Source organism: Pseudomonas putida (genome assembly GCF_001636055.1).
Classification (GTDB): domain Bacteria; phylum Pseudomonadota; class Gammaproteobacteria; order Pseudomonadales; family Pseudomonadaceae; genus Aquipseudomonas; species Aquipseudomonas machongensis.
This window is the reverse complement of record NZ_CP011789.1, coordinates 1-461,373: the sequence shown is the minus strand read 5'-3', so window position 1 is coordinate 461,373 and position 461,373 is coordinate 1. Positions and strand designations below refer to the sequence as shown.

391 protein-coding genes, 3 tRNA genes, 4 rRNA genes and 4 pseudogenes (1 of these 402 only partly in view) are annotated in these 461,373 nt (G+C 63.1%); 225 read left to right on the top strand and 177 right to left on the bottom strand.

Annotation, left to right across the window (positions count from 1 at the left end; genetic code table 11):
- A protein-coding gene (gene lpdA / locus AB688_RS01985) for a dihydrolipoyl dehydrogenase (protein WP_054892994.1) crosses the window boundary here: on the bottom strand, nucleotides 1-178 show its 5' portion. Its footprint begins 1,223 nt before the window's first position; the window shows 178 of its 1,401 coding nt (coding positions 1-178); the start codon lies at nucleotides 176-178; its stop codon lies beyond the left edge, outside the window.
- 205 nt (nucleotides 179-383) lie between these two features.
- On the opposite strand from lpdA, the gene cfaB reads away from it, so the two are divergent.
- The gene (gene cfaB / locus AB688_RS01980; RefSeq protein ID WP_063541884.1) at nucleotides 384-1,568 is read left to right on the top strand and encodes a C17 cyclopropane fatty acid synthase CfaB; all 1,185 of its coding nucleotides are present in this window, start codon (nucleotides 384-386) and stop codon (nucleotides 1,566-1,568) included.
- Nucleotides 1,569-1,608: 40 nt separating this feature from the next.
- Here cfaB and cls read toward each other — a convergent pair whose 3' ends face one another.
- Nucleotides 1,609-3,048, bottom strand: coding sequence for a cardiolipin synthase (cls, locus tag AB688_RS01975; protein ID WP_063541882.1), 1,440 nt, complete (start codon nucleotides 3,046-3,048; stop codon nucleotides 1,609-1,611).
- 130 nt (nucleotides 3,049-3,178) lie between these two features.
- On the opposite strand from cls, the gene AB688_RS01970 reads away from it, so the two are divergent.
- Nucleotides 3,179-3,709: a DUF3617 domain-containing protein gene (locus AB688_RS01970; protein ID WP_054892991.1), complete on the top strand. Its 531-nt coding sequence runs from the start codon at nucleotides 3,179-3,181 to the stop codon at nucleotides 3,707-3,709.
- 4 nt (nucleotides 3,710-3,713) lie between these two features.
- Here AB688_RS01970 and folE2 read toward each other — a convergent pair whose 3' ends face one another.
- Nucleotides 3,714-4,601, bottom strand: coding sequence for a GTP cyclohydrolase FolE2 (gene folE2, locus AB688_RS01965; protein ID WP_063541880.1), 888 nt, complete (start codon nucleotides 4,599-4,601; stop codon nucleotides 3,714-3,716).
- Between the two features lie 25 nt (nucleotides 4,602-4,626).
- Nucleotides 4,627-5,010, bottom strand: coding sequence for a hypothetical protein (locus tag AB688_RS01960; protein WP_063541878.1), 384 nt, complete (start codon nucleotides 5,008-5,010; stop codon nucleotides 4,627-4,629).
- 113 nt (nucleotides 5,011-5,123) lie between these two features.
- Here AB688_RS01960 and zigA point away from each other — a divergent pair, with 113 nt between their 5' ends.
- The 3 genes from zigA (at nucleotide 5,124) to AB688_RS01945 (ending at nucleotide 8,020) form a co-directional block, all read left to right on the top strand.
- Nucleotides 5,124-6,332, top strand: a complete 1,209-nt coding sequence (gene zigA, locus AB688_RS01955) for a zinc metallochaperone GTPase ZigA (RefSeq protein ID WP_063541876.1) — start codon at nucleotides 5,124-5,126, stop codon at nucleotides 6,330-6,332.
- Complete coding sequence (locus AB688_RS01950) at nucleotides 6,329-6,961, top strand: DUF1826 domain-containing protein (protein ID WP_063541874.1); 633 nt, start codon at nucleotides 6,329-6,331, stop codon at nucleotides 6,959-6,961. Before zigA ends, AB688_RS01950 begins: the two co-directional genes overlap by 4 nt.
- Nucleotides 6,962-7,045: 84 nt before the next feature.
- Nucleotides 7,046-8,020 (top strand): CobW-like GTP-binding protein, encoded by a 975-nt coding sequence (locus AB688_RS01945; RefSeq protein ID WP_063541872.1) that lies wholly within the window; start codon nucleotides 7,046-7,048, stop codon nucleotides 8,018-8,020.
- Here AB688_RS01945 and AB688_RS01940 read toward each other — a convergent pair whose 3' ends face one another.
- Complete coding sequence (locus AB688_RS01940) at nucleotides 8,021-8,413, bottom strand: DUF3301 domain-containing protein (protein WP_063541870.1); 393 nt, start codon at nucleotides 8,411-8,413, stop codon at nucleotides 8,021-8,023.
- Nucleotides 8,414-8,533: 120 nt separating this feature from the next.
- Between AB688_RS01940 and pdxY the strand changes: the two genes are divergently transcribed.
- Nucleotides 8,534-9,406, top strand: a complete 873-nt coding sequence (pdxY, locus tag AB688_RS01935; protein WP_063541868.1) for a pyridoxal kinase PdxY — start codon at nucleotides 8,534-8,536, stop codon at nucleotides 9,404-9,406.
- Between the two features lies 1 nt (nucleotide 9,407).
- Here pdxY and AB688_RS01930 read toward each other — a convergent pair whose 3' ends face one another.
- Nucleotides 9,408-9,887, bottom strand: a complete 480-nt coding sequence (locus AB688_RS01930) for an acyl-CoA thioesterase (protein ID WP_054892983.1) — start codon at nucleotides 9,885-9,887, stop codon at nucleotides 9,408-9,410.
- Nucleotides 9,888-10,212: 325 nt separating this feature from the next.
- On the opposite strand from AB688_RS01930, the gene AB688_RS01925 reads away from it, so the two are divergent.
- Nucleotides 10,213-11,973 carry a cation:proton antiporter gene (locus tag AB688_RS01925; RefSeq protein WP_063541866.1) on the top strand — a complete coding sequence of 587 codons (1,761 nt, stop codon included), beginning with the start codon at nucleotides 10,213-10,215 and terminating at the stop codon, nucleotides 11,971-11,973.
- Between the two features lie 134 nt (nucleotides 11,974-12,107).
- Here AB688_RS01925 and AB688_RS01920 read toward each other — a convergent pair whose 3' ends face one another.
- From AB688_RS01920 to uvrD, 3 genes are all read right to left on the bottom strand, one after another.
- Nucleotides 12,108-12,515 (bottom strand): SMI1/KNR4 family protein, encoded by a 408-nt coding sequence (locus tag AB688_RS01920; protein WP_063541864.1) that lies wholly within the window; start codon nucleotides 12,513-12,515, stop codon nucleotides 12,108-12,110.
- Between the two features lie 115 nt (nucleotides 12,516-12,630).
- On the bottom strand, nucleotides 12,631-13,482 hold the full coding sequence (locus tag AB688_RS01915) for a Tim44 domain-containing protein (protein ID WP_063541862.1): 852 nt from the start codon (nucleotides 13,480-13,482) through the stop codon (nucleotides 12,631-12,633).
- A 164-nt stretch (nucleotides 13,483-13,646) separates the two neighbouring features.
- On the bottom strand, nucleotides 13,647-15,830 hold the full coding sequence (uvrD, locus tag AB688_RS01910; RefSeq protein ID WP_063541860.1) for a DNA helicase II: 2,184 nt from the start codon (nucleotides 15,828-15,830) through the stop codon (nucleotides 13,647-13,649).
- 142 nt (nucleotides 15,831-15,972) lie between these two features.
- On the opposite strand from uvrD, the gene AB688_RS01905 reads away from it, so the two are divergent.
- Nucleotides 15,973-18,837 carry an EAL domain-containing protein gene (locus tag AB688_RS01905; RefSeq protein WP_063541858.1) on the top strand — a complete coding sequence of 955 codons (2,865 nt, stop codon included), beginning with the start codon at nucleotides 15,973-15,975 and terminating at the stop codon, nucleotides 18,835-18,837.
- A gap of 37 nt (nucleotides 18,838-18,874) precedes the next feature.
- On the opposite strand, the gene zwf is transcribed toward AB688_RS01905, so the two are convergent.
- A complete protein-coding gene (gene zwf, locus AB688_RS01900; RefSeq protein WP_063541856.1) occupies nucleotides 18,875-20,317 on the bottom strand; it encodes a glucose-6-phosphate dehydrogenase in 1,443 nt (480 codons plus the stop codon).
- 104 nt (nucleotides 20,318-20,421) lie between these two features.
- Between zwf and hexR the strand changes: the two genes are divergently transcribed.
- A complete protein-coding gene (gene hexR / locus AB688_RS01895; RefSeq protein WP_003253273.1) occupies nucleotides 20,422-21,288 on the top strand; it encodes a transcriptional regulator HexR in 867 nt (288 codons plus the stop codon).
- 157 nt (nucleotides 21,289-21,445) lie between these two features.
- A complete protein-coding gene (locus AB688_RS25990) occupies nucleotides 21,446-21,664 on the top strand; it encodes a PA3496 family putative envelope integrity protein (protein WP_081255179.1) in 219 nt (72 codons plus the stop codon).
- On the opposite strand, the gene AB688_RS01890 is transcribed toward AB688_RS25990, so the two are convergent.
- The gene (locus tag AB688_RS01890; RefSeq protein ID WP_063541854.1) at nucleotides 21,606-22,568 is read right to left on the bottom strand and encodes a LysR family transcriptional regulator; all 963 of its coding nucleotides are present in this window, start codon (nucleotides 22,566-22,568) and stop codon (nucleotides 21,606-21,608) included. The genes AB688_RS25990 and AB688_RS01890 overlap by 59 nt on opposite strands.
- A 189-nt stretch (nucleotides 22,569-22,757) precedes the next feature.
- On the opposite strand from AB688_RS01890, the gene AB688_RS01885 reads away from it, so the two are divergent.
- Both AB688_RS01885 and oadA read left to right on the top strand, forming a co-directional pair.
- Complete coding sequence (locus AB688_RS01885) at nucleotides 22,758-24,173, top strand: acetyl-CoA carboxylase biotin carboxylase subunit (protein WP_063541852.1); 1,416 nt, start codon at nucleotides 22,758-22,760, stop codon at nucleotides 24,171-24,173.
- Between the two features lie 11 nt (nucleotides 24,174-24,184).
- Nucleotides 24,185-25,993, top strand: a complete 1,809-nt coding sequence (gene oadA, locus AB688_RS01880) for a sodium-extruding oxaloacetate decarboxylase subunit alpha (protein ID WP_063541850.1) — start codon at nucleotides 24,185-24,187, stop codon at nucleotides 25,991-25,993.
- 148 nt (nucleotides 25,994-26,141) lie between these two features.
- Here the strand turns inward: oadA and AB688_RS01875 are convergent, their stop codons facing one another.
- Genes AB688_RS01875 through AB688_RS01865 form a run of 3 tightly spaced genes read right to left on the bottom strand, consistent with a single transcriptional unit; the run spans nucleotide 26,142 to nucleotide 27,902 of the window.
- On the bottom strand, nucleotides 26,142-26,807 hold the full coding sequence (locus tag AB688_RS01875; protein ID WP_063541848.1) for a GNAT family N-acetyltransferase: 666 nt from the start codon (nucleotides 26,805-26,807) through the stop codon (nucleotides 26,142-26,144).
- 7 nt (nucleotides 26,808-26,814) lie between these two features.
- The gene (locus AB688_RS01870; RefSeq protein ID WP_063541846.1) at nucleotides 26,815-27,261 is read right to left on the bottom strand and encodes a GNAT family N-acetyltransferase; all 447 of its coding nucleotides are present in this window, start codon (nucleotides 27,259-27,261) and stop codon (nucleotides 26,815-26,817) included.
- A gap of 11 nt (nucleotides 27,262-27,272) precedes the next feature.
- Nucleotides 27,273-27,902, bottom strand: coding sequence for an FMN-binding negative transcriptional regulator (locus AB688_RS01865; RefSeq protein ID WP_063541844.1), 630 nt, complete (start codon nucleotides 27,900-27,902; stop codon nucleotides 27,273-27,275).
- 89 nt (nucleotides 27,903-27,991) lie between these two features.
- On the opposite strand from AB688_RS01865, the gene AB688_RS01860 reads away from it, so the two are divergent.
- Nucleotides 27,992-29,518 (top strand): PLP-dependent aminotransferase family protein, encoded by a 1,527-nt coding sequence (locus AB688_RS01860; protein WP_063541842.1) that lies wholly within the window; start codon nucleotides 27,992-27,994, stop codon nucleotides 29,516-29,518.
- 88 nt (nucleotides 29,519-29,606) lie between these two features.
- Here AB688_RS01860 and AB688_RS01855 read toward each other — a convergent pair whose 3' ends face one another.
- The 4 genes from AB688_RS01855 to aspA all read right to left on the bottom strand — a co-directional run bounded on the left by AB688_RS01855 (nucleotide 29,607) and on the right by aspA (nucleotide 34,504).
- A complete protein-coding gene (locus tag AB688_RS01855; protein ID WP_063541840.1) occupies nucleotides 29,607-30,710 on the bottom strand; it encodes a polyamine ABC transporter substrate-binding protein in 1,104 nt (367 codons plus the stop codon).
- Between the two features lie 2 nt (nucleotides 30,711-30,712).
- Nucleotides 30,713-31,753 (bottom strand): histone deacetylase family protein, encoded by a 1,041-nt coding sequence (locus AB688_RS01850; protein WP_063541838.1) that lies wholly within the window; start codon nucleotides 31,751-31,753, stop codon nucleotides 30,713-30,715.
- 167 nt (nucleotides 31,754-31,920) lie between these two features.
- A complete protein-coding gene (locus tag AB688_RS01845; protein ID WP_054892967.1) occupies nucleotides 31,921-32,913 on the bottom strand; it encodes an AraC family transcriptional regulator in 993 nt (330 codons plus the stop codon).
- Between the two features lie 166 nt (nucleotides 32,914-33,079).
- Complete coding sequence (aspA, locus tag AB688_RS01840) at nucleotides 33,080-34,504, bottom strand: aspartate ammonia-lyase (RefSeq protein WP_054892966.1); 1,425 nt, start codon at nucleotides 34,502-34,504, stop codon at nucleotides 33,080-33,082.
- 181 nt (nucleotides 34,505-34,685) lie between these two features.
- On the opposite strand from aspA, the gene AB688_RS01835 reads away from it, so the two are divergent.
- The 5 genes from AB688_RS01835 to AB688_RS01815 all read left to right on the top strand — a co-directional run bounded on the left by AB688_RS01835 (nucleotide 34,686) and on the right by AB688_RS01815 (nucleotide 38,308).
- On the top strand, nucleotides 34,686-35,627 hold the full coding sequence (locus AB688_RS01835; protein WP_054892965.1) for a LysR substrate-binding domain-containing protein: 942 nt from the start codon (nucleotides 34,686-34,688) through the stop codon (nucleotides 35,625-35,627).
- A gap of 172 nt (nucleotides 35,628-35,799) precedes the next feature.
- Nucleotides 35,800-36,291, top strand: coding sequence for a 5-(carboxyamino)imidazole ribonucleotide mutase (gene purE, locus AB688_RS01830; RefSeq protein WP_054892964.1), 492 nt, complete (start codon nucleotides 35,800-35,802; stop codon nucleotides 36,289-36,291).
- Nucleotides 36,292-36,301: 10 nt separating this feature from the next.
- On the top strand, nucleotides 36,302-37,384 hold the full coding sequence (locus AB688_RS01825) for a 5-(carboxyamino)imidazole ribonucleotide synthase (protein ID WP_063541836.1): 1,083 nt from the start codon (nucleotides 36,302-36,304) through the stop codon (nucleotides 37,382-37,384).
- A 96-nt stretch (nucleotides 37,385-37,480) separates the two neighbouring features.
- Nucleotides 37,481-37,726 carry a GlsB/YeaQ/YmgE family stress response membrane protein gene (locus AB688_RS01820; RefSeq protein WP_054892962.1) on the top strand — a complete coding sequence of 82 codons (246 nt, stop codon included), beginning with the start codon at nucleotides 37,481-37,483 and terminating at the stop codon, nucleotides 37,724-37,726.
- A gap of 48 nt (nucleotides 37,727-37,774) precedes the next feature.
- Nucleotides 37,775-38,308, top strand: coding sequence for a DUF3299 domain-containing protein (locus tag AB688_RS01815; protein WP_162714440.1), 534 nt, complete (start codon nucleotides 37,775-37,777; stop codon nucleotides 38,306-38,308).
- A gap of 40 nt (nucleotides 38,309-38,348) precedes the next feature.
- Here the strand turns inward: AB688_RS01815 and AB688_RS01810 are convergent, their stop codons facing one another.
- Nucleotides 38,349-39,245 carry a D-hexose-6-phosphate mutarotase gene (locus tag AB688_RS01810; protein ID WP_063541834.1) on the bottom strand — a complete coding sequence of 299 codons (897 nt, stop codon included), beginning with the start codon at nucleotides 39,243-39,245 and terminating at the stop codon, nucleotides 38,349-38,351.
- 72 nt (nucleotides 39,246-39,317) lie between these two features.
- Entirely contained in the window at nucleotides 39,318-39,716 is a 399-nt protein-coding gene (locus tag AB688_RS01805) for an acyl-CoA thioesterase (protein ID WP_003253317.1), read from the bottom strand.
- 356 nt (nucleotides 39,717-40,072) lie between these two features.
- Between AB688_RS01805 and AB688_RS01800 the strand changes: the two genes are divergently transcribed.
- The 8 genes from AB688_RS01800 (at nucleotide 40,073) to AB688_RS01765 (ending at nucleotide 50,457) form a co-directional block, all read left to right on the top strand.
- On the top strand, nucleotides 40,073-41,362 hold the full coding sequence (locus AB688_RS01800) for an MFS transporter (protein ID WP_063541832.1): 1,290 nt from the start codon (nucleotides 40,073-40,075) through the stop codon (nucleotides 41,360-41,362).
- 153 nt (nucleotides 41,363-41,515) lie between these two features.
- Entirely contained in the window at nucleotides 41,516-42,496 is a 981-nt protein-coding gene (locus AB688_RS01795; RefSeq protein ID WP_054892958.1) for a phosphate ABC transporter substrate-binding protein PstS, read from the top strand.
- Nucleotides 42,497-42,640: 144 nt separating this feature from the next.
- Nucleotides 42,641-44,929, top strand: coding sequence for an ABC transporter permease subunit (locus AB688_RS01790; protein ID WP_063541830.1), 2,289 nt, complete (start codon nucleotides 42,641-42,643; stop codon nucleotides 44,927-44,929).
- A 17-nt stretch (nucleotides 44,930-44,946) separates the two neighbouring features.
- Complete coding sequence (pstA, locus tag AB688_RS01785) at nucleotides 44,947-46,617, top strand: phosphate ABC transporter permease PstA (RefSeq protein ID WP_054892956.1); 1,671 nt, start codon at nucleotides 44,947-44,949, stop codon at nucleotides 46,615-46,617.
- Nucleotides 46,618-46,689: 72 nt separating this feature from the next.
- Nucleotides 46,690-47,523 carry a phosphate ABC transporter ATP-binding protein PstB gene (pstB, locus tag AB688_RS01780; protein ID WP_054892955.1) on the top strand — a complete coding sequence of 278 codons (834 nt, stop codon included), beginning with the start codon at nucleotides 46,690-46,692 and terminating at the stop codon, nucleotides 47,521-47,523.
- 61 nt (nucleotides 47,524-47,584) lie between these two features.
- On the top strand, nucleotides 47,585-48,355 hold the full coding sequence (gene phoU, locus AB688_RS01775; RefSeq protein ID WP_054925538.1) for a phosphate signaling complex protein PhoU: 771 nt from the start codon (nucleotides 47,585-47,587) through the stop codon (nucleotides 48,353-48,355).
- 162 nt (nucleotides 48,356-48,517) lie between these two features.
- Nucleotides 48,518-49,423, top strand: coding sequence for a response regulator (locus AB688_RS01770; protein ID WP_063541828.1), 906 nt, complete (start codon nucleotides 48,518-48,520; stop codon nucleotides 49,421-49,423).
- A 143-nt stretch (nucleotides 49,424-49,566) separates the two neighbouring features.
- Nucleotides 49,567-50,457: a M23 family metallopeptidase gene (locus tag AB688_RS01765; RefSeq protein WP_063541826.1), complete on the top strand. Its 891-nt coding sequence runs from the start codon at nucleotides 49,567-49,569 to the stop codon at nucleotides 50,455-50,457.
- A 9-nt stretch (nucleotides 50,458-50,466) separates the two neighbouring features.
- Here AB688_RS01765 and AB688_RS01760 read toward each other — a convergent pair whose 3' ends face one another.
- The 3 genes from AB688_RS01760 to phoB form a co-directional block, all read right to left on the bottom strand.
- Nucleotides 50,467-51,807, bottom strand: a complete 1,341-nt coding sequence (locus tag AB688_RS01760; protein ID WP_054894888.1) for a hemolysin family protein — start codon at nucleotides 51,805-51,807, stop codon at nucleotides 50,467-50,469.
- Nucleotides 51,808-51,935: 128 nt separating this feature from the next.
- A complete protein-coding gene (gene phoR / locus AB688_RS01755; protein WP_054894887.1) occupies nucleotides 51,936-53,243 on the bottom strand; it encodes a phosphate regulon sensor histidine kinase PhoR in 1,308 nt (435 codons plus the stop codon).
- Nucleotides 53,244-53,288: 45 nt separating this feature from the next.
- On the bottom strand, nucleotides 53,289-53,978 hold the full coding sequence (gene phoB / locus AB688_RS01750; protein WP_003253341.1) for a phosphate regulon transcriptional regulator PhoB: 690 nt from the start codon (nucleotides 53,976-53,978) through the stop codon (nucleotides 53,289-53,291).
- A 170-nt stretch (nucleotides 53,979-54,148) separates the two neighbouring features.
- On the opposite strand from phoB, the gene AB688_RS01745 reads away from it, so the two are divergent.
- Nucleotides 54,149-54,520, top strand: a complete 372-nt coding sequence (locus tag AB688_RS01745) for a hypothetical protein (protein ID WP_063541824.1) — start codon at nucleotides 54,149-54,151, stop codon at nucleotides 54,518-54,520.
- A 104-nt stretch (nucleotides 54,521-54,624) separates the two neighbouring features.
- On the opposite strand, the gene ubiA is transcribed toward AB688_RS01745, so the two are convergent.
- Nucleotides 54,625-55,515, bottom strand: coding sequence for a 4-hydroxybenzoate octaprenyltransferase (gene ubiA, locus AB688_RS01740; RefSeq protein ID WP_054894885.1), 891 nt, complete (start codon nucleotides 55,513-55,515; stop codon nucleotides 54,625-54,627).
- Complete coding sequence (locus AB688_RS01735) at nucleotides 55,515-56,072, bottom strand: chorismate--pyruvate lyase family protein (protein ID WP_063541822.1); 558 nt, start codon at nucleotides 56,070-56,072, stop codon at nucleotides 55,515-55,517. Before AB688_RS01735 ends, ubiA begins: the two co-directional genes overlap by 1 nt.
- Before the next feature lie 202 nt (nucleotides 56,073-56,274).
- On the opposite strand from AB688_RS01735, the gene AB688_RS01730 reads away from it, so the two are divergent.
- From AB688_RS01730 to AB688_RS01715, 4 genes are all read left to right on the top strand, one after another.
- Nucleotides 56,275-56,442 carry a rubredoxin gene (locus AB688_RS01730; RefSeq protein ID WP_011536423.1) on the top strand — a complete coding sequence of 56 codons (168 nt, stop codon included), beginning with the start codon at nucleotides 56,275-56,277 and terminating at the stop codon, nucleotides 56,440-56,442.
- A gap of 30 nt (nucleotides 56,443-56,472) precedes the next feature.
- Entirely contained in the window at nucleotides 56,473-57,621 is a 1,149-nt protein-coding gene (locus AB688_RS01725) for an NAD(P)/FAD-dependent oxidoreductase (protein ID WP_063541820.1), read from the top strand.
- 187 nt (nucleotides 57,622-57,808) lie between these two features.
- Complete coding sequence (locus AB688_RS01720; RefSeq protein ID WP_054894882.1) at nucleotides 57,809-58,108, top strand: HU family DNA-binding protein; 300 nt, start codon at nucleotides 57,809-57,811, stop codon at nucleotides 58,106-58,108.
- A gap of 152 nt (nucleotides 58,109-58,260) precedes the next feature.
- Nucleotides 58,261-58,638 carry a hypothetical protein gene (locus AB688_RS01715; RefSeq protein WP_054894881.1) on the top strand — a complete coding sequence of 126 codons (378 nt, stop codon included), beginning with the start codon at nucleotides 58,261-58,263 and terminating at the stop codon, nucleotides 58,636-58,638.
- A 39-nt stretch (nucleotides 58,639-58,677) separates the two neighbouring features.
- Here the strand turns inward: AB688_RS01715 and AB688_RS01710 are convergent, their stop codons facing one another.
- The 6 genes from AB688_RS01710 to exbB all read right to left on the bottom strand — a co-directional run bounded on the left by AB688_RS01710 (nucleotide 58,678) and on the right by exbB (nucleotide 65,390).
- Nucleotides 58,678-60,081 carry an aminoacyl-tRNA deacylase and HDOD domain-containing protein gene (locus AB688_RS01710; protein WP_054894880.1) on the bottom strand — a complete coding sequence of 468 codons (1,404 nt, stop codon included), beginning with the start codon at nucleotides 60,079-60,081 and terminating at the stop codon, nucleotides 58,678-58,680.
- Nucleotides 60,082-60,161: 80 nt separating this feature from the next.
- Nucleotides 60,162-62,240, bottom strand: a complete 2,079-nt coding sequence (recG, locus tag AB688_RS01705) for an ATP-dependent DNA helicase RecG (RefSeq protein WP_063541818.1) — start codon at nucleotides 62,238-62,240, stop codon at nucleotides 60,162-60,164.
- A 4-nt stretch (nucleotides 62,241-62,244) separates the two neighbouring features.
- Nucleotides 62,245-63,171 (bottom strand): hydrogen peroxide-inducible genes activator, encoded by a 927-nt coding sequence (locus AB688_RS01700; RefSeq protein ID WP_054894878.1) that lies wholly within the window; start codon nucleotides 63,169-63,171, stop codon nucleotides 62,245-62,247.
- A gap of 93 nt (nucleotides 63,172-63,264) precedes the next feature.
- Nucleotides 63,265-63,999 (bottom strand): energy transducer TonB, encoded by a 735-nt coding sequence (locus tag AB688_RS01695; protein WP_063541816.1) that lies wholly within the window; start codon nucleotides 63,997-63,999, stop codon nucleotides 63,265-63,267.
- Nucleotides 63,996-64,424, bottom strand: coding sequence for a TonB system transport protein ExbD (gene exbD / locus AB688_RS01690; RefSeq protein WP_063541814.1), 429 nt, complete (start codon nucleotides 64,422-64,424; stop codon nucleotides 63,996-63,998). The genes AB688_RS01695 and exbD overlap by 4 nt, the downstream gene beginning before the upstream one ends.
- Nucleotides 64,425-64,427: 3 nt before the next feature.
- Nucleotides 64,428-65,390 (bottom strand): tonB-system energizer ExbB, encoded by a 963-nt coding sequence (exbB, locus tag AB688_RS01685; RefSeq protein WP_054894875.1) that lies wholly within the window; start codon nucleotides 65,388-65,390, stop codon nucleotides 64,428-64,430.
- A gap of 192 nt (nucleotides 65,391-65,582) precedes the next feature.
- On the opposite strand from exbB, the gene AB688_RS01680 reads away from it, so the two are divergent.
- A complete protein-coding gene (locus AB688_RS01680; RefSeq protein ID WP_063541812.1) occupies nucleotides 65,583-66,434 on the top strand; it encodes an SDR family oxidoreductase in 852 nt (283 codons plus the stop codon).
- A gap of 183 nt (nucleotides 66,435-66,617) precedes the next feature.
- On the opposite strand, the gene AB688_RS01675 is transcribed toward AB688_RS01680, so the two are convergent.
- The 5 genes from AB688_RS01675 to AB688_RS01655 all read right to left on the bottom strand — a co-directional run bounded on the left by AB688_RS01675 (nucleotide 66,618) and on the right by AB688_RS01655 (nucleotide 71,329).
- The gene (locus AB688_RS01675) at nucleotides 66,618-67,349 is read right to left on the bottom strand and encodes a hypothetical protein (protein WP_063541810.1); all 732 of its coding nucleotides are present in this window, start codon (nucleotides 67,347-67,349) and stop codon (nucleotides 66,618-66,620) included.
- Nucleotides 67,350-67,404: 55 nt separating this feature from the next.
- Nucleotides 67,405-67,785: a RidA family protein gene (locus AB688_RS01670; protein ID WP_029612280.1), complete on the bottom strand. Its 381-nt coding sequence runs from the start codon at nucleotides 67,783-67,785 to the stop codon at nucleotides 67,405-67,407.
- Between the two features lie 23 nt (nucleotides 67,786-67,808).
- On the bottom strand, nucleotides 67,809-69,917 hold the full coding sequence (gene spoT / locus AB688_RS01665; RefSeq protein WP_054894872.1) for a bifunctional GTP diphosphokinase/guanosine-3',5'-bis pyrophosphate 3'-pyrophosphohydrolase: 2,109 nt from the start codon (nucleotides 69,915-69,917) through the stop codon (nucleotides 67,809-67,811).
- A gap of 59 nt (nucleotides 69,918-69,976) precedes the next feature.
- On the bottom strand, nucleotides 69,977-70,240 hold the full coding sequence (rpoZ, locus tag AB688_RS01660; RefSeq protein ID WP_003253383.1) for a DNA-directed RNA polymerase subunit omega: 264 nt from the start codon (nucleotides 70,238-70,240) through the stop codon (nucleotides 69,977-69,979).
- Between the two features lie 216 nt (nucleotides 70,241-70,456).
- On the bottom strand, nucleotides 70,457-71,329 hold the full coding sequence (locus AB688_RS01655) for a LysR family transcriptional regulator (RefSeq protein WP_054894871.1): 873 nt from the start codon (nucleotides 71,327-71,329) through the stop codon (nucleotides 70,457-70,459).
- 209 nt (nucleotides 71,330-71,538) lie between these two features.
- Between AB688_RS01655 and AB688_RS01650 the strand changes: the two genes are divergently transcribed.
- From AB688_RS01650 to AB688_RS01640, 3 genes are all read left to right on the top strand, one after another.
- Nucleotides 71,539-72,921, top strand: coding sequence for a glutamine synthetase family protein (locus AB688_RS01650; protein WP_054894870.1), 1,383 nt, complete (start codon nucleotides 71,539-71,541; stop codon nucleotides 72,919-72,921).
- 4 nt (nucleotides 72,922-72,925) lie between these two features.
- Nucleotides 72,926-73,699 carry a gamma-glutamyl-gamma-aminobutyrate hydrolase family protein gene (locus tag AB688_RS01645; RefSeq protein WP_054894869.1) on the top strand — a complete coding sequence of 258 codons (774 nt, stop codon included), beginning with the start codon at nucleotides 72,926-72,928 and terminating at the stop codon, nucleotides 73,697-73,699.
- A 114-nt stretch (nucleotides 73,700-73,813) separates the two neighbouring features.
- Nucleotides 73,814-75,361, top strand: a complete 1,548-nt coding sequence (locus AB688_RS01640; protein WP_054894868.1) for an APC family permease — start codon at nucleotides 73,814-73,816, stop codon at nucleotides 75,359-75,361.
- An 80-nt stretch (nucleotides 75,362-75,441) separates the two neighbouring features.
- Here AB688_RS01640 and gmk read toward each other — a convergent pair whose 3' ends face one another.
- Together gmk and AB688_RS01630 are read right to left on the bottom strand one after the other, a co-directional pair.
- A complete protein-coding gene (gene gmk, locus AB688_RS01635) occupies nucleotides 75,442-76,062 on the bottom strand; it encodes a guanylate kinase (RefSeq protein WP_063541808.1) in 621 nt (206 codons plus the stop codon).
- A 12-nt stretch (nucleotides 76,063-76,074) separates the two neighbouring features.
- Nucleotides 76,075-76,938, bottom strand: a complete 864-nt coding sequence (locus AB688_RS01630) for a YicC/YloC family endoribonuclease (protein ID WP_054894866.1) — start codon at nucleotides 76,936-76,938, stop codon at nucleotides 76,075-76,077.
- 226 nt (nucleotides 76,939-77,164) lie between these two features.
- Between AB688_RS01630 and rph the strand changes: the two genes are divergently transcribed.
- Together rph and AB688_RS01620 are read left to right on the top strand one after the other, a co-directional pair.
- Nucleotides 77,165-77,887 (top strand): ribonuclease PH, encoded by a 723-nt coding sequence (rph, locus tag AB688_RS01625; protein WP_063541806.1) that lies wholly within the window; start codon nucleotides 77,165-77,167, stop codon nucleotides 77,885-77,887.
- A gap of 26 nt (nucleotides 77,888-77,913) precedes the next feature.
- Entirely contained in the window at nucleotides 77,914-78,282 is a 369-nt protein-coding gene (locus AB688_RS01620; RefSeq protein WP_054894864.1) for a DUF4870 domain-containing protein, read from the top strand.
- A 10-nt stretch (nucleotides 78,283-78,292) separates the two neighbouring features.
- On the opposite strand, the gene AB688_RS01615 is transcribed toward AB688_RS01620, so the two are convergent.
- The 10 genes from AB688_RS01615 to AB688_RS01565 form a co-directional block, all read right to left on the bottom strand.
- Nucleotides 78,293-80,251 carry a DUF4105 domain-containing protein gene (locus tag AB688_RS01615; protein WP_063541804.1) on the bottom strand — a complete coding sequence of 653 codons (1,959 nt, stop codon included), beginning with the start codon at nucleotides 80,249-80,251 and terminating at the stop codon, nucleotides 78,293-78,295.
- Nucleotides 80,248-80,568 carry a DUF2388 domain-containing protein gene (locus AB688_RS01610; RefSeq protein ID WP_054894862.1) on the bottom strand — a complete coding sequence of 107 codons (321 nt, stop codon included), beginning with the start codon at nucleotides 80,566-80,568 and terminating at the stop codon, nucleotides 80,248-80,250. The genes AB688_RS01615 and AB688_RS01610 overlap by 4 nt, the downstream gene beginning before the upstream one ends.
- A gap of 36 nt (nucleotides 80,569-80,604) precedes the next feature.
- Nucleotides 80,605-80,898, bottom strand: a complete 294-nt coding sequence (locus tag AB688_RS01605; RefSeq protein WP_054894861.1) for a DUF2388 domain-containing protein — start codon at nucleotides 80,896-80,898, stop codon at nucleotides 80,605-80,607.
- An 85-nt stretch (nucleotides 80,899-80,983) separates the two neighbouring features.
- Nucleotides 80,984-81,301: a DUF2388 domain-containing protein gene (locus AB688_RS01600; protein ID WP_063541802.1), complete on the bottom strand. Its 318-nt coding sequence runs from the start codon at nucleotides 81,299-81,301 to the stop codon at nucleotides 80,984-80,986.
- Between the two features lie 308 nt (nucleotides 81,302-81,609).
- Nucleotides 81,610-81,822, bottom strand: a complete 213-nt coding sequence (locus tag AB688_RS01595; RefSeq protein ID WP_054894859.1) for a DUF1127 domain-containing protein — start codon at nucleotides 81,820-81,822, stop codon at nucleotides 81,610-81,612.
- A gap of 444 nt (nucleotides 81,823-82,266) precedes the next feature.
- On the bottom strand, nucleotides 82,267-83,760 hold the full coding sequence (locus AB688_RS01590; protein ID WP_054894858.1) for an acetyl-CoA hydrolase/transferase family protein: 1,494 nt from the start codon (nucleotides 83,758-83,760) through the stop codon (nucleotides 82,267-82,269).
- A 189-nt stretch (nucleotides 83,761-83,949) separates the two neighbouring features.
- Nucleotides 83,950-85,401 carry an NAD(P)(+) transhydrogenase (Re/Si-specific) subunit beta gene (locus AB688_RS01585; protein ID WP_054894857.1) on the bottom strand — a complete coding sequence of 484 codons (1,452 nt, stop codon included), beginning with the start codon at nucleotides 85,399-85,401 and terminating at the stop codon, nucleotides 83,950-83,952.
- A gap of 2 nt (nucleotides 85,402-85,403) precedes the next feature.
- A complete protein-coding gene (locus AB688_RS01580) occupies nucleotides 85,404-85,718 on the bottom strand; it encodes an NAD(P) transhydrogenase subunit alpha (RefSeq protein ID WP_023378063.1) in 315 nt (104 codons plus the stop codon).
- Nucleotides 85,719-85,729: 11 nt separating this feature from the next.
- Complete coding sequence (locus tag AB688_RS01575) at nucleotides 85,730-86,851, bottom strand: Re/Si-specific NAD(P)(+) transhydrogenase subunit alpha (protein WP_054894856.1); 1,122 nt, start codon at nucleotides 86,849-86,851, stop codon at nucleotides 85,730-85,732.
- Between the two features lie 433 nt (nucleotides 86,852-87,284).
- Complete coding sequence (locus tag AB688_RS01565) at nucleotides 87,285-88,184, bottom strand: LysR substrate-binding domain-containing protein (protein ID WP_063541798.1); 900 nt, start codon at nucleotides 88,182-88,184, stop codon at nucleotides 87,285-87,287.
- A gap of 165 nt (nucleotides 88,185-88,349) precedes the next feature.
- Between AB688_RS01565 and AB688_RS01560 the strand changes: the two genes are divergently transcribed.
- The 8 genes from AB688_RS01560 to rrf (AB688_RS01525) all read left to right on the top strand — a co-directional run bounded on the left by AB688_RS01560 (nucleotide 88,350) and on the right by rrf (AB688_RS01525) (nucleotide 96,728).
- Nucleotides 88,350-89,531 (top strand): acyl-CoA dehydrogenase, encoded by a 1,182-nt coding sequence (locus AB688_RS01560; RefSeq protein WP_063541796.1) that lies wholly within the window; start codon nucleotides 88,350-88,352, stop codon nucleotides 89,529-89,531.
- A gap of 14 nt (nucleotides 89,532-89,545) precedes the next feature.
- On the top strand, nucleotides 89,546-90,766 hold the full coding sequence (locus AB688_RS01555; protein ID WP_063541794.1) for a CaiB/BaiF CoA transferase family protein: 1,221 nt from the start codon (nucleotides 89,546-89,548) through the stop codon (nucleotides 90,764-90,766).
- Between the two features lie 568 nt (nucleotides 90,767-91,334).
- A 16S ribosomal RNA gene (locus tag AB688_RS01550) occupies nucleotides 91,335-92,871 on the top strand.
- Nucleotides 92,872-92,956: 85 nt separating this feature from the next.
- A tRNA-Ile gene (locus tag AB688_RS01545) sits at nucleotides 92,957-93,033 on the top strand.
- Between the two features lie 26 nt (nucleotides 93,034-93,059).
- A tRNA-Ala gene (locus AB688_RS01540) sits at nucleotides 93,060-93,135 on the top strand.
- Nucleotides 93,136-93,361: 226 nt separating this feature from the next.
- Nucleotides 93,362-96,254, top strand: a 23S ribosomal RNA gene (locus AB688_RS01535).
- 133 nt (nucleotides 96,255-96,387) lie between these two features.
- A 5S ribosomal RNA gene (gene rrf, locus AB688_RS01530) occupies nucleotides 96,388-96,503 on the top strand.
- 109 nt (nucleotides 96,504-96,612) lie between these two features.
- A 5S ribosomal RNA gene (rrf, locus tag AB688_RS01525) occupies nucleotides 96,613-96,728 on the top strand.
- Together the 16S, 23S and 5S rRNA genes with 2 tRNA genes alongside form the textbook arrangement of a ribosomal RNA operon.
- Nucleotides 96,729-96,847: 119 nt before the next feature.
- Here the strand turns inward: rrf (AB688_RS01525) and AB688_RS01520 are convergent.
- From AB688_RS01520 to AB688_RS01495, 6 genes are all read right to left on the bottom strand, one after another.
- The gene (locus AB688_RS01520) at nucleotides 96,848-97,315 is read right to left on the bottom strand and encodes an SRPBCC family protein (protein WP_063541792.1); all 468 of its coding nucleotides are present in this window, start codon (nucleotides 97,313-97,315) and stop codon (nucleotides 96,848-96,850) included.
- A gap of 35 nt (nucleotides 97,316-97,350) precedes the next feature.
- Nucleotides 97,351-100,782, bottom strand: a complete 3,432-nt coding sequence (locus AB688_RS01515) for an amino acid adenylation domain-containing protein (protein ID WP_063541790.1) — start codon at nucleotides 100,780-100,782, stop codon at nucleotides 97,351-97,353.
- A 10-nt stretch (nucleotides 100,783-100,792) separates the two neighbouring features.
- Complete coding sequence (locus AB688_RS01510; RefSeq protein WP_063541788.1) at nucleotides 100,793-101,722, bottom strand: diiron oxygenase; 930 nt, start codon at nucleotides 101,720-101,722, stop codon at nucleotides 100,793-100,795.
- Complete coding sequence (locus AB688_RS01505; RefSeq protein ID WP_063541786.1) at nucleotides 101,719-102,495, bottom strand: DUF3050 domain-containing protein; 777 nt, start codon at nucleotides 102,493-102,495, stop codon at nucleotides 101,719-101,721. Before AB688_RS01505 ends, AB688_RS01510 begins: the two co-directional genes overlap by 4 nt.
- A 592-nt stretch (nucleotides 102,496-103,087) precedes the next feature.
- Nucleotides 103,088-103,672, bottom strand: coding sequence for a thioesterase II family protein (locus AB688_RS01500; RefSeq protein ID WP_063541784.1), 585 nt, complete (start codon nucleotides 103,670-103,672; stop codon nucleotides 103,088-103,090).
- Nucleotides 103,673-103,744: 72 nt separating this feature from the next.
- Complete coding sequence (locus tag AB688_RS01495) at nucleotides 103,745-104,437, bottom strand: GntR family transcriptional regulator (protein WP_063541782.1); 693 nt, start codon at nucleotides 104,435-104,437, stop codon at nucleotides 103,745-103,747.
- Between the two features lie 204 nt (nucleotides 104,438-104,641).
- On the opposite strand from AB688_RS01495, the gene lapG reads away from it, so the two are divergent.
- Both lapG and lapD read left to right on the top strand, forming a co-directional pair.
- On the top strand, nucleotides 104,642-105,403 hold the full coding sequence (lapG, locus tag AB688_RS01490; RefSeq protein WP_172964801.1) for a cysteine protease LapG: 762 nt from the start codon (nucleotides 104,642-104,644) through the stop codon (nucleotides 105,401-105,403).
- Nucleotides 105,404-105,412: 9 nt separating this feature from the next.
- Nucleotides 105,413-107,359: a cyclic di-GMP receptor LapD gene (gene lapD, locus AB688_RS01485; protein WP_063541780.1), complete on the top strand. Its 1,947-nt coding sequence runs from the start codon at nucleotides 105,413-105,415 to the stop codon at nucleotides 107,357-107,359.
- A 98-nt stretch (nucleotides 107,360-107,457) separates the two neighbouring features.
- Here lapD and AB688_RS01480 read toward each other — a convergent pair whose 3' ends face one another.
- Together AB688_RS01480 and AB688_RS01475 are read right to left on the bottom strand one after the other, a co-directional pair.
- The gene (locus AB688_RS01480; protein WP_054895500.1) at nucleotides 107,458-107,799 is read right to left on the bottom strand and encodes a hypothetical protein; all 342 of its coding nucleotides are present in this window, start codon (nucleotides 107,797-107,799) and stop codon (nucleotides 107,458-107,460) included.
- A 159-nt stretch (nucleotides 107,800-107,958) separates the two neighbouring features.
- Nucleotides 107,959-124,569, bottom strand: coding sequence for a retention module-containing protein (locus AB688_RS01475; RefSeq protein WP_063541778.1), 16,611 nt, complete (start codon nucleotides 124,567-124,569; stop codon nucleotides 107,959-107,961).
- 338 nt (nucleotides 124,570-124,907) lie between these two features.
- On the opposite strand from AB688_RS01475, the gene AB688_RS01470 reads away from it, so the two are divergent.
- The 7 genes from AB688_RS01470 (at nucleotide 124,908) to AB688_RS01440 (ending at nucleotide 133,871) form a co-directional block, all read left to right on the top strand.
- Nucleotides 124,908-126,245, top strand: a complete 1,338-nt coding sequence (locus tag AB688_RS01470; RefSeq protein WP_063541776.1) for a TolC family outer membrane protein — start codon at nucleotides 124,908-124,910, stop codon at nucleotides 126,243-126,245.
- A gap of 45 nt (nucleotides 126,246-126,290) precedes the next feature.
- The gene (locus AB688_RS01465; RefSeq protein WP_063541774.1) at nucleotides 126,291-128,447 is read left to right on the top strand and encodes a type I secretion system permease/ATPase; all 2,157 of its coding nucleotides are present in this window, start codon (nucleotides 126,291-126,293) and stop codon (nucleotides 128,445-128,447) included.
- Nucleotides 128,437-129,813 carry an HlyD family type I secretion periplasmic adaptor subunit gene (locus tag AB688_RS01460; protein WP_054895009.1) on the top strand — a complete coding sequence of 459 codons (1,377 nt, stop codon included), beginning with the start codon at nucleotides 128,437-128,439 and terminating at the stop codon, nucleotides 129,811-129,813. The genes AB688_RS01465 and AB688_RS01460 overlap by 11 nt, the downstream gene beginning before the upstream one ends.
- 370 nt (nucleotides 129,814-130,183) lie before the next feature.
- On the top strand, nucleotides 130,184-131,083 hold the full coding sequence (locus AB688_RS01455; RefSeq protein ID WP_063541772.1) for a TauD/TfdA dioxygenase family protein: 900 nt from the start codon (nucleotides 130,184-130,186) through the stop codon (nucleotides 131,081-131,083).
- Between the two features lie 18 nt (nucleotides 131,084-131,101).
- The gene (locus tag AB688_RS01450) at nucleotides 131,102-132,121 is read left to right on the top strand and encodes an ABC transporter substrate-binding protein (RefSeq protein WP_054895007.1); all 1,020 of its coding nucleotides are present in this window, start codon (nucleotides 131,102-131,104) and stop codon (nucleotides 132,119-132,121) included.
- Between the two features lie 6 nt (nucleotides 132,122-132,127).
- Complete coding sequence (locus AB688_RS01445; protein ID WP_054895006.1) at nucleotides 132,128-132,991, top strand: ABC transporter ATP-binding protein; 864 nt, start codon at nucleotides 132,128-132,130, stop codon at nucleotides 132,989-132,991.
- 16 nt (nucleotides 132,992-133,007) lie between these two features.
- Complete coding sequence (locus AB688_RS01440; protein WP_063541770.1) at nucleotides 133,008-133,871, top strand: ABC transporter permease; 864 nt, start codon at nucleotides 133,008-133,010, stop codon at nucleotides 133,869-133,871.
- A gap of 39 nt (nucleotides 133,872-133,910) precedes the next feature.
- Here AB688_RS01440 and AB688_RS01435 read toward each other — a convergent pair whose 3' ends face one another.
- Nucleotides 133,911-134,468 carry a WYL domain-containing protein gene (locus AB688_RS01435; RefSeq protein WP_054895004.1) on the bottom strand — a complete coding sequence of 186 codons (558 nt, stop codon included), beginning with the start codon at nucleotides 134,466-134,468 and terminating at the stop codon, nucleotides 133,911-133,913.
- 204 nt (nucleotides 134,469-134,672) lie between these two features.
- On the opposite strand from AB688_RS01435, the gene AB688_RS01430 reads away from it, so the two are divergent.
- The 8 genes from AB688_RS01430 (at nucleotide 134,673) to gcvP (ending at nucleotide 145,968) form a co-directional block, all read left to right on the top strand.
- Nucleotides 134,673-135,485 (top strand): tetratricopeptide repeat protein, encoded by an 813-nt coding sequence (locus AB688_RS01430; RefSeq protein ID WP_063541768.1) that lies wholly within the window; start codon nucleotides 134,673-134,675, stop codon nucleotides 135,483-135,485.
- Between the two features lie 140 nt (nucleotides 135,486-135,625).
- Entirely contained in the window at nucleotides 135,626-136,069 is a 444-nt protein-coding gene (locus tag AB688_RS01425; RefSeq protein WP_063541766.1) for a MarR family winged helix-turn-helix transcriptional regulator, read from the top strand.
- On the top strand, nucleotides 136,066-138,153 hold the full coding sequence (locus tag AB688_RS01420) for an FUSC family protein (RefSeq protein WP_063541764.1): 2,088 nt from the start codon (nucleotides 136,066-136,068) through the stop codon (nucleotides 138,151-138,153). The genes AB688_RS01425 and AB688_RS01420 overlap by 4 nt, the downstream gene beginning before the upstream one ends.
- The gene (locus AB688_RS01415) at nucleotides 138,150-138,362 is read left to right on the top strand and encodes a DUF1656 domain-containing protein (protein WP_054895000.1); all 213 of its coding nucleotides are present in this window, start codon (nucleotides 138,150-138,152) and stop codon (nucleotides 138,360-138,362) included. The genes AB688_RS01420 and AB688_RS01415 overlap by 4 nt, the downstream gene beginning before the upstream one ends.
- Complete coding sequence (locus tag AB688_RS01410) at nucleotides 138,359-139,234, top strand: HlyD family secretion protein (RefSeq protein WP_063541762.1); 876 nt, start codon at nucleotides 138,359-138,361, stop codon at nucleotides 139,232-139,234. Before AB688_RS01415 ends, AB688_RS01410 begins: the two co-directional genes overlap by 4 nt.
- Complete coding sequence (locus tag AB688_RS01405; RefSeq protein ID WP_063541760.1) at nucleotides 139,231-140,649, top strand: efflux transporter outer membrane subunit; 1,419 nt, start codon at nucleotides 139,231-139,233, stop codon at nucleotides 140,647-140,649. Before AB688_RS01410 ends, AB688_RS01405 begins: the two co-directional genes overlap by 4 nt.
- A gap of 352 nt (nucleotides 140,650-141,001) precedes the next feature.
- A complete protein-coding gene (locus AB688_RS01400; RefSeq protein ID WP_063541758.1) occupies nucleotides 141,002-142,978 on the top strand; it encodes a methyl-accepting chemotaxis protein in 1,977 nt (658 codons plus the stop codon).
- Nucleotides 142,979-143,094: 116 nt separating this feature from the next.
- Nucleotides 143,095-145,968, top strand: coding sequence for an aminomethyl-transferring glycine dehydrogenase (gene gcvP, locus AB688_RS01395; RefSeq protein WP_063541756.1), 2,874 nt, complete (start codon nucleotides 143,095-143,097; stop codon nucleotides 145,966-145,968).
- 77 nt (nucleotides 145,969-146,045) lie between these two features.
- Here gcvP and AB688_RS01390 read toward each other — a convergent pair whose 3' ends face one another.
- The 3 genes from AB688_RS01390 to AB688_RS01380 form a co-directional block, all read right to left on the bottom strand.
- Nucleotides 146,046-146,360, bottom strand: coding sequence for a DUF2388 domain-containing protein (locus AB688_RS01390; RefSeq protein WP_054894995.1), 315 nt, complete (start codon nucleotides 146,358-146,360; stop codon nucleotides 146,046-146,048).
- 91 nt (nucleotides 146,361-146,451) lie between these two features.
- Nucleotides 146,452-148,131: a GspE/PulE family protein gene (locus tag AB688_RS01385; RefSeq protein ID WP_063541754.1), complete on the bottom strand. Its 1,680-nt coding sequence runs from the start codon at nucleotides 148,129-148,131 to the stop codon at nucleotides 146,452-146,454.
- Nucleotides 148,132-148,232: 101 nt separating this feature from the next.
- Complete coding sequence (locus AB688_RS01380; protein WP_063541752.1) at nucleotides 148,233-148,559, bottom strand: hypothetical protein; 327 nt, start codon at nucleotides 148,557-148,559, stop codon at nucleotides 148,233-148,235.
- 126 nt (nucleotides 148,560-148,685) lie between these two features.
- On the opposite strand from AB688_RS01380, the gene AB688_RS01375 reads away from it, so the two are divergent.
- Nucleotides 148,686-149,156, top strand: coding sequence for an Lrp/AsnC family transcriptional regulator (locus AB688_RS01375; RefSeq protein ID WP_063541750.1), 471 nt, complete (start codon nucleotides 148,686-148,688; stop codon nucleotides 149,154-149,156).
- Between the two features lie 60 nt (nucleotides 149,157-149,216).
- On the opposite strand, the gene AB688_RS01370 is transcribed toward AB688_RS01375, so the two are convergent.
- Entirely contained in the window at nucleotides 149,217-150,596 is a 1,380-nt protein-coding gene (locus AB688_RS01370; RefSeq protein WP_063541748.1) for an inorganic triphosphatase, read from the bottom strand.
- A gap of 104 nt (nucleotides 150,597-150,700) precedes the next feature.
- Here AB688_RS01370 and argE point away from each other — a divergent pair, with 104 nt between their 5' ends.
- Together argE and argA are read left to right on the top strand one after the other, a co-directional pair.
- A complete protein-coding gene (argE, locus tag AB688_RS01365; RefSeq protein WP_063541746.1) occupies nucleotides 150,701-151,843 on the top strand; it encodes an acetylornithine deacetylase in 1,143 nt (380 codons plus the stop codon).
- A 125-nt stretch (nucleotides 151,844-151,968) separates the two neighbouring features.
- Nucleotides 151,969-153,267, top strand: a complete 1,299-nt coding sequence (argA, locus tag AB688_RS01360) for an amino-acid N-acetyltransferase (RefSeq protein ID WP_063541744.1) — start codon at nucleotides 151,969-151,971, stop codon at nucleotides 153,265-153,267.
- A gap of 151 nt (nucleotides 153,268-153,418) precedes the next feature.
- On the opposite strand, the gene AB688_RS01355 is transcribed toward argA, so the two are convergent.
- Nucleotides 153,419-154,795 carry a glutamine synthetase family protein gene (locus AB688_RS01355; RefSeq protein ID WP_054894988.1) on the bottom strand — a complete coding sequence of 459 codons (1,377 nt, stop codon included), beginning with the start codon at nucleotides 154,793-154,795 and terminating at the stop codon, nucleotides 153,419-153,421.
- A 668-nt stretch (nucleotides 154,796-155,463) separates the two neighbouring features.
- Between AB688_RS01355 and AB688_RS01350 the strand changes: the two genes are divergently transcribed.
- The 7 genes from AB688_RS01350 to AB688_RS01320 all read left to right on the top strand — a co-directional run bounded on the left by AB688_RS01350 (nucleotide 155,464) and on the right by AB688_RS01320 (nucleotide 163,775).
- Nucleotides 155,464-156,822 (top strand): glutamine synthetase family protein, encoded by a 1,359-nt coding sequence (locus AB688_RS01350; protein ID WP_054894987.1) that lies wholly within the window; start codon nucleotides 155,464-155,466, stop codon nucleotides 156,820-156,822.
- A 48-nt stretch (nucleotides 156,823-156,870) separates the two neighbouring features.
- Complete coding sequence (locus tag AB688_RS01345; RefSeq protein WP_063541742.1) at nucleotides 156,871-158,232, top strand: aspartate aminotransferase family protein; 1,362 nt, start codon at nucleotides 156,871-156,873, stop codon at nucleotides 158,230-158,232.
- A gap of 169 nt (nucleotides 158,233-158,401) precedes the next feature.
- Nucleotides 158,402-159,499 (top strand): polyamine ABC transporter substrate-binding protein, encoded by a 1,098-nt coding sequence (locus tag AB688_RS01340; protein WP_063541740.1) that lies wholly within the window; start codon nucleotides 158,402-158,404, stop codon nucleotides 159,497-159,499.
- Nucleotides 159,500-159,661: 162 nt separating this feature from the next.
- A complete protein-coding gene (locus AB688_RS01335; RefSeq protein ID WP_063541738.1) occupies nucleotides 159,662-160,756 on the top strand; it encodes a polyamine ABC transporter substrate-binding protein in 1,095 nt (364 codons plus the stop codon).
- 69 nt (nucleotides 160,757-160,825) lie between these two features.
- Nucleotides 160,826-161,968, top strand: a complete 1,143-nt coding sequence (locus tag AB688_RS01330; RefSeq protein WP_054894983.1) for an ABC transporter ATP-binding protein — start codon at nucleotides 160,826-160,828, stop codon at nucleotides 161,966-161,968.
- Nucleotides 161,969-162,003: 35 nt separating this feature from the next.
- Nucleotides 162,004-162,885 carry an ABC transporter permease subunit gene (locus AB688_RS01325; RefSeq protein WP_172964842.1) on the top strand — a complete coding sequence of 294 codons (882 nt, stop codon included), beginning with the start codon at nucleotides 162,004-162,006 and terminating at the stop codon, nucleotides 162,883-162,885.
- The gene (locus tag AB688_RS01320; protein ID WP_054894981.1) at nucleotides 162,882-163,775 is read left to right on the top strand and encodes an ABC transporter permease subunit; all 894 of its coding nucleotides are present in this window, start codon (nucleotides 162,882-162,884) and stop codon (nucleotides 163,773-163,775) included. The genes AB688_RS01325 and AB688_RS01320 overlap by 4 nt, the downstream gene beginning before the upstream one ends.
- A gap of 79 nt (nucleotides 163,776-163,854) precedes the next feature.
- Here AB688_RS01320 and AB688_RS01315 read toward each other — a convergent pair whose 3' ends face one another.
- Entirely contained in the window at nucleotides 163,855-164,310 is a 456-nt protein-coding gene (locus AB688_RS01315; protein WP_063541736.1) for an REP-associated tyrosine transposase, read from the bottom strand.
- A gap of 251 nt (nucleotides 164,311-164,561) precedes the next feature.
- On the opposite strand from AB688_RS01315, the gene AB688_RS01310 reads away from it, so the two are divergent.
- From AB688_RS01310 to AB688_RS01225, 18 genes are all read left to right on the top strand, one after another.
- On the top strand, nucleotides 164,562-165,650 hold the full coding sequence (locus AB688_RS01310; RefSeq protein ID WP_054891095.1) for an efflux RND transporter periplasmic adaptor subunit: 1,089 nt from the start codon (nucleotides 164,562-164,564) through the stop codon (nucleotides 165,648-165,650).
- The gene (locus AB688_RS01305) at nucleotides 165,647-166,714 is read left to right on the top strand and encodes an efflux RND transporter periplasmic adaptor subunit (RefSeq protein WP_063541734.1); all 1,068 of its coding nucleotides are present in this window, start codon (nucleotides 165,647-165,649) and stop codon (nucleotides 166,712-166,714) included. Before AB688_RS01310 ends, AB688_RS01305 begins: the two co-directional genes overlap by 4 nt.
- Entirely contained in the window at nucleotides 166,711-169,761 is a 3,051-nt protein-coding gene (locus AB688_RS01300; protein ID WP_063541732.1) for an efflux RND transporter permease subunit, read from the top strand. The genes AB688_RS01305 and AB688_RS01300 overlap by 4 nt, the downstream gene beginning before the upstream one ends.
- Nucleotides 169,762-169,992: 231 nt before the next feature.
- Nucleotides 169,993-170,175: a sulfur starvation response protein OscA gene (gene oscA, locus AB688_RS01295; RefSeq protein ID WP_016489716.1), complete on the top strand. Its 183-nt coding sequence runs from the start codon at nucleotides 169,993-169,995 to the stop codon at nucleotides 170,173-170,175.
- A gap of 45 nt (nucleotides 170,176-170,220) precedes the next feature.
- A complete protein-coding gene (locus AB688_RS01290) occupies nucleotides 170,221-171,228 on the top strand; it encodes a sulfate ABC transporter substrate-binding protein (protein ID WP_063541730.1) in 1,008 nt (335 codons plus the stop codon).
- A gap of 153 nt (nucleotides 171,229-171,381) precedes the next feature.
- Nucleotides 171,382-172,200, top strand: coding sequence for a sulfate ABC transporter permease subunit CysT (cysT, locus tag AB688_RS01285; RefSeq protein ID WP_054891099.1), 819 nt, complete (start codon nucleotides 171,382-171,384; stop codon nucleotides 172,198-172,200).
- A 13-nt stretch (nucleotides 172,201-172,213) separates the two neighbouring features.
- A complete protein-coding gene (cysW, locus tag AB688_RS01280; protein ID WP_054891100.1) occupies nucleotides 172,214-173,086 on the top strand; it encodes a sulfate ABC transporter permease subunit CysW in 873 nt (290 codons plus the stop codon).
- Between the two features lie 3 nt (nucleotides 173,087-173,089).
- On the top strand, nucleotides 173,090-174,079 hold the full coding sequence (locus AB688_RS01275; protein WP_054891101.1) for a sulfate/molybdate ABC transporter ATP-binding protein: 990 nt from the start codon (nucleotides 173,090-173,092) through the stop codon (nucleotides 174,077-174,079).
- A 418-nt stretch (nucleotides 174,080-174,497) separates the two neighbouring features.
- Nucleotides 174,498-175,298, top strand: a complete 801-nt coding sequence (locus tag AB688_RS01270) for an energy transducer TonB (RefSeq protein ID WP_063541728.1) — start codon at nucleotides 174,498-174,500, stop codon at nucleotides 175,296-175,298.
- Nucleotides 175,299-175,334: 36 nt separating this feature from the next.
- Complete coding sequence (locus AB688_RS01265; protein ID WP_054891103.1) at nucleotides 175,335-176,057, top strand: MotA/TolQ/ExbB proton channel family protein; 723 nt, start codon at nucleotides 175,335-175,337, stop codon at nucleotides 176,055-176,057.
- 1 nt (nucleotide 176,058) lies between these two features.
- Nucleotides 176,059-176,460: an ExbD/TolR family protein gene (locus AB688_RS01260; RefSeq protein ID WP_054891104.1), complete on the top strand. Its 402-nt coding sequence runs from the start codon at nucleotides 176,059-176,061 to the stop codon at nucleotides 176,458-176,460.
- Between the two features lie 286 nt (nucleotides 176,461-176,746).
- Complete coding sequence (locus AB688_RS01255; RefSeq protein WP_063541726.1) at nucleotides 176,747-177,328, top strand: alpha/beta hydrolase; 582 nt, start codon at nucleotides 176,747-176,749, stop codon at nucleotides 177,326-177,328.
- A gap of 61 nt (nucleotides 177,329-177,389) precedes the next feature.
- Nucleotides 177,390-178,337, top strand: a complete 948-nt coding sequence (locus AB688_RS01250) for a sigma 54-interacting transcriptional regulator (protein ID WP_063541724.1) — start codon at nucleotides 177,390-177,392, stop codon at nucleotides 178,335-178,337.
- A 186-nt stretch (nucleotides 178,338-178,523) separates the two neighbouring features.
- The gene (locus tag AB688_RS01245) at nucleotides 178,524-179,309 is read left to right on the top strand and encodes a MetQ/NlpA family ABC transporter substrate-binding protein (protein ID WP_063541721.1); all 786 of its coding nucleotides are present in this window, start codon (nucleotides 178,524-178,526) and stop codon (nucleotides 179,307-179,309) included.
- 442 nt (nucleotides 179,310-179,751) lie between these two features.
- Nucleotides 179,752-180,417 (top strand): amino acid ABC transporter permease, encoded by a 666-nt coding sequence (locus tag AB688_RS01240; RefSeq protein WP_054891108.1) that lies wholly within the window; start codon nucleotides 179,752-179,754, stop codon nucleotides 180,415-180,417.
- The gene (locus AB688_RS01235; RefSeq protein WP_063541719.1) at nucleotides 180,398-181,057 is read left to right on the top strand and encodes an amino acid ABC transporter permease; all 660 of its coding nucleotides are present in this window, start codon (nucleotides 180,398-180,400) and stop codon (nucleotides 181,055-181,057) included. The genes AB688_RS01240 and AB688_RS01235 overlap by 20 nt, the downstream gene beginning before the upstream one ends.
- Nucleotides 181,054-181,827, top strand: coding sequence for an amino acid ABC transporter ATP-binding protein (locus AB688_RS01230; RefSeq protein WP_063541717.1), 774 nt, complete (start codon nucleotides 181,054-181,056; stop codon nucleotides 181,825-181,827). The genes AB688_RS01235 and AB688_RS01230 overlap by 4 nt, the downstream gene beginning before the upstream one ends.
- Nucleotides 181,824-182,702, top strand: a complete 879-nt coding sequence (locus AB688_RS01225) for a transporter substrate-binding domain-containing protein (protein WP_054891111.1) — start codon at nucleotides 181,824-181,826, stop codon at nucleotides 182,700-182,702. The genes AB688_RS01230 and AB688_RS01225 overlap by 4 nt, the downstream gene beginning before the upstream one ends.
- 42 nt (nucleotides 182,703-182,744) lie before the next feature.
- Here the strand turns inward: AB688_RS01225 and AB688_RS01220 are convergent, their stop codons facing one another.
- The 4 genes from AB688_RS01220 to AB688_RS01205 all read right to left on the bottom strand — a co-directional run bounded on the left by AB688_RS01220 (nucleotide 182,745) and on the right by AB688_RS01205 (nucleotide 187,400).
- The gene (locus AB688_RS01220; RefSeq protein ID WP_063541715.1) at nucleotides 182,745-183,563 is read right to left on the bottom strand and encodes an alpha/beta fold hydrolase; all 819 of its coding nucleotides are present in this window, start codon (nucleotides 183,561-183,563) and stop codon (nucleotides 182,745-182,747) included.
- Between the two features lie 162 nt (nucleotides 183,564-183,725).
- The gene (locus AB688_RS01215) at nucleotides 183,726-186,092 is read right to left on the bottom strand and encodes a penicillin acylase family protein (RefSeq protein ID WP_063541713.1); all 2,367 of its coding nucleotides are present in this window, start codon (nucleotides 186,090-186,092) and stop codon (nucleotides 183,726-183,728) included.
- Nucleotides 186,093-186,192: 100 nt separating this feature from the next.
- Complete coding sequence (locus AB688_RS01210; protein ID WP_155738178.1) at nucleotides 186,193-186,768, bottom strand: hypothetical protein; 576 nt, start codon at nucleotides 186,766-186,768, stop codon at nucleotides 186,193-186,195.
- 65 nt (nucleotides 186,769-186,833) lie between these two features.
- A complete protein-coding gene (locus AB688_RS01205) occupies nucleotides 186,834-187,400 on the bottom strand; it encodes a DUF6436 domain-containing protein (RefSeq protein WP_063541709.1) in 567 nt (188 codons plus the stop codon).
- Between the two features lie 154 nt (nucleotides 187,401-187,554).
- On the opposite strand from AB688_RS01205, the gene AB688_RS01200 reads away from it, so the two are divergent.
- Nucleotides 187,555-188,484 carry an alpha/beta hydrolase gene (locus AB688_RS01200; protein WP_063541707.1) on the top strand — a complete coding sequence of 310 codons (930 nt, stop codon included), beginning with the start codon at nucleotides 187,555-187,557 and terminating at the stop codon, nucleotides 188,482-188,484.
- On the opposite strand, the gene AB688_RS01195 is transcribed toward AB688_RS01200, so the two are convergent.
- On the bottom strand, nucleotides 188,477-189,229 hold the full coding sequence (locus AB688_RS01195; protein ID WP_054891116.1) for a DUF2059 domain-containing protein: 753 nt from the start codon (nucleotides 189,227-189,229) through the stop codon (nucleotides 188,477-188,479). The genes AB688_RS01200 and AB688_RS01195 overlap by 8 nt on opposite strands.
- 113 nt (nucleotides 189,230-189,342) lie before the next feature.
- On the opposite strand from AB688_RS01195, the gene AB688_RS01190 reads away from it, so the two are divergent.
- A complete protein-coding gene (locus AB688_RS01190; protein ID WP_063546600.1) occupies nucleotides 189,343-189,975 on the top strand; it encodes a 2OG-Fe(II) oxygenase in 633 nt (210 codons plus the stop codon).
- A complete protein-coding gene (locus tag AB688_RS01185; RefSeq protein ID WP_063541705.1) occupies nucleotides 189,962-190,453 on the top strand; it encodes a DUF523 domain-containing protein in 492 nt (163 codons plus the stop codon). The genes AB688_RS01190 and AB688_RS01185 overlap by 14 nt, the downstream gene beginning before the upstream one ends.
- Before the next feature lie 115 nt (nucleotides 190,454-190,568).
- Here the strand turns inward: AB688_RS01185 and AB688_RS01180 are convergent, their stop codons facing one another.
- Nucleotides 190,569-191,048: a substrate-binding periplasmic protein gene (locus AB688_RS01180; protein ID WP_063541703.1), complete on the bottom strand. Its 480-nt coding sequence runs from the start codon at nucleotides 191,046-191,048 to the stop codon at nucleotides 190,569-190,571.
- 230 nt (nucleotides 191,049-191,278) lie between these two features.
- Between AB688_RS01180 and AB688_RS01175 the strand changes: the two genes are divergently transcribed.
- Nucleotides 191,279-191,755 (top strand): DUF4399 domain-containing protein, encoded by a 477-nt coding sequence (locus AB688_RS01175; RefSeq protein WP_054891119.1) that lies wholly within the window; start codon nucleotides 191,279-191,281, stop codon nucleotides 191,753-191,755.
- Between the two features lie 110 nt (nucleotides 191,756-191,865).
- Here the strand turns inward: AB688_RS01175 and serA are convergent, their stop codons facing one another.
- On the bottom strand, nucleotides 191,866-193,095 hold the full coding sequence (gene serA / locus AB688_RS01170) for a phosphoglycerate dehydrogenase (RefSeq protein ID WP_063541701.1): 1,230 nt from the start codon (nucleotides 193,093-193,095) through the stop codon (nucleotides 191,866-191,868).
- Between the two features lie 172 nt (nucleotides 193,096-193,267).
- Between serA and AB688_RS01165 the strand changes: the two genes are divergently transcribed.
- From AB688_RS01165 to AB688_RS01150, 4 genes are all read left to right on the top strand, one after another.
- The gene (locus AB688_RS01165) at nucleotides 193,268-194,665 is read left to right on the top strand and encodes an FAD-binding oxidoreductase (RefSeq protein WP_063541699.1); all 1,398 of its coding nucleotides are present in this window, start codon (nucleotides 193,268-193,270) and stop codon (nucleotides 194,663-194,665) included.
- 28 nt (nucleotides 194,666-194,693) lie between these two features.
- Nucleotides 194,694-195,359 (top strand): fumarylacetoacetate hydrolase family protein, encoded by a 666-nt coding sequence (locus AB688_RS01160; RefSeq protein ID WP_063541697.1) that lies wholly within the window; start codon nucleotides 194,694-194,696, stop codon nucleotides 195,357-195,359.
- 155 nt (nucleotides 195,360-195,514) lie between these two features.
- Nucleotides 195,515-196,435 (top strand): SdiA-regulated domain-containing protein, encoded by a 921-nt coding sequence (locus AB688_RS01155; protein ID WP_063541695.1) that lies wholly within the window; start codon nucleotides 195,515-195,517, stop codon nucleotides 196,433-196,435.
- An 88-nt stretch (nucleotides 196,436-196,523) separates the two neighbouring features.
- Complete coding sequence (locus AB688_RS01150; protein WP_063541693.1) at nucleotides 196,524-197,435, top strand: SdiA-regulated domain-containing protein; 912 nt, start codon at nucleotides 196,524-196,526, stop codon at nucleotides 197,433-197,435.
- A 124-nt stretch (nucleotides 197,436-197,559) separates the two neighbouring features.
- Here the strand turns inward: AB688_RS01150 and rpiA are convergent, their stop codons facing one another.
- Nucleotides 197,560-198,234, bottom strand: coding sequence for a ribose-5-phosphate isomerase RpiA (gene rpiA, locus AB688_RS01145; RefSeq protein WP_054891125.1), 675 nt, complete (start codon nucleotides 198,232-198,234; stop codon nucleotides 197,560-197,562).
- Between the two features lie 134 nt (nucleotides 198,235-198,368).
- Between rpiA and ilvA the strand changes: the two genes are divergently transcribed.
- Both ilvA and AB688_RS01135 read left to right on the top strand, forming a co-directional pair.
- Nucleotides 198,369-199,883, top strand: coding sequence for a threonine ammonia-lyase, biosynthetic (gene ilvA / locus AB688_RS01140; RefSeq protein WP_063541691.1), 1,515 nt, complete (start codon nucleotides 198,369-198,371; stop codon nucleotides 199,881-199,883).
- 95 nt (nucleotides 199,884-199,978) lie between these two features.
- Nucleotides 199,979-200,404 (top strand): DUF2269 domain-containing protein, encoded by a 426-nt coding sequence (locus tag AB688_RS01135; RefSeq protein WP_054891127.1) that lies wholly within the window; start codon nucleotides 199,979-199,981, stop codon nucleotides 200,402-200,404.
- A gap of 53 nt (nucleotides 200,405-200,457) precedes the next feature.
- On the opposite strand, the gene AB688_RS01130 is transcribed toward AB688_RS01135, so the two are convergent.
- Nucleotides 200,458-201,114, bottom strand: a complete 657-nt coding sequence (locus AB688_RS01130; protein WP_063541689.1) for an HAD family hydrolase — start codon at nucleotides 201,112-201,114, stop codon at nucleotides 200,458-200,460.
- A gap of 144 nt (nucleotides 201,115-201,258) precedes the next feature.
- On the opposite strand from AB688_RS01130, the gene AB688_RS01125 reads away from it, so the two are divergent.
- Both AB688_RS01125 and ptsP read left to right on the top strand, forming a co-directional pair.
- Nucleotides 201,259-201,738, top strand: a complete 480-nt coding sequence (locus AB688_RS01125; RefSeq protein ID WP_029614755.1) for an RNA pyrophosphohydrolase — start codon at nucleotides 201,259-201,261, stop codon at nucleotides 201,736-201,738.
- 22 nt (nucleotides 201,739-201,760) lie between these two features.
- Complete coding sequence (ptsP, locus tag AB688_RS01120; RefSeq protein WP_063541687.1) at nucleotides 201,761-204,034, top strand: phosphoenolpyruvate--protein phosphotransferase; 2,274 nt, start codon at nucleotides 201,761-201,763, stop codon at nucleotides 204,032-204,034.
- Between the two features lie 48 nt (nucleotides 204,035-204,082).
- On the opposite strand, the gene AB688_RS01115 is transcribed toward ptsP, so the two are convergent.
- Nucleotides 204,083-204,832: an NRDE family protein gene (locus AB688_RS01115; protein WP_063541685.1), complete on the bottom strand. Its 750-nt coding sequence runs from the start codon at nucleotides 204,830-204,832 to the stop codon at nucleotides 204,083-204,085.
- Between the two features lie 130 nt (nucleotides 204,833-204,962).
- Between AB688_RS01115 and AB688_RS01110 the strand changes: the two genes are divergently transcribed.
- From AB688_RS01110 to AB688_RS01100, 3 genes are read left to right on the top strand one after another with little or no spacing between them, the layout of a single operon-like run.
- Nucleotides 204,963-205,745 carry a sulfite exporter TauE/SafE family protein gene (locus AB688_RS01110; RefSeq protein WP_063541683.1) on the top strand — a complete coding sequence of 261 codons (783 nt, stop codon included), beginning with the start codon at nucleotides 204,963-204,965 and terminating at the stop codon, nucleotides 205,743-205,745.
- 10 nt (nucleotides 205,746-205,755) lie between these two features.
- On the top strand, nucleotides 205,756-206,565 hold the full coding sequence (lgt, locus tag AB688_RS01105) for a prolipoprotein diacylglyceryl transferase (RefSeq protein WP_054891132.1): 810 nt from the start codon (nucleotides 205,756-205,758) through the stop codon (nucleotides 206,563-206,565).
- A gap of 50 nt (nucleotides 206,566-206,615) precedes the next feature.
- Complete coding sequence (locus tag AB688_RS01100; RefSeq protein ID WP_063541681.1) at nucleotides 206,616-207,587, top strand: thymidylate synthase; 972 nt, start codon at nucleotides 206,616-206,618, stop codon at nucleotides 207,585-207,587.
- 83 nt (nucleotides 207,588-207,670) lie between these two features.
- Here the strand turns inward: AB688_RS01100 and cadR are convergent, their stop codons facing one another.
- The gene (gene cadR, locus AB688_RS01095) at nucleotides 207,671-208,114 is read right to left on the bottom strand and encodes a cadmium resistance transcriptional regulator CadR (RefSeq protein WP_063541679.1); all 444 of its coding nucleotides are present in this window, start codon (nucleotides 208,112-208,114) and stop codon (nucleotides 207,671-207,673) included.
- Nucleotides 208,115-208,212: 98 nt separating this feature from the next.
- Here cadR and AB688_RS01090 point away from each other — a divergent pair, with 98 nt between their 5' ends.
- The 6 genes from AB688_RS01090 to AB688_RS01065 all read left to right on the top strand — a co-directional run bounded on the left by AB688_RS01090 (nucleotide 208,213) and on the right by AB688_RS01065 (nucleotide 215,947).
- A complete protein-coding gene (locus tag AB688_RS01090; RefSeq protein WP_063541677.1) occupies nucleotides 208,213-210,483 on the top strand; it encodes a heavy metal translocating P-type ATPase in 2,271 nt (756 codons plus the stop codon).
- Between the two features lie 9 nt (nucleotides 210,484-210,492).
- Entirely contained in the window at nucleotides 210,493-211,362 is an 870-nt protein-coding gene (locus AB688_RS01085; RefSeq protein ID WP_054891136.1) for a LysR family transcriptional regulator, read from the top strand.
- Between the two features lie 151 nt (nucleotides 211,363-211,513).
- Nucleotides 211,514-212,572, top strand: coding sequence for a putative 2-aminoethylphosphonate ABC transporter ATP-binding protein (locus AB688_RS01080; protein WP_063541675.1), 1,059 nt, complete (start codon nucleotides 211,514-211,516; stop codon nucleotides 212,570-212,572).
- Between the two features lies 1 nt (nucleotide 212,573).
- Entirely contained in the window at nucleotides 212,574-214,298 is a 1,725-nt protein-coding gene (locus AB688_RS01075; RefSeq protein ID WP_063541673.1) for a putative 2-aminoethylphosphonate ABC transporter permease subunit, read from the top strand.
- A 29-nt stretch (nucleotides 214,299-214,327) separates the two neighbouring features.
- Complete coding sequence (locus AB688_RS01070; protein WP_063541671.1) at nucleotides 214,328-215,347, top strand: putative 2-aminoethylphosphonate ABC transporter substrate-binding protein; 1,020 nt, start codon at nucleotides 214,328-214,330, stop codon at nucleotides 215,345-215,347.
- A 51-nt stretch (nucleotides 215,348-215,398) separates the two neighbouring features.
- Nucleotides 215,399-215,947, top strand: coding sequence for a phosphonate degradation HD-domain oxygenase (locus AB688_RS01065; protein ID WP_063541669.1), 549 nt, complete (start codon nucleotides 215,399-215,401; stop codon nucleotides 215,945-215,947).
- A gap of 241 nt (nucleotides 215,948-216,188) precedes the next feature.
- Here the strand turns inward: AB688_RS01065 and AB688_RS01060 are convergent, their stop codons facing one another.
- Together AB688_RS01060 and AB688_RS01055 are read right to left on the bottom strand one after the other, a co-directional pair.
- Nucleotides 216,189-217,553 carry a GTPase/DUF3482 domain-containing protein gene (locus AB688_RS01060; protein ID WP_063541667.1) on the bottom strand — a complete coding sequence of 455 codons (1,365 nt, stop codon included), beginning with the start codon at nucleotides 217,551-217,553 and terminating at the stop codon, nucleotides 216,189-216,191.
- On the bottom strand, nucleotides 217,546-218,937 hold the full coding sequence (locus AB688_RS01055; protein ID WP_063541665.1) for a DUF2868 domain-containing protein: 1,392 nt from the start codon (nucleotides 218,935-218,937) through the stop codon (nucleotides 217,546-217,548). Before AB688_RS01055 ends, AB688_RS01060 begins: the two co-directional genes overlap by 8 nt.
- A gap of 54 nt (nucleotides 218,938-218,991) precedes the next feature.
- Between AB688_RS01055 and AB688_RS01050 the strand changes: the two genes are divergently transcribed.
- Nucleotides 218,992-219,507 carry a dihydrofolate reductase gene (locus AB688_RS01050; RefSeq protein ID WP_063541663.1) on the top strand — a complete coding sequence of 172 codons (516 nt, stop codon included), beginning with the start codon at nucleotides 218,992-218,994 and terminating at the stop codon, nucleotides 219,505-219,507.
- A gap of 192 nt (nucleotides 219,508-219,699) precedes the next feature.
- Here the strand turns inward: AB688_RS01050 and AB688_RS01045 are convergent, their stop codons facing one another.
- On the bottom strand, nucleotides 219,700-221,091 hold the full coding sequence (locus AB688_RS01045) for an L-cystine transporter (protein ID WP_063541661.1): 1,392 nt from the start codon (nucleotides 221,089-221,091) through the stop codon (nucleotides 219,700-219,702).
- A 243-nt stretch (nucleotides 221,092-221,334) separates the two neighbouring features.
- On the opposite strand from AB688_RS01045, the gene AB688_RS01040 reads away from it, so the two are divergent.
- Nucleotides 221,335-222,390, top strand: a complete 1,056-nt coding sequence (locus tag AB688_RS01040) for a haloacid dehalogenase-like hydrolase (protein ID WP_196759888.1) — start codon at nucleotides 221,335-221,337, stop codon at nucleotides 222,388-222,390.
- Nucleotides 222,391-222,571: 181 nt separating this feature from the next.
- Here AB688_RS01040 and ilvD read toward each other — a convergent pair whose 3' ends face one another.
- On the bottom strand, nucleotides 222,572-224,413 hold the full coding sequence (gene ilvD, locus AB688_RS01035) for a dihydroxy-acid dehydratase (protein WP_054891146.1): 1,842 nt from the start codon (nucleotides 224,411-224,413) through the stop codon (nucleotides 222,572-222,574).
- Between the two features lie 483 nt (nucleotides 224,414-224,896).
- Between ilvD and mgtE the strand changes: the two genes are divergently transcribed.
- Nucleotides 224,897-225,952, top strand: coding sequence for a magnesium transporter (mgtE, locus tag AB688_RS01030; protein ID WP_063541657.1), 1,056 nt, complete (start codon nucleotides 224,897-224,899; stop codon nucleotides 225,950-225,952).
- A 123-nt stretch (nucleotides 225,953-226,075) separates the two neighbouring features.
- Here mgtE and AB688_RS01025 read toward each other — a convergent pair whose 3' ends face one another.
- Nucleotides 226,076-227,272: a class I SAM-dependent rRNA methyltransferase gene (locus AB688_RS01025; RefSeq protein WP_063541655.1), complete on the bottom strand. Its 1,197-nt coding sequence runs from the start codon at nucleotides 227,270-227,272 to the stop codon at nucleotides 226,076-226,078.
- 231 nt (nucleotides 227,273-227,503) lie between these two features.
- Between AB688_RS01025 and AB688_RS01020 the strand changes: the two genes are divergently transcribed.
- On the top strand, nucleotides 227,504-228,322 hold the full coding sequence (locus AB688_RS01020) for an HDOD domain-containing protein (protein ID WP_196759887.1): 819 nt from the start codon (nucleotides 227,504-227,506) through the stop codon (nucleotides 228,320-228,322).
- 3 nt (nucleotides 228,323-228,325) lie between these two features.
- Nucleotides 228,326-229,138, top strand: coding sequence for a bifunctional DNA-formamidopyrimidine glycosylase/DNA-(apurinic or apyrimidinic site) lyase (mutM, locus tag AB688_RS01015; protein WP_063541651.1), 813 nt, complete (start codon nucleotides 228,326-228,328; stop codon nucleotides 229,136-229,138).
- Nucleotides 229,139-229,179: 41 nt separating this feature from the next.
- Here the strand turns inward: mutM and ggt are convergent, their stop codons facing one another.
- The 4 genes from ggt to AB688_RS00995 form a co-directional block, all read right to left on the bottom strand.
- Nucleotides 229,180-230,862, bottom strand: coding sequence for a gamma-glutamyltransferase (gene ggt / locus AB688_RS01010; protein WP_063541649.1), 1,683 nt, complete (start codon nucleotides 230,860-230,862; stop codon nucleotides 229,180-229,182).
- Nucleotides 230,862-231,113, bottom strand: a complete 252-nt coding sequence (locus AB688_RS01005; RefSeq protein WP_011531711.1) for a YfhL family 4Fe-4S dicluster ferredoxin — start codon at nucleotides 231,111-231,113, stop codon at nucleotides 230,862-230,864. Before AB688_RS01005 ends, ggt begins: the two co-directional genes overlap by 1 nt.
- 155 nt (nucleotides 231,114-231,268) lie before the next feature.
- Complete coding sequence (gene coaD / locus AB688_RS01000) at nucleotides 231,269-231,748, bottom strand: pantetheine-phosphate adenylyltransferase (RefSeq protein ID WP_063541647.1); 480 nt, start codon at nucleotides 231,746-231,748, stop codon at nucleotides 231,269-231,271.
- Between the two features lie 129 nt (nucleotides 231,749-231,877).
- A complete protein-coding gene (locus AB688_RS00995) occupies nucleotides 231,878-233,308 on the bottom strand; it encodes a coniferyl aldehyde dehydrogenase (RefSeq protein WP_063541645.1) in 1,431 nt (476 codons plus the stop codon).
- A gap of 139 nt (nucleotides 233,309-233,447) precedes the next feature.
- Here AB688_RS00995 and AB688_RS00990 point away from each other — a divergent pair, with 139 nt between their 5' ends.
- Complete coding sequence (locus AB688_RS00990) at nucleotides 233,448-234,113, top strand: TetR/AcrR family transcriptional regulator (RefSeq protein WP_054891154.1); 666 nt, start codon at nucleotides 233,448-233,450, stop codon at nucleotides 234,111-234,113.
- 34 nt (nucleotides 234,114-234,147) lie between these two features.
- Nucleotides 234,148-235,002: a sulfurtransferase gene (locus AB688_RS00985; protein ID WP_063541643.1), complete on the top strand. Its 855-nt coding sequence runs from the start codon at nucleotides 234,148-234,150 to the stop codon at nucleotides 235,000-235,002.
- Between the two features lie 12 nt (nucleotides 235,003-235,014).
- Here AB688_RS00985 and AB688_RS00980 read toward each other — a convergent pair whose 3' ends face one another.
- The 5 genes from AB688_RS00980 to AB688_RS00960 form a co-directional block, all read right to left on the bottom strand.
- Nucleotides 235,015-236,007 carry a hydrolase gene (locus tag AB688_RS00980; RefSeq protein WP_063541641.1) on the bottom strand — a complete coding sequence of 331 codons (993 nt, stop codon included), beginning with the start codon at nucleotides 236,005-236,007 and terminating at the stop codon, nucleotides 235,015-235,017.
- A gap of 63 nt (nucleotides 236,008-236,070) precedes the next feature.
- Nucleotides 236,071-238,830 carry a M16 family metallopeptidase gene (locus AB688_RS00975; RefSeq protein ID WP_155738177.1) on the bottom strand — a complete coding sequence of 920 codons (2,760 nt, stop codon included), beginning with the start codon at nucleotides 238,828-238,830 and terminating at the stop codon, nucleotides 236,071-236,073.
- 48 nt (nucleotides 238,831-238,878) lie between these two features.
- Nucleotides 238,879-239,472 carry a 16S rRNA (guanine(966)-N(2))-methyltransferase RsmD gene (rsmD, locus tag AB688_RS00970; RefSeq protein ID WP_063541637.1) on the bottom strand — a complete coding sequence of 198 codons (594 nt, stop codon included), beginning with the start codon at nucleotides 239,470-239,472 and terminating at the stop codon, nucleotides 238,879-238,881.
- Nucleotides 239,472-240,971: a M16 family metallopeptidase gene (locus AB688_RS00965; RefSeq protein ID WP_063541635.1), complete on the bottom strand. Its 1,500-nt coding sequence runs from the start codon at nucleotides 240,969-240,971 to the stop codon at nucleotides 239,472-239,474. Before AB688_RS00965 ends, rsmD begins: the two co-directional genes overlap by 1 nt.
- Nucleotides 240,964-242,319 (bottom strand): M16 family metallopeptidase, encoded by a 1,356-nt coding sequence (locus tag AB688_RS00960; protein ID WP_063541633.1) that lies wholly within the window; start codon nucleotides 242,317-242,319, stop codon nucleotides 240,964-240,966. The genes AB688_RS00965 and AB688_RS00960 overlap by 8 nt, the downstream gene beginning before the upstream one ends.
- Before the next feature lie 230 nt (nucleotides 242,320-242,549).
- Here AB688_RS00960 and ftsY point away from each other — a divergent pair, with 230 nt between their 5' ends.
- The 4 genes from ftsY (at nucleotide 242,550) to rpoH (ending at nucleotide 246,705) form a co-directional block, all read left to right on the top strand.
- Nucleotides 242,550-244,049 (top strand): signal recognition particle-docking protein FtsY, encoded by a 1,500-nt coding sequence (gene ftsY, locus AB688_RS00955; RefSeq protein ID WP_063541631.1) that lies wholly within the window; start codon nucleotides 242,550-242,552, stop codon nucleotides 244,047-244,049.
- Entirely contained in the window at nucleotides 244,046-244,717 is a 672-nt protein-coding gene (ftsE, locus tag AB688_RS00950) for a cell division ATP-binding protein FtsE (protein WP_011531723.1), read from the top strand. The genes ftsY and ftsE overlap by 4 nt, the downstream gene beginning before the upstream one ends.
- A complete protein-coding gene (gene ftsX, locus AB688_RS00945) occupies nucleotides 244,714-245,739 on the top strand; it encodes a permease-like cell division protein FtsX (protein ID WP_063541629.1) in 1,026 nt (341 codons plus the stop codon). The genes ftsE and ftsX overlap by 4 nt, the downstream gene beginning before the upstream one ends.
- Before the next feature lie 111 nt (nucleotides 245,740-245,850).
- Entirely contained in the window at nucleotides 245,851-246,705 is an 855-nt protein-coding gene (gene rpoH / locus AB688_RS00940) for an RNA polymerase sigma factor RpoH (protein WP_063541627.1), read from the top strand.
- Between the two features lie 78 nt (nucleotides 246,706-246,783).
- Here the strand turns inward: rpoH and mtgA are convergent, their stop codons facing one another.
- The gene (gene mtgA, locus AB688_RS00935) at nucleotides 246,784-247,494 is read right to left on the bottom strand and encodes a monofunctional biosynthetic peptidoglycan transglycosylase (protein ID WP_054891164.1); all 711 of its coding nucleotides are present in this window, start codon (nucleotides 247,492-247,494) and stop codon (nucleotides 246,784-246,786) included.
- 64 nt (nucleotides 247,495-247,558) lie between these two features.
- Between mtgA and AB688_RS00930 the strand changes: the two genes are divergently transcribed.
- From AB688_RS00930 to trmB, 4 genes are all read left to right on the top strand, one after another.
- Entirely contained in the window at nucleotides 247,559-247,930 is a 372-nt protein-coding gene (locus AB688_RS00930; protein ID WP_054891165.1) for a DUF423 domain-containing protein, read from the top strand.
- A 102-nt stretch (nucleotides 247,931-248,032) separates the two neighbouring features.
- On the top strand, nucleotides 248,033-248,233 hold the full coding sequence (gene thiS / locus AB688_RS00925; RefSeq protein ID WP_063546598.1) for a sulfur carrier protein ThiS: 201 nt from the start codon (nucleotides 248,033-248,035) through the stop codon (nucleotides 248,231-248,233).
- Between the two features lie 53 nt (nucleotides 248,234-248,286).
- A complete protein-coding gene (locus tag AB688_RS00920; RefSeq protein WP_008092966.1) occupies nucleotides 248,287-249,081 on the top strand; it encodes a thiazole synthase in 795 nt (264 codons plus the stop codon).
- Between the two features lie 9 nt (nucleotides 249,082-249,090).
- On the top strand, nucleotides 249,091-249,813 hold the full coding sequence (gene trmB / locus AB688_RS00915; RefSeq protein WP_054891167.1) for a tRNA (guanosine(46)-N7)-methyltransferase TrmB: 723 nt from the start codon (nucleotides 249,091-249,093) through the stop codon (nucleotides 249,811-249,813).
- A gap of 55 nt (nucleotides 249,814-249,868) precedes the next feature.
- Here trmB and AB688_RS00910 read toward each other — a convergent pair whose 3' ends face one another.
- The 9 genes from AB688_RS00910 to AB688_RS00870 all read right to left on the bottom strand — a co-directional run bounded on the left by AB688_RS00910 (nucleotide 249,869) and on the right by AB688_RS00870 (nucleotide 256,432).
- Nucleotides 249,869-250,195, bottom strand: a complete 327-nt coding sequence (locus AB688_RS00910; protein WP_054891168.1) for a DUF3392 family protein — start codon at nucleotides 250,193-250,195, stop codon at nucleotides 249,869-249,871.
- Between the two features lie 9 nt (nucleotides 250,196-250,204).
- A complete protein-coding gene (gene hemW / locus AB688_RS00905; protein ID WP_063541625.1) occupies nucleotides 250,205-251,383 on the bottom strand; it encodes a radical SAM family heme chaperone HemW in 1,179 nt (392 codons plus the stop codon).
- Entirely contained in the window at nucleotides 251,380-251,976 is a 597-nt protein-coding gene (rdgB, locus tag AB688_RS00900) for an RdgB/HAM1 family non-canonical purine NTP pyrophosphatase (protein WP_054891170.1), read from the bottom strand. The genes hemW and rdgB overlap by 4 nt, the downstream gene beginning before the upstream one ends.
- Complete coding sequence (locus tag AB688_RS00895; RefSeq protein ID WP_063541623.1) at nucleotides 251,973-252,407, bottom strand: DUF4426 domain-containing protein; 435 nt, start codon at nucleotides 252,405-252,407, stop codon at nucleotides 251,973-251,975. Before AB688_RS00895 ends, rdgB begins: the two co-directional genes overlap by 4 nt.
- 24 nt (nucleotides 252,408-252,431) lie before the next feature.
- A complete protein-coding gene (gene metW, locus AB688_RS00890; protein WP_063541621.1) occupies nucleotides 252,432-253,052 on the bottom strand; it encodes a methionine biosynthesis protein MetW in 621 nt (206 codons plus the stop codon).
- Nucleotides 253,053-253,059: 7 nt separating this feature from the next.
- Complete coding sequence (gene metX, locus AB688_RS00885; protein WP_054891173.1) at nucleotides 253,060-254,199, bottom strand: homoserine O-succinyltransferase MetX; 1,140 nt, start codon at nucleotides 254,197-254,199, stop codon at nucleotides 253,060-253,062.
- 88 nt (nucleotides 254,200-254,287) lie between these two features.
- On the bottom strand, nucleotides 254,288-254,878 hold the full coding sequence (locus AB688_RS00880; RefSeq protein WP_054891174.1) for a YggT family protein: 591 nt from the start codon (nucleotides 254,876-254,878) through the stop codon (nucleotides 254,288-254,290).
- Nucleotides 254,879-254,888: 10 nt separating this feature from the next.
- Nucleotides 254,889-255,707, bottom strand: coding sequence for a pyrroline-5-carboxylate reductase (gene proC / locus AB688_RS00875; RefSeq protein ID WP_054891175.1), 819 nt, complete (start codon nucleotides 255,705-255,707; stop codon nucleotides 254,889-254,891).
- A 38-nt stretch (nucleotides 255,708-255,745) separates the two neighbouring features.
- Entirely contained in the window at nucleotides 255,746-256,432 is a 687-nt protein-coding gene (locus AB688_RS00870; protein ID WP_063541619.1) for a YggS family pyridoxal phosphate-dependent enzyme, read from the bottom strand.
- A 65-nt stretch (nucleotides 256,433-256,497) separates the two neighbouring features.
- Between AB688_RS00870 and AB688_RS00865 the strand changes: the two genes are divergently transcribed.
- On the top strand, nucleotides 256,498-257,499 hold the full coding sequence (locus AB688_RS00865) for a type IV pilus twitching motility protein PilT (protein WP_063541617.1): 1,002 nt from the start codon (nucleotides 256,498-256,500) through the stop codon (nucleotides 257,497-257,499).
- Nucleotides 257,500-257,554: 55 nt separating this feature from the next.
- Here the strand turns inward: AB688_RS00865 and AB688_RS00860 are convergent, their stop codons facing one another.
- On the bottom strand, nucleotides 257,555-258,187 hold the full coding sequence (locus AB688_RS00860) for a C40 family peptidase (protein WP_054891178.1): 633 nt from the start codon (nucleotides 258,185-258,187) through the stop codon (nucleotides 257,555-257,557).
- Nucleotides 258,188-258,355: 168 nt separating this feature from the next.
- Between AB688_RS00860 and AB688_RS00855 the strand changes: the two genes are divergently transcribed.
- Nucleotides 258,356-258,775: an NINE protein gene (locus tag AB688_RS00855; protein ID WP_063541615.1), complete on the top strand. Its 420-nt coding sequence runs from the start codon at nucleotides 258,356-258,358 to the stop codon at nucleotides 258,773-258,775.
- A 46-nt stretch (nucleotides 258,776-258,821) separates the two neighbouring features.
- On the opposite strand, the gene AB688_RS00850 is transcribed toward AB688_RS00855, so the two are convergent.
- The 3 genes from AB688_RS00850 to AB688_RS00840 form a co-directional block, all read right to left on the bottom strand.
- On the bottom strand, nucleotides 258,822-259,520 hold the full coding sequence (locus tag AB688_RS00850; protein ID WP_063541613.1) for an SPOR domain-containing protein: 699 nt from the start codon (nucleotides 259,518-259,520) through the stop codon (nucleotides 258,822-258,824).
- 1 nt (nucleotide 259,521) lies between these two features.
- On the bottom strand, nucleotides 259,522-261,258 hold the full coding sequence (gene argS, locus AB688_RS00845) for an arginine--tRNA ligase (RefSeq protein WP_054891180.1): 1,737 nt from the start codon (nucleotides 261,256-261,258) through the stop codon (nucleotides 259,522-259,524).
- A gap of 132 nt (nucleotides 261,259-261,390) precedes the next feature.
- A complete protein-coding gene (locus AB688_RS00840; RefSeq protein WP_063541611.1) occupies nucleotides 261,391-263,610 on the bottom strand; it encodes a primosomal protein N' in 2,220 nt (739 codons plus the stop codon).
- Nucleotides 263,611-263,777: 167 nt separating this feature from the next.
- Here AB688_RS00840 and rpmE point away from each other — a divergent pair, with 167 nt between their 5' ends.
- The 3 genes from rpmE to AB688_RS00825 all read left to right on the top strand — a co-directional run bounded on the left by rpmE (nucleotide 263,778) and on the right by AB688_RS00825 (nucleotide 266,267).
- On the top strand, nucleotides 263,778-263,993 hold the full coding sequence (gene rpmE / locus AB688_RS00835) for a 50S ribosomal protein L31 (RefSeq protein WP_054891182.1): 216 nt from the start codon (nucleotides 263,778-263,780) through the stop codon (nucleotides 263,991-263,993).
- A gap of 2 nt (nucleotides 263,994-263,995) precedes the next feature.
- The gene (locus tag AB688_RS00830) at nucleotides 263,996-264,823 is read left to right on the top strand and encodes a thermonuclease family protein (RefSeq protein WP_063541609.1); all 828 of its coding nucleotides are present in this window, start codon (nucleotides 263,996-263,998) and stop codon (nucleotides 264,821-264,823) included.
- 175 nt (nucleotides 264,824-264,998) lie between these two features.
- The gene (locus AB688_RS00825; protein ID WP_054891184.1) at nucleotides 264,999-266,267 is read left to right on the top strand and encodes a malic enzyme-like NAD(P)-binding protein; all 1,269 of its coding nucleotides are present in this window, start codon (nucleotides 264,999-265,001) and stop codon (nucleotides 266,265-266,267) included.
- Between the two features lie 129 nt (nucleotides 266,268-266,396).
- Here the strand turns inward: AB688_RS00825 and AB688_RS00820 are convergent, their stop codons facing one another.
- A complete protein-coding gene (locus tag AB688_RS00820; RefSeq protein WP_419555274.1) occupies nucleotides 266,397-268,847 on the bottom strand; it encodes a penicillin-binding protein 1A in 2,451 nt (816 codons plus the stop codon).
- Between the two features lie 173 nt (nucleotides 268,848-269,020).
- On the opposite strand from AB688_RS00820, the gene pilM reads away from it, so the two are divergent.
- The 11 genes from pilM (at nucleotide 269,021) to AB688_RS00765 (ending at nucleotide 284,044) form a co-directional block, all read left to right on the top strand.
- Nucleotides 269,021-269,905, top strand: a complete 885-nt coding sequence (pilM, locus tag AB688_RS00815; protein WP_063541605.1) for a type IV pilus biogenesis protein PilM — start codon at nucleotides 269,021-269,023, stop codon at nucleotides 269,903-269,905.
- A gap of 44 nt (nucleotides 269,906-269,949) precedes the next feature.
- Nucleotides 269,950-270,435: a PilN domain-containing protein gene (locus tag AB688_RS00810; RefSeq protein ID WP_081255177.1), complete on the top strand. Its 486-nt coding sequence runs from the start codon at nucleotides 269,950-269,952 to the stop codon at nucleotides 270,433-270,435.
- Between the two features lie 2 nt (nucleotides 270,436-270,437).
- Complete coding sequence (locus tag AB688_RS00805) at nucleotides 270,438-271,448, top strand: pilus assembly protein PilP (RefSeq protein WP_081255176.1); 1,011 nt, start codon at nucleotides 270,438-270,440, stop codon at nucleotides 271,446-271,448.
- Nucleotides 271,402-272,640 carry a type IV pilus secretin PilQ gene (locus AB688_RS00800; RefSeq protein WP_081255323.1) on the top strand — a complete coding sequence of 413 codons (1,239 nt, stop codon included), beginning with the start codon at nucleotides 271,402-271,404 and terminating at the stop codon, nucleotides 272,638-272,640. Before AB688_RS00805 ends, AB688_RS00800 begins: the two co-directional genes overlap by 47 nt.
- Before the next feature lie 4 nt (nucleotides 272,641-272,644).
- Nucleotides 272,645-273,163, top strand: coding sequence for a shikimate kinase AroK (gene aroK / locus AB688_RS00795; protein ID WP_063541601.1), 519 nt, complete (start codon nucleotides 272,645-272,647; stop codon nucleotides 273,161-273,163).
- Nucleotides 273,164-273,260: 97 nt separating this feature from the next.
- Nucleotides 273,261-274,358 carry a 3-dehydroquinate synthase gene (gene aroB / locus AB688_RS00790; RefSeq protein WP_054891191.1) on the top strand — a complete coding sequence of 366 codons (1,098 nt, stop codon included), beginning with the start codon at nucleotides 273,261-273,263 and terminating at the stop codon, nucleotides 274,356-274,358.
- Nucleotides 274,359-274,373: 15 nt separating this feature from the next.
- Complete coding sequence (locus AB688_RS00785; RefSeq protein WP_063541599.1) at nucleotides 274,374-275,972, top strand: AAA family ATPase; 1,599 nt, start codon at nucleotides 274,374-274,376, stop codon at nucleotides 275,970-275,972.
- A 375-nt stretch (nucleotides 275,973-276,347) separates the two neighbouring features.
- On the top strand, nucleotides 276,348-280,793 hold the full coding sequence (gene gltB / locus AB688_RS00780; RefSeq protein WP_063541597.1) for a glutamate synthase large subunit: 4,446 nt from the start codon (nucleotides 276,348-276,350) through the stop codon (nucleotides 280,791-280,793).
- A gap of 123 nt (nucleotides 280,794-280,916) precedes the next feature.
- The gene (locus AB688_RS00775; RefSeq protein WP_054891194.1) at nucleotides 280,917-282,335 is read left to right on the top strand and encodes an FAD-dependent oxidoreductase; all 1,419 of its coding nucleotides are present in this window, start codon (nucleotides 280,917-280,919) and stop codon (nucleotides 282,333-282,335) included.
- Between the two features lie 179 nt (nucleotides 282,336-282,514).
- Nucleotides 282,515-283,579, top strand: coding sequence for a uroporphyrinogen decarboxylase (gene hemE, locus AB688_RS00770; protein WP_063541595.1), 1,065 nt, complete (start codon nucleotides 282,515-282,517; stop codon nucleotides 283,577-283,579).
- A 117-nt stretch (nucleotides 283,580-283,696) separates the two neighbouring features.
- Nucleotides 283,697-284,044, top strand: a complete 348-nt coding sequence (locus tag AB688_RS00765; protein ID WP_054891196.1) for a YgiW/YdeI family stress tolerance OB fold protein — start codon at nucleotides 283,697-283,699, stop codon at nucleotides 284,042-284,044.
- A gap of 48 nt (nucleotides 284,045-284,092) precedes the next feature.
- Here AB688_RS00765 and AB688_RS00760 read toward each other — a convergent pair whose 3' ends face one another.
- Nucleotides 284,093-285,337 (bottom strand): MFS transporter, encoded by a 1,245-nt coding sequence (locus AB688_RS00760; protein ID WP_063541593.1) that lies wholly within the window; start codon nucleotides 285,335-285,337, stop codon nucleotides 284,093-284,095.
- A gap of 107 nt (nucleotides 285,338-285,444) precedes the next feature.
- Between AB688_RS00760 and AB688_RS00755 the strand changes: the two genes are divergently transcribed.
- On the top strand, nucleotides 285,445-286,350 hold the full coding sequence (locus AB688_RS00755; protein WP_063541591.1) for a LysR family transcriptional regulator: 906 nt from the start codon (nucleotides 285,445-285,447) through the stop codon (nucleotides 286,348-286,350).
- Between the two features lie 52 nt (nucleotides 286,351-286,402).
- Entirely contained in the window at nucleotides 286,403-287,176 is a 774-nt protein-coding gene (locus AB688_RS00750) for a ParA family protein (RefSeq protein WP_054891199.1), read from the top strand.
- On the opposite strand, the gene trxC is transcribed toward AB688_RS00750, so the two are convergent.
- The 7 genes from trxC to betI form a co-directional block, all read right to left on the bottom strand.
- Complete coding sequence (gene trxC, locus AB688_RS00745) at nucleotides 287,173-287,607, bottom strand: thioredoxin TrxC (RefSeq protein ID WP_063541589.1); 435 nt, start codon at nucleotides 287,605-287,607, stop codon at nucleotides 287,173-287,175. The two genes, AB688_RS00750 and trxC, sit on opposite strands and share 4 nt — an antisense overlap.
- 73 nt (nucleotides 287,608-287,680) lie before the next feature.
- Complete coding sequence (gene selO / locus AB688_RS00740) at nucleotides 287,681-289,141, bottom strand: protein adenylyltransferase SelO (RefSeq protein WP_063541587.1); 1,461 nt, start codon at nucleotides 289,139-289,141, stop codon at nucleotides 287,681-287,683.
- Nucleotides 289,142-289,304: 163 nt separating this feature from the next.
- A complete protein-coding gene (mscK, locus tag AB688_RS00735) occupies nucleotides 289,305-292,610 on the bottom strand; it encodes a mechanosensitive channel MscK (protein ID WP_063541585.1) in 3,306 nt (1,101 codons plus the stop codon).
- A 34-nt stretch (nucleotides 292,611-292,644) separates the two neighbouring features.
- Nucleotides 292,645-294,387: a potassium/proton antiporter gene (locus AB688_RS00730; protein WP_054891203.1), complete on the bottom strand. Its 1,743-nt coding sequence runs from the start codon at nucleotides 294,385-294,387 to the stop codon at nucleotides 292,645-292,647.
- A gap of 255 nt (nucleotides 294,388-294,642) precedes the next feature.
- Nucleotides 294,643-296,340, bottom strand: coding sequence for a choline dehydrogenase (gene betA / locus AB688_RS00725; RefSeq protein ID WP_054891204.1), 1,698 nt, complete (start codon nucleotides 296,338-296,340; stop codon nucleotides 294,643-294,645).
- Nucleotides 296,341-296,416: 76 nt separating this feature from the next.
- Nucleotides 296,417-297,889, bottom strand: coding sequence for a betaine-aldehyde dehydrogenase (betB, locus tag AB688_RS00720; RefSeq protein ID WP_063541583.1), 1,473 nt, complete (start codon nucleotides 297,887-297,889; stop codon nucleotides 296,417-296,419).
- 30 nt (nucleotides 297,890-297,919) lie between these two features.
- The gene (gene betI / locus AB688_RS00715) at nucleotides 297,920-298,585 is read right to left on the bottom strand and encodes a transcriptional regulator BetI (RefSeq protein ID WP_054891206.1); all 666 of its coding nucleotides are present in this window, start codon (nucleotides 298,583-298,585) and stop codon (nucleotides 297,920-297,922) included.
- A gap of 477 nt (nucleotides 298,586-299,062) precedes the next feature.
- Between betI and AB688_RS00710 the strand changes: the two genes are divergently transcribed.
- Together AB688_RS00710 and AB688_RS00705 are read left to right on the top strand one after the other, a co-directional pair.
- The gene (locus tag AB688_RS00710) at nucleotides 299,063-301,066 is read left to right on the top strand and encodes a BCCT family transporter (protein WP_054891207.1); all 2,004 of its coding nucleotides are present in this window, start codon (nucleotides 299,063-299,065) and stop codon (nucleotides 301,064-301,066) included.
- 282 nt (nucleotides 301,067-301,348) lie between these two features.
- Nucleotides 301,349-305,953, top strand: coding sequence for a dermonecrotic toxin domain-containing protein (locus tag AB688_RS00705; RefSeq protein WP_231100343.1), 4,605 nt, complete (start codon nucleotides 301,349-301,351; stop codon nucleotides 305,951-305,953).
- Between the two features lie 21 nt (nucleotides 305,954-305,974).
- On the opposite strand, the gene AB688_RS00700 is transcribed toward AB688_RS00705, so the two are convergent.
- From AB688_RS00700 to gpmI, 4 genes are all read right to left on the bottom strand, one after another.
- On the bottom strand, nucleotides 305,975-306,739 hold the full coding sequence (locus AB688_RS00700; protein ID WP_063541579.1) for a divergent polysaccharide deacetylase family protein: 765 nt from the start codon (nucleotides 306,737-306,739) through the stop codon (nucleotides 305,975-305,977).
- Between the two features lie 8 nt (nucleotides 306,740-306,747).
- Nucleotides 306,748-308,073 (bottom strand): S41 family peptidase, encoded by a 1,326-nt coding sequence (locus tag AB688_RS00695; protein ID WP_054891210.1) that lies wholly within the window; start codon nucleotides 308,071-308,073, stop codon nucleotides 306,748-306,750.
- 86 nt (nucleotides 308,074-308,159) lie between these two features.
- Nucleotides 308,160-309,452, bottom strand: a complete 1,293-nt coding sequence (locus AB688_RS00690) for a murein hydrolase activator EnvC family protein (protein WP_054891211.1) — start codon at nucleotides 309,450-309,452, stop codon at nucleotides 308,160-308,162.
- 141 nt (nucleotides 309,453-309,593) lie between these two features.
- Nucleotides 309,594-311,129, bottom strand: a complete 1,536-nt coding sequence (gpmI, locus tag AB688_RS00685) for a 2,3-bisphosphoglycerate-independent phosphoglycerate mutase (protein WP_063541577.1) — start codon at nucleotides 311,127-311,129, stop codon at nucleotides 309,594-309,596.
- 206 nt (nucleotides 311,130-311,335) lie between these two features.
- Here gpmI and AB688_RS00680 point away from each other — a divergent pair, with 206 nt between their 5' ends.
- From AB688_RS00680 to secB, 3 genes are read left to right on the top strand one after another with little or no spacing between them, the layout of a single operon-like run.
- Nucleotides 311,336-311,749, top strand: a complete 414-nt coding sequence (locus tag AB688_RS00680; protein WP_054891213.1) for a rhodanese-like domain-containing protein — start codon at nucleotides 311,336-311,338, stop codon at nucleotides 311,747-311,749.
- Between the two features lies 1 nt (nucleotide 311,750).
- A complete protein-coding gene (grxC, locus tag AB688_RS00675; RefSeq protein WP_054891214.1) occupies nucleotides 311,751-312,005 on the top strand; it encodes a glutaredoxin 3 in 255 nt (84 codons plus the stop codon).
- 39 nt (nucleotides 312,006-312,044) lie between these two features.
- On the top strand, nucleotides 312,045-312,527 hold the full coding sequence (gene secB, locus AB688_RS00670) for a protein-export chaperone SecB (RefSeq protein ID WP_054891215.1): 483 nt from the start codon (nucleotides 312,045-312,047) through the stop codon (nucleotides 312,525-312,527).
- Between the two features lie 69 nt (nucleotides 312,528-312,596).
- Here secB and AB688_RS00665 read toward each other — a convergent pair whose 3' ends face one another.
- Nucleotides 312,597-313,040 (bottom strand): hypothetical protein, encoded by a 444-nt coding sequence (locus AB688_RS00665; RefSeq protein WP_063541575.1) that lies wholly within the window; start codon nucleotides 313,038-313,040, stop codon nucleotides 312,597-312,599.
- Nucleotides 313,041-313,116: 76 nt separating this feature from the next.
- Nucleotides 313,117-315,219 carry a TonB-dependent receptor gene (locus tag AB688_RS00660; RefSeq protein ID WP_063541573.1) on the bottom strand — a complete coding sequence of 701 codons (2,103 nt, stop codon included), beginning with the start codon at nucleotides 315,217-315,219 and terminating at the stop codon, nucleotides 313,117-313,119.
- Nucleotides 315,220-315,703: 484 nt separating this feature from the next.
- On the opposite strand from AB688_RS00660, the gene AB688_RS00655 reads away from it, so the two are divergent.
- Nucleotides 315,704-317,023 carry an OprD family porin gene (locus AB688_RS00655; protein ID WP_063541571.1) on the top strand — a complete coding sequence of 440 codons (1,320 nt, stop codon included), beginning with the start codon at nucleotides 315,704-315,706 and terminating at the stop codon, nucleotides 317,021-317,023.
- A 58-nt stretch (nucleotides 317,024-317,081) separates the two neighbouring features.
- Here AB688_RS00655 and AB688_RS00650 read toward each other — a convergent pair whose 3' ends face one another.
- From AB688_RS00650 to tssA, 12 genes are all read right to left on the bottom strand, one after another.
- Nucleotides 317,082-317,873 (bottom strand): hypothetical protein, encoded by a 792-nt coding sequence (locus AB688_RS00650; RefSeq protein WP_063541569.1) that lies wholly within the window; start codon nucleotides 317,871-317,873, stop codon nucleotides 317,082-317,084.
- A complete protein-coding gene (locus AB688_RS00645; protein WP_063541567.1) occupies nucleotides 317,870-322,279 on the bottom strand; it encodes an RHS repeat-associated core domain-containing protein in 4,410 nt (1,469 codons plus the stop codon). The genes AB688_RS00650 and AB688_RS00645 overlap by 4 nt, the downstream gene beginning before the upstream one ends.
- 8 nt (nucleotides 322,280-322,287) lie before the next feature.
- On the bottom strand, nucleotides 322,288-322,722 hold the full coding sequence (locus tag AB688_RS00640; protein ID WP_063541565.1) for a DcrB-related protein: 435 nt from the start codon (nucleotides 322,720-322,722) through the stop codon (nucleotides 322,288-322,290).
- An 11-nt stretch (nucleotides 322,723-322,733) separates the two neighbouring features.
- A complete protein-coding gene (locus AB688_RS00635; RefSeq protein WP_063541563.1) occupies nucleotides 322,734-324,671 on the bottom strand; it encodes a type VI secretion system Vgr family protein in 1,938 nt (645 codons plus the stop codon).
- A gap of 23 nt (nucleotides 324,672-324,694) precedes the next feature.
- Nucleotides 324,695-327,367 carry a type VI secretion system ATPase TssH gene (tssH, locus tag AB688_RS00630; protein ID WP_063541561.1) on the bottom strand — a complete coding sequence of 891 codons (2,673 nt, stop codon included), beginning with the start codon at nucleotides 327,365-327,367 and terminating at the stop codon, nucleotides 324,695-324,697.
- Nucleotides 327,360-328,409, bottom strand: coding sequence for a type VI secretion system baseplate subunit TssG (gene tssG / locus AB688_RS00625; RefSeq protein WP_054891224.1), 1,050 nt, complete (start codon nucleotides 328,407-328,409; stop codon nucleotides 327,360-327,362). The genes tssH and tssG overlap by 8 nt, the downstream gene beginning before the upstream one ends.
- Complete coding sequence (gene tssF / locus AB688_RS00620) at nucleotides 328,373-330,235, bottom strand: type VI secretion system baseplate subunit TssF (protein WP_054891225.1); 1,863 nt, start codon at nucleotides 330,233-330,235, stop codon at nucleotides 328,373-328,375. The genes tssG and tssF overlap by 37 nt, the downstream gene beginning before the upstream one ends.
- A complete protein-coding gene (tssE, locus tag AB688_RS00615; protein ID WP_063541559.1) occupies nucleotides 330,232-330,747 on the bottom strand; it encodes a type VI secretion system baseplate subunit TssE in 516 nt (171 codons plus the stop codon). The genes tssF and tssE overlap by 4 nt, the downstream gene beginning before the upstream one ends.
- A gap of 91 nt (nucleotides 330,748-330,838) precedes the next feature.
- A complete protein-coding gene (locus AB688_RS00610; protein ID WP_054891227.1) occupies nucleotides 330,839-331,327 on the bottom strand; it encodes an Hcp family type VI secretion system effector in 489 nt (162 codons plus the stop codon).
- 104 nt (nucleotides 331,328-331,431) lie between these two features.
- Nucleotides 331,432-332,925: a type VI secretion system contractile sheath large subunit gene (gene tssC, locus AB688_RS00605; RefSeq protein WP_063541557.1), complete on the bottom strand. Its 1,494-nt coding sequence runs from the start codon at nucleotides 332,923-332,925 to the stop codon at nucleotides 331,432-331,434.
- Between the two features lie 10 nt (nucleotides 332,926-332,935).
- Nucleotides 332,936-333,451 carry a type VI secretion system contractile sheath small subunit gene (tssB, locus tag AB688_RS00600; protein WP_054891229.1) on the bottom strand — a complete coding sequence of 172 codons (516 nt, stop codon included), beginning with the start codon at nucleotides 333,449-333,451 and terminating at the stop codon, nucleotides 332,936-332,938.
- 57 nt (nucleotides 333,452-333,508) lie between these two features.
- Complete coding sequence (gene tssA / locus AB688_RS00595) at nucleotides 333,509-334,546, bottom strand: type VI secretion system protein TssA (RefSeq protein ID WP_054891230.1); 1,038 nt, start codon at nucleotides 334,544-334,546, stop codon at nucleotides 333,509-333,511.
- A gap of 396 nt (nucleotides 334,547-334,942) precedes the next feature.
- Between tssA and tagH the strand changes: the two genes are divergently transcribed.
- The 14 genes from tagH (at nucleotide 334,943) to AB688_RS00525 (ending at nucleotide 353,550) form a co-directional block, all read left to right on the top strand.
- Entirely contained in the window at nucleotides 334,943-336,298 is a 1,356-nt protein-coding gene (tagH, locus tag AB688_RS00590; protein WP_063541555.1) for a type VI secretion system-associated FHA domain protein TagH, read from the top strand.
- 48 nt (nucleotides 336,299-336,346) lie between these two features.
- Nucleotides 336,347-336,844, top strand: coding sequence for a type VI secretion system lipoprotein TssJ (tssJ, locus tag AB688_RS00585; RefSeq protein WP_054891232.1), 498 nt, complete (start codon nucleotides 336,347-336,349; stop codon nucleotides 336,842-336,844).
- Nucleotides 336,845-336,859: 15 nt separating this feature from the next.
- Nucleotides 336,860-338,194, top strand: a complete 1,335-nt coding sequence (gene tssK / locus AB688_RS00580) for a type VI secretion system baseplate subunit TssK (protein ID WP_054891233.1) — start codon at nucleotides 336,860-336,862, stop codon at nucleotides 338,192-338,194.
- A 6-nt stretch (nucleotides 338,195-338,200) separates the two neighbouring features.
- Nucleotides 338,201-339,508: a DotU family type VI secretion system protein gene (locus AB688_RS00575; protein WP_063541553.1), complete on the top strand. Its 1,308-nt coding sequence runs from the start codon at nucleotides 338,201-338,203 to the stop codon at nucleotides 339,506-339,508.
- On the top strand, nucleotides 339,505-343,011 hold the full coding sequence (gene tssM / locus AB688_RS00570; protein WP_063541551.1) for a type VI secretion system membrane subunit TssM: 3,507 nt from the start codon (nucleotides 339,505-339,507) through the stop codon (nucleotides 343,009-343,011). The genes AB688_RS00575 and tssM overlap by 4 nt, the downstream gene beginning before the upstream one ends.
- Nucleotides 343,008-343,670: a type VI secretion system-associated protein TagF gene (gene tagF, locus AB688_RS00565; protein ID WP_155738176.1), complete on the top strand. Its 663-nt coding sequence runs from the start codon at nucleotides 343,008-343,010 to the stop codon at nucleotides 343,668-343,670. The genes tssM and tagF overlap by 4 nt, the downstream gene beginning before the upstream one ends.
- The gene (locus tag AB688_RS00560; RefSeq protein ID WP_063541549.1) at nucleotides 343,667-344,386 is read left to right on the top strand and encodes a PP2C family protein-serine/threonine phosphatase; all 720 of its coding nucleotides are present in this window, start codon (nucleotides 343,667-343,669) and stop codon (nucleotides 344,384-344,386) included. The genes tagF and AB688_RS00560 overlap by 4 nt, the downstream gene beginning before the upstream one ends.
- A gap of 8 nt (nucleotides 344,387-344,394) precedes the next feature.
- Nucleotides 344,395-347,385 carry a serine/threonine-protein kinase gene (locus AB688_RS00555; RefSeq protein WP_063541547.1) on the top strand — a complete coding sequence of 997 codons (2,991 nt, stop codon included), beginning with the start codon at nucleotides 344,395-344,397 and terminating at the stop codon, nucleotides 347,383-347,385.
- The gene (locus AB688_RS00550; RefSeq protein WP_054891238.1) at nucleotides 347,385-348,089 is read left to right on the top strand and encodes an ABC transporter ATP-binding protein; all 705 of its coding nucleotides are present in this window, start codon (nucleotides 347,385-347,387) and stop codon (nucleotides 348,087-348,089) included. Before AB688_RS00555 ends, AB688_RS00550 begins: the two co-directional genes overlap by 1 nt.
- On the top strand, nucleotides 348,089-349,297 hold the full coding sequence (locus tag AB688_RS00545; protein WP_063541545.1) for an FtsX-like permease family protein: 1,209 nt from the start codon (nucleotides 348,089-348,091) through the stop codon (nucleotides 349,295-349,297). Before AB688_RS00550 ends, AB688_RS00545 begins: the two co-directional genes overlap by 1 nt.
- The gene (locus tag AB688_RS00540; RefSeq protein ID WP_063541543.1) at nucleotides 349,290-351,068 is read left to right on the top strand and encodes a formylglycine-generating enzyme family protein; all 1,779 of its coding nucleotides are present in this window, start codon (nucleotides 349,290-349,292) and stop codon (nucleotides 351,066-351,068) included. Before AB688_RS00545 ends, AB688_RS00540 begins: the two co-directional genes overlap by 8 nt.
- 72 nt (nucleotides 351,069-351,140) lie before the next feature.
- Nucleotides 351,141-352,064, top strand: a complete 924-nt coding sequence (tagQ, locus tag AB688_RS00535) for a type VI secretion system-associated lipoprotein TagQ (protein WP_063541541.1) — start codon at nucleotides 351,141-351,143, stop codon at nucleotides 352,062-352,064.
- A gap of 110 nt (nucleotides 352,065-352,174) precedes the next feature.
- A complete protein-coding gene (locus AB688_RS00530; RefSeq protein WP_063541539.1) occupies nucleotides 352,175-353,089 on the top strand; it encodes a hypothetical protein in 915 nt (304 codons plus the stop codon).
- Nucleotides 353,089-353,550, top strand: coding sequence for a hypothetical protein (locus AB688_RS00525; RefSeq protein WP_063541537.1), 462 nt, complete (start codon nucleotides 353,089-353,091; stop codon nucleotides 353,548-353,550). Before AB688_RS00530 ends, AB688_RS00525 begins: the two co-directional genes overlap by 1 nt.
- A 69-nt stretch (nucleotides 353,551-353,619) precedes the next feature.
- On the opposite strand, the gene AB688_RS00520 is transcribed toward AB688_RS00525, so the two are convergent.
- The 3 genes from AB688_RS00520 to AB688_RS00510 form a co-directional block, all read right to left on the bottom strand.
- On the bottom strand, nucleotides 353,620-353,973 hold the full coding sequence (locus tag AB688_RS00520; RefSeq protein ID WP_063541535.1) for a hypothetical protein: 354 nt from the start codon (nucleotides 353,971-353,973) through the stop codon (nucleotides 353,620-353,622).
- 187 nt (nucleotides 353,974-354,160) lie between these two features.
- Nucleotides 354,161-355,531 (bottom strand): ATP-binding protein, encoded by a 1,371-nt coding sequence (locus tag AB688_RS00515; RefSeq protein ID WP_063541533.1) that lies wholly within the window; start codon nucleotides 355,529-355,531, stop codon nucleotides 354,161-354,163.
- 1 nt (nucleotide 355,532) lies between these two features.
- Nucleotides 355,533-356,249, bottom strand: coding sequence for a response regulator (locus tag AB688_RS00510; RefSeq protein WP_063541531.1), 717 nt, complete (start codon nucleotides 356,247-356,249; stop codon nucleotides 355,533-355,535).
- 139 nt (nucleotides 356,250-356,388) lie between these two features.
- Here AB688_RS00510 and AB688_RS00505 point away from each other — a divergent pair, with 139 nt between their 5' ends.
- The 8 genes from AB688_RS00505 to AB688_RS26680 all read left to right on the top strand — a co-directional run bounded on the left by AB688_RS00505 (nucleotide 356,389) and on the right by AB688_RS26680 (nucleotide 364,848).
- Nucleotides 356,389-358,686 (top strand): TonB-dependent siderophore receptor, encoded by a 2,298-nt coding sequence (locus AB688_RS00505; protein ID WP_063541529.1) that lies wholly within the window; start codon nucleotides 356,389-356,391, stop codon nucleotides 358,684-358,686.
- A 75-nt stretch (nucleotides 358,687-358,761) separates the two neighbouring features.
- Entirely contained in the window at nucleotides 358,762-359,109 is a 348-nt protein-coding gene (locus AB688_RS00500) for a metalloregulator ArsR/SmtB family transcription factor (RefSeq protein ID WP_063541527.1), read from the top strand.
- Between the two features lie 18 nt (nucleotides 359,110-359,127).
- Nucleotides 359,128-360,411 (top strand): arsenic transporter, encoded by a 1,284-nt coding sequence (locus AB688_RS00495; RefSeq protein ID WP_054891260.1) that lies wholly within the window; start codon nucleotides 359,128-359,130, stop codon nucleotides 360,409-360,411.
- A gap of 27 nt (nucleotides 360,412-360,438) precedes the next feature.
- Entirely contained in the window at nucleotides 360,439-360,909 is a 471-nt protein-coding gene (locus AB688_RS00490) for an arsenate reductase ArsC (protein ID WP_063541526.1), read from the top strand.
- Between the two features lie 9 nt (nucleotides 360,910-360,918).
- Nucleotides 360,919-361,620 carry an arsenical resistance protein ArsH gene (arsH, locus tag AB688_RS00485; protein ID WP_063541524.1) on the top strand — a complete coding sequence of 234 codons (702 nt, stop codon included), beginning with the start codon at nucleotides 360,919-360,921 and terminating at the stop codon, nucleotides 361,618-361,620.
- Nucleotides 361,621-361,776: 156 nt separating this feature from the next.
- On the top strand, nucleotides 361,777-362,016 hold the full coding sequence (locus AB688_RS00480) for a type II toxin-antitoxin system RelB/DinJ family antitoxin (RefSeq protein WP_063541521.1): 240 nt from the start codon (nucleotides 361,777-361,779) through the stop codon (nucleotides 362,014-362,016).
- The gene (locus AB688_RS00475) at nucleotides 362,006-362,302 is read left to right on the top strand and encodes a type II toxin-antitoxin system RelE family toxin (protein ID WP_063541519.1); all 297 of its coding nucleotides are present in this window, start codon (nucleotides 362,006-362,008) and stop codon (nucleotides 362,300-362,302) included. Before AB688_RS00480 ends, AB688_RS00475 begins: the two co-directional genes overlap by 11 nt.
- A gap of 989 nt (nucleotides 362,303-363,291) precedes the next feature.
- The gene (locus AB688_RS26680; protein ID WP_146226828.1) at nucleotides 363,292-364,848 is read left to right on the top strand and encodes a P-loop ATPase, Sll1717 family; all 1,557 of its coding nucleotides are present in this window, start codon (nucleotides 363,292-363,294) and stop codon (nucleotides 364,846-364,848) included.
- 468 nt (nucleotides 364,849-365,316) lie between these two features.
- On the opposite strand, the gene AB688_RS25980 is transcribed toward AB688_RS26680, so the two are convergent.
- The 14 genes from AB688_RS25980 to AB688_RS00400 all read right to left on the bottom strand — a co-directional run bounded on the left by AB688_RS25980 (nucleotide 365,317) and on the right by AB688_RS00400 (nucleotide 376,197).
- Complete coding sequence (locus tag AB688_RS25980; protein WP_081255175.1) at nucleotides 365,317-365,592, bottom strand: hypothetical protein; 276 nt, start codon at nucleotides 365,590-365,592, stop codon at nucleotides 365,317-365,319.
- Entirely contained in the window at nucleotides 365,589-366,569 is a 981-nt protein-coding gene (locus AB688_RS00465; protein ID WP_063546592.1) for an integrase domain-containing protein, read from the bottom strand. Before AB688_RS00465 ends, AB688_RS25980 begins: the two co-directional genes overlap by 4 nt.
- Nucleotides 366,570-367,498: 929 nt before the next feature.
- On the bottom strand, nucleotides 367,499-368,818 hold the full coding sequence (locus AB688_RS00460) for a tyrosine-type recombinase/integrase (protein WP_063541515.1): 1,320 nt from the start codon (nucleotides 368,816-368,818) through the stop codon (nucleotides 367,499-367,501).
- A gap of 305 nt (nucleotides 368,819-369,123) precedes the next feature.
- A complete protein-coding gene (locus AB688_RS00455; RefSeq protein WP_063541513.1) occupies nucleotides 369,124-370,296 on the bottom strand; it encodes a site-specific integrase in 1,173 nt (390 codons plus the stop codon).
- Nucleotides 370,293-370,505 carry a DUF4224 domain-containing protein gene (locus AB688_RS27100; RefSeq protein WP_023382856.1) on the bottom strand — a complete coding sequence of 71 codons (213 nt, stop codon included), beginning with the start codon at nucleotides 370,503-370,505 and terminating at the stop codon, nucleotides 370,293-370,295. The genes AB688_RS00455 and AB688_RS27100 overlap by 4 nt, the downstream gene beginning before the upstream one ends.
- A gap of 264 nt (nucleotides 370,506-370,769) precedes the next feature.
- Nucleotides 370,770-371,222 carry a hypothetical protein gene (locus tag AB688_RS26955; protein ID WP_063541511.1) on the bottom strand — a complete coding sequence of 151 codons (453 nt, stop codon included), beginning with the start codon at nucleotides 371,220-371,222 and terminating at the stop codon, nucleotides 370,770-370,772.
- Complete coding sequence (locus tag AB688_RS00435; protein ID WP_231100282.1) at nucleotides 371,219-371,632, bottom strand: DUF2528 family protein; 414 nt, start codon at nucleotides 371,630-371,632, stop codon at nucleotides 371,219-371,221. The genes AB688_RS26955 and AB688_RS00435 overlap by 4 nt, the downstream gene beginning before the upstream one ends.
- Nucleotides 371,629-371,904, bottom strand: coding sequence for a hypothetical protein (locus AB688_RS00430; RefSeq protein WP_063541510.1), 276 nt, complete (start codon nucleotides 371,902-371,904; stop codon nucleotides 371,629-371,631). The genes AB688_RS00435 and AB688_RS00430 overlap by 4 nt, the downstream gene beginning before the upstream one ends.
- Nucleotides 371,905-371,985: 81 nt before the next feature.
- Entirely contained in the window at nucleotides 371,986-372,249 is a 264-nt protein-coding gene (locus AB688_RS00425; protein ID WP_063541508.1) for a hypothetical protein, read from the bottom strand.
- 5 nt (nucleotides 372,250-372,254) lie between these two features.
- On the bottom strand, nucleotides 372,255-374,942 hold the full coding sequence (locus tag AB688_RS00420) for a toprim domain-containing protein (protein ID WP_063546588.1): 2,688 nt from the start codon (nucleotides 374,940-374,942) through the stop codon (nucleotides 372,255-372,257).
- An 8-nt stretch (nucleotides 374,943-374,950) separates the two neighbouring features.
- On the bottom strand, nucleotides 374,951-375,172 hold the full coding sequence (locus AB688_RS00415) for a hypothetical protein (RefSeq protein WP_331250177.1): 222 nt from the start codon (nucleotides 375,170-375,172) through the stop codon (nucleotides 374,951-374,953).
- 79 nt (nucleotides 375,173-375,251) lie between these two features.
- Nucleotides 375,252-375,491 carry a hypothetical protein gene (locus AB688_RS00410; RefSeq protein WP_063541504.1) on the bottom strand — a complete coding sequence of 80 codons (240 nt, stop codon included), beginning with the start codon at nucleotides 375,489-375,491 and terminating at the stop codon, nucleotides 375,252-375,254.
- Nucleotides 375,488-375,931, bottom strand: a complete 444-nt coding sequence (locus AB688_RS00405) for a YmfL family putative regulatory protein (RefSeq protein WP_231100281.1) — start codon at nucleotides 375,929-375,931, stop codon at nucleotides 375,488-375,490. The genes AB688_RS00410 and AB688_RS00405 overlap by 4 nt, the downstream gene beginning before the upstream one ends.
- A gap of 65 nt (nucleotides 375,932-375,996) precedes the next feature.
- Nucleotides 375,997-376,197 carry a DNA-binding protein gene (locus tag AB688_RS00400; RefSeq protein WP_063541500.1) on the bottom strand — a complete coding sequence of 67 codons (201 nt, stop codon included), beginning with the start codon at nucleotides 376,195-376,197 and terminating at the stop codon, nucleotides 375,997-375,999.
- Between the two features lie 84 nt (nucleotides 376,198-376,281).
- Between AB688_RS00400 and AB688_RS00395 the strand changes: the two genes are divergently transcribed.
- On the top strand, nucleotides 376,282-376,620 hold the full coding sequence (locus tag AB688_RS00395) for a helix-turn-helix domain-containing protein (RefSeq protein ID WP_063541498.1): 339 nt from the start codon (nucleotides 376,282-376,284) through the stop codon (nucleotides 376,618-376,620).
- An 88-nt stretch (nucleotides 376,621-376,708) separates the two neighbouring features.
- Nucleotides 376,709-376,891, top strand: a complete 183-nt coding sequence (locus AB688_RS00390) for a hypothetical protein (RefSeq protein ID WP_063541496.1) — start codon at nucleotides 376,709-376,711, stop codon at nucleotides 376,889-376,891.
- 42 nt (nucleotides 376,892-376,933) lie between these two features.
- Here the strand turns inward: AB688_RS00390 and AB688_RS25965 are convergent, their stop codons facing one another.
- The 3 genes from AB688_RS25965 to AB688_RS00380 all read right to left on the bottom strand — a co-directional run bounded on the left by AB688_RS25965 (nucleotide 376,934) and on the right by AB688_RS00380 (nucleotide 380,088).
- Nucleotides 376,934-377,191: an ogr/Delta-like zinc finger family protein gene (locus tag AB688_RS25965; protein WP_081255173.1), complete on the bottom strand. Its 258-nt coding sequence runs from the start codon at nucleotides 377,189-377,191 to the stop codon at nucleotides 376,934-376,936.
- A 61-nt stretch (nucleotides 377,192-377,252) separates the two neighbouring features.
- Complete coding sequence (locus AB688_RS00385) at nucleotides 377,253-378,137, bottom strand: phage portal protein (RefSeq protein ID WP_063541494.1); 885 nt, start codon at nucleotides 378,135-378,137, stop codon at nucleotides 377,253-377,255.
- The gene (locus AB688_RS00380; RefSeq protein WP_063541492.1) at nucleotides 378,049-380,088 is read right to left on the bottom strand and encodes a terminase large subunit domain-containing protein; all 2,040 of its coding nucleotides are present in this window, start codon (nucleotides 380,086-380,088) and stop codon (nucleotides 378,049-378,051) included. The genes AB688_RS00385 and AB688_RS00380 overlap by 89 nt, the downstream gene beginning before the upstream one ends.
- A gap of 160 nt (nucleotides 380,089-380,248) precedes the next feature.
- Between AB688_RS00380 and AB688_RS00375 the strand changes: the two genes are divergently transcribed.
- The 24 genes from AB688_RS00375 to AB688_RS00265 all read left to right on the top strand — a co-directional run bounded on the left by AB688_RS00375 (nucleotide 380,249) and on the right by AB688_RS00265 (nucleotide 398,624).
- Nucleotides 380,249-381,223 carry a GPO family capsid scaffolding protein gene (locus tag AB688_RS00375; protein ID WP_063546586.1) on the top strand — a complete coding sequence of 325 codons (975 nt, stop codon included), beginning with the start codon at nucleotides 380,249-380,251 and terminating at the stop codon, nucleotides 381,221-381,223.
- The gene (locus AB688_RS00370) at nucleotides 381,223-382,242 is read left to right on the top strand and encodes a phage major capsid protein, P2 family (protein ID WP_063541490.1); all 1,020 of its coding nucleotides are present in this window, start codon (nucleotides 381,223-381,225) and stop codon (nucleotides 382,240-382,242) included. The genes AB688_RS00375 and AB688_RS00370 overlap by 1 nt, the downstream gene beginning before the upstream one ends.
- Nucleotides 382,239-382,976, top strand: coding sequence for a phage terminase small subunit (gene gpM / locus AB688_RS00365; RefSeq protein ID WP_063541488.1), 738 nt, complete (start codon nucleotides 382,239-382,241; stop codon nucleotides 382,974-382,976). Before AB688_RS00370 ends, gpM begins: the two co-directional genes overlap by 4 nt.
- A 96-nt stretch (nucleotides 382,977-383,072) precedes the next feature.
- Entirely contained in the window at nucleotides 383,073-383,534 is a 462-nt protein-coding gene (locus AB688_RS00360; RefSeq protein ID WP_063541486.1) for a head completion/stabilization protein, read from the top strand.
- Nucleotides 383,531-383,986 (top strand): phage tail protein, encoded by a 456-nt coding sequence (locus AB688_RS00355; RefSeq protein ID WP_063541484.1) that lies wholly within the window; start codon nucleotides 383,531-383,533, stop codon nucleotides 383,984-383,986. The genes AB688_RS00360 and AB688_RS00355 overlap by 4 nt, the downstream gene beginning before the upstream one ends.
- A gap of 25 nt (nucleotides 383,987-384,011) precedes the next feature.
- Nucleotides 384,012-384,653 (top strand): phage virion morphogenesis protein, encoded by a 642-nt coding sequence (locus AB688_RS00350; protein WP_063541482.1) that lies wholly within the window; start codon nucleotides 384,012-384,014, stop codon nucleotides 384,651-384,653.
- 11 nt (nucleotides 384,654-384,664) lie between these two features.
- Entirely contained in the window at nucleotides 384,665-385,780 is a 1,116-nt protein-coding gene (locus AB688_RS00345; protein ID WP_063541480.1) for a DUF2586 domain-containing protein, read from the top strand.
- Between the two features lie 6 nt (nucleotides 385,781-385,786).
- Complete coding sequence (locus tag AB688_RS00340) at nucleotides 385,787-386,236, top strand: DUF2597 family protein (protein ID WP_063541478.1); 450 nt, start codon at nucleotides 385,787-385,789, stop codon at nucleotides 386,234-386,236.
- Nucleotides 386,236-386,448 carry a TraR/DksA family transcriptional regulator gene (locus AB688_RS00335; protein ID WP_063541476.1) on the top strand — a complete coding sequence of 71 codons (213 nt, stop codon included), beginning with the start codon at nucleotides 386,236-386,238 and terminating at the stop codon, nucleotides 386,446-386,448. The genes AB688_RS00340 and AB688_RS00335 overlap by 1 nt, the downstream gene beginning before the upstream one ends.
- A complete protein-coding gene (locus AB688_RS00330) occupies nucleotides 386,445-386,651 on the top strand; it encodes a hypothetical protein (RefSeq protein ID WP_063541474.1) in 207 nt (68 codons plus the stop codon). The genes AB688_RS00335 and AB688_RS00330 overlap by 4 nt, the downstream gene beginning before the upstream one ends.
- Entirely contained in the window at nucleotides 386,648-387,178 is a 531-nt protein-coding gene (locus tag AB688_RS00325; RefSeq protein WP_063541472.1) for a lysozyme, read from the top strand. The genes AB688_RS00330 and AB688_RS00325 overlap by 4 nt, the downstream gene beginning before the upstream one ends.
- Complete coding sequence (locus AB688_RS00320; RefSeq protein ID WP_063541470.1) at nucleotides 387,166-387,657, top strand: lysis system i-spanin subunit Rz; 492 nt, start codon at nucleotides 387,166-387,168, stop codon at nucleotides 387,655-387,657. Before AB688_RS00325 ends, AB688_RS00320 begins: the two co-directional genes overlap by 13 nt.
- Nucleotides 387,654-387,941, top strand: coding sequence for a putative phage tail assembly chaperone (locus AB688_RS00315; RefSeq protein ID WP_063541468.1), 288 nt, complete (start codon nucleotides 387,654-387,656; stop codon nucleotides 387,939-387,941). Before AB688_RS00320 ends, AB688_RS00315 begins: the two co-directional genes overlap by 4 nt.
- Nucleotides 387,942-387,961: 20 nt before the next feature.
- Complete coding sequence (locus tag AB688_RS27420; RefSeq protein ID WP_419555273.1) at nucleotides 387,962-388,108, top strand: DUF6890 family protein; 147 nt, start codon at nucleotides 387,962-387,964, stop codon at nucleotides 388,106-388,108.
- A 7-nt stretch (nucleotides 388,109-388,115) separates the two neighbouring features.
- Nucleotides 388,116-390,401 carry a phage tail tape measure protein gene (locus AB688_RS00310; protein WP_063541466.1) on the top strand — a complete coding sequence of 762 codons (2,286 nt, stop codon included), beginning with the start codon at nucleotides 388,116-388,118 and terminating at the stop codon, nucleotides 390,399-390,401.
- Nucleotides 390,401-390,718 carry a DUF2590 family protein gene (locus AB688_RS00305; protein ID WP_063541464.1) on the top strand — a complete coding sequence of 106 codons (318 nt, stop codon included), beginning with the start codon at nucleotides 390,401-390,403 and terminating at the stop codon, nucleotides 390,716-390,718. The genes AB688_RS00310 and AB688_RS00305 overlap by 1 nt, the downstream gene beginning before the upstream one ends.
- On the top strand, nucleotides 390,715-391,887 hold the full coding sequence (locus AB688_RS00300) for a baseplate J/gp47 family protein (RefSeq protein ID WP_063541462.1): 1,173 nt from the start codon (nucleotides 390,715-390,717) through the stop codon (nucleotides 391,885-391,887). Before AB688_RS00305 ends, AB688_RS00300 begins: the two co-directional genes overlap by 4 nt.
- Nucleotides 391,884-392,408, top strand: coding sequence for a phage tail protein (locus tag AB688_RS00295; protein ID WP_063541460.1), 525 nt, complete (start codon nucleotides 391,884-391,886; stop codon nucleotides 392,406-392,408). The genes AB688_RS00300 and AB688_RS00295 overlap by 4 nt, the downstream gene beginning before the upstream one ends.
- Nucleotides 392,409-392,417: 9 nt before the next feature.
- Complete coding sequence (locus tag AB688_RS27375) at nucleotides 392,418-394,796, top strand: phage tail protein (protein ID WP_063541458.1); 2,379 nt, start codon at nucleotides 392,418-392,420, stop codon at nucleotides 394,794-394,796.
- A 7-nt stretch (nucleotides 394,797-394,803) separates the two neighbouring features.
- Nucleotides 394,804-395,514, top strand: a complete 711-nt coding sequence (locus tag AB688_RS00285) for a hypothetical protein (RefSeq protein WP_063541456.1) — start codon at nucleotides 394,804-394,806, stop codon at nucleotides 395,512-395,514.
- The gene (locus AB688_RS00280) at nucleotides 395,511-396,434 is read left to right on the top strand and encodes a hypothetical protein (protein WP_063541454.1); all 924 of its coding nucleotides are present in this window, start codon (nucleotides 395,511-395,513) and stop codon (nucleotides 396,432-396,434) included. The genes AB688_RS00285 and AB688_RS00280 overlap by 4 nt, the downstream gene beginning before the upstream one ends.
- Nucleotides 396,431-396,976 carry a hypothetical protein gene (locus AB688_RS00275; RefSeq protein ID WP_063541452.1) on the top strand — a complete coding sequence of 182 codons (546 nt, stop codon included), beginning with the start codon at nucleotides 396,431-396,433 and terminating at the stop codon, nucleotides 396,974-396,976. Before AB688_RS00280 ends, AB688_RS00275 begins: the two co-directional genes overlap by 4 nt.
- On the top strand, nucleotides 396,973-397,677 hold the full coding sequence (locus AB688_RS00270; protein WP_063541450.1) for a hypothetical protein: 705 nt from the start codon (nucleotides 396,973-396,975) through the stop codon (nucleotides 397,675-397,677). Before AB688_RS00275 ends, AB688_RS00270 begins: the two co-directional genes overlap by 4 nt.
- Nucleotides 397,650-398,624 (top strand): hypothetical protein, encoded by a 975-nt coding sequence (locus tag AB688_RS00265; protein ID WP_063541448.1) that lies wholly within the window; start codon nucleotides 397,650-397,652, stop codon nucleotides 398,622-398,624. The genes AB688_RS00270 and AB688_RS00265 overlap by 28 nt, the downstream gene beginning before the upstream one ends.
- Here AB688_RS00265 and AB688_RS00260 read toward each other — a convergent pair.
- The 14 genes from AB688_RS00260 to AB688_RS00195 all read right to left on the bottom strand — a co-directional run bounded on the left by AB688_RS00260 (nucleotide 398,621) and on the right by AB688_RS00195 (nucleotide 408,985).
- Complete coding sequence (locus AB688_RS00260; RefSeq protein ID WP_063541446.1) at nucleotides 398,621-399,637, bottom strand: RelA/SpoT domain-containing protein; 1,017 nt, start codon at nucleotides 399,635-399,637, stop codon at nucleotides 398,621-398,623. The genes AB688_RS00265 and AB688_RS00260 overlap by 4 nt on opposite strands.
- Nucleotides 399,638-399,668: 31 nt before the next feature.
- Nucleotides 399,669-400,016, bottom strand: coding sequence for a hypothetical protein (locus AB688_RS00255; RefSeq protein WP_063541444.1), 348 nt, complete (start codon nucleotides 400,014-400,016; stop codon nucleotides 399,669-399,671).
- Between the two features lie 698 nt (nucleotides 400,017-400,714).
- A complete protein-coding gene (locus AB688_RS00250) occupies nucleotides 400,715-401,404 on the bottom strand; it encodes an NYN domain-containing protein (protein WP_063546584.1) in 690 nt (229 codons plus the stop codon).
- A gap of 176 nt (nucleotides 401,405-401,580) precedes the next feature.
- On the bottom strand, nucleotides 401,581-401,931 hold the full coding sequence (locus AB688_RS00245; RefSeq protein ID WP_063546583.1) for a hypothetical protein: 351 nt from the start codon (nucleotides 401,929-401,931) through the stop codon (nucleotides 401,581-401,583).
- A gap of 621 nt (nucleotides 401,932-402,552) precedes the next feature.
- Nucleotides 402,553-402,628, bottom strand: a tRNA-Thr gene (locus tag AB688_RS00240).
- Nucleotides 402,629-402,725: 97 nt separating this feature from the next.
- A complete protein-coding gene (locus tag AB688_RS00235) occupies nucleotides 402,726-402,980 on the bottom strand; it encodes a hypothetical protein (protein WP_253781904.1) in 255 nt (84 codons plus the stop codon).
- Between the two features lie 21 nt (nucleotides 402,981-403,001).
- Nucleotides 403,002-403,382: a hypothetical protein gene (locus tag AB688_RS00230; RefSeq protein ID WP_063541440.1), complete on the bottom strand. Its 381-nt coding sequence runs from the start codon at nucleotides 403,380-403,382 to the stop codon at nucleotides 403,002-403,004.
- A gap of 18 nt (nucleotides 403,383-403,400) precedes the next feature.
- Complete coding sequence (locus AB688_RS00225) at nucleotides 403,401-403,607, bottom strand: helix-turn-helix domain-containing protein (protein WP_043211003.1); 207 nt, start codon at nucleotides 403,605-403,607, stop codon at nucleotides 403,401-403,403.
- A 9-nt stretch (nucleotides 403,608-403,616) separates the two neighbouring features.
- Nucleotides 403,617-404,195: a hypothetical protein gene (locus AB688_RS00220; protein WP_054895538.1), complete on the bottom strand. Its 579-nt coding sequence runs from the start codon at nucleotides 404,193-404,195 to the stop codon at nucleotides 403,617-403,619.
- Between the two features lie 477 nt (nucleotides 404,196-404,672).
- Nucleotides 404,673-405,890, bottom strand: coding sequence for a methyltransferase (locus AB688_RS00215; RefSeq protein ID WP_063541438.1), 1,218 nt, complete (start codon nucleotides 405,888-405,890; stop codon nucleotides 404,673-404,675).
- Between the two features lie 117 nt (nucleotides 405,891-406,007).
- Nucleotides 406,008-406,697 (bottom strand): ABC transporter permease, encoded by a 690-nt coding sequence (locus tag AB688_RS00210; protein WP_063541436.1) that lies wholly within the window; start codon nucleotides 406,695-406,697, stop codon nucleotides 406,008-406,010.
- A complete protein-coding gene (locus AB688_RS00205) occupies nucleotides 406,694-407,389 on the bottom strand; it encodes an ABC transporter permease (RefSeq protein ID WP_063541434.1) in 696 nt (231 codons plus the stop codon). The genes AB688_RS00210 and AB688_RS00205 overlap by 4 nt, the downstream gene beginning before the upstream one ends.
- A gap of 57 nt (nucleotides 407,390-407,446) precedes the next feature.
- Complete coding sequence (locus tag AB688_RS00200) at nucleotides 407,447-408,199, bottom strand: ABC transporter substrate-binding protein (protein WP_054895292.1); 753 nt, start codon at nucleotides 408,197-408,199, stop codon at nucleotides 407,447-407,449.
- A gap of 12 nt (nucleotides 408,200-408,211) precedes the next feature.
- The gene (locus AB688_RS00195; RefSeq protein WP_063541432.1) at nucleotides 408,212-408,985 is read right to left on the bottom strand and encodes an ABC transporter ATP-binding protein; all 774 of its coding nucleotides are present in this window, start codon (nucleotides 408,983-408,985) and stop codon (nucleotides 408,212-408,214) included.
- A 643-nt stretch (nucleotides 408,986-409,628) separates the two neighbouring features.
- Here AB688_RS00195 and gabP point away from each other — a divergent pair.
- Nucleotides 409,629-411,017, top strand: a complete 1,389-nt coding sequence (gabP, locus tag AB688_RS00190) for a GABA permease (protein ID WP_054895290.1) — start codon at nucleotides 409,629-409,631, stop codon at nucleotides 411,015-411,017.
- 76 nt (nucleotides 411,018-411,093) lie between these two features.
- On the opposite strand, the gene trmL is transcribed toward gabP, so the two are convergent.
- On the bottom strand, nucleotides 411,094-411,549 hold the full coding sequence (gene trmL / locus AB688_RS00185; RefSeq protein ID WP_063541430.1) for a tRNA (uridine(34)/cytosine(34)/5-carboxymethylaminomethyluridine(34)-2'-O)-methyltransferase TrmL: 456 nt from the start codon (nucleotides 411,547-411,549) through the stop codon (nucleotides 411,094-411,096).
- Between trmL and AB688_RS00180 the strand changes: the two genes are divergently transcribed.
- The gene (locus AB688_RS00180) at nucleotides 411,548-411,985 is read left to right on the top strand and encodes a hypothetical protein (protein WP_063541428.1); all 438 of its coding nucleotides are present in this window, start codon (nucleotides 411,548-411,550) and stop codon (nucleotides 411,983-411,985) included. The genes trmL and AB688_RS00180 overlap by 2 nt on opposite strands.
- Nucleotides 411,986-412,496: 511 nt before the next feature.
- On the opposite strand, the gene ntrC is transcribed toward AB688_RS00180, so the two are convergent.
- The 4 genes from ntrC to glnA all read right to left on the bottom strand — a co-directional run bounded on the left by ntrC (nucleotide 412,497) and on the right by glnA (nucleotide 417,380).
- Nucleotides 412,497-413,933 carry a nitrogen regulation protein NR(I) gene (gene ntrC / locus AB688_RS00175; protein WP_063541426.1) on the bottom strand — a complete coding sequence of 479 codons (1,437 nt, stop codon included), beginning with the start codon at nucleotides 413,931-413,933 and terminating at the stop codon, nucleotides 412,497-412,499.
- The gene (glnL, locus tag AB688_RS00170; RefSeq protein WP_063541424.1) at nucleotides 413,930-415,015 is read right to left on the bottom strand and encodes a nitrogen regulation protein NR(II); all 1,086 of its coding nucleotides are present in this window, start codon (nucleotides 415,013-415,015) and stop codon (nucleotides 413,930-413,932) included. The genes ntrC and glnL overlap by 4 nt, the downstream gene beginning before the upstream one ends.
- A gap of 263 nt (nucleotides 415,016-415,278) precedes the next feature.
- Nucleotides 415,279-415,821: a chorismate mutase gene (locus AB688_RS00165; RefSeq protein ID WP_063541422.1), complete on the bottom strand. Its 543-nt coding sequence runs from the start codon at nucleotides 415,819-415,821 to the stop codon at nucleotides 415,279-415,281.
- A gap of 152 nt (nucleotides 415,822-415,973) precedes the next feature.
- Nucleotides 415,974-417,380 (bottom strand): glutamate--ammonia ligase, encoded by a 1,407-nt coding sequence (gene glnA / locus AB688_RS00160; RefSeq protein ID WP_063541420.1) that lies wholly within the window; start codon nucleotides 417,378-417,380, stop codon nucleotides 415,974-415,976.
- Nucleotides 417,381-417,872: 492 nt separating this feature from the next.
- Between glnA and thiI the strand changes: the two genes are divergently transcribed.
- Together thiI and typA are read left to right on the top strand one after the other, a co-directional pair.
- On the top strand, nucleotides 417,873-419,327 hold the full coding sequence (gene thiI, locus AB688_RS00155) for a tRNA uracil 4-sulfurtransferase ThiI (RefSeq protein ID WP_063541418.1): 1,455 nt from the start codon (nucleotides 417,873-417,875) through the stop codon (nucleotides 419,325-419,327).
- Between the two features lie 127 nt (nucleotides 419,328-419,454).
- Entirely contained in the window at nucleotides 419,455-421,275 is a 1,821-nt protein-coding gene (gene typA, locus AB688_RS00150) for a translational GTPase TypA (protein ID WP_054895282.1), read from the top strand.
- Nucleotides 421,276-421,409: 134 nt separating this feature from the next.
- Here the strand turns inward: typA and AB688_RS00145 are convergent, their stop codons facing one another.
- The gene (locus AB688_RS00145; RefSeq protein ID WP_054895281.1) at nucleotides 421,410-421,814 is read right to left on the bottom strand and encodes a YkgJ family cysteine cluster protein; all 405 of its coding nucleotides are present in this window, start codon (nucleotides 421,812-421,814) and stop codon (nucleotides 421,410-421,412) included.
- A gap of 186 nt (nucleotides 421,815-422,000) precedes the next feature.
- Between AB688_RS00145 and AB688_RS00140 the strand changes: the two genes are divergently transcribed.
- From AB688_RS00140 to AB688_RS00130, 3 genes are all read left to right on the top strand, one after another.
- On the top strand, nucleotides 422,001-424,451 hold the full coding sequence (locus AB688_RS00140; RefSeq protein WP_063541416.1) for a glycogen/starch/alpha-glucan phosphorylase: 2,451 nt from the start codon (nucleotides 422,001-422,003) through the stop codon (nucleotides 424,449-424,451).
- Nucleotides 424,452-424,680: 229 nt separating this feature from the next.
- Complete coding sequence (locus tag AB688_RS00135; protein ID WP_054895279.1) at nucleotides 424,681-425,691, top strand: class 1 fructose-bisphosphatase; 1,011 nt, start codon at nucleotides 424,681-424,683, stop codon at nucleotides 425,689-425,691.
- 3 nt (nucleotides 425,692-425,694) lie between these two features.
- Entirely contained in the window at nucleotides 425,695-426,291 is a 597-nt protein-coding gene (locus AB688_RS00130; protein ID WP_054895278.1) for a DUF924 family protein, read from the top strand.
- 52 nt (nucleotides 426,292-426,343) lie between these two features.
- On the opposite strand, the gene AB688_RS27415 is transcribed toward AB688_RS00130, so the two are convergent.
- Together AB688_RS27415 and AB688_RS27410 are read right to left on the bottom strand one after the other, a co-directional pair.
- A complete protein-coding gene (locus tag AB688_RS27415) occupies nucleotides 426,344-427,069 on the bottom strand; it encodes a methyl-accepting chemotaxis protein (protein WP_370671317.1) in 726 nt (241 codons plus the stop codon).
- Between the two features lie 177 nt (nucleotides 427,070-427,246).
- Nucleotides 427,247-428,233, bottom strand: a pseudogene (locus AB688_RS27410) (cache domain-containing protein); the annotation flags it as partial.
- A gap of 222 nt (nucleotides 428,234-428,455) precedes the next feature.
- Between AB688_RS27410 and bamE the strand changes: the two are divergent.
- Together bamE and AB688_RS00115 are read left to right on the top strand one after the other, a co-directional pair.
- Entirely contained in the window at nucleotides 428,456-428,710 is a 255-nt protein-coding gene (gene bamE / locus AB688_RS00120) for an outer membrane protein assembly factor BamE domain-containing protein (protein ID WP_054895277.1), read from the top strand.
- Nucleotides 428,707-429,279, top strand: a complete 573-nt coding sequence (locus tag AB688_RS00115) for a lipocalin family protein (protein WP_063541414.1) — start codon at nucleotides 428,707-428,709, stop codon at nucleotides 429,277-429,279. Before bamE ends, AB688_RS00115 begins: the two co-directional genes overlap by 4 nt.
- Nucleotides 429,280-429,334: 55 nt before the next feature.
- On the opposite strand, the gene AB688_RS00110 is transcribed toward AB688_RS00115, so the two are convergent.
- Complete coding sequence (locus tag AB688_RS00110; protein WP_063541412.1) at nucleotides 429,335-430,699, bottom strand: formimidoylglutamate deiminase; 1,365 nt, start codon at nucleotides 430,697-430,699, stop codon at nucleotides 429,335-429,337.
- A 143-nt stretch (nucleotides 430,700-430,842) separates the two neighbouring features.
- Here AB688_RS00110 and hutC point away from each other — a divergent pair, with 143 nt between their 5' ends.
- The 11 genes from hutC to hutG all read left to right on the top strand — a co-directional run bounded on the left by hutC (nucleotide 430,843) and on the right by hutG (nucleotide 443,721).
- Nucleotides 430,843-431,553 carry a histidine utilization repressor gene (gene hutC, locus AB688_RS00105; RefSeq protein WP_196759886.1) on the top strand — a complete coding sequence of 237 codons (711 nt, stop codon included), beginning with the start codon at nucleotides 430,843-430,845 and terminating at the stop codon, nucleotides 431,551-431,553.
- Nucleotides 431,550-432,125, top strand: a complete 576-nt coding sequence (locus tag AB688_RS00100; protein WP_063541408.1) for a HutD family protein — start codon at nucleotides 431,550-431,552, stop codon at nucleotides 432,123-432,125. The genes hutC and AB688_RS00100 overlap by 4 nt, the downstream gene beginning before the upstream one ends.
- Nucleotides 432,126-432,575: 450 nt before the next feature.
- Nucleotides 432,576-434,255: a urocanate hydratase gene (gene hutU / locus AB688_RS00095; RefSeq protein ID WP_063541406.1), complete on the top strand. Its 1,680-nt coding sequence runs from the start codon at nucleotides 432,576-432,578 to the stop codon at nucleotides 434,253-434,255.
- Nucleotides 434,256-434,416: 161 nt separating this feature from the next.
- Nucleotides 434,417-435,385 (top strand): ABC transporter substrate-binding protein, encoded by a 969-nt coding sequence (locus tag AB688_RS00090; protein ID WP_063541404.1) that lies wholly within the window; start codon nucleotides 434,417-434,419, stop codon nucleotides 435,383-435,385.
- A 26-nt stretch (nucleotides 435,386-435,411) separates the two neighbouring features.
- The gene (locus tag AB688_RS00085; RefSeq protein WP_063541402.1) at nucleotides 435,412-436,263 is read left to right on the top strand and encodes an ABC transporter permease; all 852 of its coding nucleotides are present in this window, start codon (nucleotides 435,412-435,414) and stop codon (nucleotides 436,261-436,263) included.
- The gene (locus AB688_RS00080) at nucleotides 436,260-437,090 is read left to right on the top strand and encodes a quaternary amine ABC transporter ATP-binding protein (protein ID WP_054894807.1); all 831 of its coding nucleotides are present in this window, start codon (nucleotides 436,260-436,262) and stop codon (nucleotides 437,088-437,090) included. Before AB688_RS00085 ends, AB688_RS00080 begins: the two co-directional genes overlap by 4 nt.
- Nucleotides 437,091-437,098: 8 nt before the next feature.
- Nucleotides 437,099-438,622: an HAL/PAL/TAL family ammonia-lyase gene (locus AB688_RS00075; protein WP_063541400.1), complete on the top strand. Its 1,524-nt coding sequence runs from the start codon at nucleotides 437,099-437,101 to the stop codon at nucleotides 438,620-438,622.
- Nucleotides 438,623-438,645: 23 nt separating this feature from the next.
- On the top strand, nucleotides 438,646-440,178 hold the full coding sequence (gene hutH, locus AB688_RS00070; RefSeq protein ID WP_063541398.1) for a histidine ammonia-lyase: 1,533 nt from the start codon (nucleotides 438,646-438,648) through the stop codon (nucleotides 440,176-440,178).
- 104 nt (nucleotides 440,179-440,282) lie between these two features.
- Nucleotides 440,283-441,686 (top strand): amino acid permease, encoded by a 1,404-nt coding sequence (locus AB688_RS00065; RefSeq protein ID WP_063541396.1) that lies wholly within the window; start codon nucleotides 440,283-440,285, stop codon nucleotides 441,684-441,686.
- A gap of 15 nt (nucleotides 441,687-441,701) precedes the next feature.
- Nucleotides 441,702-442,907: an imidazolonepropionase gene (gene hutI, locus AB688_RS00060; RefSeq protein WP_063541394.1), complete on the top strand. Its 1,206-nt coding sequence runs from the start codon at nucleotides 441,702-441,704 to the stop codon at nucleotides 442,905-442,907.
- A 10-nt stretch (nucleotides 442,908-442,917) separates the two neighbouring features.
- A complete protein-coding gene (gene hutG, locus AB688_RS00055) occupies nucleotides 442,918-443,721 on the top strand; it encodes an N-formylglutamate deformylase (protein WP_063541392.1) in 804 nt (267 codons plus the stop codon).
- A 56-nt stretch (nucleotides 443,722-443,777) separates the two neighbouring features.
- Here hutG and AB688_RS00050 read toward each other — a convergent pair whose 3' ends face one another.
- Nucleotides 443,778-449,279: an NEL-type E3 ubiquitin ligase domain-containing protein gene (locus AB688_RS00050; protein ID WP_081255172.1), complete on the bottom strand. Its 5,502-nt coding sequence runs from the start codon at nucleotides 449,277-449,279 to the stop codon at nucleotides 443,778-443,780.
- 177 nt (nucleotides 449,280-449,456) lie between these two features.
- Between AB688_RS00050 and pip the strand changes: the two genes are divergently transcribed.
- The 7 genes and pseudogenes from pip to AB688_RS00015 all read left to right on the top strand — a co-directional run bounded on the left by pip (nucleotide 449,457) and on the right by AB688_RS00015 (nucleotide 458,222).
- Nucleotides 449,457-450,428, top strand: coding sequence for a prolyl aminopeptidase (pip, locus tag AB688_RS00045; protein ID WP_063541390.1), 972 nt, complete (start codon nucleotides 449,457-449,459; stop codon nucleotides 450,426-450,428).
- Nucleotides 450,425-450,862, top strand: coding sequence for a D-aminoacyl-tRNA deacylase (gene dtd, locus AB688_RS00040; RefSeq protein WP_054894799.1), 438 nt, complete (start codon nucleotides 450,425-450,427; stop codon nucleotides 450,860-450,862). The genes pip and dtd overlap by 4 nt, the downstream gene beginning before the upstream one ends.
- Before the next feature lie 263 nt (nucleotides 450,863-451,125).
- Entirely contained in the window at nucleotides 451,126-452,871 is a 1,746-nt protein-coding gene (locus AB688_RS00035) for a glucan biosynthesis protein G (protein WP_081255321.1), read from the top strand.
- Nucleotides 452,864-455,436: pseudogene (gene mdoH, locus AB688_RS00030) on the top strand (glucans biosynthesis glucosyltransferase MdoH). Before AB688_RS00035 ends, mdoH begins: the two are co-directional and overlap by 8 nt.
- Before the next feature lie 221 nt (nucleotides 455,437-455,657).
- Nucleotides 455,658-456,455 (top strand): transporter substrate-binding domain-containing protein, encoded by a 798-nt coding sequence (locus AB688_RS00025; protein ID WP_054894813.1) that lies wholly within the window; start codon nucleotides 455,658-455,660, stop codon nucleotides 456,453-456,455.
- Between the two features lie 24 nt (nucleotides 456,456-456,479).
- Nucleotides 456,480-457,495, top strand: a pseudogene (locus AB688_RS00020) (amino acid ABC transporter permease).
- Complete coding sequence (locus AB688_RS00015) at nucleotides 457,488-458,222, top strand: amino acid ABC transporter ATP-binding protein (protein WP_063546580.1); 735 nt, start codon at nucleotides 457,488-457,490, stop codon at nucleotides 458,220-458,222. Before AB688_RS00020 ends, AB688_RS00015 begins: the two are co-directional and overlap by 8 nt.
- 75 nt (nucleotides 458,223-458,297) lie before the next feature.
- Here the strand turns inward: AB688_RS00015 and AB688_RS00010 are convergent, their stop codons facing one another.
- The 4 genes and pseudogenes from AB688_RS00010 to AB688_RS27395 form a co-directional block, all read right to left on the bottom strand.
- A complete protein-coding gene (locus tag AB688_RS00010; RefSeq protein WP_419555260.1) occupies nucleotides 458,298-459,920 on the bottom strand; it encodes a methyl-accepting chemotaxis protein in 1,623 nt (540 codons plus the stop codon).
- A gap of 83 nt (nucleotides 459,921-460,003) precedes the next feature.
- A pseudogene (locus tag AB688_RS27405) lies at nucleotides 460,004-460,240 on the bottom strand (methyl-accepting chemotaxis protein); the annotation flags it as partial.
- Nucleotides 460,241-460,392: 152 nt separating this feature from the next.
- A complete protein-coding gene (locus AB688_RS27400; protein ID WP_419555259.1) occupies nucleotides 460,393-460,686 on the bottom strand; it encodes a hypothetical protein in 294 nt (97 codons plus the stop codon).
- Between the two features lie 9 nt (nucleotides 460,687-460,695).
- Nucleotides 460,696-461,373 carry a methyl-accepting chemotaxis protein gene (locus tag AB688_RS27395; protein WP_419555258.1) on the bottom strand — a complete coding sequence of 226 codons (678 nt, stop codon included), beginning with the start codon at nucleotides 461,371-461,373 and terminating at the stop codon, nucleotides 460,696-460,698.

Below are 461,373 nucleotides of genomic sequence, written 5' to 3'. Positions count from 1 at the left end.
ACAGCTCGGAGGCGTGCAGCAGCGCCTTGGAGGGCATGCAGCCGACGTTCAGGCAGGTGCCGCCGAGAGTCGAACGTCCTTCGACGCAGGCCACGCTCAGGCCCAACTGACCGGCACGGATGGCCGCGTTATAGCCGCCAGGGCCGCCACCGATGATCACCACATCATAGGATTTCATGGGATTCACTCCAGGGAAGAAGAATGCGCGAGAGGGGCACAAGGTTAGTCGCTGAATGGAGGATTGTATACAATCTGTCGATCGCGGCATGGCCGATAGCGTTGGACTATGGTCGCTATAAAAGGAAACTTCCAATGAATGAACTACCCTGATCCGGTGACGCTCGAATTCTTGTACGGCGTCCGTAATTGAAAGGGGGTCTTTCATGCTTGCGCAACTTCCACCTGCGTTGCAGAGCCTGCACTTGCCTTTACGTCTTAAGCTGTGGGACGGCAACCAGTTCGATCTAGGGCCTAGCCCGCAGGTCACCATCCTGGTCAAGGAGCCTCAGTTGATCAGTCAGCTGACACACCCGAGCATGGATGAACTGGGCACAGCCTTTGTCGAGGGCAAGCTTGAACTCGAGGGGAACATTGGCGAAGTCATCCGCGTTTGCGACGAGCTCAGCGAGGCTTTGCTCAAAGACGATGAAGATGTAGTCCCGGTGCGCACCTCGCACGACAAGAAAACCGACGCCGAAGCCATTTCCTACCATTACGACCTGTCCAACGAGTTCTACCAACTGTGGCTCGATCCGGACATGGCTTATTCCTGCGCCTACTTCAAGGAGCCGGACAACACCCTCGCCCAGGCCCAGCAAGACAAGTTCGACCATCTGTGTCGCAAGCTGCGGCTGCAGGCCGGCGATTACTTGCTGGATGTCGGCTGCGGTTGGGGCGGCCTGGCGCGTTTTGCCGCACGCGAATATGGCGCCAAGGTGTTCGGCATCACCCTGAGCAAGGAGCAATTGACGCTGGGGCGCCAGCGGGTCAAGGATGAGGGGCTGGCCGACAAGGTCGACCTGCAGATTCTCGACTACCGCGACCTGCCCCAGGATGGCCGTTTCGACAAGGCGGTCAGCGTCGGTATGTTCGAGCACGTCGGCCATGCCAACCTCGAACTGTACTGCCAGCGACTGTTCGGCGCCGTACGTGAAGGCGGCCTGGTGATGAACCATGGCATCACCGCCAAGCATGTGGATGGTCGGCCGGTTGGGCGAGGTGCTGGGGATTTCATCGATCGTTATGTATTCCCGCACGGCGAGCTGCCGCACATCTCGATGATTACCGCGCGTATCTGCGAGGCAGGGCTGGAGGTGGTAGACGTGGAAAGCCTGCGTCTGCACTACGCCAAGACCCTCAATCACTGGAGCGAAAATCTCGAGAACCAGCTGCATCGCGCTGCGGCGCTGGTGCCGGAGAAGACGCTGCGGATCTGGCGGCTGTACCTGGCCGGATGCGCCTATGCCTTCACCAAGGGCTGGATCAATCTGCATCAGATTCTTGCAGTGAAGCCGTATGCGGATGGCCACCACGACCTGCCGTGGACGCGAGAGGATCTCTATCGTTGATCAAGACGGGGCCGCCTTTGCGGCCCCGCTTCTTTTCTGGCTACAGAATCGGTGAAATCAAGCGCGCGATGCGCATCCCCAGCTGCTGCAGCCGATGAGTGTCGCGGCTGTCTTCGGCGGTTATCTCCCGCGATTGCTCGAAGTCGCACAGCAGCATGGCCTCGACCTGATCGGCAAAGGCGCGGTCGATGGTCAGCAAGGTGATCTCGAAATTCAGCCGGAACGAGCGATTGTCCATGTTGGCGCTGCCGATAGCGCTGACATCATCGTCCACCAGGATCACCTTCTGATGCACGAAGCCCGGCTGATAACGGAATATGCGCACCCCGGCCCGCACAGCTTCGAAGGCGAACAGGCTGGAGGCGGCATAGACGATCTTGTGGTCGGGCCGTGACGGAATCAGTATCCGCACATCGACGCCGCGCAGCACTGCTAGGCGCAGTGCCGCGAAGACGGCTTCGTCTGGAATGAAGTAGGGGCTGGTGATCCAGATACGCCGTGTTGCCGACTGAATCGCTTCGACGAAGAACAGTTGGCAGGTCTCCTGTGGATCCGCCGGGCCGCTGGCAAGCACCTGACACAGTACGCCATCTTCTGGATAGGCATCGGGCAGGATCAGCGGTGGCAGCTCACGGGTGGCCCAATACCAGTCTTCGGCGAACGACTCCTGCAGACAGGCCAGCACCGGTCCGCTGACCTGCACGTGGGTATCGCGCCAGGGTGACAGGCGTGGATTGCCGCCCAGGTACTCATCACCGACGTTGTGCCCACCGACGAAACCCTGGAGTCCGTCAACCACGACAATCTTGCGGTGGTTGCGGAAGTTGACCTGGAAGCGGTTGAACCACCCACGGCGCGAGGAGAAGGCCTGGATCTGTACACCGCCCTCGCGCAGCACCTGGCTGTAGCGCGCCGGCAGGGCATGGCTGCCGACCTGATCGAACAATACGTAAATCCTTACCCCTTCGGCGGCCTTGCGCAGCAGCAGTTGTTGCAGCTCCTGACCGATGGCGTCGTCGTGGATGATGAAGAACTGCACCAGCACCGTGTCCCGCGCCTCGCCGATGGCAGCGAAGATCGCGTCGAAGGTCGCAGTGCCATCGATCAGCAATTTCACCTGGTTGTTGGCCAGGCAGGGCATGCGACCAAGCTTGGGCATGGCACGCAGTGCCGCGTAGCTTTCCGACTCCCGGGCGGTCAGGGCTTCCTCCACCCAGGGGCGCCAGTTGAGGTCGGCCATCGCCACGTGCATCTCCTGGTTGGCTTGTCGCCGCGCCTGTATATAGGCGTAAAAGGAGCGGGCGCCAAAGATCAGATAGGGCACCAGGGTCAGGTAGGGAATGAAGAACAATGACATTGCCCAGGCGATTGCGCCCTGAGCGGTACGCACAGTGAACACCGCATGCAGCGCAGCGATGATGCCCAGGAAGTGAATCAGTCCGAGCAGGTAACCGAAGAAGTAGGGGCTGTGGTAATCCATACGCATCCTGCATTCCAAGAGCACTGCCGCCTAACAGAGCATGTTCCCGGGGCCACTTGCAACCCGCGGGCGAAAAAGACGTCTAAGGCTCTGTCCGGCCTGAAGCCGGTATTTCGAGGAGCACTGATCCATGAAGATTCGTCTGCCACTGATTGCCCTGGCACTGGGCCTGGGCAGCCCGCTGCTGGCGCAAGCGCAGATGCTGCAACCCGGTCTTTGGGAGTTGACCACCAGCAACATGCAGGTCGACGGCAAGCCATTGCCCGACATGGCATTCATGCTCGGCCAACTGAAGAACCTGCCGCCGGAGCAGCGCGCCATGATGGAGGGTGCCTTGGCCAAGCAAGGCATTACCGTGGGGGGCAATGGAGTGCGCTCGTGCCTGACGCCAGAGCAGGTGGCTACCAATGATATTCCGTTGCAGGATCCGCAGTCGGGTTGCACGCAGAAGATCACCGACCGTCAAGGCAACGTCTGGAAGTTCCAGTTCAGTTGCCCCAAAGCCCAAGGCACCGGTCAGGCAACCTTCCTCAGTGATCGCGAATTCACCACCCAGGTCAGCGGCACCTTCAATGCCTCGGGCGTTCAGCAGCAGGGCAGCATGAACACCCGGGCGGTGTGGCTGGGTAATGATTGCGGGAACGTACGTCCACGCAGCTAGCGCCTCACCATTGCCACTGGCTGGCAGCCACTGCGTCGTGGGCATGCAGGCTTTCCGCATGTTCCACGCGCAGATCGAAGCCGGTGGCCCATTCCAGTTCGCGCAGCGCCAGGTGCACGCGACGCGCAGCATCTTCACAGAACATCAGGTTCTGACCATTGGCCAGGGCGAACGCCTGTTCGTCGGCTCTTTTCACGGCCGTCTGCACGGCGGTACCCAATGCGTTTTCCACGGTATCGATCAGCGCGTTGAGCGGAAGCGTTTGCAGGTTGTCCCGCAGACGCACCTTGATGAAGGCCTGGCTGCGCTGGCTGTGGGGCGTCGCAACGATACCTGCACTGCTGCCCAGCCATTGCAGGATGGCCTGTGGATCGAGCGTCTGGTTGGCGAAGTCCGTGAGAAACTGCTGCTGGATGAGCTGGCGCGCCAGCGCAGCGGAGCATGGGCAGGTGGATGAATAGGGGATTTCCACGTGTTGTTCCACGTGGAACATTTCGTTTTCGATGCGTGCATCAAGGGTGATCGGGTAGCGCTTCCAGCCCTCCAACGGGCTGACAAGCGCTGGACGCTTAAGCAGGTAGTCGAATTTCAGGCGCAGGTAGGCGCTGGACGAAAGCCCTTCATGGCTGTCGAGAAAGCGGTCCAGGAGCTGGCGCAATGCCAAGGGCGTCAGTTCGGTGTGCTCCAGTGCCTCCAGCGCAAGGTAAAGGCGCGACATATGGATGCCGCGCGATTCACCATCATCCAGGCTCACGCCGGCATCAGCCCAGGCGCTCAGGCGGTACCCGTTCAGTTGCACAGGCAGGGCGATACCGCGCATACCGACCCAATCCAGGGGTTGGAGCTTGTGGCTGGTTTGTGCGGCGATGTCGGGAAGCATCAGGCTGGTCATCGATAGAGTCCATGAAGAAGGGGCTTCAGCGGCAACCTCCGATCAAGCTGCAATGCAGGTTGAAACGTTGGCCGCTTGAGCTGGATACGCGGTTCAGGGTGGTCCAGCCGACGCGCCGGCTGTAGCCCACCCAGGCTTCGCCGTCGCTGGCCAGGCCGGTGAAAAAGGTCATCTGTCCATAGCGGCTGTTGGTCTGCGCCCAGAGTCGTCGACTGTTGCTGTCATACCCGCGCAGATGAAAGTCTCGGCCTTCGGTTCGCACACTGTAGTAACTGCCTTTGCCGTCTTCGCACGCCAACAGCGTGGCGCTGCGGGTGCACAACGCCAGGCCGGGCTGTGGGATCGCAGCGTAGAGCGGGATGGGCACGGCAAGTGCCAGCAGCAATAGGGCGAGGTTCGAGTGCTTCATGTCCATCCTCTCGAGCAGCCGTTCGACAGACGCGGCTTGGCGAAATTGTATTGTTATATTATAACGTTGTGCAATGCATCGTTTCGAATGCGCTTTGCCCGATGAGGTTCACCATGACCAACCGTCTTCCCGTTACCGTGCTGTCCGGCTTCCTCGGGGCCGGCAAGAGCACGCTGCTCAACCATGTCCTGCGCAACCGTGAAAACCTGCGGGTTGCGGTGATCGTCAACGACATGAGCGAAATCAATATCGATGCCAGCGAGGTACAGCGTAATGTGAGCCTCAATCGCGCCGAAGAAAAGCTCGTCGAGATGAGCAATGGCTGCATCTGCTGCACCCTGCGCGAAGACCTGCTCGAGGAAGTGGCCCGGCTCGCCGACGAAGGCCGCTTCGATTACCTGCTGATCGAATCCACCGGTATTTCCGAACCACTGCCGGTGGCCGAAACCTTCACCTTCCGCGACGAACAGGGCCGCAGTCTCTCCGACTTGGCGCGCCTGGATACCATGGTCACGGTGGTCGACGGCCTTAACTTCCTGCGGGATTACCAGGCGGCGGACAGCCTGGCCAGTCGTGGCGAAACCCTGGGTGAGCAGGACGAACGCTCCATCAGCGACTTGCTGATCGAGCAGATCGAATTCGCCGACGTGTTGCTGCTGAGCAAGATCGACCTCATCAGTCAGCACGAACGCGAGGAACTGACCGCGATCCTGCGCAGCCTCAACGCCCGTGCCCAGATCGTGCCAATGGTGATGGGCCAAGTGCCGCTGGAGCGTATTCTCGATACCGGGCTGTTCGACTTCGAGCAAGCGTCCCAGGCGCCGGGATGGTTGCAGGAACTGCGCGGCGAGCATGTGCCGGAAACCGAGGAGTACGGCATCGCCTCGACCACCTGGCAGGCACGCAGGCCGTTTCATCCACAGCGCTTTTTCGACTTTATCCACAACAGCTGGAGCAATGGTCGGCTGCTGCGTTCGAAAGGATTTTTCTGGTTGGCCAGCAAGTACCAGGAAGCGGGCAGTTGGTCGCAGGCAGGCGGCATGATGCGTCATGGGCTGGCGGGTCGCTGGTGGCGTTTCGTGCCGCGTGAGCAGTGGCCGCAAGATGAAGAGAACCTCGAAGCGATCCTCAAGCAGTGGACGGTCGATTCGGGCGACTGTCGCCAGGAGCTGGTGTTCATCGGTCAGAACATCGACTTCGCACGGTTATCCACAGAGCTTGAAGCGTGTCTGCTGACGGACGAGGAGATGGAACTGGGGCCGATGGCCTGGTTGCGCCTGAATGATCCGTTCGGCCCCTGGTATGAAGAGGCGGCAGCATGAAGGCGGCACCTCGGCCTGTGGATATCCGCCAGGCGTTCGGCGAGTCGCCGCAGGTGATGACAGAAATCCTGCAGGATGGCGTCAACCTGGCGGTGTGGCAGCGACGCTTACCGGCGCAGGTCGAGGACTTCGCGGCCCTGCTGCTCAATCTTGGCCAGCCGATGTCGGATGAGCGTGTGATGGAGGTGGATGAGCGTGAGCCACCGGTGTTGCATCGCTTGCTGCCCGAGGCGGCCGATCTGCACGGTTACGAAGGTTTTGTGGCTGACGTGTCGTGGTTGGTGGCGGCCTATACCTGCCTGCTGGGCGCGCGCCGCGTGGGCTTGCGGCTGAGGCTGCTCGACGGGGCGATGTGCCCGCGCTTTCATGTGGATCATGTCCCACTGCGTCTGCTGACCACCTATGCGGGCGCCGGCAGTGAGTGGTTGGAAGAAGGCGACATCGACCGCAGCCGCTTGCAGCTGGCCGAAGCACCTGTGGATAACATTCGGCGCTTGCAGGCAGGGGACGTGGCCTTGCTCAAGGGCGAGAAGTGGTTGGGTAACGAGGGGGCGGGGCTGGTGCACCGCTCGCCGCCGACGCCGCCGGGAGAGAAGCGGCTGTTGTTGAGTCTTGATTGGTTGGGGTGAGGGTTTTGCCCGCGAAGAGGTCCGTAAAGGCAACGAACCTGCATCCACGATAGACTGGCATCACGTCCACCTAGACTCTGAGCCATGTTGCAGCACATTCCCACCTACGTCATCGCCGGCCCACTGGGCGCAGGCAAGACCAGCCTGATTCGTCACCTGCTCGGTCAGCGCCCGGAAAGCGAGCGCTGGGCGGTGCTGGTCAATGAGTTCGGCCAGATTGGCCTCGACGCTGCGCTGCTCAGCACCGATGCGTCCGGCGTTGCCATTGGCGAGGTCGCAGGCGGTTGCTTGTGTTGTGTCAACGGGGCGCCATTCCAGGTCGGCCTGGGGCGTCTGCTACGCAAGGCCAAGCCCGACAGGCTGTTCATCGAGCCTTCCGGCCTCGGTCATCCCGTGCAATTGCTGGAGCAGTTGAGGCACGCGCCCTGGATTGGTGTGCTGGATGTCCAGCCCCTGCTGATGGTGCTGGATGCTGCTGCCCTGGCGCGGGGTGAACCGCTGCCCGATGCGCAACAGCGCGCAGTGGCGCAGGCGGGGTTGTTGATTTTCAACAAGTCAGAGGATGTGGATGATGCACAGCGTCTGTTGATAACTGCGCCGTTTGGCGAAATCAGGGCGGTGTGGACGGATCATGCTGCGCTTGCCCTGGATAATCTGCCCATTCTGTCCACAGAGCCTTTACCCTCAGGGGTTCTTTCCAGCCTGCCTGTGGACAGCTCACCCGTCAGCTTGGCTGCCCTGTGGACAGATCCGCGCCAACCCATCTGCCAGGCGCAGCAAGGTGAGGGTGGGTGGAGTGTTGGCTGGCGCTGGCATCCGAGCCAGCGCTTCGATGAGGCTGCATTGCGTGGCGTGCTCGCGCAATGGGCGTGGCGGCGAGCCAAAGGGGTTATCCACAGCACCCAGGGTTGGCAATCATTCAACGGCCTGGAGCGCGGTGTGCCTGAGTGGCGTTCAAGCGAATGGCGCAGGGACTCGCGTATCGAGCTGATCTTTGATGAGCCCCAGCCGTTGCAGCCCCTTCAAGCAGCCATCGAGCACTGCCGCGTAAACGGCTGATCAGTTGCGCCAGCGGTTGTGCTCCTGGCGCCATTGCTGCATTTCGATAACGTTGTCGGTGCGCGGCGGGGTCTTGATCTCGAACGGGTAGGGTGCCAGTTCGATCTGTACGGTATGGGCGCCGAACTGGGTCACGGTGCCGGGGTGACGCTGTTCGCCGGTAACGGTGAACTCGAAGGCATAGACCCGTGCCAGACGCTTGCGGCCATTGGCATCGCGTATGAAGGCGATGCGCTTGAGGGCCACGGCGTCGTCTAGCAGCTCCAGGTCGAGCTTCGCACAATGCTGCTTGACCCGTTCCAGCGCCTTCTCTCGCAAGCCATGGTTGTGCCACAGCCAGGCGCCAGCCGTCGCCAACAGCATCAGGACGAACAGGTTCTCCAGGGTCAACATTTGCATATGCTCCAGACAGGTGGCTTCAGCTTAACTGCGTGCCTGGCCTGTCGTATAGGTGGCTTTCGGGTTCATACTGATCGACTTTCACTTATCCACACAGCTTCGGAAGTCTCCTGCATGAAACGTACACCGCACTTGCTCGCGATCCAGTCCCATGTGGTCTTTGGCCATGCCGGAAACAGCGCCGCGGTGTTTCCCATGCAGCGCATCGGCGTCAATGTCTGGCCGCTCAACACTGTGCAGTTCTCCAACCACACTCAGTATGGCCAGTGGGCTGGCGAAGTGCTTGCTCCGGAGCAAATTCCTGCGTTGGTGGAAGGCATTTCCAATATCGGCGAGCTGGGCCATTGCGATGCAGTGCTCTCGGGTTACCTGGGCAGTGCCGAGCAGGGGCGGGCGATCCTGGCCGGCGTCGAACGGATCAAGGCGGTCAACCCGCATGCGCTGTACCTGTGCGACCCGGTGATGGGGCACGCCGAGAAGGGCTGCATCGTGCCCCAGGAGGTCAGCGACTTCCTGCTTGAGCAGGCGGCGTCGGTGGCCGACATCCTCTGCCCGAACCAGCTCGAGCTCGACAGTTTCTGTGGTCGGCATGCGCAGTCGCTGGAAGATTGCGTGGCCATGGCGCGCAGCCTGCTGGCACGTGGGCCGCAGGCGGTACTGGTCAAGCACCTGGCCTACCCGGGGCGCGGCGAGGATGCTTTCGAGATGCTGCTGGTGACCCGCGAGCAGAGCTGGCACCTGCGTCGCCCGCTGCTGGCGTTTCCGCGTCAGCCGGTTGGAGTCGGTGACCTGACCTCGGGGCTGTTCCTGGCGCGGGTACTGCTGGGCGATTCGTGGCTGCAGGCCTTCGAGTTCACCGCGGCGGCGGTGCACGAAGTGCTGCTGGAAACCCAGGCCTGCGCCAGCTACGAGTTGCAGCTGGTGCGGGCGCAGGACCGCATCGCCCATCCGCGGGTGCGCTTCGAAGCACAGGTGCTGGCGTTCTAGATCACTCGGTCTTCAGGTCCTGGTAGCGCTTCTCCAGCTCCTGGCGGATCTGGCGGCGCTGCTGGCCCTGCAGGAAGCGGCGCTTCTCTTCGCTGTTCTGTGGCTGACGTGGCGGCACCGCGACCGGGCGGCGATTGTCGTCGACCGCGACCATGGTGAAGAAGCAGCTGTTGGAGTGGCGAACGGAGCGCTCGCGGATGTTCTCGGTCACCACCTTGATGCCCACTTCCATGGAGGTGTTGCCGGTGTAGTTGACCGAGGCGAGGAAAGTCACCAGTTCGCCGACGTGCACCGGCTCGCGGAAGATCACCTGGTCCACCGACAGGGTCACGACATAAGTACCGGCATAGCGGCTGGCGCAGGCATAGGCCACTTCGTCGAGGTATTTCAGCAGGGTGCCGCCATGTACGTTGCCCGAGAAGTTGGCCATGTCCGGCGTCATCAGGACGGTCATGCTCAGCTGGGCGTTTCCAGGTTCCATAGTGTGCTCACGGTGAGGTTGCGCTGAAACGGGGCGGGTATCTGCAGACACTTCTGTTCCCCTCTGTTGAGGTTTCCCATCCTGGAAACGGACGTCGCTCGACGGTCCGTCGTCACGCCGATCATGCCATTACCTCGCGCGCTTTTGCCGATCTGTTTCTACATATTGCACGGGCGTTTGACGAGCGGACGCGATGTTACCCTGAGTACGCCCATGCAACATGGGTGTTCCACCTTTCAACACAATTCGTACTAGCTGCTCGATCGGGGATGGCCTGGCAGAGGAGCGGTCTGCCCCCGTGCGTAGAGAAAAGGAGTGCCACGCCATGCATGCCATAAGCTTCATCCAGGATCTGGCCGTGATCATGCTGGTCGCAGGGGTGGTAACCATTCTTTTCCACAGGCTGCGCCAACCGGTGGTGCTCGGCTACATCGTCGCCGGTTTCATCATCGGCCCTCACACGCCGCCGTTCGGCCTCATCCACGACGAAGACACGATCAAGACCCTGGCCGAGCTCGGGGTGATCTTCCTGATGTTCTGCCTGGGCTTGGAGTTCAGCCTGCGCAAGCTGTTCAAGGTGGGGGCGACCGCCTTCATCGCTGCCTTCCTCGAAATCGTGCTGATGATCTGGATCGGCTTCGAGATCGGCCGCTGGTTCGGCTGGAGCACCATGGACTCGTTGTTCCTCGGCGCCATCCTGGCGATCTCCTCGACGACAATCATCGTCAAGGCGCTCAACGACCTGAAGATGAAGAACGAGCGGTTCGCGCAGTTGATCTTCGGCGTGCTGATCGTCGAGGACATCCTCGGCATCGGCATCATCGCCCTGCTCTCAGGCATTGCGGTCAGCGGTACGGTCAGTTCCGGCGAGGTGTTCTCCACCGTCGGCAAGCTGTCGCTGTTCATGATCGTGGCGTTGGTCATCGGCATCCTGCTGGTGCCACGGCTGCTGGCCTACGTGGCGAAGTTCGAGAGCAACGAGATGTTGCTGATTACCGTACTGGGGCTGTGCTTCGGCTTCTGCCTGCTGGTGGTCAAGCTGGAGTACAGCATGGTGTTGGGCGCCTTCCTGATCGGTGCGATCATGGCCGAATCGCGCCAGTTGCTGAAGATCGAGCGCCTGATCGAGCCGGTACGCGACCTGTTCAGCGCCATCTTCTTCGTCGCCATTGGCCTGATGATCGATCCGCAGGTGTTGATCGACTACGCTTGGCCGATCGTGGTGATCACCCTGGCTGTGGTGTTGGGCAAGATGCTGTCTTGCGGCATGGGCGCCTTCATTGCGGGCAACGATGGACGTACCTCATTGCGTGTGGGGATGGGGCTTTCACAGATTGGCGAATTCTCCTTCATCATCGCTGCCCTGGGCATGACCTTGCAGGTCACCAGCGACTTCCTCTATCCAGTCGCAGTGGCCGTCTCGGCCATCACCACCTTGCTCACGCCTTACCTGATTCGTGCTGCGGATCCCCTGTCGATTCGCCTGGGCAAGGTGGTACCGCAGCGCTTGTCGCGGGTGCTGTCGCTGTATGGCGAGTGGTTGCGCAACATTCAGCCTCAAGGCGAGGGCGCCATGCTGGCGGCGATGATCCGGCGCATCCTGCTGCAAGTGGGGGTGAACCTGGCACTGGTGATCGCCATCTTCTTCAGCGGTGGTTACTTCGCGGTACGCATCGGCACCTGGTTGAGCGAATGGATCGGTGATGTCGGGCAGCAGAAGGCGGTGATCTGGGGTGCGGCATTGTTGTTGTCACTGCCATTCCTGATCGCCGCTTATCGCAAGCTCAAGGCGCTGTCGATGCTGTTGGCGGAGATGGGGGTCAAGCCGGAGATGGCCGGGCGACACACTCAGCGCGTGCGCCGCGTGATTGCCGAAGTGATTCCGCTGTTGTCGCTGCTGGTGATCTTCCTGCTGCTGTCGGCACTGTCGGCGAGTATCCTGCCGACCAACGAGCTTTTGCTGGTCATCGCCGTGGTCGCGGCCGTGGTGGTCGCGCTGCTGTGGCGTTGGTTCGTGCGCGTGCATACGCGCATGCAGATCGCCCTGCTGGAAACGTTGGAGAACAGCCGCGATCACTCGCATTGAGGGGTGATCGCTCCCTGCGCAAGACTTCATGGTAGTCCGAGGGGATCAGGCGGTAACGATGTCGCCAGGCGCAGAAAGCCTGGCGATTCTACGAGTAGTTAATGGCGGTATGCCATTACTTTGCGTGTTCGGGTTCAGCTTTCCAGCCAGACGTCCCGCGCCCAGTGCCACACCGACTCCCAGCTTTCCTCGCCAACGATTTCTTCGTCGCCATCCCACAGCACCACCGTGCCGTCTTCCTCGACGCAGTAGTAACTGTCGCCGTCCTGGCAAAGGGGGATCAGGTCGCGTGGTACGCCGGCATCCCAGGCATTGGCGGCAACATCAGGCAAGTAGGTGTGCGACTGCGGGTCGGTGACAGTGACCGGCTCGAGGGAGCCGTATACCACGTCGCTGACGGTCAGCAGGAATTCCTTGAAGACGAAGGGAATGTTGATGAACAGTTGTTCTTCGATTTCGACCAGTTGGTCTTCGTCGGGAAGCTCCAGGGGCACGGGTACTGGCTCATTGGCTTCACGGAGTTGTTCGATCACTTCTTCCACAGTTCACTTCCTCTTACCTTGATGACAACGCTGCGCGTTATACCCTAGTAGCCCAGTGTGGCAAAAGCAAAAACCCCGGGACAGGCCCGGGGTTTTTCTGTGAAGCGCGTCAGAATCAGCCGTTCTGGCGGATACCGGCGAGCATCCAGGGCTGGTTCTCGCCCTGTGCACGCTCCATGTGCCAGCTTTCGCTGAAGGCCTCGCCCTGATCGAAGCGCGAGTTCTTCGATACGCCACGGAAGGTCAGGGTAGCGATGGTCTTGTCGGCGCGGTCGTCGACGCCTTCCAGTTGCACATCGAGGTCGTCGATGTAGGTGGACTGGAAGCCATCACCTTGCTCGGCACGCTCACGCTTGAGGAACTCGAGCATTTGCGGGGTAACGAACTCGGCGATCTTGTCCATCTCGTTCGCATCCCAGTGCTGCTGAAGCGTCTGGAAGTGGTTGCGGGCAGCGGCCAGGAAGCTCTGCTCGTTGAACCAGGCCGGGGCGTTGATGACCGGCGCGGTGGCGACAGGGGCGGCCGAACCACCGAAGATCGATTGCGCAGGCTGTTGTTGCACTTCACGCTGGTAGGGAGCGTGGCCGGCGCCTGCGGCAGCTTGCGGCTGCTGCTGGCGACGGCGCGCAGCGATGAAGCGGAAGACCAGGAAGGCGATCAGGCCCATGATCAGGAAGTCGAGGATCTGCATGCCCTGGAAGCCGTCTCCCATGAACATGGAGGCGAGCAGGCCACCGGCGGCGAGGCCGGCCAGAGGGCCCAGCCAGCGCGAAGCACCGCTGGCAGCGGCCGGTGCACGGCCTGGAGCGGTCGGCGCGGCGGCAGGCGTGGTTGGGGAGGCCTGGCGGGTCTGGTGCATAGGCGCAGCGCCCGAGCTCTTGCCACCGCCGAAGCGCTTGGCGTTGGCGTCGAGGCTCAGCGTCAGGCCGACGCAGAGCGCCAGTGCGATGCTAAGAAAACGTTGCATAAGATGGGATTTCCCGTTTTGTGGATTGCACGCGCGTCATGGTGCACATGATGTAGGAGACATGGCTAGCGCAAGAATGTTTCGAGCTTTTGCCTGATCCTGTAATCCGCGTCTGAATCTGGCGTCTGAAAGAGCGTTGCAGGACGAGTCAGCGCGACTCGTCCTCAGATCGCTTCCAGCTTGGCATACCCAAGCATCAGCCACTTGCTGCCTTCGTCGAAGTTCACTTGCACGCGAGCCTGTGCCCCGGACCCTTCAAAGTTGAGGATGACGCCTTCACCAAACACCGAGTGCTGCACGCGCTGGCCAAGGCTGAACGCCGTCTGCGGGATGTTGGCGTTGGCGAACAGGCTGCTGGCCTGGGTCTGCGCACCGCCGAAAGGACGGCTGACCGAATTGGACAAGCGTACTTCCTGAACCAGACCTGCCGGAATTTCCCGTACGAAACGCGACACCTTGTTGTACGTCTCGCTGCCATACAGGCGCCGGGTCTCGGCGTAGGTCATGATCAGCTGGCGCATCGCGCGGGTGATCCCGACGTAGGCCAGGCGGCGCTCCTCCTCAAGGCGGCCAGGTTCTTCCAGGCTCATCTTGTGCGGGAACAGACCTTCTTCCAGGCCGACCAGGAACACGTAGGGGAACTCCAGGCCCTTGGCGCTGTGCAGGGTCATCAACTGCACACTGTCTTCGTGCTCGTCTGCCTGGGCGTCGCCGGCCTCTAACGAGGCGTGACCGAGGAATGCCGACAGCGGCGAAAGATCGGCATCTTCCTCAGTGGATTCGAAGTTGCGCGCAGCGCTGACCAGTTCCTCAAGGTTTTCTACCCGAGCCTGGCCCTTTTCACCCTTTTCTTCCTGGTGGTAGATGATCAGCCCGGACTGCTCGATGACGGTCTGGGTCATGGTGTGCAGTGGCATCTCCATGACCTTGTTCGCAAGGTTTTCCATCAACTCGATGAAGCCGCCCAGGGCACTGGCCGCACGGCCTTTGAGTGCTTTGGCAGCGAGCAGCTGGCACATGGCATCCCACATCGACAGCTGGCTGTGGCGGGCATGTTCGCGGATGGCTTCGACCGTCTTCTCGCCGATGCCGCGGGGCGGTACGTTGATCACCCGCTCGAGTGCTGCATCGTTGCCGCGGCCTTCGAGCAGACGAAGGTAGGCCATGGCGTTCTTGATCTCGGCGCGCTCGAAGAAGCGCTGGCCACCATAGATGCGGTAGGGGATGCGCTCACGCAGCAGGGCTTCTTCGAGCACCCGCGACTGGGCGTTGGAGCGATAGAGGATGGCGATGTCGCTGCGCGAATTGCCGTCCTTGATGATGCGCTCGATGCTTTCGACCACGTAGCGTGCTTCGTCGTGCTCGTTGTATGCCGCGTACAGGGTGAGGGGTTCGCCTTCGCCCAGATCGGTCCACAGCTCCTTGCCCAGGCGCCCGCTGTTATTGGCGATCAGGGCGTTGGCGGCCTTGAGGATGCCACTGGTGGAGCGGTAGTTCTGCTCCAGGCGGATCAGTTCGGCGTCGGGGAAGTCGGCGGTGTATTGATGGATGTTCTCGATCTTCGCACCGCGCCAGCCATAGATCGACTGGTCGTCGTCGCCCACAGCCATCAGGCTTTCGCCACCGCCGGCCAGCAGGCGCAGCCAGGCATACTGCACGGCGTTGGTGTCCTGGAATTCGTCCACCAGCAGGTGGCGGAAACGGCGCTGGTAGTGCTCGAGCAGGCCGGGGTTGTCGCGCCACAGGTCGAGGGCGCGCAGCAGCAGCTCGGAGAAGTCGATGACCCCGGCGCGCTCGCAGGCCTGCTCATAGGCTTCGTAGATGCCGCGCATGGTCGCCAGGAACAGGTCGCCGCTGGCCTGGATGTGCTGCGGGCGCAGGCCTTCGTCCTTCTGGCCGTTGATGAACCACTGGGCCTGGCGTGCCGGCCAGCGCTGCTCATCCAGGCCCATCTCGCGGATCACTCGCTTGATCAGCCGCTGCTGATCGTCGCCGTCGAGGATCTGGAAATTCTGCGCCAGGCGCGCTTCCTGCCAGTGGGCACGCAGCAGGCGGTGGGCCAGGCCGTGGAAGGTGCCGACCCACATGCCAGCCGGGTTGATGCCCAGCAACTGCTCGATACGGTGACGCATCTCCGCGGCGGCCTTGTTGGTGAAGGTCACCGACAGAATCGAATGCGGCGAGGCCTGTTCGACCTGGATCAGCCAGGCGATGCGGTGCACCAGCACGCGGGTCTTGCCCGAGCCGGCGCCCGCGAGCACCAGTTGACGCCCACGCGGGGCTGCTACGGCCTGGCGTTGGGCATCGTTGAGGGAATTGAGCAGTAGGGAGAGGTCATCAGTGTGCATCCGGCCATTCTAGGTTGGCGCGGGGGCTGCGGGCAAATGGTCGGGCATTTGTGAAATCATGACACACAGCAGTTTGGCCCGGCCTCGCGCTTGTGTATGCTCCGTGCACGTTCGCGGCTGACCATTATAAGAACACTGCCATATGACCCAGAATTGCGTGGTGATCGACGCATCACCCGAATCGACAAGGAGCGTTCGCAGGCAATTCGCAACCCAGCTCTCCATCGAGCGGACCCGCCTGCTTTACCAGGGCTCCTTGCTGCCCACCCTGTTCATGTTGCTCAACGGCCTGCTTTGCGCCTGGCTGCTGTGGAGCCCTGCCCGCTATCTGCTGGTCGGCGTGTGGATGGTCTGGTTACTGGCGCTGGTGGCCTTGCGGGTGATCCAGGTGGCGGCCTTCGATGCGGCCTCGCCGGAGCGTCAGGCCAAGCCGACCTGGTGGCGGATGTTTCTCGGTGGTTCGGCCTTCAGTGGCCTGACGCTTGGCTGTGCCGCCCTCGCGCTGGTACCGGTGGACAGTTTCGTCCAGCAGGCCTGGGTTTTCGGCCTGCTGGGCGCAGCGGCGCTGTCGGCGAGCGTCGCCTACGCGGTCAGCCTGCCGGCCTTTCTCAGCTTCGTGTTACCCGGCCTGTTGCCGCCGATCGGATTTCTGTTCTTTTATCAGGACGGGTTGCAGCGCGGCTGGGGCTGGCTTGGCCTGATCCTGCTCGGCGCCCTGATGGTGGTGGCCTGGCAGGTCAATCGTCTGATCGAGCGCGGTCTGCTTCGGCGCTTCCAGAACCAGGCATTGATCGAGCATCTGCAGGGTGCGCAACGCCATGGCGAGCAATTGAACCAGGCCTTGAGTGCAGAGATCCGCCACCGTCGTCACGCCGAAGAGCAATTGCGCCAGGCGCAGGCCGGCCTCGAGCTGCGGGTGAGCGAGCGAGGCCGTGAGCTGGCGCTTGCCACCCAGGCCCTGGGTGCGAGCGAGCAGCGCCTGAGCCTGGCGCTGGAGGCTAGCGAACTGGGACTGTGGGACTGGGACCTGCAAACCGACGAAGTCCATCACACCCAGTTGCATGCCTTGTTCGGCCTGGAGCCTGGGCAGGTGCGCTCGGTGCGTGCCGACCTCAAGCCGCGCTTGCATCCCGACGATCTGCCGCTGCTGCGTCGCACGCTGGTCGAGCACCTCAAGGGCCGCAGCGACGACTATCGTGTCGAATACCGGGTGCGCCACACGCAAGGTCGCTGGTGCTGGATCGAGGACCGGGGACGGGCGGTCGAGCGTGATGCCGACGGCAAGGTCCTGCGCATGCTGGGTACCCGTCGTGACATCACCGCACAGAAGGAACAGGAAGAACAGCAGCGGCTGGCTGCCACCGTGTTCGAAGCGGCGAGTGAAGGCATCGCCATCCTCGATGCGCACTACCAGTTGCTGGCGGTCAACCAGCGATTCTGCGATCTCACCGGCTATGGGCGCGAAGACCTGATCCTGCGTGACCTGCTGGAGCTGCCCTGCAGCCGCGACGCCCGTCGGCACAGCCAATCGATTCACCAGGCCCTCGAGCAGCAAGGGCGCTGGGAGGGCGAGCTGGTCGAGGCGCGCAGTAATGGCGAGCTCTACCCGCAATGGTTGCAGCTCAATGGCGTGAGCGATGGACGGGGCAACATCAGCAATATCGTGGCGTTCTTCACGGACCTGTCGGCGCGCCGTGAGTCGGAGGAGCGCCTGCGCTATCTCGCCCACTACGATGACCTCACAGGCCTTGCCAACCGAGCGCTGTTCCGCCTGCGCCTGCATGAGGCGGTGCAGCGTGTGCGCTTGAACGGCCGCAGCCTGGCGCTGCTGCATGTCGATCTGGACCGCTTCAAGCTGCTCAATGAAAGCCTTGGGCACGAACTGGCCGACCAGTTGCTGAAGAAAATGGCCCAGCGCCTGGCCAATGCGGTGCCGGAGGCCGACACCGTGGCGCGTATTTCCGGCGACGAGTTCGCCGTGCTGTTCGATGGCTACAGCAATCTTTCCAGCCTGGTGCGGGTCACCACACGCCTGCTCGACAAGCTGCGGGTGCCGCAGCGAGTGGGCGGTCATGAGGTGGTGATCAGTGCATCGGTGGGCATCAGTGTGTTGTCGGAGGCCACTTTCGACCTCAACGCTTTGGTCAGTCAGGCCGACATGGCCAAGCAACACGCCAAGCACCTGGGGGGCGACAGCTTCCAGTTCTATACCGAAAGCCTGCGTGCCAGTACCCTGGAACGCCTGCAACTGGAAAACGATCTGCGCAAGGCTCTCGACGAAAACCAGCTGCGGGTCTACTTCCAGCCCAAGCTGTGCCTGCGTTCCGGCCGTCTGCATGCCGCCGAGGCGCTGGTGCGCTGGCAGCATCCGCAGTGGGGCATGGTGCCGCCGGGCGAGTTCATCGGGCTGGCCGAAGAAACCGGGTTGATTGCGCCGATGGGTGAGTTCGTCCTGCGTCAGGCGTGTTGGCAGGCATGTGAATGGTTGCGCCAGGGCTGGGAGATCCGTGTGTCGGTCAACCTGTCGGTCTACCAGTTGCGCCAGGGCAAGGTGGTCAGCCTGGTGCGTCAGGTACTGCAGGAGACCGGACTGGCGCCGCACCTGCTGGAGCTGGAGCTGACCGAAAGCCAGTTGCTCGACAATGTCGAGCACATCATCGCCACCTTCCAGCAACTGCACGCATTGGGCGTGAAGCTGGCGATCGACGATTTTGGTACCGGCTATTCATCGCTGAGTTACCTCAAGCGCTTTCCGGTGGACTACGTGAAGATCGACCAGGCGTTCATTCGGGGCCTGCAGGAGGGCAGCCAGGATGCCGCGATCATCCGGGCGATCATCGCCATGGCCAAGAGCCTGGGGCTGGAGGTGGTGGCCGAGGGGGTGGAAACCCAGGAGCAGCTGGCATTCCTGCGTGAGCAGGGGTGCGACGAGGCGCAGGGTTACCTGATCAGTCGACCGATCGATGCCGCAGCGTTCAAGGCATTGCTGGAGCGCTCGCGAAGATGACCTGCGCCCCGGCGGCAAGTGCCGGGGCGGGAAATGGTCAGAGGTGCCAGTGTCGGCCCTGATGCGCCAGGAGGCTATTGGCCTGCTCCGGCCCATTGCTGCCTGCCGGGTAGGTCCGCGGTGCCTGGAAGTGGTCCTCCCAGCCTTTGAGGATCGGGTCGATCCAGGCCCACGCAGCTTCCACTTCATCGCGGCGCATGAACAGCGTCGAGTCACCATCCAGTACATCCAGCAGCAGGCGCTCGTAGGCCTCCCAGCGGCGTGTCTGGGCGAAGGCCTGGGCCAGGTTCAGGTCCAGCTCGACCGGCGCCAGACGCATGCCGCGGCCGGGGCTCTTGGTCATCATGCGCAGGCTGATGTGCTCGTCGGGTTGCAACTGGATCAGCAACTGGTTGACCTGGCCGCCGGCGAACAGCTCATGGGGCACCGGTTTGAACTGGATGACGATCTGCGACGAGCGCCGAGCCATGCGCTTGCCGGTGCGCAGGTAGAACGGCACCCCGGCCCAGCGCCAGTTCTCGATATGGGCCTGCACGGCGACGAAGGTTTCGGTATCGCTGTCGTTGTCGACATCTTTCTCGAAGTAGTAGGCCGGGACCTCCTGACCGCCAATCTTGCCGGCGCTGTACTGGCCGCGTACGGTCTTGTCCTGCACGTCCTGGCCGGTGATGGGGCGCAGCGCACGAAGGATCTTCACCTTCTCGTCGCGCACCGCCTCGGCCTCAAACTGTGCCGGTGGCTCCATCGCCACCAGGCAGAGCAGTTGCAGCAGATGGTTCTGCAGCATGTCGCGGGTAGCGCCGGCGCGATCATAGTAGGCGCCGCGGTTCTCGACCCCGAGGGTTTCGCAGACGCTGATCTGCACATGATCGACCTGGCTGTTGCGCCATACAGGCTCCAGCAGGGCATTGGCGAAGCGCAGGGCCATGAGGTTCTGCACCGTCTCCTTGCCCAGGTAGTGATCGATGCGAAACACCTGGGATTCGTCGAATACCGCGCCGATGGCTTCGTTGATCGCCGTGGCCGATTCCAGTGAATGGCCGATGGGCTTTTCCAGCACGATGCGCGCTTCGCTGTCGGCAAGCCCGGCCAGGCGCAGGTTGTTGGCGATGGGCACGAACAGGTTGGGGGCGGTGGCGAGATAGAAGATCCGGGTCAGGCCACCGGGCTCGCCGAGGTAACGGGCCAGGCGCCCGAAATCGGCGCCTTGGGAGGCGTCCATGGCGAAGTAGTCAAGGCGTGCCGAGAAGCGCTGCCAGACCTCCTCGTCGAAGTCGTTGCGGGCGATCTGTGCCCGGCAATGACGCTCGGTGAGCTTGAGGTAGTCGTTGCGCGGCAGGGAGCGGCGGGCCAGGGCGATGATCCGCACGGCGTTGTGCAGGCGACCCTCGCGGTAGAGCTGATAAAGCGCCGGCAGCAGCTTGTGCAGGGCCAGGTCGCCCGTGCCGCCGAAAACCAGAATGTCGCAAGGGATACTCAAGCCACCACTCTCCCACGTTCGTTTAGCTGGGCGGTCAGCCGGTCATGTAGTATAACTACAAGATAGCTACATCCCGGCCAGCCGATCATAACCGAGTCCAGCCTGTGAATCTGTTGCAACATATCGCTCAATCGCGCCACCTGCTGCGCAAATCGGAACTGAAAGTGGCCGACCACGTGCTGCTCGATCCGGCTGCCGTCATGCACAGCTCGATGGCCGATCTTGCCCACAGTGTTGGTATCAGCGAGCCGACCATCGTGCGTTTCTGCCGCGCCATCGGCTGTTCGGGCTTCCAGGACCTCAAGCTCAAGCTGGCGCAAAGTCTGGCGGCAGGCGCCAGCTTCGGCCAGTTCGCCATCCATGAAGACGATTCGGTCGCCGACTACAGCCTGAAGATTTTCGACACCACCTTGCACACGCTGATGGAAGTGCGCGAGCACCTCGACCCGCAGGCGCTGCAGCAGGCGGTCAGTGCCATGGCCCAGGCGCAGCGCGTGGAGTTCTATGGCTTCGGGGCTTCCGGTGCGGTCGCCGCCGATGCCCAGCACAAATTCTTCCGCCTGCTGCTCAGCGCCGCAGCCTATTCCGACCCGCACATGCAGGCGATGTCGGCGGTGACCCTCAAGCCGGGTGATGTCGCCGTGTGCATCTCGCAGTCGGGGCGTTCGAAGGACTTGCTGATCACCGCCAACCTGGTGCGTGAAAGCGGCGCCAATCTCATCACCCTGTGCCCGAGCCAGACGCCGCTGGCGGAGCTGTCAACCGTCAACCTGGCGATTGATGTGCACGAAGACACCGAGATCTACACCCCGCTGACTTCGCGCATTGCCCACCTGGTGGTGATCGATGTGCTGGCGATGGGCGTGGCCATGGCCCGTGGCCCGAGCCTGGTCAACCACCTCAAGAGCGTCAAGCGCAGCTTGCGCAGCCTGCGCTTGTCGCCCAAGTCGATCAAGGCTACCGACGACTGATCGCGCTGCCACCGCACCGGCCGCTGTGGGAGCGGGTTTACCCGCGAAAGGGCCGGTACGGGCAATTAAAATTCACGATTCTGTCACCATTTCTCAGCCAAACCGTAAACCCTCGGGGCCACCCTGAAACTCCCGCACCCGATCTGGGAGACAGGCAATGGCAAACGATCATTTCGGTTCGTACCAACCCAACGCCAAGGCTCGCAAGCAGGCTGAGAAGGATCAACGTCGCATGGAATATCGACGTGCGATCGAAAGCTACTGCGACCAGCGTCAACTGTTGCGTGATATCGCCGACTACCCTGAGCTGCAAGACATCACGGTATGGCAGGTGGCGACGGCAGCTTCCCAGAAAATCGCTCCACAAGCCCGCTGATTTTCGCGCGTTCGCTACGAATGAACGCAAGAAATGCCAAGGCCACCGGCGATTGCCGCTTGGCCTTGGACTGCACCACGCACCAGCTGCGGTACAGTGGCAGTTCCTCGACGGGCAATTCCCTGAGCATCCCGGTGGCCAGCTCCATGTTCACTGCATGGCGAGTCAGCAGGGCGATGCCCAAACCGGCGATCACGCATTCGCGCTGGGCGTCGGCCGAGGCCACTTCCAGGGTCTGGGTGAAGTGCACGCGCTTGTCCTTGAAGTACTCCTCGCAGGCTTTGCGCGTGCCCGAGCCTTGTTCGCGGATGAGCAGGGTATGAGGCTCCAGGTCCTGCAGGCGCAAGCGGTCGAGCTTGCACAACGGGTGTTCCGGTGGCGCCACCGCGATGATCGGGTTGTTGAGAAACGGCAGGAACTCCAGACCCATGTCCTGCGGCACCATCGACATGATGATCAGGTCGTCGCGGTTGTCGGACAGGCGTCGGATGGCCTGGGCGCGATTGACCACCGTGAGGGTGAGGTTGACCTCCGGGTGTCGTTGCTTGAAGGCGGCGAACAGGTGTGGCACGAAGTACTTCGCACTGGATTCGATCGCCAGTTTCAATTGCCCCTGCAGTGAGCCCTGCATGTCCGACAGCTGCATGTCGAGGTTTTCCAGGCGCCCGAAGATGTCGCGGCTGGCACGTTGCAGTGCCTCGGCGGCTTCGGTCAGGTAGAGCTTTTTGCCGACGTACTCGAACAGCGGCTGGCCGACCAGCTCTTCGAGCTGGCGGATCTGTAGACTTACGGCGGGTTGCGTAAGCGCCATCTCTTCTGCCGCGCGGCTGTACGAGCGCAAATCACACACTTCGTTAAAGATCTGCAGCTGACGCAAAGTCATACGCATCAAGGACTTACGCATTTATGCCCAGGCTCCGGCAAAACCTTGTTACCCCACTATAAGCTTTTGCTAATACAGCCCCTAACAAATATTGATTTTTGTTTATTCACCGGTGGCGCTAGTTTGAAGGTGCGACTGGCCAGCGACGTCTGGTCACGCGCCGACCGGTGTAACCGGATCGTCTGTTCCTACGGCTTTGGGAAGACTCCAGTGATAAAAAAAATCCTGATCGCCAACCGGGGTGAAATCGCAGTTCGGATCGTGCGTGCCTGCGCCGAGATGGGCATTCGCTCTGTCGCGATCTTTTCCGACGCCGACCGTCACGCGTTGCACGTCAAGCGCGCCGACGAGGCCTACAGCATCGGTGCCGAGCCTCTGGCCGGTTACCTGAACCCGCGCAAGCTGGTGAACCTTGCTGTGGAAACCGGCTGTGACGCCTTGCATCCGGGCTACGGTTTTCTATCGGAAAACGCCGAACTTGCGGAAATCTGCGCCGAGCGTGGCATCAAGTTCATCGGCCCTGCCGCCGAGGTCATCCGTCGCATGGGCGACAAGACCGAAGCGCGCCGCACGATGATCCAGGCCGGTGTCCCGGTGACCCCAGGTACCGAAGGCAACGTGGCCGACATCCACGAAGCCCTGAGCGAAGGCGAGCGCATCGGTTATCCGGTGATGCTCAAGGCCACCTCCGGTGGCGGCGGGCGTGGTATTCGCCGCTGCAACAGCCGCGAAGAGCTGGAACAGAACTTCCCGCGGGTGATTTCCGAAGCCACCAAGGCGTTCGGTTCCGCCGAGGTGTTTCTCGAGAAATGCATCGTCAATCCCAAACACATCGAGGCGCAGATTCTCGGTGACAGCTTCGGCAACGTGGTGCATCTGTTCGAGCGCGACTGCTCGATCCAGCGCCGCAATCAGAAGCTCATCGAAATCGCCCCGAGCCCGCAGCTGACGCCGGAACAGCGCGCCTACATCGGCGACCTAGCCGTACGGGCCGCCAAGGCAGTCAACTACGAGAACGCCGGTACCGTGGAGTTCCTGCTTGCCGATGGCGAGGTGTACTTCATGGAGATGAACACCCGAGTGCAGGTGGAACACACCATCACCGAGGAAATCACCGGCATCGATATCGTGCGTGAGCAGATCCGCATCGCCTCGGGCCTGCCGCTGTCGGTCAAACAGGAAGACATCCAGCATCGCGGCTACGCGTTGCAGTTCCGGATCAACGCCGAAGACCCGAAGAACAATTTCCTGCCCAGCTTCGGCAAGATCACCCGTTACTACGCCCCCGGCGGCCCGGGCGTACGTACCGACACGGCAATCTATACCGGCTACACCATTACACCGTTCTACGACTCCATGTGCCTGAAACTGGTGGTCTGGGCGCTGACCTGGGAAGAAGCCATGGACCGTGGACTGCGAGCCCTGGATGACATGCGCCTGCAGGGGGTCAAGACCACCGCCGCGTATTACCAGGAAATCCTGCGCAACCCGGAATTCCGTAGCGGCCAGTTCAATACCAGCTTCGTGGAAAGCCATCCGGAACTGACCAACTACTCGATCAAGCGCAAACCCGAAGAGCTGGCCCTGGCCATCGCCGCCGCCATCGCCGCCCACGCAGGCCTGTGAGGAATTCAACAATGTCCAAGAAAATCCATGTAACCGACACAATCCTGCGCGACGCCCACCAGTCCTTGCTGGCCACCCGCATGCGCACCGAAGACATGCTGCCGATCTGCGAAAAGCTCGACAAGGTCGGCTACTGGTCGCTCGAAGTCTGGGGCGGCGCGACCTTCGATGCCTGTGTGCGCTTCCTCAAGGAAGATCCGTGGGAGCGCCTGCGCCAACTGCGCGCCGCGCTGCCCAATACGCGCCTGCAAATGCTGCTGCGCGGTCAGAACCTGCTGGGCTACCGTCATTACAGCGATGATGTGGTCAAGGCCTTCGTGGCCAAGGCTGCAGTCAATGGTATCGACGTATTCCGTATTTTCGACGCCATGAACGATGTGCGTAACCTGCGCGTGGCCATCGAAGCGGTGAAGGCCGCCGGTAAGCACGCCCAGGGCACCATCGCCTACACCACCAGCCCCGTGCACACCATCGAGGCCTTCGTGAACCAGGCCAAGCAGATGGAATCCATGGGTTGCGACTCGGTCGCGATCAAGGACATGGCCGGCCTGTTGACGCCGTACGCCACCGGCGAGCTGGTCAAGGCGCTGAAAGCCGAGCAGTCGCTGCCGGTGTTCATCCACTCCCATGACACCGCCGGCCTGGCCGCCATGTGCCAGCTCAAGGCTGTGGAGAACGGCGCCGACCATATCGACACCGCCATCTCCAGCTTCGCCTGGGGCACCAGCCACCCGGGCACCGAGTCGATGGTTGCCGCGCTCAAGGGCAGTGAGTTCGACACCGGGCTGGACCTGGAGCTGCTGCAGGAAATCGGCCTGTACTTCTACGCCGTGCGCAAGAAGTACCACCAGTTCGAGAGCGAGTTCACCGCCGTGGATACCCGCGTGCAGGTCAACCAGGTACCCGGCGGGATGATTTCCAACCTGGCCAACCAGCTCAAGGAGCAGGGCGCCCTCAACCGTATGAACGAAGTGCTGGCGGAGATCCCGCGTGTGCGCGAAGACCTCGGCTTCCCGCCGCTGGTCACCCCGACCTCGCAGATCGTAGGCACCCAGGCGTTCTTCAACGTGCTGGCCGGTGAGCGCTACAAGACCATCACCAACGAAGTGAAGCTGTACCTGCAAGGTGGCTACGGCAAGGCGCCAGGTGTGGTTGACGAGAAGCTGCGCCGCCAGGCGATCGGCAGCGAAGACGTCATCGATGTGCGCCCGGCCGACCTGCTCAAGCCGGAAATGGCCAAGCTGCGCGCCGAAATCGGCAGCCTGGCGCACAGCGAGGAAGACGTGCTGACCTTCGCCATGTTCCCGGACATCGGGCGCAAGTTCCTCGAAGAGCGTGAAGCCGGAACCCTCAAGCCCGAAGTCCTGCTGCCGATCCCGGAAGCCGGTGCTGCAGCCTCCGTGGGCGGTGAGGGTGTACCGACCGAGTTCGTCATCGACGTGCACGGCGAGACCTACCGCGTCGACATCACCGGCGTGGGCGTCAAGGCCGAAGGCAAGCGTCACTTCTACCTGTCCATCGACGGCATGCCGGAAGAAGTGGTGTTCGAGCCGCTCAACGATTTCGTCGGCGGCGGCAGCAGCAAGCGCAAGCAGGCCAGCGCGCCGGGTCACGTCAGCACCACCATGCCGGGCAACATCGTCGATGTACTGGTCAAGGAGGGCGATGTGGTCAAGGCCGGGCAGGCAGTGCTGATTACCGAAGCCATGAAGATGGAGACCGAGGTGCAGGCGGCCATCGCCGGCAAGGTCGTTGCCATCCACGTAGCCAAGGGCGACCGGGTGACCCCGGGCGAGATCCTGATCGAGATCGAAGGCTGATCGACAGCCTTCGAATACAAGCGGTTTAGCTCATGGGGAGCGGTTGCTCCCCTTTTTTTATGTTGGGTTCAAGGCCCGATCGCGGGGCACCCCGCTGGTTCTGAAACTGGCGGGGTACCGGTGGGAGCGGGCTTGCCCCGCGATTGCGTCAGGCCAGGCGACACGCTTCCAGGGTTTTCACCTGACCTTCAGGCCGCTGGTTCTCCACGCTCAACCAGCGCTCGAACCCCGCCGCCACTGCTGGCCACTCCCCGTCGGTGATCGAATACCAGGCGGTGTCGCGGTTCTGGTCCTTCACCACCATGTGCTGGCGGAACACGCCTTCGAAGACAAAACCGAAGCGCAGCGCCGCGCGCTTGGAGCGGGCGTTGGCATCGTTGCATTTCCACTCCAGGCGTCGATTGCCCAGCTCGAAACCGAGCTTGCTCAACAGGTAGACCGCCTCGGTACCCTTGGGCGTGCGCTGCATGGCCGCGCCAAAGGCGATGTGGCCGATCTCGAAGCGCCCCTGCTCGGGGACGATCGACATGTAGCTGAGGATGCCCTGCACCTGCCCGTTGTGTTTGTCGATGACGCTATAGAACAGCGGATCGCGGCCCGCTGCGTTGCCTTGCAGCCAGCAGTCGAAGTCGGCGCGTTCGGCGAACGGGCCGTAGGGCAGGTAGTTCCACAGCACCGGGTCCGATCCCGGGCCTTGCAGGACTTCCCACAGGTCGTCGCTATGGCGCGCCGGGTCGAGTTTCTCCAGGCGGATGAAGCGGCCATCGAGGGGGGAGGCGTCCGGTGTCGCAGCGGGTTTCCAGTTCAGGGTCATGGTCGGCCTACAGTGCTTTGCGAAATTGAATGAAGCCCGGGCGCTCGGCGACCTGCTCGTACAGACTGATGGCCGTGGCGTTGGTCTCGTGGGTCAGCCAGTGCACCTTGATGCAGCCAGCGGTCTTGGCGGTGGCGTAGACGTGTTCGATCAGCTGGCGGCCGATACCCAGGCCGCGCTGCTCGCCGTCGACGTAGAGGTCTTGCAGGTAGCAGGAGTTCTCGATGCTCCAGTTGGAACGATGATAGATGTAGTTGACCATCCCCACCGCCTTGCCATCGACCCAGGCAAGGGCCGAGTGGGTGGGTTCGCTGGGGTCGAGCAGGCGCTGCCAGGTATTGGCCGTGACCTCGTCGGCGAGGGTGGTCTGGTAGAAGCGCAAGTAGGCCTGCCACAGGGGCAGCCAGGCGGCGTGGTCTTCGAGAGTGACCGGGCGCAAGGTGACGTTGGACATGGTGGTTTCCTTCAGAGCGAACGCATCTGCGCCGCGAGTTGGTTGTCGAGTGGGTCGGGGCTGTTGGCCAGGCCTTCGCGCACGCCTTGGACATCTTCGGCGCTACGGTTCTGGCTGAGCTTGCGGGCGCCCTGGATGCGGGTGATGGGCAGGCGGATGCCGACGATGGCGCGGAGCATGCCATCGATGTAGTCGGCGGGGGCGTCGGAGACCTTCCAGGGGGTGGCGCGGCCTTGTTCATGCAGGTCGGTCAGGCGGCTGACGATCTCCAGCAGGGGCGCCGGGTCATGAATGACCTCGACCGGGCCGTGGGCATGCACCGCGACGTAGTTCCACGTGGGCACCACCTTTGGATTCTCCAGCTTGCTCGGGTAGTAGCCGGGGCTCACGTAGGCATCGGCGCCCTGGAAAACCAGCAGGGCTTCACCGCCTCGCTCCAGGTCCTGCCACTGGTGGTTGGCGCGGGCCAGGTGGCCGTATACCGTACCGAACTCGCCTTCGCGGGTGTCCACCAGCACTGGCAGGTGGGTCGCCAGCAGGCCGTGCTCTCCGTGGCTGACCAGCGTGGCCAGGCGCGTCTGCAACATCTGCTGGTGCAGACGTTGAAGATCGTGTTCCTGATGAGGCTTGGCGTTGTACATGGCGAAGTCCTTGTTTGATGACATCATCCTAGGCAGGCTATTGGTTCTGTGTAAGAGCCATTTACCGCTGATTTGACAGGTCCAATGTCATGAGTGAGCGTCCTCTCGTTTTGCCTTTCGACCCCTCCGGCATCGTGCTGGACCGCCGCCGCGGCCTCAGCCAGCAGCTTTACCAGGCACTGCGCGCGCGGGTTTTGGACGGCCGGCTGAGCAGTGGCACGCGGCTGCCGGCCACTCGTGACCTGGCTTCGGTGCTGGCGCTGTCGCGCAACAGCGTGGTGCGTGCCTATGACCAGTTGTACGCTGAAGGCTTCATCGAAAGCCGAGTCGGGGATGGCACCTACGTGAGTCGGCTGGCAAAACTGTCCACACAGTTATCAACAAGGTTATCCCAGGGGTTATCAACAGAGTTATCCACATTTCCACCCGATGACACTGAGGATTTATCCAGTTCAACGCGTTCCAGCGCACCCTTGGAGCGCTTGAAATCACACCATCTTTCACCGCCTAGAACCGGGGCTCCGAGGGCTTTTCGGGTCGGTATTCCCGCGTTCGATCTGTTCCCGTTCGACGTCTGGGCCAAGCTGCAAGCGGGTTTCTGGCGTGATCCCGATCCTGCGCTGCTTGGTTACGGCGACCCGGCCGGGGAGCCTGTGCTGCGCGAACTGATTGCGGCCTACATGCGTCGCTCGCGAGGGCTTTCGTGCACCGCTGAACAAATTGTGATCACCAGTGGTGCACAGCAGGCCATCAGCCTTTGTGCACAGCTGCTGCTGCAACCGGGCGAGGAGGTGGCTGTGGAAAACCCGGGCTATCGCGCCGCGGGGCATGCCTTTGCCCTGGCCGGAGCGAAGGTGCGCGGTGTGGCGATAGACGAGGAAGGGCTGGTGTGCGAGCAGCTCGCCCAGTTGCGCGACTGTCGCCTGGCCTACGTGACGCCTGCGCACCAATACCCGACCGGCGTCACCATGAGCCTGGCGCGACGCTTGTCGTTGCTGGCCTGGGCCGAACGCCAGGATGGCTGGATCATCGAGGACGACTACGACGGCGAATACCGCTACAGCGGCGCACCGCTGGCGCCCCTTGCAGCGCTGGATCGCCAGCAGCGGGTGATCTACGTCGGCACATTCGGCAAGATCGCCTTCCCCGCGTTGCGCCTGGGTTACCTGGTGCTGCCGCCGCGACTGGTGCAGGCCTTCAGCCAGGCGCGTGCATTGGCGGTGCGGCATTCCGAAGTCGGGACGCAGTGCGTGATGGCGCAATTCATGGCTCAGGGGCACTTCCAGCGGCATATACGCCGCATGCGTCGGGCGGCGCTGGCGCGGCGCAATGTGCTCAAGGCCGGCTGGCCGCTGGATGTGCCGGGGCTGGGCGCAATGCCGGAAGTGGCCGCGGGGCTGCATGTGAAAGTGGATGTGGATAACTTCGCGCGGGAGCAAGCGCTGGTGGCCAGGGCAGAGGCGGTGGGAGTGGAAGTGCACCCGCTGAGTGCTTACTGGCTGGAAGACAGCGAGGTGCCTGTGGATAAGCGGGCAGGGCTGGTGCTGGGTTTCGCTGCGGTGCCCGAGGAGGAGATTGCCGGGGCGTTGATGCGATTGCGCCGGGCTTGGCGATAAGGCGTTGGATCGCGTTGTCTGTTTCGGGGGCAAGCCAGCTCCTACTAAAGAGCCTGTAGGCGCTGGCTTTGCGCGCGAAGCAGGCGGCTCAGGTACCGGACTTGATCCGCGTCCAGGCCCGGGTTCGTGCCCGTTCGGCTTCTTTGCTCAGCGGCTTGAGGGTATACAGCGTGGTCATCGCCTCAGCCGTCGGGTACAGGTTCGGGTTGTTGCGAATCTGTGGGCTGACCTTTTCGGTCGCGTCCTTGTTCGGGTTGGGGTAGCCGACGAAGTCGCTGATCGGCGCGATCACCTCTGGACGCAGCAGGTAGTTGATGAAGGTGTGGGCGTCGTCCGGGTTCGCTGCATTTTTCGGAATGGCCAGCATGTCGAACCAGATCGGCGCGCCTTCCTTGGGCAGGCGCATGTCCACCACCACGCCATTCTTGGCTTCGCGCGCACGGTTGGCGGCCTGCGAGAAGCTGCCGGAGTAGCCCACTGCCACGCAGATGTCGCCGTTGGCGATATCGGCCATGTACTTCGAGGAATGGAAGTAGGTGACGTGCGGGCGGATCTTCATCAGCAGCGCCTCGGCCTTCTTGTAGTCCTCGGGCTTGTCGCTGTTGGGTGACAGGCCCAGGTACTGCAGGGCCAGCGGCAGGATTTCCGACGGCGAATCAAGCAGCGCCACGCCGCACTGCTTGAGTTTGGCGATGTTCTCTTCCTTGAAGATCAGGTCCCAGCTGTCCACCGGTGCGTTGTCACCCAGCGCGGCCTTCACCTTGGCTGGGTTGAAGCCGATCAGGATGGTGCCGTACATGTAGGGCACGGCGAACTTGTTGCCTGGGTCGTTGGCCTCGATCAGCTTCATCAGCGTTGGGTCCAGGTGCTGCCAGTTCGGCAGCTTGCTGCGGTCCAGGGGTTGGAAGACCCCTGCCTCGATCTGCTTGGCGAGGAACACGTTGGAGGGCACTACCACGTCATAGCCGGAGTTGCCGGTCAGCAGCTTGGCTTCCAGTGCTTCGTTGGTGTCGAAGATGTCGTAGATCAGTTTGACCTGGGCATCCTTCTGGAAGTCGACCAGGGTCTGCGGAGTGATGTAGTCGAACCAGTTGTACACCCGCAGGGTGCGTTGTTCGGCATGGACCTGAAGGCCACCAGCCAGCAGGCCGGCAGCAACGAGCGGGGCTAACAGACGCTTGAATGGACGCATGATCAGGCTCCTGGCTGAGCGCGCTGGAACCCTTCCAGCACATTGACCGCATTGATGCCGATTTCCTCGACGGCATAACCACCTTCCATCACGAACAGGGTCGGCTTGCCGAGTTGGGCGATGCGCTTGCCCATCTCCAGGTAGTCCGGGCTGTCGAGCTTGAACTGGGAGATCGGATCGTCCTTGAAGGTGTCTACACCGAGCGAGATCACCAGCACATCGGCGTCGAAGGCGGCAATGCGTTGGCAGGCATCTTCGAGGGCGGCACTCCAGGTGGCCCAGTCGCTACCTGCCGGCAGAGGATAGTTGACGTTGCAGCCCTCGCCCGCGCCCTCGCCGGTTTCGTCGGCATAGCCGAGGAAGAACGGGAACTCGTCGGTCGGGTCGCCGTGGATCGAGGCGAAGAACACGTCGTTACGGTCGTAGAAGATGTCCTGGGTGCCGTTGCCGTGGTGGTAGTCGACATCGAGGATCGCAACCTTGCGCCGGCCCTGGTCGAGGAAGGCCTGGGCAGCGATGGCGGCGTTGTTCAGGTAGCAGTAGCCGCCCATCACTTCGGCGGCAGCGTGGTGCCCTGGCGGACGGCACAGGGCAAAGGCGGCATGGGCGCCGTTCTGGATCGCGGCCTGCCCGGTCAGTGCGACTTGCGCTGCGCTGTAGGCGGCCTGCCAGGTGCCGGCGGTGATCGGTGCGCCGCCGTCGAAGCTGTAGTAGCCCAGTTCGCCGTGCAGGCCGGTGGGTTTGATCTGGCGCAGGGTGCGTGCTGGCCAGGTGAAGGGCAGCAGGTCGCCCTCCTGGTTCATGGCCGCCCAGCGCGCCCAGGCGCCTTCGAAGAAGTCCAGGTAGGCGGCGCTGTGGATGCGCAGCAGCGGCGCGCGGCCGAAGTCGGTCGGGCCCTGGATCGGGCCGATGTCGCGGTGCTGGACGCGGGCGAGCACATGGTCGGCGCGCGAGGGCATCTCGAAACACGGCATCAGCTTGCCGTCGATCAGCTCGCAGCGGCCGTGGTGCAGGCGATGGTCATCGGAATAGATCGTCAGCATTTGTTGTTCTCCGAAGGTGACTGGCGTGGGTCCATTGTGGTGGGCGGGCCAGGTGGAGAGAACGTTGCAAACGGCCAAAAGGGGATCGATATGGCCACTGGCGATGGCCGGATCGGGTGGTTTGGGGATATTTCCGGCCTATTGCCCCGCGGCTGGACGGGTGCCGACTACCCCCGAAAATGGCTGGGCGCCACGCCACTCCAGCGCTGGAACGCGTGCCGGAAGCTTGCCGTCTCGCTGAATCCAAGGGTTTCGGCGATCCGGTAGATCGGCATCTGGTCTTCGGCGAGCAACTGTTTGGCCCGTTCGAAGCGCAGCTCATCGAGCAGCTGTTGATAACTGCTGCCCAACGCCTGCAAGTGTCGCCGCAAGGTGCGCGACGAGCAGTTCATCTGCCGCGCCAGGCCCTCGAGCCCAGGTGCCGCATCGAGCTGCTGCATCAGCAGCTGGCGAATGCGCCCCAGCCAGGCTTGGCGACCAGTGAACTCCAGGTTCAGGCGCCTGCAGCGTTCGGCCATGGCTTTGTGGGTGATGGGGTCGGCCAGGGGCAGTGGCATATCGAGCCAGCGCCGTTCGAAGGCAAAGGCGTTGTCTCGCGATTCGAAGCCCGTCGGGCAGGGGAATGCACCGGCGTAGAGCAGATGGTAGGCAGGGCGTGCGTGTTCGAAGCGTGCCGCCAGCAAGGGTAGCGGCCGGCCAAGCAGGTCATCGCAGATGACTTTCAGCGAGACCAGGCAGAATTCGGCATTGAACGCTGCCAGTGCTGGCCCCTCGCGATAATCGCTGGCGCTCAGCCAGACACGCTGGCCATCGTCGACCAGGCGCAACTGGAAGATTGTTCCCAGCAGTGCCGGATAACGCAGCGCCAAGCGCAGGGCGTCACCCAAAGTGGCACTCGAGAGCAAGGCGTAACCGAGCATGCCGTAGCACGACACATGCATCCGCCGCCCCAGCTCCAGGCCGATCTCCTCGCGTCGGGCGACTGCATTGGCACACACCTGCAGCTCTTGCTGGGTGGTGATGCGTGCATCGGGATGGCCCAGGTCTGCCGGGCCTATGCCGCTGCCGGCGAGCAGTTGCGAGGCGGTACAGCCCTCTTCCTGGAAGACGTTGAGAATCAACGAAACTGCGTTGAGGGTGGTGAGGTGGCTGTGCAGCATGCTCGGCATCCCGTGGGGGTGAGGGGCATTATCGAGCAAGGAGTGTGCCGGGAACCGTTTGCCGGTGCTGGGTATAAAAAAAGGGCCCGGAGCGTGCGCTCGGGCCCTTGAAAGGTTGAGAGGTGTCTAGTCCCTCGACCTGGTGAGACAGGTTGCAGCGTTCGGGTTACGCCTTCAGCGGAACCAGACGTGGAGCGATCATGTTTTCTGGGCGCAGGATGTCGTTGAGCATCGCTTCGTCCAGCAGCTTCTCTTCGCGCACCAGTTCCAGCACGCCGCGGCCGGTTTCCAGGGCGACGCGGGCGATACGGGTGGCGTTTTCGTAGCCGATGTACGGGTTCAAGGCGGTGACCAGGCCGATCGAGTGCTCGACCAGTTCACGGCAGCGCTGTTCGTTGGCAGTGATACCGACGATGCAGTGTTCGCGCAGCATGTCCATGGCGCGTTGCAGCAGGCGGATCGAGTCGAAGATCTTGTAGGCGATCAGCGGTTCCATCACGTTCAGCTGCAGCTGGCCACCTTCGGCGGCGACGGTCAGGGCCAGGTCGTTGCCCATGATGGCGAAGGCGACTTGGTTGACCGCTTCCGGGATAACCGGGTTGACCTTGCCTGGCATGATCGAGCTGCCTGGCTGGCGCGCCGGCAGGTTGATCTCGTTGATGCCGGTGCGCGGGCCGCTGGACAGCAGGCGCAGGTCGTTGCAGATCTTCGACAGCTTGACCGCGGTGCGCTTGAGCATGCCGGAGAACAGCACGAAAGCGCCCATGTCGGAGGTGGCTTCGATCAGGTCGGCCGCCGGAACCAGCGGCTGGCCGCTGATGGCTGCCAGGCGTTGTACCGCCAGGGCCTGGTAGCCCGGGTCGGCGTTGATGCCGGTGCCGATGGCGGTGCCGCCCAGGTTGATTTCGGTGAGCAGTTCCGGCGCCAGCGAACGCAGACGGTTGAGGTCTTCGGTCATGGTGGTGGCGAAGGCACGGAATTCCTGGCCCAGGGTCATCGGCACGGCGTCCTGAAGCTGGGTACGGCCCATCTTCAGTACGTGGCTGAACTCTTCACCTTTGGCAGCGAAAGCCTGGATCAGGCTGTCGAGGCTGGCCAGCAGGGCGTCGTGGCCCAGCAGCAGGCCGAGGCGGATGGCGGTCGGGTAGGCGTCGTTGGTCGACTGCGCCATGTTCACATCGTTGTTCGGGTGCAGGTACTGGTACTCACCCTTCTGGTGACCCATGGCCTCCAGTGCGATGTTGGCGATGACCTCGTTGGCGTTCATGTTGGTAGAAGTACCAGCACCGCCCTGGATCATGTCCACCACGAACTGCTCGTGGAAGTCGCCACGGATCAGGCGGGCACAGGCCTCGCTGATGGCGGCGTGCTTGGCATCGCTCAGGTGCCCCAGCTCACGGTTGGCGTCAGCAGCGGCCTGCTTGACCATCGCCAGGCCGACTACCAGTTTCGGGTAGTGCGACAGCGGAACGCCGGAGAGGTGGAAGTTGTTGGCAGCGCGCAGAGTCTGGATGCCGTAGTAGGCATCGGCAGGGACTTCAAGGGTACCAAGCAGGTCTTTTTCGACGCGGAACGATGCAGCGGAGGACATGACGGATATCATCTCGATTTAAACCCGGCACCTGCCGGAATGCCGCCAATCCTAGGCCTCGGCAGATTTTGCGGCCAATGCTGTTAGACGCTAACCTATGCACAAACGGCATACGGTTTGATGTGACGCCGATTGACAATCGAGCGTGTTCCATTTTGGTGCACGCCTGCGGAGCTTCTCGATGAACCTTGAAAGCAAGTGGCTGGAAGACTTCAGTGCTCTGGCCTCCACACGCAGTTTTTCCCAGGCGGCGGAGCGCCGCTTCGTGACGCAGCCGGCCTTCAGTCGACGCATCCGCAGCCTGGAAGCGGCATTGGGGCTGACCTTGGTGAATCGTTCCCGCACGCCGATAGAGCTGACTGAGGCGGGTCAGCTGTTTCTCGTTACCGCGCGTACCGTTGTCGACCAGTTGAGCGAAGTTCTCCGCCATTTACATCATCTGGAAGGTGGTCAGGGCGAGGTGGTCCAGGTTGCGGCGGCGCACTCGCTGGCGTCCGGCTTCTTCCCGCGCTGGGTGGCCCAGTTGCGCAACGACGGCATGAACATCGCCACCCGCCTGGTGGCCACCAACGTGGGCGATGCAGTGCATGCCTTGAGGGAAGGTGGCTGTGACCTGATGCTGGCCTTTTACGACCCTGACGCCGCCTTGCAGATGGATGCCGAGATCTTCCCATCGTTGCACATGGGCACCACCGAAATGCTGCCAGTCTGTGCCGTCGGGGCCGATGGCAAGCCGCTGTTCGACCTGGAAGGCGAGGGCAGCGTGCCGCTTCTGGCCTACAGCGCAGGGGCATTCCTCGGGCGATCCGTCAGCCTGCTGCTGCGCCAGCGCAACCTGCGCTACACCACGGTGTACGAAACGGCGATGGCCGACAGTCTCAAGAGCATGGCGCTCGAAGGCATGGGTATCGCCTGGGTGCCGCGCCTGTCGATGCGCGGCGAGCTGGAGCGTGGTGAGCTGGCGATCTGCGGCTCCAGCCAGTGGCACGTGCCGCTGGAGATTCGCCTCTACCGCTGCGCCCTGGTGCGCAAGGCGAACGTGCGCCTGCTGTGGCGCAAGCTCGAAGGTGGAGCGCTGGCGGGCGCAGTTGACTCGAAAGTCAGTCAAAGCCCCGAAAAATAAGGCCGACAGTTGGTCGCCAGGGGTGCCTCGAATGCCTAACGTTACGGTATACTGCGCGGCCCCTCGACTGGATCGATCCGGTCATGATCAGCAAACAAGCCACGCCGGTCGTCCCGCGTGGCTTGTTGTTTTTTGACGGCGCCCAAGGGCGCACAAGCGAAGAGGCTCGACGATGAGTGCACTGGTTGGCGTGATCATGGGCTCCAAGTCCGATTGGTCCACCCTTAGCCACACCGCCGATATGCTGGAAAAACTCGGCATTCCCTACGAGGTGAAGGTGGTGTCCGCCCACCGGACCCCGGACCTGCTGTTCCAGTACGCCGAAGAGGCCGAAGGCCGCGGCATCGAGGTGATCATCGCCGGCGCCGGTGGCGCTGCGCACCTGCCGGGCATGTGCGCCGCCAAGACGCACCTGCCGGTGCTGGGCGTACCTGTGCAGTCCTCGATGCTGTCGGGTGTCGATTCACTGCTGTCGATCGTGCAGATGCCAGCCGGCATCCCGGTTGCCACCCTGGCCATCGGCAAGGCTGGCGCGATCAACGCCGCGCTGCTGTCGGCAAGCATCCTGGGTGCCAAGCACCCGCAGTACCACGCGGCGCTCAAGCAGTTCCGCGCGGAGCAGACCGAAACCGTCCTGGACAACCCGGACCCCCGCCAGGCTTGAGGCTCACGACATGAAGATCGGTGTAATCGGTGGCGGCCAACTGGGTCGCATGCTGGCCCTGGCGGGCACTCCGCTGGGCATGAACTTCGCCTTCCTCGACCCGGCACCGGACGCCTGCGCCGCCCCCCTGGGCGAGCACCTGCGTGCCGACTACGGCGACCAGGACCACCTGCGCCAACTGGCCGACGAAGTCGACCTGGTGACCTTCGAGTTCGAGAGCGTCCCCGCGGAAACCGTGGCCTTCCTGTCGCAGTTCGTGCCGGTCTACCCAAGCGCCGAAGCCCTGCGCATCGCGCGCGATCGCCTGTTCGAGAAGAGCATGTTCCGCGACCTGGGCATTCCGACCCCGGCCTTCGCCGACATCCTTTCGCAGGATGACCTCGACGCGGCAGTGGCCAGCATCGGCCTGCCGGCCGTGCTCAAGACCCGCACCCTGGGTTATGACGGCAAGGGCCAGAAGGTCCTGCGCAAGCCAGAGGACGTGGTCGGCACCTTCGCCGAGCTGGGCAGCGTCCCTTGCCTGCTGGAAGGCTTCGTGCCGTTCACCGGCGAAGTCTCGCTGGTTGCCGTGCGAGCCCGCGATGGCGAGACGCGCTTCTATCCGCTGGTGCACAACACTCATGACAGCGGCATCCTGCGCCTGTCGGTGGCAAGCGATGCGCATCCACTGCAGGCGCTGGCTGAGGATTACGTCGGCCGTGTGCTGCACAAGCTCGACTATGTTGGCGTGATGGCGTTCGAGTTCTTCGAGGTCGACGGTGGCCTCAAGGCCAACGAGATCGCCCCGCGCGTGCACAACTCCGGGCACTGGACCATCGAAGGCGCCGAGTGCAGCCAGTTCGAGAACCACCTGCGGGCCGTCGCCGGCCTGCCGCTGGGCTCGACGGCCAAGGTCGGCGAGAGCGCCATGCTCAACTTCATCGGCGAAGTGCCTGCGGTCGACAAGGTCGTGGCCATCGACGACTGCCACCTGCATCACTATGGCAAGGCGTTCAAGGCGGGGCGCAAGGTCGGTCACGCCACCCTGCGCTGCAAGGACATGGTCACGCTCAAGGCCAAGATCGCCGAAGTAGAGGCGTTGATCGTCGGCTGATCGAACTTCTGCCTGCAGCAGGCCCTCTGAGATGGCAACACGCCAAAGCGCTGTCTAGGCTTTGGCGTGTTCCATCTTTACTGTGGAGGGATTGCCATGGGCATCATCGGAACCATCTTCATCGGCCTGATCGTCGGCTTGCTGGCGCGTTTCCTGAAACCCGGGGACGACAGCATGGGCTGGATCATGACCATTCTGCTCGGCATCGCCGGCTCCCTGGTGGCCACCTATGGCGGGCAGGCCCTGGGTATCTACCAGGCCGGACAGGCGGCGGGCTTCTTCGGTGCCCTGGTTGGCGCCATCGTGCTGCTGGTGATCTACGGATTCATCAAGAAGCGCTGAACACAGGCTAGAATGCGCGGCAATTCACTTGAGTTGCCGAGCATTGCCATGCGTGCGTTATTCCTTCTTCCCTTGTTGCTGGCCAGCACCCTGGCCCATGCCGAGCTGCCCGAAACCGACTGGCTGGAGTTGATGCCCAAGTCGGACCAGAAGGCTCTCGAACAGATGCCCGAGATCGATCACAACTCCCCCGAAGCCATGGGCACCTTCACCGCCAAGGGCGGCCTGAAGCAAAGCCAGGGCCTGCCGGCGGTGATGTATTCGACCAAGACCGTGGCGGCCATGAACGGCAAGCAGATCCGCCTGGGCGGCTATCCTGTGCCGCTGGAGAGCGATGCCAAGGGCAACAGCACCTTGTTCTTCCTCGTGCCTTATCCGGGGGCCTGCATCCACGTGCCGCCGCCTCCGCCGAACCAGCTGGTGCTGGTGCGCTACCCGAAAGGGCTGAAGATCGCCGATATCTACACGCCGCTGTGGGTGACCGGTACGCTGAAGATCGAGAAGGTCAGCAATGACCTGGCTGATGCGGCCTATGCGCTGGACGCGGGGAAGGTGAGGGTGGTCGAGGACGCCGATCTTTGAGCCCGACCCGCTCCTACGGACAGCGCGGTGTCCTGTCGAATCAGAGCGCTTCGCGGCCAATCACCACCCCCAGCACATGGCTGGCTCCAGGCTTGAGTTCCACCACGTCATCCCACACATTCGCCGTCTCCACGCACAGCATCCGCTGCCAGCCGTCGTCGGCCATGTCGGGCAGCTCGCGGGCGCGGTCGGTCCAAGGGTTCCAGATCACTGCACTGCGTGAGCCGGTGGCGTTCAAGGTGATGCGCCGCTTCCATTGTGGGTCGACGATCGCCAGGCGCTCGGGAGCGTTCAGGTAGATGCGGTCGGTCTCGCCGGCAAAGCCCAGCTTGCCTTGCTGGGTGCGCTGCTCCCAGCCCTCCAGGGTCTCGATATAGGGCAGCCCCTCGACGCCTTCCACGTGCACCTGGCGTACATCGCTGACGGCAAAGTAGCTGTGCAGTGCCTGGCTGAGCGTGACGCTGGCATCGCCCAGGTTGCGGCTGCAAAGCGAAACGTGCAGTTGTTCGCCGAGCTCGATCAGCAGGCGCAGCTCGACCTTGTGTGGCCAGTCTGGCAGTTGGCCTTGAGCCTCGGGCAGGTCGAACTCGATACGCAGGTTTTCACCGACTTCCTCGACGCCAAGCAACTGCCAGTCGCGTCCGCGCGCCAGGCCGTGGGCCGGTGCCTCGCTGCCGTGGTACATGGCCTTGACCGAATCGGGATTGCGCTGGAAGTTGCTGAACCATGGCCAGCATACCGGCACACCGGCGCGTACCGACTTGCCCTGGCGGAAGATCGCCTGGTCACTGAGCCACAGCAGGGGCTCGTCACCGATGGGCTGGTAGCTGAGAATCTGCGCGCCCTGCTGGGCGATGAGGAGTTCGGCATGCCGGCTGGTGATGCGCCAGCAGTTGAGTTCGCCGTGTTGCTCGGTGTCGACCTTGAAGGTTGCCATGCGCTCGTCTCGTTGATTGCAGGTGAGGCCGTTGGACCTCGAAGCCTGCAACGAGTTTACCGCGCGCCGGGCTCAGCGACGAGGTACGGAGCGGGTGCGGCCACTGCCGTCGATGGCCACGAAAACGAACACCGCTTCGGTGACCTTGCGCCATTCGCTGGACAGCGGGTCGTCGCTCCAGACCTCGACCATCATCTGGATCGAGCTGCGGCCGATCTCCAGGGTCTGCGTATAGAAGGACAGTTGCGCGCCCACGGCCACCGGCACCAGGAATGCCATGCGATCGATCGCCACGGTGGCCACACGGCCGCCAGCCACGCGGCTGGCCATGGCAGTACCGGCCAGGTCCATCTGGGCGACCAGCCAGCCGCCGAAGATATCGCCGAAGCCATTGGTTTCGCGCGGTAGCGCGGTAATCTGAAGGGCCAGGTCGCCCTGCGGGATAGGATCTTCTTGTTCGAGCTCAATCATGCCGTGGGGCCTCTGACCCGTGACGCTTCGTTGGTTGGCGCGGTGACGGACGCCCTGAAAAACGATTCAGCCAGAAACATACTACGCTGATTTCGCTCCGGTTGGCGGCCAAAGGGAAACTCTGCGAAACCGCCTGAACATAATGACCGGCGTTTTCGCACAACATCCCACATCGTAAACAACCTTTTCCTACGAAGAGCGCAGTATATAGACGGTATCGGCCAGCGACGACCGCACATTGGTGAATATCTGTAGAGTTTTTGTACCTCTATGAGCCATGCGCGGCAATTTGTTATCTTGCCCACTCCCGCGCCACAAGCCGCAGCACAAGCGGCCTGCCTTATAAGAGAACATCCATGACCTCCGTGCCGAGCAGTATCGAGCAGCCCTCGCGGCCGCTGACCCGCAGTGACTACAAGACCCTCTCACTGTCCGCCTTGGGCGGAGCTCTGGAGTTCTACGACTTCATCATCTTCGTGTTCTTCGCCACCGTGGTGGGCAAGCTGTTCTTCCCCGCCGAGATGCCCGAATGGCTGCGCCTGATGCAGACCTTCGGCATCTTCGCCGCAGGTTATCTGGCGCGCCCGCTGGGTGGCATCATCATGGCGCACTTTGGTGACCTGCTCGGGCGCAAGAAGATGTTCACCCTGAGCATCTTCATGATGGCCTTGCCCACCCTGATCATGGGCCTGCTGCCGACTTATGCACAGGTCGGCCTGTGGGCGCCGATCCTGCTGCTGTTGATGCGGGTGGTGCAGGGCGCCGCCATCGGTGGCGAGGTGCCGGGCGCCTGGGTGTTCGTCTCCGAGCACGTACCGGAGCGCAATACCGGCTATGCCTGCGGCACCCTGACTGCCGGCCTGACTGCCGGCATCCTGCTGGGGTCGCTGGTGGCAACCCTGATCAACACCGTCTACAGCCCTGAAGAGGTGGCCGACTACGCCTGGCGGATCCCCTTCCTGCTCGGCGGTGTGTTCGGCCTGTTCGCCGTGTATCTGCGTCGTTGGCTGCACGAGACCCCGGTGTTCGCCGAGATGCAGCAGCGCAAGGCGCTGGCCGAAGAGCTGCCGCTGCGTGCGGTACTGCGCGACCACCGTGGCGCGATCATCCTGTCGATGCTGCTGACCTGGTTGCTGTCGGCGGGCATCGTGGTGGTGATCCTGATGACCCCGGCGCTGCTGCAGAGCCTCTATCACGTCAGCCCCACCGATTCGCTCAAGGCCAACAGCCTGGCCATCGTGCTGCTCAGCCTGGGGTGCATCGGTGCCGGCAGCCTGGCCGACCGCTTCGGCGCAGGGCGGGTGTTCGTGATCGGCAGCCTGGCGCTGCTGGCTTCGTCGTGGGCGTTCTACCACAGCCTGCCGACCCGGCCTGACCTGCTGTTCCCGCTGTATGCCCTTACCGGACTGTTCGTCGGTCTGGTTGGCGCGGTGCCTTATGTGATGGTCAAGGCCTTCCCGGCGGTGGTGCGCTTCAGCGGGCTGTCGTTCTCCTACAACGTCGCCTACGCCATTTTCGGCGGCCTGACCCCGATGGTGGTGACCGCCCTGCTCAAATTCAGCCCGATGGCACCGGCCTACTATGTGGCTGGCCTGTGCGCTGTAGGGCTGCTGGTCGGGGTGTACCTGCTGATCAACAAGCGCTGAGTCGGGTTCCTGCGGCACCCGAAAGGCCATCCTCGGCAGCGATGATGGCCTTTCATCCATTTGTCACAATTAGGTCATATCGTGTTCATGCGGCCTGCCGATACTGGGCCCCGTTCCATCCAACACACCCAATATTCCTGCTAGGAGCAAGGCATGAAACTGAAGCGTTTGATGGCGGCCCTGACCTTTGCCGCCGCTGGCGTCGCTGCCGCCAACGCGGTCGCCGCTGTCGACCCTGCTATCCCGACCTACACCAAGACCACTGGCGTATCGGGCAACCTCTCCAGCGTCGGTTCCGACACCCTCGCGAACCTGATGACTCTGTGGGCCGAGGCCTACAAGAAGGAATATCCGAACGTAAACATCCAGATCCAGGCTGCCGGCTCGTCCACCGCGCCACCCGCGCTGACCGAAGGCACCGCCAACCTGGGCCCGATGAGCCGCAAGATGAAGGACGTGGAGCTGCAGGCCTTCGAGCAGAAGTACGGCTACAAGCCGACCGCCATCCCGGTCGCTGTCGACGCCCTGGCCGTGTTCGTGCACAAGGACAACCCGATCAAGGGCCTGACCATGGCTCAGGTCGACGCGATCTTCTCCTCCACCCGCCTGTGCGGTGGCAAGGCCGAGATCAAGACCTGGGGTGACGTCGGTGTGACCGGCGACCTGGCCAACAAGCCAATCCAGCTGTTCGGCCGCAACTCGGTATCGGGCACCTACGGCTACTTCAAGGAAGAAGCCCTGTGCAAAGGCGACTTCAAGCCTAACGTCAACGAACAACCTGGCTCGGCTTCGGTCGTGCAGTCGATCAGCTCCTCGCTGAACGGCATCGGCTACTCGGGTATCGGTTACAAGACCGCCAGCGTCAAGACCGTAGCCCTGGCCAAGAAGGAAGGCGGCGAGTTCATCGAAGATAACGAAGCCAACGCCCTGAACGGTACCTACCCGCTGTCGCGCTTCCTGTACGTGTACGTCAACAAGGCACCGAACAAGCCTCTGGCACCGCTGGAAGCCGAGTTCGTGAAGCTGGTCCTGTCGCAGGCAGGCCAGCAGGTCGTGGTGAAGGATGGCTACATCCCGCTGCCGGCCAAAGTGGTCGAGAAGACCCTGGGTGACCTGGGTCTGTCCCACAAGTAAGACGTGTTGCCCGGAAGGGGTGGGCCAGTGGGTCGGCCCCTTCCATGACTTTCCCCAGTCCGAAGCCAGGTCTCCTGAGCGGCGGGCTTTTTTGCGTCACTACACTGTCATGTTTCTGTCATACGGGACCGCTAGGGTGTGCGCATGAATGATCTGGCCAATTCCACAATGACCCCAAATTCCCCTCCCGTGCGCATTGATTTCAATACGCCCGAGCTGCAACGCAAGCGCCGCATGCGCGCGTTGAAGGACCGCCTGACCCGCTGGTATGTCCTGGTGGGCGGGCTTGCCGTATTGGCAGCCATTACCTTGATCTTCTTCTATCTGGCCTACGTGGTGCTGCCGCTGTTCCAGGGCGCCGAGCTGACCAGCAAGAAAGCCCTGGAGCCGACCTGGTTGCAGCAGGATGCCGGCAAGCCGCTGATGATCGCCCTCGAGGAGCAGAACCTCGTGGGCATGCGTGTTTCCGACAAGGGCCAGGCACTGTTCTTCGATACCAAGACCGGTGCCGAGATCAAGCGCGTCGACCTGCCGCTGCCGGCGGGCACCACGGTCAGTTCGATCGGTACCGACCAGCCGGGCAGTCCGCTGGTGGTGCTGGGGTTGTCCAATGGCCAGGCGCTGGTGTTCCACCACACCTACAAGATCACCTATCCGGACAACAAGAAGACCATCAATGCGGGTATCGACTACCCCTATGGTCAGGATCCTTTCGCCCTCGACGAACAGGGTCGTGCGCTGGAGCACGTGAGCGTCAACCTCAATGGCGACACCCTGCTGCTGGCCGGCTCCACCGGCGCGCAACTGCAGGTGATCGAGCTGTCGCGCACCGAAAACATGATGACCGGCGAGACCACCACCGAACAGAACCGCATCGCGCTGCCGCAGATGACCGAAACAGTGAAGAACATCTTCATCGACCCGCGCCAGCAGTGGTTGTACGTGGTCAACGGTCGCGCCACCGCCGATGTCTTCAGCCTGCGGGACAAGAGCCTCAACGGTCGCTACAAGCTGCTCGAAGATGGCAACGCCGAAATCACTGCCAGTGGCCAGCTGGTCGGTGGTATCTCGCTGATCTTCGGTGACTCCAAGGGTGGCCTGAGCCAGTGGTTCATGGCCCGCGACCCGGATGGCGAGTCGCGCTTCAAGCTGATCCGCAGCTTCCAGTTGGGCAAGGCACCGATCGCCCAGATCGACGCCGAGGAGCGGCGCAAGGGCTTCATCGCCCTGGACAACGACGGCAAGCTTGGTGTGTTCCACAGCACCGCGCACCGTACCCTGCTGGTCGAGCCGGTCGCCGATGGCGCCGGTGTGCTGGCCCTGTCGCCACGCGCCAACCGCATCATGATCGAAGAAGGCAGCAAGCTGCTGCCACTGAGTCTGCGCAACCCGCACCCTGAAGTGTCCTTCAGCGCGCTGTGGGGCAAGGTCTGGTACGAGAACTACGACGAGCCGAAGTACGTCTGGCAGTCGACCGCCTCCAACACCGATTTCGAACCCAAGCTGAGCCTGTCGCCGCTGACCTTCGGTACGCTCAAGGCCGCGTTCTACGCGATGATCCTGGCGGCACCCCTGGCCATTGCCGCGGCCATCTACACCGCCTATTTCATGGCCCCTGGCATGCGTCGCAAGGTCAAGCCGGTGATCGAGCTGATGGAAGCGATGCCGACGGTGATCCTCGGCTTCTTCGCCGGCCTGTTCCTGGCGCCGTATCTCGAAGGCCACCTGCCGGGCGTGTTCAGCCTGTTGCTGATCCTGCCGATCGGCATCCTGGTGGCGGGCTTCTCCTGGAGCCGCCTGCCAGAGTCGATCCGTCAGCGCGTCCCGGATGGCTGGGAGGCGGCGATCCTGATCCCGGTGATCCTGGCGATCGGCTGGTTCGCGCTGTCCATGAGCCCGTTCCTGGAGAGCTGGTTCTTCGGCGGCGACATGCGCCTGTGGATCAGCCACGACATGGGCATTACCTACGACCAGCGCAACGCCCTGGTGGTCGGTATCGCCATGGGCTTCGCAGTGATTCCGAACATCTACTCGATCGCCGAAGACGCCGTGTTCAGTGTGCCGCGCAGCCTCACCCTCGGCTCGCTGGCGCTGGGCGCGACGCCTTGGCAGACCCTGACCCGCGTGGTCATCCTCACCGCAAGCCCGGGCATCTTCTCGGCGCTGATGATCGGCATGGGCCGGGCGGTGGGCGAGACCATGATCGTGCTCATGGCCACCGGCAACACCCCGGTGATGGAACTGAACCTGTTCGAGGGCATGCGCACCCTGGCCGCCAACGTGGCCGTGGAGATGCCCGAGTCGGAAGTCGGCGGCAGCCACTATCGTGTGCTGTTCCTCGCCGCCCTCGTGCTGCTGATGTTCACCTTCATCATGAACACCTTGGCCGAGCTGATTCGCCAGCGTCTGCGCAAGAAATACTCGTCGCTTTGATAGAAAGGTAGAGATCCGTGAAAAAGGATTCCCTCAAAGGCTGGTTCAAGAGCGGTGCGCCGGGCGTGTGGATCAGCGGTGGCGCGGTCGCCATGGCGGTGATCATGACCGTCGGCCTGCTCGCCGTGATCGCTGTGCGCGGCCTGGGCCACTTCTGGCCGGCCGACCTGGTCCAGGCCACCTACAAGGTGCCCGGCCAGGCCGATCATGTGATCGTCGGCGAAGTGGTGCAGAAGGAAGAAGTCCCGCGCGAGCGCCTCAAGAGCGCTGGCCTGCCGGTACCTGACCAGGGGCCGGAGTTCATGACCCGCGAGCTGGTCAAGGTCGGAAACCGCGACCTCAACGGCAGCGACTTCACCTGGCTGGTGGGCGAATGGCTGGTGGACCAGAGCAAGCCTGCCGACCTGATTGCCTTGGAGCGCCGCGAGTGGGGCAACTTCTATGGTTACCTGGTCAGCGTCAAGGAAGAAGGCCGTGTGGTCGCCGAAGGCCCGAGCGCCTGGAACGAACTGCAGAGCCGCCTCAAGCGCGCCAGCGACCTGAACGACCAACTGGTGTCGCTCGAGAAGAAAGACATCGGCTCCATCAACCACGGCCTCGAACGCCTGCGCCTGCACAGCCGCAAGCTGGAACTGCAGGGCAAGCTGGATGCGGCCGCCCAGGCCGATATCGAGTCTGAACGCGCAGAGCTGAACAGCCGCTACAAGACCATCGAGGAGCGTCTGACCGGCCTGCACCAGGCCTTCGCCCGCGACAGCCTGGTGGCCCGCGACGCCAACGGCCGCCAGGTGGAGATCAACCTGAGCAAGGTGGTGCATGCCATCCAGCCGAACGGCATGTCGGCGATGACCAAGATGGGCGCCTACTTCAGCAAGGTCTGGGAGTTCCTCAGCGACGACCCGCGTGAAGCCAACACTGAAGGCGGGATCTTCCCGGCCATCTTCGGCACGGTGATGATGACCCTGATCATGGCCGTGATCGTCACCCCCTTTGGCGTGCTGGCGGCGGTCTACCTGCGCGAATACGCCAGGCAAGGCCCGGTTACGCGGCTGATCCGCATCGCGGTGAACAACCTGGCCGGCGTGCCGGCGATCGTCTATGGCGTATTCGGCCTGGGCTTCTTCGTGTACGTGCTGGGTGGCTCGATCGACCGGCTGTTCTTCCCCGAATCGCTACCGGCACCTACGCTGGGCACGCCAGGCTTGTTGTGGGCCTCGCTGACCCTGGCGCTGCTGGCGGTTCCTGTGGTGATCGTCGCCACTGAAGAAGGCCTGGCGCGGATTCCGCGTACCGTGCGCGAGGGCTCGTTGGCCCTGGGTGCGACCAAGGCCGAGACGCTGTGGAAAATCGTACTGCCGATGGCCAGCCCGGCGATGATGACCGGCATGATTCTCGCCGTGGCGCGCGCCGCAGGCGAGGTGGCGCCGCTGATGCTGGTGGGTGTAGTGAAACTGGCGCCATCGCTGCCGGTGGACGGCAACTACCCTTACCTGCACCTCGACCAGAAGATCATGCACCTGGGCTTCCACATCTACGACGTCGGCTTCCAGAGCCCCAACGTCGAGGCCGCGCGACCGCTGGTCTACGCCACGGCGCTGCTGCTGGTACTGGTGATCGCGACCCTCAACCTCTCGGCGGTGTGGATCCGTAACCACCTGCGCGAGAAGTACAAGGCGCTCGACAGCTGATCCTGATTGCAAGTGAGCCGCCCACGGTATGGGCGGCCCTTCGAAACGAATTGATAGCGTATGGAGTTGACCATGCAGCAAGAATCCCACTCCCACGGCATCGACATGTCGGCCCTGGGCCGCGACAAGCAGAGCCTGCGCCTGGCCGAAGAGACCGTGGCCATCGAAGTCCCGGGCCTGTCGCTGTTCTACGGCGACAAGCAGGCGCTGTTCGATGTACAGATGAACATCCCCAAACAGCGCGTGACCGCCTTCATTGGCCCGTCCGGCTGCGGCAAGTCCACGCTGCTGCGCACCTTCAACCGCATGAACGACCTGGTCGATGGTTGCCGCGTGGAAGGCGCCATCAACCTGTACGGCAACAACATCTACCGCAAGGGCGAAGATGTGGCCGAGTTGCGTCGCCGGGTGGGCATGGTGTTCCAGAAGCCCAACCCGTTCCCCAAGACCATCTACGAGAACGTGGTCTACGGCCTGCGTATCCAGGGTATCAACAAGAAGCGCGTGCTCGACGAAGCGGTCGAGTGGGCGCTCAAGGGCGCAGCGCTGTGGGATGAGGTCAAGGACCGCCTGCACGACTCGGCGCTGGGGCTGTCCGGTGGTCAGCAGCAGCGTCTGGTGATCGCCCGTACCATCGCCGTGGAGCCCGAGGTCCTGCTGCTCGACGAGCCTTGCTCGGCACTGGACCCGATTTCCACGCTGAAGGTCGAAGAGCTGATCTACGAGCTGAAGTCCAAGTACACCATCGTCATCGTGACCCACAACATGCAGCAGGCGGCGCGCGTCTCCGACTACACCGCCTTCATGTACATGGGCAAGCTGATCGAATTCGGTGATACCGACACGCTCTTCACCAATCCGGCGAAGAAGCAGACCGAAGACTACATTACCGGGCGTTACGGCTAGCAGCGCGGCGATTCGGCGCCCCGACAAGCCCGCTCCTACAGGATTCAGGGACTAGAGAACGATGATCAACAAAGAAAGCCTTACCCATCACATCTCCCAGCAGTTCAACGCCGAGCTCGAGGAAGTGCGCAGCCACCTGCTGGCGATGGGGGGCCTGGTCGAGAAGCAGGTCAACGATGCCGTGACTGCGCTGATCGAAGCCGATTCGGGCCTGGCCCAGCAGGTGCGTGAGGTCGATGAACAGATCAACCAGATGGAGCGCAACATCGACGAGGAATGCGTACGCATCCTCGCCCGTCGCCAGCCTGCGGCGTCCGACCTGCGTCTGATCATCAGCATCTCCAAGTCGGTGATCGACCTGGAGCGCATCGGTGACGAGTCGACCAAGATCGCCCGCCGCGCCATTCAACTGTGCGAGGAAGGCGAGTCGCCCCGTGGCTACGTCGAAGTGCGTCATATCGGCGACCAGGTGCGCAACATGGTTCGCGATGCACTGGACGCCTTCGCCCGTTTCGACGCCGAGCTGGCACTGTCGGTGGCCCAGTACGACAAGACCATCGACCGCGAATACAAGACCGCGCTGCGCGAGCTAGTCACCTACATGATGGAAGACCCCCGTTCGATCTCGCGGGTGTTGAGCGTCATCTGGGCCCTGCGCTCGCTGGAGCGTATCGGCGACCACGCCCGCAATATCTCGGAGCTGGTGATCTACCTGGTGCGTGGCACCGATGTACGCCACATGGGCCTCAAGCGCATGAAGGCCGAGGTCGAGGGCGACACTTCCGGCGCTGCCGAAAAGGCTAATGTTCCGGGCGAATCGGACGATAAGTAATATTGCTCCCGAGCATCAACGCCCGGCCTCGTCCGGGCGTTTTCGTTTGTGGCAGATACAGCAGGCACCCGCGAACAGTCTTGAAACGTCCCGGCGTGACCAGTGGTTTGGCAAATTGCCATCAGTCGGCGGTATGCTAGTCGGGATTCAAGAGGAGTATCGATGAGTAAAGTCAATGTGCTGGTCGTGGACGATGCGCCGTTCATCCGCGACCTGGTGAGGAAGTGCCTGCGAAATGCCTTCCCGGGCATGGTCATCGAAGACGCGGTCAATGGCCGCAAGGCCATGGCCATGCTGAGCAAGGAACGTTTCGACCTGGTCCTGTGCGACTGGGAGATGCCGGAGATGTCCGGCCTCGAACTGCTGACCTGGTGTCGCCAGCAGGAAGAAATGAAAGCCCTGCAGTTCATCATGGTGACCAGCCGTGGTGACAAGGAAAACGTGATTCAGGCCATTCAGGCTGGCGTCTCCGACTTCGTTGGCAAGCCGTTCACCAACGAACAGTTGCTGACCAAGGTGAAGAAGTCCCTGGCCAAGATCGGCAAGCTCGAGGCCCTCGTGGCGGGAGCGCCGGCGCGAGTCAATTCGGCCTTTGCCAACGATTCGCTGAGTGCCCTGACCGGCGGCAAGCCTGAAGCCGTGAAGGTCGCGCCAACGCCTGCGCCGGCTGCCGCTAGCAAACCGCTGATCAGCGCACCGCCACCGCAGAGCGCTGCCGCCGCAGCCCAGTCCGGGCGAGGTCAGGGGCAGCTGCGCCTTTCCAGCGGTACTCAGCCCTGCGTGATCAAGGCCCTCAGCCTCAAGGAAGCGCTGTTGGTGGTGCGCCGCAGTGCTGCCCTGCCGCAGGTGCTCGAAGGTGCGGTGCTCGATCTGGAGCAGGGTGAGAACGCCGAGGTCGCACGGTTGAACGGTTACCTGCATGCCATCGCCGCGCTCGAGCCCAAGCCTGAGAGCGACTGGCTGCAACTGACGTTCAAGTTCGTCGATCAGGATGCACAGAAGCTCGATTACCTGTCGCGATTGATCGCCCGCGGTACTGCGCAGAAGCACTTCACGCCGGGCGGTTGATCCGCTGTTCCACCCTCCGGTGAGAGCGGCAAAAGGCCGCTCTTACCGCGTCAGATCCGAAGCAGTCACCCGACCAGCTGTCATTCCCCCGGGATAACTCGTTGCTAGGCTCAAGACATAACAACTGTCAAAAAGCCACCATCATGCGCGCCTGCCTGTTGCTGTCCCTGCTCTTGGCTTCGGCACCGGGCATGGCCATGACCCTCTACAGCACCACCGACACCTTCGGCGTGGCGTCCTATTCCTACCAGCCCAGCCCCGGTGCACGGGCAATGGCCTTGCGCGAGCCGATGGTCGAGCGTCTCGACGATCAGGTCCGTCTGCAGCCCGAAACCTTTGCCGGGGGCGTGCGTTTCCTGGCGCGCAATGATCTGTTCGCCCCAGTGGAAGTCGAACTGCGTCTGGAAGGCCTTGGCAACGCCCGCGACGGTAACGCGCCGCGTATCGTGCGACGGGTGCTGGCGCCGCGCTCCACACAGGTGCTGAGCGTGTTGCTGGCGCGTTCCGGCGGCCAACTGAAATACCGCGCCAAGCTGCGTCACGCCCTCGGCGACCCCGCGCAGCGCCCGCAAGCCTACCGCTATCCCTTTCCGTGGCGCGGCGGTCCGTTCCGGCTGAGCCAAGGGCCCAACGGCCGCTTCAGCCATTTTGGCGCGAAGGGCCGCTATGCCATGGACATCGCCATGCCAGAGGGCACGCCGATCATTGCCGCTCGGGGCGGCGTGGTGATCAAGGTGGAGAACCGCCAGAGCGGACGTGGCAACAACCCTTCGGGCAACTTCGTGCGGATCCTGCACGCAGACGGCACCATGGGGGTGTACCTGCACTTGATGCGGGGTTCCGTGGTGGTGAGCGAGGGTCAGCGGGTGGGGCAGGGTGAGATGCTGGGCAAGTCTGGCAACACCGGCAACAGCAGCGGGCCACACCTGCATTTCGTGGTGCAGCGCAACGTGGGGCTGGCGCTGGAGTCGATTCCCTACCGTTTCGACCGTCCGATTGGCGGACTACCGGACTTCACGGCAGGGAATCCATGAACAGCGTCGTCAGTCGAGCTTCAGCACCTTGGCCAGGACGATCTTCGGCCCTTTCATCTTCTTGATGATGATGCGCAGGCCTTCGACTTCCAGCACTTCCTCTTCCTCGGGCACGCGCTTGAGCGACTCGTAGACCAGGCCTGCGAGGGTCTCGGCCTCGATGTGGTCAAGGTCGACGCCCAGCAGGCGTTCGACCTTGAACAGCGGCGTGTCGCCCCGCACCAGCAGCTTGCCCGGCTGATAGGCAAGGATGCCGCGTTCGGCCTTGCGGTGTTCGTCCTGGATATCGCCGACCAGCACTTCCAGCACGTCTTCCATGGTCAGGTAACCGATCACCTTGCCATCGGCTTCCTCGACCAGCACGAAATGCGCACCGCCCTTGCGGAACTGCTCGAGCAGCTGCGACAGCGGCATGTGTCGCGATACGCGTTCCAACGGCCGCGCCAGGTCTTCCAGGTCGATGCTTTCAGGAAGGTGGTCCAGCTCGGCCAGCTCCAGCAGCAGGTCCTTGATGTGCAGCAGGCCGGTGAACTCTTCGCGCTCGGCGTCGTACACCGGGTAGCGGCTGAACTTGTGGCGACGGAACATCGCCAGGATGTTCTTCAGCGGCGCCTTGGCATCGAGCACCACCATGTCTTCACGGGAGTTGGCCCAGTCGACCACCTCCAGCTCACCCATTTCCACCGCCGAGGCCAGCACGCGCATGCCCTGGTCGCTCGGGTCCTGGCCGCGGCTGGAGTGCAGGATCAGCTTGAGCTCTTCACGGCTGTAGTGGTGCTCATGGTGCGGCCCGGGCTCGCCCTGGCCGGCGATGCGCAGGATGGTGTTGGCGCTGGCGTTGAGCAGGTAGATCGCCGGGTACATCAGCCAGTAGAAGAGGTACAGCGGTACTGCCGTCCACAGCGACAGCAGCTCGGGCTTGCGGATCGCCCAGGATTTGGGCGCCAGTTCGCCGACCACGATGTGCAGGTACGAGATCACGAAGAAGGCGACGAAGAACGACACGGCCTTGATCAGTTCCGGGCTGTCGACGCCCAGATAGGCCAGCAGCGGTTCGAGCAGGTGGGCGAAGGCCGGCTCTCCGACCCAGCCCAGGCCAAGCGAGGCCAGGGTGATGCCCAATTGGCAGGCCGACAGGTAGGCGTCGAGCTGGTTGTGTACCTTGCGCAGGATGCTGCCGCGCCAGCCGTGCAGCTCGGCGATGGATTCGACGCGGGTTGAGCGCAGCTTGACCATGGCGAACTCGGCGGCAACGAAGAAGCCGTTGAGCACTACCAGGAACAGGGCAAAGAGAATCATGCCGAAATCGGCGAATAGAGAAGCGAGGCTGATACCAGGGGAAGGGTCCATGATGGAGTTTTTACGGGGTCCGTCTTTGAAAGAGAGAGAAAAAAAGTGCCAGCTCTAGCTGGCACAGGGGATCCAATGTAGCGGCTGAAGCTGCAAAAGCAAAGGGGATGGTTTTTGCTCGCCGATTCTCAGCTGCGATTTGCCGCCAATTGTGCCGGCGCAAAATGACAGGTGAACGTGCTGCCATGACCCGGCACGCTACTGATTTCCAGCTTGCCGCGATGGCGCATCAGCACATGCTTGACGATCGCCAGGCCCAGCCCGGTGCCGCCTGTGTTGGAGGCACGGCTGGAGTCGACGCGGTAGAAGCGTTCGGTCAGGCGCGGCAGGTGCTTGGCGTCGATGCCCACCCCCGAGTCCTGCACGCTCAGGTGTGCCCCCTGCTCGTCGGCCCACCAGCGGATGCGAATGGTGCCTTCCTCCTGGGTGTACTTCACTGCGTTGAACACCAGGTTGGAGAAGGCGCTGCGCAGTTCCGATTCGCTGCCTTTCAGGCGCAGGCCCGGCGCGGCCTCCAGGGAGATGTTCTGGCGCTTGGGCCCGGACAGCGCCTGGGCGTCACCCTTGATCGACTGCAGCAAAGTATCCACCGCCACCGGCTGGTTGTCCGAGGGATAGTCGGTCGCTTCCAGCTTGGCCAGCAGCAGCAGGTCGTTGAGCAGGGTCTGCATGCGCGAGCCTTGCTGGCTCATCTGCTGCAGCGCGCGAGCCCAGCGCGGGTTCACGTCCTCGACGTTGTCCAGCAGCGTCTCGAGATAGCCGGCGATCACCGTCAGCGGCGTGCGCAGTTCGTGTGAGACGTTGGCGACGAAGTCCTTGCGCATCTGTTCGAGCTGGTGGATGCGGGTTACATCGCGCACCAGCATCAGGTGCTCGTTGTTGCCGTAGCGGGTGATGTGCAGTTGCACGCGCAGGCGGTCGTTGATCGGTGAGGGGATTTCCAGCGGTTCGACGTAGTTTTCCGCTTCGAAGTATTCCTTGAAGCGCGGATGACGGACCAGGTTGGTGACCGGTTGTCCGCCATCCTGGGGCGTCTTGAAGCCCAGCAGGGTCTCGGCGGCGCGGTTCCACCACTCCAGGTTGCCATCGCTGTCGAGCATGATCACCGCATCGCGCAGGGCAGCGGTGGACTCCTGGACTCGGTCGATCACCGCTTGCAGGCGCCCGCGGACACGCTGGTCGCGGCGCTGCAGGTGGTAGATGCTGTCGAACACTTCGCCCCACAGCCCGTAGCCGTCCGGCGGCGCCTCGTCGGGCTGGTGGTTGCGCAGCCATTCGTGCAGGCGCAGCAACTGCTTCAGGGTCCAGCCCAGGTAAAGCGCCAGGCCAACCGCCAGGCTCCAGCCGTATTGCCCGCTGATCAGCCCGCCGAGCAGGCAGACGCTGATCAGCAGGAGCAGGTGGCGAATCAGGGTCGCGTGCCAGTTCGGGTTCAATTCACAGTCCTTGTACAGCGGCTTGCAGTGAAGCGTGCGGGCGCGTCAGCTCTTGGTCGAGAAACGGTAGCCGGTGCCGCGGACGGTTTGTACCAGATTTTCGTAGGCTTCACCCAGCGCCTTGCGCAGGCGACGGATGTGCACGTCGACGGTGCGCTCCTCGACATAGACGTTGCCGCCCCAGACCTGGTCGAGCAGCTGGCCACGGGTGTAGGCGCGCTCCTGGTGGGTCATGAAGAACTGCAGCAGGCGGTATTCGGTCGGGCCCATCTCGGCGGGTTTGCCGTCGATGGTGACGCGGTGGCTGATCGGGTCGAGCAGCAGGCCGCCGACTTCGATCGGTGCCTCGCTGTCGCTCGGGCCGGTGCGGCGCAGCACGGCCTTGAGGCGGGCCACCAGCTCGCGGGGCGAGAACGGCTTGGTGATGTAGTCGTCGGCACCGACTTCCAGGCCCTGGATCTTGTTGTCCTCTTCGCCCTTGGCGGTGAGCATGATGATCGGGATGTCCCCGGTCAGCTCGTCGCGCTTGAGACGGCGTGCCAGTTCGATGCCGGAGGTGCCGGGCAGCATCCAGTCCAGCAGGATCAGGTCCGGCTTGCGGTCGACGATGATGGCGTGGGCCTGCTGGGAGTTCTCTGCCTCGAGGCAGTCGTAGCCGGCCATTTCCAATGCAACGGCGATCATCTCGCGAATAGGCGCTTCGTCGTCGACGATCAGAATGTTCCTGCCAACCATGCTCAAAACTCTCCCATCTATGATGTCTTGGCCCGCATTAGATAACGGAATTATTGCAGCTGTGTGACAGGGCGTTGGCCGTTCTGGCGACATTGCATGACTGCGCTAGGCTTCACAGGGCCGCTGCGGCGGTGTTTCTCCTTCTTCCCCCCGACACGATGGTGATTCCAATGACACGACATACGCTGAGCTGGATGGCCCTTTTCGCTGCGCTGGCATTGCCGGGGGTGGCGTCGGCGCACCACGCGATGGAGAAGGACGGCATGTGGGTCGACCATGCCGGCATGACCCTGTACACCTTCGATAAGGATGCCGGAGGCAAGTCGATGTGCAACGGTGATTGCGCAACCAACTGGCCGCCGCTGCTGGTCAAGGCCGAGGATGAAGCGGCCAAGGACAAGTGGACGGTGATCGAGCGCGATGATGGCAAGAAGCAGTGGGCCTATGATGGCAAGCCGCTGTACACCTTCATCAAGGACAAGAAAGCCGGGGACAAGACCGGTGATGGCGTGAAGGATGTCTGGCATATCGCCAAACCCTGACGCGTGGTCGGTCTTTGTGGGAGCGGGCTTGCCCCGCGATTGCGTCAGTGAATTCACCAGTGTAATCGCGCGGCAAGTCGCAGCGGCGAACCGCTGCGCTCCCTTCAGCGCAGCGCGTAGTCCAGCACCACGCCGATGAAGATCAGCAGGCCCGCCCAGTGGTTGTGCAGGAACGCCTTGAAGCAGGCATCGCGATCCAGCGTGCGGGTCGACCAGAACTCCCAGGCGAAGCATGCCAATGCGCCCAACAGGCCCAGGTGGAACCAGCCACCCAGTTCGAAGTGGTTGCCGGCCAGCAACAGGCAGCCGAGCGACAGCACCTGCAAGGTCAGGATGATCACCCGATCGGCCTCGCCGAAGAGGATCGCCGTGGATTTCACGCCGATCTTCAGGTCGTCGTCGCGATCGACCATCGCATAGTAGGTATCGAAGGCTACCGTCCACAGCAGGTTGGCGATGTACAGCAGCCAGGCCGCCGCTGGCAACTCACCCCCCGCGGCGGTGAAGGCCATGGGGATGCCCCATGAATAAGCGGCACCCAGCACCACCTGCGGGTAGTAGGTGTAGCGCTTCATGAACGGGTAGCAGAACGCCAGGGCAACGCCGCCAAACGACAGCCACACGGTGCTGGCGTTGGTGCACAGCACCAGCAGGAAACTGATGCCGGTCAGCACCACGAACAGCATCACCGCTTCGCGCGGCTTTATCCGGCCGCTGGCCAGGGGGCGATCGGCGGTGCGCTTGACGTGGCCGTCGACCTTGCGGTCGGCGAAGTCATTGATCGCGCACCCCGCCGCGCGCATCAGCGCAACTCCGAGGCCGAAGATCAGCACGTTGGCCAGGGTTGGTGCACCCTTGGCGGCGATCCACACGGCCGCGAGCGTAGGCCACAGCAACAGGTAGATGCCGATGGGACGGTCCAGGCGGCTGAGCTGGACGAAGTCCCAGGCTCTGGGGTGCAGGCGGTTGAGCGACTTGAGCAGCTGCAGGTACATCAGGGCGATACCTCCTTGTCCGCCTGCCACATCGCTGGCAGGAATACCTCGGCGACCAGCAGGTCCAGGCCATCGCGTTCGAAGCGCGAACGGCGGCCCCAGAGGTTGGCGCTGGCAACCTCCGTCGGCATCCACGCCTGTGGGTACGTACACACCTCGATGGGGTGGCGAATGAACGCCTGGTCGCAGAACAGCAATTCGCCGAGCGAGCGGCTGCCCAGGGTCTCCAGATCAAGACCGCCGCGCTCCAAGGCTTCGCGGCTGGCGACGCTGCGGGCGAATACCCAAGGCTGGTCATGGCCGCGCAGATAGACTTCACGCACCCAGCCCTGCGCGCCTGGCGCAAGATTCAGGGCGAGGCATTCGTCGTCACGCAGTGGTTGCCAGCCTTCGAACAGCGGCGTCACGCAGAAGTGGTCGTGGGAGAGGCGGGTCAGGCGACGGGTCAGGGAGCCTTCGTCGAACAGCCAGTCGAGGGTGCGCTGGTCGAGGTCGCTCGCCAGCTGTGAATACGCCAGCCACGCGACAGCGGCTGCTTGCGGGGATTCGTACGACACGTCGGTATGCTTGTTACATCCAGAGAGGCGGCGAGCTTAGCATGATTGCCGGGTTTGCTTGCATACTGCCGGCCGGGCCAGTACAAAGCCCGTCATGAATTGCGCGGTGAGTGCTTCGCGGGGCAGCCCGCTCCTAAGCAGGGGCGGGTTCAACCGTGAGAGGGCCATCAGCGGCAACACAACGCCTGACCGAGGAACCCTGATGAAGAAGTGGCAATGCATTGTCTGTGGCCTGATCTACGACGAGGCCGAGGGCTGGCCGGACGACGGGATCGCTCCAGGCACCCGCTGGGAAGACGTGCCGGAAGATTGGCTGTGCCCCGATTGTGGTGTAGGCAAGAGCGACTTCGAAATGATCGCCATCGGCTGATCGACGACCCCCTGCAAGAGGAAGCACGACATGACGTCCCCTGTGGTGATCATCGGCACTGGCCTTGCGGGCTATAACCTGGCCCGGGAATTTCGCAAGCTCGACGCTGACACGCCGCTGTTGCTGATCACCGCCGACGACGGTCGCTCCTATTCCAAACCGATGCTCTCCACCGGCTTTGCCAAGCACAAGCACGCCGACGGCCTGTGCATGGCCGAGCCGGGCGCCATGGCCGAGCAGCTCAAGGCCGAGATTCGTACCCATACCCGTATCAGCGGCATCGACCCTGGTCACAAGCGTTTGTGGATCGGCGAGGAGGCGGTGCAATACCGCGACCTGGTGTTGGCCTTGGGTGCGCAGACGGTACAGGTGCCGATCGAGGGCGACGGCACCGAGCTGGTCTTTCCGATCAACGACTTGGAAGACTACGCGCGCTTTCGTGCCGCCGCCGCGGGCAAGCGGCGCGTGTTGCTGCTGGGTGCCGGGCTGATCGGCTGCGAGTTCGCCAACGATCTGACCCTCGGCGGCTACCAGTGCGACGTGGTGGCGCCCTGTGAGCAGGTGATGCCGACCTTGTTGCATCCTGCTGCCGCCAGTGCGGTGCAGGCTGGCCTGGAAGGGCTGGGCGTGCGCTTCCATCTGGGCCCGGTGCTGACCCGCCTGCAGCGCACCGGCGGCGGTCTCGAGGCTCACTTGTCCGACGGCAGCGTGATTGCCTGTGATCTGGTGGTCTCGGCCATCGGCCTGCGACCGCGTACAGACCTTGCCGCCGCTGCCGGGCTGCAGGTGAACCGGGGGGTGGTGGTGGATCGCCAACTGCGGACCTCCCACGCGAACATCTTCGCCCTGGGCGATTGCGCCGAAGTGGATGGCATCAACCTGCTCTACGTCATGCCGCTGATGGCTTGCGCCCGCGCGCTGGCGCAGACGCTCGCCGGCAACCCCACGGGTGTGAACTATGGCCCGATGCCTGTCACGGTAAAGACGCCCGCGTGCCCGCTGGTTGTTTCGCCAGCACCGATGGGCCGAGAGGGAACCTGGCAGGTCGAAGGGCAGGGCAGCGACCTGAAAGTGCTGTGCTACAGCGCCGATGGCCAGTTGCTGGGCTATGCCCTCACGGGGTCGGCGGTGTTGGAAAAGCTGGCGCTGAATCGGCAGCTTCCGCCTCTAATGGCCTGAATGCCGTTCGAACTGTCGTATTTGGCCTGTTCTTGGCGCGACAATGGCCGCTCAGACACTGGCGCGGCCACGGTGAGCGTGCCATTCTCACTTCCGTCTGCCGCAGATTAGAGCCTGCGGCGCCTTGGGCGCTGCTTTCGCAGGTAGCACGGCATAACAACAAAAATCCCGTCAAAGAGGCTTCACTATGCGTAAACCAGAACTCGCCGCCGTCATCGCCGAAAAGGCCGATCTGACCAAGGAAAAGGCCAATCAGGTGCTGAACGCGATTCTCGACAGCATCACTGGCGCGCTCGACAAGGATACCGTCACCCTGGTCGGTTTCGGCACCTTCGAGAAGCGTCACCGCGGCGCGCGCACCGGCAAGAACCCACAGACTGGTCAACCGGTGAAGATCAAGGCCAGCAACACTGTTGCCTTCAAACCTGGCAAGAACCTGCGTGACAGCGTCAACGTTCCCGCCAAGCCAGCCAAGAAAGGCAAGTGATCGATTCCTGACACTCCAGTGTCATCCGAACGGGCGCCCCAGGGCGCCCGTTGTGCTTTCTGGCATGCAGAAACAATGCGGCGAGCTGGCGTAAAAAGTTTAAGAAAGGGATAAACTGCGCGCTTCAGTCATATTTCAATCGAGGCGCGCTGATGAAGTTTCGCTTTCTTCTCTGGGCCATGGGGCTGTTGATGGCCAGGGCCAGCCGTAACAACCCGGCGTTCCAGCAGCAACTGCGCGACAAGGACCTGGTGTTCCAGATGCAGACCTTGGATGGCAAAGTGGCCCGGCATTTCACGGTGAGTGGTGAGCGCATCAGCAGCAAGGGTGGCCTGCACCCTCAACCGGCCTTTGCCATCGCCTTCAAGGATGCCGCGTTCGGCTTTGCCACCTTGCAGGCTGGCAACAAGCAGTTGGCGTTCATGCAGGGGATTCAGGACAAGAACATCCAGATCAAGGGCAACCCGGCATTGGTGATCTGGTTTCAGGGGCTGATGAAATACCTCAAGCCTCGCAAGAAAAAGGCCTGAATCCGCCTGTGTAGGAGCGGGCAAACCCGCTCGTGCCAGTCAATGTGGGGCCTGGAACTGCGAGGCCAGTTCGCGCAGCAGCGCTTCGGCTTCCAGCACCTTGCTCACTACGTCCTCCGCCTTGTCGCGGGTCAGCCCAAGGCGTTCGAGCAGCGCCTCCGGAATTTCTTCCTGCGGCCCTGAGCCAATGCCCCGGGAACGCAACAGCGACGTGGCCAGGCACACGAGGTTCGGGTAGGCCGAATACTCACCTTCATAGCTCGGATCGTGCTGGAAGCGCAGCGCCGCGGACAGCTCATCCGGCATGTCCCACAGCTTCATCAGCCAGGCGCCGATCTGCTCGCGGCTGATGCCCAGCAGGTGCTGCTCGACATAGCTGTGGTACAGGTGCGGGTTGACCTCAAGATGACGACAGATCAACGAGAAATGCGGCGGGAACACGTGGGCCAGCAGCAGATAGCCGAAGTTGTGCAGCAGCCCCGCCAGGTAGGTGAGACCGGCTTCGGGGCGTTCGGCGCGCGGCATGGCGCGGGTCAGGCCTTCGATCACTGCGGCTGTGTAGATCGACTGCTGCCAGTAAGGCGTGGCCTGCTGCGGATGGTCTTTCGGTAGGCTCAGGGTCTTGCCCAGGGCCAGGCCCAGCGCAAGATTGATCACCAGGTCGAAGCCCAGCACGCGAACGATGGCATCTTCCACCGAGCGGATCTTGCCGGGTGACGCGTAGTAGGGCGATGCGGCCCAGCTCACCACCTGTGCGGCCAGTGCCGGGTCGGTTTCGACCACGCCGGTGATGTCGTCAACGCTGGCGTTGGGGTCGACGCGCAGCTTGATGATCTTCTGCGCGGTGTCGGCCAGTGGCGGGATCTCGATGGTCTGCTCCAGGCGCTGCTGGATGCGGCGGGCAGTGAAGGCCTGGACCGCGTTGGAGATTTCCTTGGTGTCGTCGTGGGGGCGGTCGAGGTTGCGCTGGATGCTTTCGACTTCAAGACCAAAGCTTCCGGCGCTGGCCTTGCTCAGCATGCGCTTGAAGTTGTCGCGGGCCACTTCCAATAGCAGCCCAGCCTCACCGGACTGGATCAACAGGCTATCGGCGTTGAGCAGCCGTTCGTCGTACAGGCACGGTGAGCTGGTCAGGGCCGGGATTGCCGGCAAGGCCTTGAGCTGGTGCTTGTCGAGCATCTTCTTCAATCGCTCCAGCGGCACGGCCTTGAGTTTGCGACCGGTCAGCTCTTCCAGGCGCTGCAGGTCCAGCAGATGGCTTTGTGGGAACAGCACCATGAGCGCGCCGACCTCATCGTCCAGCAGAACGGCCTGGACGCGCGATTTCGCGGGCAGCCGCGGGTGTTCGGACACCTCGCGATAGGCTACGCCGAGCTTTTCCAGCAGCAGTCGGATGACCGACGGAGCGTGCGGGGTTGCGGTGTCCAAGGCCACTTCAGTCATGGGCTGTTTCCAAAGGTGTCTTTTTAAACGCGAAGTATAACCATCCTGAGCCCCGAGCTGGGGCACGAATGGGACCGGTGTCACACTTGGCCGTATTGTTGGCCGTGACGCAGCCACCGATCCAGTAGCGGGCTGACATGATCGGGCCAGCGTGCCAGCAATGCCTGTGCGGCGTCGCGTACTGCGGGCAGCAGGTCGGCGTCACGCATCAGGTCGGCGACCTTGAATTGCAGCAGGCCGGTCTGGCGGGTGCCGAGCATTTCGCCGGGGCCGCGCAGCTCAAGATCCTTCTCGGCGATGACGAAGCCATCGTTGGTCTCGCGCATGATCCCTAAGCGTTCGCGGCCGATCTGTGACAGTGGCGGGTGATAGAGCAGCACGCAATGGCTGACGGCGCTACCCCGACCGACCCGGCCACGCAGCTGGTGAAGCTGGGCCAGGCCCAGGCGTTCAGGGTTTTCGATGATCATCAGGCTGGCGTTGGGCACGTCCACCCCCACCTCGATCACCGTGGTGGCCACCAGCAATTGCAGATGGCCGGCCTTGAACTCGGCCATCACCGCGGCTTTTTCCGCAGGCTTCATGCGCCCGTGGATCAGGCCCACACGCAGCTCGCCGAGCGCGCTGCCCAGCTCTTCGAACGTACTTTCGGCGGCCTGGCAGGTCAGCTCCTCGGATTCCTCGATCAGGGTGCACACCCAGTAGGCCTGGCGCCCTTCGGCGCAGGCAGCGCGGACCCGCTCGACCACCTCGAAGCGGCGACTGTCGGCCACCAGCACGGTATTGACTGGCGTTCGGCCGGGCGGCAGCTCATCAAGAATGGAGGTGTCGAGGTCGGCGTAGGCGCTCATGGCGAGCGTACGCGGGATGGGGGTGGCGGTCATGATCAACTGGTGCGGACACAGCGTGCCGTTCACGCCCTTCTTGCGCAGGGCCAGCCGTTGCTGCACGCCGAAACGGTGCTGCTCGTCGATGATCGCCAGGGCCAGGTGGCGAAACTTCACTTCTTCCTGGAACAGCGCATGGGTGCCGACCACCATGGGGGCGCCGCCGGCGATTTGCTCCAGCGCACTGGCGCGAGCCTTGCCTTTGAGCTTGCCAGCCAGCCAGGCGACTTCTATCCCCAAGGGTTCGAGCCAGCGCTTGAAGGTGATGTAGTGCTGTTCGGCGAGGATCTCGGTGGGCGCCATCAGCGCGACCTGGTAACCGGCCTCCAGCGCCTGCAGCGCTGCCAGCGCGGCAACCACGGTCTTGCCGGCACCCACGTCACCTTGTACCAGTCGCATCATCGGCTCTGGCTGGCTGAGGTCATAGGCGATCTCGTTGCCTACCCGCTGCTGGGCACCGGTGGGAGTGAATCCGAGGTTGGCCAGGTACTGCCCGGGCAGGCGGCTGGCCTTGGGCAGCACCGGGGCACGCAGGGCACGCAGGCTCTCACGCAGACGCTGCTGGGAGAGCTGGTGCGTGAGCAGTTCCTCGAATGCGAGGCGGTGCTGGGCCCAGTGCTGGCCTTCGGCAAGTTCGTCGAGGTCGGCGTCGGCGGGTGGGTTGTGCAGGTAGCGGATAGCGTCGTCCAGTGGCGCCAGGTGATAGTCGCGGGCCAGCTCATCCGGCAGCCAGTCGGGCAGGCTGCGCGGGCCGAGCTTGCTCAGGCTGAGCTGGCAGAGCAGGCGCAGACGCTGCTGGGTGAGGCCTTCGGTGGTCGGGTAGATCGGGGTCAGGGTCTGCTCGACGGGCGGTGGCGGTTCGTCGCCGTTGAGCGCGCGGTATTCCGGATGATAGATCTCAAGGCCAGAGGCTCCGGGGCGTGCCTCACCGTAGCAGCGCAGGTGGGTGCCACGCTTGAGGCCTTCTTTCTGCGCATTGCTGAAGTGATAGAAGCGCAGGCTCAATACGCCCGTGCCGTCACCCAGGCGTACCACCAGGCTGCGGCGTTTGCCCATGGTCACGTCAGCACCGCTGACCACGCCCTCGATCACGGCGTCCTGACCCGGACGCAGGGCGCCGATCGGTACGACGCGGGTGCGGTCCTGATAGCGCAGTGGCAGGTGGAACAGCAAGTCCTGCAGGCTTTCCAGGCCGACCTTGGCGAGTTTTTCCGCCATCGCCTCGCCGACGCCCTTGAGCTCGGTGACCGGGACCTTCGACAACTCCGTCATGGCATCAGGCCGGCTGTGGCGCAGGCGCCTTGGCGACCGAACAGAGGCGGATCGAATCGGCGAGGATCTCGATTGCCTTTGGCCGCGGGAAGCTGGCGCGCCAGGCGATGGCAACGGTTCGGAACGGCGCAGGCGCTGTCAGTGGACGCACTTCGATGACGCCAGGGGCGTAGTGATGACTGTGCACCGCCGACAACGGCAGGATCGAAACACCCAGGCCCGAGGCGACCATATGACGGATGGTCTCCAGCGAGCTGGATTCGACCGTGGTGTGCTTCGAGGCATCGTTACCCTTGTTCAGGGTCGGGCAGGCTTCGAGTACCTGGTCGCGGAAGCAGTGACCTTCGCCGAGCAGCAGCAGGCTCTTGTCGTTGAGCAGGGCGGTGTCGATGGTCTTCTTGGCGGTCCAGGGGTGGTCGGCCGGCATCAGCGCGCAGAATGGCTCATCGTACAGCGGTAGCGTCAGCACGTCGGCCTCGTTGAACGGCAGCGCGATGATGACCGCGTCCAGTTCGCCGTTGCGCAGTTTCTCGCGCAGCACGTGGGTGAAGTTCTCTTCGATGTACAGCGGCATCTGCGGGGCAACCCGGTGCAGCTGTGGAATCAGGTGCGGAAACAGGTAGGGGCCGACGGTATAGATGGCGCCGACTTTCAGTGGAGCAGTGAGCTGGTTCTTGCCGGCCTGGGCCAGTTCGCGGATGCCTTGGGCCTGCTCGAGCACCTTCTGCGCCTGGGCGACGATGCTTTCGCCGACCGGTGTCAGGCGTACGGCGCTCTTGCTGCGTTCGAAGATCAGCACGCCCAGCTCGTCCTCAAGCTTCTTCACCCCGACCGACAGGGTCGGCTGGCTGACGTGGCAACGCTCGGCGGCATGGCCGAAGTGCTGCTCCTGAGCGAGTGTGACGATGTAGCGGAGTTCAGTGAGGGTCATAACGTGCGTCCATGAAGTTGCGGCCCCAGCATAGCGGGTGCAATCGATAGACGCACGTTATCAGACTTGCGGTTTTGTGACAGATGCAATGTATCAGCGCTTGTCCAACGAGTAGACGAAGGGCGCCACTACCTCGATCGTGCCATTGTTCAACAACTCCGCAGGCGGTTTGGGTACCGTGCCGGCGCGGCGGATCATGTCCATCGTCGCGCGGTCCAGTGCAGCACTGCCTGAGCCTCCTGCCAGTGAATACGACAGCACCTTGCCCTCGGCATCGACCACGAAGCGCAGCCGGTTGATCCCTTGCAGGCCACGGCGACGTGCGTCTTCCGGGTACTTCTTGTACTTCGCCAGGTGACGCAGCAGGTCGCTTTGCCATGTCGGCAGGGCGTTGCTGTTGGAGGCGATACTCGGCTGCGGCGCTGCCGACTTCTGCGGCGGAGCGTTGCTTGGCGCGGTATCGGCCACTTGTTCCTTGGCCGGTGGTTCGTCCTTCGGCGGCTCAGGCTTTTTCTCGGGCTTGGGCGGCTGGGGCTTGGCCTTCGGCTTGGGCGGCTTCGGGATCGCGATCTTCGGTTTCGGAGCCTCCACCAGCTTGGGCAGCGGTGGCTCTTCGACCGGCGCAGGCGGCTGTGGAGCAGCTTTCGGTGGCGGCGGTGGCGCAGGCTCGGGGACCGGTGCCAGCTCGACCATCATCGCTGCCGGCGGCAGCTCGATGGCCTGGGGCACCGACCAGTTGAGCGTCAGCACTACGGCGATCACGTGCACACCGAGCACGGCTGCCAGGCTGGCACCGTAGCGCACCAGGTTGGAGCGCTTGTTCGTCATTTCTTGGCTGCCGTCTCGAGTCCGACCAGACCGACCTTGAGGTAGCCGGCCGCGCGCATGGTGTTCATCACTTCCATCAGGTCGCCGTAGTCAACACCCTTGTCGGCCTGGAAGAAGATGGTGGTTTCCTTGTCGCCCTTGGTCTTGGCGTCGAGCATCGCGCCAAGCTGTTCGGGCAGGGCCACCGCGTCATCGCCGACGTACACCTTCTTGTCGGCCTTGACGCTGACGAACACCGGTTTCTCGGGCCTCGGTGCAGGTTTTGCGGTCGAGGCTGGCAGGTCGACCTTGATGTCGACCGTCGCCAGTGGTGCGGCAACCATGAAGATGATCAGCAGTACCAGCATCACGTCGATGAACGGCGTGACGTTGATTTCGTGGTTTTCGGCGAGGTCGTCGCCACCTTCGTTGAGATGCAGGCCCATGGCTTACCCCACTTTCACCATGTGCGGGGCGGCGCGCTCGCCAGCCTGATGGTCCAGGTCACGGCTGACCAGCAGCAGGACCTGCGCCGAGGCGTCGGAGACCTGCGCCTTGTAGCCGGCGATGGAACGGGCGAAGACGTTATAGATGACCACGGCCGGAATCGCGGCGACCAGGCCCAGGGCGGTGGCCAGCAGGGCTTCGGCGATGCCTGGGGCAACGACGGCGAGGTTGGTGGTCTGGGTCTTGGCGATGCCGATGAAGCTGTTCATGATGCCCCACACGGTGCCGAACAGGCCGACGAATGGCGCGGTGGAGCCGATGGTGGCCAGCACGCCGGTGCCGCTGCTCATGTTGCGACCGCTGGCGGCGACCAGGCGCTCCAGGCGGAAGCTGACGCGTTCCTTGATGCCTTCCTTCTCGCGGGTGTTGGCCGACAGGCGCATTTCCTCGAGGGCGTCGTGGATCAGGGTATGGGCCAGGGTGCCCTCCTTGTCGGCGACGCTGCTGGCTTCTTTCAGGCTGGCAGATTTCTTCAGCAGGGCGATTTCACCGCGCAGGCGGCGCTTGGCGCCCATCAGCTCGAAGCCCTTGGCGATCCAGATGGTCCAGGTGATGATGGAGGCGATGGCCAGGCCGATCATTACCGCCTTCACGACGATATCGGCGTTCTTGTACATGCCCCATGGGGACAGGTCGTGGGCCATGCCCAGCGAGGTGTCTTCGACCAGTGCTTCGACGTTCTCGTTTGCTGGTGCCTGGGCCTCGGCGGGCTCAGCGGCGTTCGCGGGGGCTTGGCCAGTGGCGGCCGGGTCAGCCGGAGCGACTGCAGCAGGAGGGGTGGCGCCGTTGGCGGCAGGCTCTTCAGCCATGGCGGCCGGGGCCAGCACCAGGCTGAACAGCAGCGCGGCGATGGCGCGCCAGGCGCGCGATGTGGTTGGCGAAGCGGAAGGTTGAGTACGAGTCATGCTGGCCGGACCTGATGAAGAAAAATGAGGTGGTGTTCTCCATGGCCTCGAGGCGGGCCGAGAACTGATCAGGGCGCCATTATTGCAAGTAATTCTTGTTAACAAAAGTAATAGAGTAACTTTTTTTACGCTTTGGATAGCCGCTGATCGTCTAATACGGCTAGCCTGGGCCTTTCGTTCTGGAGTGAAGTGATGTCGGATCTGTCCGCGATGATCGTAGGTTGTGGCGATGTAGGCAGCCGCCTGGCCCGGCAACTGCTCGCCCGCGGCTGGCAGGTACATGGGCTGCGTCGCACGGTGGGGCAACTGCCTGCAGGCGTTCTGCCGGTGGCGGCCGATCTGTCCGACCCCAGCATTCCTGCAGGTTGGCCCGAGCGTTCCCCGGATTATCTGGTGTATTGCGTGGCGGCCAGCCAGCACGATGAAGCCGGTTATCGGGCCGCCTATGTGGAGGGTTTGCGCCACGTGCTGAGCTGGTTGGCGGACAAAGGGCAGCACCCGCGCCGCTTGCTGTTCGTGTCCAGCAGCAGCGTCTATGCGCAGCAGGGCGGCGAGTGGGTCGAGGAGGGTGCGGCCACCGAGCCCGAGGGGTATTCGGGACGGATCATGCTGGAGGCCGAGCGCTTGGCGCTCGAGAGTGGGATTCCCACCAGCCTGGTGCGCCTGACGGGGATATATGGCCCCGGCCGCGAGTGGCTGCTTAGCCAGGTGCGCCAGGGATATCGGGTGGCCGAGGAGCCGCCGCTGTACGGCAATCGCATTCATGCCGAGGACGCGGCCGGTTTGCTGGCGTTCCTGCTGCAGGCAGACGCGGACGGGGTGGCGCTGCAGGACTGCTACATCGGTGTCGACGACGATCCGGCCCCGCTGGCCGAGGTGGTGGCCTGGCTGCGCCAGTACATGGGCGTTACCGAGTGGTCTGACGAGCAGCGCGTGCGCCGCACCGGCAGCAAGCGCTGCAGCAACGCGCGGGCACGGGCGCTGGGCTGGGTGCCGCAGTATGCGAGCTACAAGGAAGGGTACGCGGCGATCCTGAAAGGCTGAAGCCAAGCCTCGACTACCGGTGTCGAGGCTGGCCGGGTACCCGTAGGAGCGGGCTTGCCCGCGAATCGGATACCGCGCTGCATGGCACCGGCTTCGCCGGTGATCGCGGGACAAGCCCGCTCCCACAGGGATTGGGCTGGTCTTTAAATTTTGGACGAGACAATTGCTCCTGCAAGTAGTGGATCAGTCGCGCTCAAGCACCCACTGCCGCGCGCCAGCCGCGAGTTCTGGCATTTCGTCGGGCTGCGCACGGTTGACTGCACGGAAGATCTCCAGCTTGTCGTCATCACGCTTGAACACCCAGGGGGCGCCGCGTTGGTCGCGCTCCAGCCAGAGGCTGTCGTTGTCGCCGCCCATGGTCGCGCAATCGCCGGCCAGGCAAAGGGCGTAACGGTCCAGATCGGGCAAGCCGGTCACGCCGCCGTCGTCGGCGAAGCGGACCTTGGCGCCCTGGCCTGGGCCTTCGACGATTTTCCATTCGCCACCCAGGTACGCCTTGTACAGCGCCTTCTCGAAGCTGCCACCCAGCGGTGCGTCGGCGGGTGTCGGGGGCTTGCTGCGCACGAAGGTCTGCTTGGCGCCGGAGGCGTCGGTCGTTTGCAACTCGTCGCCATCGAGGCTCAATTGCTCGCTCTGGCCGCCTTCGAAATTGGCTTGCCATTGCTTGTCCGCCGCGACGAGGCTGCCCTCAGCGGCTTCGAAGCCATTGCTGTAACGGGCTTGCTGGCTGGCGACGTCAATCTTCCATTCGAACACCGGACCATGGCTGGACAGCGCCTTGCGCAAGCTGTCGCCCTTGACGGCGGCGTCGATGGCATCCTGGTTGATCCAGGTACCGTTGAAATCTTCAGGTTTGTGGCTGGCGCAGCCGCCCAGAAGCAGGGCTGCCAGCGCGAGAGGCAGGGCATGACGCATGGTGGGAACCTTCAGGAAGGAAAGGCGGCAGGCCGGGCGCCCGCCGCCTGGGGCATCACTCGATGACGAGGATGGCGTCCATCTCGACTTGCGAGCCCTTTGGCAGGGCAGCCACGCCAATCGCGGCACGGGCTGGGTAGGGCTGCTCGAAGTAGCGACCCATGACCTCGTTGACCTTGGCGAAGTGGCTCAGGTCGGTGAGGAAGATGTTCAGCTTGACGATATCCTTGAACGAACCGCCAGCGGCCTCGGCAACAGCCTTGAGGTTTTCGAAGACCTGCACGGTCTGTGCCTCGAAGCCTTCAACCAGCTCCATGGTCTTGGGATCCAGAGGAATCTGGCCCGACATGTAGACGGTGTTGCCAGCCTTGATCGCCTGGGAGTAGGTGCCGATGGCGGCAGGGGCCTTGTCGCTGTTGATGACGGTCTTGGTCATGTTGACTCCTTGCGGTTGACGGACTACGCACGCGTTCGGGTGATGCGGACCACGCCGGTCAGGGTGCGCAGCTTCTTGATCACGCGAGCCAGGTGCACGCGGTCGCGCACGCTGACCACCAGTTGGACCACGCTGACGCGACCGTCGCGCTCATCCATGCTGATCTTCTCGATGTTGCCGTCGGCGGCGTTGACGCTGCTGGCCAGCAGGGCGATCAGGCCGCGCTGGTGTTCCAGTTCGACGCGCAGTTCGACATTGAACTCGCCGGTGACGTCCTTGGCCCAGGAGAGCTGCAGGCACTTCTCCGGGTTGTGTCGGATTTCACTGATGTTGCGGCAGTCTTCCAGGTGCACGACCATGCCCTTGCCCGCCGACAGGTGGCCGACGATGGGGTCCCCCGGGATCGGCGTACAGCACTTGGCGTAGCTGAGCACCAGGCCTTCTGTGCCGCGGATCGCCAGCGGGCCCTCTGGCGATGGTAGTTGCTCGCCTTCGGCCGACAGCAAGCGGCGTGCGACCACGTAGGCCATGCGGTTGCCCAGGCCGATGTCTTCGAGCAGGTCTTCGACGAGCTCCAGGCGGTATTCGGTGAGGATGGCCTGGACGCGCTCGGCGGCGATCTTGTCCAGGCTGCTGTCGAAGCCTGTCAGCACTTTGTTCAGCAGACGTTCGCCGAGGCTGATGGATTCGGAGCGGCGCTGCTGTTTGAGCGCATGGCGAATGTGCGTGCGTGCCTTGCCGGTAACCACGAAGTTGAGCCAGGCCGGGTTTGGGCGTGCGCCCGGTGCACTGACGATCTCGACCGTCGAGCCACTTTGCAACGGCTCGGAGAGCGGTGCCAGGCGACGGTTGATGCGGCAGGCGATGCAGCTGTTGCCGACGTCGGTGTGCACCGCGTAGGCGAAGTCGACGGCAGTGGAGCCTTTGGGCAGCTCCATGATCCGGCCTTTGGGCGTGAAGACATAGACCTCGTCCGGGAACAGGTCGATCTTCACACTCTCGATGAACTCCAGCGAATTGCCGGCCCGCTGCTGCAGCTCGAGGATGCCCTTGACCCATTGACGGGCGCGGGCGTGGCTGCCCTTGGGCTGTTCTTCCTCGTTCGACTTGTACAGCCAGTGCGCGGCGATGCCGTTGTTGGCCATCTCTTCCATTTCGCGGGTGCGGATCTGGATTTCGATGGGCACACCGTGCATGCCGAACAGCGTGGTGTGCAGCGACTGGTAGCCGTTGGCCTTGGGAATCGCGATGTAGTCCTTGAAGCGCCCCGGCAGCGGCTTGTACAGGTTGTGCACGGCACCCAGCACGCGGTAGCAGGTGTCGACCTTGTCGACGATGATGCGGAAGGCGTACACGTCCATGATCTCGTTGAAGGCGCGGCGCTTGCCGCGCATCTTCTTGTAGATGCCATAGAGGTGTTTCTGCCGGCCGCTGACCTCGCCCTCGATGCCGTCCGCCGCCAGGCAGTTGGCCAGCGAGGTCTCGATCTTGGCGACGATTTCCTTGCGGTTGCCGCGCGCGCTCTTCACCGCCCGGTGAATGAGCGAGGAGCGCATGGGATGCATGGCCTTGAAACCAAGATCCTCGAACTCCACGCGCACGGTGTGCATGCCCAGCCGATTGGCGATGGGGGCGTAGATCTCGAGGGTTTCCTTGGCGATGCGCCGGCGCTTTTCACCGGACAGCACTTCCAGGGTGCGCATGTTGTGCAGGCGATCGGCCAGCTTGACCAGGATCACGCGGATATCGCGGGCCATGGCCATGGCCATTTTCTGGAAGTTCTCGGCTTGCGCCTCGGCCTTGGTCTCGAAATTCATCTGGGTCAGCTTGCTGACCCCGTCGACCAGCTCGGCGACGGTTTCGCCGAACTGCTGGCTGAGGGCTTCCTTGGCGATGCCGGTATCTTCGATCACGTCGTGCAGCATGGCGGCCATCAGGCTCTGATGGTCCATGTGCATGTCGGCGAGAATGCTGGCGACTGCCAGCGGATGGGTCACGTAGGGCTCGCCACTGCGGCGGCGTTGCCCGTCGTGTGCCTGTTCGGCATAGAAATAGGCCCGGCGAACAAGATTGACCTGTTCGGGGCCCAGATAGGTCGACAGCCGCTCGGCGAGGGCTTCTATACCCGGCATGGTTTCACCTCTTGCAGAGGAAGAGGATCGTGTGCCGCGCGACGTCGACCGGGCATGAATCAGACGGCCTCGTTGTTCTCGTCCTCGAACGCAGCGAACACCGGATCCTCGGTGACGATCTCTTCGGCGGCGATAAATTCATTGGTCACGATGCCTTCGGCAATTTCGCGCAGGGCGACGACGGTTGGCTTGTCGTTTTCCCACGCCACGCGTGGCTCCTTGCCGCCGGTGGCCAGTTGGCGGGCGCGCTTGGTCGAGAGCATGACCAGCTCGAAGCGGTTATCCACGTGTTCCAGGCAGTCTTCAACAGTTACGCGGGCCATGGTCTTCCTCAGTAGCAGATGCGATTAGCGTGCAGCCCAGAATGGGCAGGCGGACTCGATAGTTTAAAAAATCACCAGCCAATAGGGAAGGGCTGTTTTGTCTGGTGATCCGTGTCACCTGCTCGTGGGGGCGGGCTTGCCCGCGAAAGGGCCGTAACAGACAGCCTCTCGCTTGAACATGACGATAACGCTTCCCGTCCCGCGAACACAACAGCTTCAGCGCATCGCGTCGCGCAAGCGTGGGGTCAGCTCCTCGAACAAAGTCTGTACCGAACGCAGCGCTCGACAATCGGGGCGGGTCAGCAGCCACAGTTGGGTGTCACAACCTGGCAGCGCGCCGCTCAAGGCCTCGACGCCAGGCAGGGTGTCGACCATGTAGTCGGCCAGCGCCGCCACTCCCATGCCGGTGCTGACCAACTGAGCAATGGTCGACATGCCACTGCACTGGTAGCGTGGGATCAGGTCGGGGTGCTGCTGGTTGCGCCAGACTACCGTGGGGTGGTCCTGCATGGCGTCGTCAGGGGCGATCCACGGCACGCTGTTTGGCGACTCGGCCAGGCGCTCGCGAAACTCCGGGCGTCCGCAGATTACATAGGACGTCGAGCCCAGGCAGCGTCCGACCAGATGCTCCGGCGGTGTGTTGGTCAGGCGCAGGGCGATGTCGGCGTCGCGTCGGCTCAGGTTGGCGAAGGTGTTGGAGGTGCCCATTTCCAGCGACAGCGCGGGGTAGTTGGGCATGAATTCGGCCAGTGCGGGCAGCAACAGGCTGTGCAGCACGGCTTCGGTGCAGGTCAGGCGTACCGTACCGCTGACCACCTGCTCGCCGCTGGTCAGGGCGATGCGCGCGGCGTCCAGCGCCTGCTCGGCCCGTTCAGCCTGTTCGGCCAGGGCCTGTGCGGTGTCGGTTGGCAGGTAGCCCTTGCGGCTCTTGACGAACAGGGCGGTGCCCAGCGCCGACTCCAGTCGCCGGATCGAGCGAAACACCGTCGAAACATCGACCTTGAGCAGCTCGGCGGCCTTGGCCAGTGAGCGACCACGTTCCAGCGCCAGGACCAGGGCGAGGTCCGCGTGATTGATCTGATATTGCATTTGTGCACGCTCTGCTTGCCGATTTGCCAATGTCTGTTGCACTGGAGCCCACTTTATAGTGGAACGGCCCCCGGGAATCAATGCACCGGGCGAGCCACAGAATTTCCCCACGATGGGGCAGTGAAAAGAACAACAGCAGCAACCATCGTCGCCCTCGAGGCGCCAGCCATATCCCCACATCGCCGCTCCGAATCAAAGGATGTACAGCCATGACGTCGGTCTCCCCGTGCGCCCGTTCTTCCCGCGAGATGAATGAATTCCTGGAAGCCCACCCGGACACACAGTACGTCGATCTGTTGATCTCCGACATGAACGGCGTGGTGCGTGGCAAGCGCATCGAGCGGGCCAGCCTGCACAAGGTGTACGAGAAGGGCATCAACCTGCCGGCTTCGCTGTTCGCCCTGGATATCAACGGCTCGACCGTCGAAAGCACGGGCCTCGGTCTGGATATCGGCGATGCCGACCGCATCTGCTATCCGATCCCAGGCTCGCTCTCCAACGAGCCCTGGCAGAAGCGGCCGACGGCGCAGTTGCTGATGACCATGCACGAAATCGAAGGCGAGCCGTTCTTCGCCGACCCGCGTGAAGTGCTGCGCCAGGTGGTGAGCAAGTTCGATGCGCTTGGCCTGGATATTTGCGCAGCGTTCGAGCTGGAGTTCTACCTGATCGACCAGGACAATCTGAACGGTCGGCCGCAGCCGCCACGCTCGCCGATCTCGGGCAAGCGCCCGCAGTCCACCCAGGTCTACCTGATCGACGACCTGGACGAGTACGCCGACTGCCTGCAGGACATGCTCGAGGCCGCGAAGGAGCAGGGTCTGCCGGCGGATGCGATCGTCAAGGAAAGTGCCCCGGCGCAGTTCGAGGTCAACCTGCATCACGTCGCCGATCCGCTCAAGGCTTGCGACTACGCGATCCTGCTCAAGCGCCTGATCAAGAACATCGCCTACGACCACGAGATGGACTCGACCTTCATGGCCAAGCCCTACCCGGGCCAGGCGGGCAACGGCCTGCACGTGCACATCTCGCTGCTGGACAAGAAAACCGGCAAGAACATCTTCGCCAACGACGATGCGCTGCAGAGCGAAACCCTGCGTCACGCCATTGGCGGTGTGCTGGAAACCATGCCGGCGTCGATGGCCTTCCTGTGTCCGAACATCAACTCTTACCGCCGCTTTGGTGCTCAGTTCTATGTGCCGAACGCCCCGAGTTGGGGCCTGGACAACCGCACCGTCGCCCTGCGCGTGCCCACCGACAGCAGCGATAACTTGCGTATCGAGCACCGCGTCGCAGGTGCCGATGCCAACCCTTACCTGATGCTTGCCGCGATTCTCGCTGGTATCCACCACGGCCTGACCAACAAGGTCGAACCCGGCGCGCCGATCGAGGGCAATTCGTACGAGCAGCTTGAGCAGAGCCTGCCGAACAACCTGCGTGATGCCTTGCGAGCGCTGGATGACAGCGAGGTCCTCAACCAATACATCAGCCCGGAATACATCGACATCTTCGTGGCCTGCAAGGAAAGCGAGCTGGCGGAGTTCGAAGTGTCGATCTCCGACCTCGAATACAACTGGTACCTGCACACGGTGTAAGCCCATGAGCGCAATCGCGGTTCCCTTGATTGGTGTCAGCGCCTGCCGCCAGCAGGTTGGGAAGAACTCGTCGCACACGGTGGGCGACAAGTATGTCGAGGCGGCAGGTTTTGCCGGGCTGCCTGTGATCCTGCCGGCGCGCGACACGGCCAGCGACCCGCAGGCGCTGCTGGCGCGTCTGAATGGCATTCTTTTTACCGGCTCGCCTTCAAATGTCGAGCCGCATCATTACAATGGCGCCCCCAGCGTGGACGGTACCCGGCACGACGTTGCGCGTGACCGCCTGACCCTGCCGTTGCTGCAGGCCGCCATAGCCGCCGGCGTGCCGGTGTTGTGCATCTGCCGTGGATTCCAGGAACTCAACGTGGCCTTGGGCGGCACTTTGCACCAGCGGGTGCAGGAACTGCCCGGCTACCTGGACCACCGCGAACCTGAGGACGCACCCCTGGAGGTGCAATACGGGCCTCGACACACGGTCGGCATTGCGCCGGGCGGGCTGTTCGAGCGCCTGGGCCTGGCGGAGCAGTTCGAGGTCAACTCGCTGCACAGCCAGGGCATCGACCGTCTGGCCCCGGGCCTGCGTGTCGAGGCACGGGCCCCGGATGGCCTGATTGAAGCGGTGTCGATGAGTGATGCGTCGGGCTTCGTGCTTGGCGTGCAATGGCACCCGGAGTGGCGTTTCGCCGAAAACCCGGTCTCCCTACGTCTGTTTCAGGCGTTTCGTGAGGCCTGCATTGCCCATGCTGCTCGGGAGGGCTCGCGCCAGAAGGCATTCTGACGTTACCCGAAGGTCTCGGATGACCCATCCCCTGCAGCAAGCTTTCAATGAGTGAAAGCGGGCCTTGTTCGCAAGGTCTGTGAAAACAATACCAATAGCAACGGCAAATAACTCATGAGCGAATACACAGAAGCCGGCCGCCCTCCCGATGTGGCGGCCGACGCGGGCAGCAACACCCAGCGCGCCAGCAAAGGCCTGGCCAAAGGTCGCCTGGGCCTGCTGGCCAGCGTGGTGCTGGGCATCTCCACCATTGCCCCGGTCTACACCCTGACCGGCGCCCTTGGCCCGACCGTGCGTGAGGTCGGCGCCCATCTTCCAGCGGTCTTCATTGTCGGCTTCCTGCCGATGCTGCTGGTTGCCCTCGGCTACCGTGAGCTGAACGCCGCGGAGCCCGACAGCGGCACCTCTTTCACCTGGTCGGCACGTGCCTTCGGTCCCATGATCGGCTGGATCGGTGGCTGGGGGCTGGTCGTCGCCACCACCATCGTGCTGTCGAACCTGGCCGGTGTGGCGGTCGATTTCTTCTACCTGTTCATCGGGCAGATCACCGGGCATCACGAGTATGCCGCGCTAGCGGACAACCTGTTGATCAACGTCACTACCTGTTGTGCGTTCATCGCCCTGGCGGTGTGGATCTGCTGTCGGGGCATGGGGACCACCATGACCGTGCAGTACGGCCTGGTTGCCCTGCAATTGCTGGTGTTGGTGGGCTTTGGTTTTGCTGCGTTCGGCGAGACCACCGCGCCACCGCCGCTGGAATTCGATTTCGCCTGGTTCAATCCCTTCGGGGTCGAATCGTTCTCGGCCTTCGCGGCCGGGCTGTCGCTGTCGATCTTCATCTTCTGGGGCTGGGACGTGTGCCTCACCGTCAGCGAAGAGTCCATCGGCAGCGACGAAGTGCCTGGCAAGGCTGCCACCTGGACGGTGCTGCTGATCCTTGGCCTGTACCTGTTCACCGCCATTGCCACCCTTCAGTTCGCCGGCATCAGCGACACTGGCCTGGGTCTGGGCAATCCGCGCATTCAGGAGAACGTCTTCGCCCACCTGGCAGGTCCGGTGATGGGGCCGCTGGCGATCCTGATGTCGATTGCGGTGCTGGCCAGCACTGCGGCGTCGCTGCAGTCGACCTTCGTGTCGCCGGCGCGCACCCTGCTCGCCATGGGCTACTACGGTGCGGTGCCGCAGCGCTTCGCCAGTGTCTGCCCGCGCTCGCAGACGCCGCGTTACGCGACCATTTGTGCGGGCGTGGCTGCGGCCTTGTTCTACGTGACCATGCGTACCCTGAGCGAGAACGTGCTGGCAGACACCATCACCGCGCTGGGGATGATGATCTGCTTCTACTATTCGCTGACCGCGTTCGCCTGTGTCTGGTACTTCCGCGACAGCCTGTTCGACAGCCTGCGCCACTTCTTCATGCGCGGCCTGTGCCCGCTGGTGGGTGGGGTGATCCTGTCGGTGATCTTCGTGCGTACCGCGATCGACAGCGCCTCGCCCGACTTTGGCAGCGGCTCGCATGTCGGTGGGCTGGGGCTGGTGTTCGTGATCGCGGCGATCATCTCGGTGCTGGGGATCGTGCTGATGATGCTGTCGCGGCTGCGTGCACCGGCGTACTTCCTCGGGGCGACCTTGCAGCAGCAGGCGAAGTTGCAGTTGCAGGAATAAGGCGCAAGGGGTGGCTGCTGCGCAGTCCAATCGCGGGGCAAGTCGTTGCGACTTGCCCCGCGCTGGTTTCAGCGCGTGGTTCAGCCGACCAACTGCTTCAACAGCTCACCATGGCGCTGCTGCTGCTTCTTGAGCAGCAACCGGTTCGAACGGAACACCGACTTCAGGTCTTCGAGCGCGTCTTCGAAGTCATCGTTGACGATGACGTAGTCGAATTCGTTGTAATGCACCATCTCGCTGACCGCTTCCTTCATGCGCCCGGCGATGATCTCTTCACTGTCCTGGCCGCGCCCGTCCAGACGCTGGCGCAGGGCTTCCTGGCTCGGTGGCAGGATGAAGATCGACAGGGCCTCGGGCATCAGTTTGCGCACTTGCTGCGCACCCTGCCAGTCGATTTCCAGGATCAGGTCGAAACCTTGGTCGAGGGTTTCCTGCAGCGCGCTGCGGGAGGTGCCGTAGAAGTTGCCGAACACCTCGGCGTGCTCGAGGAAGTCGCCTTGGGCAATCAATGCCTTGAACTCCTCGTGAACCACGAAGTGATAGTTCACTCCGTGGATCTCGCCTGGGCGCATGGCACGGGTGGTGTGGGAGACAGAGACGCGGATCTGCTGGTCTTGCTGGGTCAGAGCAGTGACCAGGCTGGTCTTGCCAGCGCCGGAAGGCGCCGAAACGATGTAGAGGGTGCCGCTGCTGTGCTTCATGGTGGGGTGGCCTTACTCGATGTTCTGTACTTGTTCACGCATCTGTTCGATCAGCACCTTCAGGTTGACCGCTGCTTGGGTGCTGCGCGGGTCGAAGGCCTTTGAGCCGAGCGTGTTCGCCTCGCGATTGAGTTCCTGCATCAGAAAGTCCAGGCGTCGCCCGGCGGCGCCGCCCGACTTGAGCACGCGGCGCACCTCGGTGACATGGGTGCTGAGACGGTCGAGCTCTTCGGCGACGTCGCTCTTTTGTGCCAGCAGCACCATCTCCTGCTCCAGGCGCTGCGGGTCGAGCTCGGCCTGCAGGTCGTTGAAACGGTCGACGATGCGCTGGCGCTGGGCGGCCAGCATTTGTGGCACCAGGGCGCGCAGGGTGGCGACTTCGGTGGTCATGGCGTCCAGGCGCTCGTTGATCAGTCGGGCCAGCTCCTGGCCCTCGCGCAGGCGGCCGGCCTTGAGCTCGGCGAGCGCCTCGTCGAACAGCGCCATCGCCTCGGTGTTCAGCGCCTGTGGGTCGGCGGCATCGGCTACCAGCACGCCGGGCCAGGCCAACACTTCGAGGGGATTGAGCGGGGCTGGCTGATTGATCAGCCCGGCCACGGTCTCGGCGGCGGCGACCAGTTGCGCGGCGCGCTCGCGATCGACCTGCAACGGCTTGCCGGTGCTGTCTTCGGACAGGCGCAAGGTGCATTCGACCTTGCCGCGCGACAGCCCCTGGCGCAGGCCTTCGCGTACCGCGCCCTCAAGATCGCGCAGGGCTTCGGGCAGGCGCAGGTGCGGTTCGAGATAGCGGTGGTTGACCGAGCGCAGCTCCCAGGCCAGGGTGCCCTGGCTGCCGGCGCGCTCGACGCGGGCAAAGGCGGTCATGCTGTGCACCATGGGGAGTACCTCGCGAATTCGGTTTGTACGGGGAAGCCTTTCGGCTGCAAGGCGCAGGATTGTAGCGCAGTGCGGCGATGGCGCCCAATCGGACCATGCTACAGGGCGTCGCAGGCATAGGTGGAAAAAGTCGACGGGTTGCGAGGCCGCGACAATAGGCATGTCCTCGCAGGACGCACGGCTCTATAATGGCCGCCTGATTCGAATTCCAGTACAGGTATCCCAGATGAAACGTCCAAGTGGTCGCGCTGCCGATCAGCTTCGCTCGATCCGCATCACCCGCAACTACACCAAGCACGCCGAGGGGTCGGTACTGGTCGAGTTCGGTGACACCAAGGTCATCTGCACGGTCAGCGTCGAGAATGGTGTACCACGCTTCCTCAAAGGCCAGGGGCAGGGCTGGTTGACGGCCGAGTACGGCATGCTGCCGCGCTCCACTGGCGAGCGTAACCAGCGTGAGGCCAGTCGTGGCAAGCAGGGCGGCCGCACCCTCGAGATCCAGCGCCTGATCGGCCGTTCGTTGCGCGCAGCCCTGGACATGAGCAAGCTGGGCGACATCACGCTGTACGTCGACTGCGATGTGATCCAGGCCGACGGCGGCACCCGTACCGCTTCGATCACCGGCGCAATGGTGGCCCTGTGCGACGCCCTGGCGGTGATCAAGAAGCGTGGCGGTCTCAAGGGCGGCAACCCGCTCAAGCACATGATCGCCGCGGTGTCGGTGGGCATGTACCAGGGCGAGGCAGTGCTGGACCTCGACTACCTCGAAGACTCGGCTGCCGAAACCGACCTCAACGTGGTCATGACCAGCGCCGGTGGCTTCATCGAAGTGCAGGGCACTGCCGAAGGCGCGCCGTTCCAGCCTGAAGACTTCAACGCCATGCTGGCGCTGGCGCAGAAGGGCATGACCGAGATCTTCGACCTGCAGAAGGCTGCATTGGCCGACTGAAGCTGCGCCAAGGAGGCGATGGACCCATGAGTGAGACGAATCTGCCGATCGAAACGCCGAGCGCCGAAGTTCGGCAATGGGCGATGTTCTGCCACTTCAGCGCCTTGCTCGGGCTGGTGATGCCGCTCGGGCATCTGCTCGGGCCACTGGTGATGTGGATCTGGAAGCGTGAGGTCGATCCGTTCGTCGATGCCCAGGGCAAGGAAGCGCTGAACTTCCAGATCAGCGTCACCATTGCCGGATTCATCTGCTTCCTGCTGATGTTCGTGGTGATCGGCATCGTACTGTTCGCCATCCTGGCGGTGGCAGTGCTGATTCTGATCATCCTGGCAGGGGTTCGGGCCAATGAAGGCAAGCCGTACCGCTACCCGCTGATCTGGCGGCCGATCAAGTAGCCCTGTGCGCTCACGGTAGCTGCAAACCGCCAGCTGCCTTGTGCAGGGCGCGCAGGTGTTCTCCTATCTGCTTCACGTTGGCCTCGATGGCCGCAATTTCCTTCGCGCGGGCTGGCTCCAGCAGCGCTCTGACTTCCTTGTCCAGGTCGGTACTCAGGCGTAGCAACTGCGCCTGCCGTTCACTGCTGACCTTTTCCAGATGCACCCGCTCCTGGGGTTGCGGCAAGCCGTAGCCATCCGCTTCGAGCAGCTCGGCCGGTCGGCTGAGGAATCCACTGTTGGCAAGCATCTGCTGCAGCGTGGCATTGGCCTTGTCGATGCTGCCGTCCTTGAGCGCGGTGGCATTGAGGTAGCGTTGCTTGACTTCGTCCTGGGCCAGCAGCAACTGGCGGCGCAGGCTGGCCTGCTCAAGCAGCAGCAAGGCCGCACTGGTGCGCAAGTCGGCCTGGGCGAACCAGGGGCGGCGTTGCTCGGCATCCTGGGCCAACCAGTCTTCCACGGCGCTCTGTTTGATCGGCAACTGCTTCTTCAACACTTCGAACATGGCCTGGTAGCGGTCGCGATAAGAGTCGAAGCGATAGCCCAGGCGCAGCGCTTCGCGCGGATCGTCGAGTACGCTGGTGTCGGCCAGACCCCTTCCCTTGAGGACTTCGAGCAAGCCGTTGGGCATGATCGCGTCGAGATCGCTGAAGCGCTGGTCGGCGGTGCCGCTGCGCATCAGCTTGAGGGTTTCCACCGCGCAATTGTTGGACAGGAAATAGTAATTGCCGTCGTAGCTCCAGTGCATTTCGGCAGCCTGGCGCACCAGGTCCTCGATCTGCTGGCGATCGAGCTTGAGCGGCACGGAGGCCAGGCTGCGCAGTTCGGTCTTGGTGTACTCGTCGATCACCTGGCCCAACGGCAGGACGAACAGGCGCGACGGATAGGCGCCGGTCAGGCCGTCCCAGCTGGACAACTGCACATCATTGACGAACGCGCGGTACGACAACACCAGATGACGGTCCAGGTCCAGGCGGCAGTCCGGCCCGCGTGGGCGGCCCGGTGCACAGATCACCAGGCGCAGCATGCTGTGTCCCCAGCGGCTGACCCAGTTCTGGTTGGCCTCGGCAAGCAGGTAGTCGACTTCGTAGACGCGCTCCGGGTCGATTTCGCCCAGCGGCTCGCGGGCGAAGTCACTGCCGGCGTTAAGGAACGGCAGGCCCTTGGCGCAGGTGTCCTGCTGGGGTGCCCAGCCGAAATGATCGTGCAGGTACTGGTTCAGGGCCGGGCGCCGGCAGCCATAGCTCGGGTCGAGGAGGAAGTACTCCATGTTGACCGCGACAAACTCCTTGGGGCTGCTCAGCTCATAGCTGTCCGGGGTGCGTACCAGTTGACCGTTGTGCTGTTCACGCTCGCCACGGCGGCCGACGTACTGCGGCCAGCCGGCAAGGTCAAGCAGACGCGGATCGTCACTCAGGGTGAAGCGGCGAGCAGTCTGGCCACGGCATTGCTGGGGCAGGCCGATCTGGCCGAGGGTGCCCTGCTGGCGGTTGCAGCGGGCGATCAGCGAGCGCTCGGCACTGGGCCACAGGCGCGCGCGATCATAAATGTGGGTGAGCTCGTGCAGCACGGTGGCCAGCAGTTCTTCCCGCACCGTCCCGTGGGGGCGATGGTTTTTTTCCGTGGCGGCACTGCCATCGGCTAGCGCTGGCAGCAGGCGGCTGTTGAGATCTAGGGTCGAGACTGGCGAGGCCTGGCCGTAGGCATCGGCAGGCATCTTGTCGGTCCAGCCGACCTGGATACGGCGATCCAGGCGCTGTTTGAAGGAGGGGGGCAGCTTCGACAGTGCCTCATCCAACAGCTGCTGGGAGGCCTGCTGCTGTCGAGCGTCCAGGCCGACAGTCTGCAGCTCGAGCTGCAGGTCGGCCAGGGCGGGCGTGCCGAGCAGCGTCAGGGCGCAGCCGAGCAGCCAGGCACGCACGCGCTTCACAGCGACAGAATGGCTTCGGCCAGTACCTGGTCGCTGGCGTCGCGCGCTTCAGGCACACGCTCGCGCAGGGTGTCGAATGCAGCTTCGAGCTGGGCGCCACGGATATCGCCATTGCTGGCGACGAAGCTGGCGGCGTCGTCGCGGGCCTCGCGCACGACCTTGGAGTCGCGGATCGAGGTGGTGGTGTCGGATGTGAAATCGATCGAGCGGCCAAAGGCGCGAACGATGATATTGCTGGTGGCCACCAGGGTTTGCGCCTGGGCCAGGTCGGCCAGCAGCAACATGCCGAGGGTAGCGGCGATCAGCGGTTTACGCATGGAGCATCTCCGAAAAATACTGGGAGTCAGGTGTGATCATTGGACGAGAATTGCTTCTGCCAGTTCAAGGTCGCCGACGGACTGACGCGAATAGATATGGCGCAGTTCCGTCAGTGCGGCTTGCAGCCGCGCGCCACGAATCCGGCCGTCACTGGCGACGAATGCGGCCGCATCATCATGGGCCATGCCGACGATCTTGCGGTCGAACGGCGCAGTGGTCACCTGGCTGGTGACATAGCCGGTCATGACCGGAAACTGGGTCGTGACATCCATGGCATGGGCGCTTCCCATACTGGCAATGGCGAGCAGCAAGGGCACAAGGTAACGCATGGGCTTGGACAACGCTCTGTCGGCAGGGTGAATGCTGTTCCCGCAGGCGACGGGGCGTCGTGGCCTGCGGGTACGATGGTTGGCGTCAGAGGGCCAGGATGGCCTGTGCCAGTTGCGTGTCGCTGGCTTGCAGTGCAGGCATCTGCTGGCGGATATGGATGAAGGCACTTTCCAGCTTCGCGCCGCGAATATCACCTTGACTGCCGACGAAGCTGGCAGCGTCGTCACGGGCAGCCTGGACGATCTTGTCGTCACGGAACGAAGAGGAGACGTCGGAAGTGGCGTCGGTGGACGCGGCCACTGCGCCAACCACGGCATCGGTGGTGACGACGAAGCTGGTGGCGTGGGCGGTGCCCGCCAAGCTCAGCAGCATGGCAGCGCCAAACAGGTATTTACGGGACATGGGGGACTCCTGCGGGGGGTAGTTCTGATTATTCGGACGCTCGCACTGTCACGGTACTTTAGATAATAGGCAGCGCGTTTGACCAAGCTAACAGGCCGTTGTCGCAAGCGTATCACGTGGCTCTGTTTCCAGATGTGAAGGACGAGATCAGATGGAACTGTTACGGTCCTTTTTTAATTATTGGAAATTGTACTGCTTCTGTGTCGAGCTGCTCAACTGCGCGGGTTTGAAACAAAAAAACCCGTCGCAGTTCCCTGCGACGGGTTTTGAGAATTCGCGGTGCCGGCGTGGTGCCGGCAAGCCGGAGCTTAGCGCCAGAAAGGCTTGCTCAGCTCTTGGTAGCGCTGGGACTCGCTGATACCGGCGTCGGCCAGCAGGCGGGCATCCAGGCGAGCCAATTGACGACGGCTGGCGATGCGACGCTGCCACAGCAGCAGGGTCGACAGGGCGCGCAGAGGAGCCGAGGCTTTAGATTCAACGTTGTTTTCGAAAACCAGACCGGAACTGAGGGTACGTTCCATGATGTGTCATCCTTCCGCTTGTGGCGGGATTAGGTAGTGATTTAACTGATGCCAATGATCCTCCTCTGTCGTCCATAACAGTAGATACAGTTCACCAGTATTGCGATGGGCCAGTTAACTGTTAAACGCTACTGTTGCACTCCGAATTGGCATAACTGTACTGGTCTGCACTGTTTTAGTGCATTTTCGCTGAGTTTTAAAATATCGGCGGGATTGAGGCGGGGATTTTAGCGGTACAGTAGTACAGTTTTATATATCTAACTGTCTAACTGTTTTATCAAAGCAGGCGTGATCGGGGGCTTGTTCCGCGAACACCGGCGTAGCCGGTGCCATGCATCGCAGTGTTTCATTCGCGGGCAAGCCCGCTCCCACAGAGGCCTGAGCTGCTTTTGTAGGAGCGGGCTCGTCCCGCGATGGGCTCAGAAGACCGATACAGCTGGCCGATCAGCCAGCCAGCATCCGCCCGCTTTCTTCCAGATTCTCGTGCCAGCTCAGCGCTTCGCGCAGGATATGCGGGGTGTGCCCGCCTCGCTGGCAGGCGCGGTCGAAGTAGTCGTTCAGTGCGGCGCGGTAGTCCGGATGCACGCAGTTGTCGATGATCGCCCGGGCGCGTTCGCGCGGTGCAAGGCCGCGCAGGTCGGCCAGGCCCTGTTCGGTGACCAGGATGTCCACATCATGCTCGGTGTGGTCGACATGGCTGACCATCGGCACCACGCTGGAAATCGCACCACCCTTGGCGATCGACTTGGTCACGAACACTGCGAGGTGGGCGTTGCGGGCGAAGTCGCCGGAGCCACCGATACCGTTCATCATCCGCGTGCCGCACACGTGGGTGGAGTTGACGTTGCCGTAGATGTCGAACTCCAGCGCGGTGTTGATCCCGATGATGCCCAGGCGACGCACTACTTCGGGGTGGTTGGAAATCTCCTGCGGGCGCAGCACCAGTTTGTCCTTGTAACGCTCGAGGTTGCCGAATACGTCGGCATTGCGGCGGGTCGACAGGGTGATCGAGCTGCCCGAGGCGAAGCGCAGCTTGCCGGCATCGATCAGGTCGAACGTCGAGTCCTGCAGCACTTCGGAGTACATGGTCAGGTCTTCGAACGGCGATTCGATCAGGCCGCACATCACGGCATTGGCGATGCTGCCGATGCCGGCCTGCAGCGGGCCAAGGCTGTTGCTCATGCGTCCGGCATCAACTTCCTGCTTGAGGAAGCCGATCAGGTGGTTGGCGATGGCCTGGGTCTCGTGATCCGGTGGCAGGACGGTGGATGGCGAGTCTGGCTGGTCGCTGATGACGATGCCGACGATCTTCGCTGGATCGATCGGGATCGCGGTGCTGCCGATGCGGTCATCGACCTTCACCAGTGGAATCGGCGTGCGGGTCGGGCGGTAGGTCGGGATATAGATGTCGTGCAGCCCTTCGAGGTTGGGGTTGTGCGACAGGTTGATCTCGACGATGACCTGCTTGGCGAAGATCGCGAAGCTGGCCGAGTTGCCCACCGAGGTGGTTGGCACGATGTGGCCCTGTTCGGTGATCGCAACCGCTTCGATGACTGCGATGTCCGGCAAGGTCAGCTGCTTGTTACGCAACTGCTCGACGGTTTCCGACAGGTGCTGGTCGATGAACATCACCTGCCCGTCATTGATGGCCTTGCGCAGGGTGCTGTCCACCTGGAAGGGCATGCGCCGGGCGAGTACACCGGCCTCGGTCAGTTGCTTGTCCAGGTCGTTGCCCAGGCTGGCGCCGGTCATCAGGCTGATCTTCAGTGGCGACTGCTTGGCACGTTCGGCCAGGGCGTGTGGCACTGCCTTGGCTTCGCCGGCGCGGGTGAAGCCGCTCATGCCGACGGTCATGCCATCCTCGATCAGGCCAGCGGCGTCGGCCGCACTCATTACCTTGCTGTGCAGGGAGGACAAGCGGATACGATCACGGTACATGGATTGTTATCTCGGGCTACTTGGGCTACTGCAGCGCAGTCTAGAGATTTAGCCCGATGCCGTCCCGCGACCATGGTCGTATGAGGAGCCTGGAAATAGAGCCGTTGATCTGGATCAGCAAAACGACAAGGCCCCAGGAAGAATCTTCCCGGGGCCTTCTAAAACAGTGTCGTCCAGCTCGGAAAAGGACTACTCCACGGCCTTGACCATGTCCTCGATGACTTTCTTGGCGTCACCGAACACCATCATGGTCTTGTCCAGATAGAACAGTTCATTGTCCAGGCCCGCATAACCGCTGGCCATGGAGCGCTTGTTGACGATGATGGTCTTGGCCTTGAAGGCTTCGAGGATCGGCATGCCGGCAATCGGCGACTTGGGATCGTTCTTCGCTGCGGGGTTGACCACATCGTTGGCGCCCAGCACCAGCACAACGTCGGCCTGGCCGAACTCGGCGTTGATGTCCTCCATTTCGAACACCTGATCGTACGGGACCTCTGCTTCGGCCAGCAGTACGTTCATGTGCCCGGGCATGCGCCCCGCCACCGGGTGAATCGCATACTTCACGGTTACACCGTTGTGGGTCAGCTTCTCGGTCAGCTCTTTCAGGGCGTGCTGGGCGCGGGCCACCGCGAGGCCGTAGCCGGGAACGATGATCACGCTGTCGGCATTGCTCAGCAGGAAGGTTGCATCGTCGGCCGAACCGGATTTCACCGGGCGTTGTTCTTTCGTGCCGGCCGCCGCGCCGCTATCGGTGTCGCCACCGAAGCCGCCGAGGATGACGTTGAAGAACGAGCGGTTCATCGCCTTGCACATGATGTACGAGAGGATTGCACCGCTGGAGCCGACCAGGGAGCCGGCGATGATCAGCATCGAGTTGTTCAGCGAGAAGCCAATGCCTGCCGCGGCCCAGCCCGAGTAGCTGTTGAGCATCGACACCACCACCGGCATGTCGGCGCCGCCGATCGGGATGATGATCAGCACACCCATGACGAAGGCGAGGACCAGCATCAGGGTGAAGGCGCTGTAGTGTCCGGTGAAGGTGAACAGCAAGCCCAGGGCGAGGGTGGTGATGCCAAGGATCAGGTTCAGCTTGTGCTGGCCGGCGAACTGTACGGGTGCGCCCTGGAACAGGCGAAACTTGTACTTGCCCGACAGCTTGCCGAAGGCGATCACGGAGCCGGAGAAGGTGATCGCGCCAATGGCTGCGCCGAGGAACAGCTCCAGGCGATTGCCGGTGGGGATCGGGTCGCTGATGCTGGCAACGATGCCCAGTGATTGGGGCTCGAGCACCGCGGCGATGGCGATGAACACCGCTGCCAGGCCGATCATGCTGTGCATGAAAGCGACCAGCTCTGGCATCTTGGTCATCTCGACGCGCTTGGCCATGATCGACCCGGCGCTGCCGCCGATCAGCAGGCCGACGAGGACATAGCCGATACCCGCGGTGGCGCCGCCGCTACCGACCGAGAGTGCAGCGAGCTTATAGATGAGGCCGATGGTGGTGAGCATGGCGATGCCCATGCCGATCATGCCGAACAGGTTGCCGCGCCGGGAGGTGGTCGGGTGCGACAGGCCTTTGAGAGCCTGGATGAAGCAGACCGAGGCGACCAGGTAGAGAAGGGTGACCAGATTCATGCTCATGCTTACTTCTGCCCCTCGTTCTTGGTTTTCTTCTTGAACATTTCCAGCATGCGGCGGGTGACCAGGAAGCCCCCGAACACATTGACCGCGGCCAGGGCCACGGCAAGGGTGCCCATCAGCTTGCCGGCCGGGGTGACCGTCAGCGCTGCGGCGAGCATCGCGCCGACGATGACGATCGCGGAAATCGCGTTGGTCACCGCCATCAGCGGGGTGTGCAGCGCCGGGGTAACGTTCCAGACCACGTGGTAGCCAACGTAGATGGCCAGCACAAAGATGATCAGGTTGTAGATTCCGTGGGAAATCAGCATGTCTTCCATTGTCGTGCTCCTCAGCCGTTCTTGCGCACGACCTGGCCGTCGCGGCACATCAGGCACGCGGCGACGATGTCGTCTTCCAGGTTGATCACCAGCGCGCCGTCCTTGTCGAACAGCAGCTTCATGAAGTCCAGCAGGTTGCGTGCGTACAGCGCAGAGGCGTCGGCAGCCAGCTGGGCGGGCAGGTTGGTCGGGCCGACGATGGTCACGCCGTGTGCCAGCACTACCTGATCGGCCACCGTGAGCGGGCAGTTGCCGCCTTGGGCCGCCGCGAGGTCGATGACGACCGAGCCGGGTTTCATCTGCGCCACGGTCTCGGCGCTGAGCAGCGTCGGTGCCTTGCGGCCGGGGATCAGTGCGGTGGTGATGACGATGTCGGCCTGCTTCGCGCGTTCGTGCACCGCCTGGGCCTGGCGTTGCATCCAGCTGGCCGGCATCGGGCGGGCGTAACCGCCTACGCCTTCGGCGCACTCGCGTTCTTCGTCGGTCTCATAGGGGACGTCGATGAACTTGGCGCCAAGGGATTCGATCTGTTCTTTCACTGCGGGCCGTACGTCCGACGCCTCGATCACTGCCCCGAGGCGCTTGGCCGTGGCGATGGCCTGCAGGCCGGCGACACCGGCACCGAGAATCAGCACGCGAGCGGCTTTCACGGTGCCCGCAGCGGTCATCAGCATGGGCATGAAGCGCGGATAGTGATGCGCCGCAAGCAGCACGGCCTTGTAGCCGGCGATGTTGGCCTGCGATGACAACACGTCCAGGCTTTGCGCGCGCGAGGTGCGCGGAGCGGCTTCAAGGGCGAAGGCGGTGATGCCGTGTTCGGCCATCCTGGCGATGAGCTCGCTGTTGAAGGGGTTGAGCATGCCCACCAGGATACTGCCGGGATTGATCCGGGCCAGTTCCTGGTCGCTGGGCGCCACCACCTTGAGCACCAACTGCGCGCCCAAGGCATCGCCAGCGTCACCCAAGGAAGCACCTGCGGCCTCATAGGCGCTGTCCGGGATGCTGGCTTTGAGCCCGGCGCCCCGTTCGACAGTGACCTGATGGCCCTGGCCGACCAGTTTCTTGATGGTTTCCGGGGTCGCGGCAACCCTCGCCTCACCCGTCTGCGTCTCTAGAGGAACACCAATGTGCACGACTTTGTCTCCTGCGGTGACCTTGTCATTGTTGATTCCAGCGCACTTCGGGTGGTGCTGCTGGAGCGGTCGTTGAGCAATGCATACCGCCGGTTCCGGGGCGGGCGAGGCATTTTGCAGACGAACCGCAGGTGCTTCAACCGGTTCTGGAGCGAAACGAAGTTAAAACTACAAGTCACCCTGTGACCACTTGTCGCAACCGTCCGCATCCAGGCCGTCAAGAACGCGCTATTGGGAGCTTAGGAGAAAAAATCGAAAATTTTTGGCGGTTTTCGTCCGTAGTTTGCTGGATGTCGTAAAAACAGCGGCAAACCCTCGCGGTTACTAGGGTTGATACGGTTTTTTTCGCTAATGGAACAGTTTATGGATTTGCGACAAATCCATATATCTGTAGGTGTTTAAAATAATTGACTACGAAGTCAGCTTTTGGGTTTCATGCGCTTGCGGCGTAGTCGCGCGCCTGAATCACCAGCCAGTCGCGGAAGGCGCGCAGCGAAGCTGACTCCACCTTGCGCTCGGGAATCATCAGATAGTAGGCCTTGTCGCTCGACAGGGCATGCTTGTTTGCGACCACCAGTCGGCCCTCCGCCAGCTCGCGCTGGATGAGGAACGGCGGGATCAAGGCTATGCCCATTTCGTGCATTGCCGCCTGGCCCAGCATGGAAAACAGCTCGTAGCGCGGGCCGTTCATGTCGCGTTCCACGCTCATGCCCAGGCTGTCGAACCACTGCCGCCAGGCGTAGGGGCGGGTGGTCTGCTGCAGCAATGGCAGCTCGGCGATGAATCTGGCGTCTAGTGCGTCTCGTCCGTCGAGCCATTGCGGGCTGCACACCGGCACCGGATTTTCACCCATCAGGCGATGTGACTGGGTGCCAGACCAGTCGGCGTCGCCGAAGTAGATGGCGGCATCGAAGGTGGTGTCGGCGAACAGGAAAGGCCGCGTGCGGTTGGTGAGGTTGACCGTTACCTCCGGGTGGCGTTGCTGGAAGTCCTTCAGACGGGGGAGCAGCCACTGGGTGCCGAAGGTCGGCACTACGGCCAGTTCGATGACGTTGGCGCCCTGCTGGCGCATCACCGACAGGGTATCCCGTTCCACCGCGTCCAATTGCGCCGAGACCTGGCGGCTGTACGACAGGCCAGCCTCGGTCAGCTTCACCCCCCGGCGCGAGCGTCGGAAAAGCTCCACATTGAGAAAGCCCTCCAGGCCACCGATTTGCCGACAGACGGCACCTTGGGTCAGCGCCAGTTCCTGGGCGGCCTTGGTAAAGCTCTCGTGGCGGGCGGCCGCCTCGAAGCAGACCAGGGCGGTGGTGCTGGGGATCTTGCGCCGCATGTACGTCATTCTCACTTATAAGAGGCGTTGGATAGGGATTTCGCTTATTACGGAGTGAGAAAATAGCACTAATAGGTGCGCAATCCTCGTTTGTCCGCCGACAGGTTCCGGCCTAGGATCAAGGCAACAAGAAATTTCGTCACATACCTTTCGAGGACTCTGCCCATGGCCGGTAAAGCAAGCTTCAACTGGATCGATCCGCTGCTGCTGGATCAGCAGCTCACTGAAGAGGAGCGCATGGTGCGTGACAGCGCTTATCAGTTCGCCCAGGACAAGCTTGCTCCGCGGGTGATCGAGGCGTTCCGTCACGAACAGACCGATCCGGCGATCTTCCGTGAGATGGGCGAGGTCGGCCTGCTGGGGGCGACCATTCCGGCGGAGTATGGTGGCAGTGGTCTCAACTATGTGTGCTATGGGTTGATCGCCCGTGAAGTGGAGCGGATCGACTCGGGCTACCGCTCGATGATGAGTGTGCAGTCTTCGCTGGTCATGGTGCCGATCAACGAGTTCGGCAGTGAGGCGCAGAAGCAGAAGTACCTGCCCAAGCTGGCCAGTGGGGAATGGATCGGTTGCTTCGGTTTGACCGAACCCAATCACGGCTCCGACCCTGGCGCGATGATCACCCGTGCTCGCAAGGTCGAGGGTGGCTACAGCCTGACGGGCAGCAAAATGTGGATCACCAACAGCCCGATCGCCGATGTGTTCGTGGTCTGGGCGAAGGACGATGCCGACGATATTCGTGGCTTCATTCTGGAAAAGGGATGGAAGGGTCTGAGCGCTCCAGCCATTCATGGCAAGGTTGGCCTGCGTGCGTCGATCACCGGTGAGATCGTCATGGACGGCGTGTTCGTGCCGGAAGAGAACATCTTCCCTGAGGTCCGTGGTTTGAAAGGCCCGTTCACCTGTTTGAACTCGGCGCGCTATGGCATTTCCTGGGGCGCGCTGGGTGCGGCGGAGGCTTGCTGGCACACTGCACGCCAGTACACCCTGGACCGCAAGCAGTTCGGTCGCCCTCTGGCCGCCAACCAACTGATCCAGAAGAAACTCGCCGACATGCAGACCGAGATCACCTTGGGGCTGCAAGGCTGCCTGCGGCTGGGGCGGATGAAGGACGAGGGCACTGCGGCGGTGGAGATCACCTCGATCATGAAGCGCAACTCCTGCGGCAAGGCCCTGGATATCGCCCGTCTGGCGCGCGACATGCTCGGCGGTAACGGGATCTCCGACGAGTTCGGGGTGGCGCGTCACCTGGTCAACCTCGAGGTGGTCAACACCTATGAAGGGACGCATGACATCCATGCGTTGATCCTCGGCCGCGCACAGACCGGCATTCAGGCGTTCTATTAATAGAGGGCGCGGCCATGGGAGCACTGTCACATCTGCGGGTGCTGGACCTGTCGCGTGTGTTGGCCGGGCCGTGGTCCGGCCAGATTCTCGCCGACCTCGGGGCTGACGTGATCAAGGTCGAGCGCCCGGATAGCGGCGATGACACCCGGGCGTGGGGCCCGCCCTTCCTGCGGGACGCCCGAGGCGAGAACACCAGCGAGGCGGCCTACTATCTGTCGGCCAACCGGAACAAGCGTTCGGTGACTATCGACTTCACCCAGCCCGAAGGTCAGCGCCTGGTGCGTGAACTGGCGGCAAAGTCGGATATCGTCATCGAGAACTTCAAGGTGGGCGGGCTGGCGAGCTATGGGCTGGACTACGAACGCCTGAAGGCGGTCAATCCAAGGCTTATCTATTGTTCGATCACTGGCTTTGGACAGACTGGGCCCTATGCCAAGCGCGCGGGCTACGATTTCATGATCCAGGGGCTGGGCGGATTGATGAGTCTGACCGGGCGGCCTGAGGGTGAGCAGGGTGCCGGGCCCATGAAGGTGGGAGTGGCGCTGACTGACATCCTCACCGGGCTTTATTCTACGGTGGCGATCCTTGCAGCGCTGGCGCATCGCGATCAGTCGGGGGAGGGCCAGCATATCGATATGGCTCTGCTGGATGTGCAGGTGGCGTGCCTTGCCAACCAGGCAATGAACTACCTGACCACGGGCACACCACCCAAGCGCCTGGGTAATGCGCATCCCAACATCGTGCCTTACCAGGACTTCCCGACGGCCGATGGTGACTTCATCCTTACGGTGGGTAACGACGGGCAGTTCCGCAAGTTCGCGGAAGTGGCCGGTCAGCCGCAGTGGGCAGATGATCCGCGCTTTGCCACCAACAAGCAGCGGGTTGCGCATCGGGCGGAGCTTATTCCTCTGATTCGACAGGCGACGGTGTTCAAGACCACTGCCGAGTGGGTGGCGGAGCTGGAAAGGGCTGGAGTGCCGTGCGGGCCGATCAACGACCTGGCGCAGATGTTCCAGGATCCGCAGGTCGTGGCGCGCGGCTTGAAGGTGGATGTTCCTCATCCGCTGGCGGGCAGTGTGCCTCAGGTGGCGAGCCCGATCAGGTTGTCGGAGACGCCCGTGGAGTATCGTCGGGCCCCACCTTTGCTCGGGGAGCATACCGAGGCGGTGCTGAGGGATGTCTTGGGATTGGATGTAGCGGCTGTTCAGGTGCTGCGTTCTGCAGGGGTGCTGTGACAGCGTCTCAGCTATATAGAGAAGCGGGGAGGCCGGCAGGCCTCCCCGCTGTGTTTTCAGCGATCTGAAAGATTCTTGAAATAAAAGGTTGACGCCCTCTCAGATCCCCTTATAATGCGCCCCACTTCCGCAGCAAACGGAACGCAAAACTCCTTGTTAATCAGCGGGTTAGGCGAGTTCGGTGAAGCGTGAAGGGCTTCGATCACCTGATCGGCAGCGGTGAAAAAGGCAGTTGACAGCATCTTCGAGTGCTGTATGATTCGCCTCCCGCTACGAGAGATCGCAGCGAGTCAAGTGTTTGAAGCTAAACGAGTTTCTCGGAAAAAACTTCAAAATAAACGCTTGACAGCCAATGAGGAAAGCGTAGAATGCGCGCCTCGGTTGAGACGAAAGGCTCTTAACCAAACGCTCTTTAACAAATCGAATCAAGCAATTCGTGTGGGTGCTTGTGAGTACGGACTGATAGTCGCCAAGATTATCAGCATCACAAGTGGCCATGCGAGAAATCACATAGTCATTTGAGATTGCTGAGCCAAGTTTAGGGTTTCTTAAAAACCCAAGCAGTATTGAACTGAAGAGTTTGATCATGGCTCAGATTGAACGCTGGCGGCAGGCCTAACACATGCAAGTCGAGCGGATGACGGGAGCTTGCTCCTTGATTCAGCGGCGGACGGGTGAGTAATGCCTAGGAATCTGCCTGGTAGTGGGGGACAACGTTTCGAAAGGAACGCTAATACCGCATACGTCCTACGGGAGAAAGCAGGGGACCTTCGGGCCTTGCGCTATCAGATGAGCCTAGGTCGGATTAGCTAGTTGGTGAGGTAATGGCTCACCAAGGCGACGATCCGTAACTGGTCTGAGAGGATGATCAGTCACACTGGAACTGAGACACGGTCCAGACTCCTACGGGAGGCAGCAGTGGGGAATATTGGACAATGGGCGAAAGCCTGATCCAGCCATGCCGCGTGTGTGAAGAAGGTCTTCGGATTGTAAAGCACTTTAAGTTGGGAGGAAGGGCAGTAAGTTAATACCTTGCTGTTTTGACGTTACCGACAGAATAAGCACCGGCTAACTCTGTGCCAGCAGCCGCGGTAATACAGAGGGTGCAAGCGTTAATCGGAATTACTGGGCGTAAAGCGCGCGTAGGTGGTTCGTTAAGTTGGATGTGAAAGCCCCGGGCTCAACCTGGGAACTGCATCCAAAACTGGCGAGCTAGAGTATGGTAGAGGGTGGTGGAATTTCCTGTGTAGCGGTGAAATGCGTAGATATAGGAAGGAACACCAGTGGCGAAGGCGACCACCTGGACTGATACTGACACTGAGGTGCGAAAGCGTGGGGAGCAAACAGGATTAGATACCCTGGTAGTCCACGCCGTAAACGATGTCAACTAGCCGTTGGAATCCTTGAGATTTTAGTGGCGCAGCTAACGCATTAAGTTGACCGCCTGGGGAGTACGGCCGCAAGGTTAAAACTCAAATGAATTGACGGGGGCCCGCACAAGCGGTGGAGCATGTGGTTTAATTCGAAGCAACGCGAAGAACCTTACCAGGCCTTGACATGCAGAGAACTTTCCAGAGATGGATGGGTGCCTTCGGGAACTCTGACACAGGTGCTGCATGGCTGTCGTCAGCTCGTGTCGTGAGATGTTGGGTTAAGTCCCGTAACGAGCGCAACCCTTGTCCTTAGTTACCAGCACGTTATGGTGGGCACTCTAAGGAGACTGCCGGTGACAAACCGGAGGAAGGTGGGGATGACGTCAAGTCATCATGGCCCTTACGGCCTGGGCTACACACGTGCTACAATGGTCGGTACAGAGGGTTGCCAAGCCGCGAGGTGGAGCTAATCTCACAAAACCGATCGTAGTCCGGATCGCAGTCTGCAACTCGACTGCGTGAAGTCGGAATCGCTAGTAATCGCGAATCAGAATGTCGCGGTGAATACGTTCCCGGGCCTTGTACACACCGCCCGTCACACCATGGGAGTGGGTTGCACCAGAAGTAGCTAGTCTAACCTTCGGGAGGACGGTTACCACGGTGTGATTCATGACTGGGGTGAAGTCGTAACAAGGTAGCCGTAGGGGAACCTGCGGCTGGATCACCTCCTTAATCGAAGACATCAGCCTGCTGATGAGCTCCCACACGAATTGCTTGATTCATTGTAAAAGACGATGCTGTAACGCGACCCTGTTATAGGTCTGTAGCTCAGTTGGTTAGAGCGCACCCCTGATAAGGGTGAGGTCGGCAGTTCAAATCTGCCCAGACCTACCATTACATGGTGCGGCCTAGGACAAAACGGGGCCATAGCTCAGATGGGAGAGCGCCTGCCTTGCACGCAGGAGGTCAGCGGTTCGATCCCGCTTGGCTCCACCACTCTTCATGATGCAGCACTGTTCAGAACTTAGAAATGAACATTCGGTAATGAATGTTGATTTCTGACTTTTGTCAGATCGTTCTTTAAAAATTCGGATATGTGATAGAAATAGACTGAATGCCAGTTTCACTGCTGGTAGTTCAGGCTAAGGTAAAATTTGTGAGTTCTCACGAATTTTCGGCGAATGTTGTCTTCACAGTATAACCAGATTGCTTGGGGTTATATGGTCAAGTGAAGAAGCGCATACGGTGGATGCCTTGGCAGTCAGAGGCGATGAAAGACGTGGTAGCCTGCGATAAGCTTTGGGGAGTCGGCAAACAGACTGTGATCCAGAGATCTCTGAATGGGGGAACCCACTCAGCACAAGCTGAGTATCTTGTACTGAATACATAGGTACAAGAGGCGAACCAGGGGAACTGAAACATCTAAGTACCCTGAGGAAAAGAAATCAACCGAGATTCCCTTAGTAGTGGCGAGCGAACGGGGACCAGCCCTTAAGCTGGTTTGAGATTAGTGGAACGCTCTGGAAAGTGCGGCCATAGTGGGTGATAGCCCCGTACACGAAAATCTCTTGCCAGTGAAATCGAGTAGGACGGAGCACGAGAAACTTTGTCTGAACATGGGGGGACCATCCTCCAAGGCTAAATACTACTGACTGACCGATAGTGAACCAGTACCGTGAGGGAAAGGCGAAAAGAACCCCGGAGAGGGGAGTGAAATAGAACCTGAAACCGTATGCGTACAAGCAGTGGGAGCCTACTTTGTTAGGTGACTGCGTACCTTTTGTATAATGGGTCAGCGACTTATATTCAGTGGCGAGCTTAACCGAATAGGGGAGGCGTAGCGAAAGCGAGTCTTAATAGGGCGCTTTAGTCGCTGGGTATAGACCCGAAACCGGGCGATCTATCCATGGGCAGGTTGAAGGTTAGGTAACACTGACTGGAGGACCGAACCGACTACCGTTGAAAAGTTAGCGGATGACCTGTGGATCGGAGTGAAAGGCTAATCAAGCTCGGAGATAGCTGGTTCTCCTCGAAAGCTATTTAGGTAGCGCCTCATGTATCACTGCTGGGGGTAGAGCACTGTTTCGGCTAGGGGGTCATCCCGACTTACCAAACCGATGCAAACTCCGAATACCAGCAAGTGCCGAGCATGGGAGACACACGGCGGGTGCTAACGTCCGTCGTGAAAAGGGAAACAACCCAGACCGTCAGCTAAGGTCCCAAAGTCATGGTTAAGTGGGAAACGATGTGGGAAGGCTTAGACAGCTAGGAGGTTGGCTTAGAAGCAGCCACCCTTTAAAGAAAGCGTAATAGCTCACTAGTCGAGTCGGCCTGCGCGGAAGATGTAACGGGGCTCAAACCATGCACCGAAGCTACGGGTATCACCTTTGGTGATGCGGTAGAGGAGCGTTCTGTAAGCCTGTGAAGGTGAGTTGAGAAGCTTGCTGGAGGTATCAGAAGTGCGAATGCTGACATGAGTAACGACAATGCGAGTGAAAAACTCGCACGCCGAAAGACCAAGGTTTCCTGCGCAACGTTAATCGACGCAGGGTTAGTCGGTCCCTAAGGCGAGGCTGAAAAGCGTAGTCGATGGAAAACAGGTTAATATTCCTGTACTTCCAGTTATTGCGATGGAGGGACGGAGAAGGTTAGGCCAGCCTGGCGTTGGTTGTCCAGGTTTAAGGTGGTAGGCTGAAATCTTAGGCAAATCCGGGATTTCAAGGCCGAGAGCTGATGACGAGCGCTCTTTAGAGTGCGAAGTGGTTGATACCATGCTTCCAAGAAAAGCTCCTAAGCTTCAGATAACTGGGAACCGTACCCCAAACCGACACAGGTGGTTAGGTAGAGAATACCAAGGCGCTTGAGAGAACTCGGGTGAAGGAACTAGGCAAAATGGCACCGTAACTTCGGGAGAAGGTGCGCCGGCGAGGGTGAAGGACTTGCTCCGTAAGCCCATGCCGGTCGAAGATACCAGGCCGCTGCGACTGTTTATTAAAAACACAGCACTCTGCAAACACGAAAGTGGACGTATAGGGTGTGACGCCTGCCCGGTGCCGGAAGGTTAATTGATGGGGTTAGCGCAAGCGAAGCTCTTGATCGAAGCCCCGGTAAACGGCGGCCGTAACTATAACGGTCCTAAGGTAGCGAAATTCCTTGTCGGGTAAGTTCCGACCTGCACGAATGGCGTAACGATGGCGGCGCTGTCTCCACCCGAGACTCAGTGAAATTGAAATCGCTGTGAAGATGCAGTGTATCCGCGGCTAGACGGAAAGACCCCGTGAACCTTTACTATAGCTTTGCACTGGACTTTGAGCTTGCTTGTGTAGGATAGGTGGGAGGCTTTGAAGTGGGGACGCCAGTTCTCATGGAGCCATCCTTGAAATACCACCCTGGCAACCTTGAGGTTCTAACTCAGGTCCGTAATCCGGATCGAGGACAGTGTATGGTGGGTAGTTTGACTGGGGCGGTCTCCTCCCAAAGAGTAACGGAGGAGTACGAAGGTGCGCTCAGACCGGTCGGAAATCGGTCGTAGAGTATAAAGGCAAAAGCGCGCTTGACTGCGAGACACACACGTCGAGCAGGTACGAAAGTAGGTCTTAGTGATCCGGTGGTTCTGTATGGAAGGGCCATCGCTCAACGGATAAAAGGTACTCCGGGGATAACAGGCTGATACCGCCCAAGAGTTCATATCGACGGCGGTGTTTGGCACCTCGATGTCGGCTCATCACATCCTGGGGCTGAAGCCGGTCCCAAGGGTATGGCTGTTCGCCATTTAAAGTGGTACGCGAGCTGGGTTTAGAACGTCGTGAGACAGTTCGGTCCCTATCTGCCGTGGACGTTTGAGATTTGAGAGGGGCTGCTCCTAGTACGAGAGGACCGGAGTGGACGAACCTCTGGTGTTCCGGTTGTCACGCCAGTGGCATTGCCGGGTAGCTATGTTCGGAAGAGATAACCGCTGAAAGCATCTAAGCGGGAAACTTGCCTCAAGATGAGATCTCACTGGGATCTTGAATCCCCTAAAGGGCCGTCGAAGACTACGACGTTGATAGGTTGGGTGTGTAAGCGCTGTGAGGCGTTGAGCTAACCAATACTAATTGCCCGTGAGGCTTGACCATATAACACCCAAGCAATTTGCTTTGCAGATTGCGGTGGTGAAGACGAAACGAACCGAAAGTTCGAAGCGACTCACAAAGATCACATATCCGAATTGGCTGGCGTGTCTGCAAAGACGCACTGGCAACCGAATTTCTTGACGACCATAGAGCATTGGAACCACCTGATCCCATCCCGAACTCAGCAGTGAAACGATGCATCGCCGATGGTAGTGTGGGGTTTCCCCATGTGAGAGTAGGTCATCGTCAAGATTCATTTCGCAAAACCCCTATCTGCGCGAGCAGGTAGGGGTTTTGTCTTTAAGTAGAGAGTACAGAGATTCGCAGGCACGTCCTTGAGACGGGCCAGCACACAGAATTTCTTGACGACCATAGAGCATTGGAACCACCTGATCCCATCCCGAACTCAGCAGTGAAACGATGCATCGCCGATGGTAGTGTGGGGTTTCCCCATGTGAGAGTAGGTCATCGTCAAGATTCATTTCGCAAAACCCCTATCTGCGTGAGCAGGTAGGGGTTTTGTCTTTCTGGCGTCCATGAAAAACCGCTGCTGTGGTCAGCGCACTTCCCACAACAGCGGCCTGGGTTATCCGCCTTCAGCTCAGCAGATTGCGCACGTTCGCCATCGCCTCATCGGCAAAGCCCTGGAGAAATGCCTGGAAGCCTGGCAATGCCTCCGGGCCGCCTTCCCAAGGTTCGGCCTGGATAGTCCAGACCGCACGGCTGCGATGCGCATCCAGCGCCTCGACCTGCATCGCAGCCCACAGGTTGCCGATATTCAGGCTGGTGTAGATCAGGCTCCATGTCATCTGCATTGTCTGCTCGTCTCGCGAGTTCAACTGCTCGATGACCACATTGCCGTCCTTGAACAGTTTCTTGCGCACCGAACGTACGCCGCTCCCAGTCATGTCGATGTGGGCCAAAGCGGGGATGAACACCGGGAAGCCAGCGAAGTTGCCAACGATGTTCCATACCGCCTCCGCCGGAGCTGCAATGTCCACGCTGGATACCACCAGGCAGCCTTGTGGATTACGGATCAGCGTGTCGGGTTTGAGTGTTTGCATGCGATGTTGCTCCTGTTGTGGATGAATCGAAGGGATCAGAGAAAGCCGATAGCGCTCAGGTAGCGGCAGCCGCGACGCAGCAACTGCGGGTCCTTGGCGGGGTAGCAGCCGCCCATGCGCCGAACACCCTCGCGGGCATTACCGTGCTCGATGCTGGAGATATCGCCGATGTCTTCCTCGAAGCCGTCGAGGTAAAAGCCCAGGACATCGAACAGCGCGTTGTCGCGATCTACCCGACTCAACTGGCCTTGCCACTGCTCCACCTCGACCAGCTCGAAGTGGTGGCCCTGCTCGCGGAACGCGGCCAGGTAGTCTTGCCAACGCAGCGGTTCGGGGTTGTGCAGGTTGAAGACGCATTGCGCGGGGTGGTGCCTGCTGCTGTGGAAGGCGATGAAGCGGGCAAGGAAGTCCACCGGCATGAGGTCGAAATCGATCTCCAGTCGTGGTACTTGGCCCAGCTGCAGTGAGCCCTTGAGCATCAGCATCAAGCGATTGCGCTGGGGCTGGCATACGCCATTGCGGCTGTCGAAGCTGATATTGCCGGGGCGGAACAGATTTACCCGTACCCCTGCTTCACGCGCCCGCTGGAGAATACGTTCGCCGACCCATTTGCTCAGGTTGTAGCCGTTGCGGATGTAGATCGGCGGAGTCGACACGGGGCCTTGCTCCAGCACGCGGCCGTCGCTGTCCATTGCGCTACACGCAGAGAGCGTCGAGACGAAGTTGAAGACCTTCTTGCGCCGCCCTTCGCAAAGGCGCAGGCACTCGAACAGCGGTTCGATGTTGTCGCTGGCCAGGGCCTGGTAGTCGAGTACGTGATTGACCTGGGCGGCGTTGTGCACCAGTGCACCGTAGTTCAAGTCGAGATCGTCGTAGTCCGCGTCGCTCAACCCCAGCCGAGGCCGGCGCAGGTCCGCGTCGAATACCCGCACGCGCTCATCATCGAGGCTCAGCTGATTGTCTGTCAGCGCCTGCCTGAAGCGTTCACTGGCCGTCTGGGTTGCGTTGCTACGTACCAGGCACGCCACCTCCGTGGCCCCCCAGCCGAGCAGTGCTTCAACCAGATGCACGCCGAGAAAGCTGTTGGCGCCCGTGACGATGACCTTGTGCACATCTCCCATGGCCTGCAGGGGCAGTACCTGAAGGTTCAAGTCACGGTTGGCGTCCTGCTCCAGGCGTTCGAGTGAACTGTCCAGTGCGTCAGCGTCACCGTCGAGCAACGCACCCAGGCGCTGTAGCGTCGGCTGTTCGATGAAGCGATTGATCGCCACGCCGCGGCCGAAGGCCTGGCGCACTTCCAGCAGCAGCCTCGACAGCAGGATCGAATGTCCGCCCAGGCTGAAGAAGCTGTCGTCGGCGGAAATATCCGCCTGGTCCAGTTCCAGCAGCTCACTCCAGAGCCCCAGCAGACGCTGCTCGGTTGGTGTGCCGGGTGCTATTCGCTGTGCCGCTGGCAACGTCAGTGGCAGCGTCCGCAACGCCAGGCGGTCGACCTTGCCGTTAGCGGTGTAGGGCATCTGCTCCAACACCTGATAGAACCCCGGACGCATGTAGTCGGGCAGATGCCGCTCAGCATGCTGACGCAGTGCAGTGTCGGCCTGATGGCTTGTCGGCTGCGCAGCGAAAGCCAGCACGCGGCGCTGGGCATCGATCACCACCGCGATCTGTGCATACAGGCCGCTGTTGCGCAGGCAGTGTTCGATTTCTTCCGGCTCTACGCGAAATCCACGGATCTTCACTTGATTGTCGCGTCGCCCGCACAGCTCGATGCCCTGTGCGGTCCATTTGCCAATGTCACCTGTACGGTAGGTACGCAGCGAACGGCTATCGGGCAAGTCGAGTGCGATGAAACGCTCGGCGGTCAGTTCTGGATTGTTGAGATACCCCAGCCCGACCCCCGGGCCGCAGATGTACAGTTCTCCGGGCGTCTCCTGAGTGACCGGCTGCAAATCGTCGTCCAGGATCAGCACCTGAGTATTGGCGATCGGCACCCCCAGGTTGCGATTACTGTCACCGGCAGCGCAGATGCGAGTAGTCGCCAATACCGTGGTTTCGGTTGGGCCATAGATGTTGTGCATCCGGCATTGTTCGCTGTACCGAGCGATGACCTGGGGCTCGCAGACATCGCCTCCGGTGATCAGGTGGCGCAGGCCAAGCGGTTCATCAGGCGGGAGGATGCTCAGCAGTGCTGGCGGCAGAAACGCATGGCTCACGGCCTGGCTGTGGATAAGTTGCACCAGTAGCTGCGGATCACGGCGCTGGTCATCGCTGGGAATGACCAGTTCCGCGCCGCAGGCGAAGGTCGGCAGGATATCCAGCAGCGAGGCATCGAAGCCGATGGTTGAGAACTGCAGCACCCGGCTGTGCGCATCCAGCGCGACATGCTCGCGATACCAGGCGATGAAGTGGGTGAGGTTGCGCTGGCTGAGCAACACGCCTTTCGGTTGGCCGGTGGTGCCAGAGGTGTAGATCGCCACGCAGGCCCGCTCTGCTGTCCCTTGCCGCAGGACCAGCGAGGGCAGGCAACTGTCAGTGGCCGCCTGCAGCGTGCGCACATCCAGCAGGGCCAGTCCGGCATGTGGCTGGCCGTCATGCAGCAGTACCCGCGCCCCGGAGTCCTGCAGTATACGTTGGCGACGCTCTGTGGGCGTCGTCGGGTCCAGTGGCAGGTAGATTGCGCCGCAACCCAATATCGCCAGCACGCTGGCATAGAGTGCCGGCGACTTGGCCAGACACACGCCCACCACCACAGGCTGATCGTCCTGATCAGGCAGTAATGGCAACAGTGCCCGTTGCAAGGTCACGGCGAGAGCGTGCAGGTCGTGATAGCTGCTGCGCTGGCCATCGCGGTTCAGCGCCGGTTTCTGCGCGTACTGGCGCAGAGGCTGCTCCAGGCCCTCCATCAAGCCGACTTCACTCGATACCAGCAGGTCTGCGCGCTGGGAGCGGTTGAACGGATGACGGTAGGCCAGCGTTTGCAGCCAATCCAGGCCGTGCTCACGCATCTGTAGGCCAGGCTCGACGGTGCACGTTTCGCTCAGGTGTTGCGGATCGCGGGCGAGGCAGGCGACCTGATGGGTGACCTGCCCCTCCAAAGCTCGCACGGCATCTTCACGCAGTTGCTGGCCATTGCCCGAGGAGGGTGCGACCAATGATACCCGGCTGATCAGGCGCGCAGCCGTGGCACTGGCGCACCAGCACAGCAGTTCCAGGTGTGGCAGGGTGTCGCCGTGGCTGGCGCCCAGGCGGATCCTGAGCAACGGCGTTTCCCCCAGGAGGGCCCAGTCACTGGTGCACAGCACCAGGCTGCCGTCTTCCAGAACCAGAGAGTGATGGCTGGCCAGGGCCTGGCGTAGCGCCGAGGGTGTACCGGCCAGCAGGGTGCCGTGGCCCTGCTCGTCGAGTATCCGGGCCAGGTTGCGCAGCGCGAGGCTGTGGCCGACCAATAGTATGTCGAGACGTCGCATGCGGATCTCCTCAGGGCAGGTAGCCGCGCAGGGCTTCCTGCACGCAAGGCGACTCGAGCATCGAGCTGCTGCGGAAGAAGCGCAGGATGTTACCCAGCAACGGATGCTGGTGGTTGATCGGATAGGCCAGGCCGAGCACTTCTTCGCGCAGCGACTGGCGCAGTGTTTCGTTGACTGGCAACGCCTCGATCAGGTTGAAGTCGAAGGCCTGCTGGATGTCGTTGGTCAGGTACTGGCCCAGGAACACGGGCAGCACCTGGGCGATCATCTGGCGATCGACCTCCGGCGCGGCTTGCCAATAGATCCGCGTCAGACGCGCCCAGAAGCTCGAATGCCGACCCTCGTCGAGCAGGTGATCGGCCATCAGCCCCTTCACCGAGGGCTTGACCGTGTCATCGCGGGCAAAGGCGGCGACATCGTCGGTCAGGGTGTTTTCGGCGATGCCGACGCAGATCAGCTCGAGGGCGTCCCGCAGCGCTTCTGGCACCTGTGCCAGTGCCGTGGGGATCGCACGGCTGAGTTCGATCTCAGTAGGCAGGGCGATCGGCTCGAGGCCGGTCAGGGCGATGGTCTGCTGCAGGAAGTCCATGGCCACCAGCGCGTGGTAGTCCTCGTCGACCACCACGGTCATTGCGTCGTAGCGACAGGCGAAGGGAAAACGCACGGTGAAGCGGTCCTTGGCAATCCGCCGGGCCGTGCGGTCGACGATCTCGGTCTCGAAGATCACCACGTCGTTGATGAACTTGTAGAGGCTCTGCACCAGCACGAAATCACGCAGGTGTGGGCAAGCCCGTTGGAACGTGGCGCTTTGCACCAATGGTTGGCGGCTGAGCGGGTAGATCAGCCGCTGGTCGTCCTCGATCCGACGCCGCGGGCGGGTGCGGATGGTGGCACGCTCCTCCCATGCGTCGGCGAAGGAGCGGTATTCGAGCGCATTCATGGCGTGACCTCGCTGGCGGTTACCTGCAGCGAGGCGCGCAGACGGTCCCACAACGCGGTGCGGCTCTGGACAGCGGCGATGGCGGCTTCGTACACCTCGTGTTGACGTTGCGGGTCATCGTTCACCAGGCGCGCCAGCAGCGCTTCGGCGGCCGGACCGTGATCTTCGGCGTCGACCTCGATGTGGCGCTGCAGGTAATAGCGGAAGGTCGGGGCCTGCGCCTGGCCGATGCCCCACTCGTCGAGGATTTGCTGGAACATTGCGGGAATGACACTTTCACGGCCATGCAGGAACGCTGCTGCCACGCGATGGGCAGGCGCGTTGAGTGCCACGTCGAGTGTGTCGACGACGAAGTGCTTGGCTGCCTCGCTGGCGCCGCAGCGCTGCAGGGCGGTGGCGTAGTCGAGCCCCTGTTGTTGCAGGTGGACGAAGCGTTCGATGGCCTGGGTGCTGGCGCCGACTTCGCGCATGGCGTCCAGGTACAGTTCGAAGTGGCTGTAGTGGCCGTGCTGCGGGCAGTCATCAGACTCTTCGCCGAGCACGATCTCGTTGATCAGCCGGGCAGCGGCGGGGTCTGCAGGTGGAAGCCAGGGCAGGCTTACGCAGGTCAGTTCCCGTTGCAGGCGCTTGGTCAGCGACATGAAGTCCCACACCGCGAAAACATGGGTTTCCATGAAGCGTTGCAAGGTTTCAACGGTGTCGATTTCTGAAAAGAGTGGATGTCGTGCGAGCGTGGCTTTATGACTGGCAAGTGTGCGCTTCAATGTGCTCATGAGTAATATCCATTGTGCGAAAGTTGGCATGTTTTCCCGATAAGTTGCAGCCTCTGAAATACATCGGGCGAACGCGGGCCTCGACATATACTCGATGGCTGAACAGTCTCAGGGATAATGGCCGCCCCTTGATTCATCTGGCTTGTGTGGAGTCAAGCCGTGGTGGGTGCCGGCGATATAAAAGTTAGAACAACATTAAAGTTTGTCGCAAATGGTTTTTGAAATATTTTTAATATTTAAAAAATTTCATTAATAGTGATCCGAATAAAACATTTTTGAATGTTTTATTTTGGCAAGACAGGCCCCTTCCGATAATTAATCATCAGAAAACGAAGTTGAGTGAATGCCTCACTCGAAGCACTGGTGAATGGGAGTGCGAGGATATTCCACTGTTGAGGGGCGGCTGATCGCCACGCGGCCCTTGCCCCGGTGTCGGGCTCCTTCTGCGGGTAAATGGAAGGCATACGACCGGGCCCGGGATGGACGATCAGCAGTCGCAGCGCGACTAGAGTGGGCTCAAACGACTCGCGCTGCCATGGTCATCGGCAGCGTATCGGGGGAAACAAGGACCTCAAGAGGGGGAGTTGCGTGCTTAGAAGCCCAGCAAGCCAAGATGCGTGTTGAAGATTCTGACGAGTCTTTGGTCTTGATATGACTTGTCGACGCTGTGCTCGGGCAGCTCGATGAGCTCCAGTTCGCGCCGGATGAAGGCGTGCCAGCCAAGCATTTCGGGGAGTGTTCCAGGTGGGTAGAGCACCGTCACCGGTATCCGTATGGCATTCGCGCTGGCAGCAGGCTCGGCGACCCTTGGGCTGTCACAGCTGGAAACAAACAAATGGCGGGTCTGCTCGGGGTATTCGCGTTCCGCGAGTTGGGCAAGCTCGAACGCCATGTGGGCGCCCAGGCGCTGACCAAAAAGGGCATGGGGCCCTTCAAGGTAGGGATGCAGGTACTTGGCCACGGTTCGGGCGAGGGCGGAGGGGCCTTGCAGCGGATTACACGGGCTGCATTCGGCATGGCGTCTGACATCCACCGCTACCAGTTCGATATGGTCGCTCAGGGCATGGGACCAGGCGCGGTATTGCCCCAGGTGCTCCTGGCTGCAGGCAAGGCAGATGAGACGGGTTCTCGGGGGTTGCCCGGAGTGCTCTGTTACCGATGGTTTCTGGACGTGCACTGTCTGTCCTTCGCTCCGTTCGGTAACGGAGCTTCATGGCTGACACGGCTTGTGGCTGTGTCAGCGGGTGATTCACTTGGCGGCTTGGCTGTTCAGGTAGTTCCTGATGGTGCGGGATGCCGTATTGAGGTGCCTTTCCAGCACGTCGATGGCCTGGTCGACCAACTTGTCGCTGGCCGCGTCCACCAGTGCGATATGGTCGTCCTGAGTCAGCTTTCCCAGGCCCATCGACGACAGGTGGAAGCGCAGGAAACGCTCCTCTTCGTTGAGTTCGATCTCGATCATGCGCAGCAACTTGTGGTTGTGCGCCTTGCTGTACAGCGTCATGTGGAACAGGCGGTTGAGGCGTCCGATCTCGGCGTGGCGCGTCTCGTTTTCCAGTTGCTGGATATAGCTGCGAGCGAGGGCGATGTCGCTTGCGTCCAGGTGGGGAATCGACTGGCGCAGCGCTTCTGTCTCGAGCAGAACGCGCAGGCCGTAGGTGTCGACGGCATCCTCGTCGATCAGCGGTGCGACCACGGCGCCCTTGTGCATCACCACCTTGAGCAGTGATTGCGCCTCGAGCTGGCGCAGCGCCTCGCGTACCGGCATGCGGCTGACCCCGAACAGGCCAGCGAGCTCCTGCTGGCGCAAGGCAGTGCCAGGAGGCAGCCGGCCATCGACAATGGCGCTGCGCAGACGCTCTTCGATCACGCTGCGGGCCAGGTGTGCTGGCACCTGCTCGTTACCCAGCACGGAGCTGAGGAATCTGGTTTTCTCGGCCACGCGGAGTCTGCCTCGATGATTGCGATGATTGGATCCAATAACCCTAGTCAGCGGGGTGATGGCTTGTCAAACCGCGGTGACGGACGCCTGCGGCCGATGGAGTGCGGCTATCGTGAATGAAGTCATCGAGCAAAGGAAGTCGGACTTTTCCTGGCTCGATGATCGTAACCTCCTACGCTTTTTCAAGTGCACCGTGATTGTAAGGTGCCATTGTCTTTTCCCCCGGCAAGCCGCACCATCGCTGCTTTCGACTGGTCTGGATGGGTGTTCGCAGTGGCGATACCTGGAATGCTCAATTTGGCCGTGCGTCGCCTCGGCCTTGCCGTACTGCTTGGCTGCCTGCTGCTGGGCGGCCTGCATGCGGATTGGGATTTCGCCCAGATCAGCCGTCGCGCGCAACAGCTGTACGGTCCGCTTGGCCCAGGGCAGGGGCGTATCGACGCCTGGCAGAACCTGATGGCCACGCAGAACCAAGGCAGCGAGCTGGACAAACTGCAGGTCGTCAATCTGTTCTTCAACAAGCAGCTGCGTTATGTCGAGGACATCGACCTGTGGCATGAAGTCGATTACTGGGCCACGCCGGTCCAGTCGCTGATCAAGGGCGCCGGCGACTGCGAGGACTACGCCATCGCCAAGTATTTCAGCTTGCGCCGCATGGGGGTGCCCGCCGAAAAACTGCGCATCACCTACGTCAAGGCGTTGCGCCTGAACCGGGCGCACATGGTCCTGACCTATTATTCAAGCCCACAGGCCCAGCCGCTGGTGCTGGACAGCCTGATGGACGCGATCAAGCCGGCCAGCCAGCGCAACGACCTGCTGCCGGTCTATGCCTTCAATGGCGAGGGTTTGTGGCTGACCGGCGCCGGCGGCAACAAGAAGGTCGGCGACACCAAGCGCCTGTCACGCTGGCAGGACGTGCTGAAGAAAATGCAGGCCGAAGGGTTCCCGGCCGAACCGGTTTATTGAGGAGCACAGATGTCACTGTTCAAACAATTGTTGCTTGCCATATGCCTGCTCCTGGCCATCGCCTTCAGTGGCAGCTTCATGGTCAGCCTGGAGAGTTCGCGCAGCCAGTACGTCAACCAGCTGCGCTCCCACGCCCAGGACGCGGCGACGGCGCTGGCCTTGTCGCTCACACCCAACATCGATGATCCGGCAATGGTCGAGCTGATGGTCAGCTCGATCTTCGACAGTGGTTATTACTCGAGCATCAAGGTCATCGACCTGGACTCCAACGCCGTCCTGGTCGAGCGTCATGCCGAGCCGGACAGCAACGGGGTACCAGGGTGGTTCATCGGCCTGATCGGGCTTGAGCCGGCCGGCGGCGATGCCATTGTCAGCCGGGGATGGCAGCAGGCCGCGCGGGTCGAGGTCATCAGCCACCCGATGTTCGCCCTGGCCAAGCTCTGGCAGAGTGCCCTGGGCAGCCTGGGCTGGTTGCTGCTGTGCGGCGTGGTGAGTGCGGTGCTGGGTGCACTGCTGCTGCGCCGCCAACTGCGGCCGCTGGACTACATGGTGGCGCAGTCCCACGCGATCGCCCGCCGTGAGTTCCTCAGCCTGCCTGAGCTGCCGCGCACGCCAGAACTGCGTCGGGTGGTGCAGGCGATGAACCAGATGGTCGAGAAGCTCAAGGCACTGTTCACCGAACAGGCCGAGCGCAGTGAAAAGCTGCGCAGCGAGTCGTACCAGGACAGCCTCACCGGGCTGGCCAACCGGCGCTACTTCGAAATGCAGTTGAACACGCGTGTCAGCAACCTCGAAGAGGCTCGAGCCGGTTATCTGCTGTTGCTGCGGGTGCAGGACCTGGCCGGCCTCAACGCCCGCTTGGGTGGTCAGCGCACCGACCAGTTGTTGCAGGCGGTGGGCGAGCAGCTGCGGCGCACATGTGCCAGCTATCCGGAAACCAAGGACCTCATCACCCGCAGCCGCGGTGGCGAGTTTGCTGTTCTGGCACCGGGCATGGTGCATGAAGAGGCGGTGCAACTGGCACAGGCCCTCGAGGCGACCTTGCAGAGCCTGCATGTGACAGGTGCCAGCGATGTCGACCCGGTGGCGTGTATCGGATTGGCGCCGTTCAGCCCTGGGGACGCACCGCAAGCCCTGTTGAAGCTGGCTGACGAGGCGCTGGCACGGGCCGAGAGCCAACCGGAGCCAGGCTGGGTCTGCCTGGAGCAGGGCGCCGCTGCCCAGGCTGCCGACAGCCATCACGCCTGGCATTCACGTCTTGACCAGGCTCTGGACAAGGGGCAGTTCCAACTGTTCTTCCAGCCCGTGGTGGACTGCCATGCGCCAGAGCGAGTCCTGCACTACAAAGTGATTTCGCGCCTGTACGACGGACAGGACGAGGCGCTTGTCGCAGGGCGCTTCCTGCCGTGGCTCGAGCGTTTCGGCTGGATGCCACGGCTCGACCTGCTGGTGCTGGAGAAGGTGTTGCGGCATCTGCAGCAGCATGGTGAGTCGCTGGCGCTGAACCTGTCTGCCGCCACCCTGGCCGATGCCAAAGCATTGCAGCGAGTCTACGAACTGCTGGGGCAGCATGCAGCATTGGGGCCGAGGTTGACCTTCGAGATCGGCGAGGAGCAACTGCCAGAACAGGCACAGCTGGAAAAACTGACCCGCCATTTGCACAGGCTCGGCTTCGGCCTGGCGCTGCAGCGCTTCGGCGGGCGCTTCAGCATGATCGGCAACCTGGCTCACCTGGGCTTGGCGTACCTGAAGATCGATGGCGGTTATATCCGCAGCATCGACCAGGAGCGGCACAAGCGGCTGTTCATCGAAGCGATCCAGGGGGCGGCGCACAGCATCGACCTGCCGTTGATTGCTGAGCGCGTCGAGACCGAAGGCGAGCTGCAGGTGTTGCGCGAGATGGGTGTGCAGGGGATTCAGGGGCAGTTGGTGGGCGAGCCCGCGCCCTGGAAATAAGGACGGTGTTGCGATCCGTAAAAGTGTGCCGCTCTTTTCGCGGGTAGATCGGCGCCCCGACTCACCCGCGAAACGAGCAGCGCGGTATCAGCAACTCTTCAGATCAACCCGCCTTCTTCATCTTCTTCGATCAGGTTGTTCAGGCTTCCCAGCGCCTTGCGCGCGGTGGAGCGGTTGAGCAGTTTTGCTTGGGCGCCGGGAGGCAGGTCGGTGATGCTGAACACGCCCTTGGCGGTCAACACCTCGATCAGGTCCTCGAGCACACGGATCATGTCCAGATCGCTCTGTTTGAGCTGCTTGAGACTGTTCTCAACGACGTCATCGGCGAACCATTCCTGAATTTCGGCATGGTCGGCCGGCAGCGCTTCGGTGTACTCGGCAAAGGCAGCTGCTTCTACCCGCAGCAACTGGCCGTTGGCGTCGCGTTGCACGTAGAACATGGCATCGACCCTCGTCACGATGATTCCTTCTTGGTTGTCAGCAGCATAGGCAAAGTTCAACAGGCCTGCCGGGCCCGGCAAGCGAGTATGCGCCGTGAGGCGACGGCAGGAAAGCGCCAAGCCCCTGGCGGCCGGTGAAGGCCGTCAGGGGCGTGGGCATCAGCTGTTGGAGTTGTCGATCTTGATGGTCGGGTCGGCGCCACTGATCAACGAGTTGATCGTGGTGTTCGACCAGTTCACACCCTCAAGCTTGATCGACACATCCGCGTTGGCCAGGCCACCGGCGGCATTGAGCTTGCCCTCGGTGCTGACCTGCAAGGTCGACTCACCGTTCACGGTGGTGATCTTCAGGAAGTTGTCGATGGTGCTGGCCTTCTCACCCTGCAGCAGGTCGCGCAGATCGAGGCGGTCGCCCTCACTGGCCTTGAAGTCCTTGATCACATCGTTGCCCAGGTCGCCGGCCTTCCACACGAAGGTGTCGGCACCGGTGCCACCGATGAGGATGTCATCGCCCTTGCCACCGATCAGCACGTCGTTGCCGGCACCACCGATGAGGATGTCGTTGCCTTCACCGCCCAGCAGGGTGTCGTTGCCGGTGCCGCCGAGCAGGATGTCGTTGCCACGACCACCGTCGATGTAGTCGTCGCCACCCTGGCCGAAGATGATGTCGTCACCATCGCCGCCCATCAGCGTGTCGTTGCCATCGTTGCTGCGCGATACATCGAACTCGGTGTAGTGCTCGGTGATGTACTTGTGCATCGCCCGCCCATCTACATCGCCCGCATCGAGGCCCAGCTTGTTGGCGACATAGCCGCGAATCGCATCGACACCGGTACCTGCGACCGAGTCGAAGGTGACCAGGTCACCGAAGATGATGTCGTTGCCATCACCGCCGTTGACCGTGTCGTTACCTGGCTGGGTGACCTCGGTGTGACCAAGGATGGCCTCGGCCAGCTTGCTCGGGTCGATGTTGGTCTGTGGCTTGCCATCGGTGTCGAACGGCTTGAGGTCATTGGCGTTGATATCGCTGTTCAGGCCGATGGCCTCGACCTGCGACAGCCCCGACAGCAGCTTGAAGGCGGCGGTCGAGTCGTTCAGGGTCGCGGTCGTGGTATCGGAGCCGTTACCGGCGCGGGAGGACAGCTCATAGCCACCGTTACCTTCGGCACGTACATCGCCGCTGGTGGTCACGGTCCAGCCGCCCCAGGAGTAGGTCTGGACGGTCAGCTTGCCGGTGCTGTCGATGGTTATGTAGTTGGTGTTGTTCAGGTACGTGGAAATCGTATTGCCTGGCTTCCAGTTGTTCGCAGTCAGGAAGCTGTCCAGCGTGGTGCTGGTGCTGCCCAGGGTCGGGTTGCCGCGCTCGCTGGTCTGGTAGTAGGTCGGCTTGCCGTCGGTGACGAAGAACGTCTGGTTGCTGCCGGTGTTGCCAGCATTCTGGAGGTTCTGGAACCAGTTGGCGGTGGTCTTGAAGGCGTCCTCGTAGTTGGTGCCGCCGTTGGCGTTCAGCGTCTTCAGGGCGTTGAGCAGGGTCTGCAGGCCGGCATCGTTGAGGGTCACCGAGACCGTGGATTTCACTTGGCTGGCGAAGTCTACGAGCAGGATGTTCACGGTACCGGACTGGTCGCCCTTGACGCTGGCGGCCAGGGTCTTGAATACCGACTCCAGCGACTTCTTCGCCGCATCCACGCCAGACGAGCCCATGCTGCCCGAGGTGTCGACGATGAAGGCGATGTTGTAGTTCTGACCTGGCACCACGTGCAGGCCGACCACGTCGGCGACGACGATATCGTTGCCATCAGTACCGGCAAAGTTGTCGCCTTCGGAGGTCAGGTTGCTGGTGTTGTAGGTCTGCGGGTACACCGTGACCTTGATGGTGCCCTCGTTGGTCGCGGTGCTGCCGCCAACGCTTTCGCTGGAGGTCGAGCTGACCTTCACGTCGAACTGGCCGCTGTAGTAGGCCGGTGGCTTGATTGCCAGGCTGCCCAGGTTCCAGCCGGTGACATCCACCGCGCTGCTGCCGACGGTGAAGCTGTGGCCTGCGTTGTCGCTGATCACCGAACCTGCCGGGATGCCGCTGAGCTTGACGCTCAGGGTTTCCGAACCGTCGGTGTCGGTCAGGTTGGTGCTGATGCCCACCAGCTTGACCGGCGCGCCATTCTCGCGGCCTTCGTTGAGCTTGTAGCCTTCGTAGTAGCCTTGGCCGTTGCTGCCGTGCAGGTCGGAGACCGTCAGGCCTGCATTGGTCATGGAGCCTAGGTTCGGGTACATCGGGATGGTCGAGCTGTTCAGGTCGGTGACCGCGCCGTTGCCCACCTTGATGTTGATGTCCAGGCTGCCAGGGCCGGCCTGGTTGGCGTTGTAGATCTCCAGGGTGTAATAGCCGCTGGTGGTCGGGGTGTAGCTGCCGGTGATCGCGCCGCTGGCGTTGCCCCAGGTGCCGCTGGCGACGTTCTTGCCACCAATGACGATTTGCAGGCTGTCGTCGGCCGTGCCGCTGAAGGTGTAGGTTTTGCCGGCTTCCAGATAGATCAGGCCGGAGGTCTTCGAGCCGGTGCCCGGGGTCACGGTGGCGGTGGTGTCGACGGTCGTGACCTGCTCGCTCTTGTTCGCGGTGCCGGAGTTGGCGAACACGCTCTTGAGTTGGTCGCCGGTGATGCCGTTACCGTTGTTGCCCAGGCCGTTGAGGCTGTTCCAGGTTTCCTTGGTCAGGCCGATCGAGTTGACGTTGTTGTTGCCGATCGACAGGTCAGGCCTGTCGGCGACCGGCGCGATGTCGACCTTCATGGTCACTTCGCTGCCGGTGTTGGTGCCGTCGTTGGGCTTGTACTTGATCTGCGCGTAGTCGGCCTGCTTGTTGCCCACGCCGCTGCCACCGTAACCGTCGACGCCCGACTGGTTGGCCAGCGGAACGAACTTGAGCTTGCCGGCGGCGATGTCGGCCTGGCTGATGGTCTGGTTGAGCGACACGTCGACCCACGAAGTGCCATTGAAGAACTTCAGGTTGCCCAGATCCGGCAGCTTGCTGATCGTCACGCCGAGGCCAGTGTCGCCATCGGCGTCGGTGACCTTGAAATCGCCCCACTGGAACACGTAGTCGGTGTCTTCGGTGCCGGTGACGGCGCCGCCTGGCGATACCGGCATGTGGTCGTTGTCGATGATCGTGGTGGTGACGCTCGACTTGCTCGGGTTGACCTGCAGGTTTTCGAAGCCGCCGCCGCTGACACCGCTGATCTGGATGGTGAAGTTTTCCGAGCCTTCGACGAGCTGGTCGTCAATGGTCTTGATGTCGAAGTTGGCGGTGCTGGCGCCGGCCGGAATCTTCACGGTGACCACACCGGTGTAGTCCTGGCCGTTGGTGGCGGTGCCACTGTAGCTCAGGGTGACGGTGACCTCGGTCTTGGACGGATTGGTCAGGGTCAGGGTGTAGTGCGCGGTGTCGCCTTCGGTCACCGAAGTGTCGCCGCTGATGCCCACGGTGGTCAGGTCGCCCTGGCCGCTCGGCTCGTCGGTGACGGTGGTGGTGACGGTGTTGCTGCCGAGGGTCAGCTTCTCGAAGTTGTCGCCGCCGGTGACCGATTCGATCTTGTTGACGATCGGTGCCTGGCCGCCGACATAGACGTCATCCTTGGCGGTGATGGTGAAGGTACCGGTGGCGCTGCCAGCCGGAACGGTCACTTTTGTGCCGTCGCTGAGGGTGAACACCAGGCCGTTGTGGCCGGTAACCGACAGGCCCTGGGCATTGGTCAGGGTGACGGTGTAAGTCACCTGGCCGCCTTCGGTGACGGTGGTCTTGTCGGCGCTGAGGGTAGCGACGACTTCGCTGATGGTGTCGGCGATCTGCACGGTGGCCGAGCCACCCAGTTCGAGGTTCTCGAAGGTCTTGCCCGGAACGGTGGCATCGGTGATGCCCACAGTCAGGGAGCCCGAGTCTTTGAAGACGTCATCGCCCTGAGCTGGTGCCTTGTATTCCACCTGGGTCTGACCCGCAGCGATGGTGACCTTGTCGCCATTGCTCAAGGTGACGGTGAGCGGACGATCAAGCGGCTGGTTCACTTTGACGGTGAACGACGGTTGCTGATCTTCAGTGACATTGCCATTGCTGACGATGGTGACCGCGACCTTGTCGCCCTGGTTACCCGAGCCCGGCGTGCCCACGCCAGGTTCGTCGGTGACAGAGGTGGTGACAGTATTGCTGCCGAGGGTCAGCTTCTCGAAGTTATCACCACCGGTAACCGATTCGATCTTGTTGACGATGTTCGGCTGGCCGCCGACGTAGACGTCGTCCTTCGCGGTGATGGTGAAGGTGCCAGTGGCGCTGCCCGCCGGCACGGTGACCTTGGTGCCATCGCTCAGGGTGAACACCAGGCCGCCATGGCCGGTAACCGAAAGGCCTTGGGCGTTGGTCAGGGTGACGGTGTAGGTCACCTGGCCGCCTTCGGTGACGGTGGTCTTGTCAGCGGACAGCGTTGCAATGACTTCGCTGATGGTGTCCGTGATCTGCACGGTGGCGGAGCCACCGAGCTCAAGATTCTCGAATGTCTTGCCTGGAACGGTTGCGTCGCTGATGCCAACGGTGAGCGAACCGGAATCCTTGAAGACATCGTCGCCTTGCGCTGGCGCCTTGTACTCGACCTGAGTCTGGCCCGCAGCAATGGTGACCTTGTCGCCATTGCTCAGAGTGACGGTGAGCGGACGATCCAGCGGCTGGTTCACTTTGACGGTGAACGACGGTTGCTGATCTTCAGTGACATTGCCATTGCTGACGATGGTGACCGAGACCTTGTCGCCCTGGTTACCCGAGCCCGGCGTGCCCACGCCAGGTTCGTCGGTGACAGAGGTGGTGACGGTGTTGCTGCCGAGGGTCAGCTTCTCGAAGTTGTCGCCGCCGGTGACGGACTCGATCTTGTTGACGATGTTCGGCTGGCCGCCGACGTAGACGTCGTCCTTCGCGGTGATGGTGAAGGTGCCAGTGGCGCTGCCCGCCGGCACGGTGACCTTGGTGCCGTCGCTGAGGGTGAATACCAGGCCGCTATGGCCAGTGACCGACAGGCCCTGGGCGTTGGTCAGCGTGACGGTGTAGGTCACCTGGCCGCCTTCGGTGACGGTGGTTTTGTCGGCGGACAGCGTTGCGACGACTTCGCTGATGGTGTCGGTGATCTGCACGGTGGCCGAGCCACCCAGTTCGAGGTTTTCGAAGGTCTTGCCCGGAACGGTGGCGTCGCTGATGCCCACAGTCAGGGAGCCGGAGTCTTTGAAGACGTCATCGCCCTGAGCTGGTGCCTTGTATTCCACCTGGGTCTGACCCGCAGCGATGGTGACCTTGTCGCCATTGCTCAGAGTGACGGTGAGCGGACGATCCAGCGGCTGGTTCACTTTGACGGTGAACGACGGTTGCTGGTCTTCGGTGACGTTGCCATTGCTGACGATGGTGACCGAGACCTTGTCGCCTTGGTTACCCGAGCCCGGCGTGCCCACGCCAGGTTCGTCGGTAACGGTGGTAGTGACGGTGTTGCTGCCGAGGGTCAGCTTCTCGAAGTTGTCGCCACCGGTGACGGACTCGATCTTGTTGACGATGTTCGGCTGGCCGCCGACGTAGACGTCGTCCTTCGCGGTGATGGTGAAGGTGCCAGTGGCGCTGCCCGCCGGCACGGTGACCTTGGTGCCGTCGCTGAGGGTGAATACCAGGCCGCTATGGCCAGTGACCGACAGGCCCTGGGCGTTGGTCAGCGTGACGGTGTAGGTCACCTGGCCGCCTTCGGTGACGGTGGTTTTGTCGGCGGACAGCGTCGCGACGACTTCGCTGATGGTGTCGGTGATCTGCACGGTGGCCGAGCCACCCAGTTCGAGGTTCTCGAAGGTCTTGCCCGGAACGGTGGCATCGGTGATGCCCACAGTCAGGGAGCCCGAGTCTTTGAAGACGTCATCGCCCTGAGCTGGTGCCTTGTATTCCACCTGGGTCTGACCCGCAGCGATGGTGACCTTGTCGCCATTGCTCAAGGTGACGGTGAGCGGACGATCCAGCGGCTGGTTCACTTTGACGGTGAACGACGGTTGCTGATCTTCAGTGACATTGCCATTGCTGACGATGGTGACCGAGACCTTGTCGCCCTGGTTACCCGAGCCCGGCGTGCCCACGCCAAGTTCGTCGGTAACGGTGGTGGTGACGGTATTGCTGCCGAGGGTCAGTTTCTCGAAGTTGTCTGCGCCGGTGACCGACTCCAGCTTGTTGACCAGCGAAGGCTGGCCGCCAACGTACACGTCATCCTTGGCGGTGACGGTAATCGAGCCGGTCTTCTGGCCGGCTGCCACGGTGATCTTGGTGCCGTCGCTCAGGGTGAATACCAGACCTCCGTGGGCAATGACCGGGAAGGCCGGCGGGCTGACCAAGGTCACGGTATAGGTGACCTGGCCGCCTTCGGCGACGGTGCTCTTGTCCACGGACAGGTTGGCGAACACCTCGGTGATGGTGTCGCTGATCTGCACGGTGGCCGAACCGCCGAGCTCCAGGTTCTCGAAGGTCTTGCCTGGAACGGTGGCATCGGTGATGCCGACGGTGAGCGAGCCTGCGTCCTTGAAGACGTCATCGCCCTGAGCTGGCGCCTTGTACTCGACCTGGGTCTGGCCTGCAGCAATGGTGACTTTGTCGCCGTTGCTCAGGGTGACGGTCAGCGGGCGATCCAGGATCTGGCTGACTTTCACGGTGAAGCTTGGCTGTTGTGCTTCGTTCACATCGCCGTTGCTGACGATGGTGACCGAGACCTTGTCGCCCTGGTTGCCGGAGCCCGGCGTGCCGGTGCCGGGTTCGTCGGTGACAGAGGTGGTGACGGTATTGCTGCCGAGGGTCAGCTTCTCGAAGTTGTCGCCGCCGGTGACGGACTCGATCTTGTTGACGATGTTCGGCTGGCCGCCGACATAGACGTCGTCCTTGGCGGTGATGGTGAAGGTGCCGGTGGCGCTGCCAGCCGGAACGGTCACTTTCGTGCCGTCGCTGAGGGTGAACACCAGGCCATTGTGGCCGGTGACCGACAGGCCCTGGGCGTTGGTCAGCGTGACGGTGTAGGTGACTTGGCCACCTTCACTGACGGTGGCCTTGTCTGCGGACAGGGTCGCGACGACTTCGCTGATGGTGTCGGCGATCTGTACGGTGGCCGAGCCACCCAGTTCCAGGTTCTCGAAGGTTTTGCCCGGTACGGTGGCATCGGTGATGCCCACAGTCAGGGAGCCCGAGTCTTTGAAGACGTCATCGCCTTGAGCTGGGGCTTTGTACTCAACTTGGGTTTGACCCGCAGCGATGGTGACCTTGTCGCCGTTGCTCAAGGTGACAGTCAGCGGACGATCCAGCGGCTGGTTCACTTTGACAGTGAACGATGGTTGCTGGTCTTCGGTGACGTTGCCGTTGCTGACGATGGTGACGGAAACCTTGTCGCCTTCGTTGCCGGTGCCTGGGGTGCCGGTACCTGGTTCGTCGGTGACGCTCGTCTTCACTTCGTTCTGACCCAAGGTCAGCTTCTCGAAGTTGTCAGCGCCAGTGACGCCTTCCAGCTTGTTGACGATCGCTGGCTGGCCGCCAACGTATACGTCATCCGGCGCATGGATGGTGATGGTTCCGGTGGCGCTGCCCGCTGGAACGGTGACTTTGGTGCCGTCCGAGAGCGTAAAGACCAGACCATTGTGGCCTTTGACGTCCAGGCCCTGGGCGTTGGTCAGCGTAACGGTATAGGTGATCTCGCCGCCTTCGCTGACAGTAGTTTTGTCGGCACTCAGGGTCGCGATGACTTCGCTTTCGGTATCGGCGATCTGTACGGTGGCCGAACCACCCAGTTCCAGGTTTTCGAAGGTCTTGCCTGGAACACTGGCGTCGCTGATCCCAACGGTGAGCGAACCAGAATCCTTGAAGACGTCATCGCCCTGGGCTGGCGCCTTGTACTCGACCTGGGTCTGGCCTGCAGCGATGGTGACCTTGTCGCCATTACTCAGAGTGACGGTCAGCGGGCGATCCAGAATCTGGTTCACCTTCACGGTGAACGACGGCTGCTGATCTTCAGTGACATTGCCGTTGCTGACGATGGTGACGGAAACCTTGTCGCCCTCGTTGCCAGTACCCGGAGTGCCAGTGCCTGGCTCGTCTGTCACCGTAGTAGTGACGGTGTTGTCGCCGAGGGTCAGCTTCTCGAAGTTGTCGCCGCCGGTGACGGACTCGATCTTGTTGACGATGTTCGGCTGGCCGCCGACATAGACGTCGTCCTTGGCGGTGATGGTGAAGGTGCCAGTAGCACTACCCGCCGGAACGGTAACCTTGGTGCCATCGCTCAGGGTGAATACCAGACCGCCATGGCCGGTGACAGACAGACCTTGGGCGTTCGTCAGGGTGACGGTGTAGGTGACCTGGCCGCCTTCGCTGACGGTGGTCTTGTCGGCGCTGAGAGTAGCGACTACTTCGCTGATGGTGTCGGCGATCTGCACGGTGGCCGAACCACCCAGTTCGAGGTTCTCGAAAGTCTTGCCCGGTACGGTGGCGTCGCTGATGCCAACGGTGAGCGAACCGGAATCCTTGAAGACGTCATCGCCTTGTGCCGGTGCCTTGTACTCGACCTGGGTCTGGCCTGCAGCGATGGTGACCTTGTCGCCATTGCTCAGGGTGACGGTCAGCGGACGATCCAGTGGCTGGTTCACTTTGACAGTGAACGACGGCTGCTGATCTTCAGTGACATTGCCGTTGCTGACGATGGTGACGGAGACCTTGTCGCCTTCGTTGCCGGTGCCAGGAGTGCCGGTGCCCGGTTCATCGGTGACATCGGTTTTCACTTCGCCCTGACCCAACGTCAGTTTCTCGAAGTTATCTGCGCCAGTGACGGATTCCAGCTTGTTCACGATCGATGGCTGACCGCCAACGTAGACGTCGTCCGGCGCATGGATGGTGATAGTCCCGGTGGCGCTGCCAGCCGGAACGGTGACTTTTGTGCCGTCGCTGAGCGTGAAGACCAAACCGCCATGACCTTTGACGTCCAGGCCCTGGGCGTTGGTCAGAGTAACGGTATAGGTAATCTCGCCACCTTCGGACACGGTGGTCTTGTCGGCGGTGAGGGTCGCGATGACTTCACTTTCGGTATCAGCGATCTGAACAGTGGCCGAACCACCGAGCTCGAGGTTTTCGAAGGTTTTACCTGGAACGGTAGCGTCGCTGATGCCAACGGTGAGCGAACCAGAATCCTTGAAGACGTCATCGCCCTGGGCTGGTGCCTTGTACTCGACCTGAGTCTGACCTGCCGCGATGGTGACCTTGTCGCCGTTGCTCAAGGTGACAGTCAGCGGACGATCCAGCGGCTGGTTCACTTTCACGGTGAACGACGGTTGCTGGTCTTCGGTGACGTTGCCATTGCTGACGATGGTGACGGAGACCTTGTCGCCTTCGTTGCCGGTGCCAGGGGTACCAGTGCCTGGCTCGTCCGTCACGGTGGTGGTGACGGTGTTGTCGCCGAGGGTCAGCTTCTCGAAGTTATCTGCGCCAGTCACGCCTTCGAGTTTGTTGACGATCGAAGGCTGGCCGCCAACGTACACATCGTCTGGAGCATGAATGGTGATGGTGCCAGTGGCGCTGCCTGCTGGAACGGTGACTTTGGTGCCGTCCGAAAGGGTAAATACCAGGCCGCCATGACCTTTGACGTCCAGGCCTTGGGCGTTGGTCAGGGTCACGGTGTAAGTGATCTCGCCGCCTTCGCTGACAGTAGTCTTGTCGGCAGTCAGGGTCGCGATGACTTCACTTTCGGTGTCAGCGATTTGAACAGTGGCCGAGCCGCCGAGCTCCAGGTTCTCGAAGGTCTTACCTGGAACACTGGCGTCGCTGATACCAACGGTGAGCGAACCAGAATCCTTGAAGACGTCATCGCCCTGCGCTGGCGCCTTGTACTCGACCTGGGTCTGGCCCGCCGCGATGGTGACCTTGTCGCCGTTGCTCAAGGTGACAGTCAGCGGACGATCCAGCGGCTGGTTCACTTTGACAGTGAACGACGGCTGCTGGTCTTCGGTGACGTTGCCATTGCTGACGATGGTGACGGAGACCTTGTCGCCTTCGTTGCCGGTGCCCGGAGTACTAGTGCCTGGCTCGTCTGTCACTGTGGTGGTGACGGTGTTGTCGCCGAGGGTCAGCTTCTCGAAGTTATCTGCGCCGGTAACACCTTCCAGCTTGTTCACGATGCTTGGCTGACCGCCAACATATACGTCGTCCGGCGCATGGATGGTGATGGTACCGGTGGCGCTGCCAGCCGGAACGGTGACTTTGGTGCCGTCCGACAGGGTAAATACCAGGCCGCCATGACCTTTGACGTCCAGGCCTTGGGCGTTGGTCAGGGTCACGGTGTAAGTGATCTCGCCGCCTTCGCTGACAGTAGTCTTGTCGGCAGTCAGGGTCGCGATGACTTCACTTTCGGTGTCAGCGATTTGAACAGTGGCCGAGCCGCCGAGCTCCAGGTTCTCGAAGGTCTTGCCCGGAACGGTGGCATCGGTGATGCCAACAGTCAGAGAACCGGAATCTTTGAAGACGTCATCACCTTGGGCTGGCGCCTTGTACTCGACCTGGGTCTGGCCTGCAGCGATGGTGACCTTGTCGCCATTGCTCAAGGTGACAGTCAGCGGACGATCCAGCGGCTGGTTCACTTTGACAGTGAAGCTTGGCTGCTGGTCTTCAGTGACGTTGCCGTTGCTGACGATGGTTACAGAGACTTTGTCGCCTTCGTTGCCGGTGCCCGGAGTACCGGTACCCGGCTCGTCAGTAACCGTCGTGGTGACGGTGCCGTCACCCAGCGTCAGTTTCTCGAAGTTATCCGCGCCAGTAACACCTTCCAGCTTGTTCACGATCGACGGCTGGCCGCCAACGTAGACGTCGTCTGGAGCAGTGATAGTGACCGTACCGGTAGCACTGCCCGCCGGAATGGTGACCTTGGTGCCATCCGAAAGGGTGAAGGTCAGGCCGCCATGGCCCGTAACATCCAGGCCCTGACCATTGGTCAGCGTAACGGTATAGGTAATCTCGCCACCTTCGGACACGGTGGTCTTGTCGGCGGTCAGGGTTGCGACAACCTCACTTTCGGTGTCAGCGATCTGCACGGTGGCCGAGCTGCCGAGCTCCAGGTTCTCGAAGGTCTTGCCTGGTACGGAAGCGTCGGAAATACCAACGGTCAGGGAGCCCGAGTCTTTGAAGACGTCATCGCCTTGAGCTGGGGCTTTGTACTCAACTTGGGTTTGACCCGCCGCGATGGTGACCTTGTCGCCATTGCTCAGGGTAACGGTCAGCGGACGATCCAGTGGCTGATTCACTTTGACGGTGAAGCTTGGCTGCTGGTCTTCGGTGACGTTGCCATTGCTGACGATGGTGACGGAAACCTTGTCGCCTTCGTTGCCGGTGCCCGGAGTGCCAGTACCTGGTTCGTCTGTCACTGTGGTGGTGACGGAGTTGTCGCCGAGGGTCAGCTTCTCGAAGTTATCGGCGCCAGTGACGGACTCCAGCTTGTTGACGATCGATGGCTGACCGCCAACGTAGACGTCGTCCGGCGCATGGATGGTGATGGTGCCGGTGGCGCTGCCAGCCGGAACAGTCACTTTCGTGCCATCCGACAGAGTGAAGGTCAGACCGCCGTGGCCTTTGACGTCCAGGCCTTGGGCATTGGTCAGAGTAACGGTGTAAGTGATCTCACCGCCTTCGGAGACGGTGGTCTTGTCGGCGGTGAGGGTCGCGATCACTTCGCTTTCGGTGTCAGCAATCTGAACAGTGGCCGAACCACCGAGCTCGAGGTTTTCGAAGGTTTTGCCCGGAACACTGGCATCGGTGATGCCGACAGTCAGAGAGCCCGAGTCTTTGAAGACGTCATCGCCTTGAGCTGGGGCTTTGTACTCAACTTGGGTCTGACCCGCAGCGATGGTGACTTTGTCGCCATTGCTCAAGGTCACGGTCAGCGGACGATCCAGCGGTTGGTTCACTTTGACGGTGAACGACGGTTGCTGATCTTCGGTGACATTGCCGTTGCTGACGATGGTGACGGAGACCTTGTCGCCTTCGTTACCGGTGCCTGGAGTACCAGTGCCTGGCTCGTCAGTCACGGTGGTGGTGACGGTGTTGTCGCCGAGGGTCAGCTTCTCGAAGTTGTCGCCGCCGGTAACACCTTCCAGCTTGTTCACGATGCTTGGCTGACCGCCAACATATACGTCGTCCGGCGCATGGATGGTGATGGTACCGGTGGCGCTGCCAGCCGGAACGGTCACCTTGGTGCCATCCGAAAGAGTGAAGGTCAGGCCGCCGTGGCCTTTGACATCCAGGCCCTGGGCATTGGTCAGGGTGACGGTGTAAGTGATCTCGCCGCCTTCGCTGACAGTGGTTTTGTCAGCAGTCAGGGTGGCGACAACCTCACTTTCGGTGTCAGCAATCTCAACAGTGGCGGAGCTTCCCAGCTCGAGATTTTCGAAGGTTTTGCCCGGAACACTGGCATCGGTGATGCCGACAGTCAGAGAGCCCGAGTCTTTGAAGACGTCATCGCCCTGGGCTGGCGCCTTGTACTCGACCTGAGTCTGGCCCGCAGCGATGGTGACTTTGTCGCCATTGCTCAAGGTGACAGTCAGCGGACGATCCAGCGGCTGGTTCACTTTCACGGTGAACGACGGCTGCTGATCTTCAGTGACATTGCCATTGCTGACGATGGTGACGGAAACCTTGTCACCCTCGTTGCCAGTACCCGGAGTGCCAGTGCCTGGCTCATCGGTGACATCGGTTTTCACTTCGCCCTGACCCAGAGTCAGTTTTTCGAAGTTATCGGCGCCAGTGACACCTTCCAGCTTGTTGACGATTGCTGGCTGGCCGCCGACGTACACGTCATCAGGGGCGTGGATGGTGATGGTCCCGGTGGCGCTGCCAGCCGGAACAGTCACTTTCGTGCCATCCGAAAGAGTGAAGGTCAGACCGCCGTGGCCTTTGACGTCAAGGCCTTGGGCATTGGTCAGAGTAACGGTGTAAGTGATCTCACCGCCTTCGGAGACGGTGGTTTTGTCGGCGGTGAGGGTCGCGATCACTTCGCTTTCGGTGTCAGCAATCTGAACAGTGGCCGAACCACCGAGCTCGAGGTTTTCGAAGGTTTTGCCCGGAACACTGGCATCGGTGATGCCGACAGTCAGAGAGCCCGAGTCTTTGAAGACGTCGTCGCCCTGAGCAGGAGCCTTGTACTCGACTTGGGTCTGGCCCGCGGCGATGGTGACTTTGTCGCCGTTGCTCAGAGTGACTGTCAGCGGACGATCCAGCGGCTGGTTCACTTTGACAGTGAAGCTTGGCTGCTGGTCTTCGGTGACGTTGCCGTTGCTGACGATGGTGACGGAAACCTTGTCGCCTTCGTTGCCGGTGCCTGGAGTGCCAGTACCCGGCTCGTCGGTCACGGTAGTGGTGACGGTACCGTCACCGAGGGTCAGTTTCTCGAAGTTATCTGCACCCGTAACGCCTTCGAGTTTGTTGACGATCGAAGGTTGGCCGCCAACGTAGACATCGTCAGGAGCGTGAATGGTGATGGTGCCAGTGGCGCTGCCTGCTGGAACGGTAACTTTGGTGCCGTCGCTAAGCGTAAAGACCAACCCATTGTGGCCTTTGACGTCCAAGCCCTGAGCGTTGGTCAGCGTGACGGTGTAAGTGACCTGGCCGCCTTCGCTGACGGTGGTCTTGTCGGCGCTGAGGGTAGCGACTACTTCGCTGATGGTGTCAGCGATCTGCACGGTGGCCGAACCACCCAGTTCCAGGTTTTCGAAGGTCTTGCCTGGAACACTGGCGTCGCTGATCCCAACGGTGAGCGAGCCCGAGTCTTTGAACACGTCATCGCCCTGCGCTGGCGCCTTGTACTCGACCTGGGTCTGGCCCGCCGCGATGGTGACCTTGTCGCCGTTGCTCAAGGTGACAGTCAGCGGACGATCCAGCGGCTGGTTCACTTTGACAGTGAACGACGGCTGCTGGTCTTCGGTGACGTTGCCATTGCTGACGATGGTGACGGAGACCTTGTCGCCTTCGTTGCCGGTGCCCGGAGTACCGGTACCCGGCTCGTCAGTCACCGTCGTGGTGACGGTGCCGTCACCCAGCGTCAGTTTCTCGAAGTTATCCGCGCCAGTAACACCTTCCAGCTTGTTCACGATCGACGGCTGGCCGCCAACATAAACGTCGTCAGGAGCGTTAATGGTGATGGTGCCGGTGGCGCTGCCCGCGGGAACGGTGACTTTTGTGCCGTCCGAAAGGGTAAATACCAGGCCGCCATGACCTTTGACGTCCAGGCCCTGGGCGTTGGTCAGCGTAACGGTATAGGTGATCTCGCCGCCTTCGGACACGGTGGTCTTGTCGGCGGTCAGGGTTGCGACAACCTCACTTTCGGTGTCAGCGATCTGCACGGTGGCCGAGCTGCCGAGCTCCAGGTTCTCGAAGGTTTTGCCTGGAACACTGGCGTCGCTGATGCCAACGGTGAGCGAACCGGAATCCTTGAATACGTCATCGCCCTGGGCTGGCGCCTTGTACTCGACCTGAGTCTGGCCCGCCGCGATGGTGACCTTGTCGCCGTTGCTCAAGGTGACAGTCAGCGGACGATCCAGCGGCTGGTTCACTTTGACAGTGAAGCTTGGCTGCTGGTCTTCAGTGACGTTGCCGTTGCTGACGATGGTTACAGAGACTTTGTCGCCTTCGTTGCCGGTGCCCGGAGTACCGGTACCCGGCTCGTCAGTAACCGTCGTGGTGACGGTGCCGTCACCCAGCGTCAGTTTCTCGAAGTTATCCGCGCCAGTAACACCTTCCAGCTTGTTCACGATCGACGGCTGGCCGCCAACATAAACGTCGTCTGGAGCGTTAATGGTGGTGGTGCCGGTGGCGCTGCCCGCGGGAACGGTGACTTTTGTGCCGTCCGAAAGGGTAAATACCAGGCCGCCATGACCTTTGACGTCCAGGCCCTGGGCGTTGGTCAGGGTGACGGTGTAGGTGATCTGGCCGCCTTCGGACACGGTGGTCTTGTCGGCAGTCAGGGTCGCGACGACTTCGCTCTCGGTATCGCTGATCTGGACGGTGGCCGGACCGCCAAGCTTCAGATCCTCGAAAGTCTTGCCCGGAACGCTGGCGTCGGTCACGCCCAAGGTCACGGAGCCTGCGTCCTTGAATACGTCGTCACCCTGCGCCGGCAGGCTGTAGGTAGCCTGGGTCTGGCCAGCAGCAATGGTGACCTTGTCGCCATTGCTCAGGGTCACGGTCAGGTCGTGGTCGAGCTTCTGGCTGACGGAAACGGTGAAGGTCGGCTGCTGAGCTTCCGTCACGTTACCGTTGCTGGCAATGCTGACAGTCACAGTGTCGATGCTGTCGCTGACCACGGTCTGAGCCGGGGTCGGGTTCGGCACCAGATTCTCGAAGTTGCCGCCGGTGGTGCCGGTAATAGTGGTGCTGACCGTGCTGCCATTGACGAAGACATCATTGGCCGGGGTCTGGAAGTCGACCGAGCCACTGGTCTTGCCGGCTTCGACGGTGACGGTCTGGCCGTTGGACAGGGTGACGGTGACTGGCGTCTGTGCCGGGTTGGTCAAGGTCACGGTATAGGTGATCACGCCGCCTTCGGTGACGCTTGGCGAAGCCGTCAGGGTGGCGGTGGTGGTGTCGACAGAGTCGTTGATCACGGTCTGCGCCGGGGCCGGGTTCGGCACCAGGTTCTCGAAGTTGCCACCGGTGGCGCCGGTGATGGTGGTGCTGACCGTGCTGCCGTTGTTGTAGACGTCGTTGGGCGGGGTCTGGAAGTCGACCGAGCCGCTGGACTTGCCAGCCTCGACGGTGATTGTCTGGCCGTTGGACAGGGTGACGGTGACCGGCGTCTGTGCCGGGTTGGTCAGGGTCACGGTGTAGGTGATCACGCCGCCTTCGGTGACGCTTGGCGTCGCGGTCAAGGTGGCGGTGGTGGTGTCGATGGTGTCGGTGATCTGGGTCACCGCCGGGGTCGGGTTCGGGGTAATGACCAAGCCGTTGCCGCCGGTGGTGCCGGTAATGGTGGTGGAGATCTGGCCTCCATCGATGTAAGGCGTGTCGTTGGCCGGAATGTTGACGTTGACCGAGCCGCTGGTCTGGCCAGCCGGGATCACGATCACCGCGCCGTTGGACAGGGTGACGGTCAGGTTACTCTGCGGCGCCTGGCCGACGGTGGCGGTATAGACGATGACGCCACCCGCTTCGCTGATCGAAGGGGTGGCGCTCAGGCTCAGGCCGGTTGGAATGGGATTGTTGTTGGTGGTGGTGTCGTTGTTGCTATCCAGCCCACCGACTTCTTCGTTTGCCAGGCCTGCGGCGAAGCCCAGGGGGCCGGTGGGGAACCCGATGCTCGGGTCGACCACGCCTGCGGTTTCTTCCAGCAGCACGAAGCTGTGACCACCACCGACCGAACCGCCGCCTGCGGCAGCAGGGCCGGCAGCAGGCGCTTCCAGCTCGGTGGTCGGGTCGACACCGGAGGCAATGGCCTGTTGCAGCTCTTCGACCGAGGGCGCGGCCTGCGCGGTGGCCTGGGCCAGGTCGGTGCTGCTGTCGGGCGCATCGGCGCTCCATTGAGTGTCGCGGCCCAGGTCGAGCATGCGACCGTCGGCCAATTCCAGGGTCACGGCGCCGCCCGGGCCGGTAAGGACTTCCTCGCCTGCGAACAGGCGATCGCCTTCGATCAGCACGCGCTTGATGCCTTCCGGGGATACTGCGATGACTTGGCCAACAATGCTTTTGACGATGGCAACGACAGTGCTCATGGAACTCTCCGGGATGTGTCTCAATTGGCTTCCGGCCGGCGTGCGAACCTGCTTCCGCTGGAATGTTACAAAAATGATTTGACGCTTTTATGCGTCAAATTTCTGTCAATAATTTTCAGCTATTAAGTTTATGCCAAAGTATTGACCTTCGTCTCGCCATCCTAAACAATCGGCAAACTAATGTCACATTGATATTTGAGTAAAAACCTCTTCCTTTCGTATTAATTACGTACAGTCTCGCAAGCTCGCCAATCGTTCAGTTCAGGCCGCCATTTTCAGGGGCCAGACCCGCTTCGGCCGTGATTTGGGACAACAGCGCCACTTGGGAATCAGTAAAAATGCGTGCGTCACTTTTCACCGTTCTTCCTCTCGCCCTTGCAGCCTCCATTGCCCAAGCACAAACCCTGCCGCAAGCCATGCAACAGGCCTTGGACGTGCACCCGGAAATCCAGGCCGGGGTCAACGCTCGCACCGCCGCGGACTATCAACTGCGCGCCGCGCAGGGTGGTTACCTACCGCGCGTCGACATGACCGCCGGCTACGGCCGCGAGGGCAGCGATTCGCCGAGTACGTCGCATCGCTGGGAGACCTTGAACCGGGGTGAGTCAAGTATCCGTCTCCGCCAAATGGTTTTTGACGGTTTTGCCACCTCCAGCGAAGTGGGTCGTCAGCAAGCCACGGTCAACGCTCGTGCCTACTCCCTGATGGGCACCTCCGAGCGCACCGCGCTGACCGTTGCCCAGGTCTATCTCGATGTCCTGTCGCGCCGCGAGATGGTGCGCCTGGCCGAAGACAACCTGCGCAACCACGAACGCATCCTCGACCAGATCAAGCTGCGCACCAGCCGTGGCGTCGGCCGCCTGGCCGACCTCGACCAGGCCGAAGCGCGCCTGGCGCAGGCGCGTAACAACCTGATCACCGAGCAGACCAACCTGGCCGATGCCAATACCAACTACCTGAGCGTGATCGGGCAAATGCCCGACGAACTGAGCGCGCCTGCGCCGTTCATCGACCTGCTGCCGGCCACCCTGGACGAGGCTCGTCACCAGATGGTCGAGAGCAGCCCGATCCTGCGCTCGGCAGAATCCGACATCGCTGCCGCCGAGAAGCAATACGAAGCGGCAAAGTCTAGTTTCTATCCGCGTTTTGATGCAGAGCTCGGACGGACGGCAGACAACAACCTCGACGGTTCGGTCGGCCACAACAATGAGTGGCAGGCCATGCTGCGCATGAACTTCAACCTTTACGCCGGTGGCAGCAACAAGGCCGACCTGGAATCGAAGTCGTATCTGGCCAACCAGGCGCTGGATATTCGCAACAACGCCTTGCGTCAGCTCAATGAGGAGTTAGGCTTGGCATGGAATGCTCTGGACAACGCCAACGCCCAGTTGCCGATCGCCCAGCAGTATGTGGATCACAGCACCCGGGTGCGCAGCGCCTACCAGCAGCAGTTCGGCCTGGGCGAGCGAACCCTGCTGGACCTGCTCGACAGCGAGAATGAAACCTTCACCGCGCAACGTCGTCTGGTAGAAGTGAAGAACACTCAGTTGTTTACTCAGTACCGAATCAAGGCGACCATTGGTCAACTGCTGAAGAGCCAGGGTGTCGTAGCCCCCATGGCGACCGTCGTACAGAACGACCTGAAGCCAAAGGTGAACCTGCCAGGCATGAACTGAAGGCGCACCTGTCCTATCCAACCGCAAGGATGAAGAGAGCGCCGCGTGGAATCTGAAGTCAGTCGAGTACAACTCAACCATGATCCACGCAGTCAGCATGACGATCCGCTACTGGACAGCCTGCTGACCCTGTGTGTCCTGCACCAGAAACCCGCCAGCCGGGCCATGCTCACCACCGGCCTGCCGCTGCCGGCGCAGCGCCTGAGCGTCGAGCTGCTGCCGCGTGCCGCAGCTCGCGCGGGTTTGCAGGGGCGCCTGCTGCAGCGCAAGCTCGAGCAGATCCCCAGCATCGCCATGCCGGCGATGCTGCTTCTGAAGGAAGGGCGCAGTGCTGTCCTGCTCGGCTGGGAAAATGAAGACACCGCACGCCTGTTGCTCAGCGAGAGCGACGGCGGGGAAGTGCTGGTCACCCGCGAGGCGCTGCTCAGCGACTACAGCGGCAAGGTGTTCTTCGCCCAGCCGCAGCACAAGTTCGACGTCAACCACGGCAACCTGATCCCGCGCGCGCGCTCCTGGTTCCGCGACACCCTGATGCGCAGCAAATGGCTGTACATCGACGCCATCGCCGCCAGCCTGGTGATCAACCTGATTGCCCTGGCGGCGCCGCTGTTCGTGATGAACGTCTATGACCGCGTGGTGCCCAACCAAGCCACCTCGACGCTGTGGGTGCTGGCAGTGGGCATCGCCGGTGCCTACGTCTTCGACCTCATCCTCAAGGGGCTGCGCAGCCTCTGTCTGGACCTTGCCGGCAAGAAGACCGACCTGATCATTTCCGCGACGCTGTTCGAGCGTATCGTCGGCATGTCGATGAAATACCGCCCCGCGCGGGTCGGCAGCTTTGCGCAGAACATCCACGAGTTCCAGGGGCTGCGCGACTTCCTCGCTTCGCTCACCCTCACCAGCCTGATCGACCTGCCGTTTACCCTGCTGATCCTGACGGTGATCGCCATCATCGGTGGGCACCTGGTATGGATCCCGATATTGGCCTTCCCGCTGGCCCTGGGCATCGGCTATGCCCTGCAGAAACCATTGATGGCGACGATGGAGCGCACCATGGCGCTGGCCTCCGAGCGCCAGTCCAGCCTCATCGAGACCCTTGCCGGGCTGGATGCGGTCAAGGTCAACAACGCCGAGAGCGAGCGCCAGTACATGTGGGAGCAGACCCTCGGCACCCTCAGCCGCCTCGAACTGCGGGTCAAGGTACTGTCGGGCCTGGCGATGAACATCACCATGCTGATCCAGCAGCTCGCCGGTGTGGCGATGATCTCCGTTGGCGTGTACCTGATCATCGACGGCAACCTCAGTATGGGCGGCCTGGTGGCCTGCTACATGCTCAGTGGTCGCGCGCTTGGCCCGCTGGGCCAGCTCAATGGTCTGCTGGCCCGCTACCAGCAGGCCAAGGTGACCATGGTCGCCACCGACCAGATGATGGAGCTGCCCCAGGAGCGCAATTTCGAAGAGCGTCCGCTGAGCCGCCAGGTGCTGCAGGGTGCGGTTGAGTTCCGCGGCGTCGAGTTCACCTATCCGAACCAGCAGAACCAGGCGCTCAAGGGCATCAACCTGGTCATTCGACCTGGCGAGAAGGTCGGCATCATCGGCCGCAGTGGTTCGGGCAAGAGCTCGCTGGCCAAGTTGATCGTCGGCCTGTATGAAGCCGACGGCGGCTCGCTGCTGGTCGATGGCGTCGATATCCGCCAGATCGACGTCAGCGAGTTGCGCCACAATATCGGCTATGTGCCCCAGGATATCCAGTTGCTGGCCGGGACCCTGCGCGACAACCTGGTCAGCGGCGCCCGCTACATCGAGGATGAGCTGATCCTGCAGGCCGCAGAGCTGGCTGGCGTGCATGAATTCGCCCGTCTTCATCCCGACGGCTATGAGCTGCAGGTTGGCGAGCGCGGCCAGAATCTCTCCGGCGGCCAGCGCCAGAACGTCGCCCTGGCCCGTGCCTTGCTGCTCAATCCGCAGATCCTGCTGCTCGACGAACCCACCAGCGCCATGGACAACACCGGCGAAGAACGCCTCAAGCAGCGCCTGGGTGCGGTGATCGAAGGCAAGACCGTGTTGCTGGTCACGCACCGGGCTTCGTTGCTGTCGCTGGTGGACCGGTTGATCGTCATCGATCGTGGACAGATCGTCGCGGATGGCCCGAAAGCCGCCGTCATGGAAGCGCTGAAGAAGGGGCAGATCAGTGTTGCATAAGCTGGATTTCGGGCGTTTCAAGGACAACCTGCGCCGCTATTTCAAAGGCTCCGAATCGCTGGCAGGCCAGCCGTTGCCAGAGGTCAACAAGGCGCTGATCGAGGATGCGCCGCGCATCGTGCGCCTGACCATCTGGGGCGTGATTGCCTTCTTCGTGTTCCTGATCGTATGGGCCAGCGTTGCGCCCATCGATGAAGTGACGCGCGGCGAAGGCAAGGCTATTCCTTCGTCCAAGGTACAGAAGGTGCAGAACCTCGAGGGCGGCATCGTCGCGCAGATCTACGCGAAGGAAGGCGAGATCGTCGAAGTCGGCCAACCGCTGCTGCGTCTGGACGAAACCCGCTTCGCCTCCAACGTCGACGAGACCGAGGCCTCGCGCCTGGCCATGGCCCTGCGCGTGCAGCGCCTGAGCGCCGAGGTCGACGACACGCCGCTGCAGATCGATGAAGAACTGCGCAAGGCCGCGCCGAGCCAGGCTGCCAGCGAACAGTCGCTGTACCAGAGCCGACGCCAGCAGTTGCATGACGAGATCAGTGGCCTGGAGCAGCAACTGGTGCAGAAGCAGCAGGAACTGCGCGAGTTCAACTCCAAGCGCGCCCAGTACGCCAACAGCCTGCAGTTGCTGCGCCAGGAAATCTCCATGTCCGAGCCGCTGGTGGCCCAGGGGGCGATCTCGCAGGTCGAGGTGCTGCGCCTGCGTCGTGCGGAAGTCGAGAACCGTGGCCAGATGGACTCTACCGCCCTGGCCATTCCCCGTGCCGAAGCGGCGATCAAGGAAGTGCAGAGCAAGATCGAGGAAACCCGCGGCAAGTTCCGCAGCGAGGCCCTCACCCAGCTCAACGAGGCTCGCACTGAGCTGAACAAGGCGACGGCCACCAGCAAGGCGCTGGATGACCGGGTCAACCGCACCATGGTCACATCGCCCGTGCGCGGTATCGTCAAGCAACTGCTGGTGAACACCATCGGCGGCGTGATCCAGCCGGGCAGCGACATCATCGAGATCGTGCCGCTGGACGACACGCTGGTGGTAGAGGCGAAGATCCTGCCCAAGGATATCGCCTTCCTGCACCCCGGCCAGGAAGCCACGGTGAAATTCACTGCCTACGACTACACCATCTATGGCGGCATGAAGGCCAAGCTCGAACAGATCGGTGCCGACACCATCACCGACGAAGACAAGAAGACCACCTACTACCTGATCAAGCTGCGCACCGACAGAAGCCACCTGGGCTCTGACGAGAAGCCGCTGCTGATCATCCCCGGCATGGTCGCCACGGTGGATATCCTTACCGGCAAGAAGACCATCATGAGCTACCTGCTCAAGCCGATCATCAAGGCGCGCTCCGAGGCGTTGCGCGAGCGGTGATAACGACCCGGCCCGATCCTTGTAGGAGCGGGCTTGCCCGCGAAAAAGACACCGCGCTGCCTGGCACGGGCTACGCCCGTGTTCGCGGGACAAGCCCGCTCCCACAGGGGATTGGGCTGACCTTTAGATTTTGAGCAAGACAGTTGCTCCTATGGAAACTCCCGCAGTTTTTCCGCCAGGCCATCGCAGCCCGTATATGCATATTCGCTAAAGATATTTAAATTTCCATTCTTATGACTTTATAGTCACTCCCACTGCGTACCTGCCGACCAATCGGCGCGCCGCACGACTCGAACCCACACGGGAAATCCCCGTGCGTTTCTGAATCGATGCGCGCCCCTGAAAGTCGCGCACTGCGTGGGAGTGAACAATGTCAGCCGCCTCGAACGCCTTGTCGTCCATCGACAGCGCACAGCCGCAACGCTTCGAAATCCGCCCCTTCTCCGGTGCCGTCGGTGCCGAGATCATTGGGCTGGACCTGTCCCGGCCGGTCAACGCCGAAGATTTCAACCGTATTCATCGCGCCCACCTGGACCATCACGTCCTGGTGTTCCGCGACCAGCGCATCACCCCCGAACAGCAGATCGCCTTCAGCCGCCGTTTCGGCGTACTGCAGATCCATGTGCTCAAGCAGTTCCTGCTGGAAAACCATCCCGAGATTCTGATCGTTTCCAACATCATCGAAGACGGTCGCAACATTGGCCTGGGTGATGCCGGCAAGTTCTGGCATTCGGACCTCTCCTACAAAGAGCTGCCGAGCCTCGGCTCGATGCTGCACGCCCAGGAACTGCCCAGCGAGGGTGGCGACACCCTGTTCGCCGACATGCACAAGGCCTGGGACGCGGTGCCCGATGCGCTGCGCAAGGTGGTCGAGGGGCGCAGCGCTGCGCATTCCTATACCGCTCGTTATTCGGAAACCAAGTTCGAGGGCAACTGGCGCCCGACCCTGACCGCCGAGCAACTGGCCCAGGTCAACGAAGTCATCCACCCGGTGGTACGCACTCACCCGGAGAACGGCCGCAAGGCGCTGTTCGTCAGTGAGGGCTTCACCACTCGCATCGTCGGCCTGCCCGATGACGAAAGCCGCGATGTACTGCAGCAGCTCTACGCCCTGAGCGTGCTTGAGCAGAACATCTACCGCCACGCCTGGCAGCCCCACGACATGGTGTTCTGGGACAACCGTTCGCTGATCCACCTGGCTGCCGGCTGCCCCGCGCACCTGCGCCGCAAGCTCTACCGCACCACCATCCAGGGCGATGCCCCGTTCTGACGACTGAGGACCCTCATCATGCGTAAATCCATCAGCCGCCTGGCGGCCAGCATCGGCCTGGGCGCCAGCCTGATCGTAGGCGGCCTCGCGGCGCCGGCGGTGGCCCAGGCCGAAGGCAAGATCCGTATCGCCGAGCAGTTCGGCATCGTGTACCTGTTGCTCAACGTCGTTCGTGACCAGCAACTGATCGAGAAGCACGGCAAGGAGCAGGGCATCGACATTCAGGTCGACTGGGCGCAGCTTTCCGGGGGCGCGGCGATCAACGATGCGTTGCTGTCGGGCTCTGTGGACATTGCCGGCGCCGGCGTCGGGCCGTTGCTCACCGTCTGGGATCGCACCTACGGCCGGCAGAACGTCAAGGCCGTGGCCTCGCTGGGCAACTTCCCGTACTACCTGGTCAGCAGCAACCCCAATGTGAAGACCATCGCCGACATTTCCGAGAAGGACCGTATCGCCGTGCCGGCGGTGGGTGTTTCGGTACAGTCGCGCTTCCTGCAATACGCGGCGGCCAAGCAGTGGGGCGACAAGGAGTACAACCGCCTCGACAAGTACACCCTGGCCGTGCCGCATCCAGATGCCACAGCCGCGCTGCTGGCCGGCGGCACCGAACTCAACGGGCATTTCTCCAACCCACCGTTCCAGGACCAGGCGCTGGCCAACAAGAACGTGCACATCGTGCTCAACAGCTACGACCTGCTCGGCCCCAACTCGCCAACCCTGCTGTTCGCCACCGAGAAGTTCCGCAAGGACAACCCCAAGACCTACAAGGCGTTCGTCGATGCGCTCGCCGAAGCCGCCGACTTCGCCCAGAAAGACAAGGCCGCAGCCGCCGATACCTACATCCGCGTGACCAAGGCCAAGATCGATCGCAACGCCTTGATCAAGCTGATCGACAACCCGCAGTACGAGTTCACCATCACGCCGAAGAACACTTACCCACTGGCCGAATTCCTCTACCGGGTCGGCGCCATCAAGCACAAGCCCGAGTCGTGGAAGGACTACTTCTTCCAGGATGAGCGCCCATTGCAAGGGAGCTGATCGACCATGACCGCCCCATTGCCAGGCCACACGGCCAGCAACCTGAGCCGTGTCGACACCCCACCGCTGCTCAAGGTGGACAATCTCAGCCTCGAATACCGCACCGCGCAGCGCGTGGTGCGGGCTACTCACCAGGTCAGCTTCGAAGTCGATCGCGCCGACCGCTTCGTACTGTTGGGCCCGTCCGGGTGCGGCAAGTCGACCTTGCTCAAGGCCGTGGCCGGTTTCATCGAGCCGCGCGAAGGGCAGATCCTGTTGCAGGGCCAGCCGGTCAAGGGCCCAGGTCCTGACCGCATCGTCGTGTTCCAGGAGTTCGACCAGTTGCCGCCATGGAAGACGGTCAAGCAGAACGTCATGTTTCCGCTGCTGGTCTCTGGCCAACTCAAGCGCGCCGAGGCCGAGGCCCGGGCGCTGCACTATCTGGAGAAGGTCGGCCTGGCCGCCTTTGCCGATGCCTACCCGCACACCTTGTCTGGCGGCATGAAGGCGCGCGTGGCGATTGCCCGCGCGTTGGCCACGCAGCCGAAGGTGCTGCTGATGGACGAGCCCTTCGCCGCACTCGACGCCCTGACCCGGCGCAAGATGCAGGAAGAATTGCTGCTGTTGTGGGAAGAGGTGCGCTTCACGCTGCTGTTCGTCACCCACTCTATCGAGGAGGCGCTGGTGGTGGGCAACCGCATCCTCTTGCTGTCGCCGCATCCGGGACGGGTACGGGCCGAGGTGCACAGCCACCAATACGATCTGGGCAGCCTGGGTGGCAGCGATTTCCAGGCCAGCGCCCGGCGTATCCATCGCCTGCTGTTCGACGAGGCCGGTGAGCCGGAGCAGGCCTCGGACCTGGGCTTCAACGATATCCGCATCGCTTACTGACAGGAGGAGCCTGCGCATGACGACCACACCTGCACGCCAGGAATACGAAGTGCCGCTGCAGCCCCTGCCAGGGCTTTCGCTGGAGCGTGATCTGCCGCTTGCCCAACGTCTGTGGCAACAGGCCTGGTTGCGCAAGACCGTGATTCTTGTGCTGCTCGCCTTGATCTGGGAGGCGGTGGCGCGCTACACCGCCAACGACCTGCTGCTGCCGACCTTTCTGCAAACGGCGGTGGCGTTCTGGGACGGGATGGCCAGTGGCGAGCTGCCGGCCAAGGTCGGGGTCTCGCTGGTGGTGCTGCTCAAGGGCTATGTGCTGGGGATCGTACTGGCCTTCGGTTTGACCAGCCTGGCGGTCTCGACCCAGTTCGGCCGCGACCTGCTGGGTACCCTGACCTCCATGTTCAACCCACTGCCGGCCATCGCACTGTTGCCGCTAGCCCTCTTGTGGTTTGGCCTGGGCGACAACAGCCTGATCTTCGTGCTGGTGCACTCGGTGCTCTGGGCACTGGCGCTCAACACCTACGCGGGCTTTCTCGGCGTGTCCGAGACCCTGCGCATGGCCGGGCGCAACTATGGCCTGCGTGGGTTGCGCCTGGTGCTGCACATCTTGGTGCCGGCGGCATTGCCGTCGATTCTCTCGGGTCTGAAGATCGGCTGGGCCTTCGCCTGGCGCACCCTGATCGCCGCCGAGCTGGTGTTCGGCGCCAGCAGCGGCAAGGGCGGGCTGGGCTGGTACATCTTCCAGAACCGCAACGAGCTGTATACCGACAAGGTGTTTGCCGGGTTGGCGGTGGTGATCCTGATCGGCTTGCTGGTGGAGGGCCTGGTGTTCAATACCCTCGAGCGGTTGACCGTACGGCGTTGGGGGATGCAGAGGTAGTTCCGCGCGCAAGCAGGTTGGGTGCCTGTTTCCGTGTTATCAGGTCAGGTATCGGGCGGCCGCATTACTCAGCGTCTTGTGAATCTCATCTCTCAGCGCCTCCGGCTGCTCGACCACCACGGCCTCACCCTGGCCCAATACCCACCAGCGTAACGTCCAGCCGTCTTCTACTGTCGCCCGCAGTCGATGGCCATGGTGCAGCGCCGTCAACTGCATGTTCGCGCTCAACGGCACTTCTCGCAGCTGTCGCGCCAGCTGATCGCTGACCCACGCCTGCAGTTCCAGCCCCGTGCCCTGACGGGGCTGCTGCGGGTCGCCACGCAGGTAGTCGAGCAAGTCGAAATTGCCACGCGGCTCGCCCATGGCGCTGGCCGACCAATGCCAGCCGAATGGAATGCTCTTGTCATTGCGCTCCAGCGGAAAGATCAGCGACAGCTCGTTGAGGTCGCGCTCGACCGTACGCTTGCTGACATTGAAGCCGACATCGCGCAGGCGCCAGACCAGTTCGGCGCTGGTGACTCCCGGTGAGCGGCTGGGCAATTGACGCAGCAGCGCCCACTGGCGGCTGAGGGTGGCGCGGGTAGTGGCGAACGGCAAAGGGTAACGTCCTTGTCTAGGCTTGCGGCATTAGCATGGCGGGCACCGCGGCAGATGGCAATTCGCTACTTTGCGCTGAGATCGCGGAACTGCGATTTGGTTGCGTCGAGGTGAATCGTTCGCGACAGGTTTCGTCGTGTCGTCGCGCAGAATCGCCTCATCACAGTCGAGGTCGGAACTGTGGGACGTTCAATGAGGATGAACATGTCTGCTGCCAGCAATATCCATTCGCTGCTCGCCCGTCTCCTGCCCGAGCGCATCGTGCCTGCGCCAGCCATTCCCCGGCGACACCTGCGCCTGTTCGCGGGCGTCGGCATGCCCACCCAGTGGGCGGTGCTGGGTGAGCGCTCTGCGCTGGTGAGCCGTCTGGACGAGGCAGTGGATGTGCAGGCGATCTACGCCGACCTGCGGCACCAGGCACTGGAGGGCAATGCCGCGGTGCTCAACGACCTGGGCTGGATCTGGCTCAATGGCCGCTACTGGCGCGCCGACACGGCGCTGGCCAGCCATCTGCTGCGCATGGCCGCGCTGCAGGGCAACGCCGCGGCCTGGTTCAACCTGGGGCAACAGCACTATTTCGGCAAGGGTGTGACGGTGTGCTATGCCACCGCCGCGGAGCATTACCGGCATGCTTTCGAACGTGGCCTGTCGCACGCTGCTGCGGCCCTGGGCGACCTGTACGAGGAAGAAGTCTGCGACGCCGATCAGGACTGGGAGGTAAACCCGGCCGAGGCATACCAGTGGTTCCTGCGCGGGGCCCAGCGTGGCGAGGCACGTTGCCGGTTCGAGGTGGGCTACCGGCTGTTGCATGGACTGCATGTCGAGTCGGATACGCGGGCGGCGCTGTACTGGCTGGAGCTTGCCGCGGGGGCGGGGGTGATGCAGGCGGCCGAGGAGCTGGCGGTGCATTTCAGTCGCAGCGATGAGGGACGCTACCTGGAGTGGCGCGACCAGGCGATCGCGCTGGGCAGCACCCTGGCCTTGACCATGAAGCTGGAGGACCAGGTTCAGCCTTGAGTCCGGTGGGGTGGTGGTGAGGCCTTCGCGGGCAAGCCCGCTCCCACGAACACACTGTTCATCGCCCCCGGTTGACGAAGGGGGGAGGGCTGGGCGTATATTGATAGTTAGCAAACTATGAATATCCTCGGTTCTTCCACATGACACTCGACGCACTGCACCTGAAAGTCAGCAGCGGCATGGTCGTTGCCGGTCGCCACTGGCGGCGCATCTGCCATGCGGCACTGACCGGCTATGGCATCTCCGAAGCCTGTGCGGTGCCGTTGCTGATGATCGTGCGCCTGGGCGATGGTGTGCACCAGGTGGCCGTGGCCCAGGCCGCGGGCCTGGAAAGCCCGTCGCTGGTGCGTCTGCTCGACCAACTGTGCAAGGCCGGGCTGGTGTGCCGCACCGAGGATCCGCTCGACCGACGTGCCAAGGCGCTGAGCCTGACCGCCGAAGGCCGCACCCTGGCCGAATCCATCGAGCGCGAGCTGGTACGTCTGCGCCGCGAGGTGCTGCACGGTATCTCGGCCGCCGACCTGGAAGCCACCCTGCGGGTCATCCACGCCTTCGAAGTCGCTGCACAGGGGGCGCCGGTGTGAACGGCTTCTTCAGTTCGGTACCGCCGGCGCGCGACTGGTTCTACGGCGTGCGTACCTTCGCCGCGTCGATGATTGCCCTGTACATCGCCTTGCTGATGCAACTGCCGCGCCCCTACTGGGCGATGGCCACGGTCTATATCGTGTCCAGCCCCTTCGTCGGCCCCACCAGTTCCAAGGCCTTGTACCGCGCAGTCGGCACGCTGCTCGGTGCTGGCGGCGCGGTGCTGCTGGTGCCGCCGCTGGTGCAGTCACCGTTGTTGCTGAGCATCGCCATCGCCCTGTGGACCGGCACCTTGCTGTTCCTTTCGCTGAACCTGCGCACGGCCAACAACTATATGCTGATGCTGGCCGGCTACACCTTGCCGATGATCGCCCTGGCCGTGGTCGACAACCCGCTCGCGGTGTTCGATGTCGCCTCGTCGCGGGCGCAGGAAATCTGCCTTGGCATCGTCTGCGCCGCGGTGATGGGTGCGATCTTCTGGCCGCGTCGCCTGGCGCCGGTGGTGGTGGGCGCCACGGGCACCTGGTTTGGCGAGGCCATCCGCTACAGCGATCTGTACCTGAGCCGAGACACTGACGCCGGAAAGGTCGCGGGCCTGCGCGGCTCGATGGTTGCCACTTTCAACAGCCTGGAACTGATGATCGGCCAGCTCGGCCACGAAGGCGCCGGCCCGCACACCGTGAAGAACGCCCGGGAACTGCGCGGCCGCATGATCCACCTGCTGCCGGTGATCGATGCCCTTGATGATGCGCTGGTCGCGCTCGAAGGTCGCGCGCCGGAGCAGTTCGCACAAGTCCAGCCGCTGCTGGCATCGGCCCGAGAGTGGCTCAAGGGCACCGCCGACAGCGCTTCGGTCGCGCGTTGGACCGCGCTGCACGAGCAGATCGACCGCCTGCAACCGCACGCCGATGCGCTCGATCAGCGCCATGCCCTGCTGATGTCCAACGCCCTCTACCGCCTCAGCGAATGGCTCGATCTCTGGCAGGATTGCTGCACCCTACAGCATGCCCTGCGCCTGGACGACACCAAGCCCTGGCGTGCGGTCTACCGTCATTGGCGGCTGGGCCGCCTGACGCCATTCTTCGACCGCGGCCTGATGCTGTATTCGGTGTTCTCCACCGTCACCGCGATCGTCGTCGCCTGTGGCCTGTGGATCGGCCTGGGATGGAACGACGGCGCCAGTGCCGTGATCCTCGCCGCCGTGGCCTGCAGCTTCTTTGCGGCGATGGATGATCCGGCGCCGCAGATCTACCGCTTTTTCTTCTGGACGCTGATGTCGGTGATCTTCTCCAGCGTCTACCTGTTCCTGGTGCTGCCGAACCTGCACGACTTCCCGATGCTGGTGCTGGCATTCGCCGTACCCTTCATCGTGGTCGGCACCCTCACCGTGCAGCCGCGTTTCTACCTCGGCACCCTGCTGACCATCGTCAACACCTCGACCTTCATCAGCATCCAGGGCGCCTACGACGCCGACTTCTTCACCTTCCTCAATGCCAACCTGGCAGGCCCGGTCGGGCTGCTGTTTGCCTTCATCTGGACCCTGGTGGTGCGCCCGTTCGGTGTGGAGCTGGCCGCCAAGCGCATGACCCGCTTCACCTGGCGCGACATCGTCGAGATGACCGAGCCTGCGACCTTGGCTGAACAGCGCAAGGTCGGTGTGCAGATGCTCGACCGCCTGATGCAGCATCTGCCGCGCCTGTCGCAGACCGGTCAGGACAGCGGCGTTGCCCTGCGCGACCTGCGTGTGGGCCTGAACCTGCTCGACCTGCTGGCCTACATGCCGCGTGTCAGCCAGCAGGCCCGCCAACGCTTGCAGACGGTCATCGAGGAAGTCGGCGGTCACTACTCGAGCTGCCTGCGTGCCGGCCAGCGCCTGCACGCACCTGCAGCGCTGCTGCGCAACATGGAGCGGGCACGCCTGGCGTTGGCACTGGACGAGCTGAACGAGCGCGGCGAGCCCCGCGTTCACCTGCTGCATGCCCTGGCCGGCTTGCGTCTGGCGCTGTTGCCGGGCGTCGAGGTGATGCTCGAGCCGGTCGAACAACCGCAACTGCCACCTGGAATCGACGGAGCGCCGCTGTGATCGGTGAACTGGATATCAGCGGGGTGTTCCTGCCCACGCTGCTGGTGATGATGTTTGCCACCTACCTGCTGTTCCTGGGCGTGCACGCTGTGCTGGTGCGCCTGCATTTCTACCGCCTGGTCTGGCACCGGGCGTTGTTCAACGTTGCTCTCTACGCCGTACTGCTGGGTGCGGTGGATCACTTTTGCCGAAGCCTGATGCTGCCATGAAAAAACCGTTGTTGACCTTGGGCCGTGTGGTCCTGACATTGCTGGTGGTGACCTTCGCGGCCGTGCTGGTCTGGCAGATGGTCGTGTACTACATGTTCGCGCCCTGGACCCGCGACGGCCATATCCGCGCCGACGTGATCCAGATCGCCCCGGATGTGTCCGGGCTGATCCAGAAGGTCGAGGTGCGCGACAACCAGGTGGTCAAGCGTGGTGACGTGCTGTTCACCATCGATCAGGACCGCTTTGGCCTGGCCTTGCGCCAGGCCCGGGCGACCCTGGCCGAGCGCGAGGAAACCCTGGCCCAGGCCGCCCGCGAAACCCGGCGCAATCGCAAGCTGGGCAACCTGGTGGCGGCCGAGCAGCTCGAAGAGAGCCAGTCGCGCGAGGCTCGTGCCCGCTCGGCGGTGAGCGAGGCGCAGGTGGCGGTCGATACCGCCCAGCTCAACCTCGACCGTTCGGTGGTGCGCAGCCCGGTGGATGGCTACCTCAACGACCGCGCTCCGCGGGCCCATGAGTTCGTCACTGCGGGCCGACCGGTGCTGTCGGTGGTCGACAGCGCCTCGTACCATGTCGATGGCTACTTCGAGGAAACCAAGCTCAGTGGCATCCATGTTGGTGATGCCGTGGACATCCGCGTGATGGGCGATGACACACGCCTGCGCGGCCATGTCGAAAGCCTGTCGGCAGGGATCGAGGACCGTGACCGCGTCAGTGGCGCCAACCTGCTGCCCAACGTCAACCCGGCGTTCAGCTGGGTGCGCCTGGCCCAGCGGATCCCGGTGCGGATCGCCTTCGATGAGGTGCCGGCAGATTTCCGCATGATCGCCGGGCGTACCGCCACGGTGTCGATCATCGAGGGCCAGCGGCCATGAAACGCCTGATGCTTGCAGGGCTGGCGCTGTCGCTGGGGGCCTGCGCCATGGTCGGTCCCGATTACCAGGTACCCGAGGATGCCGCGGTGCAGCGCAGCGACCTGAACGGCCCGTTGCGCCAGGATGCCGCGAGCGTGGTGTCGGCGCCGGTGCCGGATGACTGGTGGCAGTTGTACCAGGACCCGCGTCTCAATGCGCTGGTGCGCCAGGCGTTGAGCGCCAATACCGAGCTGCGCGTGGCAGCGGCGAACATCGCCAAGGCTCGCGCGCAGGTCGAGGTCGCCGAGTCGCAGGGGGGCTTCAGCGGCGGCGCTAAGGCCGGCGCCCAGCGCCTGCAGGAGTCTGGCGAAGCTTTCCTGCTGCCGGAAAAAGTCCCGGTGGCCAACATCGGCGAGGCGATTCTCAGCGCCTCGTACCAGTTCGACCTGTGGGGTACCTTCAAGCGCGGCACCGAAGCTGCCAAGGCCAATGCCGACGCGGTGCAGGCCGCCGCCGACACCGCGCGCATCACCCTGGTGGCCGATGTGGTCAAGGCCTACACCCAGGTGTGCTCGGCCAATGAGGAATACCACATCGCCCGCGAATCGCTCGACCTGCAGCAGCAAAGCGTGCAGTTGAACCAGCGCCTGCGTGATGCTGGCCGTGGCGACGAGACCCTCGTTACCCGCTCGCAAACCCAGTTCAAGTCGTTGCGCGCCGAGTTGCCGCGCTTCAAGGCCGAGCGCGAGGCCGGGCTCTATACCCTCGCCGCATTGCTGGCCAAACCGGTCGACCAGTTGCCGCCGGGCACCGCCGAGTGCGCCGAGCTGCCGCATCTGGCCCAACTGATTCCGGTGGGCGATGGCGCGGCGCTGCTCAAGCGCCGTCCCGACGTGCGTCAGGCCGAGCGCCAACTGGCGGCTGCCACTGCGACCATTGGCGTGGCCACCGGCGCCCTGTATCCGAACATCAGCATTGGCGCCCAGGTCGGCACCATCGGCATTCTTGAAAACCTCGGCGAGCCTTCGACCAACCGCTGGGGCATTGGCCCGCAGATCAGCTGGGCCATCCCCACCAACGGCACCCGTGCCCGGATTCGCGAAGCCGAAGCCTCGACCCAGGCCGCGCTGGCGCATTTCGATGGCGTGGTGCTCAACGCCATCCGCGAAACCCAGACCCGCCTGGCGCAGTACAGCGCCTTGCTGGACCGTCGCGATGCACTGGCCGATGCCGAGCGCTCGGCGCAGGAAGCGGCCGACCAGACCCATCGCCGCTATGAGGCCGGGCGTGAGTCATTCCTTGCCGACCTGCAGGCGACCCGCGCCTATACCGACGTGCGTGCGCAATTGGCGGCCGCCAATACCCAGGTGGCGATGGGGCAGATTGGTGTGTTCCTGGCCTTGGGTGGCGGCTGGAAGGCGACAGCGGTGCAGTGAGTGGCACCGCGTCGTGGTATTCGTGGGCCTGTAGGAGCGGGCTTGTCCCGCGAACACGGGCGTAGCCCGTGCCAGGCAGCGCGGTGTCTTTTTCGCGGGTAAATCGGAGCGCCGAACCGCCGCCCCACAAGGTCTGCGCTATCTCTGGAGCGGGCTTGCCCGCGAAGCAGACGCCACGATCACATCGCGTGGAAAACGTTTGCGTATTTCCCGGTCCGACACTCAAGTATTCCTCCGCGACGCCGATCTACTAGCACCAGCGTCCCGGAAGAGGGCGCGATTTCCCGTTCAATAATAAAGCGGGTGGTCAGCGTGATCAGGATGATCCCGGCCTCTTGCCAGGAGCTTCGCCATGTCTCGACCCCGTGCCCGGATTGCCTCGCAACTCGGCGTCGCCCTCGCCATCGTGCTGGCGCTGGTGATCACCGGCAGTACCCTGTTCGCCCTGCGCTCGCTGGACGACGCCAACCTCGCCACCCGCCAGCAACACCTGGCCAGTGAAGCGCGGCTGCTGGCCGACCAGCTCGACACCTTCCACGGCTCGCTCAAGGACAACACCCAGCGCCTGAGTGGCCTGTTCGAGCGCCGCTTCGCCTCGGGCCTGTCGCTGCATGCCGGCGAGACCGTGCAGGTGGCCGGCCAGGCCACGCCTGCCCTGTACCTGGGCGATCAGCTGATGAACAACGACTTTCGGGTAGTCGATGAATTCCAGCAGATGACCGCCGGCATCGCGACGCTGTTCGTGCGCAGCGGCGACGACTTCGTGCGCATCACCACCAACCTCAAGAAACAGGACGGGAGCCGGGCCATTGGCACCCAGCTGGACCGCCAGCACCCGGCCTACAGCAAGCTGCTCGCCGGGCAGATGTATGTAGGGCGTGCGGTGCTGTTCGACCGTAACTACATGACCCGTTACGTGCCGGTGAGCGATGCCAGCGGCCGGGTGATCGCCGTGCTGTTCGTCGGTTTCGACTACACCGATGCGCAGAACGCTCAGTTCGCCAATCTCAAGCGCTTCCGCATCGGCCAGACCGGCTCGCTGGCGCTGCTCGACAACCAGGGGCAGTGGCTGGTGCCGCCTGCCGGCGTGGCCGATGCGCAGGCTGCGGTTGCCGCTGTGGCCGGCCTGGGCGACAAAGGCCGCTTCTGGACCAACGGCCAGCAGCAACTGTTCAGCGTGGTCGAGCCCTTTGCCGAGGGGCCGTGGACCGTGGTGGCGAGCATGCCCGAGGCGGAAATTCGCGACGTGACCTGGAGTGTCGGCCTACGCCTGGCGATCGGCAGCCTGCTGGCGATGGTCCTGGCCGTGCTCGCCACGCTCTGGCTGCTGCGGCGCAAGCTTCGCCCACTGGACGACCTGGTGCGCCAGGCCGAAGCCCTGGGCGCGGGTGACCTCAGTGCACGCCTGGCGGTGACCAGCGAAGACGAGATCGGCCAGTTGGCGCGCAGCTTCAACCAGATGGGGGATGCCCTGGCGACCATGGTCGAGCACATTCGCAGTGCTTCCGAGCAGGTCAGCGCGCGCTCGCGCTCCCTGGCCGGGCTTTCGTCCGGTGCCTGCGAGGGCATGGAGCAGCAGTCAGGCGAGATCACCAGCATGGCTGGCGCCGTCGAGGAGTTCAGCGCCACCTCGATGAACATCGCCGAGAACATGGCCGGCACCGAGCGCATGGCCCAGGACAATGCCCAGCAGACGCGCATCGGCCGCAGCGCCATGGACCAGGCCTCCGTCTCGCTCAAGCAGATCGCCGAAGCGCTGGGTGGCACCGCCACAGTGATGGACAGCCTGGGCGCGCGTTCGCAGGAAATCGGCGGCATCGTCGGGGTCATCACCGCGATTGCCGAGCAGACCAACCTGCTGGCGCTCAACGCCGCCATCGAGGCGGCCCGCGCTGGCGAGCAGGGCCGTGGCTTCGCCGTGGTTGCCGACGAAGTACGTGGCCTGGCCGCGCGAACCCGCCAGGCCACCGATGAAATTTCCGGAATGATCGCCAGTATCCAGCAGCAGACCGGGCACGCGATCAGCACCCTGGAGCAGGGCAATCGCCTGATGCAGGAAGGCCTGGAACGCAACGAAAAGGTCGCCGAGGCACTGGCGCGCATCGACGAGCAGAGCCGCGCGGCGGGCGAGCAGTTCACCGCCATCAGCACTGCGACCCAGGAGCAGAGCAGCACGGCGAACCTGCTCAGCCGTAACCTGCAGAGCATCGCCCAGGCCAACAGCGAGCAGCACGACGTGGCCAATGAGCTGGCGGCCACGGCCAAGGAGCTCGAGGGCCTGGCCGGGCAGTTGCGCCAGGAAGTGGATCGCTTCCGGGTAGGGGGTTGATCTGATCTGAACAGGGCTGCAATGCAGCCCTGTACGCAAGTTTTTCCGCACTGTCGTCGATCCCTTCCTAGACTTGTAAGTCTCCACGAGAACTGGTCCAGGAAGAGAAGATCGCCATGTCCCAGTCGCCATCCCTGCTGCAACTGCAAGTACCCAACCCTTTTCTGCAGCGTCATCTGGGCCCGGATGCCCGCGAACAGAGCGCCATGCTCGCGGCCCTGGGGGTCGCCAGTCGCGATGCCCTGATCGAGCAGACCGTCCCGCCAGGTATCCGTTTCGGTCGCCCGCTTGACCTGCCCCCGGCCCTCGACGAGCAGGCAGCCCTGGCCAGACTGGCCGGATACGCCGGGCAGAACCAGGTGTGGACCAGCCTGATCGGCATGGGCTATCACGGTACCGTCACGCCAACCGTCATCCTGCGCAACGTGCTGGAAAACCCCGGCTGGTACACCGCCTACACACCGTATCAGCCGGAGATAGCCCAAGGCCGCCTCGAGGCGCTGCTCAATTTCCAGCAGATGATCATTGACCTCAGCGGCCTGCCGCTGGCCAACGCCTCGCTGCTCGATGAGGCGACGGCCGCCGCCGAGGCCATGGCCTTGGCCAAGCGGGTCGCACGCAGCAAGAGCAATGCGTTCTTCGCCGACGAACACTGCCACCCCCAGACGCTCTCGGTCTTGCGAACCCGTGCCGAAGGTTTCGGCTTCGAGCTGATCGTCGATTCGCTGGAGAACCTGGGCAAGCATCAGGTATTCGGTGCGCTGCTGCAGTACCCCGACACCCATGGCGAGGTCCGCGACCTGCGGCCGTTGATCGAGCAGTTGCATGGCCAGCAGGCGCTGGCCTGCGTTGCCGCCGACCTGTTGAGCCTGGTGGTGCTGACGCCGCCTGGCGAAACCGGGGCCGACGTAGTGCTCGGCTCGAGCCAGCGCTTCGGTGTGCCGATGGGCTATGGCGGGCCTCATGCGGCGTACTTTGCCTGTCGTGACGACTACAAGCGGGCGATGCCCGGACGCATCATCGGCGTGTCCCGCGATGCCCGCGGCAACACCGCCCTGCGCATGGCCCTGCAGACCCGCGAGCAACACATCCGCCGCGAGAAGGCCAATTCCAACATCTGTACCGCCCAGGTACTGCTGGCCAATATCGCCGGTTTCTACGCCGTCTACCATGGCCCCGAAGGCCTGCGGCGCATTGCCCAGCGTGTGCAGCGCCTGACCCAGATCCTGGCGGCCGGGCTGCAGTCCAAGGGCATCAAGCGCCTCAATCAGCACTTCTTCGACACCCTCACCCTCGACGTTGGCGGCACCCAGGCCGCGATCATCGAAAGTGCCGAAGAAGCACGCATCAACCTGCGCATTCTAGGGCGGGGGCATTTGGGCGTGAGCCTGGACGAGACCTGTGACGAAGCGACGGTGCTCAAACTGTTCGACATCTTCCTCGGTGTCGACCACGGGCTGGAAGTTGCGACCCTCGACCAGCAGCCCCTGCCCCCGGCAGTGCCGGACACTCTGGTGCGCCGCACGCCGCTGCTCGAACATCCGGTATTCAACCTGCACCACAGCGAAACCGAGATGCTGCGTTACCTCAAGCAGCTGGAGAACAAGGACCTGGCGCTGAACCAGTCGATGATCCCGCTGGGCTCGTGCACCATGAAACTCAACGCCACCAGCGAGATGATTCCCATCACCTGGCCTGGCTTTGCCCTGCTGCATCCCTTCGCACCGGCTGCACAGGTGCAGGGCTACAAGGCGATGATCGACGAGCTGGAGGGCTGGCTGTGCGCGATCACCGGTTTCGATGCGATCTGCATGCAGCCCAACTCCGGCGCCCAGGGTGAATATGCCGGACTGATGGCCATCACCCGCTATCACCGCAGCCGCCATCAACCCCAGCGCACCCTGTGCCTGATTCCGTCGTCGGCCCACGGCACCAACCCGGCCTCGGCGCAGATGGCGGGCATGGAGGTGGTGATCGTCGACTGCGACGAGGCGGGCAACGTCGACCTCGATGATCTCAAGGCCAAGGCGCGCCAAGCCGGGGATCGATTGTCGTGCCTGATGATCACCTACCCCTCGACCCATGGGGTGTACGAGGAGGGCATTCGCGAAATCTGCGAGGTGGTCCATCAACAGGGCGGGCAGGTGTACATGGACGGCGCCAACCTGAACGCCCAGGTGGGCCTGGCGCGTCCGGCGGATATCGGTGCCGACGTCTCGCACATGAACCTGCACAAGACCTTCTGCATCCCCCATGGCGGTGGTGGGCCGGGCATGGGGCCGATCGGGGTACGAGCCCACCTGAAGCCTTTCGTCGCCAGCCACCCGGTGGTGCCGGTACCGGGCCTGGACCCGAACAACAGCGCCGTCAGCGCAGCGCCCTGGGGCAGTGCCAGTATCTTGCCGATCAGCTGGATGTACATCGCCCTGATGGGGCCACAGCTCGCCGATGCCAGCGAGGTGGCGATCCTCAGCGCCAACTACCTGGCCAACCGCCTGGCGGGGGCCTTTCCGGTGCTCTATCGCGGGCGTAACCAGCGCGTGGCCCATGAATGCATCCTCGACCTGCGTCCGCTCAAGGCGCAGACCGGGATCACCGAGGAGGACGTGGCGAAGCGCCTGATGGACTATGGCTTCCACGCGCCGACCATGTCGTTCCCGGTGCCGGGCACGCTGATGGTCGAGCCGACCGAGAGTGAGTCGAAGGCGGAACTGGATCGCTTTGTCGAGGCGATGCTGGCGATCCGTGACGAGATTGCCCTGGTGCAGGAGGGGAATTGGCCAGCGGAGGACAACCCGCTCAAGCATGCGCCGCACACGCTGGCCGATGTGCTGGCACCCTGGAGTCGGCCTTATAGCCTGGAGCAGGCGGTCGCGCCCAGTGCGCATGTGCGCTTGCACAAGTACTGGCCGGCGGTGAATCGGGTGGACAACGTGTACGGCGATCGCAATCTGTTCTGTGCTTGCGTGCCGGTGGACGCGTATCGCTGAATCCGGGCCTGCTGTGGAGGCGGTGCTGCGCGGGTCTGCTCGCGCAGCCCGCTCCCGCAGCGGGCGTCGAATGCAGGTTACTGGGCGGTGAGGTTACGGGCCAGGATCGCGTTGGCCAGTTCCATGTCGCTGGCCTGGACGCCAGGGTTGTCGGCGCGCACCTGACGCATCGCCGCCTCCAGGTACGGGCCGCGGATCGAACCTTCGCTTGCCACGAAGCTGCCGGCATCGTCCTGGGCGGCCGCGACCAGTTTGTGGTCTTTGAACGTCAGGTAGGTCGAACCGGTGGTCGCACCGGACGAAATGACGTTGCGCCAGAAGCCGTCGGCCATGGCGGAGCCGATCGGCAGGGACAGCAGGGCAGCAGCCGCAATGGCGGTTTTGAAACGCATGTGAATTACCTCGAACGATGAGGGCGGGGGATGCGAGTTTGGATCGTCGCGCGGGCCGCAAGTTCCTTTGCACGCTGCGTATGCCGGGCGCTCAGGCACATACCCGAAGGACTTCCGCGAGGCTGGTCATGCCCCGAGCCACCCTGTCTTCACCGCAGTGGCGCAGGTCGCGCATGCCCTGGGCCAGAGCCTGCTGGCGCAGGCTGGCAAGGTCGCTGTCCGGGCCGATCCGAGTTCGCAGGGCGTTGTCCAGCACGAGCAGTTCGAATAGCCCCGTGCGCCCTTGGTAACCAGTACCGCGACACTGGCGACATGCCGTTTCACGAGTGCCGGGACGTCCCTTGCAGGCGCTGCAGAAGGTGCGTGCCAGACGCTGGGCCATCACGCCGATCAACGTGGCCTTTATCAGGTAATCGGCCACACCCAGCTCCTGCAGGCGAGTAATGGCGCTGCAAGCGTCGTTGGTGTGCAGGGTCGATAGCACCAGGTGTCCGGTCAACGCCGCCTGGACCGCCACCTGGGCGGTTTCGCGGTCGCGTATCTCGCCGATCATGATGATGTCCGGGTCCTGGCGCAGCAGCGCGCGCACGCCGTTGGCAAAGCCGAGGTCGAGGCCGGGCTGGACTTGCAACTGATTGAAGCCGGGCTCCAGGCGCTCGATCGGATCTTCGATGGTGCACAGGTTGACCTCTGGCGTGGCCAGGTGCTTCAGGCTGGCGTAGAGCGTGCTGGTCTTGCCCGAGCCGGTGGGGCCGGTGAGCAGGATGATGCCCTGGCGCTTTGCCAACAGCGCGTGCCACTGCTCCAGCAAGGCACCTTCGAGCCCCAGGCGCTCCAGGTCTTCGTGCAGTTGTTCGGGATCGAAGAGGCGCAATACCAGCTTTTCGCCGAACGGTGTCGGCATGGTCGACAGACGCAGCTCGACCTGCGCGCTGCCGGGCAGGCGGCTTTTCAGGCGTCCATCCTGTGGACGGCGCTTCTCGGCGACATCCATTCGCCCGAGGTGCTTGAGGCGGCTGACCAGCGCCAGGACCACGCCCGCGGGAAACTGGTAGACCGTATGCAGCAGGCCGTCGATGCGGTAGCGCAAGCGACCTTCGTCGTGGTGTGGTTCGAGATGGATATCGCTGGCACGCTGCTCAATGGCGTACTGCAGCAGCCAATCGACGATATGCACGATGTGCGCATCATCGGCGCTGATGGCGGTGCTGCGCCCACCAAGCTCCAGGAGCTGCTCAAGTTCGCCCAGGCTTGCGCGCTGTTGCTGGTGGGCGCCCTGCACGGATCGCGACAGGCGCTGGAACGTGTCGCCGAGCTGGCGCAGTTGCACAGGGCTGGCCAGCACCCGGCGAATCGGCTGGCCTAGGCTGCGGCTCAGGTCGGCTTCCCACTCGCGTTGGTAGGGCTGTGCGCTGGCCACGGTAATGCCGGTCGCATCCAGCGCCACGGCGAGGATGCCGTGGCGCTGGGCGAAAGCGGGCGAGATCAGGCCGGCGACGCGAGCCAGATCGACCTGCAACGGGTCCAGGCGCAGAAAGGGTTGGCCGACCCTTTCTGCGAGCCATTGGCACAGGGTGTCGAGGTCCAGGGTATGACCGGGGCGCAGGCAGTCGCTCAGGGCCAGGCTGGCGAGGACCTCGAGCGGGTGGCCGGGCTGGCTGGCGGCGTGTTCGAGTGCACGCAGGGCATCGCCGGGGGCCAGGCGATGTTCGGCGAGCAGCGTGTCGAGGAGGCGTTTGAGGTCGAGGCTGTGATCGTGAGGGTTGTGCATGGCGGCGTCCTTGCCGAGGCTGCTGAGAGGCCCAGGCAAGGGTAGCTGCAGAGCGGGGCAGTGCCTTGGCGAAGGCGTTTCCGAATCTTGCGGGGCAGACGTCAGCCCGCCGCTACCTCAGACAGTTTCGGCACGCTTTCCAGAAAGACCTCGCCGACACACACCAGGTTACGCATCTTCTGCGCAATCACCCCGGCGCGGTGCCAGCTGAGGCCGTCGATACCGATCTCCAGCTCCAGCAGGTCGTCGCGCTGGCACACCTGCACGCTGTGTGGCGTGAGGAACTGCAGGGCGAAGAGATTGAGTACCCGGCACAGGCTGTCCGGCTCGGCCTCGATGTCGAGGCGGTAGCGGACCTCGCCATGCAGGGCGCTGGCGGCCCAGGCGTCGCTACGGGGCTGGGGGGGGTGCCGTTCGAGTGCATTCATGGAGCGTCTCCTTCGATGTGGAGAAATTGTCGCAGGTCGAAACCGGCATTTCTTCGCTATGATTCCCCTTGTTTGGTAGTTAGTCGAATAATAATCGTCGTATCTGTGGCGTTTGGAGAATTGATCATGCAAAGCGAGCTGGATGCCTACGACAGGCGCATCCTTGAACTGCTGCAGGAGGATGCGTCGCTGTCCAGCGCGCAGATCGCCGAACGTGTCGGGCTGTCGCAGTCGCCGTGCTGGCGTCGGATACAGCGCCTGAAGGATGAAGGGGTGATTCGCGCCCAGGTCACCTTGCTGGACCGCAAGAAGGTCGGTCTGAACACGCAGATATTCGCCGAGGTGAAACTCAACGCCCACGGACGTTCGAACTTTACCGAGTTCACCGAGGCGATCCGCGGCTTTCCGGAAGTACTGGAGTGTTATGTGTTGATGGGGGCGGTCGACTTCCTGCTGCGTATCGTCACCTCGGACATCGAGGCCTACGAGCGGTTCTTCTTCGAGAAGCTGTCGAACGTACCGGGGATACAGGAAGTGAATTCGATCGTGGCGCTCTCGGAGATCAAGTCCACTACCTGCTTGCCGCTATCGAGGTGAGGCCTTCGCAGGTAAACCGGGTCGGTGCCCCGATTTACCTGCGAAGAAGCCGACGCGCGATTACACCTTGAGCAGGTGTTTCCAGGCGCGGCTCTGGTCGATGGCGCGAGCCTGCTCGATGCGGGCTTCGAACAGCGCGTCCGACTGCTCTTCGGCCAGCGGCTGCTCGGCCAGTTCGTGCAGCTTCTTCAGATCGCCGTACAGGCGGTCCAGTTGCGGCACTTCCAGCACCTGGCGGGCGTGGTGCAGCCAGGTCAGCAACTGCTCGATGCGCGGCAACTGCTCACCCAGATCCTCTGGGCGCTGGGTGTACAGCGGCAGTTTCAGCGCGCGGCCTTCTTCACCCAGCTGGTGGTGCAGCCAGCTGGCCAGTTGCGCCTTGCCCTGGCGCTCGCCGCGGCCCTTGCGCTCCACGGTCCAGGCGCGCGCCAGCAGCCAGCGCGAGGTTTCCAGGGAGAACTGGCCCCAGCGGGTGTCTTCCAGCTCTTCGGCGAACTGCTCGGGCGCGGCGCGGCGGATGTCTTCGTCCTCGTTGCCGGCCTGTACCAGCGGGCGCCAGTCTTCGAGCAGGGCGTCGAGGCGGGCGCGCAGGTCTCGGGTGGTAGCTCGTGGCGCGGCCTGGCCCAGGCTGCTGGTGAGGGCGCGCAGCTCTGCCAGGCACTGCACCCATTCCTGCAGCAGGCGCCAGTGGCCGTTATGACGGTACTGTTCTGCCAGGCGCTGGCTGCTGCCCAGCAGTTGCCAGGCGAGCGCGGCGTAGGCGTCATCCACGGCCATTTCGGCGTCCAGCTCGGTGTGTGGCAGGCTCAACTCGTAGCTATCTGGCTCGAGCAGGCGGTAGCCGCGCTCGGCCTTGCTGATGTCGCAGGGCATCAGGGCCAGCGTGGCGGAGAGCTCGGCAGCCAGCTCCAGCAGGGCTTCGGGGGCGCCTTCACGCAGCTCCAGCTCGAGCTCGCAGATTTCTTCCTTGCGTTTGCCGGCAATGACGAAGCCTTGGTCGAGCGCGGCTTCGATCACCACCTTGGCCTTGCCGCGACCCCAGGAGATCTCGGCGTATTCGCGGGTGAAATCGGTGGTGAACAATGGCTTGATGGTCTTCTTGTCCAGCTCGGCCAATTGCTCGGGCCAGCAGCTGGCGTCGAGTTTCTTCAGGTCCAGCTTGACCTTGTCCAGGTACCACTCGTACTCGTTGCGTTCGGACAGGCCGGCAACGCTCTGCCCACGGCACTTGAGGGTCTGGATGATGACCTCGCCGTCGCGGCGCAGGCGCAGGGCGACGCGGGCTGCAGAGAGCTCGCGGTCGGGGGTGTCGAAGTACTGGTTGAGCAGTTCGCGGGTCTGCCAGCCGGACTTGTTGCGCTTCTTCAGCAAGGGGTGCTCGCGCAGGGCGGCAAGGGTCTCGCGGCTGGCGCGGAGCTTGAGTTCGGTTTCTTTGTGCATCGCTGGCTCGAAGGAAGGCGTGGTTGCCGGAGAGTCTACAGGAGTTGCCCTGCCAAGGGACGGCATTGCTATGATGACCGCCATGCTTTACGAGGAGTCCGTGCATGCCGTTGCCATCGCTCAAAGACCAGTTCGTCGCCCTGATCGCCGCCCCCTCGGTCAGCTGCACCCAGGCCGCACTGGACCAGTCCAACCGCCAGGTCATCGACCTGCTCGCCAACTGGTTGGGCGATCTGGGTTTCCGTTGCGAGGTCCAGGAGGTCACTCCAGGCAAGTTCAACCTGCTCGCCAGCCGCGGTACCGGCCCGGGCGGCCTGGTGCTGGCCGGCCACAGCGATACGGTGCCGTTCGATCCACAGTTGTGGAGCAGCGACCCGTTGAAGCTCACCGAAGTGGATGGCCGCTGGGTAGGGCTGGGCAGTTGCGACATGAAGGGCTTCTTCGCCTTGGTGATCGAGGCGGTGATCCCGCTGCTGGAGCACGACTTCAAGCAACCGCTGCTGATCCTCGCCACCTGCGATGAAGAAAGCTCGATGTCGGGCGCTCGCGCCCTGGCCGAAGCGGGACAGCCGCTGGGCCGGGCGGCGGTGATCGGCGAACCCACTGGGCTGAAGCCGATCCGCATGCACAAGGGCATCCTCATGGACCGCATCGATATTCTCGGGCGCAGCGGCCATTCGTCGGATCCAAGCCTGGGCCACAGTGCCCTGGAGGCCATGCACGCGGTGATGGGCGAACTCATGGGCCTGCGCCAGCAGTGGCAGCAGACCTACCGCAATCCGCAATTCACCGTGCCCACGCCGACGATGAACTTCGGCTGCATCCACGGCGGCGACAACCCCAATCGCATCTGTGGCCAGTGCGCCCTGGAGTTCGACCTGCGCCCGTTGCCAGGGATGGACGTGGAGCAACTGCGTGCGGCTATCCGGGCCAAGCTCAAACCTGTGGCCGAGCGCCATGAAGTGCGCATCGACTATGCGCCGCTGTTCCCCGAGGTGCCACCGTTCGAGCAGGACGCCGACGCCGAGCTGGTGCAATTGGCCGAACGTCTGACCGGCCATCGTGCCGAAGCGGTGGCCTTTGGCACCGAAGCGCCTTATCTTCAACAGCTGGGTTGCCAGACCATCGTGCTCGGCCCCGGCGACATCGCTTGCGCCCATCAGCCGGGCGAGTACCTTGAAATGTCACGAATCGAGCCTACCGTGCGTCTATTGCGTGATCTTGTCCGGCACTATTGCCTGAGCTAAACGTCCACTGACCTGATTCGTTCCTGCCTAGAGGAGACCGCGCGTGACCGCAAGCCTGTTCCGACGATGACTTTCGAACGTTGTGCGCCTTCACCCGTCTCGTTCACTTATCCACAGGCCCTGTCATGCCCGAATACGTCAACTGGCTGCGTCATGCCTCCCCGTACATCAATGCCCATCGCGACTGCACCTTCGTGGTCATGCTCCCCGGCGATGGTGTCGATCACCCCAACTTCGGCAATATCGTCCACGACCTGGTGCTGCTGCACAGCCTGGGCGTGCGTCTGGTACTGGTCCACGGCTCGCGCCCGCAGATCGAAAGCCGGCTGGCTGCCCGCGGCCTGACCCCGCATTACCATCACGGCCTGCGCATCACCGACGCCGCGACCCTGGAGTGCGTGATCGACGCCGTCGGCGCCCTGCGCCTGGCCATCGAAGCGCGCCTGTCGATGGATATCGCCGCATCGCCCATGCAGGGCTCGCGCCTGCGTGTGGCCTGCGGCAACCTGGTGACTGCACGGCCGATCGGCGTGCTGGAGGGGGTCGACTACCACCACACCGGCGAGGTACGACGCATCGATCGCAAGGGCATCAGCCGCCTGCTCGACGAGCGCTCCATCGTGCTGTTGTCGCCTCTGGGCTATTCGCCGACCGGCGAGATCTTCAACCTGGCCTGCGAAGACGTCGCCACCCGTGCCGCCATCGAACTGGGCGCTGACAAATTGCTGTTGTTCGGCGCCGAGCCGGGCCTGCTGGACGACAAAGGCAAGCTGGTGCGTGAGCTGCGGCCGCAGCAGGTTCCGGCGCACCTGCAACGCCTGGGCAGCGACTATCAGGGCGAGCTGCTCGATGCCGCCGCCGAGGCCTGCAAGGGTGGGGTAGCGCGCAGCCATATCGTCAGCTACGCCGAGGATGGTGCGCTGCTCACCGAGCTGTTCACCCGCGACGGCGGTGGCACGCTGGTAGCCCAGGAGCAGTTCGAGATCGTCCGCGAGGCGACCATCGAGGATGTCGGCGGCCTGCTCGAGCTGATCAGCCCACTGGAAGAGCAGGGCATTCTCGTGCGCCGTTCGCGCGAGGTGCTGGAGCGGGAAATCGAGCAGTTCAGTGTGGTGGAGCGTGACGGCATGATCATCGCCTGTGCGGCGTTGTATCCGATTGCCGAGTCCGAGGCGGGCGAGCTGGCGTGCCTGGCGGTGAATCCGGAATACCGGCATGGGGGCCGGGGTGATGACCTGCTCGAGCGTATCGAGACCCGTGCACGGCAGTTGGGCCTCAATACCCTGTTCGTGCTGACGACGCGTACGGCGCACTGGTTCCGCGAGCGCGGATTCCAGCCCAGTGGCGTGGAACGGCTGCCGGCGGCGCGGGCTTCGCTGTACAACTACCAGCGCAATTCGAAGATTTTCGAGAAATCGTTGTAGGTCAGTACCGGCCCTATCGCGGGACAAGCCCGCTTCCACAGGCACCCCTCCGACTGTGAGACCAGCGGATGCCTGTGGGAGCGGGTTTACCCGCGAAGCAGACACCGCGAACCTCAATGAAAAACGCCGCCCTTGAGGGCGGCGTTTTCGTTTACACGGTATGCAGATACCAGTTGTACTCGAGGTCGGAGATCGAGTGTTCGAACTCCTCCAGCTCGCTCTCCTTGCACGCGACGAAAATGTCGATGTACTTCGGATCGATGTACTTGTTCAAGATCTCGCTGTCGTCCAGCTCGCGCAGGGCATCGCGCAGGTTGTTCGGCAGGCTCTGTTCCAGCTGCTCGTAGGAATTGCCTTCGATCGGCTCACCCGGCTCGATCTTGTTGGTCAGGCCGTGGTGCACACCAGCCAGGACCGCCGCCATCATCAGGTACGGGTTGGCGTCGGCACCGGCCACGCGGTGCTCGATGCGCACGGCGTCCGGCGAGCCGGTTGGCACGCGCAGGGCCACGGTGCGGTTGTCCAGGCCCCAGCTCGGCGCGTTCGGTACGTAGAACTGCGCGCCGAAACGGCGGTACGAGTTGACGTTCGGGCAGAGGAACGCCATCGATGCGGGCAGGGTCTCGAGCACACCGCCGACAGCGTGACGAAGCGCGGCGTTCTGCTCGGGATCCTCGCTGGTGAAGATGTTGTTGCCATCTTTGTCCAGCACGGAGATGTGTACATGCAGGCCATTGCCAGCCTGGCCCGGGTAGGGCTTGGCCATGAAGGTGGTGTCCATTTCATGGTCGTAGGCGATGTTCTTGATCAGGCGCTTGAGCAGCACTGCGTAGTCACAGGCTTTCAGCGGATCAGGCACGTGGTGCAGGTTGACCTCGAACTGCGCCGGGGCGCTTTCCTTGACGATCGCGTCGGCCGGGATGCCCTGCTCCTTCGCGCCTTCGAGGATGTCCTGCAGGCAGTCGGCATACTCGTCCAGGTCGTCGATCAGGTAGACCTGGGTCGACTGTGGACGCTTGCCCGAGATCGGCGAGCGCGGCGGCTGCGGACGGCCGTTCACGTTCTCCTGGTCGATGAGGTAGAACTCCAGCTCGAATGCGGCGCAAATGGTCAGGCCCATGTCGGTGAACTTGCTCACCACCTGGCGCAACACTTCACGCGGGTCGGCGAAGAACGGCTCGCCTTCGATTTCGTGCATGGTCATCAGCAGCTGCGCGGTCGGGCGCTTCTGCCAAGGTTCGTTGGAGAGGGTGCCAGGGATCGGGTAGCAGATGCGGTCGGCGTCGCCGATGTCCAGGCCAAGGCCCGTGCTTTCGACGGTCGAACCGTTGATATCCAGGGCGAAGAGGGAGGCGGGCAGGTTGATGCCTTTCTCGTAAACCTTGTGAAGGCTCGTGCGTTCGATACGCTTGCCACGAACCACACCATTCATATCTGCAATCAGAAGGTCAACGTAGAGAACCTCAGGATGTTCCTTAAGGAACGCGTTCGCTTCGTTAAGCTGAACGGCACGCGGGGGTACCGACATGATGCAACACCTTTGTTGTTAAAAATATCAATCAAGGGGGGCTTGCAGACCCAGTCAATCGAAAAGACAAACTGATGTCAAGCCAACCTCCTGATGCCCTGAAATGGCACATCAACGGCGGATTTGCTGCATATAAGGGCATGCCATTATCCGCTAAATCTGTAGGAAAGGGCTACGGCGATGGTGGCGTATTTTATTTTTTACGGAGGTGTTGTGAAAAAAAATGAACGAGGCTAAGCTCGGTCGCAACCCATAACAGTAATAATACGAGGGTCACATGGTCCGCCAGTCGCGACCTGAAAGCGCCGCCTGCGCTGTGCAGTCAGGTATTTTCACCGCTTGCCGAAAGGCCCTCGCGCGCCTGGCCCATCCCAGGAGCAGACTGGCCGCAATAATTGACGACCGGCACAGTCAGCCCTCGCCCCGTAGCAGTTTACTGCACGCTTTTCTTCCTTCCTGCCCTTTGCTTTCGAGATCGACACGCGTTTTGCGCGTGGAACGGCTGCCGTCCTGCGCATGGGTTTTTGCTTTGGCAACGTACACCATCCAGAATCAAGGCATGGGCCTTGCCAGGCCCTGCCGCGCCGAATGCGCCGACATTGACCGACGCCAGGCGTCAGTAGCGCCCGCCCCGCTGGGGCTGGGTCAAATGACCTCCTGAGGTATTTATGAGTAACAACCTCGACCAGCTCACCGATTGGTTGAAAGAGCACAAGATCACCGAAGTCGAATGCCTGATCAGCGACCTGACCGGCATCACCCGTGGCAAGATCTCGCCGACCAACAAATTCATCGCCGAAAAGGGCATGCGCCTGCCCGAAAGCGTTTTGTTGCAAACTGTGACTGGCGACTACGTCGACGACGACATCTATTACGACCTGCTCGACCCGGCCGACATCGACATGATCTGCCGCCCCGACCAGGACGCGGTGTTCCTGGTGCCTTGGGCCATCGAGCCGACCGCCCAGGTGATCCACGACACCTATGACAAGAAGGGCAACCCGGTCGAGCTGTCGCCGCGCAACGTCCTCAAGAAGGTGCTCAAGCTCTATGCCGACAAGGGCTGGCAGCCGATCGTCGCGCCAGAAATGGAGTTCTACCTGACCAAGCGCAGCGAAGACCCGGACTTCCCGCTGCAACCACCGGTGGGTCGCTCCGGTCGTCCAGAAACCGGACGCCAGTCGTTTTCCATCGAGGCTGCCAACGAATTCGACCCGCTGTTCGAAGACGTCTATGACTGGTGCGAACTGCAGCAGCTGGACCTCGACACCTTGATCCACGAAGACGGCACGGCGCAGATGGAGATCAACTTCCGTCACGGCGACGCGCTGCACTTGGCCGACCAGATCCTGGTGTTCAAACGCACCATGCGCGAGGCCGCGCTCAAGCACAACGTGGCCGCGACCTTCATGGCCAAGCCCATGACCGGCGAGCCCGGCAGCGCCATGCACCTGCACCAGAGCGTGATCGACATCGCCACCGGCAAGAACATCTTCTCCAATGAAGACGGCAGCATGAGCACGCTGTTCCTGCATCACATCGGCGGCCTGCAGAAACTCATTCCCGAGGCGTTGCCGTTGTTCGCACCGAACGTCAACTCGTTCCGTCGCTTCCTGCCGGACACCTCGGCACCCGTGAACGTGGAGTGGGGCGAAGAGAACCGTACCGTCGGCCTGCGCGTACCGGATGCCGGCCCGCAGAACCGCCGCGTGGAAAACCGCCTGCCGGGCGCCGACGCCAACCCCTACCTGGCCATCGCCGCGAGCCTGCTGTGTGGCTTCATCGGCATGGTCGAGGGCATCGAGGCCAGCGCGCCAGTCCAGGGCCGTGGCTATGAGCGGCGCAACCTGCGCCTGCCGCTGACCATCGAGGACGCCCTGGAGCGTATGGAGAACAGCCGGTCGCTGGTGCAGTACCTGGGCAAGAAGTTCATTACCGGCTACGTCGCCACCAAGCGCGCAGAGCATGAAAACTTCAAGCGCGTCATCAGTTCCTGGGAGCGTGAGTTCCTGCTGTTTGCCGTGTGATCAACCCTGGGGCCGCCGCAACGTGGCCATCGGATAGTGGAGAAGCAGATGAGCGTCAACAACCCGCAAACCCGTGAATGGCAAAACCTGAGCGGCGAGCACCACCTGGCACCCTTCAGCGACTATAAGCAACTGAAGGCGAAGGGGCCGCGCATCATCACCAAGGCCCAGGGTGTGCATTTGTGGGACAGCGAGGGGCACGAGATCCTCGATGGCATGGCCGGCCTGTGGTGCGTGGCGGTCGGCTATGGTCGCGAAGAACTGGTCCAGGCGGCAGAGAAGCAGATGCGCGAGCTGCCTTACTACAACCTGTTCTTCCAGACCGCGCATCCGCCGGCACTGGAACTGGCCAAGGCCATTACCGACGTGGCACCCGAAGGCATGAGCCATGTGTTCTTCACCGGCTCCGGCTCCGAGGGCAACGACACCGTGCTGCGCATGGTTCGCCACTACTGGGCGCTCAAGGGCAAGCCGAACAAGCAGACGCTCATCGGCCGGGTCAATGGCTACCACGGCTCCACCGTCGCTGGCGCCAGCCTTGGCGGTATGAGCGGCATGCACGAGCAGGGCGGCTTGCCGATCCCGGGTATCGTGCACATCCCGCAGCCGTACTGGTTCGGCGAGGGCGGCGACATGACCCCGGATGAGTTCGGGGTGTGGGCTGCCGAGCAGTTGGAGAAGAAAATTCTGGAGGTCGGCGAAGACAACGTCGCTGCGTTCATCGCCGAGCCGATCCAGGGCGCCGGCGGGGTGATCATTCCACCCGAGACTTACTGGCCGAAGATCAAGGAGATCCTCGCCCGCTACGACATCCTGTTCGTCGCCGACGAAGTGATCTGCGGCTTTGGCCGTACCGGCGAGTGGTTCGGCTCCGATTATTACGACCTCAAGCCTGACCTGATGACCATCGCCAAGGGCCTGACCTCCGGTTACATCCCCATGGGCGGTGTGATCGTGCGTGACAAGGTGGCCAAGGTGCTCAGCGAAGGTGGCGATTTCAACCACGGCTTCACCTACTCCGGCCACCCGGTGGCAGCGGCGGTGGGGTTGGAAAACCTGCGCATCCTGCGTGACGAGAAGATCGTCGAGCGCGCACGCACGGAAGTGGCACCGTACTTGCAAAAACGTCTTCGCGAACTGCAAGACCACCCGCTGGTGGGCGAGGTACGCGGCCTGGGCCTGCTCGGCGCAATCGAGCTGGTCAAGGACAAGGCGACCCGCAGCCGTTACGAAGGCAAGGGCGTGGGCATGGTTTGCCGCAACTTCTGTTTCGACAACGGCCTGATCATGCGCGCAGTGGGCGACACCATGATCATCGCGCCGCCGCTGGTAATAAGCCGCGAAGAAGTGGACGAACTGGTGGAAAAGGCGCGCAAGTGCCTGGATCTGACCCTGGAAGCGATTCGATAGGCGTTTGCTAGGCTAGCGATGTGACATTAAGTCGTTACAAGGCCCTGCTTTCCTTGAAACAGCGCCTTGTAACTTGCCAGACTAGCGGTTGTTTCAGTCGTCCAGCGCTTGCACCACGGGACCTGGCAGCTGAACAGATGGCTACTAAAAAAATTCTGGAGCATAACGCATGAAGAAAATGGGCAAGACGTTGCTGGCCGCCGCCCTGATGGGTGCCATGGCCACTGCTGTTCACGCTGAAGACAAGGTGCTGAACGTCTACAACTGGTCGGACTACATCGCTCCGGACACCATCGCCAAGTTCGAGAAGCAGACCGGCATCAAGGTCAAGTACGACGTCTTCGACAGCAACGAAACCCTGGAAGCCAAGCTGCTGGCAGGCAAGTCGGGCTACGACATCGTCGTGCCGTCCAACAACTTCCTGGCCAAGCAGATCAAGGCCGGCGTTTACGAGGAGCTCGACCGCTCCAAGCTGCCGAACTGGAAGAACCTCGACGAAGACCTGCTCAAGGCCGTTGGCGACGCCAGCGACAAAGGCAACAAGTACGCCTTCCCGTACATGTGGGGCTCCATCGGCATCGGCTACAACCCGGCCAAGGTCAAGGCCGCGCTGGGCGTGGACAAGATCGATTCGTGGGACGCCGTGTTCAAGCCGGAGAACATCGCCAAGCTCAAGAGCTGCGGCGTGAGCTTCCTCGATGCGCCGACCGAAATGCTTCCGGCCGCGCTGCATTACCTGGGCAAGCCGACCGACAGCACCACCAAGGAAGACCTGAAGGCGGCCGAGGACCTGTTCCTGAAGATCCGTCCTTCGATCACCTACTTCCACTCCTCCAAGTACATCGGCGACCTGGCCAACGGCAACATCTGCGTGGCCGTCGGCTACTCGGGCGACCTGGAGCAGTCCAAGGCCCGCGCCCACGAAGCCGGCGACAAGGTCAAGCTGGACTACATCATTCCGAAAGAAGGCGCTGGTACCTTCTACGACATGGTCGCCATCCCGAAAGATGCCGAGCATAAAGATGCCGCCTACCAGTTCATGAACTTCCTGCTGCAACCGGAAGTCATGGCCGAGATCACCAACGCCGTGCGCTTCCCGAACGGCAACAAGGCCGCGACCCAGTTCGTCGACAAGGACATCACCAGCGACCCGAGCATCTATCCGCCGGCTGATGTGAAGAAACAGCTGTACGCGATCGCTGCTCCTGAAGCGGCCGCCCAGCGTTTGATCACCCGTAGCTGGACCAAGATCAAGTCGGGCAAGTAGGCCCGATGCGGGGCTCTCTGGGTCGGGGTTTTCCGGCCCAGGGGGCATAAACCTCGATTGTCGATTGCGACATCCCAGCCACGCAGGTAAGTTGCGCGCCGGTTTTGCGTGTACGGCTGCTCCCAGCCGCCACCGAAGGCTCTGATTGTGAGGACCAACCACTTGTCTATTTCTGTATTGCGCAAGGCCATGATGGCTGGAGCAGGTCTGACGCTGGCCTGCAGCGTTCAAGCGGCGCCCACGGTGCACTTCTACAACTGGTCCGATTATGTCGGCCCGACCACGCTCGCGGATTTCGAGAAAGAGACGGGCATCAAGCCCGTGCAGGATGTCTTCGACTCCAACGAAACCCTGGAAGGCAAGCTGCTGGCCGGTAACACCGGCTATGACGTAGTGGTGCCGTCCAACCATTTCCTCGGCAAGCAGATCAAGGCGGGCGCGTTCCAGAAGCTCGACAAGCATCTGCTGCCCAATTATTCCAACCTGGACCCGGCGCTGATGAAGCGCCTGGAAAAGAACGATCCGGGCAACCAGTACGCCGTGCCTTACCTGTGGGGCACCAACGGCATCGGCTACAACGTCGACAAGGTCAAGGCCACGCTGGGCGTGGACAAGATCGACTCCTGGGCGGTGCTGTTCGAACCCGAGAACATGAAGAAGCTCTCCAAGTGCGGTGTGGCCTTCCTCGACTCGGCGGACGAGATGCTCCCGGCGGTGCTCAACTACATGGGGCTCAACCCCAACAGCACCGATCCAAAGGATTACGCCAAGGCCGAGAAGAAGCTGCTGGCGGTACGCCCGTACGTGACCTACTTCCACTCGTCCAAGTACATCACCGACCTGGCCAACGGCGACATCTGCGTCGCGGCAGGCTTCTCCGGCGATGTATTCCAGGCCAAGGCCCGTGCTGAAGAAGCCAAGAAGGGCGTGAACCTGGCCTACGCCATTCCCAAGGAAGGCGGCAACCTCTGGTTCGACGTGCTGGCGATTCCCAAGGACGCCAAGAACGTGAAAGAGGCCCACGCCTTCATCAACTATTTGCTGAAACCTGAGGTTATCGCCCAGGTCAGTGATTACGTCGGTTATGCCAACCCCAACCCCAAGGCTGGCGACCTGATGGACCAGGCTGTGAGAACTGACGCTGCGGTTTACCCACCGCAGGAAGTGCTGGACAAGATGTTCGTCAACGCGGAGTTGCCCCCCAAGGTGCAACGTCTGATGACCCGCAGCTGGACCAAGGTCAAGTCGGGCAAGTAAAAATCCAGACCCGACGCGGCCCTGCACACAGGCCGTTCGGGCACAAAAATCTTGTTGGGAGTTTCACTCATGGCAGTTGCCTCCGGTGCCTATAAGAAAGCCCTCGAGGGTGACCAGCAGCCCAAGCAGGTGCTGGTCAAGATCGACCGGGTCACGAAGAAGTTCGACGAAACCATCGCCGTGGACGATGTGTCCCTGGAAATCCGCAAAGGCGAGATCTTCGCCCTGCTGGGCGGCTCCGGTTCCGGCAAATCCACCTTGCTGCGGATGCTTGCAGGCTTCGAGCGCCCGACCGAAGGTCGGATCTTCCTCGACGGTGTCGACATCACCGACATGCCGCCCTACGAGCGGCCGATCAACATGATGTTCCAGTCCTATGCGCTGTTCCCGCACATGACCGTGGCGCAGAACATCGCCTTCGGCCTGCAGCAGGACAAGATGCCCAAGGCCGACATCGAAGCCCGCGTGGCCGAGATGCTCAAGCTGGTGCACATGACCCAGTACGCCAAGCGCAAGCCGCACCAGCTCTCCGGCGGCCAGCGTCAGCGCGTGGCCCTGGCCCGCTCGCTGGCCAAGCGTCCGAAACTGCTGCTGCTCGACGAGCCGATGGGCGCGCTGGACAAGAAGCTGCGTTCGCAGATGCAGCTGGAGCTGGTCGAGATCATCGAGCGGGTCGGTGTGACCTGCGTGATGGTGACCCACGACCAGGAAGAGGCCATGACCATGGCCCAGCGCATCGCCATCATGCACCTGGGCTGGATCGCCCAGATCGGCTCGCCTGTGGATATCTACGAGACGCCAACCAGTCGCCTGGTGTGCGAGTTCATCGGCAACGTCAACCTGTTCGAAGGTGAAGTGATCGACGACGCCGAAGGCCACGCGCTGATCGCCTCGCCGGAGCTCGAGCGCAAGATCTACGTCGGCCACGGTGTCACCACCTCGGTCGAAGACAAGCACATCACTTATGCGCTGCGCCCAGAGAAGCTGCTGGTGACGACGACGCAGCCCGATTTCGAGCATAACTGGTCGCGCGGCAAGGTCCACGACATCGCCTACCTGGGCGGTCACTCGGTGTTCTACGTCGAGCTGCCGAGCGGCAAGATCGTCCAGTCGTTCGTCGCCAACGCCGAACGCCAGGGCGCCCGCCCGACCTGGGGCGATGAAGTCTACGTGTGGTGGGAAGACGACAGCGGCGTGGTACTGCGCTCATGAAACCGCGAAAGCTCAAACGAGCCCTCCAGCGCATCATCCCCGAGGGACGCCATCTGGTGATCGGCGTGCCGTTCATCTGGCTGTTCCTGTTCTTCATGCTGCCGTTCTTCATCGTGCTGAAGATCAGCTTCGCCGAAGCCGACGTGGCGATCCCGCCGTACACGGAGATCTACACCTACGTCGAGGACAAGATCCAGCTGGTGCTGAACCTGGCCAACTATGGCCTGCTCACCGAGGATGACCTGTACATCTCGGCCTACCTTGGCTCGCTCAAGGTCGCCTTCTTCAGCACTTTGCTGTGCCTGCTGATCGGCTATCCGATGGCCTACGCCATCTCCAAGGCCGAGAAGGAGATGCAGACGGTCTTGCTGCTGCTGATCATGATGCCGACCTGGACCGCGATCCTGATCCGCGTCTATGCCTGGATGGGCATCCTCAGCAACAACGGGTTGCTCAACAGCTTCCTGCTGTGGACCGGGCTGATCGATCAGCCGCTGCAGATCCTCAACACCAACCTGGCAGTGTATATCGGCGTGGTCTATTCGTACCTGCCATTCATGATCCTGCCGCTGTACGCGAACCTGGTGAAGCATGACCAGAGCCTGCTGGAAGCTGCGAGCGACCTGGGCTCGAGCACCTTCAACAGCTTCTGGAAGATCACCGTGCCGCTGTCGAAGAACGGCATCATCGCCGGTTGCATGCTGGTGTTCATCCCGGTGGTGGGCGAGTTCGTGATCCCTGAACTGCTCGGCGGTCCGGAAACCCTGATGATCGGTAAAGTGCTGTGGCAGGAATTCTTCAACAACCGTGACTGGCCGGTGGCATCCGCGCTGGCAGTGGTGATGCTGGCGATCCTGATCGTGCCGATCCTGCTGTTCAACCGCAGCCAGGCCAAAGAGATGGAGGGTCGGGCATGAAGCGCTTCAGTTTCTCCAAGCTGATGCTGGTGCTCGGCTTGCTGTTCATCTACCTGCCGATGCTGATCCTGGTGATCTACTCGTTCAACGCCTCGAAGCTGGTGACGGTGTGGGGCGGCTGGTCGGTGAAGTGGTACGTCGGTCTGCTCGACAACACCCAGTTGATGGGTTCGGTGATGCGCTCGCTGGAGATCGCCTGCTACACGGCGGTGGCTGCGGTGGCGCTGGGCACCCTGGCGGCCTTCGTGCTGACCCGGGTCACTCGCTTCAAGGGCCGCACGCTGTTCGGTGGCCTGGTCACCGCGCCGCTGGTCATGCCCGAGGTGATCACCGGTCTGTCCCTGTTGCTGCTGTTCGTGGCCATGGCGCAGATGATTGGCTGGCCGCAGGAGCGTGGCGTCGTCACCATCTGGATCGCCCACACCACCTTCTGTGCCGCGTATGTGGCGGTGGTGGTGTCGGCTCGCCTGCGTGAGCTGGACCTGTCGATCGAGGAAGCGGCGATGGACCTGGGTGCCAAGCCGTGGAAGGTGTTCTTCCTGATCACCATCCCGATGATCGCGCCTTCTCTGGCAGCAGGCGGCATGATGTCGTTCGCCCTGTCGCTGGATGACCTGGTGCTGGCCAGCTTCGTGTCCGGCCCGGGCTCGACCACCTTGCCGATGGAAGTGTTCTCGGCCGTGCGTCTGGGTGTGAAGCCCGAGATCAACGCCGTGGCCAGCCTGATCCTGCTGTCGGTGTCGTTGGTGACCTTCCTGGTCTGGTACTTCAGCCGTCGCGCCGAAGAACGCCGCCGCCGGGCGATCCAGCAAGCCATCGAGGAAGGTGCTGCAGCGAACGTCGGCCAACCGCAGGTACGGCGTCCGGCACAGGTTGCTGCGTCGGCCTGACCGGCCCTTTCGCGGGCAAGCCCGCTCCTACAGGTCCAGTTGTAGGAGCGGGATTGCCCGCGAAGGCTTCACCACCGACTCAAAGCCAGACCGCATCCCAATGCGGATATTCACGCACACTGCTGACCAGCCCTGCTCTCAGCGGACTAGCGATGATGTATCTGGCTGCCTGCAGTACATCCTCCTCCTTGCGCAAAGCCGCGTCGTGATACCCCGGCTGCCAGATCGGCACATGCCGCACTCCGGCCTTGCGCAGGGTGATGGCGCTGCGCGACTTGAACCTGCGCATCAAACTCCCAAGCGTCACCCCCTTCAACTCGATCAACCAGTGCAGATGGTCCGGCATCAGCACCCAGGCCAGCGTGCGGCTGGCGTTTTCCTGATCTGACTGGCGTAGCTGTTTCACCACCAGCCGGGCGCTGCGCAGGTCGTGGAACAGTGGTTGTCGTTCGTGTGTGACGGCAGTCAGCAGGAAGCACCTACCAGGCTCTGAGCAGCGGCCGCGGCGCAGGCGGTGGGAATGGGCCAGGGGCATCGAATTTCCTCCATGAAATTGACCTTTGGAGGTTAGCGGTGCTGTTCCGACCTTGGCGCCAGTCATGGTTTCCGGATTTTGCAGTGGCCTTTTCGCCGCTTCCACAGGCCCACCCCCCTGTAGGAGCGGGTTTACCCGCGAAGGCTTCCCCGCCGATCCAAAGCCGAACCCCACCAGTGCCGTTTATTGAACCCTGGACTACGCTGACAGTCGCATCCCACGAATCATTTGCGCGCAAGCAAGGAGCCTGCATGACGTTTACGCGTGCGCTGTTGGTCGTTTGCCTGGGGTTGTTGTCAGTGCTGTCAGGCTGCAAGGAACAGGCGTCCAGCCCTGAACTGCCACGCGTCGGCGTGGCACGGGTCGAACCTACCGATTTCGCCGCCAACGTCACCCTCACCGGTGATGTGCAGGCGCGCGTACAGACCGACCTTTCGTTTCGCGTGGGCGGCAAGATCATCGCCCGTAGCGTCGACGTGGGCGACCACGTCAAGGCCAACCAGGTGCTGGCGCGCCTGGACCCGAAAGACCTGCAGAACAATGTTGACTCAGCCAAGGCCGAGGTATTCGCCGAGCAGGCGAGGGTCACCCAGACCCGCGCCGCCTTCGTGCGTCAGCAGAAACTGTTGCCCAAGGGCTACACCAGCCAGAGTGAATACGACTCGGCTGAAGCTGCCCTGCGCAGCAGCCAGAGCGCGCTCAAGGCGGCCCAGGCACAACTGGCCAATGCCCGCGAGCAATTGAGCTACACCGACCTGGTGTCCGAGGCGGATGGGGTGATCACCGCGCGCCAGGCCGAGGTTGGCCAGGTAGTGCAGGCGACCATGCCGATCTTCAGCCTGGCCACCGACGGCGATCGTGATGCCGTCTTCAACGTCTATGAGTCGCTGCTGGTGTCGCCACCCAGCGACGAAGGCGTGATCGTCCGGCTTGTGGATAACCCCAAGGTGCAGGCCGAAGGACGGGTGCGCGAGATCACCCCGACGGTGTCTGCCGAGAGCGGTACGGTGCAGGTCAAGGTGGCGCTGCGTAACGTGCCGGCTGCCATGCAGTTGGGCTCGCCGGTAACCGCCACGGCTCACGCCCAGGGGCGCCCAAGCATCGAATTGCCCTGGTCGGCGCTGACCAAGGCGCTGCATGAGCCGGCGGTGTGGGTGGTGGGCGAGGGCGACAAGGTCGAACTGCGCAAGGTCCAGGTGGCGCGTTATCTCACCGGACGCATCGTCATCAGCGACGGCGTGAAAAGCGGCGAAACCGTGGTGGTCAGTGGCGGCCAGTTGCTGCATCCGGGTATGCAGGTGCAGAAAGTCGACGCCAAGAGCCCCGGAGGTGAGCCATGAAACCCTTGCTGGTGTTGCTTGCCGCAGCCACCCTGCTGCCCGGTTGCAAGGGCGATGAGCCGGCGCCCGAGCCCGTACGGCCGGTGCTATCGACCCTGGTCGAGCCGCAGATGCAGTCGCAGCTCGGTCGTTTTGCGGGCACCATCCAGGCACGCTATGAAAGCACCCTGGGCTTCCGAGTGTCCGGGCGCATTGCGCGGCGCTGGGTGGACGTGGGCGCGCAGGTAAAACCGGGCGACACCCTGGCCACCCTCGATCCCACCGATCAACAGAACCAGCTGCGCGCCGCCGAAGGCGACCTGGCGCGAGTCCAGGCGCAATGGATCAACGCCCAGGCCAATGCCCGCCGCCAGCAGCAGTTGTATGACCGCGGCGTCGGCGCCCAGGCCCAGCTGGACATCGCCCAGACCGACCTGAAGACCACCGGCGCCTCGCTCGAGCAGGCCCGTTCGGCGGTCAGCCAGGCACGCGACCAGCTCGGCTACAGCACGCTCAAGGCCGACCATGGCGCCGTGGTCACGGCCTGGCGCGCCGAAGCCGGGCAGACGGTCAGTGCCGGCCAGGAAGTGGTCACGCTGGCGCGCCCGGACGTCAAGGAGGCGGTGATTGACCTGCCGATCCCAGTCGCCGAGCAGTTGACCCCGTCGCTGGTGTTCACCGTGGCATCGCAACTGGAGCCGGCCATCAGCACCACCGCCACGCTGCGCGAGCTTGAGCCGCAGGCCGATGCCACTACCCGCACCCGACGTGCGCGGCTAAGCCTGGCCAGTACGCCGCAGGCGTTCCACCTCGGCACCGCTATCAGCGTCACGCTCAGCTCGGCGATCGCGCCGCGCACCGAGCTGCCGGCCACCGCCCTGCTGGAGCGAGACGGCAAGACCCAGGTCTGGGTGGTCGATCCGCAGCACAAGACCGTGTCCACCCGTGAGGTCACACTCGTGGAGCGCAGCGAACGGCGCGTTGTGCTGGGCGCCGGTGTGCAGCCGGGCGAACGGGTGGTGACGGCGGGTGTGAACAGCTTGAAGCCGGGCCAGCAGGTCAAATTCGACGAGGACGCACGATGAAAGGAAGCTTCAACCTGTCGGACTGGGCCCTGAAGCACCAGTCCTTCGTGTGGTACCTGATGTTCGTCGCCTTGCTGATGGGCGTGTTCTCCTACATGAACCTGGGCCGGGAAGAAGACCCGTCCTTCACCATCAAGACCATGGTGATCCAGACCCGCTGGCCCGGTGCGACCCAGGACGAAACCCTTTACCAGGTGACCGACCGGATCGAGAAGAAGCTCGAGGAGCTGGACTCGCTCGACTACGTCAAGAGCTACACCCGGCCCGGCGAGTCGACGGTTTTCGTCTACCTGCGCGATACCACCCAGGCCGAGGATATCCCGCAGATCTGGTACCAGGTGCGCAAGAAGATCCAGGACATCCGCGGTGAATTCCCCCAAGGCCTGCAAGGGCCGGGTTTCAACGACGAGTTCGGTGATGTGTTCGGCTCGATCTACGCCTTCACCACCGATGGCCTGGACCTGCGCCAGTTGCGCGATTACGTCGAGCAGGTGCGCGCCGAAGTGCGCGAGGTGCCGAATATCGGCAAGGTCGAAACCATCGGCGTGCAGGATGAAGTGCTGTACCTGAACTTCTCCACCCGCAAGCTGGCGGCGCTGGGCATCGACCAGCGCCAGGTGATGCAGGCGCTGCAATCGCAGAATGCGGTGACTCCGGCCGGGGTGATCGAAGCCGGACCAGAGCGCATCTCGGTGCGCACCACCGGCCAGTTCGCCTCGGAGAAGGACCTGCAGGTGGTCAACCTGAGAATCAACGACCGCTTCTTCCGCCTGGCCGACATCGCCGATATCGAGCGCGGTTTCCAGGATCCGCCCGCCCCCATGTTCCGCTACAACGGCCAGTCGGCCATCGGCCTGGCGATCGGCATGAAGAAGGGTGGCAACATCCAGGCGTTCGGCAAGGCACTGCGCGACAAGATGGACAGCATCACCGCTGAGCTGCCGGTGGGTGTGGGCGTGCATACCGTGTCGAACCAGGCCGTGGTAGTCGAGGACGCCGTGGGCGGCTTCACCAGTGCGCTGTTCGAGGCGGTGATCATCGTGCTGGTGGTCAGTTTCATCAGCCTGGGCATACGCGCAGGCCTGGTGGTGGCCTGTTCGATCCCGCTGGTGCTGGCGATGGTTTTCGTGTTCATGGAGTACAGCGGCATCACCATGCAGCGCATCTCGCTGGGTGCATTGATCATCGCCCTGGGCCTGCTGGTCGACGATGCAATGATCACCGTAGAGATGATGGTCACGCGCCTGGAGATGGGCGAGAGCAAGAACGACGCGGCGACCTATGCCTATACCTCGACGGCATTCCCGATGCTCACCGGCACCTTGGTCACCGTTGCCGGCTTCGTGCCCATCGGCCTGAACGCCAGCTCTGCGGGCGAATACACCTTCACCCTGTTCGCGGTGATCGCGGTGGCGCTGCTGGTGTCGTGGGTGGTGGCGGTGTTCTTCGCGCCGGTGCTGGGCGTGCATATCCTCAGCAGCAAGGTCAAACCCCATGATGAGGAACCCGGCCGCATCGGCCGCGCCTTCGAAAGCGGCTTGCTGTGGTGCATGCGCAACCGCTGGCTGACCATCGTTGGCACCGTGGTGCTGTTCGCCCTGGCGGTGTTGAGCATGCGGTTCGTGCAGAACCAGTTCTTCCCTTCTTCGGATCGCCCGGAGATCCTGCTGGAACTGAACCTGCCGCAGAACGCGTCGATCCAGGAAACCCGTCGTGCGGTCGATCGCCTGGAGGCCACCCTCAAGGACGATCCGGACATCGACCACTGGAGTACCTATATCGGCCAGGGCGCGGTGCGTTTCTACCTTCCGCTCGACCAGCAGTTGCAGAACCCGTACTACGCGCAACTGGTCATCGTCAGCAAGGGGCTGGAGCAGCGCAACACGTTGATTCCCAAGCTGCAGGAGCGGCTGCGCAATGATTTCGTCGGCATCGGCACCAATGTGCAATCGCTGGAGATGGGCCCTCCAGTGGGGCGTCCGATCCAGTACCGGGTCAGCGGCAAGGATATCGACCAGGTGCGCAAGCACGCCATCGACCTTGCGACCCTGCTCGACCAGAACCCCAACATTGGCGAGATGATGTACGACTGGAACGAGCCCGGCAAAGTCCTGCGGGTCGAGATCGCCCAGGATAAGGCGCGCCAACTGGGCCTGTCGTCCGAAGACGTCGCCAACGTGATGAACAGCATCGTCACCGGTGCACCGGTGACCCAGGTCAACGACCAGATCTACCTGGTGGACGTGGTCGCGCGCGCCAAGGACAGTGAGCGCGGCTCGCCCGATACCCTGCAGAACCTGCAGATCGTCAGCCCCAGCGGCACCTCGATCCCCTTGCTGTCGTTCGCCACGGTGCGCTACGAGCTCGAACAGCCATTGGTTTGGCGGCGTGACCGCAAGCCGACGATCACCATAAAGGCGTCGGTCAACGGCGAGATCCAACCCACCGATCTGGTGGCCCAGCTCAAGCCGAAGATCGAAGAGTTCGCCGCTTCGCTGCCGGCCGGTTACGAAGTAGCCACCGGCGGCACCGTGGAGGAGAGCGGCAAGGCCCAGGGCCCGATCGCTCAGGTGATTCCGCTGATGCTGTTCCTGATGGCGACCTTCCTGATGATCCAGTTGCACAGTGTGCAGAAGCTGTTCCTGGTGGTCAGCGTGGCGCCGCTGGGGCTGATCGGCGTGGTCCTGGCGCTGGTGCCGACGGGAACGCCGATGGGCTTCGTTGCGATCCTCGGGATTCTTGCGCTGATCGGCATCATCATCCGCAACTCGGTGATCCTGGTGACCCAGATCGACGAATTCGAGGCCCAGGGCTACTCACCTTGGGACGCGGTGGTCGAGGCGACCAACCATCGGCGCCGGCCGATCCTGCTCACGGCCGCCGCGGCCAGCCTGGGGATGATCCCCATCGCCCGCGAGGTGTTCTGGGGCCCGATGGCCTACGCCATGATCGGCGGGATCATCAGCGCAACGCTGCTGACCTTGCTGTTCCTGCCGGCGCTCTACGTGGCCTGGTACAAGATCCGAGAGCCGCAGGCGCAGAATTGAAGCCTCGCCCCCCTGTAGGAGCGGGCTTGCCCGCGAATGCAACAGTGGCTGCACCACGGCATTCGCGGGCAAGCCCGCTCCCACAGCCACCTACTGGGCTGTTCAGTAATTCAGTTATATAAACATTCTTAAACAGTATTTTTAAGAATATCCCGCCGTCACTAAGATTGCCCTCAAGCCAGGCGCAATCCCCTTCCTCTGCCCGGCACCCTTACTCAATGGAGAACGAGCATGAGTGCATCTCTGCGTAGCATCGACGGTCAGGACGAAGCCACCATTCTGCGTGAAATCCAGAGCGCGCTGCGCGACCTGCGCTTCGGTGCAGTGGAGATCACCGTGCACAACGCTCAGGTCGTGCAGATCGAGCGCAAGGAGAAATTCCGCCTGCAGCAGCCCGGCAACAAGTCCGGCTGACTCCGACACATCCAACTAGAAAAAATGCCAATCGGGAGCTTCACCATGTCCATCCGCCGTTATGCGCTCGCCGCTCTGGCCAGTGCCGTTTTTGCCGGTTCCGCCATCGCCAAGGATTACGAACTGCTCAACGTGTCCTATGACCCGACCCGTGAGCTGTACCAGCAGTACAACGCCGAATTCATCAAGCACTGGCAGCAGACGCATCCGGACGACAAGGTGAAGATCCAGCAATCGCACGGCGGCTCGGGCAAGCAAGCCCGCGCGGTAATCGACGGCCTGCGCGCCGACGTGGTGACCCTGGCCCTGGCTGGCGATATCGACGAAGTCGCCAAGCTCGGCAAGACCCTGCCGGAGAACTGGCAGACCCGTCTGCCGGATGCCAGCACCCCCTACACCTCGACCATCGTGTTCCTGGTGCGCAAGGGCAACCCGAAAGGCATCAAGGACTGGGGTGACCTGATCAAGAAAGACGTCTCGGTCATCACTCCGAACCCGAAAACCTCCGGCGGCGCGCGCTGGAACTTCCTCGCCGCCTGGGCCTATGGCCTGAAATCCGGTGGTAGCGAAGCCAAGGCCAAAGAGTACGTGCAGGAGCTGTTCAAGCACGTACCGGTGCTGGATACCGGCGCCCGCGGCTCGACCATCACCTTCGTCAACAACGGCCAGGGCGATGTCCTGCTGGCCTGGGAAAACGAAGCCTTCCTGGCACTGAAGGAAGACGGTGGCAGCGACAAGTTCGAGATCGTCGTGCCGTCGCTGTCGATCCTCGCCGAACCGCCAGTGGCGGTGGTCGACAAGAACGCCGAGAAGAAGGGCAACACCGAGATCGCCACCGAATACCTGAAACACCTGTACAGCCCTGCTGGGCAGAAGATCGCTGCGGAAAACTTCTACCGTCCGCGTGACGAGAAAGTCGCCGCCGAATTCGCCAAGCAGTTCCCGAAACTTGACCTGGTGACTATCGACAAGGACTTCGGTGGCTGGAAAACTGCTCAGCCGAAGTTCTTCAACGACGGCGGTGTGTTCGACCAGATCTACCAGGCGCAGTAAGGCCCGAGGACAGCGGGGCCGCTCCTGCAGGGGAACGCGACCCTTGCCGGAGCGGCCTTGTGCCGCGAATGGGCTGCGCAGCAGCCCCAGGATTCAAAAGTTTGCACCGGCCCGGGATTCTTCCGGGCCAAGTGCGTTCAACCAGGGATATTTATGTCACGTCGCATCTCCCCCGTCATACCCGGCTTCGGGCTGACGCTGGGCTACACCTTGGTGTACCTCAGCCTGATCGTGCTGATACCGCTGGCGGCCATGTTCATTCATGCCTCGCAGCTTACCTGGGAGCAGTTCTGGAACATCATCAGTGCACCGCGGGTCATCGCGGCGCTCAAGCTGAGTTTCGGTACCGCCCTGTTCGCCGCCATCATCAATGGCGTGATCGGCACCCTGCTGGCCTGGGTGCTGGTGCGCTACACCTTCCCCGGGCGCAAGATCATCGAAGCGATGATCGACCTGCCGTTCGCCCTGCCCACCGCCGTCGCCGGTATCGCCCTGACTGCCCTGTACGCACCTGCGGGCTGGGTCGGCCAGTTCGCCACTGACCTGGGCTTCAAGATCGCCTACACCCCGCTGGGCATCACCCTGGCCCTGACCTTCGTCACGCTGCCGTTCGTGGTGCGTACGGTGCAGCCGGTGCTGGCGGACATCCCGCGTGAGGTCGAGGAGGCCGCCGCCTGCCTGGGCGCCAAGCCGTTGCAGGTGTTCCGCCATGTGCTGGCGCCGGCACTGCTGCCGGCCTGGCTGACCGGCTTCGCCCTGGCATTCGCCCGGGGCGTGGGCGAGTACGGTTCGGTGATCTTCATCGCCGGCAACATGCCGATGAAGACCGAGATCCTGCCGCTGCTGATCATGGTCAAGCTCGACCAGTACGACTACACCGGCGCCACGGCCATCGGCGTGCTGATGCTGGTGGTTTCCTTCATCCTGCTGCTGCTGATCAACTTGCTTCAGCGGCGCATCGAAACCCCTTGAAGGAGGCCCGGTCATGTCTTCGTCATCCATAACTGCAAGCTCCGCCGCCAATGCCGCCCGCCGCGGCAGCGCCACCTCGCGCCGTGTACTGATCGGCCTTGGCTGGCTGGTGTTCGCGCTGTTCCTGCTGCTGCCGCTGGTGATCGTGGTGTCCCAGGCGCTGAAGAATGGCTTCGGCACCTTCTTCGAGGCGATCTTCGAGCCTGACGCGCTTTCGGCGCTCAAGTTGACGCTGCTTGCGGTGGGCATCTCGGTGCCGCTGAACCTGGTGTTCGGGGTCAGCGCCGCCTGGTGCGTGAGCAAGTACAGCTTCCGCGGCAAGAGCGTGCTGGTCACCCTGATCGACCTGCCGTTCTCGGTCTCGCCGGTGATCGCTGGCCTGGTCTACGTGCTGATGTTCGGCGCCCAGGGCCTGCTCGGCCCCTGGCTGCAGGACCACGATATCCAGATCGTCTTCGCCCTGCCGGGCATCGTGCTGGCGACCATTTTCGTCACCGTGCCCTTCGTCGCCCGTGAGCTGATCCCGCTGATGCAGGAGCAGGGCACGCAAGAGGAAGAGGCCGCGCGCCTGTTGGGCGCCAACGGCTGGCAGATGTTCTGGCATGTCACCCTGCCGAACATCAAATGGGGCCTGATCTACGGCGTGGTGCTGTGTACCGCGCGGGCCATGGGCGAGTTCGGTGCGGTGTCGGTGGTCTCCGGCCATATCCGCGGTGTCACCAACACCTTGCCGCTGCATGTGGAGATCCTCTACAACGAGTACAACCATGTCGCGGCCTTCAGCGTGGCCAGCCTGTTGCTGATCCTGGCGCTCTTCATCCTGCTGCTCAAGCAGTGGAGCGAGAACCGTATTAACCGCCTGCGCCACAGCGCAGCGGAGGAATAAGTCATGTCGATCGAAGTTCGTAACGTCAGCAAGCGCTTCAACAGTTTCCAGGCCCTGAACAACATCAACCTGGATATCCACAGCGGTGAGCTGGTCGCGCTGCTCGGCCCCTCCGGCTGCGGCAAGACCACCCTGCTGCGCATCATCGCCGGCCTCGAGACGCCGGATGACGGCAGCATCGTGTTCCACGGCGAGGACGTCTCGGGCCACGATGTGCGCGATCGCAACGTCGGGTTCGTGTTCCAGCACTATGCGCTGTTCCGCCACATGAGCGTGTTCGACAACGTCGCCTTCGGCTTGCGCATGAAACCCAAGGGCGAACGTCCGAGCGAGAGCAAGATCGCCGAGAAGGTCCATGAGTTGCTGAACATGGTCCAGCTCGACTGGCTCGCCGACCGCTATCCCGAGCAGTTGTCGGGGGGCCAGCGCCAACGTATCGCCTTGGCCCGTGCCCTGGCGGTGGAGCCGAAGGTGCTGCTGCTCGACGAGCCGTTCGGCGCCCTCGATGCCAAGGTGCGCAAGGAGCTGCGCCGCTGGCTGGCGCGGTTGCACGAGGATATCAACCTGACCTCGGTGTTCGTCACCCACGATCAGGAAGAGGCCATGGAAGTGGCCGACCGCATCGTGGTGATGAACAAGGGCGTGATCGAACAGATCGGCTCGCCGGGCGAGGTGTACGAGAAACCGGCCAACGACTTCGTCTACCACTTCCTCGGCGATTCCAACCGCCTGGCCTTGAGCGAGGGCAACCATGTGCTGTTCCGTCCTCACGAGGTGTCGCTGTCGCGCCATGAGACCGAGGGCCACCACGCTGCCGAAGTCCGCGACATTCGCCCGCTGGGCGCGACCACCCGAGTGACGCTGAAGGTCGAGGGGCAGAGCGAGCTGATCGAGGCTGAAGTGGTCAAGGATCACGACAGCCTGACCGGGCTTGCGCGCGGCGAGACCCTGTTCTTCCGGCCGAAGGTCTGGCAGAAGGTGGCGGATATCTAAGCTGCCGTGTGCATGGAAAACCCGGGTTTGCAGCCCGGGTTTTTTATTGCCTGGGCGAAGGTCGGGGCTGCTGCGCGGCCCTTCGCGGATAAACCCGCTCCACAGGCTCCCCTCGGATTCAAGGACAGCGCTGTGCCTGTAGGAGCGGGCTTGCCCGGCGAAGGGCCGCGCAGCCCTCGCCGGATTTCGATACCTTCCACGAATATTTTGCATGCCGCACGTGCATGATTTTCCCCGCTCATCGTTACAGCCCTTGTGCCACGCGGCTTTGCGGGAACTCCTAAAATCTTATATTCGATAAAGGCATAGCTTTAATTTTAAGCATTACTTTCAGAGATAAGCCTCTGGAATGGATGATTCAGCCACGAGGACCGGCCAAGGTCCGAAGACCTGCATCACGTTTCCAGGAGTCGATTCAATGGGTAATGTCCAGACGGCCGCGAGGGCCTACGACCAGCCATGGCGCCCGGCCCCGGGCGACCTGGTCGAGCTTGGACGCACGCTTCGCCTGCCGCTGGCGCAGCTGCGCCTGCAGCGCACGCCGGTCAGTGGTCTCAAGCGTCGCGACAAGCTGGCGCTGGGGTTGCTGGTGCTGGTCCTGCATGGCGCTGCGGCCTACTGGGTCAGTCAGCGACCAACCCCCGAGCTGCCGGTGATTCCGCCAGAGATTCCGCCGATGACCATCGAGTTCGCCGCCCCGGCGCCGCCGGTCGTCGAGCCGCCACCGCCTGTGCCTGTGGTCGAGCCGCCACCGCCACCACCGCCGGTGGTCGATGAGCTGGCCGCCAAGCCTGCACCGAAGCCGGTACCTAAACCAAAACCGGTGCCAAAGCCCGTACCCAAGCCGCAGCCCAAACCGGTCGAGGCGCCACCACCGGCACCGACCCCAGCGCCTGCGCCGCCTGCTCCGGCACCTGCACCACCAGCACCGGCACCGGTCACGCCCGCTTCAGCCAACGCCGCGTACCTGAAGAACCCGGCGCCGGAATACCCGCAACTGGCCCAGCGCCGTGGATGGGAAGGCACCGTGTTGTTGCGGGTGGAGGTACTGCCTAGCGGCAAGCCGGGGCAGATCCAGATCCAGAAGACCAGCGGCCGCGATGCCCTGGATGCTGCCGCGCTCGCTGCGGTGAAGCGCTGGAGCTTCGTGCCGGCCAAGCAGGGTGACGTGGCCCAGGTGGGCTGGGTCAGCGTCCCGATCGATTTCAAGCTTCGTTAACTCGCGCCATCGAACCGAACATAGGAAGATTTCATCATGAGCCTGTTGGCATCCCCTCTCGAATCCGTTGAAAGCGCCGTCATCTGGCTGCTGGTTGGTTTTTCCGTGGTCACCTGGGCGTTGGCCCTGGTCAAGGTCGTGCAGTTCGTGCGGCTGAAGAACCAGGACAAGCGCTTCCATGCCCAGTTCTGGGCCGCTTCAAGCCTCGACTCGGCAGCCGAGATCAGCCACGAGCAGCCAGGCCCTGCGGCCCGCGTCGCCCAGGCCGGTTATGCCGCCATCGCCGTCGGCGAGCCGGGCCAGGCGGCCGACCTGAGCCATGCGATCAATCATCAGGACCGCCTCGAGCGCGCCCTGCGCCAGCAGATCGTGCGTGAGCGTCGTTCGCTGGAAACCGGCCTGGCCGTGGTCGCCAGTATTGGCAGCACCTCGCCGTTCATCGGTCTGTTCGGCACCGTGTGGGGCATCATGGAAGCGCTCAAGGGCATCAGCGCTGCCGGTTCCGCCAGCCTGGAAACCGTGGCCGGCCCGATCGGCGCGGCGCTGGTCGCCACGGGCGTGGGTATCGCCGTCGCGGTGCCGGCGGTGCTGGTCTACAACTACTTCCTGCGTCGCCTCAAGCTGACCGCTGCCGACCTCGACGACTTCGCCCACGACTTCTACAGCCTGGCGCAGAAGAGTGCCTTCCGCGTCCTGGTTCACCCGACCCTGCAAAAAGCCCAGGCCGGTTTCGGCCAGCCGGTGAAGGAGGCTTCCTGACATGGCGTTCTCGACCCAGGACAGCGACGAAGTCCTCAGTGAAATCAACGTCACGCCGCTGGTGGACGTCATGCTGGTGCTGCTGGTGGTGTTCATCGTCACCGCGCCGCTGCTGACCAACGCCATCCCGATCAACTTGCCCAAGACCGAGGCCGTCGCGCCGGTGGAGCAGAAAGACCCGCTGGTGGTGAGCATCGATGGCGGCGGCAAGCTGTTCATCAACAAGGATGAGATCCAGCCGGACCTGCTGGAAACCAACCTCAAGGCGGCCAGGGAAAAGGACGCGGATGTGCGTGTACAGCTGCAGGCTGACGACGGTGTCAACTACGGCGAAGTGGCGCGGGCGATGGCGGCCATCGAACGTGCCGGGATCAGCAAGCTGGCGGTGATCACCGCGCGTTGATCGGCAATACCCTCTTCAGGCAAGTGCTTCAGGGCCATTTCTCTTGGCAGGGGATGGCCCTTTTTTTATGCACCTCCCTGTAGGAGCGGGCTTGCCCCGCGATGGCGTCCACGCAGGCGACGATGTTGCCCAGGCGGACGTCATCGCGGGGCAAGCCCGCTCCTGCAAAGGGGCGTGCAATTACCTTGATTATGGTTATTAATAAATAGCTTCTTATTCCTTTACGAATATAACTGCCTCCCTATACTTGGTTCCCAAGCACGCAAACTTCCAAGGAGGCGTCCCCATGCGCAATGAGTCGATTCGTTACCTGATTGTGCCGGGCTGGCAAGGATCGCCAGACAATCATTGGCAAAGCCACTGGCAGCGCAGCCTGCCCAACAGCGCCCGGGTCGAGCAGCGAGATTGGCTCACCCCGCAGCGGCGCGACTGGGTGCAGGCGCTCGAGCAGGCGATTGCCGCCGAACGCTCGCCGGTGATCCTCATCGCCCACAGCCTGGGCTGCATCACCGTCGCCCACTGGGCCGCGCAGGCCAGCCCTGCGCTGCTGCGCCGGGTGCGAGGGGCGCTGCTGGTGGCGCCAGCGGACGTCGAACGGCCGACCTGCGCGCCGGCCTTGCGCAACTTTGCGCCCATCCCGCTGCACACGCTGCCGTTCCCCAGCCAGGTGGTCAGCTCGGACAACGATCCGGCCGTCAGCGTGCCGCGTGCACTGTACCTGGCCAAGGCCTGGGGGGCGGAAGCGGGGCTGTTGAGCAATGCCGGGCACATCAACGTCAAATCCGGCCACGAGCGTTGGGAACAGGGCTTCGCTTATCTGTACCGCCTGCAAGGCCGGATCGAGCAGCGCTCCCTGCGCCGCGCCTGACCTGGTCTTTCAACCGATTCGCTGACTCCCCGGTCGCCTGCGGCCGGGGCGGGAGTTTTCCATGAGTTTCAACAACCCCTTCGGCCAGCCGCTGCTGACGTTCCCCGAGCTGGACAAGAGCCCGCTGAGTATCCGTGCCAAGGCGCTGGTATTCGTCGATGCACGTTCGCAGCAACTGCGCGAAGCGCTCGAACGCCTGGCGCCGCAACCGCTGCCGGTGCTGATCCGTGGTGAGACCGGCACCGGCAAGGAGCTGCTGGCCAGGCAGATCCACCGCGCCAGCGATCGCGCGGGGCTGTTCGTCTCGGTCAATTGCGCAGGCATCAGCCACACCTACGCCGATGCCGAGCTGTTCGGCTACAGCGCCGGTACCCATGGCGGCACGGCCAGCAGTCGCGCAGGCTGGTTCGGTTCGGCCAATGGCGGCACCTTGTACCTGGACGAGATCGCCGACCTGCCGTTGGCCATCCAGGGCAAGCTGCTGGCGGCACTGGAAAACCGCGAGGTCACCCGGGTCGGCGCCCAGCAGCCACAGGCCGTGGATGTGCGCCTGGTGGCCGCCTCCAGCATCGACCTGGCCCAGGCAGTGCGTGCCGGGCGCTTCAACGAGCGGCTGTACCTCTATCTGCGCGAGGGCGAACTGGAGCTGCCAGCGCTGCGCCAGAGGGTCGGGGACATCCTGCCGCTGGCCGAATACTTCGTCGGCATCTACAGCGTGCGCCTGGAACGCAGCGTGCCGCTGATCAGCGAAGCGGCGCAGCAAGCGCTGGAAGCCCATGCCTGGCCCGGCAACACCCGCGAGCTGGAGAACGTCATCCACTTTGCCCTGCTGGTGGCCGAGGGCGATGAAATACTCCCGCAGCATCTGGACCTGCCCGAGCGCGCGCCCCTGACCCGTCTGGCCAGCCAACTCGCGCAACTGGGGCGCAGCCGTGAGCCAGGTACGCTTGCCGCCTTGCGCGAATTGCTGGAGCGAAGCCTGGTCGAACTGAACACATCCGCGCGCTAGAGCGGTTGCCGACGGCTCATAAGCAAAGTGGGTGATGGCTTTTTGTTTTTGGAATAAGCAGCGAATCAAAAGATATTGTTAGGGCATAAAAAATCCCGGTATCGTCCGCTCCACGCCCACTGTCGAGACGGTGCGGCACCTGACTTCGCCATCCTCGATGGCCCCAGCTTGATAACAAGGATCACCATGAAAAAGACCCTGCTGACGACTGCCCTCGCCGCTGCCCTGTCGGTGTCCGGCCTGGCTCACGCCGCCGAAAAACTGGTGGTAGCCGCCACGCCGGTGCCACACGCCGAAATCCTCGAGCTGATCAAGCCGACCCTGGCCAAGGAAGGCGTTGACCTGCAGATCAAGGTCTTCACCGACTACGTGCAGCCGAACGTGCAGGTCGACCAGAAGCGCTTGGACGCCAACTACTTCCAGACGCTGCCGTACCTGAAGAACTTCAACGAAGGCAAGGGTACCCACCTGGAAACCGTGATCGGCGTTCACGTCGAGCCGTTCGGTGGCTACTCCAAGAAGGTCAAGAGCCTGTCGGAGCTCAAGGAAGGCGCCACCGTGGCTATTCCGAACGAGGGCAGCAACAGTGGTCGCGCCCTGCTGCTGCTGCAGAAGGCCGGCCTGATCACCCTGAAGGATCCGAAGAACGCCCTGGCGACGCCGAAAGACATCGCCGAGAACCCGAAGAAACTGAAGTTCCGCGAGCTCGAGTCGGCCATGCTGCCGCGTGTGCTGGATCAGGTCGACCTGGACATGATCAACACCAATTACGCGCTGGAGGCGGGCCTGAACCCGGCCAAGGATGCGCTGGTGATCGAGGGCAGCGACTCGCCTTACGTGAACTTCCTGGTTGCGCGTCCTGACAACAAGGACAGCGAAGCCATCCAGAAGCTGGCCAAGGCCCTGACCAGCCCTGAAGTGAAAGCCTTCATCGAGAAGAAGTACCAAGGTGCGGTGCTGCCGGCGTTCTGATTTGCCCGGTTAGTGCTTCACATGAAAACGCCGACACTGCTGTGTCGGCGTTTTCGTTTGGAAACCGAAACCTTCAACGCTGCCCGGAAAGCGCCTTGCGCAGGGCCAGCAACCACTGAAGCTGTTCATTCGAAACGGGCGTGCTTGGGCTGTTCATTGTTGTCGTCCGTGTGGGCCTGGTTGGCCGATCAGTCTGAAGTCCTTTTGAGAGGTATTTCGAAGGAAAGATCCGTGGCAGATGTATGAAATTTCCGGTTAGCCCGTCGGGTGATATCAATATGCAATAAAGGTATTTAGAGAAAGATTTTTATGCCTTTAGAGTCTACCCATCGTGCTTACCCGCACACACCTTTTCATCGTCCACGACGCTGAGCCAACCTCGCGTCGAGCCCGGAACCTTGCCCATGTCGTACCTCCGTGACCCTGTGCCGAGGCGTTATCCATGACCTTCGACACTGCCTTCATGCTTAGCACACTCCCCGCATTCCTCAAGGCCGTTGGCGTCACCCTGCAGGTCGGGCTGATCGCCATCGCCACCTCGCTGCTGGTCGCCGTGTTCAATGCCACCGTCCTGGTGTTTCGTACCCCCTACCTGTGGCGGCTGGTCAAAGGCTATGTGGAGCTGGCGCGCAACACGCCGCTGCTGATCCAGTTGTTCTTCGTCTATTTCGCACTGCCGACACTGGGTTTGAAAGTATCCGGCTTCGCTGCGGCGATCATCACCATGACCTTCATGGGCGGCGCCTACCTCACCGAGGTGCTGCGGGCGGGTGTCGAAGCGGTGCCACGGGCGCAGCTGGAGTCCGGGCGCTCCATCGGCTTGTCCGAGGGCCAGCTGCTGCGCCACGTGATCCTGCCCCAGGCCGGCATCCTCAGCTTGCCGGCGCTGTTCGCCAACTTCATCTTCCTGCTCAAGGAAACCACCGTGGTCTCGGCGGTGGCGGTGCCGGAAATCCTCTACACCACCAAGAACTACATCGCCCTGTACTACAAGACCTACGAAATGCTCGCAGTGCTGACGTTGCTCTGCGTGCTGCTGTTCCTGCCGTTGTCGCTCCTGCTGCGCCACCTCGAAAGGAGGCTGCAACATGGCCAGTTCGGCAATTGAGCTGCTGCTGGTGTCCTTGCCGCAACTGGCCAAGGGCGCCGGACAGACCCTGGCGATCTCGGCCCTGGGCATCGTTTGCGCCACCCTGGGCGGTGTGCTCTATGGCGTGCTGGCCACGTTGGGCAAGCGTGCGGTGAACATCGCCTTGCAGGTCTACCTGGAGCTGTTTCGTGCAATACCGGTGCTGGTCTGGCTGTACCTGGTGTTCTTCGGGTTACCGATCTTCTTTTCGCTGAGCATTCCCAGCTTCTGGTGCGCGGTGCTGGTGCTGGGGCTGTGGGGCGCCAGCGAGGTTGGCGAGGTGGTACGCGGGGCGCTGGCTTCGCTGCCGCGCGGCCAGCGCGAGGCGGGGCTGTCGATCGGTCTTTCGGGCCTGCAGTTGTATGGGCACGTGCTGTTGCCGCAGGCGCTCAAGCGCATGACGCCACCCACCATCAATATCTACACACGGATCGTCAAGACCAGCTCGCTTGCCGTGCTGATCGGCGTCGTCGACGTCATCAAGGCCGGCCAGCAGATCATCGAGCGCACCTACGAGTCGGTGCTGATCTACGGCGTGCTGTTCCTGTTCTTCTTTTTCATCTGCTACCCGCTTTCCGCCGCCTCGCGCGCGCTGGAACGCCGCTGGGCCCACTCATGAGCGCATTGATCGAATTCCAGGGTTTCAACAAGTTCTTCGGCGAGCACCAGGTGCTCAAGGATGTCGACCTGCAGGTTCAGGCCGGTGAAGTGGTGGTGATTCTCGGCCCCAGTGGCTGCGGCAAGAGCACCTTGCTGCGTTGCCTGAACGGTCTGGAGGAGGCCCATGGCGGTAGCCTGCGCCTCGATGGCCAGGAACTGCTTGGCTCCGGCACCGACTGGCGCCAGGTCCGCCAACGGGTGGGCATGGTGTTCCAGAGCTATCACCTGTTCGGCCACATGAGCGTGATCGACAACCTGCTGCTCGGCCCGCTCAAGGTGCAGAAGCGCGAGCGCGCCGAAGCCCAGGCGCAGGCCGAGGCGTTGCTGGCGCGGGTGGGGTTGCTGGACAAGCGGGACGCCTTCCCCCGGCAGTTGTCGGGTGGCCAGCAGCAGCGCATCGCCATCGTTCGTTCGCTGTGCATGAACCCGCAGGTGATGCTGTTCGACGAGGTCACCGCAGCCCTGGACCCAGAGATGGTCAAGGAGGTGCTGCAGGTGATCCAGGGCCTGGCCCGGGACGGCATGACCCTGCTCATCGTCACCCACGAAATGGCCTTCGCCCGTGCGGTGGCCGACCGTATCGTGTTCATGGAGGCCGGCAGGATCCTTGAACAGAGCGACCCCGAGAGCTTCTTCAGCCAACCGCGGACCGCACGCGCGCAGCAGTTCCTGGACAAATTCTCCTTCGTCGAAAGCCTGCCGAAGACACTACACAAGGAACTGTCATGAAAACTGCCCACTTCACCAAACTGCTGGCGCCGCTGTTCGGCCTGGCCTTGCTGGCCGGTTGCGACAAACCCGCGGAGCCGGGCAAGTCGGCTGCGGCGACGTCTGCACCGTCCACCAGCTACCTGGAAACCATCAAGGCCCGCGATAAGCTGATCGTCGGCGTCTTCACCGACAAGCCGCCGTTCGGCTTCGTCGACGAGAGCGGTCGCTACGTGGGCTTCGACACCGATATCGGTCGTCGCTTCGCCAAGGACCTGCTCGGCGACGAGAACAAGGTCGAGTTCGTGGCCGTGGAACCGGCCAGCCGCATTCCGTTCCTGCAGAGCGACAAGGTCGACCTGATCCTCGCCAACATGACCGTCACCCCGGAGCGCAAGGAAGCGGTCGATTTCACCAACCCCAACCTGCGCGTGGCGGTGCAGGCCATCGTGGCCGATGGCAGCCCGGTGAAAGCCCTCGATGACCTGGCCGACAAGACCATCATCGTCACCACCGGCACCACCGCCGATATCTGGCTGACCAAGAACCACCCGGATTGGAAGCTGCTCAAGTTCGAGAAGAACAGCGAATCGCTGCAGGCCCTGGCCAATGGTCGTGGCGATGCCTATGCCCAGGACAATCTGATCCTGTTCAGCTGGGCCAAGCAGAACCCAGGCTACCGCGTGTTGCCAGAATTGCTGGGCGACGAAGCTCCGATCGCCCCGGCGGTGAAGAAGGGCAACACCGAGCTGCGTGACTGGGTCAATGCCGAGCTGGCCAAACTGGGTGAGGAGAAATTCCTGCTCAAGCTGTATGACCAGTACGTGCGCAAGGAGCTGAGCGATGACACCAAGCCTGAGAGCGTGATCGTCGAAGGCGGCAAGTGGCAGGGGTGAGTTAAGGCCCAATCGCGGGGCTGCACTGCAGCCCCGGCGATATCAGCGGTTACGCGGCAACCAGTTCAACAGGAACTCATTCACCACCTTCGGGTTCTCCAGGCTGGAGATATGCCCTGCGAATGGAATCTGCGCTGCCAGGCAGCCGATGATCCGTGCCATTTCGTTGCTTTCGGCAGGCGGACGCGGGATGTCCTGGTCGCCGCAGACCACGATGGTCCGCTCTGCCGGCAACTCGCCCAGGCGGCCCAGCAGGTCAGGGCGTCCGAAAATCACCCGCCCCATCGGGTCGAGGCTCTGGCGAATGGCCTCGGCACTGCTGGCCTTGAGGTCGGCGCGGAACTGCTCGCGAACCTCCGGCACCGTCTGGCCGCCGGCATGGAAGAAGATCGGCACCACGATGTCGAGCAGTGGGTCAGGGAAGAACCCTGCGCCGCTGGCAGCATCCAGCAGGCCGAAGTACTTCAGGCGCGTTGCTTCAGGTTCGGCGCCGAGGTAGGTATCCATCAGCACGATGCGGTCAACCCGTTCCGGGTGCTCGATCGCCAGCTCAGCACCCCACATGCCGCCGACCGACAGGCCGACCAGATGGCATTTGTCGATGCCCAGTGCGTCGAGAAACGCCAGGTGCTGGCGTGCCAGCGCGCTCATGTCGGTGGTGGTGGCTGGTGGTGCCTCGGAGTCGCCATGGCCCCAGAGCTCGGGCACCAGCACGCGGAAGTGTTTCGACAGCGCATCGATCTGCGGTTGCCACATCGCGGCAGACCACAGATAGCTATGGCCCAGCAGCACCGGGAAGCCCTGGCCCTGGTCGACGTAGCTCATGCGGGCGCCGTCGATTTCGATGAAGTGCTTTTGCATGAGGAAGGCTCTTGGAAAAAAGGGGCGCTCAGGTTACCTGTTCGCAGTGTGAAACGTTGTGAAACCGGTCATGTTCGGGCTGCGCCTGTGGTGATCTTCTCGCGGGCACGTCGGCGCGCCGAATCGCCGCTCGCGCAGACGTGCACCGCCGATGTGCAGTGCTCACTGCCCCTGCGGCACCAAGCGCAAGGTGCTGCGCGCCGGAATCACCCCCATCTGCGCCTTGTGATACCGCCCCTGTACATAATCCTCGGCCTGGTCCGAGTAGTGCCGGTCGAACGGTACGCCACTCTGGCCTACAGGGTTGATGGTCAGCGCTTGCCCGGCATCGGCGAAGTCGATCAGGCGTCGGGTCGAAGGCCCGTAGTTCACCGGCCAGGGCGCTGTGCCGATCTTCGCCGACAGGTTGTTCGGCACCTCGTGGGTGCCCGGTGCGGCGAAGGGGCCGACATTGAACAGCAGGTTCAACGGTTTCTGCTGGCCCAGCGGGTGGTTGTGGGTGAGGGTGTGGGCTTTGCCCCATTGCCAGTCCGCCGGGTCGTTGCCGTACAGCTCGCGCAGATGCGCCAGGCTGCGTTGCCAGGCCTGACGGACGATGGCGGTGCGGTCGGTGCGGTCGTGGCCGCCGCGCAGGTTCCACCAGGGTGAGTCGGCGTCGGCCGCCAGGCGCGGTAGCGCGGCGTCGATGGCGCGTGTGCTGATCAGCACCTGGAACCAGGTGTCGCCCAGCTCGTCATGCAGGGCGGCGAACGCCAGTTCGTAGAGGAACTGGTTGAACAGCGTGGCGCTGGTCGAATCCAGCGGGTAGTCGCCGCGCCATGCGGCCAGTTGTTCGACCAGCTCCTTCTGCTCGTCACCCTCGGCGATCGCACGCAGGGTATTCAGCAGCGGCGCCAAGGTACGAGGGCCATAGTCGGTGCTGGTGTCCAGCTGCAGCGCCTGGCTGTTCTGCACATCCCATTTGACCTGCGGGTCGGCCAGTCGACGATCCAGCTGGCGGCCACGGTCGGGCAGGTTGTAATAGCCGGGAATCGGGATGGCGGCCGGGGGCTGGTAGTTGGCCGAGACAATGTAGCCGCTGGGCGGGTTCTCCTGCTGGGGATTGGCGCTGAAGGGGTAGAAGCCGAGCTTGTCGGCCTGGTGGGTGCTGCCGTCGAGAATGAACGCCGGGTTGACCCCGTCCGGACGAATGGGTAACTGCGCCGAGGCCCACCAGCCGATGTCACCGCGAGCGTTGGCCCAGACCAGGTTCAGCCCCGGTGCCTGGATCTTCGCCGCGGCCTCGCGCATCTTGCCCAGGGTGTCGGCGCGGTTGACCTGGTAGAAGGCGTCGAGAATAGGGTTTTCGGTTTCCAGGAACGCCCACCACATGGCGATGGGGGTTTGCCCTGCGGTTTCGCCGAGTACATCGTTGACGATCGGCCCATGGGGCGAACGGCGCAGGTTGATGGTCACCGGCGCTTCGCCCTTGACCGCGATCTGTTGCTCGGTCGTCTCCAGCGCACGCCACTGGCCATCGACCATGACCTGGTTGGCGTCGGCGGGATTGGTCTTCTCGGCGATCAGGTCGACGTCGTCGTTCTGGAACATGGTCAGGCTCCAGCCGAAATCACGATTGTGACCGAGCAGGGCGAAGGGGTTCAGCGCCTGGAAATAGCCGTAGAGGTTGAAGCCCGGGGCCGATAGCTCGGCCTCGTACCACACCGCCGGTACCGCGAAGCCGATATGCGGGTCGCCCGCCAGCAGGGGGCTACCACTGCGGGTATGGCTGCCCGCGACGGCCCAGGCGTTGCTGCCTTCGAACTGCGGGATGCCGGCATCGCCGAGCGCCTGTTGGCTGAGCTGGGCCAGGCCTTCGAGGGTACGCCAGTCACTGGTAGCAAGGGCCGGGCGCAGAGCGCCATCAGGCTGCCAGTCGAGGTCGAAGATCTTCAGATACTCGGGGCCGAGCTGGTCACGAATGTAGGTCAGCGCAGGCTCGGTGCGGAAGGCTGCGGCAAAGCTGTAGGCCAGGTAGCCGGCGATGCTCAGGGTATCTTCGGCAGTGAAGGGCCGTTCAGGGATGCCGAGGACGTCGAACTCCACCGGCTTGGGATGGTTGGCCTGCCAGCTGTTCACGCCGTCCAGGTAGGCTTGCAATGCTATCCATGACGGTGACTGGTGATCCAGGCGTTCGACCATCCGCGCCGCCTGCTCGCGGATGCGCAGGCTGCGAAACAGGGTGTCGGTGGGCACCAGCTTGCTGCCCAGCACTTCGGCGAGCTCACCGCGGGCCAGGCGCCTTACCAACTCCATCTGGAACAGCCGGTCCTGGGCGTGCACATAGCCCAGGGCACGGTATAGATCGGGCTCGTTCTGCGCCTGCAGATGCGGCACTCCGCGTTCGTCATAGCGCACGCTGACCGGTGCGCTCAAGCCGGTGATAGCCACTTCGCCTTCGCGCTGCGGCAGTTTGCCGTGCACGTACCAGTACGCGCCGGCGGCGGCCATGGCCACGACGACGGCAAGCAGAGTCAGGCTGCGCTTCATAGAATTCCTTATGCCATTGGGGAGGCGGCGATGAGCTGAAAGCGCACTGAGAATAGCTTGCTCGAGCCGGTGATCGTCAATCTCGAGCCTGAGGTCAGGCCTACCGGAAAATCTCCGCGTCGCGCATGGCTTCCCTGGCAAGGGTGCGACGGTTGGCGATCAGCCGGCCGAGCATCTCTTCGACCTGGCTGATCTGTCGTTCGAGCTGTTCCTGTCGGCGGTTGCGCTCCCAGGTGCGGGTTTGCAGCTGCTTGAGCTTTGCTCGGCGGCTGGACAGCTCGCGGCAGGCTCGTTCGAGGCGATGGGCCCGCTCATGCGTGACAGCAACCGTGGAGAAGAGGCAAGCCTGCAGGTCGCGCTGATAGTTGACCAACAACGTGTCAACGGCATCGATCTGCTGTTGCAGGCGCTGCAAGGTGTTCATGCCGCTCGAAGGGCCCGCTAGTTCGCTGATGGCGCGCTCCAGCTGTTCCTCCAGGTGCTCGGGGGAGCGCTGGAAGGCGACGACGGCATAGCTGCTGTCGCTGGAGGAAGGTGGGCTGACGATATATTCGCGCAGGCTGAGCCTTGTCACCGGGTAGTTCAGGGATATCTGATGCTGGCCCCAGAGCATCTCGATGTGGTCCTGATCTTCGTTCGTCAGGGGAGGAGAAGAGCGAGCGAAGACAGGTCCCATGGCGTTTTCCTTAAGCGGTAGGCCAATACGCTAAGGGGCTGGTATGTACGCGACGTCATAAATATCTACCGCTGCTGATCTTTCCGCCATGGGCAATAGCACCCGCTGGCCAGGGCATTGGAGGCCTGTACCCGGCGCCCTTGCAGCAGCGCCCGGATGACGGGTTCGATGAAGCTGTTGCTCGAGTTGCACACCGCGCCTTCGCTGTAGGGGCCGAAGTAGGCGAGCTGCCCCTGTCGATCCCAGATCGCCACTGCCGGAGAGGCTGGCAGGTGTTCGCTGCCCGGCAGCTCGCGGATCGGCTGCAGGGCTCCAAGGTTGGCGGGAAGCTGGCCGTGGCTGCCGGGCTTTTGCAACACGTGGAAGGTTACACCCTGCGCGGCGAACTGCTCGATGAGCTCGGCCAGATGTTGCTGGTTGCCGACGTTGCAAGGGCAGGTGGGGTCCCAGAAGTGCACGATGCGGATCGGGCCAGGGCCTGCGAGTTCGGCGGGCAGTTGCAACTGGCTGCCGTCGAACAGCGTGGCCTGGTCGTCGAACTGGCGCAGGTAGCGCGACTGGAAGCTGTCGTAGGCCCACCACAGCAAGGCGGCGCAGAGCAGGGTGGCGAGCAGCGTGGTGAGGGTTTTCATCGGTAGTCCGCAACGTTGCACCGGGCTTTTTCGCGGGCTTGCCCGCCAAGAGCGCGTCTCGGTGCATGACAAAGACAAGAAGACGCCAGCTTGCCATGGCCGGGCACAGAGCTGAATATCGCAGATCAATACTCGCGCCACTCTGGATGTACCGATGCCTTCACCCTTCCACCCTGACCTGCTGCGCACCAGCCTTGACGCTCTTGCGGCGCGCCAGCCACTGTCGGCCCAGGCCCTCGATTACCAGCGCTTCTACGGTCTCGACCTGCCTGCACACAGCTGGTTGGGTGGCTTCAGCGTTGCAGGTTTCGACCTGGTCGGGCAGGTGTGGCTGCCGCAAGAACCGGTGGCGACGCTGTTCCTGCTGCATGGCTACTACGACCACATGGGCCTGTACCGCCATGTGATCGCCTGGGCCTTGCAGCAGGGCTTCGCGGTGATTGGCTGCGATCTGCCCGGTCACGGGCTGTCCAGTGGCGAGCGGGCCAGCATCGCCGACTTCGCGATCTACCAGCAGGTGCTCGATGCCCTCTTCGAACAGGCGCGCAGGCTCGACTTGCCACGGCCTTGGCATCTGTGTGGGCAGAGCACGGGTGGAGCCATCGTTGTCGATCATCTGCTGCACTGCGGCGAGCAGAGCCCGGCGGACGGCCAGGTGATCCTGCTGGCGCCGTTGGTGCGACCGCGGGCCTGGCACTGGTCGAAGCTGAGTTATCGGGTGCTGCGCCATTTCGTCGATGGTATCGAGCGACGCTTCAGTGCCAATACCAACGACCCGGCATTTCTTGCGTTTCTCGAGGCCGATCCGTTGCAGCCGCGGCGCCTGCCGACGGCATGGGTGGGGGCGCTGATGGCCTGGATCAAGCGCATCGAGGCGGCGCCGCACAGTCGGCGTCGGCCGCTGATCGTTCAGGGCGAGGCAGACGGCACGGTGGACTGGCCTTACAACCTCAGGGTGCTGAAGGAGAAGTTCGCCGAGCCGCAGATTCTCCTGCTGCCCGAGGCGCGGCATCACCTGGCCAACGAGCTGCCGGATATCCGCCAGCGCTACTTCACCTTTCTCGACCAGCGCCTGCTTACTTGAGGTTGGCGCTGCTCTGGCCGACGGCCAGCCCCGCACGCACCGCGGCCAGCGCGGCATTGTAGTAGGCCTTGCCCTCTGCGGATTCGGCGAAAGTGGCGAACGCTTCCAGTTCGTCGTCGGACAGCTCGCGGTAGACGTACAACAACGTGTTGTTCAGGTCTTCGCCAATCTCGTTCATCAAACGTTGGCGCTGACCATCGAGCAAGCCCTGGGCCTGGCCGCTGCCGAACAGGCCGGGAATCATCGAGCTGAGGCTGTCGGCGGCAACCCCGGCGATCGCCAGGCTGACCTCGGCCCCAGCTTCGCGGGCCGGCAGGGCCTGGGCCAGGTGACCAATGGCCAGCAGGCGGTTGTCGCTGGCCTGGATCCTTGGCAGGCCCTTGGCGTTCTTGGCCAATTGGTCCTTGCGCGTGGCCAGCAATTCGGCGGCAACCACCTTGCGTCCCAGCGGCGATTGGAAGAACGCCAGCGCCGGCGCCGGGTTCTTCAGGTTGGCGCGCAGTTGGGCCTGGGCACGCTGATCCATCGCCTGGGCCTGGAAGCGTTGGTTGCTGTTGTTGACGAGCGCCTGGTAAACCGCGGGCGGCAGGCTGTTGCGGTAGCGCTGCTGGGCGGCACCGATGGCGTCATTGAAGTGGGCGCGCTGGTCGGGCCAGCCGGCGGCCTTGTACAGCTGGTCGAGGCTGTCTGCCCAGACAGGCATGGTGCAGATCATCAGCACAAGCAGGGAAAACAAACGGCGCATTCAGGACTCCTGTCGGCAGGCCGCTATTGTCCGTGGGGTGGTACGCCTTTGTCGAGATATCAGCGCGCTTCTCGGCCAAGTGGCGCTGTCCGTGTACATGGCTAATGGATATGATGCGCGCCATGCATACCTCTCCTGAACATCCGCTGCTGTCGACCATCGTCGACGACCTGGCCACCCGTGGCTGGTCGCAGCAGGCACTTTTCCTGCCGCTTGAGCTGGCCGGCGCATTGGCTGCCGAGTGTCGCAGGCGCCATGCCGAGGGCGAACTGAACCCTGCAGGTGTCGGCAGGGGTGCGGCCCAGGAGGTACGCGAGGCGATCCGTGGCGACCAGATCCAGTGGATCGACCCCGGCCAGGCCGAGGCCTGCGACCGTTACCTGGAGCTCATGGGCAACCTGCGCCAGGCGATCAACCAAGGGCTGTTCCTGGGGCTGGAAGACTTCGAGTGTCATTTCGCCCTGTATCCGCCGGGCGCCTTCTACCGCAGGCATCTTGACCGCTTCCGCGACGACGACCGGCGCATGGTGTCGGTGGTGCTCTATCTCAATGAGCGCTGGCAACCCGAAGACGGCGGGCAACTGCGGATGTTTCTCGCCGACGATGTCGAGCATGACGTCCAGCCCGAGGCTGGCAGCCTGGTGGTGTTCCTTTCGGGTGAAGTCCCGCATGAAGTGCTGCCGGCCAATCGCGAACGCCTGTCGCTGACGGGCTGGTTCCGGCGCCGTGGCAATGATCCCTTCTGAGTCGTCCAAGGTCCTGGTCAGCGCCTGCCTGCTGGGGCAACCGGTGCGCTATGACGGGCGCGACAGTGGCCACCCCGATCTGCTCAAGCAATGGCAGGCCGAGGGCCGTGTAGTGCCCTTGTGCCCGGAGGTGGCGGGTGGCTTGCCGACGCCGCGACCGGCCGCGGAGATCCAGGGCGGACAGGGTGGCCAGGTGCTTGATGGGCAGGTTCAGGTCCTGACCGTGGCTGGCGAGGATGTCAGCGCGGCATTTTTGAGCGGCGCTCGGCAGGCCTTGGCGCTGGTGAGGCGGCATGGGATTCGGGTTGCGGTGCTCAAGTCCGGTAGCCCGTCGTGCGGCAACCGACTGACCTACGATGGCAGTTTCAGCGGGGTGAAGGTGACGGGGGAGGGCGTCGTTGCTGCGCTGTTGCGTCGGGAAGGGGTGCGGGTGTTCAGCGAGCTGGAGCTGGATGAGGCGCAACGGGCACTCGGGTAGTTCGGTGTCGTTCTTTTCGCGGGCAAGTCGGAGCGCCGAACCGCCGCCCCCACAAGGCCTATGGTGAGTCCAACCCTGTGGGAGCGGGCTTGCCCGCGAAAAGAACGACGCGATATCACTGCTGCACCGCAGTCTTCTCGAACCACTTCTGCTCGAGCTCCGCCATCCGCCCACTGTCCTTGAGCCGCTGCAGGGCATTGTTCAGCGTGCTTTCGAATGCCGGGTTATCTTTCTGAAACGGAATCACCAGCTTCTTCTCACCAAACGGCTGGCTGGCATCGAGCGCGCTTTCGGTCGCAGATTGTTGGCCTGTCGGGGTCAGCGCGATGTCGTACTTGCCGCTCTCCACGCCTGCTAACACTTCGTCGGCAGGCGCTTCGATGAATTCGGCACGCAGGTCCATCTCCCGGGCCAGGTCCTGGCCGAATTCGATGTCGAACCCGGTCAGGTGCTCGTTTTCCTTGAAGGCGTAGGGTGCATTGTCGGCTTGGACGGCGATGCGCAGTTCACCCCGGTCGTTGATTTCGTCGATCAGCTCTGCCTGGGCCAGGGGGCTGATGAGTACTGCCAGCAGTAGGCCAATGGTCAAACGCATGAATATCCCTTTTATTTCTCGGCAGATGAATGTCATTCGCCGTGGCTTTCTGTGTTTGCCGCGATCGAACGCAGCCTATGACCCCTACATCGCGCGTATGTTTGAGCCGGCATTGAAATTTTCATGCCGGCATTTTTGAACCTGCGGCGTGGCAGGTGGACTATGGTGAAGTACCGCCTCGCTTCTTTTAAGTGATAGCGGTCAATTGAAGTGAATGACAGGAGATGTGAATGAAAAGCCCAGTTTCGCGTGCTGCCCTCGCCGGTTTGCTGATGGGAGCCTCTTTGCTTGCCACGGCTGCGGATGCCCTGAAAAGCCAGGAGCCGCCGAAAGATGCGAAGGTCTTCATCGTTTCCCCTGCCGATGGCGCTACGGTCGACAAGACCTTCACCGTCAAGTTCGGCATTGAAGGGATGGCGCTCAAGCCGGCCGGCGACCAGACTCCGCATTCCGGGCACCATCACCTGCTGGTGGATGTCGACAAAGCGCCTGTAGCTGACCAGCCATTGCCGACCAGCCTGATGCCTGAGGGCAACCAACCCCTGCCAGCCGGGCCGCAGGTGCTGCATTTCGGCAAAGCGCAGACCGAGGCGACCATCACCCTGACTCCGGGCAAGCACACCCTGCAACTGGTACTGGGCGACCAGTACCACGTGCCGTTCAAGCCAAGCGTCGAGTCGAAGAAGATCACCGTCAATGTGAAGTAACGCGGGGGATTGTGCGCGGGTAAATCCGCGCCCGCGCAGCACAAGACACAGATCGCGCAGACAAAAAAGGGAGGCCACCAGGGCCTCCCTTCTTCATGCAGCCATCAGGCTCAGAACAGTACGCGCGAGCGGATGGTGCCCTTGACGTGCTGCAGCTTCTCTTGCGCCAGGTCCGAGTACTCGGCGTCGACGTCGATGACCACGTAGCCCACTTTCTCGTCGGTCTGCAGGAACTGACCGGAAATGTTGATGCCGTTCTCGGCGAAGACCTTGTTGATCTCGCTGAGCACGCCCGGGATGTTTTCGTGGATGTGCAGCAGGCGGTGCTTGCCTGGGTGCGCCGGCAGGGCCACTTCAGGGAAGTTGACCGACGACACGGAGGTACCGTTGTCGCTGTACTTGACCAGCTTCTCGGCCACTTCCAGACCGATATTGGCCTGGGCTTCGGCGGTCGAACCGCCGATGTGCGGGGTCAGGATCACGTTGTCCAGGCCACGCAGCGGGCTTTCGAACTCTTCGTCGTTCGAGCGCGGCTCGACCGGGAACACGTCGATGGCGGCGCCGATCAGGTGCTTGTCCTTGATCGCGGCAGCCAGGTGATCCAGCTCGACCACGGTGCCGCGTGCGGCGTTGATCAGGATCGAACCCTTCTTCATCGCACGGATTTCCTTCTCGCCGATCATCCACTGGGTGGATGGCAGCTCAGGCACGTGCAGCGAGACGATGTCGGCCAGGCCCAGCAGTTCGTCGAGGCTGGTGACCTGGGTAGCGTTGCCCAGTGGCAGCTTGGTCAGCGGGTCGAAGAAGTAGACCTGCATCCCGACGCTTTCGGCCAGTACCGACAGCTGGGTGCCGATCGAGCCGTAGCCGACGATGCCGAGCTTCTTGCCGCGGATCTCGAAGGAGTTGGCCGCGCTCTTGATCCAGCCACCGCGGTGGCAGGAGGCGTTCTTCTCGGGGATGCCGCGCAGCAGCAGGATGGCTTCGGCCAGCACCAGTTCGGCAACCGAACGGGTGTTGGAGTACGGCGCGTTGAACACCGCGATGCCGCGCTCGCGGGCCGCGTTCAGGTCAACCTGGTTGGTGCCGATGCAGAAGCAGCCGACTGCGACCAGTTTCTTCGCACAATCAAAGACTTCTTCAGTCAGTTGAGTGCGCGAGCGGATGCCGATGAAGTGGGCGTCCGCGATCTTTTCCTTCAGTTGCGCATCCGGCAGTGAGCCGGTGAGGTACTCGATGTTGGTGTACCCGGCAGCCTTGAGGGTGTCCACAGCATTCTGGTGGACGCCTTCGAGAAGAAGGAACCTGATCTTGCTCTTGTCGAGAGAAGTCTTGCTCATCTGCGTAAACCTGTATCCCGGAGAAAAAATGGCGAGGGGGGCAAAGCGGCGCGGCGACGGGCCTTAGCACGATCGACGGGAGGGCTATGCTAGCATACGCGACACCGTCTGAGCTTATCCCGACAGGTGAAGAGTGCTCAGGGTGACCATGAATCATTCGAGAGTTCTGCCGATGATCGACGTTGCGGTAATTGATGAGCTGAAGACTCTGGTCGACCCTGGCAAGGTCCTTGTCGACCCCGCCTCGCTCGAGGCGTATGGCAAGGACTGGACCAAGCACTATCCACCGGCTCCTTCGGCCGTCGTGCTGCCCAAAACCATCGAGCAGGTCCAGGCCATCGTCGCCTGGGCCAACCGCTACAAGGTCGCGCTGGTGCCGTCCGGCGGACGCACTGGCCTGTCGGGCGCCGCAGTCGCTGCCAGTGGCGAAGTCGTGGTGGCCTTCGACCAGATGAACCAGATTCTCGACTTCAACGCGTTCGACCGCACCGTGGTCTGCCAGCCGGGCGTGATCACCCGCCAGTTGCAGCAGTTCGCCGAAGACCAGGGGTTGTACTATCCGGTAGATTTCGCCTCGAGCGGATCCAGCCAGATTGGCGGCAATATTGGCACCAATGCCGGCGGAATCAAGGTCATTCGCTACGGCATGACCCGCAACTGGGTGGCAGGGCTGAAGGTTGTCACCGGCAAGGGCGAACTGCTGGAGCTCAATCGCGACCTGATTAAAAACGCCACCGGTTACGACCTGCGCCAGTTGTTCATCGGCGCGGAGGGCACCCTGGGCTTCGTGGTCGAAGCGACCATGCGCCTGGACCGTGCGCCGCGCAACCTTACGGCGATGGTGCTCGGCACGCCGGACTTCGACTCGATCATGCCGGTGCTGCACGCTTTTCAGGGCAAGCTCGACCTGACCGCCTTCGAATTCTTCTCCGACAAGGGCCTGGCCAAGATCATGGGGCGCGGCGACGTGCCGGCGCCGTTCGACACGCAATGCCCTTTCTATGCGCTGCTGGAGTTCGAGGCCAGCACCGAGGAGGTGGCCAACGAAGCCCTGGCCACCTTCGAGCACTGCGTCGAGCAGGGTTGGGTGCTCGATGGGGTGATGAGCCAGAGCGAGACGCAGTTGAAGAACCTGTGGAAGCTGCGCGAGTACCTGTCAGAGACCATCTCCCACTGGACGCCTTACAAGAACGATATTTCCGTCACCGTCTCCAAAGTGCCGGCGTTCCTGCGCGATATCGATGCAGTGGTCGGCGAACACTACCCCGACTATGAAGTCGTCTGGTACGGGCATATCGGCGACGGCAACCTGCACCTGAACATCCTCAAGCCTGACCACATGAGCAAGGATGATTTCTTCGCCTCGTGCACCAAGGTCAACAAGTGGGTGTTCGAGATCGTCGCGCGCTACAACGGTTCGATCTCTGCCGAGCACGGCGTGGGCATGACCAAGCGGGACTACCTGGGCTACAGCCGCTCGGCAGATGAAATTGCCTGCATGAAGGCGATAAAGGCGGTGTTCGACCCGAACGGCATCATGAATCCGGGTAAGATCTTCGCACCTGAATAAGAAAGCAGTATCCAGAGGAGTCGGCCCCATGAGTTACCAGCACCAGTACGTAGACGGCACGCGCATCCACTTCCCGCTGGGCAAGGTGGTGTGCATCGGCCGTAACTACGCCGAGCATGCCAAGGAACTGGACAACCCCATCCCCAGCGAGCCGCTGCTGTTCATCAAGCCTGGCAGCTGCGTGGTGCCACTGGAAGGCGGCTTCAAGATCCCGACCGACCGTGGCTCGGTGCACTACGAAGCCGAGATCGCCGTGCTCCTGGGCAAGCCGCTGTCGACCAAGCCGACAGTCGAAGAAGTGCTGGATGCCATCTCCGGCTACGCCCCGGCCCTGGACCTGACCCTGCGCGACGTGCAGGCCAAGCTCAAGGAGAAGGGCCTGCCGTGGGAGCTGGCCAAGAGCTTCGACGGCGCCTGTGTATTGCCGCCGTTCGTCGCCGCATCCAGTTTCGAGGACGTGACCGACATTCCGGTACGCCTGACCATCAACGGTGAAGTGCGCCAGGATGGCAACAGCGCAATGATGCTCAACCCCGTCGTGCCGATCATCCAGCACATCGCCGCGCACTTCTCTCTGCAGGCGGGCGATGTGATCCTCACCGGCACCCCGGCCGGTGTCGGGCCGTTCAATGTCGGTGATGAGCTGGTGCTTGAGCTGCCGGGTGTCAGCCGCTTCGAGAGCCGCGTGCTTTGATCTGACTACGCGTCGCCTTTTCGCGGGTAAACCCGCTCCTACAGGGATTTGCACAGCCTTGTGAGAGCGGTTTTACCCGCGAACGATTTACCGTTTTTTTCACACCCCATCTGGATAATGCGCGAATCTTCGCCCATTTACCCAGGACCCCCTGCATGCCAGCACCCTCCAGCGCCCCAGCTTCCACCAAGCGTCGTTTCTACCTGCGCTGGCCGTTCGCCCTGGCTGTGGCAGCGGTGATTGGCTATGGGGTGGCCATCGCCATGCACTGGGACGACCGTGGCCTGCTGTGGGTCAAGGAGCGTTTCGAGAGCAGTGCCGAGCGAATTGAAAGCGTCTGGCTCCCGGACTATCTGGTAGACATCGACGCCAAGCCGTTGCCGGGCATGGACGACGACGAAGCCTCGGACCTGTCGTTCAATCCGCAGACCCGCACGCTGTTCGCGGTGATGGGCAAGAACCCCTTCCTGGTCGAGCTCACGCTCGATGGCGACGTGTTGCGCAAGATTCCGCTGGTGGGTTGGGAAAATCCTGAAGGCCTTGCCGTGCTGGAAAACGGGCTGATCGCGATCGTTGATGAGCGCAACCATGACCTGACGCTGGTAAAGGTGGACGCGAGCACCTCGACCCTCAATCACGATGACTTCCCCAGCTATGACCTGGGCAAGTCGGTCAAGAGCAACAAGGGTTTCGAGGCCATCGCCTGGGACCCGATGCGCCAGCGCCTGATCATCGGCGAAGAGCGTCCGCCGCGTCTGTTTACCTGGAGCGCCGATGGTCGCGGGCCGCTCAAGGGCGGCAAGCAGCTACTGCCCAGTGACGAGCTCGACCTGCGCAACCTGTCGGCGCTGGCGGTCGATCCACGCACGGGCCACCTGCTGGTGCTGTCGGCTGACTCGAACATGCTGCTGGAGCTGGACGAGAAGGGTGAGCAGGTCAGCTTCATGACCTTGCTCGGGGCGTTCAACGGTCTGGGTAGCCGTGTGCCTCGGGCCGAAGGTGTGACCATGGACGATCAGGGCAACCTGTACATGGTCAGCGAGCCTGCGCTGTTCTATCGCTTCAAGAAGCACTGACAGGATTATCGGAATTTTCTGATGATGGCCTTAAGCTTTATTTCAGCTATGAATGATTAGATTCGGCATCCTCCGTCGAGTCCTCTTCATGCGCCGTCATCTTCGTTCGTTTCTCTTTCTTCTGGCTTTCTCCGTGCTGGCGGTGCTTGGCGTGGCTGGGCACGAGTTCCGTCTGTTCGAGCGCGGCTGGTTCAACCTCAAGAGCTGGTGGCAGCCGACCGAGCAAGGCATCGGCCTGGATCGCTACCAGGTGGTGATCGAGGCGCAGCCCATCGAGGGCCTGGACGACGATGTTTCGGCGCTTACCTACGACCCCGATCGCAAGACCCTGTTTACCGTCACCAACGCCCGCTCGGAGCTCATCGAGCTTTCGCTGGATGGGCGCATCCTGCGCCGCGTGCCGCTGACCGGCTTCGGCGATCCCGAGGCGGTGGAGTATGTCGGGCCGAACAGCTACGTCATCACCGACGAGCGCCAGCAGCGGCTGATTCGCGTGCGATTGGACGACGACACGCCGTTTCTCGACGCCAACGACGCCGAGCAGCTCACCTTGGGCATCGGCCTGAACGGCAACAAGGGCTTCGAAGGGCTCGCTTACGATTCGGCTGGCAAGCGCCTGTTCGTCGCCAAGGAGCGTGACCCGATGCTGATCTACGAGGTGCACGGTTTCCCCCATGCCAATCCGGAGCAGCCCTATGCGGTGCATGTGGTGCAGGACCGCAAGCGTGATTCACGGTTGTTCGTGCGCGACCTGTCGAGCCTGCAGTTCGATGAACGCAGCGGGCATCTGCTGGCGCTGTCAGACGAATCACGGCTGGTGCTGGAGCTGGATGTGAAGGGGCGGCCGCTGAGCACCCTGTCGTTGCGCAAGGGGTATCAGGGCCTGAAGAAGACAGTGCCGCAGGCTGAAGGGATCGCCATGGACGATGCCGGGACCATCTACCTGGTGAGTGAGCCGAACCTGTTCTATGTGTTCAGGCAGTCGGCTGAGAAGGTGTAGTTCAGGGCTCTGTGGGGGCAGTGGTCTTTGTTGTGTCAGTGCTGGCCTATTCGCGGGTAAACCCGCTCCTACAGGTTTCCCGGTGTCCTTCAGAACAGCGGGGTACTTGTAGGAGCGGGCTTGCTTATTCAGCCTTCAGGCTCTTCACGCCTTCGGAAGTCCCCAGCAGCAGCAAGTCTGCCGGACGCGCCGCGAACAGGCCGTTGGTGACCACGCCAACGATCGCATTGATCTGGCTTTCCAGCTCCACCGGGTTGGTGATCTGCAGGTTGTACACGTCGAGGATGACGTTACCGTTGTCGGTCACCACGCCTTCGCGGTACACCGGATCGCCACCCAGCTTGACCAGCTGGCGCGCCACGTGGCTGCGGGCCATCGGGATCACCTCGACCGGCAGCGGGAAGGCGCCGAGCACCGGCACCAGCTTGCTGGCGTCGGCGATGCAGATGAAGGTCTTGGCCACTGCCGCGACGATCTTCTCGCGGGTCAGGGCCGCACCGCCGCCCTTGATCAGGTTCAAGTGCGCGTCGCTCTCGTCGGCACCGTCGACGTAGAACTCCAGCTCGCTGACGCTGTTCAGCTCATAGACCGGGATGCCATGACCCTTCAGACGCTGTGCGGTGGCCTCGGAGCTGGCGACGGCGCCGTCGAAGGCGGTCTTGTGCTGGGCCAGGGCGTCGATGAAGAAGTTGGCGGTCGAACCGGTGCCGACGCCGACGACGCTCTTTTCATCCAGCTTGGGCAGAATGAAGTCGACAGCGGCCTGGGCGACGGCCTGTTTGAGTTGGTCCTGGGTCATGCGGGCTCCGAGAGGGGCGGGAGGTTTTCTGAAGTCGCCTAGTATAACGAGTCCGGCGGCTTTGCTGTGGTCGCCCGACAGGGCGCTGGGGTAGACTTCCAGCCCTTGTCCCGCGGCCCAGTGATGTTTCCAAGATGCTCGAACAGTACGTCAAGAAGATCCTCACCTCGCGCGTCTACGACGTCGCCGTCGAAACCCCGCTGCACAACGCCGGCCAACTGAGCAAGCGCCTGGGCAACCAGGTCCTGCTCAAGCGCGAGGACCTGCAGCCGGTGTTCTCCTTCAAGATCCGCGGGGCGTACAACAAGCTGGCGCAACTGAGTGCCGAAGAGCTGGCGCGTGGCGTGGTCACCGCCTCTGCCGGCAACCACGCCCAGGGCGTGGCCCTGGCTGCGCGGGAGCTGGGCATCAAGGCTACCATCGTGATGCCCAAGACCACGCCGGAGATCAAGGTCGAGGGCGTGCGCTCGCGTGGCGGCAAGGTGGTGCTGCACGGCGACTCCTTCCCCGAGGCCCTGGCCTATTCGCTGAAGCTGGTCGAAGAGAAGGGCTTCGTCTACATCCACCCCTACGACGATCCCCACACCATCGCCGGGCAGGGCACCGTGGCGATGGAGATCCTGCGCCAGCACCCGGCCCGTCTGGACGCGATCTTCGTGCCGGTCGGCGGCGGCGGGCTGATTGCCGGCATTGCGGCCTATGTGAAGTACCTGCGCCCCGAGATCAAGGTGATCGGCGTCGAGCCTGACGATTCCAATTGCCTGCAGGCGGCCATGGCTGCGGGCGAGCGTGTGGTGCTGCCGCAGGTGGGGCTGTTCGCCGACGGTGTCGCGGTGGCGCAGATCGGTCAGCACACCTTCGATATCTGCAAGGATCATGTCGATGAGGTGATCACCGTCAGTACCGATGAGATCTGCGCAGCGATCAAGGATATCTACGACGATACCCGCTCGATCACCGAACCTGCTGGCGCCCTTGGCGTGGCGGGCATCAAGAAGTACGTCGAGTTGACTGGCGTCTCGGGGCAAACGCTGGTGGCCATCGACTCCGGTGCCAACGTCAATTTCGATCGTCTGCGTCACGTTGCCGAGCGCGCCGAACTGGGCGAGAAGCGCGAGGCGATCATCGCCGTGACCATCCCGGAGCGGCCGGGCAGCTTCAAGGCGTTCTGCGAGGCTATCGGCAAGCGTCAGATCACTGAGTTCAACTACCGGTACCACGCCGACAAAGAGGCGCACATCTTCGTCGGCGTGCAGACCCATCCAGAGACCGACCCGCGCGCCGCCCTGGTTCAGCACCTGACCGAGCAGGGCTTCCCGGTAACCGACCTGACCGACAACGAACTGGCCAAGCTGCATATCCGTCACATGGTCGGTGGCCACTCGGCGGCGGCCAGCGATGAGCTGGTGCTGCGTTTCGAGTTCCCTGAGCGTCCGGGGGCGCTGTTCAACTTCCTCAACAAGCTGGGCGGGCGCTGGAACATCTCGATGTTCCACTACCGCAACCACGGTGCCGCCGATGGTCGTGTGGTGGCCGGGTTGCAGGTGCCGGAAGACGAGCGTCACCTGGTGCCCGAGGCGCTGGCCAAGATCGGTTATCCATACTGGGATGAAACCGACAACCCGGCGTACAAGCTGTTCCTGGGTTGAGCGGCTACGCTTGGCATGAATGGCAACACCGAACTTGCAGAAGCGGGCTTGTCCCGCGGTGAGGCCGAAAAAAGTCTTTCGAGGACCCGCACGCGATGGAACACCTGACCACCCTCAAGACCCTGCACATCCTCGCCACCGTACTGTTGATCCTCGGTGCGCTGGGTCTGGCGATCTGGACCTTGCGTGCCCGCCGGCAGGGTGATGCCGAGGCCTACGCCAAACTGCTGCGTCGGCCGCTGGTGTTCGTCTGGCTGGTGATGGGGCTGTGCCTGCTGAGCATGCCGTTCACCGGCTGGTGGCTGGTGCACCTGGTCGGCTGGCCGTTGGGCCAGACCTGGGTGCTGGCCTCCAGCATCCTCTATACCCTGGGCGCTTTCGCCGTGTGGTGGCTGCTGGTGCGGCTGAACCGCCTGCGCAAGGCCGAGCCTGCCGGGCTGCGCCTGACCCTGGCGCTGGCGGTGTTCAGCGGGGTGTGCTTCCTGTCGATTGCAGGATTGATGGGGGCCAAGCCGGTCTGATGCGTCTGCGGGGCCCTTTTCACGGGTAAATCCACGAAAAGGGCCCCGCGATCTCAATCGCGCAACGAAACCACCGGCCATCCGCGCCGCTCGGCCTCTTCACGCAGTTTCGGATCCGGGTCCACCGCCACCGGGTGCGTCACCTGCTCCAGCAACGGCAGATCATTCAGCGAATCGCTGTAGAAGTAGCTGTCTTGCAGATCGTAGCCGTTCTCCAGCATCCAGCGCTTCAGGCGCGTCACCTTGCCTTCACGGAAACACGGTATATCGGTGCTACGCCCGGTATAGCGCTCGCCATCACGCTCGCATTCGGTGGCCAGCAGGGTGCGCACGCCCAGGCGGCGGGCGATGGGCGCAGTGACGAAGCGGTTGGTGGCGGTGATGATCACCAGCTTGTCGCCAGCCTCGCGGTGCTGCTGCAGCAGGGCGAGTGCCTTTGGCAGGATGATCGGCTCGATGCAGTCGCGCATGAATTCGCGGTGCCATTGGTCGAGCTGGGCAGGTTCGGTGGCGGCGAAGATCTCCATCGAGAACGCCAGGTAGGCCTGCAGGTCCAGGGTGCCATTGAGGTAATCCTGATAGAAGGCGTCGTTGCGTTGCTTGTAGGCGATGGGGTCGAGGATGCCCCGTTCACATAGGTAGTCACCCCAGGCGTGATCGCTGTCGCCGCCGAGGAGGGTATTGTCCAGGTCGAATAAAGCCAGGCGCATGGGTTTTCTCGCAGAAGCCTCCGGGAAGAAGTCCCGCAGAATACGGAGTTTTCACCTCGCTGCACATAAGCTATGGCGGGTGCGTTGCTGCGCTCGCAAGCTTTGTGGAACAATGCGGTGACATGCGTTTTCGAGGTTGCTGCCGTGATCGACCCGGATGGTTTTCGCCCCAATGTCGGGATCATTCTCACGAATGATGCCGGGCAGGTGCTATGGGCTCGGCGGATCAACCAGGATGCCTGGCAGTTTCCACAGGGTGGTATCAACCCTGACGAAACCCCAGAGGATGCCCTGTACCGCGAGCTGAACGAAGAAGTTGGCCTGGAACGCGAGGATGTGGAAATTCTTGCCTGCACTCGAGGCTGGTTGCGTTATCGTTTACCCCAGCGCCTGGTCCGCACGCACAGCCAGCCGCTGTGCATCGGCCAGAAGCAGAAGTGGTTCCTGCTGCGGCTGGTGAGCAACGAACAGCGGGTGCGGATGGACCTGACCGGAAAACCGGAATTCGATGGCTGGCGCTGGGTCAGCTACTGGTATCCGCTGGGTCAGGTGGTGACATTCAAGCGCGAGGTGTATCGCCGCGCCCTGAAAGAGCTAGCCCCGCGCCTGTTGACGCGCGACTGACGACGGAGTCCGACCCCGAGCCATGCTCAATACGCTGCGCAAGATCGTCCAGGAAGTGAACTCCGCCAAAGATCTCAAGACGGCGTTGGGTATCATTGTCTTGCGCGTCAAGGAGGCCATGGGCAGCCAGGTATGCTCGGTCTACCTGCTCGACCCCGAGACCAACCGTTTCGTGCTGATGGCCACCGAAGGCCTGAACAAGCGCTCGATCGGCAAGGTCAGCATGGCCCCGAACGAAGGCCTGGTCGGCCTGGTCGGCACCCGTGAAGAGCCGCTGAACCTCGAGAACGCTGCGGATCACCCGCGCTATCGCTACTTCGCCGAAACCGGCGAGGAACGCTTCGCCTCCTTCCTTGGTGCCCCCATCATCCACCACCGTCGCGTGGTCGGGGTACTGGTCATCCAGCAGAAGGAGCGGCGCCAGTTCGATGAAGGCGAAGAAGCCTTCCTCGTGACCATGAGCGCCCAGCTCGCCGGGGTTATCGCCCACGCCGAGGCTACCGGCTCGATACGCGGCCTGGGCCGCCAGGGCAAGGGTATCCAGGAAGCACGCTTCGTTGGCGTGCCGGGCTCGCCAGGAGCTGCCGTCGGCCGCGCGGTGGTCATGCTGCCCCCCGCTGACCTCGAAGTGGTTCCGGACAAGACCGTCGAAGACATCGACGGCGAACTCAAGCTCTTCAACAACGCCCTCGAAGGGGTGCGCGCCGACATGCGCAAGCTGTCGGCGAAGCTTGCGACCCAGTTGCGTCCCGAAGAGCGTGCGCTGTTCGATGTGTACCTGATGATGCTCGAGGATGCCGCCCTGGGTGGCGAAGTGGCCGAGGTCATCAAGACCGGCCAGTGGGCCCAGGGCGCGCTGCGCCAGGTGGTCGGCGAGCACGTCAGCCGCTTCGAGCTGATGGATGACGATTACCTGCGCGAGCGCGCCTCGGACGTCAAGGACCTCGGCCGCCGCCTGCTGGCCTACCTGCAGGAGGCCCGCTCGCAGACGCTGGTCTACCCCGACAACACCATTCTGGTCAGCGAGGAGCTGACCCCGGCGATGCTCGGCGAAGTGCCGGAAGGCAAGCTGGTCGGCCTGGTGTCGGTATTGGGCTCGGGCAACTCCCACGTGGCGATCCTGGCGCGAGCCATGGGTATCCCGACGGTGATGGGCCTGGTCGACCTGCCGTATTCGAAGGTCGATGGCATCGAGATGATTCTCGACGGCTACAAGGGCGAGGCCTATACCAACCCCAGCGACGTACTGCGCAAGCAGTACAGCGACGTGGTCGAGGAAGAGCGCCAGTTGGCCCAGGGGCTCGATGCCCTGCGCGAGCTGCCGTGCGTCACCCCCGATGGCCACCGCATGCCGCTGTGGGTCAACACCGGCCTGCTCGCCGACGTGGCCCGGGCCCAGCAGCGTGGCGCCGAGGGCGTGGGCCTGTACCGCACCGAAGTGCCGTTCATGATCAACCAGCGCTTCCCCAGCGAAAAGGAACAGCTGGCGATCTACCGCGAGCAGTTGGCGGCCTTCCATCCGCTGCCGGTGACCATGCGCACGCTGGATATCGGTGGTGACAAGGCGCTGTCCTACTTCCCGATCAAGGAAGAAAACCCCTTCCTCGGCTGGCGCGGTATTCGCGTCACCCTCGACCACCCGGAAATCTTCCTGGTGCAGACCCGCGCCATGCTCAAGGCCAGCGAGGGGCTGAACAACCTGCGTATCCTGCTGCCGATGATCTCCGGCATCCACGAGCTGGAAGAGGCGTTGCACCTGATCCACCGCGCCTGGGGCGAAGTGCGTGACGAAGGCACCGACGTGCCGATGCCCCCGGTTGGCGTGATGGTGGAGATTCCGGCGGCCGTTTACCAGACCAAGGAACTGGCGCGTCAGGTCGACTTCCTCTCGGTCGGCTCCAACGACCTCACGCAGTACCTGCTGGCGGTCGATCGCAACAACCCGCGGGTCGCCGATCTGTACGACTACCTCCATCCGGCGGTGCTGCAAGCCTTGCAGACCGTCGTGCGCGACGCCCACGCCGAAGGCAAGCCGGTGAGTATCTGCGGCGAGATGGCCGGTGACCCGGCAGCGGCGATCCTGCTCATGGCCATGGGCTTCGACAGCCTGTCGATGAACGCTACCAACCTGCCGAAGGTGAAGTGGATGCTGCGTCAGATCAACATGAGCAAGGCCCGTGAGCTCCTGATCGAAGCCATGACCCATGACAACCCGCAGGTTATCCACAGCTCGCTGCAACTGGCGCTGAAGAACCTTGGGCTGGCGCGGATGATCGGGCCGAATAAGAGCCTTTGATCGTTCACAGGCCTCTTCGCGGACTTGCTCGCGAAGAGGCCTGAAAAGTCATACGAGGTTCAGTTCCACTTCCCCCAGATGCCCCCCAAAGGGCCCGAAACTGCGCTCGATCATCCGCCTTCTGCCCTGATCATCCACGATCAGCACTGTACTCGCCCGCGTTCCGTAATTCTGGCTGGCAATGAATACACTCGACAGCAACCGCTCGGTCGCCAACCCTACGCCGGTCTCCGGCAACTCTGGGTCCTGTGCTGGCGCAGCATCGGCCAGCAGCGCCAGTAGCTGCTGCGGGTCTGCCGATTCGAGCACCTCGCCCAGCGCCGAGCGCGCTTTCAGCAGTTTCGGCCACGGCGTGTCCAGCCCGGCGTTGGATAGCCCGTAAATACCAGGTGATAGCAGTCGTGGCGCCGGGTCTCGGGCGTGCAGGTAGCCCAGCCGCTCGCCATCGCCCACCAGCAGGTTGAACCCCGAGTACTGCGCACTGCGGCTGGCGACCTGGTCCAGATAGGCTTCCACGCCCAGTTCGCCCTGCAGGAATGCGGCCACCAGTTCCCCGCGCGAACGTGGCCCGAGCGGCTGGCGAGGGTCGCGGATATTGGTCAGCGCCGCGAAGCGCCCGCCGGGGCCTATGCCGAGCCAGCTGCCACCGGCTTCGAGGTCGCGCCCGGCATGCACGCCCGGGGCATCCTCCCAGGTGGCCAGCGCCTGGGTGGGGCGGGCGTAGAACTCGTCGCGGTTGGCCGCGACGATCAGCGGCAGGGCGTGCCCCGGCCGCCAGGCGAATACGATCAGGCACATGGGTTGGCCTCAGTGTTTTGTGCCACTCTACCCACAGCCTGGCTGCACTGCCATCACCTGACACAGAGTTCACTAGAGGCGCAGCCCCGGCTTCCGTTACCATGCCGGATCGTATTCACAGGGTCTGCGAATGGAATTCGTGCTCTATCTGCTGTTGGGCGCCTGCGCCGGCGTACTGGCCGGGCTCTTTGGCGTGGGCGGCGGCATCATCATCGTGCCGGTGCTGGTGTTCAGCTTCACCCTGCAGGGCTTCGATGCCTCGATCCTCACGCACCTGGCGGTCGGGACTTCGCTGGCGACCATCGTCTTCACCTCGATCAACGCCGTGCTGGAACATCACCGCAAGGGGGCCGTACAGTGGCCGGTGTTCCTGTGGATGACCGTCGGCATCCTCATCGGCGCGGGTATTGGCGCCAAGACCGCTTCGTTGATCCAGGGGCCGATGCTGCAGAAGATCATCGGCGTGTTCGCCCTGCTGGTATCGCTGCAGATGGCCCTTGACCTCAGGCCCAAGGCCAGCCGTGGCATCCCCGGCAAGCCTGGGTTGATCGCTGCCGGTGGGGTGATCGGCTGGGCCTCGGCGATCTTCGGTATCGGCGGCGGCTCGCTCACGGTACCTTTTCTCACCTGGCGCAGCCTGCCCATGCAGAAGGCCGTGGCCACCTCGTCGGCCTGCGGCTTGCCTATCGCCCTGGCCAGTGCCCTGAGTTTCATGATCCTGGGCTGGAACGAAACTCATCTGCCCGCGCACAGTCTGGGCTATGTCTATCTCCCCGCGCTGGTCGGCATTGCCGTCACCAGCATGTTTTTCGCCCGCTTCGGCGCGCGGCTGGCGCACAAGCTGTCGCCGCGCCTGCTCAAGCGCCTGTTTGCCGCGCTGCTGTTCTGCGTCGGCCTCAGCTTTTTGATCTAGAGGAACCACCATGCTGCCTTACCCGCAGATCGACCCCGTGGCCGTGGCCCTCGGGCCGCTGAAAATCCACTGGTACGGCTTGATGTACCTGATCGGCATCGGCGGTGCTTGGCTGCTCGCCTCGCGCCGGTTGAATCGCTTCGACCCGACCTGGAACCGCGAGAAGCTCTCCGACCTGGTGTTCTGGCTGTCGATGGGCGTGATCGTCGGCGGGCGCTTGGGTTACGTGCTGTTCTACGACCTGCACCAGTACCTGGCCAACCCGACGCTGATCTTCGAGGTGTGGAAAGGCGGCATGTCGTTCCACGGTGGTTTTATCGGCGTGATGCTGGCGGCACTGTGGTTCGGCAAACGCAACAACAAGTCGTTCTTCGAGCTGATGGACTTCGTCGCACCGCTGGTGCCGATCGGCCTGGGTGCCGGGCGTATCGGCAACTTCATCAACGCCGAGCTCTGGGGCAAGCCGACCGACGTGCCATGGGCGATGATCTTCCCGCCGTTCAGCGATCCGGCGCAGTTGCCGCGTCACCCTTCGCAGCTGTACCAGTTCGCACTGGAGGGTGTGGCGCTGTTCCTGATCCTCTGGCTGTTCTCGCGCAAACCACGCCCGACCATGGCGGTTTCCGGCATGTTCGCGCTGTTCTACGGGATCTTCCGCTTCATCGTCGAGTTCGTCCGCGTGCCGGACGCACAGCTGGGTTACCTGGCGTGGGGCTGGCTGACCATGGGTCAGATTCTCTGCATACCGATGATCGTCGCTGGCCTCGCCTTGATCTGGTGGGCTTATAATCGCAAACCCACGGCGACACCCGCCCACTGATAATTCCACGGCAGGGGCGATCCCCCTGCCGTGCTTGCCACAGGTAGGCCATGAAACAGTATCTAGACCTGGTTCGCGACGTCATCGAGAACGGCACGCTGCAGGGCAACCGCACCGGTATCCGCACCATCAGCCTGCCGGGCGCCATGTTGCGCTTCGACCTGCAGAAGGGTTTTCCGGCCATCACCACGCGCAAGCTGGCGTTCAAGTCGGCGATCGGCGAGATGGTCGGTTTCTTGCGCGGCGTGAAGAATGCCGGCGAGTTTCGCGACCTTGGCTGCAAGGTCTGGGACCAGAACGCCAACGAGAACGCCCAATGGCTGGCCAACCCCTTCCGCCAGGGCCATGACGACCTCGGCGAGATCTACGGCGTGCAATGGCGCCAGTGGCCAGGCTACAAGCGCATCCCGCTGAGCAACCCGGCCGCCATTGAAATGGCGGAAAAAGCCGGTTTCCGCCAGATCGCCAAGGACGAGGAAGCCGGCCAGGCATTCGTCATCCTCTACAAGGCCATCGACCAGGTGCGCCAGTGCCTGGACACCATCGCCAACGACCCGGGCAGCCGACGCATCCTGTTCCACGGCTGGAATTGCGCCCAGCTCGACGAGATGGCGCTGCCGCCCTGCCACCTGCTGTACCAGTTCCACCCCAATGTCGAGACGAAGGAAATCTCCCTCACGCTCTACATTCGCTCCAATGACCTGGGCCTGGGCACGCCGTTCAACCTCACCGAAGGTGCGGCGCTGCTGTCGCTGTTCGGGCGCCTGACCGGCTACACCCCGCGTTGGTTCACGTATTTCATCGGCGATGCCCATGTGTACGAGAACCACCTGGACATGCTCAACGAGCAGCTCAAGCGCGAGCCGCTGGAGGCGCCGAAGCTGGTGATCAGCGACCGTGTGCCGGCGTTTGCCGAGACCGGTGTGTATGAGCCTGAGTGGCTGGAAAAGATCGAGCCGAGCGATTTCTGGCTGGAAGGGTACGAACATCATGCGCCGATGACGGCACCGATGGCGGTCTGATTCAGAACCGCGTCGTTCTTTTCGCGGGCAAATTGGAGCGCCGAACCGATGCTCCGACTTGCCCGCGAAGCTCTTTACCGGCCTCAATGCCCGTGGCTACGCCCCACATGCGAATGCTCGGTCTCCGGCACCGACACCGCGCCATTGACCTCCAACTGCTGCAAAATCGCGCACTCATCCCCCTGTGCATTGCACTGCCTGCGTAACTCCACCAGCTGCGTCTGCAGCGCCATCAAGCCGTCGATCCTCGCCTGTACATGCTCGATATGCTCGTCGATCAGCGCATTAACGCTGCCGCACGCACCTTCGGGGGTATCGCGCAGACGCAGCAGCCTGCGGATTTCGTCGAGTGTCATGTCCAGGGTTCGGCAGTTGCGAATGAAGGTCAGACGCTCCACATGGGCCTGGGTGTACAGGCGGTAGTTGCCGTCGGTGCGGGCGGGTTCGGGCAGCAATTGCTCGCGCTCGTAGTAGCGGATGGTTTCCACGGCGCAGTCAGTGGCCTTGGCCAGTTCTCCGATCTTCATGACGAAATCTCCTGGGATCGCTTGACCCTATAGTGGCTACAGGGTGTTCACTTGGCAACAACCCCCCGTCAGTGGGCACTTTCCATCAGGGCGAACCTATGAACCAGCCTGTCAGTCACGACCACAAGCACGATCATGATCATGGCCACGATCACGGCCATGATCATGGCGCCAAGTCTTCCTGCCACGACACCCAGGCCCATAGCTGCTGTGCCAGCAAAGCGGCGCCGGCCTTCGTGCAGCTGACCGAAAAGGCCAGTGACCAGGCGCGTCTCAGCCGTTTTCGCATCGAAGCGATGGACTGCCCGACCGAGCAGACCCTGATCCAGGACAAGCTGGGAAAGCTCGCTGGTATCGAGCAGCTGGAATTCAACCTGATCAACCGCATTCTCGGCGTGCGCCATACGCTCGACGGCACCGCGCAGATCGAGCGCGCCATCGACAGCCTTGGCATGAAGGCCGAGCCGCTGGCTGCAGGCGATGATGGCAGTGCCAATGCCCCTGCCGCCCACAAGACCCGGTGGTGGCCCTTGGCGTTGTCGGGTCTTGCGGCGATTGGCGCCGAAATCGTGCACTTCTCCGCGCTGGCGCCGGAGTGGGTGGTGGCCCTGCTGGCACTGGCCGCCATCCTTGGCTGCGGTCTGGGCACCTACAAGAAGGGCTGGATTGCGCTCAAGAACCGTAACCTGAACATCAACGCACTGATGAGCATCGCCGTGACCGGTGCCGTGCTGATCGGCCAGTGGCCGGAAGCGGCTATGGTCATGGTGCTGTTCACCATCGCCGAACTGATCGAGGCGCGTTCGCTGGATCGGGCGCGCAACGCCATCAGCGGCCTGATGCAGCTGACGCCAGACATGGCCACCGTGCAGCAGGTGGATGGCCAGTGGCGCGAGGTCGAGGTGCGCGAGGTGGCCATCGGTGCGCGGGTGCGGGTGCGCCCAGGCGAGCGTATCGGCCTGGATGGCGAGGTCGTCAGCGGGCAATCGAGCGTCGATCAGGCGCCGATCACCGGCGAAAGCCTGCCTGTCGAGAAGGCGCTGGGCGACAAGCTCTTCGCAGGCACCATCAACCAGGCCGGCGCGCTTGAGTACCGCGTCACCGCCGCAGCCGGGCAATCGACCCTGGCGCGCATCATCAAGGCAGTGGAAGAAGCGCAAGGCGCACGAGCACCGACCCAGCGCTTCGTCGACCAGTTCTCGCGCATCTACACCCCCGCCGTGTTCGCCGTGGCCCTGGCCGTGGCGATCATCCCGCCGCTGTTCATGGCCGGTGCCTGGTTCGACTGGGTCTACCGCGCCCTGGTGCTGCTGGTGGTGGCCTGCCCATGTGCGCTGGTGATCTCGACCCCGGTGACCATCGTCAGCGGCCTTGCCGCCGCGGCGCGCAAGGGCATCCTGATCAAGGGTGGTGTCTATCTCGAGGGCGGGCGCAAGCTGGACTTCCTGGCCCTGGACAAGACCGGCACCATCACCCACGGCAAGCCGGTGCAGACCGACTTCAAGGTGCTCGAGCCGTTGTTCGAAGGTCGGGCCCAGGCGCTGGCTGCAAGCCTCGGCGAGCGTTCCGACCACCCGGTATCGCGTGCAATCGCCCAACATGCCCGGGAGCAGGGCATTGCCCTCGCAGAGGTAGCGGAGTTTGCAGCACTGGCCGGGCGCGGGGTGCGCGGCGAGATCGACGGCCAGGCCTATCACCTGGGCAACCATCGTCTGGTCGAGGAGCTGGGCCTGTGCTCGCCGGAACTCGAGGCCGAGCTCGATGTGCTTGAGCGCCAGGGCAAGACCGTGGTGTTGCTGCTCGATCGCTCCGGCCCGCTGGCGCTGTTCGCCGTGGCCGATACCGTGAAGGACAGCAGTCGCCAGGCCATCGCCGAGCTGCATGAGCTGGGGATCAAGACGGTCATGCTGACCGGCGACAACCCGCACACCGCCCAGGCCATCGCCGCTCAGGTGGGTATCGATCGCGCCGAGGGCAACCTGCTGCCTGCCGACAAGCTCAAGACCATCGAAGATCTTTACGCTCAAGGCCACCGCGTGGGCATGGTCGGTGACGGCATCAACGACGCGCCGGCCCTGGCCCGCGCCGAGATTGGCTTCGCCATGGCGGCGGTCGGCACCGATACCGCCATCGAAACTGCCGATGTGGCGCTGATGGACGACGACTTGCGCAAAATCCCGGCGTTCGTCAGGCTGTCGCGCCAGAGCGCTGCGATTCTCATCCAGAACATTGTCCTGGCACTGGGGGTCAAGGCGATATTCCTGGCCATCACCTTTGCCGGCATGGCCACCCTGTGGATGGCGGTGTTCGCCGACATGGGCGTGAGTCTGCTGGTGGTGTTCAACGGCTTGCGCCTGTTGCGCAAATAACGAGGTGCCATGCTCGGTTCGGAGCTCAAAGCCTTCTACATGGTGGCCCGCCTGGGCAGCATCACGCTGGCGGCGAAGAAGCTTGGGCTCAGCCAGCCCACGGTGACCACGCAGATCCGCAACCTGGAGAGCCAGTACGCGGTCGAGCTGTTCTATCGGGGCGGCCGACGCCTGGTGCTGAGCGAGGAGGGCGCCAGGCTCCTGCCGCGGGTCAAGGCCTTGTTACAGCAGGAAGCGGACATCGAGTTCGAACTGCGCAACAGTGGCCAGGCCCAGGGCAGCCTGCGTGTCGCCGCTACCGCGCCGTATTACATTCTCGACCTGGTGAAGGTGTTCCGTGAACGCCTGCCTCAGGTCGAGGTGGCGGTGGAGATCGGCAACTCGCAACAGGTGCTGGAGATGCTCGAGGAGTACCGGGTGGATATCGCCGGCTCGTCGCAGTTGGTCGAGGATGCGCGCCTTGTGCGCCGGGTGCTGGGCAGCGATCCGCTGGTCGTGGCCGTGCACCGTAGCCATCCCCTGGCGCAGCGCCAGGCGGTGGGCATCGAAGCCCTCTGCGGGCATTGCCTGTTGATGCGCGAGCCGGGTTCGACCACGCGCAAGCTGACCGAGCAGATGATGCAGGAGGCCGGGGTGAAGGCTGGTGCGCTGCTGGAAATCGGCAGCCGCGAGTCGATCCGCGAAGCGGTGCTGCGCAATATCGGCATCAGTGTCATTGCTCGCCATGAAGTGCCGCTGACCCCGGAGCTGCGGGTGCTGGCGCTGGAGGGTGCGCCGCTGATGCACGAGTACCTGTATTGCCTGAAGGAGCGGCGCCAGGCGCGCTTGCCGGCGGCGTTTCTCGGGGTGGCGCAGGAAGTGGCGGGGGCTCGGTTCTAGATTTCCTGTGGCTTCTTCGCGGGCAAGCCCGTGTTCGCAGGCCCTCAACCAAAATCCGCCAATGCCACTATCACCCACTTTGCCCTGATCGCCACAGAACCTTCGCACAGCCTTCCTAGCATGGCCCTCATCTCTTCGATGAGGCCCAGCCATGAACCACGCAACCCCGGGCGCACACATGAACGTGCGCGGTATCCACAAGCGTTTCGGCGCGTTCACCGCGCTGAACGACGTGTCCCTGGACATCGTCGCTGGCGAGCTGGTCTGCCTGCTCGGCCCCTCCGGCTGCGGCAAGACCACCCTGCTGCGCTGTATCGCCGGCCTCGAACGCCAGGACCGGGGCTCGCTGTACATCGGTGAGCGGGATATCTCCGAGCTGCCGCCCCAGGCCCGTGATTACGGCATCCTGTTCCAGTCCTATGCCCTGTTCCCCAACCTCACCGTCGAGGCCAATATCGCCTATGGCCTGACGGGCGGCAGCCGCGAGCAGTCGCGTCAGCGGGTCGCCGAAATGCTCGAGTTGGTTGGCCTGGCCGGCAGCGAAAAGAAATACCCCAGCCAGCTCTCCGGTGGCCAGCAACAGCGTGTGGCCCTGGCTCGTGCCTTGGCGCCATCGCCATCGGTGCTGTTGCTCGACGAGCCGATGTCGGCGCTGGATGCGCGGGTGCGCGAGCACTTGTGCACCGAGCTGCGCCAACTGCAGCGCAAGCTGGGCATCACCACCTTGATGGTTACCCACAATCAGGACGAGGCCATGCTGATGGCCGACCGCATCGCGGTGATGAACAACGGGCAGGTCGAGCAGTACGCCTCCCCGCAGGATATCTACGACCGGCCTGCCACACCGTTCGTTGCCGAGTTCGTTGGCCAGGGCAACTGGCTGCCGTTCCAGCGCCATGACGACAGCCACGCCCAGGTGGGCAGCATGAGCATGCGCCTGGCGCCGGGGGCGGTGAGTGTGCGCAGTGGCCGGCTGTTCTGCCGTCCGGAGGCGATCACGGTCAACCCGGTGGTGCACGAGGAGAACCTGTTCCCGGCCAAGGTGCGTGAGCTCACCTTTCTTGGCAACCGCTGCCGCATGAGCTTCGAACTCAAGGCCTTGCCGGGGCACGCGTTGCTCGCGGAGCTGGCGCCCGAAGCCATGCCGCGCCTGGGCTCGCAGGATATCTGGGTGGCCCTGCCACCCCAGAGCCTGCAGGTGTTCGCCTGAGATGGCCGCGTCCATGAGCGTATCGGTGAGCGCCGCCAAGGCCGTACCACGCAGTGGCGTCGCCCTGGGTGATCGATTGTTCGTCGTCGGCGGCAAGAGCCTGCTGTTGCTCCTGCTGTTGCTGGCCGTGCTGATGCCGCTGCTGGCCATCTTCTGGCGTGGTTTCAGCGGCGAGGCGGGCCAGGGCGGTGGCCTGCAGGCGGCCGCCGAGCTGTTTGCCAGCGACAACTTTCGCTGGCTGCTCGGCAACAGCCTGGCGGTGGCCTTCAGCGTAGCGCTGATCGTCGTGCCACTGGCCTACTTGTTCGCCTATGCCCTGCAACGCACGCTGATTCCGGCCAAGGGCCTATGGCGCGGGATTTCACTGCTGCCGCTACTGGCGCCGTCGATGCTGCCGGCCATTGCGCTGGTCTACCTGTTCGGTAACCAGGGCCTGCTGCGCGGGCTGCTGAGCGACAACATCTACGGGTTCTGGGGGATCGTGCTTGGCGAAGCGATCTACACCTTCCCGCATGCCTTGATGATCCTGCTGTCAGCGCTGTCGCTGGCCGATGCACGGCTGTTCGACGCAGCCTCGAGCATGGGCGCCGGACCATGGCGGGCGTTTCGCAGCATCACCTGGCCGGCCACGCGCCAGGCGGTGTTCGCCGCGTTCTGCCTGGTGTTCACCTTGACCATTACTGACTTTGGCGTGCCGGTGGTGGTCGGTGGCGACTATCAGGTACTGGCGCTGGAGGCCTACAAGGCGGTGGTCGGCCAGCAGCAGTTCGGCCGTGGCGCCCTGATCGGCATGGTCCTGCTGGTGCCGGCGCTGCTCAGCTTCAGCGTCGATGCCTGGCTGCGCCGCCGCCAGGGCGAGGCGATGAGCGGGCGCGCGCAGGTATTCGAGCCCCAGCCTTCGCGTCGTCGCGATGCCTGCTTCCTGGCCATCGTGGTGCTGGTCTGCGCAGCGCTGCTGGGGGTGATCGGCATGGCGGTGTATTCGTCGCTGGTGACCTTCTGGCCCTATAACCTGACGCTTTCGTTCAAGCACTACCTGTTCGACGAGACCGCCGGTGGCGGCTGGCTGGCCTACCGCAACAGCGTGACCATGGCCCTGTGCTGCGCCGTGATCGGCAGCGTGGTGATCTTCACTGGCACCTACCTGATGGAGAAAACTAAAGGCCAGCGCCTGCTCAACCAAGCCTTGCGCCTGCTCAGCTTCGTACCGATGGCGGTGCCAGGACTCGTCCTGGGCCTGGGCTACGTGTTCTTCTTCAACCTCGCCGGTAACCCGCTGCATGTCTTCTACGGCAGCATGGCGCTGCTGGTGGTCTGCACCATCGCCCACTACCTGACCACCGCCCAGATGACCGCTAGCACTGCGCTGCGCCAGCTCGATGGTGAGTTCGAGGCGGCTGCGCTGTCGCTCAAGGCGCCGCTGTACCGGCATTACCTGCGCGTCACCGTACCGATCTGCCTGCCTGCACTGCTGGATATCGTGCGCTACCTGTTCGTTTCCGGGATGACCACGGTGTCGGCAGCGATCTTCCTCTACAGCCCCGACACGATCCTGGCCGCCGTCGCCGTGCTGAACATGGACGATGCCGGCAACGTGGGCGGTGCTGCGGCGATGTCCACCCTGATCCTGCTCACCAGTGCCACGGCCTCGCTGCTGCTGGCGGGGGCTTCACGCGGCCTGTTGCGCCGCTCCCAGGCCTGGCGCCAGCGCGCGCCCAAACCCTGATTCGACTGTCCACCTAAAGGAGCTGCTTCATGTTCAAGCCACTTGCCCTTGTTGCTGCCGTATCTGCCGTGTTCAGCCTGCAGGCCTCGGCCGCCACCCAGCTGACCGTCTACACCGCCCTGGAAGCCGAGCAGCTCAAGAGCTACAAGCAGGCCTTCGAGAAGGCCAACCCGGATATCGAGATCAAATGGGTGCGTGACTCCACCGGCATCATCACCGCCAAGCTGCTGGCCGAGAAGGATCGCCCGCAGGCTGACGCGGTGTGGGGCCTGGCGGCTTCGAGCCTGGCCATTCTCGATCAGAACGGCATGCTTGATGCCTACGCGCCGAAAGACCTGGGCAAGATCGCACCCAATTACCGCGACGCGGCCAACCCGCCAGCCTGGGTGGGGATGGACGTGTGGGCCGCGACGATCTGCTTCAACACCATCGAGGCCGAGAAGCAGGGCCTGAGCAAGCCCGTGAGTTGGCAGGACCTGACCAAGCCTGAGTACAAGGGCAAGATCGTCATGCCCAACCCGGCCTCCTCCGGCACTGGCTTCCTCGATGTCAGCGCCTGGCTGCAGACGTTCGGCGAACCGCAGGGCTGGGCCTACATGGATGCCCTGCACCAGAACATCGGCCAGTACGTTCATTCCGGCTCCAAGCCCTGCAAGTTGGCGGCGGCGGGCGAGTTCCCGATCGGCATCTCGTTCGAGTACCCGGCCGTACAGCTCAAGCGCCAGGGCGCGCCGCTGGACATCGTGCTGCCCAAGGAAGGGCTCGGCTGGGAAATCGAGGCCACCGCGGTGATCAAGGGCACGCCTAAGGCCGATGCCGCGCGACGCCTGGCCGATTTCTCGGCGAGCCCTGCGGCCATGGAGCTGTACAAGGAGAACTTCGCCGTACTCGCCGCGCCTGGGATTGCCAAGCCGCAGACAGAGCTGCCTGCCGACTACGAGCAACGCCTGATCAAGAACGACTTTGCCTGGGCGTCGAAGCACCGCGACCAGATCCTGGCCGAGTGGCGCAAGCGCTACGACGGCAAGTCGGAGAAGGCGGCGCAGTAAGTCGAACGACATTCAGCAGTTCTATCCTCACCACGCCAGGACCCTACCGCCATGCCGACTCCAGCCCAGATCATCGACAACACCTTCGCCTTGTATGAGCGCCACGGCGCTGACGACTACATCGGCGAGGCCATCACCCAGATCGAGCACATGTCCCAGGCTGCGCAACTGGCCATGGCCGAGGGCTTCGACGACGAGGTGGTGCTCGCTGCGTTCTTCCACGATATCGGCCACCTGTGCGGTGGCGACGCCAGCATGGGCAGTTATGGTGTGGTCAGCCATGAGCGTATCGGCGCCGAGTACCTGCGCCGTTGCGGCTTCGGTGAGCGCATGGCGCGCTTGGTGGAGTTCCACGTGGAGGCCAAGCGCTACCTGACCTTGCGCAAGCCGGGATACTACGAACGGCTGAGCGAGGCGAGTCGGCGCACCTTGGGTTACCAGGGGGGCGTGATGAGCGATGCCGAGGCCGATGCCTTCGAGCGTGATCCGCTGTTTGCGGTGAGCCTGCGCATGCGTGAGTGGGATGAGATGGCCAAGGAGGTTGGGGTGCCGGTGCTGGACATGACGGTGTTGAAAGGGAAGGCGTTGGCCTTGATCTGAGATTGGGTGCACTCGTTAGCGCGTAGGAGCGGCGGTTCGGCGCCCCGACTTGCCCGCGAAAAAGACACCGCGCTGCCTGGCACGGGCTACGCCCGTGTTCGCGGGACAAGTCGCAGCGGCGAACCGCCGCTCCCACAGGGATTGGGCTGGTCTTTAGATTTTGAGCAAGACAGTTGCTCCTACCGGGATTGGGCAGGCCTCAGATTTTTGAGCAAGACAGTTGCTCTCACAGGGGAGCGCTTCAGATCTGTGACACCAACGCCTCGAGCTGCTCTTGGCGCTCGGCCTGGTTCACCCGCGCGCCCGGATTGAGCGTCGACCACTGCGGATGCGCCCGCGCCTTGGTCAACGCCTCCGGCAATTTGCCCTCGCGCCAGGCCTTTTCATCCAGCTCGCCCAGCCGCACCCTCTCTTGTGCTGCATGGCCCCGGCTGTCTAGCGCCAGCATCAGTTGCTGTTGCCGCAGCGCCAGCAGACGCAGCACGCTGTCATCCACGGTCAGTTCACGCTGGCCCTTGAGCTTGCCCAGCAACCGCGATCCATAATTACGCGCGGTTTGCAGTGCGCCTCCGGCAATGGCGCCCGCCAGCGCGGCAGCGCCGAGGGTCAGACCACCGACCAGCAGATCGACACCCGCACCGGCCGCGGCTCCGGCGGCGACACCGCTGCCCAGGCGTACGCCCAGCAGCTTCAGGGTCTCGGGGTTGAACAGGTCATCGCCCCAGCGACCGTCCAGCAACGGCAGGTCGCCGGCATTGGCGTCTTCACGACGGAAGGCATAGAGCTTGAGCAGCGCCTCGACACAGCGCTGCTCACGTTGTCGAACATCTTGGCGCAGCGCTTCGATGGCCTTGGCTTCAGCGGCAGGCTCTGCCTCGACGCTGCGCCGGCAGGCGGCGCAGTCCAGCAGCAGCTCAGCGATCAGGCGTTTGCCGCTGTGCTGGCGGGCCAGGCGCTGGGCCTGCTGGTCGTCGATCAAGCGCTGCAAGGCGGGGCGTGATGTCTCCAGCAGCAGGGCGAGGCTCTCGTAGAGGCGTCGCTCGCCGTCCTCGGGCGGGGCCACGCTGTCGAACCGCACCAGCGCGTGCAGGCCCAGGCGGGCCAGGGCTTCGCGCCATTCTGGCTCGCGGTGCTGGCTACTGGCGACGAAGTTGAGCACGGGCAGCAGCGGCTTGCCGCAGCCGGCGAGTACCTCCAGCTCGTCGCGGTACTTGGCCAGTACCGGCTCGCGTGCATCGATCACATAGAGGCCGGCATTGCTCGCCTGTAACTGACGCAGCACCTTGGCTTCCTGTTCGAAGCGCTGGCGCGCCTCGCTACCCTGGAGAAAGCGCTCCAGGCGGGCCGGGCCGTCAAGGCGTTCACCGGGGCGCTCCAGGCGCTCCAGATAGTCGAGCAGGGCAATGGCGTCTTCCAGGCCGGGGGTGTCGTAGAGCTCGAGCAAGGGCTCGCCGTCCACCGACAGCCGCGCGCCTTCGACATGGCGGGTGGTGCTGGGGCGATGGGATACCTCACCAAATCCGACATCGCGGGTGAGGGTGCGCAGCAGCGAGGTCTTGCCGACGTTGGTGTGGCCGACCACGGCCAGCTTGAGCGGATCAGTCATGGCCATGCTCCAGCCAGGTCAGGGGCGAGGTGTCGGCGTGGTGCAGGCCAAGGCGGTCGAGGGCTTCGTGCCAGTCGCCCAGGCGAGCGGCGTCCATTGCCTGGCCAGGCAGGGCCTGGAGCAACCAGATGCGCGTGGCGCCTGCGTTGCGCGCGAGCTCGGCGAGCAACGCCAGGCTGCCACGATCAGGCGAGCGGCGCGGGTCGCAGGCGATGGCCAGGCGCGCCGGTGGGAAGCGGCTGAGTTGTTCGAGCAGTTTGTTGCGTGATTCGCGGCTGTCGAGCACGCCTGCGTTGGTCACCGTGCTTGGCAGCGTGGGCGGCCAGGCGCGCTGGTCATCCAGCTCCAGGCCCACCAGCAGAGCGCCGCTGCTGCCAGTTTCCAGTTGGCCCGCCTCGAACTGCGGCAGGTGCTCGGGGGCGGCGTCCTGTACACCGATGCGTTCGCTGCGCGGCATCAGCGCGTCACGCAGTTGTGCATGGCCTGGCAGGCTGAGATCCAGGGCCAGTTGCCTGCGGCCCTGGCGCCAGCGCCACAGGCACAGGGTCGCCAGCAGCAGGCGGGGCAGCAGGCCGTATACCAGCACCACGCCGAGCAGCCAACTGGCCCAGGCCTGGCGGGCGATGTCCAGGCTCGGCAGGGTCGCGCCGCTGGCGCGGATCATGCTCTCGTCGGGAATGCTGAAGCCCAGCAGCGAGGGCAGGGCGCCGAGGGCGTTGGTCAGGGCGATGAAGGGTTCGGCCGCGAGCAGGGTGGTCTCCCAGACGAAGCCGTAGCGCCGGGTCGCTAGCAGCGCCAACAGCATGCCCAGCGCCGCGCTCATCGCCAGCAGCCACAGGCCATGTACCAGCAGGCCGAGCAGCCAGCGATTGAGGCGCTTGCGCTGCAGCAGCACCAGCAGGGCGGGGGCCAGGTGCACGGCCTTGGCATCACGGGCGAAGCGTTCGCTGAGCCACAGCCAGAGCCGGCCCAGGGTTGCGCCCTGCTCACCTGCGAAGAAGAAGCCCAGGGCCCAGCCGACCAGCAACACCAGGTTCAGGCCCAGCAGGCTGCCCAGCGCCCAGAACACATTCACCGGGCGTTGGCCGTCACCCAGCGCCGCAAGGCCGAGGCCGGCGCCGCTGAGCACGGCGACGATCATCAGGGCCAGCAGGGCCAGGCGTGCACCCTGCTTCCAATGACGCAGGGCCTGGGTCATGCCGTCGCGCTCGGCCAGCCACAGGGCGCGGTGCTCGATGCGTGCCGCCAGGTCGCCGCCCTGCTGGCGCGCGCGACGGTTGGCTTCCTGGTCTTCCAGGGGGCCGGCGTGTTCTTCACGCAGGCGCACCGCTTCGGTGAGCCAGCGTTTGTCCAGTTCGGTCGGTGCAGTCACAAGGTCTTCCATTGCACGGGTCGAGGCCCAAGCATAACCCACGTGCCGAGTGCTATCCTCGCCGTCATGAACACATCACTTCCCCTCAGCCTGATCGCGGCACTCGCCGAGAACCGCGTGATCGGCATCGACAACTCCATGCCCTGGCACCTGCCGGGGGACTTCAAGTACTTCAAGGCCACCACCCTGGGCAAGCCGATCATCATGGGGCGCAAGACCTGGGATTCGCTCGGGCGACCACTGCCGGGGCGCTTGAACATCGTCGTCAGCCGCCAGCCTGGGTTGACGCTGGCGGGCGCCGAAGTGTTCGACTCGCTGGAGGCAGCGGTGGTGCGTGCCGAGCAGTGGGCGCGCGAGCAGGGGGTTGGTGAGCTGATGCTGATCGGCGGCGCGCAGCTCTACGGGCAGGCGCTGGAGAAGGGGCTGGTAAGCCGGATGTACCTGACGCGTGTGGAGCTTGCGCCTGAAGGGGATGCCTGGTTCCCGGCGTTCGACGCGGCGCAGTGGACGCTGGCATCGACCGAGCGGCAGGTCGAGGAAGGCAAGCCGGTCTACCACTTTGAGGTGTGGGACAAGCGTTAGGCTCTGTCTGAAATGTATCTGCACTCGCCCATACTGCGTTGAAACGAGGCTCGGAATGCTCATGTACTCCAGTACACTGCGCTTCCGAGCCCCGTTTCGCCTTGTCTGGCCTTCGCGCAGACACATTTCAGACAGACCCTAGAGCTTTTTCTGTGGAAGCGGCTTCGTCCGCTCCCACAGGGCAAGTGTTGCTCAGGAGTGACTCAGCTCGGCATGCTCGTCTCCGGCCAGCACTTGCTGGTCGGTCTGCTTGAGCAGTTGGCTGGTCACCACGCCGGCAGTCATCGAGCCGTTCACGTTCAATGCAGTACGGCCCATGTCGATCAGCGGCTCGACCGAGATCAGCAGCGCCACCAGCTCGACCGGCAGGCCCATGGCCGGCAGCACGATCAGCGCGGCGAAGGTCGCGCCGCCACCGACCCCGGCAACCCCCGCCGAGCTAAGGGTGACGATGGCCACCAGGGTTGCGATCCACAGCGGATCGAAGGTGTCGATGCCCACGGCCGGCGCCACCATGACCGCCAGCATTGCCGGATACAGGCCGGCGCAGCCGTTCTGGCCGATGGTTGCGCCGAACGATGCACTGAAGCTGGCGATCGACTGCGGTACGCCCAGGCGGCGAGTCTGCGCCTCGATGTTCAGCGGGATGCTGGCGGCGCTGGAGCGGCTGGTGAAGGCAAAGGTCAGCACCGGCCAGACTTTGCGGAAGAAGCGCAGCGGGCTGACGCCAGTGATCGCCAGGATCACCCCGTGTACCACGAACATCAGCCCCAGGCCGATGTACGACACCACGACGAAGCTGCCCAGCTTGAGGATGTCATCGAGGTTCGAGCTGGCCACCACCTTGGTCATCAGCGCCAGGACGCCATAAGGCGTGAGCTTCATCACCAGGCGCACCAGGCGCATGACCCAGGCCTGCAGCACGTCGATGGCCGACAGGGCGCGCTCGCCCTTGTCCTTGTCGTCCCTGATCAATTGCAAGGCGGCAAGGCCCAGGAACACGGCGAAGATCACCACGCTGATGATCGAGGTCGGCTTGGCCCGGGCCAGGTCGCCCACCGGGTTGCTAGGGATGAACGACAGCAGCAGTTGCGGGATGTTGAGGTCGGCGACCTTGCCTGCGTAGTCGCTGTTGATGGCTTGCAGGCGAGCTGTTTCCTGGACGCCGGCGACCAGGCCCTCGGCACTGAGGCCGAACAGGTTGGTCAGGGCGATGCCGATCAGTGCGGCGATGGCTGTGGTCAGCAGCAGGGTACCGATGCTCAGCACGCTGATCCGGCCAAGGGCCGAGGCATTGTGCAGGCGTGCCACAGCGCTGAGGATCGAGGCGAAGATCAGCGGCATGACGATCATCTGCAGCAAGCCGACATAGCCGTTGCCGACCAGGTCGAGCCAGGCGATGGTTGCCTTGAGCACCGGATGGCCAGCGCCGTACAGGCTGTGCAACACCAGCCCGAACAGAACGCCCAGCACCAGGCCAAGCAGCACTTTTTTCGCCAGGCTCCAGTCGGTACGGCGGGTTTGCGCCAGGCCCAGCAGCAGGGCCAGGAACGCCAGCAGGTTGAGGGAAAGCGGCAGGTTCATTGAAGCTCCGTGAAGCAAAAATAGGGATCGCCTCTGTGAGCGATTGCGAACGGAAATGCTAACAGTCTGAAAAGAAACGAATTTATATCTAAAGGTAATTTAGATAGTCGCTAATGGAATAACGCGCTGTCGCAGTTGGCAATGAACATGCCGTTTCGGGCTCTCTCGAGGTCGGTGCCAGACGTCTGCCTGTCATGCAGGCGGTCTAGGCTTCAGCGGCCATGTCTCTGGAGAACGCACATGATGTCTGCTCCGAAACTTCTCGCGGGCGGTCTCGCCCTGCTGCTCAGCGCCACCACCTGGGCGGCAACCGAACTCAAGCACTGGCCCGCCGAGGCCGCCAAACAGCTCGACACGATGATCGCTGCCAATGCCCACAAGGGTAACTACGCGGTCTTCGACATGGACAACACCAGCTATCGCTACGACCTCGAGGAAGCGCTGCTGCCGTTCATGGAGAACAAAGGCCTGCTGACTCGTGACAAGCTCGACCCTTCTTTGAAGCTGATCCCGTTCAAGGATACCGCCGAGCACAAGGAGAGCCTGTTCAGCTACTACTATCGCCTGTGCGAAATCGATGACATGGTCTGCTACCCCTGGGTGGCACAGGTGTTCTCGGGCTTCACGCTCAAGGAGCTGAAGGTTCAGGTCGATGAGCTGATGGCCTTGAACAAGCCTGTCCCCAGCACCTACTTCGAAGGCAATCAGGTCAAGACCATCGAGGTGCAGCCGCCGAAGGTCTTCACCGGCCAGGCCGAGCTGTACAACAAGCTGATGGAGAACGGCATCGAGGTCTATGTGATCTCGGCCGCGTCCGAGGAGCTGGTGCGCATGGTCGCGTCCGATCCCAAGTACGGCTACAACGTCAAGCCGCAGAACGTGATCGGCGTCAGCCTGCTGCTCAAGGACCGCGCCAGCGGCAAGCTGACCACGGCGCGCAAGCAGATCAGCGAAGGCCACTATGATGCCAACGCCAACGAGGGCCTGGAGTTGACGCCCTACCTGTGGACCCCCGCCACCTGGATGGCCGGCAAGCAGGCGGCCATCCTGACTTACATCGATGAGTGGAAGCGGCCAGTGCTGGTAGGCGGCGATACGCCAACCAGCGACGGCTACATGCAGTTCCATGGGGTCGACGTGGGCAAGGGCGGTATCCACCTGTGGATAAATCGCAAGGCCAAGTACATGGAACAGCTGAACGGAATGATCGCCAAGCATGCGGCGGCGCAAGCGAAGGAAGGGCTGCCGGTGACGGCGGACAAGAACTGGGTGATCGTGACGCCGGAGCAGATTCAGTAAGCGTTGTAGCGGCTATGCCGGCCTCTTCGCGGGTAAACCCGCTCCCACAGGGGTCTCATAGTCTTCAAGGCTGCGCTGTATCTGTGGGAGCGGGCTTGCCCGCGAAGAGGCCAATACTTTTCCACAGGCATAAAAAAACCGGCGCTCAAGGCGCCGGTTTTTCATTCATGCCCTAAAAGCCTTACAGCCCGTCGAGCATCGCCTTGTTCCGCACAGCACCCTTGTCGGCGCTGGTCGCCAGCAGGGCGTAGGCCTTCAGTGCAGTGGTCACCTTGCGTGGGCGCACTTCGGCAGGTTTCCAGCCCTTCTTGTCCTGCTCGACACGGCGTGCAGCCAACTCTTCGTCGCTGACCAGCAGGTTGATCGAGCGGTTCGGAATGTCGATCAGCACTTTGTCACCGTCCTTGACCAGGCCGATGGCACCGCCCGAGGCCGCTTCCGGCGAAGCGTGGCCGATCGACAGGCCCGAAGTGCCGCCGGAGAAGCGGCCGTCGGTGAGCAGGGCGCAGGCCTTGCCCAGGCCCTTGGACTTCAGGTACGAGGTCGGATAGAGCATTTCTTGCATGCCAGGGCCGCCTTTCGGGCCTTCGTAGCGGATGATCACGATGTCGCCGGCCTTCACTTCGTCGGCGAGGATGCCGCGCACGGCGCTGTCCTGGCTTTCGAAAATCTTCGCGGTGCCTTCGAACACGTGGATCGACTCGTCGACGCCTGCGGTCTTGACCACGCAACCGTCCAGGGCGATGTTGCCGTACAGCACGGCCAGGCCGCCTTCTTGCGAGTAAGCGTGTTCGAAGCTGCGGATGCAGCCGTTCTCGCGGTCGTCGTCGAGGGTTTCCCAACGGGTCGACTGGCTGAACGCGGTCTGGGTCGGGATACCGGCCGGGCCTGCCTTGAAGAAGGTGTGCACGGCTTCGTCATCGGTCTGGGTGATGTCCCACTTGGCGATGGCTTCTTCCATGCTGCGGCTGTGCACGGTCGGCAGGTCGGTGTGCAACAGGCCGCCACGGGCCAGCGAGCCGAGGATGCTGAAGATACCGCCGGCGCGGTGGACGTCCTCCATGTGGTACTTCTGGATGTTCGGCGCCACCTTGCACAGCTGCGGCACCTTGCGCGACAGGCGATCGATGTCGCGCAGGTCGAAGTCGACCTCCGCTTCCTGGGCGGCAGCCAGCAGGTGCAGGATGGTGTTGGTCGAACCGCCCATGGCGATGTCGAGCATCATGGCGTTCTCGAACGCCTTGAAGTTGGCGATGTTGCGCGGCAGTACCGACTCGTCGTTCTCGCCGTAGTAGCGCTTGCACAGCTCGACGATGGTGCGTCCGGCGGTAAGGAACAGCTGCTCGCGGTCGGCGTGGGTGGCCAGGGTGGAGCCGTTGCCCGGCAGGGCGAGCCCCAGGGCTTCGGTCAGGCAGTTCATCGAGTTGGCGGTGAACATGCCGGAGCACGAACCGCAGGTCGGGCAGGCGCTGCGCTCGTACTCGGCGACCTTTTCGTCACTGGCGGTCGAGTCGGCGGCGATGACCATGGCGTCGACCAGGTCCAGGCCGTGGCTGGCCAGCTTGGTCTTGCCGGCTTCCATCGGGCCGCCGGAGACGAAGATCACTGGAATGTTCAGGCGCAGGGCAGCCATCAGCATGCCGGGGGTGATCTTGTCGCAGTTGGAGATGCAGACGATGGCGTCGGCGCAGTGGGCGTTGACCATGTACTCGACGGCGTCGGCGATGATCTCGCGGCTCGGCAGCGAGTACAGCATGCCGTCGTGGCCCATGGCGATGCCGTCGTCGACGGCGATGGTGTTGAATTCCTTGGCCACGCCACCGGCGCGCTCGATCTCGCGGGCGACCAGCTGGCCCAGGTCTTTCAGGTGCACGTGGCCCGGAACGAACTGGGTGAACGAGTTGGCGATGGCAATGATCGGTTTCTTGAAGTCTTCGTCCTTCATCCCGGTGGCGCGCCACAGTGCGCGGGCACCCGCCATGTTGCGGCCCTGGGTGGAAGTCTTGGAACGATAATCAGGCATGAAGCACTCCTGGCGGCTTGATCAGGTCTCTGGAAAAGGGAGTGAGCTTCTCTTGTCCTTTGCGCCGAAGGCCGGTTGCCGCTGGCACGGATGGGGCCGAAGACAGCGCGGGATCGCCGCGTGCTTGGCCAGAGCTCATAAACCCGCCTGGGGATGTCTGGCGATGAATAGGCCGATTCTACACCGCTGGCGCGACGAGGGAATGACGATGTGTCTGGACGGTGCTTTTCGTCATTTGGGCAGGGTGATGTAGGACATCTCCCAAATGCCGTCCTGGCGGTATTTTCCGGATCTCGCTGCACCTATCATCCCCGCGCCGCATGTGCGGCTTCACGAGCCAAGCCCCTCAATGGACCTTCCCAGTTTCAGTTCATCGCGAACCTGCAATCTGGCACTGAGCGCACCGTCGCCAGGGCATCCGGAGACTTGAGCCCGCGTGGCTGAGGTCTGCGGGTGCCTGCTTCGGCGCCTGGAGAACCTACCATGCAACAACCGACCGACACCCTCGCCGAATCCCTCGACCTGCGCCAGGCGGCCCAGGCCCGACGCGATCGACTCCTGCAGCACGCACTGTACGAAGACGGCAGCGCCGGCGCGCTGATGATCAGCGAGTACTCCAGCCTGGACAGTGGCCTGAGCGCGCGCCAGGCCATCGACATGCTGCGGCGCGAAGCCGCCGACGCCGAAACCATCTATCAATCCTACGTCCTCGATGCCCAGCGCAACCTGCTTGGCACGCTGTCGCTGCGTGAACTGATCCTGGCGCCGCCCGACCAGCCGATCGAGGCCATCATGGTGCGCCAGGTGATCTGCGTGACCACGGCGACCCGTCAGGAAGAGGTTGCTCGGCTGATTGGCGACCACGACCTGCTGGCGGTACCGGTGCTCGACGAGCTGGGGCGACTGGTGGGGATCGTCACCTGCGACGAAGCGCTGGATGTGATGGTGGAGGAGGCTACCGAAGACTTTCACAAGGGCGCATCGATCACCAATCACATCGGCAATCTCAAGGATGCAACCGTCAGCCTGATGTACCGCAAACGCGTGCTGTGGCTGGTGCTGCTGGTATTCGGCAACCTGTTTTCAGGTGCGGGAATCGCCGCGTTCGAGGACACCATTGCCGCCCATATCGCCCTGGTGTTCTTCCTGCCGTTGCTGGTAGACAGCGGCGGCAATGCCGGCGCCCAGTCGGCAACCCTGATGGTGCGCGGCCTGGCCACGGGCGACGTGGTGCTGCGTGACTGGTTGCGCATGCTCACGCGCGAATGCGGTGTTGCGCTTGCCCTGGGCGGGACCATGGCAGTGGCTGTCGCTTCGTTGGGGGTATTGCGCGGCGGCCCGGAAATCGCACTGATCGTGGCCAGCAGCATGTTGGTGATCGTGCTGATCGGCAGCCTCATCGGCATGAGCCTGCCATTCATGCTCAGTCGCCTGAAGCTTGACCCGGCGACGGCCAGCGGGCCGCTGGTGACCTCGATTGCCGATGCCGTGGGGGTGTTGATCTACTTTGGCATCGCGTCGATGGTGCTGGATATCTGAGGAGACGCTACGAGGGCAGCAGCATTGCCGACTTCCCGGGGGCTTGCTGATTGCCGGAACAAGTGTCAGCAATCATCGCAAGCCGTATGACTTGGGGCTGTAGACCAGCCCCGGTTGGGTGGGTCAGCTGTTGGGCAGCAACCGGCAGGTGATGCTCTTGATATAGCGGGTCTCGGCGATCGCCGGGTGCACCGGGTGATCCGGCCCCTGGCCGCCGCGCTCGAGCAGTTGCAGGTTGCGGTCCAGGTGACGGGCGCTGGTCAGCAGGATGTTGTTCAGGTCATCTTCGGGCAGGTGCATCGAGCACGAAGCGCTGACCAGGATGCCGTCCTTGTTGAGCATGCGCATGGCCTGCTCATTGAGACGACGGTAGGCAGCCTCGCCGTTCTTCAGGTCTTTCTTGCGCTTGATGAAGGCGGGTGGGTCGGCAATGATCACGTCGAAGCGCTCTTCGGCGGCCTTGAGCTCGCGCAGCGCCTCGAACACGTCGCCCTCGATGCAGGTCAGCTTCTCGGCGATGCCGTTGAGCGCGGCATTGCGCTCGACGCCATCCAGAGCGAAGCCCGAGGCATCGACGCAGAACACTTCGCTGGCGCCGAAGGCCCCGGCCTGCACACCCCAGCCACCGATGTAGCTGAACAGGTCGAGCACCCGCTTGCCCTTGACGTAGGGCGCCAGGCGCGCACGGTTCATGCGGTGGTCGTAGAACCAGCCGGTCTTCTGGCCTTCACGCACCGGGGCTTCGAACTTCACGCCGTTCTCTTCCAGCGCGACCCAGTCGGGTACTTCGCCGTAGACGGCCTCGACATAGCGCTCCAGGCCTTCGGCGTCGCGCGCGGCGGAGTCATTCTTGAACAGGATGCCGCTGGGCTTGAGTACCTGCACCAGGGCTGCGATCACATCATCCTTGTGCGCTTCCATGGTGGCCGAGGCCAGTTGCACCACGAGAATGTCGAAGAAGCGGTCGACCACCAGGCCCGGCAGCAGGTCGGAGTCGCCGTAGACCAGGCGGTAGCAGGACTTGTCGAACAGGCGTTCGCGCAGCGACAGGGCGACGTTCAGGCGGTGCACCAGCAGCGATTTGTCCAGCGGCAGCTTGGCGTCGCGCGACAGCAAGCGCGCGCAGATCAAATTGTTCGGGCTCACCGCCACCACGCCCAGTGGCTTGCCGTTGGCGGCCTCGAGGATCGCCTGTTGACCCGCCTTAAGGCCTTGCAGCGGAGTGGCGGCAACGTCGACCTCGTTGCTGTAGACCCACAGGTGGCCGGCGCGCAGGCGGCGGTCGGCATTGGCTTTGAGGCGAAGGCTGGGCAGGGACATGACGTCGCTCCGGAAAAAAGAGCGGGAGTATACCGCGTTGGCCCGGGGTTCGCTGGTGGGGTGGATGAAGTGTCGGCCCCCTCGCGGCTAAAGTTAACCGTCCAGGGAACGATCCAGTGGTTGGTGCCCTGCAGGAGTACAGGGTTAGAATCTCTCGTCATTTCCGAGTGTGTACCCATGTCCCAGGAACTTTCCGCCGAACAGATCCAGCAAGCCTTGCAAGGCATCACCATCCCGCCGCAGCCGCAGATCATGGTGGACCTGCAGTTCGAGCAATACATGCCCGACCCGGACCTGGAGACGATCGCCAAGCTGATAGCGCAGGATCCTGGCCTGGCCGGTGCGCTGCTCAAGCTGGTGAACTCCCCGCATTTCGGGTTGGCCAACAAGATCGGCTCGATCCAGCGCGCCGTGAACCTGTTGGGCAGCCGCTCGATCATCAACCTGATCAACGCCCAGTCGATCAAGGGCGAGATGAGCGACGAGACCATCGTTACCCTCAATCGCTTCTGGGACACCGCCCAGGACGTCGCGATGACCTGCCTGACCCTGGCCAAGCGCACTGGCATCCAGGCGGCGGACGAGGCCTACACCCTCGGCCTGTTCCATGACTGCGGCGTGCCGCTGATGCTCAAGCGCTTCCCCACGTACATGGAGGTGCTGGAAGACGCCTACGCCAAGGCCGGCGAAGAGGTACGGGTGGTCGATACCGAGAATCGTGCCTTCAACACCAACCATTCGGTGGTCGGCTACTTCACCGCCAAGTCGTGGCGCCTGCCGGAGCACATCAGTGCAGCCATCGCCAACCACCACAACGCCCTGGCGGTGTTCCGCGACGAGTCTTCGCGCAACACCCAGACCCAGCTCAAGAATCTGCTGGCGGTGCTGAAAATGGCCGAACACATCTGTGCCTCGTACCGCGTGCTGGGCAACCAGAGCGTCGACCACGAGTGGAACGTCGTCGGGCCGCTGGTGCTGGACTACATCGGGCTGTCGGAGTACGACTTCGAGAGCCTCAAGCAGAACATCCGTGAAATGAGTGGCCACTGATCCATGCCTGAGTTGCCAGAAGTCGAGACCACACGGCGCGGGATCGCGCCGTACCTGGAAGGCCAGCGCGTCAGCCGCGTGGTGGTGCGTGACCGGCGCCTGCGCTGGCCGATCCCCGAGGATCTGGATGTGCGCCTGTCGGGGCAGCGCATCGTCAGCGTCGAGCGGCGGGCCAAGTACCTGCTGATCAACGCCGAGGTGGGCACCTTGATCAGCCACCTGGGGATGTCTGGCAACCTGCGGCTGGTCGAGCTCGGGCTGCCGGCGGCCAAGCATGAGCATGTGGACATCGAGCTGGAGTCGGGGTTGATGCTGCGCTACACCGACCCGCGTCGATTCGGCGCCATGCTCTGGAGCCAGGATCCGCTCGGTCACGAACTGCTGGTGCGCCTTGGGCCTGAGCCGTTGACCGACCTGTTCGACGGCGAGCGGTTGTTCCAGCTGTCACGCGGGCGGTCGATGGCGGTCAAGCCGTTCATCATGGACAACGCCGTGGTGGTGGGGGTGGGCAACATCTACGCTACCGAGGCGCTGTTTGCTGCGGGTATCGATCCACGCCGTGAAGCGGGCGGGATCAGCCGGGCGCGTTATCTGAAGCTGGCGATCGAGATCAAGCGCGTGCTGGCGGCGGCCATCGAACGTGGTGGCACCACGTTGCGCGACTTTATCGGCGGCGATGGGCAGCCGGGGTACTTCCAGCAGGAGTTGTTCGTCTATGGACGGGGTGGCGAGGCTTGCAAGGTGTGCGGGACGGAGCTGCGGGACGTGAAGCTGGGGCAGCGCGCAAGCGTGTTCTGCCCGCGCTGTCAGCGCTGATAGTCGTTCTGCGAACACCCATTTGCCGCCAGCTTTGATGGTCACTCCAGCACTGCGGCCTCACCGACACCACGCGGGTCGCTGGCTGCCTCGAGCGTCCCGGCCCGTTTGTCCCAGTACAACACCTGCTGGTTCCCATAGCTGCGCTGCACGTCCTTGAGCGCGTACCCGCGTGCACGCAGCGCGGCTTTCTGCTCATCGTCGAAGGTGTTGGGCTCGTGCTCGATCACATCTGGCAGGTACTGATGGTGATAGCGCGGGATCGCTGGCCATTCGCTCACTGGTCGCCCTTCGAGAAAGCCGAGCATCGACAGCAGCACCATGCTCGGGATCCGGCTACCGCCGGGCGTGCCGAAGCTGGCGAACTGTGACGGGCTCTCGATGAAGCTTGGGCTCATGCTCGACAGCGGGCGCTTGCCCGCGGCCACCGCATTGGCCTGGCTGCCGGCCAGGCCGTAGCTGTTGCTGCCAGTGGGGTCGGCGGCGAAATCGTCCATCTCGTTGTTCAGCACCACGCCGCTGCCGGGTACGGTAAAGGCTGCGCCAAAGGGCAGGTTGACCGACAGTGTGGCCGATACGGCATTGCCCGCAGCGTCGATCACGCTGAAGTGGGTGGTGTGGTCGCCCTCGCGCCACGTGGGTGCGGGGGGCAGGGCGCTGCTGGGCGTGGCATCGTGCACGTCGATGCTGTCGGCGAGCCCGCTCAGGTACTGGCGCGCCAGGAGGCGGTTGATGGGGTTGGTGACGTAGTCCGGGTCGCCGAGCAAGCCGCGATCGCGGTAGGCGCGGCGTAGGACTTCTACCACGTAGTGAGTGCGTTGCACGGGCTCTGCGCCCTGCCACGGCAGGCGCTGGAGCATCGCCAGGCTCTGGGCCAAGGCCACGCCGCCGGCAGACGGCGGTGGGCTGCTGATCAGTTCGCGCTGGCCTGCCAGCGGATAGCGCAGTGGCTGGCGCCAGGCCGTGCGGTAGCCTGCGAGATCGTCGAGGGTCCAGACACCGCCAGCGCGGCGCACACCCTCGACGAGCTTGCGGCCAACCGCCCCGCGGTAGAAGCCGTCCCGCCCCTGATCCGCCATCGCCTGCAGCGTTGCGGCCAGTTCCGGCTGGCGGATCAGGGTACCCAGTGCAGGGACCTGGTTCTCGCGCAGGAACAGCCGGGCGCTTTCCGGGTCGTCACGCAGCGCGTTCAGGCGCATGGTCGCGCGATCGCGGTAGATGCGGTCGACGGCAAAGCCTTGGTTGGCGAGACGGATGGCTGGCGCGAGGCTGTCCCTGAGCGGCAATTTGCCGTGGGTTGCAGCGAGGTCTGCCAGGGCCTGGGGCAGACCCGGGATGGCGGCCGCCAGCGCACCGTTGATCGAAAGCCCCTGCCGGACCTTGCCGTCTTCCAGGTACATGTCCGGGGTGGCGGCACCTGGCGCGCGCTCGCGGGCATCCAGGAAGCGGTAGTGCGCAGTATCGGACTGTTCGCGCAGCAGGAAGAAGCCGCCGCCGCCCAACCCCGAACCATAGGGCTCGACCACCGCCAGCGTGGCGCTGATGGCGATGGCGGCATCGAAGGCGTTGCCGCCCTGTTCCAGAACTTGTCGCGCCGCTGCCGTGGCCTCGGCATGGGGGCTGGCAATGGCAGTGCGCCCGGGCCCGTCCGCCAGGGCGGCGGTAGCCAGCAGCGCCAGTGCGGCGCCGAGCCATGCGCGGCGAATCGCGGCGACGAACGGCATCAGGCCTTGCCGGTGATCCGGCGGTATTTGGCCATCAGCTCGTCTTCGGTTTCCGGATGGGCTTCATCCAGCGGGATGCAGTCGACCGGGCAAACCTGCTGGCACTGGGGTTCGTCATAATGGCCCACGCACTGGGTGCAGAGGTTCGGGTCGATCACGTAGATCTCTTCGCCTTGCGAGATGGCGGCGTTCGGGCACTCGGGTTCGCAGACGTCGCAGTTGATGCAATCGTCGGTGATGATCAGGGACATTGGGACTCCGGCCGGGGCTCGGCGCCCGGGCATGTATCAAAGCAATGGGCACAATTGTGCCGCATTAACGCCCGCAGTGCACGCGGGCGCGAGGCTTTGTCGCGCAAGTGCCGCTTGGCGACGTGGCGTACAAAGCCGAACTCAGGCCGCTGCGATCACTTCTTGAAGCGTACGGTCAGCGCCTCGGCCACCGCCGGGTGGACGAACTTGGTGATATCCCCGCCCAGCGCCGCAATCTCGCGGACCAGCGTCGAGGAAATGAACGAGTAGCGCTCCGACGGCGTGAGGAACAGGCTCTCGACGTCCGGCGCCAGTTGACGGTTCATGTTCGCCAGCTGGAACTCGTACTCGAAGTCGGACACCGCGCGCAGCCCCCGCAGGAACACATTGGCGCCCTGCTCCTTGGCGAAGTGTGCCAGCAGAGAGGAGAAGCCGATGACTTCGACATTGGGCAGGTGCTTGGTGACCTCGCGGGCCAGCTCGACCCGTTGTTCCAGCGGGAACAGGGGGTTCTTCTTGGGGCTGGCCGCCACGGCGATGATCACGTGGTCGAACAACCGCGAGGCGCGCTCGACCAGGTCACCATGGCCTTTGGTAATCGGGTCGAAAGTACCCGGGTACAACACTCGGTTCATCGCGTCATCCTGGCTGGAGTGCGTTGGGGAGTCGGATGGTAGCGCAGCGACTGCTGCCCGGCCAAGTCATGCGACCGGAAGATGGCACTATAGACAGTGCGGCTATTGGCTGTCATGCACGCTCTGCGCTCAGCGGATGAACAGCTTGTATACCAGGCGCTGCAGGGCTTTTCCGTAAGGCGGGTAGATCAGCCGGGCGGCGTTGATGCGCTGTTTGGCCAGTACCGCCTTGGCCTTGCTGAAGGTCTGGAAACCTTCGCGACCATGGTAGTGGCCCATGCCAGAGGGGCCGATGCCGCCGAAGGGCAAGTCGTCCTGGGCAACGTGCAGCAGGGTGTCGTTCAGGCATACGCCGCCGGAGTGGGTGTGCTGCAGCACACGCGCCTGTTGGCTACGGTCGTAACCGAAGTAGTACAGCGCCAGCGGGCGTGGGCGCTGATTGATGTAGGCCAGCGCGTCATCCAGCTCGTCATAGGCGACCAGCGGCAGCAATGGGCCGAAGATCTCGTCCTGCATCACCTGCATGTTGTCGTTTACATCGAGCAGTAGATGGGGTGGCAGCCTGCGGCCCTGGCGCGGCTCGTCGGGGTACAGGTCGAGCACTTGGGCGCCTTTGTCACGGGCGTCGGCGAGCAGGCGTTCGAGGCGCTGCAACTGGCGCGAATTGATGATCGCGCTGTAGTCGGCGTTGTCTGCGATGCGTGGGAAGAGGCGCTGCACCGCCCGTCGATAGGCCTGGGCGAAGTCGTCCAGACGCTGACGCGGGACCAGCACGTAATCGGGAGCCACGCAGGTCTGCCCGGCATTGAGGGTCTTGCCGAAGGCGATGCGCTCGGCGGCAGTGGCCAGTGGCACGTCGTGGGAGACGATGGCTGGCGACTTTCCGCCCAGCTCGAGCGTGACCGGCGTGAGGTTGTGTGCAGCGGCCAGCATGACCTGGCGGCCGATGCTGGTGGCGCCGGTGAACAGCAAGTGGTCGAAGGGCAGGCGGGCAAAGGCCTGGCCGACTTCGACCTCGCCCAGCACAACGCAGACGAGATCGGCGGGGAATACCTGCTCGAGTAACCGCTTGAGGGCTTCGCCGGCGCGCGGCGTGGCTTCGCTGAGCTTGAGCATGACTCGGTTACCCGCCGCCAGGGCACCGGTCAACGGGCCGATAGCCAGAAACAGCGGGTAGTTCCACGGCACGATGATGCCCACCACCCCCAGAGGTTGCGCCAGCACGCGCGCGCTGGCCGGCTGGAAGGCCAGGCCAACGCGGCGCCGGGCAGGTTTCATCCAGTGCCGCACATGGCGCTCGGCATGGCGCAGGCCCTGCACTGACGGCAGCAGCTCGGCCAGCAGGGTTTCATCGGCGCTGCGCCCGCCGAAGTCCGCATCGATGGCCTCGATCAGCGCCTGTTGCTGTGCAACCAGGGCTTCACGCAGGCGCTTCAGCCACTGGATGCGCTGCGCGGCGGGTGGCATGGGATTGGCTGCGAAGGCCTGACGTTGCGCGGTGAACAACCGCTCGAGAACAAGGTCGGATGGCTCAAGAGGCTTGGCTGTGGACGAACGCATGGCAGCTCCGCGCAGAGGGGCGAGTTGTCGAGCTTATACTCTAATCGGCCTTGCTCTGTGAACGTTGGCGGGGTGCACCGCCCGTGGAATAAACCGTAAGATGGCTCGTCATCCGAAGCCCGCAGACCTGGATACCCGCATGGCCCCGCGCATGAAGACCCGTGAGCGCATCGTGCAAAGCAGCCTCGAACTGTTCAACCAGCAAGGCGAGCGCAGCGTCAGCACCAATCACATTGCCGCGTTCATGGAAATCTCTCCCGGAAACCTGTACTACCACTTCCCCAACAAGCAGGCGATCATCGCGTTGCTGTTCAGCCAGTACGAAGAGCTGGTGGACAGCTTCCTGCGCCCGCCCCAAGGCCGAGCAGCCACGGTCGAGGACAAGCGCTTCTACCTCAAGGCACTGCTTGCAGCGATGTGGAACTACCGCTTCCTGCACCGCGATCTCGAGCATCTGCTGGAGAGTGATCCGGAGCTGGCCGCACGTTATCGGCGTTTCTCCCAGCGGTGCCTGCAGCAGGGCCAGGCGATCTATCGTGGCTTCGTCGAAGCGGGCATCCTGGACATGCTGCCGACCCAGATCGAGTCGCTGACCATCAATGCCTGGATCGTGCTCACCTCCTGGGTGCGTTTTCTCAGCACCACCCGCGAGCACTCTGCGCATATGGGTGAAGAAGCCTTCAAGCGTGGCGTCTATCAGGTATTGGTGCTGGAGCTGGGGTTCGTCACCGCTGGCTCCCGCGCTGCCGTGGATGCGCTATGCGATGAATTTCATGTTCCGTTCAATCAGGCCCTGGAACACTGATCCGGGCCTTTCGTGCCATCGATAGGAGATTGTCATGCCCCTTGCGCAACTGATCACCCCGCAGCAGCTGGCCGAGCGTCTGGACTCGCCGGGGCTGGTGATCCTCGACTGTCGCTTTGCCCTGGAAGACGTGGATTACGGCCAGCGCAGCTATGCCGGGGGGCATATCGCCGGTGCGCATTTCGCGGACCTGGAGCGCGACCTGAGCGGGCCTGTGGTCAAGGGGCAGACTGGGCGTCATCCATTGCCTGAGCCGCGCCGTCTGGTCGAGCGCCTGCGCGAGTGGGGCCTGGACAATGACAGCCAGGTGGTGCTGTACGACGACGGTCCCGGTGCCTTCGCTGCCCGCGCCTGGTGGTTGCTGGCCTGGCTGGGCAAGCGCAACGCGGTGTTCATCCTCGACGGCGGCCTCAAGGCTTGGCACGCGGCGCATCTGCCGCTGAGCCTGGATCCGCCGGTGCAGCGCGAGGGCAACTTCACGGGCGAGGCCGATGCGAAGCTGCTGATCGATGCCGAGCACCTGAACAAGCGTCTGGGCAGCGCCGACCTGACGTTGATCGATGCCCGCGCCTTGCCGCGTTTTCGCGGCGAAGTCGAGCCGATTGATCCTGTCGCTGGGCATATTCCTGGTGCGCAGTGTGCAGCGTTCACTGACAACCTGGGTGCGGATGGGCGCTTTCTGCCAGCCGAGCAGCTGAAGCAGCGCTTCGCCGAGAAGCTGGCAGGGCGTGCGCCGGAGCAGTTGGTCGCCTATTGCGGATCCGGTGTGACTGCCTGTCACAACCTGTTTGCGCTGGCGCTGGCGGGATACCCGTTGGGGCGCCTGTATGCCGGGTCCTGGAGCGAGTGGATCAACGATTCCAGGCACGGTGTCGCCACTGGCGATTGAGGCAGCGAAGCGCTAGCGGCCCTCCAGCAGCCACTGCGGAATCCGGCGCTCAAGGTAGTAACCCGGATTGCGCAGGCTGCCCTCTACAAAGCCCACATGTCCGCCGCGGCGGTGCAACTCGAAGTGCGTCTGCGGCGCCAGCTCCTGCGGTGCTGGCAGGCTGTGGTCGAACACGAACGGATCGTCCTGCGCGTGGATGATCAGTGTCGGTGTGCGGTTTTCCCCCAGGTAATAGCGGCTCGAGGCGTGGCGGTAGTAGTCGTGGGCATCGCTGAAGCCGTTGAGCGGTGCGGTCACTCGGCCATCGAAATCCCAGAAGGTCCTCAGGTTGCGTAGCGGCCCGAGGCGCTCCAGCGCGGCCAGCCCTTCGCTGTGGCCCCGGGCCTGGAAGTGCCGCTGCTTGTCCTGCACGTAAGCCAGCATCTCGCGCATGAAGTGCGCCTGGTAGACCTTGCTGAAGCCCATGGCGATGCGATCGGCGCACTGATCCAGACGAAACGGCACCGACACCGCCACCGCTGCTTCAAGCTGGCTGGCCGAACCGCTTTCGCCCAGGTACTTCAACAGCACGTTGCCGCCCAACGAGTAGCCCACGGCATACAGCGGCGCCAGCGGTCGTAGCGCGCGCAGATGGCGGATGGTTTCGGCAAGATCTTCGCTGGCGCCGGAGTGGTAGCTGCGAGCAAGCAGGTTCGGCTCGCCGGAGCAGCCCCGCCAGTTCAGTGCAACGCTGGCCCAGCCAAACGCCTGCAGCGCTTGCTGCAGACCTTTTACGTACGGGGAGTCGGAGGAGCCGGTCAGTCCGTGCAATACCAGCACCAGCGGCGTGTCAGCCTGATGCGGACCATGCCAGTCCATGTCTAGGAAGTCGCCGTCGGCCAGCCACAGACGCTCGCGGCTGCGCTCAAGGCTTGGAAGCCTGCGCCAGAGCGGGCCCCACAGTGTCTGCAGGTGAGGGTTTGACAGGCCGGTGGCTGGGCTGAAGGTTGCGGTGAGACTGGACATGCTCGGCGGCTCTTGGTGTGCCTGCCTAGAGTGCCACGAAACACCGCACCTGTGGTCGTGTTATCAGTCGGCTATTGGCAGTGCAGGCAGGGGCTGCTGAGCCACCTTGGGTCCGACGCAGGTCACGACACAACGATTGCTGTCGAAGACCTGCCGAGCGACCGTCTGGATTTGTGTTGCCGTGGTTTGCGCGAGTTGTTCCTGGTAACGCTGGAAATGATCCGCCGGCAATCCGGATGCATTGATCTGTGCCAGCAGGTCTGCAAGCTTCTGGTCGTCGGCGAGGGTGCGCAAGAGGTCACCGCACAGTTGGCTGCGTGCCAACTTCATCTCGAACTCGCTTGGGCCTTGCTCGATGAAGCAGCGCAGCACGAGTTTGACGAGATCGATGGATGCTTGCAGATAGTGGGGCTTGATATCCCATTCGACGAGCAGCACCAGGGCGCCACGGTAGCCGTCGAAGTAACTGCGAATGGCGTAGGTGAGGGATCGCCGTTCGCGCAGTTCGGATACCAGGCGCGACTCGAAGCTGGCGCCCAGAATCTGGTTGGCCATGATCAGCGCACGAAACTGTGTATCGCCGGGGTGAATTTCTACCGCAAACGCCAGGCTGACCTTTACGTTGTCGGTGTCTGGATTATTGCTTGGCTGTTCGATGTGCAAAGTCCTGGCCTGGTTGGATGGCCGGGCTTTTTCCAGTGCGGGAAGCGCAAGCTGGGTAACCGGCAGGGCCTGGCAAAGGTCGTTGACCAATGTTTCGGCATCCTCTCGAGACAGGTCCCCGGCCAAGGTGATTTCCAGGTTTCCGGCGCAGTAGGCTCGTTGGTGAAAGTCCACTATCTGCTGTCGGCTGATCGTCATGACACTGCTCGCAGTGCCATGACTGTCCCGCGTGTAAGGGTGGCTGTCATACACGTTACGAAGCCTTTCCACATCGAGCCGGTGCTCAGGTTTGGCTTCGCGACGGCGCAGATAGTTGATGACGCGGTTGCGTATGCCTTCCAGCGCCGTGGGCTCGAAGTTCGGCCGCGCACTCACTGCAACCAGCAGCGCCACGGCTTCCTTGTACAGGCCGTTGGTGAATGGACTGCGCAGACGCAAGATGGCGTCGTCGTGTGTCACGTTGCGTTTGAGTGTGGCGCCAAGCGATTTGAGTTGGCTGGCTAGCTGCGCGGCGTCCAGCTGGTCACAACTCTGGTCGAGCATGTACAGCGTCATTGCGGCCAAACCGGGCGTGTCGTCGTCATGGTAGGCACCCGCCTTGAAGCGTAGTTGCAGGTCGACTGCAGGAGCACCGCGTACCGGAGCGAAACACACCTTGCTGCCCAGCTCGGTATGCCACTGCTGTATCTCCTGTTTCGGGGTGTCCAGGGTGGCCTCTGTAAGGCCTTGCGCCGAGGTCAGGCCGGACAGGTCTAGCGCAGAGCTACCAGCGGCCAGGTCGCCGCAAGCCAGTACGGGAGTCTCTATTACCGTTGCCTCGGGCGCGCACATATGAGTGACGGCAAGGCGTTCACGGGTGAGGTAGGTTTTGATCGCGAGCTGGATGTCCTGCTCGGTGAGCGATGCCAGTGTCTGAAATTCATCATGCAGCTGCGTTGGGTCCAGGCCGCCGATCACTCTCCAACTGAGCGCATCTGCCTGGCCGGTGAGGTTGGCCAGGGCCTCTGCGTGCTGCGCCAGCAGGTGCAACTTGGCATCTTCGATCTGCTGTGCGGTGAAAGAGGTCAACTGGACGCTTTCGATGATGTCCATAACTGCCTTTTCGGCGCTGGCCGGTGTATTGCCGAGTGCGACATAGCCGGAGAATGACAGCAGAGTATCGCCGCGCACCTGGTAGTCATAGGACGGGCCGATGCCTATCAGGACCTGTTGCTTGCGCACCAGTTTGTCATGCAGGAGAGACGACGCGCCTCTGCCCAGCAATTCCGCGACGATTCTCAAGGCGTGCACGCTGCGGGGCGACTCTGCCGTTGCCAGGCTCGGCACATTGAAGGACATCAGCAGGCCGTCGCGCAGGTTAGGCAGTGTCAGTGCCTGTTGGCGGTACGCCAATTGCTCAGGATGGCGAGGCGTCTGGGTCGGTTGCAGGGGGATGGCCTCACAACCTGCGAAGTGACGTTGCACCCATTCTTCGAGGCGAGACAGCTCGATGTCGCCAACGACTACCAGGGTGGCGTTGTTGGGGGCGTAATAATTCCTGTACCACGTGCGAATCGTGATCAGGTTCATGTCTTCGAGGTCTTGCGGGTCGCCGTAGTTGGGAGTGGCGTAGGGGCTGGTTTGGTGAGCAAGCTGTCTATGGCTTTCGAGGGCCTGTTGTACCGGCTGATTGTCGATTTTCAGACGACGCTCATCGCGTACTGCGGTCCTGGCCTTTTCAAAGGCTTCGCCACCAAGGCGAGCATTGATCATGGCGTCGGCCATGATCTCCAGGCCTACCTCCAGGCGCGAGGCGGGCAGGGTCATCCTGTAGACCGTTGCATCGTCGAATGTAGAGGCGCCGCCGGTGCCGCCCAGCCAATTGATTATCCGCAGGTACTGGCCGGCTGCGAGTTTGCCGCTGCCCTCGAACACCATGTGCTCGAGCACATGGGACAGATTGCTATGGCCTGGCGGTTCGTGGCTGGAGCCCACGTGATAATGAAGCTGTGCACAAACAAGCGGGCTACGTTGATCACGCTGGAGGTAGACCTTCAGGCCATTTTCCAGGCGCACGTGCTGTAACGGCGTGCTTGGTGGGGCGATCAGGTTGGTGGGTTTGACAGTGGATGCTGGCATCGTCGAGCTGCTCCGGCGGGTTTGAGAGCGGAGCAGCTTCAATCAGAGGGCTTGTTGAGAGGTGCTATTTAAATCTTGGCGCTCATGGTTTCAGCCACGTTGCCACAGGGCGTAGTTCACCTGACCCGTTTTCTTTTCCCGGTGCAAGCGCCAGTTGCCGGGCATCGGCAAGCTGGAGGGCGAGGCTTCGCTTTCGGTATAGATCCAGGCCTGTTCTCGCAGCCACTGGTGTTCCTCCAGCAGGTTGCAGGCGTCTGCCAGCAGGTCCTTGTGGAAAGGCGGGTCGAGGAACACCACATCGAACTGCTGCTTGGCCGGGCCGCCGAGATAGCGCAGGGCGTCGGTCTGCAGGATCTGCCCACGGGGGCAGCGCAGCAATTCGAGATTGTGCTTGAGGTTGGCGATGGCTGCAGGGTTGCTGTCCAGTGCCACCGCATCGTCGGCGCCGCGCGAAAGGGCTTCGAGCACCAGCGCGCCGCTGCCGGTGAAGGCGTCCAACACGCGAGCGCCTTCGATGTAGGGGGCCAGCCAGTTGAACAGGGTCTCACGCACGCGATCGGGTGTCGGGCGCAGGCCTTCGCCCTCGGGCACCGCCAGGCGACGGCTGCGCCACTCGCCGGCGATGATGCGCAGGTGCCCAGCATCCTTGCTTTGGGTCTGGGCGGGGTTGGAGGGTCTTGCCATCAGTGCTCCGGTACGCCGAGCGGTTGCTCGGAAGGTTTGTCTGTGGGCGGTGGCAGCGGTTTTTGCGGCACGCTCGGGCCTGCGGTGACGATCACCAGCTTGTCCACCGCCAGGTGCTTGTTCATCGCCGCCTTGACCTGCTCGACGGTCAGCGCCTGGGATTGTTGCATGAAGTCTTCGAGCCAGGTCAGCGGCAGATTGTAGAAGCCGATGGCGCCCAGTTGGCCAACGATGCTCGCGTTGCTGGCATTGGAGAGCGGGAAGCTGCCGGCCAACTCACGTTTGGCATCGTCCAGCTCTTGCTGGGTCGGGCCGTTCTTCAGGTAGTCGGCGAGGATGTCCTGAACCAGCTTGAGCGTGCCTTCGCTGAGTTCGGCGCGCGTCTGCAGGTTGATCATGAACGGGCCGCGCACCTGCATCGGGCTGAATACCGAGTAAACCCCGTAGGTGAGGCCGCGTTTTTCCCGCACTTCGCTCATCAGGCGTGTGCCGAAGGCGCCGCCGCCGAGGATCTGGTTGCCCAGCGACAGTGCTGGCCAGTCAGGGTCCTGGCGAGTGATGCCCAGTTCGGCGAGCATCAGGTGGGTCTGCTTGGACGGGAAATCGATATGAGTCGCGCCCGGCTTGGGCTCTGCTGGTTCGCCAGGGCTGGCCAGCGCCGGACCCTTGGGCAGGGCGGCGGAGAGCTGCGCGGCGATGGCTTCGGCCTCACTGCGGCTGAGGTCGCCGACCAGGGCGATCACGGCATTACCGGCAGCGTAGGCCTTGGCGTGAAAGTCGCGCAGTTGTGCCTGGCTGATACCCGGGATGCTTTCGGCGGTGCCGTCGCTGGGGTGGGCGTAGGGATGGCTGCCGTAGAGGTTGGCGAACAGCGCCTTGCCGGCCAGCTTGCCAGGGTTCTGCTTCTCGTACTCGAAGCCTGCCAGTAGTTGGTTCTTGATACGCTTGAGGGCGTCTTCGGGGAAGGTCGGCTTGCCGACCACGTCGGCGAACAGTTTCAGCGCCGGGTCGCGTTTGTCTGGGGCGCTCAGGCTGCGTAACGAGGCGATGGCCATGTCGCGGTACGAGCCGTTGCCAAAGTCGGCACCGAGCCCCTCGAAGCCTTGGGCGATCGCGGTGACGTCCTTGCCGGCCACACCCTCGTTGAGCATGGCGTTGGTCAGGGTGGCCAGCCCGGAGACGTTGCCGTCCTGGCTGCTGCCTGCGGCGAAGGTCACGCGCAGGTCGAACATCGGCAGCTCGCGGGCTTCGACGAACAGGACCCGCGCGCCTTCGGCGGTGGTCCAGTTCTGGATGTTCAGCTGGCGTCGACTGGGGGATTTGCCATCGAGCTCGGCCAGCGACTGCAGGGTGTTGGCCGGGCGTGCGGCGTTGCTGTCGGGCTGACCGGCGGCATTATCCGATTGCGCCGGGCGGGCCAGCAGCAGGGCCAGCGCCACGATCGCAGCGAGGATGCCGAGGCCGAACAGGGTATAGCGGGGGGCGCTGCGATCACTCATGAGCGGACTCCACGGGCAGAACATGGGCAACGCTCAGGCGTTCGCGGGTGAAATAGGTGCGCGCGGCGTCCTGAATGTCCTGTGGCGTGACGCGCTTGAGGTCGTCCAGCTCGCTGTCGATCAGCTTCCATGAAAGGCCCACGGTTTCCAGCTGACCGATGGTGGTGGCCTGGCTGCTGATCGAGTCGCGGTCGTAGACCAGGCCGGCGATGACCTGGGCCCGCACGCGCTCCAGTTCTTCAGCAGTGGGTGGCGTGTTCTTGAGCTCGTCCAGCAACTGCCAGACGCCCTTCTCGACGTCGGCGAGGGTTTTCTGCTTCTGCACGTTGGGGGTGGCGGAGATCAGGAACAGGCTGTCACCCCGGGTGAAGGCGTTGTAGCTACTCGAGGCACCGGTCACCAGCTCCTGGCCGCGCTCGAGGCGTGCCGGCATGCGCGCACTGTAGCCGCCGTCGAGCAGCGCCGAGATCAGGCGCAGGGCCTGGGCGCTGCGTGGGTCCTTGGCAGTGGCCAGGCCTGGGACGTTGAAGCCGTAGATCAGACTGGGCAGTTGGGTACGTACGTGAAGAGTGAGCTGGCGCTGGCCGGGTTCGGCCAGTTCCAGTGGCAGTTTGGCGGGAGGAATGGCGCGTTTGGGGATGGCGGCGAAGTACTTGTTCGCCAGGCCCTTGACCTCATCGACGGTGACATCGCCCACCACCACCAGCGTGGCGTTGTTCGGTGCGTACCAGGATTCGTACCAGTGGCGCAGTTCCTCGACCTTCATCCGCTCAAGGTCGGCCATCCAGCCGATGGTCGGTGTGTGGTAGCCGCTGGCCGGGTAGGCCATGGCGCGGAACAGTTCGAAAGCCTTGGCGTTGGGCTGGTCGTCGGTGCGCAGGCGGCGCTCTTCCTTGATGACTTCGATTTCACGGCTGAACTCGTCGGCCGGCAGGCGCAGGCTGGCCAGGCGGTCGGCCTCGAGCTCCAGGGCTACCGGCAGTCGGTCGCGGGCCAGCACCTGGTAATAAGCGGTGTAGTCATCGCTGGTGAAGGCGTTTTCCTCGGCGCCGAGGTCGCGCAGGATGCGCGAGGCTTCGCCCGGACCGACCTTGGCGCTGCCCTTGAACATCATGTGCTCAAGCGCATGCGACAGACCGGTCTGGCCTGGCGTCTCGTAGCTGGAGCCGACCTTGTACCAGATCTGCGATACCACCACTGGCGCGCGATGGTCTTCGCGCACTACGACCTTCAGGCCGTTGTCGAGGATGAATTCGTGGGTCGGTTGCGTATCGGCGGCCAGGGCCGCAAGCGGCAGGCAGAGCGTGCCGAGCAACAGGCCAGCGGCGCGGCGGGCTAGAGCATTCATACGATGGATAACCTGTACGACGGCCCGCGGGGTTTAGCGTAGGCGGGCCAGGAGGTGCTAGGATACTGATCCGGTTGCCTGGCGACCATGCCTGTCGCCGTTCTGGCCCACAGGACACTACGACAAAACGTTGCGCATGAACCAGCCGGCTTCAAGAGAGTCTGTTCTGCGTATAGAGAATTCCCGATGCCCAATGATGGTGCATCGCTACCCTGAGATAGCCGTCTTCCATGTTTGGTTCCAACGACGACAAGAAAGCGCCGGCCGAGGCCGGTGAAAAGAAAGGCCTGTTCGGCTGGTTTCGCAAGAAGCCGCAGCAACCTGTCGCCGAACAGCCGCAAGCCCCCGAGCAGCCCGTCAACGAGCCGGCAGCGCCAGCCACGCCCGTCGAGCAGGCCGTTGTCGCTCCGCTCGAGCCGGTTGCCGCCGATGCGCCGGTTGTGCCAGATGAAGTGCCGCCGTCGGTAGAAGCACCCCAGGCCATACCAGCGCAGCCCGTCGAGGTCGAAATCCCGGCTCCGGTGGCTGAGGCCCCGGTGGCTGCGCCGGTCAGCAGTCTGGTACTGCCTGTCGCCGAGGAACCCGTGGCGCTGGTCCCTGACCTGGAACCGAGCGAACCGCCAGCCATTCCCGAGCGCCCTGTCGCGAGCCCTGAGCCTGTGGCAGCGGTTGTCGTCGAGCCTGAGCCGGTAGTTGTCACGCCCGTGGCCGAGGCGCCTGCGCCTGCACCGGTGGAGCCCCAGCCCGAGCCTGCCCTTGTCGAGCCAGAACCCGTGGTTGCCGCTACCGAGCAGTCCAAGCCCGGCTTCTTCGCCCGCCTCAAGCAGGGCCTGTCCAAGACCAGTGCCAGCATTGGCGAAGGCATGGCCAGCCTGTTCCTGGGCAAGAAGGTCATCGACGACGACCTGCTCGACGAGATCGAGACTCGCCTGCTCACTGCCGACGTAGGCGTCGAGGCCACTTCGCTGATCGTCCAGAATCTCACACAGAAGGTTGCCCGCAAGCAGTTGGCAGACGCCGATGCACTGTACAAGTCGCTGCAGGAAGAGCTGGCCGCGCTGCTGCGTCCGGTCGAGCAGCCTCTGAAGATCGAATCCCAGAGCAAGCCCTATGTGATCCTTGTCGTCGGCGTGAATGGCGCAGGCAAGACCACTACCATCGGCAAGCTGGCCAAGAAGCTGCAACTCGAAGGCAAGAAGGTCATGCTCGCTGCCGGCGATACGTTCCGTGCGGCTGCGGTAGAGCAGTTGCAGGTCTGGGGGGAGCGCAACCAGATCCCGGTGATCGCCCAGCACACCGGCGCCGATTCGGCCTCGGTGATCTTCGATGCCGTGCAGGCCGCCAAGGCCCGTGGCGCCGACGTGCTGATCGCCGACACCGCCGGACGTCTGCACACCAAGGACAACCTGATGGAAGAGCTGAAGAAGGTCCGTCGGGTCATCGGCAAGCTCGACGCTGACGCGCCGCACGAGGTCCTGCTGGTGCTGGACGCGGGCACCGGACAGAACGCCATCAGCCAGGCCAAGTACTTCAACCAGAGCGTCGAGCTGACCGGCCTGGCCCTGACCAAGCTGGACGGCACTGCCAAGGGCGGTGTGATCTTCGCCCTGGCCAAGCAGTTCAGCCTGCCGATCCGCTTCATCGGGGTCGGCGAGGGTATCGACGATCTGCGCACCTTCGAGGCCGAACCCTTCGTCAAAGCCCTGTTTGCCGAGCGTGAGCACCCATGATCCGATTCGAGCAGGTCGCCAAGCGCTACCCCAATGGCCATGTCGGCCTGCATGAGCTGAGTTTCCGGGCACGCCGGGGCGAATTCCTGTTCGTCACCGGCCACTCCGGCGCGGGCAAGAGCACCTTGCTGCGCCTGCTGCTGGCGATGGAGCGCCCGACCAGCGGCAAGCTGCTGCTGGCCGGCCAGGACCTGGGTCAGATCAGCAATGCGCAGATCCCGTTCCTGCGCCGCCAGATCGGCGTGGTGTTCCAGAACCACCAACTGCTGTTCGATCGCACCGTGTTCAACAACATCGCATTGCCGCTGCAGATCCTCGGGCTGTCCAAGGCAGAGATCGCCAAGCGCGTGGATTCGGCGCTGGAGCGCGTGTCGCTGTCGGACAAGGGCGAGCTGTTCCCCGCTGACCTGTCGACCGGGCAGCAGCAGCGCGTGGGCATCGCCCGTGCCATCGTCCACCAGCCGGCGCTGCTGCTGGCGGACGAACCCACCGGTAACCTCGACCCGCGGCTGGCCGCAGAGATCATGGGCGTGTTCGAAGACATCAACCGCCTGGGCACCACGGTGCTGATCGCCAGCCACGACCTGGCGCTGATCGCGCGCATGCGTCACCGCATGCTGACGCTTCAGCGCGGACGACTGATCGGCGATGGGGAGGCCGGACAATGAGCACTACGCGTACGCCAAAGGTCTCCGAGCGCGTTGCGCCCAAGGCCGCCGACCCGAAGCCGGAAAAACAGCGCGGTGGCCATGATGACGATGGTCCGGATTTCCGCACCCTGCTGAACGCCTGGCTTGAAAGCCATCGCGCCAGCCTCGCCGACAGCCTTCGCCGCCTGGGCAAGCAGCCAATCGGCAGCTTCTTCACCTGTCTGGTGATGGCTGTGGCACTGAGCATGCCCATGGGCCTGTCGCTGCTGCTGAAGAACGTCGAGAAACTTGGGGGTTCCTGGCAGCGCGCAGCGCAGATTTCGCTTTATCTCAAGCTCGATGCGGGTAGCAAGGAAGGAGAAGCGCTGCGCGATGAGATCAAGGGCATGCCCGGCGTGGCCGAGGCGACCTACGTCAGCCGCGAGCAGGCGCTGCAGGAGTTCCAGCAGCAATCCGGCCTGGGCGAGGCCTTGCGCGAGTTGCCGGACAACCCGCTGCCGGGTGTGGTGGTGGTGACGCCGACCGAAGTCGACAAGCCGGCGCTCGAAGCCTTGCGTCAGCGCCTGTCGGAATTGCCGCGGGTCGAAGTGGCTCAGTTGGATCTGGTCTGGGTCGAGCGCCTGGCGGCGATCCTCAAGTTGGGTGACCGTTTTGTCTTCGGCCTGGCGGTCATGCTGATTTCCGCACTGCTTTTGGTAATTGGTAACACAATTCGGCTGCACATCGAGAACCGCCGTGTCGAGATCGAAGTGATCAAGCTGGTCGGCGGTACCGACAGCTACGTGCGGCGCCCCTTCCTCTACATGGGAGCCTTGTACGGCCTGGGTGCGGGCGTGTTGGCATGGGGCATCCTGGCGTTTGGCCTGAACTGGCTGAACGACGCGGTCGTCGGGCTTTCCGGGCTGTACAACAGTGACTTCGCCCTGGGCGGGGTACCGGGGTCCGATGGTCTGTCACTCTTGATTGGTGCGGTGCTCTTGGGGTATATCGGTGCTTGGATTGCGGTCGCTCGCCACCTGAACGAGCTTGCACCGCGATAATGCTTTCTTGCCAGCATTGACTTTTTTTCATCCAGGAACTTCTTTCATGGTTCCGGAGTCAATGATGGCAGTGCCCACAAGGCACGAGTCCAGTGAGTCGGAGGTACTTGAATGACCACTTCGTTGCAACCTGCCTATGCCCTGGTGCCCGGTGCGAACCTGGAAGCCTACGTGCACACGGTCAACAGCATTCCGCTGCTGACGGTCGAGCAGGAGCGTGAACTGGCCGAGCGTCTCTATTATGAGCAGGATCTTGAGGCCGCTCGGCAAATGGTGATGGCCCACCTGCGTTTCGTCGTACATATCGCCCGCAGCTATGCCGGCTACGGGTTGGCCCAGGCTGACCTGATCCAGGAAGGCAATGTCGGCCTGATGAAGGCGGTCAAGCGCTTCAACCCCGAGATGGGCGTGCGCCTGGTGTCCTTCGCCGTGCACTGGATCAAGGCAGAGATCCACGAGTTCATCCTGCGTAACTGGCGTATCGTCAAGGTCGCCACCACCAAGGCGCAACGCAAGCTGTTCTTCAATCTGCGCAGCCAGAAGAAGCGTCTGGCCTGGCTTAATAACGATGAAGTGCACCGTGTCGCCGAAAGCCTGGGCGTCGAGCCTCGGGAAGTGCGCGAGATGGAAAGCCGCCTGAGCGGTCAGGACATGGCCTTCGATCCGGCAGCCGATGCCGACGACGACAGCGCCTTCCAGTCGCCTGCGCACTACCTTGAGGATCACCGCTATGATCCTGCCATGCAGCTCGAGGATGCCGATTGGAACGACAACTCCAACAGCAACCTGCACGAGGCACTCAGTGGCCTGGATGAGCGCAGCCGCGACATTCTCTATCAGCGCTGGCTGGCCGAGGAAAAGGCCACGCTGCACGAGCTGGCAGAGAAGTACAGTGTATCGGCCGAGCGGATTCGTCAGCTCGAGAAGAACGCGATGAGCAAGGTCAAGGCACTGATCACGATCTGATCGGCGCCCTGACTGAAAAGCCGCCTGTCCCTCGCGGGGCAGGCGGCTTTTTGTTGGTCGCATGGGACTGCAAGCGCATCAAGGCTTGCGTGCGCTCTCCAACTGCATCAGGTAACTGGTTCCCCCGAGCTGGCTCATCTGCCGTCGAATCCATCCCGCTCGGCTGGCGACATAGGTGCTCGGGCGGCTGGCACTCCACTTGATCGGGCTGGGCAGCACTGCAGCGAGCTGGCTGGCCTGTTGGCGAGTGAGGCGACTGGCATCGACGCCGAAGTGATAGCGCGCCGCTGCCTGGGCACCGAATACGCCCGGACCCCATTCGGCGCTGTTGAGGTAGACCTCGAGGATCCGCTCCTTCGACCAGAACAGCTCCATCAGGCCAGTGAACCAGGCTTCCAGACCTTTGCGAAACCAGCTGCGCCCCGACCACAGGAACAGGTTCTTCGCCACTTGCTGGGAGAGCGTGCTGGCGCCGCGGATACTGCCGCCGCGCTCGTTATGTGCCAGCGCCGCCTGGATCGCGGGAATGTCGAAACCCCAGTGGTTGGCGAAGTGCTGGTCCTCGCCCGCGATAACGGCCACCTTGAGCTCGTCGGAGATCTCGTCCCAGGGCGTCCAGTCGCGCTGCAGGTCGATCGGCTCGCCACTGAACCAGGACTGCACCTTGCGTTCGACCATCAACGCAGTGCCCGGTGGTGGCACCCAGCGCAGCGCGAGCACCAGCACAATGCTGCCGGCAGCGAACCAGAGCAGTGCGCGGGCGAGACGGCGGATCAGGGATGACAGCATGTCGATAGCTTGGCCGGACCGATGGAACGGGCCATTATACAGACCCCTCTCGAGGAGTCGTCCCATGCTTCGCAGCTTCCTGATGCTCGCCGCGTTCTTTGGCTTTACGGGTGTGGCCCTGGGTGCCTTTGCCGCACACGGCCTGAAGAACCGTCTTACCGCCGATTACCTGGCGATCTTCCACACCGGCGTCACTTATCAACTGGTCCATGCCCTGGCGATCCTGGCGGTCGCGCTGCTTTCGGTACACTTGCCGGGGCGTCTGGTCGGCTGGGCGGGCGGGCTGTTCGCAGTCGGTATCCTGCTGTTCTCCGGCAGCCTTTACGTGCTGACCCTCACCGGGTTGGGCAAGCTTGGCATCATCACCCCCATCGGCGGCCTGTGCTTCCTCGCCGGCTGGCTGTGCCTGGGGCTGGCAGCCTGGCGCCTGGGCTGACCAAGCGGTCGGGAATCGCGACTAATGGCGTGTGTCGCCCTTGGGTTGCAAGGCTGATCGGGGCTAGAATGCGGGCCCCAATGAACGATGGTGGCCGTGCGCATGCGCATTCAACTGAACGGTGAACCTTACGAACTGCCTGCGGGCGAGAGCGTCGCGGCCCTGCTGGGCCGGCTGGAGCTGGTCGGGCGTCGTGTGGCGGTGGAGCTGAACCTGGACATCGTGCCGCACAGCCAGCACGAAAGCACCCTGTTGAACGAGGGTGACCAGGTCGAAGTGGTCCACGCCATCGGTGGCGGCTGACGCTTCTGCCGTGCCCCACCCGCAAGTCCCGCAACCTTTCCAGAGGAACAACGATGAGCAACGTTCGTAGCGACAAGCCCTTCACCCTGGCCGGACGCACTTTCCAGTCGCGCCTGCTGGTCGGCACCGGCAAGTACCGTGACATGGAAGAAACCCGCCTGGCCATCGAAGCCTCGGGTGCCGAAATTGTCACCGTCGCCGTGCGCCGCACCAACCTCGGCCAGAACCCGGGCGAGCCGAACCTGCTCGATGTGCTGCCGCCGGACCGCTACACCATCCTGCCGAACACCGCCGGTTGCTATGACGCCGTCGAAGCCGTGCGCACCTGCCGCCTGGCCCGCGAGCTGCTCGATGGCCACAACCTGGTGAAGCTGGAAGTGCTGGCCGACCAGAAGACTCTGTTCCCCAACGTGATCGAAACCCTCAAGGCTGCCGAAGTGCTGGTCAAGGACGGTTTCGACGTGATGGTCTACACCAGCGACGATCCGATCATCGCCCGTCAACTGGCCGAAGCGGGCTGTATCGCCGTGATGCCGCTGGCGGGCCTGATCGGTACCGGGCTCGGGATCTGCAACCCCTACAACCTGCAGATCATCCTGGAAGAGTCCAAGGTGCCGGTACTGGTCGACGCCGGTGTAGGTACCGCCTCCGACGCCACCATCGCCATGGAAATGGGTTGCGAAGCCGTGCTGATGAACTCCGCTATCGCGCACGCCCAGCAGCCGGTGCTGATGGCCGAAGCGATGAAGCACGCCATCGTCGCCGGTCGCATGGCCTATCTGGCCGGGCGTATGCCGAAGAAACTCTATGCCAGCGCCTCGTCGCCGCTGGATGGTCTGATCAAGTAAGAGCCCCTGATGACTGAATCGCAAGAAACGCCGATCACCGCTGAAGGCGAAGAGCGCCCGCACCGCCGCATCAAGAGTTTCGTGATGCGCGCAGGCCGCATGACTGAAGGCCAGCAACGTGGCCTTGATCAGGGTGGCCCGCTGTTTATCCTGCCCCTGGCCGACAGCCCGGTGGATTATGACCAGGTGTTCGGCCGCTCGGCGCCGCGCACCCTGGAGATCGGCTTCGGCATGGGGCACTCCCTGCTGGAGATGGCCGCTGCTTCGCCTGAGCTGGACTTCATTGGTGTGGAAGTGCACCGCCCGGGTGTTGGCGCGCTGCTCAACGGCGTGCTGACCCAAGGTCTGAAGAACCTGCGGGTGTACGACTGCGACGCCATCGAGGTGCTCAACCGTTGCGTGGCCGACAACAGCCTCGATCGCCTGATGCTGTTCTTCCCCGATCCTTGGCACAAGGCGCGCCATCACAAGCGCCGCATCGTCCAGCCCGAGTTCGCCGAGCTGGTACGGCGCAAACTCAAGGTCGGCGGTGTGTTCCACATGGCCACCGACTGGGAGCCCTATGCCGAGCACATGCTGGACGTGATGAAGGTCGCGCCGGGCTACCGTAACCAGGCGGCTGACGGCGCTTACGTGCCGCGGCCTGAAGAGCGGCCGATCACCAAGTTCGAGCGTCGCGGCGAGCGGCTCGGGCATGGCGTCTGGGATTTGAAGTTCGAGAAGCTGGACTGATCGAAAAAACGCCCTGAGAAGGGCGTTTTTCATTTGGCTGGCCTGTACGCGTGGGTTAGCCGCGACGATCTGCCACCACGCCGATGAGCACCAGCACCACCAGCAGCACCGGCGCCAGCGCATAGTTGTTGAATTGCGCCAGCGCCTTCACCACCCAGGGCGTGGCATAGATCAGCGCCGCGCCGCTGCCGATCATCACCAGCAGCGCCATGAAAGGCACGCGCAGGGCGCCAGCGAGGCCCCCCAGGCGCTGATCGACCCAGCCTTTGAGGTCGGTGCCGAACAACACCAGCAAACACCCCACGAGCGCCAGCGAAATTTCTGACAGGTTGCTGCGGCTCCAGCGGGAAACGGTCGAGAGCAGGTCAAGTACCAGGTCCATGGGTCATCCTTAATTCAAGAAGTACTGCAGCAGGTCGTTGAGGAACAACTGGCCCCGCGGTGTCGCCGCCAGTCGATCGGGTTCGACCTGCAGTAGGCCCTTTTGTTCGGCAGCACGGCGTGCTTCTGCCAACTGTGCCAGCGGCAGGCCGGTGCGTCGGGTGAAGAGTTCGGCCTCCACGCCATCGGTCAGGCGCAGGGCATTCATCAGGAATTCGAACGGCAGCTCATCGGCGGGCAGCAGCTTCTCGCCGGCTTTGAAGGGCTTCGCCGGGTTGAGGTAGTCCTTGGGCAGGCGGGTCTTCCAGGTGCGCAGGATACGCCCGTCCGGGAACGACAGCTTGCCATGCGCCCCCGCGCCGATGCCGATGAAGTCGCCAAAGCGCCAGTAGTTGAGATTGTGCCGTGCAGCGCGTCCTGGCTGGGCGTAGGCCGAAACTTCGTACTGGTGGTAGCCATGTTCGGCCATCAACGCCTGGCCGGCTTCCTGGATGTCCCAGAGGATGTCGTCCTCGGGCAGCTCGGGCGGCTGGTTCCAGAATACGGTGTTCGGTTCCAGGGTGAGCTGGTACCACGACAAGTGCGTAGGCGCGAGTGCGATGGCCTGGCGCAGATCACCCAGCGCCTCGTCCAGCGACTGGTCCGGCAGGCCGTGCATCAGGTCCAGGTTGAAGTTGTCGAAACCTGCTGCGCGGGCCATGTCTGCAGCGCGCACGGCCTCATCGCCGTTGTGGATGCGCCCGAGCTTTTCGAGCTTGCTCGGCTGGAAGCTCTGCACACCTATGGATAGACGGTTGATGCCGGTCTGGCGGTAGGCCTTGAACTTGTCCTGCTCGAAGGTGCCGGGGTTGGCTTCGAGGGTGATCTCGATGTCCGGGGCGAACGGGATCCGTTGCTCGATGCCTTGCAGCAGGCGCCCCAGCGAGGCGGCACTGAACAGGCTTGGCGTGCCGCCGCCGAAGAAGATCGTGCTGATCGGGCGGCCCTGCACCGCAGGCAGTTCCTGGTCCAGGTCGGCGAGCAGGGCGTCGATGTAGTCGTCTTCGGGTAGCGTCGGGCCGGCCTGGTGCGAGTTGAAGTCGCAATAAGGGCACTTGCGCACGCACCAGGGGATGTGGATGTACAGCGACAGCGGCGGGCGCTCTGGAAGGATCAGGCCCGCCGGCTGCAGGGGCGGCTGTTCGGTCATGCCAGGCCCAGACGCTGACGCAGCAAGGCCATGGCGCGGGCGCGATGGCTGAGCTGGTTCTTCTCGAGCGGTGCGAGGTCGGCGCTGGAGCAGTTGCGCTCCGGTACCCAGAACAGTGGGTCGTAGCCGAAGCCATGGTCGCCGCTGGCCTCGAACAGGATGCGACCGTGCCACAGGCCTTCGCAGAGGATCGGCAGAGGATCGTCGGCATGGCGCACCAGGGCCAGGACGCAGACGAACTGCGCGCCGCGCTGCTCCTCGGGCACGTCCTTCAGGGCATCGAGCAGCTTGGCGTTGTTCGCCGCATCACCCTTGCCGTCGGCGTAGCGAGCCGAGTAGATGCCCGGTGCGCCGCCCAGGAAGTCCACCGCCAGGCCCGAGTCGTCGGCCAGTGCCGGCAAACCGGAAAGGCGCGCGGCGTTGCGGGCCTTGAGAATGGCGTTCTCGACGAACGACAGGCCGGTCTCCTCCGGCTCGACCTGGCTGAATTCGCCGATCGAGCGCAGTTGCACGGAGCCGCCAAGCATGGCCTGGAGCTCTTTCAGTTTGCCGGCATTGTGGCTGGCCAATACGAGTTGCTGGAAATTCATCATTCGCCTGGGAACACTTCCTGGTTGAAGCTGAGTGTGTGGCTGAGGCCGCCGGTTTCGATATTGAGGTCGAAGGTCAGGGTTTCAGCCTGTGCGATCTTGAACTGGGCGATGTAGTACACCGCACCTTGGTCGGTGATCTGCCTGAACGACAGCGGGCTGCTGCGGCCGGTGAGGTCCTTGACCGTGCCGCTGACCACCGCCGTGCCAGGCTTGCCGGCCTTGAGCACAGCGATGTTGAGCACGCCCTGATTCTTGCTGCGGACAAGGCCGGTGGCTGCGGCGATGTCCGGCTGCAGCATGCTCGAGGTGAAGGCGCTGTAGTGCACCGTGACGTCGCCGAAGTCCTGCTTGCGCTCGGGACGGGCGGCGTCGGCAGCCAGCACTGGCCAGGCCAGGCACAGGCTGATCAGCAAGAGAGCGAGACGACGCATGGTGCCATTCCTCCGATAGGTGGATCAGACCGCGACCTGGTGCTCCTGCAGCCCAGGACTGCTGACCCGATAGATGCCGATCTCTCCCAGAAGATTAGGCCAAAGCCGACCGCCCCACCCATTGCGGTGACGGTTGTCGACGGCCAGGCGATCGAGCACCTTGGCATTGCGCTCGTGGCACAGGTTCTCGAAGTCTTCGAAGGTGCAGAAGTGGATGTTCGGGGTGTTGTACCAGGTGTAGGGCATGAAGTCCGACACCGGCATGCGTCCTTTGGTGGCCAGGTACCAACGGCAGCGCCAGTGGCCGAAATTGGGGAAGGTGATGATGCACTGGCGGCCTACCCGCAGCATCTCGTCGAGAATGCGGTCGGGGTATTCCACGGCCTGCAGGGCCTGGGTCATGACCACCACGTCGAAGCTGTTGCTGGCAAAGTTGCCCAGGCCCTTGTCCAGGTCTTGCTCGATGACGTTGACGCCCTTGTTTACGCACTCGGCGATGTTGTCGGCGTCGATCTCCAGGCCATAGCCGGTGACGTTCTTGCGATCACGCAGCGAGGCCAGCAGTTCGCCATTGCCGCAGCCCAGGTCGAGTACCCGGCTGCCGGCGGGGATCCAGTCGTGGATGATTTCCAGGTCGGCTCTCATGCGGTCCTCAGAGGGTGATGCGGTTCATGTAGTTCGCGAAACCCTGCATGTAGCGCGGGGTCGGGATGAGGAAGGCGTCGTGGCCGTAGGGCGAGTCGATGTCCAGGTAGCAGACGTTCTTGCGCGCAGCCATCAGGGCATCGACGATCTCTCGCGAGCGTGCTGGCGAGAAACGCCAGTCGGTGGTGAACGACATGATGCAGTAATGCGCGGTGACATGCGCCAGCGTGGCGGCCAGGTCGCCATCGTGGGCGGCGGCCGGGTCGAAGTAGTCCAGCGCCTTGGTCATCAGCAGGTAGGTGTTGGCATCGAAGCGCCCCGAAAACTCCTCGCCCTGGTAGCGCAGGTAGCTCTCGACCTGGAACTCGACGCTGTGGAAGTCGTAGTTGAGCTTGTCGCTCTTGAGCTCCCGGCCGAATTTCTCGCCCATCGAGTCGTCGGACAGGTAGGTGATGTGCCCGACCATGCGCGCCAGCATCAGCCCGCGCTTGGGGATCACGCCCTGGTCCTGGAACGAACCGCCGTGGAACTCGGGGTCGGTGAGGATGGCCTGGCGTGCCACTTCGTTGAAGGCGATGTTCTGTGCCGACAGCTTGGGCGCCGAGGCGATGTCCACGCAGTGGCGTACGCGATCGGGGTAGGTGATGGTCCACTGCAGCGCCTGCATGCCGCCCAGGCTACCGCCGACGATGGCGGCCCAGGTCTGGATGCCGAGGCGATCGGCCAGGCGGGCCTGGCTGTGTACCCAGTCTTCCACGGTCAGAACCGGGAAATCCGCGCCATAGGGCTTGCCGGTAGCCGGGTTGAGGCTGCTCGGGCCGGTGCTGCCATTGCAGCCGCCGAGGTTGTTCAGGCTGACCACGAAGAAGCGGTTGGTGTCGATCGGCTTGCCCGGGCCGATGCAGCTGTCCCACCAGCCCGGCTTGCGGTCGGTGGCAGCGTGGTAGCCGGCGGCGTGGTGGTGACCGGACAGTGCGTGGCAGATCAGCACGGCATTGCTGGCGCTGGCGTTGAGCTGGCCATAGGTTTCGTAGATGAGTTCGTACGAGGCCAGCGCGCGGCCACAGGCCAGGGCCAGCGGTTCATCGAACCGGGCGATCTGGGGGGTTACCAGACCGACGGAATCTTCGGGAAAGACAGTGGACATCGACCCTGCTCACGCTTGACGGAAGCGTAAGTCTAAAGAGCGCTACCCCCAGCGGCAAGCAAAGGCTGCCGCTGGATGACGCGGTGGTTCAGATCATTCGCCACAGCTGTTCCGGCATGCCGGCATAGGCAGCCAGTTGTGGCATCAGGAACGACTGGATCACCTGGATGGCGATGAAGGCGAAGATCGGCGAAATGTCCATGCCGCCGAGGTTGGGCACCAGGCGGCGGAACGGCGCCAGCACTGGCTCGCTGATCTGGTAGGCCAGTTCGGCGGCGGGGTTGTGGCTGTTCGGCGCGACCCACGAGACGATCACCATGACGATCATCGCGACCCAGAAAATCTTCAGGAACAGCGAGGTGATGCCGAGAATCGCCCACATCAGCAGGTGCAGGATGTCGCCGAAGGTGCCGTAGGTGACCATCAGCACGAAGGCCATCAGCAGCGCCTGGATCACGATCGCCAGCAGCAGCGAAGAGGTGTCCAGGCCAGCGATGCTGGGAATGACCCGGCGGATTGGCTTGAGCAGCGGTTGGGTGGCGCGCACGGCGAACTGGCTCAGCGGGTTGTAGAAGTCGGCCTTGACCAGTTGCAGCACGAAGCGCAGCAGGACGATCACCAGGTACAGGCTGACCAGGGTTTGCACCACGAAGATCGCGGCGTCGGACAGTGCATTCATCGACAGCTCCTTATTTGCCCAATTGTTCGGCCAGCTCGGCGGAGCGCGTGGCCGCAGCCTGCAGCGCCTGCTCGACGATGGCCTCGAAACCGTTGGCCTGGAACGACTTGATCGCCGCTTCGGTCGTGCCGGCGGGCGAGGTGACGCGGCGGCGCAGTTCGGCAGCATCGACATCGCTGGCAACCGCCATGTGCGCGGCGCCCAGGGCAGTCTGCAGGGTCAGTTGCGAGGCGGTTTCACGCGGCAGGCCGAGCTTCTCGCCAGCAGCGGTCATGGCCTCGATCAGCAGGAAGAAATACGCCGGGCCGCTGCCGGAGACCGCGGTCACGGCGTCCAGCTGCTGCTCCTGTTCCAGCCACAGGGCGGTGCCGACCGCAGTCAGCAGTTGCTCCGCCTGCTGGCGTTGTTCGCCGGAGACCTGAGCGGTGGCGTACAAGCCGCTGGCACCTTGGCGCAGCAGCGATGGCGTGTTGGGCATGCAGCGCACCACCGGGATTTCGCCCAGCCAGCTCTGCAGGCTCTGGCAGGTGATGCCGGCAGCGATGGAGACCACCAGTTGGCCCGGCGCCAGGGTTGGTTTCAGGGTCTCGCACACGGCTTTCATGACCTGTGGCTTGACCGCCAGCACGATCACGTCCACGCCATCGATGGCCTGGGCGTTGCTTTCGAAGGTTTCGATGCCGTGCTCGGCCTTGATCCGGGCGCGGGTCTCGGCACCCGGGTCGCTGGCGCGGATCTGCGCGGCGTCCAGGCCCTGGGCGCGCAGGCCGCCGATCAGGCTGGCGGCCATGTTGCCGGCGCCGATGAAGGCAATACGAGTCTTGCTCATGTCAGGTCCTTGAAGGAGAGAGTGAGTAAAGCATGGAATCAGGGCTGGCCGTAGTCGCGGGCGCCGAACAGGGCGGTGCCGATACGGACCCAGGTCGCACCCTGGGCGATGGCCGCTTCCAGGTCGTGGCTCATGCCCATGGATAGCGTGTCCAGGCCAAGGCCCAGGTTTTCCTGTAACTGGCGCAGGCGGGCGAAGGCGGCCTCCTGGGTGGCGCGGTCGTCGCTGGGCTCGGGAATCGCCATGAGCCCGCGCAGACGCAGGTTGGGCAGTTCGGCCACGGCCTGGGCCAGTGCCGGCAGATCGGCCGGGGTGCAGCCCGATTTGCTGTCTTCGCCGCTGACGTTCACCTGCAGGCAGACGTTCAGCGCTGGCAGGCCGCTGGGGCGCTGCTCGCTCAGGCGTTGGGCGATTTTCAGGCGATCCACGCTGTGTACCCAGTCGAAGTGTTCGGCAATGGCCTTGGTCTTGTTCGACTGGATGGGGCCGATGAAGTGCCAGATCAAGGGCAGGTCACGCAATTCATCTTGCTTGGCCAGGGCTTCCTGCAGGTAGTTCTCGCCGACGTCGCGTACGCCAGCGGCGTGGATTTCGCGAATGGCGGTGGCGGGCTTGGTCTTGCTCACGGCCAGCAGGTGTACGCTGGCGGTGTCGCGTCCAGCGGCTCGGGCCGCGTTGTCGATGCGTTCGCTGATAGCGCGAAGGTTGTCTGCTAGGGTGGACATGGATTGATGCCGGCAGCTCAGTGGTGTGCGGCATTCTACCTGCTTGATGGCCTTTGGGGAGTCTCATGGATGTGACCGACCTGTTGGCCCGGGCCGTGGCAGCGGGGGCTTCGGACCTGCACCTGGCTGCGGGCGAGGCGCCGCTGTGGCGCCTGGATGGCGAATTGCAGCGCCTGGCGTTGCCTGCCTTGCAAAGCGAAATGATCGAGAAAGGCTTGGCGCCCTGGCTCGATGCTGATCAGCGGCGCCTGTGGCCGGCGGCTGAGGAAATCGATCTGGCCCTTGATCTGCCTGGGCTTGGCCGTTTTCGTCTGAACCTGTACCGGCAGTATCGGGGGTTGGCCGCAAGCCTGCGGCTGATACCTGCACAGGTGCCAACGGTCGAAGAACTCGACCTCATGGAAGTGTATCGAGTCATTGCCCAGTGCCGTGATGGCCTGGTGCTGGTGGGTGGTCCGACCGGCAGTGGCAAGTCCAGCACACTGGCTGCTTTGATCGCGCAGCTTGATCGTGAGCGCTCAAACCACATCCTCACCTTGGAAGATCCGGTCGAATTCGTGCACCGCGCCGAGCGCTGCCTGATCACTCAGCGCGAGATCGGCCGCCACAGTCGCGATTTTGCCCAGGGGTTGCGCAGTGCCCTGCGCCAGGATCCGGATGTGATCATGATCGGGGAATTGCGTGACCTGGAGACCATTCGTCTGGCGCTGCGAGCGGCGCAGACCGGGCATCTGGTGCTGGCCACGGTGCATACGCGAACAGCGGCGAGCAGCATCGATCGCCTGGTGGACGTGTTCGCCGCCGAAGAGAAGCCGCTGGTGCGCGCCATGTTGGCCGAGTCGTTGCGTCTGGTGGTGGCGCAGGTGCTGGTGCGTCGGGTGGGTGGTGGCCGGGTGGCGGCGCGGGAGGTATTGGTGGCGACGCCAGCGGTGCGCAACCTGATTCGCGAAGGGCGGATGGCGCAGTTGCAGTCGGTGATGCAGACCGGCACGGCGCAGGGGATGGTGACGATGGAAGGGGCGATGCAGGCGTTGATGAAGCGGGGAGTGATCGACGGGGCAGGGTGAAACTGCTGGCCTCTTCGTGGGTTTGCCCGCGAAGAGGCCAGAGAAAGAAACTACATCAACGCTTGGCCAGCCGCAGCGCCTCCTGCTCCTTGGGCAGCACGCGCTTGGCAACCACATAATGCTTCTGCCAGTACGGCTTTTCGAGGCTGTCGATGCTCACCCGCTTGCCGGTGCGCGGCGCGTGGATGAAGCGGTCGTTGCCCAGGTAGATGGCAACGTGATTGACCCGACGGCTCTTGATGTTGAAGAAGATCAGGTCGCCGGGCTTGAGGTCATCCCGCGCCACTTTCACGCCATGCCCTTGGGCCATGGCGTTCGAGGTGCGTGGCAGATCGACGTCGGCGACATCGTTGAAGGCGTACTTGACCAGACCGCTGCAGTCGAAGCCCTTGCCAGGCGTGCTACCGCCCCAGCGGTAGGGGGTGCCGAGCACGTTGACGGCGCGGCTGAGTACTTCGCTGCTCTGCTTGGGCGACATCGCCGCCACTTTCAGCGCGTGGTTCTTCGCGGCATTTGCCGGACGCGCACGCAGGCTGACCTGCTTGGCGGGGGTGCGTTTCACGGAAACATCGGCGTTGGAGGTGTAGCCAGTGAATCCGTTGGGGAGTCGTTGCTCACGGTTGGTGGCGTGGGCGGCCAGGGGTAACAATAGGCAGAGGGTCAGCCATGTCTTGAAGAAAGGCGGCATAGTTGAAGCTCTTTATGGATGTTTATAGATGTTGGCGCGCAACTTTATAACAGCTTTTTGATCAAAATCTGATCCGTTGGTCGTGTGGCTGGGTGCCATACGTCGGGGCAAAACGAAAAAGTCACATTTTTCGTTAGAAAATTTTCGGCTATCCCACGAGGGTTTTGAATGAATACGTATCAACAGGGTGCGCCGCTTCATGACACGCACAGCAAGGTCATCGGGTACCTGCTGTGGATCTTCGGCTTCACCGGCTCGCACCGTTTCTACTACGGAAAGCCGATCACCGGGACGATCTGGTTCTGCACGCTGGGCTTGCTGGGTATCGGCTGGCTGATCGACCTGTTCCTGATCCCGTCCATGGACCGCGAGGCTGACCTGCGGTTCCAGCCAGGGCCGGTGAACTACAGCGTGGCGTGGGTGCTGCTGACGTTCCTGGGTATTTTCGGCATTCACAGGCTTTACCAGGGCAAGTGGATCAGCGCACTGATCTACCTGTTTACCGGCGGCCTGTTCCTGATTGGCGTGCTGTATGACTTCTGGACCCTCAACACCCAGGTGTCCGAGGTCAATGGCAGGCAGCGCTGACTCCGCAGAAAAAAGGCCTTGTCGCAGTGCGGCAAGGCCTTTTTCGTTACTGGCGGGTCTGTCGCTGCTGCAGCAGCAGGTTGCTGAAACCTGCTCCGGCCAGCTGCTTCTGTGCCACGGTCAGTTGTTCACGGTTGCTGAACGGACCGACCAGTACGCGGTACCAGGTTTCTTCCTTCACCGTCCCCGATTCCACCTTGACCACCTGGCCGAGCAGGATGATCTGCGCACGTACCTTGTCGGCATCGGCTTCCTTGCGGAACGAACCGGCCTGGAGGAAGAACTGCGTGGTCGCTGCAGGCTTGATCACTGGGGGAGCCGGTGGTGGCGTCTGCCCCGACAGCGCAGCCTGGGCTCGGGCCGTGTCGATCTTCGCGGCTTCGGCAGGAGTGACCGGCGTGACCGGCTGGGCCGGCACGGGCGGCGTCTTCTCCGGCACCGCTTCAGGCGGCACGATCACTTCCGACTCTGGCAGCAGGGTGTAGAAGTCGTACTTGGGCTTGATCGGCTGCGGCGTGGTCGGCGTGGTGCCTTTGGCCGCCTCGGCGACCTTGGCGGGCTTCTGCTGTTCAGGCTTGGCACGCTTGATGTCATCGCCGCCGGGCTCGAGCTTCATCAGGAAGACGATGAATGCACCTACGGTCAGGCCGACCGCCAGCCACACCCAGCCCGGGATCGGCTGTTTGGCGGGTGGCTGGTGACGGCTGGCGCCGCGCTTGGGCGCGGGTTTTTTCTTGGCAGCCAACTTACATGCGCTCCAGGGTTTCCAGGCCGAGCAGCTCCAGGCCCTGCTTGAGAGTACGGCCGGTCAGCGCGGCGAGACGCAGGCGGCTCTGCTGCTGTTCGACGGTTTCGGCGGTGAGGATCGGGCAGTTCTCGTAGAAGCTGGAGAACAGGCCGGCCAGGTCGTAGAGGTAGCTGCACAGCACGTGTGGGGTGCCTTTTTCGGCGACGTTGTTCAGCGTTTCGCCGAACTGTGCCAGGCGAGCCGCCAGGTCCTGCTCGTGGGCAGCCTGCAGCACGATGTCGCCCTCTACCTCGTCGAAGCCCTTGCCCAGCTTGCGGAACACACCGGCCACGCGGGTGTAGGCGTAGAGCAGGTAGGGCGCGGTGTTGCCTTCGAAGTTGAGCATCAGTTCGAAGTTGAAGCTGTAGTCGCTGGTACGGTGCTTGGACAGGTCGGCGTACTTCACCGCGCCGATCCCGACCACTTCACCGATGTGGCGCAGCTCGTCCTCGGCCAGGCTCGGGTTCTTTTCCTTGACCAGCGCGTAGGCGCGCTCCTTGGCTTCGCTCAGCAGGTCGATCAGCTTCACGGTGCCGCCGTCGCGGGTCTTGAACGGACGGCCATCGGCGCCGTTCATGGTGCCGAAGCCCATGTGCTCCATTTTCATCGGGTGCCCGACGAAGCCGGCGCGACGCGCCACTTCGAACACCTGGTTGAAGTGCAGCGCCTGGCGTTGGTCGACGAAGTACAAGGCGCGATCGGCCTTGAGCACATTGCTGCGGTAGCGCACCGCAGCCAGGTCGGTGGTGGCGTACAGGTAGCCGCCGTCGGCCTTTTGCACGATCACCGGCAGCGGCTCGCCTTCGGTGTTCTTGAACTCTTCCAGGAACACGCACTGCGCGCCCTGGCTTTCGACCAGCAGACCCTTGGCCTTGAGGTCGGCGACTACGTTGGCGAGGTCGGCGTTGTAGGCACTTTCGCCCATCACGTCGGCCATGGTCAGCTTGACGTTGAGCAGCTCGTAGGTCTTTTGGCAGTGCGACAGCGAGATATCCTTGAAACGCGTCCACAGCGCCATGCACTCGGGGTCGCCAGCTTGCAGCTTGACCACTAGGCCACGGGCGCGGTTGGCGAAGTCTTCCGATTCGTCGAAGCGCTTCTTCGCCGCGCGGTAGAAGTTTTCCAGGTCCGACAGCTCGTCGCTGGTGATGGGGTTTTCTTCCAGGTAGGCCAGCAGCATGCCGAACTGGGTGCCCCAGTCGCCCACGTGGTTCTGGCGGATCACCTCGTCGCCGAGGAATTCCAGCACGCGCGCGACGCTGTCGCCGATGATGGTCGAGCGCAGGTGGCCGACGTGCATCTCCTTGGCCAGGTTTGGCGCCGACATGTCGATGACCACTTTTTCCGCTGCGCCGGCCTTGCGCACGCCCAGGTGGGCATCTGCAAGTGCCGCCTCTAGGCGGTTGGCCAGGGCGTCGGTGTTCTGGAAGAAGTTGAGGAAGCCGGGGCCGGCGATCTCGACCTTGCTGATGTCGGCGCTGGCAGGCAGGGCGGCGATCAGCTTGTCGGCCAGGTCGCGCGGCTTCATGCCTGCCGGCTTGGCCAACATCATGGCGATGTTGCTGGCGAAGTCGCCGTGGGTCTTGTCGCGGGCGTTTTCCACCTGGATCGCCGGCGTCAGGCCTTCAGGCAACACACCTTCGTTGACGAGTTGGGTGAGGGCTTGCTGGATCAGCTGGCGAATGGTGTCTTTCATCGGGTTCTCTTTTCGACCGCAAGCGCGGTGCAGCGCTTCGATGCGCAGGTGGAAAAACGGAACATTATCCGTGGCCGGGGCTTGATTGCCAACCTTTACGGCTCGCGCAGGATTGCGCTGGCTTTCATGGATTCAGTAGAGATCGACCGGGTCCACGTCCAGCGACCAGCGCACCTGCCGTCCCGACGGCATCTGTTCCAACACTAGCAACCAGCTACTGATCAGTCGATGCAGCGGCGCCCGGGCATTGGCCTGGATCAACAGCTGCGCGCGGAAGCGGCCGGCACGGCGCTCCATGGGGGCTGGTACCGGGCCGAGCAGCTCGATGCCGCTCAAGCCCTGCTCTGCCAGCACACCCTCGGCGGCGGCGCAGGCTTCGTCGAGAAAGGCTTCCGCCTGCCCTGGCTTATGCGCTTCGGCGCGCAGCAGGGCCAGGTGCGAGAAGGGCGGCAGGCCGGCGGCGCGCCGCTCGCTCAGGGCTTGCTCGGCGAAGGCGAAATAGCCTTGCTCGGTCAGTTGCACCAGCAGTGGATGCTCGGCCAGGTGGGTCTGCACGATCACCTTGCCAGGCTCCTCGGCCCGCCCGGCGCGGCCTGCGACCTGCACGATCAGCTGCGCCATTCGCTCGCTGGCGCGGAAATCACCCGAGAACAGTCCGCCATCGGCATCGAGGATGGCCACCAGGGTTACCCGCGGGAAGTGATGCCCCTTGGCCAGCATCTGGGTGCCGACCAGAATGCTCGGCTGGCCGCGCTGGATGGTGGTCAACAGGTGGTGCATGGCGTCCTTGCGCGACGTGCTGTCGCGGTCCACGCGCAGGACGGGGTAATCGGGGAACAGGGTCTTCAGGCGCTCTTCGGCGCGCTCGGTTCCGGCGCCGACCGGGCGCAGGTCGACGTGGGCGCATTGCGGGCATTGCAGCGGCAGGCGTTCGTCGTAACCACAGTGGTGACAGCGCAACACGCCTGAGCGCTGATGCACGGTCATGCGTGCATCGCAGCGTGGACACTCCGACAGCCAGCCGCAGTCGTGACACAGCAGCGTCGGGGCGAAGCCGCGGCGGTTGAGGAACACCAACACTTGTTGGCCGGCTGCCAGGGTCTGGCCGATCGCCTGTTGAAGTGGGCCACTGATGCCGCTGTCCAGCGGCAGGCTGCGCACATCCAGGCGCATGAAGCGCGGCGGGCGGGCGCCGCCGGCGCGCTGGTTCATGCGCAGCAGGCCGTAGCGCCCGCTGTGGGCGTTGTGCAGGCTTTCCAGCGAAGGTGTCGCCGAGCCCAGCAGGATCGGGATGTTCTCCTGGTGCGCGCGGACCACGGCCAGGTCGCGGGCGTGATAGCGCAGCCCTTCCTGTTGTTTGTAGGAGCCGTCGTGCTCCTCGTCGATGATGATCAGGCCCGGGTTCTTCATGGGCGTGAACAGGGCCGAACGTGTGCCGATGATGATGTCGGCCTCGCCATCGCGGGCAGCGAGCCAGGCATCCAGGCGCTCGCGGTCGTTGACTGCCGAGTGCAGCAGGGCGATGCGGGCATTGAAGCGCTGCTCGAAGCGCGCCAGGGTCTGCGGGCCGAGGTTGATCTCGGGGATCAGGATCAGTGCCTGCTTGCCGGCCTCCAGGGTTTCGCGAATCAGCTGCAGGTAGACCTCGGTCTTGCCGCTGCCGGTGACACCGGCCAGCAGGAAGGCGTGGAAGCTGCCGAAGCCTGCGCGCACGGCCTGGAAGGCAGCGCTCTGCTCCTCGTTGAGCGGCAGTTCCGGCTGGGCCAGCCAGCGGTCATGGCGCGGCGCCGGCAGGTGCCGGCGCACCTCGACCTGCACCAGTTCCTTGGCCAGCAGCAGGTCGAGGCTGTCTTTGTTCAGGCCGAGTTTGGCCAGCACGCTGTGGGCTACGCCATGAGGGTGCTGGGCGAGGGTCTGCAAGGCCTCTTTCTGGCGCGGTGCCCGGGCGATACGTGGGTCGTCCAGACGCGCGCCGGGGGTCGCATGCCAGAAACGCTCCTGGCGCACTTCGGCTGCTTCGCCCTGACGCAGCAACACCGGCAATGCCCAGCTCAGGGTGTCGCCCAGGCTGTGCTGATAGTAGTGGGCGGTCCACAGGCACAGCTTGAACAGTGCCGGAGGCAGCGGCGAGACCGGGTCGAGCAGCATGCTCGCTGGCTTGAGCTTGTCGGCGGGGACTTCGCTCTGCTCGCAGACCTCCACCAGCACGCCGATCATCTCGCGACGGCCGAACGGTACGCGGATGCGCATGCCGGGTGTCAGTTGCTGGCGTGCCATGGCGGCCGGGGCCCGGTAGTCGAACAAGCGACGCAGGGGCGAGGGCAGGGCAAGGCGCAGGATGACGTCGGACACGCGGCAGGTCTTCGTAGCTGGTCGGGAATCGCACGAGCCTAGCAGACGACGGCCGGTGCAAGCGACAACTTGCGCTGGCCTGACGGTCTGGTATTATTCGCCGCCTAATTACGTGCGGTATTCAACAATTGGTGTTGGGTGGCGGCACGCAGCTCGAGGAAGTGACCATGAAAGCCGATATTCATCCGAACTACGAAGCAGTTGCTGTCACCTGCAGCTGCGGCAACAAATTCGAAACCCGTTCGACCCTGGGCAACACCCTGGCGATCGACGTTTGCAACCTCTGCCACCCGTTCTACACCGGTAAGCAGAAAGTCCTGGACACCGGTGGTCGCGTACAGAAGTTCGCCGATCGCTTCGGTATGTTCGGTACCAAGAAGTAATCATGCGCACGGCGAGCCCTTCGGGTTTCGCATTGCTGCAAAAGAAGGCGCCCCTCGTGGGCGCCTTTTTTGTGGGCGCAATCTGGCATGTTCCCGCGCAGGCCTTCTGCCCGGTTCCCGAGGCCTTGCAGCCAGTGACGGTGCGTCAGGTCGTCGATGGCGATACCGTGCGTCTGGGGGATGGCCGCAGCGTGCGGCTGATTGGCATCAATGCACCTGAGATCGGGCGCAAAGGTCGCACCAGCGAACCCTATGCCGAAGCGGCCAGGCGACGGCTGGAGGCACTGGTGCAGGCCAGTGATGGCCGGGTGGGGCTGGTGCCGGGTGTGGAGCCCAGGGACAAGTACGGGCGCACCTTGGCGCACCTCTATGGCCGGAATGGCGACAATCTTGAGGCGCAGTTGCTCAGTGAGGGCTTGGCCTATCGCGTTGCGGTGGCACCCAACGTGCGTCTGGTCGGCTGCCAGCAACAAGCCGAGCAGGCCGCACGCACAGGTAGGCTCGGGCTCTGGCGGCAGTCGCCGGTCATCGCAGCGGGGCACCTGAGACAATCCGGCTTCGCTGTGATCGGCGGCAGGGTGAGCGCGATCGACCACAATCGAGGAGGCGTCTGGCTGGAGCTTGACGAGGCTGTGGTGCTGCAGGTTCCCGCTCGTCTGCAACGCGCCTTCCCTGACGGTTTCTTCGATAATCTCAAGGGGCGTCAGGTCGAGGCGCGCGGCTGGGTGCTGGACCGTTCCCGCAAGGGCGGGCTCAAGCCTGGGCAGCGACGCTGGCTGTTGCCGCTGAGCGATCCGAGCATGTTGGAGCAGGTTTCGGTGAAAAAATAGTTGTAGACATTATTGGTTTGGATTGTACACACTCAAGGCCGTAAGCCCCGCGGGTTGTAGCGTAAAGTCGTAGGCCAAGGGCCTTGACACATGTGACCGGGCAGTCTTGTCGCCTCCCGGCTCTTTGCGTATCCTCGGCGGTCCGTCAGAACAGTAAACAAGCGGAATGCCCACCATGTCAGACTTGAAAACCGCCGCTCTCGAATATCACGCTCAACCTCGCCCGGGGAAACTGAGCGTCGAACTCTCCAAGCCAACCGCCACCGCCCGTGACCTTGCCCTGGCCTACAGCCCAGGCGTCGCCGAGCCGGTACGCGAAATTGGCCGTGATCCAGAGCTGGCCTACAAATACACCGGCAAGGGTAACCTGGTCGCTGTGATCTCCGACGGTACTGCCATCCTCGGCCTGGGTGACCTCGGCCCGCTGGCTTCCAAGCCAGTCATGGAAGGCAAGGGTGTTCTGTTCAAGCGTTTCGCCGGTATCGACGTGTTCGACATCGAAGTCGAGTCGGAAAGCCCACAGGCTTTCATCGACACCGTTCGCCGCATCTCCATCACCTTCGGTGGCATCAACCTCGAAGACATCAAGGCACCTGAGTGCTTCGAGATCGAGCGCACTCTGATCGAACAGTGCGACATCCCGGTCTTCCACGATGACCAGCACGGCACCGCCATCGTGACGGCCGCCGGCATGATCAACGCCCTGGAAATCGCAGGCAAGAAGCTCGAAGACGCCAAGATCGTCTGCCTGGGTGCCGGCGCTGCCGCCATCTCCTGCATGAAGCTGCTGGTCAGCATGGGCGCCAAGGTCGAGAACATCTACATGATCGACCGCAGCGGCGTGATCCACGCTGGCCGCGACGACCTGAACCAGTACAAGGCGCAGTTCGCTCACGCCACCGACAAGCGCACCCTGGCTGACGCGCTGGAAGGCGCTGACGTGTTCGTTGGCCTGTCCGGCCCGAACCTGCTGAGCCCGGAAGGCTTGAAGTCGATGGCTGCCAACCCGATCGTGTTCGCCTGCTCGAACCCGGATCCGGAAATCGCTCCAGAGCTGGCCCACGCCACCCGCAGCGATGTGATCATGGCCACCGGTCGTTCCGACTACCCGAACCAGGTCAACAACGTTCTGGGCTTCCCCTTCATCTTCCGTGGTGCCCTGGACGTTCGCGCCAAGCGCATCAACGAAGAGATGAAGATTGCCGCCGCTATCGCCCTGAAAGACCTGGCCAAGCTGCCGGTTCCGAAGGAAGTGTGCGAGGCCTACGGTGTTGAAGGTCTGGAGTTCGGCCGCGAGTACATCATTCCGAAGCCGCTGGACGCTCGCCTGATCACCGTCGTTTCCGATGCCGTGGCCAAGGCCGCCATCGAATCCGGTGTGGCGACCCTGCCGTATCCGAAGCACTACCCGCTCAAGAGCGTGGATGACGTGTTCAACGGCTGATCTCGTTGTAGCGACATGAAAAAGCCCCGGCTCGCAAGAGTCGGGGCTTTTTGTTGGCCGCTGTTCTACAGATGACCGCTCCACCTGTAGAAGCGGCACAAGGCTGCTGCTACAGGTTCAGATCGCCACTTAGAACAGATCCATCGGCGCCGCCTCATCGGCCGGCAGCGGGCTGCCTGGTGCTGAGCCGTTGCCCAGCTCATCTACCGATGGTGGTGAATCCTCGGCCTTGAACAGCTCGAAGTAGGCGTTCGGCGTGCTTGGTGTCGCCGCGCGACCGCTGACCGGATCCACGCGCAGGCTGAGGATGCCCTCCGGCTCTGCCGGTGCGTGTTCAGGCTTGCCCTTGAGTGCCGGGCCCATGAAGTCCATCCAGATCGGCAGTGCAACGGTGCCGCCATATTCTCGGCGACCAAGTGTTTCAGGCTGGTCGAAACCGACCCAGACCGTGGTCACGTAGTCGGCGTTGTAGCCGGAGAACCAGGCATCCTTGGATTCGTTGGTGGTACCGGTCTTGCCCGCGATGTCGCTGCGGCCCAGGGCCAGGGCGCGACGGCCAGTGCCACGCTTGATCACATCCTGCAGCATGCTGGTCAGGATGTAGGTGGTACGGCCATCGACGATGCGCTCGGCAATGGCCGGCGTCTGCGGTGGCGGGGCGATCTGGCCCAGTGCCGAAGGTGCGGTGCCCGGCTGCGGGAGCGTGGTGATCGGCTCTTCGGGCGCGGCGATTCCGGCCTGGTCCTGATTGCCCTGGGGAACGCGCGCCGGGTTGGCGGTGAACAGGGTTTCGCCGTTGCGGCTTTCGACGCGCTCGATCAGGTAGGGGTTGATCTTGTACCCGCCGTTGGCAAAGGTGCTCCAGCCGGTGGCGATTTCCATCGGGGTGAGCGTTGCGGTACCCAGTGCCAGCGACAGGTTGCGCGGCAGGTCCTGCTTGTTGAAGCCGAACTTGGCAATGTAGTCGATGGTGCGGTCGACCCCCATCGCCTGGAGCAGGCGGATCGAGACCAGGTTGCGCGACTTGTACAGCGCCTCGCGCATGCGGATCGGACCGAGGAAGGTGTTGGTGTCGTTTTTCGGGCGCCAGACCTTGTCGAGGTATTCGTCGACGAACACGATCGGTGCGTCGTTGACCAGGCTGGCGGCGGTATAGCCGTTGTCCAGTGCGGCGCTATAGACGAAGGGCTTGAAGCTGGAGCCTGGCTGGCGCTTGGCCTGCATGGCGCGGTTATAGTTGCTCTGCTCGAACGAGAAGCCACCGACCAGGGCGCGGATTGCACCGCTGTTCGGGTCAAGCGTGACCAGTGCGCTCTGGGCGCCCGGCACCTGGCTGAACTTGAGCTTGCCGTCGTCCAGGCGTTGCAGGCGCACCAGGTCGCCGATCTGCGCGACATCGGCCGGCGACTGAGGCGCGCGCCCCTGGGCATTGCTGTTGATGAACGGACGGGCCCACTTCATGGTGTCCCAGGCGACGTCTTCGTCCTGGCCGCCGCGCGTCATGACTTTCAGGCCGGTCTTGTCCACCTGGGTGACGATGGCCGGTTCAAGGCCGCCGAGGGTACGTTGCTTGCCCAGTTCCTGCTGCCAGGCGGTGCGGGTCTTGCCCGGGAAGCGCGCTTCGGGGCCGCGGTAGCCATGGCGCTCGTCGTATTGCGAGAGGCCGTTGAGGACTGCCTTGTTGGCGATTTCCTGCGTGTCGCTGGGCACGGTCGTGGTGACCCGGAAACCTTCGGTGTAGGCATCGCTGCCGTAGCGGCCGACCATCTCGGCACGCGCCATTTCGGCGACGAACGGTGCATTCACCTCAGGTGTCGGTACGTGATAGCTGGCGTTCAGCGGCTCGGCGAGGGCGGCCTGGTAGCTTGCCTCGTCGATCTTGCCGAGCTTGTACATGCGGCCGAGGATCCAGTCGCGGCGCTCCTTGGCACGCACCGGGTTGGCCAGCGGATTGAAGCGCGAAGGGGCTTTGGGCAGGCCGGCGATCATCGCCATCTGCGCCAGGCTGACATCACGGATCGACTTGCCGTAGTACACCTGCGCGGCGGCATCGATGCCGTAGGCGCGGTTGCCCAGGTAGATCTTGTTGACGTACAGCTCGAGGATCTCGTCCTTGGTCAGCTCACGTTCGATCTGCAGCGCCAGGAGGATCTCGTTGGTCTTGCGCGAGAAGCTGCGCTCGCTGGTGAGGAAGAAGTTCTTCGCCACCTGCATGGTGATGGTGCTGCCGCCGGTCTGGATATGACCAGACTTCACAAGTTGGGTCGCAGCACGCATCAGGCTGCTCGGATCGACCCCGTAGTGATTGAGGAAATTGTCGTCTTCGGCTGACAGAAGCGCCTGGATGAACTGTGGGGGAATCTCCGCAAAACGGATTGGCGAGCGGCGCATTTCGCCAAACTCGGCAATCAGTTTGCCGTCGCTGCTGTACACCCTCAGGGGGATCTGCAACTGGATGCTTCTGAGCGAGTCGACCGAAGGCAGGCTGGGACTAAGATACAGAAACGCACCACTCAGACCGAGCACGAGCGCGCAGATGACGGCGACGAAAGACCACCAGAAGAACTTCAGCAGGCGTATCAAGGCTTTTGGGTGTCCAGGTTGAGAAGTGGAGTGCACGCAGGCCCGGCGGACGGGAAAAAACGCTGGGCATTATAAGCATTTTCGCCCCGCCGGGTCATCGGTCGGTCGGGGCAATGGGCGCAATCGCCCCGGATGGCAAGGGTTTGCCACGGTCATGAAAAGGAGCAGCGATGCTTGGACGCTTTGGCAGGGATGCCGGTTCAGTATTGGGGGTGGAAATTGCCTCCGATTCCGTGAGAATTCTTGAGTTGCAGCGGCGACGAGGGCGCCATGAGGTGGCTGCCTGGGTGGTCGAGCCAATCCGGGGGGCTTTGCGGGGTGGTGGCGATACCGAGGTGCAGGCCATGGCCCTGCGTCAGGCGTGGCGCCGTTGTGGCAGCCGGTCTCGACGGGTTGCGTTGGCGGTGCCGGGCTCGCAGGTGATCTGCAAGGTGGGCCAGTTGCCCGCCGCACTGGCGGAGCCTGAACGAGAAGCGCATCTGCTTGCCGATGCCGAGCGCCTTTTCCCTTTCCCGATTGACGATCTGGCCCTGGACTTTCAGGTGCTGGGCATTTCCCAGCAGGCCCCCCACATGCTCGATGTGCTGGTCGGGGCCGCTCGCCAGAGCGTCCTGGCGCCACTGTTGCAGCCGTTCGAGGCGGCAGGCCTGGAGGTGGTTGCCGTCGAGGTGGACAGTCTGGCGCTGCGTCGTTTGCAGGCCAGCGACAGCTGTCGGCCGCTGTTGCAGGTCGAGGCCGACAGCCTGACCCTGCATGGCTGGCCCGATGGACCCCTGCCTTGGCGAAAGGCGCAGAGGATCGAGCCTGGCGTGGGTTCGACCGAGTTTCTGGCGCATCTCGAGAGCTTGCTGGAGGGGGATCCTCCGTTCGAGCTGAGCGCAGGGTTGATGGTCGGCGGCGGGGCGGCGACGGACGCTTGCGTGCGGTCGCTGGCGCGGCATTTCGGATTCCCCTGTGAGCGGGTTTGTCCGCAGCGGGTCCATGCGGCTTCGCTGCCAGACCGCTGCGGCGCCATGGTCCTGCCCCTCGGCCTCGCCCTGGGAGGTACGCAATGAACCTGCGCCTGAACCTGCTGCCATGGCGTGAGCGCTAGCGTCTGGTGGAGCTGCGCAACTTCAGGCTGGTGTTTCTGGGCAGTCTGTTCGCAGCGTTTGTCGTGGTCATGCTGGTCGATCGGTTCGCCCACCTGCGGCTGAAGCAGCAAGCAGCTGCCGGATTGCAGCGTCAGCAACAGCTGCAGTCGCTGGATGGGCAAGTGGCACGCCTGGAACAGTTGCGTGAGGCGCACACGGGCCTGCGCAGGCAGGTTGATGCGCTTGGCGCGTTGCGCTCCTCGCAGCAAGGCGTACCGCAGCTGTTGATCGAGATCGAACTGGCGATGCCGCATGGGATGCAACTGACGCGCCTGGACGTGCAGGGTGACCGGCTGCAGATCAATGGCCTAGCGGTTTCTCCTGCGGTGCTGGCCCAGTTCATGCGCGACCTGCAGCGCTCGCCGATACTCCTGGACCTTGAACTCAAGCACGTCTTGGCGCGGGCCGGTGGCGATGCGTTCTCACTCGTGGCCCGGGTGGTGGCCTCCTGAACATGCGTATCGCTGAGATGCTCGGCTGGCACGAGATGGCGGGGCGCTCGCGTATGTACAGGGGCGCGGTCGTCGTCATTGGTGTGTCGCTGGTGCTTGCCTGCGGCTATCAGTTCCGTCTCCAGGAGGTGCGCGCAGCCTACCGTCAAGGCGTGGCGAGCGATGTCGAGCAGCGGAAGCTGTTGCAGGCGCGGGAGCAACAGCTTCTGGCTCTGGATGACGCCGAGGTGGCGCTGGCGAGCGAGGCGAAGCGGCTGCGGGATGCGCGTTGGCGATTGTCGGGCGGCGAGGGCATGAGCGATCTGCTCGACCAGTTGGCCGTGTCGGGGCGCACCTACGGCCTGGTCTTCGAGCGCCTCGACGTGGAGGAGGACGTCGAGGGGCCGGGTTACCGCCAGGTGCCCTTGCAGATGCAGGTGAGTGGGCGCTATGCCGCCCTGCGACCCTGGCTGGACGAGTGGCTGGGCCAGTTGCGCCTGCTGCGGGTGACCCGTTTGCAGTTGGAGCCTGCAACAGAACGGCCGGGGTTGCTGCAGCTTCATGTGTGGGTGCAGGCATTTCATGCCGGCGAGGCGCTGCCAATGCCGGCTTCGCTGGCCGATGAGCCCGCTCGGCCCCTCGGTCGGACGCCCGCGCTGGACCCATTTGCAGCCTGGTCGTCGCGTCGGCATACGGAGGGGTTGGCGGGGGTGCCGCTGGAGCAGTTGGAGATGGTGGGCAGCCTGTCCCGCGCGGGGCAATCCCAGGCGCTGGTGCGCTGGGCCGGGCGTGTTTACCGGGTTGCCAAGGGGGAGCGCCTGGGGCGTGAAGAGGGTGAAGTCATAAAGGTCGACCAGGATCAGGTCGAGATCAGGGAGCGGCTGTTCAGTGGTGGCGAGTGGCAAGAGCGCTCAAGCTACCTGACGTTGAGCCGGCCCGCAGGCGCAAGGAGCGAACGTGAAAAGACTGCTGATCGGCGTCGTGGCGATGCTGCTGACGCTACGGGCAATGGCGGAGCCCCTGTACAAAGGTGAGCCGCTTTCGCTGAATTTCCAGGACGTCGAGGTTCGTGCAGTGCTGCAGGTGCTCGCCGATTATACCGGCATCAACCTGGTGGCCAGTGACACGGTTCAGGGCAATATCACCCTGCGGCTGCACGAGGTGCCCTGGGATCAGGCATTGGAGCTGGTGTTGCGCAGCCGCGGGCTGGCCAAGCGTGAGGAGGGCAATGTGCTGTTGGTCGCCCCCGCCGCAGAGCTCGCCGAGCAGTCGCGCGAGGCGCGCATCGACCAGGCGCTCGAGGCGCAGTTGCAGCCGCTGCATCGGGAGTTGCTGCCGATTCATCATGCCGATGCGTCCGACCTGGCGAAACTATTGTTGGAGAGCCTCGCGGATGACGAACCTGCGGCAGGGCGCGGCAGTTTGAGCGTGGATTCGCGGACCAACACCCTGATCGCCACCCAGTCGGCCGCGCGCCTGGCTGAGTTGCGGCAACTGGTTGCGGATCTGGATGTGCCGGTGCGCCAGGTGATGATCGAGGCCCGGATCGTCGAGGCCAACGTCGATTACGAGAATGCGCTCGGTATTCGCTGGGGCGCACAGCTGGGCGGTATGCCAGCGCGGTCAGGCAGTGAGCTGTTTGTCGATCTTGGCGCGCAGGGGGCGACCTCTGGCGTGGGCGTAGGGGTGGTGCGCGGCGATGTGCTGCTTGATCTGGAGCTCAGTGCCATGGAGAAAAGCGGCAATGGCGAGGTCATCTCCCAGCCCAAGGTGGTCACTGCCGACAAGGAAACCGCGCGTATTCTCAAGGGCACCGAAGTGCCTTACCAGCAGTCGAGCAAGAGCGGCGCCACCTCGGTGGCTTTCCGCGAGGCATCGCTGTCACTGGAGGTCACGCCGCAGATCACCCCGGATGGCAAGGTCATCATGGCGGTGCGGGTGACCAAGGACGAGCCGGACTACGTCAATGCCCTCAACGACGTCCCACCGATCCGCAAGAACGAGGTCAATGCCAAGGTGCGCGTGGCCGATGGCGAGACGATTGTGATTGGTGGCGTGTACTCGACGTCGCATAACAATGTAGTGGACAAGGTGCCATTTCTTGGCGATCTGCCGTATGTTGGACGGCTGTTTCGACGCGATGTATTACAAGAGAAAAAATCTGAGCTGCTGGTCTTCCTGACTCCGCGTATCATGAGTGACCGGGCGATTGCTGTGAGTCGTTGATTCTGTGCGAAATTTGATACTTGTAGGGCCCATGGGCGCCGGTAAGAGCACCATCGGGCGCCTTTTGGCCAAAGAGCTGCGCCTGCTGTTCAAGGATTCCGACAAGGAAATCGAGCTGCGAACCGGCGCCAACATCCCGTGGATCTTCGACAAGGAAGGCGAGCCGGGCTTTCGTGATCGTGAGCAGGCGATGATTGCAGAACTCTGCGAGCTCGACGGCGTGGTTGTCGCAACAGGTGGCGGCGCAGTGATGCGCGAGGCCAATCGCCAGGCGTTGCACAGGGGCGGGCGTGTCATCTACCTGCATGCCTCGGTGGAACAGCAGGTCGGCCGTACTGCACGTGATCGCAACCGTCCACTGCTGCGGACCGCCAACCCGGAAGCCACGCTGCGTGCGTTGCTGGAAACGCGCGACCCGCTCTATCGCGAAATCGCCGACCTCGTGGTGGAAACCGACGAACGGCCGCCGCGCATGGTAGTGCTCGACATTCTCGAGCGTTTGCAGCAGTTGCCGCCCCGCTGAGCCGGGACTATCCTCGGCGACCAACGTCGGGGCGACGTTGAACGTTACCGCGCTGGCCGCTCAGGCAAGGCCGCGCCAAAGCATATTGTGGGGATACATGCAGACATTGAAGGTCGATCTGGGCGAACGTAGCTATCCGATCTACATTGGCGAGGGCCTGCTGGACCAGCCCGAGCTGCTGGCGCCGCACATTGCCGGGCGGCAGGTCGCCATCGTCTCCAACGAAACCGTCGCGCCCCTGTATCTCGAGCGGTTGAGCAAGACACTCGGCGCCTGGTCGGTGCTGCCAGTGGTGCTGCCTGACGGCGAAGCCCACAAGAACTGGGAAACCCTCCAGCTGATTTTCGATGCCCTGCTCACGGCCCGCCATGATCGGCGCACCACTGTGGTCGCGCTGGGCGGCGGGGTGATCGGCGACATGGCCGGCTTTGCCGCGGCCTGCTACCAGCGCGGCGTCGACTTCATCCAGGTGCCGACCACGCTGCTGTCCCAGGTGGATTCGTCCGTTGGTGGCAAGACCGGCATCAATCACCCACTGGGCAAGAACATGGTCGGTGCCTTCTATCAGCCCAACGCGGTGCTGATCGACACCACCAGCCTGCGCACCCTGCCAGCCCGCGAGTTGTCGGCGGGCCTCGCCGAAGTGATCAAGTACGGTCTGATCTGCGACGAGCCATTCCTCGGCTGGCTGGAAGACAACATGGCAGCCCTGCGCGGGCTCGATTCCGTGGCCCTGACCGAAGCCATCCGCCGCTCCTGCGCGGCGAAGGCGGCCGTGGTCGGTGCCGACGAGCGTGAGTCTGGCGTGCGCGCCACCCTGAACCTCGGCCACACCTTCGGTCATGCCATCGAAACCCACATGGGTTACGGGGTATGGTTGCATGGCGAGGCCGTCGCTGCCGGGACCGTCATGGCCCTGGAGATGTCCATGCGTCTCGGCTGGATCGACCAGTCGGCGCGTGATCGCGGAATTCGCCTGCTGCAGGATGCAGGCTTGCCGGTGGTGCCTCCACAGGAAATGACCCCGGCGCATTTCATGGAACATATGGCGGTCGACAAGAAGGTGCTCGACGGACGCCTGCGCCTGGTGCTGTTGCGCCAGATGGGCGAGGCCGTGATCACCGACGACTATCCGAAAGAGATTCTTCAGGCCACGCTTGCAGCGGATTATCGCGCGATCGTGGCGCAGCTTTGAGGTTGTGACAGCGCAATGACCAGTTTGCATGCCGATGAGGCGTTCCTCGATCACTACCAGTTGAGTCACGATCCGTTCGCACCTCGGGTGCCCGGATTCAAGTTCTTCCCTGCCCAGCGCAAGCCGGTGCTGGGCCAGCTGCATCACCTGGCGCGTTACAGCCACCTGATGCTGGTGGTAACCGGCCCGCTTGGCAGCGGCAAGACCCTGCTGCGCCAGGCCCTGGTGGCCAGCACCAACAAGCAGTCGGTGCAGAGCGTGGTCGTTTCCGCGCGTGGCGCAAGCGATGCTGCCAGCGTGCTGGGCCAAGTGGCCCAGGCGCTGAACGTCGCCCAGCCGGAAGTGCAGGCAATCCTTTCCCAGGTCGTCCAGCTGGCGTTGACCGGGCAGGAAGTCTATCTGCTGGTGGACGATGCGGAACAACTCGACGAGTCGGCACTCCAAGCGTTGCTGGAGCTGGCGGCAGGCGTTCCGGAAGGGCGCCCGCATGTGTTCCTGTTCGGTGAACCTTCGCTGATTGCCGGGTTGGACGAACTCAGTGTCGAGGAAGAGCGCTTCCACATCATCGAGCTCGCCCCCTACAGCGAAGAAGAGACTCGTGAGTATCTGGAACAGCGCCTGGAAGGTGCTGGCCGGGGCCTTGAAGTATTCAGCGCCGAGCAGATCGCCGATATCCACGAAAACTCCAACGGCTGGCCAGGAAACATCAACCAGGTTGCCCGCGATACCTTGATCGAAGCCATGATCGCTACCCGCAGTACGGAAAAGCGACCATCCATGGGGTTCAAAATGCCTAAGAAACATGTGCTCGCGTTGTCCGCTGTCGTTGTGGTCGCTGTCGCGGCCGCAGTCCTGATGCCCAAGAAAGGGGACAAGGCGCCGACCGAAGCACCTGCGGCCCAGGCCCAGTTGCCACTGGGACAGTCGGGCAATGGCGGACCGACCGTCGAATTCTCCGGTTCTTCGCAGCCCATGCCACTGCCGCTGGTAGGGCAGTCGCAGCCGGTCATGCGTGAGCCGCTGGCCCAGGCTGCAGGCATGGGAGATGGCGACGAGGCGGGCCCTGCCGGTGATACTGCACTGCAGCCTTCAGCGCCCTCTGCTGCCGTTCCTCCCACCGTCACCACGACTGCGCCGCCCCAAGGTGTCGCCGCCGGTCCTGCCCCCGCTCCGGCCCAGCCGGTTGCGCCTGCGCAGAAACCTGTCGCAACCCAGCCGGTGAAGCCGGTTGCGCCTGCCGCCAAACCTGCGCCGGCCCCGACCCAGGTGGCGACCGCCAAGCCCGCTGCCAAGCCTGCCGAAAAACCCGCCGCCGGTGGCGCAGGCAACAGCGGCTGGTACAGCGGCCAGAAGCCGGGCAACTATGTGGTTCAGGTGTTCGGTACCAGCAATGAATCCGCTGCCCAGTCGTTCGTCAGGGAGCAGGGTGGCGACTATCGCTACTTCAAGAAAACCCTGCAGGGCAAGCCGCTGTATGTGGTGACCTACGGCAACTTCAGCAGCCGCGATGCCGCAGCTGCGGCAATCAAGAACTTGCCAGCGAAGGTCCAGGCTGGTAAACCTTGGCCTCGTACCGTCGGCAGCGTTCAACAAGAGCTGGCCACGGCCCGCTGATCCTTCCGGGCGGCACCACCCCCGCCGCCCAGTTGCTGAGCGAATCCCGGACTCGACAAAGCCTGCTGTGCTGATGCGCGGCAGGCTTTTCTGTCCCAGACTGCCGGCCACAAGCCTTCTGTTGCAGTCACGGCTGAAACGCTTCAGACTCGGCTCAAGTCGCTATCACGGCGCATGACGCAAAAACATTCAAAAATGCGACATAAACTTTCAACGATTCGTCGTGAAAATTTGTGAGCTTCCCTGTCGCTGTGCAACAATGGTTTCCCTATACCCACCGCAAAAAAGCTGGCATTCGATCGGCGTGGATGGTAAGTGGTTGTACTAAAAAGAGATTTGCCTTGGTTGAGAGGCGAACCTGGTGAGAAAGTGTCTATGAAAACAGGTCTGTACCATCCCGAAGAGTTCAAGGATAACTGTGGTTTTGGCCTGATCGCCCACATGACGGGCGAGCCGAGTCACCACCTTCTGCAAACTGCCGTCGAGGCGCTGACCTGCATGACCCACCGTGGTGGGATCAACGCAGATGGCAAGACCGGTGACGGTTGCGGCCTGCTGATGCAGAAGCCCGATCAGTTCCTGCGTGCCGTGGCCCAGGAGCACTTTGCCGCCGAGCTGCCCAAGCAGTACGCCGTCGGCATGGTGTTCTTCAATCAAGACCCGGTAAAAGCCGAGGCTGCGCGCGCCAACATGGACCGCGAGATCCTCGCTGCTGGCCTGCAACTGGTCGGCTGGCGCAAAGTGCCGATCGACACCAGCGTGCTCGGTCGCCTGGCCCTCGAGCGCCTGCCACAGATCGAGCAGGTGTTCATCGGTGGTGAAGGTCTTACCGACCAGGAATTCGCCATCAAGCTGTTCAGTGCCCGTCGCCGTTCGTCCGTGGCCAACGCCCACGACGCCGACCACTACATTTGCAGCTTCTCGCACAAGACCATCATCTACAAAGGCCTGATGATGCCGGCGGATCTCACCGCCTTCTATCCGGACCTGGGCGATGAGCGCCTGCAGACCGCCATTTGTGTCTTCCACCAGCGCTTCTCCACCAACACCCTGCCGAAATGGCCGCTGGCGCAGCCATTCCGCTTCCTCGCCCACAACGGCGAGATCAACACCATCACCGGCAACCGCAACTGGGCCATGGCCCGTCGCACCAAGTTCGCCAACGACCTGATCCCCGATCTGGAAGAACTCGGTCCGCTGGTCAACCGTGTCGGCTCCGACTCCTCCAGCATGGACAACATGCTCGAGTTGATGGTCACCGGCGGCATCGACCTGTTCCGTGGCGTGCGCATGCTCGTGCCGCCAGCCTGGCAGAACGTCGAGACCATGGACGCCGACCTGCGCGCCTTCTACGAGTACAACTCCATGCACATGGAGCCGTGGGACGGCCCGGCCGGTATCGTCATGACCGAAGGCCGCCACGCCGTGTGCCTGCTCGACCGCAACGGCCTGCGTCCGGCGCGCTGGGTGACCACCAAGAACGGCTACATCACCCTCGCTTCCGAAATCGGCGTGTGGAACTACAAGCCCGAGGACGTCATCGCCAAGGGCCGTGTTGGCCCGGGCCAGATCTTTGCCGTGGACACCGAGACCGGTCAGATCCTCGACACCGACGCCATCGACAACCGTCTCAAGTCGCGCCACCCCTACAAGCGCTGGCTGCGTCAGCATGCCACCCGCATCCAGGCGACGCTGACCGACGACCAGGGCGTGGCCAGCTACGATGCCGACCAGCTCAAGCAATACATGAAGATGTTCCAGGTCACCTTCGAGGAGCGTGACCAGGTGCTGCGCCCGCTCGGCGAACAAGGCCAGGAGGCGGTCGGCTCGATGGGCGACGACACGCCGATGGCCGTGCTTTCGCAGCGTGTGCGCTCGCCGTACGACTTTTTCCGCCAGCAGTTCGCCCAGGTGACCAACCCACCGATCGACCCGCTGCGCGAAGCCATCGTGATGTCCCTGGAAATCTGCCTGGGCGCCGAGCGCAATATCTTCCAGGAATCCCCTGAACACGCCTCCCGAGTGATCCTCAGCTCGCCGGTGATCTCGCCAGCCAAGTGGCGTTCGTTGATGGCCCTGGAGCGCGAAGGCTTCGACCGTCACCTGATCGACCTCAACTACGAGCAGGATGTCGGCCTTGAAGCGGCCATTCGCAACATCGCCGACCAGGCCGAAGAAGCGGTGCGCAGCGGCAAGACCCAGTTGGTGCTGAGCGACCGCTTCATCGCCCCGGGCAAACTGCCAGTACATGCTTCGCTGGCCGTTGGTGCAGTGCATCACCGCCTGACCGAGCAGGGCCTGCGCTGCGACAGCAACATCCTGGTGGAAACCGCCACCGCCCGCGACCCGCACCACTTCGCCGTGCTGCTGGGCTTTGGCGCCTCGGCTGTCTATCCGTACCTGGCGTACGAAGTGCTGGCCGACCTGATCCGCACCGGCGAAGTGCTGGGCGATCTGGATGAAGTGTTCAAGTACTACCGCAAGGGCATCTCCAAGGGCCTGCTGAAGATTCTGTCGAAGATGGGTATTTCGACCATCACGTCCTACCGTGGCGCGCAGCTGTTCGAGGCCATCGGCCTGTCGGACGAAGTGGTCGGTCTGAGCTTCAAGGGCGTGTCCAGCCGTATCAAGGGTGCGCGTTTCGAAGACCTGGAGAGCGACCAGAAGCTGCTTGCGGCCGAAGCCTGGAGCGCGCGCAAGCCGATCCAGCAGGGCGGCTTGCTCAAGTTCGTCCACGGCGGTGAATACCACGCTTACAACCCGGACGTGGTCAACACCCTGCAGGCTGCAGTGCAGCAGGGCGACTACGCCAAGTTCAAGGAATACACCACGCTGGTCGATCAGCGTCCGGTGTCGATGATTCGCGACCTGCTCAAGGTCAAGGTGGCCGACCAGGCACTGGCACTGGATCAGGTCGAGCCGCTGGACGCGATCCTCAAGCGCTTCGACTCCGCTGGTATCTCCCTGGGCGCGCTGTCGCCGGAGGCCCACGAAGCGTTGGCCGAGGCGATGAACCGCCTGGGCGCTCGCTCCAACTCCGGTGAGGGCGGCGAAGACCCGGCCCGCTATGGCACCCTCAAGAGCTCGAAGATCAAGCAGGTGGCCACCGGCCGCTTTGGTGTGACCCCGGAATACCTGGTCAACGCCGAAGTGCTGCAGATCAAGGTGGCCCAAGGCGCCAAGCCCGGCGAGGGCGGCCAGTTGCCAGGCGGCAAGGTCAACGGCCTGATCGCCAAGCTGCGCTACGCGGTGCCGGGCGTGACCCTGATCTCGCCGCCACCGCACCACGACATCTATTCGATCGAAGACCTGGCGCAGCTGATCTACGACCTCAAGCAGGTCAACCCGCAGGCGCTGGTGTCGGTCAAGCTGGTGGCCGAAGCCGGTGTCGGCACCATCGCTGCCGGTGTGGCCAAGGCCTATGCCGACCTGATCACCATCTCCGGCTACGACGGTGGCACCGGCGCCTCGCCGCTGACCTCGATCAAGTACGCTGGCGCCCCGTGGGAACTGGGCCTGGCCGAAACCCACCAGACCCTGCGTGGCAACGACCTGCGCGGCAAGGTGCGGGTGCAGACCGACGGTGGCCTGAAAACCGGCCTGGACGTGATCAAGGCCGCGATCCTCGGCGCCGAGAGCTTCGGCTTCGGTACCGCGCCGATGATCGCCCTGGGCTGCAAGTACCTGCGCATCTGCCACCTGAACAACTGCGCCACGGGCGTCGCCACCCAGAACGACAAGCTGCGCAAGGACCACTACATCGGCACTGTCGACATGGTGATCAACTTCTTCACCTTCGTCGCTGAAGAAACCCGCGAGTGGCTGGCCAAGCTGGGTGTACGCAGCCTCGGCGAGCTGATCGGTCGCACCGACCTGCTCGAAGTGCTGCCGGGCGACACCGAGCGCCAGCACCACCTGGACCTCACGCCGCTGCTGGGCAGCTCGCACATTCCGGCCGACAAGCCGCAATTCTGCGAAGTCGACAAGAACCCGCCGTTCGACAAGGGCGAGATGGCCGAGAAGATGGTCGAGATGGCCTTGCCGGCGATCCGCGACCAGGCCGGTGGCGAGTTCGCCCTCGACATCTGCAACTGCGATCGTTCCATCGGTGCGCGTATCTCTGGCGAGATCGCCCGCCTGCATGGCAACCAGGGCATGGCGGCTAACCCGATCACCTTCCGCTTCAAGGGGACGGCGGGGCAGAGCTTCGGTGTATGGAACGCCGGTGGCCTGAACCTGCATCTGGAAGGTGACGCCAACGACTACGTCGGCAAGGGCATGACCGGTGGCAAGATCACCATCGTGCCGCCAGCCGGCAGTCCGTTCGAAACCCAGCACAGCGCCATCGTCGGCAACACCTGCCTGTACGGCGCCACTGGCGGCAAGCTGTTCGCCGCCGGTACCGCGGGCGAGCGTTTCGCTGTGCGTAACTCCGGCGCCCACGCTGTGGTCGAGGGCACCGGTGATCACTGCTGTGAATACATGACCGGCGGCTTTGTCTGCGTCCTGGGCAAGACCGGTTACAACTTCGGTTCTGGCATGACGGGCGGCTTCGCCTATGTGCTCGACATGGACAACACCTTCTTCGACAAACTCAACCACGAGCTGGTGGAAATCCAGCGTATCAGTGGTGAGGCGATGGAGGCCTACCGCAGCCACCTGGCGCGCGTCCTGGGCGAGTACGTGGAAGAAACCGGCAGCGAGTGGGGGCGTGAGCTCTCCGAGAACCTGGACGACTATGTGCGGCGCTTCTGGCTGGTGAAGCCGAAGGCGGCCAATCTGAAGCAACTGTTGTCCAGCACCCGTGCCAACCCGCAGTAAGAGCAGCTGCAAGTGGCGAGCTGCACGCTGCACGTAGAGGCAGCGTACGGTTCGTCCGGCTTAAGTGATCGTCTTGCGGCTTGCAGCGTGTAGCTTGCAGCTGCTGTTGAGAGGTTTTGAAAAATGGCTGAACGTCTGAGCAACGACTTCCAGTTCATCGAAGTGGGCCGCAAGGACCCGAAGAAAAAGCTGCTGCGCCAGCGCAAGAAGGAGTTCGTCGAGATCTACGAACCCTTCAAGCCGCAGCAGTCCGTGGAGCAGGCACACCGCTGCCTGGGCTGCGGCAACCCCTATTGCGAGTGGAAATGCCCGGTACACAACTTCATCCCCAACTGGTTGAAGCTGGTGTCCGAAGGCAACATCCTGGCGGCAGCGGAGCTGTCGCACCAGACCAACACCCTGCCGGAAGTGTGCGGCCGCGTATGCCCGCAGGACCGCCTGTGCGAGGGTGCCTGTACCCTGAACGACGGGTTCGGCGCAGTGACCATCGGCTCGGTGGAGAAGTACATCACCGACACCGCCTTCGCCATGGGCTGGCGCCCGGACATGTCCAAGGTCAAGCCAACCGGCAAGCGCGTTGCGATCATCGGTGCCGGCCCTGCGGGCCTGGGCTGCGCCGACGTGCTGGTGCGTGCCGGTGTGACGCCGGTCGTGTTCGACAAGAACCCCGAGATCGGTGGCCTGCTGACCTTCGGCATCCCCGAGTTCAAGCTGGAAAAGACCGTGCTGAGCAATCGCCGCGAAGTCTTCACCGGCATGGGCATCGAGTTCCGCCTGAACACCGAGGTGGGCAAGGACATCACCATGGAACAACTGCTCGCCGAGTACGATGCAGTGTTCATGGGCATGGGCACCTACACCTACATGAAGGGCGGTTTCCCAGGTGAAGACCTGCCGGGTGTGCACGACGCTTTGGACTTCCTGATCGCCAACGTCAATCGCAACCTGGGCTTCGAGAAGTCGCCGGAAGACTTCATCGACATGCAGGGCAAGAAGGTCGTGGTGCTGGGCGGTGGCGACACCGCGATGGACTGCAACCGCACCTCCATCCGCCAGGGCGCCAAGGCCGTGACCTGCGCCTATCGTCGCGACGAAGCCAACATGCCTGGCTCGCGCAAAGAGGTGAAGAACGCCAAGGAAGAAGGCGTGAAGTTCCTCTACAACCGCCAGCCCATCGCCATTGTCGGCGAGGACAAGGTGGAAGGCGTCAAGGTGGTCGAGACCCGTCTCGGTGAGCCAGACGCCCGTGGCCGCCGCAGCCCCGAGCCCATCCCGGGCTCCGAAGAGATCCTTCCGGCCGACGCCGTGGTGATCGCCTTCGGCTTCCGCCCGAGCCCGGCGCCTTGGTTCGAACAGCATGGTATCCAGATGGACAGCCAGGGCCGCGTGGTGGCTCCTGAGAAGGGCAAGTTCAAGCACCAGACCAGCAACCCGAAAGTCTTCGCCGGTGGCGACATGGTGCGCGGGTCTGACCTGGTGGTGACGGCGATCTTCGAAGGGCGTACTGCTGCGGAAGGGATTCTGGACTACCTCGAAGTCTGATCCTGGCTATTCGCGGGGCAGGTCGGAGCGTCGAACCGCCGTTCCGACTTGCCCCGCGATGCATTTTGTATACAGAAATCCTTGATTCATGGCACCCGATAGACAAAACGCATGGCCCTGGCCGTGCCTTTTGCGCTGGCGTCTGAGAAAATGCCCGCACTTTTTTGCTGGATGCCGACATGACTGCCCTGAAGAACGATCGTTTCCTGCGTGCACTGCTCAAGCAACCCGTAGACGTGACCCCAGTCTGGATGATGCGCCAGGCCGGCCGCTACCTGCCGGAGTACCGCGCCAGCCGCGCCAATGCCGGCGACTTCATGAGCCTGTGCATGAACCCGCAGTTCGCCTGTGAGGTGACGCTCCAGCCGCTGGACCGCTACCCGCTCGACGCCGCAATCCTCTTCTCCGACATCCTCACCATCCCCGATGCCATGGGGCAGGGCCTGTACTTCGAGACGGGCGAAGGCCCACGTTTCAAGAAGGTCGTCAGCACCCTGGCCGATATCGAGGCGCTGCCGATTCCCGATCCGCACAAGGACCTGGGCTACGTGATGGATGCGGTCAGCACCATCCGCCGTGAGCTCAACGGGCGCGTGCCACTGATCGGCTTCTCCGGCAGCCCCTGGACCTTGGCGACCTACATGGTCGAAGGCGGCTCGTCGAAAGACTTCCGCAAGACCAAGGCGATGCTGTACGACCAGCCCGAGGCCATGCACCTGCTGCTCGACAAGCTGGCACAGTCGGTCACCAGCTACCTCAATGGCCAGATCAAGGCCGGCGCTCAGGCAGTGCAGATCTTTGACACCTGGGGCGGTGCACTGTCGGCAGCGGCCTATCAGGAATTCTCCCTGGCCTACATGCGCAAGATTGTCAGCGGTCTGATTCGCGAGCATGAAGGGCGCAAGGTGCCGGTCATCCTGTTCACCAAGAATGGCGGCCTGTGGCTGGAAAGCATCGCCGAGGCCGGTGCCGACGCACTGGGCCTGGACTGGACCTGCGAGATCGGCGACGCCCGTCGTCGCGTCGGTGACAAGGTTGCGCTGCAGGGCAACATGGACCCGACCGTGCTGTACGCCAAGCCAGAGGCGATCCGCAACGAAGTGCAGCGGATCCTGGCCAGCTACGGCAAGGGCAGCGGCCATGTGTTCAACCTGGGTCATGGCATCACGCCGGAGGTGGACCCGGAACATGCCGGTGTGTTCATCAACGCCGTGCACGAGTTCTCGGCGCAGTATCACCAGTAGAATCGGCTATCTCGGCATAACGCCCGGCCCTGTGCCGGGCGTTTTGCTTCATTAAGCTTCAATTCAGCGATCGTCGGTAATCTGGAGCCATCAAAACGCAAACAGGACCCGATCATCATGAAAGCCCGTTACCTGCCCCTGATCCTCGCCCCACTGTTCAGCACTGCTGCTCTCGCTGCCGGCTACACCGGCCCCGGCGCCCAGCCGGTGACCACCGTCGCTGCCGCCAAGGAGGCCGCCGATGACACCCCGGTAGTGCTGCAAGGCTATGTGACCAAGAAGATCAACAACGACGACAAGTACGAGTTCAAGGACAACACCGGCACCATCACCGTCGAGATCGACAACGAAGACCTGCCGGTAACCCCGTTCAACGACAAGACCAAGGTCAAGCTGACCGGCGAGGTGGAGAAACACCTGATGAGCCGTGAAGTGGATGTGGATATCGTCGAGATCGTCAACTGACGAACACCGTTTCGCGGCGGTTCTGCGCCCCGAACCGCCGCGAATGCCTCACACCGATTTAGGTGCCAGCTTGCTCAGGTGCAGCGCCACCAGCAACGCCACCGCCAGCAGGCCGCCGATGAACAGGCCGATGCCGTTCCAACCGGCGTAATGCCAGAACACCCCGCCCGCCGTCCCGGCGACACTCGATCCCGCGTAGTAGCAGAACAGGTACAGTGAAGAGGCCTGCCCCTTGGCCTTGAGCGCGCGTCGACCAATCCAGCTGCTGGCCACCGAATGGGCACCGAAGAAGCCGAAGGTGAACACCAGCATCCCGACGATCACCACTGGCAATGGGGTGAACAGGGTCATCAGCATGCCAGCGGCCATCACCAGGATGCTCGCCCAGAATACCCTGCGACGCCCCAGCCGGTCAGCCAGCGCGCCGACCTGTGCCGAACTGTAGATGCCTGACAGGTACACCACCGACAGCAAGCCGACCAGTGCCTGGTTCATGTGATAGGGCTCGGCCAGCAGGCGATAGCCGATGTAGTTGAACAGGGTGACGAAGGCGCCCATCAGCAGGAAGGCTTCGAGGAACAGCCAGGGCAGGCCGGCATCCTTGAAGTGCATGAGGAAGCCATCGAGCAGATTGCGCGGCTTCAGCGACTGCGCGCGGAAATTGCGCGATTCCGGCAGCACCTTCCAGAACACCACCGCGGCCAGCAGCGCCAGGCCGCCGATCACCAGCATCGCGGTGTGCCAACTGACGAAGTCGATCAGCACCCCGGTGATCAGCCGCCCGCTCATCCCGCCGATCGCATTGCCACCGATGTACAGGCCCATGGCCAGGCCGATGTGCTGCGGGTGGATTTCTTCGCTCAGGTAGGTCATGGCCACCGCCGCCAGGCCGCTCAGCGACAGGCCGACCAGTGCGCGGGTGGCGAGCACGCCTTCCCAGGTTGGCATCACTGCGCTAGCCAGTGTCGCCAGGGCAGCGCACACCAGGGCCGAGACCATCACCGGTTTGCGCCCGATTCGATCGGAAATGGGCCCGGTCACCAGCAGCCCGAACGCCAGCATGGCGGTGGATACTGACAGCACCAGGCTGCTCTGCGCAGCGTTGATCGAAAACTCTTGCGACAGCAGCGGCATCATCGGTTGCACGCAGTAGAGCAGCGCGAACGTGGCGAAACCGCCGCTGAACAGCGCCAGTACGGTTTTCATGAAGGCTGGGGTGCCTTTTTCGATCCACAAGTCGTTCAGGGGAGGCACTTCAGGTTCGGTGGGGAGGGGGGCTACAGCAGTTTTCACGGGCGATACCTCTGGCGCAATGAAAAAAGCATATAGCTGGCTAATGATTAGATCCAATATATTGTTCGACCTATTTGATAGCTTTAGCGACTTGTTTGGAGCCGATCATGGAACTGCGCCACCTGCGTTACTTCATCGCCGTCGCCGAAGAACTGCACTTCGGCCGTGCGGCCCAGCAACTGGGCATCTCTCAGCCGCCCTTGAGCCAGCAGATCCAGGCGCTGGAACAGGAACTGGGGGTGCGTCTGTTCGAGCGCACCAATCGTCGGGTCGAGCTGAGCGAGGCCGGACGACTGTTCCTCGAGGAGGCGCGCCAGGTGCTGGCGCAAGTCGACAAGGCGGCCGACGTGGCACGTCGCGCACAGTTGGGCGAGCTGGGCGAGATGAAGATCGGTTTCACCTCGTCGGCGCCCTTCACCTCGAGGATTCCCCAGGCGATCCACGCCTTCCGCCAGCGCTTCCCGGCAGTGCACCTGCACCTCAAAGAGATGAGCAGCCGTGAAGTGGTCGATGCGGTGTTTGACGAATCCATCGAGGTCGGCCTGATGCGGCCGCTACCGGTGCCGGAAGGGTTGGCGGTCACCGAGTTGTTTCGCGAACCGTTGGTCGTGGTGCTCAATGCCTCTCATCCGCTGGCGCTGGGCGGCGAGCAGGGCCTGTATATGCGGGACTTGGCCCACGAGCCGTTCGTATTCTTCCCACGCAGCTACGGCAGCGGTCTGTATGCGCAACTGATGGACCTGGCACGCCAGGCAGGCTTCAGCCCGCATTTCGCCCAGGAAGCCGGTGAGGCGCTGACCATCATCGGGTTGGTCTCGGCGGGCCTTGGGGTTTCGGTGTTGCCCGCGTCGTTCCAGCGCATCCGCATCGACGGCGTGGTGTACCGCACGCTGCTCGACGAGCAGGCGACCAGTGCGGTCTGGCTGGTGCGCCGCGAGGGCGCGGGCTCGGCGATGGCCCGGGCGTTCGTCGACCTGCTGGCGGGCCTGGAAAAGCCCGAAGGTGCTGGCTAAACCGCTGCGCCGGACACATACTCGGGCATTCCCTGATACACGGAGGTCAGTCATGCGGCGCGTGGTGTTCAATCAGAAAGGTGGCGTGGGCAAGTCGAGCATCGCCTGCAACCTGGCGGCGGTCAGTGCCAACGAAGGCTACCGGACCCTGTTGATCGACCTGGATGCCCAGGCCAACTCGACCCAGTACCTGACTGGGTTGACGGGTGACGACATCCCCATGGGTATTGCCGATTTCTTCAAGCAGAGCCTGTCCAGCGGGCCGTTCAGCAAGAAGAACAAGGTCGATATCTATGAAACGCCCTTTGACAACCTGCACGTGGTCACCGCCACCGCCGAGCTGGCCGACCTGCAGCCCAAGCTCGAGGCCAAGCACAAGATCAACAAGCTACGTAAATTGCTCGATGAGCTGGACGAGGATTACGAGCGGATCTACATCGATACCCCGCCAGCGTTGAACTTCTATGCGGTTTCCGCGTTGATCGCCGCAGATCGTGTGCTGATTCCCTTCGATTGCGACAGCTTCTCGCGCCAGGCCCTGTACGGCCTGCTGGCCGAGATCGAGGAACTCAAGGACGACCACAACGAAGACCTCCAGGTAGAGGGCATCGTGGTCAACCAGTTCCAGTCACGTGCCAGCCTGCCTCAGCAGATGCTCGACGAGCTGCTCGCCGAGGGCCTGCCGGTGCTGCCGGTCTACCTGGGCAGCTCGGTGAAGATGCGCGAATCCCACCACGCCAGCCTGCCGCTGATCCACCTGGAGCCGCGGCACAAGCTGACGCAGCAGTTCGTCGAGTTGCACTCGCTGCTCGAAGAAAACGCTTAGATCCCTTGGCTGCGCACCCATTCCAGCAACGACTGGAGTGGAAACGCCCCCGCCTGGCGGCTGACTTCGCGGCCGTTCCTGAACAGGATCAGGCTGGGGATCGAACGGATGCCCAGTTGCCCGGCGAGGTTGCGGTTGGCCTCGCTGTCGAGCTTGGCCAGGCGGCAGCGGCCGCTGAGCTGGCGGGCCGCCTGTTCGAAGGTCGGTGCAAAGCTCTTGCACGGGCCGCACCAGTCGGCCCAGACGTCCACCAGCAAAGGCAGGTCGCCCTTTATCTGGCTGGCGTAGGTGCTTTCGCTGAGCTCGAAGGGCTTGTCGAGCAATACCGCCTGCTTGCAGCGCCCGCATTTCGGGCTGTCGCCCAGGCGTTCGCTGGGCAGGCGGTTGAGGCCGTTGCAGTGCGGGCAGGGGATTACCAGTGGGTCGGACATGTTTTCTCCGCAATAGGCTTCACATATAACCTGTGACAGCGTGCAAGCCCGCTGTCACAGGATCAGGTGTTGTTCAGGAAGAACAGCTGATTTCCAGATGCTTGCCCCACTCTGGTGGTCGCTCGGCATAGGCTTGCATCCCAGGTTGCTCCTCGAATGGCTTGCACAGTACCTGGTGCAGCCGTCGCACTTCACTGTAGTCCCCACCTTCGGCCGCCTCGATGGCGCGCTGCGCCAGATAGTTGCGCAGGATGTACAGCGGGTTGACCGCATGCATGCGCTCACGCCGACCTTCGGCGTTGCCCGCTTCGCGCTGGCAGCGTGCGAGGTAATCGGCGCTCCAGGCGTCGAAGCCGGCGAGGTCGATGAAGTCGTCGCGGACCACTTTCAGTGCCTGTTCCACTGGCTGCTCGCCAAGGCGGCGGAAGAACAGGGTGTAGTCCACGCCGCCACTCTGCATGCGCTGCAGCAGGCGTTCGACCAGGGCCATGTCGTCGTCTTCGGCGGTGGTCAGGCCGAGACGGCGGCGCATCAGGTCCAGGTAATGGGCCTGGTACAGCGGCAGGAACAGGCCGAGCGTCTCCTTCAATGCCTCCACTTCGATCACCGTGGTCAGGGCCTGGGCCAGGGCGCTCAGGTTCCAGTGGGCGATCGGTACCTGGTTGGCGTAGCTGTAGCGGCCGCGATCGTCGGAGTGGTTGCAGATGAAGTTGGCGTCAAAGTCGTCGAGGAAAGCGTAGGGACCGAAATCGAAGGTGATGCCCAGGATCGACATGTTGTCGGTGTTCATCACCCCGTGGCAGAAGCCATAGGCCTGCCAGCGCGCGATCAGCTCGGCGTTGCGCTCGACGATGTTGCGGAACATCGCCAGGTACGGCTGCTCGGCGTCGCGGCATTCGGGGTAGTGCTGATCGAGCACGTGATCGATCAGCACGCGTTGTTGCTCGGGCTGCTGGGTGTAGTAGAAATATTCGAAATGACCGAAGCGCACATGGCTCTGCGCCAGTCGCAGCAGCATGGCCGCGCTTTCGCGGGTCTCGCGCCACACCGGGGTGCTCGAGCCGACCACGCATAGTGCCCGGCTGCTGGGAATGCCCAGGGCGTGCAGCGCTTCTGAGGCGAGGAACTCACGGATCGACGAACGCAGCACCGCGCGGCCGTCGCCCATGCGCGAGTACGGGGTCTGGCCGGCGCCCTTGAGGTGCAGGTCCCAGTGCTCGCCCGCGTCGTTCAATACCTCGCCCAGCAACAGGCCGCGGCCGTCACCCAGGCGCGGGTTGTACGAACCGAACTGATGGCCGGAATAGACCATCGCCCGTGGGTCGGCTTCTTCCCAGAGCTTGTGGCCGCTGAACAGCTCGGCGAACACGGGCTCATCGGCCTGGGCTGGGTCGAGGTCGAGCAGGGCCATGGCCGATTCGCTGGCGACCACCAGGCGCGGCTCGGCAATCGGCTCGGGCAGCACCTGGGTGGAGTAGGTGTCGCCGAGTTGGGCGAAGCGGTTATCGAAGGTGAGTTGGTCGAGGGCTTTCACGTGGCCGGCTCCTGGCTATCGGTGACATGGTGCCGCCTTGCGGCCCTGCGCGGGGCAAAGCCCGCACCTACAGAACTCGGTTTCCTGTGGGAGCGGGCTTGTCCCGCGATCGAGGGCAAAGCCCTCGCAGGCATTCTGGGCGCTTGCACCCATCAGCGTCCACTCAGCTCGGTGGCGTGCTGTCGGGTTTGCTCTCCAGCGGGATCATCTGCTGCTTGCCGCCCTTGGTGTCCATCAGGAACACCTCCACCTGGCGCACCGAGATCTTGATGTCGTGGGCCTTGAACTCACGGTTGATGTAGCGGTTGATCTCGTCCAGCGTCGGGTTGCGGTCGCCCAGGTCGCGCACGTGCATGCGCAGCTCGTGATCCAGCGAGCTCTCGCCGAACTGCAGGAAATACACGATCGGCTCAGGGTCCTTGAGCACACGTGGGTTTTCGTGGGCACCCTTGAGCAGCAGGTCGCGCACCAGGTCCAGGTCGGAGCCGTAGTCGATGCCCAGCTTGAGCGTCACTCGGGTAACCGTGTCGGTCAACGACCAGTTGATCAACTGGCCAGTGATGAACGTCTTGTTGGGGACGATGATGTCCTTGCGGTCGAAGTCGGTAATGGTCGTGGCGCGAATGCGGATCTTGCTCACCGTGCCGGACAGGTTGCCGATGGTGATGGTGTCGCCGATCCGCACCGGGCGCTCGAACAGGATCATGATGCCGGAGATGAAGTTGGCGAAGATCTCCTGCATGCCGAAGCCCAGGCCCAGAGACAGGGCGGCGACCAGCCACTGCAGCTTGTCCCAGCTCACCCCGAGGGTGGCCAGGGTGCTGACGATGCCCACCCCGACGATCACGTAGGACAGCAGTGTGGTGATCGCGTAGGCACTGCCCTGGGCCAGGCTCAGGCGCGACAGCACCAGCACTTCCAGCAGGCCTGGCAGGTTGCTGGCCAGGGCGATGGTGATGCCGGCGATGACCAGCGCACCGAGCAGGTCGCCGAGGCTGATCGGCACCATGCTGGCTGCCGCGCCGGTGCCGCTGGCGTATTCGTACAGGGTGACGTTGTTGAGGTAGGAGAACACGGTGATCAGGTCCGACCATACCCAGTACAAGCCACCGATGAAGCCACCGAGCAGGGCCAGGCGGATCAGGCGCAGGGACTGCTGGTTGACCTGCTCGATGTCCAGGGTCGGTTCCTCGATGATGACTTCGCCGTCCAGACCTTCCTTGGCAGCCGCGCGCTTGCTCAATGCGCGCTGGTAGGCCAGGCGTCGCGCCGCCACCGACAGGCCACGGACGAACGCCGCCTCAATCACCAGCCAGAACAGCAGCAGGTAGAGGGTATAGATCAGGCGGTCGGTGAGTTTCAGTGCGGTGTAGTAGTAGCCGAAGCACACCGCGACGAACAGTGCGATCGGCAGCGCGGTGAACGCTACCCCGACCGCCTTGCGGAACAGCGACGTGTCGCGGTGCGCCGGGCTGCTCAGCAGCAGGCGGCTGAGCAGCCAGGCCATCAGCGCATAGCACGCCAGCACCACGCCGATGCCCAGCACGTCGTCGGCCAGCGCCGAAGGCTGGTGTTCGGCCACCGCGACCACACCCACCAGGGCCAGCACCACCGTGCCGAGCCTGCGTACCCAACCGCGCAGGAACTCCACCTGCGGCTTGTGCCAGCGGAAGTGCACCTCGGCCACGCCGCCGGGGGCCAGCACGCGGTAGGCGGTGTAGAACACCAGCCAGGCCTGGGCCAATTGCCACAGCGCAGCGCCGAGGTTGGCGTTCTGGCCGCGGGCGTCGATCTGCAAGGCGTAGCTGCACAGCGCCAGGCCCAGGCTTACCGGCATGGCCAGGAGGATGTTGATGAGGATCGCTTGTGGCGTGTGCCACTGGCTGTCGCGACGGAAGTGGCCGATGTCCTGGTGCACCTTGCCCAGGCGCTGGTACAGGTACTTGCGCCGCCACAGCAGCGCGCCGATCACCAGCAGCAGCGGCAGAAACAGCAGCGGGCGCTGGCTCAGGCCGTCGGCCAGTTCCTTGATACCCGAGCCCCAGGGCAGGCTGGCGACCTGGTCGGCGAAGCGCTCGGGCACATAGCGCAGCCAGTCCCAGTCCAGCGGCTTGTTGCTGGGGATCCAGAACATCTGCTCATCGAGGGTGGTGCGCAGGTTCTGCGCGGTGCCCAGCAGTTGCTTCTGGTTGAGCTGCAGAGTGATGGACTCATTGAGCAATGCCGAAAGCTCGCGGTTCAGGCGCTCGAGCAGGTCGCTGCGGGTGATGGCGACTTCCAGCAGCGCCTTGCGCAGTTGCGGGGTGACGTCCTGCTCAGGCTGGGTGGACAGCAGCTTGTCGACGTAGCTGACCGGGCTGCTCATCTGCTCGCGCTGCTGGTTGACCTCGAACTGGTACAGGCGGATATCGGCGATCTGGTCGGCCAGGTCGCGGTCCACCTTCAGGTGCGGCAGCGCCTGTTTCTGCTTGTAGAGGATCTTCGACAGCAGCAGGCTGCCCTTGAGCACGTTGATCTGCTCGTCCAGCGCCTGGTCGGCCTGGGTCAGGGTGTCGAGCTGCTGCTTGGTCTGCAGGTTCTGCTGGGTGAGTTCGTTGAGGCGGTCGGTGCTGCGCAGCAGGTAGTCGGAGAGCTTGAGGTTGGCGGCGCTCTCGTTGGCCAGCAGGGTGCTGCCGCCGGCTTTCTGCGCTTCGATCGACTGCTGGGTGACGGTCTGTTGCGACTGTGCCAGGCGCTTCTCGTTGATCAGTGTCTGCAGGTCCTGGATCTCTTGCTCCAGGCGTGCGGCACGCTCGATCAGCAGGTCGTGGCGGGCGTTGCCCAGGTCCTGCAGCAGGCTGTTGCCGGCCAGCTCCTGGCGGCGCAGCAGGGTGAGGGCGTTGAGCGAGGCCAGTTCGGCGTTGAGCTGGTTGCGCTGGTCGGCGGAAATTGCCTTGCCGTTGTCCTTGCCCGACTTCAGCGCGTTGTTGATCTGCTGGGCGCGGGTCTGATTGTTGCTGATCTCGGCCTGGGCACGTTCGGGGCGGGTCTGGGAGTTGATGATCAGGCTGTTGGCTTCGGACAGCGCCTTTTGCAGCTCGCCCTGCTGGGTGCTGCGCTCGCTGAGCATCTGCTCGAGCTGCGGTACGCTGAGGCTGGCATAGCGCTGGGCTACGGGCGTGACCTTGCTGTCCTTGAGCTTGGCCAGTTCGCGCTGGCTGTCGCGGGTTTCCTGGGGGGCACCGGCCAACTGCTGCTTGAGGTCGGCGAGTTTCTTCTCGCTATCCTCTTTGCTGGCGATCAGCGTGAGGGTCTGTTCCAGGACCTGCTGGAGCGCCTTCTGCTCGGGCTCCGGCAGCTTGCGCTCGGCAATCTTGTCCAGGCTGTTCTGAATACCGGGAGCGGCCGGCACCTCGGCCGCCACAGTGGCGAACGACAGGGAAAGGCACAGCCCGAGGAGGGCTGCGCGGGCATACACGCGCAGGGACATAGGCAGACTACTTGCGAGAGGGCACTAACGGAGTTTAGAGGAACAGCCCCGGGCCGGGCCGGGTTCCTTCGGGGAATCTGACGCCCACTTTCTGGATCTTGTTCCCGTCCATGGTCGCGACCGTCCAGATCGTGCTGTGCCATTCGACCTGGTCGCCTACGACTGGAGCGCCTCCGACCTTCTGTCGGATGAACTGCGCCAACGGCATTTTCGCATCCAGGCCGTCGAGTTTCAGGCCATAAAGCGCTGCCACCGCGCCGAGTTCGGCATCGCCTTCGAGGACGAAGTCGCCGAAGAAGCGCAGGTCCAGGCCGCGCTGTGGCGCCTGGCTGAACAGTTTGCCCAGGGCGGGCAGGTTGTGCTCGTGGCCGATTACGCAAAGCATGTCGCCGACCTCCAGCACGGTACTGCCCGAGGGGTGCAGCAATTGCTCGCCACGGAACAGCGCGGCGATACGCGTGCCCTCGGGCATCTTCAGCTCGCGCAGGGCTGCGCCGATGCACCATTTTTCCGCGCCCAGGCGGTAGACGAAGAGCTCCCATTCGCTGGTGATATGCACCTCGAGCGCCGAGCGCGAGATCGGCGCTGGATCTGGCGGCACCGTGACCTTCAGCAGCTTGGCCATCCACGGCAGGCTGGTGCCTTGCACCAGCAGCGACACCAGCACGATGAAGAACGCCAGGTTGAAGAACAACTGCGCATCCGGCAGGCCCGCCATCAGCGGGAACACCGCAAGGATGATCGGTACCGCGCCGCGCAGGCCAACCCAGGAAATGAAGCCCTTTTCGCGCCCGTGGAACGCCTTGAACGGCAGCAGTGCGGCCAGCACCGACAGCGGGCGGGCGAAGAGGATCATCCACAGCGCCAGGCCCAGGGCGGGCAGGGCGATGGGCAGCAGGTCGTGCGGGGTGACCAGCAGCCCCAGCACCAGGAACATGCCGATCTGCGCCAGCCAGGCCATGCCGTCGAGCATGTGCAGGATGCCGTGGCGGCTGCGGATCGGCTTGTTGCCCAGCACCAGGCCGCACAGGTAGACGGCAAGGAAACCGCTGCCGTGCAGGGCGTTGGTCAGCGAGAACACCACCAGGCCGCCGGCGACCACCAGGATCGGGTACAAGCCGCCGGCCAGGTTGATGCGGTTGACCAGTTGCAGCATCAGCCAGCCGCCGCCCAGACCCAGCAGGCCGCCGATGCCGAACTCGCGCAGCAGGTGGGTCAGCAGGCTCCAGTGCAGGCCGGTCTGGCCGCTGGCGATCATGTCGATCAGGGTGACGGTGAGAAATACCGCCATCGGGTCGTTGCTGCCCGACTCGATCTCGAGCGTTGCCGTGACCCGTTCGTTCAGGCCTTTGCCACCGAGCAGCGAGAACACCGCCGCGGCGTCAGTAGAGCCGACGATGGCGCCGATCAGCAGGCCCTGGATCAGGCTCAGGTCGAACAGCCAGGCAGCGACCATGCCGGTAAGGCCGGTGGTGATGAGCACGCCCACCGTGGCCAGCGACAAGGCTGGCCACAGGGCCACGCGGAAACTCGCCACCCGCGTGCGCAGGCCGCCGTCGAGCAGAATCACGGCCAGCGCGAGGTTGCCCACCAGGTAGGCGGTCGGGTAGTTGTTGAAGATGATGCCGCCACCATCGACACCGGCGACCATGCCGACCGCGAGGATGATGACGAGGATAGGGATGCCCAGACGCGACGACAGAGAGCTGACCAGGATACTTGCGCCCACCAGCAGTGCGCCGATCAGGAACAGGCTGTTGATGGTGCTGGCATCCAAAGGCAGGTACTCCGGGATATCGCAGAAAGATGACTTGACTGGCAAGTCGCGTGCCAATCGATTCTAACCTGATGAATTGCCAGCATGTAAAGCGTTTCTGCAGATGTACAAAAGGCACCGCGGTGGGTGCCTTTTGTTGTGCTGACTATGCGGGCCCTTTCGCGGGCAAGCCCGCCCCCACAGATTCACCACAGGCATGAAGACTTGTGCAGTACCTGTGGGAGCGGGCTTGCCCGCGAAGAGGCCGGTGCAGGATTACGCCTGCTTCACCTCACGCATCGGCTTGCCCTTCACCGGCGCACCGTTGGCCTTGTAGTACTTGGCCGTGCTGCGTGGCAATGGCTTGCGGCCACGGATCTTGTCGGAGATTTTCTCGGCGATCATGATCGTGGTGGCGTTGAGGTTGCCGGTGATGATGATCGGCATGATCGACGCATCGACCACGCGCAGGCCTTGCATGCCATGCACGCGGCCTTCGCCATCGACCACCGCCATGTCGTCGGTGCCCATCTTGCACGAGCAGGACGGGTGGAACGCGGTTTCGGCGTGCTCGCGGATGAATTTGTCCAGCTCTTCATCGGTCTGCACGTGCGCGCCTGGGCTGATTTCGCGACCGCGATACGGGTCCAGCGCCGGCTGGGCCATGATCTCGCGGGTCAGGCGGATGCCGTCGCGGAACTCTTGCCAGTCCTGTTCGGTGGCCATGTAGTTGAACAGGATGCTCGGGTGCTGGCGCGGATCCTTGGACTTGGCCTGGATACGGCCACGGCTTGGCGAACGCATCGAACCCATGTGCGCCTGGAAGCCGTGTTCTTTCACGCCGTTGGAGCCGTTGTAATTGATCGCCACCGGCAGGAAGTGGTACTGGATGTTCGGCCATTCGAACTCAGGACGGGTGCGGATGAAACCACCGGCCTCGAACTGATTGCTGGCGCCGATGCCGGTGCCGTTGAACAGCCACTCGGCACCGATGGCCGGCTGGTTCCACCACAGCAGCGATGGGTACAGCGACACCGGCTGGGTGCAGGCGTACTGCAGATACAGTTCCAGGTGGTCCTGCAGGTTCTCGCCGACGCCCGGCAGGTCGTGGACCACCGGAATGTCGAGGCTCTCCAGCAGGGCGCGCGGGCCGACACCGGAGCGCTGCAGCAGCTGCGGCGAAGCGATGGCGCCGGAGCTGACGATGACTTCCTTGCGGGCACGGGCTTCAACGCGCTCTTCGCTGTCACCGACCAGATAGGTCACACCCACGGCGCGCTTGCCTTCGAAGAGTACGCGGTCGCTCAGGGCGTGGGTGACGATGGTCAGGTTAGGGCGCTTCTTGGCCTGGTCCAGGTAGCCACGGGCGGTGCTGGAGCGACGACCGTTCTTGGTCACCGAACGGTCCATCGGACCGAAGCCTTCCTGCTGGTAGCCGTTGAGGTCTTCAGTGCGTGGGTAACCGGCCTGTACACCGGCTTCGACCATGGCATGGAACAGTGGGTTGTTGCCAGCTTTTGGCGTGGCAACGCTGACCGGGCCGTCGCCGCCGTGGTAGTCGTTCGGGCCGATGTCGCGGGTTTCGGCCTTGCGGAAGTACGGAAGGCAGTCGAGGTAGGTCCAGTCTTCCAGGCCTGGCAGTTCAGCCCAGCCGTCGAAGTCCATGGCGTTACCACGGATGTAGCACATGCCGTTGATCAGCGAGGAGCCACCCAGGCCCTTGCCGCGGCCACATTCCATGCGGCGGCCATCCATGTGTGGCTCAGGGTCGGTCTCGTAGGCCCAGTTGTAGCGGCGGCCTTGCAGCGGGAAGGCCAGGGCCGCCGGCATCTGGGTGCGGAAATCGAAGCGGTAGTCGGGGCCGCCTGCTTCCAGCAGCAGCACCGAGACGTTGGCGTCTTCGGTCAGGCGGGTGGCCAGGGTGTTACCGGCCGAACCGGCACCGACGATGATGTAATCGAATTCTTGGGACATGCAAAGTACCCTCGTTGGCAGTGTTCAGGGAGCGGGAGCGCCCGTACGCAATGGCACGGGCGTGGCCAGACCGGTCTTAGAAGACCGAGTTGTAGCCGCCCAGCTCGACCTGCACCGACTTGATGCGAGTGTATTGAGCCAGCGAGCTGACGCCGTTTTCACGGCCGACGCCCGACTGCTTGTAGCCGCCAACCGGCATCTCGGCTGGCGATTCACCCCAGGCGTTGATCCAGCAGATACCGGCTTCGAGCTTGTGGATGATGCGGTGTGCGCGGGTGATGTCGTTGGTGCATACGCCCGCAGCCAGGCCGTACTCGGTGTCGTTGGCGCGGCGGATGACTTCTTCTTCGGTTTCGTAGGTGAGGATGCTCATCACCGGGCCGAAGATCTCTTCCTTGACGATGGTCATGTCGTCGCGGCAGTCGGTGAACACGGTCGGGGCGACGAAGGCGCCCTTGGCGAACGCGCCTTCGGTCAGACGCTCACCGCCGCACAGCACGCGGGCGCCTTCTTCCTTGCCCTTGGCGATGTAGCCCAGGACGCTTTCCATGTGCGCGAAGCTGACCAGCGGACCGAAGTTGGTGTTCTCGTCTTCCGGGTTGCCGATGCGGATGCGGGCGACGCGTTCGGCGATCTTGGCTTCGAACGCGGCTTTCATCGCTGCCGGAACGAACACGCGGGTGCCATTGGTGCAGACCTGACCGGAGCTGTAGAAGTTGGCCATCATCGCGATGTCGGCGGCCTTGTCCAGGTCGGCGTCGTCGCAGATGATCAGCGGCGACTTGCCACCCAGTTCCATGGTCACTTCCTTGAGCGAGGAGCTCGAAGCGCTGGCCATGACTTTCTTGCCGGTGGTGGTGCCGCCGGTGAAGGAGACTTTCTCGATGCGCGGGTGCTCGGTCAGCAGGGTGCCGACTTCACGGCCGCTGCCGGTCAGGACGTTGAACACGCCATCCGGCAGACCGGCTTCGGTGAAGATCTCGGCCAGCTTCAGGGTGGTCAGCGAGGTGACTTCCGACGGCTTGAAGATCATCGCGTTGCCGGCGGCCAGGGCTGGCGCAGACTTCCACAGGGCGATCTGGATCGGGTAGTTCCACGCGCCGATACCGGCAGTCACGCCCAGCGGCTCGCGGCGGGTGTAGACGAAGGACGATTCGCGCAGCGGGATCTGCTCGCCTTCGATGGCCGGGATCAGGCCTGCGTAGTACTCCAGCACATCGGCACCGGTGACGATGTCGACGTAGCGGGTTTCGGAGTACGACTTGCCGGTATCCAGGGTTTCCAGCATGGCCAGCTCGTCGTTGCGCTCGCGCAGGATGTCGACGGCGCGGCGCAGGATGCGCGAACGCTGCATGGCGGTCATCGCGGCCCAGACTTTCTGGCCACGTTCGGCGCTCTCGACGGCGCGCTCGACGTCAGCCTCGGTCGCACGCTGGACGTGGGCAAGGACTTCGCCGGTGGCCGGGTTGATGGCTTCGAAAGTGGCATCCCTGCCAGCGTCGACATAACCACCATCGATGTAGAGTTTTTGCGTTCCGAAACGGGCCATAGAGTCCTCGCAAGTGCAGTGTGTGATTGGCTAGCCGCGTCGTGCTCCTGCCGGTTGGGCAGTCGCTGCGTGCGATCGTTCAGCCGCCTGGGGGTTGGTAGCCAGGTCGTGCTGCTTAGCCAGTTGTAGATCCATGTATTCGTAGGCGATCCGTATTGCCTGCTCGGTGTCGAACGCGTCGCCCGAGAGCGCACCACGCAGCCACAGGCCGTCGATCAGGGCCGCCAGCCCGCGAGCAGCCTTGCGTGCATGGTAGAGCGGCAAGACACGACGGAACTGGCAGCACAGGTTGGAGTAAAGGCGGTGATCGTTGATCCGCTGCAACCTGTGCAAGGACGGCTGGTGCATGCTGGCGGCCCAGAAGGCCAACCAGGTTTTCATTGCCGGGCCGCTGACCTGGCTTGCGTCGAAGTTGCCTTCGACGATCACTCTCAGGTGCGCCCGCGGGCTGTCGTCGGTGAGGGCTTGTCGGCGGGCGACGGTGCCTTCGCTCAACGCATTCATGAGGTAGCGCATGGTCGCTGCGATCAGGCCGTTCTTGTCCTGAAAGTAGTGACTGATGATGCCGTTCGACACACCGGCCAAACGGGCAATCAGCGCAATGCTGGCATCTCCCAGACCGACCTGGTCGACAGCCTGCAATGTGGCGTCGATCAACTGCTGGCGGCGGATGGGTTGCATACCGACCTTGGGCATCTTGCTATCTCCTCAGGCCTGCGAGCGGACAACACGCATCCGACTCGGCGAGGGCCAGTCTATTTTGTTTTGATTGAACGTTCAATCAATAAAGAATAAGCTCTGCGACAATTTGTGCCATTGACAGTCTTTCAGGCGGTCGAGAAGGCACGGATTGACACCCCAGGAAAACGTGTAACCCCCGGAATACAAGGCGTTGACGGGCAAGAACGGTGCATGGACAGATTCTGCCGAGCGGTCGATGACCGCGCGGACGACCCTTGGAGCGGGTCAGGCGAGCTGTGACCAATGCGCGCATCCAGTGAGGATGAAGGCGCTCAGGTGCAGTCCGCCGGTCTGTTTTTTTGCAGCGTTTCGATTCGGGATCACGGTTTCCAAGGTGCTTTTATAACACCTGACGCAGTGGAGCTATTGCACCAATTGCGCGGGAAATGACTGATTAGCCTCCACAGCCGTACTGCCCGGAGCATTCGTGCAATGAGTTCTGCCTCCCTGACAAAGCCCCCCGCCGAGAGGGTTCGGGTCAACCGCGTGGTGTTCCTCACCTCCGCGCTGCTGGTCCTCGCGTTGACTGCCTTGCTTATCGCTGTACCCGAAACCGCCGGCCAGGTGCTGGGCGTGGCCCAAAAATGGCTGACGCGCACTTTCGGCTGGTACTACATGCTGGTGATCTGCGGTTACCTCGTGTTCGTCGTCTACCTGGCCTTCTCCGACTACGGCAAGCTCAAGCTGGGCGGCAAGGACGACCAGCCCGACTTCAGCTACGGCGCCTGGGCCGGCATGCTGTTCTCCTCCGGTATTGGCATTTCGCTGCTGTATTTCGGCGCATCCGAACCGCTGGACCACTATTTCAATCCGCCGGAAGGCACCCCTGCCAGCCTCGAGGCTGCGCGCCAGGGCCTGCAACTGACCTTTCTGCACTGGGGCCTGCACGGTTGGGCGATCTACGCCCTGGTGGGTCTGGCCGTGGGCTACTTCGCCTACCGCCACAACCAGCCGCTGGCGCTGCGTTCGGCGCTGTACCCGCTGGTCGGTGAGCGTTGGGTCAAGGGCGCGGCCGGCAATGCCGTGGACATCTTCGGCATGTTCGTCACCCTGCTGGGCCTGGTGACCAACCTCGGTATTGGCTCGATGCAGGTCTCCTCGGGCCTGGAGTACCTGTTCGGCATGGATCACAGCAAGACCAATCTGCTGGTGGTCATTCTGGTGATGGCCGGTGTGGCCACCGTAGCCGCGGTCTCGGGTGTGGAAAACGGCATTCGCCGCCTGTCCAACCTGAACATCATGCTGTTCAGCGGGCTGTTGATCTTCGTCCTGCTCGGCGGCAATACCCTGCACCTGCTCAACGGCTTCGTGCAGAACGTCGGCGACTACCTCAACGGCATCGTACTCAAGACCTTCGACCTGTATGTCTATGAAGGCGAGGCCGGCAAGTCCGAGCGCTGGCTGGGCCTGTGGACCGTGTTTTACTGGGCCTGGTGGATCTCCTGGGGCCCGTTCGTCGGCATGTTCATCGCCCGTATCTCCAAGGGTCGTACCGTGCGCCAGCTGGTCAGCGGCGTGCTGCTGATCCCGCTGGGCTTCACCCTGGCGTGGCTGTCGATCTTCGGCAACACCGCGCTGGACCTGGTGATCAACCAGGGCGCCGTTGAGCTGGGCAAGACAGCGCTGGAGCAGCCCTCGATGTCGATCTACCAGTTGCTGGAGTACTTCCCGGCGGCCAAGATCGTGATCGGTGTGGCGGTGTTCGTCGGCTTCGTGCTGTTCCTCACCCCAGCCGACTCGGGCGCGGTGATGATGGCCAACCTTTCGTGCAAAGGCGGCCAGGTCGACGAGGATGCGCCGCACTGGATGGTGGTGTTCTGGTCGGTGATCATCACCCTGGTTACCATCGGCCTGCTGTTCGCCGGCAACTTCGAAGCCATGCAGACCATGGTGGTGTTGGCCGGCCTGCCGTTCTCGGTGGTGCTGGTGCTGTTCATGTTCGGCCTGTACAAGGCGATGAAGCAGGATGTCGCGGTCGAGCAGGAGCGCGCGGAGCTGGCTGCCCGTGGCCGTCGCGGCTTCAGCGAGCGCCTCACGCAACTGGAGCTTGAGCCGACCCAGGCGGTGGTGCAGCGCTTCATGGACAAACAGGTCAGCCCGGCCCTCAAGGAGGCGGCGGAACAACTGCGCGCCCTGGGCTTCGAGGTGGAGACCCGTGTCGGTCAGTCGCGCAACATGATGGGCGTGCGGGTGATGATGGAAGAGGGCAACCCGTTCGTTTATGAAGTCAGCCTGGACGGCTACCTGGCGGCACCGAGCGAGGCGTCTGCCGGGGGCGAACCAGAAGTGCGCCAGCGCTTCTACCGCGCCGAGGTGTACCTGCACAACGGCAGCCAGGAGTACGACCTGATGGGCTTCCTGCCTGAGCAGATCGTGCGCGATGTGCTCGATCAGTTCGAAAGCCACCGCCAGTTGCTGGGGCGTGTCTACAGCTGATCGCTTAGGCGGCGTATCGTTGTGAAAAGGGCTCTGTCGAATGACAGGGCCCTTTTTCTTCAGCGGGCGGTCACGTTGGGGCGGACCGGCGATTGCCGTTGCCCATGGTCAACCGGTGCGCAAAAGCATTATGTACCTCCCAGTGATATCGACTGGCGCGGAGGCTTTGGCTTCATTTCACAACGAGCCTTGAGCATGTCTACTACCTCCGTGAGTTACCCACCCTACGACCTGTACAGCGCAGTCGCTGCGCAGTTCGCTAATCGACCGACCTTGCGCGAAGTGCTCGACCAGCAGGTCATGAAGATAATCGTCGAGCAGTATCCGCTGATCGCGATTCATCGCCCCGAGATGACTTCTGCACAGCCACTCTCGCTGCTTTGCTCCACCGCAGATGACACCTACCGCACTGAGTTGCTGATCGACCATCTGCTGCAGTTGGTGCTCGATGGCAAGCGCGTGGATTTCGCCAGCATGGGCGCTTATGCGCTGAGCCTGAATCCGTACCAACGCCTCTTCGCCATCAAGTCGCCCTTCGAAACCAGTGATGGAGACCTGATCAAGCCCGAGAAGCTGGTCGAACCGCTCGACAAGATGCTGCCTCTGTTGCCCCACTATCTGCAGCAGGCGCAGATCGGCTACTGGAATGGCGACGGCCAGGGCAACCGGGATCTCTGGTTGCAGCAAGTGCTGCGTGCCAGCCTGCTGCAAGGCCTGGACGAGGCTGACCTTGAGGAGGCCGAGCGCGCCTGCCTGCGCCAACTGCTGTTGGGGAACACGCGTAACGTCGAGGTGCAGGCCGTTCGCGTGCAGATGCACTTGGGCGATCGACAAAGCAGTGAACTGTTGCCCGGCTTACTGGTGACGACCCTCGACACACCTCGTCCGCTGGTCTTTTGGTGCCAGCCGGATGGAGAGGTGCGTAGCTTCGAGTCACTGAGTGCCTTCGGCCGAGGGCTGCAGTTGCAGATGGCGCGGCGTTGCGAGTTCGATCGTATGAGCTGGAGTGGTTTCACGTCGGAGGGGGATGCGTTCGCCCTGCAAAGCGGGTTGCTGCTGGAGGTCCTGCTCGAGCGTCAGTCGCGTGTGCGCTGGGGGGCGGCTGATAGCGTCGCCGAGCTGGAGCGCCGGGTCGATGGTGCCTTTGACCCCTCGCGTTTTTTTGCTCAGCGCAGCAATGTGCCTGCCAAGCCGGTTGCCCTGTCGCTACCTGCTGGGATTCGGAGGGCCGGGGCTGAGGGGCAGGCCACCTATTTGCAGGCCATGCTCGATCTGACGCTGTTGCAGGGGAGTGACGGTGGTGAGCGCGCCATGGAAGGGGTGGATGATCTGCACACCTATGCAGCCCGTCGTCTTCGCGAGGAAATGCTTGCCGATCATCCAGTCGATGCCAACTACTTTGCCGATGATCTGCTCCTGACCATCGACACCTTTGTCAGCGACGGTCATGGCCTGGGTTTTGGGCAAAAGATCGACAGCCGTACCGTGACCCTGGCCGAGCTGGCCATCAGTCGGCTGGCTGCTTCGCAGGGTGGCGTGGTGACACACATCGCCCACCGTAATGAACAGTTGATCATGGACTGGATGAATGTCGATTACATCCGTGAACTGGTCGCACGCGTCGATATCGGCGGCACCTACCCGACCTACGTCAACGACCTGCTCGCCGATGCCACCGACAACGCCGAGCGTATCGCCCGTTTCGGTCGCCAATGGCGTATCACTTTGATGTTCGATACCGCTCGGGCGGTGGTGGTCAATCGCCTGGATACGTTTGCCTATGGTGCAGTCGCCCGCTTCTGTCGCGATGGAGACGCGCAAGCGGCCGGGGTGAGAATTGCACCCTTGGCCTTCAGGCGTTCTCCGACCTCGAAGAAAGTGGATCGAGTGCACGGTTTCTATGTCATTGAAATCGTCGACTCCGGCCAGGGTGTGCTGTATTGCCCTGTGTACACAGACGGCGCGGTCCATCTCTTCAAGGACGTCGATACCTTGATGGGGGCCATCCGCAAGCCTGGCAAACTACAGAACCTCGCGCTGATGTGGATGGATCAGAGCGAGCGTCCTGTCTACGACAATGGGGGATTCAACGAACCTCACCTGCCGCACTGGGTGTTCGACCCCTTCAGTCCACTGGACAAGCCTGATCCTGCTCAACTGGCGCTGGAATTCTGGGAGCAGGACATCGACGCACGGATGTTCCAGGCGCGGCATCAGGTGTTGGTCGAGCTGGCCGACCGTTCGGCGGTGAGCAACAGCGAGTTGCGGTGGGGGGTAGTGATCGCGTTTGGCTGGGAGCTGCTCAATGCGGTATTGCCTGTGCTGCCAGGCCCGGTGGTTTCGATTGCCTGGCTGTACATGGGCATCCGCAGCCTGGCCAGCGATGTACAGGGGCTTGGCAGTGACAGCACGGGGGAACGCATTCAGGCCGTGATCGACCTTTTGAACAATACCTTGATGGCATTGATCCATCTGCAGACCCCCAGGAACACGGTGCTGGGGCCGCAGTACGATGTTACGTCGCTCGAAGAACTGCCCGCGGCGCAGGACGTAGCGCTTCACCCGCTGCCGGAGCCTGAACGCAAGCCTGCGGGGCTGGTGCGTGACTTGTACGGCACCACGCAGACACATCTGGACTTTTCGTGGCGTGGGGCTGGCGGCCTCAACGGACTTTCGGCTTCTCAACGCAGTCGCGTGCGCGAATTGGCGGTCGAGGTATCGCTGGCTGGACACGCGCCCGACACGCAAGGCGCAACGGCGGGCTTGACTGCCGTCGACGGCAGGTACTACGTCAAGCTGGGGCAAGAGGTCTATCAGGTCGTTCTCCATGAAGGGGTGGTGAGAATCGTGGGGCCTGACCTGACGTCAGGACCTTGCCTGTACAACGATGGCGGTGGCTGGCGCATCGATACACGGTTGCAGGGGGGCGGTGGGCGTGGGCGCAGCGCTGCGCAGGAACGGCTGCGCCAGAAGATTGCCGCTACGATCCAAAAGTCGCTGGAAGAGGTGGAGCATCATTTGCTTGAGGCAAACAAGCCGATTCCTGAGTACCTGAGACAGAACAGCCAGATCCAGGAGCTGCGGGCCAAGATCGTGAAGCTGGAGGAAACATTGAACCAACCTCCTCCCACGAACCCGGAAGACCTCTCCCGATTCAAGACGTTGTCCGAACTGTACACAGCAAAGCGCGATGAGCTATTGCGCGCGATGCAGGACCTGCGCCGGCAGCGTGTCGAGCTGGTCTACTCCATGTTCGAGCACCAAGCCAGCGCGCAGCAGAGCATTGTCGAGCTGCTGGATAACCCCAACTATACGCGCACAACCGCCCATGGCAGGGACCTGCGACAAGCCCTTTCGAATGCACGTCACGACTTGATTGGCTATGGCCTGTTCCTTCTGGATGAAGCGGTGGCTGTGGGTAGTTTCCGCGAGTATGACCAGATCGTCCGCAACCTGAGCGGAGCTACGCCAGAAAACCGCGCGGTTCTCTACGCCAAGTGTCGAGAGTTGCTCGAGGGCATGGTCCTGGACCAACCAAGGATCATGGAGGTTTCAAGCCAAATGGATCATGTGCTGGCGGTCAGCGATATCGATATGAAGATCCAATCGAGCAGGGGCTCGGTCACCGTCGCTCAGGTCATCGCCTCGCGCAAGACTTCTACGGTCATGATTCGCTTCTTCCAGGCGATGAGCCTGGCCGAACTGGCACTTCGCTTCGAGGAGGGTGCCGCCAGCCAGCATTACACGATCTTCCGCGACGCGATTGCCAGCTACCGTTTGCGTGTAGCCGCAAATGCCCACCATCTGTCGATGTTCTGCGAACTGCCTATCGCCGAGCGCATCGAGGTGCTGCAAGGTGCCTGGGATGAGTATCTGGCGGCGATTCTCAACTGCGACCGCATCAGCAAGCTGGGCAGCGGGCTGGTCGATACCCAGCGCCTGGCAGCCTACAGAGAGCAGATGGTGAGCCTGAAGAAGATGGCAGGCGATGCGCTGGTAGAAGCCATGCGTGAGCAAGCTTCCGGACAAACCCAGGCCTCGCGCCGAATGGTTTATCCACTGCGGGTACTGCAAGTGGCGCGGACCCTTGCAGGTCAGACAGTGCTAGGTACAGAGGTGATGCTCGATGGGCAGGCGCAATTGCAGGTCAAGGGCGCGTTCAGCACCAAGATCCAGCACCGGTTTCAAAAGGTAGGCGGGACCTGGTTAGAGGAGGTCGAGAGCACGGAGCCTGAGTCGCAGTCGCGGACCTCGACGCCGGAATTCGAGAGGAAAAGCCGTGAACTGGCCGAAGGCATATTGGCGCAAAACGAGAGCGTCATCGAGCAGGCCAAGGCATTGGTAAGCAATGACGCGCAGGACAGCGGGTTGATCTCGATGCTTGATGCGCAGATCGCTGAAGTACTGGAGTTGCGCGAGCAATTGGCGGACGCGGATAGCACCGACAGCCTGTTAGGCCGCCTGGATGACGCGGTGATCCGGTTGCGCGAGCAGAAGCGCGAATGCCTGATCGAGCTTTATACCAAGACGCGCTATCCCGCTGCCCGGGGTCTGAGCTTTCTCCATCAGCAAGGCTTGATCACGGTTGAGTACGTGGGGCCGCGCAAGCAGGTTTCAGATGGCTATCTGGATGAATACCGCATCAATCTGCTCAAGTCACCTGGCGACAGTAAAGGCCGGCCCCTGTGGGCCGCGCACTTCCACTTCGCCGACTCACAGGCGGCGCCCACGGCATTCGGCAAAGGCCATCTGAAGCTCTGGAGCCAGCGCAAGATGGGCTACAGGGAGCAGATGAGGGCTGCGAGCGAGGGGCAGGTGCTGAGCATCTACCGGGGCAACCTGACCTACGCCCAGGCCAAGGACATCATTCCCTTCAACAGCCTGTAGGCGCTCTGAACGGCCAAGCGATCAACGGTTGCTGTAGCGACCGTTGCGACCGTGCGCCGACATGGCCTGGTTGCTGCGTTCGGCGATCATCTGGCGCAGTTCGATCAACTCGATGCCCTGGCGCTTGAGCCCGGGCATCTCTCGTTCGAGCACTTCGAGAGTCTGCGGGTAGGGGTGGCCGATCAGCACCGCTGAACCTTGCTTGCGGGCAAGCTCGATGCCTCGGCGCAATTGGCCGGCGATGGCTTCGGCTGTGCGTACGTCATCCAGAAACACATCCCGCGAGACGTGCGCCAATCCGATCGCCTGGGCCTCGGCCGCCGCCACCGTGGCGGCGCTGGTGCGGCTGTCGACGAAGAACAGCTCACGGCCCTGCAAGTTACCCATCAACCAGGCCATGGCGTCGCGCTGTGCGGTCATGCGGCTGCCCATGTGGTTGTTGATGCCTGCGGCGAAGGGCACCTTGAGCAGCGCTCCGTCGAGGCGTCGTGCCAGCTCCTCGAGGGGTAGCCCCGGATGCCAGGCATAGGGCCCGGTGGCCGGGTCCATCGGCATGTGCAGGATCACCGTACGTCCGGCCTTGTGGGCCTGGCGGGCGAAATCGGTGGCGTGCGGGGTGTCGGGCATGATCGCCATGGTGACCGGCCCGGGCAGGGCGAGGGTTCGGCTGTCGCGCTCGCTGTTCTGGCCCAGGTCGTCGATGATGATGCTCATGTAGGCCTTGGCCGGTGCCGCATGTGCGGTACCGGCCAGCAGGCAGAACAGCGTGAACAGCAGAAAACGCATGGTGGTTATCAATCACCCTTGGTGATGTTCAGGCCCTTGAGCAGGCTGAGCGCCTGGCTCAGCTGGAAGTCGTTATCCTGCGGGCGCTCGGTACGCTTGCTGCTGCCGGTCGGACGATCTGCGCCACCATTGCCGTTGCCCAGGTGACCCTGCAGATCGGCTTCCTTGAAGTTGTCCGTGTCGGCTTCTGCAGTGAGCTTGGCCTGGCGTACTTCAATGTCCGGCACAATACCCTGTGCCTGGATCGAGCGGCCGTTGGGGGTGAAGTACAGCGCGGTAGTGAGCTTCAGTGCGCGGTCGTTGGCCAGTGGCAGCACGGTCTGTACCGAGCCCTTGCCGAAGCTGTCGGTGCCCATCAGCACGCCGCGTTTCTGGTCCTGCAGGGCACCGGCGACAATCTCCGAAGCCGAGGCGCTGCCGCCGTTGATCAGTACCACCAGCGGTACGCCTTCGCTGGCGTCGGCCGGGTCGGCGGAGAAGCGCAACTCGGAGTTGGCGATACGGCCCTTGGTGTAGACGATCAGGCCTTTGGTGAGGAAGTGGTCGGCCACTTCCACTGCCGACTGCAGGACGCCGCCGGGGTTGTTGCGCAGGTCCAGGACCAGGCCGCGCAGCTTCTTGCCGTTATCCTTGCGCAGCTTGGCCAGAGCCTTGCCGACTTCTTCGCCGGTCTTGACCTGGAACTGGGTGATACGGATATAGCCGTAGTCGTTCTCGAGCAACTGGCTCTTCACGCTCTTGACCTGGATGACCGCGCGGGCCAGCGTCACGTCGAAGGGCGTGCCGCCATCGCGTACCAGGGTCAGGGTGATCTTCTGGCCGATCTTGCCGCGCATCTTGTCGACGGCCTCGGTCATGGTCTGGCCGCGGGTCGGGGCGCCGTTGATCTTGACGATCAGGTCGCCCGCCTCGATGCCGGCGCGTGAGGCCGGAGTGTCGTCGATGGGCGAGACCACCTTGACGAAGCCGTCCTCCATGCCAACCTCGATGCCCAGGCCGCCGAATTCGCCGCTGGTGCTTTCCTGCAGCTCCTGGAAGTCTTCAGGGCCGAGGTAGGCCGAGTGCGGGTCAAGGTTGCTGAGCATGCCCTTGATGGCATTTTCCAGCAGGGTCTTGTCGTCCACCGGCTCGACATAGGCTGCCTTGATGCGGTCCATGACCTCGGCGAAGGTGCGCAGTTCGTCCAGCGGCAGCGGCGCCTTGGCCGTCACCTCGGTGGCCGGCACGGCAGCCGCCTTGGCGGGCTTGACCGGCTCTGCGGCGCTGGCCAGGGGCGCGCCGACGACCAGAGCTATGGTCAGGGCCAGCTGGGTGAGGCGAGACGAGTGCAGCATGTCGAACGAACTCCTGATCCTGTAGGTGCTCCCGCGGGAGCATCGGTGCGGCCCACCGTCGGGCCTGACCGTAAATGTTGCGGTGCCTAGCCTCGGCACCATTGCGCAGGGTCGGTGGGCCGGCCCTGCTGGCGAATCGCGAAGTACAAACCTGCGCTGTCCTGGCCGCCGCTGTCGCCGACGGTAGAAATGGCTTCCCCGGCCTTGACGATGTCGCCGGCGCTCTTGAGCAGGCTCTGGTTATGGCCGTACAGGCTCAAGTAGCCATTACCATGGTCGAGAATGACCAGAAGTCCAGCGCCGCGCAACCAGTCGGCGAACACCACGCGCCCGCCATGTACGGCGCGCACCTGAGTGCCGGCACTGGCGCTGATCATCACACCGTCCCACTTGGCACGCGCATCACCGCCTCGCGTGTCGCCGAAGCGTGCCAGCAATCGACCATTGACTGGCCATGGAAGTTTTCCACGGGCGGCGGAAAATGCACCACCGTAGTTGGCGCCATCGCTGGACACCAGCGGGCCGAGCACGGTGCGGGCCTTTTTCGGCGGCTCTTGCGGCTCGTCGCGGCGAGCGTCGGCCAGCGCCTGTTCCTTGCGCCGCTTCTCTTCTTCCTGCTTGGCCAGCAGCGCCTTCTGCCGCGCTTCTTCGGCTTCACGGGCCTGGCGGGCGAGGGTTTCCTCGATGGTCTTGAGCACCTTGGCGAGGTCGGCCTGGTCCTGTTCGCGGGCCTGAAGCTTCTGGTCGCGATCCTTGACGTCGCTGTTGAGCTTGGCCAGTACCTGCTGGCGCTTGCTGCGTTCGGCCTCCAGTGCCTGGCGGCGGCTGTCGAGGTCGGCGCGCTGGGCCATCAGCTGTTCCTGCTGGCCGGAAATTTCCAGTTCGACATTGGCCAGCTGGCGCAAGGTTTCGTTGAAGGTGCGCAGTTGTTCCAGGCGTGCCTTGCTCAGGTAGTCGTAGTACGTGAGGGTGCGAGCGAACTTCTCGGGATTCTGCTGGTTGAGCAGCAGCTTGAGGTATTCCTCGCGACCGTTCTGATAAGCGGAGCGGGCCTGGATCGCGATCAGTCGTTGCTGTTCAACGCGGGCGCTCTGGAGTTTTTTTTTCTCGTGGTCAAGGCGCTCCAGCTCGCCCTCGGTCTTTTTTAGTTCTTGCTGAAGACCCTCCACCTGCTTTTCGAGATTGCCGATATCGGTCTCGGTGGACTTGAGGTCTTTCTGCACGCCGGCTTTCTCTTCCTGGAGCTTGCCCAGCATTTTCTTGAGCTCGGCGATGTCCTGGCGAGTGGCGTCCAGTTGTTGCTGGGTCTGCGCGCGCTCGTCGGCGAACGCCGGACTGAGCAGGCATGACAGGGCTAGGAGTATGAGGGCGCGGCGCATGGAATCGGGCGTACCAGGGATGGAGACTGGCCTAGTATGCCCGCCTGAGCGTGCAAAAAAAACGCCCCGCTGCGGGTGCGGCGGGGCGTTTGTCCGGAAATCACGTCAGGGTGCGCTGCGTCTCGGCCCCAACGCGCAGTCTCAAGCGTCGATCAGGATCGAGGTTCCGGTCATTTCGGCAGGCTTCTCCAGCCCCAGCAGCTTGAGCATGGTCGGCGCCACATCGGCCAGCACGCCGCCGTCACGGACTTTCACGCTGCGCTTGCCGACATAGATGAACGGTACCGGCTCGGTGGTGTGCGCGGTGTGCGCCTGGCCAGTGGACTCGTCTTCCATCTGCTCGACGTTGCCGTGGTCGGCGGTGATCAGCGCTTCGCCACCGACCTTGTCCAGCGCCTCGACGATGCGCCCGACACAGCCGTCCAGCGCCTCGACGGCCTTGACCGCCGCGTCGAATACGCCGGTGTGGCCGACCATGTCGCCGTTGGCGTAGTTGACCACGATCACGTCATAACGCTGTTGCTCGATGGCCTCGACGATGCGGTCGGTCACTTCCGGCGCGCTCATTTCAGGCTGCAGGTCGTAGGTGGCGACCTTCGGCGACGGAATGAGGATGCGCTCTTCGCCTTCGAACGGCTCTTCACGTCCGCCGGAGAAGAAGAAGGTCACGTGGGCGTACTTTTCGGTCTCGGCGATGCGCAGCTGGGTCTTGCCGTTCTTGGCCAGGTACTCGCCCAGCACGTTGTTCAGGCTGGCTGGGGCAAAGGCCGCGGGGGCGGGGATCTTCGCCGAGTACTGGGTCAGGCCGATGTAGGCCGCGAGCTTCGGCAGGCGCGCACGGGGGAACTCGTTGAAATCGGCTTCGACGAATACCCGCGACAGTTCACGGGCGCGGTCGGCGCGGAAGTTCATGAAGATCACCGCGTCGCCGTCTTCGACCTTGACCGCCTCGCCGATGCGCGTGGCCTTGACGAATTCGTCGCTCTCATCGCGTGCATAGGCTGCTTCAAGCCCAGCCACAGCGCTGTCTGCGCTGTACTCGGCGGTGCTGTCGACGATCAGGTTGTAGGCGGCGCTGACGCGGTCCCAGCGGTTGTCACGGTCCATCGCGTAATAGCGGCCGATCAGGCTGGCGATGCGGCCCTTGCCCAGCTTGGAGAAGGTCGCGTCGAGCAGTTCGATGGACGACTGGGCGCTGCGCGGAGGGGTGTCGCGGCCGTCGAGGAAGGCGTGCAGGTAGATTTTCTCGGCGCCACGCTGGGCGGCCAGTTCGGCCATGGCGACGATATGGTCCTGGTGGCTGTGCACGCCGCCGTCGGAGAGCAGGCCCAGCAGGTGCACGGCCTTGCCTGCTGCAACTGCCTTGTCCACGGCGCCGGTGAGTACCGGGTTTTCGAAGAACTCGCCGTCGCGGATGGCCTTGGTGACCCGGGTGAAGTCCTGGTACACCACACGGCCGGCGCCGAGGTTCATGTGACCGACTTCGGAGTTGCCCATCTGCCCGTCCGGCAGGCCGACATCCATGCCGGAACCGGAGATCAGGCCATGCGGCTGGGTGGCGCGCAGGCGGTCATAGACCGGTGTGTTGGCGGCGTAGATGGCGTTGTATTCGGGGCTTTCGCTGTGACCGAAACCATCCAGGATGATCAGGACCAGGGGCTTGGGCGTGCTCGTCATCAATCAAACTCACGGTTGTTCAAAGATGATAAAGACACGCATTTTAGGGCAAATCGGCCAGCGACGGCGAATATTCGTCGGTTCGTACGACCAGCGTCCCGACGGGTTGCAGATGAAGGCTGTTTCCGAGCCGGCCCGGCGGGCTTTGGCGGGCATGGGTGGCTGTGTATACTGGCCGGCATTTTCAATCGCCTGGAACACCCCTGATGGTTGCTCACCTGATTCAATTCGCGACAGATCACTTCATCCTGGTTGCGATCTTCTTCGTCCTGCTGATCCTGCTGCTGGTCAATGAAATCCGCCGCGGCGGCCAGAGCCTGAGCAACGGCCAACTGACCGCGCTGGTCAACGCCGAGAAGGGCGTGGTGATCGATATCCGTCCAAGCAAGGAATACTCCGCCGGCCACATCGTGGGGGCGCTGAACATTCCGCAGGACAAAGTCATCGGCCGCATTGCCGAGCTGGAAAAACACAAAGAAAAGACCCTGATCATCGTCGATGCGATGGGCCAGCAGTCCGGCACCATCTGCCGCGAGCTGCTCAAGGCTGGCTTCACCGCTGCCAAGCTCAGCGGTGGTGTGTCCAGCTGGAAAGCCGATAACCTGCCCCTGGTGAAGTGATATGAAGCCCGTCATCGTCTACTCCAGCGACTACTGCCCCTACTGCATGCGCGCCAAGCAACTGCTGGCGAGCAAGCAGGTGGCGTTCGAGGAAATCCGTGTCGACGGCAAGCCGCAGCTGCGCGCCGAGATGGCGCAGAAGGCCGGGCGTACCTCGGTGCCGCAGATCTGGATCGGCAGCACCCACGTTGGCGGTTGCGATGACTTGTTTGCGCTGGAGCGCTCGGGCAAGCTCGACGCCCTGCTCGAGGCCTGATTCACGCCTCTTTCAACCATTTTCAGAAAAGGATCTGCCATGACTGACCAACAGAACAACGGCGCCGCCGAAGAGAACAGCCCACAATTCTCCCTGCAGCGCATCTACGTGCGTGACCTGTCGTTCGAAGCCCCGAAAAGCCCGCAGATCTTCCGCCAGCAGTGGGAACCCAGCGTCGCGCTGGACCTGAACACCCGCCAGAAGGCCCTGGAAGGTGACTTCCATGAGGTCGTGCTGACTCTGTCGGTTACCGTCAAGAACGGCGAAGAAGTCGCCTTCATCGCTGAAGTTCAGCAGGCGGGCATCTTCCTGATCTCGGGTCTGGACGCAGCTTCCATGAGCCACACCCTGGGTGCGTTCTGCCCGAACATCCTGTTCCCGTACGCGCGTGAAACCCTCGACAGCCTGGTGACCCGTGGCTCGTTCCCGGCGCTGATGCTGTCGCCGGTGAACTTCGATGCCCTGTACGCTCAGGAGCTGCAGCGCATGCAGGAAGCCGGCGAAGCGCCTTCCCTGCAGTAATCGTTATCGCGCGGCATAAAAAACCCTCGGGATCGACCCGAGGGTTTTTTTATGGGCGCAAGCCGAACTTCAGCCGAACTGCTTCTGTTGTTGCTGCTGCTTGGCCACTGCCTCCGACGCTGCCACGTAGGCTTCCTGGAACTCGTCGCTCTCCAGCCAGGCCATGGTCGCCGCTTCATCGGCGCCATCGAGCCAGGCGCGGTAAGCGGTGAACACCAGGACGATGTAGTCGGTGGCGTGCTCTTCCTTGTGCCCCTTGAGTACCAGCGCCAGCAATGGATCGACCAGGAACACCGAGATCATCGACACCAGGCTGGTTTCCTGGGCCTCCTTCATCTTGTCGAACAGGGCGTCATAGCTCCCGGACTCCATGGCCTTGTTGTACACCTGCTCGACACTGGCGCTGTCGCCAGCGCTGGCCTTGACCGCCTGGCCGCCGCGGACCATGCGGTTCTGCTTGGCCTTGGAGGCGGCGCGCTTGGCGCGTTTCTGTTGCTTGGTGTTGGAAGCCATGGGTGAATCCTTGGGTGTGTCCGGAAAAAACGCGTATTGAAGCCTAGTTGCCGCAGTTCTGGATAGGGCCCACTGGTCAGAAGCTGTAGGTGCCTGTCACCACCAGGCTGCGCGGATCGCCGAACTGGATCTGCGCGGCGCTGGTCGCCGAGCTGTAGTAGGTCTTGTCGGTGATGTTGTTCAGCGCAGCGCGAACGTCCCAGTCGTGGGTGCGGTAGCCGGCCAGTGCATCCCAGTGCCCATAGCCTGGCAGCACCGTGGTGTTCTGGTTGTCGGCGTAGCGTTCGCCGACCAGTACCAGGCCGGTTTCGGCGTACCAGCCCAGCTCCGGCTTCCAGGTCACGAACAGGCTGGCGTTGCGCCGCGCCACGTTGTTTACCCGGTTACCCTCCAGGCCGCTGTTGTCCTTGGCGATGATGGCATCCTGCAGGCCGATGCCGCCGCGTACGTACCAGTTGCCGACCACATTGCCCTGGGCGGTCAGCTCCACGCCACGCGAGCGTTGCAGGCCGGTGAGGATGGTGATGCCAGGGTTGTCCGGGTCAGTGGTGCGACGGTTGTAGAGCTCCAGCTCGTAGACGGCGAGGGTGGTGCTCAGGCGCTCGTCGAACCAGTCGCTCTTGACCCCGATTTCCTTCTGCCGGGTGTTCTCCGGAGCCGTTTCGTTGGTGTTGCCGGCAGCGCCGGGGGTGATACCGATCAGGCCGCCGCCGACCGGGGAATAGGTCTTGCTCCAGGAGGCATAGAACGAATGTTCCTGCCACGGCGAATAGACCACGCCCAGGCGCGGGCTGGTGCTGTTGTCGTCCTGTTTTTCCGAGATGCCTCGCAGCTTGTTGGTGGTTTCCACCTCGAATTGGTCGAAGCGCACGCCCGCCAGGATCTGCCATTGGTCGTTGAGGCGGATCTGGTCCTGCAGGTAGACGCCACGGCTATCGACCACCGTGTGGTTGTAGCTCGACGGCACCATGGGACCGTTGTGTTGCAGGCGCCGGTTGGGGTTGTTCAGGTTCAGCGACGGCACCGCCTGGCCACCGGCACTCACCGCCCGCGCGGTGTACAGGCGCGGATCGCGGCGCTGATTGCCGGATTCCAGTCCCAGCAGCAGCTTGTGCTCCAGGCCCCAGGTGCTGACATCGCCCTCGGCCTCGAGGTTGTTGAAAAGGTTGCGGGTGTTCAGGTCCTGCTGCCAGCGCTGGCGGGTCACCAGATTGGTGCTGGGGGTGTAGCCGGTGAGGTAGGTGTTGTCGAAGTCGCTGTCGAGCTTGAACAGGCTCAGGGTATGGCGCACTTGCCAGTTGTCGCCGAGCTGGTAGTTCAGGCGCGAGCGCAGCGACTGTGACTTGTCGTCGATGAAGTCGCGCTGCGTGTCGCCGTACGTAGTGCTGCGCCCGACATCCGCCGGACGACCGCCGACGCCAGGAATGCCGCGATCCGGGGTGCGGTTGTAGCGGCTGTATTCGTACTGCACCAGCCAGTTCAGGTCGGGGTTCAGTTGCCAGCTCAGCGACGGGGCGAACAGTTGGCGGTTGCCATCGACCCCATCGCGGAAACTGTTGTTGTCCTGGTTGCCCATGTTCAGGCGCACGCTGATGTCGTCGTTCAGGTCGGCACTGAGATCGGCGTACAGGCTGCGCAGGTCCTCGCTGCCGCCCTGGGCTTCGATGGTAGAGCGCCGGCCATGCTCGGGCGCCTTGCTCACCCGATTGACGATGCCGCCCTGGCTGCCACGGCCATAGAGCACGGCTGCCGGGCCCTTGAGCACCTCGATGCGCTCGATGTTGTGCAGGTCGCGTACGTACTGGCTGTCATCACGCACGCCGTCCAGATAGAAGTCGTTGCTGGCGTCGAAGCCGCGGATACGCAGGCTGTCGAAGCGTGTGTCGGCGCTGCTGCTGACGTTGGGGATGCCTTCCAGTGCCTTGCCCAGGCTGTTGTTGCCGTAGTCCAGCACGTTGGCGGTCTTGACCGTGTCGATCGCCTGCGGGACGTAGCGCACAGGCGTCGAGGTCCGGGTGGCGGTGCTGACGTCCTTGACCCTCGGGTTATCGCGCTCGCGTTCACTTTCGGCAGTGACCGAGAGCTCAGGCAGGGTAGTGGTGGCAGCGCTGGCAAGGCCCGCGCTGAACATCAGTGAGAGGCCCAGAGACAGGGGAGACAAGCGGCAGGGGACAAGCATCGGCAGGCATCCAGCAGAGATTGTTATGAAAAGGATGCGAATGGTAATGCTTGCTATTTGCTCTTGCTTGGCTATTTGTAAAGGCGCGTATTTACGAATGTATCAAATTGTAACTGGTAATTATTCGCTTTTATCGAGGTGTTTTTGTCAAGCCAACCAGAAGTGAGTTGCCTGTACGAAAGTACAGAAAAGAGAGGGAATAACTGTCTGCTCTGCGATTCAGCACAGATTTGCACCAGCTCTGGCCTTTAATTTGGTTATATCAACCTTCATTTCACGTTTTTTTGACATTGCGAAGCGCACGCGGCTAGGATTCGGCCTCTACGCCTGCCGGCCATCAGTTGGCCGAGCGCCGGACGAAGCCCGCTACCTGCAAAAGGAGCGGGGTTTTCAGTTTGGATACAAGCGTCGAACCTACGAAGGGGCGTTGGTTCCTGGCGTTTTAGGTAGCAGAGCGTTCTGATTCGGTAATAAGGAAAACAACATGTTGAATACAAGGATCAGCCTGGTAGCGCTGGCACTCATCGCCGCCACTCAGGCCCAGGCCAACGACCAGGCCGAAAGCAAGGGCTTCATCGAGGACAGCCACGCCAACGTCCTCCTGCGCAACGCCTTCATCAACCGTGACAAGAAGCACCACACCAACGACCAGTCCCAGTGGGGCCAGGGTGTGATCGCCAACTTCTCGTCCGGCTTCACTCAAGGCACCGTGGGTGTCGGTGTCGACGCCTTCGGTCTGTACGCCGTGCGTCTGGATGGTGGCAAGGGTCGTAATCAGGGTGGCGGTGTCGACTTCTTCAAACGCTCCGACCCCACCTTCGACGGTGAGAAAACCAACGCCCCTCACAACCTGGCTCGTGGTGGTGCAGCGGTGAAGTTCCGCATCTCCAACACTGTGCTCAAGTACGGTGACCAGATGCCGGCTCTGCCGGTCCTGCAGTACGACGACGCTCGTCTGCTGCCAGAGAGCTTCACTGGCACCATGATCACCTCCAAGGAGATCAAAGGCCTGGAGCTGAATGCAGGCCGCTTCACCCAGGAAGCCCGCAAGAGTGCCGAGCGCCGTGATGGCGGTGGCCTGAAGTCGATCAACGTGCTCGGCGGCAGCTACAAGTTCACCGACAACTTCACCGCGTCGCTGTACACCGCGGACAACGAAGATGTCATGAAGAAGCACTACCTGGGCCTGAACTACGTCTTCCCGATCGCGGCCGACCAGTCCCTGACCCTGGACTTCAACGGCTACAAGTCGGACATCGACAACAAGTATGTGCGTGAAGCTGGCTTGAATGGCGACCGCAACACCATCTGGAGCCTGGCGGCTACCTACGCCTATGGCCCGCACTCCTTCACGCTGGCCCACCAGCGCAGCACCGGCAGCACCGGCTACAACTATGGCTGGTACCAGAACGAAGGCGGTGTCGGCGACGGTGGTTCGACCATCTACCTGGCCAACTCGTACTGGTCCGACTTCAACGCCGAAGACGAGCGCTCCTGGCAGTTGGGCTACGGCCTGGATTTCGGTGCCTTCGGCATCCCTGGTCTGACCTACAAGCTGGCTTACGTGGTGGGTGACAACATCAACACCCGCAACCTCAAGAACCCGGAAGGTTTCGGCGAGGGTAAGGAGCGCGAGATCTTCAACCAGGTTCGCTACGTGGTGCAGGACGGCCCGGCGAAGGACCTCTCGATCAAGCTGCGTAGTTCGTTCTTGCGTACCAACAACGCTGTGCGCCAAAACGGCTACAACGACGACGGCAACGAAGTTCGCGTATTCGTCGAATACCCGATCAGCATCTTCTGATACTGATCTGGCGTAACGAAACAGCCCCGGCATTTGCCGGGGCTGTTTCGTTTCAAGGCTATTGCGCCAAAAGTTGCGGATAGTCGCCGAACCAATATTTCATCGCGTCGGCGTCCACGCCGTTTGCTCCGGTCCAGAAATCCACCGGATAGCTCCAGTCCGACGAGCGCGAGCTGCTCGGCGCCAGACCCTGATTGGTGAAACGCTGTAAAAGCCCAGGGTGTTCGGGCGTCTGCAGGATGGCGCAATGCCCCAGCAGATCGATAAAGCTGCGCGCTTCCTCTTCGCTCATCTTCACGCCCTTGAGCTTGCGCAGTTGCTTGAGCATATCCTTGGGCCTGGCGCTGTCTGGCATCGCCCGGATCATCTCGAAGATGCGGGTCGTGAGCGGCAGTGCCTCAGGGCGGGGGCTGTCGATGGCGTTGGCCTGCTGCAGAAAGAACGCCATCTCGGCGATATCGCCACTCAGCACGCTGCCGCACAGGTAGCGTGTCTGGTTCAGCAGGACGAAATCGATGTCCAGATGCTCGAAGGCCCCGCACACCTGGCAGTTGAGCTGCTTGTCGACGCTGAACGGGTGCTGCATGAAGTGAGTTGCGCTGGCGAGTGAGGAAAGGCCGGCGCGCAAGTGTGCCTGGTTCGTTTCCACACCGTGCAGGAACTGGGCGACGATATTTGCCTTGTCAGCGTTGTCACGCTCCTGCAGCAGCCACTGCACCACCTGGTCGTGGGACATTTTCTGGCTTGCAGGTGCCAGCCCGGCCTTCTTCAGCACCGGGTCGATCGCTTCGCCTTCTTCGTAATCTTCCAGCGCCTCGCGAATCGCCGCCAGTTGCTTGCTTGTCGTCATTTGCCACATGTCCTCGTGTTGACCTTTCTCGGTGCCGCCTTGCTGGCCAGGACCGGCAGTGAACTGACCTTGCTGACGCCCGAATTGCGCAGATAGGTCTTGGCAGCCTTGATCCTGCGTCTGCCGCGCACCGTCTTGGCCTTGGCATCGGAAATACCGTGGATCTTGTTGCCGCGGACCCTGGGATTCTTGCGTCCTAGCACCTGCTTGCGTTCGCGGATGCCGGCGTTCTCGATACCGCGTGCCACGTCCTTGGGCGTGCCATGGGGCGTGACCTGGTTGATACGGTCGCCATACCTGAAACGATAGCCGTCGGTGCCTTTGGTCTTGCCATGGCGACGCATCACATCTTCCAGCGAAGCCTTGTCGGAAGCCCGGCCGTGATAGTAAGCCTTGCCGTTACGGTCGGTCAGGATGTAGTTCCAGTCCAGCCCGTGAGGGTCGATCCAGGTGAATGGGTTCGGCGAGTACTGGTACAGGTTGATGCCGCCTTCCAGGCCGATGGGGTCAGGCTGGGTGAATCGCCCGACCTGCGGGTCGTAATAGCGGAACAGGTTGTAGTGAAGCCCGGTTTCGCGGTCCAGGTATTGGCCCTGGAAGCGCAGGTTCTGCTGTTCGCTGAACGGAGCGGTATTGCGCTCGTTCAAGGTGGCCCCCCAAGTTCGATACTCGCATTCCCACAAGGTTTGGCCGTCGGTATCGTTCAACTCGACAGGCTGGCCGTTGAGGTCGGTCTGGTAGTAGCGGATCTGCTGGTGTTCACCCAGCCCGTCGACCCGCGCCATGGGCTCGTACTCATCGCCATACAGGTACAGGGTGCTGTGACCGTTGCGGGTTTCGCCCAGCAGTTGCAGGCCGTCCCAGAGAAACCGGGTGCTGCCAAGCAGGTTGCCGCGTTCATCGTGCTCGTCCTTGCCAATGCGTCGCCCCAGCGGGTCGTAGTGCATGCTGACCTTGCGTTCCCTGCCGTGAAGGACGGTCGCTACCTGAACCAGGCGTTCTTGCGCATCGTAGGTGAAGGTCTGCAATCCATACTGGCTGCTGCGCCGCTCGAGGAGGCGAGCGAAGCCATCGTAGCGATAGCGGTTGTCGCGATAGCGCTGCAACTGGTTGTGGCGAACTGCAACGCCAGGCGTCTCGGTGAGGTTGGCCGCGGGATCGTAGTGGAAGCTTTCGTTCTGCCCGGCCAGGGCACTCTGGCAGGCCATCACCCGGCCGCTGGCATCGTGCGGCAACAGCACCTGGTGCTGCTTGCCGGGTTGCTGGATGTAGCGCTGGACCAGATTGTCCAGATCATCGAACACGAAACGCTGCTGCCAGGGCGCCGGACCGTGAGCCGGCTGCTGCGCGTTGCGGCGTAATTGGGTGCGCAGGCGGCCGCAGCGATCGTACTCGCGGGTCAAACTCATGCGCCCCTGAGTCCGGCTGACTTCTCGATGCAGGCGATCGCGCTCGAAGTCGCAGACCACAGTGCCATCAATGTTCACCTGATGCAGGTGACCGCTGCCGTAATACAGGCGGTTCACCGTACGGCCGTCGGGCAGTTGTGTCTGGATAAGGTTGCCCAGTTCATCGTAGCGATGCAGCAGCTTGCCGGCGTCGGTGATTTCGGCCAGGCGTCGGCCAAGGCCGTCGTATTCGAAAGCGACACTGGTCGACTGCCCCTGAGTGTCGGTGAAGGTGACCGATAGCAACTGATCCACGCCGTCGTAGCAATACTCGGTACAGCCATCGTCGGTGGTGAATGACAGCAGCCGACCGCCGGCATCACGCACATAGGTGTGCCGCAGCACCGGCTCTGGGCTGCCAGGTATGGGGTGCCAGTCGATTTCCAGCAGCTCGCCGAGCGCGTCATAGCGATAGCCTTTGCTGCTCAGGTCCAGGTTGTGCTGGCGCTGCAGGCGATCAGCAGCATCCCATTCGAACCGGTAGTGTTCGCCGTTCTCGTTGGTCAGCGTCACCAGGCGGGCGAACAGGTCGTAACCCAGGCGTACACTGCGGCCCAGCGGATCGCGCTGCTCGGTCAACTGGCCGTGCCGATCGTAGTGGTAGAGGGTCTGGTGCCCCAGCGGGTCGACATAGGCCGACAGCAGGCCGGCAACGGTGTAGCTGTAGCGGTGGGTCCGACCATCGGGCTCGACCTGCTCGATCATCCGCCCCAGCACGTCATAGGTGTAAGTAGTGCTTTCGCCATCGGCATCGGTGATCCGGCAGGGAAAGTCGTGGCGATCGTACTCGTAGCGGGTGCGATAACCGGAGCAATCGATATCCTCGACCAGCAGGCCGCGGGTGTTCCAGCGCTGGTGGCGCTGGCGCCCCGCGGCATCGGTGATGACGATGACCTGCCCGCGTTCGTCGTACTGGTAACGGGTCACCTGGTGCAAGGGATCGGTTTCGCTGATGCAATTGCCACGCTGGTCATAACGGTAGCGCCAGCGATTCCCTGCGCTGTCACATTCCTCTCGTGGCAGGCTCCAGTGTTCCAGCCACAAGGTCGATTCACTTCGCCCCAGTGGATCGATGGTCTGGGCCAGGTTGCCGGACTCATCATAGAAATACTGCCACTGGCCGCCAAGCGGATCGGTCGCACCCAGCAACTGGCGCTCGTCGTTCCACTGGAACTGCCAGCAGTTGCCCAGCGCATCGAGATAACGTTCGACCTGGTACTGGCGGTTCCAGTGACGGATGCTGGTACGCCCAAGATTGTCGGTGACCTCGGTCACACCCTGGGCAATGTCGTAGCGAAACTGGTATCGCTCGCCCTCGCTGGTGGTGTGCAGTGACACCCGCCAGCCATCCTCGCTGTGCATCCACTCGTAGAAGCAGCGCAGGCCTGCGGGAGTCTGGTGTTCGATAAGCCGCTGGCCGTCGTCATAGGCGAATCGGCGCTGCAGTTGGCCCAGCGCGTCGCGCACCTCGTTCAGGTCGCCGCGATGGTCGTAGCCGTAGCTGACGAGCGTCTGGCGGTTGCCGTCTTCGAATACTTGTTCGATCCGACCCAGGCGTCGCGGCCAGCGCTCGTGAGCAATGAGCTGGATGCAGACGCGATCAAAGGTGTCGCGCAGACCTGAAAGGCGCCCTTGATCGTCGTAGTCGAGATGAATGCGGTTGTCGTTGCGGTCGCCCAGTTTGCTCAGGCGCAGGTGTGAAGGGTTCGTCGGTGCAGGCTCGAACAGGCGGTAGAGGCCTGTCTCGATGTCCTCGATCAGCAGCTCGCCATTGAGGGCATGACGTACGCTCAGGCCCTCGGCAGCGCTGAACACGGCATCCCCTGGCGGGATCTGGCCCATGTCGATGACCCGCATCTGTTCATCGTTGTACAGCAGGCGATCGGCCTGGACGGTCACGAAGACTTCGTAAGGTACGCTCCAGCTGGCGCCGAACAGGCCGTCGCGGCGCTCGTCGCGGCTGTTGTAGGAGCGCTGCCAGTCCAGCGGCAGCAGGCTCTGCAGGCTGAAGTCCAAATCCAGGTCGTCAGCGAGTACCTTGGCGCCGGTCGGTGCGTGGACCGGATTCGGCGAGCCGGCAATTGCCGAGGTCAGGGCACCGGTCACTTCGCTGGTGATCAGCGTGGTCACACCCCCTACCAGCATGCAGCCGAAGCGGCTGTAGAACTTGCCACCGCGCCCGCGCAGCATCAGCAGGGCGGTGATGGCCAGGCCGATGCCCGGGGTCTTGCCGCTACGGATCTCACGCACGACGATCGGCTCGCCACCGATGCGCACGTTTTCGGAAATTTCCCCGGCATCGACAATGACCGCCTCGCAGGTGCTGCGATCACCGCTGCGACAGGCGGGATGACCGTTGATCAGCACCTTGCTCGAGCCCTCCGCCAGGTATTGCGGGGGCATTGGCGGATGTTTGCTGCAGAGGATCTTGTCGTCTTCGGCCTGCTCTGTGTTGGCGGCAGGGCTGGCGACGGTCGGTCGCCACATCTGGGAGAAGAAGCCCTTGGCCATGTCGAGGAAGCTTTCTTCCTTCTCCGCGCCCGGCGCGCCTTCGCCACCCGCTGCCAAGGCTTGCGCAGGGCCGGTGACAATTCCGGCAGCGCGTGCTGCACGCTTGCCGTTGGTCTTGGTGTCGGAGGAGCCGGTGAGGATGTTGGCTTGTACGCTTGGCGGGAACAGGGCATTGCCGATGCCCTCGCATAATCGACTGAGCCCGGTGTCCGCTCCGGTCTTGGCCATCACCACGCCCACCACCAGCCCCACCACCGCGCCAAGCACGAAGCAGCCCAGGCCGCCGGTGGCCACCGTCAGGCCCAGCGCTGCTGCCACCGCTGCCGTGGCCAGGGCGCCGATGGCGATGTTCGCGGCAACCTCCAGCACACCTCCGACGATATCGGCCATCATCGAGGTATGCATCAGCGCGTCGCCTTCGCGTGCGGCCCAGAGTGCGTCGGACATAGGTCAGGTCAACCGAGGTTGTCGAATTCGAGTGACTGCTTCAGACGTGCCCAGTGCGCCGCTTCCGCTGCCCCCAGCGGCGTGGGCTTGACGTAGCTCAGCGCGAACATCTTGCGTGTGCCGGGCAATACCAGGGCGAGCTGATACTGGTAGACCTTCTCCTGGCCCTTGCTGAACTGACTGCTCAACTCGATAGCGTCGATGTCCTGCGCTGTGCCTACCCGAAGCGCCTGGGCCGGCTGAAATTGCAGGTCCTTGACCTGTTGTTGCAGGCGCTGCAACTGGCCATCGAAGTTGCTCTGCAGGGTCTCGCCTTCGGCGAGTAGGCTGCGGCTGACGATCAGCGAAGTGCCCAGGGCTTCGAAGCGCAGGATATTGATGCTGGTATCGCGTACGTCGGCGTCGGGCAGGACCAGACGGAATTCGTTGAGGCGGTAGCTCATGGTCGTTCTCGTTACTTGCCTGTATTCGGGAAAAGCGCTTTCACCGCGTCATCGATGGTCTTCTTCACCCCTTGTTTGTCCGGCGCAGTCTGTGCGCCGCTTCCGACGTTCAGGTCGAGGGTGCCGTCCGTGTTGATTTCCCCATCCTTGCTGGCGTGAAAGCTGAACTGCTCGCAACTGATGTTGATCTGGCCGCTGGCGTTGAGCTCGATCACGCTCTTGCCGCAGACCAGGCGCAGGTTCTCGCCGACTTCGATCAGGTAGCTGGTGCTGACGCTGTCGGTCTTGCTCGCCCCGACCATCAGCATGTCGTCACGGCGCACCGCCCGGATGCGGTCTTGGCCGATGGTGATGGTTTCCAGCATGCCGACGGTCTGCACTCGACTGGCGCCCACCGACAACGTCTCATTCTGCTCCACCACCGTGTCCATGTTGCGCTCGGCATGCACATACAACTGCTCCTGCCCGCGCTTGTCTTCCATACGGATCTCGTTGAAGTTGGCCGGGCTGCCGCCTTTGCTCGAGCGGCTCTTCATGCCGCTCTGGGTGGCGTTGCCGGGCAGATCGTAGGGCACGGCCTGCTCGGCGTTGTACACCCGGCCAGTGATGATCGGCCGGTCGGGGTCGCCTTCGAGGAAGCTGACGATCACTTCCTGGCCGATCCGCGGGATCTGCATCGAGCCCCAGTTCTTCCCGGCCCAGGCCTGGGATACGCGGATCCAGCACGAGCTGTTCTCGTTGGACTGGTCGTGGCGGTCCCAGTGGAAGTGCACCTTCACCCGACCGTACTGGTCGGTCCAGATCTCCTCGCCGGCCGGGCCAACCACCACGGCAGTCTGCGGGCCCTTGACCAGCGGGCGCAGGGTGCTCGATACCGGCCGGTAGCTCTGCTGGGCGTCGATGCAGCTCAGGTTGCTCTCGAACTGCGCCGAGCCGCTGCCGCCGCCGGTTTCCAGGCGCTCCTGTACTACGTAGTAGCGGGCGGCGACGATCAGGTACTCGCGGTTCTGATCCTGGCGGGAGAAGCCGCTGAGGCTGAACAGGTGACCACTGCCAAGACCACGGGCATTGCCGCGCAGCTCCACGCGTTCATGCAGGCTCTGCAGCGACTCGAGACGGGTGCGCGCATAGTGCTCGCCATCCTGGGTCTGCTCATAGGCGCCTGGGTAGTCGTACAGCGGGTAGTCGCCGGCCTGGTGCGGGCGTGGCATGGCCGAGCGCACATCGATGCGCGCGCTGGGCCGCTGGAAGTCGTAGTCGTTGAGCTCCATCGAGCCGGACTGCACCTCTTGCGCCAGGTGCCAGTCGTTGATGTGGTCGCGCTCTCGGTGCTGGCCGTCGGGCGGATAGAACGGCACCGACTCGTAGCCCGGCGCCTTCTGGTGTGCGCCATAGGCGTCGGCCAGCACCAGGACGTGACGCGCCTCCTCATGGCGGAAGAAGTAGTAGATGCCTTCTTCTTCCATCAGCCGGCTGACGAAGTCGAAGCTGGTCTCGCGGTATTGCACGCAGTACTCGCGCTCGCGATAGCTGCGGCTCAGGGCATCCTCGAAGTCCGAAAAGCCCAGGTCGCGGAATACCTGCTTGATGATCTGCGGTGCACTCAGGTGCTGGAAGATCCGGCAATCGCTGGTGCGCGTCAGCAGCCACAGCCAAGGCCGCAGGGTGACGCGGTAGCTGGCGAACTGTCCGCGATCGACCGACTGGCTGCAGCGCGCGACGATGCCGTGGAAGTGACGCGAAGCCATGCCGCTCAATTGCAGCGACAGGCTCATGGGTTTGCCCAGCAGCTGGTTGAGGTCGATGGCCGGATCGTCGCTGGTCAGCTGCAGCTCATAGTCGAACAGGCGGCCGAGCTCCTCGCTGCCGCCCATCTCGCTGAGGATCAGCACGTTCGGCCCCAGGGGGCTGTTGATCTGCGCCAGGCGCGTCAGTTGCGTGAACAGCATGGATGTTCCTGTATGCGCGAGACTCAGGCCGCGCTGAAGTCATAGTGCAGTTCGTTATCGCGCGCGCCGATGCTGACGCTGGCCAGCGGCTTGCCTTCGAGCAGACGGGTGAGGAACTCGCGGCTCATGTCCGGCAGCAGGCCGTTGGTCAGGATCGCATCGATCATCCGCCCGCCGCTCTCGGTCTCGGTGCAGCGCGAGACGATCAGGTCCACCACCGCGTCGTCGTAGGCGAAGCCGACCTTGTGCGTAGCCTCCACGCGCTTGCGGATGCGCTCCAGTTGCAGGCGGGTGATGGCCTTCAGCATGGCGTCGCTGAGCGGGTAGTAGGGGATGGTCACCAGGCGACCGAGCAGCGCGGGCGGGAAGATTTCCAGCAGCGGCTTGCGCAGCAAGGTGGCGACCGCATCCGGTTCGGGCAAGGTCTGCGGGTCCTTGCAGATGTCGGCGATCAGCTCGGTGCCGGCATTGGTGGTGAGCAGGATCAGGGTGTTGCGAAAATCGATCTGGCGCCCCTCGCCATCTTCCATCACGCCCTTGTCGAACACCTGAAAGAAGATCTCGTGTACGTCAGGGTGGGCCTTTTCCACCTCGTCGAGCAGCACCACGCTGTAGGGGCGACGGCGCACGGCCTCGGTCAGCACGCCACCTTCGCCGTAGCCGACATAGCCGGGCGGTGCGCCCTTGAGGGTGGAGACGGTGTGCGCTTCTTGGAACTCGCTCATGTTGATGGTGATCAGGTTCTGCTCGCCGCCATACATGGCCTCGGCCAGCGCCAGGGCGGTCTCGGTCTTGCCCACACCCGAGGTGCCGGCAAGCATGAACACGCCAATGGGTTTGTTGGGGTTGTCGAGGCCGGCGCGGGAGGTCTGGATACGCTTGGCGATCATCTTCAGGGCGTGGTCCTGGCCGATGATGCGCTTGCCCAAGTGACTGTCGAGGTTGAGCACCGTCTCGATCTCGTTGCGTGCCATGCGCCCCACCGGAATGCCGGTCCAGTCGGCAACCACAGAGGCCACGGCCTGGTAGTCGACGGTCGGGAGGATCAGCGGGCTTTCGCCTTGCAGGGCGCTCAGGCGCTGCTGCAAGTCGACGAGTCGCTCGCGCAGCTCATGGCTGCCTTGGGCATCGACCTCCTGATCGACCACCCCGACCTGCTCACGCAACTGGGCGCGGGTGGCCAGCAGTTCGTCGACCAGGGTCTTTTCTTCGGCCCAGCGGCCTTCCAGCTCGAGCAGGCGCTGACGCTCTTCGGTCAACAGCGTGTCGGCCTGTGTCTGGCGTTGCTCGGTGGCGACGCCAATGGCGGCTTCGCGGGCGATGATCTGCAGCTCGACTTCCAGCGCCTCGATACGCCGGCGGCTGTCATCGACCTCTGCCGGCACTGCATGCAGGCTGATGGCCACGCGTGCGCAGGCGGTATCGAGCAAGCTCACCGACTTGTCCGGTAGTTGGCGTGCAGGGATGTAGCGGTGCGACAGCTTGACCGCGGCTTCCAGCGCTTCGTCGAGGATCTGCACCTGATGGTGCTTCTCCATGGTCGAGGCCACGCCGCGCATCATCAGCAGCGCCTTTGGCTCGCTCGGCTCATCGACCTGCACCACCTGGAAGCGGCGGGTCAGTGCCGGGTCCTTCTCGATGTGTTTCTTGTACTCGGCCCAGGTGGTCGCGGCCACGGTGCGCAGGCTGCCACGGGCCAGTGCCGGCTTGAGCAGGTTGGCGGCATCGCCGGTCCCGGCAGCGCCACCGGCACCGACCAGGGTGTGGGCTTCGTCGATGAAAAGGATGATGGGCTTGGGCGAGGCCTGGACGTCCTCGATGACCTGGCGCAGACGCTGCTCGAACTCACCCTTCATGCTGGCGCCGGCTTGCAGCAGGCCGACATCCAGGCTGCGCAACTCGACATCCTTGAGCGCAGGCGGTACGTCGCCGGCAACGATGCGCAAGGCGAAGCCCTCGACGACAGCGGTTTTGCCGACGCCGGCCTCGCCGGTGAGGATCGGGTTGTTCTGGCGGCGACGCATGAGGATGTCGACCAGTTGGCGGATCTCCTCGTCGCGGCCCACGATCGGGTCGAGCTTGCCACTGCGCGCCTGTTCGGTCAGGTCGACGGTGAAGCGCTTGAGTGCTTCCTGCTTGCCCATCGCCGCGGGGGCCACGGCGCCGCTGGCTTCGCCCGGGGCTGCCGCAGTGAAGCCGTCGCTGGCGGCCAGATTGTTCTCGGGGGAGTCGCCGACGTACTCGTCGAAACGTTCACTCAGGGCCTCGACCTTGAGCTTGGCGAACTCGCTCGACAGACCCAGCAGGGCATTGCGCAGGCTCGGGGTCTTGAGGATGCCGACCAGCAGGTAGCCGGTGCGCACCTGGCTCTCGCCGAACATCAGGCTGCCGTAGACCCAACCGCGTTCCACTGCCTCTTCGACCTGCGAGGACAGGTCGGTGATCGAGGTCGAGCCCCGCGGCAGGCGGTCGAGGGCATCGGTCAGGTCGCGGGCCAGGCGCGCCGGCTCGACGTTGAACTGGCGCACGATACGGTGCAGGTCGCTGTCCTGCAATTGCAGCAACTGGTGCAACCAGTGCACCAGCTCCACGTAGGGGTTGCCGCGCAGCTTGCAGAACACCGTGGCGGCTTCGATGGCCTTGTAGGCGACGCTGTTGAGTTTGCCGAACAGCGCGGCGCGGCTGATTTCACCCATGTTCCTGACTCCTTGTGCAAGACGGTTTGACCGGCTGCGCGGCGTAGTAGCGAGCGAGCTTGAGGTCGTTGGCATCGTGTTGTGGACGGCCGAGCCAGGTGTCGAAACCCAGGCGCCTGCCGGCATCGAGTTCCAGCGCGGGCACGTGCTCGCGCGCGAGAATGAGGTTCAGGTCCCAGTCCAGTTCGTGGCCCTGGTACTCGGCGACCCAGGCCGCCAGTTCGATGAACGCCTGCCCGCCCGGCAGCAGCGCGTGGTATTGCTCCAGCGTCAGCGGGCCGAGGCACAGGCGGAACTTGTGCTGGCGATCCCAGACGTAGCGGCCCAGGCACAGGTCCATGCCCAGGCGGTTGGCGTGCACGCCGAGGCGGCTGCGCTCGGGCAGTTCCAGCCATTGGCCGACGTACTCCTCGATGCGCACTGGCACGCCGAAATAGCTCGCCAGGATGCTGGCCAGCCCGTCCGGATAGCGCGTCTGTGCGGCGAGGTGGCCGGAGTAGTGCAGCTTGGCGGTATGCGGCAGCGGACCCTGGTCCTGCAGTTCGGGCTGGCCGCGCCCGCTCAGGGCCGCCAGACGCGCGGCCCAGTAGTCATCGCCGGGGCGGTCGTGGCTGACGGTTGGCCGCGCTTCGGCCCAGGCACGGTAGAACAGGCTCAGCAGGCGGTGATGGAAGATGTCGAGGAAGCGCTTGCTGGTGTGGTCGGCGTGGTTGCGCTGGCGTTCGCGCATGTACTCGGTCAGGTGCAACGGCAGCGGTCCGTTGGGGCCGCCGAGGCCGAAGAAGAACTGTTCCAGGCGCGCCGGCCCTTCGCCGTCTTGCGTTACCGAGGCCAGGGTGGCCGGGGCGAAGCTGCAATCCAGGCGCTGGCCCAGGCGCACCGGCTCATCGGCCAGGCGCTGGGCGTGACCGAAGCGAGGCAGCTCGGGGTGCTCGGCCTCGAGGCGACGCAGCGCCTGGAAGAAGTCGAACTCCCAGGGTTCGGCCTGCATGGCCTCGAGTATGTTCACAGGGTCGGCCTGCGTCCGGGCTTGGCTTTCCATCGCATGATCTCGCCGCGCTCGCTGGTGCGCAGCACGGTTTCGGTGAAGCTGTTGATGGACACGTAGCGGGTCAGGAAGCGTTCGAACACCGCGCCGAGCAGGAAGACGCCGGTGCCGCGGAAGGCGTTCTCGTCGAATTCCAGGGTAATTTCCAGGCCACGGCCAAAAACGATCGGGCCGGGCATCGGCAGGCGCCGGGTGCAGGGCTTGCTGCTGACCTCGCGCAGGCCGTCGATCTGCAGGTGCAGTGCGCTGTCCTGGCTGTCGCCGTACAGGCGCAGTAGCTCGCGCAGGGCGGCGGCACCCTGGCCTTGCTCGGCCAGCGACAGGTAGTTCAGCGACAGTTGGCTGATCAGGCGCCAGGCGCGGTTGTCATGGGCATGGCTGGCTTTGGGTCGGCTGGGGCCGGCCAGGCAGCGCACGGCAGACACGGGCGCGCTGTCGGCGAGGCTGAAGTCGCTGCGCCCATCGCCCACGCTCATGAACAGCGGCAGGTCGCGGTTGCTGCACAGCGCGCTGATGCCCAGCTGGCGCAGGTCGTGGCGGTGTGGCGCTTGTTGGCCATCGACCAGGCTGATGAAGGTTTCGCTGCCCATGTAGCTTGAGCGCGTGCCGTTGCGCCGCTGTTCGCTCGACAGCACTCGCTGCTCGCGGCGCACGATGTAGTAGGCCTGATCGCGGCCATAGCGCGAGGGGTCACGCACGGCGTAGAAGGGCAGGAACTCCTGGTCTGCACCGGTGCCGTGACCGGTGACGCGCTGCAGCGAGTGGATCTCGAAGTCGGTGGGGCGGGTGCGGTCGGCGATCACATGGTGTTCGTTGACCTTGTCGGTCAGGTGGATGCGGTCGACGCGGCGGGGGAACAGGTTGATCGCCGGGGTACAGAAGGGCACCAGGCGCTCGGCGCCGACGCTGCTTTCCAGCGCCGAGTCGAAACGCTCGAACAGCACCAGCAGCTCCAGCTCCTGGCCGTTGCAGCGCTTGACTGCCCGTTCCAGGCCCGCGAAATCGACGAACAGAAAACGTTGTGGCAGGGCAAAGTATTCCTGCAGCAGTCGGTAGCCCTGGAACGCCTGCGGCACCACCGGCAACGCCGCTTCGCTGTCATCGAAACCGCAGGGGCGCAGGGCGTGCTCCAGCGGGATGCGCTCGACCCAATCAGCGCCGGGCTGGCGGGCGAACACTGCACAGGCGTTGCCCAGCAGTTGTTCGTAGAGACGGTAGGGCGTTTCGTCGGCACCGTTGAGGTACAGCGGCAGGTGCGTCAGCGGCAGGCTCGAGAACGGGATCTCGGCACCGCTGCGCAGTGTCAGCCGCAATGCGGCGCGGGCCTTGGGTTCGCTGGCGGCGAGGCGGCCGAGCACGGTGCCAGGGTTGCCGAAATATTCGGCGCGGGCCACCTGCAGCGGCCACAGGGTGACGTCCTGGGTGCTGCGAAACTCGCATGGGGTCTGCGAGTCGCGGCCAAGGTTGGCGCGCAATACGCTGCCGCGTGGCAGCGGGAAACCTGCGCTGAGCGAACCTTCGTCAGGATCGGTCTGCAGCTGCACCACGGTCATCGAGGGCGTCGGCGCCAGGTAGTGCGGGTAGGCGATTTCCAGCAGGTTGTGGGTGAAGGTCGGGTACTCGGCGTCGAGCTTGAGCTGCACGCGCGCGGTGAGATAGGCGAAACCTTCGAGCAGGCGCTCGACGTACGGGTCGGCACAGTCGATGCCGGACAAGGTCAGGCGCCCAGCGATCTTCGGGTACTCGCGGGAGAACTCCGCCGCGCTTTCGCGGATGTGCCGCAGCTCCTGGTTGTACAGATCGAGCAGGCGCGGGTTCATGCGCGTCTCCTGCGTTCGGCGGGGGCTACGTGCACTTGTCCGGACTCCAGGTCCAGGTCGGTCTGCAACAGTAGTGGCAGCGCCGCAGGCTGGGCCCAGAGATCACCTTCGATCTCGAAGCTCAGGGCGTTGGCGTTCATCTCGCCGGGGGCGACCATGGCGCGCACCTTGAGGGTGTGGGCCAGGATGCGCGGTTCGTAGGTGGAAATGGCCTGGTGGATGATGCGCTCCAGGGCCAGCAGATCGATGTTCGAGGCGCAGTTGCCGGCCAGGGCGGGCAGGCCGTAGTTGACCACCGAGTTGCCTGCGGGAGTGTTCAAGGTGCTGGTGCTGTCGAGCAGCGACGTGGTGTTGAGCAGCCAGGCCAGGTCGCGCAGTACCGATGCCTTGAGCTGCTGCAGCGACAGCACGCGCTTGTCCGGGGCTTCCTGCGGGTTGCCGGGATCATCGTCGGTCAGACGATCCAGCAGCGAGGGTTGCAGGCGGTCACGGGCGGCGATGTCGGCTACCACGGTCGGGTTCCTTCAAGGGTTCGGGGTCGTGGCGACTGCTTCGCGGGCAAGCCGCAGCTGCGACTTGCCCGCGAAACAGTCGCCAGCGCTATCAGATCTTGACGTTCTGACGCACGTTCCAGCCGTACTTGATGGCGCCGCCATCCTTGGTACCGTCGGCTTTCTGTGGCTGGTAGTCCACGGTGACCTTGGCGAAGTTCAGGGTGACGTTTTCGGTCAGGCGGTCATCGCTGCCCGAGCCGCCGGTGCTCAGCGAGCTGATGATCACTTCTTCGAGGTTGATGATCAGGTACTCGACCTGGCTCTCGCCACCGGCCTTGCGCACGGTCAGCTTGACCTTGTCGATGTGCTTGCCGCTGGAGCAGTGGGCCATCAGGTTGGGGCTGGACTTGTCGACGTACTTGGTGATCGACAGGTCCTGGATGTTGACCTTGCCGGCACCGCCGCCTCCGCCCATGTGCATGTTGCCGGACTGGGACATGCCCCAGCTCCAGTTCAGCACGTCGATTTCTTCCTTGTGGGTCTTGTCTGCGGACTCGCCCTTGATGTCGCCGATCTTGATGAAAATATCTACAGCCATGATGTCCTCGGTATTTCGCGTCGGTTGGCAGTTCTATCGGGGCTGCTGCGCAGCCTATCGCGGGCTTGCCCCGCGACGGGGCGCGCAGCGGCCCCGGTTCAGGCTCAGGCGCCTTTGGCCGAAGGCAGCTTCGAGACCAGACGCAGCGACACGGTCAGCCCTTCGAGCTGGTAGTGCGGGCGCAGGTAGAAGCGCGAGTTGTAGTAGCCAGGGTTGCCCTCGACTTCTTCCACCACCACTTCAGCCGCCGCCAACGGGTGCTGTGCCTTGGTGGTTTCGCTGGAGTGCGCCGGGTCGCCGTCGACGTAGTTCAGGATCCAGTCTTGCAGCCAGCGCTGCATCTCGTCCTTTTCCTTGAACGAGCCGATCTTGTCGCGAACGATGCACTTCAGGTAATGGGCGAAGCGGCAGGTGGCGAACAGGTACGGCAGGCGGGCAGCCAGGTTGGCGTTGGCGGTGGCGTCCGGGTCGTCGTACTCGGCCGGCTTCTGCAAGGACTGCGCGCCGATGAAGGCGGCGAAGTCGGTGTTCTTCTTGTGCAGCAGTGGCATGAAGCCGTTCTTGGCCAGCTCCGCCTCGCGGCGGTCGGAAATGGCGATTTCTGTCGGGCACTTCATGTCCACGCCACCGTCGTCGGTGGGGAAGGTGTGCGCCGGCAGATCCTGCACTTCACCGCCCGATTCGACGCCGCGGATGCGCGAGCACCAGCCGTAGTGCTTGAACGAGCGGTTGATGTTGACCGCCATGGCGTAGGCGGCGTTGGCCCAGGTGTACTTGCTGCTGTCGGCGCCGTCGGTATCTTCCTCGAAGGCGAAGGCCTCGACCGGGTCGGTCTTGGCGCCATAGGGCAGGCGGGCCAGGAAGCGTGGCATGGTCAGGCCGATGTAGCGCGAGTCTTCCGATTCGCGCAGCGAACGCCAGCCGGCGTACTCCGGAGTGGTGAAGATCTTGGTCAGGTCACGCGGATTGGACAGCTCCTGCCACGAGCCCATGCCCATCACCGTTGGCGATGCAGCGGCGATGAACGGCGCATGCATCGACGCACAGACCTTGGACATCTCGCCCAGCAACTCGACATCGGGCGGCGACTGATCGAAGTAGTAGTCGCCCACCAGGCAGCCATAGGGCTCGCCGCCGAACTGACCGTATTCCTCTTCGTAGAGCTTCTTGAACACCGGGCTCTGGTCCCAGGCGGTGCCCTTGAATTTCTTCAGGGTCTTGTGCAGGTCGGTCTTGGAGATGTTGAGCACGCGGATCTTCAGCTGCTCGTCGCTCTCGGTGTTGTTGACCAGGTAGTGCAGGCCGCGCCAGGCACTTTCCAGCTGCTGGAAGTCATCGTGGTGGATGATCTGGTTGACCTGCGCGGTGAGCTTGGCGTCGATGGCGGCGATGATCTGTTCGATCGAACCGATGGCATCGTTGGAGACCAGGTTGGTCTGCGCCAGGGCCTGTTCGGCCAGGGTGCGCACGGCGCTTTCGACGGCTTCCTTGGCACGCTCGGTCTTGGGTTTGAATTCCTGCAGCAGCAGGTTGGCGAATTCGCTGGCCTGCTCGGTGGTGGCCGGCTGGGCCTGGGTATCGCGCAACGGATCGGTCATGGCGGGCTCCTCAGGCGCTCGGCTCGTTATCGGAAGGTTTCGGGGCGCTGGCCAGGGCCTGCAGCAGGGCAGGGTCCTTGATGGCCTTGAGGATGATGTCCTCGGCACCGGTCTTGCCGTCCATGTAGGTCAGCAGGTTGGCCAGTTGGGTGCGCGCCTCGAGCAGCTGGTTCAGGGCGTCGACCTTGCGCGCAACGGCGGCCGGGCTGAAGTCGTCCATGCTCTCGAAGGTGATGTCCAGGCTCAGGTTGCCTTCGCCGGTCAGCTCGTTGGGGACGTTGAATGCCACCCGTGGCTTCATGGCCTTGAGGCGGGAGTCGAAATTGTCGACATCGACTTCCAGGAACTTGCGGTCGGCCACGGCGGGCAGTGGTTCGGCCGGCTTGCCGGCGAGGTCGGAGAGCACGCCCATGACGAAGGGCAGCTGTACCTTCTTCTCGGCACCATACAGTTCGACGTCGTACTCGATCTGCACTCGCGGCGCGCGGTTGCGCGCGATGAATTTCTGGGAGCTGTCTTTGGCCACGTGGTTCCTCCTGGTCGCCGCTGGGGGCGCTGTCGTTCGTTGCGGCTGTCGGTGGTATCAGTCGTCCTGGGGCCCGCGCAGGTTCTCGAACTGCGAAAGGCCCTCGGGAATCAGGTCGCGCACGATGGTCGCGAAATCGGCGTTGACCAGGTTCTTGGCCCGGCGCAACAGCACCGGCAACGGGCTGGAAGGCTCGTGGCGGGCGTAGTACTGGAGCAGGCGCTCGAGGCTTTGCTGAACGTCGTCGCGGTTGTTGATCTCGCCGGGGCGTGCAGCGGCACGAGCGGCTGGAACTGCGGCGGCGGACGTCGAATGGTCGTTCTGGAAATCTTCCTGCGGCGCTTCGCTGTTCTCGGCGGCTGGCGGCGAGCCGCCGGGGGCGTAGTCGGCCAGTACCTGTTGTGCCAGGCGCAGCGGTTGCTTGAGTGCCGACAGGTCGACGCCGCTGGCCGAACCGACCTGGTCGCTGACCCGGCGCTCGATCGCTTCGCAGGCCTCGCGGGCCAGGCTCAGGGCTTGGCGAGTCTGTTCGAGCTCATCGGGGTCGGCATCACGCAGCGCAGCGGCCAGCGCTTCGACGCTCAGGTCTTCGCTGGCGAAGTGCTGCAGGCCGGCGGCGTGCAGGGCCGCGCGCAAGGTGACCGGGCCGAAGGCGCGCGAGCGTGCCAGCACGGCTTCGCGCAGCAGGGCGATGTTGGCGTCGCAGGTCAGGCCGGACAGGGCGTTGACACGCACCGTCGGATCGTTGTCGTCGGAGGCGTCGAGTTGCGGATGCAGGTGCAGCCAGTATTCGCCGAGCAGGTCGCGGATCAGTTCCAGGCTGGCGGCCAGGCCGACGAAGCCTTGCAAGGCGAGTTTGGACTGCACCAGGAAGTGGGTGATGCGCAGGTCCTTGCTGCGTTGCAGCAGGTCGGTGCAGGTCTGCTCGATGGTGCGCCACTGCGGCGGTTCGGCAGGTTGTACCGCATCGCCCATGACCCGCTCCGGACGCCCTTGCGCATCGCGTTCGAGTTGCAGGAAGTCCGCGTCGTATTCGAGATCTTCACCGCATGGGAAGTCATCGGAAATAGCGGCGAGCAGCAGCGGCGAGTTCACCAGGAATCGATCTCCATATCGGCCCGTGGCGGGGCGTTAGTTGCGCGAAGTTGCAAATGTGAACTGGCGCACAAAAACTTGTAGAGGAGCGGGCGGTTGATGTCAGCGTGATATCAATGGCAGGCTCCAAAGTTGCGCATTTATGGTTTATTTCCAAAATGCTGTCAAGGTAAGCTACCCGCCCCCGAGTGGAGGTGTGACCGAGTTTGCAGCTTTGAAGGCCCATCTGTCGGATGCCATCAATGTGCCTTGCTGCTGTGGTTAAATTCGCCGATATGTCGCGATAAAACAGCTAAAGATGTTATTTAGGTCGTTGTTTTTTAAGGATTTATTGGCGATTTTCGCTATCCACTCATTTGAATGGAATCACGATACACATTATATGCAGGAGGCGTGATGGCACTTTGCCTTACTATCACTAGTTATCACAAGATTACTCCGGGCCAGCGTGCGGAGATGCTTGTGGAGACTGGTGCCGTCACCATCGGGCGAAGTCCGGACAATGATTGGGTATTGCCGGATCCTGAGCGATTGGTATCGTCGAATCATTGTGTCATCCAGTTTCGAGATGGCCGTTATTACCTGACCGATAGCAGCACCAATGGCGTGGAGTTGGTACACGCTGGCGTGCGTTTGCGCCGCGGAAACAGCGAGCCCTTGATGGATGGCGAAGTTATCCGGATTGGCGAGTACGAGATCCAGGCGCGCATCGATTCGGGGTTCTCGCTGGAGGAGAATCGCCAGCCTGGCGCACAGAGCTTCGAGGCGCTGATGGCCGGGCAGGCGACGCCCTCCGAGCCCCCCCTTGCACCCGCCCCGGCTGCTTTCCTGCAAGGGGCTTCGAGCCACGACACGCTGCCCGACATCTTCGATTTCCTTGGGCCCGCCAGCGTGCCAGCGGCGAGCCAACCTGACCATGTGCCGGCCCAGCAGCACGACTTTCGTCCGCCCGCGCCGGTAACGCCCGCCGTGTCGCCTGCCGCACCCGCCCCGGGGGTGATTCCGGCGGACTGGAACCTGTTCGACGAGGCCCCGGCCCCCAGCCCCCTGCCTGCGCAAGAGCCGATCGCGCCTGTTGCCCCAGTGCCTCCACCGCCTGTACCTGTCGCCGCACCCGCACCCGCACCCGCACCCGTCCCGCCCCCCACCCAGGCCATGCCCGACCAGGCGCTGCTGCAGGCGTTCCTGCGCGGTGCGGGCATCGAGCACCTGCGCATTGACGCTGGCGATGCCGCAGCGCAGATGGAGGCGGTGGGCCGCAGCTACCGCCTGATGGTCGAGGGTCTGATCGACGTGCTGCGCGCGCGCAGCAGCCTCAAGGGCGAGTTCCGCATGCAGCAGACCACCATCGCGCCGGTGCAGAACAACCCGCTGAAATTCGCCCCCAACGCCGATGAGGCGCTGTTGCTGCTGCTGCGCCAGGGCAACCAGGCGTTCATGCCCGCCGACCAGGCGGTACGCGACAGTTTCGATGACCTGCGCGCCCACCAGTTGGCGGTCATGGCCGGCGTCGAGGCGGCGATCAAGCACGTGCTGACGCGTTTCGAGCCCGCCCGCCTGGAGGCTCGCCTGGCGCCGGCCACAGGCCTGTCGAGGGTATTCGGCGGCTCGCGCCAAGCCCATTGCTGGCAGCAGTTCACCGAGCTGTACGGGCAGATATCAGCTGAAGCCCAGGACGATTTCCAGGACTTGTTCGGCCGCGAGTTCAGCCGTGCCTACGAGGCACACAACGCCCGACTGCAACGCTCTTGAGGCTGATTCTCAAGGCAGGAAGAACACCAATACGTCATGAGGACGAGGATGAGTGCAACAAGACTGATGGCAGCCCTGGCCTTCGTGCTGCTCAGTGCCTGCAGCAAGGATGCGTCGGTGGTGCCGAGCTCCGACGCTGAGCCGGCAGAGCCAGGCGTCACCCTGTACTTCAGCGCCGCCGCCGGGCTCAACCCCGGTGCCGATGGCACGCCGGCACCTGTGCGGGTGCGCATCTTCGAGCTGAAGAACGCCGCCGCCTTCGAGCGCGCCGATTACTTTGCCCTGGCCGAACGGGCGCAGGCCACGCTGGGCGCCGACCTGATCGACCAGGACGAAGTACTGCTGCAGCCCGGTCGTCAACTGCAGCTGGATCGCCCACTGAACCCGGCGACGCGCCAGGTCGGCCTGGTGGTCGGCTACCGCGAGATCGACCGTGCGCAGTGGCGCAGCGTGCTGGCCGTACCGCCTCGAGATTACCAGATCAGCCTCGATGTGCGCGCCGTGCGCAGCGCCGTGGCCACCCCACAACCTGTGCCTGCCCGCTAGGCAAACGGAGAACCCATGTCCTGGAACAATCGTGTGGTCTGGTCGGAAGGCATGTTCATCACGACCCAGCACTTCCAGCAGCACGACCGCTATCTGGAAAACTTCATCGATGCCCGCAGCCGCCCTCTGTCGAGCGCGGCCTGGGGCTTTTCCGAGCTGCTGGTCGACCAGGGCCTGCTGGCCCAGGGCAAGCTGGCGATCCTCAGTGCCCGTGGCCTGTTGCCGGACGGCACACCCTTCGATATCCCTCGTGATGACCTGCCACCGGCGCCTCTGGAAATTCCCGACGACCTGCGCGACGGGGTGATTCACCTGGGCCTGCCGCTCAAGCGTGCCGGTGCCCGCGACACCGTCGACGAAGGCGAGGCGCTGGACGGCGCGCGCTATGTGGCGCGGGTCAGCGAAGTGCGCGACGACAACGCGCCGTTCGAGAATCGCGCACCCCTGGCCCTGGGAGGCCGCGCGCTGCGCTTGCTGCGTGAGGAAGATGGCCTGGGCGATTTTGCCGCGCTGGGTGTGGTGCGCATCCGGGAAAAGCGTGCCGACCGGGCCTTGGTGCTGGACGACAGCTACATCCCGCCGCTGCTGGATGTGGCGGCCAGCAACCCGCTGTCGAATTTTCGCAGCGAGCTGCTGGGGCTGCTGCACCAGCGTGGCGAGGCACTGGCCGGGCGGGTGGTGGCCTCGGCCAATGGCGGCGCCTCGGAAATTGCCGACTTCATGCTGCTGCAACTGGTCAACCGCGCACAGCCGTTGATCGAGCACCTCGGCCAGCTCAGCCCGCTGCACCCCGAGCGGCTGTACAGCGAACTGGTGGCGCTGGCAGGCGAGTTCGCCACCTTCACCCGCGAGGGGCGTCGCCCCGAGAGCTTCCCGGTGTACCAGCACGATGATCTTGCGGCGACCTTCCAGCCGCTGATGGCATCGCTGCGTGAAGCGCTGTCGATGCTGATCGACAGCAAGGCGGTGGCCATTCCGATCGTCGAGAAAGCCTACGGCGTGCACGTGGCCATGCTCGCCGATCGCAGCCTGCTGGACAGCGCCAGTTTCATCCTCGTGGTGCGCGCCGATGTGCCGGGCGAGACCTTGCGCAGCCGCTTCGGCCAGCAGAGCAAGATCGGTTCGGTGGAGCACATCCGCGACCTGGTCAATCTGCAGTTGCCTGGCATCGGCCTGCTGCCGTTGCCGGTGGCGCCGCGGCAGATTCCGTTCCATGCCGGTTCCACCTATTTCGAACTCGACCGCGGCAGCGAGCACTGGAAGCAGTTGCAACATTCGGGAGGCTTCGCCTTCTACGTCGCTGGCGAGTTCCCTGGCCTGAACCTGGCCTTCTGGGCCATTCGAGGATAAGCCGCGATGCAGCACGACGATCCGCAGGCCAACGACCGCACCCAGTTCATGCCTCGCCCGGGCGGACGAGGCCCGCAGCCGACGGCGGCACCCCAGGCCGCACCACCGCCGCTGAGCGTACCGGCCGAGCCGCTGGCGCCGGGCCAGGGCAAGGGCCTCAATCCGCTGGAGCAGGCGGCCGGTCCGCTGCTGGCAATGCTTACACGACTGCGCAATACCATCGCCCATCCAGCCCCGGCGAGCCTGCGCGCGCAGCTGCTCGCCTACCTGCGCCAGTTCGAGGAGCGCGCCGAGGCTGGCGGTGTACCGCGCAACGAAGTGCTGCTGGCGCGCTATGCCCTGTGCACCGCCCTCGATGAAGCCGTGCTCAGCACCCCCTGGGGCAGCAGCAGCGACTGGGGCAAGCAGAGCCTCTTGATCACCGTGCACAACGAAGCCTGGGGCGGTGAAAAGGTCTTCCAGTTGCTTGAGCATTGCCTGCAGAGCCCGCGCGAGCGTCTGAACCTGCTGGAGTTGCTGTACCTGTGCATCAGCCTCGGTTTCGAGGGCCGCTACCGGGTGATGAACGGGGGGCGTGCACAGCTCGAGGCGCTGCGTGAGCGTACCGCTGCGACCCTGCGCAGCGCGCGCGGAGAGATCGAGCGCGAATTATCCCCGCACTGGCGCGGCGTCTCGGTCAGCCGCGATCGTCTGACCCAGTTCGTGCCGCCCTGGGTAGGGCTCGCGGTGGCCCTGGCCTTGCTGCTGCTGTTGCTGTTCGGTCTGCGCCTGAAGCTGGCCTCCGATGCAGAACCCGTATTTCGCGGCATCCATGCCCTGGGTGAAATCCCGGTACAGGCCATGGATCGCCCGGTGGTGCAGCCCAAGCCGGTCGAGCGCCCGCGCCTGGCAGGTTTCCTTGCCGATGACATCAAGGCCGGTCGGGTCTCGGTAGAAGATGCGGTCGACCGCTCTGTTGTGACCATTCGTGGCGACGAGCTGTTCGCGTCTGCCAGCGCCAGTATCAAAGGCGATTTCGAGCCGCTGATGCTGCGTATCGCCGAGGCGGTTTCCAAGGTGAAGGGCAACGTGCGCGTCACTGGCCACAGCGATAACCAGCGCATCGCCACGATCCGCTTCCCCTCCAACTGGGCGCTGTCCCAGGCTCGTGCCGAAGAGGTCAAGGCAATGCTCGCCGCGCGCACCGGGCAGCCGCAGCGCTTCAGCGCGCAAGGCCTGAGCGACACCGAGCCGCTGGCCTCCAACGACACCGCACAGGGCCGGGCGAAGAATCGCCGGGTCGAAATCACCGTACTGGCGGAGGGCGTCGAGTGAAGGCGTTTTTCAGTTTTGTCATTCGCTGGGTGATCCTGGTGCTGGGGCTGATCGCCCTCAGCCTGATCATCTGGTTCATCGGGCCGCTGCTGGACGTGCTGGCGCCGCCCGCGCCGCGCTGGATTCTGATCGTCCTGCTGTTCGCGGTGTGGATTGCCTACCGTACCTGGCGCATCGTCCAGGCGCGTCGCCAGGCCGCCAAGGTGATGGAGAGCCTGGCCGCCGAAACCGCGCCGGATCCTGCGAGCCTGGCCACCGCCGAAGAGCTGGCGACCCTGCGCCAACGCATGGACGAGGCCCTGGTGCTGCTGAAGAAAGCGCGCCTGGGCGGTGACGAGCGCCGCAACCTCTACGAGCTGCCGTGGTACGTGATCATCGGCCCGCCGGGCTCCGGCAAGACCACCGCGCTGGTCAACTCGGGGCTGCATTTCCCGCTGGCGGCACAATTGGGCGAGGGCGCCATCCGTGGTGTCGGTGGCACGCGCAACTGCGACTGGTGGTTCACCGACCAGGCGGTGCTGCTCGATACCGCTGGGCGCTACACCACCCAGGACAGCCATGCGCAGGTAGACAAGGCCGCCTGGCTGGGCTTTCTCGACCTGCTCAAGACCCAGCGCTCGCGTCGCCCTATCGACGGGGCGTTCATCGCGATCAGCCTGTCCGATCTGCTGCTGGGCAGCGACGCTGAACGCGCCGCCCATGCCGCGGCGATCCGCACCCGAATCCAGGAGTTGTACAGCCAGCTCGGTGTGCGTTTCCCGATCTACCTGATGCTCACCAAGCTCGACCTGGTGCCGGGCTTCATGGAGTACTTCGACAACCTGAGCAAGGACGAGCGCGCCCAGGTGTGGGGCATGACCTTCGCGCTGGATGACGGGCAGCAGGGCGACGGCCCACTGGCCGGCTTCGACCAGGAGTTCGGCCTGCTCGAACAACGCCTCAATCAGCGTCTGGTCGAGCGCCTGCAGCAGGAGCGCGACCCGGCGCGGCGCGACCTGATCTATGGCTTCGTCCAGCAGTTCGCGGCACTGCGCGGCAATCTCAAGACCTTCCTCGACGGCGTGTTCAAACCCAACGCCTTCGAGGCGCGGGCGCTGCTGCGCGGTGTGTACTTCACCAGCGGCACCCAGGAAGGCAGCCCCATCGATCGCCTGATCGGCAGCATGGCGCAGAGCATGGGCCTGGACCGCGCGCACCTGGCGCGCCAGACCGGCACCGGACGCAGCTACTTCATCGAGAAGCTGTTCAGCGCCGTGGCCTTCGCCGAGCGAGGGCTGGTGGGCAGCAACCCCAAGGTCGAGCAGCGCCGCAAGTGGATCACCCGAGGTGCCCTGGCGCTGAGCGTGGCTCTGGTGCTGGTGGTCGGCACCCTGTGGACCCTGAGCTACCGCGCCAACCAGCAGTACATCGCCGAAGTCGACAGCCGCCTCAAACCACTGGGCAAAAGCGTGCAGGAACTGAGCCCGGCGCAGCGCGAGGTGATCGAAGTGCTGCCGCTGCTCAACGCCGTGCGCCGTCTGGCAGACGATCCGCCGGCCTGGGCCGAGGGGCTCGGGTTGTACCAGGGCGACATGCTGGAGACCGAATCCACCAGCGTCTATCGCAAGCTGTTGATCGCGATCTTCGCCCCGCGGCTGGTCACCCGCATCGAGGAGCAACTGTACGCCGGCGGTCCTTCCGACTATCTGTACGAGGGCCTGAAGGCCTATCTGATGCTGGCCGACGGCGAGCATTACGACGCTGACTTCCTCAAGGCCTGGATCAGTCTCGACTGGGAGCGCCATCTGCCGCGCGATCTGGCCCCCGAGCAGCGCCAGGCACTTGAACAGCACCTGGCGGCGCTGTTCGACAAGCGCCCGCCGAATGCGCGCCTCGACCAACGCCTGATCGACGACACCCGCCGCCAGTTGCAGCAGTTGCCGGTGGCGCAACGTGTGTATGACCGGGTCAAGCGACAGAAGCTGCCGGCCGGCGTCAGCGATTTTCGCATCAGCGACGCCGCTGGACGCGATGCCGCGCTGGTATTCCAGCGCAAGAGTGGCAAGCCGCTGACCGAGCCGCTGCCGGGGATCTTCACTGTCGAGGGTTATCGCAAGGCGTTTCTCGCTGCCAGCGTCGCCCACAGCGAAACCCTCGCCGAAGAGCGCTGGGTGCTTGGTCGCGAGCTGAGCGAGGCCAGCGATGCCAAGCGCCTGGCCGACGATGTGCGCCAGCTCTACTACCAGGACTACATCCGCCACTGGGACGCGCTGTTGGCCGACCTGGACTTCGTCCCGATCACCAGTGTCGGGCAGGCCGCCGACGTGCTGCGGGTATTGTCCGGCCCTACCTCGCCGATGAAGAAACTGTTGCAGGCGGTGGCCAAGGAAACCGACCTGCAGCAGCCCACCACCCTCGACAAAGCCCAGGCCAAGGTCGAACAGGCCGGTGTCGATCAACTGCGCCAGCGCCTGGGTGGTCTGCTCGGCGACACGCCGATCCCGGGCACTGAGCAAGGTGCGCGTGAGGTGGACCCTGTGACCGCACACTTCGCCGAACTGGCCGAGCTGGTCGAAGGTGGCGAAGGCCAGCCAAGCTCGATCGACGGCCTGCTCGCCGATCTCAACGCCCTGTACGTACAGGTCAGTGCGATGGTCGGCGCCAGTGGCGAAGCCCTGCTGGGCGAGGCCAAGAACCAGGCTCAGGCTGCCTCGCAGAGGGTTTCGCTCGGTGCCGCGCGGCAGCCGAAAGTGGTGCAGAACCTGGTCGGCTCGGTGGTTGGCTCGACCAACGCCATCGTCATGGGTGGCGTACGCAACCAGCTCAATGCCGCCTGGACCAGCGAGGTGGTCAATGTCTACCGCCAGTCCCTCAGCGGTCGCTACCCGCTGACGGCCGGCAGCCCGCGTGATGCGACCCTGGAAGACTTCGGCCAGTTCTTCGGTGTTGGCGGGGTGATGGACAACTACTTCCGCAAATACCTGCAGCCTTACGTCAACACCTCCACGTCGCCGTGGAGCTGGCAGCCAGGGGCGGCGCAGAAGCTGGGGATCAATGCCGGTGTGCTCAACACCTTCCAGCGCGCTGCGACCATTCGCGATGCCTTCTTCCGTAACAGCAGCGGCCTGACGCCAGGCGTGCGTTTCGAGCTCAAGCCGGTGGCGATGGATGCGTCGATCACCCAGTTCATGCTCGACCTCGATGGCCAACAGGTCAGCTATGACCACGGCCCGAGCCGTCCGGTGTCGTTGCAGTGGCCGAACCCGAACAGCATCGGCGTGGTGCGCCTGTCGATCTCGCCTCCTTCGGCCAGTGGCCGCTCGGGGCTCACGCTGGAAGGCCCGTGGGCGTGGTTCCGCCTGCTCGACCAGTCCGACCTGATCGCCGGCACCTCGCCCGAGCGCTTCAGCCTGCGCCTGCGGGTCGACGGTGCCAGCGTGTCCTATGAGCTGCGTGCCAGCAGCGCCTTCAACCCGTTCCGCAGCCGAGTGGTCAGCGGTTTCAGCCTGCCGGAGCGCCTGTGAACGACGTCGGTTTCTACGGAAAGATGGCCTGCCGCGGCGACTTCGTTAGCCGCGACCTGCCACAGAGTTTCATCCAGCCCTGGGACCAGTGGCTGGCCGCAGGTATCCAGGCCAGCCAGCGACAACTGGGCGAGCAGTGGCTGCAGGCGTACCTGGTCAGCCCGCTGTGGCGCTTTGCCCTGGCCGCGGGCGTGTGCGGGCCGCAGGCGATGATCGGGGTGGTGATGCCGAGCATCGATCGCGTCGGGCGGTATTTTCCGCTGACCGTGGCGCAGGCGCTGGAGCCGCAGGTTTCGGTGGCGGTTGCGGTGGTGGGGGTGGATGAGTGGTTCGAGCAGGTCGAAGCGGCTTTGCTCGGCACGCTGGAGGAAGGTGCGCAGCTCGAGGCATTCGAGGATGCGGTGCGGCCCTATCGCGGCACCACCCCGCTGCCACAGGGGATAGCGAGCGCGCCTGCGGTGGGTGGGTTGCAACGTCTGGCCGCGACCACGCCTGAAGGGCGGGAGCGAGCACTGGCCGAGTGCGCCTGCGAAGGCATGAGCCTGTGGTGGGGCAGGGGCTCGGAGCGGATTGCGCCGGGCCTGATGCGCTATCCGGGCCTGCCGCGCAGTGAGGATTTCGCCGGGTTTCTTCTGGGTAGCGAGGCGGCACGCGCATGACCGACCTGCAGTACACCGCGGCCAGCTACAGCCATGTCGGCATGGTACGCAAGATCAACGAGGACGCTTGCCTGGACCTGACCTGGGCGGGCCTGTGGGCGGTGGCCGACGGCATGGGTGGCCATGCGGCGGGCGACTATGTCAGCAGCCTGGCAGTGGACAGCCTGCGCCGCCTGCCGAAGCTCGACTCGCTGGCGGAGTTCGCCGACGAAGTGCGTGACGGCCTGGCGTGGGTCAACCTCACGGTCCGTGAGGAAACCGCGCGCCGTGGCGTGGCGATGATGGGCAGTACCGTGGTGGTGCTGGCCGCACGCGGCGACCAGGCCATCGGCCTGTGGGCCGGTGACAGCCGTCTTTATCGTCTGCGCGGCGGGCGCATCGAGCGCCTGTCCCACGATCACAGCTACGTCCAGGAACTGCAGGACAGTGGCCTGCTCAGCGAAGCCGAGGCCCGGGTGCATCCGCGCGGCAACATCGTGACCCGTGCCATCGGTGTCGAGGACCACCTGGAACTGCAGGCCGTGGCCTTGCAGGTGCGCCCTGGCGACACCTACCTGCTGTGCAGCGATGGCCTGACCAAGACCGCCGAAGACCTCGAGATCGGCGAGGTGCTCAACCATGCCGACCCCTATCAAATAGTACGCAGCCTGGTCCACCTGGGCCTGACCCGAGGCGCGCCCGACAACATCACCGCCGTGGTGGTGAAGGCCAATTGAAGAACATCATGGACATGCAGATCCCCGGATTCGACATCGACGGCGAGATTGGCCAAGGCGCCATGGCCAGCGTCTACCTGGCCACCCAGCGCTCATTGCAGCGCAAGGTCGCGCTCAAGGTGATGGCCGCGAGCCTGGCGGCCGATCCGACCTTCTGCGAGCGCTTCCTGCGCGAAGGCCGCACCCTTGCGCGCCTGGCCCATCCGCACATCGCCACCATCCACGATATCGGCAATGTCGGCGAGCTGTACTACATGGCCATGGAGTACCTGCCCAGCGGCACGCTCAAGGAGCGCATCGCCGCCGGGCTGACGCCGGAGCAAGGGTTGGTCTATGTGCGCCAGATGGCCCAGGCGCTGGGTTATGCCCATGCCCAAGGCCTGGTGCACCGCGACGTGAAACCGGCCAACATCCTGTTCCGTGCCGATGGCAACGCCGTGCTGTCGGACTTCGGCATCGCCAAGTCCCTGGACGATCACACCCAGTTCACCCAGGCCGGTTTCGCGGTGGGGACGCCCAGCTACATGAGCCCGGAGCAGGCGCGCGGGCTTGAGATCGACGGGCGCGCCGACCTGTATGCGCTGGGGGTGGTGCTCTACGAAATCCTCGTCGGCAAGCTGCCCTACAGCGGCACCGATGCACTGTCCACGGCGCTGGCGCACCTGACCGAGCCGCTGCCGGAGTTGCCCATCGAGCATGGGCGCTACCAGGAAATCCTGCGCGGCTTGCTGGCCAAGGACCCCAACGAACGCTTCGCCGATGCCGCTGCCTTGTTGGCGGCACTGGATCGCCTGCCGGCCGACGACAACCAGAGCACGGTGATCCGGCCACTGGTCGTGCCCCCGGCGGCCCCCGAGCTCGCAGGGTTGACGCCAGTGTCCATCGAGATTCCGCAGGCGCATGCGCAACCCGAGCCCGTCCAGCGTGAGCCAGAGCAAGGCCGCCCGGCGCCTGTCGTTGCGCCGAAGAAAAAGCCTGCGGTGGCGCTGCTGGCGGTGGCCATCGCAGCGGCACTGGGCCTCGCGGCGGGTGGCTACTGGTTGTTCGCCGGTCACGACGAACCCGCCGTCGCCACACCTGTGGCACAGACACCGGCCCCACCCAGCGCGCCACCTCCTGTCGCCAGCACCTCGCAGGACGATCAGCGCCCGCTGCTCATGGCGGGCAAGAAGACCCTGTTCCAGCGCGTGCTGACCAAGCCCGGCGCACGCCTGGCCGACACCCCTGGTGGCGCTGCCGGTGACAGCCTGCCGGCCTTCTCGGTGCTCTACGTTTATCAGCGCAAGGATATCGACGGCAAAGCCTGGGTCCAGGTCGGTGCTGCCAGCGATGGTGCGCGCGAGGGCTGGCTGGCTGCAGAGCAGACCAGCGACTGGAAGCAGAGCCTGGTGCTCAAGTTCACCGAACGCTCTGGTCGTGCGCCGGTGATGTTCATGCGTCAGCCCGACGATGTGCAGCAGTTGCTCGACGACAGTTCCCAGGCCCGCGCGCAATTGCTCAAGGCACAGAACGACCCAGCACAGGTACCGCGTGTGCTGGCGCTGGAGCCTGCGGCCAACGCGGTGCCGCAGGACCAGTTCTACCTGATGCCGATCTTCGATTACCGCGAGAGCTTCGACGCCGACGGCCAGCCGGTGCAACTGCTCAACATCGCATCGATCGATCCCGGCAGCAGTGCGGCCGGCAGCACGCCGCAGGCCGCAGGTGTTGCCGGCGCCGGCGACAACAGCTTCCGCACCGGTATCGTGCTGGTGGTGGACACCTCGGTGTCGATGCAACCCTACATCGACCGGGTGCGCCAGGTGGTCAGCGAGTTGCAGCAGCAACTGGCGGCACGCGGTGAGCTGGACAGCGTCAGCTTTGGCCTGGTGGGCTTTCGCAACAGCGTCAAGCGCACGCCGGGCCTGGACTACCTGAGCAAGACCCTGGTCACCCTCGATGAAGGCCGCGACCCTGCGCGCTTTCTCAAGGCCGCGTCGCAGGTCAAGGCCACCACCGTGTCCAGCCATTCGTTCAACGAGGATGCCTTCGCCGGGGTCATGCAGGCGGTCGAGGGCATGGACTGGTCCGGCTACGGCGGGCGCATCGTGTTGCTGGTCAGCGATGCTGGCGCCTTGCGCAAGAGCGATCCCGAGAGCAGTACGCGGATGAACGAAGCCGAGGTGCGTCAGGCGGCGTTGAGCAAACAGATCAAGATTTACGCCCTGCACCTGCGCACCCCCGCCGGGGTGAAGAACCACGGCTCGGCCGAGCAGCAGTACCGCGTGCTCACCGCCGACAGCAACCCGCGTATCGGCGACCTCTACGTGGGGGTGCCGGGCGGCGATGTGAACGCCTTTGGCGCGCGCGTGCAGGAGATCGGTTCGACCTTCGCCGAGCTGGTTCACCAGGTACGCAACCAGCAACCGCAGGCCGTGCCGCTGCTCGCTAGTGGCTCCAGCCTTGCTGCCAAGACCCAGGCCGTGGGCTATGCCATGCACATGGACTTCCTCGGCCGCCGCAGCGCCAGTCAGGCGCCGCAACTGGTGAGTGCCTGGACCGCCGACCGTGACCTGACCAACCCGGCGCTGCCGACCTTGCAGGTGTGCGTGATGCTGACCAAGCTGCAGCTCAACGACCTGCAGCAGTCGCTCAAGCTGATCGTCGATGCGGCGCGCAAGACACGCAGCTCGCCGGGCGACTTCTTCAATGAAATCGCCAGCGCCAGTGCCTACATGAGCCGCGACCCGGGCGCGCTGAGCAAGGGCGCCAACCTTGCCCAGGGCGGCGTGCTCGGTGAGTACCTCGAAGGCCTGCCGTATCGCAGCAAGTCGCTGAGCATGACCCAGGATCTGTGGTTGTCGCTGTCGGTCGCCGAGCAGGAGGACTTCATCGACGAGCTCGACTCGAAGATTCGCCTCTACGAAACCTTCCACAACGACATGGCCAACTGGGTGCGCTTCGGCAACGCCGAGCCGGGCGACGCCCTGTACCGTGTCCCGCTGTCGACGCTGCCGTGATGATCAGCCTGCAGGGGGTGCACAAGACGCGCGGGCGCTACCGCCTGGAGATCGGTGATCTGCGTCTGGGCGCCGGTGAGCGGGTGGCGTTGGTCGGGCCCAGCGGCTGCGGCAAGAGCACGCTGCTCGACCTGCTGGCATTGGTGCTGGCGCCGGATGCGGCGGACGCCTTCACCCTGGAACTTGAGGGCAGCGTGCAGGATGTCGCCGGGCTGTGGCGTGGTCGTCGACTCGACCGGCTGGCCGCCTTGCGCAGCCGGCACCTGGGCTATGTGCTGCAAGCGGGCGGGCTGCTGGGCTTTCTCGACGTACGCGGCAATATCCGCCTGCCCCGTCAGTTGCTGGGGCTGGCCGACGACGGTGGCGTCGAGCGCCTGGCGGCCGCGCTGGATGTGAGCGACCAGTTGGACAAGCGTCCGGCGGCGCTTTCGCTGGGCCAGCGCCAGCGGGTCAGTTGTGCCCGCGCCCTGGCCCATGCGCCTTCGCTGTTGCTGGCGGACGAGCCGACTGCAGCGCTCGATCCGGTCAATGCCGAGCGGGTGATGCAGCTGCTGCTGCGCCAGGCCGAGGCGCATCGGGTGACCTGCATCATCGCCACCCACGACGAGACCCTGGCCCGCGACGCCGGGCTGCGGGTGCTGCGCATGCACTGTCGACGCGATGCCGAAGGCGGTGTCATCGCGACCCTGGGGCAGGCTGCCTGATGCGCCCGTTGCTGATCGCCGGGTTGGCCTGGCAGGACTATCGCACCGACGCGCGGCTGTCCGCCTGCGCGGTGCTGGCACTGGTGGCGGTGATTGCGCCACTGCTGGTGCTGTTCGGCCTGAAGTTCGGCCTGATCGGCAGCCTGACCGAGCGTCTGCAGCGCGACCCGAGTGTGCGTGAGGTCATTCCCTTGGGTGGGGGACGTTTCACTGCCGATTTCATCGCCGGGCTCGCGGCGCGTCCGGATGTCGCCTTCGCCATCCCGCGCACCCGCCAGATCGCCGCCACCGCCGAGCTGTTGCTGCCTGCACAAGGGCGTGGGGTGACGGTCGAGATGTTGCCGACCGCGCCCGGCGATCCGTTGCTCGACGGCGCCGTGGCCCCCGATGCAGCCGACCTGCGCGACGTGGTGCTGAGTTTCACCGCGGCGGAAAAGCTCGGTGCCCGTCCTGGCGATCACTTGCAGGCCAGTTTCAATCGCCAGCGTGCGGGCGAGGTGCAATGGCGCCAGACCTCGTTGCACGTGCGTGCCGTGCTGCCGCTGGCAGCGTTCGAGCGCGACGCCTTGTTTGCACCGTTGGCCTTGCTGGAGGCCGCCGAGGACTACCGCGACGGGCGTGCGGTACCGGCGCTGGAGTGGGCGGGCGAGCTGCAGGCCGGCAGCGCGGCGCGGGTCTACCCGGCGTTTCGCCTGTATGCCCGCACGCTCGAGGACGTCGAGCCGCTGCGCCAGTTCTTCGCCGAGCGCCAGTTGCTGGTCTCGACCCAGGCGGCGCAGATCGCCCAGGTGCAGTCGCTCGGGCGCAACCTCGACCTGGTGTTCTGGATCATCGCCGCGTTGGCCGTGGCCGGGGCGGTTGCGGCGGTTGCCGCAGGTGCGGTGGCGGCGGTCGAGCGCAAGCAGCGCGAGCTGGCGGTGTTGCGCCTGCTGGGCTTCGGCACTGCCGCGCTGCTGTTGTTCGTGGTGTTGCAGGCGCTGTACAGCGGCCTGCTCGCCGCCGGGCTGGCGGCCCTGTTGTATGCCCTGGCCGAGCACGGCCTGAACCGACTGTTCATGCAGGTGCCCGGCGAATACGCCGCTCACCTGCTGCCCATGCACTATCTCGTCGCGCTGCTCGCCGTGTTGTCGGCCAGCACCGCTGCCGCCGCCCTGGGTGGCTGGCGGGTGGCGCGGATCGACGCCTCGCAAGGAATTCGTGATGTCTGAACTTCGCCTCAAGGTAGCGGCCTTGATCGTCACCACACTGGGCCTTGTGGCCTGCTCCCCCGCCGATGGCGAGGACAAGTCCCAGGCCTCCGCGGTCAACACCGCCACGCCCGACCCCGCCGCCACCAGCAAGCTGGACAACCCCAAGCCCCTGGCCGACGACGTCAGCTTGCCGCTGCCCTGTGGCGGCGAGATTGTCTTCCGACATGTCTACGTGCTGGCGCAAGGCAGCCTCGCTGACCGCGAGGTCAACCTGGGTTACCCCTTCAGCGAAGGCGAGGCGGGTTACAAGCAGTCGTTCATTTCCGGATATCGCCGCGACTTCATCAATGGCCAGTTCAGCCTGCAGGACCTGTCTCCCGCCTGGCAGAAGCAGGTCGGCGCCAGCCTGCCCAAGGTCGAGGCGGGCAGCCCGCTCAAACCGATGATGTATTTCATCGGCAAGTACGAGGTCACAGCGCGCCAGTATGCCCAGGTCATGGCCCAGGCTCAGTCGCTGGCCAGCGGCGAGGCCGAGCCCGCCTGCGAACCGGTCACCGAGGCCGCCGGTCGCCTGCCCAAGGTCAAGCTGTCGCGCTTCGAGGCCGAGCGCTTCGCTGCGGTGTACAGCGCCTGGTTGATCAAGCACCACCGCGAGTTGCTGCCGGTCAGTGGCCGGGGCAGCAAGGCCGAAGATGGCGGGACCGGTTTCGTGCGCTTGCCCACTGAAGTGGAATGGGAGTTCGCCGCCCGCGGCGGTTCGGCGGTCAGCCGCCAGGAGCTCGATGGCCGGCTGTTCCCGCGCAAGGTCGAAGGCAGCGACAGTGACGGGCCGTTGGCCGACTGGGCGGTGTTCAACCAGGTTGCTGGTGGCACCGGACAGGCTGCGCGACTGATGCCGATCGGGACCAAGCAACCCAACCCGCTCGGGATGTTCGATGTGATCGGCAATGCCGCCGAAATGGTCCAGGAGTCGTTCCAGCTAGTGCACGCTGGTCGCCGTCAGGGCGCCTACGGCGGCTTCGTGGTCAAGGGTGGCAACTACCTGGAAGGCGAGACCACGCTGTTCACTGGCATGCGCCGCGAGTATCCGCTGTTCGGTGCCGACGGCACTGAGCAGCGTAACGAGACCACCGGTTTCCGCGTCGCCATCGGTGCCTTGTCGGCGCCGCGTTCGCGCTACCAGGAGCTGTTCGAGCAGTGGCAGAAAGAGGGGCGCCTGGCTGGCCTCACCGACGACATCAATGCCGCCGACGACCCGACCACGCGCCTGGACGGCATCATCGCCGGCGCCAGCGACCCGCGCCTGCAGGCCGAGCTGGGTCTGGTCAACGAAGAGCTCAAGCGCAATGTTTCGCTGATCGCCCGCCAGCGCGAGGAAGCGGCTGGCAACCTGATCCAGTCGGCGGCCCTCGTGGCCGAGACCATCAACAACTACAACATCCGCCTGACCAACCTGCAGAACACCCAGGCCAAGGCCCAGGCCTCGGGCGACCAGGCCAGCGCCAGCATGTATGGCGCCGCCATCGCCAACGGCCGCAGCGCGCTGGACGGCGCGCTGGCGATCTACATCGACAACCTGGCCAGCGGCACGCGCTACACCGACGCGGTGATCCAGGCGCAGTTCCAGCGGGTCAAGCAAGAGCTCGAGCGCAAGCCGGTGCTGGGCAAGAGCCTGGAGACCCGCGCCACCCTGTTCGTCCGCCACGTCGGGGAGTACCGCCAGAACCGGCGGGCCGACCCGGCGACGATCCTCAAGGAGCTGCTGGCATCGGCTGCTCCGCGACCTTGAAGAAACCCTGAAAAAAGACCCCGGCCCGCATGAAGCAGGCCGGATCAGCACAACCCGAGAGAGAACCCGACCATGCGCTTGAATCGCACCTCCCTGATCACCGCTTCCAAGGCCCGTGCCGCCCTGCTGCTGGCTGCCGGTTTCAGCAGCGTCCTGCTGACCGGCTGCGCCGGCTCGCCGGTTTCCAAGATCGGTGCAACGACCAAGGTGGAGTACTACCCCAACTGCTACGAGCCGGTGCAGCACCTGCGCTCCACTGACGGCGACATGACTCGCTCGGTCGCCACCGGCGCACTGCTCGGCGCGGTAGGCGGTGCACTGACCGGCGCCCTGGTGGACGGTGACAACCGTGGTCGCAACGCTGCCATCGGCGCGGCCGGTGGTGCCCTGGTCGGTGGTGCGGCGGGCTACTACACCGAGCGCCAGAAGCAGATCAGCGACGACAAGCAGCGCATCGCTTCCTACGCCGCCGACATCGACAAGAGCGCCGCCGACCTGGACCGCACCACCCAGTACGCCAAGGCGTCCCAGGCCTGCTACCAGCGCGAATTCGCCAGCCTGATCCAGAACCGCAAGGCCAACCGTATCAACGATACCGAAGGCCGCAAGCGCCTGGCCGAGATCGTTGCCGGCCTGAACGAGTCGAACCAGCTGCTCGGCACCGTCAACGGTCGTCTGGGTGAGAACCTGAACAACTACACCCAGGCCTACGAGCAGGACCTCAAACAGGTGGGTGTGCAACGTTCGGAAGTGGTGGCCGTGGTCCAGCCACCGAAAGCGACCAGCAAGTCTGGCACCAAGAAGGGCCAGGCTGCGGGCAAGACCAACACCAAAGTGCCGACCGAAGCAGTCGCCACCGAGAAGACCCTGCAGAACGCCACCGGCAAGAAAGCTGAAGCCCAGCAGGTGGCCAAGGCGGGCGTGGATCAGGTCAACAGCATGTGCCGCAACCCGGACATGGGTGACTGGGCACCGGTGCCTTGCCCGAACGTTTGATGGGATTACAGGGGTGCATCGCGCCCCTTTCGCGACGCAAGGCCGCTTCGGTAGGGAGCGGCTTTGTGCTGTGGACAGGCCAGCCTGTAGCTGAGTAAGGACACGTATTCATGAAAGACCTTCTGGTCAACGAATTGGCCAACACCTCGCAGTTTCTGGCGCAGCAGCGCCTGCAGGGGCGTATCGACCAGCAGAAGCTGTTCAAGGCGATCGATGCCGACCCTGGCATCGTCGGTGCGGGTGTCGTGTATATCGATGCCGACTACAACGTGATCGTGCTGCGCGAGTTTCAGCCGATCTGCAGTATCAAGCCCAAGCGCATCATCCTGCGCGAGGCGCCTCGCTACATTGCGCCCCAGCAATTCATGAACCAGTTGCAGACCAACCCGCGTGAGTCGCGCGTGGTCAAGGAGGCGGTAGGCACCACGCTCTCCTGCGCTGGTGCGATCCTGGGTTGGGTCGTCATGTTCAGCGGCACTATCGCCGTCCCCTTCTCCGGCGGTGTGAGCCTCGCGCTTACCGCTGCCGGATATGCAGCAGCAACCGCCAGTACCGCACAGTGCGTTATCGGTGTTGTCAGAACGGTCAACGAGGTCAACGACCCGTCAGCCAATGATGCGATGGAACAGGAGGCCTGGTACAGGGCGGCCACACCGTTGCTCGACGGTATATCGCTGCTCGGCGTCGGTAGCTCGGCCCTCACGACTGTACGCTTCCTGCAGGTGCGCAAGGCGGCCACGGGCGCCAACTGGCTCGACCTGACCCGTTCATTGAGCCGTCAGCAGCGTAGCGCTCTCACCCGCGAGTTGCTGTCGATCAAGCATCCTTCGCTCACCGCGAAGCAACTCAAGCTGCAACAGAGCACGGGCGAGCTGATCAAGCGTCACACGCCCACGCAGATCAAGCACGCCACTCAAACACTGATCAAGGATTCGCTTGGCGCTTCCATCGGTTTTGTCGGCAGCGGGACGGTGCAGGACAAGACCAAGAGCATCGCTCTGGGGCTCTATGAGGAGTTCGAGTAATGAGTCGGCACCCTGACCTTCAGAAGTTTCTCGATCGCTACTTCATGGTGTTCCTGGCGGGGTATTTTCTCTCGCTGTACGCCATGGCTGGGACGTTCTCTTTGGTGTGGAGTACCTATTGCCGTGACTGCAGCCGGGAGATCAACTATCCGCTCAGCCTTGGTGTGCTGGTGGTGACGCTGGTCACGGCGCATGCCGCCGTAGTGCGAGGTCGTGACTGGGGGGTATGGGTGGTCGCCGCCCTTTGTATCGGCTCCGTGGTTTTCCTGTTGCCGACCTATGGGTTCCGGCCGCACATGGGGATCTTCCTGAGCATCATAGTCGTCGCGCTGCTGGCATTGCTGGTACTCAACAGCAAGAAATACCGAGAGATGCGCGTGCTACTTGCCGAGTATCGACACAAGCGTCAAGCCGATAGAGCTTCAAAGGCCCAGCGTCCCAAAGTTCGACGGTCTCGATGATACGGTTGTGATGCCTCGAAGACCGGCGTGCGCCTGGCCAGACGCACGCTTCGGAGAATGGACATGGCCTCAACCGCGCTGCAGGTGGTCGCGCAGCCGTTCCGAGCCGCCTTCGGCGACGCGCAGCATGCCAGGGGTGCGTTCGGAACCGTTCTCGGCAACACGTTGACCAGCCGGAGTACGCTCGAAACCACCTTCGGCGACACGCTGACCAGCCGGAGTGCGCTCGAAACCACCTTCGGCGACACGCTGGCCAGCCGGAGTACGCTCGAAACCACCTTCGGCGACACGCTGGCCAGCCGGGGTGCGTTCGAAGCCCCCTTCGGCGACGACCGGTTGCTCGGGTTTGCTCGGAACGGCGAAAGCGCTGACGCTGGTGGCGATCAGGGTGGCGCTGAGGAAGAGGGTAGTGATCGATTTCATGGCGGCGACTCCTATCAGGTTGGGGTGAGTCGGGCGAGGCAGCCATCGTGGTTCGCTGCTTGACCCGGTGCAGTGGGGTAGCCCTTGCTGCATGGGTCCAGAATACGGAGTCACCGTGGTCGGCGTTATCGGATGAATGTCCGGTTCATGCCCAATTCTGTCTGGTGAGCTTGCCGTCGGTCACCGCTCAGGCACTTGGCAGGTACAGGCTGGCGCGCAGGCCGCCGCCGTCGCGGTTCGCCAAGCGCAGCGCGCCGCCGTGGCTGGTGGCGATGCGCTGGACGATGCTCAGGCCCAGCCCGTAGCCGCCAGAGCCCTGGTTGCGCGAGCCTTCGCCGCGCACGAAAGGGTCGGTGATGGTCGCCAGCAGGGCCGGCTCGATGCCCGGCCCACGGTCCTCGACCGCGATGCGCACCCCGGCGTCCTCACGGGTGAGCGCCACCGTCACCTCCCGTCCATAGCGCAAGGCGTTCACCAGCAGATTCTGCAAACAGCGTTGCAGCAACAGCGCATCGACCCGCGCCTCACCCGCCTGGCCGCGCACCGGCAGCGGCTCGCTGGCACTGGCCAGGTCGGCGCAGGCGCGCGCCACCAGGTGATCGACATCCACGGCTTCGAGGTGCAGTTGCTCCCCCGCGCGCAGATAATCCAGCACCTGGCCTATCATGCCGTCCATCTGCACGATGTTCTGCCGCAGGCGCTCTTTGTGTTCGCCATCCTCCAGTCGCTCCAGGCGCAGGCGCATGCGGGTCAGTGGCGTACGCAGGTCGTGGGAGACCGCCGCGAGAAAGTAGGCCTTGTCGTTGACCATGGCGATCAACCGTTGCTGCATGGCGTTGAACGCCTGCGCCGCCTGGCGCACTTCCTCGGGGCCCTCCAGGGGCAGGGCGGGTTGCTCCAGGTTGCGGCCCAGGCCGCGGGCAGCATCGGCCAGACGGCGCAGTGGGCGCAGGCACAGGCGCACGGCCACCAGGCACACCAGCAGCACGGCGACGATGCGCAAAGCGTATACCCGCAGCAGGTAGTCGCTGATCAGCACCCAGGCCGACTCGCCACTCCAGCCCTGCAACTCTTCGCCGTCGATCACCAGCCAGTGGCCGTCCTCCATCGGCACGGCGAACTGCAGATGTGCCTGAGCGGTACGCAGGCCGAACAGGCTGCGCCAGACGATCGGCTGACCAAGCTCATCGGTCAGTTGCACCTTCAGCAGGCGCGCCAGCTGGTCGTGGCCGAGTTCGTAGGCCAGCGCCTGGTGCAGCAGCAGTTCGATGCGGTGCCGCCCGCGTCGATCATCACGCTGGGCGTTGGGCAGCGATTCGGCGCAGCGCAGGTGGTAGCGCGGCGGCACCTGCAATTGGCCGGCGTGACAGTCCGCCTGGGCGATCAGCGGGGCACTGCGCGCAGCGATCAGCCGCACCGGGGCCTCGAACACCTGGGCGAAGCGCACGTCGAACCAGATGCTGCTGGACATCAACTGGATCAGCAGGGTGCCGCTGATCATGATCAGCAGCAGTTGGCCGAACAGCGTCCTTGGCCATAGCCGGCGCAACAGGCGCACGTCAGGCGCCTGGCTCGCGGGCGATGCTGAGCAGGTAGCCTTCGTTGCGGATGGTGAGGATCTGCGCGCTGCCGTTGACGGCGCGGCGCAGGTGCTGGCGCAGGCGGCTGATGCACATGTCCACCGAGCGGTCGTCGGGCAGGTGGTCGCGGCCAAAGGCGCTGCGCGTCAGGTGATCGCGCGATACCACGCGGTTGTTGGCCTCGAGCAGCTCGCGCAGCACGCGGTAATCGGAGCGGGGCAGGGTGAGGGTCTGGCCGTCGGGGTGAGTGAGCAGGCGCTTGATGTGGTCGAGGCTGAATCCTGCGAACTGCTGTGCCTGGCTGGCGGGCTCTTCGCTGGGTGTGTCGAGGCGCTGCGGGCGGCGCAGGACGGCCTTGATGCGGGCAATGAGTTCACGGGGCTCGAAGGGCTTGGACAGGTAGTCGTCGGCGCCCACTTCCAGGCCGATGATACGGTCCAGCGTGCTGCCTTTGGCCGACAGCATGATCACCGCCAGGCCCGGCTGCGCCTGCAGTTGGCGACACAGGCTGAGGCCGTCTTCGCCGGGCAGCATCAGGTCGAGCACCACCAGCTCGACCTTGTGCCGCGCCATTTGCTGGCGCATCTGCTCGCCATCGGCGGCAGCCAGCACGTGGTAGCCGGCATCGGTCAGGTAATCGCAGAGAAGTTCGCGAATCTCGTCGTCATCGTCGACAACCAGCAAGGTTGTGCTCATTGAGGGGGACACCTGTCAGGGGCGCTTGAAAGGCGCCCGTTACGTTCCATTACATCCCCGTACAAGCCGGGGATGGAGCCCAGAGGGCACATCCCTAGAATCGTAGCAAAAACCATCTGCGAATACGAAGCCTTCCCAAATGAAACCTCAGAGCATCCCTGGCGCCTGCGCCCGCTTCACCCGCGGTGGCAGCCGCCTCTCGCCGCTTGCCTTGTGTATCGCCTTCAGCCTGTCCGCAGGCGCCTTTGCGGCTGACCCCCAGCCCCTGGAACTGGGCGCCACCAACATCGAAGACAGCGCGCTGCCCAGTGCCGACGACGCCGGCCAGCTCGGCTACACCGTCGAGAGCACGCGCAGTTCCACCGGCCTGAACCTGACCCCGCGCCAGACCCCGCAGTCGGTGACCAGCATCACCCGCCAGCAGATGGACGACCGCGATGTGCACAGCATCGAGCAGGCGCTGGATACCGCGCCGGGGATCAGCGTCAGCAAGATGGAAGTGGGCGGGCGTACCGATTTCCGCGCCCGTGGCTATTCGATCAGCAACTGGAAGATCGATGGCCTGCAGTTCCCCGGCGGCTCTGACTTCAGCGGCAGCGGCAACGCGCTGAACCTCGACCTGTACGAGCGCATCGACATCGTCCGTGGTGCCAACGGCCTGCTCGGCGGCACCGGTGACCCGTCGGCGACGGTCAACCTGATCCGCAAGGCGCCAACCCGCACCTTCGGCGGCAGCGCCTATGCCACCTACGGCAGCTGGGACAAACGCCGCCTGGGCGCCGACCTCAACCTGCCGCTCTCCGAAGACGGCCGCCTGCGCTCGCGCTTCGTGGTCACCCAGCAGGATGCCAACTCGTTCCGTGACAACCAGTCCGAGCGCGCCCGTGCAGCGCTGGCCAACTTCGAGTTCGACCTGGACGAGGCCACCACCCTCGGCGCCGGCTACCAGTACGAATACAACAAGGTGGTCGGTGGCGGCTGGGGCGCCAACATCCCGATCTGGTATGGCGACGGCAGCAAGACCGACCTGCCGCGCAGCACCAACGTGGTGCCCAGCTGGAGCTTCGGTGAGTACATCACCCGCACCACCTTCGGCTCGCTGCAGCACCGCTTCGACAACGACTGGACCCTGGACCTGAAAGGCTCGCAGAGTACCAGCGATGCCCTTAACCACCGCGGCCTGGCCAAGGTCAACTCGTCCGGGCGCGGCGTCTACGGCGGCTACTGGGACCAGGATGGCAGCGGCGCGGTGCTCAACGGCCTGCACAGCTCCAGCGACACCACCCAGCAATCGGCGCAGATCGACCTATCCGGCCCGTTCCAGATGTTCGGCCGCACCCACCAGGCGATGGTCGGTTACAACGACAGCCGCACCGTGGCCTGGTCGCCGGAATACACCTGCACCATGGTCAGCGCCAACAGCGTCAGCGCCCCGGCCCTGGGCTGCCAGTTCCGCGCCAACAACGGCCTGCCCCTGAGCAACTGGCTCAACGGCGTGGACAGCGACTACGACATGCTCGCCTCGCAGACCGGTCGCCACAGCAAGACCACCACCCGCCTGCAAGGCATGTACGCCGCTACCCGCCTGAGCATCACCGACCCGCTGTCGGTGATCCTCGGCGTGCGCAGCACCGACTACTCGGCCACCACCCGCAACGTCAGCGGCGTGCGCAGCAACCAGCAGAACAACGGCATCGTCACCCCCTACCTGGGCGCGGTGTATGACCTCAACGACACCTACTCGGTGTACGCCAGCTACACCGACATCTTCAACCCGCAGACCGAAGAGACCGCCAGCGGCACCAAGGTCGAGCCGATCCGCGGCCAGAGCTACGAGACCGGCATCAAGGCCGCCTGGTTCGACGGCCGCTTGAACGCATCCGCCGCGTACTTCCGCACCAAGCAGGAGAACAAGGCAGTCACCGACGGCGACCTGCTGACCCCGACCGGCGCCACCGCCTACAAGGCAGGTTCCGGCCAGGAAACCGACGGTATCGACCTGGAACTCGCAGGCGCCCTGACCGAGAACTGGAACGTCTACGCCGGCTACACCTACCTGCACTTCCGCCGCCTCGACAGCGACGGGCGCAGCGATCCGTCGCACCTGTTCAAGGCCTCGACCACCTACCGCCTGTCCGGCCCGCTCGACCGCCTGACCCTCGGCACCGGCGTCACCGCGCAGACCAATATCCGCGCCCTGTCCACCCCGGCCGGCCAGCCGACCAACGGTGTCAGCCGTAGCTCCAGCGACGTGAACTGGTCGGGCTATGCGATCTGGAATGCCATGGCCAAGTACCAACTGACCGACGACACCAGCGTCAGCCTCAACGCCAACAACCTGTTCGACAAGCACTACTACACCCGCTACGGCTTCTACGCCGGAGCGATCTATGGCGATCCGCGCAACCTGTCGCTGACCGTCAGCACGGCGTTCTGATCAAACGACAGCACCTGTTGCAATCTATATATGGAAATCCGTATATTCGGATTTCCATATGTTCAGGTGCCTCCCATGATCACCCCCACCCAGGTCTTCAAGTCCCTCGCCGACGAGACCCGCGTTCGCGCCACCTTGCTGATCGCCCGCCTTGGCGAACTGTGTGTGTGCGAACTGATGTGCGCCCTCGACGACAGCCAGCCGAAAATCAGCCGCCACCTCGCCCAGTTGCGCAGCGCCGGCCTGTTGCTGGACCGCCGCCAGGGGCAGTGGGTGTACTACCGCCTCAACCCTGAACTGCCCGCCTGGGTCAGCGAGCTGTTGCAGGTCACCGCCCAGGCCAATGCCGCCTGGCTCCAGGACAACATCGCCCGCCTGCAGCACATGGACGATCGCCCCGTCCGTGCCGCTGCCGGCTGCTGAGTGGACGAGGACCTGCCGATGCTGATCGCCGCCTGCGTCTTCGTCTTCACCCTCATCCTGGTCATCTGGCAGCCCAAGGGGCTTGGCGTCGGCTGGAGCGCCAGTTTCGGCGCACTGCTGGCGCTGCTGTTCGGCGCGGTGTCGTTGCACGACATACCCGCCGTCTGGGCGATCATCTGGAATGCCACGGCCACCTTCATCGCCATCATCATCGTCAGCCTGCTGCTCGACGAGGCCGGCTTCTTCGAGTGGTCCGCCCTGCATGTGGCGCGCTGGGCCCGCGGCAGCGGACGCCGCTTGTTCGCCTTCATCGTGCTGCTGGGCGCCGCAGTGTCTGCTCTGTTCGCCAATGACGGCGCCGCGCTGATCCTCACCCCCATCGTCATGTCGATGCTGCTGGCGCTGCGCTTCTCGCCCGGCGCGACCCTGGCCTTCGTCATGGCCGCAGGCTTCATCGCCGACACCGCCAGCCTGCCGCTGGTGGTGTCGAACCTGGTGAACATCGTCTCGGCCGACTACTTCGGGCTGGGCTTCAGCGCCTATGCCTCGGTGATGCTGCCGGTCAACCTGGTGGCCGTGGCTGCCACGCTGCTGGTGCTGTTCCTGTACTTCCGGCGCGACATCCCGGCGCGCTATGCTCTGGATGACCTCAAGGCCCCCGCCCTGGCAATCCGCGACCGCGCGACCTTCCGCGTCGGCTGGGTGGTATTGCTGGCGCTGCTGGTGGGCCTGTTCGTGCTCGAGCCGCTGGGCATCCCGGTCAGCGCAGTGGCCGCAGCCTGCGCCGCCGTGCTGTTCGCCGTCGCCGCCCGTGGCCATGTGATCTCCACCCGCCGCGTGCTGCGCGAAGCGCCCTGGCAGATCGTGGTGTTCTCGCTGGGCATGTACCTGGTGGTGTACGGCCTGCGCAACGCCGGCATGACCGACGCCCTCGCCACAGTACTCGACCGCCTCGCTGCCCACGGCCTGTGGACAGCCACCCTCGGCACCGGCCTGATCGCGGCGTTGCTGTCGTCGGTGATGAACAACCTGCCCAGCGTGCTGGTCGGCGCCTTGTCGATCCAGGCCAGCGGCGCCGAAGGGCTGGTGCGCGACGCGATGATCTACGCCAACGTCATCGGCTGCGACCTCGGCCCGAAGATCACCCCCATCGGCAGCCTCGCCACGTTGCTCTGGCTGCACGTGCTGGCACGCAAAGGCATGCGCATCACCTGGGGGTACTACTTCAAGGTCGGCATCCTGCTGACCCTGCCGGTGCTGCTGATCACCCTTTCCGCCCTGGCACTGCGCCTGGGCCTTTGAAAACCGCCACGCGGCGGGGAGCGAACGATGCGAATCCTGTTCATGTGCACGGCCAACAGCTGTCGCAGCATTCTGTGCGAAGCCCTGTTCAACCACCTCGCCCCGCAAGGCTACGAAGCCATCAGCGCCGGCAGCTTCCCACGAGGCCAGGTGCTCCCGCGCAGCCTGCAGACCCTGCAGCAAGCCGGCATCGCCATCGATGGCCTGAGCAGCAAAGGCAACGAAGCCTTCGAAGGCAACCCGCCAGACATCGTCATCACCGTCTGCGACAAGGCCGCTGGCGAAGCGTGCCCCGTGTACTTCGGCCCGGCGCTCAAGGCCCACTGGGGGTTGGAAGACCCTTCCGACGTGGTGGGCGACGACGCCACGATCGACGCCGCATTCCGGGCGACCCTCGCGCATATTCAACGGCGTTTCGAGGCGTTCTTTGCGCTGCGTCCGGATGCCCTCGACCGTGATCAGCTCAAGCGCGAGCTGGATCGTATCGGCACGCTCTGAGGAGGGACCATGTCGGACACGCTGCCCAACCTCGACCTGTCGTTGTTCGACGACCTGCCCGGACAGCCGCTGGACAACGCTCACCCCCCGCGCATCCTGCTGCTGTACGGCTCGACCCGCGAACGCTCCTTCAGCCGCTTGCTGGTCGAAGAAGCCGCGCGCCTGTTGCAACACTTCGGTGCGGACACCCGCATCTTCGACCCCTCCGGCCTGCCCCTGCCGGATGACGCCCCTGTCGATCACCCCAAGGTCCAGGAACTGCGCGAGCTGGTGCAATGGTCCGAAGGCCAGGTCTGGTGCTCACCGGAGCGCCACGGCGCCTTGTCGGCGGTGTTCAAGGCCCAGATCGACTGGATCCCCCTCGAACTCGGCGCCATGCGCCCCACCCAGGGCAAGACCCTGGCAGTGATGCAGGTGTGCGGCGGTTCGCAGTCGTTCAACGTCGTCAACCAACTGCGCGTGCTCGGGCGCTGGATGCGCATGTTCACCATCCCCAACCAATCGTCGGTGCCTAAGGCGTATATGGAGTTCGATGAGGCAGGGCGGATGAAGCCCTCGGCGTATTACGACCGCGTGGTGGATGTGATGGAGGAGCTGGTGAAGTTCACGGTGCTGTTGCGCGGGCGGGCGGAGTATCTGGTGGATCGGTATTCGGAACGGAAGGAGAGTGCGGAGGAGTTGGCGAAGCGGGTGGGGCAGGGGGCTATTTGAAGGGGCTTTTTTGTCCTGCCTCGGAGGGAGATTGACCGGTTGTAGCTTTTGGTGGAACCGATTGGGAAGCGACACGCCAGTTGTCGTTTCAGCTTGCGTGTCGGGTCTCTGCACGGCATTGTAAAGACCAACGTCATTACGCAGAGGCCCCTTTTCATGGCATCCATCAACGTCCGTATCGACGACGAACTCAAGGCGCGCGCCTACCGCGAATTGGAGAAGCTGGGAGTGACGCCCTCCGAGCTGATGCGCCAAGCACTGCAATACGTTGCCGAGCGTGGGCAGCTTCCCTTCAAGACCGTGCTGGTCACAGATGAGGACGAGGCACTGTTGGCAACTGTCAGGGAGCGACTGGCCGATCCGCAGCGTGTGAAGGTTTCACTGGATGACCTATAGCCTCGAGTTTGATGCGCGAGCGCTGAAGGAGTGGCGCAAGCTGGGGGACACGGTTCGGCAGCAATTAAAGAAAAAGTTGGTAGCGGTCTTGGAGAACCCTCGGGTTGAGGCCAATCGGTTGAGTGATCTTCCGGACTGCTACAAGGTCAAGCTACGTAGCAGTGGGTATCGCTTGGTTTACCAGGTTGTGGAGCAGCAGGTTGTTGTGTTTGTAGTGGCTGTGGGTAAGCGCGAGCGGGAGGAGATTTATCGAGCGGTTGCTGAGCGGGTAGTGAGCCGGGAGTAACAGGTACTGGCAAGTAGCTAGTTTTTTGGGTGCTGCGGGAGCTGCCATTGGGTATGTGTGGCACCAGGAGTCGAAAATAGTTGTGACTATCTGATTTATAATGTTTTTTATCTTTCGGTTACCTATTTCTACCCCTAAAAATATCCCCATGGATTTATCTTTATAGCAGCAGCCTCAGCCTCACGCTGTCTGTACTCTCGAACTTCAAGCTCATCTTCCAATCCTCTATGTAGCCTATCCGAAGCCGTAGGGATCCGCTCTGCAGTCGGCATCCCGCGCCCAATGCAACTATTTTCAGAGTTAACAGAAAATACTGCATTACAGTTATCTGCATTGGCTCGCAGGAGAGTGAAAAGTCCACCCGCATCTAATGGGGCTGCTTGAGTGGAGATCTGCCCGTCAGATTGAATAATATGTAATCGTAATTTTTAGAGGCGCAGGCGATCCGTTATTTGTATTGCTTAACATTTTCAGTAAGCTTTCGAGAGAAGTTATCTTCCTCCTCGAGTGGTATTATATCAAAGGTCAGAAGTTTACCGTCCGGTTGTACCAGTGCGCCTGTATTATTTCAGTAACGGACCTTTGTAGTCGCCGCTAACTTCCACTGACTCATGCTCTTGTTAGTGAGACGAGAGCGATACCTCTATTTACGGGAGTTACTCTCAATGTAGTTCCATCAACAGAAGGATAGACAGCGTTGCCTCGGAGCGACCGGTATGAACAATTTTATAGAACATGGGAGACGCAATGCCAATTGCGAACAAGCGCGACCTCACCTGTCCTCCTTGTCGAAGATTTATCCGCAACGTTGTGAACAGCAGTTAGTCACTAATAACAGGAATATTTCTCCTGCATGCTTGGCGCCGAGGGCGGATGTGTGGTAAATAGTTTCTTATGGCTCAGGCGCGCTGCGAGTAGCGTGCTGCTCAGTTTGGGCAATAACCTATTTTTCTACAGTAAGTTAAAATCGGATATACAGGAAGTTTTTGATGACTACTTCAGGTGTACTAAAGCTAAAGGATATTCCTCTTGGTAGCACAGATGCTAAGAATGAGGTGCTGAGTAATAGTCCTGAAGAAATCGTACGTTTCGTTAACTCGTTTGTTGTTCCGCCAGCGCTATCGATAGAAAAATTTTACGATAAGAAAAAATATTACATAGTGGGATTAAAAGGCACAGGGAAAACAGCTCTTCTGCGCTATGTCTCATTAAAGCTTGAGGAATCCGGCGACTCAGATTCAAGTTTCGTTTTGTTTAAATCAGACGTAGATGAAGACTTGAGAAAGGATTTTGCTCGCGCAGCCAGGGTTCAAGTGGTGGCAGAAAATAGTGATGCTTATGACGGCGATGATTTTGAGACCGTATGGCGTTGGTTTATCTATAGAAAAATTGCCTCTCTAATTCAAGAGGGCAGCTCACCATTCCAGAATAACGAATTGCTCAATACGTTTGTTGCATTGGTCACTTCTGAAGCAGATGCTAAGCCAGAGAAATCTGGACTTATGCGATTGGTGCCTAATATTCGAAAAGGTACGGTTGAAATAAGCCAGTCGCCGAAGTTAGGTTTGGAATTTGATTGGGATGACTCTGGTCGAGCAAAGGTTAATTTCAACGACCTTGTACGTAGAGCCGATCAAGCCTTCCAGAAATTAGAGCCTGATGCAAGACGGTTGAACGTTTTTTTTGACGAGCTCGAGCTGAATTACGCTAGCAACAAGCAGTACCAGCGTGATGCTCGCTTAGTTAGGGATCTGATTGTCTCGATTGAGCGATTGAACGCGACTTGTAAGTCGAGAGGCTATCCAATCTGCCTCTATGCAGCCATCAGATCAGAAGTCTTAAGTGCTGTGGACGCATTGGGGAAGGAAATCAATAAGCCGATTGCTGATTTCGGGTCTGTAATATCATGGAATAGACCCGGGCTTGATGCCACACAGCAGCCGCTATTGAATATTATCTGGCAGCGCATAAACAATGCGCGCGAGGAAGCAGGACTTGTAGACTTATCATCTCAAGAGTTATGGAATCATTATTTTCCACGAAAAATAAATAATCAAAGTCCGCAAGTCTATATTCTTCATAATTCATGGTATCGTCCTCGTGATGTAGTGCGCTTGCTAATTACTGTGCAAGACCAATATCCAGATGATGAAACTTTTTCTTTGCAAGCTCTCGAAGCTATACGCAAAGCATATTCCACTGCATCTTGGGTAGAGCTCGCAGAAGAACTGAAGGCAAAATATAAGGCTGCTGAAGTTGAAGGGATTAAATATCTTTTCTATGGATACAAACAAATAGCTACATTTGCTGAGTTAAGTGAGAGGGCAGATCTTGTAGTGCTGGAACATGATGAGACGAAAAAGCTGCTGGAGCGAGTTTCACTTCGTGAAGTGCTAAAAGATCTTTTCCGTGTTGGAATTATAGGGAATATAGATGAGCACCATGAAAGAATGCGTTTCTCCTTCAGGGGTGATGATGAGATTCTCTTCCAGAACAAAGTCTTTGTTCATAATGCATTAAAGGCTCATTTGTCATGCTTTGGATGATTGATGCTGGCGGTCTAAAAGAATCGACATGTATTCGGTACTTTGTTTTTAGGTCTATGCCGCTTAGGGAATCTATGGGTTGAGATATTCTGACTGCTCTCTAATATTTCAAATGATGTAGGTTTTTCAGTTCCGATAAGCCTGCGAATCGGCCGGGCGCAGAGTTCGGCCGATCTTGGTATGGAAGCTTTAAGGTGTTAGTGGCTGGCTAGTTTCCGTTTGTTGTCTGATACTTCAGCGTTGCTCCTAATTTTTGAATGGTAAGTCTATTTCTGATTATAATGTGCGCCTTGGCGGAATTGAGAGTAATCCAGGTGCGTAGGCCTTTATGTGGCTTTAGGTGCTAAAGCTATTTGATAGTGTTCGACTTTTCAGAATAATTAAATTGTTCTTAATTGCTTCTTCTTCATTGAATAGAGCGAAAGCCTGTGAAAGCAAATTGCTGAGTCACTCATGCAACGCACTCGATCAGAGTTTGAAATTCCATGATTTTTTTAAGCGGCGAACTATCAGCCGTACCGTCAGTACGTAGTAATACCGCGTCGCCTCACTGTGTCTACATAGGCGATGCTCAAGAAACCAAGATAAGTGTTTTTTTTGCCAGGCCCAAGGCGTCTCTCGCTGCCAGCGATCTGCAATCTCAGCTTGGATAAGCTTCGCCTGCCGCAAATGACGTTGCCGCGTCGCGCGCGATCCGATCAGCACGCCAGCCAAGAACAGCTCCATATCGAATGGCTTGCTCATGTCCGTCCTCCAATGTAGGCCGCGACCACATCGATCCGACCGTGCCCTAGCTCACTGCTGATTTGCCTCCGAGCTTCACGATCAAGGTATCTATCTACCAGGCAACACTGGCCGCCGTTGATAGGCGCCCGGTGCTGGGTGATTTGCTCATAGCGCTCACATGCGTACGCCGCACGGAGCTCATGGAAGCCTCTGAGGTTGTGTGCATGCAGGATGGCCCGCGCGGGGTGAATGATTTCTTGCAGAACATTCAGATAGCTTTCATGTGGCGCTATTAGGTTGCTGCTACCTGCAGGCGACATCTGCCGTGCAAATCCGAGCGCACCTCGAACATGGTCATCCACCGCAATCCAACGTGGCGCTGAGGCACCCGCGCGGCCACCTTTGGTGCCATCCTGAATGTTTATCTTGCCTAGATCGTTAGCCTCACGGCTTAGCCGTGGCAGGTCAGCCAGGATGGCCTCACGCAAGCGCATGCCGGTGGCGCGCGTCAACAGAACAATCGCGGCGACCCGCTGCTGATGATCACGGCAGAGCGCATCGACAATCTGTTTAACCTGTTCGCGGTCTTGGCCTTGCGGCACCGACTGGCGAATCCCGGTGCGCTGCATGCCCAGTGCCTTGCTCGGACTTCGTAACTTCACGTACTGATCACCGCGAAGCGCCGCCATGATCCTGTTGACGCTGGAAAGCCGGTTTTGCGCGGTGCTGACGGCGAGGTCACCGCGCTCAACCGTGTCGCGCAGATATGCTGCATAGTCGGCCAACACCTTCCGATCAATCTGCCGCGCATCATTGATACCCGGCCCCTGTTCGGAACGGCACCACTTCACGAATGCCAACCACCGGTCACAGTGCGCTTTGACCGTTCCGTAATGGCCACCGCCGAACATGTCTTTCAGTGCCTGCGGCCCTGCATAGCTCAGTTGCCTGCCGTAGCCGAAATTGCGGCCGTCGCGCCTACCCACCAATGCCATGTCGGTCACCTCATCTTCGCTCTCCGATCCTCGCCCCCACGTCATCCCGCCAAGAATGCTGAGTGTTATCAGGGATCAAGGCCCCTGCGACCTATGGGGATGTCCTCTAACGCGGGACTGGCGGCTCCTTACGACCGGGAGCAAGGGCATCTCATGATCTGGCCTCCTGAGCACCGTTACCGGTGGGCGGGTGGAGGCTGCATTGGCTGACGAGACCAATGCCGAGAGATCCTGAGCCGGGTGAACGCAGCAATGCGATGACCGGGGCATGCCTGACTGTCAGTCAGGTGCAGGCCATTCCCTGGTCTGCGGCACCATCATCTGCATGGCTGTTGCTGGTGACATCGGCGTTTGTCACGCCAATTGTCACGAGGGGAATTGCCGCTGAGCCATGTGCGATCAGGGCTGCAGCAGTGTCAGGAGCGCCCGTCTCTTTCCAGTGAAAGAGACGGGCGCAGGTCGGCGCACGCGAAATGGCCAAGCGGATAGGTTGCTGCTGAGCAGATGGGTAGGGTGGTTGCCGCAGGGGCAACGATATTGAGTTGGCATCCATCACATGGGTAGTGACCGTACGAGCTGCCGGACGCGAATCGTACTTGGGGAGAACCACCGCGGGAGCGGCGTGACCTTTAAGGTTCGGGTCACCTGGGGTGCTGTCATCGACAGCTCTTGCAACTCCCGGTCTACGCCTGTGGACAATATTCGTCAAGCAAAGCGATTTCAGGGATTTAGCGCCTGTGGATAAAACTATCCCCCGGTGGGCATCAGTGGTTTTCCACAGACGTACGCTGTGCCAGCGTTTTTTTTCTTAGGTATGGTCCTTTCAAACGGGGCGGCTTTGCAGCCCCGTTTGAAAGGACCCGCGCGGAGGAGCTTCATGCGGTGCTGTGGGTAACTTCACAGCGAGTTTGATGCGGTGGTGCGGCGAGTTACTCGGTCCTCTTGGCACTGCGAAGGCGCGTGACGTTCTCGCCCGTCTGCTTGGCAAACTCATGCGGCGTCACATGGCCCTCGCGGTTCGCCTCCAGAAACCGGCTCCACCAGGTCATGATCATCCGGCGCTCTTCGAGGAACTCGGCCTTGTGGGTATAAGCGGCCCGCACGTTGTTGCGTTCCTTGTGGCTCATCTGCCGTTCGATGGCGGTCTCTGACCACAGCCCGGACTCGACCAGCGCACTGCACGCCATGGCTCGGAACCCGTGGCCGCAGATATCCACCTTGGTGTCGTAGCCCATCGTCCTGAGCGCGGCATTCACCGTGTTCTCGGACATCGGTTTCCACGGTTTGGCATCTCCCGCGAACACCAGGTCGAACTTGCCCGTGATCGCGTGGATTTGCTCAAGCAAGGCCACTGCCTGCGGCGATAAGGGTACAACGTGAATGTCTCCGGCCATTTTCGTACCCCTTGTGGAAAACGGTACGCCGTCGAGCGCCGGACGAGTGTCGGGGATCTCCCAGATGCCGCGATTGAGGTCGAACTCGTTCCAGCGGGCGAAGCGCAGCTCACTGGAGCGTACGAACACGTGCAGCGACAGCATCACGGTAAGGCGTGTGAGTGGACGACCTTTGTAGTCGTCGATGCGTGCTTGCAGCTCTGGCAGCCGCGATAAGGGTAGTGCGGGTCGATGTGTAACCCGTGGTGCTCTGATCGAGCCGTCGAGGTCGTGAGCCGGGTTCGCGGTGATCAGCCGCAGCCGTTTGGCTTCGCGCATGATGCTTTGCAGGTAGTTCTTGATCCTGAGCGCCACGTCGATGGTGCCGCGATTCGTCACGGCTTCCAGTGGCTGCATGAGGTCGTGGGTGTCCAACTCAGCGATTGCCCTGGCACCGAGCAAAGGGAATACGTGAGTCTTCAACCGGCTGAGCACAGTCTTGGCGTGCCCCGGCGCCCACTTGGGCACCATCCCGGCATACCAATCGAGCGCGACGCTTTCGAAGGTACGGCCATTGATTACGGCTTGCACCTTGGCCTGCTGCTTGGATTGGATGGGGTCAATGCCGTTGGCGAGCTGCTGTTTGAGCTCGAAGCGCTTGTGGCGAGCGTCAGCCAGCCCGACCACCGGGTAATTGCCGAGTGAGGTCAGGCCCTCGCGACCATCGGGCTTGACATACCTGAGCCGCCAGCCTTTGCGACCGTTGGGCTTCACGAGCAGGTAAAGGCCATCGCCGTCAAAAAGCTTGTACTCACGTTCGCGAGCCTTTGCAGTGCGGCAGGCGTTGTCGGTAAGGGGAGCTGTTGTGCGAGCCATAAGGGTACTTTCCAATGTCGAATTGGTAGGTATCCTTAAAAGTACCCTTATTAGCGCTGGCTACCCTCGGAATCCGACGGAACGCCAAAACGAAAAAACCCGCCAGAAGGCGGGTTTTTCGGGGGTTCCAGAGATTTTGAAAGCTTTCTCTGGAACCTTGAATGGTGCCGGCACCAGGAATCGAACCCGGGACCTACTGATTACAAGGCACCTACGCACAACAATGAAATCAAGGACTTAGGTCGCATCCTTGTTACGCACGGCTACCCGAAAACCCAATGTTTCCAGGGTATTGCGTGCGCTTGTTACGCATGGGGGAGAGGGGGAGTATCGGAGGGATTCACCAGGGGAAGGCCAAGGTCGTAGATGTCCAGCATGGACTCGTTGCGGTGCCCGCTGGCCTGCTGCTTGTCGGCCCGCGTACCTGGTGTGTCGGTGATGCCACGGCGTTTGAGGTCGTGCAGGCCGTAGCGCTGCTCCTCAAGGAGTACACCAGCCTCAATCGCCTTGGCCATGAAGCGCTGCCAGGCCGTGTCCAGGCCTGACTTGCTAAGTGCCGTGCCGTGGCTGCTGACGATCAGCGGACGTCGTCCAGGGTGAAGGTGGAGGGGAATGTTGCGGTGAGCCCAGATCCTGGCGCGCTGAGCCTTTGCCTCGTCCCACGCGGCGCGCAAACGCGGCGTCCAGCGGACGATGTTGTCGCGGCTGCCCTTCCGCCGGTTCGTCAGCACACCTTCTTCGAGCTCGTTGGCATCGGTGAGGGTCACGACCTCAATACCGCGAAGCCGGCACAGATAGGCCAGCTCCATCACGATGCTGAGGTATGAGGGGCAACTGCCAGGCTCGTTGCGGTGCAGCCTGCCCAGTGCCTTTGCCCGATCGATCAAGGTCTCCATAACGTCAGCTGCAGGAAGGCGGCGCTGCTTTCGCTCGGTTGGCGCTTCGACGCCCTGGGCGGGATTGCTGTCCAGGTTTCCGATGCCACGGTTGCGGCCCCACTGCAGCACCAGGCGCAGGTACCTGAGCACGTGGGCTGCTTTCGATGGGGTGCCCTCGCCGGCGATCTTGTCGACCAGGCGCTGCACCAGGGCGGGGGAGAAGCCGCGAACGGCGAGTTCGCCAAGCGGCTTACCCATTCTGGTGTTCTGCTTGGTCAGCACCTCACGGCAGTACGTGTAGTCGTCTTGGGTACGGGAGGAGAGCCCTTTGAACTTGGGGCTTTCGTGGTACTGCTGGCACAAGTAGTTCAGGGTGTCGCGGGCTGGATTGCTGGCTTCGTCCATGATGCGGTGCAGCTCGGCCAGCGTAGCGTCGGCCGGTGCAACGTTGTGCCGGCGCTGCTTACCTTCATCGTCGCGATGCGAGGTGTACCAGATCCCGTGTCCACGGTGGTCAAAGTAAATAGCCGCGGGGAGCGCGGCTTGGTCGATGTGGCTGGGGATGTGCGGATTGTGCTTCCGCTTGCGGGCCTTCTTCATAGGATGTCAGCGTCGTATCGCTCCGGGTGGCCTGGCCCTACGCCGGCGGCACGGTTGATCAAATCAATGGTAGTCCAGGGGCCGGCTTTGCCCCGGAACATGCGAATGCCCTGTTCGACCAGGTTTCGTTCTACGTCCGATCGGCGCTGGTAGCCGGTGATCCGTTGCAGGTCCTCGAAGCTGAGAACGTCGGTGGTTGCATGCCCCATGTTGTGTCTCGCAAAAGCACCCGCCGGCATTGTGGTCCAACGCCGGCGGGGTCGTTATTAGAAGTTGTGAGCAGATTTTCTAGGGTTGTTACGTGGGCGTGATTTCTGGCCTCGAGCGGGGAGTGGTGCCACTCATCCTTTTCAGGCAGGCCTTGCAGGTAACCTTTCTTGGCTCGTTTGTGAACTGGGTGGCTTTGACCATTCGGCCGCACTTCACGACTATCAGGCCAAGCATGGCCATGCGATGCCACATGTGGGTTCTGGTCATGGTGTAGCCTCCAGGTCCTCGCTGAGGTCAATCAAGGCCGTTTTGTAGCAGGGGTAGCCCATGCGCTGCGCGCTGAGCTCCAGCGCTTGAGCGTGAATGATTCCGCGCTCGCGCTTGATTTTCGTGGCCAGTCGTTTCAAGCCCTTCAATGTATGTGGCGGGGTCCACTCCTGATTCAGCTCGTTTCCAGGATTCACTTCGGCATCCTGAGGTTGCTGCAGGGCGGCCCGTGCTGAGTATTGAACGACCCCGTTCTCAGCACCACGATCCCCGGCGAACAGGTCCAACTGAGCGAGTTCAAGCCCGAGCTTGGTGGCCAGCGCCCGAGCGGCAGCCTCGGCGCTAATCGAGCTGCTGGCGGTGGTCTTCTCGCCACGTGCCCGGGCTGTGTAAGAGCCGGCGCTGAGGCGGACGGTGATAATCAGGTCGTCGGGCTTCTGGATGCTCACTGGGTCACCTCCGACACGGCGACGTCGTTGAAATCGGGCAATTGCACGTAAGCCCCTACAACTCGGATTCCGCACCAGCCGTAGCCGTCGCCCTCGATCTCGCCGCCCCAGCCCTCGCTGGTGTGCAGCTCCTTGCTGGTCTTCTCGCAGTACCATTTTTCGCTGTCACCGAAATCTGCCCCTCGATCCTCGAGTAGTCTGCAGATCACCTCATGCCCGGCCAGCCGAACTACGGTAAGGACCACGTCCTGGTCTTCTTCATCCAGCCGATCCTCAGCGCCGTCCCAGAAGGTGTTGATCAGTTCCGCTCGCTCGGTGGTCAGGCGATCGAGGTCGACTTCCAAGGTCACCTCGTAGTCTTTCCAGGTGTCCTTCACCTTGAAACGCTTGATGTTGGTTGGCGTGGTCATGCGTGTGCTCCTGGAGCGAAAGCGGTGTGAGGTTGGCCCGCGTCGTAGCGGGCAATCAGGTTGGCAACGAGCTGGGCTTCTGCGCCGTCGAGCACGCCCAGGCGGCGGGCCATGTCGGCGGCGCCCTCGAGGCGGGCACGGCTGTCGGCGGTGCGGTGCACCTGGTGGTCGATCAGGGCGGCGCCGACAACGCCAATGGCCAGCAGGCGCGGGCTGTGAGACGGCCCAGCTGTGGTAGGATCTGCGGTGCCGCTGCGTTGGTTATGGTTCATAGATCGTTCCTCTGTGGTGGTTTGGCGTCGAGGAGCTGCAATCTCCTCGGCGCCGTTCTTCTACCGGCCTACGCCGGCCTTTCACCTGTCAGCGCTTCCACGCCGTACCAGGTAAATCTCCAAACCCTGCAGTTCGCCGTCGTCGTGAAGGCAGCTCCATTCCAGAACCGCCTGGACCTGCGCCGGTGAACAGGCCAACACCAGAATCTCCCGCTCACCACGGCCAGCACGCACTTCCAAGATGTCCAGCAGGCCTTCCACGGCGTAAGCGTCGGCCTGGACGATCGGCAGCCGCCGATCCGCTGCCGTACCTGGTCGTGGGCTGTTGATAACTTGCACGTCCATCGCGGTTACTCCCGGAAGATGAAGCAGCGAACGGTCGATGGGATGTTGGCCAGGGGCCTGGCGAGCTGATCGCGTGCCCGAATGGCGCTTTCCACCCGCTTCTGGTCGGCCAGGCAGGGGTGGGCGCGACAGTCCTTGAGCAGCCGGCGCAGGGTGCCCAGCTCGGGGATCCGCTGACGGTATTCGGTGGCCACCTGCTGAAACTGGTTGAGGTTGATGGCAATTTCGCCAGGCTTCTTGCTGTGGTTGACCAGTGGGGCCTCGGGCAGCGACTCCAGGAAGTCGAAGACCTGCCAGAACTCGTTCACCTCTTTCGGGTCGGTGGTGATGGCCGCCTGGCGCTCGCTGGCGGCCTTGATCACGTACTTCCGGCAGGCCTGGACCATGTGGTCCGGCACTTCGATCACCAGCTGCAGGCAGTCCGCCAGGGCAAGCATCATGGCGTGGTTCTTGATCACCCGATCGGAGGTCAGCTTGCGGCTTGACCACAGCTCAGCGCGATACTTGGGGTACAGCTCAGCGAAGCGCTTGAGCACCTGCTGTTCGGCGCGCATGGCCTTGACCATGAAGTGGCTGACGTCCTCGAGCTCGGTCTGGACGATCGCGTCAGCGGCTCGGCGGCTGTCGTCAGTGATCGTCGGCTTGAGGAACGGCAGGCGGAAGATCCGGCTGATGATGGCCTCGTGGCCCGTGACGATGGCGTTCTGCGCGATCACGATCGAGGAGCGGAACGGCGGCTCGTAGGTGTCGTTGCTGTTCGATTTCACGCCCCGGGTACGCAGGGTGCCGCCACCGTAGAAGTCCTTGAACTGGTCCCACTCGAAGGCCTTGGCGTTGTCTTCGTTGGTGTTGCGGTCGGCCTCGAGCAGTACCAGGGGAAGGTTGGCCACCTGGCCCATGGCGCGGCTCAGGCCGGAGAACGAGCTTTTGGCAGGGTCGAAGCCCTCGTACAGTCGACCGAACAGCTTCCACAGGAACTTGATCAGTGTGGTCTTGCCCGAGTCAGGCTCGCCCGACATTTCCAGGAACGGGAAGCTCTCGTGTTCGGCACGGATCTGCTCGGCGTACAAAGAACCGAACCAGTAGGTGAGGGCGAGTACTCCGTTCTCGCCGAAGCAAGTCCACAGGTTTTTCAGCCAGGCTTCGCTGTAGCCCTTGGCGTCCAGGGCGTTCTTGATCTTCACGGATTTCATGAGGCACTTGACCTTGTGCTTGCCGAACTCGAAGTAGTCTTCGTCGTTGGCCTTGTAGATGGAGCCGTTGTGCACGGCGATGTCGTTGAAGATGTAGGCCTGGTGTTCCCGGCTGTAGCCCAGGAAGTCGATCGTCTCGACGGTCTTGAGGCCTTCGGTCTGTCGAAGGATGATCTGATCCAGGTGCTTTTGAGTGCCCAGCCAAGTGGCGCCGGAGTACATCAGGCGGGTCTTGAACTCGCTGCTGGAGGCGATCTGCTTGGGCGTGAAGGTGTAGTTGTCGCCCTTGTCGTCCCGGGTACCGGTCACCTGGAAGTAGAACCAGGCCTCGTTGGTGACGTCGCTCACCTGCTTGTAGAGGGCCTGGAAACTGCAGTTGGCCAGCAGCTTCAACGAGCAGACGGTCTTGAGGGTGTCCTGGCGTTTCTCCTCGTCGTCCTGGTCCGTGCTGCTGGCCAGCTTCTTCTGCTCATCCTCGAGCTTGGACAGGTCGAACTTTGCCCAATAGGTCTGGTTGCCGAAGTCGAAGGCGAACTCGGTAAATCCTTCGTCCCACATGTACATCAGCAGCGCCTTCTCCCGGGCTGTCGATGCCAGCAGCAGGTCACCCTCGTGACGAGCCGCTGCCAGGTCGCGTTTGCGCTTGTGGTTTCGTGGATTGCCTTCGTCTTCAAACAGCCAGCGCTGGTGCAGGTCGTTCCAATCGACTTTCCGGTCCCGCTGGGGGATCAGCGCGGCCTTGCACTCGAAGCCCATCTCCGCGGCCTGCTTCGCCCAGCGCTGCAGATAGCCGCGGGCGACCGGCTCGTTGTCCAGGGCCCACACCAGGGTGGGCAGGTTGCCACGGCGTTGCTCGGCCAGTTGCTTCAAGGCCTCGACGGGGAAGTTCACGCTGGACATGGCCGACACGGCATCTAGGCCGTTCTGCAGCAGGGCAACAGCGTCGAAGATGCCCTCAACGATCCACAGCTCTTCGACCTTGCTGAGATCCAGGCTCGGAGGGCACCACCACTGCCCTTGGGCGCTGTACTTGAATTTGAAGCGCGCTTTCATCTTGCCGAAGCGCCCAGGACGATCAATCAAGCGCTCCCACCAGCCGTCGTTGGGCAGGGGAAAGCGGATCGTGGCGCTGGACTCACCGGTTTCCTGGTTGACGTAGCTCTCCTGGGTGAACCAGCCGGTCATCTTCCAGCTATCCAGCCCACGGGCGAACTCCAGGTACGAGCGGACTGTAGCGTTCGGATCGTTCTCGGTGGCCGGGGCACGCTTGCTCCAGTCCTCGAAGAGATCCTCGTACAGATCCTTGACGTGCTCGATGTGGCCACAGCGCTCCGGCCTTCCGCAGCGGATCTGCCAAGGGCGATCGTAGCGAGCGTACAGCTCTTTCTTTCCGCAGGCCGGACAAGTGCCGCCCCGCATGTAGTCGGTTCCTACGCGGTGCTTGAGCCCGAAATCACTTTCGAGCCGCTGCAGTACTTGGGTGAGGATGTTTTCGTTCATCATCGGGGTTACTTCGCAGTTTTGAGGCTGTAGGTCAGCGCGCCGATCAACCGGCGTTGCGCGCCCATGGCGGGGTTTTTCAGAACGATCGCGGTGTGCCGTTGCTTCTCCGGCACGTAGCGATAGGTGTCGGCGTACCAGTGCTCGTTGAGCGCAGCGCTGTAGTCCGACTTGAGGGAAGCCAGCAGGGCGTTGGCCTGTTCGGGGCTCATTTCCGCTGTGATTACCACCTTGTTCTCCATGAAAACCTCAACTTCGGACGCAACTCACCCAAACCCACGGATAGCGGGGCAGGGCAATGGGTAGGGGTTAGGTGCGCGCTGCGCGGGGTGGCGAGCGGTCAGCTGCGCCAAGGCCAAGGTCAGTCATGGCCAGGTACACGGCTTTTTCTGCCGTCGGGTCGGAAACGTTGTGGTCTGCCACCAAGTGGCAAACGGCGCGGGTGAACAGCTGTTGGTCGCCGCTCAGGTGTTCGGCCTGGTGACGCTGCAGGTAGTGGCGAGCGGACGACTGGAGTACGTCCTGGTAGTCGGTCGGCTGAGTGTTCATGCTGCAACCACCCCACGCGCCCGGTGCAGCGCGATCGCCGACAGGACCTCGGTGTGCCGGGCCGACATATGGGCTTCATGGGCACGCATGATCTCGTCGGCTTCGTCCTGCGAGATACAGCCATCGGCCAAGGCCTTGGCGATTTCGAAGTCAACTGCGCCACGCTTCGCTGAGGTAATCATCGACATGGTGTACAGCTCGATGTTGTCCAGGGCATCGACGTCTGCGACGTGCACGAAGATGCCTCCGTACAGCGAGGCGATGTAGTCCGGCAGGTGGGTGGTGCCGAGTGTGGCTTCCAGCTGGCGAATCTGGACGTCGTGGAGAGGGCGGGAATGCCCGTTCTCGTACGCGTAGTTATCGAACTGCTTGAGTTTCAGGCCGAGGTGTTCTGCTGCTTGGACGCGACCGCCTGGGTAGGCACGGATGATCTCCTTCATCACGTCTTTCCTTGTCTTGAGAACTGAACGATTCATGTTCTGATTTTCCCTGATGGCCAATGGCCTTAATCTTCGATCACGCCGTCTTTGATACCCAGCAGTACCGCTGCACGGTGTGCCTCCCCCCGAAGCCCCTTGATGCGGCCTGTCAAAAGGCCGCTGACCAAATTTTTGTTCAAACCATGAATCCGACTGAACTTGGCAATGCTCATCCCCTTGCGATCAAGCGAAGCGCGGGCTTGCTCAGGCGTAACTGGCGCGGGCATAGTGTTTGTTCCTGTTTGTTTGTGTTCGTCTGTGGTGATTCTTGGTCAGAAAAATGTTCAAGTCAAGGTTCTGTGGTCAAAAAAATGCTAATCGCTGACGGAGTGGGCAACAGGCTCAGGGAAGAGCGTGAGCGTTTAGGGCTGTCGCAAGAGGAGTTTGGTGTCCGTGTTGGGGTGAGCCGCGGAACTCAAAAGAAATACGAGCTGGGCACCGGATCGAGCTCTATGGACTTGAAGTACCTGACCGCACTTGAGGCCTTCGGTGTGGATACGACATACATCGTGACGGCATCAAGGACCCTCCCCGCCGGACTTTCCAGTGAGGAAGCTGACCTCCTCGAGCAGTACCGTGCAATCCCCGAACAGGACCGACGTTCGCTGCGCCGTTTCCTGAAAGCCATGTTCCAAGACGCGACGTCCTGAGCATGGAGTCATTCGTCAACTACCCCGTGTAAAGCATCCATCCTGCCCTGATAACTCCTGGTCGCATTGCATATCAAGGAGTTAGCAAATGTTGAATTTGGCAGTAGCTGAGCAGGATTGCGTTGACCTGGTCGGGTGTGAGTGGATGGGTCTGAGCGTGAACGAACGCCGAATGATCGGTTTATTCCGCCAGATGACCGAGCTCGAGCGTCACCAGGTGCGGCGCCTGATTGATCAGTTGGCCAAGCATCCGGATGACGCGGAATCCTGATCTCACCAAATGAAACCGCCGACCAATTGGCCGGCGGTCTTGTCATGCTGCTGGTCTTCTCATGTGCTCGAACAATTCCTTCTGCTTATCTGCAGGAAGGCTCTTGAACCGATCCAGAATCAGCGTATCCAGCTGCTGAGCCGATGGGCGCAGCGTGTGCGAAAACGACAGGGTTGATACCCAAGTGTGGCCGCACTGGGCGTCCAGGCACTGGCAGTAGAGTTTTGCGTAGACGCGGGTGACTTCCTCCCGCGAACTGATCCGGCCTTTATGGCCACAAGTCGTGCAGTAGACTCGCATGGTGTCCCTCCCCAGGGTTCAGATGCGCCACTATTATGCCGCCATTCGATGGTTGAAACAGCTACAAAGTGTTGTCTTTTGTAGGGTTTTCGTCTGGTTTTAGCTCGAATCTCCAGTAGATTCGCCTGTCTTCGCGTAGCGCCTCATTGATCTGACTGAACAGTTGGCAGATCGGCCTGATTTCGTTGCTGGTGTAGACCCGATCGATCTTCTCGATATCGCCGAAACCGCCTGTATTCTCGGGGATGATGCCGGCCAGGGCGGGGTTCATCCGCCAGGCCGCGATGATGTCGTTCCGGGTGATATTCTTGACCTTCTCCAGTTCGTCCTTCGCCTGGAAGTCCCCTACCGGGATGATCTTGATCGCGTTTTCGGCCCCGCCAGGTATGTTCACGAACATCGAGCGGAAGTTACCCACCCCCTTACTCGCACTGATCTGGGCCCGAAGGTTGTCTTCGTCCTCCTCGGACAGGTTGGGGTCGTTGGTGTAGAAGATGTAGCCTGCGTGCGCACCATTGCTGTAGTAGCGCCGGCGGAACAGGGTCGCCGCTTCGTTGAGCAGCAGCGCCTGTAGGCCGCCCAGGTAGTCCGGGATGCCGTAGATATTCTGCTCAACGTCGTAGTCTTTGATGTGGACGATCTCGTCCTGGTCGTACTCCTCCTCCTGCCCGTTCTGCAGCAACATGACGAAACCGCCGTCCACCTTTACGCGCATGTTGATCGCCGGCAGGTGCTCGAGCTCCAGGACATGCCCCAGGAAGTTCTCGTGCGCCAGGAAGTACGCCTCCCCGAACACCATGTAGTCCAGGGCTGCACAGCTCATCGTCTGAGCGCTGCAGCCTTCTGACGGGATGAACTCACGCAGCAGCAGGTTGCGCTTGAACTTCGGGATGGCGCCGTGGTGCGCGTTGGCGCGCAGCAACTTGGCCAGGCCGACGCGAGACACCGGCGGTTTGTACAGGCGCCCGTCGTCGGTGGGAAAGATGCCCAGGTACTCGCCGATATTGGCCGTCAGCACCTGCTCTGGCTCCCCGAACGTGAACACGCGTGTGGGCTGTTGCGCCGGCGCTTGCGGGGCTTGAGGTTTTCTCTGTCGTCTGGGCATAGCTTCCGCTCGTGAGGTAGCGGCTCTTGCGCCGCTTGTTGGTGTTCAAGGGTTCGTTGTGAAGGGCATGCATCACAGCCCAGGCGATGTCGGCGTGTCCGGTGGCCTCGGTCCTCGAGGCGCTGAATGTGATCTGGCCGCCGGCGGTAGTGCCGCGCTTGATCGTCAGGAACGCCTGGGCGATATCGGTCCACCCTGCGTCCCACTCGATCCGTCCGGCGCGGATCACGTCCTGGGCCTTGAGGACGAGCGTCGTTTTCGTTTCGAGGCTGTAGTGGATGCGCTGCGCACGCGGATAGAAGTCGCAAACCACGTCGTACACACCGATGCCCACCCCGGTGGTATCGATACCGATGTGCTGCACGTTGAAGCGTGTGGTCAGTTGCTTGATCTGCGCTGCCTGGTAGGTGAACGACTGTCCCCGCCAGCTGTACTTTTCCAGGATCCTGAAATTGCCACCTGGCTCTGCCGGCGGCGCGACGATCACGCATGTCGCGTCATCGCGTGTACGGCTTGGGTCGTAGCCGATCCAGACAGGGCTGTCACCGAACGGGCGATCGGCATCCTGGTCGTAGTCGTCCCATAGCATCAGGTCGGAGTAGCAGCCTTCCAGATCCTTGAGGCCGAACGCACTCTGTGTGCTGTCGATGAACTTGCAGTAGAACAACTGCTGGAACTTGTCTTCGTCATACTCCAGCTCGAGCTGGGCCACGTCGAACAGATCGCAACCGCCGGCAATGGCGTCGTCCAGGGTGATGGTCTTGCGCCATTGGCCATCCGGGCACAGGGCGCCCTGGGTGTATGAAGCCTCCGAAGGCCACTCTCCTGCAGCTTTCTTGCGGCGTTTGTCGTTGCGGAAGGCTTCGCCCGTCCAGAAGGGGTACGCCTGATGGCTTACCGCGCTCGGCGTGGAGAAATAGGTCTTGCGCCACTTCTTATGGGTGCCCATGGCGCTGGCCACGGTGCTCAGCTTCTCGAAGTCGCGGATCCAGAAGTACTCATCGACGTATACGTGCCCGTGGTAGCCCTGGGCGGTGCTGCTGTTCGTGCTCAGGAAGCGCAGTTCTGCGCCATTGCTCAGTGTGATCGGGTTACCGGTCAGCTCGATACCGAACCATTGCTTGGCGAACTGGATGATGTAGCTGCGGAAAATCTCCGACTGGGCGCGGCTGGCCGACAGGAAAACCTGGTTGTCGCCAGTCAGCACGGCATCCATGAAGGCCTCGCCGGCGAAGTAGTAAGTCAGGCCGACCTGCCGGCTTTTCAGGATGTTGCGCAGCCTGCAGGTGAGCGGGTTCTGCTTCGCCGCGAACAACTCCTGCTGGTACCGATACATTTTGGAGATGAACTTATCCAGGAAGTCCACCTCGGTCAGACCGCTGATGTCGTTCTTGGCCGGCTTCTCTCGCTTCTTCCCACCGCCGCCGCGCCGCTCACGGCGCTGGCCTTGCTCCTGATCGGCCTGCCCTTGCGGTGACTCGCTCGGCGCCGCCGGCGCCGGGGGCTTGCTGGCCTGCTTGATCAGCTTTTCACGCACGGCAGTGAGCCGGTCCAGCTCGTCCAGGTCGCCCTTCGTCAGCGTCTCCTGCTTCTCGCAGATGAGCGTGATCCGCCGGCTGATCGCGGTCAGTGGCTCCTCATCAGTGAGCATGTCGTCCCAACTGCCCTGGCGTATCCAGTAGTAGATGATGCGCACGTTGGGCAGCTTCAACTGAGCCTGGATTTCCTTCACCGAGGCACGGCGCAGGTACAGCCGCTTGGCGGCCTCTTTGACTTCTATCGAGTAGTTCATGGGGCGGAGTCTATGCGCCGAACAACCCACAAACTTCGGGGAAAACTCCTAGTTTCTCCTATAACGATGAGATAGGGGCGGCACGGAAACAAAGCGTTTGGCCGGTGCCGAATGGCTCCCTATCGTTGCGCTCATCGATCACCACCGAGCGCTCCAACCGATGCCCAGATCCCTTGTCTCCTCCTGGAAACGCGTAGCTCTTAGCGGCCCAACCGCAGATGGCCGCGAGATCACAGTCGAGGAGCTGCGCGACTGTGCGGACACCTACAAACCGTCTCGCTACACCGCAGTGATCTGGAGTGAGCACGAACGCTGGCCTGGCTCCCACGGCACCGTATTCGCCGTGCGCCTGGTGACCGAAGACGACGATCCCGAGCTGCAGCCCGGCCAGGTCGCCCTCGAAGCCCAACTCAAGCCCAACGACAAGCTACTGCAGTTGAACGACCAGGGCGAAAAGCTATTCACCAGCGTTGAGATCTGGCCGGACTTCGCCAAAACCGGGCGCCACTACCTCACCGGTCTGGCCGTCACGGACGAGCCGGCAAGCCTGGGTACCCAGGAGCTGTATTTCTCCAGGCGTGCCCGCAAAGGCAAGCACTACAGCAAGAACACCTATTTATGCGCCCCTGTTGAGCTGGGCTCGCTTCGAGAGGGAAGCGACCAGCCGGGCGAGTTGCGCCGCTTTTTCAATGCACTGACCGGCCTTTGCAAGCGCTTCGCCGACACCACTTCTAACACCAACTCACCCGACGAGACCAAACCGATGGATGAAGCAACAGCCAAGGCGCTCAAGGCGCTGACAGACCAACTCGTGATCATTCTGGCCGGCTTCCAGGCTGTGCTGGAGCCAGCCTTGGAAGGCGTTGACACCGGCGATAGCCAGGAGCAGGTCGACGCCGTGGGTACCGCGGTCCAGGACGTGGTCGACGAGGCCGATGAGAACCGTGAGTTCAACCGCCAGGACGGCAAAAGCGGCAAGGGCAAAGGCAAGGACGAGGTCAAGGAGTTGAGCGCCCGCATCGACGAGCTCAACGAGAACATGACCAAGATGCTGAACACCGCCTCGAGCCGTCGCCCGGTCAAACGCAACACTGGCCCGGCTGATGGCAAGAAACGCGGCGGGGGGCTGCGCTGATGGGCGCCCTGTCGCAACGCGCTGCAACGGCCTACTTGCAGCTCCAGGACGACCTGGCCGAGGCGTACAGCATCGATGACGCCACCCGCACCTTTGCCGTGGAACCGACCCACGCCCAGGAACTGAACGAGCAGATCACCGAGCGCGTGGACTTCCTGTCCCGCATCAACGTCGTGCCGGTCAGCGAGATCAAGGGCGAGAAGGTGCTGCTGGGCCTGAGCGGCCCGGCCAGCAGCCGGACCGACACCGACAAGAACGACCGCGAGCCGCGCCACCTGCTCGACCTGAAGAACAACCTGTACGAGCTGTTCCACACCGAGACCGATGTGGCCCTGAAGTTCGCCACCATCGACGCCTGGGCGAAGTTCCCCGAGTTCGCACAGAAGTACCTGGCAGCGGTGCAGAAGCGCATCGCGCTGGACCGGATCCTCATCGGCTGGCACGGCACCCACGCGGCACCGCAAACCGACATGGCCAAGTTCCCCATGCTCGAGGACGTGAACAAGGGCTGGCTGCAAATCGCCCGCGAGCAGATCCCGGAGCAGGTGCTGAAAGCTGCTGACCCGGCGCAGAAGATCAAGATCGGCAAAGGTGGCAATTACCAGAACCTCGACGAAGCCGTCCACGACGTGACCCAGATGATCGATCCGGTGTTCCGCGACGAGGGCGACCTGGTGGCCATCATCGGTTCGGATCTCCTGGCGCACGACAAGGGCAAGTTGTACGCAGCACAAGGCCAGACCCCGACCGAGAAGGAGCGCATCGAGGACGCGCAGGTCATCGCCACCTATGGCGGCAAGCCGTCGTTCCTGATCCCGTTCTTCCCGCCGAAGGGGATCCTGGTCACCTCCTGGGACAACCTGTCGATCTACTTCCAGGACAGCAGCTGGCGTCGTCACCTGCTCGAGAACCCGAAGCGCTCCCGCGTCGAAGACTACAACGGGCGTAACGAGGGCTACGTGATCGAGCAGCTGGGTAAGTTCGCCTACCTGGAATCCGACTCGGTGGAGCTGGTATGAGCCTCGCCCTGGAGCACAAGCGCCGCTTGCTCGCCCAGGGCACCGCTGCAGTAGCCCAGGTGGCCGCTGCAGCTGCCCTGCCGTACTCACCTGGTGAGGCCCTGAGCAGCCCGGCCAATGCCCGCAAGCACCTGGCACTGATGGTCGCCGGCCTGGACGAGGATCTGGCGCGCCTGAGTGCGATCAACGGCCTGGCCAGCCGCCAAGACCTCAAGCGCAACGAACTGCTGCCCAAGTACCAGGACTACGTCCAGCGCTACGTCGAGTCCGGTCTGGTCTTTCCGAACCGCGTGCTTGTGCAAGTCGTGATCTGGCTGTTCGACACCGTCCAGTTCGAGGACGCGCTGGAGCTGGCAGACATCGCGATCGCCCAGGGCCAGGAAATGCCCGAGCGCTTCAATCGCCGCGATATCCAGACGTTTGTCGCTGATGCGATCTGCGAATGGGCCTATGACGAGTACAAGGCAGGCCGCAGCCCCGAGCCGTACCTGTCCGACCTGCTGCCGCGTGTAGACGGCGAATGGCGACTGCCGGAGCAGATCCCGGCCAAGTACCACAAGCTCATCGGCATTCGTGCCGTGGAAGCGAAGGACTGGGCCAAGGCCATCACGCACCTGGAGCGCGCCACCCAGCTGTATCCGAAGGTCGGCGTAGACACCCGGCTCGAGAACGCCCGCAAGGCCCTGCGTAAAGAGCAGGCCAAAGCGGCAGAGGCGGCGGCTACCACCGCATAACGACTACCCCCCCAGCGGGAACCCGTGAAACGAGACGACCACTTGTGGCCCCGCCCCGTCGCAACGGTGTTTCCCGCCCTTTTCGAGTGACCAGCAATGAGCTTTTCAGGCAAATCCGCCACGGTTGTGGAACAGACCATCGAGAACAACGGCTTTTGGCCGGACCTCTCGCTGGCTGAATACCAGAAGGCTTACCGCCTGCCGGGCGAGTACCTGAGCGAGGTGCTGGTCACTCAACTTGAACTGGCCATGGCCGAGGTGAACCAGGATCTGCGCAAGCTGGCGAACAGCTGGAAGAGCCTGGGCATCACCGAGGTGGCCACCGCTGACCCGCTGCTCCTCGAGGAGCGCGCATTCAAGGTGAAGCTGTACAAGCGCGCCGTGTACTGCCGCGCCAAGGCCACCGCCCTGACCGACTATGCAACCGTCACCCGGCGCGAAATCGCCGAGAACACCGGCAAGGAAGCACCCGAGCGGGCCGACCAGTACCTGGCGTTCAGTCAGCAGGCGATCCGCGCCCTGCAGGGCCGCAGCCGCATCACGGTATCGCTGCAGTGAACGGCCTCAAGGGACTGACCGCCTACCTGCTCGAGCGCGAGCTGGTACCGGAGGAGCAGCTGGAATCGTACAGCGAGCAGGTGGACCTGCACCTGGTCTGGGCAGAGACCGAGCGCGGCCTGCACATGGGCGACATGCGCTATCGCGCTGTGATCAACCTGGAGCGGTTCAACGGCCACCCCGGGCGCCTGATGGCCCTGGTGGGCAGCTGGCTGGAAACCCACGATCCAGACCGCCACCGGCATGACCTGGCGGCGCCGGCGTTCGCGATCGAGCCGCTGGACCTGGACAACGATCTGTTCGACGTGGAGCTGGTCCTGGACTTTATCGAACCGCAGTACCTGGCCGAGGACGACGCCGGCGAGATCGAGGCCTTCGGCAGCACCTGGTCATTCATTCCGTTTGACCTGTGGCTTGCCGAGCAAGGCGAGGTGATCCGCCGTGGCCAGTAGGGTTTTCTCCCAGGACGTGCGCGGCATGCTCAGCGTCCAGGACCAGCTGGCTCTGCTCAAGCTGCCGCCGCAGCTGCGCCGGCGCCTGCTCAACCGCGTTTCCAAGCGTGTGCGCACGCTGAGCAACAAGCGGATCCGCGCCCAGCAGAACCTGGACGGGACGCCGTTCGTGCCGCGCAAGCGCAAGGAACCCGGGCAGAAACGCATGGAGGCCGGCCTGGGCAAGCTCCTGCAGGTGACCCGCGTGGACCAGGACGAGGCCGTCCTGGGATGGCGCAACGGCCTCACCAGCTGGGTCGCGGCGCAGCAGCACAACGGGTCGTCCGAGCGCCGCACAGCGCGCCAGATGCGCAAGTGGAACAAGGTCGAGCCCGGCGCCAAGTCCACGTCCAAGCAGGCCAAGCGCTTGCGCCGCCTGGGCTTCCGCGTGCGCCAGGAAGGCAAGAAACGCCTCACCCGTCCACCCGTCGCCTGGATCCTCGAGCATGTCAGCTTCATGCAAGCCGGTCTGCTGATCCGCGTCCTGGACGAGGAGCAAGGCGAAACCACCGGTGCCGAGAGCTGGGAAATCAAGCTCCCGAAACGCCAGTTCCTGGGGGCGAGCGCCCAGGAGTCCAGCGCCCTGGTCGCCCAGGTCATGGAACAAATCATCCATTCACCCCGATAACGAGGCTCCGCATGGCACTCGGCAAAGTCAGTACCAACAATCTCAACCGCGGCCAGGGCGCCGTGACCGAGATTGAGCGCTATTTCCTTTTCATCGGCCCCGCCGGCAAGAACGTCGGCAAGCTGCTGCCGCTCAACACCGACAGCGACCTGGACAACGACCTCGGCGCTGCAGGCAGTGACCTGAAAACCCAGGTCATCGCAGCCCGAGCGAACGGCGGCGACCGCTGGGCCTGCCTGGCCGCGCCGATCGGCGCCGAAGGCGACTGGGCCACCGCCCTGGAACTGGCCCAGCAGCAGGGCTTTTCGGTCGAGGCCGTGGTCATCACCAAACCGGTGACCGCCGGCGCCGAGCTGCTGGCCATGCATACTGCCGCCGAGCAACTGAATGCGAAGTACGGGCGCCGTTCGTTCGTGCTGGCGGCGTCCGCCGGCATCCTGCCGACCGCGACCTGGTCCGAATACCTGGTCGAGCAGAAGGCGATCACTGCCGGCATTGCTGCGCCCCGGGTTGTCGTCGTGCCGCAGCTGCACGGCAATGACCTGGGCGTGCTGGCCGGGCGCCTGGCCAACGCGGCCTGGAGCATCGCCGACAGCCCTATGCGTGTGGCCAGCGGTCCGCTGCTGGGTCTGGGCGCCGTTCCCCAGGACAAGGAAAACGTTCCGCTGCCGTCTGCGATCCGCAGCGAGCTGGACAAGTCGCGCTTCTCCGTCTCCCAAACCTATCCCGACTACGAAGGCGTGTACTGGGGCGATGCGAACCTGCTGGACACCGCCGGCAGCGACTTCCAAGTGCTGGAGTACCTGCGCCTCGCTGACAAGGCTGCGCGCCAGGTCCGGCCTTTGCTGATCCGCCGCATCGGCGATCGTCGCCTGAACAGCAGCGCCACCAGCATGGCCACCAACACTATGGCCCTGATGGCGCCGTTGCGCCGCATGGCCAAGGCGGTGAAGTTCGCCGGCGAGGTCTTCCCGGGCGAGATCCAGACGCCCAAGGACGGTGACCTGGTCATCGTTTGGAAGAGCCGCACACAGGTCGAGGTCTTCCTGCAGATCCGCCCACACAACTGCCCCAAGGACATCACCGCGAATATCGCGCTGGACCTTTCCCAGGACGCCCAGGAGTAACCCCGCATGGCCAAAATCAGTGGCAAGAACTTCGATATCACCGTGGGCGACCTGATGATTCACGTCGAAACCGCGACCCTCGATATCACCGACAACAGCGCCGTCGCGCAGACCAAGGGCGTGCCAGACGGCTGGGTCGAGGGCGACGTGGCCGCCAGCGGCGAGCTGGAGCTTGACACCACGAACTTCAACCTGGTGATCGAGGCCGCCGGCAAGGCCGGCAGCTTCCGCGAGCTGGAGGCCTTCGATCAGCTGTTCTATGCGAAGACCCCCACCGACGAGATCCGCGTGGAGGCCTTCGGCTGCAAGTTCAAGGTCTCCAGCCTGCTGAACATCGACGCCAAGGGCGGCGAGAAGTCGAAGCATAAGCTGCCATTCGATGTCACCAGCCCGGACTTCATCCGCATCAACGGCGTGCCGTACCTGGCCGCCCGCGAGACTGAGGGCCTGAGCTGATGGTCTGCCCTTTCGACCGCGCCCAGGCCCTGGAACAGCGTCAGCGTGACCAGGCGATCGCCGCTGCTCGAGGCAGAGGGCCGGCGACAGGGCCAAGCCTCACCCATTGCGACGATTGCGGCGACGAGATCCCGGAGGCGCGCCGCGCCCTGGGCGGCATGACCCGCTGCGTCCCGTGCCAATCCACTTTCGAGAAAAGGGGCCAGCGATGAGCACGAACCAGGCCGCACAGGACACCGCGATCGCGCTGGCCAAGGCCTCGCCCGCGATCGGGGTCGCCGCCACCGGCGTGACCGGCGCCGTCGATTGGTCGGCGGTCGCCTACATGCTGACGGCGGTTTATATGGTGCTGCAGATCCTCCTGCTGGTCCCCAAATACCGCCAGATGCTGCGTGACTGGAGGATCAAGCCATGAGCCTGCGTAACAAGATCCTGACCGGGGCCGTCGCCCTGGTGCTGAGCAGCAGCACGCTGATGGCGTTCCTGGGCAAGTGGGAAGGCGAAGGGCAGAACGTCGTCTACGCCGACAAGCTTGCCCGGGGCCTGCCGACCGTCTGCAAGGGCATCACTCGCTACACCAGCCCGTATCCGGTGATCGTCGGCGACTACTGGTCGCCGGCGCGCTGCGCCGAGGTCGAGCAGCTGGTGACGCGCAAGGGGCAACTGGCCCTGGCCGACTGCCTGACCAATGAGCGCATCAGCCAGAACACGTTCGACGCCCTGTCCAGCCACGGACACAACGTCGGCACGCCATCGACCTGCGCAAGCCGCGCCCTGGTGCTGATCAACCTCGGGCGTATCAAGGAAGGCTGCCGGGCACTGGCCTGGGGCGCCGATGGCCGCCCCGTGTGGGCCTACGTCACCGACGCCGCTGGCCGCAAGGTGTTTGTACCCGGGCTGCACGCGCGCAGGCTTGAGGAGGCCGCCCTGTGCGCGGCCTGATCGCTCTGCTGGCCGTGGCCCTGGTCGCCGGCGCGGCCTGGCTTGAGTTCGCGCATGTGCTCGAGCAGCGCGACAACGCCCGATTGGAGCGCGACACCGCGCAAACAGAAGCTGCAGGCCTGCGCGAAGCCGCGCACATCACCGGGCAGCGCCTGGCGATCGCCGCCGCCAACGACGCCCAACACTTCCAGGAACTGACCGATGCACTCAAACGCAACCAGGATCTGCGCCGCGCTGTTGATGATCGTGATCAGCGGCTGCTCGTCAAAGCCACCTGCCCCGCAGTGCGTACCGGCTCCGGTACCGGCGCCGCCGGCGTGGCTGATGCAGCCCCCGCCGAACTCGCAGCAGACGCTCGATCGGATTATTTCACCCTCCGGGATCAGCTCGCCCTCAGCCAGAAAATGATTCTCGGCCTGCAGGGCCACATCCGCATCCTTTGCACGACCCCACCCACTACAGGAGCAATACCGCAATGACCGAACGCGCTGAAATCACCCTGGAAATCGGCGGCGAAGACTTCGACTTCGTCATGGATACCGCCCTGGTGACCAAGTACATCAACGGCCTGACCCAAGCGAACAAGGTCGCCCCGTCCCACAACCTGCTGATGAACGCTGTGGTCCAGGACCAGAAAGCCAAGCTCAAGCCGCTGCTGTCGCACCCCACCACCGCGATGGAGATCGCCGGCGCCCTGGTTGAAGAGTTCTCGCCGAAAGTCGAGGTCGTCGTAAAAAAGCGCTCGAGCACGCTGAGCGCCTGACCGAGGACGGCCTGGGCCAGCTGCTGGCCCTGGGCGAACGCTGGCTACCCGGTGCCGCCCCGACGCCCGAGAACCTGGGCACAGCCAAATGGCTGGAGGACGAGCACTGGCGGCGGATGGAAATCGCCGTAGCCAACGGTATCGCACGAGCATTCAACGGAAGCTGACCACCCCATGAGCGCGAACAACGCATCCAGCCGCCTGGACTTCATCCTGTCGCTGACTGACAAAGTCACCGCACCCCTGGCCAAGGTGACCAAGGGTTTCAGTGACCTGGCGGAAAAGGGCGAAGCCAACATCAAACAGATCGGTACCGGCGTGGCGGGCCTGTGGGGCTCGCTGACCGGCATCGAGGGCTCGCTGGCACCGGCCCTGGAGGTGAATCGCGCCTTGGGCGATGTTCGCTCGCTGGGCGTGGCCCAGGACGCCCTGGACGCGCTCAACGCCAAGTCCCTGGACTTTTCCGTTGCCTACGGCGAGAACGCCGCGTCGTTCGTCTCCTCGGCGTACAAGATCGAGGGCGCCATCAAAGGCCTGGCCGGCTCCCAGCTGGCCACCTTCACCAACACCAGCAACGTGCTCGCCAAAGCCACCAAGTCCGACACAGCGGTGATGAGCGAGTACGTGGGCACGCTGTACAACCTGCAGAAGCAGCAGGCCGACGCCATGGGCAAAAGCCAGTGGGTCGAAAAGCTGGGCGGCCAGACCGCCCTGGCGGTCCAGCTGTTCAGGACCAGCGGCGAGCAGATGAAAGACGGCTTCAAGGAAGCGGGCGCGATCGCCACCGCCTCGGGCATCGACCTGGCCGAACAGATGGCAGTCCTGGGCAGCCTGTCCAGCACGATGGAGAGCGGCGACGCCGGCGGACGGTACAAGGCCTTTTTCGAGAACATCAGCAACGCCTCGGACAAGCTGGGGATCAAGTTCACCGACACCAACGGCAAGGTTCTGCCGATGCTCGACATCCTGGCCAAGCTGCAGGGCAAGTTCGGGGATCTGCGCAACGCTGCAGCGAACAACAAGCTGGTCGAGGCCTTCGGCGGTGAAGGTGCCCAGGTGATCGGCGCCCTGGCCCAGGACACTGACCGCCTCAAGAACGGCATTGACCAGCTCGGCAAGGTCCGGGGCCTGGAGCAGGCCGAGAAGATGGCCGCTGCCATGGTCGATCCCTGGCAGCAGCTCGGCGCGGCGGTCCAGGCGCTGCGCATCGCCTTCGGCCAGGCGCTGATACCGATGCTGCAGCCACTGATGACGCGCCTGGTCGATATCGGCAAGACGCTGACCCGCTGGACTCAACTGTTCCCGAACATCACCCGGGTGATGGGGATCGCCACCCTGGCCACGCTGGCCATCACCGCCGCGATCAGCACGCTGAGCATCGTGGTGGGCTTGAGCAAGATGGCCATGCTGGGCCTGAACGTCGTCTGGGCGCTGCTGACCTGGACCGGCTGGCGCAGCATCGCGATGTTCATCGCCCATTCCATCCAGTGCGTGCTCCTGGTCGCCCGGGTGCTCGCGATGATCGCGGTCATCGGCCTGGCCAAGGGCGCCATGCTGCTGTGGCAGGGCGCTATCTGGCTTGTCAACGCCGCCATGATGGCCAACCCCGTAGGCCTGGTGATCGCGGGCATTGCCGCCTTGATCGCCCTGGTCGTGGCCGCTGTCGTGTACTGGGACGAGTGGACCAGCGCGCTGATGAACACCCAGGCGTTCCAGTGGGTCGCTGACCAGGTGCAACAGTTGGCCAACTGGTTCGGCTCGATGGGCGGCTGGGGAGCCATGGCGCAGTCAGCATGGGATGGGATCGTGGCGATCTTTCAGAAGGCCATCAGCGGCCTGATCGACATGCTGAACAAGATCCCGGGCGTGAACATCGAGACCACTTTCGGCGACGTGCCGACGCCGCCCAGCGTGCCGCAGATCCCTGGCCAGGCTGTGCCGATCGGCGTCACGCCTATGCCAGCGCCGGCACTGACGCTGCCTGAGCCCCGGGCACTGATGACCGTCCAGCCAGAGGCCCCACTGATGGCCGCGCTGCCAGCCGCGGCTGAGCCGCCGGCACCGGTGGCCAAGGTGCTCGAGCAACAGCCCAAGACACTGCCAGGCGCAGCACTTGCGCCGGCGGCGATCGCTCCGGCCGCAGCGCTGCCACCTGCAGTCGAACCGATCGCGCCGCTGCTCAAGCGCATGGAAGCCATGCCTGCAGCGCCGGTCCAGGTCGAGGTCACCGCGCCGATCGAGCAGGCCGAACGTAGCCGCGAGCGCCTGGCACAGGCTGCGCCCAGCATCACCCCCGTTCGGCCCAATGCGGTGCCCCAGGGCGGGCTGATGAAGCAGATCCAGAACAATACACAGAGCCAGGATCGACGCATGCACGTTGAAAAGGTGGAGATCAATAACGGCAGCAAGCCAATGACCCCGCTGGAGCTGGAAAACATGATCGGCATGGCGGTGGGCTGATGAGCGAGTACATCGACCTTTTGATCCAGGACAACGACCTGGTCCTGGATCCCTCCCGCCAGCCGCTGCTGATCGAGGACCGGGCCAGCATCGCCCAGGACATCGCCCACATGATCCGCGAGAGCGGCCTGCTGGTGACCCTGGTGGCAGAGCGCAGCCGCCAACGCCAAGCCGATTGCATCCTGCAGCTGGAGCTGCTGGTGGAAGACGACGAACGCCTGGTACCGGGCACCGCCCGGATCCTCGAGGACCGACCAGGCGTGTACCTGGTCACGGCCAAAACCCTGAAATTCGGCGACATCGAGGTGTTTCTGTGAGTGACGTAGATTTCCGCCGGGCGCTGAGCGATGCCGGCATTCCGACGAACGAGGCAGGCCTGCGCCAAGCCTGGGAGGCCGAGGTGGCCGCCCAGGGCAGCAAGCTGAGCAACACCAGCGCATACAGCCCGTTCTGGCGGGTCGTGACCGCGCTTGTGACCAAGCCTGTCATGTGGCTGCTGACGTTCCTGAGCGACACCGTCCTGCCCAACTTTTTCGTCAAGACGGCCAGCGGTGCCTGGCTGGACACCCTGGCGTGGGCGGTGAACACCGAGCGCAAGGGCGCAACCAAGGCCCAGGGCGTGCTGCTGTTCACCCGCGAGAACACCGCCGGCGAGCTGCAGATGCCCGCCGGCGTGATCGTGCAGTCCGCTGCGATCAACGGGCACGTCTACCAGCTGGTGACGATCGAGGACGCGACGTTCCCAGACGGGCGCCTGCAGGTGTCGGTCAAAGTCAGCGCCCGCGAGGTCGGCAGCGGCTACAACCTGGCCCCGGGGTATTACGCGATCCTACTCGAGCCGGTACCGGGGATTGCCCAGGTCATCAACGCAGACGACTGGATGACTGCACCGGGTGCGGATCCGGAACCGGACGACCAGTTGCGCCTTCGCGTCCGTAACCAGTTCAGTGCGGTGAACCAGTGGCACACCGACGCCGTGTATCGCGCCATGATCGCCGCGTTCCCGGGCGTGCGGCCCGATGGGATCTACTTCGAACACGGCGCGCCACGCGGTCCTGGTAGCGCGAACGCCTACGTGCTGTTCGACGCCGGCGTGCCGGCGGAATCGTTCCTGGAGCAGATCAACGCCCACATCCGCGACGGCGGGAACCATGGCCATGGTGATGACCTGGTCGTGTTCGTCATGCCGGAAACCCCGCATGCCATCAGCGTGACCGTGTGGCCCCGGCCAAACCTCACCGCCCTGCAGACCCAAGCCCTGCAGGACAACATCGCGCTATTCATCCGCGCCGCGTTCCGCGAAAGCACCGCCAGCGACTACCGCCCGACCCTGACCTACCCACAGTCGCGCTTTTCATTGAGCCGCCTGGGCGAGGAGCTGCACCAGGTGTTTCCCGAAATCGAGTCGCTGCGCTTCGCCGGCGAAGACATCGTGTCGCAGCTGGATATCCCCCGCATCGCAACCCTGCAGGTGACGTTCGCATGATTCGCATGAAACTGCCGTTCTGGCTCGGCGGTGCCGAGCTGGCCAAGCTCACCGCAGCGGCGCAGTCCTGGTGGGAAAAGGTGAAAGGCTGGGTCCAGTGGCCGCTCCTGCAGGCCGACGCCGAGACCTGCCACCTGACCATCCTGGATCTGATGGCCTGGCAGCGGGACATCACCCGCTTCAGCAACGAGCCCGAGCGCCTGTATCGCCTGCGCGTGAAGTACGCCTTCATCAACGCGGTGGACGCGGGCAGCACGGCAGGCCTCAAGCGCATCTTGCGCCGCCTGGGCGTGGGCTACATCGAGATCGATGAGCGCATGCCCGATCGGGACTGGGACGTGGTGCTCCTGCGCCTTTCCGACTCGCAGCTGTCGGAAAACCCCGAGCTGCTGCGCGTCCTGGTGCAGCAGTACGGGCGCACGTGCCGCCGCTATGACTTCGTGTCGATCACCCCTGTGACGCTGCGCGTGCTCGCAGCCGACTTCAACGACGACCAGCAGACGCTGGTCGCCAGCCTGTAGGAGCCCGCCGTGGCCAGAATCACCCTCGCCGGCGAAAGCCTGATTGCCCAGAAGCAGGGGGCAAAGGAAGTCCTGCACATCACCCGTTTCATCTACGCCAACGTGCCCGGGCTGGATCCTGAAAAGCCGATCGACCGCGCTGCAGCGAAGCCGCCGGCAGCGCAGATCGTTCACACCTACGAAATCCCGGCAGAGAACAGCGGGTACGTGAACCCGAACCAGGTCGTCTACAGCTCGATGCTGGGCAGCGATATCGGGGACTTCGACTGGAACTGGCTGGGCCTGGAGTCCGCCGAGGGCGTTCTGTTCGCCGTGGCCTATCTGCCGCTGCAGCAGAAGCGGCGCAACATCCCACCGGTGCAGATCGGCAACAACATCACCCGCAACATCCTGGTGGAGTACAGCGGCGCCCAGGAGCTGACCGGGATCTCCATCGATGCCAGCACCTGGCAGCATGATTTCACCGTACGCCTGGCCGGGATTGATGAGCGCGAGCGTCTGAGCAATCGCGACGTGTACGGGCGCGCCTGTTTCTTCAACGATGCGCTGCAGGTGATCGGCACGCCCGAGACCGGGTACCAGGTCAAAGCGGGAACGGCTTACGTCGAGGGTATTCGGCTCGACGCTAAAGCAGCATCAATCATGCCGCCGGCGCTGCCGACCACAGCCTGGTTGGACGTTGTCCTGGAACGACAACTGAGCGACGTGGTAGCCCGCTGGGCGGTGGTGTTCGGCGGCGCCAACGCGTTCGGCGACTGGAAAGACGCGCTGGGGGTGCAGCACTACTGCGTACCGCTGGCCGACCTCAGCGCTGCAGGTATCGTCGATCGGCGCGGTGTGGAAGTGATCGATGGACCGCTGGTCAAGCATTTTGCCTCTGCGCGATCGGTCGCAGAGGTCCGCCAGCGGGTCGCCGACCTCGAAGACGGCACCACCCCAGCGGGCAAAGCCCACCGGTGGGCCTCGGCGCGCCGGGTGGCCTTCCTGGGCGATGCAACCGGCCAGGCCGACATCGACGGGTCGATAAACGTGGGTATTCGCCTGACTCTGGCGGATAGCGGCGTCATACCTGGCGCCTGGGCGAAGCCCGTCGTGAACGCAAAGGGGCAAGTCATCGGTAACCAGCTGCTGCTGCCGAGCGATATCCCTGCACTCGACTGGAGCAAGATCAACAGCGGGAAGCCCACCACGCTGGCCGGCTACGGCATCACCGATGCATTGCACACCGGTCATTCGGATCAGGTGCCCCGCTTCTACTCTCCGGTGCCTGGCGAGACCTATCAAACGCCGGCGCTGGAGATCCGGGAAGTAGGCTTGGTTCAGAGCGCAAGCAGAGCGTTCGAGTACGCTCCCCGCCTCGGTTTTCATTGGGGAACGGTCACCGCTGGAACCTTGGCCATGACTTCCAACGGGGTATTGTGTTGGAACGGCAACGTGATATGGAGCGAAGACAACTTCAATCCCAACAGCAAGGCCAACAAAGCCACCACCCTGGCAGGGTATGGCATCACCGACGCGATTCGGCGGGGTGAGGTAGGGCTGGGGTCCAGTGCAGCACCGGTCAGCCCGATCGACACGGTAGGACTACCCGGCGGCTTCCATTCATTCACGGATGGCGCGACCAGCCTGACCAACTACTGCAGCGTGCTGAACATGCCGTACGCGGCCTCAACTCATGCGGCCCAGCTGGCATTCCAGCAAGGCGGCCCGAATGTCCGAATGCTTGCGCGTTCCACAAAGAATGACGGCAGCTGGACCCCCACCGTCGAGCTGTTCCACACGGGCAACCTGAACCCTGAAGTGATCCTGCCGGTGGGCAGCCTGGTCACCTCGTTCAGCAGAACCGCGCCGCCCGGATGCCTGCGGAGCAATGGCGCGGCAGTCAGTCGAACGACCTATTCCCGCCTCTATGCCGAGATCGGCACCCTGTACGGGGCAGGTGACGGCGTGAATACCTTCAACTTGCCCGACACCCGGGGCGTGTTCTTTCGCGACATGGATGATGGCCGTGGATTCGACGTAGGGCGGGTGCAAAGCACCTTGCAGTACAGCCAGAACCAGAGCCACAACCACTACGCCGTCACGGGCGAAAACGGTTGGCACTACCACCCGGGGTCGTCGGTATCCATCGGTGAGTCCGGCACTCACCCTCATACCCTTCGCATGGGTAGCAACGACGTAGCGGGCATCTACCCGGATTTGGTCGCCCCAGGTGGTGGACCAGTGCGTTCCATCCAAGCCGTAGATCCAGGCGGAAATCACGTCCACAGCGCGTCTTTGGTCATGCTGGGGGACGGCGTTCATGCCCACACCGTCACCGTCGATCCGTCAGGCGGCAACGAATCCAGGCCTGTGAACATGGCCCTGTACACCTACATCAAGTATTGAGGCATTCATGACAAAGACGAAAACCGTCTATCAGACCTCCCCGATGGGCCTGTTCACCGGTATTACCGAAGCCGAAGAGTCGCCGCTGGAGCCTGGCGTGTTCCTTATCCCCGGCGGGTGCGTGGAGACTCCTCCACCGCTCATTCCTGATAACAAGGCGGCTCACTGGGATGGCAAGCAGTGGCAGCTGGTGGACTACTTCAAAGGTCTGGTCGTGTACAGCATCACCACCGGCGAGTCGCTGACGCTGGACGGCATGGGGCCGATCCCGTCCGGCTACACGATGAAGAAGCCAGCACCAGACCAGGTCTGGAAAAATGGCGAGTGGGTAGATGATACGAACGCCATCCTGGCCAAGCTGTACCAGCAGAAGCTGACAGAGGTGAATGGCGGCTGCAGCCAGTACATCGAGGCGGGCTTTAGCTCCAGCGCCCTGGGCGAGGCCTTCCGCTACAGCAGCGCTCTGGAGGACCAGGTGAACCTGACCGGCCTGATGTTCAGTGGCCTGGACAGCGCCTATCCGTGCACCGGCCCGGATGGCGTCCGCGCTTTCCGGGACCACACCCGCGAGCAGCTGCTGCAGGTGAACAAAGACCTGGTGCTGTTCAAGCAGGCCGCGCTGCAGCACGCCGATCAGTTGAAGCGTGACCTGGCCAAGGCACTGCAGGACAAGAAGCTCAAAGCGATGCGCGCCGTCACCTGGACGGCGCCGGCATGACCTGGTCGCCGGTCACAATGCGCTGGCCCACCGAATCCACCAGGTGGATGGACCAGCTGAGCGGCGCCAAGGCGCTGGCCGATCGCGAGCTGGCCAGCACCGGCACGCGCCTGGCCGACCTCGAGGCGGTGACCACCACCAACCCGGGGCCAGTCGGTGCAGCAGCCAAGGGGCCGAGTGAGGCCGGACGCCAGGCCATGGCCGAGCAGCTGAGCGAGCCGCCGGCGTGCCTGGTCGTGACACCGTTCCAATCTGGTATCGGGCAAGGGCGCGGTCACCAGCGCTTTCTGTCGGCACCGAACCTCCTGCAGACGCTGGCCAACAAACTCACCGATGCCACGGACGCGGCCCGCCCCCAGGGCGAGCAGCACGCCCTGTGCATATTGTTCCTGGCCACCCGCTACGACCAGTTGGCCGCAAGTCTGGGCCGGTTTAATGCACTGATGCCGGTCCCGGAGCTGGTCCGCGCCGAGCGCCGCGCCGATCACCTGGCCAAGCTCGAGGCGGAAAAGTGGCAGATCCCCCAGTCCGGGCCGCTCCCACGCTGGCAAGCGTTGCCCCTGGAGCGCTGCACCGTCGTCAAGGCCGCCCAGCAGTCCATGGCGGGCCAGTTGGCCGTCCTGGAGAGCTACGCGGCGGACAGCTCACCCATGGCAGACCTGAGCGCGCTGGCCAGCCGCAAAGCCGAGCAACAGCGCAACCGTGACAAGCAACTGCAGGATCTGCAGGAGTCGCTGCAGGATCGCCAGCCGGACACCGCCACACGGGCCAGGACGATCGGGCCGGGCAGCAACGCCGAGTTGCGCCGCCTGCTGCTCGAGCACGACGCCCCGGGGCATGAGTGGGTTATTTGCGCCGGCGTCATCATGGTGGGCTCACAGAAGGGCCTGAGCTTCGTGCGCGAACTGGTGGGCCTATGACACTGCTCCTGCTCGACGGTACCGCGATCCAGGGCAAAGGCCTGAAAGTGACAGCAAACCTGCGCATCGAGGCGGACGACCTGTCCGGGCAAACCAGCAACACGGAGACTGCGCATAAGGGCTTCAAGCCCAAGACGCTCACCGTGACGCTGAACATCCCGTACAAGAACGCCGCCTGGCTGCGCGATCTGATGCGCGTGGCCGAGGCCACCGAGGGCGGTGGCCAGCTCAAGACGTACCGCGTCGTCAACGACACCGCCGCCGCGTTTGGTATGCGCCAAGTGCAGTTCGCCGAGGGTGTGAGCGCCCGCGAAGACGACATCCTTGCCATGTGGCGCATCCAGTTCGGGCTGACCGAGAAAAAGTCGAACCCGGAGAAGGTCGAGAAGCGCAGCGCCAAGGGCACCGTCACCGCTCAATCCGGTACCGGATCCGCCGTGGGCGGTGCTGGTGGCGGCGGGGACGATGGTCAAAAGCAGGAGCTGACCGGCTTCGAGGCGACCCTGAAAAAGGTGGATGACTGGCTTGGGGGTGGCAAATGAAGCTGCACCAGGTACTGAGCGTGGCCGGGGTCGGATATGACCTGGTCAAGGCAGACGTACGCCTCGAGCTGCGAAACCCGGGCCGGGCGACGTTCACGGTCCAGGCCGAGCAACCGTTGAGAGGCCTGGTGGCCTTCGACCTGGGCTACAACGACAAGCCACTGCAGCGGCATTTCCTGGGCTACGTCGAACGGAGTACTGCAGCGAACTCGAAACAGCAGGTGCTGTTCTGCCGCGAGCTCGCCGCGATCCTGGCCAAGCCGATGCCGATGAACCTGCGCCATGTGGACCTGCGCGCCGTGCTCGAGGAGGCCAGCCGCCAAACCGGGCTGCGCTTCCGCGTCCCCGATCGGCCCTACGCCTCGAGCCGGGCGCCGTATTTCTACAGCCTGGCGGCGGGCTACCAGGCGATGGAAAGCCTGGCCCAGGTCTACGACATTCCCGACTTCATGTGGCAGCAGCAGGGCGACGGCGAGGTGTTCGTGGGTAGCTGGGCCGATAGCTATTTCGGCGTACGTCCTGCGCTGCAGCTGCCCGTCGAGCTGTTCGACAGCTACCAGGGCAACCAGAGCGCCATGATCGCGGCCCTTCCCGGGCTGCGACCTGGTGCAACGATCAACCAGGGCGAGCGCGTCACCCACGTGGCCCTCGCCGGCAACCAGATGGCCATTCGATGGAAGACGCAATCCGCCGCGCTGTAGAGCGCCAATTTCCCGAGATCACCGGGGGTTATCACCTGCCGCGCTTCGGTCGCGTGGTCGCGGTACCGGACGCGCCGGCGGCGCCCGGGCTGTGTGACGACTTCCGCCCGCGCTTCGGCGTGGATGTCCAGGTACTGTTGCCAGACGGCGAGCCGGATCCGGCGCTGCCGGTGTTCACCAGTCTGCCGCTGCCAGCGCCGATGGGCGGCCAAGAGGCCGGCATGTTCGGCTTCCCCGAGGAAGGCACGACCGTGGTCGTGTCGTTCGCCTACGGCCTACCGCACAAGCCGTTTATTCAGCAGATCCTGCCGCACGGGCTGAGCCTGCCCCGGGTGCCCAAAGGCGACCAGGTCTGGCAGCACAGCGAGGCCTGCCAGCAGCGCGTGGACGCGGACGGCAACTGGCTGCGCCAGACGGATGGAAAGATCCAGGACAAGGCGATCGAGCGCGAGGTGGAGTCGCTAGCCAACCGCGAGCAGTTCCAGAGCCACACCAGGAACGTGGACGACCACTCGACCGAGACGGTAGGCGGAGTGAAGAAGGTCGAAGCCCTGGGCGCGCTCAAGCTGCTGTCCGGCGGATCCGCGAGCCTGGCCGCTGTCGATGACCTGCACCAGGCGACCGGGCGGGATCTCAACCTGGTGGTGGGGCAGAAACTCAATGCGACGATCGGCGGTGACTACCAGGAGCAGATCCAGGGCCTGCGCCGGAGCGTAGTCACTGTCAGTCAGCGCCTGCAGGCGCCGAAAACGTGGCTAGGATCTGAGGGGGTGAACGTGCTGCAGGTGCTGTGCGACCTGCTCGACCTGGTGCAGGAGATGAATCTGCAACTGGCGGGGCACGTTCATGGGCCTACGCCGCCGCCAAACAATGCGGCGGTGTTTAGCGCTGCAGCCCAGTCAGCCCAAGGCTTGTCCGAGAAAACTAAGGGTGTAACGCTTTCCTAATCACGGCGATCCTTCACTAAATCCAAAAAGTGCGAGATACCTTTCCCGCTATACATAATTCCCCGTTCAAGGCCGTGCTTGCTGATTCCGAAGTGCGATGCACCAGCACGATCTTCTGTGGCTTTGAGTTTTTGAATGTCTTTTTTAAGCTGTTTAATGATTTTTTGCGACTGTTCGTCTTTGGATTCGAGGCTTTCGAGCCGTGCTAGGGTAGCATCAACGTTCCTCGTTGCATCTTCCAGTTCAGCAGCGATACGCTGGTGATCCGTAATTAATTGAAACTTTTCTGCTTCCGCATCTTTCAATAGTTGGTTCAGATCTTTAGCGAAAAGTCCCATTTCGTCTGCGCTGCCCGCGAGGCCGGAGAACAATCTCAGGAAAATCGCTATTTGAGCATTGTCTGAAAAGTCCGGGTAGCGTACGGTGTGGTCGACTTCGCTCCAGCCCTCCTGAAAAATTGTTCGAACTTGTAGCTCTGCGTAAAAGGTAAGTTTGGCCGGTTGGATCTTTACTATGTAGTGGATTGATCGATAACCACCGTCATGATCCTTTTTAACGGCGCCGCTAGCGGAAATTGCATCGTGTGGCTCTTCTCCTGCGCGGACGTAGGCAATCACTTCCTCTGCTAGCTCCCAGTAGTCTCGGATGCTCTGATCTATCGGAGCGCATTCGTCCTTGAATAGATGAAGTGCGCGCACGCCGATTAGGTCTGTAACTACACTAAGGTAGTTGTCGGGAGACACATGTATCCATTTTTCCTGGGGGTCTTTCTCAAGATTTTTGCGGACAATTTTTTTTATCAGATGAAGTGGTTCTTTTACGCGCCAGCGTACGGAGTGGACTTTCTCGAATGTCTGAATCGTAGACGCAATCATCTTTGCTGCAGAAATGAGAGGTGGCTGAATCCTTTGGTAGTGCTCATATATCGCGGCAAGGTTTTCGAATGTGCAGCCTGATCTTTTAAACTCGTCTTCCGTGATGTTTGCAGCAGCGAGAAGTTCGTCCTGATTCATTTCACACTCCTGAAGATTTGCTCGGGTTAAATTAAAAATCTGTATGTTTTTTAAGGGCAATTATGCCTTTAATGGTGGGGGCGTATTCTCTCATGAAATCAAGCGCGTCATGGAATGTTGGCATGGCGTACTCTTCAATGTGCTCGCCTAGAGATACCAATGCGATTCCGGTGAATTCCTTTGGTTCGTCATCTTTCTGTTTGTTGAAGGTATAAAGCTCGATAGAGGCTTCATCGGTGCCTAAGTTAAATGCTCGAGTGTAACCTGCTGCTAGGAAGGCAGCGTCAATGTGATCAGTTCCGTATTTGTCGCAGTACTCGTTTACGATGCTTCTTTCGTTATTGCTGGTTACATTGCGCCCAGAATAAACATTGATCATTGCATATCCTCCTTTTCAAAGAGTGTGCAGCTTACTTGCTTGCCTTCAATCGCGCTATCGGTTTGTTTGTGCGGGTGAAACAGCACTGGACACAGCGAGTCCTTCAAGAGCCCTCTGAGTTTACTGAATTTTTCAACGATCTTGATGTGCTTAATTTTCCAAAAAGCGCCTGCTATCGCGGGGAGGGCGTTTGTGCGCCTTGAGGTGTTCGACTAGCCAAGGACGGTCGCAGAATTGAAAGCGACAGCCAGTGGTTAGGCTCAATGATCCTGATGGCCAAAAAAAATGCCGGCGGCAAAAAAAAACGGTGAAGAAAATCACTTATCCCCCTCCCGCCGACGCGCTTTCCGTCGTGAATTTGTGAAAACCAGCGGTACGGTGCAATGCCGGCTCTAGGCCGCGCAGTTAGCGGGGGCTTGCAGAGTGGCGGTAATTGCACACTGTGAAAGGAAATGAAAGGTTGTGCAGTTGCAGTGGGCTGGGACGCTGGGGAGGGAGGAATTCAGGGGATCGGCTGCAGGCCACGAGATACGGGGGGAGCGGTGAAAAAATCGTGGTTTGTCCGGGTTTTTAAATTTGGACCCGATCATTTTATCCGTTGCAGAGCGCAACAGGTGCAGAGCTTTGATTTGCCTGGAGCCCCAGTATGGTGGGGGCGCGGCGATTCTGCAGCTTTGCACAATGCTTCAGTGTCGGTGTTACCAGTACTCAGGCTTGATCGCGGGCTTCTTGGTCGTCGGCACGCGGTCGGGGAATTGATGAGCGGCAAGCTCTTCTGTTGTCACAACACGGCGCATCCAATGCGAGTGCTCTTTCAGCGAGCCCGGGATTGTCCGATTGACCCCCTCCCGGTGGGGCAAAATGACGCCGACTCTGAGATCAGGAAAGTCCTCTCTGATGGCCCTCAGTGCAGGTGTCATGTCCGTATCAGCCGAGACAAGCACCAACTGCTCGATTCGTTCCTCGGGGGGAAGGGCTGCCTGACGTGTTGCAAGCCGATACATACTGATGGCGATGTGAACGTCCGTTTCCTTTTCTTCGAGCTTCCAGATATCTACCTGGTCGAGCCTTGAGGGCGGTGTCGTCTTGTCAACGAAGCGAGGAGCCCGGCGCGGTTCCAGTTGGTGCCTGCCATAAGCGACAGTCGCGCCTCGGGCGAGTAACGCCCGTAGGTAACTGTCCTGAGCTTGTTTGGAGAGGTTGCCGCGGCTGGCAAGCTTTGGCATCACACCAGATGTGAAAAAGCTTACCGACGACAATGTATTCTTCGGGTCTTCAACGCGAAGAATGTGGGCAAGTAAAGAGGGCAGGTCGAGCCACTTGTGCTGTGAGCCAGCAAGCAGCCCATAAAACAAGTTGTATCCGTCTACAAAGCACGCTGTACGCAAGATTTTCAATCCCTAGAAACGAAAAAACCGGCCTTTGGCCGGTTTCTTCACCCCAACGGCCAGCGAACTGAATCGCTGCGTACGGGGCTGAGTAGTGAGGTAATGATCGCAACAGGTGACATCTATGTCAACTATTTCAGCTCTGCGCACCGTTCATTCGGCAGGATGCTTTCCTTTCAGACGCCTACCAGTCGCAGGTGCGGAAGGTTGGCCAGCGACTTGAGGCGCTTGAATTCATTGGCAACCACGGGGGTCAGCAGGCGGTTCAGGGCATCACGCAGTTGCATGGCCTGGCCCTCATTCAGACGTTTCACGGCACCGGTGCGCCCGCTCGCACAGCTCACCTTGTCCGGGGTAATGCCGATCGCGTCCATCGCACCATCGATGTAGCCATCCAGGTACTCGCGGCGCTTGAACAGGATCGAGCTCTCGGGTGCTTCCTGGTAGTCCCAGTGCACCTCCCACGTCTTGCCGGACTGGATTACTTCGATGATAGGCAGTGCCGCTTGGGTCGCTGGTTTGCGCATGCTGATGCTCTCGAACAATTCGCTACGCGGGGCAGTTTGAAGGATAGCTTCGGGGTGCCCCATGAAAGGTTTTTCAGGCTGACCCCCAAATTCCTGTCAGAACATGGATATCTGTCAGGAAATCGGCTGGAGGCCCCGTATTTATTGGGTTTGCGATCTGACAACGAACTGGGAAATTCGTGGCAAATCTGACAGACCAAAATAAAAAGCCTTATAAATCAATGAGTTGAGAAAGCTAAATCTGACACTGTGGTTTTGTCAGGTTCTGACACCCCGCTGACACCTTTCTGACACTACATGAAAACGCTGTAGGCCTTGATCTATAAGGGTTAGACAGAGGTAAGAATATCTATCTGACAAATCTGACAGGCTTTTTAGGGGTCAACCTAAATTTTGCTTGGCTACGTGCAGGGGGGCGTTTCGTATGACGCGTATACACAGCGACGGCATGAAAAACCCGGCCTATCACAGCGCGATACTGCTACTACTCACCCCTTCGCATACGAGCCTTGGCTTGCCTTCGATTGGCCGCTATAGCCTTGAGGAGGGTGCTTGTTACGTGCGTTGTTACGCATAGGCTTGAACGAGCCTGAGCAAACGTCCGTAACTGCTTGATTTGAATGGTGCCGGCACCAGGAATCGAACCCGGGACCTACTGATTACAAGTCAGTTGCTCTACCATCTGAGCTATACCGGCACAGGGGCGTCATTATAGCGATCGGTTGGCTGCTGTAAACCACTTCCTTGCATTCAACGCGAAATCGCCTAAGTCGCCGCCCTCAAAGGAGAAAATCCTACCAGCCGCGGTGGATGGTGTTGACGCTCGGTTCAGGCTCTGCGGGGTTGAAAAACAGCTTGTGGTTGTCGCAACCGCGCTTGCGGCAGCGGTCGTCCACTCGCAGGGGCAGGCCGCGGTCGCCGCCGAGCTGCATGCCGGGGGTTTCCCAGTCCAGGTTCGAGGTCTTGGGGGTGTAGCTGCTGCTACTGCTGGAGCAGCCGCTCAGGGCCAGGCCAAGGGCCAGAAGGGTGAAAGGCGTGGTGTATTTCACGTGTCGAAATCCGTTCATCTATCAATCTGGGTTGCGAATGCGCTGGATGGTGCCACCGCAGGCCATGTAGCAGCTGTCGTAATCGCGGCCGCAACTGTAGCCGGATGAGCTGCCGAATGGGTAGCTCGGCTGGTAGCAGTTGTGACGCGCTTCCTTCTTGCTCTTGCCGGTCTTGCAGTACTGGTAGGCACGCATTTCGGCTTGGTACAGGGCGCGCTGGCTGTTTTGTTCCAGACGCTCCAGTTGCTGGCAATGCCTGCGCTCGCTCGAGCAGCTGTTGATGCAGTTCATGCCATGCGCGCTGGGCGGTGGCGAATACCTATACGTGTAACTCGGGCCGCAGCCGCTGATCAGCCAGGTGGCCAGCAGTACGGCGAGTAAACCTTTGTGGGGCAAATACATGGGTGTTGCAGTCCTTGATCATTCCTCGCTGAACTCCAGCAGGTCGCCGGGTTGGCAGTTCAGCGCGCGACACAGCTTCTCGAGGGTTTCGATCTTGAAGCCCTTGATCTTGCCGTTCTTCAGCAGCGACAGGTTCGCTTCCGTTATGCCGATGATTTCCGCCAGGTCCTTGGAACGGATCTTGTTCCGGGCCATGACGACGTCGAGGCGGATGATTATCGGCATAAGGGGTGGCTAGACATAACAGTTGTGTTCATCGCTGATGGTCTTGGCGTCACGCATGAGCAGCGAGAAGGCGCAGAGCAGAATGCCTTTCATGATCTCGTAGACAGCCTCGGATGATACACCGATCGACACGCTGAAGCTCCTTTCGCCAGCAGGCAGGTCGATGGCCAGTGCCAGGCCCTCGAAGGTGCCGATCAGCGACCAGAGCAGCGGCGAGCCGATGCACAGCAGGCCGACCCACCAGAGCAGGCGGATGTTGGGCAGGGTCCAGGTCTGGCCCTTGGACAGGCGCATGAAGAAGATGCCGGTCAGCAGCAGGGCGAATGCCGAGATGGCGGTGGGAATCAGGTCGAGGAAGAACACCAGGCCGATCGCCAGGTGGGACGGTTGGTAGCCTTCGGCCAGGAGCAGCGGCATCTGGTCGCCGTAGGCCTGCAGGTAGGCGGAAACCATGGTGGGGTAGTCGAGCAGCCAGAGCAGCGGCGTGCCGCCGAACTCGACGGCAGCGGTGGTCCAGGCCAGAAGGGCGGCCAGGGCGCCAATGGTGCGCAATCGGGAGCGCGCATAGGCGACGGATCTACTGTTCATGGGGTGCCTCCGTACAGTGATGAACGGGGCGGATTATTCTTGATAAATTATCGTAATACAATAATTTATTTTGCTGTAATGACTTTTGCGACGCTTTGCCGCAGTGGGAACTTGAACCTGGTGTGGGAGCGGGTTTGTCCGCGAAAAAGACACCGCGCTGCCTGGCACGGGCTACGCCCGTGTTCGCGGGACAAGCCCGCTCCCACAGGGAATGGGCTGGCCTTTAGATTCTGAACAAGACAGTTGCTGCAAGGGGCTTGCGTCGGATCCGGGATTTGGCTTATGCACAACCGGCATGCAGGCGCTGCGCGAAAGGCATGCCGAAGCGTTGCGCCGTTGGTCTTTGCGCAAAGGCCTGTTTTTGTTGGCGTTCGCTTACTGAAGGGAATAAGCGAAGCGCGTGAAATAGCCAGTGGATCCAATAAACCGTGAATTTCATCACAAGCTTGTTCACAGACTTATCCACAGGTTGTCCGGCTAGTTTCGCTCGCCCAGCAGCAGCAGGTTTCGGGGTGTCAGTGGGTAGTCGCAGAACACGCCCAGGCGCACGTTGTAGCCGTTTTCCTGAAGAAACAGCGCACGATCGAGTACCAACCACAGCTCCAGCGGGCGACGGAACAGGTTGCGCAGCAGTTCGAGGTTGCGCACTTGCGCCAGTCGTTGCCAGCCAGCGGCCTCCAGGGCGGCCCAGTCGGGGTTGCCGCTCAGGGGTACTTCGCGCAATGCGGCGAGGTCGCGGCAGTAATCTTCGAAGGATTTTTCCAGCCAGGCGGTGGGCAACGAGGGCGTGGGCAGGTACTCGTCGGTCTGTCGTTGCTGGCGTTGCAGCAGGTCGAAGCCCAGGCGGCGGGCCATCGAGGTGTCGCGCTGGCGACGGGTGCGGGCGCTGGAGGTGACGGCTTCGCTCAGCGGCAGGCCCAGGTCGGTGATGCTCAGGTGCAACTGCGAGGCTTGCGCGGGGCCCGACAGGGCCTGGTAGTGCTCGGCCTGGATGCGGTTGTAACAGCATGGGGCGACGGCGATCTGCCGGCAGCCTCGGGCGCTGGCCAGTTGCAGCAGGCGTACGTGCAGGTCGCCGCAGGCGTGCAGGGCGACCACGCTCTTGTTGCCGTCCAGGTGATGGGCGCTGTCGCTGGCCATCACGTCCTGCTGCACGTGGCTGGCGCGCAGGTGGTGATGGTCGCTGAGGGTTTGGCCGGCGCTGACCAGTGCGGCGTCGTATTCCAGGCAGGTGAGCTGCTGGCCGGGTTGCAGCAGGCGACGGCCCAGGTGCCCCTTGCCAGAGCACCAGTCCAGCCAGTGGTGGGTGGGCTGGCTGAAGCTCAGGTGGCTGCCAAAGGCTTCGATCTGCTGCCACTTGCGGCCGGGGACGTGGACGTTCAGGCGGTGGCCGCCCGGTGGCATTGGTGCAAGGGGCAGTTCGCCAACATTCGACAGTTGCAGGGCCTGCTGCGCGAGCTGCGGGAAGGGCGCGGGGGCCGGCAAGTGTTCGAGGTGATGCTCGGCGGCTTCGGCCTGTTCCAGGGTGCGGTTGCGCAACCAGTGGGCGAGCTCGGGATAGCGGGATTCCCATTCCAGGTGCAGGGCGGTAAAGGGCCGGGGTTTCCACAGGGATTCGTGCTGGAGCAGGAACTGGTCCAGGGCCTGGAAGCGGGCGCTCAGTTGGTCGGGGTGGAGGAATGGGGTCGGGGGCATGGAGGGTGGTCGGTGGTGAGGCCTTCGCGGGCAAGCCCGCTCCTACAACAACCCTCCAATCATGCAGGGCAGCTGTGGTAGCGGACTTGCCCGCGAAAAGGTCAGCTCGGTTTCAGCTCACCGCCCCTGGCAGGCGTCGACGCGCAACCAGCGCTCGAGCAGCTTGAAGCCCTGCACCAGGACGAACGAAATCAACAAGTAGAACACGCCCGCGGCAAAGAAGATCTCCACCGGCAGGTAGGTGCGGGCGATGATCGTGCGGGCCATGCCGGTCAGTTCCAGCAGGGTCACGGTGCTGGCCAGGGCGCTGGCCTTGAGCATCAGGATCACTTCGTTGCTGTAGGCCGGCAGGCCGATGCGCGCGGCGCGCGGCAGCATGATGTAGAACAGCGCCTTGCCCCGCGACATGCCCAGCGCGCGCGCCGCCTCGATCTCGCCCTTGGGTATCGCCTGCAGCGCACCGCGCAGGATCTCGGCGATGTAGGCGGCGGTGTGCAGGGTCATGGTCAGTACGGTGCACCAGAACGGATCGCGCAGGTACGGCCACAGCGAGCTGCCGCGCACCAGGTCGAACTGCGCCAGGCCGTAGTACACCAGGAACAATTGCACCAGCAGCGGCGTGCCGCGGAAGAAGAAGATGTAGCCGTAGGGCAGGGCGCGTACGTACCAGTGGCGCGAGGAGCGGGCGATGCCCAGCGGGATGGCCAGGATCAGCCCGGCGATCACCGCGATGGCCACCAGCTCCAGGGTCAGGGTCGCGCCCTGGGCCAGGCGTGGCAGCCACTTGATGATGACTTCCCAGTTCATTGCGCGGCCCTCATGAAGCCGCGAGCGGCGCGTTTTTCAAGGAAGTGCATGCCGGTCATGGCGACGATGGTCAGGCACAGGTAGATGCACGCGGCGACGGCGTAGAAGGTGAACGGTTCCTTGGTCACGGTCACGCCGATCTGCGCGTGGCGCATGATTTCTTCGAGGCCGATCACCGACACCAGGGCCGTGTCCTTCATCAGGATCATGAACAGGTTGCCCAGGCCCGGCAGGGCCACGCGCCACATCTGCGGCAGGATGATCCGCGAGAGGATGCGCCCCTTCGACAGCCCCAGTGCCAGGCCCGCTTCACGGTGGCCCTTGGGGATCGCCAGGATCGCGCCGCGGAACACTTCCGTGGCGTAGGCACCGAAGCACAGGCCCAGGGCGATCACGCCCGCGGCGAAGGCGCTGAGCTCGAGGCCGGGCATGTTCAGGGCATCGCCGAGGCTGCTCATCAGCCCGACGGTGCCGAAATAGATCAGCAGGACCCACAGCAGTTCGGGCACGCCGCGAACCAGGGTCGAGTAAGTGCCGCCAAGCCATTGCAGTGGCTTGATGGGCGAGGTCTTGGCCAGTGCGCCGAGCAGTCCAAGGACCAGCCCCAGCAGCAAGGCACAGAGCGCCAGTTTTACGGTCATCAGGGTGCCAGCCAACATGGCCGGACCGAATCCGTGCAGGTCTATATTCATGGGCAGGGTGCGTTCAAGGGACCGGCACCGCGCAGCGGCGGTGCCAGTCGGGGCGTATCAGTAGATGCTGAACGGGAAGTACTTGTCGTTGATCTTCTTGTACGTGCCGTCGGCGATGATTTCCTTCAGAGCAGCGTTCAGCTTCTCACGCAGAGGGTCGCCTTTACGCACAGCGATACCGATCTTGTCGCTCTCTTCCACCGGGTCGCCCTTGAACTCGTAGTTCTGGCCGTCCTTGCTCTTGAGCCACTCGTACTGCACGTACTTGTCGGCCAGGATGCCGTCGATGCGGCCGGCGATCAGGTCCAGGTAGGCGTTTTCCTGGGTGTCGTAGAGCTTCACGTCGACATCGCTGCCGTAGTGGTCTTCCAGCCAGGTGCCGGCCAGGGTGGCGCGCTGCGTGCCGATGGTCTTGCCCTTGAGCGAAGCCTTGTCGGTCTTGAAGTCAGCGTTCTTCGGCGCGATGAACTGCAGCTTGTTGGAGTAGTAGGGGTCGGTGAAGTCCACGGCCTGCTTGCGCTCATCGGTGATCGACAGCGACGACACCAGGAAGTCGAACTTCTTGGCGTTCAGGGCGGGGATGATGCCGTCCCAGTCGGAGGTCACGACCGAGCACTCGACTTTCATCTTGGCGCACAGGGCGTCGCCGATGTCCTTGTCGAAGCCGACCACGTTACCGCTGGCATCCTTGTTGTTGAACGGCGGGTAGGCCGCCTCGATACCCATGCGCAGTTTTTCCGCGGCCAGGGCGTTGGCCGACATCACCAGCGTGGCGGCAGCGGCCAGGAGGAATTTCTTGTAGGTCTGCATGTGTTGCTCCGTTTAGCGGTGGCTGGACATGAATTGCTTGCAACGCGCCGAGGTCGGGTTTTCGAAGACCTGTTGCGGCGATCCTTGCTCTTCCACGAGGCCCTGGTGCAGGAAGACCACTTCACTGGACACCTGGCGGGCAAAGTTCATCTCGTGCGTTACCAGCAGCATGGTACGGCCTTCGTCGGCCAGTGCGCGGATAACGTTAAGCACTTCCTGGACCATTTCCGGATCGAGCGCCGAAGTCGGCTCGTCGAACAGGATGACCTTGGGCTTCATGGCCAGGGTGCGGGCGATGGCGGCGCGCTGCTGCTGGCCACCGGAAAGCTGGGCGGGATAGCTGTGACGCTTGTCGTAGATGCCGACCTTGTTGAGCAGCGCCTCGGCCGCTTCGATGGCCTCGGCCTTGCTCTGGCCGAGCACGCGGCGTGGCGCCTCGATGATGTTGTCGAGGATCGACATGTGCGGCCACAGGTTGAAATTCTGGAAGACGAAGCCGATTTCGCTGCGCAGACGGTTGATCTGGCGGTTGTCGGCGGCGATCAGGTCGCCGGTCTTGGTGGGCTTGAGCTTGAGCGCTTCGCCGGCGACGAGGATTTCACCCTGGTGCGGGTTTTCGAGCAGGTTGATGCAGCGCAGCAGGGTGGACTTGCCGGAACCGGACGAACCGAGGATCGAGATCACGTCACCGTCGCGCGCGGTCAGCGAAATGCCCTTGAGAATTTCCTGATCGCCGTAGCGTTTGTGCAGATTGCGGATTTCCAGCGCGGGCGTGGCCTGGGCCATGTGCGGTCCTCATGTGTTCGGGTGCGTTCCCAGCTGTTGGCGGCCTTCCTGGCGAGCGCAACGCTAGCATAGCGGCGTAATGGCGGCCAACCGGGTCGCAGCGGGCTCGGGTCGTTGGCGGGACAGTTTGTCGCATCGCTGCAGTGCAACGTCGCGCGGATGTCCGCAATGCGTTGCGCTTGGCACCGGAGCCTTGATGAAAAAAGGCGCGATGGTGCCAGTTTTGGGCGGGGGAGGGAAGGAGTTTTGCTTTTGTTCGGTGGTGCGCCCCCGCCGAAACCGTAGGAGCGGGCTTGCCCGCGAAGGCCACACCACCGACTCAAGGTTGCACGCCAAGGTTGCACCTTTTATGCCTCTGATCGGTGCAAAGGTGTTACCAAGGACTACCTTTGGTGCATTTGTAAGTGGGTATTTCAGTAATGCACACTTGGCCCGCAGGCCTGGATGGGCATTCGGTCAAACCCTGGCCAAATGCCCGCAAGGCCCCGCCATTCGGGACTGAGACATTATTCAGACGAATGATTTTCCGCGCTGGCGCACTTATTGCCAGCTGGAAAGCGCCGATTGCCAAGGCGTCTAAATCAACCCCTGGCGCGCTTCGTTATCAGCAATCGGGTGGTCCACTCCTTACAAAGGTAGTTTTATGAGCGGTAAGCACAATTCCAATGACCTCGCTCAGGGGCTCAAACAACGGCATGTCACCATGCTGTCCATTGCTGGCGTCATCGGCGCCGGTCTGTTCGTCGGCTCCGGCCACGCCATCGCCGCAGCCGGCCCGGCGGTCCTGCTCGCCTATGCCGCTGCCGGTACCCTCGTGGTGCTGGTGATGCGCATGCTCGGCGAAATGGCCGTCGCCTCGCCCGACACCGGTTCGTTCTCGACCTACGCCGACCGCGCCATCGGGCGCTGGGCCGGCTTCACCATCGGCTGGCTGTACTGGTGGTTCTGGGTGCTGGTGATCCCACTTGAGGCCAACGCCGCTGCAGCGATCCTGCATGCCTGGTTCCCGGCGGTCGACCTGTGGGCGTTCTCGCTGGTCATCACCCTGGCGCTGACCATCACCAACCTGTTCAGCGTGAAGAACTACGGCGAATTCGAGTTCTGGTTCGCCCTGCTTAAAGTGCTGGCGATCATCGCCTTCATCGTCGTCGGCTGCGCGGCCATGTTCGGCATGGTGCCGGGCAGCCAGGTCAGCGGTGTCAGCCACCTGTTCGATACCCAGGGCTTCATGCCCAATGGCCTGGGGGCAGTGCTGGCAGCCATGCTGACCACCATGTTCTCGTTCATGGGCACTGAAATCGTCACCATCGCGGCCGCCGAGTCGAAGGATCCGGGCAAGCAGATCAGCCGTGCGACCAACTCGGTGATCTGGCGCATCTGCCTGTTCTACCTGGTGTCGATCTTCCTGGTCGTGGCCATGGTGCCGTGGAACGATCCGACCCTTGCGGAAAAAGGCTCCTACCAGACCGTGCTGAGCCTGATCGGCGTGCCCAATGCCAAGCTGATCGTCGACATCGTCGTGCTGATCGCGGTGACCAGCTGCCTGAACTCGGCGCTGTACACCTCTTCGCGCATGCTGTTCTCCCTCAGCAAGCGTGGCGACGCACCAGCCGTGGCCCAGCGCACCACCAAGGCGGGCACCCCGCACTGGGCGGTCATGCTGTCGACCGCTGCGGCCTTCCTCTGCGTGTTCGCCAACTTCGTCGCCCCGGCCCAGGTGTTCGAGTTCCTGCTGGCCAGCTCCGGCGCCATTGCGCTGCTGGTGTACCTGGTGATCGCCGTTTCCCAGCTGCGCATGCGTGCCCAGCGTGAAGCGCGCGGCGAGAAGATCTCGTTCAAGATGTGGCTGTTCCCGGGGCTGACCTGGGCGACCATCGCCTTCATCGTCGCTGTGCTGGTGGTGATGGCGCTGCGTGAAGATCACCGGATCGAGATCATCGCGACGGCCTTGCTGAGCATCGCCGTGGTGGCGGCGGGCCTCCTGCTGCACCGCAAGCGCGGTGCTGCCGGGCAGGTGGCGCTGGATAACTGATCCGCACCGCGTAAATGAAAAGGCCGCGTCCTGTGAGGGACGCGGCCTTTTCATGGGCGGCGAATCGCGGTCCTGCTCAGGCGAAGCCTTGTTGGCGCCAGGCCTCGTATACCGTGACGGCCACTGTATTGGACAGGTTCAGGCTGCGGCATCCGGGGCGCATCGGCAGGCGCAGGCGTTGCTCGGCGGGCAGGCTGTCCAGCACCTCGGCGGGCAGGCCGCGGCTTTCAGGGCCGAACAGGAAGGCATCTCCTGGCTGGTAGGCCACTTCATGGAAGGGGTGCGAGGCCTTGGTGGTGAAGGCGAACAGGCGCGGTTGCCCCAGGCTCACCAGGCATGCTTCGAGGCTCTCATGGCGCTTGAGCGTGGCATACTCGTGATAATCCAGCCCCGCACGACGCAGGCGCTTGTCGTCCAGCTCGAAGCCGATCGGCTCGATCAAGTGCAGGTCGCAGCCGCTGTTGGCGCAGAGGCGGATGATATTGCCGGTGTTTGGCGGAATTTCTGGTTGAAAGAGGATGACGTGAAACATGCACGGCTCCAGGCACGAAGATGACGAGCATTCTACCCTCGAACCGGACCCGCGTTCGAAGGCTTGGCCACGGGTGTTGCTGTCGATGGCGATCGTCGGCGTGATGGTAGGGCTGATGATCGGTCGCCTGACTACCCCCGAAGAACGTGTGCTCGAGCGCGTTGAGGCGGTTCAGGACGGCCTCGACCTGTGGTTCAACGCAGAGCCCAGGCTGCATGGCGAGAACGTCGAGGGTACGGTGGCCGTGGTGTTCCAGGCCGAGGGCAAGGCCCAGCGTGGACAGTTGAGCCTGCAGGGCAAGCCGGTGGGCTGGCGTTTGCAGCAGAGCGAGGAAGGGCTGGTGCTGACGGTGGTGGCCGCGCGTCCCCTGAGCGGTACGTGGGCCGCTGCAGAGGACGCTGGGCGCTGGCGGGTGCAGGTGAGGCTGCACGAATAAAAGAGGGGATGTCTCGGCCTGCCTGTACCAAGGTCCCCAAAACGGGCGATGTTGCGAATAAAAGAGGGAGTCCCGGCCTGCCTGTACCGAGGTCCCCAAAACGGGCGATGTTGCGAATAAAAGAGGGAGTCCCGGCCTGCCTGTACCGAGGTCCCCGAAACGGGCGGTGTTGCGAATAAAAGAGGGGATATCCCGGCCTGCCTGTACCGAGGCCCCCGAAACTGGAGATACAGTACCTATTGCAGGGGGCGTGCCAGTTTTGAAAGGCCCGGAAATACTGGGTTTTCAGGGCGGTTTTGCGAGGATTCAAGGGATTTGTGCCTTGCCGAGGTGCAAGTGGCACAGGATCGGTGCAGGGGAGGGCTGGAGGGGTAATGTGGGAGCGGGCTTGCCCGCGAAAAAGACACCGCGGTGCATGGCACGGGCTACGCCCGTGTTCGCGGGCAAGCCCCGCTCCTACAGGAGCGGGGCTTGCTTTTGATCGGTTGAGCGCAGCGCGACGCGTCAGTCGTCAGTGATCCTCACCCTCATCGTCATCCCCGCCATCGACCTTCATCCCCAGCTCCTTGATCTTGCGCGTCAGGGTGTTGCGCCCCCATCCCAGCAGCACTGCGGCATCGCGGCGGCGTCCGGCGGTGTGCTTGAGCGCGGTCTCGATCATGATCCGTTCGAAGCTCGGCACGGCGCTGTCGAGCAGGTTCGACTGCCCGCGCGCCAGGGCCTGGTCGGCCCACTGGCGCAGTGCCTGCTCCCAGTTGGTGACCGGTGCGGCATCGTGCGGCAGGTTGAGCAGCTCTGGCGGCAGGTCGCCGATCAGCACTTCGCGGCTCGAGGCCATCACCGTGATCCAGCGGCAGGTGTTCTCCAGCTGACGTACGTTGCCAGGCCAAGGCAGGTTGCGCATGAACTCCTCGGTTTCCGGCTTCAGCAGCTTGGGCTCGACCGCCAGCTCCCGCGCCGCACGGCCCAGGAAGTGGCGGGCGAGGGCCGGGATGTCCTCGCGCCGGTCAGCCAGGCGCGGGATGTGGATGCGGATCACGTTGAGGCGATGGAACAGGTCTTCACGGAACTTGCCGGCCTGTACCAGCGATTCCAGGTTCTGGTGCGTCGCGGCGATGATGCGCACGTCCACCTTCACCGGTACATGGCCACCGACCCGATAGAACTCGCCATCGGCCAGCACGCGCAGCAGGCGGGTCTGGGTGTCGGCAGGCATGTCGCCGATCTCGTCGAGGAACAAGGTGCCGCCGTCAGCCTGCTCGAAGCGTCCGCGCCGCTGGTTGGCCGCGCCGGTGAAGGCGCCTTTCTCGTGGCCGAACAGCTCGGACTCCATCAGGTCCTTGGGAATCGCCGCCATGTTCAGCGCGATGAACGGCGAAGCCGCACGCGGGCTGTGGCGGTGCAGCGCGTGGGCGACCAGTTCCTTGCCGGTGCCGGACTCGCCGTTGATCAGCACGGTGATGTTGGAATGGCTCAGCCGGCCGATGGCGCGAAACACCTCCTGCATCGCCGGGGCCTCGCCGATGATCTCGGGCGTGCGGGCGAGTACGGGCGGCGCTTCGAGCGCCTGCTGTTCCTGGGCGTGCTGGTTGGCGCGCTTGACCAGCGACACCGCCTCATCGACGTCGAACGGCTTGGGCAGGTACTCGAAGGCACCCCCTTGGTAGGACGCCACCGCGCTGTCCAGATCGGAGTGGGCGGTCATGATGATCACCGGCAGGCGCGGGTGCTGTTCGCGAATCTGCGCGAGCAGGTCCAGGCCGCTGGCGCCAGGCATGCGGATGTCGGAGATGATCACGTCCGGCTGCTGCCGGGCCAGGCGACCCATGACCCCGTCGGCACTGTCGAAGCTCTGGGTGGTCATGCCCTCTTGTTGCAGGGCTTTTTCCAGGACCCAGCGGATGGAACGATCATCGTCGACGATCCACACGGTTTCACTACGGCTCATGGGGCTGTGGCTCCTTGTTCCAGGGGCAGGAAGATCGAGAAGGTGGTATGGCCGGCATGGCTTTCACACTCGATCAGGCCCTGATGCTGACTGATGATGTTCTGGGTAATGGCCAGCCCGAGCCCGGTACCGTCCGGGCGCCCGCTGACCATGGGATAGAAGAGGGTGTCCTGCAGTTCCGCGGGAATGCCGGGGCCGTTGTCGATGATTTCGACCCGTGCCACCAGCCTGTGGCGGACATGGCCGATGGTGAACTGGCGCACCGCGCGGGTGCGCAGGGTGATGCGGCCCAGGCGCAGTTCGTTCTGCCCGCTGATCGCCTGCATGGCGTTGCGCACGATATTGAGTACGGCCTGGATCATCTGCTCGCGGTCGATCAGCACGTCCGGCAGGCTCGGGTCGTAATCGCGCACCAGGGTGATGCCGCCCTGGCTTTCGGCCTCCACCAGGCTGCAGACACGTTCGAGCACTTCGTGCACGTTGGTCATCGACAGCGACGGCAGCTTGTTCGAACCGAGCATACGGTCGACCAGGTTACGCAGGCGGTCGGCTTCTTCGATGATGACGTTGGTGTAGTCGCGCAGGCCGTCTTCGGGCAGCTCGCGGGCCAGCAACTGCGCTGCGCCACGGATGCCGCCGAGCGGGTTCTTGATCTCGTGGGCGAGGCCGCGCACCAGCATCTTGGTGGTTTCCTGCTTGCTCAGTTGCGCCTCTTCCTTGGTGATGCGCAGCAGGCGGTCGCGCGGGTGGACTTCGAGCAGCAGCAGGGTGTTGCCCTGGTGCAGGATCGGCGTCACGGCGTAGTCGACGGTGATGCTCTGGCCGGTCAACGAAGTCAGTTGGGCTTCGCGCTTGGTGAACGGGTGCGCCTGTTCCACGGCCTGGCGCAGGGAATTGAGCGCCTCGGTCGATTCGGTGAACAGCTCACTGATGAACTGGCCATGGCTGCGCTGGCCGCTGACGGCCAGGAGCATTTCCGCTGCCGGGTTCATGTACTCAAGGCGCAGGTCGCTGTTGAGCAGCAAGGTGGCAGTGGTCAGGTTGTCCAGGAGCAGACGGTGCTGTGCATCGCTGATGGTCATGGTGCGTGGTTGACCTCTTTTGGCGCTGTTCTGGCACATGGCGCCCCTGGCTCGACCAGGGGCGGGCACGCTGGTAATCCGCTGATAGCCTGAAAATGCAAGAAACAAACCAAGGCTCCGAAAAGAAGCGGAATTGCCCGATAAAGCGCTGGATATGCGCAAAATCGGCTCAGAAAAGCCTGGTTTACCGATTCTCCTGACCTAATTTGGGGTGCATTGCGGGGCGTTCAGCGGTTTTGTGCACCAATATAGAGCATAGAGCGTCAGGGGCGTTGGCACAGGTTGGCGGTCGCCCTGATCAGGAACAGGCGACGCGGGGCATCGGTAGTTCTCGATGCAATCGCTTCAGCCAGGGCTTCGCTGCAGCGCTGCGGACGTTGCTGGTCGAACTCGGCCAGTGCATCGAGCAATCGGTCCTGGAGCTGATCCAGTATGGGGCGTATCTCGCTGGCGAGGTCCTGGCGCGGAATATCAGGCGCTTGATGTTGCAGGTGCCACTGGTTGAGCAGGTGATACTGCCTGAGCTTGTTGGCTTCTATCTGATCGGCAAAGAACTGTTCGGCACGGTCGGCGCTCAATCGATGGGCACTGGCTGCCTGGCCGACCTTGGCCAGTACCTGTTGCTCGCGTGGGCTGTCTTGAACCGGTTGGTCACGATCCCATTTATGCAGTGCGACAGCCTGGGCGATTTCCAGTCGCTGTTCGATGCTGTCGAGCAGCGGATCGAAGGGGGAGCGGGGCTCGTTGGCATTCACGCAAGCGGACAGCCCTGCGATGCAGGAGAAGGTGATAAATGAACGACGCATGGGAAGTCTCCATGGGGTTGGAGCCTCTGAGTCTCGCAGTAATTCAACTAACCTTCTAGTAGGAAGGTTCTGCAAATCCTGGATGTGAAAACGCAAACGGCCTCCCGAAGGAGGCCGTTCTCTAGACGGTCACGGCGCAGGCGCCGCGCACATCAAACGCTGTAGTACAGGTCGTATTCCAGCGGGTGAACGAAGGTACGGACCTTGATCTCTTCTTCGGACTTCAGCTCGATGTAGGCATCGATGAAGTCGTCGGAGAACACGCCGCCCTTGGTCAGGAACGCACGGCCCTTGTCCAGCTCTTCCAGGGCTTCTTTCAGGCTACCGCAAACCTGTGGGATCTCTTTGGCCTCTTCAGGCGGCAGGTCGTACAGGTTCTTGTCGGCGGCATCGCCTGGGTGGATCTTGTTCTGGATACCGTCCAGGCCGGCCATCAGCAGTGCAGCGAAGCACAGGTACGGGTTGGCAGCCGGGTCCGGGAAGCGCGCTTCGATGCGGCGGGCTTTCGGGCTGGAAACGTAAGGGATACGGATCGAGGCCGAGCGGTTACGAGCCGAGTAGGCCAGCATGACCGGAGCTTCGAAGCCTGGTACCAGACGCTTGTAGGAGTTGGTAGCCGGGTTGGTGAAGCCGTTCAGGGCCTTACCGTGCTTGATGATACCGCCGATGAAGTACAGGGCGGTGTCGGACAGGCCGGCATAGCCTTCGCCGGAGAAGGTGTTCTTGCCGTCCTTGGAGATCGACATGTGAACGTGCATGCCCGAGCCGTTGTCGCCGTACAGTGGCTTCGGCATGAAGGTTGCGGTCTTGCCATAGGCGTCGGCAACGTTGTGTACGCAGTACTTCAGGGTCTGGACTTCGTCAGCCTTGGTGACCAGGGTGTTGAACTTCACACCGATCTCGTTCTGGCCGGCAGTCGCCACTTCATGGTGGTGAACTTCGATGACCAGGCCCATTTCTTCCATGGCGTTGCACATGGCGGTACGGATTTCGTGGTCGTGGTCGCACGGCGGAACCGGGAAGTAGCCGCCTTTGACGGCAGGGCGGTGGCCCTTGTTGCCGCCTTCGACGTCCTGGTCGGTCATCCAGGAGCCTTGCTCGGAGTAGATCTTGAACATCGAGCCGGAGATGTCCGACTTGAACTTCACCTGGTCGAAGATGAAGAACTCAGGCTCTGGGCCGACGAATACGGTGTCGCCGATGCCGGTGCTCTTCAGGAACTCTTCGGCACGCTTGGCGATGGCGCGTGGGTCGCGGTCGTAGCCTTGCATGGTGGACGGCTCGATCACGTCGCAGACCAAGATCAGGGTCGGCTCTTCGGTGAACGGGTCGAGCACGGCGGACGAGTCGTCCGGCAGCAGGATCATGTCGGAAGCTTCGATGCCTTTCCAGCCCTCGATGGAGGAGCCGTCGAACATCTTGCCAGCTTCGAAGAAGTCTTCATCCAGCGCATCGCGAGCCGGCATGGTGACGTGGTGCTGTTTGCCTTTGGTGTCCGTGAAACGCAGATCAATCCACTTGACGTCATGATCTTTGATGAGTTGAACCGACTTCGACATGTTGTCCTCCGGATGGTCTAGGGTGCGCTTGGCCGCTGCCCTGGAAAAAGGGTGTCGCCGGGCGCGGATAGTCGGCCAAGCTTACCTGCATCACAAGGGAGCAAATTGCATGCCAGTGCCCGAAAATGGCGAGGGTGCCGTGAAAATAGGCGTTTGCGGGTGTTTGGCGGGTGGCGGGCGCGGGTTGTCGCACTGTTTAAAGGCATTTTTCCGTCTTGATGAACTATTTTGGTGCAATTTCTCGAGAGTGATGCGTTGTTTGAGGGCCCTATCGCGGGACAAGCCCGCTCCCACATGATTTAAAAATCTTAAGACCAGTCCAATCCCTGTGGGAGCGGGCTTGTCCCGCGATAGGGCCGCGACAGCCACTACAAACCCGGGCTCTTGCATTTATCTGCATGCCTCTGATCAAAAGTTGCTCAAACCTCGAGCCATTTCCGCTATAATTCGCGCCCCTCATTTTCGGCAGGCCCCGGGCGCGCTGTTAACCCAATGAAACTTATCGTCAAAGTCTTCCCAGAGATCACCATCAAGAGCCGGCCGGTGCGCAAGCGCTTCATCCGCCAGCTCGGCAAGAACATCCGCAACGTGCTCAAGGATCTGGATCCTGAGCTCGTGGTCGATGGTGTCTGGGATAATCTCGAGGTGGTCACCCGCATCGAAGACGAGAAAGTCCAGCGCGAGATGATCGAACGCCTGACCTGCACCCCAGGTATCACCCACTTCCTGCAGGTGCAGGAGTATCCGCTGGGCGACTTCGACGACATCGTCGACAAATGCAGGCAGCACTTCGGCCACCTGCTGGCCGGCAAGCGCTTCGCCGTACGCTGCAAGCGCGGCGGCCACCACGACTTCACCTCGATGGACGTCGACCGCTATGTCGGCAGCCAGCTGCGCCAGCAGTGCGGCGCCGCCGGCATCGACCTGAAGACCCCCGAAGTGATGGTGCGCATCGAAATCCGCGACCAGCGCCTGTACGTCATCCACAACCAGCACAACGGCATCGGCGGCTACCCGCTGGGTGCGCTGGAGCAGACGCTGGTGCTGATGTCCGGTGGCTTCGACTCCACCGTGGCTGCCTACCAGATGATGCGCCGCGGCCTGATGACCCACTTCTGCTTCTTCAACCTCGGTGGCCGTGCCCACGAGCTGGGCGTGATGGAAGTCGCGCACTACCTGTGGAAGAAATACGGCAGCAGCCAGCGCGTGCTGTTCATCAGCGTGCCGTTCGAGGAAGTGGTCGGCGAGATTCTCGGCAAGGTCGACAACAGCTATATGGGCGTGACGCTCAAGCGCATGATGCTGCGTGCCGCGGCGCGCATGGCCGATCGCCTGGAAATCGACGCCCTGGTCACCGGCGAGGCGATCTCCCAGGTTTCCAGCCAGACCCTGCCCAACCTTGCGATCATCGACTCGGCCACCGACAAGCTGGTGCTGCGTCCGCTGCTGGCCAGCCACAAGCAGGACATCATCGATACCGCCTACCAGATCGGCACCGCCGATTTCGCCAAGCACATGCCCGAGTACTGCGGCGTGATCTCGGTGAACCCGACCACCCATGCCAAGCGCCACCGCATGGAGCATGAAGAGAAGCAGTTCGACATGGCGGTGCTCGAGCGCGCCCTGGAGCGCGCCAAGCTGATCTCCATCGACCACGTGATCGACGAGTTGGGCAAGGATATCGATATCGAGGAAGTGGCAGAGGCGCTGCCAGGTCAGATCGTCATCGACATCCGTCACCCTGACGCCCAGGAAGACGCGCCGCTGCAGATCGACGGCGTCGAGGTCCAGGCACTGCCGTTCTACGCGATCAACAGCAAGTTCAAGCAGCTCGATGCCAACCGGCAGTACCTGCTTTATTGCGACAAGGGTGTGATGAGCCGTCTGCACGCACACCACCTGCTCAGTGAGGGACATGCCAATGTGCGTGTTTATCGTCCGGCATAAGACGCCAGGGCTGTATGGCGGCAGCATCCGCCATCGCCCTCCCGACCTGCGGGCCCGCTGAGCCTTTTACCTTCATATTGGCCGCCTAGACTGGCGGCAAACCGAATCCTCTGCACGAGATACAGTTGTGATCGAAAATCTGCGTAACATCGCCATCATCGCCCACGTTGACCATGGTAAAACCACCCTGGTCGACAAACTCCTGCGCCAGTCCGGCACCCTGGAGCGTAACGAGCTCAACGACGAGCGCGTCATGGACTCCAACGACCAGGAAAAAGAGCGCGGCATTACCATTCTGGCGAAGAACACCGCCATCAACTGGAACGGCTACCACATCAACATCGTCGACACCCCCGGCCACGCCGACTTCGGTGGCGAGGTCGAGCGTGTAATGTCGATGGTCGACTCGGTGCTGCTGCTGGTCGACGCCCAGGACGGCCCGATGCCGCAAACCCGCTTCGTAACCAAGAAAGCCTTCGAAGCCGGTCTCAAGCCAATCGTCGTGATCAACAAGGTCGACCGTCCGGGCGCGCGTCCTGACTGGGTTCTGGACCAGATCTTCGACCTGTTCGACAACCTCGGTGCCACCGACGAACAGCTGGACTTCAAAGTCGTCTACGCTTCGGCCCTGAACGGCATCGCCGGTCTGGACCACACCGAAATGGGTGAGGACATGACCGCGCTGTACCAGTCGATCGTCGACAACGTACCTGCGCCGAACGTTGACCGTGAAGGTCCGTTCCAGATGCAGATCTCCGCTCTGGACTACAACAGCTTCCTCGGTGTTATCGGCGTTGGCCGTATCGCCCGTGGTCGCGTCAAGCCGAACACTCCGGTTGTCGCCATCGACACCGACGGCAAGAAGCGCAACGGTCGTATCCTCAAGCTGATGGGCCACCACGGCCTGCACCGCGTCGACGTCGAAGAAGCCCAGGCTGGCGACATCGTCTGCATCAGCGGTTTCGACGAGCTGTTCATCTCCGACACCCTGTGCGCCCCGGACGCGGTAGAGGCGATGAAGCCGCTGACCGTCGACGAGCCAACCGTTTCGATGACCTTCCAGGTCAACGACTCGCCGTTCTGCGGTAAAGAAGGCAAGTTCGTCACCAGCCGCAACATCAAGGACCGTCTGGACAAGGAGCTGCTGTACAACGTAGCCCTGCGCGTTCAGGAAACCGACTCCCCTGACAAGTTCAAGGTATCGGGCCGTGGTGAGCTGCACCTGTCGGTTCTGATCGAAACCATGCGCCGCGAAGGCTTCGAGATGGCTGTAGGCCGTCCTGAAGTGATCATCCGTGAAGTGGATGGCGTGAAGCAGGAACCGTTCGAGAACGTCACCATCGACATCCCTGAAGAATCCCAGGGCAAGGTCATGGAAGAGATGGGCCTGCGTAAGGGCGACCTGACCAACATGGTCCCGGATGGCAAGGGCCGTGTGCGCCTGGAATACAACATTCCGGCCCGTGGTCTGATCGGTTTCCGTAACCAGTTCCTGACCCTGACCAACGGTGCAGGCATCCTGACCTCGATCTTCGATCGCTACGACACCATGAAGTCGGGCCAGATGTCCGGCCGTCTGAACGGTGTTCTGGTTTCGGTCGAGACCGGCAAGGCCCTGACCTACTCGCTGGAAACCCTGCAGGCGCGCGGCAAGCTGTTCGTCGAGCACGGCCAGGAGATCTACAACGGTCAGATCATCGGTCTGAACAGCCGTGACAACGACCTGGGCGTGAACCCGACCAAAGGCAAGAAGCTCGACAACATGCGTGCTTCGGGCAAAGACGAAGTCATCGCCCTGGTTCCGCCGGTTCGCCACACCCTCGAGCAGGCCCTGGAATTCATCCAGGACGACGAGCTGTGCGAAGTGACGCCGAAGTCGATCCGTCTGCGCAAGAAGATCCTGGACGAAGGCGAGCGTACCCGCGCTGCCAAGAAAGCCAAGAACTGAGTTAGCTCAGGCTGAATGAAAACGCCCCCGGTCGAAAGGCCGGGGGCGTTTTTGTTTGTCTGCAGACTGCGTTGTATTCGTGCCGGCCTCTTCGCGGGCAAGCCCGCGAAGAGGCCCGTACCGGCGCTACAGGCCTATCGCCCAACCACTTTGGGCTTGTACGCACAGTACCCCGGCCGCGGTCCGACCTTGGGGTGGTTGCGGCAGGTATCCGGGCGCTTGTCATAAATGGTGCACAGGCGGCTCTTGCGGTCCAGATACATGCAATCGTCGTTGCTCATCCGGGTCAGGGTGAAGATGCCCGACTTCTGGTTGAAGCGTTCGATGATGCCTTCTTTCTGCAGGCGCTTGGCGACGTTCTTCGGCGGCTCGTCCTTCTCGAACTCGTCCACCACGCCGATGCGGATCAGATCCTTGATCTTCACCTCAACAGGCAGGGTACAGCAGGTCGAATGGCAGCCATGGCACATGCTGCTGGTGTAGCGCTGCCAGGTTTCCAGGCGGTCGACTTCGGCGGCGGCGATCAGGGTCGGTTTCATTTTAATAGTGGGCGGATCACGGTCTTGGGGCGCGCGATCATACCGGAGTTGTTCAATTTGTGAACAACCTTTTGCCGGAATCGCCAAGCCGGCATGAAAACTGCGAACCGAGCCTGTCACTCCCTGTCGAAGGGTCTAGTCTCTTCAATCTCCCTCCGTATTCGTCAACTTGCCCGAGGATGCCGCATGTCCCAGGAACCCAAAGCTCGTGACGCCGAGGTGGCCGCGTTTCGCGCCGCTGTACTGGACAAACTGACCTACGCGGTCGGCAAGGACCCGGAACATGCCTTCGACCATGACTGGTTCGAAGCCATCGCCCTGGCCGCCCGCGATCACATGGTCGACCACTGGATGGACCACACCCGCCGGGCCTACCGGCGCAGCCAGAAGCGGGTCTACTACCTCTCCCTGGAATTCCTCATCGGCCGACTGCTGTACGACAGCCTGAGCAACCTGGGCTATCTGGAAATCGCCCGTGAAGCGCTCGAGGGGCTGGACGTGGACCTTGAGCGCATTCGCCTGCTCGAGCCCGATGCGGCGCTGGGTAATGGTGGCCTGGGACGGCTGGCGGCGTGCTTCATGGAAAGCATGTCGACCCTCGGCATTGCTGCCCATGGCTACGGTATCCGCTACGAGCACGGGTTGTTCCGCCAGGCCATCGTCGATGGTTGGCAGCAGGAGCAGACCGAGAACTGGCTGGACTTCGGCAACCCTTGGGAGTTCGAGCGCGCCGAGGTGATCTACCCGATCAGTTTTGGCGGCAGTGTCGAAACGCTGCACGATGCCCATGGTGCTGCGCGGCAGGTCTGGACGCCGGGCGAAACCGTGCGTGCAGTGGCCTACGATACGCCGGTGGTCGGCTGGCGCGGCTCCAGCGTCAATACCTTGCGCCTGTGGCGTGCCCGGGCGCTCGAAGAGTTGCACCTGGAGCGCTTCAATGCCGGCGATCACCTGGGGGCGGTGGCCGAAGTGGCGCGGGCCGAAAGCATCTCGCGGGTGCTTTACCCGGCCGACAGCACCGAAGCGGGGCAGGAATTGCGCCTGCGCCAGGAATACTTCTTCGTCTCCGCGTCGCTGCAGGATCTGCTGCGACGTCACCTGAACATGCACGATGACCTGCTCAACCTGCCGGACTCGGCGGCGATCCAGCTCAACGACACCCACCCCTCGATCGCCGTCGCCGAGCTGATGCGCCTGCTGGTCGACCAGCACGGGATTCCCTGGGAAAAGGCCTGGGAGCTGACGGTCGGCACCCTGGCCTACACCAACCACACCCTGCTGCCCGAGGCCTTGGAAACCTGGCCTGTGGCGCTGATGGAGCGCATGCTGCCGCGGCACATGCAGATCATCTACCTGATCAACGCGTACCACATCGACGCGCTGCGGGCCAAAGGCTTGCACGACTTCGACGTGCTGCGCGCGGTGTCGCTGATCGAGGAGGACAACGGCCGCCGTGTGCGCATGGGCAACCTGGCGTTTCTCGGTTCGCACAGCGTCAACGGCGTGTCGGCGCTGCATAGCAAGTTGATGAAGAGCACGGTGTTCGCCGAATTGCACAAGCTGTATCCGCAACGGATCAACAACAAGACCAACGGCATCACCTTCCGCCGCTGGCTGTACCAGGCCAATCCGCAGTTGACCGGCATGCTGGTCGACGCCCTGGGCGCCGAGGTGCTGGACGATCCGGAGGGCAAGCTCAAGGCGCTGGCGCCTCATGCCGATAAAGCCACCTTCCGCAAGCAGTTCGCAGCCCAGCGCCTGCACAGCAAGCGCGCACTGGCGAGCATCATCCAGGACCGCATCGGCGTGACGGTCAATCCCGAAGCGTTGTTCGACGTGCAGGTCAAGCGTATCCACGAGTACAAGCGCCAGTTGCTCAACCTGTTGCATACCGTCGCGCTGTACCAGGCCATCCGCAACGACCCGACCACCCAGTGGGCGCCGCGGGTGAAGATCTTCGCCGGCAAGGCGGCAGCCAGCTATCACCAGGCCAAGCTGATCATCAAGCTGACCAACGACATCGCCCGGGTGGTCAACAACGACCCCACCGTGCGCGGGCTGCTCAAGGTGGTGTTCCTGCCCAACTACAACGTCAGCCTGGCCGAGAGCATCATCCCGGCGGCCGACCTTTCCGAGCAGATTTCCACTGCCGGGTACGAAGCGTCCGGTACCAGCAACATGAAGTTCGCCCTCAACGGCGCGCTGACCATCGGCACCCTCGATGGCGCCAACGTCGAGATGTGCGAGCAGGTCGGCGCGGAAAACATGTTCATCTTTGGCCTGACCGCCCAGCAGGTCGAGGCCCGCAAGCGCGCGGGCGATTTCGGTGCGGCGGCTGCCGTGGCCGCTTCGGGGCGCCTTGGCGATGTCCTGCAGGCGATCCGCAGCGGGGTGTTCTCGCCGGATGATCCAGGGCGCTATGCCGGGCTGATCGACGGCCTGGTGGCCTACGATCGCTTCCTGCTGTGTGCCGATTTCGATGCGTACTGGGATGCCCAACTGCGGGTCGAGGAACTGTGGCATACGCCGCAGGAGTGGTGGCGCATGGCGGTGCTCAATACCGCACGGATGGGCTGGTTCTCGTCGGACCGGACCATTCGCGAATATGCCACTGAGATCTGGAAGGCATTGGATTAGCAGGGTGTCAGTTCCGGCCCGGTCGCAGGGCAAGCCCGCTCCTGCAAAGGACGGCGCTGGCCCTGCAGGAGCGGGCTTGCCCCGCGATGGGGTCGCCGCCGACCAACTGCCTGAACTCATCGCCTGAACCACCGTCTGATCCGCCAGGCGAGTCTCTTCGCTCGCTAGGCTGCCACTCTCCCTGTAAACTGCGGGGGTTTTTCTACCCCTTTCCACTTCGGAGCCATACATGTCCCGCGTTACCCTGAGTCGCTATCTGATTGAGCAGACCCGCAGCAACAACACTCCTGCCGATCTGCGCTTCCTGATCGAAGTGGTGGCGCGCGCGTGCAAGGAAATCAGCCACCACGTGTCCAAGGGCGCCCTGGGCGGCGTGCTGGGCAGCATGGGCACCGAAAACGTGCAAGGCGAAGTGCAGAAGAAGCTCGACGTCATTTCCAACGACATCCTGCTCGAGGCAAACGAGTGGGGCGGCCACCTGGCCGGCATGGCGTCCGAAGAAATGGACAACGCCTACCAGATCCCGGGCAAATATCCCAAAGGCGCTTACCTGCTGGTCTTCGACCCACTGGACGGCTCGTCCAACATCGACGTCAACGTCTCGGTCGGTACCATCTTCTCCGTGCTGCGTTGCCCGAACGAGTACCTGAGCCAGAACGAAACCCTCAACGAAAACGCCTTCCTGCAACCAGGCACCCAGCAGGTCGCCGCCGGTTATGCGATCTACGGCCCGCAGACCATGCTGATCCTCACCCTGGGCAATGGCGTCAAGGGCTTCACCCTGGACCGCGAACTGGGCAGCTTCGTCCTGACCCACGAAAACATCCGCGTTCCGGAAACCACCGCCGAGTTCGCCATCAACATGTCCAACCAGCGCCACTGGGAAGCCCCAGTGCAGCGTTACGTGGGCGAGCTGCTGGCCGGTGAGACCGGGCCGCTGAAAAAGAACTACAACATGCGCTGGATCGCCTCGATGGTGGCCGACGTGCACCGCATCCTGACCCGTGGCGGCCTGTTCATGTACCCGCGCGACGCTCGTGAGCCGAGCAAGCCGGGCAAGCTGCGCCTGATGTACGAAGCCAACCCGATGTCGTTCATCATCGAGCAGGCCGGCGGCGCATCGACCAACGGTTACGAGCGCATCCTCGACATCAAGCCTGAGAGCCTGCACCAGCGCGTGTCGGTGATCCTGGGCTCGAAGGAAGAGGTCGAGCGCGTCACCGCCTATCACAAGGAGTAAGTCATGCTCGCACCTTGGCAGCCGTTGCTGGAGTGGTGGTTCGGTTGGGGCACCAATGCCCAGGCCGTGGCTGACGAGAAAAACACCCGCTGGTTCGGCAAGCATGACGATGCCGAGGCCCAGGCACTGTTCGGCGATCTGGTCGAGCAGGCCCTGGCGGGTGGGCTCGATGAGTGGCAGCAGAGCCCGCAGGGCTGGTTGGGGTTGTTGATCCTGCTCGACCAGTTGCCGCGCATGATCTACCGCGACACACCGCGCGCCTTCGACGGCGACCGGCGTGCGCAAGTGGTGGCCATGCAGGGTTTGCAGAAGGGCTGGGACTATCAGCTGCTACCTATCCAGCGCGTGTTCGTGCTGCTGGTGCTGGAGCACGCCGAGGTGCTGGATTGGCAGAACCTGTGCGTGGAGCGCTACCAGGTCTTGCTGGACGAGCAACCCGAGGCCAATCGCCGGCTGTTCGAAGGCTTTCTGGACTATGCCGAGCAGCACCAGCGGGTGATCGCGCGGTTCGGGCGTTTCCCGCATCGCAACCTGATGCTGGGGCGGCCGAGTACCAGTGAAGAGATGGACTTCCTGCTGGAGCCGGGTTCCCGGTTCTGAATCAGCGGCGCCTTCTTCGCGGGTTTATCCGCGAAGAAGGCGCCGCCGAACCTTATATCCTGAAACTCCCCACCAACTGCTTCAACCGATCGACCTGATGCTCCAGGTCGTTGCAGGCACGCAAGGTGCTCTGCAGGTTCTGCACTCCTTGCTGGTTCAGCGTATTGATCTCGGTGATGTCGACATTGATCGACTCCACCACTGACGTCTGCTCTTCGGTCGCCGTGGCCACCGACTGGTTCATGCCGTCGATCTCGCCGATGCGCTGGGTCACGCTGCCCAGGCGGTCGCCTGCGCGGTTGGCGATCTCGACGCTGTGATCACTGTGCTGCTGGCTCTGGTTCATGGTGCTCACCGCCACTTGCGCGCCGGCCTGCAGTTCCTCGATCAGCCCCTGTACCTGCTGCGCCGACTCCTGGGTGCGGTGCGCCAGGTTGCGCACTTCATCGGCCACCACGGCAAAACCACGCCCTGCCTCGCCGGCCCGCGCTGCTTCGATGGCGGCGTTGAGCGCCAGCAGGTTGGTCTGCTGGGAGATACCGCTGATCACGTCGAGAATCTGGCCGATGTTCGCGGTATGGGCGTTGAGCGTCTCGATATTGCCGCACGAATCGCTGATTCGCGCCGACAGCTTGTTCATCACATCGATGGTCTGGCCAACCACCTGCTGGCCTTCCGCGGCCAGGTCGCGGGCGTCGCTGGAGTGCTGCGAGGCGAGGGCGGCGTTCTGGGCGATCTCCTGGGCTGCGGCGCCCAGCTGGTTGATCGCCGCCGCCACGCTGCTGGTGCGGCTGGACTGCTGGTCGGCGTTGTCGATGGAGGCGTTGGATGCACTCACCACCTGCTTGGCCACGGCGTTGACCTGGCCAGTGGCCGAAGCCACTTCGCGGATCGACTCGTGGATACGCTCGACGAAGCGGTTGAACGACTGCCCCAGGCTGCCGAATTCGTCCTGGCCGTGGATGGTCAGGCGCCGGGTCAGGTCGCCTTCGCCCTCGGCGATATCGCGCATGGCTCGGCCCATCACGTGCAGCGGCTCCATCAGCACACGAATCAGCAGGCCCAGCAGGGCGATGATCACCACCACGGCAATCAGCGTGGCTACCACCGCCGAGGTGCGCAGTTCGCCGAGCATGGCGAAGGCAGCATCCTGGTCCAGGACCAGTGCGACGTACCAGTCCGCCGGCACGCCATCGACGTGGGTGAAGCTGATGAACTGGCTGCGACCGTCTGCCTCGACTTCGGCCAGCCCCTTGCCGATGCGCGGGGTGTTGTTGGGGTAGACGTCTGCCAGGGTCTTGAGTGCCAGCTCGGCCTTGGGATGGATGAGGATCTTGCCTTCGCCGTTGACGATTAAGGCGTGGCCCTTGCCGCCGAAGTCCAGGGCGTTGACCAGGTTGCTGATGGTCTGCAGGTCGGTGTCGACGCCGCTGACGCCAATCAATTGGCCGGCCTGCTGCACGGGCGTGGCAAGGGTGATCACCAGCTTGCCGGCCGACGCCGAGATGTAGGGTTCGGTGATGATGGTCTGGTTGGCGGCGCTGGCGGCCTTGTACCAGCCGCGGGCGCGCGGGTCGTAGTCGGGGGCGCGATTGCCGGCCGGCACCGATTGCATACGGCCGTCCTTGCCGCCGAAGTAGGTGAGCTGGAAGTTGCTGGCGTAGACCGGCAGCGCCAGGCTGCGGTCAAGGCTGGCCTTTTCCGGGCCGTCCACGGCGACCTGCTGGCCCAACGACTGTAGCAACTGGATGCGGCTGTCGAGCCAGGTGCGGATATTGCCCGCGGTGAGGTTACCCAGTTCCTGCAGGTTGGTTTCGGTATCACTGCGCAGCGACTGGCGCTGGCGATAGTCGTTGAACAGCACGAAGCAGGCGAAGGCGACGGCCACCACGAGTGCGGCGGCCACCAGGATCTTGTGGCTGAACTTGAGATTTTTTGTCATGTGCAAGGTCTGCGCAGGCATTTCGGGAGGAGGGTGCGGCAAAGGGCCACATCGCTGAATGCTATGTCGCCCGTGATGAATTAGCCATGAGAGATTTGTGACGGGACCCGACCAACGGCATGGTACGAAAGCAGGGGTAGCAGGGAACCGGGGAGGCATTTTCGCTTCTAAGGTCTCTGCAGGCCGTCTCGCCTGTTGTATCCATCTCCAGGAGAGCCCTTCATGTCGTTGCGTTCCCTCGCCCTGTTGTCCTTGTTGGTCGTCCTGACCGCCTGCAGCAAGATCAACCAGGAAAACTATTCCAAGCTCAAGGCCGGCATGAGCAAGGCCGAGGTCGAGCAACTGCTCGGGTCGCCGAAGGAGTGCTCGGGCGCGCTCGGCATGAGCAGCTGTACCTGGGGGGACGAGAAGAGCTTCATCAGTGTTCAGTACGCCGCTGACAAGGTGTTGATGTACTCCGGGCAGGGCCTCAAATGAGGGCCGCGCATCTGCTGCTGGCGCTGGGTCTGGCGTTGGTATTGGGCGGGTGTGCCAGCTCGTCGGTGGATTCGTTGGCGCCCAAGACGGCTGGCAACGTCGACCTCAAGCGCTACCAGGGCAAGTGGTTCGAACTGGCCCGCCTGCCGATGCGCTTCCAGGAAGGCTGCGCGCAATCCGAAGCCCATTACAACCTGAAGCCCGATGGCAGCCTGGGTGTGCTCAACCGTTGCCGTACCGAAGGTGATGAATGGTTGCGCGCCGAAGGTCGTGCGGGCATCGAGGCGCCGGGGCACACCGACAAGTTGTGGGTGGAGTTCGACAACTGGTTCACGCGCCTGGTACCGGGGCTGACCAAGGCGGACTACTGGATCCTGTACGTGGACGATCACTACCGCACTGCGATTGTCGGCAGCCCGAATCGCAAGTACCTGTGGATCCTGGCGCGAACTCCGAGCCTGCCGGCGTGGGAGCGTGAGAACCTGCTGTCGAAAGCTCGCCAGCAGGGGTATGACACCAGTCGGCTGATCTGGCGGGTGTCGGACAAGGCGATCGTTGCCCGGCATTGAGTCTGCCGGGCTCCAGATCAGGCCTGGCGCGATCCGCAGCTGATCGCGCCGGCTTTCAGCCCAGCAGCGTGCGCAGTACCGCGGCGAATGCCTGCCCGCTTTGCTCTTCCAGCGCATGTCGCCCCTGGCGTACCACCCACCGGCCGTTGACCATCACATCACGTACCTGACGGTCGCTTCCGGCGAACAGCCAGCGGTTGAGGATGCCGTCGCCGCTCGAGGTCGCCAGGTAAGGATCCTGGCCATCGAGCACCAGCCAGTCGGCACGCTTGCCCACCGCCAGCTCGCCAATGCCTTGCCCCACGGCCTGCGCGCCGCCTGACAGCGCCGCGTCGTAGAGTGTGCGGCCGACCATCGGCTGGTCGCTGCGGTACAGCCGGTTGCGCCGCTGGTCGCGCAGGCGTTGGCCGTACTCCAGCCAGCGCAGCTCTTCGACCACGCTCAGCGAGACATGGCTGTCCGAGCCGATGCCCATGCGCCCGCCCTGGGCCAGGAAGTCGACGGCCGGGAAGATGCCATCGCCCAGGTTGGCCTCGGTGGTCAGGCACAGCCCTGCCACCGCGCCGCTGCGGGCCATGGCGCTGACTTCGTCGGCCTCGACGTGGGTTGCATGCACCAGGCACCAGCGCGCATCCACCTCGACGTGCTCGTACAGCCATTGCACCGGGCGACGGCCGCTCCAGCCCAGGCAGTCGTTGACTTCCTTCTGCTGCTCGGCGATGTGGATGTGCACCGGGCACGCCTTGTCGCTGGCGCCCAGCACTTCGGCGATCTGGTGTGGCGTTACCGCGCGCAGCGAGTGGAAACACAGGCCCAGGTGCTGCGTGGGTTGCGCGGCCAGCAGCGGCTTGAGCTGCTCCTGCAGGCGCAGGTACTGCTCGGTGGAGTTGATGAAGCGGCGCTGGCCCTCGTTCGGCGCCTGGCCGCCGAAGCCGGAGTGGGAGTACAGCACCGGCAGCAACGTCAGGCCGATGCCGCTGGCGCTCGCTGCCGCGCTGATCTGGCGCGACAGCTCGGTGGGGTCGGCGTAGGGCGTGCCGGTGTTGTCATGGTGAACGTAGTGGAATTCGGCCACCGAGGTGTAGCCGGCCTTGAGCATCTCGATGTACAGCTGGCGGGCGATGACCTGCAATTGCTCGGGAGTGATCAGGCCGACCAGGCGGTACATCAGGTCGCGCCAGGTCCAGAAGCTGTCGTTGGGATTGCCGACCACCTCCGCCAGGCCTGCCATGGCGCGCTGGAAGGCGTGGGAATGCAGGTTGGGCATGCCCGGCAGCAGCGGGCCGGCCAAGCGTTCGGCGCCTTCGGCGCTGGCGTTCACGTCTATTTTTTCGAGGCGCCCGGCGGTGGACACCTCAAGGCGGACATTGCTGGCCCAGCCTGAAGGGAGCAGGGCGCGTTCGGCGAAGTAGGCGGACATCACTCGGTCATCCTGTATCGTTATTTGTATATACATATACAGACGTTTGCCTGCCGGGTAAACTGCGGCAAGCTACCGTCAATCAAATTGCACAAGGATGCATAGCCGTGCCGACACCTTCCGTCTCCGCGCTGGTGGCCCAGATGGGCGAAGGGCCGGCGCCGCTGTATGCGCGGGTCAAGCAGATGATCGTCCAGCAGATCGAAAACGGCAGCTGGCCGCCTCATCATCGCGTCCCGTCGGAGAGCGAGCTGGTCAGCCAGCTGGGCTTCAGCCGCATGACCATCAACCGCGCCCTGCGCGAGCTGACCGCCGAGGGCCTGCTGGTCCGCATGCAGGGCGTCGGGACCTTCGTCGCCGAACCCAAGACGCGCTCGGCGCTGTTCGAAGTCAACAACATTGCCGACGAGATCGCCAGCCGCGGGCATCAGCACCGCTGCCAGGTGATCATCCTCGCCGAGGAGGCCGCAGGTTCCGAGCGCGCCATGGCCCTGGACATGCGCGAGGGGCAGCGGGTGTTCCATTCGCTGATCGTGCACTACGAGAACGATATGCCGGTGCAGATCGAAGATCGCTACGTGAACGCGGCCATCGCCCCGGATTACCTGCGCCAGGATTTCACCCGGCAGACGCCTTATGCGTACTTGTCCCAGGTCGCGCCGCTGACCGAAGGCGAGCACGTGGTCGAAGCGATCCTGGCTGACCCAGACGAATGCAAGCTGTTGCAGATCGAGCGTGGCGAGCCCTGCCTGCTCATCCGTCGGCGTACCTGGTCAGGCCGCCAGCCGGTCACCGCCGCGCGCTTGATTCATCCCGGTTCCCGTCATCGCCTGGAAGGACGTTTCAGCAAATGAGCCAGCTGCAGTTGTTGCGTGCCCGCGATTATCCGCGCATGCCCTGGAAGAACGGTGGTGGGTCCACCGAAGAAATCACCCGCGATGCGGGCGTTGGCCTGGACGGGTTCGGCTGGCGCCTGTCGATCGCCGATATCGAGGCTTCCGGCGGCTTTTCCAGTTTCACCGGTTATCAGCGGATCATCACCGTGCTGCAGGGCGATGGCATGCGCTTGTCGGTGGACGGCCACGAAAGCCGGCCGCTGCTGCCGTTCGATGCCTTTGCGTTCAGTGGCGAGAGCCAGGTTGCCTGCACACTGCAGGGTGGCCCGATCCGCGACTTCAACCTGATCTATGCGCCGAACCGTTACCGCGCGCGGTTGCAGTGGTTCATGGGGGGTACTCGCCTGTTCAGTTCGGCCGAGACCGTGCTGGTGTTCAGTGCCGAGGCGGACCTACGCGTCGGGATCCAGGGGCAGGCGTCGGTGCTTGGGTTGTATGACTGCCTGCAACTCAGCGGTAACGCGGGTTTGCTGGAGGTCGAGGTATCGGGGCGCTGCTGCGTTATCGAGTTGAGTCCTCAGCTGTTGTAAGTCTTCAGGGCGCTATCGCGGGACGAGCCCGCTCCTACAGGTTCAGTGCGTCATTCAGGACGGCGCTGAACCTGTAGGAGCGGGCTCGTCCCGCGATAGGGCCCTCAAAAACCCTGAAAAAACAGTTACCCGGTAACGCCCGCAAACAGCGCACCCTGTTACCGAATGCCCCAAAGTGGCGCAAAGCCATTTCTGTCTGAACTCCCCGACAAATCCTTCCCGCGATTTTTCTTCACGTCTCAAGGCCTTGAACCACGAGGCCTCCAGTCCATCGCCCGAGCCTCTCGAACCACCCGTTTCGATGACTTGGCAATTCAATTGCATATGCTTGTATGTACAAGTAAAGATAAGTGCGCGATAGTGGATAGGCCGTCCCATCCGCACGGTACCGAACAGCCCCGGCCCGCCGATCTCGTCGGGTTTGAATAGATCGCTCAAGGAGCACCTTTCGTGACTGACAAAAAGCCCACCACTTTCCGTGACGTCGAGATCCGCGCCCCACGTGGCACCCAGCTGAACGCCAAGAGCTGGCTGACCGAGGCCCCGCTGCGCATGCTGATGAACAACCTTGATCCGGAAGTGGCCGAAAACCCCAAGGAGCTGGTGGTGTACGGCGGCATCGGCCGTGCTGCGCGCAACTGGGAGTGCTACGACAAGATCGTCTCCACCCTCAAGGAGTTGAACGACGACGAAACCCTGCTGGTGCAGTCGGGCAAGCCGGTTGGGGTGTTCAAGACCCACAGCAACGCCCCGCGCGTGCTGATCGCCAACTCCAACCTGGTGCCGCACTGGGCCAACTGGGAGCACTTCAACGAACTGGATGCCAAGGGCCTGGCCATGTACGGCCAGATGACCGCCGGCAGCTGGATCTACATCGGTAGCCAGGGCATCGTCCAGGGCACCTACGAAACCTTCGTCGAAGCCGGTCGCCAGCACTACGGCGGCAGCCTCAAGGGCCGCTGGGTGCTGACCGCAGGCCTCGGCGGCATGGGCGGCGCCCAGCCCCTGGCCGCGACCCTGGCTGGCGCCTGCTCGCTGAACATCGAATGCCAGCAGGTCAGCATCGACTTCCGCCTGCGCACCCGTTACGTCGACGAGCAGGCCACCGACCTCGATGACGCCCTGGCGCGCATCGCCAAGTACACCGCCGAAGGCAAGGCGGTTTCCATCGCCCTGCATGGCAACGCCGCTGAAATCCTCCCGGAACTGGTCAAGCGTGGCGTGCGTCCGGACATGGTCACCGACCAGACCAGCGCCCACGACCCGCTCAACGGCTACCTGCCGATCGGCTGGACCTGGGAGCAGTACCGCGACCGCGCCAAGACCGACCCGGCTGGCGTGGTCAAGGCCGCCAAGCAATCGATGGCGGTGCACGTGCAAGCCATGCTCGACTTCCAGAAAGCCGGCGTGCCGACCTTCGACTACGGTAACAACATCCGCCAGATGGCCCAGGAAGAAGGCGTGAAGAATGCCTTCGACTTCCCAGGCTTCGTGCCGGCCTACATCCGTCCGCTGTTCTGCCGCGGTATCGGCCCGTTCCGCTGGGCAGCCCTGTCGGGCGACCCGCAGGACATCTACAAGACCGACGCCAAGGTCAAGGAACTGATCCCGGACGATGAGCACCTGCACCGCTGGCTGGACATGGCCCGCGAGCGCATCAGCTTCCAGGGCCTGCCGGCACGTATCTGCTGGGTTGGCCTGGGCCTGCGCGCCAAGCTGGGCCTGGCGTTCAACGAAATGGTGCGCAGCGGCGAGCTGTCCGCCCCGGTGGTGATCGGCCGTGACCACCTGGACTCCGGCTCCGTATCGAGCCCGAACCGTGAAACCGAATCCATGCAGGATGGCTCCGATGCCGTGTCCGACTGGCCGCTGCTCAACGCCCTGCTCAACACTGCGGGTGGCGCCACCTGGGTTTCCCTGCACCACGGCGGTGGCGTGGGCATGGGCTTCTCCCAGCACTCGGGTGTGGTGATCGTCTGTGACGGCACCGACGAAGCGGCTGCGCGTATTGCCCGCGTCCTGACCAACGACCCGGCCACCGGTGTGATGCGCCATGCCGACGCCGGTTACCAGATTGCGATCGATTGCGCCAAAGAGCAGGGTCTGAACCTGCCGATGATCACGGGTTGATCCGCGTCCCAGGGGTTGCTGCGCAGCCCCATCGCGGGACAAGCCCGCTCCTACTGTAGGAGCGGGCTTGTCCCGCGATGGGGCACGCAGTGGCCCCAGGTGATCCACCTTCTTTGCAAGGACTGCCGATTTCCACTTCTTAAGTTTGGGAGCGTCACGCAATGAAAACCAACAAGACCTTGCTTGCTTCGCTGTTCGCCCTTGGCCTGCTCGGCAGCGCCGGTGCCACTCAGGCCGCTACCTGGTGCGAATCCGGCAAACCGGTGAAATTCGCCGGGCTGAACTGGGAAAGCGGCATGCTGCTGACCGATGTGATGCAGTTCGTGCTCGAGAAGGGCTACGGCTGCAAGACCGACAGCCTGCCGGGCAACTCCATCACCATGGAGAACGCCCTGGGCACCAACGATATCCAGGTGTTTGCCGAGGAGTGGGTGGGTCGCAGCGAAGTGTGGAAAAAGGCTGAGGCAGCCGGCAAGGTGGTCGGCGTCGGCGCACCGGTGGTCGGTGCGGTCGAAGGCTGGTACGTGCCGCGCTACGTGATCGAGGGCGATGCCAAGCGCAAGCTCGAAGCCAAGGCGCCAGACCTGAAGAACGTGGCCGACCTGGCCCAGTACGCCAGCCTCTTCAAGGACCCTGAAGAACCAAGCAAAGGCCGTTTCTACAACTGTCCGGCCGGCTGGACCTGTGAGCTGGACAACACCCAGATGCTCAAGGAATACGGCCTGGAAGACAAATTCACCAACTTCCGTCCGGGCACCGGCCCTGCGTTGGATGCGGCGGCGCTGTCGAGCTACAAGCGCGGCGAGCCGATCCTCTTCTACTACTGGACGCCAACCCCGCTGATGGGCCAGATCGACCTGGTCAAGCTCGAGGAAAAACCGGGCGTCGACAAGACCGTGTCGATCAAGGTCGGCCTGTCGAAAACCTTCCACGAACAAGCGCCGGAGCTGGTCGGCGTGCTGGAGAAGGTCAATATCCCGATCGACATTCTCAACCAGAACCTGGGGCGCATGAGCAAGGAACGCATCGAATCGCCGAAGCTGGCCAAGATCTTCCTGAAGGAACATCCTGAAGTCTGGCAGGCGTGGGTCAGTGAAGACGCTGCCAAGAAGATCAATGCGGCGCTCTGAGCGTCCTCACCTGATGAGTGGTACCTATGTTCCCTGACAATCTCACATTCTCCATCGCCGACTGGGTCAATGGTTGGGTCGATGCGCTGGTGACCAACTACGGCGATGTGTTCCGGCACATTTCCGACACCCTGCTGTGGGCCATCGTCAACCTCGAAGGCCTGCTGCGTGCAACGCCCTGGTGGCTGATGCTGGGTATCGTCGCGGTCATCGCCTGGCACGCCACCCGCCGCATCCTGCCGACCCTGGTGATCGCCGGCCTGCTGTTCCTGGTCGGCGCCGTCGGCCTGTGGGACAAGCTGATGCAGACGCTGGCGCTGATGCTGGTGGCCACGCTGATCTCGGTGTTGGTGGGCATTCCGTTGGGCATCCTGTCGGCGCGCAGCAACCGCCTGCGGGCGGTGTTGATGCCGCTGCTGGACATCATGCAGACCATGCCAAGCTTCGTGTACCTGATTCCGGTACTGATGCTGTTCGGCCTGGGCAAGGTGCCGGCGATCTTCGCCACCGTCATCTACGCCGCACCACCGCTGATTCGCCTGACCGACCTGGGCATTCGCCAGGTCGACGGCGAGGTGATGGAAGCGATCAACGCCTTCGGCGCCAATCGCTGGCAGCAGCTGTTCGGCGTGCAGTTGCCGCTGGCGCTGCCGAGCATCATGGCCGGGATCAACCAGACCACCATGATGGCCCTTTCGATGGTAGTGATCGCCTCGATGATCGGCGCCCGTGGCCTGGGCGAGGATGTGCTGGTTGGTATCCAGACCCTCAACGTTGGCCGCGGCCTCGAAGCGGGCCTGGCCATCGTGATTCTCGCGGTGGTGATCGACCGCATTACCCAGGCCTATGGTCGGCCACGTCATGAGGTGAGCAAATGAGCACGCAGCCGATCAGCAAGATCGAAGTGAAGAACGTCTTCAAGATCTTCGGCGAGCGCGCCGGGGAAGCCCTGCAACTGATCCGCGAGGCGCGCAGCAAGGAGCAGGTGCTGTCGCAGACCGGCTGCGTGGTTGGGGTCAACGACCTGTCGCTGTCGATCGGCAGCGGTGAGATCTTCGTCATCATGGGCCTGTCCGGCTCGGGCAAGTCCACGTTGGTGCGCCACTTCAACCGCCTGATCGACCCTACCAGCGGGCAGATCCTGGTCGATGGCGAAGACATCCTGCAGTACGACATGGAAGCCCTGCGCGAATTCCGCCGACGCAAGATCAGCATGGTGTTCCAGAGCTTCGGGCTGCTGCCGCACCGCAATGTGCTGGACAACGTCGCCTACGGCCTGAAGGTGCGTGGCGAGAGCAAGCAGCTGTGCCAGGAACGTGCGCTGCAGTGGATCGAGACCGTGGGCCTGAAGGGCTACGAGAAGAAGTATCCGCACCAACTCTCCGGTGGCATGCGTCAGCGTGTGGGCCTGGCCCGGGCGCTGGCCGCCGATACCGACATCATTCTCATGGACGAGGCTTTCAGCGCCCTCGACCCACTGATCCGCGCAGAGATGCAGGACCAGTTGCTGGAACTGCAGAAAACCCTGCACAAGACCATCGTCTTCATCACCCACGACCTGGACGAGGCGGTACGCATCGGCAACCGCATCGCCATTCTCAAGGATGGCCGCTTGATCCAGGTTGGTACGCCGCAGGAAATCCTGCACTCGCCGGCCGACGAATACGTTGACCGTTTCGTTCAGCGCCGCGCCGTCGCGGTATGAGGAGCATCATGTCGAAACCTGAAGTCGTGGTGATCGGCAACGGGCCGGTGCGCTGGCAGGACATTGCCGCCGTGGCCCGCCACGGCGCGCGCCTGGAGCTGGCGCCGCAGGTGTGGGCGCGTATCGACAATGCCCAGGCCATCGTCCGGCGTATCGTCGACAGCGGCGAGCGCGCCTATGGCGTGAACACCGGCCTGGGCGCACTGTGCAACGTCTCGCTGCAGGGCGAGCAGCTCAGCGCGCTGTCGCGCAACACCTTGCTCAGCCACGCGTGCGGCGTCGGTCCGGCGCTGCCGGACGAGCAGACGCGGGCGATCATCTGCGCCGCCATCGTCAACTACAGCCACGGCAAGTCGGGCCTGCAGCGCTCGGTGGTCGAGGCGCTGCTGGCGTTGCTCGAACAGGGCATTACCCCGCAGGTCCCGTCCCAGGGCTCGGTGGGCTATCTCACGCACATGGCCCACATCGGCGTGAGCCTGCTGGGTGTGGGCAAGGTCAGTTATCGCGGGCGCCTCGTCGAGGCCGCCGAGGCCTTGGCCGATGCCGGGCTTGCGCCGGTGCAGCTCGGAGCCAAGGACGGGCTATGCCTGGTCAACGGCACGCCGTGCATGACCGGCCTCGCCAGCCTTGCGCTGGATGACGCCAGCCGCCTGCTGCAATGGGCCGATGTGATCGGCGCCATGAGCTTCGAGGCCCTGCGCGGCCAGATCGCTGCGTTCGACGCCGAGATCATCGCCCTCAAGCCACACCCAGGCATGCAACTGGTGGGCGAGAACCTGCGCGCGCTGCTCGAAGGCAGTGAAGTGATCGCCTCGAGCAAAGGCATCCGGACCCAGGACGCCCTGAGCATCCGCTCGATTCCGCAGGTGCACGGCGCGGCCCGCGACCAACTGGCCCATGTGGTGCGCCAGGTCGAGGCCGAGCTCAACGGCGCCAACGACAACCCGCTGCTGCTCGGTACACCGGACGATTTCCGTGTGGTCTCGCAGGCCAACCCCCACGGCCAGTCGGTGGCCCTGGCTGCCGACCTGCTGGCGATCGCCATGGCCGAGATCGGCGCGATCGCCGAGCGCCGTCTGGACCGCCTGGTCAACCCGCATGTCAGTGGCCTGCCGGCGTTTCTGGTCAGCAACCCCGGCGTCAACTCGGGGATGATGATCGCCCAGTACGTCGCCGCCTCGCTGTGCGGGCAGAACCGCCAGCTGGCGCAGCCCGCGGTGCTCGACAATTTCGTCACCTCGGGGCTGCAGGAAGATCACCTGAGCATGGGCACCAATGCCGCCCTCAAGCTGCACCAGGTATTGGAGAACTGTACGCAGATCCTCGCCATCGAGTACCTGCTGGCCGCCCAGGCATTCGAATTCCTCAAGGAACAGCGGTTCGGCGCGGGCACCGACGCGGCCTGGCGCTTGCTGCGCGAGAGCGTGCCGGCCTACCTGCAGGACCGCTGGCTGGCGCCGGACATCGCCAGCACCGCGGCTCTGCTCAAGGATCCACGGTTGCCGCAGCCGGTGCTGGCTGCGCTGCACTAAACAAAATAACAAGGAGCATGAACATGGAAGCTTTGACCCTGACCCCCGGCCAGTTGACCCTGGCCCAGTTGCGCCGCATCCACCAGGCGCCGATGCGCCTGAGCCTGGATGCCGACGCGGGTGCCGCCATCGACGCCAGCGTTGCCTGCGTCGAGCGCATTCTTGCCGAAGACCGCACGGCCTACGGCATCAACACCGGTTTCGGCCTGCTGGCCTCGACCCGCATCGCCAGCCACGACCTGGAAAACCTCCAGCGCTCGCTGGTGCTGTCCCACGCTGCCGGGATCGGCGCGCCGCTGGACGACGCGCTGGTGCGCCTGATCATGGTGCTGAAGATCAACAGCCTCAGCCGCGGTTTCTCCGGCATCCGCCGCAAGGTCATCGATGCGCTGATCAGCCTGGTCAACGCCGAGGTCTATCCGCACATTCCGCTGAAGGGCTCGGTTGGTGCCTCTGGCGACCTCGCGCCGCTGGCGCACATGTCGCTGGTGTTGCTGGGCGAGGGCAAGGCGCGTTACCAGGGGCAATGGCTGAATGCCAACGAAGCCCTCGCGGTGGCCGGCCTCGAGCCGCTGACCCTGGCTGCCAAGGAAGGCCTGGCCCTGCTCAACGGCACCCAGGCGTCCACCGCCTATGCGCTGCGTGGCCTGTTCCAGGCCGAAGACCTGTTCGCCGGGGCCATTGCCTGTGGTGCGCTCACCGTGGAAGCGGCACTGGGCTCGCGCTCGCCGTTCGATGCGCGTGTCCATGAGGTGCGCGGCCAACGTGGCCAGATCGACGCTGCCGCCTGCTACCGCGACCTGCTGGGCGACTCCAGCGAGGTTTCGCAATCGCACAAGAATTGCGGCAAGGTCCAGGACCCGTACTCGCTGCGCTGCCAGCCGCAAGTCATGGGCGCCTGCCTGACCCAGTTGCGCCAGGCTGCCGAGGTGCTGGCGGTGGAATCCAACGCCGTCTCTGACAACCCGCTGGTGTTCGCCGCCGAGGACGAAGTGATCTCGGGCGGCAACTTCCACGCCGAGCCGGTGGCCATGGCAGCCGACAACATCGCCCTGGCCATTGCCGAGATCGGCTCGCTGAGCGAACGCCGCATCTCGCTGATGATGGACAAGCACATGTCGCAGTTGCCGCCGTTCCTGGTGGAAAACGGCGGGGTCAACTCCGGCTTCATGATCGCCCAGGTCACCGCCGCTGCGCTGGCCAGCGAGAACAAGGCGCTGTCGCACCCCCACAGCGTCGACAGCCTGCCGACCTCGGCCAACCAGGAAGACCATGTGTCGATGGCCCCGGCCGCGGGCAAGCGCCTGTGGGAGATGGCCGAGAACACCCGTGGCGTGCTGGCCATCGAATGGCTGGGCGCTTGCCAGGGCTTGGACCTGCGTGAGGGCCTGAAGACCTCGGCGAAGCTGGAGCAGGCGCGCCAGACCCTGCGCCGCGAGGTACCGCACTATGACCGTGACCGCTTCTTCGCGCCGGATATCGAGGTGGCTGTGGAGCTGCTGGCCGACGGGCGCCTGACCGGCTTGTTGCCGGCTGGAGTGCTGCCGAGCCTGTGATCGGTGTCCATGCCTTCGCGGGGCCAGCCCGCTCCCGCAGTCGAACCTGCAGGAGCGGGCTGGCCCCGCGATGAGGCTCTTGAGAACAACAATAAGGACGAACCATGCAACCAGCACAAGGACTCAAACGCGGGCTGACAGCCCGACACATTCGATTCATGGCCTTGGGATCGGCCATCGGCACCGGCCTGTTCTACGGCTCGGCGTCGGCGATCCAGATGGCCGGGCCAGCGGTGCTGCTGGCCTACCTGATCGGCGGCGCGGCGGTGTTCATGGTCATGCGCGCGCTTGGCGAAATGGCGGTGCACAACCCCGTGGCCGGTTCTTTCGGGCAGTACGCCAGCACCTATCTCGGACCGATGGCCGGGTTCGTGCTCGGCTGGACCTATGCCTTCGAGATGATCATCGTGTGCATCGCCGACGTCACCGCGTTCGGGATCTACATGGGCTTCTGGTTCCCCGAGGTGCCGCGCTGGATCTGGGTACTGGGCATCGTGTTCCTGATCGGCGGGCTGAACCTGTGCAACGTCAAGGTGTTCGGCGAGATGGAGTTCTGGCTGTCGCTGCTCAAGGTCGGCGCCATCGTTGCGATGATCGTGGCCGGCTTCGGCATCATGGCGTTCGGTCTGGGCCAGGCCGGTGCCGAAACCGGTGTCGGGGTCGCCAACCTGTTCGAGCATGGCGGCTTCCTGCCCAATGGTATCGGTGGCCTGATCGCCTCGTTCGCGGTGGTGATGTTCGCCTTCGGCGGTATCGAGATCATTGGTATTACCGCCGGTGAGGCGCAGGATCCCAAGCGCGTCATCCCCAAGGCGATCAACGCCGTACCGCTGCGCATCCTGCTGTTCTACGTGCTGACGCTGTTCGTGCTGATGTGCCTGTACCCCTGGCCACAGATCGGCACCCAGGGCAGCCCCTTCGTGCAGATCTTCAGCAACCTGGGCATCGGCTCGGCCGCTGCGGTGCTGAACGTGGTGGTGATTTCCGCGGCGGTCTCGGCGATCAACAGCGACATCTTCGGTGCGGGTCGCATGATGTACGGCCTGGCCGAGCAAGGCCAGGCGCCGCGAGGGTTCGCACAGTTGTCCAGGCACGGCGTGCCGTGGCTGACGGTGCTGGTGATGGGCGCTGCGCTGCTGTTGGGGGTGCTGCTCAACTACCTGATTCCGGAAGACGTCTTCCTGCTGATCGCCTCGATCGCCACCTTCGCCACCGTGTGGGTGTGGCTGATGATTCTGGTCACGCAGGTGGCCATGCGCCGGCGCATGAGCCGCGAGCAAGCGGCCGCACTGGAGTTCCCGGTGCCGTTCTGGCCCTGGGGCCCGGCGCTGGCGATTGTGTTCATGTTGTTCATTTTCGGTGTGCTCGGCTACTTCCCGAACACTCAGGCGGCGCTGCTGGTGGGCGTGGCGTGGGTGGTGTTCCTGGTGCTGTCCTACCTGCTGTGGTGCAAGCCGCGCTCGGGGCAGGGCCAGGTCGCCCGGGGGCAGGCCGAACTGCACCGCTGACTTGTGGAGAGCTTTATGAGAACCCTCTGGCAGCACTGCCACGTGGCCACCATGGCCAACGGCAGCTACTCGATCATCGAGGATGCGGCGATCGTCACCAATGCCGGGCTGATCGAATGGATCGGCCCCAAGGCCGAACTGCCGGGCGTCGATGCCGAGCGTGTGGTCGACCTGGGCGGCGCCTGGGTCACTCCTGGCTTGATCGACTGCCATACCCACACAGTGTTCGGCGGCAACCGCAGTGGTGAGTTCGAACAGCGCCTGCAGGGCGTCAGCTATGCCGAGATCGCCGCCCAGGGCGGTGGCATCGCCAGCACCGTGCGTGCCACGCGTGCGGCCAGTGAGGACGCGCTGCTGGCCAGCGCCCGTCAGCGTGTTCAGGCGTTGCTGCGCGATGGCGTTACCACACTGGAGATCAAGTCCGGCTACGGCCTTGACCTGGCCAATGAGCGCAAGATGCTGCGCGTTGCCCGGCGCATCGCCGAAGAGCTGCCAGTGACCGTGCGCGCCACCTGCCTTGCCGCTCACGCATTGCCGCCGGAGTACACCGGCCGGGCCGATGACTACATCACCCATATCTGCGACGAGATGCTCCCGGCCCTGGCCGCCGAAGGGTTGGTGGATGCGGTGGATGCGTTCTGCGAACACCTGGCGTTCTCGCCGGCGCAGGTCGAGCGGGTGTTCATCAAGGCGCGTGAGCTGGGGTTGCCGGTCAAGCTGCACGCCGAACAGTTGTCGTCGCTGCATGGTTCGAGCCTCGCGGCACGCTACCAGGCGCTGTCGGCCGATCACCTGGAATTCATGACCGAGGAAGATGCCATCGCCATGGCCCAGGCGGGCACCGTCGCCGTGCTGCTGCCGGGGGCGTTCTATTTCCTGCGTGAAACCCAGTTGCCGCCGATGGACGCCCTGCGTCGGCATGGCGTGAAGATCGCCCTGTCCAGCGACCTCAACCCCGGCACCTCGCCGGTGCTTTCGCTGCGCCTGATGCTGAACATGGGCTGCACCCTGTTCCGCATGACCCCGGAAGAGGCCTTGGCCGGTGTCACCGTGCATGCCGCCACGGCCCTGGGCCTGGGCGACAGCCATGGTTCGCTGGAGGCTGGCAAGGTCGCTGACTTCGTCGCCTGGCAGATCGACCGTCCTGCCGACCTGGCCTACTGGCTGGGTGGCGACCTGCCCAAGCGCGTGGTGCGCGTGGGTCACGAAATTTCCCACTGAGCGAGGCGTCATGGACAAGGTATTGAGTTTTCATCAAGGTCGCCTGCCGCTGCTGATCAGCATGCCCCACGCCGGTCTCAAGTTGACCCCCGCGGTCGAAGCCGGGCTGGTGGACGAGGCCAGGAGCCTGCCGGACACCGACTGGCATATTCCGCAGCTGTACGACTTTGCCCGTGAGCTGGGCGCCAGCGTGGTGGCGGCCGAGTACTCGCGCTTCGTCATCGACCTGAACCGCCCGGACGACGACAAGCCGTTGTACGTCGGCGCCACCACCGGGCTGTACCCGGCGACGCTGTTCGACGGCGAGCCGTTGTTCAAGGAAGGGCAGGTGCCGTCGGCCGACGAGCGTGCCACCTACCTGGAGAAGATCTGGCGCCCGTACCACGGCACTCTCCGCCAGGAGCTGGATCGCCTGCGGGCCGAGTTCGGTTACGCGCTGCTGTGGGACGCCCATTCGATCCGCTCGCTGATTCCGCACCTGTTCGAGGGCAAGCTGCCGGACTTCAATCTCGGTACCTTCAACGGCGCGAGCTGCGACCCGGCGCTGGCCGAGCGGCTCGAGGCGGTGTGCGCCGACGCACCTGCCTACAGCCATGTACTCAACGGGCGTTTCAAGGGCGGGCATATCACCCGGTACTACGGCGACCCGGCCAACCACGTCCACGCGGTGCAGTTGGAACTGGCGCAGAGCACCTACATGGAAGAGATTGAGCCGTTCGCCTACCGCGAGGATCTGGCGCGGCCCACGCAGGAGGTGCTGCGGCGCCTGCTCGCCAGCGTGCTCGAGTGGGGCAAGGGGCGTTACGGCAAGTGAGGGCAACCCCGGGCCGGGACAAAGCCGGCCTGGGGTAGTGCGGTGTCGCCAGCGGGTCATTCGCGCTCGGGGTTGGCCTGGAGGGTCAGCTCCTGTAACAGGCGGGCTTCCTTTGCCTGCTTTTCACGCTTCAAGCTGTCGAACTCCGGCGCGAGTTGCTCCAGGGTGCTGTCGGGGAACTGCTCGGGCAACGCCAGTACCTGCGCCTGGTACTGCTGTTCGATCGCTTCGAAGCGCGCCTGGTGGGTGTGGCGCAGGTAGCGAATCCATTCTTCGTTGCTGGTGGCGTAGTTCAGGAACGACTCGCCCTGTTCTTCGCGGTGCACCTGGTCCACGGCCAGCGCCAGCTCGTTACGGCTGACATCGGCGAAAGCCTCGTACAGCATGTTGTCGTCCGGTACGCCAAGCTTGAGTTCCGCGTTCAACCCGCGTCGATAGGCCAGGCGCACCTCTGCCTCGTCGCGCCCCCTGGCTTTGTCCCGGGCGATCTCGTCCAGGCGGTGCAGGCGGAAGAGACGACGCAGCTCCCGGTAGAGCGTGTGCTCCGACTCTGCCGCCTCGGTCAGCAAGCGCCGGCCGTCGATCAGCAGTTCGATGTTCTGGAACACCAGCAGGGCGCCGTCATGGCAGGTCTGGTTGCCGGTGTCGGGCTGCACCAGGGCCTCTTCGGCCACGGCGTTGAACAGCAGACGCTCCTCGGTATTGACCGCGGCCTTGACCAGCATCAGACGCACGCGCTCGCAGAACGATTGGCGGGTCTGGCCGTTGCGATAGGGGGCAGCCTGGCGCAACCGACCGACCAGCGCCAGCAGGTTGGCAGCGTCACCGCTTTCTTCGAGGGTTTCCCAGGCGCTTCTCAGGGCCTCGTTCTGCGCCTGGGCGCCGAGCGACCAGTCGTCGACGTTGGGCAGGTCGTTATCGGCAGAGAGCATCGGGTTATGCAGGTGTCCGCCAGCCAATTCATCATCTGAAGAGGTGAGCAAGAGCAGGTCTTCGGGCACGTCCATGGCGAAGGTATAGCTGTGCTGGCTGTCCGATGAGGTGCGCGCGCGCGTCATGGTGTCCATGCTCAACGGGTTGCCGAACAATGCGATCGATGAGATCGGGAAACCGTTATCGATGTTGCTGAGGATGTGTTCGGGAAGTTCGGTGAGCTGGTTTTCACTGAGATCCAGCATGTCCATCGGCAGCAGGCTGTCGATCCATGCCGGCCAATGCTGCAGGCCCATGTTGTTCAAGTCGAGGCGGCGCAGGTTGCGTAGCGCTTCGGGCACTTGGGTGATGGTGCCCATGCGGTTGCCGCCCAGGTCCAGCACTGTCAGGTTGCTCAAGTGAGCGAGGGTTGCAAGCATGCTGTCGTCCACCTCCAGGTTCATGTCGCGCATCGAAAGATAGGTCAGGCGTGGCAGGCGGAGCAGTGCCGTGGGCAGGGTCTGGGTGGCGCCGATGTACTCCACCAGGTTCAGGCTCTCGACGTTCGAGAGTCGGGCGAGAAACGCATCCAACTGCTCTGTGCTTCCACTCGCTCGGGATAGGGACAGGTTGCGCACCCGCTCGTTGAAGAAGGTCGGCAACTGTGGCGGGAAATGCCCCAGGTCCATGTCTTCCAAGCGCAAGGTCGTCTGGGTCAGGCCTTGTTCCTGGCTCTGCCAGAAGGTGCTCAACGCGGAGCCGATACGGCGGCGGGCAAGTGTCGCGGCTTGGCTTGGCGGTGCGCTCGAACTGGAGGCGTTGGCCCACTGGTCGATGGCCTCGTGCAACGCCTGGCGTTGCTGTAGGTGCTGGTCGAGACGGGTACGCAGGCCGGGCGAGATATCGACCGTGACGTTGGGGCTCGACGCTTCCTGGGCCAGCAGCAGGCGCAGCAATTGGTCATCGCTGATGCGGTTGCCTTCCAGTGTGATGACGGTGTGTGGGCGTGCGTCGGCGTGGCTGTTGAGCAGCATGCCAGGCAGTACCCGCAGGTTGTTGTCGCGTAGCGAAAGTTCGCCGATGTTCGCCAGTGCCCCTAGGCCCAGACCCTGCGGCCAGTGATCGAGGGTCATACGGTCGAGACCAAGATAGTCCAGCGTGAGCTCGCGAAAATCCGGGCGGTAGCGTTCGGAAAGGCGGTTGCCGCTGAAGTCCAGGCGACGCAGGCGAGGCAGGCCGGCGAGGCTGTTGATGTCGCTCTCGGACAGTTGCAGGTTCTGGTTCAGCAGGCTGAGCGATTCGAGTTCGGGGAAGTGCGTTGCCATCAACCCAACGCTGAACAGCATTTGCGATGGGGCGGCGGTTTGCGAGTAGGGGCGGCTGATTTCGAGTGAGCGCACGCCTGGCAACTGTCGGAACAGGTTGTTCAGGTGCCGCTCGTATGCGGTCCAACCCACGCTACTGCCAAATGACGGCTCGGTCAGTTGCACGTGCGTGATGGTCGCGCTGAGGAAGTCGGGCAGGTCCGAGGGGAAGCTGCTGAGGTCGATGCGCTCCAGGTGCAGGGGGGCTTGGGTGTCTCCGAGGGCGGGCAATGCGTTGCGGTGCCAGTGATTCATGAAGCGTGCCTGAAGCTCGGAGAACGTTTGTGGCGGGACAAGGATGTCGGGGTGGACCGCCGTGCGCCAATCGTCCAGCCAGCGCTGCAGGGCGGTGCGCTGTTCTTGCAGCTCGCGCAGGCGGTTATGGATGTCCGAACGGTTCATGCCGCTGGTTTCAAGGCGGGTCAGGATCTGTTCGGCCGAGCGGGAGAGGTGTTCGGGCAGTTCGAGGGTGCGGATGATGCGCAGCAGTGTATGGCGGGTGAACGAACCCCCAACCGCACCTCGACCGCCCAGCGGGTAGCCGATGCGCCCGTCGGCCAGGCGCATCGGTGAGCGGTAGCCTGGGTTCAGCGGTTGCATGCCCAGCAGGCGCCTGAACGTAGCGCGTGGCAGGAGGTTGGCCTGGATCAGGCGTTTCAAGGCAAGGGTCTGTTCGGCACCGTCGCCCGCCAGTGTTTCGCGCAGGGCGGCGGGTATCACCTCGAGCAGTGCGCTGTACAACGAGGTATGCGAGGACAAGGAGGTGGCCGATTCCGCAAGGTAGCCTGAGGCGGTGCTGACGAGGGTCTGGCCCTGCGAGTCGGTGGTGCCGATCTCGAAGGTTCCGCCAGGCAACTGCTCCAGTGTCAGGCGGGTGCCGGTTGGCCAGTCGGGCAACTGCCCCAGCGTGTACAGCGCCAGCCGCTCGCTATCGGCATTGCGCACCGAGTCCAGGAATAGCCCCTCGTAGGCACGCGCCAGGCGCACCTGTTGCTGATAGAGGCGTATTTCCTGGGCCAGGCGGTAGGGCACCTTGGCTTGTGCCGGGCTTTGCAGCTCCTCGGGCGTGGCGTGGCGCAGCAGTTCCTCGACGATTGCATTCGGCAGTTGCGGGTAGCGCTGCTGGATGAGCTCTGCGGATGGCGTCACGCTGCTCGACAAGGCGCTGTAGCGCTTGGCGAATTCTGCCTGGGCCATGTGTGGCTCGGCGTAGGCGGGCGCCCGGCTGATCTGCTGGTCCAGCGTGAAGCGCGCCAGGGTGTCTTCCAGCAGTGCGGGAAGCCGCTGGTTATCGGCGACGATCCGGCGCAGCACGTCTTCCTTGGTGTCGCTGATCTCCAGAATGCGGGTGATGGTTGCATCATCGGACGCGGCGGCCAGCGGGCTTGCGCGACGCATGAGAGTAAGCGCCTGCCAGGTCAGCGGCTGGTCCAGTTCGTGCAGCCAGGCACCGGCACCATTGTGGCGCAGGCTCGGTTGGTAGCTCTGCGGGTTGTGCGGGTGTTCGAGCCGGTATTCACCAGTAGGCGTCGCCTGGCTCAGCGAATAGTGGGTGCCGTCCAGCGCCAGCCAGGTCTTGCCTTGGTGATGGTACAGGCCGAATTCATCTGGCTGCAGGTCGGCTGGCAGCAGAATGTCGTGCGCGAACGGCCGCAGGTCGGGCGCCCACAGGCGGGTCTGGCCATCGGGCAGTTCGATGGGGGTGAGTTCCTCGATGAACGAGGGCGTTTCCACCGGAATACGCTCGAGCGCCGGTACCTCGCCTGTGCCGCCGGCGGCCCCCAGCGCGGCGGTGAGCGCCACGTTCTCGACCACATCCATCAGGTACTCGAAGGCCTGTTGCTGGTCGCCGCTGGCCCAGCTGTCCAGGCCCTCGAACACCTCGTAGCTCAGTTGGATAGCGGCCACGCCCATCATCACCTGGCCCAGCACGGGTATGAAGAAGGCGCTGATGTTGAGCGCGTCGAATGCCAGCTGGGTGAAGTAGGCTCGACGCTTTTCGGCGGTCTTTTCGTCCTCGACGGCGGTGGGCACCGCGTGGAATGCCGCGTCGTCCTTGAGCCGCTGCTGCTTGTGCTCGACCTGATGGCTGAGCAGCGGCTGGCGCAAGGGCTCCAGGGTCACCGGAACCCAGGCCTCTGGGTCGCGGACCCGCTCGACCTGGCTGCCTTGGCCGTCGGAGCTAGGTTGTACGGTGCTCCAGTCGACCGGTTGCAGGCAGTCGCGCAGCTTTTCGAAGAAGGTGGCGCTGTCACGCGCCGGCACTGCGCGCTTGAGCTGATCGACCGGCATCATCCACAGCTGTTCGCGCAAGTGGGCCTGTGCCTCATGCACCGAATGGTGCTGCTGCAAGGGGGTGTCGCTGCCGGGCAGGTAGGTGACGAGCAGGCCTTTGTGCGGCAATAGCAGCGGATCGTAGGCCAGTAGCTGCTCGGGAGAGGCGACGGCGCCGATGACCATGGCCCCGGTCAACGGCACCCCGAACAGGGCCAGCCCGGCGCAACGCACCGGGCTGCCCTGGTACTCGGCTGGCTTGTCCTCGACGAGGGCGAGCAGTATCGAGTGCAATTCGGCGTCGATCGCTTGGCTGAGTAAGGCTTTATGCACCTCCACGCGCAAGGCCGCATGTTCGGTCGCGCGCAGCGCTGGCGCCGCGGAGTTCAACACGTCGCCGATCAGCGTCTGGTACTGGCCGCCGATGTCCAGCTCACGGCTCAGGGCCGCGAACTCGTGGGGAACAATGGAGAGTTGCTTTCCGTCCGGCGTAAGGAACGTAAACGTGTTGCTGTCGACAACGGCTGCGCTGAGCCATTGTCCATCCAGCCCATTGGGCTCGGCTTCGGCCTCCTCGAAATTCTGCAGCGCACAGTGCAGCAGCGATTGAGTGGCCAGTTTCAACGCACGCTGCCCATTGACGACGGGATCGCCTTCCAGCTGCAGTTTGTAAGCTTCTGCCTTGCTGGCATTGATCAGGTAGTGGGTGGATACGTCGAGGGACAACGCGAACCGCTTTTCAATCGCCTGGAGCAAGTGCTGGGTGGCGAACGCTGTCAGCGCCGGGAGCACGCCCAGTTGCGCATTGAGCTCGGTGCTGTGGGCCTGGTAGTCGGTATAGGCCTGGGCGAGGTCACGGGTAGTCGCGTTGGCCTGCGCGAACCAGGTCGGCGGGGTTTTGAGGGTTTCGCGCATGATGGTGTGCGCAGGGGCAGGGGTCGTGTGCATCCACGGCGGCATCTTGTGTTCGATCAAGGCGTGGGGAGCGAGGGGGGCTGACGGCTTCATGGCGGTGTCTCGTGGGGAAATCGCCGATGCTAGTGAGCCGCGCAGGCCAGGCTGACATAACAGTTTATAGAGGCCGTGAGGCAATCATCTGGCAGGCCCATCACACGGGTACATGCTCAAAGCGCAATTCAGGTTTATGATGGCCCTCGGCCGAACAATCCTCACACGGAGTGCGCAATGCAGACCCTCTACCCGCAGATCAAACCCTACGCCCGGCACGATCTGGCCGTGGAAGCGCCGCACGTGTTGTATGTCGATGAAAGTGGTTCGCCTGAAGGTTTGCCGGTGGTGTTCATCCACGGAGGTCCGGGCTCGGGCTGCGACGCCCAGAGTCGTTGCTACTTCGACCCCAACCTCTACCGCATCATCACCTTCGACCAGCGCGGCTGTGGGCGCTCCACGCCACACGCGAGCCTGGAGAACAACACCACCTGGCACCTGATCGAAGACCTGGAGCGTATCCGCGAGCACCTGGGCATCGACAAATGGGTACTGTTCGGTGGCTCCTGGGGCTCGACGCTGGCGCTGGCCTACGCCCAGACCCACCCCGAGCGCGTGCATGGCCTGATCCTGCGTGGGATCTTCCTGTGCCGGCCCCAGGAAATAGAATGGTTCTATCAGGCGGGCGCTAGCCGTCTGTTCCCCGACTACTGGCAGGACTACATCGCGCCGATCCCGGCCGAGGAGCGCGGCGACCTGGTCAAGGCTTTCCACAAGCGCCTGACCGGCCACGACCAGATCGCCCAGATGCAAGCCGCCAAGGCCTGGTCGACCTGGGAAGGCCGTACTGCCACGCTGCGTCCCAACCCGCTGGTGGTCGATCGCTTCTCCGAGCCTCAGCGTGCGCTGTCGATCGCCCGTATCGAATGCCACTACTTCATGAACAATGCCTTCCTCGAGCCGGACCAGCTGATCCGCGACCTGCCGAAGATCGCCCATCTGCCGGCGGTGATCGTGCATGGACGCTATGACGTGATCTGCCCCCTGGACAACGCCTGGGAGCTGCACCAGGCCTGGCCGAACAGCGAACTCAAGGTGATCCGCGATGCTGGGCACGCCGCGTCCGAGCCAGGCATCACCGATGCCCTGGTACGCGCCGCAGACCAGATGGCGCGTCGCCTGCTCGACCTGCCCCTGGAAGAAGCATGAAGGGCCTGCTACAGCGTGTACGCGCAGCACGGGTCGAAGTCGAGGGCGAGATCGTCGGCGCCGTAGACCAGGGTTTGCTGGTGCTGGTGGCGGTCGAGCCTGAAGATACCCGCGAACATGCCGATAAGCTTTTGCACAAGCTGCTGAACTATCGGGTGTTCAGCGACCCGCAGGGCAAGATGAACCTGTCGCTCAAGGATATCGGCGGCGGACTGCTGCTGGTGTCGCAGTTCACCCTGGCCGCCGACACCCGTAGTGGCATGCGGCCGGGTTTTTCGACGGCGGCGCCGCCTGCACTGGGGGCCGAGCTTTTCGACTATCTTTTGCAGCAGGCTAAGCTTCAGCACTCGGACGTCGAGAGTGGCCGTTTTGGTGCAGACATGCAGGTTCACTTGGTCAATGATGGCCCCGTAACATTTATGTTACAAATATGAGCCGCAAAAACCCCTTGTTTGTAGGAAAACAAGGGGTTTTGTACGATAAATAGTTTGTCCAGCCTGATGCGTTGTAACGCAGCCTGCTGGATAATCGCGCGCTGCGTGAGCCTGCGTTCGCAGGTTCGTTTCACTCTGACTCGAGCATTGTCTGGATCCGTTTGGGGAATCATTGCGCCCTTGCGGGGTCCGAACAGTGCTCGCCAACCCGGCATTGGTCGCTGGCCGTTGGTTTCATGATCTGTTTACGGCGAGGGTTGCTCGTGATTGTAAGTCCCTGTAATGCACCAAGAATCCCCGGCAATCGGCTGCGCACGGCCTTGTTGGCAGGCGCAGCGCTGGTTGGCCTGATGAGCGCTGGCCAGCTGTGGGCATTCAATCTTGACGATGTTGCAGCCAAGGCAAAGGATCTGGCCGGCCAGAAGTACGAAGCACCGAAGAGCAACCTGCCTCCGGTGTTCCGCGACATGAAGTACGCGGACTATCAGAAAATCCGCTTCATCCAGGAAAAGGCCGAATGGGCGAATGACAAGACCCCGTTCAAGCTCTCCTTCTATCATCAGGGCATGCACTTCGACACGCCGGTGACCATCAACGAGATCACCGCCAAGAAGGTCGAAGAGATCAAGTACGACCCGAGCCGCTTCGAGTTCGGCGACGTACCGCATGACGCCGATGCCACCAAGAACCTCGGCTACGCCGGTTTCCGCGTGCTCTACCCGATCAACAAGCCTGACAAGCAGGATGAGATCATGACCCTGCTGGGCGCCAGCTACTTCCGCGTGGTCGGCAAGGGGCACGCCTATGGCCTGTCTGCCCGCGGCCTGGCCATCGACACTGCGCTGCCGTCCGGCGAAGAGTTCCCGCGCTTTCGCGAGTTCTGGATCGAGAAGCCCAAGCCCGCCGACAAGCACCTGGTGATCTACGCGCTGCTCGATTCGCCACGTTCCACCGGCGCCTACAAGCTGACCGTGCGTCCAGGCGACGACACCATCGTCGACGTCAAGTCCAAGGTGTTCCTGCGCGATCACGTCAGCCGCCTGGGCATCGCCCCGCTGACCAGCATGTTCCTGTTCGGCCCGAACCAGCCGTCGAAGGTACAGAACTACCGTCCGGCGCTGCATGACTCCGAAGGCCTGTCGATTCACGCCGGCAACGGCGAATGGCTGTGGCGTCCGCTGAACAATCCGAAACACCTGGCAGTCAGCAACTTCAGCGTCGAGAACCCGCGTGGTTTCGGCCTGATGCAGCGTCAGCGCGCCTTCAGCGACTTCGAAGACCTCGACGACAACTACCAGAAGCGTCCAAGCACCTGGATCGAGCCCAAGGGCGACTGGGGCAAGGGCACCGTCGACCTGGTCGAGATTCCGACTGCCGACGAGACCAACGACAACATCGTTGCTTTCTGGAGCCCGGAAACCCTGCCTGAGCCAGGCAAGCCGTTCGAGTACAACTACCGCCTGCACTGGACCATCAGCGAGCCCAAGTTCCAGGCCCAGGACCTCGGCTGGGTCAAGCAGACCCTGCGTTCCACCGGTGACGTCAAGCAAGCCAACCTGATCCGTCAGGCCGATGGCAGCGTGGCTTTCCTGGTCGACTTCAACGGCCCGGTGCTGGCGGCATTGCCGGAAGACACCGCGGTGCGCAGCCAGGTCAGCGTGGGCGACAATGCCGAGCTGGTCGAGAACAATCTACGCTACAACCCTGAGATCAAGGGCTGGCGTCTGACCCTGCGGTTGAAGGTCAAGGATCCGAAGAAGTCCACCGAGATGCGTGCCGCGCTGGTACGCGATGTTCCGGTCGAGGCGCCGAAGGAAACCAAACCTGCCGAAACCAAGCAGGACAAGGCGGCCGCCAAGCACGCCAAGGCTCAGCATGCCAAGGCCGAGAAGGCCGAGACGCCTGCCGAGCAACCAGCCGCCGACGCGGCGTCCACCAACGGGGCCCCGGCCACCACCGAGAAGGTGCTGACCGAAACCTGGAGCTATCAGTTGCCTGCCGATGAGTAACTCAAGCGCAAGGCCGGAATCGCTTGGCGAGTACCTGGCCCACCTCCCTCTGAGCGACGAGCAGCGAGCGGAACTCGCCAGCTGCTCTTCCTTCAGCGAGCTGCACCAACGCCTGGCGGCCGATCCGGCCGCCAGCGCCACCGAGGCCGTCCAGGCTTCGGTGGGTTCCCGTCTGACGGTTGGCAGTGCCGCCGAGCTCGAAGAGGCCGAAATGCTCGGCGTCGACGGCGGTGGCCGCCTGTGCCTGAAGATCGCCCCACCGATCAAGCGTACCAAGGTCCTGCCCGAGCCCTGGCGCACCAATATCCTGGTGCGCATGTGGCGGCGCATGACTGGCCGCACCAACGCTCCGCAACCGCCCAAGCGCGAGTTGCCGCCGGCACGCTGGCGCCGGGTCGGTTCGTTGCGCCGCTACATCCTGCTGGCGCTGATGATCGGCCAGACCATCGTCGCCGGCTGGTACATGAAGGGCATCCTGCCGTACCAGGGCTGGTCGTTCGTCGACCTGGACGAAGTGGTCAACCAGCCGATCTGGGACACCGTCGTGCAAGTCTGGCCCTATGCCTTGCAGACCTCCATCCTGATTCTCTTCGGCATCCTGTTCTGCTGGGTGTCGGCGGGCTTCTGGACTGCGCTGATGGGCTTCCTCGAGCTGCTCACCGGCCGCGACAAGTACAAGATTTCCGGCAGCAGTGCCGGCAACGAGCCGATCCCGGCCGATGCCCGCACCGCGATCGTCATGCCGATCTGCAACGAAGATGTGCCACGGGTCTTCGCTGGCCTGCGCGCGACCTTCGAGTCGGTGGCCGCCACCGGCAACCTGGACCGCTTCGACTTCTTCGTGCTCAGCGACACCAACGACACCGACATCGCCGTTGCCGAGCAACAGGCGTGGCTCGAGGTGTGCCGTGAGGCGAAAGGCTTCGGTCGTATCTTCTATCGCCGCCGCCGCCGCCGCGTGAAACGCAAGAGCGGCAACCTCGACGACTTCTGCCGTCGCTGGGGGGGCGAATACAAGTACATGGTCGTGCTCGACGCCGACAGCGTGATGAGCGGTGAGTGCTTGAGCAGCCTGGTGCGCCTGATGGAGGCCAACCCGGACGCCGGTATCATCCAGACCGGGCCGAAGGCTTCTGGCATGGACACGCTGTATGCGCGCATGCAGCAGTTCGCCACCCGTGTGTACGGCCCGCTGTTCACCGCAGGCCTGCACTTCTGGCAGCTGGGCGAATCGCATTACTGGGGGCACAACGCGATCATCCGCATGAAGCCCTTCATCGAGCACTGCGCCTTGGCGCCATTGCCGGGCAAGGGCGCCTTCGCCGGCGCGATCCTGTCCCACGACTTCGTCGAAGCCGCGCTGATGCGCCGTGCCGGCTGGGGCGTGTGGATCGCCTACGACCTGCCGGGCAGCTATGAAGAGCTGCCCCGAACCTGCTCGATGAGCTCAAGCGCGACCGGCGCTGGTGCCACGGCAACCTGATGAACTTCCGCCTGTTCCTGGTCAAGGGCATGCACCCGGTGCACCGCGCGGTGTTCCTCACCGGGGTGATGTCGTACCTGTCGGCACCGCTGTGGTTCCTGTTCCTGGTGCTGTCGACCGCGTTGCTGGCAACCAACACGCTGATGGAGCCGCAGTACTTCATCGAGCCGTTCCAGCTGTATCCGCTGTGGCCGCAGTGGCACCCGGAAAAAGCCATCGCGCTGTTCTCCACCACCATCGTGCTGCTGTTCCTGCCCAAGCTGCTCAGCATCATCCTGATCTGGGCCAAGGGCGCGACCGAGTTCGGCGGGCGGATCAGGGTGACCCTGTCGATGCTGATGGAGATGCTGTTCTCCATGTTGCTGGCGCCGGTGCGGATGATCTTCCACACCCGCTTCGTGTTGGCCGCGTTCCTCGGCTGGGCAGCGACCTGGAATTCGCCGCAGCGTGACGACGATTCCACCCCGTGGAGCGAAGCGGTGCGGCGTCATGGCCCGCAGACCTTGCTGGGTATCGCCTGGGCTGCGCTGGTGGCTTGGCTGAATCCGAGCTTCCTGTGGTGGCTGGCGCCGATCGTCGGCTCGCTGGTGCTGTCGATCCCGGTTTCGGTGATCTCCAGCCGTGTGCGCCTGGGCCTGGCGGCCAAGGACGAGCGCTTGTTCCTGATTCCCGAGGAATACGCCACGCCGCACGAGCTGCTGGCAACCGACCAGTACACCCACGAGAACCGCTGGCACGCCCTGAAGGATGGCTTCGTTCGCGCCGTGGTCGATCCGCGTCAGAACGCCCTGGCCTGCGCCATGGGTACGGCCCGTCACGGTCAGTCTGCCGCGATCGAGACGCTGCGCGCCGAGCGCATCGCCAAGGCGCTGGAAGCCGGCCCCAAGGGGATCGACGGCAACACTCGCCTGGCCCTGCTGAGCGATCCGGTGGCGCTGTCGCGCCTGCACGAGCGGGTGTGGACCGAGCAGAACGAGGCGTGGATCAAGGTGTGGCGCAACTCCATCGCCAACGATCCGCACTCGCCGCTGTTGCCGCTGCATCCTGAAGGTGAAGGTCAGCCGGCACTCGTCGGCGCCTGATCCATCGCATTCGCGGGCAAGTCCGCTCCTACAGGCTTTGTAGGAGGGGGCTTGCCCGCGAAGCTTTTTCTACCGCCATGATTTTTGGCCAACAAAGTCCCCACCGGCTCTAGGTCCCAGGGCCTGCATGCGTTAGCATCCGTCCCGACACAACGCACCGGTCGGAACGATCGTGCACACAATAAAATTCTGCGTACTTCTTGCTAGGGGACCTGGTGATGATGAAGAAATACCTGTCGCGCATGCTGCTCGGCGTCACCGCGCTGATCGCGGTCACAACCGCCCAGGCGGGCGCCATCGATGATGCGGTCAAGCGCGGCACCCTGCGCGTGGGTATGGACCCGACCTACATGCCGTTCCAGATGACCAACAAGCGCGGCGAGATCGTCGGCTTCGAGGTCGACATCCTCAAGGCGATGGCCAAGTCCATGGGCGTCAAGCTCGAAACCGTCTCCACCGCCTATGACGGCATCATCCCGGCCCTGCTGACCGACAAGTTCGACATGATCGGCAGCGGCATGACCCTGACCCAGGAACGCAACCTGCGCCTGAACTTCAGCGAACCCTTCATCGTGGTTGGCCAGACCCTGCTGATCCGCAAGGAGCTGGCAGGCGAGATCAAGTCGTACAAGGACCTGAACAACGAGAAGTACCGCCTGACCTCCAAGCTCGGCACCACCGGCGAGATGGTCGCCAAGAAGCTGATCAGCAAGGCCAAGTACCACGGCTACGACAACGAGCAGGAAGCGGTGATGGACGTGGTCAACGGCAAGGCCGATGCCTTCGTCTACGACGCGCCGTACAACGTGGTCGCGGTGAACAAGGCCGGCGCCGGCAAGCTGGTCTACCTGGAAGAACCCTTCACCTACGAGCCGCTGGCATTCGGCCTGAAGAAGGGCGACTACGACAGCATCAACTTCATCAACAACTTCCTGCACCAGATCAAGCACGACGGGACCTACGATCGTATTCACGACAAGTGGTTCAAGAAGACCGACTGGCTGAAGGACATGGAATAAGAGCCCGGACCACAAGCCCTGGCGATGACCCTGACGCGCAGGCAACCCCTGCGCGTTCGCATTTACGGAAGCACCCACGTGATCAAACACAAGAAAGCCCAGTGGCCCTGGCACGCGCTCACCGCGCTGGTGCTGGTGGGCCTGGCGTTCAGTCTGTACATGGCCACCTCGATGATTTCCTACGAGTGGCGCTGGAACCGTGTGCCGCAGTACTTCGCCTTCCAGGCCGAAGACGTGCAGCGCGCCGCGGCCTACGGCACCGTCGAGGAGATCGTCGTGTCCGGCAACGACGCCCGCGTCACGCTCAAGAGCGAGGACGGCGAGGTGCAAGTGCTGGAGGTGGTCAAGGACAGTCTGCAACTGAGCCGTGGTGACGATGTCGCCGAGGGCGACCAGATCGGCGTCACCCGCCACTGGGCGGCCGGCCCGCTGGCCTGGGGCCTGTGGACTACTTTGTGGATCTCGGTGCTTTCCGGTGCGTTCGGCCTGGTGATCGGCCTGTTCGCCGGGTTGTGCCGGTTGTCGAGCAACCCGACCCTGCGCGACCTGTCCACGGTTTATGTCGAACTGGTGCGCGGTACGCCGCTGCTGGTGCAGATCTTCATCTTCTATTTCTTCATCGGCACTGTGCTCAACCTGTCCCGCGAGTTCGCCGGGGTGGCGGCGCTGGCGCTGTTCACCGGCGCCTATGTGGCCGAGATCGTCCGTGCCGGTGTGCAGTCGATCACCAAGGGGCAGAACGAAGCGGCGCGCTCGCTGGGCCTGAATGCCAGCCAGTCGATGCGCCATGTGATCCTGCCCCAGGCGTTCAAGCGTGTGCTACCGCCACTGGCGGGCAGTTCATCAGCCTGGTCAAGGACACCTCGCTGGTGTCGGTGATCGCCATTACCGAGCTGACCAAGAGCGGTCGCGAGGCGATCACCACGTCGTTCTCGACCTTCGAAATCTGGTTCTGCGTGGCAGGCCTGTACCTGCTGATCAACCTGCCGCTGTCGCACATTGCCAGCCGGCTCGAGCGGAGGCTTGCGCAAAGTGATTGAAGTCCGTGACCTGCTGAAAGTCTTCGACACCCGCGGCCAGGTGGTGCGTGCGGTGGACAGCGTCTCCACCCAGGTTGCCAAGGGCGAGGTGGTGGTGGTGCTGGGCCCCTCGGGTTCCGGCAAGTCGACCTTCCTGCGTTGCCTGAACGGCCTGGAGCATTTCGACGAAGGCCACGTGGCCATCGATGGGCTGCGCCTGGAAGACCCCAAGACCGACATCAATGCCTACCGCCGTGAAGTCGGCATGGTGTTCCAGCACTTCAACCTGTTCCCGCACATGACCGTGCTGGAGAACCTGTGCCTGGCGCAGAAGGTAGTGCGCAAACGTAGCAAGGCCGACCGCGAAGCCAAGGCCCGTGCACTGCTGGAGAAGGTCGGCATTGGCCAGAAGGTCAATGAATACCCCTCTCGCCTCTCTGGGGGCCAGCAGCAACGGGTGGCCATTGCCCGCGCCCTGGCGATGGACCCGAAGGTGATGCTGTTCGACGAACCGACCTCGGCGCTCGACCCCGAGATGGTCGGCGAGGTGCTGGATGTCATGAAGACCCTGGCCCAGGAAGGCATGACCATGGTCTGCGTGACCCATGAGATGGGCTTTGCCCGAGAGGTGGCTGACCGGGTGCTGTTCTTCGATCATGGCAAGTTGCTGGAAGATTCGGCACCCGCTGCGTTCTTCGCGGCGCCGAGGGCACCGCGGGCCCAGGCGTTCTTGCGCCAGGTGCTTTGATCGGATCGCTCTTTGCGTGGGCAAGCCCGGCCTCCTGTAGGCGCGAGCTTGCGCGCGCAAGGCACACCACCGTTCCTACAGGCTGAATCGCCCCACCATCCCCCGCAACTGCTGCCCCAGCTGCTGTAGTTCACCACTGGAAGAGGCCGTCTGTTCGCTCGCCGAACTGGTGTGATCGGAAGCCTCGCGCACACTGATCACGCTGCGGTTGATCTGTTCGGCCACCACGCTCTGCTCTTCGCTGGCGGTGGCGATTTGCTGGTTCATCCCCTGGATGTTCGATACGGTCCGGGTGATCTGCTCCAATGCATCGCCCGCGCGGCGACTCAGCTCGACACTTTGCTCGGTCAGGGTCCTGCTGCTGTCGAGCAGAGAAGTGACTTCATCGGTCGCCTGGTGCAGGCTTTCGATCAGGTGCTCGATCTCCTCGGTCGACTGCTGGGTGCGCTGGGCCAGGCCCCGTACTTCGTCCGCCACCACCGCGAACCCGCGACCGGCTTCGCCGGCACGTGCCGCTTCGATGGCCGCATTGAGGGCCAGCAGGTTGGTCTGTTCGGAAACCGACTTGATCACGTCGAGGATACTGCCGATCCGTTGGCTTTCCCCCGCCAGGTGTTGCATCGAGGTGAGGCAGCGGTCCATCTGCGTTGCCAGCTGTTCGATACGCGCGATGGCTTCGGCCACCACCTGATCGCCCATTTGTGCCTGCTGGTCAGCGTTGGTTGCGGCCAATGAGGCATGTTCGGCGTTCTGCGCCACTTCCTGCACGGTCGCGCTCATCTGGTTCATGGCCGTGGCCACCTGGTCGGTTTCCTCGCGCTGCTGAGTGATGCGCTCGAGCGTGTCTGCGCTGCGCCCGGCCAGTTGCGAGGCCGCTTGTGACAAGTGCTCGACGCTCTGGTCGATGCCCGCGATCAGCTGGCGCAGCTGCAGCGTCATCTCGCACATGCTGCGCTGCAACTGGCCCATTTCGTCGCGACGCGCCACCGTTTCCACTTGGCTGAGGTCGCCACGAGCGATGCGGGCGGCCTGGGCCAGGGTCTGGCGCAGTGGCTCGGTGATCTGCCGGGTGATCAGCCAGCCGGCCATCACGCCGACAGCCAAGGCCAGCAGTGCCACGCTGGTCAGCAGTGAGCGAGCGGCTACGGCTTCATGGTCGCGTTGGGCGATTTTTTGTTCGGCCAGTGTCAGGCTCGCAGCCCTGAGGTCGTTGCCCGCAGTTTCCATGCTGTTCTGCAACTGTTCGGCGCGGATTGCCGCCTGACGGTATTGCTCAAGACTGGCGCGGTACTCGGTCAGGGCTTGCTGTGGACGCGCCATGAGCTCGCTTGGCAGCGCGAGCGGGGTGAGGGCGGTGAGCATTTGTTGCAGGCTGGCCTGCGCAGCATCGAGCGAAGCCTCGCCAACCTTGGCGAAATCCTCGACCGGCGAGAAGGTGTAGGCGGGGACCAGGCTTTGCTGGTTGGCGCTGTCGACCTGGCGGGTGAGTGTGTCCATTAGTCCGAGCAGACCGTTCTGTTGTCCATCGGCTGGGAGCTTGAGCAGAGCCTGGGTCTGCAGGTTGTCAATGACTTCGCCGAGAACCCGGTCGCGATCCTGCATGATGTTGCGCAAACGGCTGCGATTGTCGACCGCCTGCAGCAGCTCGCTGAAGCTCTCGCGCAGGCGCTGCAGTTGCTGCAGTTTTTCCGTGAGCAAGCGGCGCGACTCGTCGACACCCTGCGCTGCTGGAGCAGGGTCAGCATGCTGTCGAGTTGATCCAGGGTAGTACCGATGCGCGCCTTGCTAGTGTCGTCGGACAGACGCGGAACGTGATATCGTTCGGCGCGCAGGTCCTTGGTCAGGTCATTGATACGGACGATTTCGCTGAGTTGCTGCGAGCGTTCGATGGCACCGTCCAGGGCGCGCCAGCCGCTGACGGTGGTTGCGAGTGTGAGCAACAGGACCACGGCGAAGCCGAGGGTGAGTTTGAGTCGCACGCTGAGGTTGGCGAGGCGGCGATTGAGATATCCGAACATGGCGAGTCTCCATCCATATGAGAGAAGGACCATGCTGGTAGGTTGCCGGCATGGTCCTTCTGCTCATCGGCAGAGCGCGCGTGGGACTCGACCTGTAAATCCTGTGGGAAAGTTCCACTGGCAGGTAGTGATTATTCCTTGCCTGGCGGCGCTCAGAGACGGAAGCGGGCTACCAGGCCCTGCAGGTGGGTGCCGAGCCGCGCCAGCTCGACGCTGGAGCTGGCAGTCTCTTCACTGGCCGCCGAGGTCTGGTCGGAAATATCCCGTACATTCATCACGCTGCGGTTGATCTCTTCGGCCACCGCGCTCTGCTGCTCTGCCGCCGTAGCGATCTGCTGGTTCATCGATTGGATCGACGACACGGTGCGGGTGATGGTATCCAGCGAGCTGCCGGCGCGACGGGTCAGTTCGACGCTGCTGTCGGTGAGTTCGCGGCTGCTGTCCATCACACTGGATCACCGCTGGGTGCCGCTCTGCAGGTTGGCGATCAGTTCCTCGTCATCCTCGGTCGACTGCTGGGTGCGCTGCGCCAGGCTGCGTACTTCATCGGCGACCACGGCGAATCCGCGACCAGCCTCACCCGCGCGTGCAGCTTCGATGGCGGCGTTGAGGGCCAGCAGATTGGTCTGCGTGGCGACCGACTTGATCACGTCGAGCACGCTGCCGATCTTGTCGCTCTCGGTCTTGAGCTGGTTCATCGCTTCGCTGGAGTTACCCACTTCGTTGGCCAGGCGCTCGATCTGGGCGATGGCCTCGCCGACCACCCGATCACCCTCGCGAGCCTGCTGATCGGCCATCAGCGCCGCTTCCGACGCCTGCTCGGCGTTGCGCGCGACTTCCTGCACGGTGGCTGCCATTTCGTTCATGGCGGTCGCGACCTGATCGGTCTCCACTTTCTGGTTGTTGACCCCTGCGCTGGTCTGCTCGGTGACGGCCGACAGCTCTTCGGCAGCGCTGGCGATCTGGGTGACGCCGTCGCCGATACCGCTGATCAGTTCGCGCAGGCCCTGGGTCATGCGTTGCATGCTGGCTTGCAGCTGGCCAAGCTCGTCGCGACGTTGCACCTGCAGGTCCTGGCTCAAGTCGCCGCTGGCCACGCGTTCGGCGGCGCTGAGGGTCTGGCGCGAGGGCAC

Coding starts and splice junctions, on each gene's coding strand:
- cfaB (WP_063541884.1), top strand. CDS start 384: ATGCTTGCGCAACTTCCACCTGCGTTGCAGAGCCTGCACTTGCCTTTA.
- cls (WP_063541882.1), bottom strand. CDS start 3,048: ATGGATTACCACAGCCCCTACTTCTTCGGTTACCTGCTCGGACTGATT.
- AB688_RS01970 (WP_054892991.1), top strand. CDS start 3,179: ATGAAGATTCGTCTGCCACTGATTGCCCTGGCACTGGGCCTGGGCAGC.
- folE2 (WP_063541880.1), bottom strand. CDS start 4,601: ATGACCAGCCTGATGCTTCCCGACATCGCCGCACAAACCAGCCACAAG.
- AB688_RS01960 (WP_063541878.1), bottom strand. CDS start 5,010: ATGAAGCACTCGAACCTCGCCCTATTGCTGCTGGCACTTGCCGTGCCC.
- zigA (WP_063541876.1), top strand. CDS start 5,124: ATGACCAACCGTCTTCCCGTTACCGTGCTGTCCGGCTTCCTCGGGGCC.
- AB688_RS01950 (WP_063541874.1), top strand. CDS start 6,329: ATGAAGGCGGCACCTCGGCCTGTGGATATCCGCCAGGCGTTCGGCGAG.
- AB688_RS01945 (WP_063541872.1), top strand. CDS start 7,046: ATGTTGCAGCACATTCCCACCTACGTCATCGCCGGCCCACTGGGCGCA.
- AB688_RS01940 (WP_063541870.1), bottom strand. CDS start 8,413: ATGTTGACCCTGGAGAACCTGTTCGTCCTGATGCTGTTGGCGACGGCT.
- pdxY (WP_063541868.1), top strand. CDS start 8,534: ATGAAACGTACACCGCACTTGCTCGCGATCCAGTCCCATGTGGTCTTT.
- AB688_RS01930 (WP_054892983.1), bottom strand. CDS start 9,887: ATGGAACCTGGAAACGCCCAGCTGAGCATGACCGTCCTGATGACGCCG.
- AB688_RS01925 (WP_063541866.1), top strand. CDS start 10,213: ATGCATGCCATAAGCTTCATCCAGGATCTGGCCGTGATCATGCTGGTC.
- AB688_RS01915 (WP_063541862.1), bottom strand. CDS start 13,482: ATGCAACGTTTTCTTAGCATCGCACTGGCGCTCTGCGTCGGCCTGACG.
- uvrD (WP_063541860.1), bottom strand. CDS start 15,830: ATGCACACTGATGACCTCTCCCTACTGCTCAATTCCCTCAACGATGCC.
- AB688_RS01905 (WP_063541858.1), top strand. CDS start 15,973: ATGACCCAGAATTGCGTGGTGATCGACGCATCACCCGAATCGACAAGG.
- AB688_RS25990 (WP_081255179.1), top strand. CDS start 21,446: ATGGCAAACGATCATTTCGGTTCGTACCAACCCAACGCCAAGGCTCGC.
- AB688_RS01890 (WP_063541854.1), bottom strand. CDS start 22,568: ATGCGTAAGTCCTTGATGCGTATGACTTTGCGTCAGCTGCAGATCTTT.
- oadA (WP_063541850.1), top strand. CDS start 24,185: ATGTCCAAGAAAATCCATGTAACCGACACAATCCTGCGCGACGCCCAC.
- AB688_RS01875 (WP_063541848.1), bottom strand. CDS start 26,807: ATGACCCTGAACTGGAAACCCGCTGCGACACCGGACGCCTCCCCCCTC.
- AB688_RS01870 (WP_063541846.1), bottom strand. CDS start 27,261: ATGTCCAACGTCACCTTGCGCCCGGTCACTCTCGAAGACCACGCCGCC.
- AB688_RS01865 (WP_063541844.1), bottom strand. CDS start 27,902: ATGTACAACGCCAAGCCTCATCAGGAACACGATCTTCAACGTCTGCAC.
- AB688_RS01860 (WP_063541842.1), top strand. CDS start 27,992: ATGAGTGAGCGTCCTCTCGTTTTGCCTTTCGACCCCTCCGGCATCGTG.
- AB688_RS01855 (WP_063541840.1), bottom strand. CDS start 30,710: ATGCGTCCATTCAAGCGTCTGTTAGCCCCGCTCGTTGCTGCCGGCCTG.
- AB688_RS01850 (WP_063541838.1), bottom strand. CDS start 31,753: ATGCTGACGATCTATTCCGATGACCATCGCCTGCACCACGGCCGCTGC.
- AB688_RS01845 (WP_054892967.1), bottom strand. CDS start 32,913: ATGCTGCACAGCCACCTCACCACCCTCAACGCAGTTTCGTTGATTCTC.
- aspA (WP_054892966.1), bottom strand. CDS start 34,504: ATGTCCTCCGCTGCATCGTTCCGCGTCGAAAAAGACCTGCTTGGTACC.
- AB688_RS01835 (WP_054892965.1), top strand. CDS start 34,686: ATGAACCTTGAAAGCAAGTGGCTGGAAGACTTCAGTGCTCTGGCCTCC.
- purE (WP_054892964.1), top strand. CDS start 35,800: ATGAGTGCACTGGTTGGCGTGATCATGGGCTCCAAGTCCGATTGGTCC.
- AB688_RS01825 (WP_063541836.1), top strand. CDS start 36,302: ATGAAGATCGGTGTAATCGGTGGCGGCCAACTGGGTCGCATGCTGGCC.
- AB688_RS01820 (WP_054892962.1), top strand. CDS start 37,481: ATGGGCATCATCGGAACCATCTTCATCGGCCTGATCGTCGGCTTGCTG.
- AB688_RS01815 (WP_162714440.1), top strand. CDS start 37,775: ATGCGTGCGTTATTCCTTCTTCCCTTGTTGCTGGCCAGCACCCTGGCC.
- AB688_RS01810 (WP_063541834.1), bottom strand. CDS start 39,245: ATGGCAACCTTCAAGGTCGACACCGAGCAACACGGCGAACTCAACTGC.
- AB688_RS01805 (WP_003253317.1), bottom strand. CDS start 39,716: ATGATTGAGCTCGAACAAGAAGATCCTATCCCGCAGGGCGACCTGGCC.
- AB688_RS01800 (WP_063541832.1), top strand. CDS start 40,073: ATGACCTCCGTGCCGAGCAGTATCGAGCAGCCCTCGCGGCCGCTGACC.
- AB688_RS01795 (WP_054892958.1), top strand. CDS start 41,516: ATGAAACTGAAGCGTTTGATGGCGGCCCTGACCTTTGCCGCCGCTGGC.
- AB688_RS01790 (WP_063541830.1), top strand. CDS start 42,641: ATGAATGATCTGGCCAATTCCACAATGACCCCAAATTCCCCTCCCGTG.
- pstB (WP_054892955.1), top strand. CDS start 46,690: ATGCAGCAAGAATCCCACTCCCACGGCATCGACATGTCGGCCCTGGGC.
- phoU (WP_054925538.1), top strand. CDS start 47,585: ATGATCAACAAAGAAAGCCTTACCCATCACATCTCCCAGCAGTTCAAC.
- AB688_RS01770 (WP_063541828.1), top strand. CDS start 48,518: ATGAGTAAAGTCAATGTGCTGGTCGTGGACGATGCGCCGTTCATCCGC.
- AB688_RS01765 (WP_063541826.1), top strand. CDS start 49,567: ATGCGCGCCTGCCTGTTGCTGTCCCTGCTCTTGGCTTCGGCACCGGGC.
- AB688_RS01760 (WP_054894888.1), bottom strand. CDS start 51,807: ATGGACCCTTCCCCTGGTATCAGCCTCGCTTCTCTATTCGCCGATTTC.
- phoB (WP_003253341.1), bottom strand. CDS start 53,978: ATGGTTGGCAGGAACATTCTGATCGTCGACGACGAAGCGCCTATTCGC.
- AB688_RS01745 (WP_063541824.1), top strand. CDS start 54,149: ATGACACGACATACGCTGAGCTGGATGGCCCTTTTCGCTGCGCTGGCA.
- ubiA (WP_054894885.1), bottom strand. CDS start 55,515: ATGTACCTGCAGCTGCTCAAGTCGCTCAACCGCCTGCACCCCAGAGCC.
- AB688_RS01730 (WP_011536423.1), top strand. CDS start 56,275: ATGAAGAAGTGGCAATGCATTGTCTGTGGCCTGATCTACGACGAGGCC.
- AB688_RS01725 (WP_063541820.1), top strand. CDS start 56,473: ATGACGTCCCCTGTGGTGATCATCGGCACTGGCCTTGCGGGCTATAAC.
- AB688_RS01720 (WP_054894882.1), top strand. CDS start 57,809: ATGCGTAAACCAGAACTCGCCGCCGTCATCGCCGAAAAGGCCGATCTG.
- AB688_RS01715 (WP_054894881.1), top strand. CDS start 58,261: ATGAAGTTTCGCTTTCTTCTCTGGGCCATGGGGCTGTTGATGGCCAGG.
- AB688_RS01710 (WP_054894880.1), bottom strand. CDS start 60,081: ATGACTGAAGTGGCCTTGGACACCGCAACCCCGCACGCTCCGTCGGTC.
- recG (WP_063541818.1), bottom strand. CDS start 62,240: ATGACGGAGTTGTCGAAGGTCCCGGTCACCGAGCTCAAGGGCGTCGGC.
- AB688_RS01700 (WP_054894878.1), bottom strand. CDS start 63,171: ATGACCCTCACTGAACTCCGCTACATCGTCACACTCGCTCAGGAGCAG.
- AB688_RS01695 (WP_063541816.1), bottom strand. CDS start 63,999: ATGACGAACAAGCGCTCCAACCTGGTGCGCTACGGTGCCAGCCTGGCA.
- exbD (WP_063541814.1), bottom strand. CDS start 64,424: ATGGGCCTGCATCTCAACGAAGGTGGCGACGACCTCGCCGAAAACCAC.
- exbB (WP_054894875.1), bottom strand. CDS start 65,390: ATGACTCGTACTCAACCTTCCGCTTCGCCAACCACATCGCGCGCCTGG.
- AB688_RS01680 (WP_063541812.1), top strand. CDS start 65,583: ATGTCGGATCTGTCCGCGATGATCGTAGGTTGTGGCGATGTAGGCAGC.
- AB688_RS01675 (WP_063541810.1), bottom strand. CDS start 67,349: ATGCGTCATGCCCTGCCTCTCGCGCTGGCAGCCCTGCTTCTGGGCGGC.
- AB688_RS01670 (WP_029612280.1), bottom strand. CDS start 67,785: ATGACCAAGACCGTCATCAACAGCGACAAGGCCCCTGCCGCCATCGGC.
- spoT (WP_054894872.1), bottom strand. CDS start 69,917: ATGCCGGGTATAGAAGCCCTCGCCGAGCGGCTGTCGACCTATCTGGGC.
- rpoZ (WP_003253383.1), bottom strand. CDS start 70,240: ATGGCCCGCGTAACTGTTGAAGACTGCCTGGAACACGTGGATAACCGC.
- AB688_RS01655 (WP_054894871.1), bottom strand. CDS start 71,329: ATGCAATATCAGATCAATCACGCGGACCTCGCCCTGGTCCTGGCGCTG.
- AB688_RS01650 (WP_054894870.1), top strand. CDS start 71,539: ATGACGTCGGTCTCCCCGTGCGCCCGTTCTTCCCGCGAGATGAATGAA.
- AB688_RS01645 (WP_054894869.1), top strand. CDS start 72,926: ATGAGCGCAATCGCGGTTCCCTTGATTGGTGTCAGCGCCTGCCGCCAG.
- AB688_RS01640 (WP_054894868.1), top strand. CDS start 73,814: ATGAGCGAATACACAGAAGCCGGCCGCCCTCCCGATGTGGCGGCCGAC.
- gmk (WP_063541808.1), bottom strand. CDS start 76,062: ATGAAGCACAGCAGCGGCACCCTCTACATCGTTTCGGCGCCTTCCGGC.
- AB688_RS01630 (WP_054894866.1), bottom strand. CDS start 76,938: ATGGTGCACAGCATGACCGCCTTTGCCCGCGTCGAGCGCGCCGGCAGC.
- rph (WP_063541806.1), top strand. CDS start 77,165: ATGAAACGTCCAAGTGGTCGCGCTGCCGATCAGCTTCGCTCGATCCGC.
- AB688_RS01620 (WP_054894864.1), top strand. CDS start 77,914: ATGAGTGAGACGAATCTGCCGATCGAAACGCCGAGCGCCGAAGTTCGG.
- AB688_RS01610 (WP_054894862.1), bottom strand. CDS start 80,568: ATGCGTAAACCGCTGATCGCCGCTACCCTCGGCATGTTGCTGCTGGCC.
- AB688_RS01605 (WP_054894861.1), bottom strand. CDS start 80,898: ATGCGTTACCTTGTGCCCTTGCTGCTCGCCATTGCCAGTATGGGAAGC.
- AB688_RS01600 (WP_063541802.1), bottom strand. CDS start 81,301: ATGTCCCGTAAATACCTGTTTGGCGCTGCCATGCTGCTGAGCTTGGCG.
- AB688_RS01595 (WP_054894859.1), bottom strand. CDS start 81,822: ATGGAACGTACCCTCAGTTCCGGTCTGGTTTTCGAAAACAACGTTGAA.
- AB688_RS01590 (WP_054894858.1), bottom strand. CDS start 83,760: ATGTACCGTGATCGTATCCGCTTGTCCTCCCTGCACAGCAAGGTAATG.
- AB688_RS01585 (WP_054894857.1), bottom strand. CDS start 85,401: ATGAGCATGAATCTGGTCACCCTTCTCTACCTGGTCGCCTCGGTCTGC.
- AB688_RS01580 (WP_023378063.1), bottom strand. CDS start 85,718: ATGGAAGACATGCTGATTTCCCACGGAATCTACAACCTGATCATCTTT.
- AB688_RS01565 (WP_063541798.1), bottom strand. CDS start 88,184: ATGCGGCGCAAGATCCCCAGCACCACCGCCCTGGTCTGCTTCGAGGCG.
- AB688_RS01560 (WP_063541796.1), top strand. CDS start 88,350: ATGGCCGGTAAAGCAAGCTTCAACTGGATCGATCCGCTGCTGCTGGAT.
- AB688_RS01555 (WP_063541794.1), top strand. CDS start 89,546: ATGGGAGCACTGTCACATCTGCGGGTGCTGGACCTGTCGCGTGTGTTG.
- AB688_RS01520 (WP_063541792.1), bottom strand. CDS start 97,315: ATGCAAACACTCAAACCCGACACGCTGATCCGTAATCCACAAGGCTGC.
- AB688_RS01515 (WP_063541790.1), bottom strand. CDS start 100,782: ATGCGACGTCTCGACATACTATTGGTCGGCCACAGCCTCGCGCTGCGC.
- AB688_RS01510 (WP_063541788.1), bottom strand. CDS start 101,722: ATGAATGCGCTCGAATACCGCTCCTTCGCCGACGCATGGGAGGAGCGT.
- AB688_RS01505 (WP_063541786.1), bottom strand. CDS start 102,495: ATGAGCACATTGAAGCGCACACTTGCCAGTCATAAAGCCACGCTCGCA.
- lapD (WP_063541780.1), top strand. CDS start 105,413: ATGTCACTGTTCAAACAATTGTTGCTTGCCATATGCCTGCTCCTGGCC.
- AB688_RS01480 (WP_054895500.1), bottom strand. CDS start 107,799: ATGTTCTACGTGCAACGCGACGCCAACGGCCAGTTGCTGCGGGTAGAA.
- AB688_RS01475 (WP_063541778.1), bottom strand. CDS start 124,569: ATGAGCACTGTCGTTGCCATCGTCAAAAGCATTGTTGGCCAAGTCATC.
- AB688_RS01470 (WP_063541776.1), top strand. CDS start 124,908: ATGCGTGCGTCACTTTTCACCGTTCTTCCTCTCGCCCTTGCAGCCTCC.
- AB688_RS01455 (WP_063541772.1), top strand. CDS start 130,184: ATGTCAGCCGCCTCGAACGCCTTGTCGTCCATCGACAGCGCACAGCCG.
- AB688_RS01450 (WP_054895007.1), top strand. CDS start 131,102: ATGCGTAAATCCATCAGCCGCCTGGCGGCCAGCATCGGCCTGGGCGCC.
- AB688_RS01445 (WP_054895006.1), top strand. CDS start 132,128: ATGACCGCCCCATTGCCAGGCCACACGGCCAGCAACCTGAGCCGTGTC.
- AB688_RS01440 (WP_063541770.1), top strand. CDS start 133,008: ATGACGACCACACCTGCACGCCAGGAATACGAAGTGCCGCTGCAGCCC.
- AB688_RS01430 (WP_063541768.1), top strand. CDS start 134,673: ATGTCTGCTGCCAGCAATATCCATTCGCTGCTCGCCCGTCTCCTGCCC.
- AB688_RS01425 (WP_063541766.1), top strand. CDS start 135,626: ATGACACTCGACGCACTGCACCTGAAAGTCAGCAGCGGCATGGTCGTT.
- AB688_RS01410 (WP_063541762.1), top strand. CDS start 138,359: ATGAAAAAACCGTTGTTGACCTTGGGCCGTGTGGTCCTGACATTGCTG.
- AB688_RS01405 (WP_063541760.1), top strand. CDS start 139,231: ATGAAACGCCTGATGCTTGCAGGGCTGGCGCTGTCGCTGGGGGCCTGC.
- AB688_RS01400 (WP_063541758.1), top strand. CDS start 141,002: ATGTCTCGACCCCGTGCCCGGATTGCCTCGCAACTCGGCGTCGCCCTC.
- gcvP (WP_063541756.1), top strand. CDS start 143,095: ATGTCCCAGTCGCCATCCCTGCTGCAACTGCAAGTACCCAACCCTTTT.
- AB688_RS01390 (WP_054894995.1), bottom strand. CDS start 146,360: ATGCGTTTCAAAACCGCCATTGCGGCTGCTGCCCTGCTGTCCCTGCCG.
- AB688_RS01385 (WP_063541754.1), bottom strand. CDS start 148,131: ATGCACAACCCTCACGATCACAGCCTCGACCTCAAACGCCTCCTCGAC.
- AB688_RS01380 (WP_063541752.1), bottom strand. CDS start 148,559: ATGAATGCACTCGAACGGCACCCCCCCCAGCCCCGTAGCGACGCCTGG.
- AB688_RS01375 (WP_063541750.1), top strand. CDS start 148,686: ATGCAAAGCGAGCTGGATGCCTACGACAGGCGCATCCTTGAACTGCTG.
- AB688_RS01370 (WP_063541748.1), bottom strand. CDS start 150,596: ATGCACAAAGAAACCGAACTCAAGCTCCGCGCCAGCCGCGAGACCCTT.
- argE (WP_063541746.1), top strand. CDS start 150,701: ATGCCGTTGCCATCGCTCAAAGACCAGTTCGTCGCCCTGATCGCCGCC.
- argA (WP_063541744.1), top strand. CDS start 151,969: ATGCCCGAATACGTCAACTGGCTGCGTCATGCCTCCCCGTACATCAAT.
- AB688_RS01355 (WP_054894988.1), bottom strand. CDS start 154,795: ATGTCGGTACCCCCGCGTGCCGTTCAGCTTAACGAAGCGAACGCGTTC.
- AB688_RS01350 (WP_054894987.1), top strand. CDS start 155,464: ATGAGTAACAACCTCGACCAGCTCACCGATTGGTTGAAAGAGCACAAG.
- AB688_RS01345 (WP_063541742.1), top strand. CDS start 156,871: ATGAGCGTCAACAACCCGCAAACCCGTGAATGGCAAAACCTGAGCGGC.
- AB688_RS01340 (WP_063541740.1), top strand. CDS start 158,402: ATGAAGAAAATGGGCAAGACGTTGCTGGCCGCCGCCCTGATGGGTGCC.
- AB688_RS01330 (WP_054894983.1), top strand. CDS start 160,826: ATGGCAGTTGCCTCCGGTGCCTATAAGAAAGCCCTCGAGGGTGACCAG.
- AB688_RS01320 (WP_054894981.1), top strand. CDS start 162,882: ATGAAGCGCTTCAGTTTCTCCAAGCTGATGCTGGTGCTCGGCTTGCTG.
- AB688_RS01315 (WP_063541736.1), bottom strand. CDS start 164,310: ATGCCCCTGGCCCATTCCCACCGCCTGCGCCGCGGCCGCTGCTCAGAG.
- AB688_RS01310 (WP_054891095.1), top strand. CDS start 164,562: ATGACGTTTACGCGTGCGCTGTTGGTCGTTTGCCTGGGGTTGTTGTCA.
- AB688_RS01305 (WP_063541734.1), top strand. CDS start 165,647: ATGAAACCCTTGCTGGTGTTGCTTGCCGCAGCCACCCTGCTGCCCGGT.
- AB688_RS01300 (WP_063541732.1), top strand. CDS start 166,711: ATGAAAGGAAGCTTCAACCTGTCGGACTGGGCCCTGAAGCACCAGTCC.
- oscA (WP_016489716.1), top strand. CDS start 169,993: ATGAGTGCATCTCTGCGTAGCATCGACGGTCAGGACGAAGCCACCATT.
- AB688_RS01290 (WP_063541730.1), top strand. CDS start 170,221: ATGTCCATCCGCCGTTATGCGCTCGCCGCTCTGGCCAGTGCCGTTTTT.
- cysT (WP_054891099.1), top strand. CDS start 171,382: ATGTCACGTCGCATCTCCCCCGTCATACCCGGCTTCGGGCTGACGCTG.
- cysW (WP_054891100.1), top strand. CDS start 172,214: ATGTCTTCGTCATCCATAACTGCAAGCTCCGCCGCCAATGCCGCCCGC.
- AB688_RS01275 (WP_054891101.1), top strand. CDS start 173,090: ATGTCGATCGAAGTTCGTAACGTCAGCAAGCGCTTCAACAGTTTCCAG.
- AB688_RS01270 (WP_063541728.1), top strand. CDS start 174,498: ATGGGTAATGTCCAGACGGCCGCGAGGGCCTACGACCAGCCATGGCGC.
- AB688_RS01265 (WP_054891103.1), top strand. CDS start 175,335: ATGAGCCTGTTGGCATCCCCTCTCGAATCCGTTGAAAGCGCCGTCATC.
- AB688_RS01260 (WP_054891104.1), top strand. CDS start 176,059: ATGGCGTTCTCGACCCAGGACAGCGACGAAGTCCTCAGTGAAATCAAC.
- AB688_RS01255 (WP_063541726.1), top strand. CDS start 176,747: ATGCGCAATGAGTCGATTCGTTACCTGATTGTGCCGGGCTGGCAAGGA.
- AB688_RS01250 (WP_063541724.1), top strand. CDS start 177,390: ATGAGTTTCAACAACCCCTTCGGCCAGCCGCTGCTGACGTTCCCCGAG.
- AB688_RS01245 (WP_063541721.1), top strand. CDS start 178,524: ATGAAAAAGACCCTGCTGACGACTGCCCTCGCCGCTGCCCTGTCGGTG.
- AB688_RS01240 (WP_054891108.1), top strand. CDS start 179,752: ATGACCTTCGACACTGCCTTCATGCTTAGCACACTCCCCGCATTCCTC.
- AB688_RS01235 (WP_063541719.1), top strand. CDS start 180,398: ATGGCCAGTTCGGCAATTGAGCTGCTGCTGGTGTCCTTGCCGCAACTG.
- AB688_RS01230 (WP_063541717.1), top strand. CDS start 181,054: ATGAGCGCATTGATCGAATTCCAGGGTTTCAACAAGTTCTTCGGCGAG.
- AB688_RS01225 (WP_054891111.1), top strand. CDS start 181,824: ATGAAAACTGCCCACTTCACCAAACTGCTGGCGCCGCTGTTCGGCCTG.
- AB688_RS01220 (WP_063541715.1), bottom strand. CDS start 183,563: ATGCAAAAGCACTTCATCGAAATCGACGGCGCCCGCATGAGCTACGTC.
- AB688_RS01215 (WP_063541713.1), bottom strand. CDS start 186,092: ATGAAGCGCAGCCTGACTCTGCTTGCCGTCGTCGTGGCCATGGCCGCC.
- AB688_RS01210 (WP_155738178.1), bottom strand. CDS start 186,768: ATGGGACCTGTCTTCGCTCGCTCTTCTCCTCCCCTGACGAACGAAGAT.
- AB688_RS01205 (WP_063541709.1), bottom strand. CDS start 187,400: ATGAAAACCCTCACCACGCTGCTCGCCACCCTGCTCTGCGCCGCCTTG.
- AB688_RS01200 (WP_063541707.1), top strand. CDS start 187,555: ATGCCTTCACCCTTCCACCCTGACCTGCTGCGCACCAGCCTTGACGCT.
- AB688_RS01195 (WP_054891116.1), bottom strand. CDS start 189,229: ATGCGCCGTTTGTTTTCCCTGCTTGTGCTGATGATCTGCACCATGCCT.
- AB688_RS01190 (WP_063546600.1), top strand. CDS start 189,343: ATGCGCGCCATGCATACCTCTCCTGAACATCCGCTGCTGTCGACCATC.
- AB688_RS01185 (WP_063541705.1), top strand. CDS start 189,962: ATGATCCCTTCTGAGTCGTCCAAGGTCCTGGTCAGCGCCTGCCTGCTG.
- AB688_RS01180 (WP_063541703.1), bottom strand. CDS start 191,048: ATGCGTTTGACCATTGGCCTACTGCTGGCAGTACTCATCAGCCCCCTG.
- AB688_RS01175 (WP_054891119.1), top strand. CDS start 191,279: ATGAAAAGCCCAGTTTCGCGTGCTGCCCTCGCCGGTTTGCTGATGGGA.
- serA (WP_063541701.1), bottom strand. CDS start 193,095: ATGAGCAAGACTTCTCTCGACAAGAGCAAGATCAGGTTCCTTCTTCTC.
- AB688_RS01165 (WP_063541699.1), top strand. CDS start 193,268: ATGATCGACGTTGCGGTAATTGATGAGCTGAAGACTCTGGTCGACCCT.
- AB688_RS01160 (WP_063541697.1), top strand. CDS start 194,694: ATGAGTTACCAGCACCAGTACGTAGACGGCACGCGCATCCACTTCCCG.
- AB688_RS01155 (WP_063541695.1), top strand. CDS start 195,515: ATGCCAGCACCCTCCAGCGCCCCAGCTTCCACCAAGCGTCGTTTCTAC.
- AB688_RS01150 (WP_063541693.1), top strand. CDS start 196,524: ATGCGCCGTCATCTTCGTTCGTTTCTCTTTCTTCTGGCTTTCTCCGTG.
- rpiA (WP_054891125.1), bottom strand. CDS start 198,234: ATGACCCAGGACCAACTCAAACAGGCCGTCGCCCAGGCCGCTGTCGAC.
- ilvA (WP_063541691.1), top strand. CDS start 198,369: ATGCTCGAACAGTACGTCAAGAAGATCCTCACCTCGCGCGTCTACGAC.
- AB688_RS01135 (WP_054891127.1), top strand. CDS start 199,979: ATGGAACACCTGACCACCCTCAAGACCCTGCACATCCTCGCCACCGTA.
- AB688_RS01130 (WP_063541689.1), bottom strand. CDS start 201,114: ATGCGCCTGGCTTTATTCGACCTGGACAATACCCTCCTCGGCGGCGAC.
- ptsP (WP_063541687.1), top strand. CDS start 201,761: ATGCTCAATACGCTGCGCAAGATCGTCCAGGAAGTGAACTCCGCCAAA.
- AB688_RS01115 (WP_063541685.1), bottom strand. CDS start 204,832: ATGTGCCTGATCGTATTCGCCTGGCGGCCGGGGCACGCCCTGCCGCTG.
- AB688_RS01110 (WP_063541683.1), top strand. CDS start 204,963: ATGGAATTCGTGCTCTATCTGCTGTTGGGCGCCTGCGCCGGCGTACTG.
- lgt (WP_054891132.1), top strand. CDS start 205,756: ATGCTGCCTTACCCGCAGATCGACCCCGTGGCCGTGGCCCTCGGGCCG.
- AB688_RS01100 (WP_063541681.1), top strand. CDS start 206,616: ATGAAACAGTATCTAGACCTGGTTCGCGACGTCATCGAGAACGGCACG.
- cadR (WP_063541679.1), bottom strand. CDS start 208,114: ATGAAGATCGGAGAACTGGCCAAGGCCACTGACTGCGCCGTGGAAACC.
- AB688_RS01090 (WP_063541677.1), top strand. CDS start 208,213: ATGAACCAGCCTGTCAGTCACGACCACAAGCACGATCATGATCATGGC.
- AB688_RS01085 (WP_054891136.1), top strand. CDS start 210,493: ATGCTCGGTTCGGAGCTCAAAGCCTTCTACATGGTGGCCCGCCTGGGC.
- AB688_RS01080 (WP_063541675.1), top strand. CDS start 211,514: ATGAACCACGCAACCCCGGGCGCACACATGAACGTGCGCGGTATCCAC.
- AB688_RS01075 (WP_063541673.1), top strand. CDS start 212,574: ATGGCCGCGTCCATGAGCGTATCGGTGAGCGCCGCCAAGGCCGTACCA.
- AB688_RS01070 (WP_063541671.1), top strand. CDS start 214,328: ATGTTCAAGCCACTTGCCCTTGTTGCTGCCGTATCTGCCGTGTTCAGC.
- AB688_RS01065 (WP_063541669.1), top strand. CDS start 215,399: ATGCCGACTCCAGCCCAGATCATCGACAACACCTTCGCCTTGTATGAG.
- AB688_RS01060 (WP_063541667.1), bottom strand. CDS start 217,553: ATGACTGATCCGCTCAAGCTGGCCGTGGTCGGCCACACCAACGTCGGC.
- AB688_RS01055 (WP_063541665.1), bottom strand. CDS start 218,937: ATGGAAGACCTTGTGACTGCACCGACCGAACTGGACAAACGCTGGCTC.
- AB688_RS01050 (WP_063541663.1), top strand. CDS start 218,992: ATGAACACATCACTTCCCCTCAGCCTGATCGCGGCACTCGCCGAGAAC.
- AB688_RS01045 (WP_063541661.1), bottom strand. CDS start 221,091: ATGAACCTGCCGCTTTCCCTCAACCTGCTGGCGTTCCTGGCCCTGCTG.
- AB688_RS01040 (WP_196759888.1), top strand. CDS start 221,335: ATGTCTGCTCCGAAACTTCTCGCGGGCGGTCTCGCCCTGCTGCTCAGC.
- ilvD (WP_054891146.1), bottom strand. CDS start 224,413: ATGCCTGATTATCGTTCCAAGACTTCCACCCAGGGCCGCAACATGGCG.
- mgtE (WP_063541657.1), top strand. CDS start 224,897: ATGCAACAACCGACCGACACCCTCGCCGAATCCCTCGACCTGCGCCAG.
- AB688_RS01025 (WP_063541655.1), bottom strand. CDS start 227,272: ATGTCCCTGCCCAGCCTTCGCCTCAAAGCCAATGCCGACCGCCGCCTG.
- mutM (WP_063541651.1), top strand. CDS start 228,326: ATGCCTGAGTTGCCAGAAGTCGAGACCACACGGCGCGGGATCGCGCCG.
- ggt (WP_063541649.1), bottom strand. CDS start 230,862: ATGCCGTTCGTCGCCGCGATTCGCCGCGCATGGCTCGGCGCCGCACTG.
- AB688_RS01005 (WP_011531711.1), bottom strand. CDS start 231,113: ATGTCCCTGATCATCACCGACGATTGCATCAACTGCGACGTCTGCGAA.
- coaD (WP_063541647.1), bottom strand. CDS start 231,748: ATGAACCGAGTGTTGTACCCGGGTACTTTCGACCCGATTACCAAAGGC.
- AB688_RS00995 (WP_063541645.1), bottom strand. CDS start 233,308: ATGCGTTCGTCCACAGCCAAGCCTCTTGAGCCATCCGACCTTGTTCTC.
- AB688_RS00990 (WP_054891154.1), top strand. CDS start 233,448: ATGGCCCCGCGCATGAAGACCCGTGAGCGCATCGTGCAAAGCAGCCTC.
- AB688_RS00985 (WP_063541643.1), top strand. CDS start 234,148: ATGCCCCTTGCGCAACTGATCACCCCGCAGCAGCTGGCCGAGCGTCTG.
- AB688_RS00980 (WP_063541641.1), bottom strand. CDS start 236,007: ATGTCCAGTCTCACCGCAACCTTCAGCCCAGCCACCGGCCTGTCAAAC.
- rsmD (WP_063541637.1), bottom strand. CDS start 239,472: ATGGCAAGACCCTCCAACCCCGCCCAGACCCAAAGCAAGGATGCTGGG.
- AB688_RS00965 (WP_063541635.1), bottom strand. CDS start 240,971: ATGAGTGATCGCAGCGCCCCCCGCTATACCCTGTTCGGCCTCGGCATC.
- AB688_RS00960 (WP_063541633.1), bottom strand. CDS start 242,319: ATGAATGCTCTAGCCCGCCGCGCCGCTGGCCTGTTGCTCGGCACGCTC.
- ftsY (WP_063541631.1), top strand. CDS start 242,550: ATGTTTGGTTCCAACGACGACAAGAAAGCGCCGGCCGAGGCCGGTGAA.
- ftsE (WP_011531723.1), top strand. CDS start 244,046: ATGATCCGATTCGAGCAGGTCGCCAAGCGCTACCCCAATGGCCATGTC.
- ftsX (WP_063541629.1), top strand. CDS start 244,714: ATGAGCACTACGCGTACGCCAAAGGTCTCCGAGCGCGTTGCGCCCAAG.
- rpoH (WP_063541627.1), top strand. CDS start 245,851: ATGACCACTTCGTTGCAACCTGCCTATGCCCTGGTGCCCGGTGCGAAC.
- mtgA (WP_054891164.1), bottom strand. CDS start 247,494: ATGCTGTCATCCCTGATCCGCCGTCTCGCCCGCGCACTGCTCTGGTTC.
- AB688_RS00930 (WP_054891165.1), top strand. CDS start 247,559: ATGCTTCGCAGCTTCCTGATGCTCGCCGCGTTCTTTGGCTTTACGGGT.
- thiS (WP_063546598.1), top strand. CDS start 248,033: ATGCGCATTCAACTGAACGGTGAACCTTACGAACTGCCTGCGGGCGAG.
- AB688_RS00920 (WP_008092966.1), top strand. CDS start 248,287: ATGAGCAACGTTCGTAGCGACAAGCCCTTCACCCTGGCCGGACGCACT.
- trmB (WP_054891167.1), top strand. CDS start 249,091: ATGACTGAATCGCAAGAAACGCCGATCACCGCTGAAGGCGAAGAGCGC.
- AB688_RS00910 (WP_054891168.1), bottom strand. CDS start 250,195: ATGGACCTGGTACTTGACCTGCTCTCGACCGTTTCCCGCTGGAGCCGC.
- hemW (WP_063541625.1), bottom strand. CDS start 251,383: ATGACCGAACAGCCGCCCCTGCAGCCGGCGGGCCTGATCCTTCCAGAG.
- rdgB (WP_054891170.1), bottom strand. CDS start 251,976: ATGATGAATTTCCAGCAACTCGTATTGGCCAGCCACAATGCCGGCAAA.
- AB688_RS00895 (WP_063541623.1), bottom strand. CDS start 252,407: ATGCGTCGTCTCGCTCTCTTGCTGATCAGCCTGTGCCTGGCCTGGCCA.
- metW (WP_063541621.1), bottom strand. CDS start 253,052: ATGAGAGCCGACCTGGAAATCATCCACGACTGGATCCCCGCCGGCAGC.
- metX (WP_054891173.1), bottom strand. CDS start 254,199: ATGTCCACTGTCTTTCCCGAAGATTCCGTCGGTCTGGTAACCCCCCAG.
- AB688_RS00880 (WP_054891174.1), bottom strand. CDS start 254,878: ATGAATGCACTGTCCGACGCCGCGATCTTCGTGGTGCAAACCCTGGTC.
- proC (WP_054891175.1), bottom strand. CDS start 255,707: ATGAGCAAGACTCGTATTGCCTTCATCGGCGCCGGCAACATGGCCGCC.
- AB688_RS00870 (WP_063541619.1), bottom strand. CDS start 256,432: ATGTCCACCCTAGCAGACAACCTTCGCGCTATCAGCGAACGCATCGAC.
- AB688_RS00865 (WP_063541617.1), top strand. CDS start 256,498: ATGGATGTGACCGACCTGTTGGCCCGGGCCGTGGCAGCGGGGGCTTCG.
- AB688_RS00860 (WP_054891178.1), bottom strand. CDS start 258,187: ATGCCGCCTTTCTTCAAGACATGGCTGACCCTCTGCCTATTGTTACCC.
- AB688_RS00855 (WP_063541615.1), top strand. CDS start 258,356: ATGAATACGTATCAACAGGGTGCGCCGCTTCATGACACGCACAGCAAG.
- argS (WP_054891180.1), bottom strand. CDS start 261,258: ATGAAAGACACCATTCGCCAGCTGATCCAGCAAGCCCTCACCCAACTC.
- rpmE (WP_054891182.1), top strand. CDS start 263,778: ATGAAAGCCGATATTCATCCGAACTACGAAGCAGTTGCTGTCACCTGC.
- AB688_RS00830 (WP_063541609.1), top strand. CDS start 263,996: ATGCGCACGGCGAGCCCTTCGGGTTTCGCATTGCTGCAAAAGAAGGCG.
- AB688_RS00825 (WP_054891184.1), top strand. CDS start 264,999: ATGTCAGACTTGAAAACCGCCGCTCTCGAATATCACGCTCAACCTCGC.
- pilM (WP_063541605.1), top strand. CDS start 269,021: ATGCTTGGACGCTTTGGCAGGGATGCCGGTTCAGTATTGGGGGTGGAA.
- AB688_RS00805 (WP_081255176.1), top strand. CDS start 270,438: ATGCGTATCGCTGAGATGCTCGGCTGGCACGAGATGGCGGGGCGCTCG.
- AB688_RS00800 (WP_081255323.1), top strand. CDS start 271,402: ATGCTGCTGACGCTACGGGCAATGGCGGAGCCCCTGTACAAAGGTGAG.
- aroB (WP_054891191.1), top strand. CDS start 273,261: ATGCAGACATTGAAGGTCGATCTGGGCGAACGTAGCTATCCGATCTAC.
- AB688_RS00785 (WP_063541599.1), top strand. CDS start 274,374: ATGACCAGTTTGCATGCCGATGAGGCGTTCCTCGATCACTACCAGTTG.
- gltB (WP_063541597.1), top strand. CDS start 276,348: ATGAAAACAGGTCTGTACCATCCCGAAGAGTTCAAGGATAACTGTGGT.
- AB688_RS00775 (WP_054891194.1), top strand. CDS start 280,917: ATGGCTGAACGTCTGAGCAACGACTTCCAGTTCATCGAAGTGGGCCGC.
- hemE (WP_063541595.1), top strand. CDS start 282,515: ATGACTGCCCTGAAGAACGATCGTTTCCTGCGTGCACTGCTCAAGCAA.
- AB688_RS00765 (WP_054891196.1), top strand. CDS start 283,697: ATGAAAGCCCGTTACCTGCCCCTGATCCTCGCCCCACTGTTCAGCACT.
- AB688_RS00755 (WP_063541591.1), top strand. CDS start 285,445: ATGGAACTGCGCCACCTGCGTTACTTCATCGCCGTCGCCGAAGAACTG.
- AB688_RS00750 (WP_054891199.1), top strand. CDS start 286,403: ATGCGGCGCGTGGTGTTCAATCAGAAAGGTGGCGTGGGCAAGTCGAGC.
- trxC (WP_063541589.1), bottom strand. CDS start 287,607: ATGTCCGACCCACTGGTAATCCCCTGCCCGCACTGCAACGGCCTCAAC.
- mscK (WP_063541585.1), bottom strand. CDS start 292,610: ATGTCCCTGCGCGTGTATGCCCGCGCAGCCCTCCTCGGGCTGTGCCTT.
- betA (WP_054891204.1), bottom strand. CDS start 296,340: ATGTCCCAAGAATTCGATTACATCATCGTCGGTGCCGGTTCGGCCGGT.
- betB (WP_063541583.1), bottom strand. CDS start 297,889: ATGGCCCGTTTCGGAACGCAAAAACTCTACATCGATGGTGGTTATGTC.
- betI (WP_054891206.1), bottom strand. CDS start 298,585: ATGCCCAAGGTCGGTATGCAACCCATCCGCCGCCAGCAGTTGATCGAC.
- AB688_RS00710 (WP_054891207.1), top strand. CDS start 299,063: ATGAGTTCTGCCTCCCTGACAAAGCCCCCCGCCGAGAGGGTTCGGGTC.
- AB688_RS00700 (WP_063541579.1), bottom strand. CDS start 306,739: ATGCGTTTTCTGCTGTTCACGCTGTTCTGCCTGCTGGCCGGTACCGCA.
- AB688_RS00695 (WP_054891210.1), bottom strand. CDS start 308,073: ATGCTGCACTCGTCTCGCCTCACCCAGCTGGCCCTGACCATAGCTCTG.
- AB688_RS00690 (WP_054891211.1), bottom strand. CDS start 309,452: ATGCGCCGCGCCCTCATACTCCTAGCCCTGTCATGCCTGCTCAGTCCG.
- gpmI (WP_063541577.1), bottom strand. CDS start 311,129: ATGACGAGCACGCCCAAGCCCCTGGTCCTGATCATCCTGGATGGTTTC.
- AB688_RS00680 (WP_054891213.1), top strand. CDS start 311,336: ATGGTTGCTCACCTGATTCAATTCGCGACAGATCACTTCATCCTGGTT.
- grxC (WP_054891214.1), top strand. CDS start 311,751: ATGAAGCCCGTCATCGTCTACTCCAGCGACTACTGCCCCTACTGCATG.
- secB (WP_054891215.1), top strand. CDS start 312,045: ATGACTGACCAACAGAACAACGGCGCCGCCGAAGAGAACAGCCCACAA.
- AB688_RS00665 (WP_063541575.1), bottom strand. CDS start 313,040: ATGGCTTCCAACACCAAGCAACAGAAACGCGCCAAGCGCGCCGCCTCC.
- AB688_RS00660 (WP_063541573.1), bottom strand. CDS start 315,219: ATGCTTGTCCCCTGCCGCTTGTCTCCCCTGTCTCTGGGCCTCTCACTG.
- AB688_RS00655 (WP_063541571.1), top strand. CDS start 315,704: ATGTTGAATACAAGGATCAGCCTGGTAGCGCTGGCACTCATCGCCGCC.
- AB688_RS00650 (WP_063541569.1), bottom strand. CDS start 317,873: ATGACGACAAGCAAGCAACTGGCGGCGATTCGCGAGGCGCTGGAAGAT.
- AB688_RS00645 (WP_063541567.1), bottom strand. CDS start 322,279: ATGTCCGACGCACTCTGGGCCGCACGCGAAGGCGACGCGCTGATGCAT.
- AB688_RS00640 (WP_063541565.1), bottom strand. CDS start 322,722: ATGAGCTACCGCCTCAACGAATTCCGTCTGGTCCTGCCCGACGCCGAC.
- AB688_RS00635 (WP_063541563.1), bottom strand. CDS start 324,671: ATGCTGTTCACGCAACTGACGCGCCTGGCGCAGATCAACAGCCCCCTG.
- tssH (WP_063541561.1), bottom strand. CDS start 327,367: ATGGGTGAAATCAGCCGCGCCGCGCTGTTCGGCAAACTCAACAGCGTC.
- tssG (WP_054891224.1), bottom strand. CDS start 328,409: ATGGAAAGCCAAGCCCGGACGCAGGCCGACCCTGTGAACATACTCGAG.
- tssF (WP_054891225.1), bottom strand. CDS start 330,235: ATGAACCCGCGCCTGCTCGATCTGTACAACCAGGAGCTGCGGCACATC.
- AB688_RS00610 (WP_054891227.1), bottom strand. CDS start 331,327: ATGGCTGTAGATATTTTCATCAAGATCGGCGACATCAAGGGCGAGTCC.
- tssC (WP_063541557.1), bottom strand. CDS start 332,925: ATGACCGATCCGTTGCGCGATACCCAGGCCCAGCCGGCCACCACCGAG.
- tagH (WP_063541555.1), top strand. CDS start 334,943: ATGGCACTTTGCCTTACTATCACTAGTTATCACAAGATTACTCCGGGC.
- tssJ (WP_054891232.1), top strand. CDS start 336,347: ATGAGTGCAACAAGACTGATGGCAGCCCTGGCCTTCGTGCTGCTCAGT.
- tssK (WP_054891233.1), top strand. CDS start 336,860: ATGTCCTGGAACAATCGTGTGGTCTGGTCGGAAGGCATGTTCATCACG.
- AB688_RS00575 (WP_063541553.1), top strand. CDS start 338,201: ATGCAGCACGACGATCCGCAGGCCAACGACCGCACCCAGTTCATGCCT.
- AB688_RS00560 (WP_063541549.1), top strand. CDS start 343,667: ATGACCGACCTGCAGTACACCGCGGCCAGCTACAGCCATGTCGGCATG.
- AB688_RS00555 (WP_063541547.1), top strand. CDS start 344,395: ATGGACATGCAGATCCCCGGATTCGACATCGACGGCGAGATTGGCCAA.
- AB688_RS00550 (WP_054891238.1), top strand. CDS start 347,385: ATGATCAGCCTGCAGGGGGTGCACAAGACGCGCGGGCGCTACCGCCTG.
- AB688_RS00545 (WP_063541545.1), top strand. CDS start 348,089: ATGCGCCCGTTGCTGATCGCCGGGTTGGCCTGGCAGGACTATCGCACC.
- AB688_RS00540 (WP_063541543.1), top strand. CDS start 349,290: ATGTCTGAACTTCGCCTCAAGGTAGCGGCCTTGATCGTCACCACACTG.
- tagQ (WP_063541541.1), top strand. CDS start 351,141: ATGCGCTTGAATCGCACCTCCCTGATCACCGCTTCCAAGGCCCGTGCC.
- AB688_RS00530 (WP_063541539.1), top strand. CDS start 352,175: ATGAAAGACCTTCTGGTCAACGAATTGGCCAACACCTCGCAGTTTCTG.
- AB688_RS00525 (WP_063541537.1), top strand. CDS start 353,089: ATGAGTCGGCACCCTGACCTTCAGAAGTTTCTCGATCGCTACTTCATG.
- AB688_RS00520 (WP_063541535.1), bottom strand. CDS start 353,973: ATGAAATCGATCACTACCCTCTTCCTCAGCGCCACCCTGATCGCCACC.
- AB688_RS00510 (WP_063541531.1), bottom strand. CDS start 356,249: ATGAGCACAACCTTGCTGGTTGTCGACGATGACGACGAGATTCGCGAA.
- AB688_RS00505 (WP_063541529.1), top strand. CDS start 356,389: ATGAAACCTCAGAGCATCCCTGGCGCCTGCGCCCGCTTCACCCGCGGT.
- AB688_RS00500 (WP_063541527.1), top strand. CDS start 358,762: ATGATCACCCCCACCCAGGTCTTCAAGTCCCTCGCCGACGAGACCCGC.
- AB688_RS00495 (WP_054891260.1), top strand. CDS start 359,128: ATGCTGATCGCCGCCTGCGTCTTCGTCTTCACCCTCATCCTGGTCATC.
- AB688_RS00490 (WP_063541526.1), top strand. CDS start 360,439: ATGCGAATCCTGTTCATGTGCACGGCCAACAGCTGTCGCAGCATTCTG.
- arsH (WP_063541524.1), top strand. CDS start 360,919: ATGTCGGACACGCTGCCCAACCTCGACCTGTCGTTGTTCGACGACCTG.
- AB688_RS00480 (WP_063541521.1), top strand. CDS start 361,777: ATGGCATCCATCAACGTCCGTATCGACGACGAACTCAAGGCGCGCGCC.
- AB688_RS00475 (WP_063541519.1), top strand. CDS start 362,006: ATGACCTATAGCCTCGAGTTTGATGCGCGAGCGCTGAAGGAGTGGCGC.
- AB688_RS26680 (WP_146226828.1), top strand. CDS start 363,292: ATGACTACTTCAGGTGTACTAAAGCTAAAGGATATTCCTCTTGGTAGC.
- AB688_RS25980 (WP_081255175.1), bottom strand. CDS start 365,592: ATGAGCAAGCCATTCGATATGGAGCTGTTCTTGGCTGGCGTGCTGATC.
- AB688_RS00465 (WP_063546592.1), bottom strand. CDS start 366,569: ATGGCATTGGTGGGTAGGCGCGACGGCCGCAATTTCGGCTACGGCAGG.
- AB688_RS00460 (WP_063541515.1), bottom strand. CDS start 368,818: ATGGCTCGCACAACAGCTCCCCTTACCGACAACGCCTGCCGCACTGCA.
- AB688_RS00455 (WP_063541513.1), bottom strand. CDS start 370,296: ATGAAGAAGGCCCGCAAGCGGAAGCACAATCCGCACATCCCCAGCCAC.
- AB688_RS27100 (WP_023382856.1), bottom strand. CDS start 370,505: ATGGGGCATGCAACCACCGACGTTCTCAGCTTCGAGGACCTGCAACGG.
- AB688_RS00435 (WP_231100282.1), bottom strand. CDS start 371,632: ATGACCACGCCAACCAACATCAAGCGTTTCAAGGTGAAGGACACCTGG.
- AB688_RS00430 (WP_063541510.1), bottom strand. CDS start 371,904: ATGAACCATAACCAACGCAGCGGCACCGCAGATCCTACCACAGCTGGG.
- AB688_RS00425 (WP_063541508.1), bottom strand. CDS start 372,249: ATGGACGTGCAAGTTATCAACAGCCCACGACCAGGTACGGCAGCGGAT.
- AB688_RS00420 (WP_063546588.1), bottom strand. CDS start 374,942: ATGAACGAAAACATCCTCACCCAAGTACTGCAGCGGCTCGAAAGTGAT.
- AB688_RS00410 (WP_063541504.1), bottom strand. CDS start 375,491: ATGAACACTCAGCCGACCGACTACCAGGACGTACTCCAGTCGTCCGCT.
- AB688_RS00405 (WP_231100281.1), bottom strand. CDS start 375,931: ATGAAGGAGATCATCCGTGCCTACCCAGGCGGTCGCGTCCAAGCAGCA.
- AB688_RS00400 (WP_063541500.1), bottom strand. CDS start 376,197: ATGCCCGCGCCAGTTACGCCTGAGCAAGCCCGCGCTTCGCTTGATCGC.
- AB688_RS00395 (WP_063541498.1), top strand. CDS start 376,282: ATGCTAATCGCTGACGGAGTGGGCAACAGGCTCAGGGAAGAGCGTGAG.
- AB688_RS00390 (WP_063541496.1), top strand. CDS start 376,709: ATGTTGAATTTGGCAGTAGCTGAGCAGGATTGCGTTGACCTGGTCGGG.
- AB688_RS25965 (WP_081255173.1), bottom strand. CDS start 377,191: ATGCGAGTCTACTGCACGACTTGTGGCCATAAAGGCCGGATCAGTTCG.
- AB688_RS00380 (WP_063541492.1), bottom strand. CDS start 380,088: ATGAACTACTCGATAGAAGTCAAAGAGGCCGCCAAGCGGCTGTACCTG.
- AB688_RS00375 (WP_063546586.1), top strand. CDS start 380,249: ATGCCCAGATCCCTTGTCTCCTCCTGGAAACGCGTAGCTCTTAGCGGC.
- AB688_RS00370 (WP_063541490.1), top strand. CDS start 381,223: ATGGGCGCCCTGTCGCAACGCGCTGCAACGGCCTACTTGCAGCTCCAG.
- gpM (WP_063541488.1), top strand. CDS start 382,239: ATGAGCCTCGCCCTGGAGCACAAGCGCCGCTTGCTCGCCCAGGGCACC.
- AB688_RS00360 (WP_063541486.1), top strand. CDS start 383,073: ATGAGCTTTTCAGGCAAATCCGCCACGGTTGTGGAACAGACCATCGAG.
- AB688_RS00350 (WP_063541482.1), top strand. CDS start 384,012: ATGCTCAGCGTCCAGGACCAGCTGGCTCTGCTCAAGCTGCCGCCGCAG.
- AB688_RS00345 (WP_063541480.1), top strand. CDS start 384,665: ATGGCACTCGGCAAAGTCAGTACCAACAATCTCAACCGCGGCCAGGGC.
- AB688_RS00340 (WP_063541478.1), top strand. CDS start 385,787: ATGGCCAAAATCAGTGGCAAGAACTTCGATATCACCGTGGGCGACCTG.
- AB688_RS00335 (WP_063541476.1), top strand. CDS start 386,236: ATGGTCTGCCCTTTCGACCGCGCCCAGGCCCTGGAACAGCGTCAGCGT.
- AB688_RS00330 (WP_063541474.1), top strand. CDS start 386,445: ATGAGCACGAACCAGGCCGCACAGGACACCGCGATCGCGCTGGCCAAG.
- AB688_RS00325 (WP_063541472.1), top strand. CDS start 386,648: ATGAGCCTGCGTAACAAGATCCTGACCGGGGCCGTCGCCCTGGTGCTG.
- AB688_RS00315 (WP_063541468.1), top strand. CDS start 387,654: ATGACCGAACGCGCTGAAATCACCCTGGAAATCGGCGGCGAAGACTTC.
- AB688_RS00310 (WP_063541466.1), top strand. CDS start 388,116: ATGAGCGCGAACAACGCATCCAGCCGCCTGGACTTCATCCTGTCGCTG.
- AB688_RS00305 (WP_063541464.1), top strand. CDS start 390,401: ATGAGCGAGTACATCGACCTTTTGATCCAGGACAACGACCTGGTCCTG.
- AB688_RS00295 (WP_063541460.1), top strand. CDS start 391,884: ATGATTCGCATGAAACTGCCGTTCTGGCTCGGCGGTGCCGAGCTGGCC.
- AB688_RS00285 (WP_063541456.1), top strand. CDS start 394,804: ATGACAAAGACGAAAACCGTCTATCAGACCTCCCCGATGGGCCTGTTC.
- AB688_RS00280 (WP_063541454.1), top strand. CDS start 395,511: ATGACCTGGTCGCCGGTCACAATGCGCTGGCCCACCGAATCCACCAGG.
- AB688_RS00275 (WP_063541452.1), top strand. CDS start 396,431: ATGACACTGCTCCTGCTCGACGGTACCGCGATCCAGGGCAAAGGCCTG.
- AB688_RS00270 (WP_063541450.1), top strand. CDS start 396,973: ATGAAGCTGCACCAGGTACTGAGCGTGGCCGGGGTCGGATATGACCTG.
- AB688_RS00265 (WP_063541448.1), top strand. CDS start 397,650: ATGGAAGACGCAATCCGCCGCGCTGTAGAGCGCCAATTTCCCGAGATC.
- AB688_RS00260 (WP_063541446.1), bottom strand. CDS start 399,637: ATGAATCAGGACGAACTTCTCGCTGCTGCAAACATCACGGAAGACGAG.
- AB688_RS00255 (WP_063541444.1), bottom strand. CDS start 400,016: ATGATCAATGTTTATTCTGGGCGCAATGTAACCAGCAATAACGAAAGA.
- AB688_RS00245 (WP_063546583.1), bottom strand. CDS start 401,931: ATGCGCAAACCAGCGACCCAAGCGGCACTGCCTATCATCGAAGTAATC.
- AB688_RS00230 (WP_063541440.1), bottom strand. CDS start 403,382: ATGTATTTGCCCCACAAAGGTTTACTCGCCGTACTGCTGGCCACCTGG.
- AB688_RS00225 (WP_043211003.1), bottom strand. CDS start 403,607: ATGCCGATAATCATCCGCCTCGACGTCGTCATGGCCCGGAACAAGATC.
- AB688_RS00220 (WP_054895538.1), bottom strand. CDS start 404,195: ATGAACAGTAGATCCGTCGCCTATGCGCGCTCCCGATTGCGCACCATT.
- AB688_RS00215 (WP_063541438.1), bottom strand. CDS start 405,890: ATGCCCCCGACCCCATTCCTCCACCCCGACCAACTGAGCGCCCGCTTC.
- AB688_RS00210 (WP_063541436.1), bottom strand. CDS start 406,697: ATGAACTGGGAAGTCATCATCAAGTGGCTGCCACGCCTGGCCCAGGGC.
- AB688_RS00205 (WP_063541434.1), bottom strand. CDS start 407,389: ATGAATATAGACCTGCACGGATTCGGTCCGGCCATGTTGGCTGGCACC.
- AB688_RS00200 (WP_054895292.1), bottom strand. CDS start 408,199: ATGCAGACCTACAAGAAATTCCTCCTGGCCGCTGCCGCCACGCTGGTG.
- AB688_RS00195 (WP_063541432.1), bottom strand. CDS start 408,985: ATGGCCCAGGCCACGCCCGCGCTGGAAATCCGCAATCTGCACAAACGC.
- gabP (WP_054895290.1), top strand. CDS start 409,629: ATGAGCGGTAAGCACAATTCCAATGACCTCGCTCAGGGGCTCAAACAA.
- AB688_RS00180 (WP_063541428.1), top strand. CDS start 411,548: ATGCACGGCTCCAGGCACGAAGATGACGAGCATTCTACCCTCGAACCG.
- trmL (WP_063541430.1), bottom strand. CDS start 411,549: ATGTTTCACGTCATCCTCTTTCAACCAGAAATTCCGCCAAACACCGGC.
- ntrC (WP_063541426.1), bottom strand. CDS start 413,933: ATGAGCCGTAGTGAAACCGTGTGGATCGTCGACGATGATCGTTCCATC.
- glnL (WP_063541424.1), bottom strand. CDS start 415,015: ATGACCATCAGCGATGCACAGCACCGTCTGCTCCTGGACAACCTGACC.
- AB688_RS00165 (WP_063541422.1), bottom strand. CDS start 415,821: ATGCGTCGTTCATTTATCACCTTCTCCTGCATCGCAGGGCTGTCCGCT.
- glnA (WP_063541420.1), bottom strand. CDS start 417,380: ATGTCGAAGTCGGTTCAACTCATCAAAGATCATGACGTCAAGTGGATT.
- thiI (WP_063541418.1), top strand. CDS start 417,873: ATGAAACTTATCGTCAAAGTCTTCCCAGAGATCACCATCAAGAGCCGG.
- AB688_RS00145 (WP_054895281.1), bottom strand. CDS start 421,814: ATGAAACCGACCCTGATCGCCGCCGCCGAAGTCGACCGCCTGGAAACC.
- AB688_RS00140 (WP_063541416.1), top strand. CDS start 422,001: ATGTCCCAGGAACCCAAAGCTCGTGACGCCGAGGTGGCCGCGTTTCGC.
- AB688_RS00135 (WP_054895279.1), top strand. CDS start 424,681: ATGTCCCGCGTTACCCTGAGTCGCTATCTGATTGAGCAGACCCGCAGC.
- AB688_RS00130 (WP_054895278.1), top strand. CDS start 425,695: ATGCTCGCACCTTGGCAGCCGTTGCTGGAGTGGTGGTTCGGTTGGGGC.
- bamE (WP_054895277.1), top strand. CDS start 428,456: ATGTCGTTGCGTTCCCTCGCCCTGTTGTCCTTGTTGGTCGTCCTGACC.
- AB688_RS00115 (WP_063541414.1), top strand. CDS start 428,707: ATGAGGGCCGCGCATCTGCTGCTGGCGCTGGGTCTGGCGTTGGTATTG.
- AB688_RS00110 (WP_063541412.1), bottom strand. CDS start 430,699: ATGTCCGCCTACTTCGCCGAACGCGCCCTGCTCCCTTCAGGCTGGGCC.
- hutC (WP_196759886.1), top strand. CDS start 430,843: ATGGGCGAAGGGCCGGCGCCGCTGTATGCGCGGGTCAAGCAGATGATC.
- AB688_RS00100 (WP_063541408.1), top strand. CDS start 431,550: ATGAGCCAGCTGCAGTTGTTGCGTGCCCGCGATTATCCGCGCATGCCC.
- AB688_RS00090 (WP_063541404.1), top strand. CDS start 434,417: ATGAAAACCAACAAGACCTTGCTTGCTTCGCTGTTCGCCCTTGGCCTG.
- AB688_RS00085 (WP_063541402.1), top strand. CDS start 435,412: ATGTTCCCTGACAATCTCACATTCTCCATCGCCGACTGGGTCAATGGT.
- AB688_RS00080 (WP_054894807.1), top strand. CDS start 436,260: ATGAGCACGCAGCCGATCAGCAAGATCGAAGTGAAGAACGTCTTCAAG.
- AB688_RS00075 (WP_063541400.1), top strand. CDS start 437,099: ATGTCGAAACCTGAAGTCGTGGTGATCGGCAACGGGCCGGTGCGCTGG.
- hutH (WP_063541398.1), top strand. CDS start 438,646: ATGGAAGCTTTGACCCTGACCCCCGGCCAGTTGACCCTGGCCCAGTTG.
- AB688_RS00065 (WP_063541396.1), top strand. CDS start 440,283: ATGCAACCAGCACAAGGACTCAAACGCGGGCTGACAGCCCGACACATT.
- hutI (WP_063541394.1), top strand. CDS start 441,702: ATGAGAACCCTCTGGCAGCACTGCCACGTGGCCACCATGGCCAACGGC.
- hutG (WP_063541392.1), top strand. CDS start 442,918: ATGGACAAGGTATTGAGTTTTCATCAAGGTCGCCTGCCGCTGCTGATC.
- AB688_RS00050 (WP_081255172.1), bottom strand. CDS start 449,279: ATGAAGCCGTCAGCCCCCCTCGCTCCCCACGCCTTGATCGAACACAAG.
- pip (WP_063541390.1), top strand. CDS start 449,457: ATGCAGACCCTCTACCCGCAGATCAAACCCTACGCCCGGCACGATCTG.
- dtd (WP_054894799.1), top strand. CDS start 450,425: ATGAAGGGCCTGCTACAGCGTGTACGCGCAGCACGGGTCGAAGTCGAG.
- AB688_RS00025 (WP_054894813.1), top strand. CDS start 455,658: ATGAAGAAATACCTGTCGCGCATGCTGCTCGGCGTCACCGCGCTGATC.
- AB688_RS27400 (WP_419555259.1), bottom strand. CDS start 460,686: ATGGACAGCAGCCGCGAACTCACCGACAGCAGCGTCGAACTGACCCGT.